Genomic DNA, 393176 nt, shown 5'->3' on the forward strand with positions numbered 1-393176 from the left:
AGTTCCCAGGTTGAGCCCGGGGATTTCACATCCGACTTGACAGACCGCCTGCGTGCGCTTTACGCCCAGTAATTCCGATTAACGCTTGCACCCTCCGTATTACCGCGGCTGCTGGCACGGAGTTAGCCGGTGCTTCTTCTGCGGGTAACGTCAATTGCTGTGGTTATTAACCACAACACCTTCCTCCCCGCTGAAAGTACTTTACAACCCGAAGGCCTTCTTCATACACGCGGCATGGCTGCATCAGGCTTGCGCCCATTGTGCAATATTCCCCACTGCTGCCTCCCGTAGGAGTCTGGACCGTGTCTCAGTTCCAGTGTGGCTGGTCATCCTCTCAGACCAGCTAGGGATCGTCGCCTAGGTGAGCCGTTACCCCACCTACTAGCTAATCCCATCTGGGCACATCTGATGGCAAGAGGCCCGAAGGTCCCCCTCTTTGGTCTTGCGACGTTATGCGGTATTAGCTACCGTTTCCAGTAGTTATCCCCCTCCATCAGGCAGTTTCCCAGACATTACTCACCCGTCCGCCACTCGTCACCCGAGAGCAAGCTCTCTGTGCTACCGTTCGACTTGCATGTGTTAGGCCTGCCGCCAGCGTTCAATCTGAGCCATGATCAAACTCTTCAATTTAAGTTTGATGCTCGTGAATTAAACTTCGTAATGAATTACGTATGTTCACTCAGAGACTTGAGTATTCATTTATTGTCCGAAGACATTAAGAATCCATGTCACTTTGAGTGCCCACACAGATTGTCTGATAAATTGTTAAAGAGCAGTTGCAACGCGGCTTTCAGCTCACCGTTGCGAGGTCCCGTATATTACGTTTTCCTCATTCAGAGTCAAGCGATTATTTTTGCTTTTCTCTGTTGGCGTTCATCTCTGAACCCCGCTAACCCGGCGGCCTGTAAGCCGTTGTTCCGTGTCAGTGGAGGCGCATTATAGGGAGTTCTCAGACGTTGACAACCCCTCTTTTAAAAAAAACTTTCAACCGTCTCTTTTTTGCTCAAAACCGTGCTATAGCGCCAGTTTTTCGAGCGTTTGAAAGCCATAACGGCGTAAAACGGGTAAAAGTTGCTCAGTCTCTTTCGTGATTGCCATACAAAAAGCAATATTCGCATCGGCTGATTTCGCATCAGGCGCTTCATGTTCCAGCAGCCAGGCCGTACGACGCGCGATAGCCGCACCGGAATCCACCAGCCGTGTTCCCTCCGGTAGTACCTCTAACAGCTCTTCCTGTAGTAACGGGAAGTGGGTGCAGCCGAGCACAACCGTATCCGGGGGTTCGGGCATCCGCAACCATGGACGAAGAATACGACGCAGCTCGTCGAGTGATACCGCCTGTCCATGCAATTTCGCTTCGGCCATCTCCACCAGCTCTGCCGAACCGAGCATCGCAATCTGGCATTCGTTAGCAAAACGCTCGATCAGCTCGCGGGTATATGGGCGCTTTACCGTACCTCGCGTGGCCAGCAACCCCACAATGCCATTCGCCGTCAAACGTGCCGCAGGCTTGATTGCAGGCACGACGCCCACAACCGGGAACGGGAATTTTTCACGCAGGGCGGGAAGGGAAACGGTGCTCGCCGTGTTACAGGCGATGACGGCCAGTGCAAGGGGATAGCGCTTTTGCACTGCGGTGACGATTTCAACCACGCGCTCGACGATAAAGTCCTCACTCTTTTCCCCGTACGGGAACGCGACATTATCGAAAGCGTAAATGTAATGGAGATCCGGCAGGAGATGCCGAATCTCATCATAGACCGAAAGCCCACCGACGCCGGAATCAAATACCAGCACGGTGGGACGCGGATTAGAAGGTGTAGCTGCCAGACAAGGTGTATTCCCGTCCTGCAGTTTGGTAGCCATAAACTGTCTCGTAATCTTTATCGAACAGGTTGGCTATTTTACCACGAACTGTGAGGTGTGAGGTGACAGGATACGAAACTGCGACATCCCACAGGCTGACACCACCCATTTTTACACGTTCTGTAGAATAGGTATTCGGATCGACCGCAACGTCATAGCGTGTACCCAAATAACGATAGGAAACATTCCAGTCGAGATCCCATACCTGCCAGTCAAGCTGGTACTTAACCTGCTGCTTAGAACGGCGCGCCAGAACTTCATTGGTTTTAGTATTACGTGGGTCAACATAGTCATAGGAAATTTGGTGCCCTACCGGACCGGTATCAAACTGCGCGGTGGCTTCAATCCCTTTGATACGGGCTTCGTCCACATTGTAGTACCGGTAGTTTGCGTCGTAGCCAATTAGGTTATCAATGTCGTTACGATAACCCGTTACGCGCCAGTTAACCGGCCCCGTCAGACCTTCAAAGCCTCCTTCCCACTGTTTACTCTCTTCAGGCTTAAGGTCAGGATTGCCATATTTCTCACTGTGAATCTGGCTCATCGTCGGTGCTTTATAAGCCGTGCCATATGAACCAATAATCCGGTAACCATCGATAAACTCCCACGCAGCACTGGTTTGCCACGTAGCATGATTGCCAAAATTCGAGTTATCATCGTTACGTGCTGCAGCTTCTAACGTGATGCTGTCAAATTGCTGCATCGCCGAGAGGAAGACGCCCGTATTGCGCTGCTCATAGCCGTTATCCATAGTGCTAGAACCAGCCTGAGTTTTTTGTTTCTGCCAGTCCAGGCCCGCACCAATATTACCATGACCTACTTCAAGGGAATTTAACCACTGTGTGGTGTACTGCTTCACATCGTCCGTCGTTGCGGAATCTGAATAACGCCCTTTCTTCGGGTCATAGTTCTGATCTTTGCTGCGACCATAACCTATGGCCAACTGCGATTTAAATATCCCCTGACTGTAGCGCAGGCCAGTATCCCAATTTTGACTGTAGAGTTGGCGCGTATCCGGTCGTCCATCAACAACAAAATTAGCATCGTAATGGTCATAGCCGTCATACGCAGTGCGATTGTCGTAACCAAAGCCGCGGAAAAAACCACTTATGCTATCGGTAATTTGCTGTTCCACAGAACCGTAAAGTGACTTACTCATAAAACCGTCACGATCCGGCTGACGCGGAGCATCTTTCGCACCGATATCGAAACCACGGGTATAAGTGTAATTACCCGCCATGGTGATTTTGGTTTTATCCAGAACCTGCTGGAAAGAACCGTCATAAGTTTGATAACCCTTAGAACCCACTCCGGCAGAAATTTCCGCGCCCGGTTTATCGCGCCCGGTGATAATGTTGATCACACCGCCAATCGCGTCGGAGCCATACAGCGCAGAACGCGGGCCGCGGATGTACTCAATGCGCTGAATCAGCGAGGTGGGGATTTGGCTAAGATCGGGAACGTTGCTGATCCCGGCATTGTTCAGCGGTACACCGTCAATCAGAACCAGAACGTGACGGGACTCAGTACCACGAATAAAAGTAGAAGAGGTCGCACCCAGGCCACCACTTTGCGCGATGTCCACTCCCGGCAAACGCGACATGATTTCCACAACGCTCTTTGCCTGCCAGCGTTCAATATCTTCTCGCGTCACAACGGACGTCGGCGCCAGAACGGTTTTTGCCGGTTGTTCAAAACGATTTGCCGTCACCACCAACGAGTCGGCGCTATCTTGCGCCCAGCCCGAAAATGCCGTGACGGACAGCGCCGTCAACAGCGATACTTTTTTAATCATTGTTAAAGCATCCACAATATAAGAAGGATGCCGCAGGCCCCATCGATAGCACGCGATGATGAAACCAAATGCGACGTGATCCCGGCAGGTCTTCGGGCTAGGTGGCGTTATACGGATGAAGACTTCCCATTTTCACAGTGTCTACAACGTTCATCCCGCCAGTCTTTACCGCTGCGCGTCAGCTCCAGAATTACACTGGATTCCCTTTTCACTCTCAGGAGACCGGAAACAGAATGCTACAATTAGACACGTATAGATGTCCAGACAGCTATGAGCCATTAAATCTGGACATCCCCTGCACAATGCCTACAATCCCCGCGTAATTCTTTATCACTCAGGACGCATCATGACCCCAGAACACCTCCCGACAGAACAGTACGACGCGCAGCTGGCAGAGAAAGTCGTCCGCCTGCAAAGTATGATGACGCCGTTCAACGCGCCCGTTCCCGAGGTGTTCCGCTCTCCCGTCAGCCACTACCGCATGCGCGCCGAGTTCCGCATCTGGCACGACGGAGATGACCTGTACCACATCATTTTCGATCAGCAGACAAAATCCCGCATTCGCGTGGACAGCTTCCCGGCGGCGAGTGAGCTCATCAACCAGCTGATGACCCTGATCATTGACGGTGTGCGCGATAATCCGGTGCTGCGTCATAAGTTGTTCCAGATTGACTATCTGACCACGCAAAGCAATCAGGCGATTGTCTCTCTGCTCTACCACAAAGCGCTGACCGACGAATGGCGCGAACAGGCAGAAGCCCTGCGCGATGCGCTGCGTGCGCAGAACATCAATGTCCACCTGATTGGCCGCGCGACCAAAACCAAAATCATGCTGGATCAGGATTACGTCGATGAGCGTTTGCCGGTGGCGGGTAAAGAGATGATTTATCGTCAGGTCGAGAACAGCTTCACTCAGCCGAACGCCGCGATGAACGTGCAGATGCTGGAGTGGGCGCTCAAGGCGACGGAAGGATCTAAAGGCGACCTGCTTGAGCTGTACTGCGGTAACGGCAACTTCTCCCTGGCCCTGGCACGTAACTTTGATCGCGTTCTGGCAACCGAAATTGCCAAGCCGTCAGTTGCCGCCGCGCAGTACAACATTGCCGCTAACCATATCGACAACGTGCAGATCATTCGTATGGCCGCAGAAGAGTTCACGCAGGCCATGAACGGCGTGCGGGCGTTTAACCGCCTGGAAGGGATCGACCTGAAGAGCTACCAGTGTGAGACGATTTTTGTCGACCCGCCGCGCAGTGGCCTGGACAGCGAAACCGAAAAGATGGTGCAGGCGTACCCGCGCATTTTGTACATCTCCTGTAACCCGGAGACGCTGTGCAAGAACCTCGAAACATTAAGCCAGACGCACAACGTTGAACGTCTGGCGCTGTTCGATCAGTTCCCGTATACGCACCATATGGAGTGCGGCGTTTTACTTACCGCACGGTAATCTGTAGGCCGTTTTTGGCAGGTGGCGCTTCGCTTACCTGCCCTACAAATAATTCATTACTCTGGTAACTGGCTCTTACGGCTACGCATGCGTGAGCCAATCCAGAATACCAGCGCCACAGACAGTACCGCAGGGAAGAAGTTAGATCCGATATCCGGGTACTCCGCACGCACCACGGTGCTATACAGCAATACGCCCAGAATAAAGCAGGCAGCGGCCAGCCCCGGTAACCCCACCGGCATGGTGCGGTTCAGGTAACGTTGATGCAGGCAGTACACCGTCAGCACCAACGCAATAAGCGGGAAAATCGAAAACGGAACGATTGAGCTAAAAATAGCGGCAAACGTCCCATTAATGGATAAGCCAGCGATCAATGCCAGCAACAGCGTCCCTTTATCCTGACCTGACTGTTTCATTACTCACCTTCACTCTTCGGTTTGATGTGCCAGTTTCTCTTGTTCACGGCGATACCAGTAGTACGCGCCTTTGGAGATCATCCTGAGCTGCAATACCAGTCGCTCTTCGAGCTGTTTGCGTTGTTCAATGCTGACATCCAGCGCTTCGGCACCCGCGCTGAAAACAATCGTCACCATCGCCTCAGCCTGTGCTTCAGTAAACGCACGCGGCATATGGTTTTCGAGTTCAAGATAGTCGGCAAGTTCCGCGATGAAGTGCTGAATTTCACGCGCGACGGCGGCACGAAACGCCGCCGATGTGCCCGAACGCTCGCGCAAAAGCAGACGAAACGCGTTGGGGTTATTGCCAATAAATTCCATAAAGGTCGACACGGAGGTGCGTATCACGCTCCCCCCTTTGGCGATACGCTGACGTGCCTGGCGCATCAGCTGGCGCAGCATCAGACCGCTTTCATCGACCATGGTCAGGCCCAGTTCATCCACATCACGGAAATGACGATAGAAGGACGTTGGCGCAATCCCGGCCTCGCGTGCGACTTCGCGCAGGCTCAAACTGGCAAAACTCCGCTCGGCACTCAGTTGACTGAATGCGGCTTCCACCAGCGAACGCCGGGTTTTCTCTTTTTGTTGTGCTCTTACGCCCATCACGATAGTTGAATCCTTCCAAAGGCCTGCTGGCACTATACCAGAGAATAAAATTAATCTGTTTGCCTGGCTTTGTGAATGATTGTTTACGTGCGGTTTGTGCTCCACTGCCGGAAAAAAGCACAACGATAATTGGGTTACCCTGGCAATGATGTTATGATTCTGTTGCTTTTATGTATAAGAACAGGTAAGCCTTACCATGCCACATTCCTACGATTACGACGCAATAGTTATTGGTTCCGGCCCCGGCGGCGAAGGCGCTGCTATGGGTCTGGTGAAACAGGGAGCCAGAGTAGCGGTCATTGAGCGCTACCATAATGTCGGCGGCGGTTGCACCCACTGGGGCACCATCCCTTCAAAAGCCCTCCGCCACGCCGTTAGCCGCATTATCGAATTTAACCAGAACCCTCTTTACAGCGACCACTCCCGACTTCTTCGTTCCTCCTTTGCCGACATCCTGAATCATGCGGATACCGTCATTAACCAGCAGACGCGCATGCGCCAGGGGTTTTATGAGCGTAACCACTGTGAGATTTTGCAGGGCAACGCGCATTTTGTGGATGAACACACCCTGGCACTTGAATGCCACGACGGTTCGGTTGAGACACTCACCGCCGAAAAATTTGTGATTGCCTGCGGATCGCGCCCTTACCACCCGGCCGACGTCGACTTCTCGCACCCGCGCGTTTACGACAGCGACTCGATTCTGAGCCTGCACCATGAACCCCGCCACGTCATTATCTATGGCGCAGGGGTCATTGGCTGCGAATATGCGTCGATCTTCCGCGGAATGGATGTCAAAGTTGATCTCATCAACACGCGCGACCGCCTGCTGGCATTCCTCGATCAGGAGATGTCAGACTCTCTCTCCTACCACTTCTGGAACAGCGGCGTGGTGATTCGCCACAACGAAGAGTACGAGAAGATTGAAGGTTGCGACGACGGTGTGATCATGCACCTCAAGTCCGGTAAGAAGCTGAAAGCGGACTGCCTGCTGTACGCCAACGGTCGTACCGGCAACACCGATTCCCTGCAGCTGGAGAATATCGGACTTGAGACCGACAGCCGCGGTCAGCTGAAGGTCAACAGCATGTACCAGACTGCCCTGCCGCACGTTTACGCGGTCGGCGACGTGATTGGTTACCCAAGCCTGGCCTCTGCCGCTTATGACCAGGGCCGTATTGCCGCACAGGCGCTGGTGAAAGGTGAAGCGACGGCGCATCTGATCGAAGATATCCCGACCGGCATCTATACCATTCCGGAAATCAGTTCCGTAGGGAAAACCGAGCAGCAGCTGACGTCAATGAAAGTGCCATATGAGGTGGGTCGCGCGCAGTTTAAACATCTGGCGCGGGCGCAAATTGTCGGAATGAGCGTGGGGACGCTGAAAATCCTGTTCCATCGCGAGACGAAAGAGATCCTCGGCATTCACTGCTTTGGTGAACGCGCGGCGGAAATCATTCACATCGGCCAGGCGATTATGGAGCAAAAAGGCGGCGGTAACACCATTGAGTACTTCGTTAACACCACCTTTAACTACCCGACTATGGCGGAAGCCTATCGGGTCGCCGCGCTGAACGGCTTAAACCGCCTGTTTTAACGCGTTATCGAAATGGCCATCCATCGCACCGCGGATGGCCTCTGCCAGCTGCTCATAGCGGCTGCGCAGCGGTGACCCCGGACGATAAACAAGGCCGATCGTGCGACGCGGTTCAGGCTTAATGCACGGCAGATAAACCACGCCATCACGCTTACGCTCGCGCGGCACGGCCAGCGCAGGCAGCAGCGTAATCCCGCTTCCCGCCGCCACCATATTACGCAGCGTTTCCAGGCTGGTTGCGCGGAAATGGGTATCTTCGTCGGCACCCGCTTCAAAGCAAAAGCCCATTGCCTGATCGCGCAGACAGTGGCCATCTTCCAGCATCAGCAGCTTTTCACCGGCTAGATCGGCCATCGGCACGCGATCGCGGTTCGCCCACGGGTGATCTTCATAGATCGCCAGCATCATTGGCTCATCGAACAGCGGCACTTCAATAAACGCTTCGCTCTCTTTCACCAGCGCCAGAATAGCGCAGTCAAGCTTGCCGCTATCTAACTGCGCCAGCAGTTGATGGGTTTGCGCTTCATGCAGGTACATTTCGAGTTTTGGGAAAGTCTGGTGCAACATTGGAATGATGTGCGGCAAAAGATACGGGCCAACGGTTGGGATCAGGCCAATATGCAGAGGGCCGGACATCGCTTCCCCCTGCTGGCTTGCCATTTCCTTGAGCACTTTGACCTCACGCAGCACGGTGCGCGCCTGATCCACCAGCAACAAACCGGCCTGGGTGAACAGTACCTTACGACTGGTGCGCTCCAGCAGCATCACGCCCAGCTCATCTTCCAGCTTGCGGATCTGACCGCTCAGCGTCGGCTGGCTGACGTGGCAGGAATCTGCAGCACGGCGAAAATGGCGGTGCTCGGCTAGCGCTACCAGGTATTCAAGATCACGAATATTCATTATTCATCCTCCGTCGCCACGATAGTTCATGGCGATAGATAGCATAGCAACGAACGATTATCCCTATCAAGCTTTCTGTTGAATAATACACCACATAGACGAGGCGGCACGTGTTTGACCCTTGACGTCCCCGCACCGTCATCGAGTTTCTCTCAAAACTCGAACAACTAAAGCCAACGTGAACTTTTGCGGACCCCGTGGTCCGCTTTTTTTTGCGTAAAAAAGCCCGGCATTACGCCAGGCTCCATTTTGCTCCCTCTCCCCGTGGGAGAGGGCTGGGGTGAGGGCACCAGCCCGCACTATTCAAACCAAATCAAACCAACCGGTTTTTCGCATCCATAATCGCCTGCGCGACCTGCTTCGGCGACACGCCGCCTTTCGCGGCACGCTTATCCAGGCAGGATTGCAGCGCCAGAATCGGATAGACATCCTCCCCGATAGCCGCACTGAACTTCTGCAGGTCAGCAAGCGCCAGGTCTTCCAGCGGTTTACCCTGACGAATCGCCTCCACCACCGCTTCGCCCACAATATGGTGCGCTTCACGGAACGGTACGCCCTTCGCGACCAGGTAATCCGCCAGCTCGGTGGAGTTGGCATACCCCTGCTGCGCCGCTTCCTGGCAGCGCGGACGTTTCACCTGAATGCCATCCAGCACCAGCGCCCCCATATGCAGACAGTCCAGCCAGGTGTCGAGCGCGTCGAACAGCCCTTCTTTGTCTTCCTGCATATCTTTGTTGTACGCCAGTGGCAACCCTTTCAGGGTCATCATCATACCGGTCAGTGCGCCCTGCACACGGCCACACTTGCCGCGAATCAGCTCCAGCGCGTCCGGGTTTTTCTTCTGCGGCATCAGGGAAGATCCGGACGTCACGCGGTCGGACAGCTCCACAAAACCGGCTTCACCAGAGTTAAAGAAGATCAGGTCTTCGGCAAAGCGCGACAGATGCACCATCCCGATAGACGCATTGGAGAGCAGCTCCAGTACATGATCGCGGTCAGAGACGCTGTCCAGGCTGTTACGGGTAGCGGACGCAAAGCCCAGCCAGCCTGCGAGCTGTTCACGGTCGATTTCATACGCGGTACCGGCCAGCGCGCCGCTGCCCAGTGGGCTGACATCCAGACGTTTCAGGGTATCCTGCAGACGGCTTTCGTCACGCGCCAGCATCTCAACATAGGCCAGACACCAGTGGGCAAAGGTCACCGGCTGCGCGCGCTGCAGGTGGGTATAGCCCGGCATCACGGCGTCCTGGTTGTTCTGCGCGGTCTCTACCAGCGCGCTCTGCAGCTGACGGTTAGCTGCCAGCAGCTCGCCAACGGTCTCTTTACACCACAGCTTCAGGTCGGTAGCAACCTGGTCGTTACGGCTACGGCCGGTGTGTAGCTTTTTACCCAACTGACCGACTTTGTCGATAAGTTTGCCTTCCACCCAGCTGTGAATATCTTCGGCATCGCTCTGCAGGATTTGCTGCGGATCCAGACGCACCTCTTCCAGAAGGTTATTCAGCGCCTCTTCCAGTTGTAGCTGCTCCTCTGCGGTCAGCACGCCAACGGTCACCAGCGCTTTGGACCAGGCCACAGAGCCGACAATATCCTGTTCGGCCAGGCGGTAGTCGAAGCGCAAAGAGTCATTGAACTGTTTGAACCGCTGATCCGCTGCCTGTGTAAAACGCCCACCCCAAAGTGCCATAACATGCTTCCTTAATATCTTTGAATTTCATTGACCGGTGGCGCTGCGCTTACCGGGCCTACAAAACATTAAATCGATTACGCTAAAATACGCGTGCCAATCGGCGTGCCGTTAAATAGCGCCGGCAGTTGTTCCGCGTGACGCCAGGAGGCGATATCCACCGGGCGACCCAGCGTGCGAGCGGCATCCAGCGCGGCGTTCACTTTGACGATCATGCCGTCAGTAATGATGCCCTGCGCGATCAGCTGTTCGGCTTTGGCCGCGGTCATTTCCGCGATGCGCTGGCCTTTGCCGTCCAGAATGCCGCTCACGTCGGAAAGCAGGATCAGGTCTGCGCCCAGCGTAGCCGCCAGAGCCGTTGCCGCCTGATCCGCGTTAACGTTCATCAGCTCGCCCTCTTCGGTCACGCCGATAGAGCTCACCACTGGCAGGAAACCACCTTCCAGCAGCGTGTTAATCAGCTTAGGCGAACCCGGCTGCGCCAGTCCAACGTGGCCCAGTTCTTCATCGAGCTGGGTCACTTTTACGCTGTCGCCATCCCCCAGACAGAGGCCAACGGAGGCGATATGATGTTTCTTCGCCCATGCCAGCAGCGTTTTGTTCGCCGTTCCCGCCAGCGCGCCGGTAATGATGTCAATCTGGTCAGCGGGCGTGACGCGCAGGCCGTTTTTCTTTTTCACCGGCAGGTTGAGCCCTTTCATCAGCTCATCTACCACGCAGCCGCCGCCGTGCACAATCACCAGCGGACGTTGGTGTGATTCACGATAGTTCACCAGCGCGGTAAACAGACGCTCCAGCGCTTCTTCGCTGTCCAGCAGTACACCACCGAGTTTGATAATTAATGGGTTCATCATCACACCTTAAATAAGAGCCTGCGTTTCAGGGAAGCCGAAACGAATATTTGCACACTGCATTGCCTGTGCGGCAGCGCCTTTGAGTAAGTTATCTTCTGCAGCGACCACAATCAGGTGCTCGCCCTGTACGGCAAAGCCGATGTCGCAGAATGGCAGCCCGACCACATTTTTCAGCGCCGGCACGCCTTTGTCATACAGACGCACCAGCGGTTTATCCGCATACGCCTGCGTGAAGACCTCGCTCACCTGCTCTTTGGTCACGCCCGGTTTCAGGCGGCAGGTGATGGTTTCAAGGATCCCGCGCGGGAAGCTGCCCAGATGCGGCGTGAAAATGACGTCCGTACCCAGATGCGTCGTGATTTCAGGGTGATGGCGGTGATTAAACACGCCATACGGCTGAAGGCTCACTTCGCAGAAGCTATTAGAGATCGCCGCTTTGCGCCCTGCTCCGCTCACGCCGCTGGTGGCGTTGATCACCGGCCACTGGTTCAGATCCAGCAGACCTGCGTCGATCAGCGGTTTCAGGGAAAGTTGCGCCGCCGTCGGGTAGCAGCCCGGCACGGCAATCAGATCCGCTTCTTTGAGTTTGTCTGTGCTCCACTCCGCCAGGCCGTAAACCGCTTTTTCAAGCAGATCGGGGTGCTGATGGGTGAAACCGTAATATTTTTCGTAGAACGCGCCGTCGTTAACGCGGAACGCGCCGGAGAGATCGAACACCACGCAGCCGGCCGCCAGGAACTGCGGTGCCAGGTCATGACTGACTTCGTGCGCAGTGGCTAAAAACACCACGTCAACGCCGTCGGTGAACTCACTGATGTCAGACATCGGCTGCAGCGGCAGATCGACAATGCCCAAAAGCCACGGATGCAAATCGGAAATTAACTTTCCTGCATCATTGCTTTGCGCTGACACGGTCAAAGCGGTTATGGTCATATGTGGATGGCGATTCACGTAGCTTACAAGCTCTGCGCCCGCATAACCGCTAGCGCCTACAATCAGCGTATTCAACATCGGGTTCCTTTATGCTCAACGTTAATGTATTTTTATTCACATTTATTGCATGAATATTGATACTATCACGACCTAAGGTGTGTCAACAATGAAAATGAACTTACCGCCATTTATCGAGATCTACCGCGCCCTGATTGCCACACCGTCCATCAGTGCAACGGAAGAAGCGCTGGATCAAAGCAATGAGTCTTTAATCAATCTGCTGGCGGGTTGGTTTAGCGATCTTGGGTTTAACGTTGAGGTACAGCCCGTCCCCGGAACCCGTCATAAATTTAACCTGCTGGCCAGCACCGGAACCGGTGCGGGCGGCCTGCTGCTTGCCGGTCATACCGACACCGTGCCGTTTGACGATGGCCGCTGGACTCGCGATCCGTTCACCCTGACCGAGCACGACAACAAACTCTATGGTCTCGGCACCGCCGACATGAAAGGCTTCTTCGCCTTTATCCTCGACGCGCTGCGTGACGTGGACGTGACAAAACTGAAAAAGCCGCTCTACATTCTGGCGACCGCCGACGAAGAGACCAGCATGGCGGGCGCGCGCTACTTCTCTGAAAACACGTCGATTCGCCCGGATTGCGCCATTATCGGCGAGCCGACGTCACTGCAACCGATTCGCGCGCACAAAGGTCATATCTCGACGGCCGTGCGCGTGCTGGGCCAGTCCGGTCATTCCAGCGATCCGGCGCGCGGCGTAAATGCGATTGAGCTGATGCATGACGCCATCGGCCGCATCATGACCCTGCGCGACTCGCTGAAAGAACGTTATCACTATGACGCGTTCACCGTGCCGTATCCAACCCTAAACCTCGGCAGCCTGCACGGCGGCGATGCCTCCAACCGTATCTGCGCCTGCTGCGAACTGCATATGGATATCCGCCCACTGCCGGGTATGACGCTGAGCGATCTCGACGGCTTGCTGAATGAAGCGCTGGCTCCGGTGAGCGAGCGCTGGCCGGGCCGCCTGACGGTCTCCGAACTACATCCGCCGATCCCGGGTTATGAGTGCCCTCCGGATCACCAGCTGGTTGAAGTGGTGGAAAAACTGCTTGGTGAAAAAACCGACGTGGTGAACTACTGCACCGAAGCGCCGTTCATTCAGACGCTGTGTCCGACGCTGGTCCTTGGCCCTGGCTCCATTAACCAGGCGCACCAGCCGGATGAGTATCTGGAAACCCGCTTCATCAAGCCCACTCGCGAGTTGATTACCCAGGTTGTGCACCACTTCTGCTGGCATTAAAACCGCACCGACTCTAACCCTCTCCCGGTGGGAGAGGGTTAGAGTGAGGGCAACAAATCGCATGATCTCCGTCACATTCCCATAAGCATCTCTTATCTGACGCAATGCGAATTAAATTTCGTAAATTGCCCGCATTTATTCGTTTGCTGAACCGTTTTCGCAGCAATTGACGACGGGGGTTTTACGTGGCTTTATAAAGGGAGATGACAAAATATTGTCCAGCAGATTTTCGCATGGGCATAAACAAAAATGATGGGGTGACTGGGTTTTTATGAACGAACAATATTCCGCGTTGCGTAGTAATGTCAGTATGCTCGGCAAAGTGCTTGGAGATACCATCAAAGATGCGTTGGGGGAAAACATCCTCGAACGCGTTGAAACCATCCGCAAGCTGTCTAAATCTTCCCGTGCCGGTAACGAGGCCAGCCGTCAGGAACTGCTCACCACCTTGCAGAACCTCTCCAACGATGAACTGCTGCCCGTTGCCCGTGCCTTCAGCCAGTTCCTGAACCTGGCCAACACCGCTGAGCAATACCACAGCATTTCGCCTAATGGCGAAGCTGCCAGCAACCCGGAAGTGATTGCCCGTACGCTGCGTAAACTGAAAGACCAGCCCGATCTCACCGAAGCCACCATCAAAAAAGCGGTGGAGTCTCTCTCGCTTGAGCTGGTTCTGACCGCTCATCCAACCGAGATCACCCGTCGTACCCTGATCCACAAAATGGTGGAAGTGAACAACTGCCTCAAGCAGTTGGATAACAAAGACATCGCCGACTATGAACGCAACCAGCTGATGCGCCGTCTGCGCCAGCTGATTGCCCAGTCCTGGCACACCGACGAAATTCGTAAGCAACGCCCCAGCCCGGTCGACGAAGCCAAATGGGGCTTTGCGGTGGTGGAAAACAGCCTGTGGGAAGGGGTGCCGAACTACCTGCGCGAGCTGAACGAACAGCTGGAAGAGAACCTCGGCTACCGCCTGCCGGTCGACTTTGTGCCGGTACGCTTCACCTCCTGGATGGGCGGCGACCGCGACGGCAACCCGAACGTCACTGCGGAAATCACCCGTCACGTTCTGTTGCTGAGCCGCTGGAAAGCGACCGATTTGTTCCTGAAAGATATTCAGGTGCTGATTTCCGAACTGTCGATGGTCGAAGCGACGCCGGAACTGCGCGCGCTGGCTGGTGAAGAAGGCGCCAGCGAGCCGTACCGTTTCCTGATGAAAAAACTGCGCGGTCAGCTGATGGCGACTCAGGCCTGGCTGGAAGCGCGCCTGAAAGGCCAGCGTCTGCCGAAGCCGGAAGGCCTGCTCAGCCAGAACGAACAGCTCTGGGAACCGCTGTACGCCTGTTATAAATCACTCCAGGCCTGCGGGATGGGCATTATCGCTAACGGCGAACTGCTCGACACCCTGCGCCGCGTGAAATGTTTCGGCGTGCCTCTGGTGCGTATCGACGTACGTCAGGAAAGTACCCGCCATACCGAAGCGCTGGGTGAACTGACCCGCTATCTCGGCATCGGCGACTATGAAAGCTGGTCCGAAGCCGACAAACAGGCATTCCTGATCCGCGAACTGAACTCCAAGCGCCCTCTGTTGCCGCGCAACTGGGAGCCAAGCAACGAAACCCGCGAGGTGCTCAACACCTGTAAAGCGATCGTGGACGCACCGAAAGGATCGGTGGCCGCCTATGTGATCTCCATGGCGAAGACCCCGTCCGACGTGCTGGCCGTTCATCTGCTTCTGAAAGAAGCGGGCATCGACTATGCCCTGCCGGTGGCGCCGCTGTTTGAAACCCTCGATGACCTGAACAACGCCAACGACGTGATGACCCAGTTGCTGAACATCGACTGGTATCGCGGCTTTATTCAGGGCAAGCAGATGGTGATGATTGGCTATTCCGACTCCGCCAAAGATGCGGGCGTGATGGCGGCATCCTGGGCGCAGTATCAGGCGCAGGATGCACTGATTAAAACCTGCGAGAAAGCCGGTATTGAGCTGACGCTGTTCCACGGACGCGGTGGCTCAATCGGCCGAGGCGGCGCGCCTGCACACGCGGCACTGCTGTCGCAGCCGCCGGGCAGCCTGAAAGGCGGCCTGCGCGTGACCGAGCAAGGTGAGATGATCCGCTTCAAATACGGCCTGCCGGAAGTAACCATCAGCAGTCTGTCGCTTTATACCAGTGCCATTCTGGAAGCAAACCTGCTGCCACCGCCGGAGCCGAAAGCGTCCTGGTGCCATATCATGGACGAACTGTCGGCGATCTCCTGCGATCTTTACCGTGGCTACGTGCGTGAAAACAAAGATTTTGTGCCTTACTTCCGCTCGGCAACACCTGAGCAGGAACTGGGTAAACTGCCGCTGGGCTCGCGTCCGGCGAAGCGTCGCCCGACCGGCGGCGTAGAGTCTCTGCGCGCGATTCCATGGATTTTCGCCTGGACGCAGAACCGTTTGATGCTGCCTGCCTGGCTGGGTGCCGGTGCCGCGCTGCAGAAAGTGGTGGAAGACGGTAAACAGAACGAACTGGAAACCATGTGCCGCGACTGGCCATTCTTCTCTACCCGTCTGGGTATGCTGGAGATGGTCTTCTCGAAAGCTGACCTGTGGCTGGCGGAATACTACGATCAGCGCCTGGTTAAGCCTGAGCTGTGGGCGCTGGGTAAAGAGCTGCGCGAACTGCTGGAAGGCGACATCAAAGTGGTGCTGGATATCGCCAACGACTCACACCTGATGGCGGACCTGCCGTGGATCGCCGAGTCTATCCAGCTGCGTAACATCTACACCGACCCGCTGAACGTCCTGCAGGCAGAGCTGCTGCACCGTTCTCGTCTGGCGGAAGAAGAAGGTAAAGAGCCGGATCCTCGCGTTGAGCAGGCGCTGATGGTGACGATTGCGGGCGTTGCGGCGGGTATGCGTAACACGGGCTAATCCGCTATGCCGGGGGGGTGCTTGCGCCCACCCGGCAATACCCCGGTATCCAAAACATGTTCCACGATATTACGCACATCCTCACGGCTCTGATTAAAGGCGCATTCCCCCTGGATCAAGTGCACTTTGTCGCGCCTGCCGAGAATAACCGCACATCACCTTGTCTCTCAGTTATCCTGGAAACCCGCTGCGAAGCCTTCTTTTCCGCCTCCGGGAACGTCCTGCTGCATTCTTCAAACTCGCTCAGAATAAGCTTCGGCAAACAGCAGCTGACGCTTCAGCTCTACCGGGGTAACGCTCTTATACAACAGCAGCAGATTGCCAGAAGAGGACCCCGGACGGGCGCGTTTCTCCTGCAAACGCTCAATGAGCTGCAGATGCAGCCAACTGAGCAGGACACGGCCAGGCTGGTGATATTAAGTCTGCTCAGCCACTGCCGCGATCTGCTTGGCAGTGATATCCACACTGATAGCCGCAGCCGCGCATTATTCGAAGCCGTTCGTCGCTTTATTGACGAAAACCATGCCTCGGCGCTGACCCGGGATTCCGTTGCCGGGGCATTTTATATTTCCCCTAACTATCTCTCTCACCTTTTTCAGAAGACCGGGAACGTCGGGTTCAATGAATACCTGACGCAGACCCGTCTGGAACACGCCCGCCAGCTGCTGAAAGGCTATGACCTCAAAATTAAAGATATCGCCGCACGCTGCGGATTTACCGACAGCAATTACTTTTGCCGTCTCTTTCGTAAGCACACCGAGCGCTCCCCTTCCGAATATCGTCGTCAGTATCACAGCCAGCTGATCGCCAAAAAATAGCATTGTGATCGTTCTCTCACTTCACTAAGGACATTACATTTGTCCAGTATTTGGCAAAATTGACCTGTATCCGCCGTACTCTGCCGCGCCTTATCCTTTATTCAACCTTTCTGACTTAAGGAAAAATAATGGAACTGTACCTGGACACCGCCAACGTGGCGGAAGTTGAGCGTCTGGCGCGGGTATTCCCGATCGCGGGTGTGACCACTAACCCGAGCATTATTGCCGCCAGCCGGGAGTCCATCTGGAGCGTGCTGCCGCGCCTGCAAAAAGCCATCGGTCCCCGGGGCACTCTGTTTGCCCAGACCATGAGCCGTGACGCCGGGGGAATGGTGGCGGAAGCCAAACGTCTCAGTAATGCCCTGCCGGATATCGTGGTGAAAATTCCGGTAACGGCAGAAGGACTTGTAGCGATTAAGGCATTGAAAAACGAGGGGATCACTACACTCGGGACGGCCGTATACAGCGCCGCACAGGGTCTGCTGGCTGCACTGGCGGGCGCGTCGTATGTCGCACCGTATGTGAACCGCGTCGACGCCCAGGGCAGTGATGGTATCCGCATGGTCCAGGAGCTGCAGTCTCTTCTGGAAATGCATGCCCCTGAGAGCAAGGTGCTGGCCGCCAGCTTCAAAACGCCACGTCAGGCGCTGGACTGCCTGCTGGCCGGATGCGAGGCAATCACGCTTCCTTTAGATGTAGCGCAACAAATGCTCGGCACGCCGGCGGTAGAGTCAGCCATAGAGAAGTTCGAGCAGGACTGGAAAAACGCGTTTGGTAACCTCAACCTATAAGGGAGAAATGTTATGGACCGTATCATTCAATCGCCCGGAAAATATATCCAGGGCGCTGATGTGCTTACCCGTCTCGGCGACTACCTGAAACCGCTGGCAACGCGTTGGCTGGTTGTCGGCGATAAATTTGTGCTGGGTTTTGCTGAAGAAACCTTGCGCCAAAGCTTTAAAAACGCAGAGCTGCATGCAGAAATCGCACCGTTTGGTGGCGAATGTTCACAAAATGAAATCGATCGTCTGAAAAAACTGGCCGATAGCGCCGACTGTCTGGCCGTGCTGGGTATCGGCGGCGGGAAGACGCTGGACACCGCCAAAGCGCTGGCACACTTTATGGACGTGCCGGTTGCGATTGCCCCGACCATTGCCTCCACCGATGCACCGTGCAGCGCACTTTCCGTAATCTATACCGACAGCGGCGAGTTCGATCGCTACCTGATGCTGCCGCACAACCCGAACATGGTGATTGTGGATACCAAAGTCGTCGCGGGTGCGCCGGCTCGTCTGCTTGCCGCGGGGATTGGCGATGCGCTGGCGACCTGGTTTGAAGCGCGCGCCTGCTCGCGTAGCGGTGCCACGACGATGGCGGGCGGTAAATGCACGCAGGCGGCACTCGCGCTGGCGGAGCTGTGCTACAACACGCTGCTTGAAGAGGGTGAGAAAGCCATGCTGGCGGCGGAACAGCATGTCGTAACGCCTGCGCTGGAACGCATTATCGAAGCCAACACCTATCTCAGCGGCGTAGGTTTTGAAAGCGGTGGACTGGCTGCGGCACATGCGATTCATAACGGTATGACGGCGGTGCCGGATGCGCATCACTTCTATCACGGTGAAAAAGTAGCGTTTGGTACGCTGACGCAGCTGGTGCTCGAAAATGCGCCGGTAGAAGAAATAGAGACCGTCGCGGCGCTTTGCCACAGCGTGGGACTGCCGATCACGCTGGCGCAGCTGAATATTAAAGAGGATATTCCGGCCAAAATGCGGCTGATCGCAGAAGCGTCCTGTGCAGAAGGGGAAACTATTCACAACATGCCGGGCGGAGTAACGCCAGATCAGGTGTATGCGGCGCTGCTGGTGGCTGACCAGTATGGACAGCGGTTCCTGCAGGAGTGGGAGTAATAAAAAAAGCCGGGTGGCGCTACGCTTACCCGGCCTACGAATGACATGCTTTTGCAAGCCGGGTAAGGCGTAGCCGCCACCCGGCACACTGGTTACTTCACGTCAAACCGATCCAAATCCATCACTCTCGCCCAGGCGGCAACAAAATCACGCACAAACTTCTCGTGTGCATCGCTGCTGGCGTAGACTTCAGCCAGCGCGCGCAGGACGGCGTTTGAACCAAACACCAGGTCCGCGCGGGTCGCGGTGTATTTCACTTCGCCACTGGCGCGATCGCTACCGGCAAACAGCTCGTTTGAGTCGTCGGTCGCCTTCCACTGGGTATTCATATCCAGCAGGTTCACGAAGAAGTCATTGCTCAGCACGCCCTCACGGTCGGTGAACACGCCATTCTTGCTGCCATCGAAGTTTGCCCCGAGTACGCGCAGACCGCCGACCAAAACCGTCAGTTCGGGTGCGGTCAGCGTCAGCTGCTGCGCTTTGTCGATCAGCAGTGATTCGGTGGTTGACGTATCCACCTGCGCACGGTAGTTGCGGAAGCCATCGGCAATCGGCTCGAGCAGGTTAAACATCTCGATATCCGTCTGGTCCTGGCGCGCATCCACGCGGCCCGGCGTAAACGGTACGGTAACGTAAACGCCTGCCGCTTTCGCCGCCTGCTCAACGCCTACCACGCCCGCCAGCACGATGATATCGGCCAGGGAGGCTTTATTGGTGGTGCGCTGGATGGCTTCCAGAGCCGGTAATGCACGTACGGCAGCGGCGTTCACATCCCAGTCGCGCTGAGGCGCCAGCGCCAGACGCGCACCGTTGGCGCCGCCACGCTTGTCGCCACCGCGGAAGGTCGACGCAGACGCCCAGGCAACGGAAACCAGCTCACTCACGGAGAGACCCGAGGCAATGATTTCCGCTTTCAGGCTTTCAATGTCTTCTTTCGAAGGATTGAACACCGGCTGAGGCAGCGGATCCTGCCAGATCAGATCTTCTTTCGGCACTTCCGGACCAATGTACCGCGCTTTTGGGCCCATATCGCGGTGAGTCAGTTTGAACCACGCGCGCGCAAAGGCTTCGTTGAAAGCCTGCGGATCGTTCAGGAAGCGGCGAGAAATTTTCTCGAATTCCGGATCAAAACGGAGCGTCAGGTCGGTGACCAGCATCGTTGGTTTGCGTTTTTTCGACGGGTCGAACGGGTCCGGCATAATTTCTGGCGCATCCACGGCCTCAAACTGAATGGCACCTGCCGGGCTACGGGTCTGGACCCACTCATATTTGAACAGGTTCTCGAAGAAGTAGTTGCTCCACTGTGTCGGAGTTTGTGACCAGATAACTTCCAGACCGGACGTAATGGCATCTGCACCAACGCCTGTACCGTGCGTACTCGCCCAGCCCAGGCCCTGCGCTTCAATCGGTGAGGCTTCAGGGTCGGTGCCCACATGTGTGGCTTCACCTGCGCCATGGGTTTTACCGAGCGTATGACCACCGGCGATCAGCGCCACGGTCTCTTCGTCGTTCATGCCCATATTGCCAAAGGTCGCGCGGATGGCTGCCGCCGCGGACAGTGGTTCACCGCTGGCGTTTGGCCCTTCCGGGTTAACGTAGATCAGGCCCATTTCGGTTGCGGCCAGAGGACGCTTCGCCAGCGCTTCCGGGTCACGGTGGGTCAGCCAGGCTTTTTCATCGCCCCAGTTCACGTCCAGATCCGGTTCCCAGACGTCTTCACGACCGGCACCGAAACCAAAGGTGCGGAAACCGGAGTTTTCCAGCGCCACGTTCCCCGCCAGGATGAACAGGTCAGCCCAGGAAATTTTTTGCCCGTATTTTTGCTTGATGGGCCACAGCAGACGACGCGCTTTATCCAGACTGACGTTATCGGGCCAGGAGTTCAGCGGTGCAAAACGCTGTTGACCGCGTCCTGCCCCGCCGCGTCCATCAACGGAGCGATAAGTACCCGCGCCGTGCCACGCCATGCGAATAAACAGGCCAGCATAGCTGCCCCAGTCAGCAGGCCACCACGGCTGAGAGTCGGTTAAAAGCGCTTTTAGATCGCCTTTGAGGGCAGAGTAGTCGAGTTTGCTAAATTCTTTGCGGTAGTCGAAGTCTTCACCCAGCGGGTTAGAACGGTTGGAATGTTGGTTAAGAAGGTCAATGCGGAGTTGCTTTGGCCACCAGTCACGGCTGCTTGTACCTGCTCCCGCGCTGTGATCGGCGCCGCCGTGATGGAACGGGCATTTGCCGGCTGATGCTGCGTTATTGGTCTCGTCTGACGTGCTCATCGCTATGCTCCCTTGTACAGTGTTACCGTTACGATATACACCACTAGCAATAAGATATAGTTGAAATAATCCACAGATTCGATAGTTAATACCTTTTAACTATCTGTTTGATTAAAAAGCCCTCATTTTATAAGGGCTTTCTATTTTTTTATGCCGGACGAACGCCCAGGGTGTGACAGATGGCATAGCTCATTTCCGCGCGGTTGAGCGTGTAGAAGTGGAAATCCTTCACCCCTTCGCGGCTTAAGATCTTCACCATGTCCATCGCGATGTTAGCGCCCACCAGCTTGCGGGTCTCCGGGTCATCGTCCAGCCCTTCATACATTTTGGACATCCACAGCGGAATGCGCACGTTGGTCATATCAGCAAATTTCTTCGCCTGTTTGAAGTTAGAGACCGGCAGGATCCCCGGGATAATTTCAACGTCGATGCCCGCGGACACACAGCGGTCACGGAAACGCAGGTAGCTCTCCACATCAAAGAAGAACTGCGTAATCGCGCGATTGGCACCCGCATCCACTTTACGCTTCAGGTTGAGCAGGTCCGCCTGGGCGCTTTTCGCTTCCGGATGAACTTCAGGATACGCGGCGACGGAGATATCAAAGTCGGCCACGTCTTTCAGCAGCGCGACCAGGTCGGCGGCATACATTTCCGGCTTACCGCTTCCCGGTGGCAGATCGCCGCGCAGGGCGACAATATGACGGATACCGTTGTTCCAGTAGTCCTGGGCAATGGCACGTAACTCGTCACGGGTGGCGTCGATACAGGTGAGGTGCGGCGCAGCTTCCAGACCGGTACGGTCTTTAATGCCTTTGATGATGCTGTGCGTGCGGTCGCGCTCGCCGGAGTTCGCACCGTAGGTCACGGAGACAAACTTTGGCTTCAGGCTGCTCAGGCGATCGATAGAGCTCCACAGGGTTTGCTCCATTTCACTGGTGCGCGGCGGGAAAAATTCAAAAGAGACGTTAATCTGGCCGTTTACTTCGGCCAGGCTCTGATTCAGTGCTTCCCGCTGGTTGGCGTGAAAAAAGCTCATACCTTACCTCTATCTGTCGCGTGTCATTGTTTGTTGTATTGTGAACTTCTATACGTTTAGACGTCCAGATGTAAAAATGACGGAAAAGCGGAGGGACGTCAACATAAATAATCAACAATAACGGTGAGGTTTGCTCAGGGAAGATGAAGGAAATTCATGATGGGGTGAGCGCGGTCCGATGCCCTCACCCTGGCCCTCTCCCACAGGGAGAGGGAAATGTAGACGTTACAGCAGCTTAGCCAGACGGTTGATGTCGGACTGGATCGCTCCGGCGGTGACATCGCGCCCCGCGCCCGGGCCACGGATCACCAGCGGGTTATCGCGGTACCAGCGGCTTTCGATCGCGAAGACATTATCGCACGGCAGCAGCGCCGCCAGCGGATGGTCAGGTCGCACCGCCTCGACGCCGACACGGGCTTTACCATTGGCCTCAAAACGCGCCACATAGCGCAGCACCAGTCCCATCTCGTTCGCCGCTTCCAGACGCTGCACCATCTGCTCGTTAAGCTCTTCACCATTTTCAAAGAAATGGTCCACAGACCCTTCTTCACAGCCAGCAGGCACCAGGGACTCGACGCGGACGGCATCCGGCTCGATGTCGTAACCCGCTTCGCGCGCCAGAATCACCAGCTTACGCATCACGTCTTTACCGGAGAGGTCAACACGCGGGTCAGGCTCGGTTAAGCCCTGCTGCCACGCCTGATCCACCAGGTCGGTAAACGGTACGGTGCCGTCAAACTGCAGGAACAGCCAGGAGAGCGTGCCGGAGAAGATCCCGCTCAGCGCCAGAATGCTGTCGCCGCTTTCAATCAGGTCACGCACGGTGTGGTTAACCGGCAGGCCCGCGCCAACGGTGGCGTTATACAGCCAGTGGCGGCCTGTTTTTTCAAACGCGTCGTGGATCTGACGATATTTATCCGTGCTGCTGGCCCCCGCCAGCTTGTTGGCGCTAATGACGTGGAAACCGTGGCTGGCGAAATCCAGATACTGATCCGCAAGCTGTTCGCTGGCGGTGACGTCCAGCACCACCAGATCGTCATACGGGTGCGCGCGCATCCACAGGAACAGCGACTCTTCATCCTGCTCGACGGCCTCATCGTTAAAGAAGGCCAGCGCCCGGCTGGCGTCCAGCCCTTCGTAATTCAGCAGGCTGCGGCGGCTGTCCACCACGCCTGCGAGAATGAATTCAAACCCGGTACGTGCTGAAAGCGTCACCTGCTCACGGGCGAACAGCTCCAGCCAGCGGGAACCGATGTTGCCTTTACCAAACAGCACCAGGCCGATGCGTTTTTCCGCGCGGAACAGGGAGGTGTGCAGACCCTGAATCAGGCTTTCGGTTGGCCCTTTACGCAGCACGGCGACCAGGCTGATGCCCTCTTCTGACTGCCAGGTAAATTCAACCGGCTGGCCTTTCAGCTGCTGCCAGAAGCGGTGGCAATGCAGCGGGTTACGGGTGACGCCCGCCCCCACCATCGCCACCAGCGCCAGCCCCTGACGCAGGCGAAGCTCGCCCGGCAGGCCCGCTTCATCCAGAATCTTCAGGGCACTGTCCGCCACTTCAGCGGTATAGCAGAACTGCAGCAGCTGGCGGTCGTTATGCACGCCAACGGCCAGCGGACGCACCTGGGCACGCTTTAACACCAGGTCGATATCTTTATGCGCCAGCTTGAAATCCTGGCCCGCGGGCACCTGGAACTCAATCAGACAGATGTCGTCGTGGCTGGTGACAATACGCGCGCCCGTACCGGACGCCAGCACGCGCTCGATACGCGTAGAGCCTTGATCCGGGGTATAGCTACAGCGCAGCTGCAGGTCGATATCGCTGCCGGACACCGGCTGCAACGTGCGGGCGTGCAGCACGGGCGCGGCCAGGCGAGCGAGCTCGCTGGCTTCGTCCAGACGCAGCAATGGCAGCAGACAGGCATCTTTCACCTTGCGTGGGTCCGCGCTGTAAACGCCGGCCACGTCGCTCCAGATGGTCACGCGGGACACGCCCGCCAGCGCACCGATTTGCGTTGCCGAATAGTCAGAACCGTTACGGCCCAGCAGCACGGTTTCGCCCGCATTGCTGCGGCTGATAAAGCCGGTGACAACAATACGTTTGCCGGGATGCTGCACCAGGAGCTGTTGCAGCAGCAGATAGGATAACCCTTCATCCACCTGGGGCTGTGCGGCGCGTTCGGCGCGGAGGAAATCACGGGCGTCGAGCCAGGCGGCATCCACACCCAGATGTTGCAGCACGGCAGCCATCAGACGTGCAGACCACACTTCACCGTGGCCCACCACTTCGGCATACACCGCGTCGGTGATCCCGCTGTCCAGCAGGGCCGCCAGACGTTCAAGATCGTGCGTAAAAGCGCTGATCAGCCCGTCGGCAACGTCCGCTGGCAGCAGGCCAGCAATCAGTTCGCTCTGATAGCGGCGTAAGGACTGTTGCACCTGATGCGCAGAAAGGCGATCGGTCTGGCTCAGTTTCAGCCAGCTAATCAACTGGTTGGTGGTGCTGCCCGCCGCGGAGACAACCATCATGTCACCCGGCTGTGAATACTCCGTCATGATCCCTGCAACGCGCAGATAACATTTCACATCAGCAAGACTACTACCACCAAACTTGTGCAGCTGACGACCCTTCGCCCCTGCCTGCGCTATCACACTCATGATTACCCCTTGGCTGCGACCCGGAAGCCATTTTCCAGATCGGCAATTAAATCTTCAGAATCTTCAATACCGGTCGAGATACGCAGCAGCGTCTCGGAAATCCCGGCGGCGGCACGTGCTTCCGGTGCCATACCGGCGTGCGTCATGGTTGCGGCGTGGGAGATCAAGCTTTCAACCCCACCTAATGATTCCGCCAGCGTAAACAATGACAGCCCGCTCAGGAAGCGACGCAGCGTTTGCTCGTCGCCGTCCAGTTCAAAACTTAACATCGCGCCAAACCCTTTCTGCTGGCGCGCGGCAATCTCGTGCCCCTGGTTTTCCGGCAGCGACGGGTGATAAAGCTTCTTCACCAGCGGCTGGGTTTTCAGGAAATCGACAATGGCCTGGGCATTGCGCTGCGCCACTTCCATACGCGGAGAAAGCGTACGGATGCCGCGCAACAGCAGGTAGCTGTCGAACGCCCCGGCGGTGACGCCAATGTTATTGGCCCACCATGCCAGTTCCGTGACAACGTCGGGATCTTTTGCAATCACCACGCCCGCTACCACATCAGAGTGGCCGTTCAGATATTTAGTGCATGAATGCAATACCAGATCAGCACCCAGTGCGAGTGGGTTCTGAAGGGCCGGACTGAGGAACGTATTATCCACTACACTTATCGCTCCCGCATCCCTTGCGAGCTGACAAATTTTCGCAATATCGACAACGCGCAACAATGGGTTGCTTGGACTTTCCACCAGAACGAGCTTTGGTTTCTCTGCCAGCGCCAGTTTCAGCGCCTGTTCGTCGTTTTGATCGACAAACAGCACGCGATAGCAGCCGCGTTTTGCGAGGCTGTCAAACAGACGATAGCTACCGCCATAGCAGTCGTGCGGGGCCACCAGCAGGTCGCCCGGCTTCAGAAATACCGTCGTCACCAGGTGAATCGCAGACATCCCGGTGTTGGTCAATACGGCCCCTGCGCCCCCTTCCAGCTCGGCCAGCGCACGCTGGGTCACATCACGCGTAGGGTTGCCACGACGCGAGTAGTCGTGCGCGCGGGGTTCATTAAATCCGGTGAAATTGTAGGTACTGGAAAGATGAATCGGCGGGACAACGCAGCCGTACTGCTCGTCATCATTTAATCCGCTACGCACTGCAATAGTGGCCTGTTTACGCGTCATGGTGAGGGCTTCCTGGCGAATGAGGTGAAAAGTCAGGCACCAGAGTAAACATTCAAATTATGGACGTCAATACATCTGGACATCTAAACTTCTTTGCGTATAGATTGAGCAATGCGCAAATAGCCGTTAAAATTATATGCTTTAGTGCACGCTGCAGCGGCAATATCCGTGCCACGGTATCGTCTCTACGGTAAACTACGCAAGATTACGGTTCAAAACGGGCAGTGACCGGTTTGCACCTTTAGATTAATGACTGAGAGGATTAAAGGTATCTCATGGCTGAATGGAGCGGCGAATATATCAGCCCATACGCTGAGCACGGTAAGAAGAGTGAGCAAGTAAAGAAAATTACGGTTTCCATTCCTCTGAAGGTGTTGAAGATCCTCACCGATGAACGTACGCGTCGTCAGGTGAACAACCTGCGTCACGCGACCAATAGCGAACTGCTGTGCGAAGCGTTCCTGCATGCGTTTACCGGTCAACCGTTGCCGAACGATGACGATCTGCGCAAAGAGCGTAGCGACGAAATCCCGGAAGAGGCGAAGGTGATCATGCGTGAACTGGGTATTGACCCGGATACGTGGGAATACTGAGAAGCGGATACAAAAAAGGCACCTTGCGGTGCCTTTTTTTCGGGAAACTTATTTAGCGCCCGGGATGCTGAAACGCTTGTTGAAGCGGTCAACACGGCCACCGGTTGCAACATCACGCTGCTTACCAGTGTAGAACGGGTGGCATTTGCCGCACACGTCCAGGTTCAGATCGTGACCCACGGTGGAGCGGATCTGGATAGAGTTACCGCAAGAACAGTTTGCAGTAATCATTTCGTATTTCGGGTGAATATCTTTTTTCATGGGAGAACCTCAGTTAAGGCCGCGTCGCTCTTCCAGCCCTAACGCCAGACACCACGCGATGTTGAATGTAAGTTCTTTGGCGTAAAGTACACCAAAGGCGGCGAATCATACAGAATTTGACCAACGTATGCAAACTGATCCGCACGCCGCTTTCACTAATGTGTATACTAACGCGCCACTTTTCAAGTCAGGAAGATTCGATGCCCGTCGCTCACGTTGCCCTGCCCGTTCCGCTTCCCCGCACCTTTGACTACCTGCTGCCCGACAGCATGAGCGCCAAAGCGGGCTGTCGCGTGACCGTGCCGTTTGGCAAACAACAGCGTGTGGGGATCGTTGTTTCCGTCAGCGATAAAAGCGAACTCCCCCTTAATGAGCTGAAATCGGTCATTGAGGTACTGGACAGCGAACCGGTTTACTCCACCAGCACCTGGCGACTGCTACTGTGGGCGGCTGATTACTACCATCATCCGATTGGGGATGTCCTGTTCCACGCCCTGCCTATCCTGCTGCGCCAGGGTAAGAGCGCCAGCCATGCGCCGATGTGGTACTGGTTTGCCACCGAGCAAGGGCAGGCCGTAGACATTAATAGCCTCAAACGATCGCAGAAACAGCAGCAGGCGCTGGCCGCTCTGCGCCAGGGTAACATCTGGCGGCATCAAGTCGACGAACTTGAGGTGAGCGAAGCCGCTTTACAGGCCCTGAGAAAGAAAGGTCTGAGCGAGCTGGCAAGCCAGGCCCCAGCCCTTCACGACTGGCGCGACGGCTTCTCCGTTTCAGGGGATCGTCTGCGCCTGAATACCGAGCAGGCCACCGCGGTCGGCGCCATTCACAGCGCCTCGGACCATTTTTCTGCCTGGCTGCTGGCGGGCGTCACCGGTTCCGGTAAGACCGAAGTGTATCTGAGCGTGCTGGAAAACGTGCTCGCGCAGGGCAAACAGGCGCTGGTCATGGTGCCGGAAATTGGCTTAACCCCTCAAACCATCGCTCGATTCCGCGAGCGCTTTAACGCGCCGGTTGAGGTCCTGCACTCCGGTCTGAACGACAGCGAACGCCTCAGCGCCTGGCTGAAAGCGAAAAATGGCGAAGCGGCGATTGTGATCGGCACCCGCTCGTCGCTGTTTACGCCGTTTAAAAATCTTGGCGTGATCGTGATCGACGAAGAGCACGACAGCTCCTATAAGCAACAGGAAGGCTGGCGCTACCATGCCCGCGATCTGGCAGTTTATCGCGCCCACAGCGAGCAAATTCCGATCATTCTCGGCTCCGCCACACCTGCGCTCGAAACCCTGCACAACGTGCGCCAGCGCAAATATCATATGCTGCGTCTGACGCGCCGTGCCGGGAATGCCCGTCCGGCCATTCAGCACGTGCTCGATCTAAAAGGTCAGCAGGTTCAGGCCGGGCTAGCACCCGCATTGATTACCCGCATGCGTCAGCATTTGCAGGCGGGCAACCAGGTGATTCTGTTCCTCAACCGCCGCGGATTTGCACCCGCCCTGCTGTGCCACGACTGCGGCTGGATTGCGGAATGCCCACGCTGTGACCACTACTACACCTTCCATCAGGCACAGCGCCACCTGCGTTGTCACCACTGCGACAGCCAGCGTCCGGTGCCGCGCCAGTGTCCATCGTGCGGGTCAACGCATATCGTGCCGGTCGGACTAGGAACGGAACAGCTTGAGCAGGCGCTGGCGCCCTTCTTCCCTGACGTTCCAATCTCTCGTATCGACAGAGACACCACCAGCCGCAAGGGCGCGCTGGAACAGCAGCTCGCGGAAGTACATCGCGGCGGAGCGCGCATTCTGATTGGTACCCAAATGCTGGCAAAAGGGCACCACTTCCCGGACGTCACGCTGGTCGCCCTGCTGGACGTGGACGGCGCGCTGTTCTCTGCGGATTTCCGCGCGGCCGAGCGTTTTGCCCAGCTTTATACCCAGGTGGCCGGACGGGCAGGGCGCGCAGGCAAACAGGGCGAAGTGGTTCTGCAGACGCACCACCCTGAGCACCCGCTGCTGCAAACCCTGCTGCACAAAGGCTATGACGCTTTTGCCGAGCAGGCGCTGGCCGAACGACAGACCATGCAGCTGCCACCGTGGACCAGCCACGTCATCATCCGCGCGGAAGATCATAACAACCAGCAGGCACCGCTTTTCCTGCAGCAGCTGAGAAATCTCCTGCAGGCCAGCCCCCTGGTGGATAATCAGCTGTGGATCCTGGGTCCGGTACCGGCGCTGGCACCGAAACGCGGCGGACGTTTCCGCTGGCAAATTTTGCTCCAGCATCCTTCGCGGATCCGTTTACAGCACATTGTTAGCGGCACGCTGGCGCTAATCAACACCCTGCCTGAAGCACGTAAAGTGAAGTGGGTGCTGGACGTCGATCCCATCGAAGGCTGAAGACGGATCGAAAAATTTAACGCTCCTCACACTTTTTATGAAAATTCTGTAACCGATTCCATTAACTATCTGTAAAAATGGTGATGTCAGAAGTTCGGTGTTCAGGCGAGGAGAAGACGTTGAAGTCCAGGAAAGAGGTTGCCACGGCGACCATGAAAGACGTTGCCGAGAAAGCACAAGTCTCAACGGCAACCGTGTCCCGCGCATTAATGAACCCGGATAAAGTCTCCCAGGCGACCCGCAACCGGGTAGAGCAGGCTGCGCTTGAAGTGGGTTATTTCCCACAGGCGATGGGGCGCAACGTCAAACGCAATGAATCACGCACAATCCTTGTGATTGTGCCGGACATCTGCGATCCCTTCTTCAGTGAGATTATCCGCGGTATCGAAGTGACGGCGGCGGAACAAGGCTACCTCGTTCTGATTGGCGACTGCGCCCATCAGAACCAGCAGGAAAAAACCTTTATCGACCTCATTATTACCAAGCAGATCGACGGCATGCTGCTGCTTGGCTCGCGCCTGCCGTTTGACGCCAGCATCGAAGAACAACGCAATTTACCGCCGATGGTCATGGCCAATGAGTTTGCCCCTGAACTGGAGCTACCGACGGTCCATATCGATAACCTCACCGCCGCATTCAACGCGGTGAACTATCTTCAGGAGCTGGGGCATAAGCGCATTGGCTGTATTGCCGGGCCAGAAGAAATGCCGCTGTGCCACTACCGCCTGCAGGGCTACGTTCAGGCACTGCGCCGTACTGGCGTTACCGTCGATCCGCACTACATTGCCCGCGGTGATTTTACCTTCGCAGCCGGTGGCCAGGCGCTGGAGAAGCTTCTGGACCTGCCTGAACCGCCAACCGCCGTATTTTGTCACAGCGACGTGATGGCGCTGGGCGCGTTATCGTACGCCAAACGCCGCGGCCTGCGCATACCGAAAGATTTATCCATCATCGGATTCGATAATATTTCGCTTTCAGAATTTTGCGATCCGCCGCTCTCAACGGTCGCGCAACCGCGCTATCAAATCGGTCGCGAAGCGATGCTGCTTCTGCTGGATCAGCTTCACGGTCAAACAGTTAGCAGCGGCTCGCGGTTGCTGGACTGCGAACTGATAGTCCGGGGCTCTACCCAGGCATTGACTTAACGTAAACGTCTTTAGGACACCCTTATCTGGTCAAAGCCCCGCCGCTTAAGTAACATGGCGGGCTGACGAACGAATAAATACAGCGAAACGATAGTGGCACAACGAGATTATGTACGTCGCGGCCAGCCGGCACCTTCGCGACGCAAAAAGAGTAGCTCAAGGAAAAAGCAACGTAGCCTGCCTGCTGTCTCGCCAGCAATGGTCGCTATTGCTGCGGCTGTTGTCGTCGCCTTTATTGGTGGTCTGTACTTCATCACGCACCATAAAAAGGAAGAGTCCGAGGCGCTTCAGGCCAGTAAAGTGGCCGGTAATGGCCTTCCTCCGAAACCTGAAGAGCGCTGGCGCTATATCAAAGAGCTGGAAAGCCGCCAGCCTGGCGTGCGTGCGCCTACCGAGCCCTCTGCCGGTGGTGAAGTGAAGAATGCCGATCAGCTGACGGACGAGCAGCGCCAGTTGCTGGCACAAATGCAGGCCGATATGCGCCAGCAGCCGACGCAGCTGAACGAAGTGCCATGGAATGAACAAACGCCAGCGCAGCGTCAGCAAACGTTGCAGTTGCAGCGTCAGCGCCAGGCTCAAATTCAGCAGCAACAGCAGCAGTGGACGCAAACTCAGCCGGTACAGCAGCCGAAGGCACAGCCTTACCAGCAACCGCAGCAGCAGACGCGTACGGTACAATCTCAGCCTGTTCAACAGCCAAAAGCACAGCCGCAAAAACAGGCGGCTCAACCGTATCAGGATCTGCTCCAGACGCCAGCGCATACCACTGCACAGCAGCCGAAAACGCAGCAGGCTGCGCCGGTGACCAAAGAGACCGAAGCGCCGAAGCAGACGGCGGAGAAAAAAGACGAACGTCGCTGGATGGTACAGTGCGGTTCGTTTAAAGGTGCAGAGCAGGCCGAAACCGTGCGTGCTCAGCTGGCATTTGAAGGGTTTGATTCACGCATTACCACCAATAACGGCTGGAACCGCGTGGTGATTGGCCCGGTCAAAGGCAAAGAAAACGCCGATGGCACCCTTTCTCGTTTGAAAGTGGCCGGCCACACAAACTGCATTCGACTCGCCTCCGGGGGTTGAAACCCCCAAAATCTCCCCCATCTATCATTTAATTCAGCCCTGAGCACAGGCTCAGGGCTTCTGTTTCCCGAATTTGTAACCAGGGGGTCTGCTCGTGACAACAATAGTAAGTGTACGCCGTAACGGCCATGTGGTAATCGCCGGTGATGGCCAGGCCACGCTGGGTAATACCGTCATGAAAGGCAACGTGAAGAAAGTCCGTCGTCTCTATAACGACAAAGTGATCGCCGGTTTTGCAGGCGGTACAGCTGATGCCTTCACGCTGTTTGAACTGTTTGAACGCAAGCTTGAAATGCACCAGGGTCATCTGGTGAAAGCGGCCGTTGAGCTGGCAAAAGACTGGCGTACCGACCGTATGCTACGCAAGCTCGAAGCGCTGCTGGCGGTAGCCGATGAAACCGCTTCGCTGATCATCACCGGTAACGGTGACGTTATTCAGCCGGAGAATGACCTGATTGCCATCGGCTCTGGCGGCCCTTATGCCCAGGCTGCAGCCCGCGCGCTGTTGGAAAATACCGACATGAACGCACGTGATATCGCGGTGAAGGCGTTGGATATTGCAGGTGATATCTGCATCTATACCAACCATAACCACACCATCGAAGAATTGACCTCCAAAGCGTAAGGATCTCCCATGTCTGAAATGACCCCACGCGAAATTGTCAGCGAACTGAACAAACACATTATCGGCCAGGATAACGCCAAGCGCTCCGTGGCTATCGCTCTGCGTAACCGCTGGCGTCGTATGCAGCTTGACGAAGAGCTGCGCCATGAAGTGACGCCGAAAAACATTCTGATGATCGGCCCAACCGGTGTCGGTAAAACCGAAATTGCCCGTCGTCTGGCGAAGCTGGCGAACGCGCCTTTCATCAAAGTCGAAGCTACCAAGTTCACCGAAGTGGGCTATGTGGGTAAAGAAGTGGACTCCATCATCCGCGATCTGACCGATTCGGCGATCAAAATGGTGCGCGTCCAGGCAATTGAGAAAAACCGCTATCGCGCGGAAGAGATGGCCGAAGAGCGCATTCTCGACGTGCTGATCCCACCGGCGAAAAACAACTGGGGCCAGGCTGAGCAGCAGGCTGAACCGTCTGCCGCGCGTCAGGCATTCCGCAAAAAACTGCGTGAAGGCCAGCTGGATGATAAAGAGATTGAGATCGATCTTGCTGCCGCGCCAATGGGTGTAGAAATCATGGCACCTCCTGGCATGGAAGAGATGACCAGCCAGCTGCAGTCCATGTTCCAGAACCTGGGCGGCCAGAAGCAGAAAGCACGTAAGCTGAAAATCAAAGACGCGATGAAGCTGCTGATTGAAGAAGAAGCGGCGAAGCTAGTGAACCCGGAAGAGCTGAAGCAGGATGCTATCGACGCGGTTGAGCAGCACGGCATCGTGTTCATCGACGAAATCGACAAAATTTGTAAGCGCGGCGGCAACAGCTCCGGCCCGGACGTGTCCCGTGAAGGCGTTCAGCGCGACCTGCTGCCGCTGGTTGAAGGCTGCACCGTCTCCACCAAGCACGGTATGGTGAAAACGGACCACATCCTGTTTATCGCTTCCGGCGCGTTCCAGGTTGCCAGCCCGTCTGACCTGATCCCGGAACTGCAGGGTCGTCTGCCGATCCGCGTTGAACTGCAGGCGCTGACCACCGAAGATTTCGAACGCATCCTGACCGAGCCAAACGCCTCTGCGACCGTACAGTACAAAGCGCTGATGGCGACCGAAGGCGTGAACCTGGAGTTCACCGAAGACGGTATCAAACGTATCGCCCAGGCCGCGTGGCAGGTTAACGAAACCACCGAAAACATCGGTGCGCGTCGTCTGCATACCGTGCTGGAACGCCTGGTGGAGGATATCTCTTATGATGCGAGCGACCTTAACGGTCAAACCATTACCATTGACGCTGAATATGTGAGCAAACATCTTGATGCGTTAGTGGCAGATGAAGATCTTAGCCGTTTTATCCTATAATCGCGGTTATTGCATTCTCATCACCGTTAATGGGGGCTAATGCCCCCATTTTTATTGGCTAAATACTTATGACTGATATCAGCCGTACTCAGGCGTGGCTCGAAAGTCTACGCCCTAAAACGCTTCCTCTGGCCTTTGCCGCCATTATCGTCGGCACGGCACTTGCCTGGTGGCAAGGTTATTTTGATCCTCTGGTCGCTGCGCTGGCATTGATTACCGCAGGGCTGCTGCAAATTCTCTCCAATCTCGCTAACGACTACGGTGATGCGGTGAAAGGCAGTGACAAACCTGACCGTATCGGACCGCTGCGCGGGATGCAGAAAGGGGTGATTACCCAGGCACAGATGAAGCGCGCGCTGATTATCACCGTGGTACTGATTTGTTTATCGGGTCTGGCACTGGTGACGGTCGCCTCGAAAACCACCAGCGACTTCATCGGCTTCCTGGTGCTGGGCTTGCTCGCAATTATCGCGGCCATTACCTACACCGTCGGTACGCGTCCTTACGGGTATATTGGCCTCGGGGATATCTCCGTGCTGGTGTTCTTCGGCTGGCTGAGCGTGATGGGGAGTTGGTACCTGCAGGTGCATACCGTTATCCCTGCCCTTTTCCTGCCCGCAACCGCCTGCGGTCTGCTGGCGACGGCGGTACTCAACATCAATAACCTGCGCGATATCGACAGTGACCGTGAGAACGGTAAAAACACGCTCGCGGTACGTCTGGGGCCGGTCAATGCGCGCCGCTATCATGCCTGCCTGCTGATTGGTGCCCTGGTTTGTCTGGCACTGTTTAATCTGATCTCGCTGCACAGCGTATGGGGCTGGCTGTTTATACTCGCCGCGCCGCTGCTGATTAAGCAGGCCCGCTTCGTCATGCGTGAACTTAGCCCGGCCGCGATGCCGCCGATGCTGGAACGAACGGTAAAAGGCGCCCTGCTGACTAACCTGTTGTTCGTCATTGGGATTGTCTTAAGCCAGACGCTCAGTTAGCTGACAAATATCAATTAACAATTGATGATTTTGCCAACAACGCATTTAGCACGATATACTGAACACATTCGCAGCAACTGAGCGGTAAACCTATGAAATACGATACCTCCGAGCTTTGTGACATCTACCAGGAAGATGTCAACGTCGTTGAACCGCTGTTCTCCAACTTTGGTGGACGGTCGTCGTTTGGCGGACAAATCGTCACGGTGAAATGTTTCGAGGACAACGGGTTGCTGTACGATCTGCTCGAACAGAATGGTCGTGGCCGCGTTTTGGTCGTCGATGGCGGCGGTTCCGTGCGTCGTGCTCTGATAGATGCAGAGCTGGCCGGCATTGCCGTGCAGAACGAGTGGGAAGGCATTGTGGTGTACGGTTCCGTGCGCCAGGTGGACGATCTCGAAGACCTGGATATCGGGATTCAGGCGATTGCGGCCATTCCGGTAGGCGCAGCAGGTGACGGTATCGGTGAAAGCGACGTCCGCGTCAATTTTGGCGGCGTGACCTTCTTCTCCGGCGACCATCTTTACGCTGATAACACCGGGATTATTCTTTCGGAAGATCCGCTGGATATTGAGTAATAAAACAGTAAGCGTAAATCATAAAAAAACCGCCAATAACAATGTGGCGGTTTTTTTGTCCCTCGGGATTCGCGGTCCGTTGGATTATCTTGCAACCTTTAACCAGGATTTTTATCTTACCCTGGTTCATCCCTCCGGTAACCCCCGTCGACCCTTTATAAATTCCTAATTTCCGCTGAAGACCTTAACTACACTGCTGTTGCTCATTATGATGCATCGTTCCTTTCCGCCATCTCGCACATGGGCATCGGTCCAGGGAAAGGTGTATTCACAACCGTAAAGCAACCTTTAACCGGGCTTGTGTCCGCCGACTTATCACCGGTGGTGAACGGTGGAGCGGTTAGCTGCAGGGACCGCATGATGAAACGCTATTTATGTATCGCGTTCATTGTCGCCAGCGTACTCGTTGTAAAGAGTGATGAACCGAGTGGATTTGTCGCTTTTGCTATGACAGCGCAGGACAAGTAGCGTTAAGGCCGCCGATGGCGGCCTTTTTTATGGTTTGATGTCAGTGAGCAGAAACCATAAAAAAGCCGGGTGGCGGCGTCGCCTTACCCGGCCTGGTCAGTTAATCCCAATGGGAATCAGACCTCTTCCATACGTCCCAGCAGCGCCTGCAGGCGATCCTGCCAGCCGTTCTGCTGTTCGCGCAGCTGGTTGTTTTCACGCTCCAGTTCTTCGCGGCTGTGCTGCGCGTTCTGCACTTCCTGCGCCAGGCTGTTGTTTTTCTCTTTCAGCTCTTCAATTTCCATTTGCAGCAGCGTGATGGTGTCAATCGCCTGCTGTACTTTCGATTCCAGTTTCTCAAACACTTCTAAAGACATGATGCTACCTCTCCTGAATTGCAAGGCGACGCTTTAACGTAAACGCGCACGACATATTCCATCGATTGTATGGAGCGCGGCGCTCTGTGTCCAGCGACACGCCGCGCAGATCGCGGTTTGCAACACTTTTCGGTCTCGTCCTGGTGCGTTCGCGGCATATACCACTAAGTTGTTAACTCATTCGTTAATGAAATGATTCAGCTCACATTCCATTTCTGATGCAAAAACGCGCTTTATGGCGCGAAAACGCTCATTTTATTGACACAGACCACACATTTTGATTTCGATATTTCTCGTTTTTGCTCGTTAACGATAAATTAACACTATGTCTACAGGGCATCGTGGCTGTCACGGGCGACCACGCTAACAATAAACATCAATTTCTTCAGGATTCCGATTATGAGTCAGACATCAACCTTAAAAGGCCAGTGCATTGCCGAGTTCCTTGGTACCGGGTTGTTGATATTCTTCGGAGTGGGCTGTGTCGCTGCACTGAAAGTGGCGGGTGCCAGTTTTGGTCAGTGGGAAATCAGTATCATCTGGGGTCTGGGCGTGGCGATGGCCATCTACCTGACTGCAGGGGTTTCTGGTGCACATCTTAACCCGGCGGTGACTATCGCACTGTGGCTGTTCGCGTGCTTCGACGGACGCAAAGTTGTTCCCTTCATTCTTTCTCAGTTTGCCGGCGCGTTTTGTGCAGCGGCGTTAGTTTACGGGCTTTATTACAATCTTTTCATCGACTTCGAACAGACGCATCATATGGTGCGCGGCAGCGTCGAAAGTCTGGATCTGGCAGGCATCTTCTCAACCTATCCAAACCCGCATATCAATTTTGTGCAGGCGTTCGCAGTTGAAATGGTGATTACCGCTATTCTGATGGGCGTTATCCTGGCGCTGACCGACGACGGAAACGGCATTCCGCGTGGCCCGCTGGCCCCCTTGCTGATTGGTCTGCTGATTGCGGTGATCGGCGCATCCATGGGCCCGCTGACCGGGTTTGCGATGAACCCGGCGCGTGATATCGGACCGAAAGCCTTCGCGTTTATCGCGGGATGGGGCGACGTGGCCTTTACTGGCGGGAAAGATATCCCTTACTTCCTGGTACCGCTTTTTGCGCCGGTGGTTGGGGCCGCGCTGGGCGCGTTTAGCTACCGCAAATTAATTGGTCGCCACTTACCGTGCGACACCTGTGTGGAAGAGGAGAAGGAAACGACTTCTACCGCACAACAAAAAGCTTCGCTGTAATCTGACTACGGGACACATACCATGACCGAAAAAAAATATATCGTTGCGCTCGACCAGGGCACTACCAGCTCCCGCGCTGTCGTAATGGATCATGACGCGAACATTGTCAGCGTGTCTCAACGTGAATTTGAGCAAATTTACCCTCGTCCAGGCTGGGTAGAACATGACCCAATGGAGATCTGGGCTTCACAAAGCTCAACGCTGGTTGAAGTACTGGCGAAAGCCGATATCAGTTCCGACGAGATTGCCGCTATCGGTATTACCAACCAGCGTGAAACGACGATTGTCTGGGAACGCGAAACCGGTAAGCCTATCTACAACGCTATTGTCTGGCAGTGCCGCCGTACCTCAGAAATCTGTGAACAGCTGAAGCGTGACGGGATGGAAGAGTACGTGCGCAGCGCCACCGGTCTGGTGGTTGACCCGTACTTCTCCGGCACCAAAGTGAAGTGGATCCTCGACCACGTGGAAGGTTCACGCGAACGAGCAAAACGCGGCGAGCTGCTGTTCGGAACCGTTGATACCTGGCTTATCTGGAAGATGACCCAGGGACGTGTTCACGTCACCGACTACACCAACGCCTCGCGTACCATGCTGTTCAACATCAACACCCTGGAGTGGGATGACAAGATGCTGGACGCGCTGGATATCCCACGCGCGATGCTGCCTGAAGTGCGCAAGTCTTCAGAAGTCTACGGTCAGACCAACATTGGCGGTAAAGGCGGCACCCGTATTCCTATCGCCGGTATCGCCGGTGACCAGCAGGCGGCACTGTTCGGCCAGCTGTGCGTCAAAGAAGGGATGGCGAAGAACACCTACGGCACCGGCTGCTTTATGCTGATGAATACCGGTGAGAAAGCGGTGAAATCAGAAAACGGCCTGCTGACCACCATCGCCTGCGGCCCTCGCGGTGAAGTGAACTACGCCCTGGAAGGTGCGGTGTTTATGGCGGGTGCATCTATTCAGTGGCTGCGTGACGAGATGAAGCTGATTAGCGATGCCTTCGACTCCGAATACTTTGCGACCAAAGTGAAGGACACCAACGGTGTGTACGTGGTGCCAGCGTTCACCGGCCTGGGCGCACCGTACTGGGATCCCTATGCACGCGGTGCGATTTTCGGTCTGACGCGTGGTGTGAACTCGAACCACATTATTCGCGCCACCCTGGAATCCATTGCCTACCAGACGCGCGACGTGCTGGAAGCGATGCAGGCAGACTCCGGCATTCGTCTGCACGCCCTGCGCGTGGACGGCGGCGCGGTAGCGAATAACTTCCTGATGCAGTTCCAGTCCGACATTCTGGGTACCCGCGTTGAGCGCCCTGAAGTGCGTGAAGTCACGGCGCTGGGTGCGGCATATCTTGCCGGTCTGGCGGTAGGCTTCTGGCAGAACCTGGACGAGCTGCAGGAAAAAGCGGTTATCGAGCGCGAGTTCCGCCCGGGCATCGAAACCACCGAGCGCAACTTCCGCTACAGCGGCTGGAAGAAAGCAGTGAAGCGCGCCCTGGCGTGGGAAGAGCACGACGAGTAATCCTATATTCCCTCTCCCTCTCCCATGAGGAGAGGGAGAGGGGCCCAAACCGCACCGGTCCCCTCTCCCCTCCCCACTCTGTGATAAACTTCGTGCAATTCCTTTTGATTGCACGAGTACCTCATGAAACGTGAACTTGCTATCGAGTTTTCCCGCGTCACCGAAGCGGCCGCCCTCGCAGGCTATAAATGGCTGGGGCGTGGCGACAAAAATACCGCGGACGGTGCTGCTGTCCATGCCATGCGCATTGTACTTAACCAGGTCAACATCGACGGCACTATCGTCATCGGCGAAGGCGAGATCGACGAAGCGCCAATGCTCTATATCGGTGAAAAAGTCGGTACCGGCAAAGGGGATGCGGTGGATATCGCCGTAGACCCGATTGAAGGCACCCGCATGACGGCGATGGGTCAGGCCAACGCGCTTGCGGTTCTGGCCGTGGGCGATAAAGGCTGCTTCCTTAACGCGCCGGATATGTACATGGAAAAGCTGATAGTCGGTCCTGGTGCGAAGGGCGCAATCGACCTCAGCCTGCCGCTGGAAGAGAACCTGCGCAACATCGCCAGAGCTTTGGGCAAACCCCTGAGTGAACTGACCGTGACGATTCTGGCAAAACCGCGCCACGACGCCACCATCGCGCAGATGCAAAAGCTCGGCGTGCGCGTGTTTGCCATTCCGGATGGCGATGTTGCCGCCTCAATTCTGACCTGCATGCCGGACAGCGAAGTAGACGTGCTGTACGGCATCGGCGGTGCGCCGGAGGGCGTGGTCTCGGCGGCGGTGATCCGCGCGCTGGACGGCGATATGCAGGCGCGCCTGCTGCCTCGGCATGAGGTGAAAGGCGACAGCGACGAGAACCGCCGTATCGGTGAAAACGAGCTGGCGCGCTGCGAAGCAATGGGTATCGAAGCCAATAAGGTTCTCGCGCTGAATGAAATGGCACGCAGCGACAACGTTGTCTTCTCCGCCACCGGCATCACCAAAGGTGACCTGCTGGACGGCATCACCCGCAAGGGCAATATGGCGACCACCGAAACGCTGCTGATCCGCGGTAAATCGCGCACCATTCGCCGCATTCAGTCCATTCACTATCTCGATCGTAAAGACCCGGACGTACAGACGCACATTCTGTAAAACCGTTTGATCGATAGAGCTTTCCGGCCCGAAGGGGCTGGAAATGTTTCCCACAAGTACGGAAGATAGAACAGAGAAACAGCACAGGAGAAGATCATGGCGGACTGGGTAACAGGTAAAGTCACAAAGATAGAGTTCTGGACCGATGCGCTATTTAGTCTCACCCTGCATGCTCCCGTTCACCCGTTTAAGGCCGGGCAATTTGCGAAGCTGGGGCTGGATGTCGACGGCGAACGCGTGCAGCGCGCCTACTCTTACGTTAACGCGCCGGATAATCCGGATCTTGAGTTCTATCTGGTGACCGTCCCGGACGGTAAGCTCAGCCCGCGCCTTGCCGCCCTTAAGCCCGGTGACGATGTGCAAATTGTGAGTGAAGCAGCAGGTTTCTTTGTACTCGAAGAGATCCCTGATTGTGACACGCTCTGGATGCTGGCAACCGGCACGGCCATTGGCCCCTACCTCTCCATTCTGCAATATGGCAAAGACCTTGAGCGCTTTAAAAACATCGTGCTGGTGCATGCTGCGCGCTACGCCGCAGACCTGAGCTACTTGCCACAGATGCAGGCGCTGGAACAGCGATATGGCGGGAAGCTGAAAATTCAGACCGTCGTCAGCCGCGAAACCGTAGCAGGTACGCTGACCGGTCGCGTGCCGGCGTTAATTGAGAGTGGTGTGCTGGAAAACGCAGTGGGTTTGCCGATGACTGCCGACACCAGCCACGTCATGCTGTGTGGTAACCCGCAGATGGTTCGGGATACGCAACAGCTTCTGAAGGATACCCGGCAGATGACGAAACATCTTCGCCGCCGACCGGGTCATATGACTGCCGAACACTACTGGTGATCAGCGGTACTTCACCTCAAGGGTGTCTTTACCGTATTTATTTTCGCTCTGGGTGCCGATAAACGCGCCCAGATCGACAATCATCATCACGAAGATAACGGACGGCAGCAGCCTGCCCACCACCCAGGGAAGAATGGACGGCAGCATCCCCCAGTTCCCTGCGACCAGCATCCACGCCAGAATAATCAGAAAAGCCCACGCGCCGGAACGACCACGATCGTGAAGACGTTTCACCACCACGGCCGCCGTTGGCCACAGCAAACAGACCAGCGCAAAAGCCGCCGTTTGCGTGCTCAACCAGGCATTGTACGCAACGAAAAACAGAAGCAGCATGGCGACAACCCACGTCACCATCCAGACCCAGAAATCACGGCGTCCGATACGCCCTTTGAATGAAAACAGCCACTGCTGTATGGTCATGTAAGGTTCCTTATTATCATTTAGTCCGCATTTTACCCTGGAGTTGTGACCTTTTGACAAGCCGGGCAGATATCGTTTTAATCATGAGCACTTACGGCCAGGGGCAATGTTGATGAAAAGTTCGGCACACACTCTCTTCCTGTGTATAGCGATGCTTGGCGCGGGTTTTCCGCTGCACGCCGCCGACACGTCGGCCCCTACCACGGCACCCTATTTGCTGGCAGGCGCGCCGTCGTTCGATCAATCCATCAGTCAGTTTCGTGAAACCTTCAATCAGACCAACCCTACGTTGCCGCTGGATGAGTTTCGCGCCATTGATACTTCTCGTGACACCCCAACCCTGACCCGCGCGGCGAGCAAGATAAACGAAAACTTGTATGCCTCCACGGCGCTGGAGCGTGGGACGTTAAAAATCAAAAGTATGCAAATCACCTGGCTACCGATCCAGGGCCCAGAGCAGAAAGCGGCAAAAACGAAGGCGCAGGAGTACATGAGCGCGGTATTACAGGCGTTTACGCCCGCGCTGACGAAAAAGCAAAGCCAGCAAAAGCTGCAAAAGCTGCTGGCCGCGGGTAAAAACAAGCGGTACTACGCCACAACTGAAGGGGCAATTCGCTATGTGGTGGCGGATAACGGCGAAAAAGGACTGACCTTCGCAGTTGAACCGATTAAGCTGGCGCTATCTGACACCCTCGGCGGGGCGAATTAATGACAAAAAGCAAAGCCTTTCGAGGGAAAATCTCTATACTGATTCACAGACCATGCTGCCCGACAGGGCGGCCATATTCCTTAATTCGCTTATTTAGCGTGGAGAATTGAAATGCGACATCCTTTAGTGATGGGTAACTGGAAACTGAACGGCAGCCGCCACATGGTAAACGAACTGGTTGCGAACCTGCGTAAAGAGCTGGCTGGCGTAACGGGCTGCGCGGTTGCTATCGCTCCGCCGGATATGTACCTGGACCTGGCTAAACGCGCCGCTGACGGCAGCCACATCATTCTGGGTGCACAGAACGTTGACGTTAACCTGTCTGGCGCGTTCACCGGTGAAACTTCCGCTGAAATGCTGAAAGATATCGGCGCAAAATACATCATCATCGGCCACTCAGAGCGTCGCACCTACCACAAAGAATCCGACGAGTTCATCGCGAAGAAATTCGCTGTGCTGAAAGAGCAGGGTCTGATCCCGGTTCTGTGCATCGGTGAAACCGAAGCAGAAAACGAAGCGGGCAAAACCGAAGAAGTGTGCGCACGTCAGATCGACGCGGTTCTGAAAACGCAGGGCGCAGCAGCGTTCGAAGGTGCAGTCATTGCTTACGAGCCAGTCTGGGCGATCGGTACCGGCAAATCTGCAACGCCAGCGCAGGCTCAGGCCGTGCACAAATTCATCCGTGACCACATTGCTAAAGCCGATGCGAAAGTGGCTGAGCAAGTGATTATCCAGTACGGCGGTTCCGTAAACGCTTCCAACGCTGCTGAGCTGTTCACCCAGCCAGACATCGATGGCGCGCTGGTTGGCGGTGCATCCCTGAAAGCTGACGCTTTCGCGGTGATCGTTAAAGCGGCAGAAGCGGCTAAACAGGCGTAATTGCCTTTGCGGCGGGTGGCGCTTCGCTAACCCGCCCTACGCTCTTCTCCTCCCTCTCCCTTCGGGAGAGGGTTGGGCGGACTACACTTTCCCCAGCAAGCTAAACCACAGATAATCCAGCGGCAGCAGCACCAGATACGTCGCAACAGCCAGCGCCAGACAGAGCATCATCCCCGCCTTTGCAGGCACCTTCCCTAGCCCCATCGCCACAACAATCGGCGACGCCTGATACGGCAGCAGCGGCGTGGAATAACCCAGTACCTGAATCATAATCACCGACAGCAGCGGGAAGCCGGTGGCATCTGAGAAGCTCTGTGCCAGGGTGGTATACAGCGCCGGAACGCCGTTGGCAGTCATAATGAAGTTGAGCGCGGTGGTGATACCGGTCAGCGCCAGGAAACTGGTGAACGGTTTGTCTGCGTCCAGCGGCATAATGCGGAGCAACGCTTCGCCCACCGCCGTACCGATACCGGTTTGCGTTACCACGATGGCCAGCCCAAGAATGCCTGCAACATAGAGGCAGGTACGCATATTCACCCCCGCAGAAAACTCTTCCCCGGTGATAAAACCAACGCGCGGCAGCATAACGATGACGGACGCCGCCAGCCCAGTCCATGCCGGCCCAATACCATGCCAGCTCTCCGTGACCCACATCACCAGCACCACCGCCAGCAGCCAGGCGAGGCGCTTTTCATCCTGCCCCATGGGTTCAGATGGCGCCAGATCCTTCGGCGGTTTTGGGCTGCCGGGGAATAACCAGCAGATGAGGCCAATCAGGATCAGCCCTTTGAGAATGCCCAGCACCGGGGTGTGCAGCAGCAGATACGGAACATAGTTCAGGTGGATGCCGTACGAGCCTTCCGCCGCACCGCTCATCACCAGGTTAGGGACGTTAGCAGGCAGGATAGTTGCCGAGAGCTGGAAAGTGCCGAACCCCACAGCCATCGCCAGACCAAACCAGGCGCGGGAACCGTCAGGGATACCGGCACGTTTCGCCATCGCCGCAACAATCGGCATCAGCAGCGCAATACGCCCCATATTTGACGGCATCACAAACGCCAACGCATAGCTCAGCAGCACCACACTCGCCACCATCAATATCCAGGAATCGGTAAGCTTTGCTGACAGCGCCCGGGCGGCCCTGTCAGCCAGACCGGTTTTACGGATCGCCACCCCCAGTACAAAACCGCTGAATACCAGCCAGAAAGCCGACGAGGCAAAGCCGCCGAAAATGACTTCCGGCGGGGCGATTCTGGCGGCCATCGCTGCCGTGAAAAACAGCAGCGCGGTGATAAATTCTGGCAATAGCGACGTCGCCCATAGCACGATGGTGACGCCAACAATCAACGAAGGCAGCAGCAGAGGATGAGATAACCAGAGCGACATACCTGTCTCCTGTAGATTTTTTCAGCAAGTCTACGGCGACAGGCAGGACGAGTAAACGCTATTTATGGTGGGGTCACTTCAGGATAGTGCATTGATGATCCTGCAATTCCTCAGCCGAGGCGCGGTTAAGCATGAGCAGGTTTCGCTCGGTCGCCAGCAAAACAAACGAACCATCCGACTGCTGCGCCATCGCCAGCGCAAAGCGCCCCATGTGGTCGCGCGCTTCGGGTAGCTCTTCCGCCAGCATCATAAACGGGCTGCGCTGGACCAGTTCATTCTCCGTTACCCGTCGGGCAAGATACTCGTGCCCCTCCAGCCCACCGGGCAGAGGTAGCCACTGGGTGCTAATGTCGCCCTGTGCCGCATTGAGTTTCTCACGTACGTCCGGGCGCAGACAGGAGATATGAATATGGAAATGGTTCTGCGTACGGCCAGTCGGCGAGTTAATCGTCAGTGAAATGGCGCTGTCAGGCACCTCAGATCCCCGCTTCAGGGTCATAAAGCTGCGCGACTGCCACGCCAGCCAGAAGAAATTTGGCGTGTGAGGCTCGGTCAGGAGCGGGCTTTCGGTTCCATTAATGCGGTATGTCGGCATCAGCAGATACTGCAACGGCCCGTTGCGGTCTTTAAATACGACATAGCCTGCATCAGGCTTCACCTGTGCGCAGGGTGCCGGGTTACGGTGTTGCAGTTGATTAGGCAGGCACTGGTCGAGAACGATATGACGCAACGCATTCGGATTACCCGCTTTTATCCAGTACACGCCGCCAGCGGCAAGGGCGATGATAATAAGGATCAATAAGATAATTTTTTTCACAACGCGTTCCCTGTTTTCGATAGAGGCGAAAGAGTAACGCAAAATGATGACCAAATAAAAAACCCGGTGGATTTCTCACACCGGGTCACCGTGCCGTTTGATAACGCTTAGCGCTGGCTAATCTGATCGAAGGTGCCGCCATTAGAGAAGTGCTCTTTCTGCGCTTTCGTCCAGCCGCCGAACACATCATCAATGGTGAAGAGCTTCAGTTTCGGGAATTCCCCTTCATATTTCTTCGCAACAGCCGCATCGCGTGGACGATAGAAGTTTTTCGCCGCAATTTCCTGGCCTTCAGGCGAGTAGAGATATTTCAGGTAGGCTTCCGCCACCGCTTTTGTCCCTTTCTTATCAACCACTTTGTCAACGACAGAAACGGTCGGCTCTGCGAGGATGGATTCGCTGGGGGTGACGATCTCGAACTTGTCTTTACCCAGCTCGTGGGTCGCCAGCAGGGCTTCGTTTTCCCAGGCGATCAGCACGTCGCCGATACCGCGCTCGACGAAGGTGTTGGTGGCGCCACGCGCGCCGGAGTCCAGCACCTCAACGTTTTTATACAGCGCCTTCACGAATTCCTGCGCTTTGGCCTGGTCGCCGTTGTTGTGATGCAGCGCGTAACCCCAGGCCGCCAGGTAGTTCCAGCGAGCGCCGCCGGAGCTTTTCGGGTTTGGTGTAATCACTGACACGCCCGGTTTTACCAGGTCGTTCCAGTCTTTAATCTGTTTCGGGTTGCCTTTACGCACCAGGAAGACGATGGTCGAGGTGTATGGCGCAGAGTTATCCGGCAGGCGTTTGATCCAGTTTTTGTCGATACGACCACGCTCGGCAATGGCGTCGACATCGTAGGCCAGCGCCAGGGTCACCACGTCGGCTTCGATACCGTTGATGACGGAGGTCGCCTGTTTACCGGAGCCGCCGTGAGACTGGCGAACCACGACATTGTCGCCAGTTTCCTGTTTCCAGTGCGCTGCAAATGCTTTGTTGTACTGCTCGTACAGCTCACGCGTCGGGTCGTAAGACACGTTCAGTAACTGGATGTCCTTCGCCAGAACGCTGGCCGATACCAGCAATAATGTTAAACCCACGCCCCATTTATTCATCGCCCGGCTCTCTTGTGTAGTGTTTTGATGAATGCAGCGTGCCAGAAAGCGATTCGATGATTAAAGAATAAAAAAAGATTGGCTATAACGTAGAGGAATAAAAAGAAGAATGTGAGCAGCCAGATGCCCTCACCCCAACCCTCTCCCACGGGAGAGGGAGCAAACATAAAAAACGGTAACCCAAGGGTTACCGTTTTGCATTTACCTTGCCACCGGGCAACAGAGCCGATCAGTACAGTTTTTTCGCGCAGTCCAGCCAGTCACCTTTGAACGGACGCTTCATGTTTTCAATCGCGTCGATGATGTCATGGTGAACCAGTTTTTCGTTCTGAATACCGACGCAACGGCCGCCGTGACCCTGCAGCAGCAGATCGATAGCGTACGCGCCCATACGGGACGCCAGAATGCGGTCGTAAGGGCCAGGGGAACCGCCACGCTGGATGTGACCCAGTACGGTCGCGCGGGTTTCGCGCTTGGTTTCGGCTTCGATGTACTTCGCCAGCTCGTCAACGTCACAGATGTGTTCGGTGATAGCCACGATCGCGTGTTTTTTACCTTTCGCGATGCCGGCTTTGATTTCAGCGACCAGATCTTCACGGCTGAATTCCACTTCCGGAACCACCACGAACTCACAACCACCGGCAATCGCCGCGGCCAGGGTCAGGTCACCGCAGTAACGCCCCATCACTTCAACGATAGAGATACGCTGGTGAGAAGACGAGGTATCGCGCAGACGGTCGATCGCTTCAACAACGGTACCCAGTGCAGTAAAGAAGCCGATAGTGTAGTCAGTACCTTTGATGTCGTTGTCGATGGTGCCCGGCAGACCGATGCACGGGAAGCCCATTTCGGTCAGACGTTTTGCACCCATGTAAGAGCCGTCACCGCCGATAACCACCAGCGCGTCCAGACCGCGTTTTTTCATGTTCTCGATAGCCACTTCACGGATGTGTTCGTCACGGAATTCCGGGAAGCGCGCAGACCCAAGGAAGGTACCGCCACGGTTAATCATGTCGGACACGCTGTAACGGTCGAGCTGAACCATACGATCTTCATACAGACCCAGGTAACCATCATAGATACCAAAAACTTCCAGACCTTCCGTCAGCGCTGCACGGACAACACCACGAATTGCCGCGTTCATGCCCGGCGCATCACCGCCGCTTGTCAACACACCGATTTTCTTAATCATGACTACCTCTGAACTTAGGAATGCAAAATTGAAATCTGTTGCCGGAAGAAACTTATCGACCAACGAATACTGCAAATAGTATATCAATCCCTTCCAGCTGAATTGATTCAGGTCAGACCAAATGGCGGTAATTTATACACAAAATGCTGGCCTGGCTCACTTTTTTACAACCAATTACGAAAGCCCCACGTGTCCGGGTACAACCGAGCAGGGATCCTGGTGAATAATGACGTCTGAACCAGGAAAACGCTGCAAAATTGCCTGCTCGACCTGCTCAGCAATCACGTGAGCCTGTACCAGTGGCAGGTTGTCTTCCATTTCAATATGAATCTGAATAAAGCGGGTCGGCCCTGACTGCCGCGTTCGAAGATCGTGTGCACCGCTGACGCCAGGCCAGGAGGTCACAAGAGAAAAAATTTCATTGCGTTCTGCGTCCGGAAGGGCCCGGTCAAGCAACGATTGCACCGCGTCATACCCCATCCGTAAGGCGCTATACAAAATATAGATGCCGATACCTAACGCAAATAGCGCATCGGCCCTGTGCCAGCCATACCAGGCCAGGCCCAGCGCAATAAGAATTGCCCCATTCATCATAACATCAGATTGATAATGAAGCATATCCGCCCGTACAGCCTGGCTTTGCGTTTTGCGAACCACCCAGCGCTGGAACGTTACCAGAACAAGTGTGCTTATAAGTGCAACGACCGTCACCACTACGCCCACGCCGGGATCGTTCATCGGTGTCGGCGAGACGAGATGCTGAATGCCGGTCAAAAACAGGAACAGTGCAGAACCGGAAATAAACATGCTTTGCGCCAGCGCGGCCAGCGACTCCGCTTTACCGTGCCCAAACGTGTGCTCTTCATCCGCGGGCTGCAGTGAATAGCGCACCACCAGCAGGTTGGTCAGCGAGGCGGCAATATCCATTAGCGAATCCACCAGCGCCGCCAGAATACTGACCGAACCGGTATACCACCAGGCAAAGATTTTAATCAGTAACAGGCCAGACGCCACAACGGTTGCCGCAATAGCGGCCCGGCTTACCAGCCTTCCATAGGATTGATTCATAAACGCTCCTGTCATGTCTTGCCGCTAGTATAACGGAAGCATAGGGGGACGGAGGATGAATAAACGGTTAACAAATCAGAATGCGGGGCAAAAAAAACCCCCACATCATGTGGGGGAAGACAGGGATGGTGTCTATGGCAAGGAAAACAGGGTTTACTGGTTACTACGGGTACTGCTATTGCTACTGAAAAGCGTCGCATCCAGGCTTCGCTGCATCCGTGCAACCTCACGCAACTGGTCCATTCGTTGCTGATGTCGGGTGTTCAAAACCGCTTGCTGCTCGGGCGTTAGCAGGTGGAACATCTGGTTACGGACCTTCGCCATCTCTACCTGGCGGGCAACCTGTTCCTGTGCCATTTTTTCGGCCTGAGCGCGTACAGCGCTTTCGTCAAAATTTTCTGCGGTGACAAGGCGATGCATTGTCTCCATTTCGCTAACATTAACAGGGGGCTGGTCGTGTCGTGCCCTCTGCATCAGATCTCGCATCTGTTGACGCTGATGTTCGGTTAAACTTATGCCGTCAAACATATGGCTTTGGCTACTGAGCTGCGTTGCGCCCTCTGGTGAGGGACCGGTATCGCCGTTGATAGCTACAGCGGCCTGGCTAAACGCACTGAACGCCAGCGTTGAGGCCATGACGGCAGCGGTAACTTTGCGCATCACTTGCTCCCAAAATCTTTCGTGTCGCGATTCAACGAGAGACAGTCTACGATTCAGGCTGCAAACATGCGTCAGGGGGTGTAAAACAACGTAAAGTCATGGATTAGATAGCCTTGATGTCGTAATTTCTGCCTCGGAGGTATTTAAACAATGAATAAAATCCTGTTAGTTGATGATGACCGAGAGCTCACATCCCTTTTAAAGGAGTTGCTCGACATGGAAGGTTTCAACGTCCTGGTTGCCCATGATGGCGAGCAGGCGCTGAGTCTCCTTGACGACAGCATCGATTTACTTTTGCTCGACGTCATGATGCCGAAGAAAAACGGTATTGATACGCTGAAAGAGCTTCGCCAGACACACCAGACCCCCGTTATCATGCTGACCGCCCGCGGCAGCGAACTTGACCGCGTTCTCGGCCTTGAGCTGGGTGCGGATGACTATTTACCGAAACCGTTCAACGATCGTGAACTGGTGGCCCGTATTCGCGCTATCCTGCGCCGTTCCCACTGGAGCGAGCAGCAGCAGAATACCGACAACAGCTCACCCACGCTGGAAGTGGACTCCCTGAGCCTGAACCCAGGTCGTCAGGAAGCGAGCTTCGACGGTCAGACCCTGGAGTTGACCGGCACAGAGTTCACCCTGCTTTATCTGCTGGCGCAGCACCTCGGCCAGGTGGTATCGCGTGAACACCTGAGTCAGGAAGTGCTGGGCAAACGTCTTACCCCGTTTGACCGCGCCATCGACATGCACATCTCTAACCTGCGCCGCAAGCTGCCGGAGCGTAAAGACGGTCACCCATGGTTTAAAACCCTGCGTGGTCGCGGCTATCTGATGGTTTCCGCTTCATGATAGGCAGCTTAACCGCCCGCATCTTTGCCATCTTCTGGCTGACGCTGGCCCTGGTTTTAATGCTCGTGTTGATGTTGCCAAAACTCGACTCACGCCAGATGACGGAGCTTCTTGACAGCGAGCAACGTCAGGGCGTGATGATCGAGCAGCATGTTGAAGCGGAGCTGGCAAACGATCCGCCGAACGATTTGATGTGGTGGCGCAGGCTGTTTCGCGCTATCGACAAGTGGGCGCCGCCCTGGCAACGCCTTTTGCTGGTCACCAGCGAAGGCCGCGTCATTGGGGCCGATCGCAATGAAATGCAGATTATCCGTAACTTTATTGGCCAGGCGGATAATGCCGATCACCCACAGAAAAAGAAATATGGTCGGGTAGAGATGGTCGGTCCTTTCTCGGTACGGGATGGGGAAGACAATTACCAGCTCTATTTGATTCGCCCTGCGAGCAGTTCCCAGTCCGATTTCATCAACCTGCTGTTTGACCGTCCGCTCCTGCTGCTGATTGTTACCATGCTGGTCAGCTCGCCGCTGCTGTTATGGCTGGCGTGGAGTCTGGCAAAACCCGCACGTAAGCTGAAAAACGCCGCCGATGAAGTGGCGCAGGGTAACCTGCGACAACACCCTGAGCTGGAAGCGGGGCCACAGGAATTCCTTGCCGCCGGGACCAGTTTTAACCAGATGGTCAGCGCGCTCGATCGAATGATGACCGCACAGCAGCGTCTGCTATCGGACATCTCGCACGAGCTGCGCACCCCGCTTACGCGTTTGCAGCTTGGCACCGCGCTGTTGCGCCGCCGCAGTGGGGAAAGTAAAGAGCTGGAACGTATTGAAACGGAAGCTCACCGCCTGGACAGCATGATTAATGACCTGCTGGTGATGTCACGCAACCAGCAGAAAAACGCGCTGGTCAGCGAAACGGTGAAAGCCAATCACCTGTGGCATGAGGTGCTGGACAACGCGGCGTTCGAAGCGGAACAGATGGGCAAATCGTTCACCGTCAACTTCCCGCCGGGTCCATGGCCGCTGTACGGCAACCCCAACACGCTGGAAAGCGCGCTGGAGAATATTGTGCGTAACGCTCTGCGCTACTCGCATACCAAGATTGAGGTGGCGTTCTCGGTAGATAAAGACGGGATCACCGTTATCGTGGATGACGACGGTCCTGGCGTCAGCCCTGAAGATCGGGAGCAGATTTTCCGTCCGTTCTACCGTACTGACGAAGCGCGCGACCGTGAATCCGGCGGTACAGGTTTGGGTCTGGCAATTGTTGAAACCGCCATGCAACAGCATCGCGGCTGGGTGAAAGCTGACGACAGCCCGCTGGGCGGGTTGCGGTTAACGCTGTGGCTGCCGTTGTATAAGCGTTCATAACTGTATGTGCCGGGTGGCGGCTTCGCCTTACCCGGCCTACTTTCTGCGGAGCACTATTTTCCCCACAATCTCCGCGAATTATCTTCGATCTTGTTGCTTAACCGCCGCTTCTGCATTGTTCTGGTCCAGCTGGTCGATAACCCCGCCGCAGACAGCAACCGATGATATTGTTCATCATCAAACGGCATATGCCAGGCGATGGCGCAGGCGTCATACACCGACACGTCGCTCAGGCGCGAAGCCAGCTCAAGCGGCGCATCCGCCGAAACCTGCCCGGCCAGCACCACACGGTACAGCCAGCCGGTTTTACCCGCGCTTTGCAGCTGGGCCGACATATCCTGAATGCCGAAGTGGTAGTTGAGCTTGAAGCACGGCGAGCGAGGCTGCGTCACCTGAATCAGGGCGTCGCCCCAGCGATAAATATCGCCGATAAACACGTTCTTTTCCGTCAGCCCTTCCGTCGAGAGATTCTCACCAAATGCAGGCGCGACGAAGAGGTCCGCCTGGTCAGGAAATTCGGTTTTCCAGTGCTGATAGTGCTCGCGAGGATAGTGACACAGCGCGCGATCCGGCCCGCCGTGGATTTTCTTTTCGGCCTGCTCATCGCCTGCCAGCCCAAGGTCGGTTAAGGTCAGTTCACCGTCAACATGCACTTTCGCGATGGCGCTCGGGCGGCTGCCGTCGTACTCCCTTACCTTGCCTGTAAACACATTCACCGGGTAATGCATCGCTGCCTCCATTACGCAGATACAAAAAAAGCGAGTCATCAGACTCGCTTCTCACAGGCGTCAATGCAACCTTATTTTTTAGCGGCGAAACGCGCTGCTGCTTCGTCCCAGTTCACCACATCCCAGAACGCTTTGATGTAGTCAGGGCGACGGTTCTGGAACTTCAGGTAGTAAGCGTGTTCCCACACGTCCAGACCCAGGATCGGGAAGCCGGATGCGCCAGAGATCGCTTCACCCATCAGCGGGGAGTCCTGGTTAGCAGTGGAAACCACCGCCAGTTTGTCACCTTTCAGAACCAACCACGCCCAGCCAGAGCCGAAACGGGTTGCAGCGGCTTTTTCGAATTCCGCTTTGAAGTTGTCAACGGAGCCGAAGTCGCGCTCGATAGCCGCTTTCAGGTCGCCCTGCAGGGTGGTACCGGTTTTCAGGCCTTTCCAGAACAGGCTGTGGTTAGCGTGGCCGCCCGCGTTGTTACGCAGAACGGTTTTCTTGTCCGCTGGCAGCTGGTCCAGTTTAGTGATCAGTTCTTCAGCAGACAGGTTAGCGAACTCTGGCAGGCTTTCCAGCGCAGCATTCGCGTTGTTCACATAGGTCTGGTGGTGTTTAGTGTGATGGATTTCCATCGTCTGCTTGTCGAAATGCGGTTCCAGTGCGTCGTAGGCATACGGCAGGGATGGCAGTGTATAACTCATAATCCTCTCCATTATTGTCGGGCGGCACAGCTGTTAATGCCGCGTAAGCAGTTGGTTCATTATAGTTAATTAAATGATATTGAAAATGATTATCAATGCCGTAGTTTTTGTAAGGTCATTCCTTTTCTGATGAAGCGTGAAAATGTGAATCTGCTCACGCGCTTAACGCGTTGATTGCCATTTAAAACCAAAGTGCGGCAGCCTCCCGAAGGTGGTCGTTCTGCTTAATTTTTACACTCATCGGGTCGGTGGGATGCCATTGACCGATAAAAACGATGAGGACGTAAACATGAATCATGCGATTACGATGGGTATTTTCTGGCATTTGATAGGTGCGGCCAGTGCAGCCTGCTTCTATGCTCCGTTTAAAAAAGTCAGGCAGTGGTCATGGGAAACCATGTGGTCGGTTGGCGGTGTGGTCTCCTGGATCCTGCTTCCCTGGGCCATCAGCGCCATGCTACTCCCGGATTTCTGGGGCTACTTCTCCTCTTTTAACGCCTCCACTCTGCTGCCGGTGTTTCTGTTTGGTGCCATGTGGGGCATCGGCAATATTAACTACGGCCTCACCATGCGCTATCTCGGCATGTCGATGGGGATCGGCATCGCGATTGGCATCACGCTGATTGTCGGCACTCTGATGACGCCCATCCTCAACGGTAACCTCGACGTATTACTGAATACCGAAGGCGGCAGAATGACGCTGCTGGGCGTGCTGGTAGCGGTTATTGGCGTCGGAATAGTGACCCGCGCGGGCCAGTTGAAAGAGCGCAAGATGGGCATTAAAGCCGAGGACTTTAACCTGAAAAAGGGTCTGCTGCTGGCGGTAATGTGCGGCATCTTCTCCGCCGGAATGTCGTTTGCCATGAACGCCGCCAAACCGATGCACGAGGCGGCAGCCGCGCTGGGCGTCGACCCGCTGTACGTGGCGCTGCCCAGCTACGTGGTGATCATGGGCGGCGGCGCACTGGTTAACCTCGGCTATTGCGTAATTCGTCTGGCAAAAGTTGAGAGTTTGTCACTAAAAGCCGACTTCTCACTGGCAAAACGGGTCATCATCACCAACGTACTGCTTTCGGCGCTCGGCGGACTGATGTGGTACCTGCAATTCTTTTTCTACGCCTGGGGACACGCCAGCATCCCGGCACAATATGACTATATGAGCTGGATGCTGCACATGAGCTTCTACGTGCTGTGCGGCGGACTGGTGGGTCTCATCTTGAGGGAGTGGAACAATGCCGGACGCCGACCGGTGGGCGTTCTGAGCCTGGGCTGCGTGGTGATTATCATTGCGGCCAACATTGTCGGCCTCGGTATGGCGAACTGATTACGCCGCCCTGCGACTGTGATGACGCCATTGCACCGGCGTCATCCCTACCTCGCGATTAAAGACCACCGAAAAGTAGTTACTGTCCTCAAAGCCGCAGCGCATTGCCACGTCACTGACCATGAACTCTGTATGCTGGAGCAAATACTGGGCGTGGCAAATGCGCAGCTGGCGCAAATAGTGATTTACCGTCATGCCCGTCTGGGTACGGAACTGCTGACGCAGGGCACGTTCGCTGCACTGCTCCTGCTCGCAGAACTTTTCCAGAACAAAGCTTTTATTCAGGCTGGCCGCCAGCGTGGCAATCAGCTTATCGAGCAGGGTCTCCTGCTGCGTTGCGGAGGGGTTATCCGTCTCGTAGCGATGCCGTTTAAGCATCATCACCAGCTGTGCGAAGAGGATCTCCGCCATCGGGTTAGCCAGCGGATCGATTTTATAGCTCTCCTGTTCAAGGAGGGAAATGGCCTGACGGATGGCAGTCATGCCGCTGCTGCTTAAACGCCAGTGCGGCGAGCCTTTCGCACCGTTGAAGCCGGGAATGCATGCTGCCCAGTCAACGTTAAGGCTGAGCCGATCGGGGCAGTAGATAACGTTCTGTAAAACAAGGTCATTCACCGAGGCGTAGGCGTGTTTATCTTCGGCACGAATGTAAAACAGATCCCCCCGGGTAATGCGGTAAGGCCGATCGTTGAGAATGTGCAGACCGTTGCCGCGCCACACCAGCACCAGCTCATAAAATTCGTGCGTGTGTTCAGCAAAGACGTTTTGCGGATAGCGATCCGCCACCGCAACAGCTTGTTCAGCGGAGGCAAAAAAGTCATCTTTGCGAAGAATTAACGGTGCGGCCACATCACCACCTCAACGGCGAAAACCTGACATTATTACCCGCTTTACGGCAGCAAAACGTTGACTGGGCTCGCGTTACTGTAGTGAGGTGTCCCTCCCCTGGCGAATATCACGCGGAGACCAGCTGAACTCCCGACGAAACAGCGTCGAAAAGTGGTTACTGTCGCCGAAACCGCAGCGATAAGCGATATCCGTGACGCTTTCATCACTGTGGCGAAGCAGGTGGCGCGCTTTTATCAGCCGCAGTCGGTTAAGGTAACGCTGGGGCGTCTGCCCGGTTCGCTGCTTAAGCTGGCGGTGCAGGGTGCGCAGGGAGAGTGAAAAATGACTCGCCAGCATTTCCCAGCAGATATCCTCGGCAAAATGTTCCTCCAGCCAGGCCATCAGCTGGTTCAGGCGGGCTTCGCTGCTCTCCCCCTCCACCGGGTTACTGCGGCGCAACGCCACCAGCAGCTGCATAAACAACATCTCGCGCGTGGCGAGCGCATGCATCTCCTGTCCGTCCTGACTCTGCTCCATCTGAAGCAAAATCTGGCGAACCTGCTGCAGCGTGGCCTGATTCACGCGCCAGTGCGACGGATAATGTCCTTCCTTCTCCTGCGGCAGTAGCTGATGAAGCCCCGCGAGAAACTGGAATGCGTCCGGGGATCGATAGAGCACGTTCGTCAGGCACAGGTTGTCGGTATGCTCATACAGATGCCGATCGTGGTCGCGCACAAAGCAGACTGTGCCGCCGCTGATGGTGTAGGGCTGACCGTTAAAGACATGGATGCCCGTGCCATGCTCAACAATCACGATTTCATGAAAATCATGATGATGCTCCGGGAAAGCCGCCTGCGGCAGCCGCGGCTCTATCGCCACAGGCGAGCCACCCGCCGGAAAAAAGTCCACGCTGTGCAGTATGGTCATAACGCCCCCCACCAATGAGAAATGTTCTCAAAATAGTAAATAAGGCCTCTCACCCTCACCTTAAATTTTCGACAGCAAACGCCGCAAAACCTGCCTGTTTTTCAAGAATAAGCGGGAAAGATCCGGAATTGCGGTCAACGTCACAGTGGCTGAACGGCGCGCCTTCGCGGAAAAGTGTGAACCCCCTCACGTTCATCTTTGCTTTCTTGCCAGCACGGGTTGCGGACTGTCAGTGGCGAGAAGGTGGTCTTTTCGCCCCTTTTTTACACTCAGCGCTAATGATTTCAAGAAGGATCCGACCATGACCTTTCGCCATTGTGTCGCTGTGGATTTAGGCGCATCCAGCGGCCGTGTAATGCTCGCCACCTGGGACTGCGACCAGCACACCCTTTCCCTTCGCGAGATGCATCGTTTTGCGAACTGCCTGCAAAAACAGGACGGCTTTGATACCTGGAACATTGATGAACTTGAGACGGAGATCCGTACCGGGCTCAAAAAAGTCTGCGATAGCGGGATCCTCATCGACAGCATCGGCATAGATACCTGGGGCGTCGATTATGTCTTGCTGGACAGCAGCGGCGCTCGCGTTGGCCTGCCCGTCTCCTACCGCGACAGCCGCACGGATGGCCTGATGGCGCAGGCCATCGCCCGGCTCGGTAAGGATGATATCTACGGGCGCAGCGGCATACAGTTTCTGCCGTTTAACACGCTGTATCAGCTGCGCGCGCTGGTCGAGCAGCAGCCAGGGCTGGCAGCAGACGTTGCCCATGTGCTGCTGATCCCGGACTACCTGAGCTATCGCCTGACCGGCAACATGAACTGGGAATATACCAACGCCACCACCACCCAGCTGGTCAACATCAACTCGGATAACTGGGATGAGCACCTGCTGGCCTGGACGGGCGCATCCCCGGCGTGGTTCGGTACGCCGACCCATCCCGGCAACGTCATCGGCCAGTGGGTGTGCCCGCAGGGGAATGCGATCCCGGTCGTTGCCGTGGCGAGCCACGATACCGCCAGCGCGGTTATTGCCTCGCCGCTTTGCGGTAAAGATGCCGCCTATCTCTCTTCCGGCACCTGGTCGCTGATGGGCTTTGAAAGCAAAACGCCTTACGTCAGCGAGGAGGCAATGGCCGCAAATATCACCAACGAAGGCGGGGCCGAAGGGCGCTATCGGGTGTTAAAGAACATTATGGGGTTGTGGCTGCTCCAGCGGGTGCTTAAGGAGCAGAAAATTACCGATCTGCCCGGGCTTATCGCCGACACCGAAAAGCGTAAAGCCTGTACGTTCCTGATTCATCCCAATGACGATCGCTTTATCAATCCGGCGCACATGAGCACCGAGATCCAGGCCGCCTGCCGCGAGGCCGGACAGCCTGTACCATCAAGCCCGGCCGAACTGGCGCGCTGTATTTTTGACAGCCTTGCCCTGCTTTATGCGGATGTGCTGAGCGAGCTGGCCAGCCTTCGCGGCAGACCGTTCGACACGCTGCATATTGTTGGCGGCGGTTGCCAAAACGCGCTGTTAAACCAGCTTTGTGCCGATGCCTGCGGCATCACCGTGGTGGCGGGCCCGGTCGAGGCCTCCACGCTCGGCAATATCGGCATTCAGCTGATGACCCTTGACGAACTGGCCAGCGTGGACGATTTCCGCTCGGTAGTCACCGCCAGCGGCAGCCTGACCACGTTCCTTCCCGATCCCTGCCATGAAATTGCCCGCTACCGGGCGCAGTTTCAGCAAAACCGACTGACTAAGGAGCTTTGCGCATGACCACTCAACTTGAACAAGCCTGGAACCTGGCTAAACAGCGTTTCGCCGCCGTCGGCGTGGATGTCGAAGCGGCACTGCGTCAGCTCGACCGTCTGCCGGTCTCCATGCATTGCTGGCAGGGCGATGACGTCGCCGGCTTCGAAAACCCAGGCGGTTCCCTGACGGGGGGGATTCAGGCAACCGGTAACTATCCCGGGAAAGCGCGCAACGCGACCGAACTGCGCGCCGATCTGACGCTGGCGCTCAGCCTGATACCCGGTCCGAAGCGCCTGAACCTGCACGCGATTTATCTGGAATCCGACGAGCCGGTCGCGCGTAATGAAATCCAGCCGAAACACTTTAAAAACTGGGTGGCGTGGGCAAAAGCCAACGGTCTGGGCCTGGACTTCAACCCGTCCTGCTTCTCGCACCCGCTCAGCGCTGACGGCTTTACCCTCGCCCATGCCAGTCACGAGATCCGTCAGTTCTGGATCGACCACGTGAAGGCCTGCCGCCGCGTTTCAGCCTGGTTTGGTGAACAGCTTGGTACCCCGTCGGTGATGAATATCTGGATCCCGGACGGCATGAAGGACGTCACCATTGACCGCCTCGCCCCGCGCCAGCGCCTGCTGGCTGCACTGGATGAAGCCATTAGCGAGAAGATTAACCCGGCGCACCATATTGATGCCGTGGAGAGCAAGCTGTTCGGCATTGGCGCGGAGAGCTATACCGTCGGCTCGAACGAGTTCTATATGGGTTACGCCACCAGCCGCCAGACTGCCCTGTGTCTGGATGCCGGACACTTCCACCCGACGGAGGTCATCTCCGACAAAATCTCTGCCGCCATGCTCTACGTGCCGCGCCTGCTGCTGCACGTCAGCCGTCCGGTGCGCTGGGACAGCGACCATGTGGTGTTGCTGGATGACGAAACGCAGGCCATTGCCAGCGAGATCGTTCGCCACGACCTGTTCGACCGCGTTCATATTGGCCTCGACTTCTTTGACGCCTCCATCAACCGCATCGCGGCGTGGGTTATCGGCACCCGCAACATGAAGAAAGCGCTGCTTCGTGCCCTGCTGGAGCCCACTGAAGCACTGAAACAGCTGGAGCAGGAAGGTGACTACACGGCCCGCCTAGCGCTGCTGGAAGAGCAGAAATCGCTGCCGTGGCAGGCCGTGTGGGAAATGTACTGTCAGCGCAACGACGTACCAACAGGCAGCCAGTGGCTGGAGAACGTGCGGGCGTATGAGAAAGACGTGTTGAGCACACGCGGGTGATTCAACCCTCCCCGCAGTATAAGTAGGCCGGGTAAGCATAGCGCCACCCGGCATTTTCAAAGGAACCACAGTATGCAGACCATCACCCATTCCTGGTTCGTCCAGGGCATGATTAAAGCCACCTCTGACGCCTGGTTGAAAGGGTGGGATGAGCGTAACGGCGGCAACCTGACGCTGCGCCTGGACGATGCCGACATCGAGCCGTACGCCGCTGATTTCCATCAAAAACCGCGCTATATCGCCCTGAGCCAGCCGATGCCGCTGCTCGCTAACACGCCGTTTATCGTCACCGGATCCGGCAAGTTCTTTCGCAACGTCCAGCTCGACCCGCAGGCCAATCTCGGCGTCGTGAGGGTGGACAGCGACGGCGCGGGCTACCACATTCTTTGGGGGCTCACGGAGGAGGCAGTGCCCACCTCTGAACTGCCAGCGCACTTCCTCTCGCACTGCCAGCGCATCAAGGCGACCCACGGTAAAGACCGCGTCATCATGCACTGCCACGCCACCAATCTGATTGCCCTGACCTACGTGCTGGAAAACAACGCCGATCTCATCACCCGCAAGCTGTGGGAAGGCAGCACCGAGTGCCTGGTGGTCTTCCCGGACGGCGTCGGCATTCTGCCGTGGATGGTGCCCGGTACCGACGAGATCGGCCAGGCAACCGCCAAAGAGATGCAAAAGCATTCTCTGGTGCTGTGGCCGTTCCACGGCGTTTTCGGCAGCGGCCCGACGCTGGATGAAACTTTCGGCCTGATCGATACCGCTGAAAAATCAGCTGAAGTGCTGGTGAAGGTCTATTCCATGGGCGGTATGAAGCAGACCATTACCCGGGAAGAGCTGATTGCACTCGGTAAACGCTTTGGCGTTACGCCGATGCAGTCGGCACTGGATTTGTACCCATAGCCGTCCGCGAAAGCGACTGGAGGCATGATGATCCACAAAGCGTTTGTGATGCAGGTAAACCCGGACGCGCACGAGGAGTATGCGCGTCGCCATAACCCCATATGGCCCGAGCTTGAAGCGGTGCTGAAAGACCACGGCGCGCACCGCTACGCCATTTATCTCGACAAAGCACGCAACCTGCTGTTTGCGACCGTGGAGATTGAATCGGAGGAGCGCTGGCGCGCGGTAGCGAATACCGACGTCTGCCAGCGCTGGTGGGAACATATGAGCGACGTTATGCCGTCAAACCCGGATAACAGCCCGGTGAGTACGGAGCTTACCGAAGTGTTTTATCTGGACTGATGTGTTAACGCTGCTGCCCCCGAGGCGGCAGCAATCTCCTGCCTGCTGCTCAACGTAAACGCCGACACCACCGTAATTGCCAGCACGAAACAGCCCAGCATCAAATACGTCTCCTGGAAACCGATCCGGTCATACATATTTCCGGCAAAGGCAGAAAGGAAAATCGCCGCCGACTGTTTGGCAAACTGGAAGCCGATCAGATAGATAGTCGCCGACAGTCGGGTATCAAACACCCCGGTGATGTACTTAAAGGCGCCCACCAGCAGAAACGGGACTTCCAGCGCGTGCAGCATCTTCAGGGCAATCACCTCCACGGCGGTGGTAGCGAACGACGAGCCGATAATACGCGTCGCCATTATCACCCCGGCGATCAGCAGCGTATTTTTCGCGCCGATACGGTTAATGATCCACGGCGAGCAGAACATAATGATGGCGTTACAGATTTCCCCCGCCGTGGTGGCAAAGCCAAAGGCGCGAGTGCCTTCCTGCGGCGTGGCGAAGAAGGTTTTAAAGAAGGTGGCAAACTGCTGATCGAAAACGTCATACACGCAGGCAACGCCAATCACGTACAGAATGAACATCCACATTCTGCGCTGGCGGAACAGCTTAAAGACGGTTCTGGCAGTGATCTGCGGCTGGTTGGCTCCCAGGGCGTTCATCACCTGCGCCGTCTGGTTGGGCTTCGGCTTCGCGACCACCAGCAGCAGCATCAACAGCAATGCGGCCCCTGATCCCATCCAGAATACATACGACGGATCGATGCCGAACAGGATGCCGCCCGTAGACGCGCATAGCCCCCAGCCGAGACAGCCGAACATGCGCGCCTTGCCGTATTCGAAGAAACTGTTGCGGCTCACGCGTTCGATGTAGGCCTCTATTGCGCCCGATCCCGCCGAGAAGACAAAACCGATATATAACCCGCCGCTCAACGCCCCCAGCCAGATACTGGTTTTCAGCAGGGGCGCGAAGACGTACAGGAAGAACGGTGCGAACAGGAATAACAGCACCGAGATTATCCACAGCAGGTGTTTTTTCAGCCCCAGCTTGTCCGAAATCACCCCCAGCACCGGCTGGAACGCAATGGCCGACAGCGAGATGCAGGAGAAAACAATCCCGGTATGGGTTTTATTCAGGCCGATGATATCCGACAGCCAGATCGGCAGGAACGGAAAGCAGGTGGCCATGATGAAGAAGTAGAGAAAGAAGAACAGCCCGAAGATCCAGAAATTTGGGTTGTCTTTGTGGGTACAGGTTGTTGTATTCATTATTTTTATCCTCAACGGAGGGCCAGTTTCCCGGCCCATCACCTTTACACGCGTTCCACGCCAATCAGAATGGCGGTTTCCGGATCGAGAATCGGCAGCGCAATGCCCGCCTGCATCAGCCACTCACCGCTCACCGTTTGCGGTGTTTCCATCCACGCCGGCAGCTTGCGCATGGTGTGCCCGCCTTCGCACGTAATTTGAATATTCGGGTGATCGAGCAGCGCGACGCGGTACTGCGCGCTGGCCTCCAGCCCCGGCATGCGCAGCGGCATCATCAGGCTGTAATCCGGCATCGCGAGCTGGCTGACCATAAATAGCCCCTGCGCCTTGTCTTCGCTCACAATCCCCTGCGCCAGCGTGGTGGCGTCCGGCATATCAATCCGCCATTGGGTGCCGTGGTGGATCACCTCTCGCCACTGCTTGTGCAGCGCGGCGTAATGTCGGTACCCCTCGCGCTCCTGCGCGTCCACGGTGAGCGGATCCAGCTCCAGCCCCATATGGCCAAACAGCGCCGTCAGGCCGCGAAATTCAATGCTGTGCTGGCGGAAGGTGGCGTGGCATTTATGATGACCGATATGCGCCCCCATCACCTCCGGCGGGAAAAAATAGCTCATGCCACGCTGGATGGTGCTGCGCTCCAGCGCGTCGTTGTTGTCGGACGCCCAGAAGCGATGGCTCCGGCTCAGCACTTCGTAATCAATGCGCCCGCCGCCGGAAGAGCAGGATTCGAATTCAATTTGCGGGAAGCGCTCGCCCAGCACATCCAGCAGCCGGTAAAACTGACGGGTCTGGGCGTCGGCGGCGGCTTTACCGTTGTGTCCCGGCTGCACCAGCTCGCGGTTCATGTCCCACTTCACGTAGTCGATCGCATGCTCGCCCAGCAGCCAGCTCATGCGTTCCACAAGATAATCAAAAGCCTGCGGAATGTTGAGGTTGAGCACCAGCTGATGACGCCCGGTCGCCTGGGCATAGCCCGGCAGCGCCAGCACCCAGTCAGGATGCGCGCGATACAGATCGGAGTCCGGGTTGATCATCTCCGGCTCAACCCAGATGCCAAACTCCATGCCGAGCCGTTTGACGTGGTCAATCACCGGCGTCAGGCCATTCGGATATTTTTTCTCATCCAGATACCAGTCGCCCAGCGCGGCGTGGTCGTCATTGCGGCCTTTGAACCAGCCGTCGTCAATAATAAAGCGCTCCACGCCCAGCGTGGCGGCCTCGTCGGCCATCCGCATGATGTAATCCGGATCGTGGTTGAAGTAGATCCCCTCCCAGGTATTGAGGTGTACCGGACGCGGTTTATTTTCCGGGAAGCGGATGACGTTGTCGCGCAGGTAGCGATGGAAAGACTGGCTCATGCCGTTCAGGCCCCGCGGGGAGTAGCTGGCATACAGGCGCGGTGTCCAGAGCGTATCGCCCTCTTCTATCGCCATTTCCCCCGACAGGTAGAGCGCTTCGGCCTGAATATAACGGCGACCGTCGGTTTTCGCTTCCGCGCGCAGGCGATGGTTCCCGCTCCAGCCCAGATGCACGCCCCAGACGTCACCCTGCATTTCGCTGAACGATGGCGTACCGGCTATCAGTGCAGGAAAGTGTTCGTGGGAGGTTTTACCCCGGCGGTTTTCAATCACAACGCTGTCGTGCTCAAGGTTTACGCGGTGCGGCTGGAACTCTCTGATCCAGCGTCCGTGGAAGGCCATCACCTCCCGGGCGCGCTCGGCCACCGGCAGCGTGACGGCAAAGCGGTCAACCTGCCAGGGACGTGCTTTCAGGTTCGTTAAACCGTGACGAACCACCAGCACGCCGCTGTCATCCAGCGCCAGCTCGCTGGTCAGACGCAGGCCCGCATAGTCATCTTCAGCGGTAATCGTCAGGGTGTTTAATTCCTGCTGTACCCGCGTAGTTCTGAATACCGGGGAACCGTCCAGCCCCTGTCGGTGCCCCTCAATACCCGGCGAGCCAAACAGGCCATGCCCGAGTTCAGCCATCAGCGTAACCGGAGAATCGACATCCAGCCTGCCGTTAGCAACGGGCCGGGAAAGGGTTTCAGCATTTTGTGGCGAAAAGTACTGAAGATGCGGCCCCCAGTAAATAATTTCGGCGAACGGGCGCGTTTTTATCACCACATCTACCGTCGCGCTTTCAAGTCGTAAAATAGAATCTTGCATCAGACATCTCCTGTCATGGGATGCCTTGAGTTTTGATCCGAAACGTTTCGGATACAAACCAAAACGTTTCGGATTTGTGATCGGGTTTAGAAAATGGAGATATTCAGGCCGTCTGGCCGGGGGAGAATTCCGGTTGCCAGAGCACCTGAAGCTGCGCAATATCGTCGCCATTAATAAGCCGGCGGACCATGTCGGCAATCTGTTTTCCGACACCCTGACGGGTGGACTGGATCACCGACGCCACGTCGGTATCGACGATACTGTCCTGCGGCAGTCCGTCGTAGACCACCAGCGACACGGGGTTGTCGCCGGATAAACGCCCCAGCTGTTCAAGCGCCATCGCCGCCCCGTCGCCGTGGGTGTTGCAGTCAGTAATGATCGCCGTGGGCGGTTGCGGCAGGGCAAGCAGTTCTTTCGTGGTGGCATATCCTACGCGGCGCGACGGCGGCATGGCGCGCAGCCATTCGCTGGAAAGCCCGGCTTCCCGCAGAGCGTCCAGATAGCCCTGACGGCGCTGGGTGATAAATGCCTGATTATTGCTTTCGCCGAGCAGCGCAATACGCTGATGGCCTTTCTCAATCAGCCAGCGGGTAGCATTGTACGTACCGGCATAGTTATCGAAATCAAACCACGCGTAAGGCTGCGGCAGCTGGCTGCGCCCAAGCGCCAGGAAAGGGAACCCGGCGGCCTGCAGCTGCTCAAGCCGCGGATCGCGATCCAGCGTATGCGCCACAATCAGCGCATCGACGCGCCGGCTCTGTACCATGCGCATATAGCTGTGCTTATCCGCCAGATCGTCATCGGCAATGAGCAGTAAGTCGATCTCATGTCGCGCCAGTTCGTGGCTAATTTCGCCGACCATGTCCATAAATACACTGTTATTGAGCGGAACAGGATGGACGGGAAACACCAGCCCGACCGCGTCAATTTTGCCCATCTTCAGGCGGCGGGCGAAGGTGTTAGGTCGGTAACCACGGCGCTGAGCCTCGGCTTCCACGCGGGCGCGCGTCTCAGCAGAGACGTCGTCATAGCCGTTGAGGGCGCGGCTGACGGTCGTAATGGAGAGTCCCAGCTCTTTGGCAATGGCTTTAAGCGACATGATTTTCCGTATCTACGTTAATTTTGTTCCGCCACCAGCAACGCATGCGTGTCTGGCTCCAGCGCCTTAAAAATGTGCGGCTGGTCGGCGGGGTAACAGATGTAATCCCCGGCGGCGAGCTCTTCTGCCGCATCCAGCAGGCCGACCAGGGCCCTTCCCTGCATGACGATAATATGTTCTACCGAGCCAGGCGAATGCGGCTGAGAAATGCGGTCTGCACCCGGCTGGGTCATCAGTAGATAGACATCCCGTCGCGCGCCTGGCGGGCACGCCGCCAGCAGTATGGCTTCATAGTTTGCCTGTCCGGCAACCACTTTCGTTCCTTCACCACGGCGGATCACCTGCGTGCTCGGCAACTGTGGCTCCAGCAAACGGGCGAAGGGAATATCAAGCGCCACGCAGAGCGACCACAGCGTCTCCAGGCTGGGGTTGCCGTTGCCGGATTCCAGCTGGGAAAGCGTGGATTTAGCGATCCCGGCACGGCGGGCAATTTCCGCCAGTGAAAGCCCGGTTCGCAGGCGTTCTCGCACCAGGCTTTTGGCGATTACGCTAATTGGCTGCGTCATATAACGGCCCTTTTGTTCTATAAATCGAACGAATCGTTCGTCTTGAAAAACAGTTCTGTTGCGTTCATTATAATGGATACACGTTCGATATGGCTAAAATTGTATGAAGCATCATCTCTCCTGCCTGAAAGGCGACACGATAAAAGCAATCATCCTGGTTTGCCTCGCGGTCGGCGTGGTCGGGATGTCTTACGGCTCACTGGCGATGGCCTACGGTTTCCCGCTTTGGGTGCCGTTTGTTCTCTCGCTCACCGTCCTCGCGGGCGCATCGGAATTTATGTTTATCGGCATTGTGGCCAGCGGCGGTAACCCTCTGGCGGCGGCGGCAGCCGGTTTGCTGGTCAACGCACGCCATGTGCCATTTGGCGTGACGGTGCGTGAACTGGTAGGCAAGCGCGGCCTGAGCCTGTTGGGCTGCCACATCATGAATGACGAAAGCGTGGTGTTTGGCCTGTCGCAAAAAACGCCCGAGCAGCGTAAGGCGGCGTACTGGTTATGTGGTTTAGGCGTTGCAATTATCTGGCCGGTGGGCGCCTTGCTGGGCGCCATGGTCGGTAAGCTGCTCCCGGCCCCGGAAACCATCGGGCTGGATGCGGTCTTTCCGGCCATTCTGCTGGCGTTAGTGGTTCCCGCGTTTAAAAACCGTACCACGTTAATCCGCGCCTGTAGCGGTGCCGTGCTATCCCTGGCTGCCGTACCGTTTGCCCCGGTGGGATTACCGGTGCTGCTCTCTTTACTCGGTCTCGCTGCGAGGAAGAAATAATGGAAAATATGACGATTTTTATTCTCGGCATCGCCATTTTGTCTGCGGGAACCTATTTGATGCGTCTCGGCGGAGCAAAACTCGGCAACCGACTGGCACTCTCTGAACGATCTCAGGCGCTGCTGTCAGATGCGGCAACGGTGTTGCTGTTTTCTGTGGCACTGGCGACCACATTTTATGAAGGGGAACATTTCGCCGGGATGGCGCGCGTGCTGGGCGTGGCGTTTGCGGTATTTCTTGCGTGGCGAAAAATGCCATTGATTGTGGTGATCATCGCGGCGGCAGTAGTGACGGCGCTACTGCGCGTGGCGGGTATAAACTAAAAAAAGCGCCCCGGGGGCGCTCTTTCGACGGTGTGACTGGCTTATTTATTCAGTTCAGCAGTCATGTGTACGCGGTTACCCGTGAATGCCTGGGTAATTTTGTAGGATGATGCACCCGCTTCCTGAGCCTGTGCCGCGATTTTAGCTTCAGCACCGTCAATGGTAGAGGCGGTTGCGGTCACAGTCTGTGCAGCGAAAGAACCGAAAGAAGCAGCCAGAGCGATTACAGCGACAAAAGTTTTGATGCTTTTCATGATATAAACCCTTTCGTTAAGTTGTTTTGGTAAGGCACCTTGCCTTGATGAGATAAATACTAGACCTCATCCCGAACAACTAAAAGCGGAAGGTTTTGCTATTATCATTCAAAATTACTGAACTCAAAAAAAACGTTATGCATTGCGCTGATATCTGTTTCCTGATGTCCTGAACGTCAGCCTTTTTCAGGGAGAAAAACGCCAATGCAAAGCAGAAAACAACCCTCATTCCTCATCAGACATAGTACTGCCGTCCATTTTATCGCTTATGCGGGCGCCATTTTTGTCATAACGCCCTTTAACAGTAAAGCGATGCCCGTCTTCGTCTGGATGGCCATGCTGATAGCCTGCGCTATCATCATTTCCTCACGCATAAAACCCCTCACGCTGTTGCAGCTGTCCCAAATGGAATGGGGTGAATACAAAAAAATAGCGGGCTCGACGTTGATGTCTTCTCTGCTGTTTTTAACATCGTGCGTGGCATTTAAATATTTCGCCGGAAATGGCCTGGAGCTACCCGTCACGCTCGCGATCGGGACGGTGGGATGTATCTACTATTCCATCACCCTCTATCTGGACGCCGTGGATGATGACAGAAAGAAAATTGCGAAAAAGGCTTTCACCCTTACACGTGGTGTATGGCTGTTAATTTCCTTCATCTGCTACATACTGGCGCGAAAGGTCTTTATGGACGTCACGGATGTCACCTACGAGGCGACTTTCAATAAAATTACGTCGTTTGGGTTCTTTTTAATCTTCTGCACCTTATTCTTTTCCATGGTATTTCTGCTATTCACGATGGCGCTTCCCTTGTTGCAGAATTCATCGGTTCAGTTTAACGTCATGGCGATTTCTGCCCCCCTTTTCTGCGCTGGCTATATCTTCTTTATTGCCTATAACGTCAATACCAACCGGGTGCTTGAATACGTCCTCAATGTGACAATCGATTACGACACTCGGGATACGTTTTACTGTAACAATGAATATCGAATTCTCAACGACTATCCCAATGCGCGCTTTATGATGGTAGGTGAAGGTAATTATCGCGTGTTTACGCCAAAAAAGCGGGATTACGGGATCTGGCGTCTGACCTGTAAAAACGTCGCGCCTTTTTATTCCCTGGTAGAGGTTCAGGATAGAAAAGATATTGTTAAAAAAGAGAAAAAATAAAAAAGCGCCCCGGGGGCGCTCTTTCGACGGTGTGACTGGCTTATTTATTCAGTTCAGCAGTCATGTGTACGCGGTTACCCGTGAATGCCTGGGTAATTTTGTAGGATGATGCACCCGCTTCCTGAGCCTGTGCCGCGATTTTAGCTTCTGCACCGTCAATGGTAGAGGCGGTTGCGGTCACAGTCTGTGCAGCGAAAGAACCGAAAGAAGCAGCCAGAGCGATTACAGCGACAAAAGTTTTGATGCTTTTCATGATATAAACCCTTTCGTTAAGTTGTTTTGATAAGGCACCGTGCCTTGATGAGATAAATACTAGACCTCATCCTGAACAACTAAAAGCGGAAGGTTTTGCCTGAAACATTCAAAATTATTGATCAACTATTAATCGCTGTGGATGGGTATAGATTGTTGCCCTTCCCGGCTTGCAGAACCCGACCAGCGTCAGGTTGCAGCGCTCCGCCACTTCCACCGCCAGCGTTGTGGCCGCCGATACCGCAAACAGGATTTCCACACCGCACATTGCGGACTTTTGCACCATCTCATAACTTGCACGGCTGGAAACGAGCGCCGCGCCCTGTTGCCAGACCTCGCTTTCTCGCGCCCGGCGTCCCAGCAGCTTATCCAGCGCGACATGGCGGCCCACGTCTTCATGCCCTCCGGCAATATCGCCCGACGGCAACACCCACGCCGCCGCATGCGTACAACCGCTCAACTGGCCGATGGGCTGTACGTCGTTGAGATGTTCAAGCGCATGATCAAGGTGTGCCAGATTGAAGGTCTGGGTAAACGGCAATGGCGCAACGGGCTTGCCGATATCATTGAGCTGCTCAACGCCACACACGCCGCAGCCGGTGCGTCCGGCCAGCGCGCGGCGGCGCTCTTTCAACCCCATAAAGCGACGGCTGGAGAGTTCGATTTGCACTTCAAGACCGTTACACGCCTTCACCACGTCCATCCCGTAGATCTCCTGCGGATGCGCAATAATGCCTTCCGAGAGAGAAAAGCCAATGGCGAACAGGTCGAGATCTTTCGGCGAAGCCATCATCACCACATGCGAAATACCGTTGTAAACAAGCGCAACAGGCACTTCTTCCGCCAGCAAATCGGGCGTGGCGTGGGTAATGTGGGGCGGTCTGCGTACCGACAGTTCCACAATGCCTGCAGGCAGTGGCGACGAGTGGGTAGCACGGTTTTGTTTAGACACAGCGGTATTCCTGAACAACCACGGAGGTGAGCCTGCTATTGCAGCATAAACAACAGGCCTTACGCATAGTATGGATCAACTTTTCGACAATCATTCTCCTACTCATTTAGAAGGGGTGCAACCCGGCCAGCGCTACACCGCTTTAACATGCAGAAGCAATAGCGTGATCTGTATCACACTTTATAATCAACATGGTGATAATACGTTCACTTTGTATTAACGCCATTAGAACAGGTGTACCGACATTGTGGTATTCTGATGATATCCCTCGGAGAAATGAGGGATTAACGCAAATTTTTTCCTTTGCGGTCATTCTTCAACCGCGAAGTCAAAACTACATATGTAAGCAATGTCGAAACAAGGAGTGACCCATGCAGGTCAGCAGAAGGCAGTTCTTTAAGATCTGCGCTGGCGGTATGGCAGGCACAACGGCAGCAGCACTGGGCTTCGCGCCCGGCGTCGCGCTGGCGGAAACGCGGCAGTATAAACTGCTGCGCACCCGTGAAACCCGTAATACCTGTACGTACTGCTCTGTCGGTTGCGGGCTGTTAATGTATAGCCTCGGCGACGGTGCTAAAAACGCCAAAGCGTCTATTTTCCATATCGAAGGTGACCCGGATCACCCGGTCAACCGCGGCGCGCTGTGTCCGAAAGGGGCCGGTCTGGTGGACTTTATCCACTCTGAAAGCCGCCTGAAGTTCCCTGAATATCGTGCGCCTGGCTCCGACAAATGGCAGCAAATCAGCTGGGAAGAGGCGTTTGACCGCATCGCTAAACATATTAAAGAAGACCGTGATGCGAACTTCATTGAGAAGAACGCCGACGGCGTGACGGTCAACCGCTGGCTCTCCACCGGGATGCTGTGTGCTTCAGCGTCCAGTAATGAAACCGGCTATTTAACCCAGAAATTTACGCGCGCACTCGGTATGCTCGCGGTCGACAACCAGGCGCGTGTCTGACACGGACCAACGGTAGCAAGTCTTGCTCCAACATTTGGTCGCGGTGCGATGACCAACCACTGGGTCGACATCAAGAACGCCAACCTTATTGTGGTGATGGGCGGTAACGCCGCTGAAGCGCACCCTGTCGGGTTCCGCTGGGCGATGGAAGCCAAAATCCACAACGGTGCGAAACTGATTGTGATCGATCCCCGCTTCACGCGTACAGCGTCAGTGGCGGATTTCTACACCCCTATTCGTTCAGGTACTGACATCACTTTCCTGTCAGGCGTATTGCTGTACCTGATGACCAACGAAAAATACAACCGCGAATACACCGAAGCCTACACCAACGCCAGCCTGATCGTGCGTGAGGATTATCACTTCGAAGATGGCCTGTTCAGCGGTTACGACGCCGAAAAACGCAAGTACGACAAAACCAGCTGGAACTACGAGCTGGATGAGAAAGGCTTTGCGAAACGCGATACCACCCTGCAACACCCGCGCTGCGTGTGGAACCTGCTGAAAGAGCACGTCTCCCGCTATACGCCGGAGGTGGTTGAAAACATCTGTGGTACGCCGAAGGCGGACTTCCTGAAGGTGTGCGAGCTGATCGCCGAAACCAGCGCGAAAGATAAAACCGCGTCGTTCCTCTACGCCCTCGGCTGGACGCAACACTCCATCGGTGCGCAGAACATCCGTACCATGGCGATGGTTCAGCTCCTGCTCGGCAACATGGGCATGGCAGGCGGCGGCGTGAACGCCCTACGCGGTCACTCCAACATTCAGGGTCTGACCGACCTCGGCCTGCTGTCTCAAAGCCTGACAGGTTATATGAACCTGCCAAGCGAGAAACAAACCGACCTGCAAACCTACCTGACGGCCAGCACGCCAAAACCGCTGCTCGAAGGCCAGGTGAACTACTGGGGCAACTATCCTAAGTTCTTCGTCTCGCTGATGAAAGCCTTCTACGGCGACAAGGCGACGGCGGAAAACAGCTGGGGCTTTGACTGGCTGCCGAAGTGGGACAAAGGCTACGACGTGCTTCAGTACTTCGAGATGATGCATCAGGGTCAGGTCAACGGCTATATCTGCCAGGGCTTTAACCCGGTGGCCTCGTTCCCGAACAAGAACAAGGTTGTTGAGTCCCTGTCGAAACTGAAGTTCCTGGTGACGATTGACCCGCTCAATACTGAAACCTCGACCTTCTGGCAGAACCACGGCGAATCGAATGACGTCGATCCGTCGAAGATTCAGACTGAAGTGTTCCGTCTGCCATCTACCTGCTTCGCGGAAGAGAACGGGTCTATTGTCAACTCCGGCCGCTGGCTGCAGTGGCACTGGAAAGGTGCGGACGCCCCGGGCATCGCCATGAACGACGGCGAGATCCTGGCCGGTATTTTCTTACGCCTGCGTAAGATGTACGCGGCTGAAGGTGGCGCGAACCCGGAACCGGTGTTGAACATGACCTGGAACTACTCGACGCCTGAAAACCCTGCGCCGGAAGAAGTGGCGATGGAGAGCAACGGTAAGGCGCTGGCGGATGTTATCGACCCGGCCACCGGCGCCGTGCTGGCGAAGAAAGGCGATCAGCTCAGTACCTTCGCCCATCTGCGCGATGACGGTACAACTTCGAGCGGCTGTTGGATCTTCGCCGGTAGCTGGACGCCAAAAGGCAACCAGATGGCCAACCGCGACAACGCCGACCCGTCGGGCCTTGGCAATACGCTGGGCTGGGCGTGGGCATGGCCGCTTAACCGTCGCATCCTCTATAACCGTGCCTCCGCTGACCCGCAGGGCAACCCGTGGGATCCGAAGCGTCAGCTTCTGAAGTGGGACGGCGCGAAATGGGGCGGCGTGGATATTCCGGACTACAGCACTGCCGCACCAGGCAGCGATGTCGGACCGTTTATCATGCAGCCTGAAGGGATGGGACGTCTGTTTGCCATTGATAAGATGGCAGAAGGGCCGTTCCCGGAACACTACGAGCCGTTTGAGACGCCGCTGGGCACTAACCCGCTGCACCCGAACGTGGTCTCTAACCCGGCAGCGCGTATCTTCAAGGGCGACTTTGAAGCGCTGGGTAAAAAAGACAAGTTCCCGTACGTGGGCACCACCTATCGTCTGACCGAGCACTTCCACTACTGGACCAAGCACGCGCTGCTTAACGCCATCGCGCAGCCGGAGCAGTTTGTGGAGATCGGCGAGAAGCTGGCGAACAAGCTCGGCATCGCTCATGGCGATACCGTGAAGGTCTCCTCTAACCGCGGCTACATTAAAGCCAAGGCGGTGGTGACCAAGCGTATTCGCACGCTGAACGTTCATGGTCAGCAGGTGGATACCATCGGTATCCCAATTCACTGGGGCTATGAGGGCGTGGCGAAAAAAGGGTTCATTGCGAACACCCTGACGCCGTTCGTCGGTGATGCGAACACGCAGACGCCGGAGTTTAAGGCCTTCCTCGTGAACGTGGAAAAGGTGTAACGGAGACGACTTATGGCTTATCAATCTCAAGACATTATCCGTCGTTCCGCGACTAACGGTTTCACGCCCGCGCCTCAGGCGCGGGACCACCAGCAGGAAGTGGCGAAACTTATCGACGTGACCACCTGTATCGGCTGTAAAGCCTGTCAGGTGGCCTGCTCTGAGTGGAACGATCTGCGTGACGAAGTGGGTCACAACGTTGGGGTGTACGACAACCCTGCGGACCTGACCGCCAAGTCCTGGACGGTGATGCGTTTCTCGGAAGTGGAGCAGAACGACAAACTGGAATGGCTTATCCGCAAAGATGGCTGTATGCACTGCGCGGATCCGGGCTGCCTGAAGGCATGTCCGTCAGAAGGGGCTATCATTCAGTATGCCAACGGCATCGTCGACTTCCAGTCCGAGCAGTGCATCGGCTGCGGCTACTGCATTGCGGGCTGTCCGTTCGACGTACCGCGCCTGAACCCGGAAGACAACCGCGTCTACAAATGCACGCTGTGCGTTGACCGCGTCACTGTCGGCCAGGAGCCCGCGTGCGTGAAGACCTGCCCAACCGGCGCTATCCACTTTGGATCTAAAGAGGATATGAAAACGCTGGCGGCAGAGCGCGTGGGCGAGCTGAAAACCCGTGGTTACGACAATGCGGGCCTGTACGATCCGGCCGGTGTTGGTGGTACGCATGTGATGTATGTGCTGCACCATGCCGACAAGCCGAATCTGTATCACGGCCTGCCGGAGAACCCGGAAATCAGCGCCACCGTTAAGTTCTGGAAAGGCATCTGGAAACCGCTGGCCGCGGTAGGTTTTGCTGCCACCTTCGCAGCGAGCATCTTCCACTACGTCGGCGTCGGTCCGAACCGTGCGGAAGAGGAAGACGACAACCTGCATGAAGAGAAAGACGAGGTGCGCAAATGAGAAAACGTGACACCATCGTGCGCTACACCGCGCCGGAACGCATCAACCACTGGGTCACCGCCTTCTGCTTCATGCTGGCGGCGATAAGCGGGCTGGGGTTCTTCTTCCCCTCCTTCAACTGGCTGATGCAGATCATGGGGACACCACAACTGGCGCGTATACTGCACCCGTTTGTTGGCGTCATCATGTTCGCGTCGTTCATCATCATGTTTTTCCGCTACTGGCACCATAACCTAATCAATCGGGATGATATCTTTTGGGCGAAGAATATTCGTAAGATCGTCGTCAACGAGGAAGTAGGTGATACCGGGCGTTATAACTTCGGTCAGAAATGCGTATTCTGGGCGGCGATTATCTTCCTGGTCCTGTTGCTGGTCAGCGGCGTGATCATCTGGCGTCCGTATTTTGCGCCTGCTTTCTCAATCCCGGTGATCCGATTCGCGCTGATGCTGCATTCATTTGCCGCAGTGGCGCTAATTGTGGTTATCATGGTGCATATTTACGCCGCCCTCTGGGTGAAAGGCACCATTACCGCGATGGTGGAAGGCTGGGTAACCAGTACGTGGGCGAAGAAACATCACCCGCGCTGGTACCGTGAAGTCCGCCAGAAACAGGAAAAGTCATCTGAATGAGTATTCGCATAATCCCGCAAGATGAGCTGGGGTCGAGCGAGAAACGTACGGCGGAGTATATTCCGCCGTTGTTATTCCCCAGACTCAAGAACCTCTACAACCGCCGCGCAGAGCGTCTGCGCGAGCTGGCAGAGAACAACCCGCTGGGCGATTTTCTGCGTTTTGCTGCGCTTGTCGCCCACGCGCAGGAAGTGGTGCTGTACGACCACCCACTGCAAATGGACCTGACTGCGCGCATCAAAGAAGCCAATGAGCAGGGCAAGCCGCCGCTGGATATTCACGTCCTGCCGCGCGACAAGCACTGGCACAAGCTGCTGCATTCGCTGATTGCCGAGCTAAAGCCCGAAATGAGCGGTACTGCGCTGGCGGTCATTGAGAACCTGGAAAAAGCGTCCGAACAGGAGTTGGAAGAGATGGCGAGTGCGCTGTTTGCTTCCGACTTCTCGCTGGTCAGCAGTGATAAAGCGCCGTTTATCTGGGCGGCACTGTCGCTCTACTGGGCGCAGATGGCAAGCCTGATCCCCGGCAAAGCCCGCGCCGAGTACGGTGAAGCGCGCCAGTTCTGCCCGGTGTGCGGTTCCATGCCGGTCTCCAGTATGGTACAGATTGGCACCACCCAGGGGCTGCGCTACCTGCACTGCAACCTGTGCGAAACCGAATGGCACGTCGTGCGCGTGAAGTGCAGCAACTGCGAGCAGACCCGCGATCTCAACTACTGGTCGCTGGAAAATGAAGAAGCGGCAGTGAAAGCTGAAAGCTGCGGCGACTGTGGGACCTACCTGAAGATTCTGTATCAGGAAAAAGACCCGAAAGTCGAAGCGGTAGCCGACGATCTCGCCTCGCTGATTCTGGATGCCAAAATGGAGCAGGAGGGCTTCGCCCGCAGCTCAATCAACCCGTTCCTGTTCCCGGGTGAAGGGGAGTAATCTCCCGCAACCGTGCCGGGCGGCGCAAGCTTGCCCGGCCAGTCATACCCGCTTTAATCCGCTTCCGTACTTTCCCCCACTTTCAGATTTTATTTAGCCGCTACGCGTAGAAAAGTCGCTGTGACTTCGTCACGATCCCTTGCAAGAAACATTACATTTTGTAAGGGAAAATGTTGAAAAGGGAATTTCGACCGGTCGCAACGAAGCGCACCGGCTTTTTTATCTGTGCTGTTCTCAGCCTTTCATCGGGTGCCAGCGCCGCACCGGGTGATGAACCGTTTATCCTGCAACAGCAGCGTCAGCAGGCGCTGGAAACCCAACTGACGCCCCAGGCGCCTGACGTTCGGCTGCAATCTCCGGCAACACGTAACGAAAGCGGCGAATTTGCCGCCGAAACGCCCTGCTTCACCATCCATGACGTGACGCTGACGGGGCATAACGCCCTCCCGCACTGGGTACCGCTGCAGCGCATCGCGAATCAGTCCGTCGGGAAGTGCCTCGGCGCACGGGGTATCAACCACGTGATGAGCCTGCTGCAAAACCGGCTGATCGCCCACGGCTGGACAACCGCACGCGTGCTGGCTCCCGCTCAGGATTTAAAAAGCGGCCATTTAACACTGGCCGTTATTCCGGGGAAAATACGCCACGTCACATTGACCGATAACAGCCGTCGCGGGTTATGGCTTTACAGCGCCTTCCCGGCACATGACGGTAATCTGCTCGACCTGCGGGATATCGAGCAGGGTCTGGAGAACCTCCAGCGCCTGCCCACCGTCCAGGTTGAGATGGATATCGTTCCGGCTGAACAGCCGGGTGAGAGCGATATCGTGATAACCCGCCAGCAGAGCAAATTCTGGCGGCTTGGCCTGTCGCTTGATGATTCTGGCTCGTCGTCAACGGGCCGCTATCAGGGTGGGCTAACGCTGTCGCTGGATAACCCGCTGGCGCTGAGCGATCTCTTCTGGTTTTCCATGAACCATGACCTGCAAACCGGGCCGGAAAAAGGCAACCAAAACCTCAGCGCCCACTGGTCTGTTCCCGTGGGCTGGTGGGCATTTTCCGTTACCGGCAGCGATTACCACTATCACCAGACCGTGGCGGGGCTAAACGGCGACATTCGTTACAGCGGCAAAAGCCAGAGTCTGGTGGCGCAGGCCAGCCGGGTTCTGCATCGCAGCAGCGCCCAAAAAACCACGTTCACCTGGGACGTGGAGAGCCGGACAACGAAAAACTACATCAACGACACGGAAGTGGAAGTTCAGCGCCGCCACGTCTCCTCCTGGAAGGCCGGGCTTCAGCATCGCCACTATATCGGCCCGGCAACGCTTGATGCAGGCATCAACTATCAGCGCGGCACGCGATGGTTTGGCGCCCAGCCAGCCCCCGAAGAAACGTTCGATGAAGCCACGGCGCTGGGCCGAATTCTTCGCACCAACGCACGCCTGAGCCTGCCGTTCGCACTCAGCACGCAGCACTTGCGTTATGACGTGGCCTGGCAGCGTCAGACCAGCAACACGCCGCTCACTTCACAGGATCAGTTCGCCATCGGCGGGCGCTGGACGGTGCGCGGCTTCGACGGCGAACGCACGCTCAACGCCGATTGCGGCTGGCTGGTTCGAAACGATCTCTCCTGGCAGACCCCGCTTGCCGGAACCGAGTTCTATCTGGCTGCCGACTACGGCGAGGTCGCTGGCAACGGCACGGAGTACCTGACGGGCAACCATCTTGCCGGTGGCGCCGCGGGCTTGCGCGGTGCGCTCTGGAAAGTGGGATACGACGCCTTCGCGGGCGTGCCGTTTTCCCGCCCGGACGGTTTTAAAACCAGCCCGGCAACCTTCGGCTTCAACCTCAACATGGATTTCTGAGTATGCGCTATGGCGAATTGACGGTTCATTGTCCGCAGCTCGAGGACGTCGCGCTGAGTGAAGCCGAAGTGCTGGGCGCGTCGGTCTGGCTCTGGATGCATTCCCTCAACCACCGTGACGCGCCGCTGCACGTCCTGCCCGTGGTGCTCTTGCCCATCATTAAACGCCAGCAGTACGTGCTGATAGAGGAGAAAGGACGCCCGATCTTTTTCCTGAGCTGGGCATGGATGAGCGAAGAAGCCGAACGCCGCTATCTCACCCAGGAGACGGTCGTCCTGCCGGAAGAAGACTGGTGTAACGGCGATCGGATGTGGTTTCGCGATTTTATTGCCCCCTTTGGGCACGCGGAAGCCCTGTTTCGCCTGGTACGCGAGGAGATTTTTCCGCATCACGTTGCGCGCTTTCTGTGGCATCGCGGCAATGAGAAAGGCCGTCGTATCAAAACGTTTTATGGCAGGCAGGTCACGCGCGAAGCGCTGCTGAACTGGAAACACACGCACCCGCTGCACGGACAAAAATAAAAAGGATTTCACCATGAATAAACGTCTGTACCGTATCGTCTTTAATAAAGCCCGCGGCATGCTGATGGTCGTTTCCGAGCTGGCGCGCGGCTGTTCGGGCGGATCGTCTTCCTCCGGGATCGGGCACGCGCTTCAGCGTCTTGTCTGTCGCGTCGGCGCACTCAGCCTTGCGCTGTGGCTGGCCTCTGGTGCCGTCACGGTGCAGGCCGCCGGGATTGTGGCGGACGCCTCCGCGCCCGGTAAACAGCAGCCCACCGTGATCAGCACCGTTAACGGCACGACGCAGGTGAATATCCAGACCCCGTCTGCAGGCGGCGTGTCCCGCAACACCTACAGCCAGTTCGACGTTGGCCGGGACGGGGCCATCCTCAATAACGCCCATAAAAATACCTCAACCGAACTCGGCGGAATGGTGACCGCCAACCCGTGGCTGGCGAAAGGCGAGGCTAAAGTCATCCTCAACGAGGTGAACGCACGCAACCCGAGCCAGCTCAACGGCTACATTGAGGTGGCTGGACAAAAGGCCGACGTGATCATTGCCAGCCCGTCGGGCATTACCTGTGACGGCTGCGGCTTAATCAACGCCGGGCGCGCCACGCTGACGACCGGTACCGCGCAGATGCAGGATGGCCGGATAACCGGGTATCAGGTGGAGCGCGGTGAGATTACCGTGAACGGCAACGGGCTGGATACCTCCGGGCAGGCGCACACCGATATCATCGCCCGGGCGGTTCAGGTGAATGCGGCGATTCACGCGCAGGATTTACGCGTCACTACCGGGCGCAACACGGTGGATGCGGCGCATGAAAAGGTGACCGCCCTTGCGGATAACGGTGCGGCAAAACCCGTCATGGCGCTGGATGTCTCCCAGGTCGGCGGCATGTACGCCGGGAAAATCCGTCTGATCGGGACGGAAAAAGGCGTCGGCGTGCGCAACGCGGGCAATATTGGCGCAGAAGCCGGAACAGTCACCCTCTCCGCCGACGGGCGTATTGAGAATAGCGGCACGGTCTGGTCTTCCGCTGACGTCGCCCTTTCTGGCACCGACGCCATACAAAACAGCGGCTCCCTCGCTGCACAGCGCAACGTCAGCCTGACGGGCAAAACGATTGCCAGCACCGGCACGCTGGCAGCAGGCGTGCAGCCCAATGGCACCACGGGCCGCGACGGCGATCTGACGCTCAACGCCAGCGGCAAACTTGAGATGCATGGACTGAATGTGGCGGGTGGCAACATCAGGTCCACGGGACAGGGGGTGGATGCATCAGGCAGCGTGACGCAGGCCAACACCATTACCCTTAACGCCGGACAAGGCGACCTCAGCACCGCCGGTGCGGAAGTCATCGCGAATGACGCCCTCAGCGTCACGGCAACCGGCACGCTGGATAACAGCAGCGGCCTGCTCGCCGCCGACCAGCTCACGCTCACGGCAAAACGCCTGCAAAATCATAAAGGTCAGATAAGCCAGAGCGGCACGCGGGGTCTGACGCTGAACCATCAGGACGGCATCGATAACCGCGAAGGCGTGATTGCCGCCAACGCCACGGTAAACGTCAACGCCGCGTCGCTGGATAACCGTAAAGGCCAGATCGTTGCCGCCGATACCGACAGCGCCCTGACGATAAAAACGGCTGGCCTGACGGACAACCGCGAGGGTGAACTGGCAGCAGCAGGCAGCATCAGCATGAGCGCCGACACTCTCAACAACAGCAGCGGCTTTATCAGCGCGGAACACGGCCGCGTCGCGCTAACCAGCCGCAACGCGCTGGCTAACGTCGGCGGGACAATTGCCGCCCACGATAACCTGACGCTCGACAGCGCCGGGTTGAACAACGACGAAGGGTTAATTCAGTCCGGGGCGGACATGATCGTCGACACTCACGGGAACCGCCTGTCAAACAACACGACCCTGACGACCGGCGGCATCGTCAGCTTTGGCACCCTGAACGTCAACGCCGGCAGCATCAGCAATCAGCACGGCATGCTGGCCAGCGCGAAAGAAACCGTCGTAACGGCCGCGGACGTGGACAACCGCAACGGTACCCTGAGCGCCACAGGTTCGCTGAATCTACATGTGGGGTCGCTGGAGAATACGCAAGGCACGCTGGTATCCGGTGGCGATGCGCGGATAGACGCCTCCCGGATAGACAACCAGAAAGGGATGATTGTCGCCCAGGGCGATCTTGCCGTCACGGCACAGCGTCTGGATAACGACAGCAGCGGGCTGGTCCAGAGCGGAGGGGATCTCACGCTGGCCGTTGACGGTATCAGCAACCGCTACAGCGGGGACACGGGCGGCATCGTTAGCAGGGAAACCTGAGCATAACCACGACCGATCTGCAAAATGATGCGGGCGTACTGCTCGCCGAAAAACGGGCCACGCTGGACGCCGCGCGCTTTAGCAACATCGCCGGGACGCTGTATGCACTGGATACGCTGACGCTTGCCACGCGCAGCGATACCGACAACCGTCAGGGGGTCATTCAGGGAAGCGGGCTCGTTCTTGATACGCACGGCTGGCAGCTGGATAACCGCGAGGGGACGATTTACAGCCTGGCGGAAATGCAACTCGCCACCGCCGCGCTGAACAACCAGAACGGCACGCTGGGCGCAAAAGGGGAGTTCACGCTGCGGGCAACCTCGCTGGATAACCGTTCCGGCGGGCGTCTGGTGGGTGAGCAGGAGATGACCCTCAACCTCGAGCGTCTTGATAACCAGGACGGGCAGATCCAGTCTCTCGGTGAACTGGCGGTGAATGCCGTGTCGGGTGCGATCGACAACACACTGGGCCTGATACGCAGTGGCGCAACGGTGACGCTCAACGCAGCCTCGCTGATCAATCGCAATACGCAGGCTGAAGATAAGGGTATTGAAGGGCTGGATGTGAAAATCAACAGCCAGCAGTTCGATAATGCTCTGGGAACAACGCGGGCAGGCAATACGTTATCGATCGCCAATGCCGGAACCCTGGATAACACGCAGGGTGAGCTGTCCGCCGAGGGGGCGCTGTCGCTGAGCGGCGCGGCTTTGCGGCTTCTCAACGCTGACGGGGTCGTTATTGGCGGGGAGAACGTCACGCTTGAAGCCGACGCGCTAACCGGAGACGGTCAGCTTCTGTCGCTCGGCGATATGACGATTCACACGCAGCAGAGTTTTAACAACGCGGGTGATGTGATTGCCAACGGCAGCATGACCTTCACCACGCCGGGCAGCGTGACCAACAGCGGCAACCTGCTGGCGGGCGCAAAACTGGATCTCAGCGCCGCCAGCCTGTTCAATGCCGCTTCCGGCGAGATTGCCGCCGGCGCGACCTGGCTGACCCTCTCCTCAAGCCTGAGTAATTACGGTCTTATCGACGGCAGCCAGACGTGGCTGCGTACCGAAACCTTAACGAACGCGGGTACCGGCCGCATCTACGGCGATCATCTGTCGATTCAGGCGACAACGCTGAATAACCTCGCCCAGGACGAAACGGCAGCGACCCTCGCCGGACGCCAGCGCGTGGACATCGGGGCACAGACAATCAACAACCGCGACCACGCGCTGATCTACAGCGACGGGGCGATGGCCATCGGCGGGCGCGTAGACGACAACGGCTTTGCCATCGGGCAGGCGCAAACCCTCAACAACCACAGCGCGACCATTGAATCCGCGGGCGACATGGCGCTCTCCGTCGGCCAGCTCAACAACATCAACGACCATTTCAGCACCGAAGTGGCGCTCATCTCCACGGAGCAGATCCACGAGTATCAGCAAAAGGGATCGCCCACCCGCTGGGATGCGGATGCTGACGGCGTGTTCGTCGACCACAACTCGGCCGACCACCTGCTTAACCTCAACACCCCGGACGATACCGGGGCCAACAACGACAACTTTTACGAGTACACCTACACCCGCACCATTGAAGAAGAGGTGATTGCCGAAAGTGACCCGGGCAAAATCCTCGCCGGCGGCAATATGCTGATTACGGCAAATCAGGTTCTGAACGATAAAAGCCAGATTGTGGCGGGGGGAACGCTCGGGATCTTCGCCGATTCGGTGGATAACGTGATGCCGGAAGGCAGCCGATGGATCACCGATGCAGGCTCGGTCACACACTACAGCCGTAAATCCAGAAAGGGTGGCGACTCGCAGGGAAAAAGCACCTCGGACTACGCCCCGCCTGTGGTTATCCAGTCGATCACCCTGTCGCCGGGCAAAATGGAAGGCAACAGCCAGGCCGATGGCAGCGGCATGACCCTTTCCCCCGCCAGCGCCCACAAAACAGATACCACGCTTAGCGGGACGGGGAGCCTGGCGGTGGGTGTGGACACCACCTCCCCGGGTTCCCCTGCCCTGCCCTCCGGCAATGCGCCTGGCAAATGGATTGAAACGCCCGCCAGCGATGCGCAGGGCGTGGTGGTACGTGCCGCAGGGCCGGACATCCGTCTGCCGGACAGCAGCCTGTTTAACACCCTGCCCGATCCGAATGCGCACTACCTGATCGAAACCGATCCACGCTTCACCAACAACAAGACGTGGCTCGGCAGTGATTATATGCAGAATGCGTTCATGACGGATCCGGATAACGTGCACAAGCGCCTTGGCGACGGCTATTACGAGCAGCGCCTGGTACGCGAGCAGATCATCGCGCTCACCGGCGGCCGCTACCTGGGCGACTACCGCGACGATGAGACCCAGTTCAGGGCATTGATGGATGCGGGCATTGCTTTCGGGCAGACGCATCAGCTTGTCCCTGGCGTGGCGCTCACCGCCGAACAGATGAGCCTGCTGACGGAGGACATGGTCTGGCTGGTCAACACCCGCGTTCAGCTTGCCGACGGCAGCTGGCAGACGGTGATGGTGCCGCAGGTGTATGTGCGCGTACAGCCTGGCGACATCGACGGCTCCGGCGCGCTGATGGGGGGCCAGAATCTGGTGATGAACCTGAACCGCGACCTGGTCAACAGCGGCACCCTGCACGGGCGTGACGCGGTGCAGCTCAGCGCCGACAACATCACCAACAAAGCAGGAACGATACAGGGGGCTGACGTCAGCCTGTTCGCCCGCACGGACATCAGCAACATCGGCGGCACGATTTCAGGTAACCATTCCGTACTGGCCACCGCCGGGCGCGACATCAGCCTCACCACCACCACCCGCGGCGCACAGAGCAGCAGCGGGAAAAACAGCTTTGAGCGCACCACCGTGGAGCGCGTGGCGGGGATCTACGTCCAGGGCGATGACGGTAAGCTGGTGCTGAACGCCGGGCGCGATCTCACCCTGACCGGCGCGCAGGTCGTTAACAGCGGCAGTGGAAGCCAGACGGTGCTCAGTGCCGGGCGGGATCTGAACCTCACCACCGTCACTACCTCCGCCAGCGATAACCTGACGTGGGATAAAAATAACTGGCTGAAGCAGTCCACCACTCAACAGGTTGGCAGCGAGGTGGCCGGCGGAGGCGATATCCTGATGATGGCCGGCCGCGACGTGAGTGCGCAGGCCGCAACCGTGGAGGCGGGCAGCAGCCTCGCCGTCAGCGCGGGGCGCGACATCGCCGTCACCGCCGCCACTGACAGCAGCATGTTTGAGTCGCACCATCAGTCCACCGGCAGCAGCGGCGCGCTGTCGAAAAAAACCGTGACCACGCACGATGTGGTGAACAGTGAGACCGCACAGGGAGCCCTGTTCAGCGGCGACAGCGTCACCCTGCAGGCGGGCAATAACCTGCGGGTGCAGGGCAGCGATATCGTGGGCGATAACGATGTCCGGCTGGCGGCAGGCAACAGCCTGACCGTGACCACGGCGGAGGAGCACAGCCAGGAGAGCCATCAGCGCCAGGAGAAAAAATCCGGCTTCTCCGGCACGGGCGGCATCGGCGTCAGCTACGGCAGCCAGAGCCTGAAGGTCACCGACACCGCGCAGGACACCACCCATCGCGGCAGCACTATTGGCTCCGTGAACGGCAGCGTCACGCTGAGCGCGGGCAATGACCTGAGCGTCCACGGCTCGGACCTGATTGCCGCGCAGGACATGACGCTCGCCGGGAAAAACGTCAGCATCACCGCCGCCACGGAGAGCGGCACGCAGACCCACACCGTGGAGCAAAAATCTTCCGGCCTGACCCTTGCGCTCTCCGGCGCGGCGGGTGGTGCTCTCGACAGCAGCGTCCACACCCTGAAGCAGGCCAGAGAGACCGATAACGACCGCCTCGCCGCGCTGCAGGCGGTGAAAGGCGCACTGACCCTCGGACAGGGCGCGCAGTCCGTCATGCTCGACCAGGCCACCGGCAACCAGAAGGGCAACGACAACACCGTCGGCATCAGCCTCTCTTACGGCAGCCAGTCGTCAAAATCCACCCAGACCAGCACGCAGGCCACCGCAAAAGGCAGCAGCCTCACCGCCGGGAATAACCTCACCGTGGTGGCAACCGACGGCGACCTGCTGGTTCACGGCAGCCAGCTTGATGCGCAGAACGACCTGTGGCTACAGGCCAGCCGGGACGTGAACCTGATTTCCGCACTGAACACCTCCACGCTCGACGGCCAAAACGAGAGCCACGGCGGCAGCGCGGGCGTCGGTATCGGCTACGGCTCCGGTGGCGCGGGCATCTCCGTCTCCGCCAGCGTGAACGGCGGCAAAGGAACCGAGCGCGGCAACGGCACCACCCGCACCGAAACCACGGTTAACGCGGGGGATACGCTCACAATCGTCAGCGGCCGCGATACGAATCTCACCGGGGCGCAGGTCAGCGGGGAGAGCGTGCTGGCCGATATCGGGCGCAACCTGACCATTACCAGTGAACAGGACACCGACCGTTACGACAGCAGCCAGAAGAACGCCAGCGCGGGCGGCAGCTTCACCTTCGGCACCATGAGCGGCTCCGCCAGCGTTAATTACAGCCGCGACAGGATGAACAGCGACTACGCCTCCGTGAAGGAGCAGAGCGGTATCTTCGCAGGCTCCGGCGGGTTCGACATCACCGTCGGCGGCCACACGCAGCTCGACGGCGCGGTTATCGCCTCCACCGCCACGGCGGATAATAACCGCCTCGACACCGGGACGCTCGGCTGGCGGGATATCCATAACACCGCTGAATACGAGGTGGAGCACCAGAGCGCGGGCATCAGCACCGGCGGCAGCATCGCGGGGCAGTTCACCGGGAATATGGCGAGCAACCTGCTGGTCGGGGCGGACAGCAGCGGCAGCGCGGAGGGCACCACGCGTGCGGCCATTGAAAACGGCACGGTGGTGGTTCGCGATAAGGAGCATCAGACGCAGGACGTGGCGGACCTGAGCCGCGACACGGCGAATGCCAACGGCAGCATCGACACCATTTTCGATAAGGAGAAAGAGCAGCGCAGGATGGAGGAGGCGCAGCTTATCGGGGAAATCGGCAGCCAGGTGGCGGATATCGCCCGCACGCAGGGTGAAATCGCGAAACAGGAGGCCATGAACGACCCGGTAGCGCTCCGCGCCGCAGAGGAGAAGCTGAGGGCTGAGGGCAAGAGCAACCCTACCCCTCAGGAGATAGCCGACCAGGCCGGACGCACGGCAATTGAACAGTACGGCACGGGCAGCGACATGCAGCGCGCCATCCAGGCGGCTACCGCTGCCGCTCAGGGTCTGGCGGGCGGCGACATGACCGCCGCGCTGGCCGGAGCGGCGGCACCGTACGTGGCGGAGATTATCGGCCACCGTTCCGGGCTGGACGATACGATGGAAAAAGCCGCCGCCCACGCGGTGGCGAATGCGGTGCTGGCCGCGATGCAGGGGAAAGACGCGCTGGCGGGTGCGGCTGGAGCAGCGGTCGGGGAGCTGGCGGGTGGTATTGCGCTGGAGATGTACGGGAAGGATGTTGCTGCGCTGAGTGAAAGTGAAAAGCAGACCATCAGCGCGCTGGCGACTCTTGCCGCAGGGATAGCAGGCGGCGTTGCGGGAGACGGTACGGCAAGCGCCATCGCCGGGGCGCAGTCCGGGAAGACGGTGGTTGAGAATAATGCGCTTAATCCGAGCAGTTTCGGACAGGGTATGATGGATTACGGCCTGGCAGCACAGTCGTGGAACCAGTATGCAGAAGAGAATGGTCTGTCTCCGAAGGAGAAGCAGGCCGGACTGGAAAAACTGGCAAACGGTGATTTACCGGAAGGCGCGAATATCGCTAAAGCAATTGTGGAAGGATATCAGGATGGTGTGATGATTGCGGGAGCCTGGTATCTGGGACCAGCGGCGTCAGTAGGTAACGTTGTTAGTGGCGCAATAATAGGAGAAATTGCTAATGGAAGCTACCAGTGGTTTGACCTGAGCCGTCCAGGTAACGAGAACAAGAACTGGGATTATAAGGGAAGTATTTCAGCGGGAGCAACTGGTGCACTAGCTCCGGGTCGTGGGATTTGGGCTAATGCCGGGATCGCACTGGGTGGTTCACTATTCACTGATGGGCTGGATAAAGGTGCATTAACTGGCACGGGCGCAGGTTGGGCGTTTGGTACGGCAGTTAATATTATTGCACCACCAGTATTTTCCCCTGTATTAGGTCCGAGCGCAGCCCCTGTAGGTGATATTATCGGTACCGTGGGAGGTGAATTTATTAGTAATGTAGTTAAGGATGAAATTAATGAAAAGAAAAAATAACACTACCGTAGCTTTACTGTTCTTAAGCATTGCATACATGGTTTTTTGTTGTTTAATTTTTTTCTCTCTGGCTTTGATAATTGTAAAACTAATCATTAGTCATGAAGTAGATATTGAACAATCAGATATCAAGCATGTTTTGGTTGCAAGCGTTATTGCTGGAACGGCAGCAGCTTTCAGGTCATGGCTCTTCGCCAAACTGGACGAGCGCAAAGCCCGAAAATCCCCCCCTTCCGATCCAAAATCCTGAACCACGATCCCGGCCACTGAGCCGGGATCTTTTAACAATCACTCGCTGCGGATCAGACAATCATAACGATCGCGTTTAATCACCGGCAGATCGCCAGTGTCGTTCAGCGTCCCCGGAAATTCTCTCAGCCACTTTTTCACCTTCAATTTATTGATATGCGTGATACTTAACCCTTTCAGGCACCCCCATAACTCGCGGGTATTTTGCGGCGCAATCACAATACAGTCCGGCATAACACGGATCTTTACCGCCATCCCGCTACGAAATCCGACGCGGGACAGCCGCTCGCCCGCCAGCGGCAAATAATTGCGATCCATTCGGGTATAAAGTTCGCAGCAGGCAGAGCCTGATCCCCCTCTGGCGTAAACACGTTCAGACCCGGTGCGTTCCCCGTGAAGCGCACGCGGGTTCTTTTTGTGCACCTGCTCGCGAATTTCTACATTATTCTCAGATACTGCAACTTCTGTTTGGGCAACAGCCCGCTCTGGCATAGAATTCTTCGCAGCCATAATCAACTCCTGCTTAGTTGTTTGTGGTCAGCGGTATAAAGGTGTTGGCGCACCTTTATACCGCGCTCTTACCGTTTCACGTTCATTACATATTATTCACAGCCTGTATCACTGACTTTTCCTGCGGCCATTATACCGCTATGGATAAAGATACAGCACTGCATTATGGGAAACGTTTAATAAATGCGAAGCGACTCGAGAAAATAATACAACAGGCTGTAATACCTCATTATAATAAGGATTAAGGAAAGAATAAAATGACATCGAAGAAGTGGTTTTTACTATGGTTTTTCCTCACGTTCGCATTTGTTGTGACAGCTAATATTGTTGCTTTACTAACCTATTTTTCTGCAAGAATTTACCTTTTAATTACTCAAGACATTCCTATTGATGTTTATCTACCTGGTTTTATGAAACTAATTAAAGGTACATCCTTTGGTGGATTCATTTTTGGATGTGGTTGTTGGTGGATTTATTACCGCCAAGAAAAAAAGTAATAAAAAATCACGGCCACCGCGCCGGGCTCTCTCTTTTAACTGTCACTTATCCCGTCTGATCACCGGCACATCCCCCAAATCATTCAGCACTCCGGGAAACGTCTTCAGCCAGTTAGTCACTTTTTGTTTATTTATATTCACTACGCTCATACCATCCAGGCAACCCCATAGTTCGCGTGTATGCTGTGGCGTGATCATGATACAATCCTTCATCACGCGGATTTTAACCAGCATACAATCAATAAAACTGCATTCGACAACCATTTCCCGTTGAGAGATGTTTTTCTCTCCTTTAATTTAACGTGGATTTATTATTTCAGAGTGAATATATGGAGTTGTGGTTTCTTAATTAACTCTTGGATTTTATGAAGTTGTAATCAATTATATAAGACCCTATTTCATTTGAATGAGCACTAACCCTTACAGCATCTGCTCCTGGTTCACCCGATGCTTGAAGTGCTTTTTTATTTGTACACAATTGAATCCAACGCTTTGTGTTATAGTCCTTAAACCACAACCCTGCTTCACAATGACCAAACCGCCCCTTTCCTGGACCAGGATATGTTATTTCATAAGCCGCTTCGTATGTAATAACGTTTCCCTTCGACATAAACACGAAAACATCATAAATCCCTAATGAAAGAATAAAGCCACAACTAAACCCCACCCAAAAACGTTCAATGACATAATTTGATGTTTTACCAATAGGTCTATAATAGGTAGCTCTCCCGGAGAATATGAGACCAAAAATAGAGCCTATCGTTATATACGTTAACCATTCTGGAACAGAGTTCATTAGAACAGTTCTCATTGAAATCATGCTCACCCAAATGATATAGGCAAGAAAACAACCCAAAAGCAAAAAACTCAATAATAATATAATTACGAGCCCGGATTTGTTTCGTTCAAAGCTGTAGTATTTATTCATTTTATTACAAATTCATAACGAGTCATTAGTACATAAATGTTGCAATAATAATTGATGCAATAGCTAAACACCATTTAGCTTTCCTTAATTACAATTTGGGTTTTATTTGAAAAGTAGAGAATTAAAAATGCAATTGGCAACACATCTTTTATTACGACAACAAGGATTAACTATACGCTCGTCTATGAAGGTTCGAACGCCGATCTGGATGGCAATTACGCCATCAATAGATTTATTTTTAATACAACATGAGAGTTATCTTCTAAAAAGATAACTCTCTTTTAACTGCGCTACTCCTCTTCATTCCCCCCCTCTTCATACGCGCCATACGGCTTCGCAGGGAGAACGATGTAAGTTCCTTCAAACACCGCGCCCGGGGTTTCATCACCAAACAGCTCAACCTGCATCTGTACACGCGCTTTGCGGCCACGCGCCAGACGATCAAGGTCGCCGCCCAGTGCGCCAAGGTCAGCCACCGCGCTCGGTTTGCCGCTGATCGGCGCGCTGTAACGAATATGGGCATCGGCCAGAATGATGGTGCCGCCAAGATGGCGCTCGCGCAACATCAGCCAGATCAGCCCCCAGCCGGTGAGCGTTGCCAGAGAAAACAGGCTGCCAGCAAACAGGGTGTGGTGAGGGTTCTGGTTGCCGATTTCCGGCATAGTGGTAATGAATTTTTGCCCGGTGTACTGCTGGATGCGCACGCCCATCTTTTCACTCAGAGGGATATGTTCATACCAGGCTTGCTGTAACTGACCGCACCAGTCTGCGCGATGCAGAATGTCGTCCAGAGTGGCAATGGGTTTGATCATCAAAAAATGACGAATCGGCGTGGTTTGCGGGGCGGTGATTTCCCCCTGATTCACAAAACCGAGTTTGGCAAAAAACTCCACGGCATCTTCGCGGGCGCTACAGGTGACGCGCTTAACGCCTTCCTGCCGGGCGACGGACTCCAGGGTCATTGCCATTAGCGTCCCCAGCCCTTTGTCCTGTACGGAAGGGTGAACCGCCATAAAGCGAATAGATGCTTCGTTATCGGCATTGATATACAGACGCCCGACGGCGACGAGATTGCCCTCCTCGTCCATCACCATCTGGTGATGGGCCATTGCGTCCCAGGCGTCGCGCTCAGAGCCTTTCGGTTGATGTAATGGCTTGCGCAGCATTTCCCAGCGGAACTGGTAATAGGCTTCTAACTCTTCTTCCGTTTGCGGTACTCGAAGGTGATACATAGCTGTACTCTCTCTTGTTACCCGCGGCCACGCCGCCAGTTGGCTCATACCTGGAGCCAGAATGTGACGGGGCCATCGTTCACCAGCGAAACCTGCATATCTGCAGCGAATCGTCCGGTTTGCGTATGCATTTCCTGCTGGCGACAACGCTCAACAAAGTATTCGTAAAGTGCTTCTGCACGATCCGGCGCGGCGCCTTTCGAGAAACTCGGGCGCATGCCGCGCTCGGTATCCGCTGCCAGCGTAAACTGGGACACCACCAGCACGCTGCCGCCCGCCTGCTGGACGTTCAGGTTCATCTTGCCTTCCGCATCGCTGAAAATGCGGTAACCCAGCACCCGCTCGCATAAGCGGTTAGCTTTTTGTTCGTCATCATCCTTTTCGACACCTAACAACACCAAAAGTCCTGGGCCAATTTCACCCGTCACCTCTCCCTCCACGGTGACGCTGGCACGGGTTACGCGCTGTATCAATGCAATCATGGTTGGTCTGCTTCTTGTTGTTTTTCAGCTGCTGCTGCTTTTTTAAGTTCGCGGTATACGCCGAGAGTGACAGTTATTTCGGCACCAAGCAAGACGATACACCAGGTCCAGTAGACCCAGACAAACAAAATGGGGATCACCGCCAGCACGCCGTAAATCAGCTGATACGACGGAAACATGGTGATGTAAAGGGCAAACCCTTTTTTACCCAGCTCAAAAAGCACGGCCGCCACCAGCGCCCCCACTACCGCATCGCGGTTTGGTACGCGCGTGGTCGGTACGACGCTATAGAGCAGCCAGAACGAAAGCCATGACAGGATCAGCGGAAAGATGCGAAGCACATTATCAATAACGCCGTTTAAATCACTCGCCCAGCGCAATGACAGAAGGTAAGAGCTGATGGCAAGGCTCGCCCCGGCCAGCAGCGGGCCGAGCGTGAGGATCATCCAGTACACGGCAAAAGAGTAGACTTTTGGCCGCGCTTTTTTACTCCGCCAGATGGTGTTCAGTGCGCTATCAATGGCATACATCAGCAGCAGCGCAGTGACAATCAGCCCGCACGCCCCCACCGCCGTCATCTTGTTGGAGTTGGCAACGAACTGCTCGATGTAGTTCTGGATAACATCCCCGGTGGCAGGAATGAAATTCGCAAACACGAAATGGCGAAGCTGCAGGCTGACGTCCGCAAACATCGGAAAGGCGGAAAATAGCGCAAAGATCACCGCCACCAGCGGCACTAATGAGAGCAACGACACGTACGCGAGGTTTCCCGCCAGCGTGGTCATGTTGTCCTCATCAATGCGGTGCCAGAGCAGTTTTAGCCAGGCTCTCAGCGGGCGCGTATGATGCGTGGCTTTTTGATGAACGGTTTTTAACATAACTGCTTCGCAAAGTAGTTGGGTATCGTCTCTTTTCCGGTCACCAGAATTGACGTGATACCTAACTGGTTAGCTCCCTCTATATTATCGGCATTGTCGTCGAAAAAGACGGCATCGGCGGCAGTGAAACCTTCTGCCTGCAAAACGGCCTGATATATCCGCGCTTCGGGCTTGCGCATACCCATCTCCTGCGAGAGATAGATTTTATCTGCCGCTGCCTTAACTTCAGGGTATTCTTCAGGCCAGAACGTGGTGTGCAGGCGGTTAGTATTCGACAGGACAACCACACGGTGCCCCTGCTCACGCAGTTTGTGCATGATGTCGATCACTTCCGGGCGGATGGCGACAAATACCGCCTGCCAGCCGTGCGAAAACTGCTCATAGCTTAACGACAGCCCCATATCCTGGCAGAAACGCTCTGCGAATTCTTCGTCACTCATTTCACCGCGCTCATGCTGATGAAAGGTTTCGCCCATCGCGAAATTCTGCTTTAACGTCGCCAGCGGAACACGGCTAAAGTCGCTCCATGCGCCCAGCACGCGATTAAAATCGATATCGACGATTACATTTCCTAAATCAAAGATATAAAGCATGTTTATCTCCTGCTCGCCGTGGAAAAATAACTGTAGCGGGAAAGAGAAGGTTTGGCTATGTGCGAGATTCAGCTTAAAGAAAGGAATGGCCCGAAGAGAGATATCGGGCCATAAAAAGGTCAGCCAGCCTGCTGTTCTTCTCCTGAACTGACTTCAACGACTTCCACTTTGCTGGATTTGAGGAGATTTTGCAGCGCCGAGCCGGGAAGCTCATCCGTGAATAGCGCCGTGGCCTGCGCCACGTTGCCAATTTCTACGGCGGCGGAAGCGCTGTATTTCGTATGATCGGCTGCCAGTAAAATATGGCGCGAGTGAACCATCATGGTTTTCACCACGCTGGCTTCATTGACGTCAAACTCCATCATCGCACCGTCGTGCTCAATCGCCCCTACGCTGGTCACGAGATAGTCCGCCCGAAAGCCGGACACAAACGCCGTCGCCGCCGGGCCGATAATGCCGCCGTTATGCGGGCGCAGCGTGCCGCCGGGGACCATCACTTCAAAGCGCGGGTTTTTATAGAGAATGTGCGCCACCCGCAGGCTGTTGGTGATAATGCGCAAATGGTTGTGATTGAGCAGCGCCCGGGCAACATGCTCCACCGTCGTCCCGATGGTGATAAAGATGGTCGAGCCATCGGGAATGTAGTCCGCAATCGCCTCGGCAATCGCCCGCTTCTCTTCGGTGAGCGAAACTTCACGCTGCTCGAACGCCGTGTTCACCACGCTGGACGCCCTGCCCGCACCGCCATGATGACGCGTTATGAGTCCCTGCTCGCTGAGCTTACGGATATCCCGTCGTACCGTTTGTGTGGACACATCCAGCAGCTGCGCCAGTTCATCAATATTCATATAGCCGCGATCGGCAATCAGCGTCAGCAGCTGATCGTGACGCGGGTTGCCGGTCAGTTCGGTAAGACTCATGGGCTGTCCTCTGAAAACCATCACGCCCCGCATTTTATACAAAAAGTGACAAAAAAGAGCGGGTTTGATCACAGTCGGGTATACCCGCACGCCCGCCGGGCCTGGTGCATTTCAGGGCGGCGACGGCGCTGGCAAAACGCACGGCGTCAGCGGCGGACGCTTGCTGCGCCAGACTGACCGCCAGCGCACCGTGGAAAACGTCGCCCGCCCCCGTGGTATCAACCACCTCGACCTCAAAGCCAGGCTGATGACATAACCTGCCGCTTTCCAGCCAGAAGCAACCGTCTCGCCCCTGCGTAACGTACACATGTCCATTTGTGAGCGTTTGTGCTTTTTTCAGCGCGTCTTCAGCTTCATCCAGCTGCGTTAAACGCCGCAGTCCCGGCGCGGAGAAGGCGGCATGATCGCTTAGGGCGATCAGTTCCGCGATGTCCTGCGGAGTGACATCCGCATCAAGTAAGGTGGTTACGCCCTGCTGGCGAGCACGGATAAACGCCTGTTTTGCCCCGTCATGCCAGCGCACGTCTGCTAATACGATATCCCATTGTGAGAAGTCGACGTCTTGCAGCCAGTCAGCCTCAGCGGGAAGATCGGGGCTGGGGTAGTTCGCAATCACGCGCTCCCCGCTGGCGTCCACCAGCACTGCGGATTGTGACGATCGGGCCCCTTTAAACACGCGCGTGTAGCGGGTATTCACCCCCAGGGATTCCAGCTCCGCGAGCAGGCGTCTTCCGGTCTCGTCGTCACCCACGCGGCCAATAAAGTCCACCTCAGCCCCCAGTTTCGCTGCCGCCACCGCCGCAGTTGCCGCCGGGCCACCGCCCACTTCCGTATAATCTTTTGCGACATATTTCCCACCTTCCCTTGGTAAATCATCGAGATACCAGATGCGATCCAGCACGGTAATGCCGACACAAACGATGCGAGTCATGGTGATTCCTTGTGCGATTTCTGATGCTGCCATTTTAATTTCATCAAATGTTTAAAAAGTGACCCCTGTCAATTTTTTGACTATAAATTACAAATACGATCAAAAACAGACAACACAAACGCGCAAAAATTGACACGATGTGACAGGAGAAAGGCATGTCAGCAATCGCATTTATCGGTTTAGGGCAGATGGGCGCGCCAATGGCGAAGAATCTGCTGAAACAAGGTCACCGGCTTCAGGTCTTTGATGTGAACCCGCAGGCCGTTCAGACGCTGGTGGAGAGCGGCGCACAGGCAGTGGCGACGCCAGCGCAGGCCGCTGCGGATGCCGAATTCGTCATTACCATGCTGCCCAACGGCGACCTGGTGCGCAGCGTACTGTTTGGTGAGCACGGCGTTTGCGAAGGGTTATCCCGCGACGCGCTGGTGATCGATATGTCCACCATTCATCCACTGCAAACTGACGCGCTGATCCGTGACATGGCGGAGCGCGGCTTCAGCCTGATGGACGTCCCCGTCGGACGGACGTCTGACCATGCCATCGCCGGTACGTTACTTCTGCTGGCAGGCGGCACGGCGCAGCAGGTTGAGCGCGCCACGCCGGTATTAATGGCGATGGGCAATGAGCTGATCAACGCTGGCGGGCCGGGCATGGGCATCCGCGTGAAGCTTATCAATAACTACATGAGCATCGCCCTGAACGCGCTTTCAGCAGAGGCGGCCGTACTGTGCGAAGCGCTCGGCCTCTCCTTCGACGTGGCGCTCAAGGTCATGAGCGGCACGCCGGCAGGCAAAGGTCACTTCACGACCTCATGGCCGAACAAGGTGCTGAAAGGGGATCTTTCACCCGCCTTCATGATCGACCTTGCGCATAAAGATCTGGGGATCGCCCTGGACGTGGCCAACCAGCTCCACGTTCCCATGCCGCTCGGCGCGGCTTCCCGTGAAGTTTACAACCAGGCTCGCGCCGCCGGGCGCGGGCGCGAAGACTGGACGGCCATTCTTGAACAGGTTCGCGCATCTGCCGGGCTGAAAAAATCACACTGATACGAAAAGGACTGAGGAATGACGATGTACACCCTGAAAGATATCACCCGACCTTCCGGCGGTTTTGCCATGCTGGCCGTGGACCAGCGCGAAGCGATGCGCCTGATGTTTGCTGCGGCAGGCGCGCCGGTGCCGGTAACCGACCAGCACCTCACGGATTTTAAGGTTAACGCGGCCAAAATCCTGTCGCCGTATGCCTCCGCTATTCTGGTTGACCAGCAGTTCTGCTATCGCCAGATCGTCGAGCAGCAGGCCGTCGCCAAAAGCTGCGCGATGATTGTGGCAGCGGACGAGTTTATACCGGGCAACGGTATTCCGGTCGATAGCGTGGTGATCGACAAAAACATCGACGCGCAGGCAGTAAAACGCGATGGCGGCAAGGCGCTGAAGCTGCTGGTGCTGTGGCGCAGCGATGAAGATCCGCAGCAACGTCTGGAGATGGTGAAGGCGTTCAATACGCTGTGCCATAGCAACGGACTGCTTAGCATTATCGAACCGGTGGTGCGTCCGCCGCGTCGCGGTGCCGCGTTCAACCGCGAGCAGGCGATTATCGACGCCGCCAGAGAGCTGGGCGATAGCGGTGCCGACCTCTACAAAGTGGAGATGCCGCTGTTCGGTAAAGGTACGCAGCAGGAACTGCTGGCCGCCTCGCAAAAGCTGAACGCGGAAATCAATATGCCGTGGGTGATCCTCTCTTCCGGCGTGGATGACAAGCTCTTCCCGCGCGCGGTGCAGGTTGCCATGCAGGCGGGGGCTTCAGGCTTTTTAGCCGGTCGCGCCGTGTGGTCCTCCGTGGTGGGGCTGCCGGATACTGAAATGATGCTACGCGACGTCTCTGTGCCAAAACTGCAGCGTTTGGGTGAGATCGTCGACGAAATGATAGCTCGCCGCTAAGAAAGGACCCGAACATGAAATGGTTTAACACCCTGAGCCATAACCGCTGGCTCGAACAAGAGACCGACCGTATTTTCGATTTCGGTAAAAACGCCGCCGTGCCGACCGGCTTTGGCTGGCTGGGCAATAACGGCCAGGTGCGTAGCGATATGGGTACGCATCTGTGGATCACCGCCCGCATGCTGCACGTGTATGCGGTGGCCGCCAATATGGGGCGTCCCGGGGCGTATGCCCTGGTTGAGCACGGCATTAATGCCCTCAACGGCCCGCTGCGCGACAAACAGCACGGCGGCTGGTACGCCTGTGTGAACGATGAAGGGGTGATCGACGCCTCCAAGCAGGGCTATCAGCATTTCTTCGTGCTGCTGGGCGCGGCGAGCGCCGTGACCACCGGCCATCCGCAGGCGCGCAAACTGCTGGACGATGCGATTGAGGTGATCGAGCGCTATTTCTGGAGCGAGGAAGAACAAATGTGCCTCGAATCCTGGGACGAGGCCTTTAGCAAAACCGAGGATTATCGCGGCGGCAACGCCAACATGCATGCCGTTGAAGCGTTCCTGATCGTCTATGACGTCACGCACGACCGCAAGTGGCTCGACCGTGCCCTGCGCATCGCCTCGGTGATTATTCACGACGTAGCGCGCAAAGGTGAGTACCGCGTCAACGAGCATTTCGACACGAACTGGAACCCGATCCGCGATTACAACATCGACAATCCTGCCCACCGTTTCCGCGCCTACGGCGGCACGCCGGGCCACTGGATCGAGTGGGGCCGCCTGATGCTGCACCTGCGCGCCGCGCTGGAAGCCCGTTTTGAAACCCCGCCGGAGTGGCTGCTCGAAGATGCGAAAGGACTGTTCCATGCCACCATCCGCGACGCCTGGGCACCGGACGGGGCCGATGGTTTCGTCTACTCCGTAGGCTGGGATGGCAAGCCTATTGTCCGTGAACGCGTGCGCTGGCCTATCGTCGAGGCGATGGGCACGGCTTACGCGCTCTACACCGTAACCGGCGAAGCACAGTACGAAGCCTGGTATCAGAAGTGGTGGGATTACTGCATTAAGTACCTGATGGATTACGAGAACGGTTCCTGGTGGCAGGAGCTGGATACCCATAACGAAGTGACAACCAAAGTCTGGGACGGCAAGCAGGATATTTACCATCTGCTGCACTGCCTGGTGATCCCACGTTTGCCGCTGGCACCGGGCTTAGCCCCGGCAACGGCCGCCGGTTTGCTGGACTGCCTGGCCAAATAATAAAAGACGGAGTTTTTATGCGTACCCTACACAATATTGACCTGAAAAATAACGAAAGGGGTTTCACCCTGCACTGGGAAAACCGCCTGATTTTGTCCCATACCGCGGATGCGCCCTGCCTGTGGATCGGTGCAGGCGTCGCCGATATTGAGATGTTTCGCGGCAATTTCAGCATCAAGGACAAACTGAACGAAAAGATCGCGCTGACGGACGCAACCGTCACGCAGCAAAGCGCGGGCTGGGCGATCCGCTTTACCCGTGGCGATGCGGTCAGCGCGACGCTGCTGGTGGGCGTGGATGGCGAAGGCCGCCTGGAGATGAAGCTTAAAAACGATGCCACCCGCCATAACCGCATCTGGCTGCGGCTGGCAGCTCAGCCAGAAGATCACATTTACGGCTGCGGCGAGCAGTTCTCTTATTTCGATCTGCGCGGCAAGCCGTTCCCGCTGTGGACCAGCGAACAAGGCGTGGGCCGTAACAAGCAAACCTACGTGACCTGGCAGGCCGACTGCAAAGAGAACGCAGGCGGCGATTACTACTGGACCTTCTTCCCACAGCCTACCTTCGTGAGCACCCAGAAGTACTACTGCCACGTGGACAACAGCTGCTACATGAATTTTGACTTCAGCGCGCCGGACTTCCACGAACTGGCGTTCTGGGAAGATACCGCCACGTTGCGCTTCGACTGTGCGGAAACCTACGTCGGCCTGCTGGAAAAACTCACCGGACTGCTGGGGCGTCAGCCTGAACTGCCGGACTGGGTTTACGACGGCGTGACGCTGGGTATTCAGGGCGGCACCGAGGTCTGTCAGCAGAAGCTCGACGTCATGCGCAAAGGGGGCGTGAAGGTGAACGGCATCTGGGCTCAGGACTGGTCCGGCATTCGCATGACCTCTTTCGGCAAACGCGTGATGTGGAACTGGAAGTGGAACAGCGAGCTGTACCCACAGCTTGACGAGCGTATTCCACAATGGAAACAGGAAGGCGTGCAGTTCCTCTCCTACATCAACCCGTACGTCGCCAGCGATAAAGATCTCTGCGAAGAAGCAGCGAAACGCGGCTATCTGACTAAAAATTCCGACGGCAAGGACTACCACGTCGAGTTTGGCGAGTTCTATGCGGGCGTCATCGACCTGACCAATCCTGAAGCCTACGACTGGTACAAAGAGGTCATCAAAAAGAACCTGATCGAACTGGGCTGCGGCGGCTGGATGGCCGATTTCGGGGAATATCTTCCGACTGACACGTTCCTGCACAACGGCGTTAGCGCAGAGATCATGCACAACGCGTGGCCAGCCCTGTGGGCCAAATGTAACTACGAGGCGCTGGAGGAGACCGGCAAACTTGGCGAGATCCTGTTCTTTATGCGCGCAGGCTACACCGGCAGCCAGAAGCACTCGGTGATGATGTGGGCGGGAGATCAGAACGTCGACTGGAGCCTGGACGACGGTCTGGCGTCCGTGGTGCCTGCGGCGCTATCTCTGGCGATGACCGGGCACGGCCTGCACCACAGCGACATCGGCGGCTATACCACCCTGTTCGAGATGAAGCGCAGTAAAGAGTTGCTGCTGCGCTGGTGCGATTTTAACGCCTTCACGCCGATGATGCGCACCCACGAAGGTAACCGTCCTGGCGATAACTGGCAGTTCGACGGCGATGCGGAAACCATCGCGCACTTCGCGCGCATGACCACCGTTTTCACCACCCTGAAGCCGTATATCAAAGCCGCCGTCGCGCAGAACGCGAAAAGCGGCCTGCCGGTGATGCGCCCGCTGTTCCTGCACTACGAGCACGACGCACGCGCCTACACGCTGAAATACCAGTATCTGTTTGGCCGCGATCTGCTGGTGGCGCCCGTTCACGAAGAGGGGCGCACGGACTGGACGCTCTATCTGCCGCAGGACAACTGGGTGAATGCGTGGACCGGGGAATGCTGCCAGGGCGGTGACGTGACCGTTGATGCCCCACTCGGCAAGCCACCGGTCTTCTATCGCCAGCACAGTGAATGGGCAGATCTGTTTAGCACCTTACGTCATATCTGATAAGGCTCGCCCGCAGGGAAACCTGCGGGCAGACGGAGAACAATAATGAGTCAACATACTTCTGATCCGGCAACCCTGCGCCTGCCGTTTAAAGAGAAACTCGCCTACGGGATGGGCGATCTCGGCTCTAACATCCTGCTGGATATCGGCACGCTGTATCTGCTGAAGTTTTACACCGACGTGCTGGGGCTGCCGGGCACCTACGGCGGGATCATCTTCCTGATTGCGAAGTTCTTTACCGCCTTCACCGATATGGGCACCGGGATCATGCTCGACTCCCGGCGCAAGATTGGCCCGAAAGGGAAATTCCGCCCGTTCGTGCTATACGCCGCCTTCCCGGTGACGCTGCTGGCGATTGCCAACTTCGTGGGCACGCCGTTTGAGGTGACCGGTAAAACGGTGATGGCAACCGTGCTGTTTATGCTGTACGGCCTGTTCTTCAGCATGATGAACTGTTCTTACGGCGCGATGGTGCCCGCCATTACCAAAAACCCGGACGAGCGCGCCTCGCTGGCCGCATGGCGTCAGGGCGGTGCCACGCTCGGCCTGCTGCTCTGTACCGTGGGCTTTGTCCCGGTGATGAACCTGATTGAAGGCAACGATCAGCTGGGCTATATCTTTGCCGCCACCCTCTTCTCGCTGTTCGGGCTGTTCTTTATGTGGTGGTGCTATAAGGGCGTGACCGAGCGTTACGTCGAGATGCAGCCTGCCAATCCGGCGCAAAAGCCGGGGCTGTTACAGTCTTTTCGCGCCATCGCCGGGAACCGTCCGCTGTTTATCCTGTGCATTGCAAACCTGTGCACGCTGGGTGCCTTTAACGTCAAGCTCGCCATCCAGGTCTACTACACGCAGTACGTGCTGAACGACCCGATTCTGCTGTCGTATATGGGCTTCTTCAGCATGGGCTGTATTTTTATCGGCGTCTTTATGATGCCCGGCGCGGTGCGGCGCTTCGGTAAGAAAAAGGTCTACATCAGCGGGCTGATGATTTGGGTGGCGGGCGATCTGCTCAACTACTTCTTCGGCGGCGGCTCGGTGAGCTTTGTGGCGTTCTCCTGCCTCGCGTTCTTCGGTTCCGCGTTTGTGAACAGCCTGAACTGGGCGCTGGTCTCCGACACCGTGGAGTACGGCGAGTGGCGCACCGGCGTGCGCTCCGAGGGAACGGTCTATACCGGCTTTACCTTCTTCCGCAAGGTATCTCAGGCGCTGGCGGGCTTCTTCCCGGGGATCATGCTCACGCAGATCGGCTATGTGCCCAACGTAGTGCAATCCGCCGGTACGGTTGAAGGGCTGCGGCAGCTGATATTTATCTATCCAAGCCTGCTGGCGGTCATCACCATCGTGGCGATGGGCTGCTTCTACAACCTCAACGAGAAGATGTATGTGCGCATCGTCGAAGAGATCGAGCTGCGCAAGCGTACGGCATAAATGACGTGATAGAGCGCCCTGCGGGGCGCTCTGAGGATCGACCATGAGAGATAATACTGATCCGTTAACCCTGAAATTGAGCCTGCGTGAGAAGTGCGCCTACGGGATGGGCGATTTTGGCTCGAACCTGATGCTGTGTATTGGCACGCTGTATTTGCTGAAGTTTTACACCGATGAACTGGGCATGCCCGCGTTCTATGGCGGCATTATTTTCCTGGTGGCGAAATTCTTCACCGCGTTTACCGACATGCTGACCGGCGTGCTGCTGGACTCCCGGCGGAATATCGGTAAGAAGGGAAAATTCCGGCCGTTCATTCTCTACGCCTCCGTCCCGGTGGCGCTGGTCGCGACGGCGCAGTTTATGGCCAACGACTTTAGCCTGACGGTGAAAACGGCGCTCGCCACGGTGCTCTTTATGCTGTTTGGCCTGTGCTACAGCCTGATGAATTGCTCCTACGGCGCGATGGTTCCGGCCATAACCAAAAACCCGAACGAGCGTGCGCAGCTGGCCGCCTGGCGTCAGGGCGGCGCGACGGTGGGGCTGTTGCTCTGCACCGTGGGCTTTATGCCCATTCAGGCACTGTTCGTCCACCAGCCCTCACTCGGTTATCTGGTGGCCGCGCTGGTGTTTGTGACGGGTGGCCTGTTCTGCATGTGGTGGTGCTACAGCGGTGTGAAAGAACGCTACGTGGAGCTCACGCCCGATCACCATAAGCCCGGCATTCTGAAATCGTTCTGCGCGATTTTCCGCAATCCGCCACTGCTGGTGCTGTGCATCGCCAACCTGTGTACCCTCGCCGCGTTTAACATCAAGCTGGCGATTCAGGTCTATTACACCCAGTACGTGCTGAACGATCTTCATCTGCTGTCGTGGATGGGTTTTTTCAGCATGGGCTGCATTCTGATTGGCGTGTTTCTGGTGCCCGGCGCGGTGAAGCGCTTTGGCAAGAAGCCGGTGTATCTGGGTGGGCTGGCACTGTGGGCAGTGGGTGACGTGCTGAACTTCTTCTGGGGGACCAGCTCCCTGCTGTTTGTGCTGTTTTCCTGCATGGCCTTCTTCGGCACGGCGTTTGTGAACAGCCTGAACTGGGCGCTGGTGCCGGATACCGTCGACTATGGCGAATGGAAAACCGGCATCCGCGCCGAAGGGTCGGTTTACACCGGTTATACCTTCTCGCGCAAAATATCCGCCGCCCTCGCTGGCTTCCTGCCCGGCATCATGCTGACCCAGATTGGCTACGTTCCCCATGCCGTTCAAAGCGCGGGCACGCTGCTGGGATTGCGTCAGCTTATTTTCCTCTGGCCATGCGGTCTGGCAATCGTCGCCGCTGTGACCATGGGACTGTTTTATAAACTCAACGAAGCGCGCTTCGCCTTTATTATCGAGGAGATTGGAAAACGGAAAAAACAATCAGCGAATACCCCTGAGATAACCACCAACAATAAAGCGTCAGCAGTCACTTTATAACAATAAATCCGGCCAATATGTCCTTCCTGTTAATCAGGAGGGAGGCCTTTCTGTACCTGATACATGGACAAATTATGAAAAGAATCATCACTGTACTGATCGTGTCGTCTGTGTCCTGCCCGGTATTTGCCGGGGCCTATGTCGAAACCCGCGAAGCTTACAATACGGCCTCTGAACTGCACGAGGTGATCCTGCGTGCGGGATATAACTTTGATATGGGCGCGGGGCTGATGTTCACCAATGCCTATAACGTGGGGAAATGGGATGAGCTGAAGCACAGCTATAACGAAATAGAGGGATGGTATCCGCTCTTTAAACCCACCGACAAACTCACCTTCCAGCCCGGCGGATTGATTAATGACAGCAGCGCCGGTTCGGGTGGTGCCGTCTATCTGGACACCAACTATAAATTCATCGACTGGTTTAACCTGACCTTCCGCTATCGCTATAACCATAACAATTACGATACGCCGGACTATAACGGTCAGATGGATAAGAACGACACACACGAGTTTGCCAACTACTGGAATTTCAAAGTAACGGATGCGTTTTTCTACACGTTTGAACCGCACTTTTTCCAGCGGGTGAATGATTATCACAGCAAAAATGGCAAAGACCATCACTGGGAAATCGCCAATAAATTCAGCTATAAGTTCGACAGAAACTGGCTGCCGTACCTCGAACTTCAGTGGCTGGACAGATGGAATGATTACAACCGCGAGCAGTACCGAATTCGCCTGGGGTTACGGTATTCGTTCTAACAAAAAAGCCGCTGATTTCTCAGCGGCTTTTTTACTACGGATTGACCGTATTAGTCTTCTTTCGCACCGCGCATAGCACGTTTACGATCGTTCTCGGTCAGGTGACGTTTACGGATACGAATTGACTGTGGAGTCACTTCGACCAGTTCGTCATCATCGATGAATTCCAGAGCCTGCTCCAGAGTCATCTTGATCGGTGGAACCAGAACCGTTGCTTCGTCAGTACCGGACGCACGCATGTTGGTCAGTTTCTTACCGGTCAGGCAGTTTACGGTCAGGTCGTTAGAACGACTGTGAATACCGATGATCTGGCCTTCGTAAACTTCTGCACCGTGACCCAGGAACAGCTTACCGCGATCCTGCAGACCGAACAGCGCGAACGCAACCGCTTTACCCTGACCGTTGGAGATCAGCACGCCGTTGTTACGCTGGCCCACTTCGCCCGGACGCACGTCGTCGTAGTGGCTGAAGGTGGAGTACAGCAGACCGGTACCGGAGGTCATGGTCATGAACTCAGAACGGAAGCCGATCAGGCCACGACTTGGGATCACGTAGTCGAGACGTACGCGGCCTTTGCCATCTGGATTCATGTTTTTCAGGTCGCCTTTACGCTCGCCCAGTGCCTGCATGACAGAACCCTGGTGCTGCTCTTCAACGTCCAGCGTTACGTTCTCAAACGGCTCTTGTTTACGGCCGTCGATTTCGCGGAAGATAACTTTCGGACGGGAAACCGCCATCTCGAAACCTTCACGACGCATGTTTTCAATCAGAACAGACAGGTGCAGCTCACCACGACCAGAAACGCGGAATGCATCAGCGTCTTCAGTTTCTTCAACGCGCAGCGCAACGTTGTGCACCAGCTCTTTGTTCAGGCGGTCAAGGATCTGACGAGAGGTAACGAATTTACCTTCTTTACCACAGAACGGAGAGGTGTTGACGTTGAAGAACATGGATACGGTTGGTTCATCAACGGACAGAGCAGGCAGCGCTTCGACGTTCTGCGGATCGCAGATGGTGTCGGAGATGTTCAGCTCGCCCAGACCGGTGATCGCGATGATGTCGCCCGCTTCCGCGATGTCGCTCTCGATACGCTCAAGACCCAGGTGAGTCAGGACTTTACCGACTTTACCGTTACGGGTTTTGCCTTCGCTATCGATGATAGTGACCTGCTGGTTAGGCTTCACTTTACCGCGCTTGATACGACCAATGCCGATGACGCCAACATAGTTGTTGTAGTCGAGCTGGGAGATCTGCATCTGCAGGGTGCCGTCCAGGTCAACGTTTGGCGCAGGAACACGGTCAACAATCGCCTGATACAGCGGGGTCATGTCTTCAGCCATGTCTTCATGGTCCAGACCAGCGATACCGTTCAGCGCAGACGCGTAAACGATAGGGAAGTCCAGCTGCTCGTCGGTCGCATCGAGGTTAACGAACAGGTCGAAGACCTGGTCAACAACCCAGTCAGGACGCGCGCCAGGACGGTCAACTTTGTTGATAACAACGATTGGCTTCAGACCATGGGCAAAAGCTTTTTTGGTCACGAAGCGCGTCTGTGGCATTGGGCCATCCATTGCGTCAACGACCAGCAGAACGGAGTCTACCATGGACATTACACGTTCAACTTCACCACCGAAGTCGGCGTGCCCTGGGGTATCAACGATGTTGATACGGTAGTCATTCCATTTAATCGCGGTGTTTTTCGCGAGGATGGTAATCCCACGCTCTTTCTCCAAATCGTTGGAGTCCATCACGCGTTCTTGGGTTTCGGCACGCGCATCAAACGTACCGGATTGCTGCAGCAGCTTGTCAACCAGGGTAGTTTTACCATGGTCTACGTGCGCGATGATGGCGATGTTACGCAAATTTTCGATCACAACTTTGCCTCAGGCATTTAGAAATAGCGCGCTATTGTACACGGATTAATCGCACTACAAAACAGGATCACAAACATCCCCCGCAAACAAGTATTGCAGAGATGCTTTGTGATCGCTTTCACGGAGCGGTAAAAGGGCGCTTTAACGTAAATTGCACCAATATGGTGCTCAATGTTCACATTGAAGCACTATACTGGTGCAACAAATCCATTGTGGTGCAGCCCTTTTGCACTATGGTGCGCATGATAACGCCTTTTTGGGGTGTTTTAAAAGTTGGCACAGATTTCGCTTTATAAAAATACATGGCACACGGCCAGTACAAACAGAAATTGAAGACCTCGTTACCACGACGACAATGACCAATCTGGAGAGTTAAGTATGTCCGCTGAACACGTTTTGACGATGCTGAACGAACATGAAGTGAAGTTTGTTGATCTGCGCTTCACCGATACCAAAGGTAAAGAACAGCACGTCACAATCCCTGCTCATCAGGTGAACGCCGAATTCTTTGAAGAAGGCAAAATGTTTGACGGCTCCTCCATTGGTGGCTGGAAAGGCATTAACGAATCCGACATGGTTCTGATGCCAGATGCGACCACCGCGGTCATTGATCCGTTCTTCGAAGAACCAACCCTGATCATCCGTTGCGACATCCTCGAGCCAGGCACGCTGCAGGGCTACGACCGCGACCCACGTTCTATCGCTAAACGCGCTGAAGAGTACCTGCGTTCTACCGGCATCGCGGACACCGTGCTGTTCGGGCCAGAGCCAGAGTTCTTCCTGTTCGATGACATCCGTTTCGGTGCCTCTATTTCTGGCTCCCACGTAGCAATCGACGACATCGAAGGTGCATGGAACTCCTCCACCAAATACGAAGGTGGTAACAAAGGTCACCGTCCAGGCGTGAAAGGCGGTTACTTCCCGGTTCCACCGGTCGACTCTGCACAGGACATCCGTTCCACCATGTGTCTGGTGATGGAAGAAATGGGCCTGGTGGTTGAAGCTCACCACCACGAAGTCGCGACTGCGGGTCAGAACGAAGTGGCTACCCGCTTCAACACCATGACCAAAAAAGCGGACGAAATTCAGATCTACAAATACGTTGTGCATAACGTTGCGCACCGTTTCGGTAAAACCGCGACCTTCATGCCAAAACCGATGTTTGGCGATAACGGTTCCGGTATGCACTGCCACATGTCTCTGTCCAAGAACGGCACCAACCTGTTCTCTGGCGACAAATATGCTGGTCTGTCTGAGCAGGCGCTGTACTACATTGGCGGCGTTATCAAACACGCTAAAGCGATCAACGCCCTGGCGAACCCAACCACGAACTCCTACAAGCGTCTGGTCCCGGGCTACGAAGCACCAGTCATGCTGGCTTACTCTGCGCGTAACCGTTCTGCTTCTATCCGTATCCCGGTGGTGGCGTCTCCTAAAGCGCGTCGTATCGAAGTTCGCTTCCCGGACCCAGCGGCTAACCCATACCTGTGCTTCGCAGCACTGCTGATGGCCGGTCTGGACGGTATCAAGAACAAGATCCACCCAGGCGAAGCGATGGACAAAAACCTGTACGACCTGCCGCCAGAAGAAGCGAAAGAGATCCCACAGGTTGCTGGCTCTCTGGAAGAAGCCCTGCAGGCGCTGGACGCAGACCGTGAGTTCCTGACGGCGGGCGGCGTGTTCACTGACGACGCTATCGATGCTTACATCGCCCTGCGTACCGAAGAGAACGACCGCGTGCGCATGACGCCGCACCCGGTTGAGTTCGAACTGTACTACAGCGTTTAATTAAGTTGTTTTACCCGGCGTGACAAGCGCCGGGAGTAGTTGCCGTGGAAACTTTTAGCCCATCTCCGGATGGGCTTTTTTCTCCACCAACAACCTGATCTCACGCGCTTTTTACGCCGAAAAGCTATACTGCACTAAAACAGTGCAACGACTCCAGGAGACTGCTGAATGGCAACTGGCACGCTGCCCGATGCTGGGCAGATCCTCAATTCTTTAATTAACAGTATCTTGCTGGTCGACGACGAGCTGGCCGTTCATTACGCCAACCCGGCGGCGCAGCAGCTGCTGGCCCAAAGCGCGCGGAAACTGTTTGGTACCCCGCTTCCGGAACTCCTGAGCTATTTTTCGCTGAATATTGGCCTGATGCAGGAAAGTTTGCAGGCCGGCCAGGGGTTTACCGATAACGAAGTGACGCTGGTGATCGACGGGCGCTCGCATATTCTGTCGCTGACTGCGCAACGACTTCCTGAAGGGATGATCCTGCTTGAAATGGCGCCGATGGATAATCAGCGTCGCCTGAGCCAGGAGCAGCTCCAGCATGCGCAGCAAATTGCCGCCCGTGACCTGGTGCGTGGTCTGGCGCATGAAATCAAAAACCCGCTGGGTGGGTTACGCGGTGCGGCGCAGCTTCTGACCAAGGCGTTACCCGATCCTGCGCTGGCGGAGTACACCAACGTCATCATTGAGCAGGCGGACCGTCTGCGTAATCTGGTTGACCGTCTTCTGGGGCCGCAACAGCCGGGAATGCATGTTACGGAAAGCATTCATAAGGTGGCTGAACGCGTCGTGAAACTCGTCTCGATGGAACTGCCGGAGAACGTCACGCTGGTGCGTGATTACGACCCCAGCCTGCCGGAACTGGCGCATGACCCGGATCAAATTGAGCAGGTCCTGTTGAATATCGTGCGTAATGCCCTGCAGGCGCTGGGACCGGAAGGGGGCGAGATTATTTTACGTACCCGTACCGCCTTCCAGCTCACCTTACACGGCGTGCGCTATCGGCTGGCGGCGCGCATCGACGTCGAGGATAACGGGCCCGGTATTCCCTCCCATCTTCAGGACACTCTGTTTTATCCGATGGTCAGCGGTCGCGAAGGCGGGACCGGCCTGGGCTTATCTATCGCCCGCAGCTTGATCGATCAGCACTCCGGAAAAATTGAATTTACCAGTTGGCCGGGACATACCGAGTTTTCGGTTTTCCTGCCGATTAAAAAATAAAGGTGACGTTTATGCAACGAGGGATAGTCTGGGTAGTCGATGACGATAGCTCCATCCGTTGGGTGCTTGAACGCGCGCTCACAGGGGCAGGATTAAGCTGCACGACGTTTGAGAGCGGCAGCGACGTGCTCGATGCACTCACCACCAAAACGCCAGACGTTCTGCTTTCGGATATTCGCATGCCGGGCATGGACGGGCTGGCGCTTTTAAAGCAGATTAAACAACGCCACCCTATGCTTCCGGTCATCATAATGACGGCACACTCCGATCTGGATGCCGCTGTGAGTGCCTATCAGCAAGGGGCGTTCGATTATCTGCCCAAACCGTTTGATATCGATGAGGCGGTGGCACTGGTTGAGCGTGCGATTAGCCATTACCAGGAGCAGCAACAGCCGCGTCACGCGCCCGATTTTGGGCCTACCACCGACATCATCGGCGAAGCGCCAGCGATGCAGGATGTGTTTCGCATTATTGGCCGTCTGTCGCGTTCATCCATCAGCGTGCTGATTAACGGTGAGTCGGGAACCGGTAAAGAGCTTGTGGCGCATGCCTTGCATCGCCACAGCCCGCGAGCAAAAGCGCCGTTTATCGCCCTGAATATGGCCGCGATCCCAAAAGATTTGATTGAGTCCGAGCTGTTCGGCCACGAGAAGGGGGCGTTTACCGGCGCGAATACCATTCGCCAGGGGCGCTTCGAACAGGCTGATGGTGGGACGCTTTTCCTGGACGAGATCGGCGATATGCCGCTGGATGTTCAGACCCGCCTGTTGCGCGTGCTGGCCGACGGGCAGTTTTATCGCGTGGGCGGCTACGCGCCGGTGAAGGTGGACGTGCGCATTATCGCCGCGACGCACCAGAACCTGGAGCAACGCGTACAGGAAGGCAAATTCCGTGAGGATTTATTCCATCGCCTGAACGTGATTCGCGTTCATCTGCCGCCGCTGCGTGAGCGCCGGGAAGATATTCCCCGCCTGGCGCGACATTTCCTGCAGGTGGCCGCCCGCGAGCTGGGTGTGGAAGCCAAGCAGCTTCACCCGGAAACCGATGCCGCCCTGACGCGTCTGGCGTGGCCAGGCAACGTGCGTCAGCTGGAGAATACCTGTCGCTGGTTAACCGTGATGGCTGCCGGGCAGGAAGTGTTAATTCAGGATTTACCGGCCGAACTGTTTGAAGCGACCGCGCCTGAGAGCAGCACCGGTCACGCGTTGCCGGACAGCTGGGCGACGCTGCTGGCACAATGGGCCGACCGCGCGCTGCGTTCCGGTCATCAAAACTTGTTGTCTGAAGCCCAGCCAGAGATGGAACGTACGTTGTTGACCACCGCGCTTCGTCATACGCAAGGCCATAAGCAGGAAGCCGCCCGCCTGTTGGGATGGGGGCGTAATACCCTGACGCGCAAGCTTAAAGAGCTGGGAATGGAGTAATCTTACCCGAAGTGTAAAGGTTATTAATTGAGCGCAAATTGCCGTTATTTTGCGCTTTACTGTTCTGATGAGTTTTGTATGATCGTGCCCGGAAATTGAGGGTGTCGATCATGCTGGAAACTTTGGTAAATATGCTCTCTAGCGGAGCCGTTGAAAGCCACACGCCACAAACCGCCGTTGCGGCTGTTTTGTGTGCGGCGCTGGTGGGGCTGTTTAGCTAGCGAGCTGTCAATGAAAAGCCGGGTGGCGGCTTCGCCTTACCCGGCCTACAAAAGCGCAAATGTAGGCCGGGTAAGCGAAGCGACACCCGGCATTGCTGCTTAAATTACCCGCGAGAACTGCTGCATGCGCGCCTTCTGGCGCAGATACGCGTCAAAGCACATACAGATGTTACGAATCAACAGACGCCCCTTCGGCGTGACCTCAACGGCACTCTCCGACACCTCCACCAGCCCATCTTTCGCCAGCGGTGCCAGAAGCTTCAGATCTTCCGCGAAGTAATCCCTGAAGTGCAGATCCCACTGCGCCTCAACATCGCTGAATTCGAGACGGAAGTTGCAGATAAGCGCCTTGATCACATCGCGACGGATACAGTCATCACGGGTTAACGCAATGCCGCGCCACATGGCGTTGCCGGTTTCATCCACCTGCTGATAATACAGCTTCAGCTCTTTCTGGTTCTGCGCGTAGCAGTCGCCCATCATGCTTATCGCGGAGACGCCCAGACCGAGCAGATCGGTATCACCCTGCGTGGTGTATCCCTGGAAGTTGCGGTGCAGCACCCCTTCTCGCTGGGCGATCGCCAGTTCGTCATCCGGACGAGCAAAGTGATCCATACCGATAAACTGATAGCCGGTCTCGGTCAGCGAAGTAATGGTTTCCTGCAGGATATCCAGTTTCTGCTGAGCAGAAGGGAGATCCGCATCTTTGATTTTACGCTGGGCGGCAAACAACGTCGGCAGGTGCGCATAGTTAAAGACGCTCAGGCGGTCCGGGTTAAGCTCGGCCACACGCTTCAGCGTGAAGGCGAAGCTCTCTGGCGTCTGTTTTGGCAGGCCGTAAATCAGGTCAATATTGGTCGACGTAAAGCCGATTTCACGCGCATGATTGAGCAAGGCAAAGATAAACTCTTCATCCTGCTCGCGGTTCACCAGACGCTGGACCTCTTTGTTGAAATCCTGCACGCCCATGCTCAGACGGTTGAAGCCTTCCGCGCGTAAGTGATCCAGGACATCCAGCTCAATTTCACGCGGGTCAACCTCGATCGAGATTTCAGCATCGTCGTTAAAATTAAAGTGGCTACGTAAAAGCGTCATCAAACGCGTGATTTGCGCTTTATTCAGGTAGGTTGGCGTGCCGCCGCCCCAGTGAAGCTGGCTGACGTGACGCCCTTTAAACAGCGGTGCACGGTGAAGAATTTCCTGTTCGAGCGCATCGAGATACTGATCGGCTTTATGCTGCTGACGGGTAACGATTTTATTGCAGCCGCAGAAGTAGCAGAGCTTGTGGCAGAACGGAATATGGACGTAGAGCGACAGCGGGCGCTCAGGATAGCGCGCAACAGCCTGCTGAAAATCCGCCTCGCCGAAGGCATCGGAGAACTCCAGCGCAGTGGGGTATGACGTATAACGCGGCCCGGAATAGTTATATTTCTGGATTAGGGCCAAATCCCAGTCGATAGTTGGTGCTGACATGCTCACTCCTTCCGTTGGTGTCGCGTTCGTATACGGCGGCCCGTTCTGGCCCCGTTGCGGGCCATCATTCGGGTGCGCAGCCACTTCTGTCGCCGCGACAACCGCCGTAGTTTAACGAATAACCACACCAGATAACATATAACCGGAAGGGTTATAAGCAGGACTATCGTACCTGCCGGGTGCAAATGTTAGTTTCCACCCTTCAGAAGACGCATCATATCTTCCTGCTTTTCATCTTCTTCTTCTTCGTCGTCTTCGTCGTCATAAGACAGACCCAGCTTCTGCATTAGCTCATCAATGCGGTCCAGTTTGGCATCCACCCATGACTGCTCTTCAGCGGTCAGGGTTTCACCCTCTTCAAGACGTTCCAGCAGCGCGTCCAGGCGCTCATCGTTCTCCAGCAAATCCAGCTCAGCCTGCGGTGAAAGCATAGGTTTCTCGCTCTTTGGTTTGTGCTGCTTAGTGACCGGGGTGTCTGTCACGCCCAGTGGAATGGGAGTTTTACTGCCGATACGAGGATCTTTCTGCTGTTTGCCTTTTGCAGAAGCGCCCGCTGCACCACCGCCGTTCGCACGGCTTCCCGCAGCATGGCCACGATGTTTTTTATCGCGTTTGCGATCGCGCGCTTCCTGGTTCAGTTCTTCGCGCGTTTTGCGGCGTGCTTTCGCAGGGCGTTTAGCACCTGCTGCGGAGGTTGGTTTTTTCATGATGTTTTATCTTTAAGTCGTTTTCTTCAGTATAGAATTGCGGCGAAATCTAGCAGAAAGCAAGCAAAGAAAAAAGGCGACAGAGCAATCTGTCGCCTTTTTTCCTGACTCACAACCCTTAGCGGGTCAGACATTCCATGTTTACCAACAACAAACCCTGTTTATCCCTTGGCTGATACCGTCCGTGTACGGTTCCCTTTCCTTTTAAAACGCCTCCAGGCGCCGGTCGTCCTGACTGTCCTGCGTCTTCGCCTCCTGGCGCTCCTGACCCTAATCCTTAAGTCGAATTCCTGTTGGCTTCCTCGCCCTGACGCATACTTTACCTTGTTCGCTTAAACTAACAAGCAACGAAACGGTGCAAAAAGAGATTTTCAGACAATTACCCGGAAATAAGCTTATGATTTAAAACAGTTTGACTTTTTTGACACCTGCGAATTCTCTTAAATCTCCCATAGCATGATGAGCCGATCTCTCACACAAGTGCGGGCTTTCCCCTGCAAGCTCTGTGTAATGAGAAAAGCCTTTTGTTGGCATTCGGGTATAATCCCCCCCAGATTACGATTTTGGAGACGACCACGTGACTACCTGGAACTACCAACAGACGCATTTTGTCACCAGTGCGCCCGATATTCGCCACCTGCCATCTGATACCGGTATTGAAGTGGCTTTTGCTGGCCGCTCCAATGCGGGGAAATCCAGCGCCCTGAATACGCTGACCAATCAGAAGAACCTGGCGCGCACCTCAAAAACGCCTGGCCGTACCCAGCTGATCAACCTCTTTGAAGTGGCTGAAGGCAAACGCCTGGTCGACTTGCCGGGATATGGTTATGCGCAGGTGCCTGAAGAGATGAAGATCAAATGGCAACGTGCGCTGGGCGAATACCTGGAAAAACGCATGTGCCTGAAAGGTCTGGTGGTGCTGATGGACATTCGCCATCCGCTGAAAGATCTCGATCAGCAGATGATCGACTGGGCCGTCGCAAGCGATATTGCCGTGCTGGTGCTGCTGACAAAAGCCGATAAGCTGGCAAGCGGTGCGCGTAAAGCGCAGGTGAATATGGTTCGCGAAGCGGTACTGGCCTTCAATGGCGATGTTCAGGTGGAGCCTTTCTCTTCGCTGAAAAAACAGGGTGTAGACAAGCTGCGCCAGAAACTTGATAGCTGGTTTAACGAGCTGGAACCCGCGACAGAAGCGGAAGAAGAGTAATACTGAGCGCGGCAATGCCCGCGCTTTTTTTTACCTGAACTTTTCTTTGCCACAATAAAAAACGCCCCAGTCATTACTGACTGGGGCGGCTAAAATATTCAGCCAAATCCGATTACGTGAAGTAAAAGGTCTGAAAGATAGAACATCTTACCTCTGTACCCTACGTCGATAACTCTACCCCTTTTTTTGCTGCAGAAAAAGCACTTTTTGTAGTTTTTTTTCATTCTTTACATAGGGAATTCTAATGATCGTCACAAAACGCACGTGGTTATGTTGCTAACTTACATAAAAAGCGCGTTATTCACAGAACCGTTAGTGAGCCTGATCCCAGTTTTCACCACTCCCCACTTCCACCAGCAACGGCACGTCAAGCGTCATGCTGCTTTCCATCAGTTCGTGGATCTTTTTCGACACGGTGTCGAGATCGTCTTTATGCACTTCAAACACCAGTTCATCGTGTACCTGCATGATCATTTTCACGCGCGGCTTCTCTTTCTCCAGCCAGGCATCCACGGCAATCATTGCACGCTTGATGATGTCTGCTGCAGTTCCCTGCATCGGGGCGTTGATCGCGGCACGTTCTGCGCCAGCGCGGCGCGCCGCGTTGCTGGATTTGATGTCCGGAAGATAAAGACGGCGGCCATCCAGGGTTTCAACGTAACCTTTCTCTTTCGCCTGAGCGCGAGTGCGTTCCATGTACTCCAGCACACCCGGGTAACGTTCGAAGTAGAGATCCATATACTTCTGCGACTCTTTACGCGGGATGTTGAGCTGGCGTGAAAGGCCGAAAGCGCTCATACCGTAGATCAGACCGAAGTTGATCGCTTTTGCGCTGCGGCGCTGCTCGTTTGTCACGCTGTCCAGCGGCAAACCGAACACTTCCGCTGCGGTCGCCCGGTGAATATCTTTCCCTTCCGCAAATGCCGTCAGCAGGCCTTTGTCACGGGACAGGTGCGCCATAATGCGCAACTCAATTTGCGAGTAGTCAGCCGAGACAATCAGGTAGTCATCAGGTGCAATAAAGGCCTGGCGAATGCGACGCCCCTCTTCATTACGCACCGGGATGTTCTGCAGGTTTGGATCGGTTGACGAGAGTCGACCGGTTGCCGCAACGGCCTGATGATATGACGTATGCACCCGGCCCGTTTTCGGGTTGATCATCAGCGGGAGCTTGTCGGTATAAGTAGACTTCAGCTTCGCGAGACCACGGTACTGCAGGATCACTTTTGGCAGCGGGTAATCCAGTGCCAGTTCTTCCAGCACCTCTTCAGAGGTGGATGGCGCACCGCCAGGGGTTTTCTTCAGCGGCTTGATGCCCTGTTTTTCAAACAGGATGGTTTGCAACTGTTTCGGTGAAGAGAGGTTAAACGGTTCGCCTGCAAGCTCATGGGCTTTCTGCTCAAGCTCGGTCAGACGCTGTGCCAACTCTCCGGAGTGGTTATGCAGCACCGTAGGGTCGATTTTTACGCCGTTGCGTTCAATACGCGACAACACGGGAACCAGCGGCATTTCGATATGCTGGAACACGTTGAGCGGACCTTCATGCTTCTGGAGTTTCGGCCACATTTTCAGATGCAGCTGCAGCGTGACGTCGGCATCTTCCGCCGCATAGCGCCCAGCTTCTTCGAGCGCTATCTGGTTAAAGGTGAGCTGATTTTTTCCTTTACCGGCAATCTCTTCAAAGGTGATGGTTTTGTGCTTGAGCCAGCGGTCAGATAAGGAATCCATATCATGACGACCCGCGACGCTGTCCAGAATGTAGGATTCGAGCATGGTGTCGAAGGCAATCCCGCGCAGTTCAATGCCGTAGTTTTGCAGAATACCGCGGTCATACTTGAGGTTTTGCCCGACCTTCAGCGCCTTTTCGTCTTCCAGAATCGGCTTCAGCAGCTCAAGCACGCGTTCGCGAGAGATCTGCTCTGGTGCATCCAGATAATCGTGCGCCACAGGCACATAGGCTGCCATACCCGGCTCTGTTGCAAAGGACAGACCCACCATGTTGGCAGAGATATTATCGAGGCTGTCAGTTTCGGTATCAAAGGCAAACACCGGTGCCTTTTTCAGTTTCTCGATCCAGGCGATCAGCTGCGACTCTTCAAGAATGGTTTCGTAGTTATCGAAGGAGAGGACTGTGGCTTCTTCTTCTGCCTGCTCTTCGGCATCAACGACAATCGTCTCTTTTGGCTTTGCAGCAGGTTTGGCCCCTTTCGCCTGCAGCCATTTACCCGCTTCCACGTCAGTGGTCCAGCGCTTGAATTCGTATTTCTTAAACAGGTTCAGCAATTCGTCAGCAGAAGGCTGTTGCACTTCCAGCTGCTCACAGCCCAGTTCCAGTTCGACATCGGTTTTAATTGTTGCCAGCTTATAAGAGAGATAAGCCACCTCTTTGTTCTCTTCCAGTTTGCCGGCCATGGTTTTTGCGCCACGGAAGGAGAGGCCTGCAATTTTGTCTGATTCGGCGTAAAGCGTATCCAACCCACCCAGACCCTGAAGCAACGCCTGCGCGGTTTTTTCACCGACGCCGGGCACACCAGGAATGTTATCCGAGGAGTCGCCCATCAAGGCAAGGAAGTCGATAATCAGTTCCGGCGGCACACCATACTTAGTGACCACCTCTTCTGGCCCCAGAATGGTATTGGTCATAGTGTTAATCAGGGTGATGCCTGGCGTCACCAACTGTGCCATATCTTTATCACCGGTGCTGATCAGTACCGGACGACCCATTTTTTCTGCTTCTCGCGCCAGCGTACCGATGACGTCGTCGGCTTCCACGCCAGAGACAGCCAGCAGCGGCAGGCCCATCGCTTTCACCATGGCGTGCAGCGGCTCAATTTGCGCACGTAGATCGTCAGGCATAGGCGGACGGTGGGATTTGTAATGCTCGAACAACTCATCGCGGAAGGTTTTGCCTTTCGCATCAAAAACGACTGCCGCATGGGTTGGCTGATACTGAAGGATCAGGCTGCGCAGCATATTCAGCACGCCGTACATTGCGCCGGTAGGTTCCCCTGCGCTATTGGTCAGAGGAGGAAACGCATGGTATGCCCGATACAGGTAAGATGAGCCATCGACGAGAATAAGTGGGTTTTCTGGGATCTGAACCATAATGTCCGTGCCTTTAATCAATTTATGCGTAAAGGATGCCACATAAGGATGAAAACATCAGTTATTCAGTCCCGATACAGAAAAAGATTTTGCGATCGTGAGGATCGCTCGCAAAAATCAAACTGTGGATAAGTTTGTGAATATTTTCACTTCAAATGAAAAACAGACAGCCACAGCAGATCAATAATGATAATAAATCATTAAATATCATATTGTTAATTAAGCACATCACATAAAAACAGCTTACTGATGGCAATTTAGTCTATGTGGATATAAGTCCTGATTAGTGCGCAATATTAGAGAAATCTTCTGCGTCAGGGTAAAAGCGGTCAAATGACGGCGTGAAAGCGCCAATACTTTGTCGTTTTTCTGGTAAAATCAGCGCCCAGCGCCGACGTGTCGGCCGCGCTCTTACCGCTAACCACCTGAAAAAACTCATCATGTCGAGATTGCTCGCTGCAATAACCTTACTGTTAAGCATCATTTTAACTATTCTGGTGACGATCGCCTGTTCCGTGCCGATCATCATCGCCGGGATCATTAAACTGCTGCTGCCTGTGCCCTCGGTGTGGCGAGCCGTGTCAGCGTTTTGTAACTTCATGATGTACTGTTGGTGTGAAGGGCTGGCGATCCTGTTGTGTCTGAACCCGCATCTGAAGTGGGATGTCGAAGGACTGGAGAACCTCAATAAAAAGAACTGGTATCTGCTGATTTGTAATCATCACAGCTGGGCCGACATCGTGGTGTTATGCGTGCTTTTCCGCAAACACATCCCGATGAATAAATACTTCCTCAAGCAACAACTTGCCTGGGTACCTTTTATTGGTCTGGCCTGCTGGGCGCTCGATATGCCGTTTATGAAACGCTATTCGCGCAGCTATTTGCTTCGTCATCCGGAGCATCGTGGTAAAGATGTAGAGACCACCCGCCGTTCCTGCGAAAAGTTTCGCGCGCATCCAACAACCATTGTGAACTTTGTGGAAGGCTCCCGGTTTACGGAAGAGAAACGTCAGCAAACACGCTCCCCGTATCAAAACCTGCTGCCGCCAAAGGCGGCGGGCATTGCGATGGCGCTTAATGTACTGGGTGCTCAGTTCGATAAGTTACTCAACGTCACGCTCTGCTACCCGAAGAACGATAACACCCCGTTCTTCGATATGCTCAGCGGCAAGCTGACACACATTGTTGTGCGGGTGAATTTAGTTCCCGTCGATGCCGAACTGCATGGCGACTACGTTAACGATAAAAATTTCAAACGTCGTTTCCAGCAGTGGCTTAATACACTCTGGAAAGAAAAAGACGAGCAGATAGACAGCATTAAATCTTCATACAAAAACGCCGGTCAGTGACCGGCGTTTTCATCTCTAAGAACTTACTTTTTCTCAACCAGGTATTTCACGGTGTCAGCATACTGCTGAACGAAAATATCCATGCTGCTGGTGTCCATGCCCTGCATGTTCAGCTGATATTTACCGTTAACGAACATCGCCGGAACGCCCTGAAGCTGCAGGTCAGACGCCGCTTTTTCCTGCTGAGCAACCAGAGATTTCACCACAAAGCTATTCCACGCGGCGTCATACTCTTCCCCTTTCACACCAGCATCAACGAACACTTTACGGATATCCGCTGTGGTCTGAACGGTCTGGGTTTTCTGCACGGCTTCAAACATTGGGGCAGTGATCTTATCTTCCACGCCCAGTGCCATCGCAACCGCCCACGCCTGAGTCAGGTCTTTACCCAATGGGCCCAGGAACTCAACGTGGTACTTGGTCATTTTGGTGCCTTCCGGCAGCTTTTTCTTCACGTTGTCAGAAACATGCAGCACTTCTTCGAACTGGTAGCAGTGCGGGCAGTAGAACGAGAAGAACTCCAGAACCTGTGGCTCGCCAGCAACCGGCTTCTCCAGCGTAGTGTACTGTTTGCCGTCGGTAAATTGTGCAGCAGAAGCGCTAAATGCCAGAATCATACCTGCCAGCGCCAGCCAAATTTTTTTCATGATTAACTCTCTCCTGGGTGTGTCCTATTAATACATCGGCGTTAATTGCAGCGGGGGTTCCTGAAGAACCTTAACCTGCTCAGTGAATGTAGATATCTGGCTGCGCCAGTAATCTTCCCCGGTAAGCCACGGGAAATTACGGGGAAATGCGGGATCGTCCCAACGCCTGATTAACCACGCGAGATAATATACAAAACGCATCGCACGTAAAGGTTCAATCAGGGCAATTTCGTCTGAATTAAACGGGCTAAATTCTTCATAGGCTTCAATAATGGTTTCAAGCTGCATGCGTTGCTCGGCTTTGTCGCCATTCATCAGCATCCACAGGTCCTGAACCGCGGGCCCCATGCGCGCATCATCAAGATCGACAAACAGCGGGCCATCGCGCCAGAGTATATTTCCGGCGTGACAATCGCCGTGCAGGCGCAGGACGGAAATATCATCGCGCCAGCAGGTTTTTACCGCAGCAATAAGTTTATCGGTGGCGCTGAGGAAATCAGCCTTTAGCCCAGTGGGGATCAGCGCAGAGGTTTCGAATACCTGGCGCGGCTCGATAAGATATTCCTGAATACCGATCGTCGGTCGGGCTGTGAATGCCGTTTTTCTTCCCGTCTGGTGAATGCGACCCAGATAGCGGGCAACCCACTCCATTTGATCGATATTATCCGCTTCAAACTGGCGGCCACCCAGGCTTGGGAATACAGCGTAATAAAAGCCTTCATGCGTCAGCAGCGTTTGGTTGTTGAATTTTATCGGTGCGGCAACCGGGACATCGTCATCCAGCAGATCGTGAGCAAACTGATGCTCTTCCTGAATTTGTTCTGCGGTCCAACGTTCAGGCCGATAGAACTTCACGACAAAGCGCTGACGATCCTCATCCTGGAATTGATAGACACGGTTTTCGTAGCTATTTAAAGGCGTTAACCCCGAATCCACACGAATGCCCTGTTCAAACAGGGCATCCATAATGGTATCCGGGTGTAATGTCTGGAAAGTAAAAGCCTGGTCGTTCATCCGATCATCCGGAAATTATACGAATGATTCAGGATATCATCTTGTGGCGATTTCGGTGGCTCCGCTTACAAGCTTTTACTCTTTAATTACGCCACGGGCGCGCAGCAGCGCCGTTTTAAAATCTTCCTCATAATCCTTCTGAATACCAGGAATAACAGCATCTTTGGCAGAATCGCGCATTTTGAGGTGGTAGATCAGGATGTCGTCAGAAAGGTCTGCCAGTTCGCCGTCAAAACCTGACTCTTTTGCCAGTTTCTGCAAGAATTGCATCAGATTAAGCTCTGGCTCTTTTTGCCAGGCTGGCTGGAGGAGTTCAATAACTTCATTCAGACGTTTACATTTCATGGTGGTGCTCCTTTCATTTAGAGTGACACGTTAGCAGGGTCAATCCCACAATAAAAGAGGCGATATTCGTGAATCTTAGCCAGGAAATCATTGGGGTCGTTCTGGCAGGTGGCAGAGCAACGCGGATGGGAGGAAAAGATAAGGGGCTCCAGCTCCTGAATGGCAAACCCTTATGGCAATGTGTCGCTGATACGCTCGCCGGCCAGGTGACAACCCTGGCCATCAGCGCGAACAGGCATATCGACACTTATCAGCACAGCGGGTATGCCGTGTATCAGGATAATATTGAGGATTACCCGGGGCCGCTGGCCGGTATGCTCTCAGTGATGCAGCAGTCGAACAGTGAGTGGTTTCTGTTCTGTCCCTGCGATACCCCGTTTATTCCATCCTGTCTCGTTGAGCGTCTGGTTCAGCTTCGTGGCACAGCATCCGTGGTTTGGGTACATGACGGCGAGCGCGACCATCCTGCTATTGCCTTAATGCACCGCTCGCTAGTGTCTTCTCTGGAGGCGTATCTGGCGGCGGGAGAACGCAGAGTGATGGTGTTTATGCGCCAGTCTGGCGGCCATCCTGTTGATTTTAGCGATTTCAAATCGGCTTTTGTGAACGTGAATACGAGTGAAGATTTGCAGAGGATGCAGGAGAAGAGATGATCCCCGTTTTAGCTATTTCCGCATGGAGCGGCACAGGGAAAACCACGCTGCTGAAGAAACTAATACCCGCACTGTGTGCGAAAGGTATTCGCCCCGGATTGATTAAGCATACGCACCATAACATGGATGTCGATAAACCGGGAAAAGACAGCTATGAACTGCGTAAAGCGGGTGCCGCGCAGACAATCGTGGCAAGCAATCAGCGCTGGGCATTAATGACAGAAACGCCAGATGAGGCACCGCTGGATCTGGCTTATCTGGTCAGCCGGATGGATCATTCCAGCCTGGATCTGGTGCTGGTCGAGGGGTTTAAGCATGAGGCTGTACCTAAGATCCTGCTGTTCCGAAGCGATGCCGGGCATGATGTTAGCGAGTTAACGCTTGATGAGCATGTGATTGCGGTGGCCGGTGATGTTGTATTGCCGCTTGAGGTTCCGCAGTTGGATTTAAATGATGTGGATGGGATAGCGGAGTTTATTGTGACGTGGAGTGCGGTTTGATGCCCTCTTCCTGCGGGAGAGGAAAACCAAAAGCAAAAAACCCCGCACCTTACGGTACGGGGTTCTTCTATTTGATGCCTGGCAGTTCCCTACTCTCACATGGGGAGACCCCACACTACCATCGGCGCTACGGCGTTTCACTTCTGAGTTCGGCATGGGGTCAGGTGGGACCACCGCGCTAAAGCCGCCAGGCAAATTCTGTTATCTGTATCAGGCTGAAAATCGTCTCTCACCGCCAAAACACCTTCGGCGTTGTAAGGTTAAGCCTCACGGTTCATTAGTATCGGTTAGCTCAACGCATCGCTGCGCTTACACACCCGACCTATCAACGTCGTCGTCTTCAACGTTCCTTCAGGAGACTTAAAGTCTCAGGGAGAACTCATCTCGGGGCAAGTTTCGTGCTTAGATGCTTTCAGCACTTATCTCTTCCGCATTTAGCTACCGGGCAGTGCCATTGGCATGACAACCCGAACACCAGTGATGCGTCCACTCCGGTCCTCTCGTACTAGGAGCAGCCCCCCTCAATTCTCCAGCGCCCACGGCAGATAGGGACCGAACTGTCTCACGACGTTCTAAACCCAGCTCGCGTACCACTTTAAATGGCGAACAGCCATACCCTTGGGACCTACTTCAGCCCCAGGATGTGATGAGCCGACATCGAGGTGCCAAACACCGCCGTCGATATGAACTCTTGGGCGGTATCAGCCTGTTATCCCCGGAGTACCTTTTATCCGTTGAGCGATGGCCCTTCCATTCAGAACCACCGGATCACTATGACCTGCTTTCGCACCTGCTCGAGCCGTCACTCTCGCAGTCAAGCTAGCTTATGCCATTGCACTAACCTCCTGATGTCCGACCAGGATTAGCTAACCTTCGTGCTCCTCCGTTACTCTTTGGGAGGAGACCGCCCCAGTCAAACTACCCACCAGACACTGTCCGCAACCCGGATCACGGGTCTACGTTAGAACACCAGCCATTAAAGGGTGGTATTTCAAGGGCGGCTCCACGCAGACTGGCGTCCACGCTTCAAAGCCTCCCACCTATCCTACACATCAAGGACCAGTGTTCAGTGTCAAGCTATAGTAAAGGTTCACGGGGTCTTTCCGTCTTGCCGCGGGTACACTGCATCTTCACAGCGAGTTCAATTTCACTGAGTCTCGGGTGGAGACAGCCTGGCCATCATTACGCCATTCGTGCAGGTCGGAACTTACCCGACAAGGAATTTCGCTACCTTAGGACCGTTATAGTTACGGCCGCCGTTTACCGGGGCTTCGATCAAGAGCTTCGCGTTGCCGCTAACCCCATCAATTAACCTTCCGGCACCGGGCAGGCGTCACACCGTATACGTCCACTTTCGTGTTTGCACAGTGCTGTGTTTTTAATAAACAGTTGCAGCCAGCTGGTATCTTCGACTGATTTCAGCTCCACCCGCAGGGGCTTCACCTACATATCAGCGTGCCTTCTCCCGAAGTTACGGCACCATTTTGCCTAGTTCCTTCACCCGAGTTCTCTCAAGCGCCTTGGTATTCTCTACCTGACCACCTGTGTCGGTTTGGGGTACGATTTCGTGTTACCTGATGCTTAGAGGCTTTTCCTGGAAGCAGGGCATTTGTTACTTCAGCACCGTAGTGCCTCGTCATCACACCTCAGCGTTAAAAGGTACCGGATTTACCTGGAACCTCCGCCTACATGCTTAAACCGGGACAACCGTCGCCCGGCTAACATAGCCTTCTCCGTCCCCCCTTCGCAGTAACACCAAGTACAGGAATATTAACCTGTTTCCCATCGACTACGCCTTTCGGCCTCGCCTTAGGGGTCGACTCACCCTGCCCCGATTAACGTTGGACAGGAACCCTTGGTCTTCCGGCGAGCGGGCTTTTCACCCGCTTTATCGTTACTTATGTCAGCATTCGCACTTCTGATACCTCCAGCAACCCTCACAGGCCACCTTCAACGGCTTACAGAACGCTCCCCTACCCAACAACGCATAAGCGTCGCTGCCGCAGCTTCGGTGCATGGTTTAGCCCCGTTACATCTTCCGCGCAGGCCGACTCGACCAGTGAGCTATTACGCTTTCTTTAAATGATGGCTGCTTCTAAGCCAACATCCTGGCTGTCTGTGCCTTCCCACATCGTTTCCCACTTAACCATGACTTTGGGACCTTAGCTGGCGGTCTGGGTTGTTTCCCTCTTCACGACGGACGTTAGCACCCGCCGTGTGTCTCCCGTGATAACATTCTTCGGTATTCGTAGTTTGCATCGGGTTGGTAAGCCGGGATGGCCCCCTAGCCGAAACAGTGCTCTACCCCCGAAGATGAATTCACGAGGCGCTACCTAAATAGCTTTCGGGGAGAACCAGCTATCTCCCGGTTTGATTGGCCTTTCACCCCCAGCCACAGGTCATCCGCTAATTTTTCAACATTAGTCGGTTCGGTCCTCCAGTTAGTGTTACCCAACCTTCAACCTGCCCATGGCTAGATCACCGGGTTTCGGGTCTATACCCTGCAACTTAACGCCCAGTTAAGACTCGGTTTCCCTTCGGCTCCCCTATACGGTTAACCTTGCTACAGAATATAAGTCGCTGACCCATTATACAAAAGGTACGCAGTCACCTAACAAGTAGGCTCCCACTGCTTGTACGTACACGGTTTCAGGTTCTTTTTCACTCCCCTCGCCGGGGTTCTTTTCGCCTTTCCCTCACGGTACTGGTTCACTATCGGTCAGTCAGGAGTATTTAGCCTTGGAGGATGGTCCCCCCATATTCAGACAGGATACCACGTGTCCCGCCCTACTCTTCGAGTTCACAACCTGTGCATTTTCGTGTACGGGACTATCACCCTGTACCGTCGGACTTTCCAGACCGTTCCACTAACACACAAGCTGATTCAGACTCCGGGCTGCTCCCCGTTCGCTCGCCGCTACTGGGGGAATCTCGGTTGATTTCTTTTCCTCGGGGTACTTAGATGTTTCAGTTCCCCCGGTTCGCCTCGTTAACCTATGTATTCAGTTAACGATAGTGCAACGAATTGCACTGGGTTTCCCCATTCGGACATCGCCGGGTCAAAGGTTCATATCACCTCGCCGGCGCTTTTCGCAGATTAGCACGTCCTTCATCGCCTCTGACTGCCAGGGCATCCACCGTGTACGCTTAGTCGCTTAACCTCACAACCCGAAGATGTTTCTTTCGATTCATCATCGGTTTGCGAAAATTTGAGAGACTCGAACACACATAACATGTGTGTCGTTTCAATTTTCAGCTTGATCCAGATTTTTAAAGAGCAAATATCTCAAACATGACTCGCAAGTCAGTTTTGAGATATGACGGCAGGTGACTTTCACTCACGAACCAGCAAGTGGCGTCCCCTAGGGGATTCGAACCCCTGTTACCGCCGTGAAAGGGCGGTGTCCTGGGCCTCTAGACGAAGGGGACACTGAAGTCTCAATCGCAAGACGCCTTGCTATTTACTTTTCATCAGACAATCTGTGTGAGCACTGCAAAGGCAGGTTCTTTAAGGTAAGGAGGTGATCCAACCGCAGGTTCCCCTACGGTTACCTTGTTACGACTTCACCCCAGTCATGAATCACAAAGTGGTAAGCGCCCTCCCGAAGGTTAAGCTACCTACTTCTTTTGCAACCCACTCCCATGGTGTGACGGGCGGTGTGTACAAGGCCCGGGAACGTATTCACCGTAGCATTCTGATCTACGATTACTAGCGATTCCGACTTCATGGAGTCGAGTTGCAGACTCCAATCCGGACTACGACGCACTTTATGAGGTCCGCTTGCTCTCGCGAGGTCGCTTCTCTTTGTATGCGCCATTGTAGCACGTGTGTAGCCCTACTCGTAAGGGCCATGATGACTTGACGTCATCCCCACCTTCCTCCAGTTTATCACTGGCAGTCTCCTTTGAGTTCCCGGCCTAACCGCTGGCAACAAAGGATAAGGGTTGCGCTCGTTGCGGGACTTAACCCAACATTTCACAACACGAGCTGACGACAGCCATGCAGCACCTGTCTCAGAGTTCCCGAAGGCACCAATCCATCTCTGGAAAGTTCTCTGGATGTCAAGAGTAGGTAAGGTTCTTCGCGTTGCATCGAATTAAACCACATGCTCCACCGCTTGTGCGGGCCCCCGTCAATTCATTTGAGTTTTAACCTTGCGGCCGTACTCCCCAGGCGGTCGACTTAACGCGTTAGCTCCGGAAGCCACGCCTCAAGGGCACAACCTCCAAGTCGACATCGTTTACGGCGTGGACTACCAGGGTATCTAATCCTGTTTGCTCCCCACGCTTTCGCACCTGAGCGTCAGTCTTTGTCCAGGGGGCCGCCTTCGCCACCGGTATTCCTCCAGATCTCTACGCATTTCACCGCTACACCTGGAATTCTACCCCCCTCTACAAGACTCTAGCCTGCCAGTTTCGAATGCAGTTCCCAGGTTGAGCCCGGGGATTTCACATCCGACTTGACAGACCGCCTGCGTGCGCTTTACGCCCAGTAATTCCGATTAACGCTTGCACCCTCCGTATTACCGCGGCTGCTGGCACGGAGTTAGCCGGTGCTTCTTCTGCGGGTAACGTCAATTGCTGCGGTTATTAACCACAACACCTTCCTCCCCGCTGAAAGTACTTTACAACCCGAAGGCCTTCTTCATACACGCGGCATGGCTGCATCAGGCTTGCGCCCATTGTGCAATATTCCCCACTGCTGCCTCCCGTAGGAGTCTGGACCGTGTCTCAGTTCCAGTGTGGCTGGTCATCCTCTCAGACCAGCTAGGGATCGTCGCCTAGGTGAGCCGTTACCCCACCTACTAGCTAATCCCATCTGGGCACATCTGATGGCAAGAGGCCCGAAGGTCCCCCTCTTTGGTCTTGCGACGTTATGCGGTATTAGCTACCGTTTCCAGTAGTTATCCCCCTCCATCAGGCAGTTTCCCAGACATTACTCACCCGTCCGCCACTCGTCACCCGAGAGCAAGCTCTCTGTGCTACCGTTCGACTTGCATGTGTTAGGCCTGCCGCCAGCGTTCAATCTGAGCCATGATCAAACTCTTCAATTTAAGTTTGATGCTCGTGAATTAAACTTCGTAATGAATTACGTATGTTCACTCAGAGACTTGGTATTCATTTTTCGTCTTGCGACGTTAAGAATCCATGTCACTTTGAGTGCCCACACAGATTGTCTGATAAATTGTTAAAGAGCAGTGCCGCTTCGTTTTCGCTGCGGCGCGGGGTGTGCATATTACGCTTTCCCGCTTCAGAGTCAAGCGTTTATTTTGCTTTTCTCTGCTGACCCGGCGGCGTGTGTGCCGTTGTTCCGTGTCAGTGGAGGCGCATTATAGGGAGTTATTTCACAGTGACAAGAGGAAATTTAAAAAAAGTTTCCGTCCGTGTTTTTTTTCACCAATAGCGGTGAAATCAAGCTACAAATTGTTCTATTTGATGTATCTACAACCACAATCACATTCGAGGTGGCATAATTATCAGCATGAAACATTAAGGAATAAACGCGATGCCATTAAGCGCACAACAGCTGGCCGCCCAAAAAAACCTCTCCTATGTGCTGGCAGAAAAGCTGGCGCAGCGGATTTTAGCGGGAAAATATGCCCCGGGCAGCATCCTGCCGGGTGAAATGGAGTTGGGCGAGCAGTTTGGGGTGAGCCGTACCGCCGTTCGTGAAGCGGTGAAAACCCTGACGGCAAAAGGGATGGTTCTCCCGCGCCCGCGCATTGGTACGCGCGTGATGCCACAGAGTAACTGGAATTTTCTCGATCAGGAGCTGCTCTCCTGGTGGATGACCGAAGATAACTTTCATCAGGTGGTCGATCACTTCCTCGTGATGCGTAGTAGCCTTGAACCCCAGGCCTGCCTGCTTGCCGCCACGCTCGGAACAGCAGAGCAGAAAGCGCAACTTAACGCGTTGATGGAAGAGATGGTGTTCCTGAAAAAACACTTCAATCGGGAACGCTGGGTTGAGGTCGATATGGCCTGGCATGAACATATCTATATGATGAGCGCCAATCCCTTCCTGACCTCCTTTGCCTCGTTATTCCATTCGGTGTACCACACCTACTTTTCCTCTATTACACAAGACGAAGTGGTAAAGCTGGATTTGCATCAGGCGATAGTGGATGCCATTCAGGAGAACGACGGGCAGCGAGCCCTGAGTGCGTGCCAGGCATTGCTGGCCGCGCCAACCCACCAGCAGGTAGATAAATGACAAAGAAAAAAGCGCGCAGCATGGCAGGATTGCCGTGGATTGCAGCCATGGCGTTCTTTATGCAGGCACTGGATGCCACCATCCTCAACACAGCGCTTCCCGCCATTGCACAAAGCCTCAACCGCTCCCCGCTGGCAATGCAGTCCGCCATCATCAGCTATACCCTGACGGTGGCGATGCTGATCCCGGTAAGCGGCTGGCTGGCTGACCGCTTCGGTACCCGCAGAGTTTTCATGCTGGCCGTAACGCTCTTTACCCTGGGTTCGCTGGCCTGCGCGCTCTCCACATCCTTAACAGAGCTGGTTATCTTCCGCGTGTTACAGGGCATTGGCGGCGCGATGATGATGCCCGTGGCGCGCCTGGCATTGCTGCGTGCCTACCCACGCAGCGAGCTGCTTCCCGTGCTCAACTTCGTCACCATGCCGGGCCTCGTCGGCCCGATACTGGGCCCGGTACTCGGCGGCGTGTTTGTGACCTGGGCAAGCTGGCACTGGATCTTCCTGATTAATATCCCGATTGGTGTGGCAGGGCTGTTCTACGCTCGCAAATATATGCCCAACTTCACCACGCCAAGACGCAGCTTCGATATGGGCGGATTTTTCCTGTTTGGTCTAAGCCTGGTGCTGTTCTCCAGCGGGATGGAGCTGTTTGGTGAGAAAATCGTTGAAACGTGGCTGGCACTGGCCGTCATCCTCAGCGGTATTCTGCTTTTCCTTCTTTATATACGTCATGCGCGTCGCCACCCGACACCGCTTATCTCTTTATCGCTGTTTAACACCCGGACCTTCTCCGTCGGGATTGCAGGAAACATAGCTTCACGCCTGGGGACAGGATGCGTACCGTTCCTGATGCCATTGATGTTGCAGGTAGGTTTTGGCTATCCGGCCCTGATTGCCGGCTGCATGATGGCGCCCACGGCAATGGGTTCAATTCTGGCAAAATCAACCGTCACGCAGGTACTGCGCTGGTTTGGCTATCGTAAGACGCTGGTTGGCGTGACGGTCTTTATCGGCCTGATGATTGCGCAATTCTCTCTGCAATCCGCCTCTCTTCCCGTCTGGATGCTGATCCTGCCGTTGTTTGTGCTGGGCATGGCAATGTCGACGCAGTTTACGTCGATGAACACCATTACCCTTGCCGATCTGACTGACGAGAATGCCAGTAGCGGCAACAGCGTGCTGGCGGTAACACAGCAGCTGTCGATCAGTTTAGGGGTGGCGGTAAGTGCAGCAGTGCTGCGCTTTTATGAGGGTTTTGACAGCGCGAATACCGTTGAGCAGTTCCACTATACCTTTATTACGATGGGCGCACTCACGGTGGTATCGGCGCTGGTCTTTATGCTGTTAAAACCGAAAGATGGCCGAAACCTGATCAAAGAGCGCCACAAAGCAAAGGCTAAACCGAACCCCGTTCCATCAGAACAGGAGTAAGCTGCAGACGTTGCTGTTGCAGCGTGGGCTGCGCCATTCGGTGGATCAACACATCAATGGCCAGCTCACCCAGTTCATCTTTCGGCTGATGAATGGTGGTCAGCGGCGGCGTCATGTAGCGCGCCAGTTCGATATCATCGTAGCCAATGATCGCCATATCGTCCGGAACGCGTAACCCCGCCTGATACAACGCCTGATAAGCACCAAATGCCATCGCATCGTTACCGATAAATACCGCCTGCGGACGCGGATCTTGCATCAGCAATGTCTGCATCGCCTCAAAGCCGCCGTTAAATTCGAAATCACCGGTGATCCGGTAGCCGTCAGGGATGGCAAGACCCGCGCGTTCCATCGCCGAGAGATAACCTTCCAGACGCAAGCGCGCCGGGGTTTTATCCAGCGGGCCGGTAATGCAGGCGATGCGGGTATGACCTTTATCTATCAGATGCTGAGTTGCCATGTCGCCGCCCAGCAGGGAATTATCCTGAATCAGATCGCTGGTCCCATCGAACGGCGCCCAGTCCATCATCACCGTAGGAATTGAAGGGTAGCGCTGGATAATCTCTTTCGACGGTTGATGGGTTTCGGTACAGAGCAGCAATAACCCGTCGACGCGTTTTTGCATCAGCGTTTCCAGGTTACGGTTCATGCGCTGTTCGTCACCCTCGGTATTGCACAGCACCAGACTGTAGCCACGCTCGAAGCAGCTGCGCTCTACGCCGCGAACAAGTTCAGAATAAAAAGGGTTGGTACTGGCGGTGATCAGCATACCGATGGTGCGCGTCTGGTTAAGCTTAAGGCTGCGCGCCAGCGCCGACGGCGCATAGTTGAGATCTTTTACTGCGGCTTCGACTTTCTCCCGAATCGCCTCGCTAACGAAACGATCGTTATTAATAACGTGAGAGACAGTCGAAGTAGAAACGCCCGCCATGCGGGCGACATCTTTCATCGTAGCCAAACGTTACCCCTGCTGACTTAAGAATTCATCGATCTCTTTGCGCCACGGTACGGAAGGCTGTGCCCCTTTACGCGTCACCGCAATTGCGGCGGCGGCATGCGCAAAGCGGATCGCATCATCCATCACTTTGCCTTCCAGCAGCGCCGTCACCAGCGCACCGTTAAAGGTATCGCCTGCGGCAATCGTATCAATGGCTTTAACCCTGAAGCCCGGCACGCGACGCCCTTCGCCGTTTACGCTTGCCCACACCCCACGGCTGCCAAGAGTAATGATAACGGTCCCGACGCCCTTTTCATGCAACACTTTCGCCGCACGCGCGGCATCATCATCATTTTCAACACGAATGCCCGTCAGCTTTTCCGCTTCGGTTTCGTTTGGCGTAATGATGTCCACCAGCGCCAACAACTCGTCTGATAATACACAGGCTGGAGCAGGGTTAAGTACGACAGTGGTATGATTTTCATGCGCAATTTTGGCGGCAGCCAGCACGCTTTCAACCGGTGACTCCAGCTGCATCAGCAGGGCTTCGGCTCCACCGATGAGTGCTCGTTGCGCTTCTACGCGCGCCGTCGTCAGCGCAGCGTTAGCACCCGCATGAATACCGATGACATTCTCACCTTCAGCGTTGACGAAAATCAGCGCCACGCCGGTAGACTCCCCCGCAACAACGCTGACCGGCGCGATATCAATATTATCGCTGGCCAGCTGTTTACGTACGCGCTCACCGGTATCGTCATCACCCGTACAGGCGATAAACGCAATATTCGCCCCACTGCGTCCGGCGGCGACGGCCTGGTTTGCGCCCTTACCGCCAAATGCTACCTGGTACTGATTACCCGTGACGGTTTCGCCCGGTGCAGGGAATGATTCAAGGTTAAGAATGTGATCGGCATTGATACTGCCAAGGACGACGAGGTTACCTGCGGTTTTCATGGTTGGATTGTCCATCTGAGAGCGCCACCGGTGTTACCCGGTGGCGTATGCCACACTTTTCTTTATTGGTGTCCCTCAGGCAGCCAGCGACTGCCTGATTCGCCTTTTACTGCTTGATGACCAGCTTCAGGTCAACAGGGTATTTGGCCTGAACTTTTTCGCCCTTCAGCACTTTGTCGGCAGTTTGTACGCCAGTCGCGCCAATCTGCTCAGGCAGCTGAGCGATGGTCGCAGCCAGTTTGCCATCATTTACCGCTTTTTCACCATCCGGCGTACCGTCAAATCCGACAACCATCACATCAGATTTACCTGCAGTCTGCAGGGCACGCAGCGCACCCAGCGCCATCTCATCGTTCTGTGCAAACACAGCCTGCACGTCAGGATGTGCGGTCAGCAGGTTCTGCATAACGTTCAGACCTTTGGTACGGTCGAAGTCTGCTGGCTGGCTCGCCAGGACATTGAATTTGTGTGCAGCAACAGCCTGCTGGAAGCCTTCGCCACGCTCACGCGCTGCGGACGTCCCGGCAATCCCCTGCAGTTCGATGACTTTGGCGCCTTCACCGGCTTTCTTCGCAATGTAATCACCGGCGATTTTACCGCCCAGCACGTTATCAGACGCGATGTGGCTGACTACATCGCCTTTGTTCGCCTGACGGTCCAGCGTGATCACCGGAATTTTCGCCTGGTTTGCCATTTTAACGGCGTTACCTACGGCGTCAGAATCAGTTGGGTTGATCAGCAGGATTTTGGTGCCACGAACGGTTAAGTCCTGAACGTTCGCCAGCTCTTTCGCCGGGTTGTTCTGAGAATCCAGCACGACCAGGTTGTAACCCAGCTTGTCAGCTTCTTTCTGCGCACCATCCTTCAGGGAGACGAAGAACGGGTTGTTCAGGGTAGAGACAACCAGCGCGATGGTGTCTTTCGCCATGGCGTTAGCACTTACGGTTGCGCTCAGCGCGACTGCGGAAACCAGGGTAGCCAGTTTTTTCATGTTCATATCTAAGATGTCCTGTAGTGTCGTCAGTTACTGTTTTTTGTTGTCTACCAGTACCGCCAGCAAAATCACCACTGCCTTAACGATCATCTGGTAATAGGAGGAAACACCTAACAAATTCAAACCATTATTCAGGAAACCGAGGATCAGTGCGCCGATCAATGTCCCAACAATGCGACCTTTACCGCCCGCCAGACTCGTACCGCCCAGAACCACCGCCGCGATGGCATCCAGTTCATAGCCCGTACCCGCCGTTGGCTGCGCAGAAGAAAGACGCGCCACTTCGATGATGCCCGCCAGAGAGGCCAGCAGGCCGCACAGGGAGTAAACGATAATTTTGACTTTATTGACGCTAATACCGGACAGACGCGTTGCCGCTTCGTTACCGCCCAGCGCATAAATGTAACGACCCAGACGAGTGTGATGCAGCATGTACCACGCCGCCAGGAAGACGATAGCCATGATCCAGACCGGCGTCGGGACGCCCAGCGGACGGCCAATACCGAACCAGCCAAAAAGATCGGCATTATCCGTAAATCCGGTATTGACCGGGCTACCGTTGGTGTAGACCATGGTCACACCACGCAGCAGCAGCATCATGACCAGCGTGGCGATAAACGCCTGAACACGCCCTTTTGCCACGATTACGCCGGTTACAGCGCCAATCGCCGCGCCTGCTGCCAGTGCAGCGGCAACCGCCACCAGCGCGTTGACTTCAATCCCGACAAGCGAAGCGGCGATCGCACCGGTGAGCGCCAGCAGGGAACCGACGGACAGATCGATACCCGAGGTCAAAATCACCAGCGTCATCCCGACCGCCATAATGGCGTTCACAGACGTCTGCTGCAGAATGTTGAAGAGGTTATTAACGGTGAAGAAATTCGGGCTCATGGTCGACACAATCGCGATCAGCACCAGCAGGGCAATCAGCGATTTTTGTTCCATCAACCATGCCTTTGTGAAATAGCGGCGACCAGAAACAGCCTGGGTAGTCATCTTCTTACTCCTGATTCACGCGATTAAGCTTGCCCACAGCGGCAGCCATCAGAACTTCCTGGGTGGCCTGCTCGCGAGTGAATTCACCGCCGAGATGCCCTTCATGCATGACGATAATGCGATCGCTCATGCCTAATACTTCTGGCATCTCGGAAGAGACCAGAATGATGCTCAGCCCGTCGGCCTTGAACTGGTTAATCAGCTGATAGATCTCTTTCTTTGCGCCCACGTCTACGCCGCGGGTTGGCTCGTCGAGGATCAAGACTTTCGGGCGCGTCATCAGCCCGCGGGCAATCGCCACTTTCTGCTGATTACCACCGGACAACAGGCCAATCGCCTGCTCCATTGACGGCGTTTTGACGTTAAAAAGACGGATAAAATCACTGACCGCCTGCTGCTCGTCTTTATGCTTAAGGCTGCCGCCGCTGCGGCTGAAATAGCGCAGCGCGGTAAGCGACATGTTCTCTTTTACCGACATGCCCAGCACTAAACCGTCGCGCTTGCGGTCTTCAGAGATATAGACGATACCGTTCGCCAGACCATCCTGCGGAGAGCGCGTCACCACTTCATGACCGTCGAGGGTGACATAACCGCTGATGCGCGGCAGTGCGCCGTAGAGCACTTTCATCAGTTCGGTACGTCCCGCGCCCATCAGACCCGCGACACCGAGGATCTCACCCTGGCGCAGGGTAAAGGTCACATCGTGAACGCCCGGACCGCAGAGGTTATCCACCTTCAGGCGGATCTCACCCGGTGCTTTATCCAGACGCGGATACTGATCTTCCAGCTTACGTCCCACCATCATTTCGATGAGCGTATCTTCGGTCAGCGTCGCCACTTCGCGCTCGGCAATAAACTGCCCGTCGCGGAAGACGGTGACGTCATCGCAAATCTCGAAGATCTCTTTCATGCGGTGAGAAATATAGACAATCCCACGACCCTGCGATTTCAGCTCGCGGATAACGCGGAACAGGGATTCGGTTTCGGTATCAGTGAGAGCGTCGGTCGGCTCATCCATGATGATGACTTTGGATTCAAAGCTCAGCACCTTCGCGATTTCCACCATCTGCTGATCGCCGATGGAGAGCTCGCCTACCAGACGGTCGCTCTTAAAGCGCAGGTTCAGCTTCGCGAGCAGCTTGTCCGCTTCGGCGTACATGGTTTTCCAGTCGATTTTGCCAAACCGGTTCACAAACTCACGGCCGAGGAAGATGTTCTCCGCAATGGTGAGCTGCGGGATCAGGTTTAGCTCCTGGTGGATGATACCGATACCCGCTTCCTGAGAAGATTTCGGGCCGTTAAAGGTGGTCTCTTTACCCAGCCAGAGCAGCGAACCGGCATCACGTTGGTAAATCCCGGTCAGCACTTTCATCATGGTGGATTTGCCCGCACCGTTTTCGCCCACCAGCGCCATCACGCGACCGGAGTAGACATTCAGCGCCGCACCGGAGAGGGCTTTTACGCCCGGGAACGATTTATCGATCCCCTTGAGTTGCAGTAATGCGTCCATGATGGCCTCAGAAGGTGACGCCAGCACAGAGAATGATATTCGCATACGGGGAACACTCCCCGCTGCGAATCACCGCCTGACTGTCTGCGGTTTGTTGTTTGAACTGCTCGTGCGTTGTGTAACGAATTTCTATGGTGTTTCCCTGGTGTTGCTGCAGTTGCTCAATAAACTTAAGCAACGTTTCGTGGAGCTGCGGATTATGTTGTTTGATTTCCGCCGCGAGAATGGCCGCCTCAACCTGCATCTCCGACGTCACCACATCCAGTACCTGCATAAACGAAGGAACTCCCTGCGTTAACGCCATATCAATACGGGTTGTGCTGCGCGGAACCGGTAAGCCTGCATCGCAAACCACCAGCGTATCGGTATGCCCAAGACGGGAAATGACCGATGAGATTTCTGAGTTGAGAACTGTGCCTTTCTTCATTTTCTGCTCCACTAGCGAAACGTTTCGCTAAAAAGAGTGTAGCCGCAAGAGTGTTCAGAAAACCATCATGGCGTAACAGATTTGTGATCAACGTCGAAACGTTTCGCTAAGTGAAATAGAGGGGAGGTAAATGCAAAACGGTAACCGTCAGGTTACCGTTTTTTATGTTTGCGCCCTCTCCCTGTGGGAGAGGGTCGGGGTGAGGGCATCAGCCCGCAGAAGGACTTAAATCTCGACCTGCGTTCCAAGCTCAATCACGCGGTTAGGCGGGATCTCAAACTGGTCAGGCGCACGCAGAGCGTTACGCTGCAGGATAAGATAAAGCTTACCGCGCAGGCGCAGATACCAGGGACGCTTGCCGATAATCAGCGACTCGTGCGACATAAAGAACGACGTCTCCATCATCCGGCAGCTTAGCCCTTCAAGACCGCAGCGGTGGAACACCTCTTCCACATTTGGCGTTTCGCGCCAGCCGTAACTCGCCACCACGCGCCAGAATGTCGGGGACAGCTGCTCGATTTGCACGCGACGCACGTTGTGAACGTACGGCGCATCTTCGGTACGCAACGTCAGCAGGATCACGCGCTCGTGCAGAACCTTGTTGTGCTTGAGGTTATGCATCAGCGCGAACGGGATGACGTTCAGGGCACGAGACATATACACCGCCGTTCCCGGCACGCGCACCGGCGGGGATTTCTCCAGGGAAGCGATCATCGCCTCCAGAGAGTTACCGTGCTCATGCATACGACGCAGCAGACGGAAGCGCTCGCTCTTCCACGTGGTCATCACGATGAACATCACCAGACCCAGCGTCAGCGGCAGCCAGCCGCCGGAGACAATCTTGTCGAGGTTAGCAGAGAACAACGGCACGTCGATGCACAGGAAGCCCACCAGAATCATTGCCACAAGGAATTTATTCCAGTGCCAGTTTCGGTACGCCACGGTAGTGGAAAGAAGCGATGTCAGCACCATCGTACCGGTTACCGCAATACCGTACGCCGCCGCCAGGTTACTGGAGTGCTCAAAGCTCACGATAACAATCACAACCGCGAAATAGAGCAGCCAGTTAACGAACGGAATGTAGATCTGACCCGACTCCATCTCTGAAGTATGGATGATGCGCATTGGCGAGAGATACCCCAGACGCACGGCCTGGCGCGTCAGAGAGAACACCCCCGAAATCACCGCCTGAGAAGCAATGACGGTAGCCAGCGTCGCCAGAATCAGCATCGGTACCAGCGCCCAGTCAGGCGCCAGCAGGAAGAACGGGTTCTTAATCGCTTCCGGGTTCTTGAGCAGCAGCGCGCCCTGACCGAAGTAGTTCAGCACCAGCGACGGCAGCACCACAATAAACCATGCCACGCGGATAGGCAGTTTCCCGAAGTGCCCCATATCGGCATACAACGCCTCAACGCCAGTGATGGAGAGCACGACCGCGCCAAGCGCCACGAAGGAGACAACTTTATATTCAAGGAAGAAATGCACGGCCCAGTAAGGATTCAGGGCATGCAGCACTTCAGGGTTAGCAATAATGCTGCGCAAACCGAGGGCCGCGAGGATCAGGAACCAGGCCAGCATAATCGGCGCAAACAGTTTACCCACCAGCCCGGTACCGTGCTTCTGGATCGCAAACAGCAGCGTTAATACGATTATCGCCAGCGGAACCACCCACGTATCGAGCTGTGGCGCAATAATCTCCAGGCCCTCTATCGCCGAGAGGACCGAAATGGCGGGTGTGATAACCACCTCTCCGTAGAAGAAACTGCCGCCGATCAGGCCGATAATCACCAGCACGGACGTCATTCTGGCGGAGGTGTTGCGCCCGGCAAGGGACATCAGGGTCAGGATCCCGCCTTCGCCCGCGTTATCTGCACGCATAACGAAGGAGAGATATTTAACAGAAACAACCAGGATCAGCAGCCAGAAGATGAGTGACAAGAAGCCAAACACGGCATCACGCTCAACACCAAAGCCAAACTGGCCGGACAGACATTCACGAAGCGTATAAAGCGGGCTGGTACCGATATCACCGTAGACAACCCCGATCGCAGCAAGCGTTATTGCGGGTAATGATTGCTTATTATCAGTGCTCATAGACTAGTCTTTTCGTTTAAATAACAAATGTGTTCCCGGTCCCTTGGCCCACAAAAAGCGCACAGTATGCACGATTCGTTGCAAAATCGAACCCCTAAATGCAACCGCATTAATGTAGCGCAAAGAAAATTGCGCCGCACTTCAGCCTATTACCAGCTCTGACTGAAACGTCTATACTCGCTTCAATTGGCCGCCACGACGGCGAAAGGATGCAAAACTATTATGGCTCACTCACATTTATTAGCAGAAAGAATTTCCCGCCTCAGCAGTGCGCTAGAGAAAGGCCTTTTCGAGCGTAGCCACGCCATTCGCCTTTGCTTACTGGCAGCGTTGAGCGGTGAAAGCGTGTTTCTGCTGGGTCCGCCGGGCATTGCCAAAAGCCTGATCGCACGCCGCCTGAAGTTCGCTTTTCAGAATGCTCGCGCCTTTGAATATCTCATGACGCGCTTTTCCACCCCCGAAGAGGTTTTCGGTCCGCTCTCTATTCAAGCCCTCAAAGACGAGGGGCGTTATGAGCGTCTGACGGCGGGTTATCTTCCGGAAGCAGAAATTGTCTTTCTCGATGAGATCTGGAAAGCCGGCCCGGCAATCCTGAACACCCTGCTCACGGCGATTAACGAACGCCGGTTTCGCAACGGGGCCAGCGAAGAGAAAATCCCCATGCGTCTGCTGGTGGCCGCGTCAAACGAACTGCCCGAAGCCGACAGCAGCCTGGAAGCGCTGTATGACCGTATGCTGATCCGCCTGTGGCTCGATAAAGTCCAGGACAAGTCAAACTTCCGCTCTATGCTGGTCAGCCAGCAGGATGAGAACGAAAACCCGGTGGCGGCTTCTTTGCAGGTGACGGACGAGGAGTATTACCAGTGGCAGGAAGAGATCGGCAAAATCAAACTGCCCGATGCCGTTTTTGAACTGATCTTCATGCTGCGCCAGCAGCTTGATTTACTTCCTTCCGCACCGTATGTCTCGGACCGTCGCTGGAAAAAGGCGATTCGTCTGCTCCAGGCAAGCGCCCTGTTCAGCGGTCGTGATGCCGTCGCGCCCATCGATCTGATCCTGCTGAAAGACTGCCTCTGGCACGACGCAGAAGGCATGAACCTGATGCAGCAGCAGCTGGACGTATTGATGACCGGACACGCATGGGGGCAGCAGGCGATGCTCAACCAGCTGGGGGCGATTACTCAACGCCGCATCCAGCTCCAACAGCAGCAAAGTGATAAAACGGCGCTGAAAGTCAATCGTCTGGGCGGTATGTTCGCCCGCAAACCGCATTACGAACTCCCCGCCGATCTGACCGGTACGACGCTAACGCTGCTGCTCCAGCAGCCGCTCAAACTGCATGATATGCAGGTGGTACACATTACGGTTGAGCGCGAGGCGCTATCTCAGTGGCTCGACAAAGGCGGTGAGATCCGCGGAAAACTCAACGGCATCGGTTTCGCGCAGCCGCTCACGATGGAAGTGGACAGCAGCCAGCACCTGGTGATCCGCGACGTCAGCCTGCAGGGCTCGCGTCTTGCGCTTCCTGGCACCGCTTCTGACAGCGTGCCGGAAGAGATCAAACAGCAGCTGGACGCCCTGGATACCGAATGGCACCAGCAGCACACCCGCTTTAGCGAGCAGCAAAAATGCCTCTTTATTCATAGCGACTGGTTAGGTCGCATCGAAGCCAGCCTGCAGGATGTCAGCGCGCAGATCAAACAGGCGCGTCAATGCTAACGCTGGACACGCTCAACGTGATGCTGGCGGTCAGCGAGGAAGGGTTGATCGAGGAGGTGGTGATTACCCTTCTGGCGTCGCCGCAGCTGGCGGCGTTTTTTGAAAAATTCCCGAAGCTCAAAAAGGCGATGACCGACGATCTTCCGCGCTGGCGAGATAATCTGCGACAGCGATTCAAAGAGACTGAAGTTCCGCCGGAACTGACGGAGGAAGTCGCGGCCTATCAACAGTGTCAACGGCTCTCCACGACGCAGTTTATCGTCCAGCTCCCACAAACCCTGGCAGTACTCGATAACGTCCACTCTCCGTTTGCCAGCCAGGCCCGGGCGCTGGTCACGGATAACGCCACCTTTACCCCCGCACTGCATACTCTCTTTTTACAACGCTGGCGCCTCAGTCTGGTGGTTCAGGCCACAACGTTAAACCAGCAGTTGCTGGATGAAGAACGTGAACAGCTGCTCAGTGAAGTTCAGGAACGCATGACCTTAAGCGGTCAGCTTGAGCAGGTGCTGGTGGAAAATGAAAACGCCGCAGGACGTCTCTGGGACATGAGTGCCGGTCAGCTCAAACGCGGAGATTACCAGTTGATCGTCAAATACGGCGATTTTCTGGCGCAGCAGCCGGAATTGATGAAGCTTGCTGAACAGCTGGGGCGCTCAAGGGAAGCAAAATCAGTTCCAAAGAAGGATGCCCCGATGGAAACCTTCCGCACCCTGGTGCGTGAACCGGCAACCGTGCCAGAACAGGTCGACGGGCTCCAGCAGAGCGATGACATTCTGCGCCTGCTGCCCACCGAACTGAGCACGCTGGGAATGACCGAGCTGGAGTATGAGTTCTACCGTCGGCTGGTGGAAAAACAGCTTCTTACCTACCGGCTGCACGGCGAAGCGTGGCGCGAGAAACTTAGCCAGCGTCCGGTCGTCCATCAGGATTTTGATGAACAGCCGCGCGGGCCGTTTATTGTTTGTGTGGATACGTCCGGTTCGATGGGCGGATTTAACGAACAGTGTGCAAAAGCGTTTTGCCTGGCACTGATGCGCGTGGCGCTCGCCGACCGCCGTCGCTGCTTCATCATGCTCTTCTCCAGCGAAGTCGTGGGTTATGAGCTGACGAACCAGCAGGGAATAGAGCAGGCAATCCGTTTTTTAAGCCAGCGTTTTCGCGGGGGCACTGACCTGGCCAGCTGCTTTCGCAGCATCGTTGAGCGGATGCAGGGGGGTGACTGGTACGACGCCGATGCGGTCGTCATTTCCGATTTTATAGCCCAGCGACTGCCGGATGATGTGGTTAATAAAGTGAAGGAGTTACAGCGGGTGCATCAGCACCGTTTTCACGCCGTCGCGATGTCCGCTCATGGAAAACCCGGCATCATGCGCATCTTCGATCATATCTGGCGCTTTGATACCGGGTTGCGTAGCCGCCTGCTCAGACGCTGGCAGCGATAATTAAAGAAGAGATCCCACGCTGTCACGCACCTGCTGCGGCCAGACGCCACACTGTACCTGACCAATATGCGGCAGTTGCAGCAGCAGCATGGTCAGACGGGACTGGCCGATCCCTCCCCCGATGGTCTGCGGCATTTCGCCGCGCAGCAACGCCTGGTGCCACTCTAATTTGAGACGATCTTCGTCACCGGTCACCGCCAGCTGGCGTTTCAGCGCGTCGGCATCCACGCGGATCCCCATAGAGGAGAGCTCAAATGCATCTTCCAGTACCGGGTTCCAGACCAGGATATCGCCGTTCAGCCCGGCATAGTCGTGCTCCCCCGCGGTGCTCCAGTCATCATAATCCGGCGCACGGACGTCGTGGCGTTTGCCATCAGAGAGTTTGCCGCCAATGCCGATCAGGAATACTGCACCCAACTCTTTCGCGATCGCACGTTCACGGCCTTTGGCATCAAGATCCGGGAAACGGCTCAACAGTGCCTGGCTATGAACAAAGTGGATCGTGTCCGGCAGGAACGGTGCCAGACCAAACTCTTTGCTCACGGCCGCTTCAGTCGCTTTGATCCCGGCGTAGATCGCCTCAACGGTGGATTTCAGCGTGCCAAGGTGACGCTCGCCATCACCCATCACGCGCTCCCAGTCCCACTGGTCAACGTAAACAGAGTGAATAGGTGAAAGGCGGTCTTCATCGGGGCGAAGGGCTTTCATGTGCGTGTAAAGCCCTTCGCCCGCGCTGAAGTCGTGTTGTCCCAGGGTTTGACGCTTCCACTTCGCCAGGGAATGAACCACTTCGAACTGGGCATCTGGCAGTGTTTTCACTTTCACCTGTACCGCTTTTTCGCATCCAGACAAGTTATCCTGCGTCCCGTCGCCCACCCGGCTCAGAATCGGTGCCTGAACCTCAATCAGCCCAAGCTTCTCTTCCAGCTGGCGGGAAAAATGGGATTTAACGAAACTGATCTGGCGTTGTTTTGCGATGTAAGCGGTTTTCATTATTTATACTCCTGCGTCCTGTTGGTAATGATTAAGCAACAGAACCGGCACTTAATTCAATAACTCAACAACAAAAAGCCGACTTCACTTTTGAATCGATAAAATATGAGGCTAGAATAGAAAGAATCATCAATCTTCATAAGAAAAAGCTATGGAAAATTATCAGATCGACAATCTCGACCGCGGCATACTCGAGGCGTTAATGGCCAATGCCCGTACCGCCTACGCCGAACTGGCGAAACAGTTTGGCGTCAGCCCGGGAACCATTCACGTTCGCGTAGAGAAAATGAAGCAGGCGGGGATCATTACCGGCGCGCACATTGACGTCAGCCCGAAGCAGCTGGGTTACGACGTCTGCTGCTTTATCGGCATCATTCTTAAAAGCGCAAAAGACTATCCTTCCGCCCTGGCCAGGCTCAATGCGCTGGATGAGGTCACCGAGGCGTACTACACCACGGGGCACTACAGTATCTTTATAAAAGTGATGTGCCGATCCATCGATGCCCTCCAGCAGGTACTTATCAACAAGATCCAAACAATTGATGAAATTCAGTCCACCGAGACACTGATCTCCCTGCAAAACCCGATCATGCGTACCATCCGCCCATGATCGGGCAAATTCATTCCCTCATTTTCCACAGGTAGATCCCAGCTCGTTCACAGCGTACAATATCTCCCTCTTTATCTGAGCGAGCGATCAATGGCGGACATTACCCTTATCAGCGGCAGCACCCTCGGTGGTGCGGAATATGTAGCGGAACATCTGGCTGAGAAGCTGGAAGATGCGGGCTTTTCAACACAAACCCTGCACGGACCGCTGCTTGAAGATCTCCCGACTGACGGGGTCTGGCTGCTGATCACCTCCACGCATGGCGCGGGCGATCTGCCGGATAACCTGCAACCTTTATATGACGAACTGCAGGAACAGCAGCCTGACCTCTCAAAGGTCCGTTTTGGCGCTGTGGGGATCGGCAGTCGTGAATATGACACCTTTTGCGGGGCAATAGAGAAAGTCGAAGCTGTTGTCACCTCTTGCGGAGCAAAACAGCTGGGTGAAACACTCAAGATCAACATCCTCGATCATGATATTCCGGAGGATCCGGCCGAGATCTGGTTGGGTGAATGGAAAAATTTACTCAAAAACGATTAAAGATCGCGCGATTAGATGTGGATAACTCTGGTTAAAAGCTCGTATTAACCCGTAGTTATCCAAAGAACAACTGTTGTATCGTTTTTAGCCTGTGTATAAAGTCGCGTTCTGATCCCAGCTTATACGGTCCAGGATCACCGATCATTCACAGCAAACGATCCTTCCTAACTGCATGATCTTATTTGCCGGATCGGACTTATCCACACAAGTACGCGATCCTAATAAGAGATCACAATAGAACAGATCTCTAAATAAAAAGATCTTCTTTTTAATAGCCCAGGATCCCAATGCTTTCTCGAAAGACTAAAGTTGAGTAGAATCCACGGCCCGGGCTTCAATCCATTTTCATACCGCTTTACGCGAGGCAGACCACCATGTTTTATCAGGATCCTTTTGACGTCATCATCATTGGCGGGGGTCACGCAGGCACTGAGGCCGCAATGGCCGCAGCGCATATGGGTCAACAGACCCTGCTTTTGACACACAATATCGACACGCTGGGACAAATGTCCTGTAATCCGGCGATTGGCGGCATTGGGAAAGGACACCTGGTAAAAGAAGTGGATGCGCTTGGCGGCCTGATGGCGAAAGCGATCGATCATGCAGGCATCCAGTTTAGGATACTAAACGCGAGTAAAGGGCCGGCAGTGCGTGCCACTCGTGCACAGGCAGACCGCGTGCTTTATCGTCAGGCCGTACGTACCGCGCTGGAGAACCAGCCAAACCTGATGATCTTCCAGCAGGCGGTAGAAGATCTTATCGTTGAGAACGATCGCGTCGTGGGTGCAGTGACCCAGATGGGCCTTAAATTCCGCGCCAAAGCGGTGGTACTGACCGTCGGCACCTTCCTGGACGGGAAAATTCATATTGGTCTGGATAACTACAGCGGTGGCCGTGCAGGCGATCCGCCATCCATTCCGCTCTCTCGTCGTCTGCGTGAACTGCCACTGCGCGTAAGCCGCCTGAAGACTGGCACGCCGCCACGTATTGACGCGCGTACCATTGATTTCAGCGTGCTTGCGCAACAGCACGGTGATAACCCGATGCCGGTCTTCTCGTTCATGGGCAATGCGGCGCAACATCCGCAGCAGGTACCGTGCTACATCACGCATACCAACGAAAAAACCCATGACGTGATCCGCAATAACCTCGATCGCAGCCCAATGTACGCCGGTGTGATCGAAGGGATCGGTCCGCGTTACTGCCCGTCGATCGAAGACAAAGTGATGCGCTTTGCCGATCGTAACCAGCACCAGATCTTCCTGGAGCCGGAAGGGCTGACCTCAAACGAAATTTATCCGAATGGTATCTCCACCAGCCTGCCGTTCGATGTGCAGATGCAGATTGTTCGCTCAATGCAGGGCATGGAGAATGCGAAAATCGTTCGCCCTGGCTACGCTATTGAGTACGATTTCTTCGACCCGCGTGACCTGAAGCCAACCCTGGAGAGCAAATTCATCCACGGTCTGTTCTTCGCGGGCCAGATTAACGGCACCACCGGTTACGAAGAAGCGGCTGCACAGGGTCTGCTGGCCGGTTTGAACGCTGCCCGTTTCTCTGCCGAAAAAGAGGGCTGGGCCCCGGCGCGTTCTCAGGCCTATCTGGGCGTACTGGTTGACGATCTCTGCACCCTGGGCACCAAAGAACCGTACCGTATGTTTACCTCTCGTGCGGAATATCGCCTGATGCTGCGCGAAGATAACGCCGACCTGCGTCTGACTGAAATGGGCCGCGAGCTGGGTCTGGTCGATGACGAACGCTGGGCACGCTTTAACGAGAAGCTGGAGCGCATTGAACAGGAACGTCAGCGTCTGAAAACCACGTGGGTTAATCCACAGGCGGAAACCGCTGCCGAAGTGAACGCTCACTTAACTGCGCCGCTCTCACGTGAAGCCAGCGGTGAAGATCTGCTGCGTCGTCCCGAAGTGACCTATGAGAATCTGGTGAAACTCACCGCGTTCGCCCCGGGTCTTGAAGATGCCGAAGCCGCTGAACAGGTCGAAATTCAGGTGAAGTACGAAGGCTATATCGCGCGCCAACAGGATGAGATTGAAAAACAGCAGCGTAACGAAAACACGTTGCTGCCGGAAATGCTGGACTACCGTCAGGTGACGGGGCTTTCCAACGAAGTGATCGCTAAGCTGAACGATCATAAACCGGTATCCATCGGCCAGGCATCACGTATCTCTGGCGTTACGCCCGCCGCGATTTCGATTCTGCTGGTGTGGTTGAAGAAACAGGGTATGCTGCGCCGCAGCGCGTAATGCCCAGAACATTGCCCGGTGGCGATGCGCTTACCGGGCCTACTGAACCCGTAGGGCGGGTAAGCGAAGCGCCACCCGCCACCTAAGTTTTCCAACAGGTATTCACCGTGCTCAACAAACTCTCTCGTCTGCTGGATCAGGCAGGTATTTCGCTCACCGATCACCAGAAAAACCAGCTGGTGGCCTATGTCGATATGCTGAACAAATGGAACAAAGCGTACAACCTGACGTCGGTACGCGACCCCAACGAGATGCTGGTACGCCATATTCTCGATAGCATCGTTGTGGCACCGTATCTGAAGGGGGAGCGTTTTATCGACGTTGGCACGGGGCCCGGTCTGCCAGGGGTTCCGCTGTCGATTGTCCGGCCTGAAAGTCATTTCACGCTGCTGGACAGCCTCGGTAAGCGCGTGCGCTTTTTACGACAGGTTCAGCATGAGCTGAAGCTTGAGAACATCACGCCCGTTCAAAGCAGGGTAGAGGCGTTTCCGGCAGAACCGCCGTTTGACGGTGTTATCAGCCGCGCCTTTGCTTCACTCAATGACATGGTGAGCTGGTGTAAACATTTGCCCGCAGAAGAGAAAGGGCGTTTCTATGCGCTGAAAGGGCAACTGCCGGGTGATGAAATTGAACAGCTTCCGGACGGTTTTGCCGTTGAATCCATCGAGAAATTAAACATTCCTCAGCTCGACGGTGAACGTCATCTGGTGATAATTAAGCCAAACAATTTTTAAAAAATTAATAAAAAATGTGGAATTTGTGCTGTTCTGGTGATGTTAAAAAACAGCACAACTCACATGGATTTACCCGTTAGCATTTAACCTCTTTTTTACCATGGTTTTTCTTATGGTTAACGTTGCGCCTATTATTCACCGTGAAGATAGTCAACTATGAAAATATCAGTCTGCTAAAAGTGGAAGACTGTAATCAGAGTGTGATGTTAATTATTTATTAAGAATGTCAATAAAAGGTTTTTATTGTGTACGGGGCTGTTTTGAAAATAGTTGCGATATTTTATCTTTGATTTCAGAAAGATACTCCTGTGCGATTTACGGCTTTGATAAATACAACCTTATCGCAAATGTGTGTTTTGTGATCTCGTGCACGCTTTGTAGTCAACGTTTTCGCGCTGTTTGCAGTTTTGCTCGAAGGTCGATGCTTTCAGCGAAAGTTGAAAAATAGCGGTGGGGAAAAATATTTAAACATTTATTCACCTTTTCGCTACTTAATGTTTGAAATCACGGGTACGCACCGTATAATTTGTCCGCTTTTTGATGCTTGACTCTGAGCCTTAAAGGACGTTTTATACGACACGCGGCATACCTCGAAGGGAGCAGGAGTAAAAACGTGATGTCTGTGTCGCTCTTGAGTAGAAACGTTGCTCGTAAGCTTCTGTTCATTCAGTTTCTGGCTGTGATAGCAAGTGGACTGCTGTTTAGCCTCAAAGACCCCTTCTGGGGCATCTCCGCCGTGTGCGGGGGTTTGGCAGTTGTGCTGCCAAACGTGTTGTTTATGATTTTTGCCTGGCGTCATCAGGCGCATACACCCGCCAAAGGCCGCGTGGCCTGGTCCTTCGCTCTTGGCGAAGTGTGTAAGGTGTTGCTGACCTTTGCTCTACTGGTGATGGCGCTGGCGGTTTTGAAAGTGGTCTTCATGCCGCTGATAGCAACGTGGGTTTTGGTGCTGGTGGTACAAGTTCTGGCTCCAGCTGTAATCAATAACAAAGGGTAAAAGGCATCATGGCTTCAGAAAATATGACGCCGCAGGATTACATAGGTCACCATCTGAATAACCTTCAGCTGGACCTGCGTACATTCTCGCTGGTGGATCCGCATAACCCCCCGGCCACCTTCTGGACGATCAACATCGACTCCATGTTCTTCTCGGTGGTATTGGGTCTTCTGTTCCTGGCCATGTTCCGCAGCGTTGCTAAAAAGGCGACCAGCGGTGTTCCAGGGAAATTCCAGACATTCGTTGAAATGATCATCGGCTTCGTCCATGGCAGCGTGAAAGACATGTACCATGGTAAGAGCAAGCTGATTGCTCCGCTGGCCTTGACCGTGTTCGTTTGGGTCTTCCTGATGAACCTGATGGACCTGCTGCCAATTGACCTGCTGCCGTTCATCGGCGAGCACATCTTCGGCCTGCCTGCGCTGCGTGTTGTACCGTCTGCGGACGTGAACATCACTCTGTCGATGGCGCTGGGCGTGTTTATCCTGATTCTTTTCTACAGCATCAAAATGAAAGGCGTAAGCGGCTTTGTGAAAGAGCTTACCTTGCAGCCGTTCAACCACTGGGCGTTTATTCCGGTCAACCTGATCCTGGAAGGCGTTAGCCTGCTGTCCAAACCTGTTTCACTGGGTCTGCGACTGTTCGGCAACATGTATGCGGGTGAGCTGATTTTCATTCTGATCGCGGGTCTTCTGCCGTGGTGGTCACAGTGGATTCTGAATGTGCCATGGGCCATTTTCCACATCCTGATCATTACGCTGCAAGCCTTTATCTTCATGGTTCTGACGATCGTCTATCTGTCGATGGCGTCTGAAGAGCACTGATTTTTTACCAACACTACTACGTTTTAATTGAAACAAACTGGAGACTGTCATGGAAAACCTGAATATGGATCTGCTGTACATGGCTGCCGCTGTGATGATGGGTCTGGCGGCTATCGGTGCTGCGATCGGTATCGGCATCCTCGGGGGCAAATTCCTGGAAGGCGCAGCGCGTCAACCTGATCTGATTCCTCTGCTGCGTACTCAGTTCTTTATCGTTATGGGTCTGGTGGATGCTATCCCAATGATCGCTGTAGGTCTGGGTCTGTACGTGATGTTTGCTGTCGCGTAGTAGTTGTTTTAAAACCCCAAGCCACAGAAATTTAAGAGGTATTGTGCTGTGAACATGAACGCAACAATCCTCGGCCAGGCCATCGCGTTTATTCTCTTTGTCTGGTTCTGCATGAAGTATGTATGGCCGCCTTTAATGGCTGCCATCGAAAAACGTCAGAAAGAAATTGCTGACGGTCTGGCTTCTGCAGAACGCGCTAAGAAAGATTTGGACCTTGCACAGGCCAACGCGACAGACCAGCTGAAAAAAGCGAAAGCGGAAGCTCAGGTCATCATCGAACAGGCTAACAAACGCCGTTCGCAGATCCTGGACGAAGCCAAAGCTGAAGCAGAACAGGAACGTACTAAGATCGTGACACAGGCTCAGGCTGAAATTGAAGCTGAGCGTAAACGTGCTCGTGAAGAACTGCGTAAGCAGGTTGCGATTCTGGCTGTTGCTGGCGCCGAGAAGATCATCGAACGTTCCGTGGATGAAGCTGCTAACAGCGACATCGTGGACAAACTTGTCGCTGAACTGTAAGGAGGGAGGGGCTGATGTCTGAATTTGTTACGGTAGCTCGCCCCTACGCCAAAGCAGCTTTTGACTTTGCTATCGAACACCAAAATGTCGATCGCTGGCAGAATATGCTGGCGTTTGCCGCTGAGGTGACGAAAAACGAACAAATGGCCGAGTTGCTTTCCGGTGCGTTAGCGCCTGAAACTCTCGCCGCGTCGTTTATCGCCGTGTGCGGAGAGCAACTGGATGCCAACGGCCAGAACCTGATTAAGGTGATGGCAGAAAATGGTCGTCTCCGTGTGCTCCCGGATGTTCTCGAGCAGTTTGAGCACTTACGTGCCCTTAGTGAAGCAACAGCTGAAGTCGAAGTGACTTCAGCGACTGAACTGAGTGATGAACAGCTTGCGAAAATCACCGCCGCGATGGAAAAACGTCTGTCACGCAAAGTTAAGCTGAATTGCAAAATCGATAAGTCTGTAATGGCAGGCGTAATCATCCGCTCGGGTGATATGGTCATTGATGGCAGCGTACGCGGCCGTCTTGAACGCCTTGCAGACGTCTTGCAGTCTTAAGGGGACTGGAGCATGCAACTGAATTCCACCGAAATCAGCGAACTGATCAAGCAGCGCATTGCTCAGTTCAATGTTGTGAGCGAAGCTCACAATGAAGGTACTATTGTTTCTGTAAGTGACGGTGTTATCCGCATCCACGGCCTGGCCGATTGTATGCAGGGTGAGATGATTTCCCTGCCGGGTAACCGTTACGCTATCGCACTGAACCTGGAGCGCGACTCCGTAGGTGCGGTTGTGATGGGTCCATACGCTGACCTCGCCGAAGGCATGAAGGTTAAGTGTACTGGCCGTATTCTGGAAGTGCCGGTTGGCCGTGGCCTGCTGGGCCGCGTTGTTAACACCCTGGGTGCGCCAATCGACGGTAAAGGTCCGGTTGAGCACGATGGCTTCTCTCCAATCGAAGTTATCGCACCAGGCGTTATCGATCGTCAGTCCGTCGATCAGCCTGTTCAGACAGGCTATAAGTCTGTTGACGCCATGATCCCAATCGGTCGTGGTCAGCGTGAACTGATCATCGGTGACCGTCAGACCGGTAAAACCGCGATGGCAATCGACGCCATCATCAACCAGCGTGACTCCGGCATCAAATGTGTGTACGTGGCTATCGGCCAGAAAGCGTCCACCATTTCTAACGTGGTTCGTAAACTGGAAGAGCACGGCGCGCTGTCTAACACCATCGTGGTTGTGGCTACCGCTTCTGAATCTGCTGCACTGCAATACCTGGCGCCATACGCGGGTTGCGCAATGGGCGAATACTTCCGTGACCGCGGTGAAGATGCACTGATCGTATACGATGACCTGTCTAAACAGGCTGTTGCTTATCGTCAGGTTTCCCTGCTGCTCCGTCGTCCACCAGGACGTGAAGCATTCCCGGGCGACGTATTCTACCTCCACTCTCGTCTGCTGGAGCGTGCTTCCCGCGTTAACGCGGAATACGTCGAGAACTTCACCAAAGGTGAAGTGAAGGGTAAAACGGGCTCTCTGACCGCACTGCCGATCATTGAAACCCAGGCGGGTGACGTTTCTGCGTTCGTTCCGACCAACGTAATCTCCATTACCGATGGTCAGATCTTCCTGGAAACCAACCTGTTTAACTCCGGTATTCGTCCGGCGGTTAACCCGGGTATCTCCGTATCCCGTGTTGGTGGTGCTGCTCAGACCAAGATCATCAAGAAACTGTCCGGGGGTATCCGTACCGCGCTGGCACAGTATCGTGAACTGGCTGCGTTCTCTCAGTTCGCATCCGATCTGGACGAAGCAACCCGTAAACAGCTGAGCCACGGTCAGAAAGTGACCGAGCTGCTGAAGCAGAAACAGTACGCACCAATGTCTGTTGCTCAGCAGGGCCTGGTACTGTTCGCGGCTGAACGCGGTTACCTCGAAGATGTGGAACTGGCGAAAATCGGTAGCTTCGAAGCCGCTCTGCTGGCTTACGTCGACCGTGATCACGCTCCGCTGATGCAAGAGATCAACCAGACCGGTGGCTATAACGACGAAATCGAAGGCAAGCTGAAAGCTATCCTCGATTCCTTCAAAGCAACCCAATCCTGGTAATCGTCCGGCGGCTTGTCTCAGGACAAGCCGCCTGGCATTGAGGAGAAGCTCATGGCCGGCGCAAAAGAGATACGTAGTAAGATCGCAAGCGTCCAGAACACGCAAAAGATCACTAAAGCGATGGAGATGGTCGCCGCTTCCAAAATGCGTAAATCGCAGGATCGCATGGCGGCCAGCCGTCCTTATGCAGAGACCATGCGCAAAGTGATTGGTCACCTTGCAAACGGTAATCTGGAATACAAGCACCCTTACCTGGAAGAACGCGACGTTAAGCGCGTGGGCTACCTGGTGGTGTCGACTGACCGTGGTCTGTGTGGCGGCTTGAACATTAACCTGTTCAAAAAACTGCTGGCGGATATGAAAGGCTGGTCCGATAAAGGCGTTCAGTGCGATCTGGCACTGATTGGCTCTAAAGGCGTCTCTTTCTTTAACTCCGTTGGTGGCAACATTGTCGCTCAGGTGACCGGTATGGGTGATAACCCGTCCCTGTCCGAACTGATCGGCCCGGTTAAAGTGATGTTGCAGGCCTATGATGAAGGCCGTCTGGACAGACTGTACGTTGTCAGCAACAAATTTATTAACACCATGTCTCAGGTGCCTACGATCACTCAGATGCTGCCTTTACCGGCATCAGAAGATGACGAGTTGAAGCAGAAAGCCTGGGATTACCTGTATGAACCCGATCCGAAACCGCTGCTGGATACCCTGCTGCGTCGTTACGTTGAATCTCAGGTTTATCAGGGCGTTGTAGAAAACCTGGCCAGCGAGCAGGCCGCACGAATGGTGGCGATGAAAGCCGCGACCGATAATGGCGGCAGCCTGATTAAAGAGCTGCAGTTGGTTTACAACAAAGCTCGTCAGGCCAGCATTACTCAGGAACTCACCGAGATTGTCTCGGGAGCCGCCGCGGTTTAACCAGGTTTACGAATTACGTAGAGGATTCAAGATGGCTACTGGAAAGATTGTCCAGGTAATCGGCGCCGTGGTGGACGTCGAGTTCCCTCAGGACGCCGTACCACGCGTGTACGACGCGCTTGAGGTACAGAATGGTAACGAGAGCCTGGTGCTGGAAGTTCAGCAGCAGCTCGGCGGCGGTATCGTGCGTACCATCGCGATGGGTTCTTCCGACGGTCTGCGTCGTGGTCTGGAAGTGAAAGACCTTGAGCACCCGATCGAAGTGCCTGTAGGTAAAGCAACACTGGGTCGTATCATGAACGTATTGGGTCAGCCAATCGACATGAAAGGCGACATCGGTGAAGAAGAGCGTTGGGCTATCCACCGCGCGGCACCTTCCTACGAAGAGCTGTCAAGCTCTCAGGAACTGCTGGAAACCGGCATCAAAGTTATCGACCTGATGTGTCCGTTTGCGAAGGGCGGTAAAGTGGGTCTGTTCGGTGGTGCGGGTGTAGGTAAAACCGTAAACATGATGGAGCTGATCCGTAACATCGCGATCGAGCACTCCGGTTACTCTGTATTTGCGGGCGTAGGTGAACGTACTCGTGAGGGTAACGACTTCTACCACGAAATGACCGACTCCAACGTTCTGGACAAAGTATCCCTGGTTTACGGCCAGATGAACGAGCCACCAGGAAACCGTCTGCGCGTTGCGCTGACTGGTCTGACGATGGCTGAGAAGTTCCGTGACGAAGGCCGTGACGTTCTGCTGTTCGTTGATAACATCTATCGTTACACCCTGGCCGGTACTGAAGTATCTGCACTGCTGGGTCGTATGCCTTCAGCGGTAGGTTATCAGCCTACGCTGGCGGAAGAGATGGGTGTTCTTCAGGAACGTATCACCTCTACCAAAACCGGTTCTATCACCTCCGTTCAGGCGGTATACGTACCTGCGGATGACTTGACTGACCCATCACCAGCCACCACCTTTGCGCACTTAGATGCAACCGTGGTACTGAGCCGTCAGATCGCGTCTCTGGGTATCTACCCGGCCGTTGACCCGCTGGACTCCACCAGCCGTCAGCTGGATCCACTGGTTGTGGGTCAGGAACACTACGACACCGCGCGTGGCGTACAGTCCCTGCTGCAGCGTTACCAGGAACTGAAAGACATCATCGCCATCCTGGGTATGGATGAGCTGTCTGAAGAAGACAAACTGGTGGTAGCACGTGCGCGTAAGATCCAGCGCTTCCTGTCCCAGCCGTTCTTCGTTGCGGAAGTATTCACCGGTTCTCCGGGTAAATACGTTTCCCTGAAAGACACCATCCGTGGCTTTAAAGGCATCATGGAAGGCGAATACGATCACCTGCCAGAGCAGGCGTTCTACATGGTTGGTTCCATCGAAGAAGCAGTGGAAAAAGCCAAAAAACTTTAACGCCTTAATCGGAGGGTGATATGGCAATGACTTACCACCTGGATGTCGTCAGCGCAGAGCAACAAATGTTCTCTGGTCTGGTCGAGAAAATCCAGGTAACGGGTAGTGAAGGTGAACTGGGTATTTTCCCGGGTCACGCACCGCTGCTCACCGCCATTAAGCCTGGTATGATCCGCATCGTTAAACAGTTCGGTCATGAAGAGTTTATCTATCTGTCCGGCGGCATTCTTGAAGTGCAGCCAGGCAGTGTGACCGTTCTGGCCGATACCGCTATTCGTGGCCAGGATCTCGACGAAGCACGAGCCCTGGAATCGAAGCGTAAGGCTGAAGAGCACATTAGCAGCTCTCATGGTGACGTGGATTACGCTCAGGCGTCTGCGGAGCTGGCCAAAGCGATCGCGAAACTGCGCGTTATCGAGTTGACCAAAAAAGCGATGTAACACCGGCTTGAAAAGCTCAAAAGCCAGTCTGTATACCAGGCTGGCTTTTTTTTTGTGCCTTAATTCATGATGAAAAAGATGTAGAATTTTAAGTATCAAACGTCTTTACTTCTCACTTAAATTACCGTCAGGATGCGTATGTCAAACAGTGCGATGAGCGTGGTGATCCTTGCCGCTGGCAAAGGTACCCGCATGTATTCCGATCTGCCTAAAGTGCTTCACCGTCTGGCAGGAAAGCCAATGGTGCAGCATGTCATTGATGCAGCGAATGAACTGGGGGCCCGTCAGGTCCATCTGGTTTATGGACACGGTGGCGATCTGCTTAAAAAGGCGCTGAACGATGACGCGCTCAACTGGGTGCTCCAGGCTGAACAGCTGGGTACTGGCCATGCAATGCAGCAGGCCGCCCCTTTTTTTGCCGATGACGAAGACATCCTGATGCTCTACGGAGACGTCCCGCTGATCTCCGTCGAGACGCTGACTCGCCTGCGTGCAGCCAAACCGCAGGGCGGCATCGGTTTATTAACCGTCGTACTGGACGACCCAACGGGCTATGGCCGTATCACGCGTGAGAACGACCACGTAACGGGTATCGTTGAACACAAAGACGCCAGCGATGAACAGCGTCAGATTCAGGAGATCAACACCGGTATCCTGATTGCCAATGGCGCAGATATGAAGCGCTGGCTGTCGAAGCTCAATAACAACAACGCGCAGGGTGAGTACTACATCACCGATATCATTGCGATGGCGTACCACGAAGGGCGAGAAATTGCCGCCGTTCATCCAGCGCGCATCAGTGAAACGGACGGCGTGAATAACCGTCTGCAGCTTTCTCGTCTTGAGCGCATTTATCAGTCTGAGCAGGCCGAAAAGCTGCTGCTGGCCGGCGTAATGCTGCGCGATCCAGCGCGTTTCGATCTGCGGGGGACCTTGTCGCACGGGCGAGATGTTGAGATTGATACTAACGTTATCCTTGAAGGCAACGTTCAGCTTGGCAACCGCGTCAAAATTGGCGCCGGCTGTGTGATCAAAAACAGCGTCATCGGTGACGACTGCGAAATTAGCCCGTACAGCGTGGTTGAAGATGCTCATCTGGACGCGGCGTGTACTATCGGTCCGTTTGCGCGTCTGCGTCCAGGTGCTGAGCTGCTGGAAGGCGCTCACGTAGGCAACTTCGTGGAAATGAAAAAAGCGCGTCTGGGGAAAGGCTCGAAAGCCGGTCATCTGACCTATCTGGGTGACGCAGAAATTGGCGACAACGTGAATATTGGTGCAGGAACCATTACCTGTAACTATGACGGTGCCAACAAGTTCAAAACCATTATCGGCGACGACGTGTTCGTGGGTTCTGACACGCAGCTGGTGGCGCCTGTCACCGTAGGTAACGGCGTGACCATTGCCGCCGGGACGACCGTGACGCGTGACGTGGCGGATAACGAGTTAGTGTTAAGCCGCGTGCCGCAGGTGCACAAGCAGGGCTGGAAACGCCCGGTGAAGAAGAAGTAACAACAAGGCGGGTGGCGCTACGCTTACCCGCCCTACCATTGAGTAGGCCTGATAAGGCGTAGCCGTCATCAGGCAAACCCGGGTGAGGAGATAAATATATATCTCCCCCCACAAGCAGCACCCATAACTATAACCCCACTCTCTACAAGGCTCGGGGTGCCCGGAAAGGGCAAATACAGGTCAGCGACAACGCAGGCATCATGCCTAAATTCGGAATCTAAAATATGTGTGGAATTGTTGGCGCAGTTGCGCAGCGTGATATTGCTGAAATCCTTCTCGAAGGTTTACGTCGTCTGGAATACCGTGGTTACGACTCTGCCGGTCTGGCTGTCGTAGATGCAGAAGGTCATATGACCCGTCTGCGCCGCCTGGGTAAAGTGCATATGCTGGCCCAGGCTGCGGAAGAACATCCGCTGCACGGCGGGACGGGTATTGCGCACACCCGCTGGGCGACGCACGGTGAACCATCCGAAGGTAACGCTCACCCGCATGTGTCTGAACACATCGTGGTCGTCCATAACGGCATTATCGAAAACCACGAACCCCTGCGCGAAGAACTGAAAGCGCGCGGTTATACCTTTGTCTCTGAAACTGACACCGAAGTGATTGCTCACCTGGTGCACTGGGAGCTGGCACAGGGCGGCACGCTCCGTGAAGCGGTACTGCGCGCTATTCCTCAGCTGCGCGGTGCGTACGGTACGGTAATCATGGATTCCCGCGACCCGTCCACGCTGCTGGCCGCGCGTTCCGGTAGCCCAATGGTTATCGGTCTGGGGATGGGGGAAAACTTCATCGCCTCCGATCAGCTGGCACTTCTGCCGGTGACCCGCCGCTTTATCTTCCTGGAAGAGGGAGATATCGCGGAAGTGACTCGCCGCAGCGTGACCGTCTTCGATACCAAAGGCGAGCAGGTTAAGCGTCAGGAGATCGAATCGAATCTGCAGTACGATGCGGGCGATAAAGGTGCGTACCGTCATTACATGCAGAAAGAGATTTACGAGCAGCCAAACGCGATCAAAAACACCCTAACCGGGCGCATTAGCCACGGCGAGGTGGATCTGAGCGAACTGGGTGCCAATGCCAATGAACTGCTCGGCAAGGTTGAGCATATTCAGATCGTCGCCTGTGGCACCTCCTACAACTCCGGTATGGTCTCTCGCTACTGGTTTGAATCCCTGGCGGGTGTGCCGTGCGACGTGGAAATCGCGTCTGAATTCCGCTATCGCAAATCCGCTGTGCGTCGCAACAGCCTGATGATCACCTTGTCTCAGTCCGGTGAAACGGCAGATACCCTGGCAGCGCTGCGTCTTTCTAAAGAGCTGGGTTACCTGGGCTCTCTGGCCATCTGTAACGTTCCAGGTTCTTCACTGGTGCGCGAGTCCGATCTGGCGCTGATGACCAAAGCGGGCACCGAAATTGGCGTCGCTTCTACTAAAGCGTTTACCACTCAGTTGACGGTTCTGCTGATGCTGGTGGCGAAGCTGGCGCGTCTGAAAGGCGAAGATGCTTCCGTTGAGCACGACATCGTTCACGGGCTGCAGGCGCTGCCGAGCCGTATTGAGCAGATGCTGTCTCAGGACAAACGCATTGAAGCGCTGGCGGAGGATTTCTCTGACAAACATCACGCCCTGTTCCTGGGCCGTGGCGATCAGTATCCGATCGCGCTGGAAGGCGCGCTGAAGCTGAAAGAGATCTCCTACATTCACGCTGAAGCTTATGCGGCAGGCGAGCTGAAACACGGCCCTCTGGCGCTGATTGATGCGGATATGCCGGTCATCGTTGTGGCACCAAACAACGAACTGCTGGAAAAACTGAAATCCAACATCGAAGAAGTGCGCGCCCGCGGCGGTGTCCTGTACGTCTTCGCTGATAAAGATGCCGGTTTTGCCAGCAGCGACAATATGCATATCATCGAAATGCCGCATGTCGAAGAGGTGATTGCACCGATCTTCTACACTGTTCCGCTGCAGCTGTTGGCTTATCACGTGGCGCTGATCAAAGGCACTGACGTTGACCAGCCGCGTAACCTGGCGAAATCGGTCACGGTTGAATAATTTTATATATTGAAGTGAAATAGCCCCATAAATCTATGATTGTGGGGCTATTTTTTGATCGGTAAATATAAATTTACTCTGAAAATATAATTCTGGAATAATAGAGATATATAAATCCTGGTAGAATTAATCCTGTTTTTTTAAATATAATATTATATTAAGACCTCATTTCATCCTGAACTATTCCATATTCAGCAGGCGAGAATAATAGAATAATATTTCTTCTTGTTATTTTTTATTTTAAAGAGTTTAATGCTCTTCGCTTGTATGCCCTGAAGTATTTATCAGGGAAATAGTATTTTGCAATGTATAATTCAGGATGGTGTTGTAATGAAAGGAAATACGTTAAAGAGCATTGTTGTGCTTTCCTCTTTATTTTTCGGTGCGCAGACACATGCGGCCAATGGCAATGGTACTGTCCATTTCACGGGCGAAATTATCGATAGTACCTGTGAGGTGTCTACCGGTACTAAAGACCAGACCGTTGATTTAGGCAAAGTGAATAAATCAACGTTTACCGGCGTGGGGTCAATGGCGTCGGTTCAGGCATTCCAGATCGATCTGCTGAACTGCCCGGATACCTACAAAAAAGCCAGCGCCCGTTTTGACGGCACCGAAGACGGTGACGGGTACCTGAAGCTGTCTTCTGGCGGGGCGAGTGGCGTTGCGATTGCAATTTATAACCGCGCCGATAACAGTCTGCTTAAGCTTTACAATCAGTCTACGCCTGCCACTATTTCCTCCGGCAAGGCGTCGTTACCATTTATGGCTCGCTATATCGCCACGTCTGCAACCGTAACGGCGGGCATTGCCAATGCGGATTCGGAATTTACGATTACATACAGTAATTAATTCCTTCAATCTCTTTCTGTAAAAAATAATCAGGCCTGGTGAGGTTGGGTTTGTTGCGCCCTTTTATCGGGAATTATCCAGGCCTGTTACAGGATATAATATGCGCAGGCGTTTTATAATTTTATTTGTTGCTCTTCTTTTCTCATTCGCTACCGGGACGTCAAGTGCCGGGATTGTTATTGGTGGCACCCGCGTTATCTTCCCTGGAAATAAAGCAGATACCACCCTCTCTGTCTTAAATAAAGATACGGCACTGCCTTACCTTCTTCAGGCATGGGTTGAGCCTTTTAACAATGCGGATAAGCACCAGCCGCCCTTTACGGTTATTCCTCCCGTCTCCCGGCTGGAGCCCGGCCAGGAGCGTGTCCTGCGTATCATTAAAACTCAGGGCGAATTACCGTCTGACAGGGAGTCCGTGTTTTGGCTGAATATTAAAAATATTCCCCCGTCGACAACCGAAGAAAGCAGCAAGCTGGAAATTGCCATCAAAACGCGCATTAAACTCTTCTGGCGTCCGGCGGGTGTTAAGGAAACGCCTGAAACAGCCGCTCTGAAAGTGAAATGGCAACGGCAGGGCAGCATGCTGGTGGTCACCAACCCGACGGCCATTCACGTCAATGTGATCGACGTGGTTATTGATGGCAAGCCGCTCGACCTGGCGATGATAATGCCGTTTGAGACACGTCGGCTGGCGCTGCCTGCTGGCGTGAGCAAAATGCTCACCTGGCACAGTATTAATGATTACGGCGCGATTAGCGACGCTATTCAGCAACCTCTTTAACCGCGGCGGGGTTGCTTGTATTGAAACGTTTTCACTCTTTGATTTTATCCCTGCTGTGGCTGGGAGGAAGCTATCCGCTTCTCGTCAGTGCCACACGACCACTCTTTAACGTGCGTCTGCTGGAGCTTGATCGGCCCATTGAGGTCGATATCAGCCAGTTCAATCGCCCGGATAACCTGCCTGAAGGAGAATATCAGGTTGATATCTATGTGAACGATCGATTCATTGCGCGCAGGGCGGTGCGTTTTTTCCGCCACGATCCGGAGAGTGCGTTGGCGCCTTGTTTTGTGGATGTAAAAAACACGCTGGCGATGTTTGGCCTGAAAGTGAACGCGATTAAAGCGCTGGATACGGTGAATGCTGAAGGTTGTGAACCGGTGCCGGTGCTGCCTGGCGCGAAATGGACGCTGGACAGCGAAAAGCTTGCGCTGAAGGCGTCGATCCCTCAGGTCTATCTGGACGCCACGGCGCGTGACGCCATTTCGCCCTCGCGCTGGGATCAGGGTATTGACGCTTTGATGCTGAACTACGATTTCTCCACGACCCAGACGCTGAAGTCAGACTATGACAGTGACGATCTCTACTACCTGAATTTACGCAGCGGGCTGAACATTGGCGGATGGCGTCTGCGTAACTATAGCGCCTTAAATGCGGTCAACAGCCGCGGTAACGTTCGTTCGCTGAGCACGTACTTACAGCATGATATTGCCAGCCTGCGCAGCCAGGCCATGGCGGGTGATACGTGGACCGCGAGCGATCTCTTCGACAGTTCACAGGTGCGCGGCGTGCGTCTGTACACCGACAGCGACATGCTCCCCGATAGCCAGAACGGTTTTGCGCCGGTGGTGCGCGGCGTGGCGAAAACCAACGCCGTGGTCACCATCCGCCAGAATGGCTACATGATTTATCAGTCGGCCGTGCCGCAGGGGCCGTTTGCGTTGACCGATCTCAACACCACCTCAAGCGGCGGAGATCTGGACGTCACCATCAAAGAGGAAGACGGCAGCGAGCAGCATTTTGTTCAGCCTTACGCATCTCTGGCAATTTTGCGTCGGGAGGGGCAAACGGATGTGGACATCAGCATTGGTGAGCGTCGTGATAACGATCGGTTTATGCCAGAGGTGATGCAGGCACAGGTATTGCACGGAATGGCGTGGGGAATGACGCTGTATGGTGGCACGCAGCTGGCAGACGATTACCGCGCGTTTGCCGCCGGCATTGGTAAAGATCTCGGCAATATCGGCGCTATTTCGATGGATATCACCCATGCCCAATCGCACTTTACGGACGATGACGAGCAGGGGCAATCCTGGCGTTTTCTGTACTCAAAAACGTTCGACGTCAGCAATACCAGCCTGCGTATTGTAGGTTATCGCTATTCAACGGAAGGGTTTTACACCCTGGGCGAATGGGCATCGCGCACGGGCGATAGCGAGAACTTCTGGCATACGGGCAACCGCCGCAGCCGGGTAGAAGGCACCTGGACTCAACCGTTTTCCGAGGGGTACGGTAATGTCTATCTTACGCTGAGCCGGGAGCAATTCTGGCGTACGGACGATGTGCAGCGCCTGATACAGATAGGCTACAGCAACAGCTGGAAGCAGGTCGTGTGGAACCTGTCGTGGAACTATACCGATACGGTGTCTGACAGCATGGGAGAGTGGCAACAAGAAGATGAAAGCGAGCATCTCGTTATGCTGTCGCTGTCTCTGCCGCTTTCGGCCTGGTTACCCAACAGCTACGTCAACTACAACTACGCCCACAGTAACCATGGCACACCTTCCCACCAGATTGGGTTGAACGGCAATCTGCTCGACGATAACAATCTGAGCTGGAACATACAGCAGTCTGTGTATGAAAACCGCGGCACCTCGGCGGGAAATGCGGGACTGGTCTGGGATGCGTCCTACGGCTCGCTAAAGACGAATTATGCCTGGAGCGACGAAAGCCAGAGCCTGAACTACGGCGTCAGCGGCGGCGTGTTGATCCACGACGAAGGCATCACCTTCTCGCAGGAGATGGGCGAAACGGTGGCGCTGATCAAAGCGCCTGGTGCGGCAGGGTTATCGGTAGATAACGCCAGCGGCGTTGCCACCGACTGGCGCGGCTACACCGTGAAGACGCAGCTTTCACCCTACGATGAAAACCGTATTGCGCTTCAGAATAAGGATTTTGTTTCAGGCAACGTTGAGCTGGAACGCAGCGTGCAAAACCTGGTGCCTACGCGTGGCGCGGTGGTGAAAGCCGAGTTTGTTACGCACATCGGCTATCGGGTGCTGTTTAGCGTTTCACTTGCGAACGGCAAGCCTGCACCGTTTGGTGCGGTGGGTACCGCTGCGCTTGATGTGGGAAGCGCAACGGGAATTGTCGGTGACAAAGGTGAACTCTATCTCGCCGGGATGCCCGAATCGGGGCAATTTTCACTGACGCTCAGCAGCGGCAAGGTCTGTCTGGCTGACTATCACATCCATCAGAAACCTGATTCCGGGCTGGTGCAACTGCCTGTCATTTGTCGATAAAGGATAAGAATGAAACCCCAATTCTGGCTTTTTACTCTCTTTTTTGCCGCTTTTTTTTTACAGGCGGCGCCTACCGGCTACTGCGTACCAGACAACGGCAAATACCATAACTATTTCACTGTCGCGGAACAATTAACGACGCTTGATAACCTGGTTGGCATGCAGCATATGATCGATATGAATAACTCTACGACTTCGTTTAAGGGAACGTGCTACTGCCAGACGGGGAAAAATGAAAGTTACGATCATGCTTACATCACCAGCGTGGTTAATCCAGCCCTGCAGCCCACCACTAGCAGAAACAATATCTCCTATTATTATCTCAATAAGTATCTTGATATCGGTTTGCAAATCTACATTCTTGGCGTTGGCTACACCACCGTTCCCTTCGATCACCTGCCAAATGACATTGGGGGAACGTACCGGTGTCATAATGGCGTCAGTTCGCAAACCACGTTTTACAGCGGCGGGTCGGGCTTTATTTATCTGTATGTCAAAAAACAATTTACCGGCACGATCACCATACCGTCGATGGTCATGGCAAATATCTATGCCACTATCGATCCCCGTACCGTCTCGAACGAAATCATCTCGGATGTGATTGTGCAGGGATCGGTCACGGTACCGCAAACCTGCGAGATAGATGAAGGCCAGGCGATAATGATTGATTTCAAGTCTATTCTGGCATCGGAATTCTCAGCTAACCGGGGCCAGGCGGTGTCTTCACGCAAGATTACCCGGCAGGTCAATATCAAATGTTCAAATATGATGTTTACCGACACGCTGGGGGCATCCTTCCACGCCTCTGCCGCGACAGCCGACAGTACGATGGTGGCTACCGATAATCCGGACGTGGGGATTAAGATTTACGATAAACATAACAGGGAAATTAATGTAAACGGCGGTGAACTTGAGGCGGAAACGACCAAAATGCCCGTGACTCTGGAAGGCGAGACGCTGGGGACGCTCACGTTTTCAAGCGCTCCGGCTAGCGCAACCGGGTCCAGACCCGCGCCCGGTCCGTTCAACGGCACGGCTACCCTGACGATTGAAATCGGACACTAATCCATTAACGGCTGTTTATGACAGCCGTTGTCATATTTCACGGACAAAACGGCGATCTTTAAAATAAAAATGACAAAAAAATGAATGCCTGATGAATTAAGTGCTATATTTTTCATGTGGTTACACCTTCCTTTGTGTTTGTCATAAAACTGTCATATTTCGTACATTTATCTGTCACCTGTTTGTCCTATTTTGCTCATCGTAGCCACTTAAACAATGATTTACGAAATCCTTGCAGGAGACATTATGAAAGTTATGCGTACCACTGTCGCAACTGTTGTCGCCGCGACCTTATCTCTGAGCGCGTTCTCTGTATTTGCAGAAGCAAGCCTGACTGGCGCTGGTGCAACCTTCCCTGCGCCGGTGTATGCCAAATGGGCGGATACCTACCAGAAAGAAACCGGTAATAAGGTTAACTATCAGGGTATCGGCTCCTCCGGTGGCGTAAAACAAATTACCGCTAACACCGTTGATTTCGGTGCATCAGACGCGCCGTTGTCTGACGATAAACTGAATCAGGAAGGCCTGTTCCAGTTCCCGACCGTGATCGGTGGTGTGGTTCTGGCTATCAACCTGCCGGGCGTGAAGTCTGGTGAGCTGGTGCTGGATGGCAAAACCCTGGGTGACATCTACCTGGGTAAAATCAAAAAATGGGATGACGAAGCGATCGCTAAGCTCAACCCAGGCCTGAAGCTGCCTGCTCAGAACATCGCCGTGGTTCGCCGCGCGGATGGTTCTGGTACCTCCTTCGTCTTCACCAGCTACCTGGCAAAAGTGAACGAAGAGTGGAAATCGAAAGTCGGTTCCGGCTCTACCGTTAACTGGCCAACTGGTCTGGGCGGTAAAGGTAACGACGGTATCGCTGCGTTCGTACAGCGTCTGCCTGGCTCAATTGGCTACGTAGAATACGCGTACGCGAAGCAGAACAACCTGTCCTACACCAAACTGGTGTCTGCTGATGGCAAACCTGTAAGCCCGACCGAAGAGAACTTTGCTAACGCTGCAAAAGGCGCTGACTGGAGCAAATCCTTCGCGCAGGATCTGACGAACCAGAAAGGCGAAGGTGCGTGGCCAATCACCTCCACCACCTTCATTCTGGTTCACAAAGAGCAGAAGAAACCTGAGCAGGGCGCTGAAGTGCTGAAGTTCTTCGACTGGGCATACAAAAACGGCGCTAAACAGGCTAACGACCTGGACTACGCCAGCCTGCCAGACAGCGTGGTTGAGCAGATTCGTGCTGCATGGAAAACCAACGTGAAAGACAGCAGCGGTAAAGCATTGTATTAATTTAGTATTCTGACGAAAATGGCGGGTGGCGCTTGCGCTTACCCGCCGATTTCGTAAACGCGTTTAACAGAAGAGTGATTTATGGCTGCAACCAAGCCTGCATTTAACCCTCCGGGTAAAAAAGGTGACATGATTTTCAGCGCGCTGGTCAAACTGGCTGCGCTGATTGTGCTATTGCTGCTGGGCGGCATTATCGTGTCTCTGATTTTCTCCTCCTGGCCGAGCATTCAGAAATTCGGTTTCTCCTTCCTGTGGACCAAAGAGTGGGATGCGCCGAACGACGTTTACGGTGCGCTGGTGCCCATTTACGGCACGCTGGTGACCTCGTTCATCGCTCTGCTGATTGCGGTTCCGGTAAGCTTCGGTATTGCCCTGTTCCTGACGGAACTGGCGCCAGGCTGGCTGCGTCGTCCGCTGGGCATCGCCATTGAACTGCTGGCGGCCATTCCAAGTATTGTGTACGGCATGTGGGGCCTGTTTATCTTTGCGCCTCTGTTTGCCACATACTTCCAGGAGCCGGTGGGAAATGTTCTTTCTGCCATTCCGTTTGTGGGCGCCCTCTTCTCTGGCCCGGCATTCGGCATTGGTATTCTTGCGGCAGGGGTGATCCTCGCCATCATGATTATTCCGTACATTGCGGCGGTTATGCGCGATGTCTTTGAACAAACGCCGGTGATGATGAAAGAGTCGGCCTACGGCATCGGCTGCACCACCTGGGAAGTCATCTGGCGCATTGTCCTTCCGTTCACCAAAAATGGGGTGATCGGCGGCGTCATGCTGGGATTAGGCCGTGCGTTGGGTGAAACCATGGCGGTCACCTTTATCATCGGTAACACCTACCAGCTCGACAGCGTCTCTCTGTATATGCCGGGTAACAGTATTACCTCAGCACTGGCGAACGAGTTTGCCGAAGCGGAATCCGGGCTGCACGTCGCGGCGCTGATGGAACTGGGTCTGATTCTGTTCGTTATCACCTTCATTGTTCTGGCGATTTCCAAGCTGATGATCCTGCGTCTCGCGAAAAATGAGGGGGCACGCTGATGGCGACTCTCGAAATGCAAAGCACCGCTCAGCTGGCGGAATCCCGCCGCAAAATGCAGGCAAAGCGTCGTTTTAAAAACCGCATTGCGCTGACGCTTTCCATGGCGACGATGGCGTTCGGCCTGTTCTGGCTGATCTGGATCCTGATGTCCACCATCACCCGTGGTATTGATGGCATGTCGCTGGCGCTATTCACCGAAATGACGCCGCCGCCAAACACGGCGGGTGGTGGTCTGGCGAACGCCCTGGCGGGGAGTGGATTACTGATCCTGTGGGCGACCGTGTTCGGTACGCCGCTGGGCATTATGGCGGGTATCTACCTGGCAGAGTACGGGCGTAAATCCTGGCTGGCTGAGGTGATTCGCTTCATTAACGACATCCTGCTTTCTGCTCCGTCGATTGTCGTGGGTCTGTTTGTTTACACCATCGTGGTTGCGCAAATGGAACACTTCTCCGGCTGGGCGGGTGTGATTGCGCTGGCGCTGCTGCAGGTGCCTATTGTGATTCGTACCACCGAGAACATGCTGAAACTGGTGCCGGACAGCCTGCGTGAAGCGGCTTATGCGCTGGGTACGCCGAAGTGGAAAATGATCTCTGCGATTACGCTGAAAGCGTCGGTATCCGGGATCATGACCGGGATTCTGCTGGCTATCGCCCGTATTGCCGGTGAAACGGCTCCGCTGCTGTTTACTGCCCTCTCCAACCAGTTCTGGAGCACGGACATGATGCAGCCGATCGCCAACCTGCCGGTGACGATCTTTAAATTTGCGATGAGCCCATTCGCGGAATGGCAGCAGCTGGCCTGGGCCGGGGTGCTGATCATCACCCTTTGCGTACTGTTGCTGAACATTCTGGCGCGCGTCATTTTCGCGAAGAAGAAACACGGTTAATTTTTTACGGCGCGGCAGCTCGCGGCGCCGAATGAGGAAAAGAGTCAATGAGTATGGTTGATACTGCCCCGGGTAAGATTCAGGTTCGTGATTTGAACTTCTACTACGGCAAATTCCATGCCCTGAAGAACATCAACCTGGATATCGCGAAGAACCAGGTCACGGCATTTATCGGTCCGTCTGGCTGTGGTAAATCCACGCTGCTGCGTACCTTTAACAAAATGTATTCGCTCTATCCGGAGCAGCGTGCTGAAGGTGAAATCATCCTGGACGGTGAAAACATTCTGACCCAGGCGCAGGATATCGCCCTGCTGCGCGCCAAAGTGGGGATGGTGTTCCAGAAACCGACGCCGTTCCCGATGTCCATTTATGACAACATCGCCTTTGGCGTTCGTCTGTTTGAAAAGCTTTCCCGTGCCGATATGGACGAGCGCGTGCAGTGGGCGTTGACCAAGGCCGCATTATGGAACGAAACCAAAGATAAACTTCACCAGAGCGGGTACTCTCTGTCCGGTGGTCAGCAGCAGCGTCTGTGCATTGCGCGCGGTATTGCTATTCGCCCGGAAGTGTTGCTGCTTGATGAGCCGTGTTCAGCGCTGGACCCGATCTCAACTGGCCGTATTGAAGAGCTGATCACCGAGCTGAAGCAGGATTACACCGTGGTTATCGTGACCCACAACATGCAGCAGGCTGCGCGTTGCTCCGATCACACCGCGTTTATGTACCTGGGCGAGCTGATCGAGTTCAGCGATACGGACGCGCTGTTCACCAGACCGGCGAAGAAACAAACCGAAGATTACATTACTGGCCGCTACGGTTGATTTGGAGTGAATCATGGACAACCTCAATCTTAACAAACACATTTCCGGCCAGTTCAACGCAGAGCTGGAGAGTATTCGCACGCAGGTGATGACCATGGGTGGCATGGTTGAACAGCAGCTTTCCGATGCGATTACGGCGATGCACAACCAGGACAGCGAGCTGGCGAAGCGCGTCATTGAAGGCGACAAGAACGTCAACATGATGGAAGTCGCCATCGACGAAGCGTGCGTGCGCATTATCGCGAAACGTCAGCCGACGGCGAGCGATCTGCGTCTGGTGATGGCCATCATCAAAACCATCGCCGAGCTGGAGCGTATTGGTGACGTGGCCGACAAAATCTGCCGCACCGCGCTGGAGAAATTCTCTCAGCAGCACCAGCCGCTGCTGGTGAGCCTGGAGTCACTGGGTCGGCACACCGTGCAGATGCTGCACGACGTGCTGGATGCTTTTGCGCGTATGGATCTGGACGAAGCGGTGCGTATCTACCGGGAAGACAAGAAGGTCGACCAGGAATATGAAGGCATCGTGCGTCAGCTGATGACCTACATGATGGAAGACTCCCGTACCATCCCAAGCGTGCTGACCGCCCTGTTCTGCGCGCGCTCCATCGAGCGTATCGGCGACCGCTGCCAGAATATTTGCGAATACATTTTCTACTTCGTGAAGGGTCAGGACTTCCGTCACGTCGGCGGCGACGAGCTGGACAAGCTGCTGGCGGGTAAAGACCCGAAAGAGTGATTTTTGTGGCGGGTGGCGCTAGCGCTTACCCGCCCTGCCTTAGCTTAACGCGTAATATCCCACCCGCGCGCTTTCCACAGCTCCGGCAACTGCGCCAGATCGGTAAAGGTCGTCACGTTTGGATGAACGATCGGCTTGTTGTGCGGATCGGCACAGAAGTAAAACACCTCCATCCCTGCATCAATGCCGGACTGCGCACCCGCAGACGAGTCATCCACCAGAATGCAGTTCTCGACGTTGACGTTCATCGCTTTGGCCGCATGGAACATCAGCGCCGGGTCGGGCTTCCAGCGCTGGATATCGTAGCCGCTGAACAGTTTTTCCGGGAAATGGTGCAACATTTCAAGCTTGCCGAGCGAGTGTTGCATTTTGCTGACCGGACCGTTAGAGACCACGCAGATCGGCACCGTCATCGCATCCAGCAGCGCGTTTGCGCCTGATATGACTTCCAGCTCTGAGTCGAACAGGCGTGCAACCTCGGCGCGATAGACCGGCTCCAGATCCGCTTTTGCCAGAAAGACACCGTGTTCTTCGTTAATGATGTCGATAATCTCGTAGAGCTTCACGCCCTTAAAGCGCTTAAACACCTCTTCGAGCTCCAGCGTAATGCCAAATTCCTGGAACATGGTGACATACGCGCGGGAACAAATGACCTCACTGTCGACCAGCGTACCGTCGCAGTCAAAAAATACCGCTTCAATTCCGGACATGCCTTTCCCTTTTAACAAGTTTAACGTTTTCGTACGGCAGTTCGCCGGGACGCAATCGTTGCCGTATAAGCAAAATCAATGAAAAAAGTATCACGTAACTGCCACTATTGTCGCATTTTGGTATAGGATAGCGACGAATTTTCCCTCCTTGTTCGGAAATTGATGATGAGTCAACAACACACTACCCAGACATCTGGTCAGGGTCTGCTTGAGCGCGTGTTTAAACTGCGCGAGCACGGCACAACGGCACGCACCGAAGTGATCGCCGGTTTCACCACCTTCCTGACGATGGTCTACATCGTTTTTGTGAACCCTCAAATTCTGGGCGTTGCTGGCATGGATACCAGCGCCGTCTTTGTGACTACCTGTCTGATTGCGGCGCTTGGCAGCATCCTGATGGGCGTGTTCGCTAACCTGCCGGTTGCGCTGGCTCCCGCTATGGGTCTGAACGCCTTCTTCGCGTTCGTGGTGGTTCAGGCGATGGGGCTGCCGTGGCAGGTAGGCATGGGCGCAATTTTCTGGGGCGCTATTGGTCTGCTGCTGCTGACCATTTTCCGCGTACGTTACTGGATGATCGCGAACATTCCGGTGAGCCTGCGCGTGGGTATTACCAGCGGTATTGGTCTGTTCATCGGTATGATGGGGCTGAAAAACGCCGGTGTGATCGTTGCGAACCCGGAAACGCTGGTGAGCATTGGTCATCTGACCTCGCATAACGTGCTGCTGGGCGTGCTGGGCTTCTTCATCATTGCGATCCTGGCCTCCCGCAATATTCATGCGGCGGTGCTGGTGTCCATCGTGGTCACGACCTTACTGGGCTGGGTGCTGGGCGACGTTCACTATAACGGTATCGTCTCTGCGCCACCGAGCGTTTCAACCGTGATTGGTCACGTTGACCTGGCGGGTTCCCTGAACCTGGGCCTGGCGGGTGTGATTTTCTCCTTCATGCTGGTCAACCTGTTTGACTCCTCCGGTACGCTGATTGGCGTGACGGACAAAGCAGGTCTGGCGGATGAGAAAGGGAAATTCCCACGCATGAAGCAGGCGCTGTTTGTGGATAGCATCTCTTCCGTCGCGGGCTCTTTCATCGGCACCTCGTCTGTTACCGCTTACATTGAATCCTCTTCCGGCGTGTCCGTGGGCGGTCGTACCGGCCTGACGGCAGTGGTGGTGGGTATTCTGTTCCTGCTGGTGATCTTCCTCTCTCCGCTGGCGGGTATGGTTCCTCCGTATGCGGCAGCTGGCGCGCTGATTTACGTGGGGGTGCTGATGACCTCCAGCCTGTCACGCGTGAAGTGGGATGATTTAACCGAAGCGGTGCCGGCGTTTATTACCGCCGTGATGATGCCATTCAGCTTCTCGATCACCGAAGGTATCGCGCTGGGCTTTATCTCGTACTGCGTGATGAAGATCGGTACCGGCCGCTTCCGCGATCTCAGCCCGTGCGTGATTGTTGTTGCGCTGCTGTTTGTGCTGAAGATTGTGTTTATCGATGCGCACTAAGGTGCGGTTTGTGGTGTCAGGTGGCGCTTCGCTTACCTGACCTACTGAAGAGTGTAGGCCCGGTAAGCGCTAGCGCCACCGGGCTTTTTTATCAGGCTTTGACTCGCTTAATATAATCCCCAAACGCCGTCAGCTGACCAGACAGATGGTCACGCGTGCTCTGGTCCACCACGTCACCCGTCTGCGGGTCGACCTTGTTCTGAATCACGCCACCCATAAACTCCGGCTTGTTCATCACCATCGCATCCAGGAATACCAGGATCTGGCGCAGGTGGTACTGGCAGCGTGCGCCACCAATGGCACCCATAGAACTGGTCTGGATGAGTACCGGTTTACCCGCCAGCGGCTGCTCAGGTAAACGGGACAGCCAGTCGATGGCATTCTTCAGGCCACCCGGAACCGAGTAGTTATACTCCGGGGTGACAATGACCACACCGTCGGCCTGACGGATCTGATCTGCCAGCGCCTCAACGCTCTGCGGGAACCCTTCTTCCTGCTGGACATCTGCATCATACAGCGGGATGTCACCAATAGACGGCAGGGCGCTAATCTCCATACCTGCCGGTGCCAGCTGTGGCAGCGTGCGGGCAACCATCCCGTTAAATGAACCTTTGCGCAGGCTTCCCAGTAACGTAACAACTTTCAACGTATCAGACATGATTACTCCTGTTTCATCATGATGACCCTGAATGGATCAGCTAAGGATGTATGCTTTTTCTGCCGGTAAACTGGTTAATCGCATCAGACGTGCGGCGGGTTCGTTGGCCCGCTCGGGCACATCCGGAAGAGTACGCCATCCCTCTTTACTGTCAAATGCCCAAACCTTTAGCCGTTCGATGGCGGGGCTGACGGCAACGGACCATATCAACACATCTTCTGCATCGCTGAGCGCTTCTACAAGCGTTGCCTGAGCGGCACGCAGGCGTCCGGAGCCTGGCAACAGCTGCAACTGACGGGCGTCATCTGAGGCACAACCGCAGAGCTTGCGGATGCTCTGGCGCAGGGTGATGAGCTGAGCTCTGGCCTCGACGGGATCGGTTTGGTTGCGCACCCAGAGTTTTTCATTACTTGAGAGCGGGTAGTCATCGTGCGGGCTTGCACCGTGGAATCCTCGCGTTGCACGCTGAAGCTCCATATCCAGCCCGCAATCCCCCTCGGTGGTTAGCGCTACACCAATGATATTCCCCGTGTAGGCAATAGAAAAACGGGGGAGATCCGGGTCGGCAAAGACCGGGCGGCCTTCGGGTTGGGTGATGATCTCAGGCAGTTCGCTGGTGCCATACAGCATGAACATCAGTTCTGCGAGCAGCGCTCTGGACGCTAAAAAACGCGTTCTGCGGTGTTCGGGGAGTTTGAGCGCCTCACTGTGACAGGCGGAGGAGATTCTGGCCGATACGAGACGTCCTTCTGTGAGTATCCCTCTTGCAAAGTGCGTTGCCATTTTTCGCTCCTTGATAATGGTCGTATTCGGTTAAACGGTTACATGATTATCGCTCAACTTGCCTCCTGTTTTAATCAGTAAATGGGCGTAAGAGAAGCCTTAGGACCGAACTTTACATTTTCTTAGGCAAAAATCGGACTGTTGGCACCGTATAAGGCCTTGATGGTCTCCCGTAGCCAGAGGATTTTCGGATTATGGCTGTTACGTTTATGCCAGATCAGCGTGAAGGGAACGGTCAGCTTTTCAGCCTGCGCTTCGTCAATGGGAATGGGAAGCGCGATCAGCTTCCGCTGGTGGAGGTGATTATAGTGATGGCAGTAGTGCGGAGCGGTGGCGATATAGTTATGACCGGGCTGGGCCGCCATAAACATCGCCTGTTCGAAGCCCGGCTGGCTCATGGCGATGGTGCGCTCACGTCCCATCTCCTTGAGAACTTCATCAAGCGCCCAGGTGTCGCTGCGTTCCCAGAAGATGCTGATATGGGGGTAGCGCAGGAAGCTCTCCAGATCCCACTCTTCCAGAAGTGCCGGATGGTCCTCGCGCAGATAGACGCACGGACGGTCGCTAAACAGGATTTCGTAGTCGATAAACCACGGCATCAGTTTCAGCAGTTCCCGTGAGCGCGGGTGCGTTTCGCGGCCGGTGAAGCCCACATCCACTTCCCCGCGCGTAATGGCGTCCAGCGAATCGTAATCCCAGTGACGCATCTTCACCGTTGCCTGAGGATAGCGCTGGTTCACCTGTTCCAGCAGGTCATTAAAGCGGATCAGCATCAACGGCGTTTCTGCAGCCAGCATGAACGTTAGCCCGCCCGGCGAATCATGATGGAATTTGTCGAGGATCTGGTTGCCGATTTGCATCCAGTCCGCCAGGTCCTGCTCCAGGCTGACCGTTAGCGGCGTGGGCAGTAGCCCTAACGGCGTTTTGACAAACAGCGGGTCGTCGAACCAGTCGCGCAGCTTGCCCAGTGATTTACTTACCGCTGACGGCGTGACGTTCATCCGCTTTGCGGCTTTGGTGACGCTGCGCTCCTGCAGCAAAAGCTGCAGACAAAGCAAAAGGTTAAGATCGAGATTGCTGATGGGCTTCTTCATAGTTTGCCGCAGGCTGGATAACCAAAAGTAAAGTGATGCAGACCATGCTACAGCCAATCAGAATCCCGATCAGCATATTGAGCGCGTTAAGTCCGATGACCGCCGCCAGCCAAATCCACAGCGATGAACCGCAGACCTGCGCGATCCCCAGCACCGAGCTTGCCACGCCTGCCCGCAGCGAGAACGGGCCGAGCGCCTGGCTCATCGCGACGCCAAACCCAACCGAGAATCCGGCGCAAATGAGGGTAATGCCCACCAGCATCACCGCGTGTGAGCTTGCCGTCGCCAGGATCAGACCTGCAGCGAGGAACAGCACCTGCGAGGTCAGCATCAGCATGCGCTGGCTGAAAATATTGAGTGCAAAAGGAGTGGAGAAGGAGACGGCCATACTGACCATGGCGGTTAAGGCCATCACCGTTGAATATTCTCCGCGATCGAAGCCCATGGTCTCCATCAGCAAAACCGGTGAAACGTTTACATAGGTCAGGATCACCGCCACGCTGAGCGTAGTGACGGCCAGGCGACTGAGGAAAAAGCGGTTGATGAGCTTCTCGGCCGGGTGAATGCTTGCGGTATGACCGCTATTCTGCGAACCCGGGTGGGTCTCTTTCAGCACGGCAATCGACAGGATAAACACCAGCGTCCCCATGGCTGCCATGGTCCAGAACAGGCTTTGCCACGGGAGTTTCAGCATGATCAGATAGCCTACGACGGGAGCCAGCACCGGGATGATGCAGGTTATGCCGTTCAGCATGGAGAGCACCTTCGCGCGACGCTGGGCGCTTAAGGTATCGCGCAGGATCGCAAAGGCCACCACATAGCAGCCACCCGCTCCAATGCCCTGAATAAAACGTCCTGTCAGGAACAGGGTGCTTTCCTGGGCGACGGAACACAGTATCGATGCCAGGGCGAACACAATCGCACCGGTAATCGCGACAGGCTGACGACCTGCCTTATCCGCAATTTTTCCCGCAAACACCATCGACGACGCCATCCCCGCGAGGTAGGCCGAAAACGCAATATGCAGCTGCGCTTCGCTGGCACCCAGATCGCGGGCGATGTGCGGTAATCCCACCAGATACATATCAATGCCAGACGGATAAAGCAGAACGAGCGCAAAACTACAAAACAGAAAACGAGCCATAAACCCCCCATGGATGCAGGCAAGCAGAATAGGGGGAGAAGAGGGATTAGGCGAGTTGCCATTTGGACAATGGTGATTTCCTGGGAGGAAATCACCATGGATTAGCGAGTGTCATTTGCCAATACAGAAGCTCGAGAAAATCCTTCCCAGCAGATCGTCCGAGGTAAACTCCCCGGTGATCTCACTCAGATTTTGCTGCGCCAGGCGCAGCTCTTCCGCCAGCAGTTCACCCGCCCAGGCGCCGATCAGCTGTGCTTTGCCCTGGTCGAGATGACGGGCCGCCTCTTCCAGCGCCTGCAGATGACGACGGCGCGCAAGGAAGCCGCCCTCCATGCTGGTGTCAAAGCCCATGCTCTGCTTGAGATGGTTACGCAGGTCGTCCACGCCCTCACCGGTGCGCGCCGACAGGCGAATGAGCGAGTGACCATTCACATCGCTGATACCCAGCGTTTCACCGGTCACGTCTGCTTTGTTGCGCACTACGGTGATCGGCAGCTTAGCCGGCAGGCGGGCGATAAAATCTGGCCAGATCTCAGCCGGGTCAACGGCGTCGGTGGTGGTGCCGTCCACCATAAACAGCACGCGGTCAGCCTGCTCGATCTCCTGCCAGGCGCGTTCAATACCGATACGCTCAACTTCATCGCTGGCATCGCGCAGACCGGCGGTATCGATAATGTGCAGCGGCATCCCGTCGATGTGGATATGCTCGCGCAGCACGTCGCGGGTGGTACCGGCAATGTCGGTCACAATGGCCGCTTCACGGCCCGCCAGGGCGTTCAACAGGCTCGATTTCCCGGCGTTCGGGCGCCCGGCAATGACCACCTTCATCCCTTCGCGCAGCAGGCTGCCCTGACGCGCCTCGGCGCGCACCGCGTCGAGGTCGCTCATCACCTGGTTGAGCTGGGCTTCGATTTTTCCGTCAGAGAGGAAGTCGATCTCCTCGTCAGGGAAGTCGATAGCTGCTTCCACGTAGATCCGAAGGTGAGTAAGTGCTTCCACCAGGTGATTCACGCGGGCAGAAAATGCCCCCTGCAGCGAGTTCAGGGCGGAGCGGGCCGCCTGTTCAGAACTGGCGTCGATCAGGTCGGCAATCGCCTCGGCCTGGGCCAGGTCAAGCTTATCGTTCAGAAAAGCACGCTCGGAGAACTCGCCCGGCTTCGCAATTCGCAGGCCCGGCAGGGTCAGAATACGTTTTAACAGCAGGTCGAGGATCACCGGGCCGCCGTGGCCCTGCAGCTCAAGCACGTCTTCGCCGGTAAAGGAGTTCGGGCCGGGGAACCACAGCGCAATGCCCTGGTCCAGCGGCGTGCCGTCGCTGTCTTTAAATGGCAGGTAATCCGCGTAGCGCGGTTTTGGCAGTTTACCCAGCACCGCTTCGGCCACCTCGCGCGCCTTCAGGCCGGAGATGCGCAGAATACCTACACCACCGCGTCCCGGTGGGGTTGCCTGGGCGACGATAGTGTCGTTATGGCTCATGGTTGCTCTCGTTCAATACAAATAAAAAAGGCGGTCAATCGACCGCCCTTATTTTAGCGTTAACTTATCGGATCAGGACTTTTTCTTTTCGCGGCTATGCAGGCCACGTTTTTCCAGACCACGGTAAATCAGCTGCTGCTGGATGATGGTCACCAGGTTGCTGACGATATAGTACAGCACCAGACCTGACGGGAACCACAGGAAGAACACGGTGAAGATGACCGGCATAAAGGTCATGATCTTCTGCTGCATCGGGTCGGTCACGGTGGTCGGCGACATCTTCTGGATGAAGAACATCGTCACGCCCATCAGGATCGGCAGGATGTAGTACGGGTCCTGTGCAGACAGGTCATGGATCCACAGGGCGAACGGCGCATGGCGCAGCTCAACGGAACCCATCAGCATGTAGTACAGCGCAAGGAAGATTGGCATCTGAATCAGCAGCGGGAAGCAACCACCCAGCGGGTTCACTTTCTCTGCTTTATACAGGGCCATCATTTCCTGGCTCTGACGCTGTTTGTCATCGCCCAGACGCTCACGCATTGCCTGAATCTTCGGCTGCAGCATACGCATCTTCGCCATGGAGGTGTACTGCGCTTTGGTCAGCGGGTACATGATGCCACGAACGATAAAGGTGATAACGATGATGGAGAAGCCCCAGTTACCCAGGAAGCTGTGGATGAACTTCAGCAGCTTAAACAGCGGCTGAGAGATGAACCACAACCAACCATAATCGACGGTCAGATCCAGGTGCGGCGCAACAGCAGCCATTTTGTCCTGGATTTCCGGGCCGACCCACAGGGTGCTTGCCAGCTTACCGGTTTGACCCGGCTGAACCAGAACTGGCTGAGATTTGTAGCCGATGGCTGCAATACCGTTGCCCAGGTTCGCGGTGTAGAAGTTATTGGTACCGTCGTTATTTGGCACCCATGCAGTCGCGAAATACTGCTGCAGCATTGCCACCCAACCGCCTTTAGCACTGACGTTCAGGTTTTCGTTATCGGCAATGGTGTCGAACTTGTATTTCTCATACTTCGCGTCAGGCGTGGAGTATGCCGCGCCACGGAAGGTGTGCAGCGCGAAGTTGCTGCTTCCGGTGTCACGGTGAGACGGCAGATTGATGGACTGCTTCAGCTGACCGAAGGTAGACAGTTCCAGCGGTTTCGCACCGGTGTTCTGTACGCTGTAGCCCACGTTTACCGCATATTCACCGCGTTTCAGGGTGAAGGTTTTGGTGAACGTGTTGCCTGCCGCGTCGGTATAGGTCATCGGGATAACGAGTTCGTTCTGGCCATCAGCCAGCGCAAAGGTGTCGCTCTCGACGTTATACAGTGGACGCGCACCGTTAGCCGGGTTATCCGGGCCATCACGACCGGTCAGGCCGCTCTGCGCCTGGTAGATAAACTCTGGCGTGGTTTCCAGTAACTGGAACGGTTCGGTAGACTTCAGCTCTTTCGGGTAGGTCAACAGCAGCGCCTGCTCAACATCACCACCACGGGTGTTGATAGTCAGCTCAAGCACATCGGTCTTAACCGTAATCTGTTTCCCCTGGCCACTGGCCGGTACGCCCTGGTCGGCGGCGCTACCCGCTGCGGTGGTCGTAGTCTGCGTGGTCTGCTGCTGGGGTTGAGGATTTTTATCCTGCTCCCATGCCTGCCAGATCATGAAAGACACGAACAACAAAGCGATGATAAGAAGATTGCGTTGCGAATCCATCGTTAGTGTTCTCTGGTATCAAAAGGTCCTGGGGGGACGGGGTCGTCTCCACCGGGGTGTAAAGGGTGGCATTTTAATACGCGTTTCACCGTCAACCAACTGCCTTTTATCACTCCAAACCTGCGCAATGCCTCAATTCCGTAGCTTGAGCATGTTGGTGTGAAACGGCAGTGCGGCCCGAGTAGCGGACTAATCAGGCGTTGATAGACCCGAATGAGGGCTATCAGGACCCGTGAGCCAGGCGACAGTGGCGGCGCCATAATTTTTCCAACGCTTCCGAGAGAGCACGGTTATCGAGGTCGGCAACCCCCTTTTTAGCCACCACCACGAAATCCATAGAAGGCAGTTCGTGCTGACGTAAACGGAAGCTTTCACGCGTCAGACGTTTAATCCGATTGCGTTCATGCGCGCGCTTAACGTTTTTCTTGGCGACTGTGAGACCGATGCGGGGATGCCCCAGCGAATTTTGGCGGCCGAGGATGGTGATTTGCGGCGTGCCAGCCCGTTGTGGCTGCTGGAAGACGAAAGTGAAATGAGTGGGAGTTAACAAACGTAACTCCCTGGGAAATGCGAGCTTAACCACTCAGGGGTTAGCTTTATTACTTGGAAACGGTCAGACGAGCGCGGCCTTTAGCACGACGACGTGCCAGAACCTGACGACCATTTTTAGTAGCCATACGAGCACGGAAGCCGTGAGAACGGTTGCGCTTCAGTACAGACGGTTGAAAAGTGCGTTTCATGGCGATTTCTACCTAAACTTGAATAAATTCACTGACTTTTGCGTATACCCGAACGAGTTTCGAACGACTAACGCCTCAGCGTGGGTGATTAAAGAGGCCGGATTGTAATAATTGTACACTCCGGAGTCAATTCTCTTTCCTTATTTCCCGCGTATTTCCGCACGATTTCGCGTGGAAAATGAGCAACGGACGACGCAGGAAGATGAGCATCACGCGCCGGGTCGAGGATTATACGGGCTCGGCAACAAAGCGCAAGGATCGTCCCGGATCTTCGTTAGATCATTTAAGCAATAAATTGTCGTTGCTCATTAAATTTTCCAATATGCGGGCTAAATCGCGAGGCACTCGCGCCAGGATCGTTTACACTTACCCGGTTTCGGATCTTCCTGTGGATAAATCGGGAAGAATCTGTGAGAAACAGAAGATCTCTGGCTCAGTTTAGGCTATGATCCGCGGTCCCGATCGGGATCCCAGGATCCTGGTCAGGATTAAATTGCAGATAGCAATTCGCACGTCACCCTTTGCACAGGGTCATGTCGATGTGCGCCAACAATCATGAATATTCAATAGTTTTCTTTTATTGTTCGAGTGGAGTCCGCCGTGTCACTTTCGCTTTGGCAGCAGTGTCTTGCCCGATTGCAGGATGAGTTACCAGCCACAGAATTCAGTATGTGGATCCGCCCGTTGCAGGCGGAGCTGAGCGATAACACGCTGGCTTTGTATGCGCCAAACCGTTTTGTGCTCGATTGGGTAAGAGACAAGTACCTTAATAACATCAACGGCCTGCTGAACGATTTCTGCGGGTCAGATGTCCCGCAGCTGCGTTTTGAAGTGGGCACCAGGCCCGTCACCCAAACCGTTCGTGAAACCGTGAATGTCGCAGCGCCAGCTCAGGCCGCTCCTGCGCCAGCCCCTCGCGTTGCACCTGCTCGTCAGGGCTGGGATAACGTGCCTGCACCGGCAGAGCCAACCTACCGTTCCAACGTTAACGTGAAGCACACGTTCGATAACTTCGTTGAAGGTAAGTCGAACCAGCTGGCGCGCGCGGCGGCTCGTCAGGTTGCTGATAACCCCGGTGGCGCCTACAACCCGCTGTTCCTGTATGGCGGCACGGGTCTGGGTAAAACGCACCTGCTGCACGCGGTGGGTAACGGCATTATGGCCCGCAAGCCGAATGCGAAAGTGGTGTATATGCACTCCGAGCGCTTCGTTCAGGACATGGTAAAAGCCCTGCAAAACAATGCGATCGAAGAGTTTAAACGCTACTACCGTTCCGTTGATGCGTTGCTGATCGATGACATCCAGTTCTTTGCCAATAAAGAACGATCGCAGGAAGAATTTTTCCACACCTTCAACGCCCTGCTGGAAGGTAATCAGCAGATCATTCTGACCTCGGATCGTTATCCTAAAGAGATCAACGGCGTTGAAGATCGTCTGAAATCCCGCTTCGGCTGGGGCCTGACCGTGGCGATCGAGCCGCCGGAGCTGGAAACCCGCGTCGCGATCCTGATGAAAAAAGCCGATGAGAACGACATTCGCCTGCCGGGTGAAGTGGCGTTCTTTATTGCCAAGCGTCTTCGTTCCAATGTGCGTGAGCTGGAAGGAGCACTGAACCGCGTGATCGCCAATGCCAACTTTACCGGTCGTGCGATCACCATCGATTTTGTGCGAGAAGCGCTGCGTGATCTGCTGGCATTGCAGGAAAAACTGGTCACTATCGACAATATTCAAAAGACGGTGGCCGAGTACTACAAGATCAAAGTGGCAGATTTACTGTCTAAACGTCGTTCCCGCTCGGTGGCGCGTCCGCGTCAGATGGCGATGGCGCTGGCAAAGGAGTTAACCAACCACAGTCTGCCGGAAATCGGCGATGCGTTTGGTGGCCGTGACCATACGACCGTGCTGCATGCGTGCCGCAAGATTGAGCAGTTACGCGAAGAAAGCCACGACATAAAAGAAGATTTCTCCAATTTAATCAGAACACTATCATCGTGACGCTATGAAATTTACCGTTGAACGTGAACATTTATTAAAACCGCTGCAACAGGTGAGTGGCCCATTAGGTGGCCGCCCAACGCTGCCTATTCTCGGAAACCTGCTGCTTCAGGTCGCGGACGGTACGCTGTCGCTGACCGGTACAGATCTGGAAATGGAAATGATCGCGCGCGTTACGCTGACGCAGCCGCACGACGCGGGCGCGACCACGGTTCCGGCACGTAAATTCTTTGATATCTGCCGTGGGCTGCCGGAAGGCGCTGAAATTGCCGTGCAGCTGGAAGGCGATCGTATGCTGGTGCGCTCTGGCCGCAGCCGTTTTTCGCTCTCCACGCTGCCTGCTGCAGACTTCCCGAATCTGGACGACTGGCAGAGTGAAGTTGAATTCACCCTGCCGCAGGCGACGATGAAGCGTTTGATTGAAGCCACGCAGTTCTCCATGGCGCATCAGGACGTTCGTTACTACTTAAACGGCATGCTGTTCGAAACCGAAGGCGAAGAGCTGCGTACCGTAGCGACCGACGGCCACCGTCTGGCGGTCTGTTCTATGCCGATTGGCGACTCGCTGCCAAACCATTCGGTGATCGTGCCGCGTAAAGGGGTGATTGAGCTGATGCGTATGCTCGACGGTGGCGACACGCCGCTGCGCGTGCAGATCGGCAGCAATAACATCCGCGCGCATGTGGGCGATTTTGTCTTCACTTCGAAGCTGGTTGACGGCCGTTTCCCGGATTATCGCCGCGTATTGCCGAAGAACCCGGACAAAACGCTGGAAGCGGGCTGCGATAGCCTCAAGCAGGCGTTTGCCCGTGCCGCCATTCTCTCTAACGAGAAATTCCGCGGCGTGCGTCTGTACGTGAGTGAAAACCAGATCAAAATCACCGCCAATAACCCGGAGCAGGAAGAGGCAGAAGAGATTCTGGACGTCACCTACGCCGGAACCGAGATGGAAATCGGTTTCAACGTCAGCTATGTGCTGGACGTGCTGAACGCGCTGAAATGCGAGAACGTGCGCATTCTGCTGACCGACTCCGTATCGAGCGTACAGATTGAAGATGCTGCCAGCCAAAGCGCGGCTTATGTTGTCATGCCAATGAGACTGTAATGTCGCTCACCCGTCTGTTGATCCGCGACTTTCGCAACATCGAAAGCGCGGATCTCGCTCTCTCCCCTGGCTTTAACTTCCTGGTTGGCGCAAACGGCAGTGGCAAAACCAGCGTGCTGGAAGCCATCTATACGCTCGGCCATGGTCGGGCGTTTCGCAGTTTGCAGATTGGCCGCGTCATTCGCCACGAGCAGGAATCTTTTGTTCTGCATGGGCGTTTGCAGGGGGCGGAGCGAGAAACCGCCATTGGCCTGACCAAAGACAAGCAGGGCGACAGCAAGGTACGCATCGACGGCACCGACGGCCACAAGGTGGCGGAGCTGGCGCTGCTCATGCCGATGCAGCTGATTACGCCCGAGGGGTTTACTTTACTCAACGGCGGCCCCAAATACAGAAGAGCATTCCTCGACTGGGGATGCTTTCACAACGAAGCCGGTTTCTTTAACGCCTGGAGCAACCTGAAGCGCCTGCTCAAGCAGCGTAACGCCGCGTTGCGCCAGGTCACCCGTTACGCCCAGCTGCGCCCGTGGGATTTGGAGCTTATCCCTCTCGCGGAACAGATCAGCCGCTGGCGTGCCGAATACAGCGCAGGTATCGCCGAAGACATGGCCGACACCTGCAAACAGTTTTTACCCGAGTTCTCTCTCACCTTCTCCTTCCAGCGCGGCTGGGAGAAAGAGACGGATTATGCCGAGGTGTTAGAGAGAAACTTCGAGCGCGACCGCATGCTGACCTACACCGCGCACGGCCCGCACAAGGCGGATTTCCGCATTCGTGCCGACGGTGCGCCGGTGGAAGACACATTGTCGCGCGGGCAACTCAAGCTCCTGATGTGCGCACTGCGCCTGGCGCAGGGAGAGTTCCTCACTCGCGAAAGCGGGCGACGCTGCCTGTACCTGATAGATGATTTTGCCTCGGAACTTGACGACGCGCGGCGCGGGCTGCTTGCCAGCCGCTTAAAAGCCACGCAGTCGCAGGTTTTCGTCAGCGCGATTAGCGCTGAACACGTTATGGACATGTCGGACGAAAATTCGAAGATGTTTACCGTGGAAAAGGGTAAAATAACGGATTAACCCAAGTTGAAATGAGCGAGAAACGTTGATGTCGAATTCTTATGACTCCTCCAGTATCAAAGTCCTGAAAGGGCTGGATGCGGTGCGTAAGCGCCCGGGTATGTATATCGGCGACACGGATGACGGCACCGGTCTGCACCACATGGTATTCGAGGTGGTAGATAACGCTATCGACGAAGCGCTCGCGGGTCACTGTAAAGACATCGTGGTCACCATCCATGCGGATAACTCCGTCTCCGTCACTGATGATGGCCGTGGCATCCCAACCGGTATTCACCCGGAAGAGGGCGTCTCTGCTGCGGAAGTGATCATGACCGTTCTGCACGCAGGCGGTAAGTTTGACGATAACTCCTATAAAGTTTCCGGCGGCCTGCACGGCGTAGGCGTCTCCGTGGTTAACGCCCTGTCGCAGAAGCTGGAGCTGGTTATCCAGCGTGAAGGCAAAATTCACCGTCAGCTTTATACGCACGGCGTGCCGCAGGCACCGCTGGCCGTCACTGGCGACACGGACAAAACCGGTACCATGGTGCGTTTCTGGCCGAGCCTCGAAACCTTCACCAACGTCACCGAATTCGAGTATGACATCCTGGCGAAACGCCTGCGTGAACTGTCGTTCCTGAACTCCGGTGTGTCGATTCGTCTGCGCGACAAGCGTGACAACAAAGAAGACCACTTCCACTACGAAGGCGGGATCAAGGCGTTCGTTGAGTATCTGAATAAGAATAAAACGCCAATTCACCCGAATATCTTCTACTTCTCCACAGAAAAAGACGGTATCGGCGTTGAAGTGGCGTTGCAGTGGAACGATGGTTTCCAGGAAAACATCTACTGCTTCACCAACAACATTCCACAGCGTGACGGCGGTACGCACCTGGCGGGCTTCCGCGCGGCGATGACCCGTACCCTGAACGCCTACATGGACAAAGAAGGCTACAGCAAAAAAGCGAAAGTCAGCGCCACCGGCGACGATGCCCGTGAAGGTTTGATTGCCGTTGTCTCCGTGAAAGTGCCGGATCCGAAGTTCTCATCACAGACCAAAGATAAGCTGGTCTCTTCTGAGGTGAAATCGGCGGTTGAACAGCAGATGAACGAACTGCTGAGCGAATACCTGCTGGAAAACCCGTCTGACGCGAAAATCGTTGTCGGCAAAATTATTGACGCGGCACGTGCTCGTGAAGCTGCGCGTAAAGCCCGTGAAATGACCCGTCGTAAAGGCGCTCTGGACTTAGCGGGTCTGCCAGGCAAGCTGGCTGACTGCCAGGAACGCGACCCGGCGCTCTCTGAACTGTACCTTGTGGAAGGGGACTCCGCGGGCGGTTCTGCGAAGCAGGGCCGTAATCGTAAGAACCAGGCAATCCTGCCGTTGAAGGGTAAAATCCTCAACGTTGAGAAGGCGCGCTTCGACAAAATGCTCTCTTCTCAGGAAGTAGCGACGCTTATCACCGCGCTGGGCTGCGGCATTGGGCGTGACGAGTACAACCCGGACAAACTGCGTTATCACAGCATCATCATCATGACCGATGCGGACGTCGACGGCTCGCACATCCGTACGCTGCTGTTGACCTTCTTCTATCGTCAGATGCCGGAAATCGTTGAACGTGGCCACGTCTACATTGCACAGCCACCGCTGTACAAAGTGAAGAAAGGCAAGCAGGAACAGTACATTAAAGATGACGATGCGATGGATCAGTACCAAATCGCGATCGCGCTTGACGGTGCAACCCTGCACGCGAACTCTCATGCACCTGCACTGGCCGGCGAGCCGCTGGAGCGTCTGGTTTCTGAGTTCAACGCCACTCAGAAAATGATTGGTCGTATGGAGCGTCGTTATCCGAAAGCGCTGCTGAAGGAGCTGATCTATCAGCCAACCCTGACCGAAGCCGAACTGAGCGACGAACAGGCAGTTACCCGCTGGGTGAACACCCTGGTGAGCGAGCTGAACGAGAAAGAGCAACACGGTAGCCAGTGGAAATTTGACGTTCAGCAGAACGCGGCCCAGCAGTTCGAGCCGATTGTTCGCGTGCGCACCCACGGCGTCGACACCGACTACCCGCTGGAGCACGAATTCGTGACCGGTCCGGAATATCGTCGTATCTGCACCCTCGGCGAGAAGCTGCGCGGTCTGATCGAAGACGATGCGTTTATCGAGCGTGGCGAACGTCGTCAGCCGGTAGCCAGCTTCGAGCAGGCGCTGGACTGGCTGGTGAAAGAGTCCCGTCGCGGTCTTTCTATTCAGCGTTATAAAGGTCTGGGTGAAATGAACCCGGATCAGCTGTGGGAAACCACCATGGATCCAGAAAGCCGTCGTATGCTGCGCGTCACCGTGAAAGATGCGATTGCAGCCGACCAGCTGTTCACGACGTTGATGGGCGATGCGGTTGAACCACGCCGTGCCTTCATCGAAGAGAACGCGCTGAAAGCGGCGAATATCGATATTTAATCGTAGTGAGATTGCTTTACTGAGGCCGCGCATTTAGCGCGGTTTTTTTATGGGTGCAGACAAATCCAGCGACAGCACTGACGGTAAACGGCTGGCGAGCATATCGACGGCAATTCTGACTCTCAGTGGCAGATGTGGCGTCTTTTGCCAGACTGCATGAACGTCGAAGCGCACTTCCGGTGCCTGCTTTAACAGCGGGATGAGTTTTCCCTGATGAATTTCTCTGCTGGCCATCCAGCAGGGCAGCCACGCAATGCCGTGTCCGGCCAGCGCCGCATCGCAGATAGCCTGCAAGTCGTCCATGTTGAGTGAGGAGCGGGGAGTAAAGGTGTGCGACGTCCCTTCGTTATCCATCAGCTCCCAGGGCAAAACTCTGCCTGCGCGCAGATAGTTAATGGCTGCATGGTGTGCTAAATCCGCAACGCTTTGTGGCTGGCCCCTCTCCAGCAGGTAATCCGGCGCGGCGCACAGCACCATCCGGTGCTCCCCCAGCCTTCTGGCGACCAGCATGCTACTGTCCTGCAGCGTGCCGTTACGTACCGCCATATCGAATCCTTCCTCCACGAGATCCACCACGCGGTCGCTGAAAGACATTTCCAGTTCAAGACCGGGGTGCTCCTGCGCCAGTTCTATCAGCAAAGGGGCAACGCACTGACGGCCAAACAGAACCGGCATGGCGACGCGCAGGCGGCCACGGATCTGCTGTTTCCCGGACTCAAGCAACGATTCTGCGCCCCGAATCTCCTCCAGCGCGCGCAGGCAGCGTTCATAAAAAAGTGCGCCGTTATCGGTCAGCTTCAGGCTACGGGTGGTGCGCTGAAACAGACGAACGCCAAGACGCTGTTCAAGGCGAGCGATGCTTTTTCCTACCGCCGAGCGTGACAAATGCAGACGCATGGCGGCCTGAGCAAAACTTCCCGCCTCCACGGCGGCGACAAAAACAGGGATATCCTTCAGCGTATCGCTCATGAATTGTATCTTTTGTGGCGTCAATAAAGAGAAAACTTATCGCCACTGGAGAGATTAAGTCAACGGTAGACTGTCAGAACTGAAGCTTAATAGATGGCAGGAGTAAATTATGACAGAGACAATGCAACGCTGGTCCATGAATGCCCTCGGGCGCGAGAACCTCAGACTCATTCAGGAACCTGTTCAAACGCCTGGCCCGGGTGAAGTGCGCGTACGGGTAAATGCCGTTGCACTTAACTATCGCGATAAAATGGTTATTGAAGGCACGATGCCGATTCCGCTTACCTTCCCGTTTACCCCTGCGTCTGACATGGCGGGCGTGGTGGACAGCACGGGCGAAGGCGTAACACGTTTCAAACCCGGCGCTCGCGTCATTTCCACTTTCTTCCCGGAGTGGATCGACGGCAGGCCACAGGCGGACGCGCGCAATTTGCCCTATAAAACCTCCGGCGGCTATTTCCAGGGAATGCTGGCCGAGTATGTGATTGTGAAGGAAGACGCGCTGGTGGCCGCCCCGGACACTCTGGACGATGCAGAAGCCAGCACGCTGCCCTGCGCAGGGCTTACCGCCTGGTTCGCGCTGGTGGAGCGCGGTCAGTTACGTGCCGGGCAATCGGTACTGGTGCAGGGGACGGGCGGCGTGGCGATATTCGCCCTGCAGATCGCAAAAGCGCACGGCGCAGAGGTGTTTGTCACCTCGGGGAGCGATGAAAAACTGGCGCTGGCCAAAAAACTGGGCGCCAGCCAGGTCATCAACCGGCTGAAAGGTGACTGGGCTGAAAATACCCTGGCGCTCACGCAGGATCGCGGCATCGACCATATTATCGAAACCGTGGGGGGAGAGAACCTGAAGCATTCCCTGCGCGCCGTTGCCGTTCACGGGCGTATTTCTGTTATTGGCGTGCTGGCCGGAAGTGAGATTTCGCTGTCCGCTGGCGAACTGTTGCTGAAATCTCCGGTCATTCAGGGGATTGGCGTCGGGCACCGCCGGGCGCTGGAAGATTTCGTCCGCGCTGTGGATGTGACGGGACTGAAACCTGTGATCGAGCATCGCTACCGCTTTGATGAACTCGAACAGGCGCTTAAACACCTGGATCGCGGTGCGTTTGGCAAAATTGTCCTGACCCGCGAGTAAGGCATTATTCCCCGGGATGCGGGTAAAAGGGGCACTTCTGTTGCGCAATGTAGCTCTATTTTTGTGTGCTTAATCGCGTTAGCATGAGACAGCACTCATTTATCCCGGGGAACTCATGGCTATCAAACTCATTGCAATCGACATGGATGGCACGCTGCTGCTGCCAGACCACACTATCTCTCCTGCCGTTAAAAACGCGATCGCTGCCGCACGCGCGAAGGGCGTGAATGTGGTACTGACCACCGGGCGTCCGTATGCGGGCGTGCACAGTTACCTGAAAGAGCTGCACATGAACCAGCCGGGCGATTACTGCATCACCTATAACGGCGCGCTGGTGCAGAAAGCCGCAGATGGCAGCACGGTTGCGCAAACGGCACTGAGCTACGACGACTATCTGTTCCTGGAAAAACTTTCCCGTGAAGTGGGCTCTCACTTCCACGCGCTCGATCGCAATACGCTCTACACCGCCAACCGCGATATCAGCTACTACACGGTACATGAATCTTACGTTGCGACCATTCCGCTGGTCTTCTGTGAAGCCGAGAAAATGGACCCGGCGACGCAGTTCCTGAAAGTGATGATGATCGACGAGCCGGAGATCCTGGATAAAGCCATCGCGCGTATTCCGGCAGAGGTCAAAGAGAAGTACACCGTGTTGAAAAGTGCGCCGTACTTCCTCGAAATCCTCGATAAACGCGTCAATAAAGGCACGGGCGTAAAATCACTGGCTGACGCGCTGGGTATTAAACCTGAGGAAATCATGGCGCTGGGCGACCAGGAAAACGACATCGCGATGATTGAATTTGCGGGGATGGGCGTCGCGATGGATAACGCGATCCCGTCGGTGAAAGACGTGGCTAACTTCGTCACCAAATCCAATCTGGAAGACGGTGTGGCGTACGCCATCGAGAAGTTTGTGCTGCAGTAACGCCTGTTTGCATTCATCGGCCTCGGTTATCAACCGGGGCTTTTTTTTGCGCTGAATTTATTGAATTGTTCTTTTTGTGATCTTGATTGTAGTACAACATTGAATGATTGTACTACATTACAGCCATGGCAAAGACGAACGCCCTCACGTTTGTACTGCAAAAGTGAGGTGAAATTCGGCGGTCGCGGTAAAGTAGTCATGTACACAAAGAGCACAAGGACTCTCCATGACTCTCAATAAAACCGATCGCATCGTCATTACGCTGGGCACCCAGATTGTCGGGGGGAAATACGTTCCCGGTTCGCCACTGCCAGCAGAGGCTGAACTGTGTGAGGAATTTGAAACTTCGCGCAACATCATCCGGGAAGTGTTCCGCTCGCTGATGGCGAAGCGTCTGATTGAAATGAAACGGTATCGCGGCGCGTTTGTTGCCCCGCGCAACCAGTGGAACTACCTCGATACCGACGTATTGCAGTGGGTACTGGAAAACGATTACGACCCGCGGCTTATCGGCGCGATGAGTGAAGTCCGAAATCTGGTGGAACCGGCAATCGCACGTTGGGCAGCGGAACGGGCAACGTCTGGCGACCTGGCACAAATCGAGTCGGCTTTAAACGACATGATTGCCAATAACCAGAACCGGGAAGCGTTCAATGAGGCTGACATTCGCTATCACGAAGCGGTGTTGCAGTCGGTACATAACCCGGTATTACAGCAGCTTAGCGTGGCGATCAGCTCGCTACAGCGAGCAGTATTTGAACGTACCTGGATGGGCGATGAGGCCAACATGCCAAAAACGCTCCAGGAACATAAAGCGCTGTTTGATGCGATACGGCATCAGGATGGCGATGCGGCAGAGCAGGCGGCACTTACCATGATTGCCAGCTCGACACGAAGGTTGAAGGAAATCACATGACATCTCGCTACATCGCAATTGACTGGGGTTCGACCAATCTGCGCGCCTGGCTGTACCAGGACGAGCAGTGCCTGGAGAGCAGGCAATCAGAAGCAGGCGTAACGCGCCTGAACGGTAAATCCCCTGAGGCGGTGTTAGCAGAAGTGACGCAAAACTGGCGCGATAGCGCCACGCCGGTAGTCATGGCGGGTATGGTAGGCAGTAACGTAGGCTGGAAAACCGCGCCTTATTTGCCTGTTCCCGCCCATTTCTCTGCTATTGGCGATCGTTTAACGTCCGTAGGCGACAATATCTGGATTATTCCCGGTTTGTGCGTTTCTCGCGACGATAACCATAACGTGATGCGCGGCGAAGAGACGCAGCTCCTTGGCGCGCGCACGCTATCTCCTTCTTCTGTCTACGTTATGCCCGGAACGCACTGCAAGTGGGTCCAGGCGGATGCTGAGCAAATCCACGACTTTCGCACCGTGATGACCGGCGAGCTGCATCATTTGCTGCTCAACCATTCGCTGGTGGGGGCTGGTTTGCCGGAGCAAAAATCCTCGCCAGAGGCGTTTGCTGCTGGTCTGGCGCGTGGGATCGCCTGTCCTGTCGTTTTGCCGCAACTTTTTGAGGTTCGCGCCTCGCACGTGCTGGGCGATCTCCCGCGCGAGCAGGTCAGTGAATTTCTCTCGGGCCTGCTGATTGGCGCTGAGGTCGCCAGCATGCGTGACTTCATCGCGCACGAGCAGGCCATCACGATTGTCGCAGGCGCATCGCTAACGTCACGCTACGAACAGGCGTTCCGCGCTGTTGGGCTTACCGTTTCAACGGTACCCGGCGACACGGCATTTCAGGCAGGAATAAGGAGCATCGCTCATGCAGTGGCAAACTGACCTTCCCCTTATCGCGATTTTGCGCGGTATCACGCCCGATGAGGCGTTAGCGCACGTCGGCGCAGTTATAGACGCCGGGTTCGACGCGGTGGAGATTCCGCTCAACTCCCCACAATGGGAAAAGAGCATTCCGGCCGTGGTGGATGCGTTTGGTGATAAAGCGCTGATTGGCGCGGGGACCGTCTTACAACCGGAGCAGGTGGACCAGCTGGCAAAGATGGGCTGCAAGCTCATCGTCACCCCGAACATCCATTCTGAGGTGATCCGCCGTGCGGTGGGTTACGGCATGACCGTTTGTCCGGGATGCGCGACGGCCACAGAAGCGTTTACTGCCCTCGACGCGGGCGCGCAATCGCTGAAAATTTTCCCGTCCTCGGCTTTTGGTCCGGATTACATCAAAGCGCTGAAGGCGGTATTGCCCGCCAGCGTGCCGGTCTTTGCCGTGGGTGGCGTTACGCCAGAAAACCTGGGCCAGTGGATAAGCGCTGGCTGTGTGGGCGCGGGGCTGGGCAGCGATCTTTATCGCGCCGGACAGCCCGTTGAACGTACCGCACAGCAGGCGGCAGCATTTGTGAAAGCGTATCGAGAGGCAGTGAAATGAAAATAACCAAACTCACCACGTACCGTTTACCCCCGCGCTGGATGTTCTTGAAAATCGAAACCGACGAAGGTGTTGTGGGCTGGGGCGAGCCGGTGATTGAAGGGCGAGCCCGCACCGTTGAAGCTGCAGTGCATGAGCTGGGGGAATATCTGATTGGGCAGGATCCGGCACGCATTAACGACCTCTGGCAGGTGATGTATCGCGCGGGTTTCTACCGCGGTGGTCCGATTCTCATGAGCGCTATCGCCGGTATCGACCAGGCTCTATGGGATATCAAAGGTAAAGTGCTGAACGCCCCGGTCTGGCAACTGATGGGTGGCCTGGTGCGCGACAAAATCAAAGCCTATAGCTGGGTCGGAGGCGACCGCCCTTCGGAAGTGATCGACGGCATTACACAGCTGCGCAACATCGGTTTTGACACCTTCAAGCTCAACGGCTGCGAAGAGATGGGCGTCATCGACAACTCGCGCGCGGTAGACCGGGCGGTAAATACCGTGGCGCAAATCCGTGAAGCCTTCGGCAACGAGATTGAGTTCGGTCTGGATTTTCATGGGCGTGTCAGCGCGCCGATGGCGAAGGTGCTCATTAAAGAACTGGAACCATATCGCCCGCTGTTTATCGAAGAGCCGGTGCTGGCCGAGCAGGCCGAATACTATCCGAAGCTGGCTGAACAGACGCACATTCCTATCGCGGCGGGCGAACGGATGTTCTCACGCTTTGAATTTAAACGGGTGCTCGAAGCGGGCGGCATTGCGATCCTGCAGCCGGATCTCTCCCACGCGGGCGGTATCACCGAATGCTACAAAATTGCCGGCATGGCAGAAGCCTACGACGTGGCGCTGGCTCCGCACTGTCCGCTCGGACCAATCGCGCTGGCGGCCTGCCTGCATGTCGATTTTGTCTCCCGCAATGCCGTGTTCCAGGAACAAAGCATGGGGATTCACTATAACAAAGGCGCGGAACTGCTCGATTTTGTGAAAAACAAAGAAGACTTCAGCATGGAAGGCGGATTCTTTAAACCGTTAACGAAACCGGGTCTGGGTGTTGAAATTGACGAAGCCAAAGTTATTGAGCTGAGTAAACATGCGCCGGACTGGCGTAACCCGTTATGGCGGCATGAAGACGGTTCCGTCGCCGAGTGGTAAATGCGCGTCATACTTCGCGCTGGTGAGGCGTTGGCTGCGCTTTCTTACCCCGGTTACATACTTTTGTATGCTCCCGGGGATGCGAAAACTTGCCGCCTTCCCCCAGCACGAATTATTTAGCGCATTCTGGCTACGTTTTTAAATAAAAAAATAATTACACCCTCTGAAACTACAGGGCATGGTGAGCGGCTTCGCTATGCCCAAAATCTGGAGACAGATTGCGATGGATATTCCAGTTACTGCTGCAAAAACCGGGCGTCGCCGTTACCTGACGCTGTTGATGATCTTTATTACCGTGGTCATTTGTTATGTTGACCGCGCCAACCTTGCCGTGGCATCGGCCCATATTCAGGAAGAGTTTGGTATCACTAAAGCGGAAATGGGTTATGTCTTCTCGGCGTTTGCCTGGCTCTATACGCTTTGCCAGATCCCGGGCGGCTGGTTCCTTGACCGCGTGGGTTCACGTCTGACTTATTTTATCGCTATTTTTGGCTGGTCCGTGGCGACCTTGTTCCAGGGCTTCGCGACCGGACTAATGTCGCTGATCGGTCTGCGTGCCATCACCGGGATATTTGAAGCACCCGCGTTCCCGACCAATAACCGCATGGTGACCAGCTGGTTCCCGGAACACGAACGTGCCTCCGCGGTGGGCTTTTACACCTCCGGGCAGTTTGTTGGTCTGGCATTCCTGACGCCATTGTTAATCTGGATCCAGGAACTGCTGAGTTGGCACTGGGTGTTTATTGTTACCGGTGGGATCGGCATCATCTGGTCGTTTATCTGGATTAAGGTCTATCAGCCGCCGCGCCTGACCAAAAGCATCAGCAAAGCAGAGCTGGACTATATCCGCGACGGCGGCGGCCTGGTGGATGGTGATGCGCCCGTGAAAAAAGAGGCGCGCCAGCCGCTGACCAAAGCCGACTGGAAGCTGGTCTTCCACCGTAAGCTGGTGGGGGTTTACCTGGGGCAATTTGCGGTGACGTCCACGCTGTGGTTCTTCCTGACGTGGTTCCCAAACTACCTGACGCAGGAGAAGGGGATCACCGCGCTGAAGGCGGGCTTTATGACCACCGTACCGTTCCTTGCCGCGTTCTTCGGTGTCCTGCTCTCGGGCTGGCTGGCGGATAAGCTGGTAAAAAAAGGGTTCTCATTGGGGGTAGCGCGTAAAACACCGATTATCTGCGGATTGCTGATCTCCACCTGCATCATGGGTGCCAACTATACCAACGATCCGGTGTGGATAATGACCCTGATGGCAGTGGCGTTCTTTGGTAATGGTTTCGCATCGATTACCTGGTCGCTGGTGTCGTCCCTGGCACCGATGCGGCTGATCGGTCTGACCGGCGGTGTGTTCAACTTCGTTGGCGGGCTGGGTGGAATTACCGTGCCGCTGGTCATCGGTTATCTGGCCCAGGATTACGGTTTTGGCCCGGCGCTGGTTTACATCTCCGCCGTGGCGTTGATTGGCGCGCTTTCTTACATACTGCTGGTAGGTGATGTGAAACGAGTAGGCTAATCCACACGGATGTTTTACCCTGATGCGATAACTGCGCATCAGGGTATCCTCATGAAACAAATCACCTTCGCTTCCCGCAACCACCAGCTTACTAATATCAATACCTGGACGCCGGACAGCCAGTGGCTGGTCTATGACGTGCGTCCGTCAGGCGCGTCGTTCACCGGTGAAACCATCGAGCGAGTTAATGTAGGCACGGGCGAGGTCGAGGTGATTTATCGCGCGACGGACGGCGCGCACGTTGGCGTGGTGACCGTTCATCCTGCACAGGATGAATACGTCTTTATCCACGGTCCGAAACACCCGGATGCGGACTGGCGCTACGATTTTCATCATCGCCAGGGGGTGATTGCGCATCACGGTCAGGTAAGCAATCTGGATGCGATGGATATCACCGCGCCCTATACTCCAGGCGCGCTGCGCGGTGGCAGCCACGTACATGTCTTCAGCCCGAACGGGCAGTTGGTCAGCTTTACCTATAACGACCATGTCATGCATATGCGCGATCCGAAGCTCGATTTACGCAACGTTGGCGTGGCGGCGCCTTTCGGCCCGGTGAATCCACAGGGGAACCATCCGCGTGAATATCCGGGAACCTTCTGGAGCGTGCTGGTCAGCCGCACGACGCCTAACCCACAACCGGGCAGCGACGAAATCAATCGCGCCTACGAAGAGGGCTGGGTGGGCAACGACAGGCTGGCGTTTATCGGCGATACCCTCTCAGCACAGGGCGAAAAAGTGCCTGAACTGTTCATTGTTAACCTGCCAGTAGATGAACAGGGCTGGAAACGTGCGGGTGATGCGCCGCTGCAGGGAACGCCAGAAATGCTGCCTGCGCCGCCAGCGGGCGTGATGCAGCGTCGGTTAACCTTCACGCACCACAACCGCTATCCGGGTCTGGTGAACGTGCCGCGCCACTGGGTGCGCAGTAACCCGCAGGCGACACAAATCGCGTTTCTGATGCGTGATGATAACGGCGTTGTGCAGCTGTGGCTGATCTCGCCTGAGGGCGGCGAGCCGCGCCAGCTCACCCACGCTGAGCGCGATATCCAGTCTGCGTTCAACTGGCACCCGTCCGGGAAGATGCTGGGATTTGTGCTCGAAAATCGGATTGCGTGCTGCGACGCACAGACCGGAGAGGTGACGTTTTTGACGTCCGATCACGGCAATCCACCTTCTGCGGATGCCGTCGTGTTTTCTCCGAACGGGCGCGTTATTGCATGGATGGAAGAGACGGGCGGTTTCCGTCAGCTTTGGATAACGGAAACCGCACAGAACTAGCGCGGAGGCATCTCGGCGGGCGGAATGACGGCGTTGGTCGCCAGGTTTTCCTGCTCGCTTTTCTCTACCCGTGAACGCACGGAGTCATCCTTACGGAATACATCCCACGGCAGCAGAAGCGTATCCGCTACTGCCGTAAACGGCATATCCAGGATAACCAGGGATTTGGTGCCCCAGTTGGTATCGTCATCGGAGATCATCGCCGCGCTGGCGCGCGTCCCCGGATATGTTCCTTCTTTACCGCCGGTGTGAGACATCACGCTCGAACACCCGCAAAGTAAAACTACCCCGCTGAACGTCGTCAGCTTTATCAGAACATTTTTCATCATCACTCAGTCATCGTTAATGTTACTGCATAGACCTGCAACTCAGGGTTATAGCGAGCCTTATCCGAAATGGATAGCTCGATAATCCCGCACTGTGGCAGTCATCGCAATTTAACCCTTTGTGCTGTTGTCCCAGAGTCTATGCGACAACCAGCAAAGTGCAAAAAAATCTCACATAAATAGTCTTGAAAAGCCCGGTTCCAGACCCATTTTAAGAATGTGACCCGATAACGAACGCGCCTGATGGGCGTTCGGGGGCACAAAGGCCTGTCCATGGTGGAAGGCTATAATTTCTCGCTGATTTCAGGAGTTTTATTTATGCGTAACTTCGATCTTTCTCCGCTATACCGTTCTGCAATTGGTTTTGACCGCCTGTTTAACCATTTAGAAAATAACCAAAGCCAGAGCAATGGCTACCCTCCATACAATGTCGAGCTGGTTGACGAAAACCACTACCGCATCGCGATTGCCGTTGCCGGTTTTGCAGAAAACGAACTGGAGATCACCGCGCAGGACAACCTGCTGGTGGTGAAAGGTTCCCATACGGCCGAGCAGAAAGAACGTACCTACCTCTACCAGGGCATCGCCGAGCGTAACTTTGAACGCAAGTTCCAGTTAGCCGAGAACATTCACGTCAAGGGCGCGAACCTGGTTAACGGCCTGCTGTTTATCGAACTGGAACGTGTGATTCCGGAAGAGAAAAAACCGCGCCGTATCGAAATTAACTAATCACGGGGGTCGCAAGCGCGGCCCACACAGACTTGCTTGCCGTAACGGGAGCATATGCGAATCCATCAGGATTTGCAGGAACAACTGCGCACAAAATTAAACTGTGCCGAACTCGCTTCTTAGAAGGAGATTTAGTATGCGTAACTATGATTTATCCCCTCTGCTGCGTCAGTGGATTGGTTTTGACAAACTGGCTAACGCCCTGCAAAGCACGACTGAGCACCAGACGTTTCCGCCGTATAACATTGAAAAAAGTGACGATAACCACTATCGCATCACCCTTGCGCTGGCCGGTTTCCGCCAGGAGGATCTGGAGATCCAGCTTGAAGGTACCCGTCTGACCGTGAAAGGGACGCCGGAAAAACAGGAGACCGAGACTCAGTGGCTGCATCAGGGGCTGGTTAATCAGCCGTTTAGCCTGAGCTTTACCCTGGCAGACCATATGGACGTGTCCGGTGCGACCTTTACCAACGGGCTACTGCATATCGATCTGACCCGTAACGTGCCGGAAGCCATCGCGCCGCAGCGTATCGCCATTAGCGAGCGGCCGGCGTTGAACAGTTAACAAGCCCGCCGAACCTGTAGGTCGGGTAAGGCGTAGCCGCCACCCGACACCGCTCACAGACCGCATAAGGCCCTGCCCCGGCAGGGCTTTTTTGTGCGCCATCGCCCATACAACGCCCCACGGCTCTGAGAGAATCCCTGATATAACTAAGGTTATGGGCAGGGAGTGGATCATGAGTGATATCGCGTTAACCGTTAGCGTGTTGGCCCTGGTCGCTGTTGTGGGACTATGGATAGGCAATATCAAAATCCGCGGCGTCGGGTTTGGCATTGGTGGCGTGCTGTTTGGCGGCATTTTTGTCGGGCATTTTGCCGATCGGCTCGGGCTGGCTCTGAGCGCTGAAATGCTCCACTTTGTTCAGGAGTTCGGCCTGATCCTGTTCGTTTATACCATCGGGATTCAGGTAGGCCCTGGCTTTTTTGCCTCCCTGCGTGTCTCCGGACTACGGCTCAATCTTTTTGCGTTCGGCATTGTGGTCATGGGCGGGCTGGTCACCGCGATTCTGCACAAAATCTTTGATATTCCCCTTCCTGTGGTTCTGGGCATTTTCTCCGGCGCGGTCACCAACACCCCGGCGCTCGGTGCGGGCCAGCAAATCCTGCGCGATCTGGGGATTCAACCCGGCATTGTCGACCAGATGGGGATGAGCTACGCCATGGCCTATCCGTTTGGCATCTGTGGCATTCTGCTCTCCATGTGGCTGGTACGCGTACTGTTTCGCGTTAACGTCGAATCAGAGGCCAAAGATCACGAAACCACGCTGACCAACGGCCATATGCCCATCAAAACCATCAACATTCGCGTCGATAATCCCAACCTGAATAATATGGCGATTCAGGACGTGCCGATCCTGAACAGCGCCAATATCATCTGCTCCCGCCTTAAGCGTGACGATATGCTGATGGTGCCCGCGCCCGGCACCGTTATTCAGCAAGGCGATCTGCTACATCTGGTCGGCCAGCCCGGGGATTTAAACAATGCGCGACTGGTCATTGGTCAGGAAGTGGACACCTCGCTCTCCACGCGCGGCACCGATATGCGGGTGGAACGCGTTGTGGTGACCAATGAGCATGTTCTCGGCAAAAAAATACGCGATCTGCAGGTAAAAGAACGCTATGACGTGGTTATCTCCCGTCTGAATCGCGCGGGTGTTGAACTGGTCGCCAGCCCGGAAGCCAGCCTGCAGTTCGGGGATATCCTCAACCTGGTCGGCCGCCCGTCGTCAATTGACGCGGTGGCGGATATGGTGGGTAACGCCCAGCAAAAACTGCAGCAGGTACAGATGCTGCCGGTGTTTATCGGCATCGGCCTGGGCGTGCTGCTGGGCTCCATTCCACTGTACGTGCCGGGCTTCCCGGTGGCGCTTAAGCTGGGCCTGGCAGGCGGGCCGCTGATTATGGCGCTGATCCTCGGGCGCATCGGCTGTATTGGTAAGCTCTACTGGTTTATGCCGCCGAGTGCCAACCTGGCGCTGCGCGAGCTGGGCATCGTGCTGTTTCTGGCAGTGGTCGGGCTGAAATCCGGCGGGGATTTTGTCGATACCCTGATCAAGGGCGAAGGGATGAGCTGGGTCGGTTACGGCATATTTATCACGGCAATCCCGCTGCTGACGGTAGGCATTCTGGCGCGGATGTTCGCCAAAATGAACTACCTGACGCTGTGCGGCATGCTGGCGGGCTCCATGACCGATCCCCCTGCGCTCGCGTTTGCCAATAACCTGCATGCCACCAGCGGTGCAGCGGCACTCTCCTATGCCACCGTCTACCCGCTGGTAATGTTCCTGCGCATCATCACGCCGCAGCTACTCGCGGTGCTGTTCTGGGGGATGAGCTAGCAGCACTTCCGGGTGGATGCGCCGCAGATGGTAGTCCACCTGGTAATCACTGGTATTACGGAACATCACGGAATAATTGAGGAACTCGCCGCTGTCGCTGTAGGAAAGTGACGTGATTCGCAGCAGCGGCGTCTGTTCCGGCAGGTTCAGGTAACCGGCCAGCTGTTTATCTGCCAGCACCGGCGTCAGGCTCTCATAGTTGCCGCTGATGGTGATCCCGCACTCTTTCTCGATGTAATCAAACTTTGACCCTTCCAGATGCGCCAGCGAGAGGTTGCGAAACAGCTTCACCGGCATAAAGCTGTCCTCCAGCATCAGCGGCTTCCCGTCCACGTAGCGTACCCGCCGGGAAAAGTAGATCCGCTCATCGACCTGAATCCGCAGCTGGCTGGCGATGGCGGGCGGCGCAGGCATCACTTCAAACTGCAACACTTTACTCTGCACCTCTTTTCCCTGCTGACGCAGCACCTCCACCAGCCCGGTCAGATTCGTGGTTTCGTGGTGAACGTCCTTACGCGAGACAAACGTGCCGCTGCCGTGCCGTCGCTCAACCAGCCCCCAGCTCACCAGCAGATCCAGCGCCTTGCGGATGGTCATGCGCGCCACGCCGAACTCCTGCGCCAGCGCTTTCTCACCCGGTAGCGGGCTGCCGATGTTGTAGTCCGACGAATTCAGCCGCAGCCGCAATCTGTCGGCAATAGATTTGTAGATCACCAGTAGACCTCTCTGCCCGCATTATGGCGTCGGTTACGTCTTCACATGTCCATATTTACAACGAAAAGTAGACCTCACTGGTCAAAATAAAACCATGAATGCGATCACGAATCGCAACGGCACGCCATGTTCGCGTATCAGTAAGTTCTTATGCTCACCTCAGGCCAGCAAAAAACCATAACGGCCTCTACCCCCTACAGGTTGTTACGTGAGGATTTAAAAATGCTCAGTCAAATACAACGTTTTGGCGGTGCCATGTTTACCCCGGTGTTGCTGTTTCCGTTTGCCGGGATCGTGGTGGGAATCGCCATTATGCTTCGCAACCCGTTGTTTGTCGGCGAAGCCTTAACGGCCCCTGATAATCTTTTCGCGCAGATCGTTCACATTATTGAAGAGGGCGGCTGGGCGGTATTTCGCAATATGCCGCTGATTTTCGCCGTCGGTTTACCGATTGGCCTGGCAAAGCAGGCGCAGGGCCGCGCCTGTCTGGCGGTGCTGATTAGCTTCCTGACCTGGAACTACTTCATCAACGCGATGGGGATGACATGGGGTCACTTCTTCGGCGTCGATTTCTCCGCCGAACCCACGGCGGGAAGCGGGCTGGCGATGATTGCCGGGATCAAAACGCTCGATACCAGCATCATCGGTGCCATTGTGATTTCTGGCATCGTGACCGCTATCCACAACCGCTATTTCGACAAGCCGCTGCCGGTTTTCCTGGGGATTTTCCAGGGCAGTTCGTTTGTCGTTATCCTCGCGTTTTTCGTCATGATCCCCTGCGCCTGGCTGACATTGCTGGGCTGGCCGAAAGTGCAGATGGGCATTGAGTCCCTACAGGCGTTCCTGCGCTCTGCCGGTGCGCTGGGCGTGTGGGTGTACACCTTCCTGGAACGCATTCTGATCCCAACCGGACTGCACCACTTCGTCTATGGCCCGTTCATCTTCGGCCCGGCGGCGGTGGAAGGCGGTATTCAGGTCTACTGGGCGCAGCATCTGCAGGAATTCAGCCAGAGTACCCTGCCGCTGAAAACCCTCTTCCCCGAAGGCGGGTTCGCGCTCCACGGCAATTCAAAAGTGTTTGGCTCGGTCGGGATTGCGCTGGCGATCTGGTACACCGCCTCAGCGGAAAACCGCGTCAAGGTGGCGGGGCTGCTGGTCCCGGCCACGCTCACTGCCGTGCTGGTGGGCATTACTGAACCACTCGAATTCACCTTCCTGTTTATCTCGCCGCTGCTGTTTGCCGTTCACGCCGTGCTGGCGGCCACCATGGCAACGGTGATGTACACCTTTGGGGTGGTCGGCAACATGGGCGGCGGCCTGCTGGACCAGTTCCTGCCGCAAAACTGGATCCCGATGTTCCATAACCACGCCTCAACGGTCTTCACGCAAATCGGCATCGGCGTCTGCTTTACCGGCCTCTACTTCGTGGTTTTCAAAACGCTGATTGTGCGTCTGAACCTCAAAACGCCGGGCCGGGAAGAGAGCGAAATCAAACTGTACAGCAAGGCCGACTATAAGGCGGCACGCGGGCAAACCACTGCCCCGGCGGCGGCCAGCCAGCAGGTCGGACAGGCCGCCGGATTCCTGCAGGCGCTCGGCGGTGCGGCCAATATCGAAAGCATCAACAACTGTGCCACCCGCTTGCGTATCGCGCTGGTGGATATGGCGAAAACACAAAGCGACGATGTCTTCAAAGCCCTGGGCGCACACGGTGTGGTGCGACGCGGCAACGGCATTCAGGTGATTGTCGGTCTGCACGTTCCTCAGGTGCGTGACCAGCTGGAATCGCTGATGAAAACCCCTTTAACGAATGAACAAACCACCCTGACAGAGGCTATATCATGAAAAAATTCTCAGTTGTCATTGCAGGCGGCGGCAGCACCTTTACGCCTGGTATCGTCCTGATGCTGTTAGCCAACCGTGATCGTTTCCCGCTGCGCGCCCTGAAGTTTTATGATAACGACAGCGCACGTCAGGAGACCATCGCCGAAGCGTGCAAAATCATCCTTAGAGAGCAGGCGCCGGAGATTGAGTTTAGCTACACCACCGATCCTAAAGCGGCGTTTACCGATGTGGATTTCGTGATGGCGCATATCCGCGTCGGCAAATACCCGATGCGTGAAAAAGATGAGAAAATCCCGCTGCGCCACGGCGTGCTGGGCCAGGAAACCTGCGGGCCAGGTGGGATTTCCTACGGCATGCGCTCGATCGGCGGCGTGCTGGAGCTGGTAGATTACATGGAGCAGTACTCCCCGAATGCGTGGATGCTGAACTACTCCAACCCGGCGGCGATTGTCGCGGAAGCCACGCGCCGCCTGCGTCCGAATGCCAAAATCCTCAACATCTGCGATATGCCGATTGGCATCGAAGGACGCATGGCGCAGATCGTTGGCCTGAAAGACCGCAAAGAGATGCGCGTGCGCTACTACGGTCTGAACCACTTCGGCTGGTGGACCTCGATTGAAGATCTCAACGGTAACGATTTAATGCCGAAACTGCGCGAATACGTGGCGAAATACGGCTATGTTCCGCCTTCTGAAGATGCGCATACCGAAGCAAGCTGGAACGATACCTTTGCCAAAGCAAAAGATGTGCAGGCGCTGGATCCGGACACCATGCCGAACACCTATCTGAAATACTATCTGTTCCCGGACTACGTTGTTGCGCACTCTAACCCGGAACGGACCCGCGCCAATGAAGTCATGGATCACCGCGAGAAACATGTGTTCAGCTCCTGTCGGGCGATCATCGAAGCGGGTAATTCCGCCGCCGGGGAGCTGGAAATCGACGAACATGCGTCGTACATCGTTGATCTGGCGACCGCGATTGCCTTTAACACCCAGGAACGCATGTTGCTGATTGTGCCAAACAACGGTGCCATTCATAACTTTGATGCCGATGCGATGGTGGAAATTCCGTGTCTGGTGGGCCATAACGGACCGGAGCCGCTCACGGTTGGCGATATTCCACACTTCCAGAAAGGGCTGATGAGCCAGCAGGTGGCGGTGGAAAAACTGGTGGTGGATGCCTGGGAGCAGCGTTCGTATCAGAAACTCTGGCAGGCGATTACCCTGTCGAAAACCGTGCCGAGCGCGTCAGTCGCGAAAGCGATTCTGGATGACCTGATCGAAGCCAACAAAGAGTACTGGCCGGAACTGCACTAACCTTCCTGACCGGCATCCCCCGATGCCGGTCTCCTTGTCCTGGTCGATTTACGCTATGCTGAAGCCTGCCCGTAGCTCGACAAGGAACCTCCATGAAAATTTCCCGCCTCGGTGAAGCGCCGGATTATCGCTTCTCTCTGGCTAATGAACGCACGTTCTTAGCGTGGATCCGCACGGCGCTGGGCTTTCTGGCTGCAGGTGTCGGCCTCGATCAGCTCGCACCTGATTTCGCCACGCCGCTGATCCGCGAAGTACTGGCGCTGCTTCTGTGCCTGTTCGCAGGCGTGCTGGCGATTTACGGCTATCTGCGCTGGTTGCGCAATGAGAAGGCGATGCGTCTGAAGCAGGATTTACCCTATACGCGCGGGTTACTCATCATCAGCGCGATCCTGCTGACGGTGGCAGGCGTGGTGATGGTGCTGGTGTTCTATGGCGGATAGCCGCAAAGCGCGACGCGAAGCGGACCCTGGCCTGCAGCCGGAGCGGACGTCGCTCGCATGGCTGCGCACGTTGCTGGGGTATGGCGCGCTGATTGCTCTGGCGATCAAGCACAACTGGCACCGGACCGGGGTGCCATTCTGGATCTCAATTGTTGTGCTGGCGCTGGTAGCCTTCATTTTGTGGCGCTATACCCGCAGCCGTAACCTGATGGACGTGGCGCAGGATGATTTTGTGCAGCCGAAAGCGGTGCGGGATAAGTTCCTGATCGCGCTCGCTGTGCTGTCTCTGTCTTTACTCTTTGCCGTTACTCATATTCAGCAAATGGTGAGCTTATAAGCCCGGTGGCGGCTACGCCTTACCGGGCCTACGATTAACGGCTTTTTGCTAAATACTTCGCCATCTCGTCTTCCGGCACCATGCCGCCCCCGGTTGCCCATACCAGGTGGGTGACGTTGGCATCTGAATGCACACGCAGCGGCCCGGCCATGCCCGCCAGCGCGGACGGTTCCAGACGAATGTCTTCCTCCTGCGCCAGCCAGCCGAGCATGTCATACATGCTTTGATCGGAAAGCGTGTAGAACCCGTCCAGCAGGCGCTCCATCGCGCGGCCCACGAAGCCGGACGCGCGCCCGACCGCCAGGCCGTCTGCCGCCGTCACGTTGTCGATACCCAGGTCCTGCACCGCAATCTCGTCGTGCAGGCCGGTGTAAACGCCGAGCAGCATGCACGGCGAGTGCGTGGGTTCCGCAAAGAAGCAGTGGACGTTATCACCGAAGGCCAGCTTCAGGCCAAACGCCACGCCGCCAGGGCCGCCGCCGACACCGCAGGGCAGGTAGACATACAGGGGATGCGCCGCATCCACCACGCGGCCCTGTTCGGCAAACTGTGCCTTCAGCCGCTCGCCTGCCACCGCATAGCCCAGGAACAAGGTGCGGGAGTTTTCATCATCAATGAAGAAGCAGTTCGGATCGCTTTCTGCCGCTTTGCGCCCCTGTTCCACCGCCACGCCGTAATCCTGCTCATACTCCACGACGATGACGCCATGGCTACGGAGCTTCGCTTTCTTCCACTCGCGGGCATCGGCGGACATGTGCACCGTCACCTTAAAGCCGATGCATGCGCTCATAATGCCGATGGACATCCCCAGGTTGCCGGTTGAGCCCACCGCAATGCTGTACTGGCTGAAGAAGTCCTTAAAGCGCGGCTCCAGCAGAACGCTGTAGTCGTCTTCGATGCTCAGCAAGCCGGCGTCCAGCGCCAGTTTCTCCGCGTGGGTCAACACCTCGTAGATGCCGCCGCGTGCTTTAATCGAGCCGGAAATCGGAAGATGACTGTCTTTTTTCAGCAGCAGGGTGCCGGGAATGGTCTTGTCATATTCTTTCCCCAGTCGCGCCTGCATGGCCGGAATGGCGACCAGTTCGGATTCAATAATCCCCTTCGTGACGGCCGTTTCCGGAAAGGCTTTCGCCAGATACGGCGCGAAGCGGTTAAGGCGCGCGTGCGCGTCGTCCACGTCGGCTTTGGACAGCCCGACGTAAGGCAATCCTTCCGCCAGCGTGGTGGTACGTGGGTTAAGCCAGGTGGTTTCTTTCAGGGCAATCAGATCCTCAACCAGAGGAAACTGTGCGGTTAAAGTAGTGATAGTTGCGTTTTCCATAGTACGTCTCTTCGCGCTCAGATAATGAAAGAAAGCAGGAATGTGCCGCCAAGTGCAAGCACCGAGGCGATAAACGTCGCCGTCGTATAGTATTTGAAGGTCTCATTCAGGGTTGCGCCGCAGTATTGCTTCACCAGCCAGAAGAGAGAATCGGTGACGATCGTGCAGCCAATGGCGCCGGAACCGATAGCAATGGTGATGATCTCCGGACTCACGTCCGGATAGAGCGGCAGCATCGGCGCGACTATCGCCGTGGCGCCCATCATTGCGACCGTGGCGGAGCCTACGGCGGCATGCAGCACCAGCGCCACCAGCCAGGCGAGCAGGATAGGATGCATGTGCAGGTTCGAGAGAATATGCGCCAGTGAGTCCGCCAGTCCGCTGGTTTTGAGGATGGCGTTGAACGCGCCGCCCGCGCCGATAATCAGCAAAATATTGGCGATAGAGCCAAAACCGTGCTCGGTGTGCGTCAGCATCGCCCCCATGCTCATATGCTGGCGGATCCCCAGCAGGTAGTAGGCGACAAACACGGCGATAAACATCGCGGTGATCGGGTTGCCGATAAATTCGAGGAGCGTATACAGCGAACCTTCTTTTGCCATATTCAGCTCGGCAATGGTCTTCACCAGCATGAGGCCAATTGGCAGCAGAACCGTAAACAGCGTGGCGCCCAGCGACGGGAGGGTGTGTTCTTCCCGCACCTTGAGGTCTGAAAATTCTGCCGGAACCGGTTTAAACGGCAGACGATTGCCGAGCAGTTTCAGGAACAGCGGGCCACCGACCAGAGACGCCACCAGTCCTACCATCAAACCATAAACAATTACCGTTCCGACATCCGCGCCTAACTTATTGGTCACAAACAGCGCGGCTGGATGCGGAGGCACCACGCAGTGCACCGCCATCAGCGCGGTACAGAGCGGAATGGCCAGCTTGAGCAGCGACGTGTTGGTCTTTTTGGCGATGGAAAACGCCAGCGGGATCAGCAGTACCACGCCCACTTCCACGAACAACGTAATGCCGCAGATCAGGCCCACCAGCACCATAATCACGTCTGCTGACAGCCAGCGGCAGCGCTGCAGCGTGATCCCGATGCGCTCTGCCGCGCCGGAGACTTCCATCATTTTGCCGAGAATGGTGCCCAGACCAATCACCGCCGCCAGGAAGCCCAGCGTACCGCCAATCCCGCTCTCAATGGCGTTCACCATATCCAGTGGGCTCATTCCCATCATCGCACCGACGAAAAAGCTCGCCAGCAGCAGCGCGAGGAACGGGTGAAACTTCAGCTTAACGATGGTTAAAACAATTAACACAATGCTGACCAGCAGCGTTGCCACAACCCAGACCTGAGATCCCATATCTCACCTCACCCTTATGTCATCTGTGGGTATTGGACGAAAAAACGGCGGGGGCTGACAAACGATATAAATTGGCATTCAGGTGAGCCAGATTGGATCAACTGAGTGACTACGCTCTAAAAAACGCACTTAACTTGCATTAGGTTCACATAAATTCACCCTTAAACGGTATGCTGAGCGCAGAAACCACGCGTGAGAATTGTGATGACCGATGCGAATGAAGCCAGAAACCGGCTGTTAAACGGCTGGCAGCTGTCGAAAATGTACACCTTTGAAGTGGCCGCCCGGCATGAGTCCTTCGCGCTGGCCGCGGAGGAGCTCTCGCTCAGTCCCAGCGCGGTGAGCCATCGCATCAATCTGCTGGAAGAGGAGCTGGGTATTCAGCTGTTCGTGCGCTCGCACCGTAAGGTTGAGCTGACGCAGGAGGGGAAGCGCGTTTACTGGACCCTTAAATCCTCCCTCGATACCCTGAATCAGGAGATCCTGGACATCAAAAACCAGGCGCTCTCCGGTACGCTAACGGTGTACTCCCGGCCATCGATTGCGCAGTGCTGGCTGGTTCCCATGCTGGGAGATTTTACCCGCCGCTATCCGTCGATTTCACTCACCGTCCTGACCGGAAATGATTACGTCAATATGCAGCGAACGGGCATCGATCTGGCGCTCTATTTCGACGATACGCCGGCAATCCACCTTTCCCATCACTTCCTGATGGATGAGGAGATTTTGCCCGTTTGTTCGCCCGCGTACGCCCGCGAACTTCAACTGGTTAAAAACCCCCATAACCTCAGCCACTGTACGTTGCTGCATGACCGTCAGGCCTGGAGCAATGATTCCGGTACGGATGAATGGCAAAGCTGGGCGCAGCATTTTGCGGTAAATATGCCGTCATCGTCGGGGATTGGTTTTGATCGTTCTGATTTAGCGATTATTGCGGCCATCAATGATGTAGGGGTGGCGATGGGCAGAAAGCGGCTGGTGCAGAAACGGCTCGAGAAGGGAGAGTTGATTGCACCGTTTGGTGAAAAGACCCTCAAATGCCATCAGCATTACTATATCTCAACGCTTCCGGGCCGCCAGTGGCCGAAAATTGACGCCTTTATTAGCTGGCTGAGAGAACGGGCAAGGTGAAGAATTATTACGCTTTGACGCTACACCAAATGTGAAAAAGCGTGCTAAATACAGGTAATGCTTTCGATTTATCCAGGGTAAACCGTGTTAAAGCCTTTTATTGCCTCTGCGTTACTGATCTCTTCCGGCTGGGCGATTGCCGCTGAGCCGGCGATGACGGCTGCCCGCTATGCTCAGCAGCTGGGTGTGGGGATGGATGTAGACTGGGCGCGTACCGAGCGCGGTATACGTGAATTTGACCCGCTGGTGGTACGCGATTTTCGTGCAAAAGGCATTAGCCATGTGCGCATCCGCGTCGCCGATGAGCCGACGGAAGCGCGGCTCATCCATCTGCGCAAGCTGGTGGAAGCCTGCGAGCAGTATGGTGTCATCCCGATTATTGCTTATCAGGCAGATGAATATAAAAACGACCCGAAAGCCGATAATGAGAAAGAGACAATCAACTGGTGGATTGCCGTCGCCCACTATTTCGGCCAGAGCTACCCGCAGTTGGGTTTTGACCTGATTTACGAGCCCGCCGACAAGCTCAACCACAACCTCGCGTCGTTAAATCGCGTGTATGAAAAAACCATAAAAGCGATCCATGACATTGACCCGCAGCGCATGATTTTCATCGCACCGCGCCTGCGCGCCGCGCCGGAGGATTTAACCAGCCTGAAGCTGCCTGCGCACAGCCAGAACTTCCTGCTGGCGGAGTGGCATATTTTCCCGTGGGGGCCGCTGAAAAATAACGGTAAATACCCGTGGACGTCCGGCACGGCGGCAGAGAAAGCGGCTATCCATAATCGCATCAATACCGCGCTGCGCTGGCAGCAAAAAACCGGGCACGTCAGCTGGGTCGGAGGCTGGGGCGTGGGGGAGTCAAACCACCTCACGCCAACCGCTTCGCAAATGGCCTTCGCCACCTTTATGGCCTGCGAGCTGCAAAAGGCGAAAATTCCGTATGCGCTTAACGCGGATTTCCAGTTTTACGACGGGGAAGAGGGCGCCTGGCGACCTGCGCCAGAGCCGTTATTACAGGCGATGATTGCTCCCGTCTGTGAAAAGCCCGGCGAAAAGCCGGGCCATCATGCGGTTAAACCGGCTGCTCGTGATGCGGGACACGCGACGCCAGCGGCAGCCAGCACAGTAAAATCAGCAGCCCCATCAGCGTCATCAGCAAACCCAAACTAGCCTGCCCGGTCTGCGGCATCATGGCCGAGAGCCAGGCCAGCGCGCCGGAGCCGATGTTTTGCAAACCGCCCACCAGCGCGCCCGCCGTGCCCGCGAGGAACGGGAACGGCTCCATCGCGCCGCTGGTGGCGAGAGGGAACAGCATCCCCGCGCCGAAGAAGAACAGCGCCGCCGGGATCAGCAGCGTCCAGACGGTCATCACGCCAAACAGCCCCGGGATCCACATCATCAGTCCCGCCAGCAGACAGCTAATCACTGCCTGCCACATCAGGGTGGAGAAACGCTTGTTCTGACGTCCGGCAAACCAGGCGCCGAAGAACGCCGCCGGGATAGGCAGAATAAACAGAATACTCACCACCATGCTGCTCAGGCCAAGCCCAGCGCCCAGCAGCACGCCGGAGCAGGCTTCGAACACCGCTATGCCTGCCAGGCCGCCGATCAGCATCAGCAGGTAACAGGTAAACGCACCGTTGCCGAACAGCGTTTTGTAGCTGGCGATAAGCTTCGTGCGCGGCGCGTCCTGCGGGCGCGTTTCCGGCATCCACCGTGCCATGCTGAAGGTCACTATCACGCAGAGCGCCAGCAGGAAGGCGTAACAGGCGCGCCAGGACCACATTGTGTCCAGCAGGCCGCCAATCAGCGGTGCCAGCAGCGGGCTGACCAGAATCCCCATATTCAACAGGCTGTTGGCATGGCGGAGCTGGGTGCCCTGGTACATATCGCGCGGTAAGGTTCGCGCCATCACCCCGCCGACGCCGGTTCCGACGCCTTGCAGGGCGCTGGCGGCAATCAATACGGTCAGGCTATGGGTGCTGATGGCAATCACCGTCGCCACCATGAATATGCTCATGCCGACCAGGATCACCGGGCGACGCCCGACGCGGTCGGACAGCGGGCCATAGAAGAGTTGTGAAACGCCGTAGGTTAGCAGGTAGGCGGCCATTACGCTTTGTACCGCGCCCTCGCGGACGTTTAATTCCTTTGCCATGTCGGCGATCGCCGGAATGTAGATGGTTTGCGCCATCTGACCGACGGCCACCAGTAACACCAGCATCAACAATAAGTTAACGTTCCTTTGTTTTTTCATGTCGCTGAATACTTTTGCCAAAAGAGAAAAATTAAGAATAAGTGACTGCGCATTCCCACAAATGCGCGAGGAATCTACCACAGTGAGATGACAATTTAATCATTGTGATGGTGAATGGAAGAACGTAAAAAGGCAGGATTTGTAAACAAAAACGGCAACTAATGTTGCCAGTGATTTATGCGAGGCGCAGGAGAATAGCGCCGCCAGCAATACCCAGCGCCGCAGCGATGCGCAGGCCCGCAACCTTCTCTTTTAAAAGCACAAAGGCAATCAGCGCCCCGAAAAGAATCGAGGTTTCACGCAGCGCCGCGACTACGGCCAGCGGTGCCTGCGTCATCGCCCACAGTGCCAGGCCATACGAGCCCATGGTACCGACGCCGCCGAGCAGCCCCTTTTTCCAGTGCAGACGCAGGTAGCCAAAGGCTTCATGCCGACGCACCACCATCGCCCAGCTCAGCAGGCAAAAACCGTTCATAAAGAAGGTCCACAGCGTGTAGCCCAGCGCAGTGTCCGAGAGCCGCACCCCGGTGCCGTCCACCAGCGTATATCCGGCGATAAAACAGGCGTTCAGTAGCGCCAGCCAGATCCCTTTTCGGGACTGCATGCGCCCGTTCATCGCCATCGCCAGAATCGACAGGCAGATCACTCCGATGCCGGACCAGGCTAGCCAGGAGAGACGATCGCCAAGTGCCAGGACGCTGATCAGCGCCACCAGCAGTGGGGCGGTGCCGCGCATCAGCGGGTAGGTCTGGCTCATATCCGAGACCTGATAGGTCTTCGCCACCAGCACGGTGTACACCACCTGTAAGGCGCAGGAGACGATTAAAAACGGCCAGCTTGCAGCAGAAGGCTGTGGAGAGAAGGGGAGCAACACCAGCGCAATAAGCGTAGCGGAGCCGCTGACGCTTATCGCAGAATAGAGCTTGTCCGTTCCGGCCTTAACGATAGCGTTCCAGCTGGCATGCAGCAGCGCGGCAAACAGCAAAATGCAGAATACGGTGATGGTCATGGCGTATCGGGTGGTGAATTGTCACTCAACTGTAACATTCACGTCCTGATGCTGCCAGCCGGTTACACCGCACAAAACAGGCGGTGCGTCACCCGCGGCTCATCCGAGACCAGCGTGAAACCCGCCCGGCGGTAGAACCCATACGCGGTATCCGGCGCGTGGGTATTCAGGAAATCAAACCAGATGCTGGCATCGGCCATCACCACGGTTAAAAGCTGTTTGCCGATGCCCAACCCGCGACACTTCTCGCTAACATAGAGATGGCGAATGCGCCCGGCGCGCGGTTGCTGGCTGAAGGGATCGCGGTTGAGACCGCATACGCCTACCAGCTTGCCGTTAAGAAACGCCCCCAGCAGCTTTTCGCCCGGCGCGTTAAAGCGGTTTTCACCCCGCAGCCAGTTTTCTTCCAGCCTGCGCAGCATGTTGAAATTCAATGCGATACTTTCCGCCTTCAGGGCGATATAGCCCGGTTCATCAGGCGTAACAGGCTCAATTAACAGACGCGACATAGCATTCCCTCGTTATTAAAGAGGGGCGGTTGCCCGCCCCTCTCAGGTGCGACTTGAACCTGACTTACCGAACGTATTTCAGGACAGCATCAAGCAGTTGCAATACTGCAACAATGAGTTTGAGGATAAGTATCACCATATCCACGATGCCCATACGCGTCTCCTTTTGGTAAAAAGGAGCACGATGCTGGCGTACCTTTCCGCCGCCTGTTGCCAGCACCTGGATTGACGTAACACAGTGTGCTCACTTCAGGGGTTAAGGCACTGACGGCACCACCCGTTTCAGCCAGGACTTCATTGCGCCGGTAGAACTGCGGCCCCCTCGCTCACTGCGAACACCCTCAGTATAGATAAATACTGTATGTATGAACAGTATTTTTTGGACAAAAATCGAAAGGCGATCCATACTCAAAAACGTCAAAATCCGTGCCGGAATTGCGCGTTCGTCCTCGATCGCGTATACTTTTTGCGTTGACGTAACACAGTGTGTTCTGCGGCGACCAACCGCAAAACCCTGATAAAAACCTCGCTCCGGCGGGGTTTTTTGTTTTCTGGGTCCGTCCTAAGCAGGCCTTCCGTTGACTAATTGGCAATCCGTGATATTGTTGCCATAATGGCAACGGACGCGGCAGGTATGCAGTATGCATTTAATCTCAATGAAGGCAATTTTGGATGCGGTGATCCAGTTTCCGCAACACAGAGAGGAGCTTCTTTTTCTGGGGCGAACCATCGAAAAGAGCCATTGCACGACGCCTGTTGCGCTAAGAAAAATCTTTCCAACGCTAGATAATTTGAAGTATCTCGATAAGCATTATGTTATTGATATTGCTAACAACAACCTCAGAGTAGTGGCTCTCATATTCTTTGAAAGCCAAAAGTTTTATGTGCGCCATGTTTTTACTCATAAGGAATATGACCGTTTTACGGAGAAACATCGCACTAAGGGGAAGAAATGATGATCGTAGCTGATGCAATGAAAGCAACGCATGCCCTTGTCGCGGCGGTTCCTTTATTGGGTGAACATCCAAACGAGAAAGATTACCAGGACGCACTTGAGCTGGTTGAGTATTTACTGATGAACGAACCTGGCAGCCCTTTGCTGGATATCGTATGTGCAAGAATTCGTCGTTACGAAGCCAATCGACCCGAAATTGTCGCCTTACGCCAGGAGATGGAATCTGTCCCAGTGGGCATTGCCGTTTTAAGAACCCTTATGGATCAATACAAACTGACTATTTCGGATTTTCAGGATGAAATTGGCAGTAAATCAATGGTTTCAAGGGTGTTGAACGGTCAACGTCAGCTGACGTTGAACCATATAAAAAAACTGGCTGCTCGCTTTGGGGTATCGCCTGCGCTGTTCATTGAATGAAATACTCACGTCCGACTACTGTTTTCATCACCCAACAAACGAAACGTGATCCCTGACGCATTTTTGCGCAGATGAAAATATTTCCATTGTCACGCCAGAAAACCTGTGTTTGTATAAATTCAATCAATGATTCCAAACACAGGTTCCTAATGACTCCATCTCTGTTCACCTCGACCCTACTAAAAACTGCGCAACCAGCCGCAGTGGTCGTCGTGCGTGTGGTGGTGGTCGTCGGCAATGCGCCGTAGGGACTGGATCAACACACGAATCCAAAACCCCGCCGGCGCAAACCGGGCGGGGTTTTTCGTTTAGGACCCTCCCCGGAAGGCTGGCTCAGAAGAAAAGGACTGGAGCATGGCAAGTTCGGGCACAACATCTACTAAGACGCGTTTTACGGGCGCGCAGCTGATCGTTCATTTGCTGGAACGACAGGGCATCACCACGGTTGCGGGCATCCCGGGCGGCACGGTGCTGCCGCTGTACGATGCGTTAAGCCAAAGCACAAAAATCCGCCACGTGCTGGCTCGCCACGAGCAGGGCGCGGGCTTTATCGCGCAGGGCATGGCGCGTACCCAGGGGAAACCGGCGGTTTGTATGGCGTGTAGCGGGCCGGGGGCAACCAACCTGGTAACGGCCATCGCCGACGCGCGCCTCGACTCCATTCCGCTGATCTGCATTACCGGCCAGGTGCCGTCTTCGATGATTGGTACCGATGCGTTCCAGGAAGTGGATACCTACGGCATCTCTATCCCCATCACCAAACATAACTATTTAGTTCGCGATATCAGCGAGCTTCCTCAGGTTATCAGCGATGCGTTTCGCATTGCGCAGTCTGGCCGCCCGGGCCCGGTGTGGATAGACATTCCTAAGGATGTCCAGACCGCAGAGATCGAGATTGACGTGCTGCCAGAGCCGGGCGACCGTGCCCCCGCGCCGGAATTCAGTGCTGAGAGCGTGCGTGACGCCGCGGCGATGATTAATGCCGCCAAACGCCCGGTGCTCTATCTGGGCGGTGGGGCGGTTAACGCCGCGAATGAAATCCGCCAGTTCGCTGAAAAAGCCAGCCTGCCCACCACCATGACCCTGATGGCGCTCGGCATGCTGCCTAAAGCGCACCCGCTCTCTCTTGGCATGCTGGGCATGCACGGCGCGCGCAGCACCAACTACATCCTGCAAGAAGCGGATTTGCTGATTGTAATGGGCGCGCGTTTTGATGACCGGGCGATTGGCAAAACCGAGCAGTTCTGCCCGAACGCCAAAATCATCCATGTGGACATCGACCGCGCCGAGCTGGGTAAAATTAAGCAGCCGCACGTGGCCATTCAGGGCGACGTGGCTGAAGTGCTGGCGCAGCTGATCCCGCAGACGGACGCAGCCGACCGTGCCGACTGGCGTCAGCTGGTCGCCGATTTGCAAAAAGAGTTCCCGGGCGCCATCCCGACCGAGGGCGATCCGCTGAGCCACTATGGTCTTATCAACGCTGTGGCCGCCTGCGTGGACGACAGCGCGATTATTACCACCGACGTGGGCCAGCATCAGATGTGGACCGCCCAGGCCTACCCGCTGAACCGTCCGCGCCAGTGGCTGACCTCCGGTGGCCTCGGCACCATGGGCTTTGGCCTGCCTGCTGCCGTGGGCGCGGCGCTGGCGAATCCGGACCGCAAAGTCATCTGCTTCTCCGGTGACGGCAGCCTGATGATGAACATTCAGGAAATGGCGACCGCGGCCGAAAACCAGTTAGACGTCAAAATCATTCTGATGAACAACGAGGCGCTGGGGCTGGTACACCAGCAGCAGAGCCTGTTCTACAAGCAGGGCGTATTTGCCGCGACCTATCCGGGAATGATTAACTTTATGCAGATTGCTGCCGGTTTTGGCCTTCACACCTGCGATCTGAACGCCGAAGAGGATGCCCACGCGGCGCTGCAGGCGGCGATTTCGCGTCCCGGCCCGGCGCTGATCCACGTGCGTATCGACCCTGAACAAAAAGTGTATCCGATGGTGCCGCCGGGTGCGGCAAATACTGAGATGGTGGGAGAATAAGCCATGCAGAAACAACATGATAACGTCATTCTGGAACTCACCGTCCGCAACCATCCTGGCGTCATGACCCACGTCTGCGGGCTGTTTGCCCGCCGGGCGTTTAACGTGGAAGGCATTCTCTGTCTGCCGATTCAGGGCAGCGAGCACAGCCGCATCTGGCTACTGGTCAACGATGACCAGCGTCTGGAGCAGATGATGGCGCAGATCGACAAGCTGGAAGATGTCACCAAAGTGGCGCGCAACCAGTCCGATCCCACCATGTTTAACAAAATTGCGGTGTTTTTCGAGTAGATCGCTTAAGGTAAGCGTCTTTCGCTCTTGTAGGCCGGATAAGCGCAGCGCCATCCGGCGTTTTCAGACCGCAGGATCAAACATGACCACCATCGCGCTTATCGACGACCACCTTATCGTCCGCTCCGGCTTTGCCCAGCTTCTCAACCTCGAACCCGATTTTCAGGTCGTGGCCGAGTTTGGCTCGGGTCGTGAGGCGCTGGCGGGCCTGCCGGGGCGCGGAGTGCAGGTCTGTATCTGCGATATCTCAATGCCGGATCTCTCCGGTCTGGAGCTGTTAAGCCAGCTGCCGAAAGGGATGGCGACGATCATGCTCTCGGTCCACGACAGCCCGGCGCTGGTCGAGCAGGCGCTCAACGCGGGCGCACGCGGGTTCCTCTCAAAACGCTGTAGCCCGGACGAGCTGATCGCCGCCGTGCGTACCGTCTCCACCGGCGGCTGCTATTTAACACCGGATATCGCCATCAAGCTGGCGGCCGGACGTCAGGATCCGCTCACTAAACGCGAACGTCAGGTTGCAGAGAAACTCGCACAGGGAATGTCGGTGAAAGAGATTGCGGCCGAGCTGGACCTGTCGCCAAAAACCGTCCACGTTCACCGCGCCAATCTGATGGAAAAACTCAACGTCAGCAACGATGTCGAGCTGGCGCGCCGCATGTTTGATAGCTGGCAATGAACCCGCTGTTTTCGCGGCTGATCGCCGTCGTCGCCAGCTTTTTTATCTTTTCTGCCGCATGGTTCTGCCTGTGGAGCATCAGCCTGCATCTGGTGGAGCGGCCCGAGCTGGCGGTATTGCTGTTCCCCTTCGGCCTGCGTCTGGGGTTGATGCTGCAATGTCCCCGCGGCTACTGGCCCGTTTTGCTGGGCGCAGAGTGGCTGATGCTGGTCTGGCTGGCGCAGGAAGTTGCGCTCACGCAGCTGCCATTATTGATGACCGGAAGCCTGCTCACGCTTATCCCGGTTGCGCTCATTTCCCGTTATCGTCACCAGCGTGACTGGCGCACGCTGCTGCGTCAGGGGGCGGCGCTGATTGCCGCCGCGCTGCTGCAAACGCTGCCGTGGGCTGGCGACAAGGAGATGCTCAACGCCCTGCTGCTGACCCTCACCGGCGGGCTGACCCTTGCGCCGACCTGTCTGGTTTTCTGGCACTACCTCACCAGCACCGTCTGGCAGCCGCTGGGGCCTGCGCTGGTCTCCCAGCCCGTCAACTGGCGCGCCCGGCATCTCATCTGGTATCTGCTGCTGTTTGTGGTGAGCCTGTGGCTACAGCTCGGCCTGCCCGCAGAGCTTTCACGCTTCACACCGTTTTGTCTGGCGCTGCCGATCATCGCCCTCGCCTGGCACTACGGCTGGCAGGGCGCCTTAATTGCCACGCTGATGAACGCCATCGCGCTCATTGCCAGCCAGACCTGGCACGACCATCCGGTGGACCTGCTGCTTTCCCTGCTGGCTCAAAGCCTGACCGGGCTGCTGCTGGGGGCGGGGATCCAGCGTCTGCGCGAGCTGAACCAGTCTCTGCAAAACGAGCTGGCGCGTAATCGCCGTCTGGCGGAGCGTCTGCTGGAGACGGAAGAGAGCGTGCGGCAGGAGGTCGCCCGTGAGCTGCATGATGACATCGGCCAGACCATCACCGCCATCCGCACCCAGGCGGGCATTGTCCAGCGTCTGGCGGCGGAAAATGCCGGTGTGAAGCAGGGCGGAGCGCATATCGAACAGCTTTCGCTGGGGGTTTATGACGCCGTTCGCCGCTTGCTGGGACGGCTGCGTCCGCGCCAGCTTGACGACCTGTCACTTGAGCAGGCGATACGCTCCCTGATGCGCGAGATGGAGCTGGAAAGCCGCGGCATTGTCAGCCATCTCGACTGGCGAATTAATGAATCTGCGCTGAGTGAAGGCCAGCGCGTGACGCTGTTCCGCGTCTGTCAGGAAGGGTTGAATAATATCGTCAAACACGCCAATGCCAGCGCGGTCACCATTCAGGGCGGCCAGCAGAACGATCGCCTGACGCTGGTGATTGAAGACGACGGCTGCGGCCTGCCGCCGGGATCCGGCCAGCAGGGTTTTGGCCTGGCGGGCATGCGCGAGCGCGTGAAGGCGCTGGGTGGCACGCTGGCTATCTCCTGTACCCACGGGACGCGCGTTAGCGTCAGCCTGCCGCTAAGGAACCACCATGTTTAAAATGCCTGCCAACGCCTCACCGCTAGGCGACAAAGTGGAAATTGACGCGCGCTACCGCTACTGGCGTCGCCATATCCTGATGACCATCTGGCTTGGCTATGCGCTGTTTTACTTTACCCGCAAAAGCTTTAACGCCGCCGCGCCGGAAATCCTCGCCAGCGGCGTGATGACGCGTACCGATATCGGCCTGCTGGCGACGCTGTTTTACATCACCTACGGCCTGTCGAAGTTCTTCTCCGGCATCGTCAGCGACCGCTCCAACGCGCGCTACTTTATGGGCGTCGGGCTGATTGCCACCGGCGTGGTAAATATCCTGTTCGGCTTCTCCACCTCGCTGTGGGCCTTTGCCCTGCTGTGGGCACTGAACGCTTTTTTCCAGGGCTGGGGAGCGCCGGTTTGTGCCCGCCTGCTCACCGCCTGGTACTCGCGCAACGAGCGCGGCGGCTGGTGGGCAATCTGGAACACCGCGCATAACGTCGGCGGGGCGCTGATCCCGATGGTGGTCGGTGCGGCGGCGCTGCACTACGGCTGGCGCGCAGGGATGATGATTGCCGGGGGCCTGGCGATTGTTGCCGGGCTGTTCCTCTGCTGGCGCCTGCGCGACAGGCCGCAAACCGTTGGACTGCCTGCGGTGGGCGACTGGCGGCACGACGAGATGGAGATTGCCCAACAGCAGGAAGGGGCGGGGCTGACCCGCAAAGAGATCCTGACCAAATACGTGCTGAAAAATCCCTACATCTGGCTACTCTCGCTCTGTTACGTGCTGGTTTACGTGGTACGTGCGGCGATCAACGACTGGGGCAATCTGTACATGTCGGAGACGCTCGGGGTGGATCTGGTCACCGCCAACTCGGCGGTCACGATGTTCGAGCTGGGCGGATTTATCGGCGCGCTGGTGGCAGGCTGGGGCTCGGACAAGCTGTTTAACGGCAACCGAGGCCCGATGAACCTGATCTTCGCCGCCGGGATATTGCTCTCCGTCGGCTCGCTGTGGCTGATGCCGTTCGCCAGCTACGTGATGCAGGCGGCATGCTTCTTCACCATCGGCTTCTTCGTGTTTGGCCCGCAGATGCTGATCGGCATGGCCGCGGCGGAGTGCTCGCACAAAGAGGCGGCGGGTGCGGCGACGGGGTTTGTCGGGCTGTTTGCCTATCTTGGCGCATCGCTCTCCGGCTGGCCCCTGGCGCGGGTGATCGACACCTGGCACTGGAGCGGTTTCTTCGCGGTCATCGCCATCGCGGCGGGGATCTCTGCCCTGCTGCTGCTGCCCTTCCTGCACGCGCAGGCCCCGCGCGAAGCGTGACACACTTCACCTTTTACTGCCGAGTGGCACAAAACTAAGAAATTTTCCCGGTTTTACCTGGACGCTGTCTCAGGCATCTCTCCCGGCTGATTTTTACAATGCCTGCCATTCGCAGGTAAAAATCAGCTCAGGAGCAAACCATGCTGGCCTTCCTCAATCAGGTGCGCAAGCCGACCCTGGATCTGCCGCTCGACGTGCGGCGCAAAATGTGGTTCAAACCGTTCATGCAGTCGTATCTGGTGGTCTTCATCGGCTACCTGACCATGTACCTGATCCGCAAAAACTTTAACATCGCGCAGAACGACATGATCTCGACCTACGGGCTGAGCATGACGCAGCTGGGGATGATTGGCCTGGGATTCTCCATCACCTACGGGGTGGGGAAAACGGTGGTTTCCTACTATGCGGACGGTAAAAATACCAAGCAGTTCCTGCCGTTTATGCTGATTCTCTCCGCCATGTGTATGCTCGGCTTCAGCGCCAGCATGGGCGCAGGCTCCGTGAGCCTGTTCCTGATGATCGCTTTCTATGCCCTGAGTGGTTTCTTCCAGAGTACCGGCGGATCGTGCAGCTACTCCACCATCACCAAATGGACCCCGCGCCGCAAGCGTGGTTCGTACCTCGGCATGTGGAACATCTCGCATAACCTCGGCGGTGCGGGCGCGGCAGGCGTGGCGCTGTTCGGCGCGAACTATCTGTTCGACGGCCACGTGATCGGCATGTTTATCTTCCCGTCGATTATCGCCTTGATTGTCGGCTTTATCGGCCTGCGCTTCGGCAGCGATTCCCCGGAATCTTACGGCCTCGGCAAAGCCGAAGAGTTGTTCGGCGAGGAGATCAGCGAAGAGGACAAAGAGACCGAAGAAAACGAGATGACCAAATGGCAGATCTTTGTTGAGTACGTGCTGAAAAACAAAGTGATCTGGCTGCTGTGCTTCTCAAACATCTTCCTGTACGTGGTGCGTATCGGCATCGACCAGTGGTCGACGGTGTATGCCTTCCAGGAGCTGAAGCTTTCTAAAGAAGTCGCGATTCAGGGCTTCACCCTGTTTGAAGTGGGCGCGCTGGTCGGTACGCTGCTGTGGGGCTGGCTCTCGGATCTCGCCAATGGCCGCCGCGCGCTGGTGGCCTGCGTCGCGCTGGCGCTGATTATCGCCACGCTCGGCGTCTATCAGCATGCCAGCAACCAGTACGTTTACCTGGCGTCCCTGTTTGCGCTCGGCTTCCTGGTATTTGGTCCACAGCTGCTGATTGGCGTGGCGGCGGTCGGGTTTGTACCGAAAAAAGCGATCGGCGCAGCCGATGGGATTAAAGGCACCTTCGCTTACCTGATCGGCGACAGCTTCGCCAAGCTGGGGCTGGGGATGATTGCCGACGGTACGCCAATTTTCGGCCTCACCGGCTGGGCAGGCACCTTTGCGGCGCTGGATGCGGCAGCCATTGGCTGTATCGTCCTGATGGCGATGGTTGCGGTGCTGGAAGAACGTAAAATTCGTCGCGAAAGGCGAGTGCAGAAATTGAAAACAGCCTGAGTGTGCAGGTGACTTCTTTGCCCGGTGCGTTTTGCCGGGCTTTTTTGTTTTGTACGTCCTGCCTTTACCCCGCTTTACACTCTCCCTCCCCTGTATGCTCTACAGTATTTTTGCTGCCGCCTTTTGTGCAGCCTTAGAACGGAGAGCCTGCATGTTAACCCGACGATTATCCTGCCTTGCGCTGCTGATGGCGCTGGCGTCACCCGCAATGGCCGCGGATACCCCTTCCTACGGCGAAAAGCTGGAAGGTTTCGATTACGGCTGGCCGGTAAAACACTTTACCTTTACCTCGCAAAACCAGTCTCTGGATATGGCTTATCTGGACGTTAAGCCGGAAAAACCCAACGGTCGCACCGTGGTATTGATGCACGGCAAAAACTTCTGCGCTGGAACCTGGGACGGCACGATCCGCGCGCTCTCGGCCAGGGGTTATCGCGTGGTGGCACCCGACCAGATCGGTTTCTGTAAATCCACCAAGCCGGAGCGGTATCAGTACACCTTCCAGCAGCTGGCGGACAATACCCATGCGCTGCTCGCATCCCTGGGTGTCGATCGCGTGACGGTTATCGGGCATTCGACCGGCGGCATGCTGGCGACGCGCTACGCGCTAATGTGGCCGCAGCAGGTGGAACAGTTGGTGATGGTCAATCCGATTGGGCTGGAAGACTGGAAAGCGCGCGGTGTTCCGCATATTACCGTCGACCAGTGGTACCAGCGCGAACTGAAAGTCAGTGCCGACGGTATTCGTCAGTACGAGAAAAACACCTACTACGCCGGGGAGTGGAAGCCGGAATACGAGCGTTGGGTGACCATGCTCGCCGGGCTGAACAACGGACCTGGCAAAGCGCGCGTGGCCTGGAACTCGGCGCTGCTCTACGACATGATCTACACCCAGCCGGTGATCTACGAATTTAGTGAGCTGAAGATGCCGGTATTATTGATGATCGGCACGAAGGACAACACCGCCATCGGGAAAGATCTCGCCCCGCCGGAGATCCGCAAGACGCTCGGCAACTATGCGGTGCTGGGCAAAGAGACGGCAAAACGCATTCCGCACGCGACGCTGGTGGAATTTAACGATATGGGTCATGCGCCGCAGATGCAGGATCCTGCGCGCTTCCACGAGGCACTGCAAAAGGGGCTTCAGCGCGGCGATCCGCTTTTAGAATGATTTTCCACCTCTTTTCACTACACTAATAGCATTTTGCCCGCTGTCGAGGCCTTGCGTTTCCCGCTATGATAAGCGGCTAGTCTGAGGAGAATGCATGGTCTGGATAATGCTGGCAACGCTTGCCGTGGTGTTTGTGGTTGGGTTTCGTGTCCTGACCTCAGATTCCCGCCGCGCCATCAAACGTTTAAGCGAACGGCTGGGAATCACCCCAATGCCGGTTGAGTCGATGATCGATCAGTTCGGTAAAACAGCCGGGAATGAGTTTATCCGTTATCTTGAACGCCCGGACGAGGCGCATCTGCAAAACGCGGCGCAGGTATTGCTGATCTGGCAGGTCTGCATTGTCGACGGCAGTGAAGAGAACCTGCATACGTGGCACCGTCTGCTGCGTAAAGCCCGCCTGGGTGCGCCGATCACCGATGCGCAAATTCGTCTGGCGCTCGGCTTTATGCGCGAGATGGAGCCCGACCCGCAGGAGCTGAACGCCTTCCAGCTGCGCTATAACCAGCTATTTCTGCCGGAAGAGGGTGTGTTTTATCTGCATTAAGCCTTTTTGCCGCACAAGATATTCTGAGCGTTCAGGATCTCCTCTCTGTTTTCATTGAGGCGAGTTGCGGCATAGATATCAATATTGAGTCGCTTTGCCTCATCATCCGTTAGCTCGCGATAGCATAGCCCTTCCTGATTGAAGGTGCATTTTGACTGAGGTAGCAGCGCAAACCCTTTCCCTCTTGCGATACGACTCAGCATCACCAGTGAATCGTCTGGTTCTTTTATGCGCTTCAGCGGCGTTTTCAGCGTGTCAAAGTAGCTTTCACATTTGTCGTAAAACGACGGATTAGCACTTCTGGAAAACCAGAAAATCGGTAAATCACTGATATCGTCGAGAGCGACTTTTTCTTTCAGGCTTGCAGGGTGTAAAGAAGGCATTGCGATAAGGAGCGGCTCCTGGCAAACCCAACGGTACTGGACAATATCTTCATGACCTGTCCCTTTTTCCCCTGTTAGCACCAGATCCAGCATATTTTTGGACAAGCTTTGCAGCAGCTGCGCTGATGTCAGGTCCGGTGTTTCAACATCATCCCCGGCGTTCAGTTTTTGAAGCTGCCTATTCACCGGTTCAATATATTCAAAATTAAGCGTCCGGGTGAGTCCGATCCGTAAGGTGGTTTCAGAGGAGAGGGAATCCGTTTTCAGTTCACTGATTTCGCGAAGAATTTTCTCAGCTTTTACCACCAGTGCGCGCCCTGATTCAGTGAGGCTTACGTCGTGCGTATTTCGACTGAAGAGCTGACGCTTCAAAACGGCCTCAAGACATTTAATCTGCCGGGTCAGAGGGGGCTGCGTCATCCTCAGACGTTCAGCTGCCTTGCGGAAGTTCAACTCATGCGCGACAGCGAGAAAGCATTGCAATTGTTTGATACTGGGAAGGTTATTGCTGATTAAATGTTCTGCTGTAGCCATAACGATGATCCTGAAAAGCGAAAAGGTATTTTCGTTTTATTTTATCTTCTCAGATCTTACACGGGAACGTTTAAAATAAAAACCTAAAAAAATAGTAATACAAAAACTATATTACAAATTTAATAATTCCATTTGAGTACTGGATTGATAAATTTCTCATGCAATTTTGACTCATTTTCTCTAACGCGAAATATGGCATTTAAATTCTGTTAAAGGTCGTCCACGTAATTATCAGAACTAGCGTGTTTGGCAAGAGGGTTCTGTGTAGATGATTATATCTTGCTTACGAGATGCACAGCAGAAAAAATGGCTAATTATATAAACGATTATTGAGGTAAGTAATATGATTTCAGAGAAATTACCGCAAAATATGACGCTAAAGTCATGGCTCGCTTTAGTTATTCTGGCAATTTCAACATTCACCATCGTTACCACTGAACTTGCGCCTGTAGGGTTATTAACTCCTATTGCAGAGGGGCTCCATTCTTCGGAATCCGCGGTTGGCATGACCGTGTCTCTTTATGCGTGGGTAGGGGCATTAAGCGCATTGTTTGCCTCCGTGTTCCTGGGAAATGTGGCGAAAAAGCGTCTTTTGTTGGTACTCACCGTCGTTCTTATGATATCCAATATTTTGGCCGCCACGGTAAGCACTTACGGTGCTCTACTGAGTGCGCGCGTATTGGGTGCACTTGCGCATGGTGCATTCTGGGCAATGATTGGAGCGACTGCAGTAGCCATTGTTCCTGCCCGTTATATCGGTACGGCAACATCAATCGTATTTGGCGGTGTTTCTGCGGCAAGCGTGTTTGGTGTACCGGTTTCAAATTATATTGGCATTCATTTGGGCTGGAGGCAGGCATTCTGGCTGATGGCAGCACTCAGCGTCGTGGCCTTTGTGGGCATTACTGTTCTTGTCCCGCAAATAAACAATAAAAGCGCGATGGGTATTGATGCTCTCAAAAGAGTGCTGAAATCGTCCACGCTGTGGAAAATTTACTTTGCCACGCTGCTTGCCGTTACCGCCCACTTTGCCGCATTTACCTACATTGAGCCTTGGTTACACATGCAGAGTTTACTCTCCGCTGCTTTTGTTCCGGCTGTGCTTTTAGTTTACGGCATCGCGGGTCTGGCCGGTAATTTCCTGACCGGCGTGTTGATTGATAAATATCTAAAGATGACGGTAGCTTTATCCGTGCTGCTTATCTGTGCGGTGCTGATCTTCCTCGGACGGTCAGGTTCCTCACTCTCTGTCGCGCTCATTTTCACTGCCATGGTTATCTGGGGCGTTGCGGTATCAGGAGTATTTGTCGGATTTCAGACATGGGTGTTACGTATGGCGGAAGATAAAACGTTTCCAGCCTCAGCACTCTATGTTTCGTTTTTCAATATCGCCATCGGTATCGGTGCTTCAGTGGGGGCCTGGATGGTGTCATCGTTCCCGGTCCCCCTCCTTTATATCGTAGCGGGCACAGCCATTGGCCTTTCCATCCTGCTTGTCGCGGTTATTCCTGCGAGCCTTACGACAAAACATTCTCGCGTGGAGAAATCGTACGAGTCAAATTAACGACTGTGCAAGGCACTGCTGAGAAATAAAAAAACGTGACTTTGTTAGCCATAAAAAACCGGGTCTCCCCGGTTTTTTTACGTTGTTGAGCGGAATATATCAGGCGTTCACACCTTTCATGCCTTCTTCCGAATATCGTTCCCCTTTAATTTCTATCTTCCGATGAATGTTGTTCAGCGATTCAACATCGCTTTTTTCCAGAATAACTTCCGCCGCATGAGCGTTTTCAGCCAGATAACGGGTATGCTTAGTGCCAGGAATTGGAACCAGCTTATCGTATTGTGCTAGCAGCCAGGCCAGAGCAATTTGCCCTGTAGTGCAATCGTATTTCTGTGCAAGCGGGGTAATTGCATCGAGCAACTGGCGATTATGATCCAGACTGGACTGAATAAAACGCGCATTATTCTTGCGGAAATCACCGTCTGCAAAATCGTCGTTGCTGAGGTATTTGCCTGTCAGGAAGCCTCTGCCAAGAGGAGAGTAAGGGACCAGGCCGATACCCAACGCTTTCACAACCGGTAGAACGGTATCCTCAATATCACGCGTCCACAGCGAATATTCGGTTTGCAGCGCGGTGACCGGATGTACCGTATGGGCTCGCTGTAACGTTGAAGCCGACACTTCACAAAGACCAATGTGATTAATTTTACCTTCCTTAACGAGTGTGCTCAGGCACTCCATGCTTTCTTCGACCGGCGTTTCGTTGCTGACCCTGTGAAGATAAAAGAGATCAATCCGTTCAACGCCAAGCCGCTTAAGGGATTCGTTACAGCAGCGGATAATATAGTCGGGTGTGTTATTGATAGTGCGGGCATAGGACTCGTCAGGAGAGCGATCGATGCCGCACTTCGTGGCGATTTTGAACTGGTCGCGAGTGTTTTTATCCAGCCCGGCAAGAAAGTGACCGATTAGCCTTTCATTATGGCCACGGCCATATAAATTTGCGGTATCAATAAACGTCACGTTCAGATCGATGAGGTTATGCAATACCTGCAGTGAGCCTTTGTCATCAGTCTGGCCATAAAATTCACTCAGACCCATGGCACCGTAGCCGACGGCACTGACGGTAAGATTTTGAGATAAAGTACGTGTTTTCATAGTTTCTCCTTTTCAGACGCTATGATTGTTTCACCTCAATTGTGGTTACTGAATTTTCATTTTCGTTATGCTGAAAAGGTATCAGTCACCGCCGATCTGCCTTCCGAATCATTAAAAACCACAAAAGTTGTCTAAACGTTAAATACGTCACACTTTTGATGATAAACTGCGCGACTTTTCCGCACGTTTTTATCTTCAGGTGACGCCATGACAGAACATATTCAGCCCTCGACCAGACCGCAGACCAAAGAGGTTTCTCGCCCCAACTGGTCGGCGGTTTTCTCCGTGGCGTTCTGTGTTGCCTGCCTGATCACCGTCGAGTTTCTGCCGGTCAGCCTGCTGACGCCGATGGCGCAGGATCTCGGCATTTCCGAAGGCGTGGCGGGGCAGTCTGTTACCGTGACCGCCTTTGTGGCGATGTTCGCCAGCCTGTTTATTACGCAGGTGATTGGCGCCATTGACCGCCGCAAAGTGGTTATTCTTTTCAGCGTCCTGTTGACGCTCTCCTGCCTGCTGGTCTCCTTCGCGGAAAACTTCACCCTGTTGCTACTGGGGCGCGCCTGTTTAGGACTGGGTCTTGGCGGTTTCTGGGCGATGTCCGCCTCGCTCACCATGCGCCTGGTACCCGCGCGTACGGTGCCGAAAGCGCTGTCCGTCATCTTCGGTGCGGTCTCCATCGCGCTGGTGATTGCCGCGCCGCTGGGCAGCTTCCTCGGCGGGATCATCGGCTGGCGTAACGTCTTCAACGCGGCGGCGGTGATGGGCGTGCTCTGTATTATCTGGGTATGGAAGGCACTGCCGTCCCTGCCGGGCGAAGCGGCGCATCACAAACAGAATATGTTCAGCCTCCTCAAGCGTCCGGGTGTGCTGGCGGGGATGACCGCCATCTTTATGGCCTTTGCCGGGCAGTTTGCCTTCTTCACCTACATCCGTCCGGTGTATATGACCATGGCGGGCTTTGACGTGGATGGTCTGACGCTGGTGTTGCTGAGCTTTGGTATCGCCAGCTTTGTCGGTACGTCGCTGTCGTCACAGTTCCTGAAACGTTCCCTGAAAGTGGCGCTGGCTGGCGCGCCGCTGGTTCTGGCAGTGAGTGCCACGGTGCTGGTGCTGTGGGGTAGCGATAAGTGGGTTGCGTCAGCCATTGCGGTTGTCTGGGGATTTGCCTTTGCGCTGGTGCCGGTGGGCTGGTCGACGTGGATCACTCGCTCGTTGGCCGATCAGGCGGAGAAAGCCGGGTCGATTCAGGTGGCCGTGATCCAACTGGCAAACACCTGCGGCGCGGCGGTGGGCGGCATTGCGCTCGACCATCTGGGACTGACGTCACCGCTGGTGATTTCCGGTACGCTGATGTTGCTGACAGCGCTGCTGGTGGCCGGGAAGGTTAAGGCGAAGTAAACCAAATGTCCCCTCTCCCCTATGGGGAGAGGGGACATCAGGCTACGCCGATGCCTTAACCCTTCTACGCGAATCCATCGAAATCAACACTACTGACGACACAATCAACAGCGTCCCCAGCCAGTCCGGCAGGGTGAACGCCACACCCAGCAAAACCACCGACAGTAATGCGCTGCTCAGCGGCTCGGCGCAGCTCAGAATGCTTGCCTTCGGCCCGCCAATCATCTGTGCGCCTTTCAGATACAGGCTAAATGTTAGCGCCGTACCGATTACCACCAGGTAGAAGAAGGCCAGCAGCAGGCCGCCGTCAATCACAAAGGTGGTCCCGCGTCCGGCGTAGAACGGCGTCAGCATGAGCCCGGCAATCAACATACTCCAGCCGACAATCGGCAGCGTGCCGTAGCGGGCGATCAGCGTTGAGGGATACGTGGTGTAAAACGCGGCAGCAAAGGCCGAGGCGATACCGAAGAACAGCGCGGCAGGGGAGATGGAGAGCGAGGTCGGGTCGCCGTGAGTCACCAGCAGGAAAGTACCGATCAACGACGTAAAAATCGCTGACAGGACAAACACGCCGGGACGCTTTTTCCGCGCCAGCGCAAACCAGGCCACGATAATGGTCGGTGACAGAAACTGCAGCACGGTGGCGGTAGCCGCGTTGGATTTTTCAATCGTCAGCAGGAAGGTGAGCTGCACGGTGAGCGCGCCAACCAGAGAGAAGAACAGCAGGCTGAGGGCATCTTTGCGATGCTTGATGACCGAGAAAATCTTGTCGCCGTGAACGAAAGAAAGCGTCAGCAGGATCACGCCGGTAAACAGCAGGCGAACCATGGTCAGGTAAGGCGAAGAAATGTGGCTTTTCTCCATGATGTACTGCGCGCAAACCCCTGAACTTCCCCATAAAACGGCGGCGATCAGGACGTTTAACATCCCTTTGCGTGTGGAACCCATGTTCTCCCCTGCTATGTTGATTTTTTTGTAGCATAACATGGGATCTTGCCGGGTTGTGTGCGGCCTGATGCCCTCACCCCAGCCCTCTCCCACGGGGAGAGGGAGAAAACACTAAAAACGGCAACGTTGCGTTGCCGTTTTGCGTTTACCTTGCTAGAACCACGCCTCCCACATCGCGCCGACGTTGAAGTCGTCCAGCGTTTCGTCTTTGGTATTATTCACGCGGGCGGTGCGTTCGTTATCCACTTTGCCGCCGGTCACGTAGAAGCGCAGCATTGGACGGAACTCCGGACCCATGGCGATAGACATGTTCTGCGACAGGGTCAGCTTCCAGCCCTTGTTATCGCCGCCGTTGTCATAATCAACGTGCTGCCAGCCCGCTTCGAGCCAGGTGGAGTGAACGTCGTTCCACCAGTGCATTGGGCGCACGATGGCGTTGTAGTTCTTACGGTTGTCGGTCTTATCACGACTGTTGTCGTAGTCGTGGAAGGCGAGGATGTACTCTACCTGCGTGGCCTGGGTGAATTTGTATAACCCTTCGAAGCTGGCGTAAACCGTGGTCAGATCCTCGGTTTTGTTGAACACGCTGTTGTCCGCATTATCGGAGTAACGCGCGATCACCTTGTTCACGCCGCTGTCGTTGGTGTGGCTCAGCACCACGCCGCCCTGCCAGGCGTTCAGGCGTTCGTCGCTTTCAACCGCTTTGGAGTCAAAGCCGTAGTTAGCGTACAGCTCCATGTCGATCGGGCCGAGCTTCATGCCGTGAATTTTTGACGTCGCGGCGTAGTTGCCTTTGTCGCCCGTGCCGGAACCGCCGGTACAGGTGATGCGCGACGGGTTGGCTTCATCCTCCATCACTTCCGGGCTACAGGATTCCACCGCCGCCACGGCAGCGACGTCAAACTGCACGCCGCCGATGTCGAAGTTCTTCACCCCGGCACCCTGGCCGTCGTGGTTCATCCAGAAGTAATCGTTAATGCCCTGCTGTGGACGCTGATGGAAGTCACGGCCCGCCCAGAAATAGGCGTTCGGGTTGGAGGCCATAATGTTGGTCACGCCCGCGTAGGCTTTTTTAAGGTTAACTTCGTCGCCCCAGTGGTCGATCATCACGTTGATGTCCCAAATGGCGCCGTTATCACCCTTGAAGGCTTTAGAGAGCTGGAATTCCCCACCGTTGCCCTCGTTACCCAGACGACCAATCGCGGAGGCGCCGTTGTAGGAACCGTCCACCGCTACGTATTTCTGATCGGCGGCCTGGAAGTGCGCGCCGTAGCGGGCGTAACCGGTAAATTTCACCCCGAACGGGATCGCCATATCCGGGGATTGCGCCGCGCTTTGCGGCTCGGTCACCACGTCTGCCTTTTTCGCGACCGCCGCATCCATTTTGGCCTGCCGCTCGGCCAGCGCTTTGTCCACCGCTTTAGCCACAATGGCGTCGATTTGCTCCTGCGTAAATTCTTGTGCGAGTACAGAAATTGGGCAAAGCGCGGCGATAACCGCCATGGTTAATGGAAGTTTTTTAATCGTATTCATGGTTATCTCAATATAGTTTAATTTTATTCAGACAATAACCATCCCGCTCCGATCTGACAGAGTATGTCGCTATCATCAGAACAAGTGGATCTCTATTTAGGGTACAGAGGTATTACATTAATTATTTCGCCATAGACTATCTCTGATATAAATGAATAATTTCTTCGGATAATTCACGCGCTAATAAGGAGTTCATTAAATGATCCTGGGCATGAACCATAATTAAGGTCATCGGCTGGCGGCCTTCGCCAGCATCCTGCTCAATCAGTTTGGTTTGCATCTTGTGCGCCTGGCGCGCGTAGCCATCGGCTTCGCGCAGCAGACTTTTGGCCTCGTCAATGTTGCCCTGACGCGCCGCGTGCAGGGCTTCAAAGCACAGGCTGCGGGACTGTCCGGCATTGACGATAATTTCCATTACGGCTTCTTCTAGTGCGATCATCATCATTACTCTTGTTCAAAACTATTATTTAAGGCGGTGGCGGCAAACCACTCTCCGCTTTTCTTAATGGTGCGCTGCTGCGTCTCTACATCGAGCTGAATAAACCCGTAGCGATTTTTATACGCATTACACCATGACCAGTTATCAATAAACGTCCACATATGGTAGCCAAGACAATTGCAGCCCTCGCTAATCCCTTTATGCAGCCACGTTAAATGCTCAGAAATAAACTCGATACGGTATTTATCGTTAATCTGGCCATTTTCAATAAAGCGCTGTTCATTTTTGACACCCATGCCGTTTTCCGAAATAAAGCAGCGCGGGTTGCCGTAATTATCACGCAGGTTAACCAGAATATCGTAAATACCCGGCGCGTAGATTTCCCAGCCGCGGTACGGGTTCATCTTGCGGCCCGGCATTTCGTAGTTATCAAAGAACCACTCCGGCATAAACGGCGCCTGCGGGTTCACCGCGCTGTCACGACACTTAACGCGGCGCGGCTGATAGTAGTTCACGCCGAGCAGGTCGATTTTCCCTTCCGCGATCAGGGCGCTATCTTCCGGCTTACAGGCAGGCAGCTGATCGTATGCCTTCAGCAGCGCAACCAGGTCCGCCGGGTATTCGCCGCGCAGGACCGGGTCGAGGAAGCTGCGGTTAAACATCAGATCCGCAATGTGTGCCGCCTTCACGTCCGCCGGGTTTTGCGAGCGCGGATAGGACGGCGTCAGGTTTAATACGATGCCGATTTCCCCCGCGTAGTGACCGGCGCGGTAGGACTGAACCGCCTTTGCGTGGGCCAGCACGGTGTGATACGCCACGGTGGCTGCCCGACGAAAATCCACCACGTTCGGGTAGTGGAAGTCGTACAGATAGCCGCCTTCCACCGGCACAATCGGCTCGTTGAAGGTAAACCAGTGCAGCACGCGATCGCCAAACAGCTCGAAGCAAATCTGCGCATAGCGGGCGTATGCGTCCACGACTTCTCGGTTTTCCCAGCCACCGATCGCCTGCATCGCCATCGGCATGTCGAAATGGAACAGGGTAATAAACGGCGTGATGCCCTGTTCATTCAGCTCATCAATGACCTGATGATAAAAATCGACCGCTTCCGGGTTCACTTCTCCGATACCGTCAGGGATCAGGCGCGCCCAGCTAATCGAGGTACGAAAGCTGTTGTGGTTCAGCTGCTTTAACAGCTGAATGTCCGTTTTCCAGTGCTGATAAAACGTGGAGGTCTGCTGCGGCCCCACGCCGTTGTGAAAACGGTTTGGCTCGCGGGCAAACCAGTAATCCCACGTGGTTTCGCCCTCTCTTGCCCCTTCCGTCTGGAGAGCGGAGCTTGCGCTGCCCCACCAGAAGTTATCGGGAAATGTGTATTTCATGACCTTTCCTCTTTGACTTAATTGCTTGCGGTTTCGGCAGCACCGACGGTTGCCTGCGCTTTCTGCTCTTCGTTTTTCATCAGCGTACGCTCATAGGCACGCAGGAAAGGCAGATACATCAGCGCGGACATCACCATACACACAAGGCACATCACCACCGGGCTCAGCGCCCAGTTCGCCGCCCACGAGGCGCCAATCGGTGCCGGGGTGGTCCACGGGGTTAACGAGACGACCTGCGCCAGCCAGCCGAGTTTGGTTGCCGCATACGCCAGACAGGCGTTGATCAGCGGAACGCACACGAACGGAATGAACAGCATCGGGTTCATGATGATCGGCGCGCCAAACAGAATCGGTTCGTTGATGTTAAAGAAGCTGGGCACCACGCCCATTTTGCCGATGGTACGCAGATGGGTAACGCGGCTGCGCAGCAGCAGGAACGCCAGGGGTAACGTGGAGCCTACGCCGCCAATCAGCAGGTAGTGATCCCAGAAGCCCTGCAGGTATACGTGCGGCAGCGCCGCGCCGGCCGCCAGTGCCGCCTGGTTTGCCGAGAGGTTCGCCATCCAGAACGGGTTCATGATGCCGGTGACAATCAGCGAGCCGTGGATACCGGCGAACCAGAAGATCTGGCACAGCAGCACGGAGAGCAGAATAGCGGGCAGGGAGTCGGAGGCAGAGACCAGCGGCTCCAGCAGGTGCATGATCGCCTGCGGGATAATCATCCCGGTTTGCGCTTCGATGAACAGATTCAACGGGTGCAGGGTACCGATCACCACCATCACCGGGATCAGGATCTCAAACGAACGCGCCACGCCGGTCGGTACTTCTTTCGGCAGGCGGATGGTGACGTTGTTCTGCTTCAGCCACGCATAAACGCGGGTGGCGTAGATGGCGGTGATCAGCGCGGTAAAAATGCCCTGGCCGGAGAGATACTGGGTCGAGATTTTACCGTCGGCATACGGCGCGGCGACCAGCAGGAAGGCCATAAATGCCAGCAGGCCGGACATCACCGGGTCGAGGTTAAACTGGCGCCCCAGGCTCGCCCCAATCCCCACCGAGATGAAGAAGGTCATCACGCCCATGCTGAGGTTAAACGGCAGCATCAGCTGTTCGCGGTAAGTCTGGGAGAAATCCAGCCAGCCGCGCGCAAAGCTATTGGTAGTATCCGCCGAAAACGGCGGGAAGATGAACACCAGCATAAACGAGCCGATGATCATGAACGGCAGCGCGGCGGTAAAGCCGTCGCGGATAGCAATCACATACTTTTGCTGACCAAGTTTGGCGGCCAGCGGGGTAATTGACTGCTCAATCACCGCGACCATGGATTGATATAACGAACTCATGTGAACACCTTTTAGTGTGCCGCTTCGATGAGCGACAGAGCATAGTCCAGTACTTTATCGCCACGCTGCATGCCGTAGTCCATCATGTCGATGGGCTGGACCGGAATGCCTTTCGTAGCCGCCTTGTCTGAGAGTGTCTGTAACATGTATTTCACTTGTGGTCCGAGAAGCACCACCTGGTATTGCGGAAACTGCGTATCAAATTCGGAAACACCGTACGCATCTATTTTCACCGGCAAACCACGTTCTTTCGCGACATCGACCATTTTGCTGACCAACAGGCTGGTGGACATCCCGGCAGAGCAGCACAGCATAATCTTGAACATCGACAACCATCCTCTAAATGTAAAAAGTTATTGCGGGAATGATTGGACATTATACGGAAACCGGTTTCCATTCATAAAAGACAGAAGTGTGACAACCATCAAGATCCCTTACTTATGAGGCTAATTAACCGGATGCATGTCACATAATTTGGCTGTTTTGACATCATTTTGAGTGGAAACGGAAAATCGGTTTCCATGGAAAACGGAAACGGATATACTCCGTTCTGGCTATAATATGAGCCGAAGCGGTCATGGAATTTGCAGGCGCGAGGTAAGCCTGTCAGGGGAAAGAGATGTCGACAATCAATGATGTATCACGTCTTGCCGGGGTATCTAAAGCCACGGTATCGCGAGTGTTGAGTGGGTCGCGTGGCGTAAAGGAAGCCAGCCGTCAGGCCGTTCTGAAGGCAGTGGATGAGCTTAACTACCGGCCTAATGTGATTGCCCAGTCGCTGCTGAGCCAGTCGACGGGATGTATCGGCGTCATTTGCGCACAGGAAAATATTAACCAGACCACCGGTTATTTATACGCGCTGGAAAAACATCTCAGCCAGCATCAAAAACACCTGCTGCTGCGCTTCGCGCATAGCAAAGCCGAAGTAATGAATGCGCTCGAAGAGCTCTCCTGCGGTTTGTGTGATGACATCCTCGTCATCGGCGCGCGTTTCCCGCTGGACGTGGATATGGACAACGTCATCCTCGTGGACTGTATGGAGTCCGATAATTCCAATAGCATCCAGTTCGATCACGCCTTTGCCGCTGAAACCGCCTGTAACTACCTGACCAGCCAGGGTCGTCGCCAGATTGCCCTGATCCACCCGCACGGCAGCGGTTTTGCCGATCAGGTGCTGCTCGGCTACAAACATGCGCTGGAGAAAAATTTTCTGCCCTTTAATCGCAACCTCGTCTTTATGGACGCGACCTCCTCGTCCGTTGCGCTACAGGAGCTGCTTAACAACGCCAGCACGCTGAATTTCAACGCATTACTGGTGGCGGACGAGCAAGAAGCCCAGCGAGTGATCCCACAGCTGCAGGCGTTTAATAAATCCGTGCCGGAAGACATTATGGTCTTCAGCCTTGCTGGATCCCTGCACCTGCCGGGTATTCCGGTGATCCCGGCCATTGAATATTCCATGGATGCCATGGCGGCGCGTATCGTGAGCTGGCTGACGGAGAAAACGCAGATGCTGGGTTCGTATGTGCTGCGCGGGGATTTAATTATTCCGGATGTGCGTAAGCGTTAAAAATGTTGTGTAGGCCGGGTAAGGCGCAGCCGCCACCCGGCGAGAAGCACGTTTCCAGCCCTCAATAATCTTCCATACAGTCCACCTGACCAATCGCCGCCCAGTAAGCATCCAGATTGTCGCGCTTGACGGCGGTAACGGCATTTTTGATCAGCAACTGATTGGCCTCGGACGACAAAATCATCTCCTGCCAGGCTTTATCGCTCTGCTTTCTCTGTGGCGTACAGGTTTTCTTAATATCTTTAAGGACCTGCTGCTTTATTTGCGCCTCTTTCGCGGGGTCATCCTTTTCCTGAGCATGGACAAACGCGGCGAAGAGCAGACAAACCAGCAGGCAGACCAGGTGCGCAGCTTTCATCAAAACCCCCTTTAGAAGTCACATGCTTCCCATGAAATATATCGTTACATTCAGTGTAGCGACGCCAGTCGAAAGTATGAATTTTCTCCACGCTACCGGTGTGCGATAGTGAGACGGCACAGAAACAAGGAGAGAAAATATGCACTTGAGCATTACTGACGCCGTCACGCCGCAGGAAAAAGAAGAGCTACTTGTGGGTCTGAGAGCCTATAACGGACGGTTCCTCGATTTGACGAACTTTAGCGGTGACATAGGCGTTTACGTTCGAGACGAAAAGGGCGTCATGCTGGGCGGCTTAATTGGCGTACGTAAAGGCGACTGGCTGAATATCGACTATCTCTGGGTGAGCGATACCGTGCGGGGCAGCGGTGTGGGCGGCCAGCTTATCAACACGGCGGAAAATGAAGCCAGGCGTAAAGGCTGCAAGCACGCGCTGGTGGATACCGTTAGCTTCCAGGCGCGCCCGTTCTATGAAAAACAGGGCTACCAGCTGCAGATGTCTTTGCAGGATTACCCATACCCGGGTATGCAGCGTCATTACCTGACGAAAGCGCTTTAAATTCTGATTCTGCGGGCCGGGGAAGCGCAGAGCCACCCGGCGATACCCGCATATAACTTATCCTTCTTATTGATTCTTTTTCGTTTTTTATTTCCCCGCCTCGTTGTCGATATAGTCATTGAAACATTCAGCAAAAGGAACTGTCTCGTGAAACGTCGATTGGGTGCGCTGGTCCTCGCTGGCCTGCTGCTGGCAGGGTGCGATCAAAATGGCAGCGATGCCAGACACATTAAAGTAGGCGTCATCAACGGCGCCGAGCAGGACGTGGCGGAAGTCGCCAAAAAGGTGGCGAAAGAGAAATATGGTCTGGACGTGGAGCTGGTCGGCTTCAGCGGCTCGCTATTGCCTAACGATGCTACCAACCAGGGGGAGCTGGATGCCAATGTCTTTCAGCACCGTCCGTTCCTTGCAGAAGATAACAAGGCGCATGGCTACAAGCTGGTTGCCGTGGCGAATACCTTCGTGTTCCCGATGGCCGGTTATTCACGCAAAATCAAATCCGTTTCGGACCTGAAGAACGGTGCGACCATTGCCATTCCAAACGACCCAACCAACCTTGGCCGCGCGCTGTTGATGCTGCAAAAAGAGAAGCTCATTACCCTGAAGCCAGACACCGGCCTGCTGCCGACGGCGCTGGATATTACCGCTAACCCTAAACATCTGAACATCATGGAGCTGGAAGGGGCGCAGCTGCCGCGCGTGCTGGACGATCCCAAAGTGGATGTCGCCATCATCAGCACCACCTATCTTCAGCAAACCGGGCTGTCGCCGGTGCATGACAGCGTCTTTATAGAAGATAAAAATTCGCCGTACGTGAACATCGTGGTGGCGCGCGAAGACAACAAAGACGCGGAGAACGTGAAGGAATTTATCCAGTCGTATCAGTCACCGGAAGTGGCGAAAGCGGCTGAGACGATCTTTAACGGCGGAGCGGTACCGGGCTGGTAAATTCTGCCTGAAAACGCGGAGTTTAAATTGGCCCGATTCCATCGGTAATCGCCCTTTAACCCACAGCGTGACCTGCGACGTCAGGCTATCCTCCTTATCACACCAACCGGAGGATAGCCCATGAACATTACCCAAATTCGCAACGCCACCCTGCTGATTACCTACGCTGGGAAACGTCTTTTAATCGACCCGATGCTGGCCCCGAAAGATGCTTATCCGGGCTTTCCCGGCACGGCACATGCCGAACGCCGTAACCCGACGGTCGAACTCCCTGTTGACGTCAACACGCTGCTGAACGCCGACGCGGTGATCGTCACCCATACCCATGACGATCACTGGGATCGCGCCGCGGCAGAGCTGATCGCCAAAGACAAGCCGATCTACGTGCAAAACGATCGTGATGCCGCGCTGCTGCGCAGCCAGGGGTTTATCAACCTGACGGTCATGACTGACGCGACCACCTTCGACGGGATTCAGATTGCTAAAACCCACGGCGGCCAACACGGTACCGACCGGGCTTACGCCGTGCCGGAGCTGGCGGAGCGTCTGGGCGAGGCCTGTGGCGTGGTGCTGCGTCATCCTGATGAGAAGACGCTTTATCTTGCCGGGGATACCGTCTGGCGTGACGCGGTGGCGGCCGATCTGCAAAAGCACCAGCCGGACGTGGTGGTACTGAACGCAGGCTATGCACACGTCATTGGTTTTGGCCCCATTATTATGGGGCAGGAGGATGTGCTCAACGTTCATTTCCTGCTCCCACAGGCCAAAATAGTGGCGAGCCATATGGAAGCCATCAACCACTGCCTGCTGACCCGCAGCGCGCTGCGTGAGTACGTTGAAGCCAATCAGGTGAGTCACGTAGTGACCATTCCCCAGGATGGCGAAACCGTTATATTCTGAGTGCGTTAAAGGGAAAGGAGAGACAAATGTCGCTAATCAACGTCGCGATTGTCGCGGTAGACGGGTTCAGCCCGTTCCACTACTCCGTTCCCTGCATTCTGTTTGGCGATTCCGTCTCCGGCGAAAAGCGCTTTAACGTGACGATCTGCGCCGAAACGCCGGGGTTCCTCACCTCAAAAGACGGGTTCGCCCTCAACGCCACGCAGGACTACACCGCCATTGGTCGGGCCGATATAGTCGTTGTTCCCTACTGGCAGCACGTCCTCGAACGCCCGCCTCAGACGCTGCTCGACAGCCTGGTGCAGGCGAGAGACAACGGCGCGGAAATCGTCGGGCTGTGTCTGGGGTCGTTTGTGCTGGGCTATGCGGGCATTCTCGACGGCAAGCGCGCTGCCACCCACTGGGAGTTCGAAAATCAGTTCCAGTCGCTCTTTCCGCACGTCCAGCTTGATATCAACGCCCTCTACGTGGATGACGGCAATATCATCACCTCTGCCGGAACCGCGGCTGCGCTGGACTGCTGCCTGTATATCATTCGTCAGCGCTTTGGCAGCGTAGTCGCCAACCAGATTGCCCGGCGGATGATTGTGCCGCCGCACCGCGAGGGAGGTCAGGCGCAGTTTATTGCTCAGCCTGTTCCGAATGACACCCGCGATGCACGTATCAATTGCCTGATCGACTATCTACAGCAGCACATCACCGAACCGCATAGCCTGGACTCGCTGGCGGAGGTGGTTTCGATGAGCCGCCGCACGCTGACCCGTCACTTTATTAAAGCCACGGGAATGAGCGTCGCCGACTGGCTTACCGCCGAACGCCTGCGGCGTAGCCAGATCCTGCTTGAAGCCGGAAATATGCCGATTGAACGCGTGGCCGAGCTGGTGGGATTTAATTCTGCCGTCACCTGGCGACAGCAGTTTAAGGCGCGTTTTGGGGTAAGTCCTGCGGAGTGGCGAAAGACGTTTCGTCTGCATAGCTAGCGTGGAAGTTCCACCCCGGTAAGTTGGGTATGAAGAGATTGAGCTACCCCAGCCTCTCCACCTTCGTCTCCCCCTCCGCCATCGACAGCTGGTACAGCGAAAACGATCGCTGTTTCTCAATCAACTTCGCCAGCTCCGGCGAGTGGCTGGTGAGCCAAATCTGCGAGTAGCGGCTGGCCTCGGCGATTAAGCTCGCCAGCGCGGGCAGCATCTGCGGATGCAGGCTGTTTTCCGGTTCGTTCAACGCGATAAACGCCGGTGGGCGCGGGCTTAACAGCGCCACCGCCAGGCACAGAAAGCGCAGGGTGCCGTCGGAGAACTCCGCCGGTTCCAGCGGCCTGCTCAGCCCCTCGCGCTGCATCATCATGCGAAAACGTCCGCCGGTGTTGTCGCTGTAAAACACGCAGCCGGGGAAGGCCTGGTCGAGGATGCGCATCAGGAGCAGTTCGTCGCCAATCTCCACGATGGTCTGAAACGCCGCTGCCAGGTTGGCACCGTCGCTGGCCAGCACCGGGGAACGGAACCCGACCTGCGGGGCACGCATCGCCGAGCCGGATGAGACGGAAAACTCATGATAAAAGCGCCAGTTACGCAGGGACTCGCGCATCTGCGACACTTCCGGGTAAAGATGCGGTTCGCCGAGCTGCCCGAACACCGATTCGTTCTCATACAGCGTGCCGCTGTGGGTCACTTTCTCGTGATGCACGTTATTCAGAAACACCGCCTGATTCTTACGCTTCATCAGCTGTGACGACGGGCGTCGATGCTGGCCGCTCAGCCAGATGGACTCCTCTTTGATCACCGGATCGAGCTGAAACTGCGAAGGGTAAGGCAGCCTCTCCACAAACCCGACCTGCAGCTCGTATTCGTAGGTCTCTGTTTCCACCGCCAGGTTCATCCGCCGAAGCTGGTCGCTGCGGGTTTTGCCTGCCCAGAACACCTTCAGAATGCCGCCCTCGTTCGCCAGCGCCTGGGAGAACTGCCCCTGGGCGGCGCTGTGCATCAGGTGTATCGCCTTGTAAATATTGGATTTCCCGGTGCCGTTCGGGCCGAAGACGATGTTGAGCTGCTCCAGCTCAAGCGACATCTCGCGGATGGAGCGGTAGTTTTGAATGTGCAGGGTGTTGATCACGGGCAGGCCCCTTTTTGCAGAATAAGCCTGTATATAATCACAGTCTTTGAGGTTAAATGCAAAAAAGAGACGACAGTGAGGATGTCGTCTAAACGGGGTACTGCTTTGGGCCTCTACGGGTCAATGGGGCCTTCGCATTTTTGTGATCACTTGACTGCCAGACGCAGACCCAAATCATCAGGATAGGGATCAAAGTAGTTTTGCGTCATCAGATACCGGTCAGGATATTCGGCCAGGTAGTGCTTCAGCAGCGTGATCGGGGCGAGGATAGGCAACTGCCCGTTGCGATAGTGCAGGATCACGTCGCGCAGCTCACCGCGCTGGCGGGTGTTTAGCTGGTTGCGGAAATACCCCTGGATATGCATCAGTACGTTGGTGTGATTCTTCCGCGAGGCGGGTTTTTTCAGGATGGTCATCAGCTTTTCCCGGTACGCCACAAAGAAGGCGTCCAGGTCTTCCCACTCGTGCAGCGAGGCGACAAACGGGCCGATTTCACGGTAGCCCGCCTGATGGTGCGCCAGCAGCTGCAACTTATAGCGGCTGTGGAAATCCAGCAGCCCACGTCGCGTCAGACCTTTAGCGCGCAGCGTGTTTAGCTCGTGCAGGGCAAATACCCGCTCAATAAAGTTTTCCCGCAGCACAGGGTCGTGCAGCCGACCATCTTCCTCGACGGGCAGCCACGGGTAGGTTTCAAGAAGGGCGGCGGTGAACAGCCCGACGCCCTCCTTGCGGCCCCGGTTGCCGTTTTCATCGTACAGCCGCACGCGTTCCAGGCCACAGCTTGGGGATTTTGCACAGACGATAAATCCCGAAAGATCGCCGATTTTTGGCAGATAGTCCGCCGTAAAGTTGGCCATTTTCTGCGTGAGGTCATCATGAGGCGGCTTGCTGAAACGGAGCTGCGTCTCGCCGCTGTCCGTCAGCGTCAGGCGTATGGCCGGGCGAGGCGTCGGCAGCCCGATCGCCATTTCCGGGCAGACGGGGCGGAAATTCACCCACTGGGCCAGCTCATCCATAACGAAGCCCATACGCTTGTGTCCGCCGTCAAAGCGTACGGCGGAGCCGGTCAAACATCCGCTAATACCGAGCACAGGTTTCGTTGTCATGGTGTGGTCCTCCCGTTCATATCATTAAAACTTACACAACATGACTAATTTGTCCAAGTATTCGCGGAACTATTTTTTTTATTCCTTTAGAATCAATGCGTCTTAACTGCCCTTGTAGGTCGAGTAACCGTACTGACTCAGCAAAAGCGGGATGTGCAGCTTTTCGTTGGTGCGGGTCACGGTAAACAGCACCGGGATCTCCGGGAAGAAGGTGTCCAGCTTTTTACCGTGGAAGTACTCTGCGGTTTTAAAGGTCACTTTATACACGCCAGGCTGCATGTCCTGGTCCTGCGGATAGAGCGATTTAATACGTCCGTCGTGGTCGGTTTTGCCGCTGGCAACCGGGGTCCATTTGTCCTGCTGCTGCTTCTCCAGCGTAACGGTCACGTCTGATGGCGGCATCCCGGTTTGCTGGTCGAGAATGTGGACGCTCAGCGTGCCGGCAGGGGCGCTAAAGGCGGCAGGGGCAAAGGCCATGGCGGCCAGGAACAGCAGAGGGGTTGTTTTTTTCATGGTGTTTTCCTGTGGAGTTATTGGTCACAGGAAAACGTTAGCATCTGCGGCGCGGGAAAATATTCAACTTTTCGTGAAGATTCCCACAGCAGAAAATGATCAGAGGATAATCACTTCAAGCGATACCTGCTGCTGCCACTGCTCCAGCTGCTTTTTCCGTCCGGCGGTAAGTTTGCCGCTGGTGACCAGAAGCCATTTTCGCTCCGGGAAAATCTCCGGAGCCAGCGTGGCAGGGGGAACCGGCAGGATGTCGATCCGGTGACCCTGACCGGTGCGCGTTAAGGCCTCGAGCCAGATCTCGCACGGGTCGTTGAGATGCCAGCCGCTGAGCAGAATATTGTCGCCCGGCGCTTTCTTATCACCTTCGAGACAAAACGAGGTGTAGGCGATGATGATGCCGTCGAGGATCGCGCGCAGGGTCATGGCGGCGGCAACGTTAGCCGAGACCTGGCTGCGCAGCGGACGCAGCACGTTCGCGACCAGCTCTGGTCTTGGGTACTCGCGTCCGGCGTCGTAAATCATCTGGCGCAGGGACTCGACTTTGCCGTCCTGCAGGCGCTGCAGCATGTTCTGCTGCAGGGTTTGCCAGTTGTTGGTCCGCCCCAGCGTCGGGCGTTCCAGCAGCGGTTTGACCTGGCCGATTGGGACGCCTTTTTTGACCCAGTCGAGGATTTTCAGCGCCTGCTGGACGTCCTCATCGCTGTACTGGCGGTGACCGCCTTCCGTGCGCTGTGGCTTGAGTAAACCGTAGCGACGCTGCCACGCCCGGAGGGTAGTGGCGGTAATGCCGCTGAGTCTGGCGAATTCGCCGATGGAGTAAGCCATGTCCGTGTCCAGAGTGGAGGAATACTCTCAATATACTACGAATTTTCCCGAACGGGATGAAGCGCCGAAACGGTGCACTACACTTAACATCCAACCGTGCAAATGAAAGGAATTCTCATGAAGCTATGGCCTGTTGTGACCGGTGTTGCCATTGCGCTGACCCTGGTTGCCTGTAAATCCCCTACGCCGCCGAAAGGCGTGCAGCCTATTACTCATTTTGAAGCCAGCCGCTATCTCGGCAAATGGTACGAAGTCGCGCGCCTTGAAAACCGCTTTGAACGCGGTCTGGAGCAGGTGACCGCCACCTACGGCAAGCGTAGCGACGGCGGTATCAGCGTGCTGAACCGGGGTTACGATCCGGTGAAAAACAAGTGGAATGAAAGTGAGGGGAAAGCGTACTTCACCGGCGAGCCGACCACCGCCGCGCTGAAGGTGTCGTTCTTCGGTCCGTTCTACGGCGGGTATAACGTAATCAAACTGGACGACAAGTACCAGTACGCGCTGGTCAGCGGCCCGAACCGCGATTATCTGTGGATTTTGTCACGCACGCCGACCATCCCGGATGCGGTGAAGCAGGATTACCTGAACACCGCGCGCAGTCTGGGCTTCCGGGTTGACCAACTGGTGTGGGTGAAGCAGTAAAGATCGTGCTTTCTTCGTAGGGTATTACGGACTCGCCTGGATAGACTTCCGTTAAAACCCCAACGGAGGGAAGACGTTATGATCTGGCAGCCTTTTCGTGGTGACGCACCGAAAAACATGACGATTTTCAGTGCGTCCTTTCCCGACGTCAGCGACCAGTGGCCGATGAAAGACGATGCTGCCCGTGAAATCGCTGCGCTCGATCGGGCGCTGAAAGCCGAGCCAGCGCTTCGCCCTCCGCAGGTCGAATATCAGGAAGGGGGGCAGGCCGTGCTCGTCCCGCAGAACCGCTATTCCGAGCAGGCTTTCCGCAACCGTCCGGCGCTTACCGCATGGCGAACCCGGCTGGTGCCTTCCGCGCTGGCGCTGTTTGTGGTGCAAAACCCGCTTGAGGATCGCCTGCCGGACGGCACAAAGATGGACAGCGACAGTCGCCAGTGGTTTATCCACGCGAACGATGCCATCGGCGTGCGCGCCCGCGCCCGGGTGCTTGCCGCGCTGGTGGAGAAGTACATTCACAATGAGAGCGAGAACAACTGGGTCAGCCTGGCAAGCGGCGCCGCCATTCCGGTGCTGGAGGCGCTGCGCGAAGCAAAGTTCGATGGTCAGCAGGTCTATCTCACGCTGGTGGATAAAGACCCCGTGGCGCTTAGCTGGGCCGAAACCATGGCGGCGCAGGAAGGCATTGTGGTGGGCGAACAGCTGACCCTGCTCAGGCGCAACCTGGTGCACACGCTGGTGCGTAACGAGGACCTGCTGCTGGAGCTGGGCGAGCATCAGGCCGAACTAGTCGACGCGCTGGGGATTTTTGAATACTTCAACGACGCCGACGCGGTGATTCTTCTCCAGCGCGCGCTGCGGCTGGTCAAGCCCGGCGGGGCGGTGATTGTCTCAAACATGCTGACCAGCAGCCCGCAGATTGACTTTGTGCTGCGCGGTATCGGCTGGGAGGATATCCACCCGAGGACGCTACAGCAGCTGCAGGATATTCACCTGGCGGCGGGCGTACCGGTGGAAAACGTCACCGTGGTCGTGCCGAAGGACGGGGTGTATGCGGTGATGGAAGTGAGGGTGTAGCACTGTTTATTCCCTCTCCCTGAGGGAGAGGGTTAGGGTGAGGGGGACTGACCGCAAGGAGTGGCTTGAAATTGTTCGGTTTTCCAATCATGATCCCCCCCATGAAAATCGAAACCGCACAACCCTCCCACTTCGAACGCCTGGTCGCGATCTGGGAATCCTCCGTCCGCGCCACCCATCACTTTTTACAGGAAAGCGATATTGCGGCGCTGCGTCCGCTATTGCTCAACGCGTATCTCCCCAACCTCAAGGTCGTGATAGCCCGCGATGACGCAGGCGTTATTCACGGCTTTTTAGGGGTGGATGAAAACCGCATTGAAATGTTGTTTGTGGATGATGCGAGTCGCGGGAAGGGTGTCGGGAAACTGCTGCTTAAACACGCCATCGCAGAGTTCGGCGCGAACGAAGTGGACGTGAATGAGCAGAATCCGCAGGGAGTCGCCTTTTATCGGCATATGGGATTTGAGCAGCTCGGGCGCTCGGAACTTGACGGACAGGGAAATGCGTTTCCGTTGCTGCATATGCGGTTGGGCGGGTAGGCTTAACTCCCTCTCCTTTTGGTAGAGGGAGTTTGCAAGCTAGTTACTGGTAATTTGCCCGATAATGACGCCCCGTATTTTTTCGCCATCAAAGTAATAAGAGACCGTATTACTCTGGATGAATCCATTCTTTACTGGCGTCTCATGATAAAAAAGTACCGCTTTTTGTTTGGCAATCTCACTCTTGCCGAACCATTTAACTAAATTTCCATGAGTCGCATTCAACAATGGAATATTAGCGACTGAGACGCTGACATGTTCTGTTGTTTTCGCACATTCTTTATGGCTGCCATCTTTGGATATGGCCAGCGCTGTGAGCAGTCCTGCTCCCATTTCGTTATCAGAAATAAACCAGTAATTCGTGCCATCGTCGTCATGAAGGCAGACCCAGTGTGCAGAACTGTCTTTTTCAATGAGTGTACTTGTGATATCTGACAGTCGAGATACTTCCATTCGAATGGTTTTTTTGCCGTGGATAATGGCGGGAAAGAGGGGCGCATTTGTGGATTCTTCCGGCGTTGTTCTGTCATCCTGATAATACATGGCCGCGAAACCGGACATCTGGGTTGCCGATGCATATTGAACCAAGAATAAAAGCGCAGCAGAAATCAACAGTACTTTCATTTCGATACCCTAATATGTTGCCCGGTTATTCCATTCGTCAGTATAGAGAATGTTTCCATCGCAATATTTCCAGGTAATCTTCTCGTAACGGAGTTGGATCTCTTCAAGATGCGTACTTGTCAATCCGGTGGGGTGCAACAGAGGGGATATAGAGGTGATCTTGACATTCTCCATTATCATATTGAAATACTCACTTTCAACACCCTGGTCCAGGATTCGATACATTTTCAAAACTGCTTTTTGGAACGTTCTCCCTTCACACATAGCACGATACAAGACAGGTGTTGCAGCATCAAATTCCTTATGCAAGTTTAACGGGGAATGAACTCTTGTACCTGTCAAACGACCTGTATTCGAGTTTTCAGGTATCCATACTTGATGGTTAACTGAACGGATTTCAAAAGATCCTAATCTCGTTGGCAGTAATGATGGACCAACTACGGGCGAACCATTTTCATCAAACAACCACAGATGAGCGGGATTTGACATAATTTACTCCTGTTAAATAGTAATTATCTTTTTTTACGTAGAAGAATGCAGAGTCCTACAATAACTACAAATGACCATATTGCATTCATTGCGATTTTTTCGGGTAGCCAGGTTACGGCAAATAATGCAAATATTATGACGAATAGAAGGGGGGTTGCGCCTCTTAGGAAGAATATGAATTGACCTTTTAACCAGTCTTTAATAGCTTTAATCATCCCTTTATCATCCTTGAAATCGCATATGCAATGTCGTTGTCTGAAGCATAAGCTTGGTTAAGCACAGGGGATCTCATTATTATGGGTTCAATCAAGAAAAACATCATTTCAAGTTCTTCCTGGTAAAGTAGATTGTAATAATAAGCATTATAGTTTTTTAGATAGCTGGCGCTTCTGGATGCCTGCTCAACGATACCATAGGCTTTTAAACCAAGAACGGCATAAGTAGAAAACGAAGTGATCTTTTCTTTCATCCAAATGTTGGTATGAACACTACTACAAATTGCAATAGTTGCAGAGTATATAAAAGCCTGACTGGATAGCATCGATGATGAAATTGATACACCTAAACGCATAAGATTTTTTTGTATATTATGTATCCTTTTTTCACTCTTGTTAGTTAATAAGCTTTTAATATAAATGTAGAGCATCTTATAGATAACGTCCCTGTGTTTTATCAACTGAACAATACCTATCAAAAATCTTGAGTCTTCTTTGCGTAATCGTAAACATACATCCTGATAGTTTTCAGTAAAGCACGAAAGCTGATAGCTTAATCGCGTTGCCCCATCATCTATCAGTTGCGCTTGCTTTAAGACTTCATCTTTTACGCCTGTTAAGGCGTGCTCTAACTTTAAAGCCAATATTTTATGTGCATCTATTGATGTTATTAATGAGTCGCTATAATACATATCGCACCCTATAACAATAAACATAGGCACAAGTTTCTATTAATATTGGCGTTCTGCTGTGATGCATATCGCAATAGTTTATCTTCAATAAAAAATACAGGGATTTTAACCTTTGCATTATATTTACTATGAATGATTATTGGCTATTAATTTAGATATTGTATGAGCGTGAGAATGAGGGCGTTAGATCCGTTATAGATTAGTTTAATAGCCGTATGGCCGATAAAGGCGAAATTGGGTGCCGCGAGCGGAGCGTAACTACGAGTGTTGCTTGGAGATTGTAGCGATCTCTCACTGTAAATCTGATGTCTCCTTTCCTGGCCAACTATCCGGAATTTCCGGATAGTTGAATGCTGATCAATTTCGCCATCAGAAAATCTATTTATAAGATGCTAATTGATGGTTCCAACACGGAGACTGGGTTGCGTCTTCCTGTGCATGTCGTGTTCACATCCACATCGTCTAAAGCACCAGGCAGGTTGTATGCCAGAAACCGCCGCTAAGCCAGGTGGTTTGTATTTGATTTTGCGAGGTGCTTTCCAGGATGCTGGATTTGAATCGCTGCGAGTGCATTCTCTATCTCAACGAGCTTTGCTTTGGTCCGTTTATAATCGTCCTGCAACCGCTGCTCCTGCTCGCTATACGCCACCAGAACGATGCAACCTTTCATCACCTTGACCGTGACCTGCTGTCCGGTATCAAAGCCTGCGGCACGCAGCCACTTGCCAGACAGAATGATATTGGGCGTGGATTTGTCGAAAACATTCGGGCGGTATCCCACAATTAACGAACGCTCGGTTCCGGATTGGTCGGTGTCTGGGGTAGAATGCGAATCAGCCATAATCAACTCCTTGATAGTTGGTGAGGTTAGCTCTCGTCCGGTATTGCGAGTACCTGGCGAGGGCGTTTCAATTTGAGGTTTTCGTATGTTAAGGTACGTACCTCAATGAAGATATCTTGCTCCTGTAGGTACGTACATGTCAACAGCTAAACGAGACCCTAACAAATCTAAATCCGGAAAAGCACCGACTTTTCAGATTCGCATTACGCCAGAGTTGAAGGCCCAGTTTGAGGCTGCTGCAAAGGAGGAGGGGATGAGTTTGGGGAATTGGTTAAAAACTTTAGGTCGTGATGAACTGAAACGCAAAGGCATAATCCCTGTAAAATAATGCCTAATTTGATAACCTAATAATTTATTTGGATTATGAAATGAATAATCTAGAGCTTAAGACACAATTAACAGCAATATTCAAGTCACGTAATGCAGGTCCATTTTTATTTATAGGTTCAGGTTTTTCTAGAAGATACCTAGGATTATGTGATTGGAAATCCCTTCTAGAAAAATATTGTATTTTTGGTAAACCGTTCGAATATTATTTAGCTACTGGTGATTCTACTTATCCAACTGCCGCAAGACTTATTGCAGAAGACTTTAATCAAGAATGGTGGCAGGACGCTCGTTTTGCAAGTAGTAGGGAAAAGTATCATAAGAAGGTAGTTGATAAAACATCCGCACTGCGTTTTGAAATTTGTGAATATTTAACAAATGCTCTCGATGTTTCTCTTACAGAAAGCAAGTACTACAATGAAATAAAATTGCTTTCAAATTTAAATGTTGATGGGATAATTACAACAAACTGGGACTGTTTCCTGGAGCAGCTATTTCCAGATTACAAGGTTTATACAGGCCAAAATGAGTTGTTATTTTCAAATCCTCAATCAATAGCTGAAATTTATAAAATACATGGAAGTGCCCATAAGCCAAAATCACTAATTATGACCGATACTGATTATCATGAGTTTAATTTGAAAAATCCGTATCTTGCAGCGAAGTTAATAACTATTTTTGTTGAGCATCCTGTGGTTTTTATTGGTTATTCACTGTCGGATAAAAATATTACGTCCTTACTTAGCGCCATATCAACATGTATTGGCCCTCAAAATGTAGAACAATTGCAGCATAATCTAATTTTTGTTGAAAGAGATGAGGGTTTAACCGATTGTTCAATATCAAACACTTACACATCAATTGACGGAGTTCAAATTCCAATAACACTAATAAGGACAGATGATTTTATTCCAATATTTGAATCTATTGATGAAAATAAAAGAAAAATTCCAGCGCGAATTCTTAGATATTGTAAGGAGCAACTTTACAATTTAGTTCAATCGAATGAGCCTGAAAAAAAGATTTGTGTTGTGGATATAGATGAAGTCGAAAAACATGCTGATGTTGAATTTATTGTCGGTGTGGGGGTTGCCGAAGCAAAGAGAAAAGAAATTGAAGTTGGAAGTTGCGGTTATACTCAAATTAGCAGCATAGACTTATTTGATGACTTACTGCATGATAATAAAAAATATGATCCGAATGCGATTATTGGCAGCGTAATTCCATCTGCAGGTAGATATAGTCCAAATATTGTAGTGTTTAAATATCTTTCCACTATTGGTATCAAAAACCAGAAAGAGTATTTAGATTCTGGTTTACCTTTAGATAAATGGGTGAATCGGACAGCTATTAGTTATCAGTCCTCAAATTATTTGAGGGCTTTTGTGAAGAAATTTAAAGATAAAGATACCTCTTATATTATTAACCATTCGACACCGGAGTCGGCCGCGATTTATCTTCCTTTCCTTTGGGATAAATTAGAGCTGGATGTAGCGAAGGAATTCCTCATTCAGCATCAAGAAAAGCTTAATAACGAAAACTCAAGCTATTCAAGTTACTTTAGGAAGTTAGCATGCTTATACGATAGGCTTACTCATGGTTGGTAGATGAGCATTTTTGGCGGAAGATCACAGGAGTCGAACCTGCCCGGGAACGCTGGCGTCCCCAACTGGATTTGAAGTCCAGCCACCTCACCGGAGATGACGATCTTCCGCGCCTGCATTGCTACATGGAGGCGGGGCGCATTATAGCTACTTTCAGGCATTTACCACATACCCCGACACACTTTTTTCACCTCTCTTTTGACCTGTACCCCCCTGTTTCAGTTAATTCTTAAGAAAATCCTCAGGTTAGCGTTTTGTGCTCTCCGACATTTACCGCGATCACAAAAAACAAGAAACGTAATCTGCTAACCAGAAAACGCAATACCCGCTCATGAAACAATGGTTTAAAACCAATGTAACCGGTCTCAGCGCCCCCTACAGCGTGAAGGATGAATAAAAGATGAGCGAAGTATTGTCAGTAAAAGAGAAGATTGGCTACGGCATGGGAGACGCCGCCAGCCACATCATTTTTGATAACGTCATGTTGTATATGATGTTTTTCTACACCGATATTTTCGGCATTCCCGCCGGGTTTGTCGGCACCATGTTCCTGCTCGCCCGTGCGCTGGATGCAATCTCCGACCCATGTATGGGGCTGATTGCCGACCGCACCCGCAGCCGCTGGGGCAAGTTCCGCCCGTGGATTTTGTTCGGCGCCATCCCGTTCGGCATCGTCTGCGTGCTGGCCTATACCACGCCGGATCTCAGCCTCAACGGCAAAATGGTGTATGCCGCCATTACCTATACGCTGCTGACCCTGCTCTATACCGTGGTTAACATCCCGTACTGCGCATTGGGCGGGGTGATCACCAACGACCCGACGCAGCGTATCTCCCTGCAATCCTGGCGCTTCGTGCTGGCGACGGCGGGCGGCATGCTCTCCACGGTGCTGATGATGCCGCTGGTGAACCTGATCGGCGGCGACGATAAAGCGTTCGGCTTCCAGGGCGGGATCGCCGTCCTGTCGGTGGTCGCGTTCCTGATGCTGGCGTTCTGCTTCTTCACCACCAAAGAGCGCATCCAGGTGCCGCCGAGCACCACCGCCATGCGGGAAGATCTGCGCGACATCTGGCGGAACGATCAGTGGCGCATCGTTGGCGTGCTGACCATCCTCAACATCCTCGCCGTCTGCGTGCGCGGCGGCGCGATGATGTACTACTGCACCTGGATCATGGGCTCGCCGGAAGTGTTCGTCGCGTTCCTCACCACCTACTGCGTCGGCAACCTGATCGGCTCCGCGCTGGCGAAACCGCTCACCGACTGGAAGTGTAAGGTCAGCATCTTCTGGTGGACCAACGCCGCGCTGGCGGTGGTCAGCGTAGCGATGTTCTTTGTGCCGATGCATGCCACCGTGGTGATGTTCGCCTTTATCTTCGTCATCGGCGTGCTGCACCAGCTGGTGACGCCGATCCAGTGGGTGATGATGTCCGATACCGTCGACTATGGCGAATGGACCAACGGCAAACGTCTGACCGGGATCAGCTTTGCGGGCACGCTGTTCGTGCTGAAGCTTGGCCTGGCGCTGGGCGGGGCGATGATCGGCTGGATGCTGGCAGGCGGCGGCTACGACGCGGCAGCCAAAACCCAGAACAGCGCGACCATCAGCATCATTATCGGCCTGTTTACCCTGGCCCCGGCGGTCTGCTACGTGTTGAGCGCCATTATCGCCAAACGCTACTACACGCTGAAAACCCCCTTCCTGACCAAAATCCTGGGCGAGCTGGCGCAGGGTGCGCGCCGCAATCAGCAGGAGTTTGAAAACCTGCCGGTCAGCAAAGAATTGCAGAACTAAGAGGACGAAAGCATGAAAATCAGTGATGGAAACTGGCTTATTCAACCGGGTCTGAACGTGACGTATCCGGTTCAGGTGTTCGACGTGGAACAGCAGGGCAATGACCTGGTGGTGTACGTGGCGCCGCGCGACGTGCGTGAGCGCACCTGGCAGCTCGACACGCTCATGTTCACGGTGCGCCTGTTTGCCCCGCAGGAGGGGATTGTGGGGGTGCGCATCGAGCACTTCCAGGGTGCGCTGGACAACGGCCCGCACTACCCGCTGAACGTGCTGAAAGACGTGAAGGTCGAGATTGAAAACAAAGCGGAATTTGCCGAGCTGAAAAGCGGAAGCGTCAGCGTGCGCGTGACCAAAGGGGAGTTCTGGGCGCTGGACTTCCTGCGCAACGGCCAGCGCATTACCGGCAGCCAGCTGAAAAACAACGGTTACGTGCAGGACACCAACACCGATCGCAACTACCTGTTTGAACGTCTCGACCTCGGCGTGGGCGAAACGGTCTACGGTCTGGGCGAGCGCTTCACCGCCCTGGTGCGCAACGGCCAGACGGTCGAAACGTGGAACCGCGACGGCGGCACCAGCACCGAGCAGTCCTACAAAAACATCCCGTTTTATCTGACCAACCGCGGCTACGGCGTGCTGGTGAATCACCCGGAAAATGTCTCGTTCGAAGTGGGTTCGGAGAAAGTCTCCAAAGTGCAGTTCAGCGTCGAAGGGGAGTATCTGGAGTACTTCGTGATCGACGGCCCGACGCCAAAAGAGGTGCTCAACCGCTATACGCGGTTCACCGGACGCCCGGCGCTGCCGCCCGCGTGGTCGTTCGGCCTGTGGCTGACCACGTCGTTCACCACTAACTACGATGAGGCGACGGTTAACAGCTTTATCGACGGCATGGCCGAGCGCGATCTGCCGCTGCACGTCTTCCACTTCGACTGCTTCTGGATGAAGGCCTTCCAGTGGTGCGACTTCGAGTGGGACCCGGTGACCTTCCCGGATCCGGAAGGGATGATCCGCCGCCTGAAGGAGAAAGGGCTGAAGGTCTGCGTGTGGATTAACCCGTACATCGGCCAGAAGTCGCCGGTATTTCGCGAACTGAAAGAGAAGGGCTACCTGCTCAAGCGCCCGGACGGCTCCCTGTGGCAGTGGGACAAGTGGCAGCCGGGGCTGGCAATTTATGACTTCACTAACCCGGAAGCGTGCCGGTGGTATGCCGACAAGTTGAAAGGCCTGGTGGACATCGGCGTCGACTGCTTTAAGACCGACTTCGGCGAGCGCATCCCGACGGACGTGCAGTGGTTTGACGGATCCGATCCACAGAAGATGCATAACCATTACGCCTACATCTACAACGCGCTGGTGTGGAACGTGCTGAAAGAGACCGTGGGTGAGCAAGAGGCGGTGCTGTTTGCCCGCTCGGCGTCCGTGGGCGCGCAGCAGTTCCCGGTTCACTGGGGTGGTGACTGCTACGCCAACTATGAGTCGATGGCGGAAAGTCTGCGCGGCGGGCTGTCGATCGGTCTGTCCGGCTTTGGGTTCTGGAGCCACGATATCGGCGGATTCGAAAACACCGCCCCGGCGCACGTCTACAAGCGCTGGTGCGCGTTCGGGCTTTTATCCAGCCACAGCCGCCTGCACGGCAGTAAATCTTACCGCGTGCCGTGGGCGTATGATGACGAGTCCTGCGACGTGGTGCGCCACTTTACGCAGCTGAAGTGCCGGATGATGCCGTATCTGTACCGTCAGGCGGCGCTGGCGCGCGAGTGCGGTACGCCGATGCTGCGGGCGATGATGCTGGAGTTCCCGGACGATCCGGCGTGCGATTATCTTGACCGCCAGTACATGCTGGGGGATGCGGTGATGGTCGCGCCGGTGTTCTCAGAGGAGGGCGATGTACAGTTCTGGCTACCTGAAGGACGCTGGACGCACCTGTGGCATAACGACGAAATTCAGGGTAGCCGCTGGCATAAGCAACAGCACGACTTCCGCAGCCTGCCAGTCTATGTGCGCGATAACACCCTGCTGGCGCTGGGCAATAACAGCCAGAAACCAGACTATGCGTGGAACGAGGGCACGGCCTTCCAGCTGTTTAACCTGGAGGATGGCGCAACGGCGGTGAGTGAAGTGCCTGCGGCGGACGGCGCGGTGGCGTTTACGCTGAAAGCGTCACGAGAGGGCGATACCGTGACCCTGACCGGCGTGGGTGAGGCGCGAAACTGGTCGGTGTGCTTGCGCAACGTGCAGAAGGTGGTCGGCGTGAAAGGCGGTTCACATGCGGGAAGCGAGTGGGGCGTGGTGGTAAAAGCGGAGGGGAATGAGGTGGTGGTTCACCTCTGAGCGGTAAAAATGCCCGGTGGCGCTTCGCTTACCGGGCCTACGGTAATTATGCGGTCTGATGCCCTCACCCTGACCCTCTCCCACAGGGAGAGGGAATAAAACCGCCACCCGGCTTATTTATTGCACGGGTGTTGAAACAATGCCACCCGTCATCGTCTGCTCTACCTGTTGTTTATCCATATTCACCGCGCTCAGCTTGCCGTTCACCGTCGGCTTCAGCGGCGCATTGGCCTGCACGCTGCCGCTGGCGGTGAGTTGAATATTGCCGTCGCCCGTCACCGGTAGCGCTGGCCAGCCCCACTGCTGCAGCACGTTGAGCGGCACGCCGCGCCCGTTAAGGCTGACGGTGGTTTGCCGTTGCGGCAACTGCGAAACCGTCGCCGTCGCTTCCAGAATGCCTTTCTCGGTAAATGCGCTCAGGTCGGTAATGTTCACCGTGGCGGCGTTGGCATTCAACGCCAGCGACGGACGGCGCACGTCCACGCGGTTAAAGGTCGCCGCCGCGCCGTTCAGGGTTGCGCTGCCGCTCCACACGCCCCACTGGCGGTCTTTCACCAGCTGCAGGTTGGCACCGTAGCCATCCAGGGAGGTGATCTGCCACGGGAAGGCGGGATCGATGTCGATCACCAGGTTGCGGCTCAGGCCGAATTTTTGCAGCGTGACGCTGTTCAGCCATTCCGGTAGCGGCTCCATCCACAGCGTTTTCCAGTTCTGCGGCAGGGTGTACTCCAGACCGGCGATGGCGACATCGTCCAGCACCAGCGCTTTGCCGTCGCGCAGCCAGTTGCCGGAGGTGCGCACCATGCCGCCTTCCCAGCGGGAGGTAAACTGGCGCAGCGCCATACCCTGCGGGGAAAACTCTGCGTTCAGGATCGGGTCAAACAGATGCAGCGAGCCGTAGATAAACTCGCTGGCGTTCATGGACAAACGCCCGTCCTGACTTTGCCAGTCGCCTTTGCTTATCGTCAGGTTGCGCAGGCTTAAATCGAGATCGGTCACCGCCCAGTCCGGGCCCTGCAGCCGGGCGTCGGTGACCTCCAGACGGCCTATTTGCAGAGAAGGGAGGGTGGCCAGCGGGGCAAAGAAGGCTGTCAGCGTGTTGTCGCTCTGCAGGCGGATCTCATTCAGACGCAGGGTATCGATAACCCAGCTTCCGTCGGCGTTACGCAGGGCGGAGCCGGTGAGCGAACCGCGCGCCATATCGGCACCGATGGTGTTCAGCACCACCTCCTTACCGTTAAGCTGGCCCTCAATTAACACGTTGGTGGCCGGGACGCCGTTAAGGGTCAGCGAGCCTGCGCTCATCTGAATCTGCGCGTTTTTCCCCAGCACGTTGCCTGCTTCCGGCTGCCATGGGCTGACGCCGCCCGTCACCTTCTGCGCGCTCAGATCCCATTCGGTATTCGGGCTGTTAAAGGCCATGTTGCTCAGTTGAAGACGATCGGCCTGCAAGGGCAGCGGTGCCGTCTGCGGCGAGAGGTTCAGCGTGCCATCGAAAAGGGTAATGGTGTCCATATGCAGCGGATCGGTCACCTGACGGCTGCTCAGGCCGATATCAACTTTTTTGGCTACCAGCGTGGCAGGTTTACCGTCCCGCCCGAAGGTGACGTTTTCCAGAATAAGATGGGAAGGCGACGAAAAGCGGTGATTCATCTTGTCGAAACTGAGTTCGTAATCGGTATTCACCGTCACCCAGCTGCTGACCTGAGCCGCGCCCCAGCGGGTCTGGAGCAGAATATAGAGCGCCAGTATCACAATGAGCAGGGCTACCAGAAGATAGACGAGCAGCTTTCCAATAAATTTCATGGTCTTCCATCCCGCAAACGTACATAAGGGAGTTATGCACGATTTATGCGCAATCCTCAAGGCGGGAATGGTGTAAATAGATGTCACGGCAGGCATTGACTGCCTGCCGTGAAGGGGATCAGTTCTTTTCAGGCGGGAAAACGAGGTTCAGCACAATAGCGGTGATACCGCCCGCGGCGATGCCGGAAGAGAGCAGGTTTTTCACCCAGTCAGGGGCAAACTGCAGGATCAGCGGTTGCTGAGAAACGCCCAGACCCACGGCCAGCGACAGCGCGATAATCATGATCGCCCGGCGGTTCAGCGGTTCGCGGGAGACGATACGCACCCCGGACGCTGCGATAGTCCCGAACATCACCAGCGTTGCGCCACCCAGCACCGGTTCAGGAATGTGCTGCACAAAGCCGCTCACCGCCGGGAACAGGCCGAGGACGATCAGCATCAGCGCCACCACAAAACCCACGTAGCGGCTGGCGACGCCGGTCAGCTGGATCACGCCGTTGTTCTGGCCGAAGCAGGAGTTCGGGAAGGTATTGAATACCGCAGAAACAAACGAGTTCAGGCCGTTCGCCAGCACGCCGCCTTTCAGGCGCTTCATGTACAGCGGGCCGGACACCGGCTGCTCGGAGACGTCGGAGGTAGCGGTGATATCGCCGATGGTCTCCAGAGAGGTGATCATAAAGACCAGCATCAGCGGCAGGAGCAGACCCCAGTCAATGCCCAGACCGTAGTACAGCGGCGTGGGGACGGTGATCAGCGCGCTGTTGGTCGGTACGGTGTTCTCCGGCAACATGCCCAGCGCCCACGCCAGCAGATAACCGGCTGCCATGGCGATCACCAGAGAAGCCACGCGCAGGTAAGGGTTACGCTGGCGGTTAAGCAGAATAATGATCGCCAGCACGACGCCCGCCAGCAGCAGGTTTTTCGGCGCGCCGAAGGTATGGTCGCTCATTGCGGCATAGCCGCCGCCGATGGAGGTGAGGCCGACCTGAATCAGCGACAGGCCGATAATCATCACCACCACGCCGGAGACCAGCGGGGTAATGACGCGGCGCGCCAGATGCAGCACGCGGGAGATGACCATCTCCGTGCAGCTTGCCAGCATCAGGGTGCCGAACAGCGCCGCCATCATGGTCGGGACATCCGCACCGCCGGTTTTCAGGGCTGTGCCGCCCATGATCAGCGGTGCCACGAAGTTAAAGCTGGTACCCTGGATCGACAATAATCCCGACCCCACCGGACCCCACGCTTTAATTTGAATAATTGAGGCCACGCCAGAGGCGAAGAGGGACATACTGATGATGTGCTGCGTATCCTGCGCCGGTAAACCGAGCGCCTGGCAGATCAGCAGCGCCGGGGTGATCACCGCGACAAACATCGCCAGAAGATGCTGGCAGGCCGCGAAAAGCGTCTGAGGCAGTGGCGGGCGATCTTCAAGGCGGTAAATCAGTTCGCTATTTTGCTTCTGCGCAATCGGTTGCGCATCAGGCGACTCTATGGTGTTAACGGACATCGGCGGCAATCCCACGGTGGAAAAGCGGGCATTTTATCTGACCACCTGGTAAAAGCAAACGATTGCCAGCAAAAAAAGGGAAGAAAATCTGCCGTTGTGAGCAGGTTTTCTACAACCCGTCGGGAAAAAAAATTACACTTTTTGCGCCGGTGGCTCATGAAGAGCGCAAACCGGCCAGGATAACGCCGCGTGTGTATGGAACACGCGCATAACAGGAGCCTTTTATGATTCATCTCGATACGTTGTCGACCCTTGTTGCCGCAACGCTGGTTCTGCTGCTTGGTCGCAAGCTGGTACACAGTGTTTCCTTTCTGAAAAAGTACACCATTCCTGAACCTGTCGCCGGTGGTTTGCTGGTGGCGCTGGCCCTGCTGGTACTGAAAAAAAGCATGGGCTGGGAAATTGATTTTGATATGTCCCTGAAAGATCCGCTGATGCTGGCCTTCTTTGCCACCATCGGCCTGAACGCCAACCTGGCGAGCCTGCGCTCTGGCGGTAAGGTGCTCGGCGTATTTCTGATTGTGGTGGTGGGACTGCTGCTGATGCAAAACGCTATTGGCATCGGCATGGCGACGCTGCTGGGGCTGGATCCGCTGATGGGTCTGCTGGCAGGTTCGATTACCCTCTCAGGCGGCCATGGTACCGGAGCCGCGTGGAGTAAGCTGTTTATCGAGCGTTACGGCTTTGAAAACGCAACGGAAGTGGCGATGGCCTGCGCAACCTTTGGCCTGGTGCTGGGTGGCCTGATTGGCGGCCCGGTGGCCCGTTATCTCGTTAAACATTCCACCACGCCGAATGGCAGACCGGACGATGAAATGGTGCCCACCGCGTTCGAAAAGCCGGATGTCGGGCGCAGCATCACCTCGCTGGTACTGATTGAAACCATCGCGATGATTGCCATCTGCCTGACCGTGGGCAAAGTGGTTGCGCAATGGCTGGCGGGTACAGCGTTTGAACTTCCGACCTTTGTCTGCGTGTTGTTTATCGGGGTCATTCTGAGCAACGGTCTGGCGCTGATGGGCTTCTACCGCGTGTTTGAACGTGCGGTATCGGTGCTCGGTAACGTCTGTCTGTCGCTGTTCCTGGCGATGGCGCTGATGAGCCTCAAACTGTGGGAGCTGGCCTCGCTGGCGCTGCCGATGGTGGCGATTCTGGCGGTGCAGGCACTGTTTATGGCACTGTACGCCATGTTCGTGACCTGGCGCCTGATGGGGAAAAACTACGATGCAGCGGTGCTGGCAGCGGGTCACTGCGGGTTTGGTCTGGGGGCAACCCCAACGGCTATTGCCAACATGCAGGCGATCACCGAACGGTTTGGGCCATCGCACATGGCGTTTCTGGTGGTGCCAATGGTCGGGGCGTTCTTTATTGATATCGTCAACGCGCTGGTGATTAAGCTGTACCTGATGCTGCCGATGTTTGCCTGAGATCAGGCGTTGGAATAGCGCTCGGTTTCCGGCATCCAGCGCTCAATTAACGCTGCCGCCTGTTCGGGGTAGCGTTCATGAATATGGCGTGCGAGGCGCTGAACTTCCGGGATCATGGCCTGATCGCGCAGCAAATCCGCCACCTTAAATTCGGCATTTCCCGTCTGACGCGTGCCCAGCAATTCGCCCGGGCCGCGTATCTCAAGGTCTTTTTGTGCAATCACAAAACCGTCGTTGCTGTCGCGCAGCACCTGCAAACGCATCTGGGCAGTTTTTGAGAGCGGCGCTTTATAGAGCAGCACGCAGTGGGAGGCCACTGCGCCACGCCCAACGCGCCCACGCAGCTGGTGGAGCTGAGCAAGGCCAAGACGCTCCGGGTTTTCGATGATCATCAGGCTGGAGTTGGGGACGTCGACGCCCACTTCAATAACCGTCGTCGCGACCAGTAAATGCAGCTCACCCTGTTTGAACGCCTGCATCACCGCCTGTTTTTCGGCAGGCTTCATGCGCCCGTGAACCAGACCCACGTTTAGCTCCGGCAGCGCCAGCTTTAGCTCTTCCCACGTTGCTTCAGCAGCCTGCGCTTCAAGCAGTTCTGACTCTTCAATCAGGGTGCAGACCCAATAGGCCTGACGCCCTTCGTGGGTACAGGCGTTGCGCACGCGGTCGATGATATCGCTGCGGCGCGTATCCGGTATGGCGACCGTCGTGACCGGCGTACGCCCCGGCGGCAGTTCATCGATGGTGGAGGTATCCAGATCGGCATAGGCGGTCATCGCCAGGGTGCGCGGGATTGGCGTGGCGGTCATGATCAGCTGATGCGGATGGAAGCCCTGCTGTAGCCCTTTTTCCCACAGCGCCAGACGTTGATGCACGCCGAAGCGGTGCTGTTCGTCGATAATCACCAGCGCAAGGCCGTTAAACAGTACCTGCTCCTGGAAGATAGCGTGTGTGCCGACAATCATCTGCACCTGGCCGCTGGCGATGGCTTCCTGCTGCGCAAGACGCGCTTTGCCTTTTTGCTTCCCGGCAAGCCAGCCTACCTCAATCCCGAGCGGCGCGAACCAGGCGCGGAAATTATTGGCGTGCTGTTCAGCCAGCAGCTCAGTCGGCGCCATCAGCGCCACCTGTTTACCGTGGGCAATCGCGCGCAGTGCTGCCAGGGCGGCAACCAGCGTTTTACCGGACCCGACGTCGCCCTGCACCAGGCGCATCATCGGCACGTCGAGGGCCATATCGCGTTCAATCTCGGCCGTTACGCGCGCTTGTGCGCCGGTCGGCTTAAACGGCAGAGAGGCCAGCAGCTTATCTTTGAGCGCATCATTCTGGCTTAACGGCTGAGCGTGGAAACGCTGCGCGCCTGCGCGAAGCGCCAGCATGCTCAGGTTATGTGCCAGTAATTCCTCAAGGATAAGACGCCGTTGTGCGGGATGTTTGCCGCTTTCTAAATCGCTGAGCTGTAATGTGGGTGGTGGACGATGCAGTGTGCGCAATGCCTCGGGCAGGCTCATCATGCCCTGTGCCAGCTCGGGGGGCAGAAGTTCGGTAATCGCGCAGGTATCCAGCAGCTCCAGCGCCTGATCGGTGAGTTTACGCAGCGTTGCCTGCTTAATGCCTTCAGTCGTCGGGTAAACCGGCGTAAGCGTCTCCTGCAGTTCCGGTGTGCTGAGGTCGCCCTGCACGCGGTACTCCGGGTGGATCATCTCTGCGCCGTATTTACCGCGTTTGGCTTCGCCATAGGCCAGCACTCGGCGGCCTGTCGCCAGGCTGTTTTTCATCGCTGCGCTGAAGTTGAAAAAACGCATGGTGAGAATGCCGGTACCGTCGCTGATCTGACAGGTCATCATCCGGCGTCCACCAAACGTGATGTTGCAGTTCAGGACTTCGCCTTCAACGGTGGCGTAAATGGCAGGCAGCAGATCGCCAATTTTGTAGAGCTGAGTGCGGTCTTCGTAACGCAGAGGGAGGTGCAGGAGGAGATCCTGCACGGTATGCAGGCCAATTTTTGCCAGCTTACTGCTTTGCGCCGCGCCCACGCCCGTCAGGCTATTGAGCGGAATGGCATCCAGCAGGCGGCCTTTCATCATTTACCCGGCGTACTGCATGGTGGACCACCACTCGGCATCGGCTTCAATTTCGCCCTGCGCGTTGACGTGGGGGTAAGGCAATTTTTTCTGCTTCGCGACGCGAGCCAGCACCGGATAACCGCCTTCAAATAGCAGGCGCTGCTGTTCCTCTTCAGGCAGCATACTGTTGCTGCGCTCGTACATTCCGGCGTTCTGGCGCTGGCGCTGCGCTTCATACAGAATCAGCGCAGAGGCAACCGACACGTTCAGAGACTGAACCATACCGATCATCGGGATGATGATGTCCTGATCCGCCAGATCCAGCGCTTCCTGGGTGATCCCGGTTTTCTCCTGCCCCATCAAAATGCAGGTTGGGCGGGTGTAGTCGATCTCGCGGAAATCTACAGCTTTAGCAGAAAGGTGAGTCGCAAGAACCTGCATACCGCGGCCTTTCAGGTGCGATACGGCTTCACCAATCGTCTGATGCGTTTTGACGGATACCCAGCTGTTGCTGCCTGCGGCAGCAGACACCATGTTTCGCATGCGGGTGCCCGGCCAGACGGCGTGCACTTCATGTACGCCGACGGCGTCTGCGGTACGAACGATAGCAGAGACGTTATGAGGCTTATGAACCTGCTCCATGCAGACCGTCAGGTCAGGCTGACGCCTGGCGAGCATTTCGCAGATACGTGTATAACGTTGTGAATTCATAAACCTAGTTTCGGTTTCGGGTAACTTTAATCACGTCCGGCATGACGCGGATCTTGCGCATAATATTCGCCAGATGCACGCGGTCGCGGGCGGTCAGACGAATAAAGGCGCTATAAACGCGGCCGTCTTTTTCTTCCGTATTCAGGCTCTGAATGTTGGACGAGGCCGTGTTGATCGCTGCCGTCAGGTTTGCCAGGGCGCCCTGGTGATTGAACATATCCACCTTAATTTCGGTGATAAATTCCTGCGCCGTCTCTTTGTCCCACTCGACCGCCATAAACTTCTCGGCTTCTTTCTGGTAGCCGCGAATGTTACGACAGGATTCATGGTGGATAACCAGCCCTTTGCCGGGGCTGACGTGCGCAATAATCGGGTCACCTGGGATTGGACGGCAACATTTCGCGAAGGTGATCAGCACCCCGTCCGCGCCTTTGATTGGCAGATGAGCGTGGCCGGATGCGCCTGGAGCAGAAGGTATCGCTTCGCCCTGCTGCAGGTTTTTCGCCACCACGACGCTCATGGCGTTACCGAGACCAATTTCCGCCAGCAGATCGTCCAGAGACGTGAGCTTCATGCGGTCGAGTTCGCGCTGGATATGCTCTGGTGGAATTTCAGCCAGCTTACGGCTACCACCCAGCGCGTGGTTGAGCAGACGGCGTCCCAGGCTGACGGAGTCGTCGCGCTTGAGGTTTTTCAGCAACTGGCGGATTTTGGCGCGCGCTTTGGAGCTCACCACAAAGTTCAGCCAGGCCGCGTTCGGACGTGCGCCCGGTGCGGTAATAATTTCTACCGTCTGGCCGCTGGAGAGCGGCTGAGACAGCGGGTAAGGCTGTCTGTCGACGCGTGCGCCCACGCAGGCATGCCCGATATCGGTATGTACTGCGTAAGCAAAGTCGACCGGCGTTGCGCCCGCAGGCAGTTCGACAATGCGACCTTCTGGGGTGAAAACGTAAATCTCATCCGGGAAGAGATCGGATTTCACGCTCTCGATAAATTCAAAGGAGCTACCCGCACTCTGCTGCAGTTCCAGCAGGCTCTGCATCCAGCGCTGGGCGCGGATCTGTGCAGTCGTGCTGCTTTCGCCACCGTGCTCTTTATACGCCCAGTGAGCGGCGACACCCATCTCTGCCATCTGGTCCATGTCTTCGGTGCGGATCTGCACTTCGACAGGCACGCCGTGTGGACCGATCATCGAGGTATGCAAAGATTGATAGCCGTTCGCTTTTGGAATGGCGATGTAATCTTTCATGCGTCCCGGACGCGGTTTGTAGAGGCTGTGCATCTGCCCCAGCACGCGATAGCAGGTATCGGCATCGTGGACGATCACGCGGAACGCGTAAATATCCATGATCGAGTGAAAACGCTGCTCTTTGAGCACCATTTTGCAGTAGATCGAGTACAGATGTTTCTCGCGACCGCTGACGCGGCACGGAATGCCCGCTTCCTGTAAACGCCCTTCAATTTCCGAGAGGATCTTTTGAATCATCTCTTTACGGTTACCGCGTGCGGCTTTCACCACCTCTTTAATGACGCGATAGCGGTTCGGGTATAACGCTTCAAAACCCAGCTCTTCCAGCTCGGTTTTAATGTGGTGAATACCTAAACGGTGCGCCAGCGGACTGTAAATTTCCAAGGTTTCACGAGCAATGCGGCGACGCTTGTCCGGGCGAAGTGAGCCCAGCGTGCGCATGTTGTGGGTACGGTCAGCGAGTTTGATGAGAATGACGCGGATATCCTGCACCATCGCCATAATCATCTTGCGGAAGTTTTCGGCTTGCGCCTCTTTCTTGTCGCGGAATTTCAGCTTATCAAGCTTAGAGACCCCTTCCACCAGTTCGGCAACGCTTTTGCCAAACAGCTGTTCCATATCCTGGTAGGTGGCAGGGGTATCTTCGATCACGTCATGCAGCAGAGCAGCCATCAGCGTTTCGTAGTCGAGTTTCATCTCGGCCAGAATGCAGGCTACCGCAACAGGGTGCGTGATGTAGGGTTCACCGCTTGAACGTGTCTGGCCCTCGTGAGCGTCACGTGCAACGAGATACGCCTGCTGAAGACGCTTAATCTGGTCTTCAGGCAGGTAGGTTTGAATCAGTTGATTCAGGCTTTCAAACAGATACAAGGGCGACCCGCAGGTTTAATTAACGACGACCTTCAGCAATGGCGGTTACGGCCTGCAGTTCTGCGGCTTCCTGCTCTTGCTGCTCCTGGCGCTCACGCACGTCGAGGATCTGGTTGTTGATCAGACCTTCTTCGATTTCGCGAAGTGCAATAACGGTGGTTTTATCGTTTTCTTCCGGTACCAGCGGATCTTTACCGCCTACCTGCATCTGACGAGCGCGACGCGCGGCGACCAGTACCAGGTCAAAACGGTTACCAATTTTCTCTACAGCGTCCTGAACAGTTACGCGTGCCATACTTAAAATGCTCCACAGGTGAAGAAATGACTGGGCATGATACTGAAAGTGGGTTCAGTCTGCCAACAGTTTGGTGATTAATGCGTCATGTCGCTGCTTCTGGCGGCTCATACGCAGACGTTCTGCGCGAAGGATGGTTTTGAGATCGCTCAGCGCGGCATCAAAATCATCATTCACAATAAGGTAATCATATTCCGCGTAATGGCTCATTTCTGCAACTGCCTGGGCCATACGCTTTGCAATCACGTCTTCGCTGTCCTGACCGCGGCCACGCAGACGGCGATCCAGCTCATCTTTCGATGGCGGTAAAATAAAGATACTGCGTGACTCCGGCATTTTCTTACGAATTTGCTGTGCGCCCTGCCAGTCGATATCCAGGAAGACATTCACGCCCGTGGCCAGAACCTGCTCAATGGTTTCACGCGAGGTACCGTAGTAGTTACCAAATACTTCAGCGTGTTCAAGGAACGCATCCCTGGCGATCATCGCTCTGAACTCGTCGTGATCCACAAAGAAATAGTGTTCACCGTGCACTTCACCCGGACGCGGCTGACGCGTGGTGTGAGAAACAGATACCTGTGTGTCGTACAACGGTTGGGTTTTTAACAGTGCCTGAATAAGGCTGGATTTACCCGCGCCACTAGGGGCAGAAACAATATAAAGCGTGCCTTGAGCCATGAGAGTCTTTTGTATGTGTTAGCGAAGAAGTCCTACATACGGGCTTATTATACACGTCGGCGCAGTGTGACGTAGCCTTTGTCACACTTTTTCCCCTGGATTATTGAATTTTGCGTACCGTTTTCAGGTTTTACCCGCGGTTTGCTGCAATAAAAATGAATACTGGATAGCGTCTCGCATGATGAGAAGTTGTTATTAGCCATGTTTCTCACGTCAGGTTATACCTCCGGCATTGCAAAGGAGGGGTAGCGATGTGGCGATGGATAAGCGGGTTAATGCTGTTGTGGTGTGGTTATGGGGCGGCGGTGTTTCCGGTGTGGTCACAGGCTAAAGCCGGAAAAGAGATTGCATCCTTAAGCGCACAGATCAAACGCTGGGATGAAGCCTACTGGAAGCAGGGCGTCAGCGAGGTCAACGACGAGGTATACGACCAGCTCAACGGACGCTTAGCCCAGTGGCAGGGCTGTTTTGGCCAGGATCTCTCAGAGAACACATTACCTGCGCTGACGGGAAGCGTAAAACATCCTGTTGCCCATACGGGGGTGCATAAGGCCGCCAGCAAAGAAGCGCTAGGTCAGTGGATGCGAGGCCAGAAAAATCTCTGGATGCAGCCAAAAGTCGACGGCGTGGCGGTGACGCTGGTGTATCGCAACGGAAAGCTCGCCCAGGCTATCAGTCGCGGTAATGGGTTAAAAGGTGAGGACTGGACCGCTCGCGTGCGTTTGATTCCGTCAGTGCCTAAAGAGGTATCCGGCGCGCTGGCAAACAGCGTCCTGCAGGGAGAGCTTTTCTGGATGCGCGAGAATCACGTTCAGCGTCAGATGGGCGGAATGAATGCACGCGCAAAAGTGGCGGGGGCGATGATGCGGCAGAACGACGGTGCGCTTCTGAACCAGACAGGAATATTTATCTGGGCCTGGCCGGATGGGCCGAAAGAGATGGAAAGTATGCTTTCGGCGCTGTCCGGAGCTGGGTTTTCCCTGACGGCGCTCTATACCCTGCCCGCCCGAACGGTTGATGAAGTTGAAAAGCAGCGTTTGGCCTGGCAAAACACAGCCTTACCCTTTGCCACGGATGGCATTGTGGTTCGGTCCGCGGAGTCGCCTTCAGGGGAGCGCTGGCTGCCTGGCGAAGGCAACTGGGTCATGGCGTGGAAATATCCGCCAGTTGCGCAGGTTGCTGAGGTCAGGGATATTCATTTTTCAGTTGGGCGTACGGGTAAAATTTCCGTCGTGGCGGCGCTGGAGCCGGTGCAACTGGATGATAAACAGGTACAGCGGGTGAGCCTGGGGTCGGTTGGACGCTGGCAGAGGCTGGATATTGCCCCTGGCGATCAGATCCAGGTGAGCCTTGCCGGGCTGGGTATCCCACGGTTTGATAAGGTTATCTGGCGAGGGACGGACAGACAAAAACCAGAACCACCGGCCTCGCGTTTTCACTCCCTGAGCTGTTTTTATGCTTCGCCAGAGTGTATGGAACAGTTCTTCGCCCGGTTGACGTGGCTCAGTTCTAAGCAGGTATTCAACATTGAAGGATTAGGCGAGTCAGGCTGGCGAACACTCTGGCAGGCGCATCGTTTTGAACATCTCTTCTCATGGCTGCTCTTAACGCAGGCGCAGCTCCAGTCTACGCCGGGGTTTTCTCCAGCGCGGGGGCTGGCGCTCTGGCATCGCTTCAACCTGGTACGTGAACAACCTTTTATCCACTGGATGATGGCGTTGGGTGCGCCATTGCCACAAGCCTCGCTGAAGGCGTTGGGGGATATGTCATGGCAACAGATGCGTGAACGCAGCGCAAAGGCGTGGCAGGCCTTGCCGGGTACGGGGGAAGAGAGGACGCGGCAGATCGTGAGCTGGATAAATGCACCAGAGATTGATGTGCTGGTCCGGTGGCTTGCCCGGCAGCACATCAACGGTTTCTGAGATCAGTGTACGCCGTGCTTATAGTGAAACACGGGCAGTCCCAGCTTCAGACGCAGCGCCAGCATGCGGGCCGTAAAGCCAAACAGCAGCGTAGAGATAACCACCACATCATGGTTAGAAACATAATGCTGCAGGGCGATGTAGAGCACCGCCGCGGCGAAGGAAATGCCGGCATAAAGCTCTTTTTGAAAGACCAGGGGAATGCGTTTACAGAACATATCGCGCAGTACGCCGCCGAACACCCCCGTGACTACAGCAGCAATGGTGGCGATAACTGGTCCTTCACCCATATCGAGCGCTATTTGTGCTCCGATGATCGAAAAGACAATCAGCCCCAGCGCATCCAGCACCAGAAACAGACGGCGCAGATGGGGCATAACGGGTGCCACAATGGTGGTTAACACGGCGGCTGTTGCCACAATAATCACATACTCAGGGTGTTTAACCCAGCCGAGAGGGTAATGGCCAAGCAGGATATCGCGCACGGATCCGCCGCCCAGCGCGGTCGCGGTGGCAATAATGATCACGCCGAAGGTGTCCATGCGGCGTCGTCCGGCTGCAAGTGCGCCGGTCATGGCTTCTGCGGTGATACCAATAAGATAAAGAGTGTGAAGCAGCATATACCCTCCGGTCAGAACGCGGGCAGGTTAGCGATTTGTGCGCAAGATCACGATTGAGATTTTCTAAGGTGAATCCCTTTGCGCTATAAAAATTTATTCATTTCCCTTAAAGGGGCCTGATAAATGGAGGTAAGGAAGGAGAGTGGGTGGAAATTCGGATTAAAAATACTAATGGGTGGTGTCCAGTGGACACCACCTGAAAGCGATTACTCGATATTCTGGATCTGCTCGCGCATTTGCTCAATCAGCACCTTCAGCTCGATCGCTGAGTTGGTTACTTCAGCATTGATCGACTTAGATGCCAGGGTGTTCGACTCGCGGTTGAACTCCTGCATCATAAAGTCGAGGCGGCGGCCTACCGCTTCCTTCTTCTTCAGGATGTTGTAGGTCTCTTTCACGTGTGCTTCCAGACGATCCAGCTCTTCGGCAACGTCAATACGCTGCGCCATCAGCACCAGCTCTTGTTCCAGACGGGTGTTTTCCAGCTGAACTTCCGCTTCTTCCAGTTTTGCTACCAGACGCTCGCGCTGCCATTGCAGCACTTCCGGCATATGGGTGCGGACTTTTGCCACTTCGGCGCTTACGCCTTCAAGACGCTGCTCAATCATCGCTTTCAGCGCCTGGCCTTCGGTTTCGCGGGCCACGATAAAGTCATCCAGGGTACCGTCGAGGGCGGCAAGGATTTCGGCGGCGATGGCATCCAGATCCTGCTCACCGGCAGCCATGACGCCAGGCCAGCGCAGAATATCAACCGGGTTGATTTCGCCTTCATCACTTTGCATTTTGACCCAGTTCGCCGCATTCACGAGCTGTTTAGCCAGTTTTTCATTCAGGATCAGTTCGCCCTGCGCACTGGCATCAGGCTCAAAACGCAGGTTACATTCCACTTTACCGCGCGTCAGACGAGTACGGATGCGCTCGCGTACAACGGGCTCGAGGCTGCGGAACTGCTCCGGCATACGGAAATATGTTTCCAGATAGCGCTGGTTTACCGAGCGCATTTCCCAGGTAGCGCTACCCCAGCTACCCTTGATTTCACGCCGGGCGTAGGCGGTCATACTGCGGATCATAGACATTCCCGTTTTTAAAGGAGAGATGGGGGGATTATAGCTTTCGGGGGCTTCTCAGGATAGGAATAAGCGTCCTTTATCCGTATAATGCGCAGCCACATTCGTTTCAAGCCGGAGAATCCATCATGCGTCCATCAGGTCGTAGCGCCAATCAGGTGCGTCCCGTCACCCTGACCCGTAACTATACAAAACACGCTGAAGGTTCCGTGCTGGTTGAGTTTGGTGACACCAAAGTACTGTGCACCGCGTCCATCGAAGAAGGTGTTCCGCGTTTCCTGAAAGGCCAGGGCCAGGGCTGGATCACCGCAGAATACGGCATGCTGCCGCGCGCGACCCACACCCGTAACGCCCGTGAAGCGGCGAAGGGTAAGCAGGGTGGCCGTACCATGGAAATTCAGCGTTTGATCGCGCGTGCGCTACGCGCTGCTGTGGACCTGAAAACTCTCGGTGAATTCACGATTACGCTCGACTGCGACGTGATTCAGGCTGATGGCGGCACGCGTACCGCGTCCATTACCGGTGCCTGTGTGGCGCTGGCCGATGCCCTGAACAAACTGGTTGCAGCCGGTAAGCTGAAAACCAACCCAATGAAAGGCATGGTTGCGGCGGTTTCCGTGGGTATCGTTAACGGTGAAGCGCTGTGCGATCTGGAATACGTCGAAGATTCCGCCGCCGAGACCGACATGAACGTAGTGATGACCGAAGACGGTCGCATCATTGAGGTGCAGGGCACGGCGGAAGGCGAGCCGTTCACCCATGAAGAACTTCTTACCCTGCTGGCTCTGGCCCGAGGGGGAATCGAATCTATTGTCACGTCGCAGAAAGCGGCGTTAGAAAATTGATTTTAAAGGCGACCAATGAGTCGCCTTTTTTTTGCCTGCAAGACTGAAACCAAAGGAGCGAATCCATGAAATCGTATCAGCGCCAGTTTATTGAGTTTGCGATTAATAAACAGGTCCTTAAGTTTGGCGAGTTTACGCTGAAATCCGGTCGTAAGAGCCCTTATTTCTTTAACGCCGGGCTGTTTAATACCGGGCGCGATCTGGCGCTGTTGGGTCGTTTCTATGCCGAAGCGCTGATGGATTCCGGAATTGATTTTGACCTGCTTTTTGGCCCGGCCTACAAAGGCATTCCGATTGCGACCACCACCGCAGTAGCGCTGGCGGAACATCACGATCGCGACGTGCCGTACTGCTTTAACCGTAAAGAGGCTAAAACCCACGGTGAAGGCGGTAACCTGGTCGGCAGTGCACTGCAGGGCCGCGTGATGCTGGTGGACGATGTGATCACCGCAGGCACTGCGATTCGTGAATCGATGGAGATTATCCAGGCTCACGGCGCGACGCTGGCTGGCGTACTGATTTCTCTGGATCGTCAGGAGCGTGGGCGCGGCGATATCTCTGCTATCCAGGAAGTTGAGCGTGATTACGGCTGCAAAGTGACCTCTATCATTACCCTGAAAGAGCTGATTGCGTATCTGGAAGAGAAGCCTGAGATGGCGGACCATCTGGCTGCGGTGCGTGCATATCGCGAAGAGTTTGGCGTGTAGCTGAATTGCCCGGTGGCGCTACCGCTTACCGGGCCTACACCACCCGCAGGCCGGATAAGGCGAAGCCGTCATCCGGCACCGGAGTTATTGCAACTGAGCGGCGACGAGCGGCCAGCGGGCGTCAAAATCGTCCGTTGGACGGTATTTAAATTCGCTACGGACAAAGCGTGAGAGCATACCTTCACAAAACGCTAAGATCTGGCTTGCCAGCAATGTCTCATCCATCGTGTATCCTTCGCCTTCACGCATTTTCTTCTCGCGTAGTACCTGGCGCAGCTGCGCTTCAATACGTTCGAAAAGCTGATTAATGCGGCCCTGTAGCCTGTCCTGCTCAAACATCAGCGCGTGGCCAGTGAGGATACGGGTCAAGCCCGGGTTACGTTCACCAAAGCCCAGAATTAACAGCACAATCAGACGCAGACGCGCGGTGGTGTCTTTTTCGTCTTTCAGAATCAGGTTGATGCGTGTGATCAGGCTGTCTTCAATAAACTCAATCAGGCTGTCGAACATCCTGGTTTTGCTGGGGAAATGACGGTACAGCGCCGCCTCAGACACGCCTACAGAGGCGGCCAGTTTAGCGGTGGTGATGCGTTGACTGCCATCGCTGGATTCAAGCATCAGAGCCAGAGATTGAAGTATTTCTTCGCGACGATTCCTTTTCGCGGTTTGTTTTTCTGCCATGTTACAAAATACCCCTGAAAATAAGCACTTGCCAGGCTGGCATCCACACAGCGACCGCAAACGGACGTTTGCGGTTTGTTATTGCATTATGGCGCTGTGAGATACGTGTTTGTTGGGCGTTTATTTGCGCCCGGAATGGCCGAAGCCGCCTTCGCCACGGTCGGTGGCGTCAAAATCTGCCACCAGGTTAAATTCTGCCTGAACCACTGGCACAAAGACCATCTGCGCGATACGCTCGCCCGGTTCAATGGTGAAGCTGTCCTGACCACGGTTCCAGACGGAAACCATCAGTTGACCCTGATAGTCGGAGTCGATCAGGCCAACCAGGTTGCCCAGCACAACGCCATGCTTATGGCCAAGGCCAGAGCGTGGCAGGATGACTGCCGCCAGAGACGGGTCAGCAATGTGAATGGCCAGTCCCGTCGGGATCAGGGTGGTGGCACCCGGAGCCAGTTCTACGGCGTCATCGAGACAGGCGCGCAGGTCAAGTCCGGCAGAGCCGGAGGTGGCATAGGTTGGCAGCGGGAATTGCTCGCCAACACGCGGGTCCAGAATCTTAACGTCGATTTTTTTCATCATAACGGGTAACGATCTCGTCCAGTAATTGTTGGCCCAGGAGTTCCTTGCGCTCAAGCGGTAAGATTTTATCTCCATCCTGCCAGAAAAGGTGCAGTGCGTTGCTGTCGCTGTTAAATCCTTGCGTGGCCAGCGATACATCGTTCGCGCAGATTAAATCGAGGTTTTTGCGCGTACGTTTTTGCCGGGCATATTCTTCCACATTATTCGTTTCTGCGGCAAACCCAACAACGTAAGGACGATGGTTTTTTAGTGCGGCGACGCCGGCAACAATGTCCGGGTTTTTCACCATTTTTAGCGTAAATTCATCGCCTTGCTTTTTGATTTTCGCATCAGAGATGGTCTCAGCGCGGTAGTCTGCCACGGCCGCACAACCGATGAAAATCTGCTGGTTTTGCGCATGAGCCTGCACGGCGGCTTCCATCTCCAGGGCGGTGGTGACGTTAATGCGCTGCACAAATGGCGGCGTAGGCAACGAGACCGGACCGCTTACCAGCGTGACGTTGGCGCCGCGTTTTGCGGCGGCGGCGGCAATGGCAAAACCCATTTTGCCGGAACTGTGGTTAGTGATGTAACGCACCGGGTCCAGCGGCTCGCGCGTAGGGCCCGCGGTAATCATGATGTTGAGATGTTGCAGATCGTTGACAGGCGAGAAATGGGCGGCGGCCATGTCGACAATCGTCAGTGGGTCAAGCATGCGGCCCGGGCCCACATCGCCGCAGGCCTGGCTGCCGCTGTCTGGACCCCAGATAAGCAGGCCGCGTGACGCCAGCATCTCCAGATTATGCTGGGTGGCCGCGTTACGGTACATCTGCTGGTTCATCGCAGGCACAACGGCGACCGGGGCAGGTGTAGCGAGGCATATGGTTGAAACCAAATCGTTCGCCATACCGGCCGCCACTCGGGCAATCAAATCAGCCGTGGCAGGGGCAAGAATCACGAGGTCTGCCCATTTACCAAGCTCAATATGGCCCATTGCGGCTTCGGCGGCCGGATCGAGCAGGCTGTCAGATACCGGGTACCCTGAAACGGCCTGCAGGCTCAGGGGAGTGATAAAGGCTTTGCCGCCTTCGGTTATCGCGACCCGCACATCCGCCCCGCGCTCGCGCAGACGACGCACCAGCTCCGGCGCTTTATAGGCAGCAATACCGCCGCTTACGCCAAGAACGATTTTTTTACCGGCCAGGCTCATCATGATTCTTTCCTGTTGGGTTTCACCAGAGAGCGGGCATTTTATCACAATCCCCTGAGCGGGGTGATTTTGTCCTTAGCTCACTTTGCGAGGCGCTACGCAAGAACGATACGAGGCCGTCGAGTGCCTGACTGGCCTGTGGCAGCATGTGGGTAAAAAGGGAGAAAGAGCATGGAAGAAGAGGATGAACTGCTGCTGCCGCGCGAAAAGTTGCTGCGCAACGGCGTCACCCCATTAACAGACGATGAGCTGCTGGCGCTCTTTTTGCGTACCGGGACCCCGGGGAAAACGGTCTTTACGCTGGCAAAAGAGCTGATCGCTCATTTCGGTTCACTGTATGGCTTGCTGACCGCCGACCTGGCGCAGTTTAAGCATATTGGCGGGATCGGCGTGGCGAAATATGCTCAGCTGAGGGCGATTGCCGAGCTGGCCCGCCGTTTTAACAATGTCCGCCTGGAGAAGGAGGCACCGATCCTGACGCCAGCGATGACGCGTGAATTCCTGCAAAGTCAGTTAACCGATGTTGAACGCGAGATCTTTATGGTGATCTTTCTCGACAACAGGAACCGGGTGCTGAAACACAGCCATCTTTTTTCGGGTACCCTGAACCATGTTGAGGTACATCCGCGTGAAATTGTGCGCGAAGCGATAAAAGTGAATGCAGCGGGCGTGATCCTCGCGCATAATCACCCCTCTGGCTGTGCAGAACCGAGCAGAGCTGACAAAGAAATGACCGAGCGCATTATCAAATGCTGTCAATTCATGGACATTCGTGTGCTGGATCATCTGATAATTGGCCGCGGAGAGTACCTTTCTTTTGCCGAACATGGCTGGATTTAGGCTATTTCTGGCGATCCATCGGGATCTTTGTCTGTTCGGGACTTGAGCACACCGCCGAGTCAGCGTATACTACGCCACCTTTGAGAATCTCGGGTTTGGCATTTGGGCCTGGCAATCGAGAGTTCACTTAGAACTATGCGATGACCGGGCTGTAAAGCCTGACGAGGCGCCGATACCCCATACGAAGCTCGAGCTAATTTGATTTTTGGAGAATAGACATGTCCCGAGTCTGCCAAGTTACTGGCAAGCGTCCGGTGACCGGTAACAACCGTTCCCACGCACTGAACGCGACTAAACGCCGTTTCCTGCCGAACCTGCACTCTCACCGTTTCTGGGTTGAGAGCGAGAAGCGTTTTGTCACCCTGCGTGTATCTGCTAAAGGTATGCGTGTAATTGATAAGAAAGGCATCGATACAGTTCTGTCTGAACTGCGTGCCCGTGGCGAAAAGTACTAAGTACTTAAAGAGGAAATAAATCATGGCTAAAGGTATTCGCGAGAAAATCAAGCTGGTTTCTTCTGCTGGTACAGGTCACTTCTACACCACCACGAAGAACAAACGTACTAAGCCGGAAAAACTGGAACTGAAAAAATTCGATCCAGTTGTACGCCAGCACGTACTGTACAAAGAAGCTAAAATCAAATAATTTTAGCCTCCTTGTATTGAAAAACCCCGCAACTGCGGGGTTTTTTGCATTCTGCATCTCAACGGAGGAACCATGCCTGAATTACCTGAGGTAGAGACCAGCCGCCGCGGCATTGAGCCCCATCTGGTCGGCGCGACGATTCTTCATGCTGTCGTTCGCAATGGACGTCTGCGCTGGCCGGTGTCCGATGAGATCCACGCGTTAAGCGATAAACCCGTGCTTAGCGTGCAGCGCCGCGCGAAATACCTGCTGCTGGAGCTGCCTGACGGCTGGATTATCATCCATCTGGGGATGTCCGGGAGCCTGCGCATCCTTACTGAAGAACTGCCCGCGGAAAAGCACGACCACGTCGATCTGGTGATGAGCAACGGCAAAGTGCTGCGTTACACCGACCCACGGCGCTTTGGCGCGTGGCTGTGGACTAAAGAGCTGGACGGGCACAACGTGCTGGCGCATCTGGGCCCGGAGCCGCTCTCAGACGCGTTTAATGCGGAATACCTGAAAGCGAAGTGCGCGAAGAAGAAGAGCCCGATTAAGCCCTGGCTGATGGATAACAAGCTGGTGGTCGGCGTGGGGAATATCTATGCCAGCGAATCGCTGTTTGCCGCCGGGATCCATCCCGATCGGCTGGCCTCTTCACTGTCGGCTCAGGAGTGCGAGCTGCTGGTCAGAGTGATTAAAGCGGTATTGCTGCGCTCGATTGAGCAGGGCGGAACCACGCTGAAGGATTTCCTGCAAAGCGACGGCAAGCCGGGCTATTTTGCTCAGGAGCTGCAGGTGTATGGCCGTAAAGGCGAGCCATGCAGAGTCTGCGGAACGCCAGTTATTGCCACGAAGCACGCACAGCGCGCCACGTTCTACTGCCGTCAGTGTCAGAAATAGCGCTACTTTAGCTTTTCTAGCAACGCCTGGTGGACGTTTACCGGCAGGAAGTGGGTAACGTCCCCATGATGGCGAGCCACCTCTTTTACCAGCGTGGACGAGATAAACGACCACTCTTTGGACGGCATCAGGAATACGCTTTCCAGTTCCGGCATCAGGTGGCGGTTCATGTGCGCCAGCTGCATCTCATACTCGAAGTCTGCCACTGCGCGTAACCCGCGAATCAGGATGTTTGCCTGCTGGGCACGGGCGAAGTTTGCCATCAGGTCGCTGAAGCCCACTACCTCTACATTCGGCAGGTGTGCAATCGCATCGCGGGCAAGCGCAACACGCTCGTCGAGGTCAAACATGGGTTTCTTGCTGGGACTGGCGGCAATCGCCAGAATCACCGTGTCGAACATGCACGCCGCACGGGTGATGATATCAAGATGACCGTTGGTGATCGGATCGAAGGTACCCGGATAAATCGCTTTTGTGCTCATGGCTCACGTTTTCTCTGAGTAGCCGCGGCAGAGCGCCCACAGCTCGGTGTATTTGTTGAAAGTATACTGGGCATTCACCACCGCCAGTAACCAGCCCTGCTTACCGTCCAGCACCCCGCCACGCAGCAGCAACGTTTTCAGAAACGCGCCCAGCGTGTGGGTGAAGATGCCGGTCAGCGTGGCCTTCTTGCCGCGCTGGTGGCGTTCCTGCGCCCATGCAGTGGCATAGCTGAGCTGTTTACGCTGGAAGCTGGCGAAATCGCGGCAGGTCAGGTGTAGCAAATCGCCCGTCAGGGGGATCTGCCGGGCGCTGTCGCAGACCAGTGACTCGTGGACCAGGTTGTCGTTGTACTGATAGCGCTCGCGCTCATAGAGGCGCATTACGCGGTCTGGATACCAGCCGCTGTGGCGCATAAAACGGCCCAGGAAATAGTTACGACGGGCAATGCTGTAGACCGCTTCGGGCTGCGGCGCGGCAAGCACGGTCTGAATGGCTTGCTGGAGTTCCGGGGTGACACGCTCGTCGGTGTCGATCATCAAAACGTAATCACCGGTAGCATACTTTTGCGCGCGCTGGCGCTGGATGCCATAGCCTTGCCAGTCCGTATTGATAAAGACCTTTGCACCCGCTGCGCGGGCAACGTCCACCGTGTTGTCCGTGCTGCCGGAGTCAAGGACGACGATTTCGTCAGCCCAGGCGATCGAAGCCAGGCAGTCCGGAAGCAGGTCGGCGGCGTTTTTGGCGATCATCACGACCGACAGACGCGTTGACATTAGTGGCTCCGCTGAGGCAGATAAGGTTGCAGAAGCTGCAGAAGACGGGTGAGTGCGCCCTGGTTCTGATGCAGCACTTCGACGGCATGGCGACCGTACCACAGACGATAATCTTCGTCCGTCAGAAGTGTCGACACCTCTTTGACGACGGAGTCCGCGTCGGTCACGGTAATTAAACCATCGGCCTGCTGCAATTTGGCGCAGATATCTTTGAAGTTAAACGTGTGCGGACCCATCAGCACCGGAATGGCGTGCGCAGCTGGCTCGAGCGGGTTATGGCCGCCGCGTTCCACCAGGCTGCCACCGACAAAGGCGAGGTCGGCAATGCCGTACAGCAACATCAGCTCGCCCATCGTATCGCCAATCACCACCTGGGTGCTACCGGAAGGGATCTCACCGCTGCTGCGCAAGGTGAAGCTGAAGCCGCCTTTCTGCACCATTTCACGGGCATCTTTAAAACGCTCCGGATGGCGGGGAACGAGGATCAGCAGTAAATCAGGGAATTTTTCCAGCAGCTTGCGGTGCACCTGCAGGATGATCTCTTCTTCGCCATCATGGGTACTGGTTGCAATCCAGACCTGACGACGCGGGGCCCACTGGCGACGCAGCGTGATCGCGCGGGCGGCGAGTTCAGGGGTAACAGAAATATCAAATTTCAGGCTGCCCGTTACCGCAAGCTGGTTGCGTTTCAGGCCCAGCGCGATAAAGCGTGCGGCATCTTCTTCATTCTGCGCGGCAATCAGGGTGATTTTGCTCAGGAGACGGCGCATAAATTTACCCAGCTTGCCGTAGCCTTTCGCCGAGCGCTCTGACAGGCGCGCGTTGGCAATCACCAGCGGAATTTTACGGGCATGCAGGGCGGAAATCATGTTCGGCCACAGTTCAGTTTCCATCACGATCACCAGTTTCGGGCGAACGGTATTCAGGAAACGATTCATGGCGCAGGGCAGATCGTAAGGGAGGTAGACGTGATGAACGTCTTTGCCAAAGGCGGATAACGCGCGCTCTGAGCCGGTTGGCGTCATCGTCGTGACGGTGATGGGCAGCGACGGGTAGCGGTGACGCAGGGCGCGAACCAGCGGGATCGCTGCCAGCGTTTCACCAACAGAAACGGAATGCAGCAGAATACCGTCCGGTGCGACTTTATTGCGGCAAAAGCCATAGCGCTCAGCCCAGCGTTTACGATACGCAGGCGCTTTACGGCTACGAAGCAACAGTCTCAGCCACACCAGTGGCTGAATGATGTAGAGCAGGGCGGTATACAACAATTCCAAGCGATTATCCGTTTTTTAGTTTCGGCCGGGAAATTCTAAGCATTTAAGCGTGCTAAAGCTATCTCTTATGCCAGATACCGTTTTAAACGGAAGTAGCGTCGACCCAGACGCCAGCGCAAACGCGGACTTTTAGCACTTTTCCAGATAAGCTTCCAGATCCCGGTATCAAAGAACTCTTTGATAATCATGGTCTTCTTCGCCTCATCCTTCATGTTGTCGAAGGTGTGAATGATCCCCAGCCCCTCTTTGGCGATTTGCCAGTGGCAAGCCGGGATATTTTTCACTTTATCCGGGTAACGCTGGTTAATGGCGTCAAGCATCTGCAGGATTTTCATGTAATGACGGGCGGAGCGAATCAGCGTGTCGTCATTATCCGGAGTATGCGATACCGAAGCAGAGTGAATGTAGTAGTCATAAAAGCGTTCGCTGGTGTACTGAACGCGTTCCGCGGCAAGCAGCACTTCGGTCGTCCACGGAATATCCTGATGGCGAAGGCCGGGTTCAAAATGGAAACTGTGTTTACGAATAAAGTCGTGGCGATAGATGTTTAACCAGGTGACGTGCAGGAACTTTCGTGAATCCAGCGCCTTCTTTAACCACGCCGGGCCAGTCATGACATCCGTCGAGGCGAGTTTATCTTCAGGGAAAATAGGGCGAGAGGGTTTCTTGTTGTTTTCCCAGACGTAGTTCCCATTGCAGGTCGCGACATCCAAATCCTGCGTGACGGCCATATCCAGAAGACGCTGGTACATGCCCGGCTTGAAGACATCATCAATATCCGGGAAAGAGAGATACTGACCCGTTGCTACGGCCAGGCCGGTATTACGCGCGATGGATACGCCCTGATTTTGCTGTTCAATCACCTGCAACTGCGGCAGTTTTTCACGCCAGCTTTCGACGATCTGCATCGAACGGTCAGTAGAGCCGTCATTGACAATAATGACTTCCATGCTGTCGATGCGTTGATTCACAAGGCAGGTAAAGAACTGATCCAGAAAAGCTTCACCGTTATATACGGCAACCACCACGCTTAATAATGGCGCTGAATTTTGCATAAGAAACCTGATTATTTTTGATTGTCTACCAAAGCAATATATTGCCGGCAAATGGCATTGATGCCGAACGACGCAATGGTTGCACCGCCAACGACCGGCGGGGAGGTATAAATATCGACCAGCGTTTTTGCCAGTGATTCGTCGTTTAACTCTGACAGCCCGCGCGCCAGGTCTCCCGTGAGGATTTCAGCGGGGCCTCCTGGACAATTTGTACTGACCGGCGGGGTCTGGCAGATAATGGATTCGACCAGCACATTACCAAAACCTTCGCAGTCAGAACTTAACACTAAGAGCCGCGCCCCTTTTATCCAGGGGTAGGGGTTGGCGTCGAATGGGCGGAAAACCGTTTTATTTTCAATACCCAAATCTCTGGCAAGCTGCTGTAATTTTTGGATTTTGGCGTCGGATCCATTGCCCATCATGACCAGTGTAGTGTCAAGTTGACTCAGTGCGAACGCACGTAAAAGCCGATCGTGACGTTTGTGCTCATGGAAGCGGCCAACATGAATGATGTAATCCTTCCCTTGCATTTCAAAGGGGGCATCAGCCAGACGCTGAATTTCAGGGATATCAAACGGGTTATGGATTACCGCTTTGCGTCGAAGCGTGAGCGCCAGCGTCTCTGAAAGATCTTTCAACACGGCGCCTGAAACAGCGACAACATTACGATTTTCGTAGGTATGACGAATTTTAAGATGCTTAAACCAGCGAGAAAGCCCGCGGCGATGGCGCAAATAGGAGAACGAGAACATGCCATGCACGCAAAACCAGACTTTATCGCGTTCCAGCGCACGGCAGTGTGCAACAATGCGGTCGGTTTTGTGCAAATGAGAGAACACAACGTCAAATTTTCCGCTGCGTTCAGCCCGCTCAATAGCCCGATCCAGCAGATGGGCGCGGCGTGGGATCTCCGTCAGCTTTCGCCACGGTTTTTTGCAGGTATCCTGAACAACCTGATAATCAATGCCTTCCGGGATGGCGTAATCGCACACTTTCCGCAGGGAGAAGAGAGAGACCTGATGTCCCATTTCTATCAATCCACTGGAAAGTGTAAGAACCGTTTTTTCAGCTCCCCCACCGGGTAAACCATCAATAATCATTAGGATGCGCATTTTTAATCCAGTAATTTTTGATAAAGCGAAATAAGCTGACTTGACAGTTTTTCGGGGGTGGCGTCTTTCACACGTTCCCGTGCCGCGCGTCCCATATTGTTATTTTTTTCCAGAGAAGGAATAGCGGATATCGCTTCCTTCAATGTCTTGATATCAAGGGCATCGCAATAAAATCCGTTCTGGCCTTGCTGAATAAATTCAGCGCCTCCGCAACTCTCTGAAGTAATGACGGGTAAACCGCAGGCCATCGCTTCAAGAATGACGTTAGGAAAGGGATCATACAGCGTTGGCAACAGTAAACCATCGGATAGCTGATAAAAAGGAAGCGTTTCTTTTTGCATCCCCAGGAAACGGATTTGCCCTTCGCAGCCGAGTGAACGGGCAAGATCGCGATAACGACTTTCTGCTTTATCCTGTCCAACCACAATCAGCCATGCCGCTGTTCCAGCGATAGCCCGTATGGCGCTGGCCAGGCCTTTTCGTTCGAACCCGGAGCCGACAAAACAGAACACCACGGCATCGGCTGGCAAACCAAATTGCTGACGCAACGCGGCACGTTGTGCCTCCTGAGCCGGAACGAAGCGGCTGGAATCAATAGAATTATAAATTACATGTATTTTTTTTGCGTCAATATCAAAATCTTCGACAATTTCGCGTTTGATCATCTCCGCATTACAGATAACCGCTTTGAGTTCCGGTGCCTGGTACATCTCTCGTTCGGCATGCATCACATAGCGGTGATAGCGATCGACCATCAGCATCTTTGCACGCCAGGCGGGTAGAATGCGTGCACGCTGCAGTAGCCAGCGGCGGTGGACGCCATCGCCTGCGCGGTAGATGTCACAGCCCGGGATTCGCTCGTGGCTTTGCACAATATCAAACTGTTGTTGTTGCCACAGTTCACATGCGGCATGGGCAAAACCACGCTCGCGGCTGATGCGGCCCCACTTTCGCGGATCGCAAATGTGGATATGCCAGTCGTCCTGCTTTTCTCCCTGCCATTCACGGGTGATGACATTCAGCTCAAGATTTTGGTTGCTTAACGCGGTGAGCGCGCGGGAGACGAACCGTTCCGCTCCGCCATCAGGACGATATTTTTGGCGCACAATAGCCAGACGATGGTGTTTCATGACAGATATCTCTTTGCAGCAGAGACGACAGCATCCACGGGAATGGCGTCGAGATAGCGCTCTTTAGTGTTGGTATCAATGGCGTCCGGATCGGGGAGCGGGCCGAAGTCGCCAGCCCAGATAACGTCGCCATTGACCTGCCACGGAGACCAAAACGTCAGTTTGGAAGGGCCAAAGAGTGCCACGCAGGGCGTCTGCAGCGCGGCGGCCATATGCATCGGAACCGAATCAACCCCAATGAACAGGCAGGCATGATCGATCAGCGCTGCAAGCTGGCGCAGCGTTAATTGACCGGCCAGCGAGACGACGCCGGTCTTCGGGGACGCGGCGAGAATGCGATCGATCATCGCCATCTCTTTTTTATCCGGCCCGGCCGTGAGTACGACGGTATGCCCATCTTGCTGCAGCGCTGTAATCGTTTGCGCCATTTTGTCTTCATCCCAGCATTTGAAGAACCAGCGGGATGTTGGCTGAATCACGATATAGTTATCACTCACACCCTTTTTCTCCAGCTGTTGGCGGGCGAAGTGCCAGTCATCTGCGCTGTAGGCCATGGTGACGGCGGGCTGCGCCGCGACCTGTAATGGAGACAGAATGGAGAGGTTTTGCTCGACGGTGTGCAGAGACTGGTGATTTGCAACGGAGACTAAATCGCTGTGACAAAAACGCCAGAATGCATTGTTGCGTTTGTTAAAGGCAAATCCGAGACGAACCGGCGCGCCGGTGAAGCGGGTGACAATAGCGCTACGCCACTGATCGGCAAGGTTAATCACCAGATGATAATGTTGTTTCCTTAACGCACACAGCAACTGCCACTCTTTCTGTAGATGCTTGAGTGTGCCCAGGTGCTTCCATTTACGATCGATTCCATAAATGGTGCCAATTGCCGGATGCGCGGCGAGCATGTCGCGCGTTTCTTCATACAACAGCACATCAATTTGCGCGTGTGGCCAGTGTTGACGTAATGAATCAATGACGGGGGTGGTCAATAACATATCGCCATGATGGCGGAGTTTGATCAGTAAAATGCGCAAATCAGGCGTGTCAGGTAAGTTATTCATCATCATCTTATCGGCGTTGTACTGTTGGCAATTCTAATAGACCTGATAGCGACTTGCACTCTTTCTCCATAATCTCAGGAATTTCCCAGCAAGGGTTTACTGATGGTTTGGAGAGTGCGTAACATAGCGCTAACTTCCCTGTCTTGCGGACTCATTATGAAAAAACCCGCGTTTATCATCACGATTGATACTGAGGGCGATAATCTCTGGCAGAACCACCGCGTCATTAAAACGGAAAACGCGCGCTATCTGGCCCGGTTCCAGACGCTGTGTGAACGTTTCGGCTTTAAGCCCGTGTGGCTGACAAACTATGAGATGGCGATCGAGCCCGTTTTCATCGACTTCGCCAGGGACGTGATCGCTCGCGGCCAGGGGGAGGTGGGCATGCACCTCCACGCATGGAATAGCCCGCCTGAGCACGATCTCACGGGTGATGACTGGCGCTGGCAGCCTTATTTGATTGAATTTTCAGACGAGGTGATGCGCGAGAAAGTGCTGTTCATGACCCGCCTGCTGGAAGAGACGTTCCAGACCAAAATGTTAAGCCACCGCGCCGGGCGCTGGGCGTTTGATAGCCGTTATGCCAGGTTACTGATTGAGCTGGGGTATCAGGTTGATTGCTCGGTGACGCCGCGAGTGAACTGGCGCAATGCGAAGGGGGCTCCGCAAGGCCATGGTGGGACGGATTACCAACATTTTCCGGACCGTGCCTACTTTATTGACGTTAACGACATTTCCCGGGCGGGCACGAGCCCTTTACTCGAAGTGCCGATGAGCATTCAGTATAAACATCCTGCCTGGCTGAACACGATCAAACAGGGTTACGATCGTCTTCGTGGTAAATACCGCTCACCTTCTGTGAACTGGTTACGTCCGACAGGTGGTAATGCGTCGCAGATGATTGAGGTTGCGCAGCAATGCCTTTCTCAGGGAAATGATTACGTCGAGTTTATGCTCCATTCGTCGGAATTTATGCCCGGGGGCAGTCCTACGTTTAAGGACGAGGCGGCGATCGAGGGGTTATACCAGGATCTGGAAGCGCTGTTTAGCTGGTTATCCGACAAGACGGTGGGGATGACGCTGGCGGAGTTTTATCAACACAAGAAAAAATAATGCCCGCATGGCGGGCATTATCACTTACTGGCGTTGTCTGGTTTGTGAAAAGAGTGTACTCAGCGCAAACACGGTGACAAAGAAGATGAGCGCCTCTGAGCTCAACAAAATGACGTCCGTCAGACCATAGAGCAATAAAAGAAGCATGGTCGTCAGCAGCAGACCATTTTTATTTTTAAGTGCGTACACGATCATCGAGATATAGAAAAAGAATAATATTACCAGCCCAGGGATCCCCTGAAGAGAGTATTTTTCAATGAACTCGTTGTGCAGATGAATCCGGGTAAATTCAAGCGCTGCCGCGAGATGTGGATGTCCATTTTTCACATATTGCTGTGACCAGACTTCGCGGTCTTCGACTGACTGCCCCATGGGGTGGGCAAGTCCGTTTTGAGCACCAATAATCCACATAGAAAAACGTGCACCGAGTGAGGTGGCGTCATATCCTTTTTGATAACGTTCTATTTCAGATTGTGTTTGTTGTATCTTAGGCAGAATTAACGGCTTGTAACTCACAACCACTATACCTGCCACAATACATAAGAAAATCAGCGTTGATTTCAGATGGATTCTTCTGAAGTGGTAGAGTGTGAGTACAATCGCCAGAAGCAAATATAATCCCATTGCGGCGCGCGTAGCCGTCAAAAGGATGACGAAATAAGAGATCAAGATGGTGAGCCCTGCGGCCACATACAGCTTTCTGTTTTTCTGAAGATAAAGGCTGTATACAAACGCCAGTGACAGTACGGAGTAAACATAGGCCGACACGGTTGGACGATTGATGGCCATCTCAACACGTTCCATACCCTGTGACGCTTGCCATAAGCCATAACCAGTAGCAAGGACAAATCCTGCACCAGAGGCATACAAGAAATATTTCAGGAAGGCTGTTTTATCAATATAAGATTTGAACCGGTCAAGATAGAAAACGAGAATACTCGCCAAAATCAATTTCTTGCTGGCGCCAAGGTAATCGCTATAAGCGTTCAAGCCTTCGTTATGATATTCATAGGCCATATACCAGATAAGATTGAGCAACCCAATCAGCAAAATGGGTAGCGCAATCGAAAAGGGACGAAGGGTGATTTTTTTATATTCGCACGCCAGGCCGATAATGCTGGCATAAACCGCAATATAGAAGAATTCACGCTGTTTCCCCGAGCTCAGTAACGCCAGCGCAAGCGAAATAAGGCTCAAAATAAGCGTCAGTTGATAGAGCCGCAGTTTTACTTTTTCCATAATGCCTCAATAACCCTTTTTTTGTAGCTGAAACGAACATCGCTGGAGAAGAAAAAAGAGAACGAATAAAGTGCTTTTACTCGTTGCATAACCAGTTTGAGTTGCGCGTCGGTCAGATATTGTCGATGGTTACTGTAAATATCAAACCAGTGGCAATTAATGAGATGCCTGAATGATTGCGGGAATATCTTTTCCATCTGTAATGTGCATTCAACAAGCGTAGCGATTTTACTGGCGTCAAGACGGCTCGATAAACTATCGTTACGTTTGATGTAATAATAGTGCCCCTTCCGCTGGAAGACTATTTTACTCGATTGCATCAGCATGCCGGGAAACACGGCGAAATCTTCATAACAGACCATTGAAGGGATCGGGTTGTTTTCGTACAGCCTGCGATGAACGAATTGCCCGATGAGGTGCGCCTGAAAGTCTTTATGCTGAAGGAAACGCGTTATTGCCTGGTGTTGTGATAAAGCAACGGGAGAGAACCCCTGCCAGTCAGCGGTGATTTTATGCGTATCGCGTATTTCCAGCAGGCGCGTCAGGAGCATATCAGGCCGCTGTGCTTGCAGAAATGCCACGGCGTCCCGGATGCTGCCCGGTTTCAATCGGTCATCGCTATCCAGCATGGTAATGTACTCACCTGACGCCAGAGAGAGTGCGCTGTTTCGAACATGACCGACGTTACGGTACTCAACGTATCGGGATTGCGCATTCGGAAGCTTTGGCAACCACGTCTCAATAATATCCTGTGTGGAATCATTGGAACTGTCATTAAAGATAATGATTTCTACATCATCGCCCGCATTATCAATCGCGTTTTGCAGGCTTTGTAGCGTTGCGTCAAGCGTGTCCTGGGCGTTATGTGCGGCAATAATGATGCTTAGAAAAGCCATAACAATTAGTTTCCCTGGGCATCAACGGTATATGCGGCCGCGTTAGCCGTTGGTAACGCGCAAATGAAATGTCTAATGTTGTCCAGCGATTCATCTGTTACAGAGAAGAGTTCTTCCCGGCTTTGTGAGAAGTAATAGCGAGTCTCAAAAACATACGAGCAAATATTGTCATCATTCCCAACCAACAGTACGTTGCCAAGCGGACGCTGTTCATAGTGGCAACAGGGTCCAAACAGTAAGATTACCGGCACGTCCACCGCGTCGGCAACGTAGACATTTCCTGAGTCGGACGCGATATAACAATCCATTTTTGAAATGGCCCACGGGAGTTCTTCAAGCGAAATTTTGCCAATCAGATTGATGAAGTTGGGCAATTCGCCATACGCGCGGGTGATATCATCCATCCACGATTGTTCGTTCGGGGCGCCAAACACATAAAACTCGCAGGGCAGGTCGGCGAGATGATCGGCAATCCGCTTCCAGATGCCCGGCGGGACGGTTTTCGCTTTATTTCCTGCGGCAATACTGATGCCAATGCGGATCACGCCGGGTTTATCAAGGATTGCCGGATATGTCGCGGGTTTAAAAAGTGGTCTGGTGGCGTGCTTTGGTGAGTCTTTCCAGGTCAGCGTGCGGTCGGCAAGTTTGAGATAGTTAGTCACCGACAATGTCTTTTTGCCGTGTTCAACGGTGCCGTCTGCCGTTGCATAGAAAATTCCGTGATACCACCTGCGTGTGTATGTGCTTAAGAACTGTTTGTTTTTGGCGTTACAAACGGAGGCAAAAAAAAGATTTACGCTGTTAGGCTGCAGAAGATACACATTGTCATAGCGGTTCATGATCCGGCAGGCAAAGCAGAGCTTTCGCCACAGGTTACGCTTATGCTGTTCGATGAAAAAAATCTCGTCGATCGTCTCATCATGCTTCGCCAGTGCACCTACGCTGCGACTAATAAGTACGTCGCTTTTTTGCAGGTATGCCAGAAGGGGCGTTGCATTAACAAAATCGCCGATTTTTGCTGTCTGAATAACCAGGTTTTTACCTGTGTCTTTGCGAAACAGCTTTCGGATGAGTTTCACCGGAAAGAGTAAAATCAGCAGAAATACATAACTCATGGGTTAAATATCCCTGTCAGAAAGCCGATGGCTGCCCTGTAAAAATGAAAAAATAGCATCTGCGCTAATATCCTTCGTGTGTTGCGTTGGGCTGACCATCTGGTGCTGGTTTTTGCCGTAGCCCCCAATCAGACCCGGATCGGTCGGGCCGAATATCGTAATATTCGGGCGATCCAGCGCTGCGGTTAAATGGCTTAATCCTGTATCCACGGAAACGACGGCATTCGCCCCCGCCAGCTCTGCGGCCACCTGCGCCAGCGTGAGTCTGGGCAATACCTCAACGTGCGAAAAACCGGAGGCCAGACGTTCTGCACGCTGTTGCTCATGTTCAGCGCCCCAGGGCAGTTTAATATGGATCCCGGTAGGTTGCATTAGTTCAATCAGTCTTCGCCAGTGCGTTTCCGGCCAGTGTTTATCGTCGCGCGTTGTGGCATGGAGGAAGACAAGATAAGGCTGAGTACAGGGGTCTGTATTGCGCAAAAAGTGCTGCGCAATGGCGTAGTCGCCCTGGGATTCCGGTTTTACATAGCCAAGACTCTTGGCAAACAGTTCACGGGTACGCTCCACAGCGTGCTGTTGTTTTGCAATACGGTGGCGACGGTTATAGAACAGGCTCGCCAGCGGCTCGCGGGCGGAGTGCCAGTCCATGCCGTGCTTTACGCCGTGTGCCAGACGCGTCACCAGCGCGGCGCTTTTCACCAGCCCCTGCGCGTCGATGATCGCGTCGTAACGCTGCGCCTGAACCGCTTCGCGGAAGGCGGTGCGCTCGGCTTTAATCGGTGTGGAGAACCATGCTTTGCGCCAGCGGCGAATGGCCACCGGGATCACGCGGTCTACTGCTTCATGCCAGGTAGGGATCTGCGCGAAGCCTTCTTCCACCACCCAGTCAAAACGGATGCCCGGAATGGCCTGCATCGCGTCCGTCAGCGCAGGCAGCGTATGCAGAACATCACCCATAGAGGAGGTTTTAACGATCAATACCCGCATCCGTTACCCTTCTTCGCTCAACAGCAGTTCGTTGAGTTCTTCGAGAACACGCTGCGGCGTGATGTCGATCAGGCTCTGGTGATAGCCTTCTGCGGCATCGCCTTTGCGCACCTTGTGGTAGCCGGTAATCAGGCGAATGACGTGCGCTTTGTGCGACAGCGGCGGCGTGAAGTCCGGGCTGCTTGGACCATACAGCGCGACCAGCGGGCGGTCCAGCGCGGCAGCGACGTGCATCAGGCCGGAATCATTGGTCACCACGGCTTTACAGGCGGCGATCAGAATAACAGCTTGTTCGAGCTGCGTTTCCCCGGCCAGGTTTCGGCACCAGGCCTGCTGCTCTGTGCTGAGCGTGGCGAGAATTTCATTGCCTGCTTCGTGGTCTTTTGCCGAGCCAAACAGCACAATCTGATAGCCTTCGTCGATCAGCTGTTTTGCCAGCTCCGCATAGTGATAGTGCGGCCAGCGTTTTGCCGGACCGAACTCCGCACCAGGGCAGAAGCCAATCATCGGGCGTTCAGACGAAAGACCAAACGCGTTGCAGGTCTGGGATTTCTCGCCGTCATTAACCTGAAGCTGCGGCCAGAGCAGCGGCTGCGGCAGATCTTTCGCACTGCGCATCACGCCTTTGTCGTAGGCCAGCGCCACGTAGCGCTCCACCATTAGCGGCCAGGCCTCTTTGTCCAGCACCCGCGCGTCGTTCAGCAGGCCGTAGCGCATTTCACCGCGCCAGCCGGTACGGTGCGGAATACCCGCAAAGAAGGGCACTAAGGCAGATTTGAAAGAGTTCGGCAGGACATACGCGCGATCGTAGCGCTTCTCGCGCAGGCTATGGCCGAGCTTGCGGCGTTCGCCGATTTCCAGCGCACCGTGGCCGAGCGGCATCGGGATCGCCTCGTTCACTTCCGGCATACGCGATAACAGCGGACGGCACCACGCGGGTGCCATCACGTCGATTATCGCCTGGGGATAGCGCGCCTTGAGCGTGCGATAGAGACTTTGCGACATCATCATGTCGCCCACCCATGACGGGCCGATCACCAGAATTCTCATACTTACGCGTCGCGGTTCAGCCAGGCCATATATTCCGTTACGCCTTCGGCAACGGTCTTGAACGGCTTGTCGTAGCCAGCTTTACGCAGGTTAGTCAGGTCTGCCTGGGTGAACGCCTGGTAGCGGCCTTTCAGCTTATCCGGGAACGGAATGTACTCGATGCTGCCTTTTTTGTGGTACGCCAGCGTCGCGTCTGCCACCGCCTGGAAGGATTCCGCGCGGCCAGTTCCCAGGTTGAAGATGCCGGACACACCGTTTTCCCAGAACCACAGGTTGACTGCAGCCACATCGCCCACGTAGACGAAGTCGCGCTTAAAGCCGTCGCTGCCTTCGAACAGTTTCGGGCTTTCGCCATTATTCAGCTGGGTATTCAGGTGGAATGCCACGCTCGCCATGCTGCCTTTGTGCCCTTCGCGAGGCCCGTAGACGTTGAAGTAACGGAAGCCGACAATCTGGGAGTTCGCTTCTGGCAGAATCTGACGCACGTATTCGTCGAACAGGAATTTGGAGTAACCGTAGACGTTCAGCGGTTGCTCGTATTCGCGGGATTCGATGAAGTCTGAGGTACGCCCGCCGTAGGTGGCAGCAGAAGAGGCGTACAGGAACGGAATTTCACGCTCCAGGCAGTAGTGGAGGATCTCTTTGGAGTACTGATAGTTGTTGTCCATCATGTACTTGCCGTCCCACTCGGTGGTGGATGAGCACGCACCTTCGTGGAAAATGGCTTCAATCTCGCCAAACTCTTCACCTGCCATAATCTGGATAAGGAAGTCTTCTTTATCCATGTAGTCAGCGATGTTCAGATCCACCAGGTTAACGAACTTGGTGCCATCTTTCAGGTTGTCCACCACCAGGATGTCGGTGATGCCTTTGTCATTGAGAGCCTTAACAATATTGCTGCCGATAAAGCCTGCGCCGCCGGTAACGATGATCATAACGGTAACCTTTGAAGTGTGGAGTCCGGGGACAATCCCGAACGCTAATGTTTCTATCATATCATCACAATGCCCTGTCTTCAGCCATTCACCGATATGCGGTAGGGGTACACGTGATTTATGCTGCAAAAACGACAAGAGATACTGCGTCATCTCGTCATGAACTATAGGTTTGGGTAATATGTCCCGAAATTTGCCGAGTCTGGAGAATTGCAATGCGTGGTGATTTTTACAAACAGTTAAACAGCGACCTCGACACCGCACGTGCGGAAGGGTTGTTCAAGGAAGAGCGTATTATCACGTCTGCTCAGCAGGCGGACATCACCGTTGCCGACGGCAGCCACGTGATCAACTTTTGTGCGAACAACTACTTAGGTCTTGCGAATCACCCTGAGCTGATTGCCGCAGCGAAAAACGGCATGGATACTCACGGTTTCGGTATGGCCTCCGTACGCTTTATTTGCGGTACCCAGGACAGCCACAAGCAGCTTGAGCAAAAGCTGGCGAGCTTCCTTGGAATGGAAGACGCGATTCTCTACTCCTCCTGCTTCGACGCCAACGGCGGTCTGTTTGAGACCCTGCTTGGCGCAGAAGATGCGATTATCTCCGACGCCCTGAACCACGCCTCCATCATCGACGGCGTACGCCTGTGTAAAGCGAAGCGTTTCCGCTACGCCAACAACGACATGGTTGAACTGGAAGCGCGCCTGAAAGAGGCCCGTGAAGCGGGTGCTCGCCACGTGCTGATCGCCACCGACGGCGTGTTCTCCATGGACGGTGTGATCGCTAACTTGAAAGGTGTCTGTGACCTGGCGGATAAATACGACGCGCTGGTCATGGTCGATGACTCTCACGCGGTCGGTTTTGTCGGCGAAAATGGCCGCGGTTCCCACGAATACTGTGATGTGATGGGCCGCGTGGATATCATCACCGGTACGCTGGGCAAAGCGCTCGGCGGCGCGTCCGGTGGTTATACCGCTGCGCGTAAAGAGGTGGTTGAATGGCTGCGTCAGCGCTCCCGCCCGTATCTGTTCTCCAACTCCCTGGCGCCGGCCATTGTTGCCGCCTCCATCAAGGTACTGGAGATGGTGGAGTCCGGCGCGGGGCTGCGCGATCGCCTGTGGTCGAACGCCCGTCTGTTCCGTGAAAAAATGAGCGCCGCAGGTTTCACCCTGGCCGGTGCCGATCACGCCATCATCCCGGTGATGCTGGGTGATGCGGTCGTGGCGCAGCAATTTGCTCGTGAACTGCAGAAAGAAGGGATTTATGTCACCGGGTTCTTCTTCCCGGTGGTACCAAAAGGCCAGGCGCGTATCCGCACCCAGATGTCTGCGGCGCATTCGCCTGAACAAATTGAACGTGCGGTGGAAGCCTTTACCCGCATCGGCAAACAGCTGGGCGTAATTGCCTGAGGACGTGTGATGAAAGCGTTATCCAAACTGAAAGCGGAAGAAGGGATTTGGATGACCGACGTGCCGGAGCCGGAAGTCGGTCATAACGATCTGCTGATCAAAATTCGTAAAACCGCCATCTGCGGTACTGACGTTCACATCTACAACTGGGATCAGTGGTCACAGAAAACCATTCCGGTCCCGATGGTTGTCGGTCACGAATATGTGGGTGAAGTGGTTGGCATTGGTCAGGAAGTCAAAGGCTTCCAGATTGGCGACCGCGTCTCCGGTGAAGGCCATATCACCTGCGGCCACTGCCGCAACTGCCGCGGCGGGCGTACGCACCTGTGCCGTAATACCATTGGCGTGGGCGTAAACCGCCCGGGCTGCTTCGCGGAATACCTGGTGATCCCGGCGTTTAACGCGTTCAAAATCCCGGACAATATCTCTGACGATCTGGCCTCCATCTTTGACCCGTTCGGTAACGCGGTACACACGGCACTCTCCTTCGACCTGGTGGGTGAGGATGTGCTGGTGTCTGGCGCGGGCCCCATTGGCATTATGGCGGCAGCCGTGGCGAAGCATGTGGGCGCGCGTAACGTGGTGATCACCGACGTGAACGAATACCGTCTGTCGCTGGCGCGTAAAATGGGCGTCACCCGCGCGGTGGATGTTTCCAAAGAGAGTCTGACCGACGTGATGGAAGAGCTGGGCATGACCGAAGGCTTTGACGTAGGTCTGGAGATGTCCGGTGCGCCACCGGCGTTCCGCACCATGCTCGACACCATGAATCACGGTGGCCGTATCGCGATGTTGGGTATTCCGCCGTCAGATATGTCTATCGACTGGAACAAGGTCATCTTCAAGGGGCTGTTCATCAAAGGCATTTATGGCCGTGAGATGTTCGAAACCTGGTACAAGATGGCGGCATTAATTCAGTCTGGTCTGGATCTGTCCCCGATTATTACTCACCGCTTCTCAGTTGATGAGTTCCAGAAAGGCTTTGACGCGATGCGTTCAGGCCAGTCTGGGAAAGTGATCCTGAGCTGGGATAAGTAATCAAAAAGGGGCCAGCGGCCCCTTTTTTTACTGTTTTTTTTTCTCTTCGTCCGTCAGGTAACGCACCTTGCGGGTATAGTCCTGACCTTTGAACAACAGTTTGTTTTCAGGTGATTCAAGATACTTTTGCCATTCTGAGAGCGGAAAACCACCGTGCGCACCAATCACCTCTTTCGGCACAACGGCTTCCTGTCCGCCAATCTTCTTGGACACCGGCCAGTTCATCCAGTCGCCCAGGTTAACCGTTTTTAAATCCAGCATGTCCAGTAGCGCGGCGAGCGGCAGCTGATCCGTCGGCGGTTGCGTGTCTTCCATCAGTTCCCAGGTATCCTGGAACAGCGTGAGCCACAGCGGGCAGATACGGCGCCAGGTCTTTTTAGTGGCTGCAAGAAACGCACCGTTAACATGATCAACCAGATACGGGCGCACCGTCTCTTTATAATACGCCGGGACTTTCTCTGCTGGCGCGCCGTCCAGCTTGGCAATCATTTTGCCCTGGCGGAAGCTGGAGTAGATGTGCATCTCGGCCATGTTGATTTCTGGCATCTTCAGGAGGTTGAGATCGGAATCGATCATCAATACGCCTTCACCGCGCGCCTGCAGCGGGGCGTTAAGCTTCACCAGGCGGCTAAGGTAGATCTGCTTGTAGCGATAACCTTCTTCACGTTTTGGCAGGTCGAGGGTCACTATGCGGGTTTTCGGCGGCAGATTGCCAAACGCGGATTCTGGTTGATCGCTGACAATCACAATCTCGCTGACGTCGGTGGCATATCGCTCTGCAAAGGTCGCGGACAATAACGCCTCTTCGACGAAATCCGCACCGGTGCAAGGGATCACGATAGAGTCAACCGCCACGAGATCGCGCGTGACCGGAAGGGAAGCGTAGGGAATGTTATGTCGCCCGGTGATGTGGCGGTAGCGAGCATTCAGGAATTTAAACATGTTCTTCTCGTTTGGTTATTGCGCGCCAAGAACGGCCTCGACACCGTTAACATAGCTTTCAATGGCATACACGTTGCAGACATTCTGATGCGCAGCGGCGGCGAGCCGGGTGCGCAGATCGGGATCCTGCCAGATATTATCCAGGTGTTGAGCAAGTTGCGACACATCGCTCCACGGGAAAAGCAGCCCGGTCGATGCATGATCGATCAATTCTGCCGTGCCGGTCACCTTTGAGCCAATGACGGGGATATTCAGCAGCATCGCTTCCAGCACGACGCGGGGCAAGCCTTCGCTCTGCGAGGCCAGAATAAACGCGTCAAAGGTCGCGAGGTAGTCAAAAGGCGTGTTCTGGAAACCGGTGAAAATCACATGCTCAGCAATACCCAGCGCATCAGCTTGTGCCGCCAACGCACCGCGTTCAGCCCCCTCACCGACCAGCACCATCTTCCACCTCGCCTCGGGATGTTTCTGGTTGAACTGTGCCAGCGCTTCCAGCGTGTGGTGGTTGGCTTTGCGAGGGATTAATGAGCCAATGCTGCCGAACACGAACGTGTCGTCATCAATGTTCAGGCGATTACGCATCGCGCGTCGGTCGGGTAAAGGCTGATGGATGTCGATGGCATTGTTGACCGTCGTACACAGCTCGGGTCGGACCCCATGCTGAACTAACACGCGTTCTACGCCATGTGAGACGGCGATGATTTTTGTGGCATGGGTATTCACCAGCTTCACCAGCGGCGGGGTCAAAACAGGTTCAATTCGACAGTGCTGGATTATCCGCGCATGCACGTTTGCACCTGCCAGATAACCCTCTTCGTTAGAGCCCGGCTGGTTGTTCATATAAAGCGTATCGAAACCGCCATCCCTGAAAATCGTCTCGATTTTGCTAACGTTGGGTCGAATACGCCAGAGCGTATCAACATGACGTGTAAATGCCTTCCGGGCGCTGCGGGAGAAAAACAGCAGGCTACGTCCCAATTCTTTGGCAATCTTCGCCCATGCGGGCTGCTTATGTTGAGGGATGACAATTAAGGGAATGCCAATACTGTTCAGCACCTGGCCGATGGTTTGCCCTTCGGCCCGGCTGTAGTCACTGTAAAAACAACAGGTAATATCGAACTTTTCGCGGTTAATACGCTTCAGAAGTTCGAGCATACTGTTGGTGCCTCCTCCCCATTCTTTACCGGTATCGAGGAGCAGAATTTTGTGTCGCTGCGGCATTTTTCTACCTTAATCGCCTGTCACTGAGAATGGCTCACTGATACTTTCTTACCCCATCCCTGCCACTGGTGCTGGAAGTATTGCACCAGCGTACTCTGGCTCACGCTTTCGCTGATGACCGCGAAGAAGCGGGTTGCATGCACCGGTTCAGGCGGTTGTTTCAGCTTGCAATTCTTCACGCCACGGAACGGGTTACGCGGCTGCGTTGCGGGTGGTTGTGCGCTACCCGGGCGAGACGTATCGACCTGCGGCTCATTGAGCAGATCGCTCGGACGTACCAGTGTGATATCTGGAGGCAAGGTCGGCAACATCTGTTGTAAAACGCGCACCGTAGAAGGATGCGGGTGGCCGATGGCAATGGCTGAACCATTACGTCGGGCGAGCTGCACGGCGCGATTGAGCTGCACGCGAATGTCGGCCTCGTTCTGAGTATCATCCAGGAACACCTTGCGCTTGATCACCTTCACTCCCGTTCCCTGAGCGGCACGCATCGCCTGGCTATTGCCGATGGTCATGCTGTCGAGGAAGTAGAGGTTGTAGCGTTCCAGCGCCTGCATCACTTTTAGCATGCCGTACAGGCTGGAGGTCATCGCGCTACCCATATGGTTGTTCAGGCCAACGGCATACGGCACGTTGTTGTAAGCGTCACGGATGATGCGCTCGATCTCATCGCTGCTCATATCCGGACGAAGCGTATCTTTTTCCAGCGGCTGTTTACTGAGCGGTGCCATCGGCAGATGGATGAGGACCTGATGTCCGCTGTTGTGGGCTTTGGTCGCCATCTCACGGGCGTGAGGCGCATTCGGAAGGACGGCGACAGAGATGGCTGGCGGCATCGCCAGCACCTGATTTTCATAGTGCGGACGATAACCGAAGTCATCAATCACAATCGCGAGTTTACCTGCGTATACCGGTGCAGCCAGCGCCAGCGCGCTGACGACGGAGAGAACCATTCGACGAAATTGAAGCAAAACTTATCTTCCCAACCACGGCTGTGGATTGACCGCCTGACCCTGACGACGAATTTCGAAATAGAGTGACGGGCGGCCCTGACCGCCACTGCTGCCCACAAGGGCGATGGGTTGGCCTGCGCGCACCTGTGTGCCAACGCTGACCAGTGCGCTCTGATTGTAGCCGTAAAGACTCATGTCGCCTTTACCGTGCTCAACCACTACCACAAGACCGTAACCCTGCAGCCAGTCGGCCAGAATCACTCGTCCATCGGCAATGGCTTTCACTTCACTACCTTCAGACGCACCGATAACGATCCCTTTCCAACGTAGCTCACCCTGCAGCTGTTCGCCATAACGATGCAGAAGTGTACCGCGAACGGGCCAGTAGGCCTGACCGCGTGGGGAACCCAGACCGCCGGTACGCGACATCAGGGAACGTTCGCTTTCGCTTGGCTTGTAGGTGGTACCTTTGCGGGAGGCTTCCTGCTGCTTGTCGCGGACAGCCTGTGCCTCGCGGGCCTCTTTTTCGGCACGCGCTTTCGCCGCGGCTTCGGCACGGGCGATACTGTTACGCAGTTTTGATTCGTTGGCACGCATTTCACTCAGCTGGCTCTGACCTTGCTGAATGGAGGACTCAAGACCGGAAAGGGTTTTCTTGCGCTCGTTACGGGCCTGCTCAAGTTTCGCCTGCTGCGCTTTTTGTTCGTAGAGCAACGTCTGCTGCTGACTCTGCTTCTCTTCAAGCTCAGCTTTTTGGGTGGAGACCTCTTCACGCGTCTGTTTCAACTGCGCAATGGTCTCCTGACGCGCCTGGTTCAGATAACCGAAGTAGGCCTGCAGACGCTGACCGCGCTGGCTCTCTTCACCGCTGAGGATCAACTGAAGACCGGTGTGTTCACCCTGTCGGAAAGCGGCATCAAGCTGTGCGGCAAGGTTGCGCTCCTGTGCATCACGCTGGCGCTCCAGTTTGGCAATCGACGCGTTCATCTCGTCGATCTGTTTATTCAACTGAGCGAGGGTATCTTGCGTTTCACGGAGCTTACGGGCTGCGGCCGAAATAGCTTCTTCCTGCTGCTTAAGCTGGGCGAGCAGGGCGGAGCGTTGCTGTTGTTGCTGGCGTACCGCACGCTCTTTAGCGGCGATATCCGCCTGAATGGATTTCAACTGGTCGCGATCGTCCGCGTGGGCGGATGCGGCGCACAGCAATACGCCAGCGCTGAGTGCGCTGGCGCAAAGCAGGGGTCTGACTGATAACCTAAGCGGCTTCACGACCCATGTGATTGAAAAAATCGCCTTTCCCCTCATGGGGAGGGATTATTCCACGATGAACAGCGGCTTACCAGTCATCTCTTCAGGGATCGGCATACCCATCAGCGACAACATGGTTGGCGCGATGTCAGAAAGCTTGCCGCCTTCCACTGCTTTCAGTGATTTATCACCGACATAAATCAGCGGAACAGGCAGGTTGGTGTGAGCGGTATGCGCCTGGCCCGTTGCCGGGTCGCGCATCTGTTCCGCGTTACCGTGGTCAGCGGTGATCAGCAACTGACCGCCTACGGACTCAACCGCTTTTGCAACCTGCTCAACGCAGTGATCCAGTGCTTCAACCGCTTTCACGGCGGCTTCCATCACGCCGGTATGACCGACCATGTCGCCATTCGGGTAGTTACAGATGATGGTGTCGTACTTGCGGCTCTTGATGGCCGCGACCAGTTTTTCAGTCAGCTCAGCAGAGCTCATCTCTGGCTGCAGATCGTAAGTCGCGACTTTCGGTGAGTTGATCAGAATGCGCTCTTCACCTTTGAACGGCTCTTCCACGCCGCCGTTAAAGAAGAAGGTCACGTGCGCATATTTTTCGGTTTCGGAAATACGCAGCTGCGTTTTGTCATTCTTCGCCATCCACTCGCCGAAGGTATTAGCCAGCGAGGCTGGTGGATACGCGCATGGGGCTTTGATGTCTGCCGCGTATTCGGTCAGCTGGATGAAGTCGAGGTTTACCACTTTCTTACGGGCAAAACCGTCGAAGTCGCTGTTGACGAAAGCACGGGTGATTTCACGCGCGCGGTCAGCGCGGAAGTTCATGAAGATCAGCGCATCGCCATCTTCCATGGCGGCATCGGGCTGGCCTTCAGCACGAATCACGGTCGCTTTCACGAATTCATCGTTTTCATCACGTGCGTATGCGGCTTCCAGGGCTTCAACGGCCGTCGTGAACTGGAACTCACCTTTTGCCAGGGTCATCAGGTCATAGGCCTGTTCAACGCGATCCCAGCGGTTGTCGCGGTCCATGGCGTAGTAACGACCAATGATGGAGGCGACGCGGCCTTTGCCCAGTGCGGCAAATTTCTCTTCGAAGGCTTGCAGAGAGCCTTTTGCGCTGCGTGGTGGCGTATCGCGACCATCCAGGAAGGCGTGCAGATAGATTTTTTCTGCACCGCGCTCGGCGGCCAGTTCAACCATCGCCATGATGTGATCTTCGTGGCTGTGTACACCGCCCGCGGAGAGCAAGCCCATGATGTGAACGGCTTTACCTGCCGCAACGGCTTTATCTACCGCGCCGCAAAGAACCGGGTTCGCGAAGAAGGTGCGTTCTTTGATTTCGACATCCAGACGGGTCAGGTCCTGATAGACGATACGGCCCGCGCCCAGGTTAACGTGACCGACTTCGGAGTTGCCCATCTGGCGGTCAGGCAGACCGACTTCCAGACCGGATGCGTCGATCAGGGTATGGGGACGTTTCGCCCACAGCGCATCCATCACCGGGGTTTTTGCGCTGAAAATAGCGTTATCCTGGCTGTCTTCACGGTAGCCATAGCCATCCAGAATCACCAGTACCATAGGTTTTTTAGAAACCGACATTGCAACAACCTCATGCTCAAGAGTCAAAATTTGCGTAATTTTACTACAGCTGAATCGATCAAATAGCCGCAGAAGATCAAAGAAAGCGCAGGGGCAAGGCGCTGACCGGACCATTTTGAGGCATTTTTTTAGGTGGCATGCCGCAGAAAATGGATTAGGTTAGGGTCGCTGGCTGTATTTGCCAGAACGCACAGGTATACTCCTGTCCTGGTTTTTTTATCACTTAGTCGGGAGTAGTTACCCTCCATGCAAGAAATTATGCAATTCGTTAGCCGCCATCCGGTTCTGAGCATCGCGTGGATTGGCCTGCTGGCTGCTGTGCTGTTCACCACATTTAAGAGCCTGACGTCTAAGATTAAGGTTATCACCCGTGGTGAAGCGACGCGTCTGATCAACAAAGAAGATGCCGTCGTTGTCGATCTGCGTCAGCGTGACGATTTCCGTAAAGGTCACATTGCAGGCGCAATCAACCTGTTGCCAGCTGAAATCAAAGCGAACAACGTGGGTGAGCTTGAAAAACACAAAGCCCAGCCAATTATCGTTGTTGATGCAACCGGCATGCAGGCGCAAGAATCTGCCAGCGCGCTTTATAAAGCGGGCTTCGAAAATGTAACGGTACTGAAAGAAGGGATCTCCGGCTGGAGCGGGGAAAATCTTCCTTTGGTTCGCGGTAAATAAGGAGTTCAGTCATGGCCAATATTGAGATCTACACCAAAGCGACGTGCCCGTTCTGCCACCGTGCGAAAGCGCTGCTGAACAGCAAAGGCGTCACGTTCAAGGAACTGCCGATCGACGGTGACGCGGTTAAACGTGAAGAGATGATCCAACGTAGTGGTCGTACGACGGTTCCGCAGATTTTTATTGATGCGCAGCACATTGGCGGCTGTGATGACTTGTATGCGCTCGACGCCCGTGGTGGACTCGATCCGCTGCTGAGCTAAGAGACTTTAGGACAATTAAAAAGGGTTTTTCCATGTCAGAACAAAGCAATAATGAAATGATTTTCCAGATCCAGCGCATCTACACGAAAGATGTCTCTTTTGAAGCGCCAAATGCGCCGCACGTTTTCCAGAAAGACTGGCAGCCAGAGGTTAAACTTGATCTGGATACCGCATCTACCCAACTGGCAGATGACGTGTATGAAGTTGTACTGCGTGTGACCGTGACCGCCTCTCTGGGCGAAGAAACCGCGTTCCTGTGTGAAGTACAGCAGGGCGGCATCTTCTCCATCGGCGGCATCGAAGGCAACCAGATGGCGCATTGCCTGGGTGCATACTGCCCGAACATCCTGTTCCCGTATGCGCGCGAATGCATCACCAGCCTGGTTTCTCGCGGTACATTCCCGCAACTGAACCTTGCGCCAGTTAACTTTGATGCGCTGTTCATGAACTATCTGCAGCAGCAAGCTGGCGAAGGTGCTGAACAACATCAGGATGCCTGATGAGCACTGTTAATGCTTCAATGACTGTGATCGGTGCCGGCTCATACGGCACCGCTCTTGCCATCACGCTGGCAAGAAATGGTCACGACGTGGTCCTGTGGGGCCACGATCCAAAACATATCGCCACGCTGCAGCACGACCGTTGCAATGTGGCGTTTCTCCCGGACGTTCCGTTCCCTGACTCCCTGCACCTGGAAAGCGATCTTGCGACCGCGCTGGCGGCCAGCCGCAACATTCTGATTGTCGTCCCGAGCCATGTGTTTGGCGAAGTGCTGCGTCAGATTAAGCCGCTGATGCGCCCGGATGCCCGTATTGTCTGGGCAACCAAAGGTCTTGAAGCGGAAACCGGACGCCTGCTGCAGGACGTTGCCCGCGAAGCGCTGGGTGATGCGAACCCGCTGGCGGTCATCTCCGGTCCAACCTTTGCCAAAGAGCTGGCTGCTGGCCTGCCGACGGCGATCTCGCTGGCATCGACTGACCAGGCTTTCGCCGACGATCTCCAGCATCTGCTGCACTGTGGCAAGAGTTTCCGCGTCTACAGCAACCCTGATTTTATCGGTGTCCAGCTGGGCGGTGCGGTGAAGAACGTGATTGCTATCGGTGCCGGGATGTCTGACGGTATTGGCTTTGGCGCCAACGCCCGTACGGCGTTGATTACCCGCGGCTTAACCGAGATGTCCCGTCTTGGCGAGGCGCTGGGCGCCGATCCGGCCACCTTTATGGGGATGGCGGGTCTGGGCGATCTGGTGCTGACCTGTACCGACAACCAGTCTCGTAACCGCCGCTTTGGCATGATGCTCGGACAGGGCAGCGATGTAAAAAGCGCGCAGGAGAAGATTGGACAGGTGGTGGAAGGCTACCGCAATACCAAAGAAGTCCGCGAATTGGCGCACCGGTTTGGTGTCGAAATGCCAATAACCGAGGAAATTTATCAGGTATTGTATTGCGGAAAAAATGCGCGCGAGGCAGCATTGACCTTATTAGGTCGTGCGCGCAAGGACGAGCGCAGCAGTAAGTAGTCGGAACCGTTGTCACCTGAATGACCCAGCCAGCGCAGAACTGGCTGGTCATTAACTTATCGTCTGGAGTAAGCAATGCCGTGTGAAGAACTGGATATCGTCTGGAACAATATTAAAGCCGAAGCCCGGGCGCTGGCCGACTGTGAGCCTATGCTGGCCAGTTTTTACCACGCTACGCTACTCAAACACGAAAACCTTGGCAGTGCTCTCAGCTACATGCTCGCCAACAAGCTGGCCTCCTCGATTATGCCTGCTATCGCCATCCGCGAAGTGGTGGAGGAGGCATACGCCGCTGACCCGGAAATGATCGCCTCTGCCGCCTGTGATATTCAGGCCGTGCGTACGCGTGACCCGGCGGTAGATAAATACTCTACGCCTCTGCTATACCTGAAAGGCTTCCACGCCCTGCAGGCGTATCGCATCGGCCACTGGCTATGGAATGAAGGCCGCCGCGCGCTGGCAATCTTCCTGCAAAATCAGGTCTCCGTGACCTTCCAGGTCGATATTCACCCGGCAGCGAAAATTGGCCGTGGAATTATGCTCGACCACGCCACCGGCATTGTTGTGGGTGAGACGGCGGTGATTGAAGACGACGTTTCGATCCTGCAGTCGGTTACCCTTGGCGGTACCGGTAAAACCAGCGGCGATCGCCATCCGAAAATTCGTGAAGGGGTGATGATTGGCGCGGGTGCCAAAATCCTCGGCAATATCGAAGTCGGACGCGGCGCGAAGATTGGTGCAGGGTCGGTTGTGCTCCAGCCGGTTCCGCCGCACACCACCGCGGCTGGCGTACCGGCGCGTATCGTCGGCAAACCAGACAGCGATAAGCCGTCCATGGATATGGATCAGCACTTCAACGGTATCCACCATACGTTTGAGTATGGTGACGGCATTTAACTTCTGAGAATGGCGCCCGGGTACCCCAGCTGGCGCCATGCTTCATACACCACCACCGACACTGCGTTCGACAGGTTCATGCTGCGGCTGTCCGGCATCATCGGAATTCGGATTTTCTGCTCAGCGGGCAGGGCATCCAGAATCGTGGCTGGCAGGCCGCGGGTTTCCGGGCCAAACATCAGATAGTCACCGTCCTGATAGCTCACGGCGCTGTGCGCTGGCGTGCCTTTGGTGGTCAGGGCGAACATGCGCTGCGGCTTTTCGCTTTCCAGAAACGCGGCGTAATCATGATGGCGCACGACGGCAGTAAATTCATGGTAATCCAGCCCCGCGCGACGCAGACGCTTGTCGTCCCACGTAAAGCCCATCGGCTCAATGATGTGCAGACGAAAGCCGGTGTTGGCACACAGGCGGATGATATTGCCGGTATTCGGCGGAATTTCTGGTTCGAATAAAACGATGTTAAGCATGCTGCCCCCTTAATTGCGGGGGCAGAATAGCAGAAAAGTGAGGAATTACGCGACGCCAGGTTCCTGCGCACGGCAACGCAGCATTTTGTAGCACGTTGCCGCTGCGGCGACCAGGGCAGGCACGCTGAGGATCATCAAAATACTGTCCGCCTGCCACTGCAGGGAAAGCAGCTGAGCGCTGGTCATGGTTCCCGCCACGCCGCCAAAGCGGCCGATCCCCTGCATCCAGGCAATACCCGTTGCGCGGCACTCTGTTGGGTAAAAAGTCGCTGCCAGGGTTTGCATGCCCGATTGCGCCCCGTTCATCGCGATCCCCATCAGGAAAATCAACCCGCCAAACAGGGCGATATGATTATGCTCAATGCCCAGTAACAGAATGAGACCCATTGTCAGCACAAAGCCACCCGCGACCACTTTGTGTGCCTCCCAGCGATCCATCATCCAGCCCGCGAGCAGAATGCCTGCGGTACCGCCGAAGGTGAACAGCGAGGTGAGCCAGGCGGATTCCGCCAGCGCATAGCCCATCCCCTGCATCAGGGTCGGCATCCAGCTCAGCAGGACGTAGTAAATCACCAGCCCCATAAAGTAGGTGACCCACAGCATCAGTGTGCCGGGCAGCCAGGGCATGGAGAAGAGCTGCGCCACGCTCCCTTTCTCAGAAGCGACTTTTTCCTCGGCCAGGAAAAAGCCGGTAACGCTCTCCAGGGTATTGCGGCTGAACCGGCTGGCGATACGGCGGATCTGCATGACGTCCTTCCCGCGCTGCACCAGAAACTTCACCGACTCCGGCAAGAACAGCGCCAGCAGCAGCGTCAAAATCAGCGGCGCAATTGCACCCGTCAGCAGCACGCTTCGCCAGCCATGGTGGGGAATAAGCCACGAAGAGATCGCACCACCCCCTGCGGCACCCAGTGGGAAGCCGCAGTACATGGTATTAATCGCCATGGCGCGGCAGCGCTGGGGGGCGAACTCGGAAATCAGCGTGATGGCGTTAGGCATCGCGGCGCCCAGCCCAAGGCCCGTCAGAAACCGCCACAGCGTCAGCGTGTTCAGAGTTTGCGCCCAGGCCGTGCCCAGGCTTGCAAGGCCGAAGAACAGGCAGGAGAAGACCAGCACGCGCTTGCGCCCCATCTTGTCCGATACCGGGCCTGCAATGAGGGCACCCAGCGACAAGCCCAGCAGGGCTGCGCTCAGCACCGGCCCCAGATCCTGTTTATGTATCCCCCATTCTGCCGATAGCGTAGGGGCGATGTAACCCATTGCCGCGGTATCAAATCCATCGATCGCCAGAACCAGAAAGCCCAGTACGATAAGAAGCCAGTGAAACCCTGAAAAGGGACTCTCATCGATCACCTGCTGAATATCCACCTTGCCTGAATACGTCATATGCTCCTCTCCGATGTGATGTTGTTTTTGTGTTCTTGTATTTGCTTGTCTATACAATTGCGGAGGGGGTAAATATGTCAAATTTTCTTATCCAATTTGTTATCTAAGTGTTATTTTCGGCAAAAAAAGCGCCCGAAGGGGGAACCGGGCGCGTGAACAGCGGTGTTAACAGGAGGGGTATTCAGGCAGCGTTTCCCTGCGCAAGGGGAGCCAGCGCCGCCGGTAATCGACTTAACTCCTGCACCAGAGAGTCTTTGCTGATTTCGCTAATGGTTTTCGCACCGGTCAGCGTCATCGCGACTTTCATTTCTTTTTCGATCAGGTCAAGCAGGTTCGCCACGCCAGCCTGACCCGCCGTCGCCAGCGCGTACAGATACGCACGGCCCAGCAGCACGCTGTCGGCGCCGAGCGCGATCATGCGTACCACGTCCAGCCCATTGCGAATGCCGCTGTCGGCCAGAATCGCGATATCGCCTTTCACCGCATCGGCAATGGCGGGCAGCGCGCGTGCGGAGGAGAGCACACCGTCGAGCTGACGCCCGCCGTGGTTTGAGACCACAATGCCGTCTGCGCCAAAACGTACCGCGTCGCGGGCATCTTCCGGGTCGAGGATCCCTTTGATCACCATCGGGCCGTCCCAGAATTCGCGGATCCACTCCAGGTCTTTCCAGGAGATGGACGGATCGAAGTTGTTCGCCAGCCAGCCGATGTAATCTTCCAGCCCGGTCGGTTTACCGAGGTAAGCCGAGATATTGCCCAGATCGTGCGGACGTCCGTTCAGACCCACATCCCACGCCCACTGCGGGTGCGTCACCGCCTGCCAGTAGCGGCGCAGAGCGGCATTCGGGCCGCTCATGCCGGAGTGGGCGTCGCGGTAGCGCGCGCCCGGCGTTGGCATATCGACGGTAAAGACCAGCGTGGAACAGCCCGCCGCTTTGGCGCGCTCCAGCGCGTTGCGCATAAAACCGCGATCGCGCAGGACGTACAGCTGGAACCACATCGGACGCTTGATGGTCGGCGCGACCTCTTCAATCGGGCAGACGGAGACGGTAGAGAGGGTAAACGGAATACCCCTGGCATCCGCGGCCGCCGCCGCCTGCACTTCGCCACGACGGGCGTACATACCGCACAGGCCGACGGGGGCGAGGGCGACCGGCATGGAGAGCGTTTCGTTGAACAGCGTCGTCTCAAGGCTCAGGTCAGACATATTCTTCAGCACGCGCTGACGCAGGGCCACCTCTGACAAGTCTTCCACATTGCGGCGCAGGGTGTATTCGGCATACGCCCCGCCGTCGATGTAGTGGAACAGGAACGGGGGCAAAATGCGCTGCGCCGCGGCGCGATAGTCACTGGCTGCTGAAATGATCATGCTTTGTTCTCCCTGGAAATATCATTCTCGCCAGGCAGACGGGTAATACGCGCCTGTCGGGCCTGGTCTTCATCGAATCGTTTAATGGTGGTGTGAACGAAGCCGAGATGCGCCATCATCGCCTTGCGTGCGGCCTCAGCATCACCTGCCAGAATGGCGTTAAGCACCGCCTCGTGTTGTTCAGTCAGCTGTGCAAACACCGGCGGAACCAGGTACATGCGCTGGCGGCTTTGTTTGACAGAGGATTGCAGCAGGTCGAAGAACCCGCGCATGGTCTGGAGCAGAACCACATTGTGCGACGCTTCGGCAATGGCCAGGTGAAAACGCACGTCAGCCTGGGAGGCGATATCCGGGTCGCTGCTTTGCGTGGCCTCAAAGCAGGCTTTGAGCTTCTCTTTGTCGGCCTCGGTTGCCCGCATGGCCGCATGCCAGGCGGTGCTGGTCTCGATGGCGTGACGCGCTTCGAGGATGTCAAAGCTGTAGTCCGGGTCATTTTCCATCAGCGTCTTCAGCGGCTGAACGATGTTTTGCTCGGACCAGTCGTCATGCTGCCAGCGCACAAAGGTGCCGCCGCCGCGACGGCTCACCAGTACCCCTTCGCTGACCAGCGTGGCCAGCGCTTCACGCAGGGAATTACGCGATACACCAAGCTGGGCGGCGAGCTGGCGTTCAGCGGGCAACTTCATGCCCGCTTCCAGCTGTTGTTCTTCAATCAGCGCCCGTACGCGAGAGGCTATCTCGTCGGACAGGCGTCTGGGCATCACTATCATGGGATCATCCAGGTTAAGACATAAGCCTGCAGGGTGGTGATCACCCCGACCATGCAGGTGAATATCAGGCTGTGTTTCACGGTAAAGCGGAACAGATCCGACTCTTTACCGACCAGTCCCACCGCCGCACAGGCAATGGCGATGGATTGCGGGGAGATCATTTTCCCGGTCACGCCGCCGGTGGTGTTCGCAGCGACCAGCAGGACATCCGACACGCCAATCTGCTGGGCCGCCGTAGCCTGCAGTGCAGCAAACAGGGCGTTCGACGAGGTATCTGACCCGGTCAGGAACACACCCAGCCAGCCGAGGAACGGTGAGAAGAAGGTGAAGGCGTGGCTGGTATGGGCCAGCGCCAGTGCCAGCGTCGATGACAGGCCGGAGTAGTTCGAGATAAACGCGAACGCCAGCACCATGCCGATGGAGTAAATCGGCAGCATCAGCTCTTTAATCGTCGCTGCGAAGGTCTGCACCGCGGCGGCAGGCTTCATGCGCAGCCACACCACGGAAAGGATCGCGGCAAACAGGATGGCGGTCCCGGTGGCGGAGAACCAGTCGAACTTATAGACCGCGGCATACGGTGTGGCGGCATGCACGACTGGCGGCATGCGGGCGACCATTTTGTCGAGGAACGGCACGGAGATGTTAATCACCATGTCGTACAGCGCGCCGCCCGGGGCGAACAGGGCTTTAAACGGCGGGATGCTCCACAGCGTTACCGTTGCGGTCAGGAACAGGAACGGTGACCAGGCGCGGATCACCTGCCCTGCGGTATAGCCCGTGCGTGCCAGGGTTTGATCGACCTGCGAGGCACCCATGTCGGCGAAGCGGAAAATACGTACCGGCTGCCAGCGTTTCAGGAACAGGGTCAGGCAGACCAGCGAGACCAGCGACGAGATAATGTCCGGCAGCTCCGGACCGAGGAAGTTTGAGCTCAGGTATTGCGCGATGGCGAACGAACCGCCCGCCACCATTACAGCAGGCCACGTCTCTTTCACGCCGCGCCAGCCGTCCATAATCGCCATGATCCAGAACAGCACGATGATGGTCAGGAACGGCAGCTGGCGACCCACCATCTGGCCGATCTCAAAGCTATCCAGCCCGGTCACCTGTCCGGCGACCAGAATCGGAATCCCCATTGCGCCAAACGCCACCGGGGCGGTATTCACAATCAGGCACAGGCCCGCGGCATAAAGCGGGTTAAAGCCGAGGCCCACCAGCAGGGCGGCCGTAATGGCGACCGGTGCGCCAAATCCGGCGGCACCTTCCAAAAACGCCCCGAAGGAGAAGCCGACAATCAGCATCTGCAGGCGCTGGTCCGGCGTGATGGAGAGAATCGACGAGCGGATGATGTCGAACTGCCCGGTTTTCACCGAAATTTTATAGACAAAGACAGCGGCGATGATGATCCACGCAATTGGCCACAGACCGTAGAAGAAACCGTAGACAACGGAGGCCAGCGCGCGATCGACCGGCATTTTGTAGAAGAACAGCGCCACCAGCAGAGCGATGGCAACGGTGTACGTCGCGGCAAGGTAGCCCTTCAGCTTGAGCTTAATCAGCGCAAAGAAGAAGAACAGGATCGGAAGCGATGCGATCAGGCTCGACAGCCAGATATTTCCGGCCGGGTCGTAGTTTTGTTGCCAGAGGCTCATGCAGGTCTCCTGGGGACCAGATAACCTGCGCGGCGGGTGAGTCTCCGCTCATCTCTGCATCACAGGTTATGTAAAAGTGGTCCTGCCAATGTTGTGTTGTAGGGTTAATGACAACAAATGGTTAATCAGATGTTATGGAGTGGCAATGGTTTTGTGAGCGGAAATAATGGAATTGTGAACCAGGGGAGGATTGATTGCGCAATTGGTTGGACCAATTCACGCGAAGGGGAAAAGAGTAGGCCGGGTAAGCGCAGCGCCACCCGGCATGAAATCAAAACGCCGTCTTACAAAAACCCGTCATCTCTTTCAGGCCCATTTCACGGCCAAGCTCGGTCATCGGGTGCACGACCACCAGGCCACGGACGCTTTTCTTCAGCTTGCCCATGTCAGCCTGTTCTTTTTTAGTGATTGCGCGGCGGTGTGGCATGTTCATCAGCTTCTGCGCTTCGTTGCTCAGCTTCTGGCCTTTTACTTCCCGCAGGCGCTCGATCTCTGCCTCCAGCTTCGCGGTCTCTTTCTCCAGCTCGGCGTACTTCTCGGCGGAATCGACCAGTGACAGACCCGCCATCTGGTGACGGATCAGATCCAGGCGGTCGCTCAGGCGTTTAATTTCGTTCTTTTCGACTTCTTTCATGACAAATAACTCTGAAAACGGGGAATTTACAGGGAAGGATACACCAATGTGAGCAGGCTTACTTCTGAAACGCTTTTTTTAAGCTGATCCGGGAAATCAGCTCAGTCAGGGAAAGGACCATCGTGGAGCGGACAACCTGCTGATAACGCAGCTTTTGCATTGCATATAGCTCAGGGTCGCTGCTGTCGAAATGAGGGGCAGGGGGCAGCGCGGCCACGCAGTGCAGCTCGCCGAAGGGCCCCAGGATCTCATCATCGGTAAAGGCGTATTCGTTACCGTCATGATTGAGCTCCTCACGTAGCGCCATTAACAGCTCTGCATCTTCGTACTCTTGCCGGTTCAGCACGCCAAGACCGTAAATCAGCTTCAGACGCACCGATAAATCGCCCAGCGGTCCATCGCCGTCCAGTAACGGTTCAACAGCATATTTTACCGCGTAGTCGTCTTTGCGAAACACCTGAAGCACCAGGATATTTACCGCCTCGGTTAACAGCTCGACGGCGGCAATCAGGAAGCTTCGTACGGTTTTGCCAGCATTCAGACGCTCAAGCACACGATTTTCAAAGGCCTGGGTTTGTTCCATTATTGCCTGCATATCTGACAATCTGTTATCTGGGCGCAGGCTAACCTGCGCCACACTGTGCATCATTTGGTTGCGTTGTATGCGTTAACCGCCTCCACAACCACGTCGCTATTGGCGTCCAGACCGGAAATCTGCGCCAGCGCAGCCTGCGCGCCTTTGTCATCAATCAGCTGAGCCAGCTCGATCGCCTGCGGGTCCTGATCGCTGCGGTAGTGCATTGCAGCGGCAATCCCTTTCACCAGGTTGGCATGCGGCAGACCGTATTCCAGCGTGCCGAGCAGCGGCTTAATCAGACGGTCGCCTGCACTCAGCTTACGCAGCGGTTGACGTCCCACGCGCTCAACATCATCTTTCAGATACGGGTTTTCAAAGCGACCGAGGATTTTCTGGATGTAGGCTGCGTGTTTATCAGCATCAAAACCGTAGCGTTTGATCAGCACCGCGCCGCTCTCTTCCATGGCCCCTTTTACCACCGCGCGGATTTTCTCATCGAGGATCGCATCGCGAATGGTCTGATGACCGGCCAATTTTCCGAGGTACGCGGTTATAGCATGCCCGGTGTTCAGCGTGAAGAGTTTGCGTTCGACAAATGCCATCAGGTTATCGGTTAATTCCATTCCCGGAATAGTTGGCAGCGCACCTTTAAACTGAGTTTTATCGACGATCCACTCGCTGAAGGTTTCCACGGTCACTTCCAGCGGGTCGTGGGTGGCGGATGCTGACGGCGGAACGATGCGGTCCACGGCGGAATCCACAAACCCAACGTGCGCGTCGACCCAGGCTTTATCTTCGTCAGCCACGGCCGCCATGACATGGCCTTTCAGCTGTGTGGTGCCGCGTACCATGTTTTCACAGGCGATGATGTTCAGCGGGGTGTCGATGCCCTGCGCTTTACGTTTTGCCAGGCCTTTAGCCACCGCCGGGGCGATACGCTCCAGAACCACCGGGCCTACCGCCGTGGTGATAAGGTCAACGCTGGCAATCAGGTCGATTACGTCGTCGCCAATGCTGCTGACCGCGTTCACGCCTGAGACGGTATCGACCTGCTCGTTTTCGCCCACCACATGGACCTGATAGCTATGACGGGCATTCAGGGCATCCAGGACCACCTGATTCACATCGGCGAACGTCAGCGTAATGCCCGCGTCTGCCAGCAGTTTGCCGATAAAACCACGACCGATGTTACCTGCGCCAAAATGTAATGCTTTCATAGTGTTAACCTTCATCAATGTTTTTACCCGAGAGGGCTGGGGTGAGGAGCTTTCTCCCCCTCACCCTAGCCCTCTCCCCGGGGGGAGAGGGAAGAGGCGCTGTTATTTGTTCAGCAGTGCCAGAACTTCTTCAACGCTGGTGGTTTTGGCCAGACGCTCGATAACGGACTCATCGTCTAGGGCGTTGGTCAGGCTGGTGATCACCTGGATATGCTCGTTGTTGCGAGCGGCGATACCAATCACCAGACGGGCGATGTCATCTTCTTCTTCACCGAAGCGTACGCCATCAGGATACTGACAGAACACCACACCGGTTTTCAGCACGCGGTCTTTCGCCTCAACGGTACCGTGTGGAACCGCGATGGATTCACCGAGATAGGTCGGGGTCAGTTTTTCGCGTTCCAGCATCGCATCGACATATTCAGGCTGAACGTAACCGCCTTTTACCAGCTGTTCACCGGCAAAGCGAATCGCTTCTTCTTTAGTAGCCGCGGTACGGCCGAGGAAGATGTTCTCCGCACCCAGTTTAAACAGGTGGGCATTACTCTCGTCAAAGCTATCCTGCAGGCTGGTGCGCACTTTCACTTCGTTATCTTCATGACGCTGCGCGGCAACCAGACGTTCGGTCAGGCTGGTGTACAGGCCGCTGTCGAGGAAGTTAGTCAGCGAAATGTGCTGTGCCTGCGGTACCTGACGCATGGCGCGTTCAGTCAGATCGCGGTGGGTGATCACCAGGTCAACGTCCGGCGGCAGACTGTTAATTGCGCTGTTGGTCACGGAGATGTTGGTCAGGCCCGCATCCTGTACTTTCTTACGCAGCACGCCGGCACCCATTGCACTGGAGCCCATACCGGCATCACAAGCAACGATGATTTTACGCACGTGGCTCAGGTCGTTAGAGACATCGCCAGCCGCCAGCGGGGTCGCGCCTTTGGATTCCGCTTTCATGTCGTGCATACGGCGGGTTGCCGCTTCGATATCGTCATCTTCTTTCACTTTGCTGGTTTTCAGCAGGATAGAAGAAACCACGAAGGAGACCGCCATGGCCGCACAGATAGCCGCGATGTTAGCGAAGTAGGCACCTTTCGGGGTCATGGCCAGCACGGCCAGGATAGAGCCTGGAGAAGCAGGAGAGACCAGACCGCCGCCCAGCACGCTCAGGGTGAACACGCCGGTCATACCGCCGAGGATAACGGCCAGGATCAGACGTGGGTTCATCAGCACGTACGGGAAGTAAATTTCGTGGATACCGCCCAGGAAGTGGATGATAGCCGCACCGCCAGCAGACTGCTTAGCGCTGCCGCGACCAAAGAACATGTATGCCAGCAGAACGCCCATACCCGGACCTGGGTTTGCTTCAATCAGGAAGAAGATGGACTTACCGAGATCGTGAGACTGCTGAATACCCAGCGGCGAGAAGATACCGTGGTTGATGGCGTTATTAAGGAACAGGATTTTCGCCGGTTCAACGAAGATAGACGCCAGCGGCAGCATGTCGTGCGCCACCATAAAGTTAACGCCTGCCGCCAGAATTTTGGACAGCACTTCAACCGCAGGGCCAATGCCGAGGAACGCCAGAATCGCGAGGATCATACCGATGATGCCCGCAGAGAAGTTGTTCACCAGCATTTCGAAGCCGGATTTGATCTTACCATCTACCCAGACGTCGAATTTCTTAATCGCCCAGCCGCCCAGAGGACCGGCAATCATGGCACCGAGGAACATCGGCATATCAGCACCGACGATAACACCCATTGTGGTGATGGCACCCACAACGCCACCACGGTCACCGCCTACCAGACGACCACCGGTGAAACCGATCAGCAGCGGCAGGAGGTAAGTAATCATAGGGCCAACAAGTTTCGCCAGCGTTTCGTTAGGCAACCACCCTGTCGGAATGAACAATGCGGTGATAATACCCCACGCGATAAACGCGCCGATATTTGGCATCACCATGTTGCTGAGGAAACGACCAAAGCTTTGGACTTTGATCTTGAAATCGGATGACATAAAACACCCCTTCTTATGTTTACGCTTAGGCTTGCGGCCCGAGGTTTATCGTTAATGTGCGGCGGCAGAGGTAGCCGGGCCCTGTTCTGATGCTGTGAAATCTGGCACTGAATCGTTCAACTGTCCAGACAGTGAAAATTTGTGTGATATGTGTCACGTAAATGTAGGGGGTGTGGCATTCAATGACGTGATCTGAATCACAAAATTAGTGGGTAAAAAAAATACGATGGCGAAAAACAAAGCAAAAACTACGTGTTTCTGTGATTGTGATCTCATTTTTGTTTTGTGGGTTTGTTTCTGGATTGTGACTGAATTCACAAAATATTTTTATGCAGATTTCTCTGGCTGTGATCGGCGGCAAACTCTGCTTTGCGAATTGGCGTCAGGATAGTCTTGAGTGACACGTAAAGCTAAAAAACCACTTTTCATGTGTGGTATGGCGAAAAGTTAAAAGGTGGATTACGCTCATAATGTAAGGTTAAGTATATTATTATTCAGGTTATATTTTGACACGTTTATAAACTTGCATGGAGATATTATAAAAACCGATACTCCCCGGCTCTGAAATAACCAGTGTGCCTTTTAAATTTAAAAATAAATTAATTAGGCTGCGTGCTGTTTTATTCGTTTAATGAGTTGACGTTGTTTAAGTGAGGAAAATATGTTTCTCAACTATTTTGCGTTGGGCGTATTGATTTTTGTATTTCTGGTGCTTTTTTACGGGATTATCGCTATTCATGATATCCCTTATAATATGGCTAAAAAACGTAATCATCCCCATGCCGATGCGATTCATACGGCAGGCTGGATTAGCCTGTTCACCCTCCATGCCATCTGGCCGTTTCTGTGGATTTGGGCCACGCTCTACCGTGAAGATCGCGGTTGGGGCATGCAGAACCACATTACAAAGCCAGATGAGGTCCCGGGCATGGATGCGCTGTCCAAACGCGTGGCCGAATTAGAACAAAAGCTGGCGGCGGTACAGCCCACTGCTGATCAGAACACGCTGGAGCGCTAATCATGGATCTGTTGATTATTTTGACCTATGTGGCATTTGCCTGGGCGATCTTTAAAATATTCCGCATTCCGGTAAATCAGTGGACGCTCGCCACCGCAACATTGGGCGGGGTATTTATTGTTGCCGGACTGATTCTGTTAATGAACTATAACCATCCGTATACCTTTACGGCGCAAAAAGCGGTTATTTCCATTCCGATTACACCGCAGGTGACGGGCGTGGTCACCGAAGTGACTGATAAAAACAACCAGCTCATTAAAAAAGGCGAAGTATTATTTAAACTTGATCCGGGCCGCTACCAGGCGCGGGTCGACAGACTCAAGGCCGATCTGGTCACCGCAACCCATAATATCGATAGCCTGAAAGCGCAGCTTGCAGAAGCCGTCGCTAATACCACGCGCGTCTCGGCAGAGCGTGACCGCCTGTATAAAGATTATCAGCGTTACCTGAAAGGCAGCCGGGCGAAGGTGAACCCGTTTTCTGAAAGCGATATCGACAACGCGCGGCAGAACTATCTGGCGCAGGATGCGCTGGTGAAAGGTTCTGTGGCTGAACAGACGCAGATTCAAAGTCAGTTAGACAGCATGGTGAACGGTGAACAGTCGCAGATTGCCTCATTACGCGCCCAGCTTGCCGAAGCGAAATACAATCTCGATCAGACCGTGGTGCGCGCGCCGAGCAACGGCTATATCACCCAGGTGCTGATCCGTCCGGGGACCTATGCCGCCGCGTTACCTCTGCGTCCGGTCATGGTCTTTATTCCGGAACAGAAACGTCAGATTGTGGCGCAGTTCCGCCAGAACTCGCTGCTGCGTCTTAAGCCGGGTGATGAAGCAGAAGTGGTGTTTAATGCGCTGCCGGGCCAGGTATTTACCGGGAAACTCACCAGCGTCCTGCCGGTGGTGCCGGGAGGGTCGTACCAGGCGCAGGGGGCGTTGCAGGCATTGACCGTCACACCGGGCACGGATGGCGTACAGGCGCTGATTGAACTGGAGCCTAACGCCGACGTCGATGCGCTACCAGACGGTATCTATGCCCAGGTGGCGGTCTATTCAGACCATTTCGCTCACGTCTCGGTAATGCGTAAAGTGTTGCTGCGCATGACCAGCTGGATGCACTACCTCTACCTCGATCATTAATCCCGCCAGGGCAGGAATGCGACATCCATACCTGCCCTTTTTTCATCCCGTGATCCATACTGACCTTTTTCCGGCATCAAGGATCAGGCAATGAAACTCATCGGTAGCTACACCAGTCCCTTCGTGCGAAAAATCTCGATTCTCCTGCTGGAGAAAGGGATGACATTCGAATTCGTCAATGAACAGCCCTACAACGCTGAAAACGGCGTCGCGCAGTACAACCCGCTGGGAAAAGTTCCGGCGCTGGTGACGGACGAGGGTGAATACTGGTTCGATTCCCCGATTATTGCGGAGTATATCGAGCTGCTGGGCGTGGCCCCGGCCATGCTGCCGGCTGACCCAAAAGCGGCGCTGGCGGTGAAGCAGATTGAAGCCCTGGCCGATGGCATTATGGATGCGGCGCTGACTTCCGTGCGTGAGCAGGCAAGGCCCGCCGCACAGCAGTCAGAAAACGAACTGCTGCGCCAGCGGGAAAAAATCAACCGCAGTCTGGATATGTGCGAACAGCTCATCCGGGAGGGAAAAATTCACACCGACAGCCTGAACCTGGCCACCATCGCCATTGCCTGCGCCATCGGGTATCTCAATTTCCGCCGCGTGTCCCCCGGCTGGTGCGTTGACCGACCGTTGCTGGTGAAGCTGGCTGAAACGCTCTTTAGCCGCGAGAGCTTTGCCCGTACCGAACCGCCAAAGGCTTGACGCGGGTTATAACACTTCGCTGCAGGAGGCGGTACAATCTCTCCACATGTTAACTCCCTCTCCCGTCGGGAGGGGGGAAGATATTTACTCGCCAGGCGCTTTCATGACTACTCATCATTCGCTCTACAGCCAGATCCCCGCTACCGATCGTCTTCTTCGCGAACCTCGCATTCATGCTGTTGTGGAGCGTTTCGGCCATACCGCGACGGTTGAGATGTTACGCCTGCTTCAGGACGAAGCCCGATGCGCCATTCAGGCAGAAAATAGCTTGCCCGACTGGTGTAGCGCGTGGGAGCTGGAAGTGGAACATCGGCTGGACAAGAACGCGCAAAGCGCATTACGCCCGGTGATCAACCTTACCGGTACCGTGCTGCACACCAACCTGGGCCGCGCGCAGCAGGCGGAAGAGGCCGTGGCTGCGGTCGGGCAGGCCATGCGAACGCCGGTGACGCTGGAGTACGATCTGGACGGCGCAGGACGCGGGCATCGCGATCGTGCCCTGGCGGATCTGCTGTGCCAGCTGACCGGTGCAGAAGATGCCTGCATTGTGAATAACAACGCCGCAGCGGTGCTGCTAATGCTGGCGGCCACCGCCAGTGGCAAAGAGGTGGTGGTATCCCGCGGCGAGCTGGTGGAAATTGGCGGGGCGTTTCGCATTCCGGACGTGATGCGCCAGGCGGGCTGCACGCTGCATGAGGTCGGTACCACCAACCGTACCCATGCGAAAGATTATCGCGCAGCGGTGAATGAAAACACCGCCCTGCTGATGAAGGTTCACACCAGCAATTATCAGATTGAAGGCTTCACCAAAACGGTTGATGAGGCCGAGCTGGCGGAAATTGGGCGCGAACTGAATATCCCGGTGATTGCCGATCTCGGCAGCGGTTCGCTGGTGGACCTGAGCCAGTACGGCTTGCCAAAAGAACCGATGCCGCAAGAGATGATTGCGGCGGGCGTCAGCCTGGTGAGTTTTTCCGGCGACAAACTGCTGGGCGGGCCGCAGGCCGGGATTATCGTCGGCAAACGCGAGCTGATTGCCCGGCTGCAGCAGCATCCGCTCAAGCGCGCCCTGCGAGCCGATAAAATGACCCTTGCCGCGCTGGATGCGACGCTTCGGCTCTATCTCCATCCGGAGAAGCTGGCCGACCGCCTGCCTGTGCTGCGTCTCTTAACCCGTGATGCCGCCTCGATTCGTGCGCAGGCCGAGTTATTGCTGCCGCGCATCGCCCCGCACTACCCTGATTTTGACGTTCGGATTGAGCCCTGCCAGTCGCAGATTGGCAGCGGTTCGCTGCCGGTGGACAGGCTGCCGAGCGAAGCGCTCACGTTTACCCCGCGTGACGGGCGCGGCAGCCACCTGGAGGCCCTGTCGTTACGCTGGCGCGCCATGCCTGTGCCGGTTATCGGGCGGATTTACGATGGACGAATGTGGCTGGATCTGCGCTGCCTTGATGATGAAGAGCGATTTCTGGAGATGTTGATGAAATGATTATTGCCACCGCCGGTCATGTCGACCACGGAAAAACTACGTTGCTGCAGGCGATTACTGGCATAAACGCCGATCGTCTGCCGGAAGAGAAAAAGCGCGGCATGACTATCGACCTGGGCTATGCCTACTGGCCCCAGCCAGACGGCCGCGTGCTGGGTTTTATTGATGTACCAGGGCACGAGAAGTTTCTGTCTAACATGCTGGCGGGGGTGGGGGGTATCGATCATGCCCTGCTGGTCGTGGCCTGCGATGACGGCGTGATGGCGCAAACCCGCGAGCATCTGGCAATCCTCCAGCTGACCGGCAACCCGCAGCTGACCGTAGCGCTGACGAAAGCTGACCGCGTGGATGACGCGCGCGTCGGCGAGGTGCGCGAAGGGGTGCAGGCCACCTTACGGGAGTATGGCTTTGCCGATGCGCCGATTTTTGTCACCGTGGCCACCGAAGGCCGCGGCATCGACGAACTTCGTCACCATTTGCAGCAACTGACGTCACGTGACCACGCAAGTCATCATCGCTTCCGTCTGGCGATTGATCGGGCATTTACCGTAAAAGGGGCGGGCCTGGTGGTCACCGGTTCCGCGTTGAGCGGTGAAGTGAAGGTGGGCGATAGCCTGTGGCTGACGGGCATTAACAAACCGATGCGCGTGCGCGGCTTACATGCACAGAACCAGCCCGCAGAGCAGGCGCATGCCGGGCAGCGGATCGCGCTGAATATTGCCGGAGATGCGGAAAAAGAGCAGCTTAACCGCGGCGACTGGCTGCTGGCCGATGCTCCGCCAGAGCCGTCTGAACGCGTGATTGTCTCTCTGCAGACGAATGTGCCGCTGACTCAGTGGCAGCCGCTGCATATTCACCACGCGGCCAGCCATATCACCGGACGCGTGTCGCTGCTGGAAAACGATCTTGCTGAACTGGTTTTCGATTCACCGCTCTGGCTTGCAGACAACGACCGTCTGGTTCTGCGGGATATCTCCGCGCGGGAAACGCTGGCCGGGGCACGGGTGGTGGCGCTTAACTCGCCGCGACGCGGCAAGCGTAAACCGGAATATCTGCAATGGCTGGCCGCGCTGGCACAGGCCCCTGATGATAACGCCGCGCTGCGGGTGCATCTCGATCGCGGTGCGGTGAACCTGGGTGATTTTGCCTGGGCACGCCAGCTGAGCAGGGAAGGATTAGACCCGCTGACCCGGCAGCCGGGCTTTATTCAGGCCGGTAATAGCCTGTTGAATGCCCCGGTTGCCGCACGCTGGCAGCGCAAAATACTCACCACTCTCGCGACGTATCATGAACAGCATCAGGATGAGCCTGGTCCGGGGCGTGAGCGTCTGCGCCGCATGGCGCTGCCGATGGAAGACGATGCGCTGGTGCTGCTGCTGATTGAAAACATGCGCGAAAGCGGGGTGATTAAAAGCCACCACGGCTGGCTGCACCTGCCGGATCACAAAGCCGGATTCACCGCAGAGCAGGAGGTTATCTGGCAGAAAGTGGCTTCGCTGTTTGGTGATGAGCCGTGGTGGGTTCGCGATCTGGCGCGCGAAACGAACACCGACGAGCAGGCGATGCGTCAGGTATTACGCCACGCGGCGCAGCAGGGGCTGATAGTTGCGATCGTGAAAGATCGTTATTACCGTAACGATCGCATTGTGGCGTTTGCTAACCTGATCCGCGAGCTGGATCAGGCGCGCGGCTCTACCTGTGCAGCCGATTTTCGCGATCGGCTGAACGTAGGGCGCAAGCTGGCGATTCAGATCCTGGAATATTTCAATCGTATTGGGTTTACGCGTCGCCGCGGTAACGACCATGTTCTGCGAGATTCGTTATTATTTCCTGAAACTCCGTGACCCCCGTCGTAAACACCGTTACCGGTTGGCGAGAAAATCGCCAGCCGGGACTACCCTTGTTGTACACCAACAGCAAGGAGACGGTCATGACAAACAATCCTCCCTCTTCGCGTATCCAGCCTGGCGAGTATGGTTTTCCCCTCAAGCTAAAGCCTCGTTATGACAACTTTATTGGCGGCGACTGGGTGGCCCCCGTCGACGGCGAATACTATTCCAACCTGACCCCCGTTACCGGCCAGCCGCTGTGTGAAATAGCCAGCTCCGGCAAGCGCGATATCGATCTGGCGCTGGATGCGGCGCACAACGCGAAAGACAAATGGGGGCATACCTCCGTTCAGGATCGGGCAGCCATTCTGTTCAAAATCGCTGACCGGATGGAGCAGAATCTGGAACTGCTGGCGACGGCAGAAACCTGGGATAACGGCAAGCCGATCCGGGAAACGATGGCGGCAGACGTGCCGCTGGCCATTGACCACTTCCGCTATTTTGCCTCCTGTATTCGCGCTCAGGAGGGCGGAATCAGCGAGGTCGACAGCGACACCGTGGCGTATCACTTCCACGAACCGCTGGGCGTGGTAGGGCAAATTATTCCGTGGAACTTCCCGCTGCTGATGGCGAGCTGGAAAATGGCGCCCGCGCTGGCAGCAGGCAACTGCATTGTGCTCAAACCGGCGCGTCTGACCCCGCTTTCGGTTCTGCTGCTGATGGAAATCGTTGGCGATCTCCTGCCGCCGGGCGTGATTAACGTGGTGAACGGTGCGGGTGGCGAGATAGGGGAGTATCTGGCTACGTCTAAACGTATCGCCAAAGTGGCATTTACCGGGTCGACGGAAGTGGGCCAGCAGATCATGCAGTACGCCACCCAGAACATCATTCCGGTGACGCTTGAGCTCGGGGGAAAATCCCCGAACATCTTCTTTGCAGACGTGATGGAAGAAGAGGATGCCTTCTTTGATAAAGCCCTGGAAGGGTTTGCGCTGTTTGCGTTTAACCAGGGTGAAGTCTGTACCTGCCCGAGTCGCGCGCTGGTGCAGGAGTCTATCTATGAACGCTTCATGGAGCGCGCCATTCGCCGCGTCGAATCTATCCGCAGCGGGAACCCGCTCGATAACGTTACGCAGATGGGGGCGCAGGTCTCACATGGACAGCTGGAGACCATCCTCAACTACATTGATATCGGCAAGAAAGAGGGCGCAGATATCCTGACCGGCGGCCGCCGTAAGGTACTTGGTGGCGATCTGCAGGACGGGTATTACCTTGAGCCGACGATCCTGTTTGGCAAGAACAACATGCGCGTCTTCCAGGAGGAGATTTTCGGACCGGTGCTGGCGGTGACCACCTTCAAAACGATGGAGGAGGCACTGGAGATTGCCAACGACACGCCGTATGGCCTGGGGGCAGGCGTCTGGAGCCGCAACGGTAATCTGGCCTATAAAATGGGCCGGGGCATTCAGGCCGGGCGCGTCTGGACCAACTGCTATCACGCCTATCCGGCACACGCCGCATTTGGGGGTTATAAGCAATCCGGCATCGGGCGTGAAACCCACAAGATGATGCTGGAGCATTACCAGCAGACGAAATGTTTGCTGGTCAGCTACTCCGATAAACCGCTGGGCCTGTTCTAGTCGCCCTGCTCAGGCCGTCCCTGGGCGGCCTGAGCAATTTGCTGGCGCAGGCAATTGAGGACGCCATCAAGGACGTACTGCACACGCCAGGGCTGGTATTCACGTTTGCGGAATATCGCGGTCAGATCGAGCCACCACTCTTCCTGATGCGGGAAGCAGGGAACCAGCATGCCTTGCGCTAATTCTTTTTTCAGGCTCTCTTTAGGTGCGAATACGATCCCAAGGTTATTTCTTGCCAGCTCCAGCGCCGTCTGCGTATTGTCACAAATATAATTTCCGGTCACCCTGTAATCTTGCACGTTATCACTACCATGGGTACGAAAACGCCAGATATTTGCATCGTCGACCAGCATGGAATCGATCAGAATACATGAGTGATTAATTAAATCGTCAGGTCCGGCTAACGGATGATTATTTAAATATTCCTGAGTGGCGAATGCCGTAACGGAATATTTTGTTAATACGCTGGCGACCAGATTTCCATCTTTTGGTTGTGCATAGGTAATTAAAATATCGCAGTCATCCGGGAAGGAAACGCCTTCTGAAAATTCATTGCGGTCCAGGTTGTACGTTTTCAGGGAGATACGAATGTCGCCGATGTCTTTTATCTGATGGATGACATGGCGCGCGAGGTAGGTGACAATTCCCGTGGGCGCGTAAAGGGTCACTTTGCCCCGCTTTTCATGCTTATAATCGGCAATGAAATTCACGAGCTGATCGTTTTTGTCCAGCGAAGCGTCAATATAGGGAAGTAACGATTCACCAAACTGAGTAAGCGCAAGCTGACGGGTCGTGCGCTCAAAAACCTTTAGTCCAACCCGCGCTTCAAAATCAGAGAGATATTTACTGACGTTAGCCTGCGCCATACCCAACAGGGCAGCAGCATCACCAATGCTGTGAGTGGCGGCGATGACGGAGATTATTTTTAATTCGCGTGGTTTTAGTTGTAATTTACTCATCATGCGCACCCATCTATATCATTATATATATAATATTATATAAACCGCAGCGTTGCATTGGCAAATTTGTAACCATTATTATTCGCCCCGCTTGTTTGGCGTTTAAATGGATTACTTTGATGACTATTAAATACAATTTACTTATCGCTGCCACGTTATTTGCAGCCACATCTGCGATGGCCGGTGACTTTTCAATAGGGGCGGGGGCTGTATTTAATGAGTCGCCTTATAAGGGATATAACGAAAATACCACTGCGGTGCCGTTAATCAGTTACGAAAGCGATCGTTTCTATGTGCGCCAGACCACGGGCGGCTGGATCCTGTGGAAAGACGCAAAAAATGAACTCAGCCTGACCGCATCGTGGATGCCGCTGCATTTTGATCCCGATGACAATGACGACCATCAGATGAAACAGCTTGATGAGCGTAAGGCGTCCGCTTTCCTCGGTGGCGCGTACTATCACCACGAAAGCTGGGGTTCTTTGAAAGTGGCGGTCTCTGGCGATGCCACGGATGAAAGCGGCGGCATGATTGGAGAAGTCTCCTACTTTCGACCCATCAGGATGGAACGTCTGACCCTGACGCCATCTGTGGGTGTTTTTTATACCGACGAAAGCTATAACGACTACTACTACGGCGTATCCGGCAACGAGTCTCGCCGCTCAGGTCTGAAGCAATACACCGCCGGTGACAGCTGGACGCCATACGTTGGCCTGGCGGCTAAATATCAGTTAACTCAGAAGCTGTACCTTAACGCCAGCGCGGTCTACACCGTGTTGCCTGATGACGTGAAGAACAGCCCGATGATCGACCGCGACGACAGCTTCGTGCTGATGACCGGGCTGACCTGGCGCTTCTGATACGTTAAAGCCGGTTTACTCCCTCTCCCCGTGGGTGTGTACAGTCCGGGGGGAGGGCAACAGACCGCAAATATTCAGCCTTCATCCACCCATATCCGCATCTCCCCTTCTCCCCGGTTTGCCCAACTGAACCAGGGAATAAAGGTCAGCGTCTGGGGCTGACGCTGTACCGGCGAGCGATCGTACTGCCACAGCGCATCCGTATCCTTCACGTGATAACCGCGCCCCTCCGCCTGTATCAACATTTTGTGCGCGAAAATGCCTTTGCCTTCAAATACCCGGAACGCACTGTTTTCAGGCAAAGAGAGGTTATGCAGATTTGCGCCGTTATCAGCTTCTTCCAGACAGTAAACCAGGGGCCCGCGCTGAAGCGCGACTTTACCTGCCTGCTGGCGCACCTGCGGGTTACCGTACACGCGGCGAACCGGCATAGGGAGTGTCAGAGTCAGCGTGTCGCCCTCATGCCAGCAACGGTTGAGGTAAAGATATCCACGAACGACCTCACCAGTGACGCGTTCACCATTCAGCGAAACAGCCGGTTCGGCGCACCAGTCCGGCAGCCGCAGGGCCAGCGTGTGAGTCACCGGAACAGGCGAGGTTATTTCGATGGTCACCTGATCCTGCCACGGATAGTTACCGCTAATACGTAGCCGGAGTGTGTTTTCATCAATCTGTATGGCGACATCGTTCCCCACATACAGGTTGATCAACAGGGCATCCGGGCGAACGGTATAAATGTAATGTCCCAGTGAGGTCAGCACGCGGGCGATATTCGGCGGACAGCAGGCGCAGCCGAACCATCGCTGGCGGACGGGCTTCACGTGATCGTAGATATGGTTGAACGCCAGCGTTTTCGGATGTACCTCCAGCGGGTTCACATAGAAGAAGTGTTTTCCGTCCAGCGCCATGCCGCCGAGTACCGTGTTGTATAACGCGCGCTCCATCACGTCGGCGTAGTGGCTGTCTGCCTCCATCTCGAGCATCCGGCGGGCAAACATCATCAGGCCAATGGAGGCGCAGCTTTCCGCGTACACCGTATCGTTGGGCAGATCGTAATCGCTGCTGAATGCCTCGCCGCTACTTTGCGAGCCAATCCCGCCGGTAATGTACAGCTGGCGCTGCGCCATGTTATTCCACAGCCGCAGGCAGTCCTGGCGTTTACCTTCGTCGCCGCTCAGGCGCGCCAGATGCGCCATGCCCGCCATCAGGTAGACAAAGCGTACCGCATGGCCGATGGCCGTTTGTTGTTCAGCAAGAGGTTGATGTGCCTGGCTGTAGGCTTTGTCCTTGACCATCCACGCAGGTCCATAGGTATTCCAGTATGACGTTTTGCCACGCTTCTCGTACTCGATATCGTAGAAGTGAGGCTGGGCGCCGCGTTCCTCAATAAAGTATTTCACCAGATTGAGGTAGCGTGGTTCCTCCGTGACGTCGTACAGCCGCATCAGCGCCAGCTCGATTTCCGGGTGGCCAGGATAACCGTGCAGCTGCGTTTCGCCAGGGCCAAACACGCTGTCGATATGGTCTGCCAGCCTGCACACCACATCCAGCAGGTTGCGTTTACCGGTTCCCTGAAACCAGGCCACGCCAGCCTCAATCATATGCCCGGCGCAGTACAGCTCGTGGCATTCGGCCAGATTGGTCCAGCGCGCCTCGGGGGCCTTAACCGTAAAGTACGTATTGAGATAGCCATCTTCACACTGTGCTGCGGCAATCAGTTCAATGACCTCGTCGGCGGTTTTTTCCAGTTCAGCATCCGGTTTCTGGCATAGCGACCACGCCACGGCCTCCAGCCATTTCGCCACGTCGCTGTCCTGAAACACCATCCCGTAGAATTCACCCTCTTCCAGACCCGCGGCAATGCGGAAGTTGGTAATGGCGTGGCTGGGTTCAGCCTCTGCCACGCGATCGTTCAGCGCATCCCACTGGTAGGGGATCACCACATCACGGACCAGTCGTTGATACTGCCCGAGAAACGGGTCATTGATTTTCAGTTGGTGCAGATCGGGTTCCATTACGGACATCGTATTCTCCTCAGGAAGGGACATGACGCTGGCGCAGATCGGTGGCAATGCGCGACATTAGTGGATTGTTAAGCCTGCACCAGCGGATAGTGACCGCCAGCAGCAGATGGAAAAGGGCAGGCAGCAGTGTCTCCATGGCGGTGATGCCCTGTAACGAGGCTGGCGTCTGGTTACCCATGCCCGGCTGATAGGCTACGGTGATAAACACCAGGCTGATGATCCCGGCGCTGGATGCCCATGCGAGCTTGATGAAAAACAGGTTGAAGGCGAAGTTCATGCCCGATGAGCGCACGCCGTTTTTCCATTCACCGTAGTCATCGGCAAAAGCCATCAGCGAGAAGTGCAGTGGCAGGGTAAAACCGAGGATCACGCCGTTGCTTAAAATAATCACCAGCCAGAGCGTCTGGTGCGCCGGGCCTCCCGGCAGAAACCACATGCCCACCGCAAGCGCAGCGAGCACCAGGTTGGTGTAGTAGTAGAGTTTGACGGTATCAATACGGCGCGACAGCGGATTGACGATCACCGTACCCAGAATGGCCGCAAAAGTCACCATCGTGAAAAAGAGCGAGGTATAGGCCGTGCTGCCCTGCAGGACGTAGGTGATGAAGTACATGTATCCGCCGCCGCGAATGTTGAAAACGTTGATCAGCAGAAACGACATTACCAGCATCAGGAGCAGTTGATCGTTTTTACGCAGGCCCGCAAGGTGCTCGCGTAAGGTGAATTTACCCATCAGCGCCAGCGGGACGCGCTCGCGAACCCAGAAGAAGCAGCAGAGAAACATCACCACGGCGACAGCACACAGGACGCCGACGCCAAGCTGATAACCCTTTGCGGCATCGCCCTGACCGAGCTCCGCGACCAGCCATGGCAATCCCACAGAGACCAGAAATCCCGCCACGCCGCACAGCACAAAGCGCCATGACTGGCAGGCGATCACCTCGTTGTGTCGGGTAGTCATGGTGTTAATCAGCGCGCAGTAGGGCACGTTAATGGCGGTATAACCAACGGACAACAGCAAATAGGTACCAAACGCCCAGGCGATTTTCACCCCCATGCTGGCTTCCGGTACGGTGAACGTCAGCACGCCAATAACCCCGATGGGGAGCGCCACCCATAGCTGCCAGGGACGAAAACGTCCCCAGCGGCTCTGCGTGCGGTCAGCAATCACGCCCATCACCGGATCGGAGATGGCATCAAACACACGAAGAGCAATAAATAGCGTGCCCACGAGCGCGGGAGTGAGGCCAAAGACATCGGTATAGAAAAAGGTCAGGAAATTCATGATCAGGCAGGTAATTACCGTCCCGCCCGCATCACCCAGGCCGTAGCCAATTTTTTCGCGGACGGACAGCCGGTCATCTGCCGCCCCTTGTGTCACGTCTGATTCAGTAATCGGTGTGGAAGTCATGAAGTAACTCCTCGATGAACGAATTTATTATCGTATTTATGCAAGGTACCCATTTATTCTGCATTGAACGGCAAGGCCAACAAGGGAAGGGAAAAGTATAAAAAGGTGACGATTCCGACCTGATGAAGAAAATGTGATTTCGATCGGACAGTTATTCAGATATTAGTTAATAATCAATGCGTAAATTGAATATTGATGGCAATAAAAGCGGAATGGTGAATATCCATGCTCGAATTATCCATAGCGCTTCCGATTAAGGTCCAAAATGGCGGCCTATTTATTTCCCGGGGCGTGGGTCGCCATCCTGCGCGGAAATTAACATCGTGGGAGATTATTTTTGTCGAAAAAGGGACATTAACGATCCAGGAAGAAAATACGGTGTTTGAGGTGCGTGCAGGGGAGACGTTACTGCTTTGGCCTGACAGGCGACACGTGGGCGTAGGCGAATTCCCTGTCGATCTTAAATTTTACTGGCTGCATTTTGAGATTGAACATTACCCCTCTTCACAACCCAATCTGGCGATAGAACAGCATTGTCGCGTGAGGGACGCCCAGTCTGTCATTTCTCTTTTCCGCCAGTTCTTAAGCGAGCAGGAGAAATTACAGCGAACCATGGCGCTTGAAATCATTTTACTGCTGATCTTACAGCAAATTTCCCGTCCTTCCGGATATGAAGACAGCGCCAATGAAGCCGGTGCGGCCATGGCGTGGAAGGCGAAACAGCTTATTCGCACACAGTTTCATTTACCGCTTTCAACGTCGCTACTGGCAAAAGAGCTGCACTGCAATGCGGATTATCTTGGGCGAGTATTTCGCCGGACATTTCATTTAACCCTGACGGAGGCCATTCATCGCCAGCGTGTCCGGGCGGCAGAAAAATTACTGCTCAACGAGGCCGCATCATTAACCGAAGTAGCGACACGCTGCGGTTTTAATGATGTGGGCTATTTTCGACAGATTTTTTCTAAGCACACCGGTCTAACGCCCGCCGTCTGGAAACGGCGGTACTGTAAAGAGCATATTAATTCTGGTTGACCTGCCTCGGGGTCGCCAGATTATGCCCGCTGTGCAGCATCATCTGGCGTAACGCGTCACTGACCGTCTTCGAGCCAGGCTTTTTCGATTTCTTCGGCGAGAATTTTGACGCCCGCTTCAATTTTTTCCGGATCGGGTACGTAGTTCATACGCATGCACTGGTGCGTGTGCGGCCACGGCTTATCCAGACCCGGGAAGAAGTAATCACCCGGCACCATCAACACACCGCGTTTTTTCAGACGCTGGTAGAGCAGTTCGGTGGTGATCGGCAGGTCCTTAAACCACAGCCAGAGGAAAATCGCCCCCTCAGGTTTGTGGATCAGGCAGCGCTCTTCCGGCAGGTAGCGGCGAATCGTCGCGATGGTTTCCTGAACGCGCTGATAATAAAACGGCTTGATAACCTCGTTAGACAGACGCAGCAGGTCGTTGCGCTTAATCATTTCACACATCATTGCCGGACCGATGCCGCCCGGTGAAAGGCTGATAATGCCGTTCATATTGGTAATGGCGGTGATGATTTTCTCGTTGGCGATGATAATGCCGCAACGGCTACCCGGCAGGCCCAGCTTAGAGAGGCTCATGCACAGAACGATATTCGGGTTCCACAGCGGACGCGCTTCGCTGAAGATAATGCCCGGGAACGGCACGCCGTAGGCGTTATCGATCACCAGCGGAATGCCGTGCTGATTTGCCAGCGCATCCAGCTTCATCAGCTCGTCGTCGGTAATGACGTTGCCCGTCGGGTTAGTCGGACGGGAGACGCAGATCATGCCCGTCTCTTCACCGATATGCAGATGTTCAAAATCGACGTGATATTTGAACTGGCCTTCCGGCAGCAGCTCAATGTTAGGGCGTGCGGAGACGAACAGATCCTCTTCCAGACCGGAATCGGCATAGCCGATATATTCCGGGGCCAGCGGGAACAGCACTTTTTTGGTCGTGCCGTCGGCGCGACGTCCTGCGAACAGGTTAAACAAGTAGAAAAACGCGCTCTGGCTGCCGTTTGTTAGTGCAATATTCTGTGGTTCGATATCCCAGCCCAGCTCGTCACGCAGCATTCCAGCGAGGAGCGCCAGCAGTTCAGTTTTGCCCTGAGGACCGTCGTAATTGCAGAGCGCATCGGTCGCTTTGCCGTTTTCCAGCATCTGAGCGAGCAGCGTCTGGAAATAGGTATTCATCTCCGGAATTTGAGCCGGGTTTCCGCCGCCGAGCATGATTGCGCCCGGTGTGCGCAGCCCGTCGTTGAGGTCCTCCATCAGGCGAGTAATGCCTGAATGGCGGGTGAATTTGTCGCCGAAAAGTGAAAACGTCATAGCAGGTGATCTGTCGAGCTTATTTTGAAAGTGGGTAACCATAACGCTAGCACCGTGTTGGTGCAAATCGGGTGGTGTGGTCGGATTTGTTGTTTTGTGTGGCGGGTAAGGATTTATTCAGTGAATTGTTCTGGCGGTTTTTTCTCCCCTCACCCCGGCCCTCTCCCCTGTGGAGAGAGGGTTAGGGTGAGGGGGGGATTATTGATTACCAGCCCATACCACCATGACTTTATCGCCCTTGTGCTCGCGCACAAAGCCATACCCTTCTTTCAGCGACAGCGTGGTTTGCTTGCCTTCGCCGATCGCCGGGTGACGGGCGCGGAACTGACCCAGCATTTGCCAGTGGGCGACGGTTGACGCCTGCGTGCCCGTGACATCCTGCCAGTTCATATCCGAACGGGTGCCCTGAAGCGGGTCGGAGCCCGTCGGGCCGAACGGACGTTCGGATTCATCCCCGTAATAGATTTGTACGCTGCCCGGTGCCAGCAGGAGCAGCTCAGCCGCGCGCTGACCACCTTCGCGGAACAGGCGTGTGTCATGGGAGGAGAGGTAGCTCAGAACGTTGAAGCTTTGCAGCTTTTCTGCCATCTGCTGCCACGTCAGGTCGATATCGGCCAGGCAGTTCACCGCCTTTGCCGCCTGCTCCTGATAATCAAAGTTGATCATCGCATCGAAACCGTGGCGGTAATAATCACTCTGCATCACCCCGTGACCCCAGGATTCCCCGGTCATCCAGAACGGTGCGTTGTCGAGCTTTTTGTCCGGGTTCGCCCCTTTCCAGGCCGCCAGTGCCTGACTTGTCTGATCTTTTAGCTGCTGCCAGGCCGCAAGCTCGACGTGCTTCGCGGTATCGACCCGAAAACCGTCGATGCCGTAGTCTCGTACCCACTGGCTGAGCCAGTGAGTCAGATAGTCGCGCGGGGTATATCCCGGGATGGCCTTCGCGTGGGTATCGGGTTTGTGCTGATAAAAATTGGGTAACCCGGAAGGGACGGTGGATTCCGTTTTCAGGTCGGGCAGGAACGCCAGCGACATCGTCAAATCATCAAAGCCAGGGTTGTCGTAATCACCGATGTCGGTACGGATCCATTTCTTGCCCCACCATTTTTCCCATGCGGCTTTGTCGCTGAAGTTAATGTAGTCATTGAAGCTGTGCCAGGTTTGGCCTGCACCTGGCTTCCAGTCGGTCCAGTGTTCACCCAGCGTTTTTTTCAGCTCATCACCCTGTAAATACAGCGCGCCAAACTGATACGCCTGCATGTCTGCTAGCGTCGCGTAGCCCGTGTGGTTCATGACGATATCGAACAGGATGCGGATACCACGCTTGTGTGCTTCATCGACAAGATGGCGCAAATCTTCTTCGGTACCCATGTTGGCATCAAGCTTTGTCCAGTCCTGGGTGTAATAGCCATGATACGCATAGTGAGGGAAATCCCCTTTGGTCCCCCCGCCTACCCAACCATGGATCTGCTCAAGCGGAGAGCTTATCCAGAGCGCATTCACCCCCAGTTGCTGTAAATAATCGAGCTTGCTGGCAAGTCCCTTGAGGTCGCCACCGTGGAAGGTGCCAATCTCCTGCATGCCGTCTTTATGGCGGCCATAGCTGTTGTCGTTGCTCGGGTCACCGTTCACATAGCGGTCGGTCAGGACAAAATAGACGGTGGCGTTCTGCCAGCTAAACGGTGCGGGTTTATCCGTTTCGGCGCGCTCAAGCAGCAGCAGGCCATTACTGCCAGCGGCGGGCTGCAGGGTAATGTTTCCGTTCTGTACCGTCGCGGTCTGTTTGCTGTAGAAATCACGCACTACTGTCCCTTCCGGGAAAGTATCGCTAACGTTCAGCGTCAGCGGTTTACCATCCCACTTCGGACACTGGCGGATAGCGGTTGCCACCGGTTCTTCTGCTGCACTCTGAATTGTCAGCAGCATTGTGGGCGTGCCGGAGCGAGTATCAATCCGCATCTGATATTCACCGTCGCGGAAAAGGCGCCACTGCGGCGGCGTGCCATCGCAGGGTTTGAGCGACAGCATCTCATTGAGTTTTATCGCCTCTGATGGCTGCCAGCACGTCTTGTCAAAACTCAGCGTAATAGGACGCGTACCCTTCGCAAGCTTTGCCTGGCTGGTGAAAATCCCGGTGCCTTCGGCGCTAAAACTATTAAACCCCGGTGATGACCAGTCAGCGTGTGCCAGTGTGGGTAGCATCAGAAAAGCCAGAGCGGTGCGTTTCATTCCATTTTCCTGTCGCGGCATTTTTAACCAGTTTGCCATCAGGCGGGGGGTAAAAACTCATCCTCCAGCGCTTTCTGCCAGGAGGACGTGTGAGGATGAGTGATCCCGCGCAAAATTAGGCAGTTATCTGCGATATCGCGCACAAATTTTCAGGAGTGCTGTTTTTATAAGCAAGTTTCAGGTGACATAGTTTCGGATTTGGACTATTTCTATACGTGCTCTTGAAGTCTATTTTTGATATGATTTGAGATTCCGCTCTCAAATTTGTGAAAAAAATAAGGTGTTAGGATGATGACATCCGACCAGGAGACCTAATGATATCGACTCCCATTCGACGATATGGGGCTGCGATACTCATGTTACTCACCATGGCATTTTCAGGTGAGGTGCTTGCGAAGACGCACACGGATACAACGAGTAAGAAAGCCCACGTAATAAAGACGACAAGTAGTAAGGTTAGCAGTAAACAAGAGTATTCTCGCAATAGTGCAAAGAGTAGTTCACTTCCTGATTTGCGAAAATACCCTTCCGGAACACCAAGGAAAAAAGCGTTTCTCCGGACGGTAATGCCTTACATCACGAGTCAAAATGCCGCGATTACTGCGGATCGTAACTGGCTGATTTCCAAACAGTACGATAGCCGCTGGTCGCCTTCAGAACGCGCGCGTCTGAAAGATATCACGAAGCGCTACAAGCTGAGCTGGAACGGTAACACCCGTCGTGTGCCGTGGAATGCTCTCCTTGAACGTGTCGATATCATCCCGAATAGCATGGTTGCGACCATGGCGGCAGCCGAAAGCGGCTGGGGAACGTCAAAGCTGGCGCGTAATAACAACAATCTTTTCGGTATGAAGTGTGTGAAAGGTCGTTGTAATAATGCGCCTGGCAAGGTGAAAGGCTATTCTCAGTTTGAATCAGTTAAAGATTCCGTGGGTGCCTATGTGGTCAATCTGAACACGCACCCGGCCTACTCATCCTTCCGTAAATCACGTGCTCAGTTGCGTAAAGCGGATCAGGAAGTGACGGCCAGTACGATGATCCACAAGCTGAAGGGTTATTCGACGAAGGGGCAGAGCTATAACAACTATCTGTTCGCGATGTACCAGGATAACCAGCGCTTAATCGCCGCCCATATGTAATCACTAAAAACGCCTTCTAAATGAAGGCGTTTTCTTTTCTATATCAGCACCTCGCTGTGGCGATCCCGATACTCTTTTGGCGTGGTGTCATACTCTTTGCGAAACACCGAATAGAAATATTGCAGCGACGGATAACCGCACATCTGTGAGATTTCGTTGATCGACAGTGATGTTGAGATGAGCAGGCTGCGGGCTTTCTCCAGTTTCTCCGCATGGATGACGGCATGAATGGTTTCGCCCACTTCTTCTTTGAAACGCTTCTCCAGATTCGAACGAGAAATGCCCACCGAATCCAGAACCTGATCGACCTTAATTCCTTTACAGGCGTGGTTGCGAATATAGTGCATCGCCTGAATGACGGCCGGGTCACTCAGGGAACGATAGTCGGTTGAGCGACGCTCCACGACGCGGACAGGGGGTACCAGCAAACGCTGAAGCGGCAGAGACTCTTTATCCAGCAGACGATGCAGCAGCTTCGCTGCCTGATAGCCCATCTGACGGGTGCCCTGTGCCACAGAGGAGAGCGCCACGCGGGAGAGATAGCGGGTGAGTTCTTCGTTATCAATGCCAATCACGCACAGCTTCTCGGGCACCGGGATATGTAAATGCTCGCAGACCTGCAGCACGTGGCGGGCACGGGCGTCGGTGACGGCAATAATGCCGGTTTGCGGGGGCAGCGTTTGCAGCCAGTCCGCCAGCCGGTTTTGCGCGTGCTGCCAGTTTTCCGGAGCCGTCTCCAGCCCCTGATACACTACGCCGCGATACTTCTCCTGCGCGACCAGCTGGCAAAACGCATGCTCGCGCTCGACTGCCCAGCGCTTGCCGCTGGTGGCGGGTAAACCATAGAACGCGAAACGATGGACGCCTTTCTCTTTTAAATGAAGAAAAGCGGCTTCGACCAGTGCATGATTATCGGTGGCGATATAGTGAACCGGCGGGTAATTTTCGGGGGAATGGTAGGAGCCGCCGACGCCCACGATCGGGACGTCGACGTCGGTCAGCAGCTGTTCAATGACGGGATCGTCATAGTCTGCGATGACGCCATCCCCCAGCCAGTCTTTGATGTTCTCCAGACGGGTGCGGAAGTCTTCCTCAATGAAGATATCCCACTCGGATTGCGACGCCTGCAAATATTCACCCACGCCTTCAACGACCTGACGGTCGTAGGCTTTATTGGCATTGAATAACAACGTAATGCGGTGACGCTTTTCAAACATGGCTCACTTCCCAATTAAGTCACAATACGGTTATCAGGCTCGTCGCTTGGTGGCAGAGTCCATCCAGACTGCCAGCAAAAGAATGGCCCCCTTGACGATATACTGCCAAAACGTCGGGACGTCCATCATACTCATCCCGTTATCCAACGACGCCATGATAAATGCCCCCATGACCGCACCCGCCACGCTACCGATACCGCCGGCGAGGCTGGTGCCGCCAATGACGCAGGCGGCAATCGCATCCAGCTCGGCGATGTTACCTGCGGAGGGCGAACCGGCACCCAGACGCGAACTGAGGATCAACCCGGCGATGGCGACCATCAGGCCGTTAATGGCGAACACCGCGAGCTTAGTGCGCTCGACGTTGATCCCCGAGAGACGGGCAGCTTCAAGGTTGCCACCGATGGCATAAATGCGGCGGCCAAACGCGGTGCGCGTCGCCATAAACATCCCGCCCAGCAGTAACAGCGCCAGCAGCAGGACCGGTGTCGGAACACCGCGATAGTCGTTAAGAAGCCAGATGGCGCCCAGCACAATGACCGCAGTCAGCGCATGGCGTCCTACCACGGAGGTTGATGCCGGTGACGCCAGCCCCAGCGCCTGACGACGCATGCGCCCCCGCCACTGCCAGGCGACAAACGCCAGCAAACCTACCACGCCAATCGTAAAGCCCACGCTATCGGAGAGGTAGCTCTGACCAATTTGCGACATGGCGGCGCTGGTGGGGGAGACGGTAGTGCCGTTGGTAATCCCGATTAAGATCCCACGGAAGGCCAGCATACCCGCCAGGGTAACAATAAACGACGGGACTTTGCGGTAGGCAACCCACCAGCCGTTCCAGGCCCCCAGGACCAGACCCAGTACCAGCGTCACCGCCACGGTCAGCGGCAGCGGCCAGCCAAGCCAGACGTCGAAAATAGCCGCCACGCCGCCGAGCAGGCCCATCATCGAGCCTACAGACAGGTCAATTTCTGCCGAGATAATGACGAACACCATGCCTACGGCCAGGATCCCGGTAATGGCGGTCTGGCGGAGCAGGTTAGAGACGTTACGCGCGCTTAAATATGAGCCATCGGTCATCCAGGTAAAAAACAGCATGATGACGATAATTGCTGCGATCATCACGAAGACCTGCAGGTTCAGCGCTTTTAGCCCTGCGAACGCACCGGGCGTCGGAACGGCGACTTTGATATCAGACGGATTGCTTTTCGACATGACGTTCGCTCCTTAAAGCGGCTTCCATCACCTGCTCCTGCGTCAGGTTCTGGTTAATCAGGTTGGCTTTCAGTTTCCCCTCGTGCATCACCAGCACGCGGTCGCTCAGGCCGAGCACTTCGGGTAACTCAGACGAAATGACAATGACGGCAATCCCTTGCTGAACAAGCTGATTAATCAGTTTGTAGATTTCATATTTGGCACCGATATCAATCCCGCGCGTTGGCTCATCGAGGATTAATATGCGTGGGTTGAGAAGCAGGCAGCGCGCCAGAATCGCTTTCTGCTGGTTACCGCCACTCAGGCGGCCAATCGCCAGTTCCGGGGAGGACGTTTTGACCTTCAGCCTGGCAAGCGAATGAAGAATGCACTGCTGCTCTGCGGCATCGTCCAGGCTGCTCAGCGCGCCGGAGAACCGATCGAGTGCCGCAAGCGTAATGTTTTTCCCCACCGCCATGACCGGTACGATGCCGTCTTTTTTACGATCTTCCGGCACCATAGCAATGCCGCGGGCAATCGCCTGCTGGCAGTTGTCGATTTTCACTGGCTGGCCGTCGATATAAATCGTCCCCTCCCAGCGCCCGGGCCACACGCCAAACAGACACTGTACGGCCTCCGTGCGTCCGGCGCCGACGAGGCCCGCAATCCCGAGAATTTCGCCGCTGTGAAGAGAAAACGAGACGTTATTCACGCGTTTAATGTGGCGGTTAACGGGGTGCCACGCGGTCAGGTTTTCCACACGCAGCACTTCCTCGCCTCTGGCGTGTGGCTCATTCGGGTAGAGCGCCGTCAGCTCGCGGCCTACCATCATGGTGATGATGTCATCTTCACTCATGCCTGCCGCTTCGCGCGTGCCGATGTGTTGCCCGTCGCGAATGACACAGATGGTGTCCGAAATGGCTTTAACCTCGTTTAGCTTGTGCGAAATGTAGATACAGGCGATGCCGTGGTTTTGCAGATCGCGGATGATATTGAGCAGAACTGCGGTTTCCTGTTCGGTGAGCGAAGCCGTGGGCTCATCGAGGATCAGCAGCCGTACCTGTTTGTTCAGCGCCTTAGCAATTTCTACCAGCTGCTGTTGCCCCAGACCCAGATCGCCCACGCGGGTATCCGGTGAAATATTGAGGCTCACCTGCGCCAGCAGCTTTTCACAGCGGAGCGTCATGGTGTCGTAATCCAGTACGCCGTGGCGGGAAATCTCGGCTCCAAGGAAGATGTTTTCCAGCACGGTGAGATGCTTCACCAGCGCCAGCTCCTGGTGGATAATGGCGATCCCTTTACGTTCGGTATCGCGAATGTGTGTCGCCTGGATCACTTCACCGGCAAAGACAATTTCGCCTTCGTAACTGCCGTGTGGGTAGATCCCACACAGAACTTTCATCAACGTTGATTTGCCCGAACCGTTCTCGCCGCACAGCGAAACCACTTCGCCGGGGTTCAACCGGAGGCTGACGTTGTCGACGGCCTTCACTGCGCCGAAGCGCTTGGTGATGCTTTTCATTTCAAGTAAATAAGGCATACCTGCTCCACATAACCCGAGGGAAGAACAGTACAACGTGATGCGCCCCCGCAGAGCGGGGGCCGCGCTGGATTACAGTTCGCTCTTCTTGTGGAAACCGTCTTTAATCACGGTGGCGTCAATGTTCTCTTTATTGACTTCAATTGGCGTGAGCAGGCGAGCCGGAACATCTTTCAGCCCGTTATTCAGCGTCGCGTCTGCTTTAGGCTGCTTGCCATTGCCCAGCTCCACGGCGATTTCAGCCGCGGTATTGGCAAGCTCGGTAATCGGTTTGTAGACCGTCATGGTTTGTGTGCCAGCGATAATGCGTTTTACCCCTGCCAGGTCGGCATCCTGCCCGGAGATAGCGACTTTCCCGGCCAGCCCCTGGGCGCTCAGCGCCTGGATAGCACCGCCTGCGGTGGCATCGTTGGAGGCCACGACCGCATCAATTTTGTTGTTGTTGGCCGTCAGCGCGTTTTCCATAATTTTCAGCGCGTTTTCTGGCAGCCATCCGTCGGCCCACTGATCGCCAACCACCTTAATTTTCCCGTTGTCGATATAGGGTTTAAGGACTTTCATTTGTCCTTCACGGAACAGTTTGGCGTTGTTATCTACCGGAGAGCCACCCATCAGGAAATAATTGCCCTGAGGCACTTTGTCGATCAGGCTTTGCGCCTGTAATTCACCCACTTTTTCATTGTCGAACGAAATATAATAATCAATATCCGCATTATTAATCATGCGGTCATAAGCGAGAACTTTTATGCCCTCTTGCTTCGCTTCTTTCACTACGTTACTTAATACCTGGCCGTTATAAGGGATAATGACCAGGACATCGACACCACGGTTAATCATATTCTCGATCTGTGACATTTGCGTTTCTTCATTGCCATTGGCTGACTGAACAAAGACATTCGCACCGAGTGATTCCGCTTTTTTCACAAAGATATCGCGATCTTTTTGCCAGCGCTCCAGGCGCAGGTCGTCAATCGCCATGCCAATTTTGACCTCTTTGGCATGTCCTGCAAAGCTTACAAGGAGGAGAGTAGTGCAGATCGTTAGGGTCAGGTTCTTTATCTTCATAATTATTAGGCCTTTTGTAGGGGTATGTGTTGCTGAGATAAAAGAAACATTCACTGCTGGGACGCAGCAAATTTTTAACGCGGAAAGGCGGGCTGGCAATTACAGATTTTTATCTTCTCATTACGATATTTGGTTTATTTCTGAATTTATGACCGCGATCGGATTTTAAAATGCGTAACGTCTTAATTACATTTGATTCTGGAATTTACGCCGAAAAACAGTTTGCCTGCGCATTATTTTGCGAGCCAGCGCACAGTTGTGCATTCTCTCAATAGCAGTGTGAAATAACGTAATTGAGCAACCCAAAATGTCTATTCACTATTACTCCTGTATCAACGACTCGCCGCATACCCTGATTATGGAGCTCAATATGCAAGCTTATTTCGACCAACTCGATCGTGTTCGTTACGAAGGCCCAAAAACGACCAATCCTTTAGCATTTCGTCACTACAACCCGGATGAGCTGGTACTGGGTAAGCGCATGGAAGACCATCTGCGCTTTGCCGCCTGTTACTGGCATACCTTCTGCTGGAACGGCGCCGATATGTTCGGTGTGGGTTCCTTTGACCGCCCATGGCAGCAGCCGGGTGAAGCCATCGAGCTGGCGAAACGCAAAGCCGATGTGGCATTTGAGTTTTTCCACAAGCTGAACGTGCCGTACTACTGCTTCCACGATGTGGACGTCTCGCCGGAAGGTGCGTCTCTGAAAGAGTACCTGAACAATTTCGCGCAGATGGTGGATGTGCTGGCGGCAAAACAGCAGCAAAGCGGCGTGAAGCTGCTGTGGGGCACCGCAAACTGCTTCACTAACCCACGCTACGGCGCGGGCGCGGCAACCAATCCGGATCCGGAAGTGTTTAGCTGGGCGGCCACGCAGGTGGTGACGGCCATGAACGCCACGCATCAGTTGGGCGGCGAAAACTATGTCCTGTGGGGCGGTCGTGAAGGCTACGAAACCCTGCTCAACACCGATCTGCGCCAGGAGCGCGAGCAGATTGGCCGCTTTATGCAGATGGTTGTCGATCATAAGCACAAAATCGGCTTCCGTGGCACGCTGCTGATCGAGCCGAAACCGCAGGAACCGACCAAGCACCAGTATGACTACGACGTGGCGACGGTGTATGGCTTCCTGAAACAGTTCGGTCTGGAAAAAGAGATTAAAGTTAACATTGAAGCCAACCACGCCACGCTGGCGGGCCACTCTTTCCATCACGAGATTGCGTCTGCGATTGCACTGGGCATATTTGGCTCTGTCGATGCTAACCGCGGCGATGCACAGCTGGGCTGGGATACAGACCAGTTCCCGAACAGCGTGGAAGAGAATGCGCTGGTGATGTACGAAATCATTAAAGCGGGTGGTTTCACTACCGGCGGCCTGAACTTTGACGCCAAAGTACGTCGTCAGAGCACCGACAAATACGATCTGTTCTACGGCCACATTGGCGCGATGGACACCATGGCGCTGGCGCTGAAAGTCGCCGCTCGCATGATTGAAGACGGTGAGCTGGATAAGCGTGTTGCGAAGCGCTACAGCGGCTGGAACAGTGAGCTGGGTCAGCAAATTTTGAAAGGCCAGTTATCACTTGCGGAGATCGCGAAGTACGCTGAACAGCAGCAGCTGGCGCCGCAGCACCAGAGCGGGCACCAGGAACTGCTGGAAAACCTGGTCAACCACTACCTGTTCGATAAATAACAGCACGTAGGCCCGGTAAGCGTTAGCGCCACCGGGCATTTCTGTTAAAGGAGTCACCGTAATGTATATCGGGATCGATCTTGGCACGTCGGGTGTGAAAGCCATCCTGTTAAGCGAGCAGGGCGATGTGTTAGCCACGCAGACGGAAACGCTGCAGGTTTCACGTCCGCATCCGCTGTGGTCGGAACAGGACCCGGAGCAGTGGTGGCAGGCAACGGACCGTGCCATCAAGGCGCTAGGCGAGAAACACCCTCTGCGTGACGTCAAAGCGCTGGGGATTGCCGGGCAAATGCACGGCGCAACGCTGCTTGATAGCCAGCATCGCGTGTTGCGTCCTGCGATCCTCTGGAACGATGGCCGCTGTGCAGAAGAGTGTGCGCTTCTTGAGGAACGTGTACCCACCTCCCGCCAGATCACCGGCAACCTGATGATGCCCGGTTTTACCGCACCGAAACTTCTGTGGGTACAGCGTCATGAACCTGAGATTTTCCGGCAGGTGGCGAAAGTCCTGCTGCCGAAAGATTATTTGCGTTTTCGCATGACGGGTGATTTCGCCAGCGACATGTCTGACGCGGCGGGCACGATGTGGCTCGACGTGGCGAAACGTGACTGGAGCGAGGCGATGCTGGATGCCTGCCATCTGACCCGCGCCCATATGCCCGCGCTGTTCGAAGGTAGCGAGGTGACAGGCACGCTGCAGCCAGCCGTTGCTGAACGCTGGAATATGCCAGCCGTACCGGTGGTGGCCGGAGGCGGTGACAATGCGGCGGGGGCCGTCGGTGTCGGCATGGTGGAGGCAGGGCAGGCGATGCTGTCGCTGGGAACGTCCGGTGTCTATTTTGCCGTTAGCGACGGGTATCGCAGCAACCCTGAAAGCGCAGTGCACAGTTTCTGCCATGCCCTTCCGGGGAAATGGCATTTGATGTCAGTGATGCTCAGTGCCGCATCTTGCCTGGACTGGGCGGCAAGACTCACCGGCATGGCCGATGTTCCGGCGCTCATCTCCGCCGCGCAGCAGGCGGATGACACCGCGGGTACGATCTGGTTTTTACCGTATCTTTCCGGTGAGCGAACGCCGCACAACAACCCGGAAGCGAAAGGGGTGTTCTTTGGTTTAACTCATCAGCATGGCCCGGCTGAGCTGGCGCGTGCGGTTCTGGAGGGTGTGGGCTATGCGCTGGCCGACGGCATGGACGTGGTGCATGATTGCGGCCTGAAACCGTCGAGCGTCACCCTGATTGGCGGCGGCGCGCGGAGCCCTTACTGGCGACAGATGCTGGCTGACATCAGCGGATTGCAGCTGGATTTCCGCACTGGTGGCGATGTCGGGCCCGCACTCGGCGCCGCACGGCTGGCACAGATAGCCATGAACCCCGAAAAACCGCTTTCACAATTGTTACCGCAGCTTCCGCTTGAACAGGCGCACTTGCCTGACGCAGCACGCCATGCCCGCTATGCGCAGAGGCGCGACGTATTCCGCAAAATCTATCAGCAGCTGCTGCCGCTGATGTCGTAAACATCCGCCGGGTGGCGCTGCGCTGACCCGGCCTACCACTCCCCATCCATCTGGTTAACTTACAAACCTGCGCGTATCGATTCTTTGCAGCAGCATCGACAGCAGCAGGCTGATGACCAGCGTGGCGGCAAAAATCCAGATGATATCCAGCACTGGCCAGCTCTTTAGCTCCACACCTCTTGTTCGCAGGGCGTGGATCACCAGCGCGTGAAAACCATAAATTCCGAGCGAGTGCCGCGAAATCACGCTCAGTACCGGGAGTGGCCGTGCGTTGAGCGTGTTTTTAACGAGCGTAAGCAGCGAGACGGCACAGAGAAACACCATCGGTCCGCAATACAGGTACCAGGTATCGGCAAAATTACCGCGCCACTGCAATTCGTGCAGCGTCCCGCGCGATATCACCGCCACGCCTGCGATAAACAGCGACGCACAAAGCCAGTTCAGACTACGTTTTTGCGTCTCCATCATCCCGATGGCGCGCCCCAGCATGCCGTAAAGCACGTAATAGAAGGTATCGCCGTTGATATAGAGATTGACCGGCAACCATTCAAATCCGTCGATTTTCTGCGAGACCGTATTCGGGTTGGCGATGAGGCCAATCACCACCATCAGGGCCAGCAGCATTTTCCCGCTGACGTTTTTCACCTGAATAAGAGGAGAGACGAGATAGATAACGATAATGGCGAAGAAAAACCACAGGTGATAGAACACTGGTTTTTGCAGCAAATATTTGAGTGATAGCCCGGCGTTAATTGAGGTGAACAGGGTGATATAGAGCAAGGCAACGGCGCTGTAAAACCCCAGACAGGCCGCGATGCGGATGAAGTGCCTCGGCTGCGCGCTACGTTCGCCAAAAAAGAGAAAGCCGGAAATCATAAAAAATAGCGGGACGCTGACGCGAGACGCAGAGTTGAGAATGTTGGCAATGTCCCAGTTAACAGAGCTGATGCTGTGCGCATTCGTGACATACCAGGTCGTCGTGTGGATCATGACCACCATCAGGCACGCTATTCCTCGCAGGTTATCAATCCAGTTAATTTTTGACGCCATCAGTTCCTCGTATTCCCTGTAAATGGAGTGTGACTGCCATTGTCCAAAAGTCTTCGTTTGGAAAATTCTGAGTTTTATCAGCAGGCTTGCCGGAAGACCGCGAGATTCGCAGAATGGCGGACCTTAATCTATAAAAGCTTTGATACTAAAAATAACAGCCACTGACCAGGACGGTAATAAAAATGATGATGAAGCGAGTGGCGTCACTCTTTCTGCTGCTCATGCTGGCAGGTTGCAGTACGCCACAAGAAGCACCTGTGCAAAAAGCACAGCAGGGCAAAATGAGCCCGGAACGTTCACTGAACATGGAGGCAATCTGTAAAGATCAGGCTGCACGCCGCTATAACTCGGCCGTTCAGAAGATTGATGTCACCGGATTTGAGCGCTTTCAGGGAAGCTATGAGCTGCGGGGCCATACGTCGCGTAAAGAGGGCTTTGTCTGCTCGTTTGATGCAGACGGCCAGTTTTTACACCTCTCCATGCGCTAGCCTGCTCGCATAATCAACAGCCAGACGTCGCCCACGTTCTGGCCTGAAGGCTTATTTCCCAATTTTCCCTAAACAACCCCGTTTCGTACTGTATATCTTGCAGCCAGCGGGTATACTGGTCCCTTCCATTTAAAACCACACGTATCCAGCACGAAATACTATGCAAAAGTTTGATACCAAGACCTTCCAGGGCCTGATCCTGACCTTACAGGATTACTGGGCTCGTCAGGGCTGCACCATTGTTCAACCTTTGGACATGGAAGTCGGCGCCGGCACTTCACACCCGATGACCAGCCTGCGCGCGTTGGGACCAGAGCCAATGGCGACCGCGTATGTGCAGCCTTCCCGTCGTCCGACCGATGGTCGTTACGGTGAGAACCCGAACCGTCTGCAGCATTACTATCAGTTCCAGGTGGTGATTAAGCCATCGCCCGACAATATTCAGGAACTGTACCTCGGGTCGCTGAAAGAGCTGGGTATGGATCCAACCATTCACGATATCCGTTTCGTGGAAGATAACTGGGAAAACCCAACGCTGGGTGCCTGGGGTCTGGGTTGGGAAGTGTGGCTGAACGGCATGGAAGTGACCCAGTTCACTTACTTCCAGCAGGTTGGCGGTCTGGAATGTAAGCCGATCACGGGTGAAATCACCTACGGTCTGGAACGTCTGGCGATGTATATTCAGGGCGTAGACAGCGTTTACGACCTGGTCTGCAGCGACGGCCCGCTGGGTAAAACCACCTACGGCGACGTGTTCCATCAGAACGAAGTGGAGCAATCCACCTATAACTTCGAATACGCGGACGTGGACTTCCTGTTCACCTGCTTCGAGCAGTACGAGAAAGAAGCGCAGCAGCTGCTGGCGCTGGAGACTCCGCTGCCGCTGCCTGCTTACGAGCGTATTCTGAAGGCCGCCCACAGCTTCAACCTGCTGGACGCCCGCAAAGCCATCTCCGTGACTGAACGTCAGCGCTACATTCTGCGTATTCGTACCCTGACCAAAGCCGTTGCAGAAGCTTACTACGCGTCCCGTGAAGCCCTTGGCTTCCCGATGTGCAACCGAAACAAATAAGAGGCGGCCATGTCTGAGAAAACTTTCCTGGTGGAAATCGGCACCGAAGAGCTGCCACCAAAAGCCCTGCGCAGCCTGGCTGAATCTTTTGCTGCGAACGTGACCGCCGAGCTGGATAACGCTGGCCTGGCGCACGGTAAAATTGAGTGGTTTGCTGCGCCGCGTCGTCTGGCGCTGAAAGTGGCAAATCTGGCGGCGTCTCAGCCGGATCGTGAAGTCGAAAAACGTGGCCCGGCTATTGCCCAGGCGTTCGACGCGGAAGGCAAGCCAAGCAAAGCGGCTGAAGGCTGGGCGCGCGGTTGCGGCATCACCGTTGACCAGGCCGAGCGTCTGACCACCGACAAAGGCGAGTGGCTGCTGTATCGTGCGCATGTGAAAGGCGAGAGCGCAGAAGCGCTGCTGCCGGACATGATTGCCACGTCGCTGGCGAAATTGCCGATTCCTAAGCTGATGCGCTGGGGCGCGTCTGACGTCCACTTCGTGCGTCCGGTCCATACCGTGACCCTGCTGCTGGGCGACACCGTTATTCCTGCCACCATTCTGGGCGTGGCGTCCGATCGCGTGATCCGCGGCCACCGCTTTATGGGTGAGCCGGAGTTCACCATCGACAATGCCGACCAGTATCCGCAAATTCTGCTGGAGCGCGGCAAGGTCATTGCTGACTACGAACAGCGTAAAGCCAAAATCAAAGCGGACGCGGAAGAGGCGGCGCGCAAGATTGGCGGTAATGCCGATCTGAGCGACAGCCTGCTGGAAGAAGTGACCTCTCTGGTTGAATGGCCGGTGGTGCTGACTGCGAAGTTCGAAGAGAAATTCCTGGCCGTTCCGGCAGAAGCGCTGGTGTACACCATGAAGGGTGACCAGAAGTACTTCCCGGTCTACGCCAACGACGGCAAGCTGCTGCCAAACTTCATCTTCGTCGCCAACATCGAATCGAAAGATCCGATCCAGATTATCTCCGGTAACGAGAAAGTGGTGCGTCCACGTCTGGCGGATGCCGAGTTCTTCTTCAATACCGACCGTAAAAAGCGTCTGGAAGATAACCTGCCGCGTCTGCAGACCGTGCTGTTCCAGCAGCAGCTGGGTACGCTGCGCGACAAGACCGACCGCATTGCGGAGCTGTCCGGCTGGATCGCCCGCGAAATTGGTGCCGACGTCAACCATGCGACCCGTGCGGGCCTGCTCTCCAAGTGCGACCTGATGACCAACATGGTGTTCGAATTTACCGACACCCAGGGCGTGATGGGCATGCACTACGCGCGTCACGATGGCGAAGCGGAAGACGTGGCTGTGGCACTGAACGAGCAGTATCAGCCGCGCTTTGCGGGTGACGAACTGCCGTCCAACCCGGTCGCCTGCGCCGTGGCGATTGCCGACAAGATGGACACCCTGGCGGGTATCTTCGGTATCGGCCAGCATCCAAAAGGGGACAAAGACCCGTTTGCGCTGCGTCGTGCTGCGCTGGGCGTGCTGCGCATCATCGTTGAGAAGAACCTGAACCTCGATCTGCAGACACTGACCGAAGAAGCGGTGCGTCTGTACGGCGACAAGCTGACCAACGCGAACGTGGTGGACGACGTTATCGACTTTATGCTCGGTCGTTTCCGCGCCTGGTATCAGGACGAAGGTTACACCGTTGACACCATTCAGGCGGTGCTGGCGCGTCGTCCGACCCGTCCGGCTGATTTCGATGCGCGTATGAAGGCGGTTTCCCACTTCCGTACGCTGGAAGCGTCATCTGCGCTGGCTGCGGCTAACAAGCGTGTCTCCAACATTCTGGCGAAATCAGACGAAACGCTGAACGAACGCGTGAACGCCGCAACCCTGAAAGAGCCGGAAGAGATTGCTCTGGCGATGCAGGTTGTGGTGCTGCGCGACAAGCTCGAACCGTACTTCGCGGAAGGCCGCTACCAGGAAGCGCTGGTGGAGCTGGCGGAACTGCGTGACGTGATCGACGCCTTCTTCGAGAAAGTGATGGTGAACGTAGAAGATAAAGACCTGCGTATCAACCGTCTCTCTATGCTCGAAAAACTGCGCGAGTTGTTCCTGCGCGTGGCGGATATTTCGCTGCTGCAGTAATGTGCCCGCTGTCATAAACATATGAGCCGTCTTTCTTGCCGGGTGGCGCTACGCTTACCCGGCCTACATTGTGTAACGGGTTGCACGTTTCATTGTAGGCCCAAGCGTAGCGCCGCCGGGGGAAACTGACAAAATGCACTTTGCCAGCAGTTTGAAAACCCGCTTCGGCGGGTTTTTTTATGGGGCTTTTGTAGGCCGGATAAGCGCGGCGCCTTCAGGGTATCGGCAAAGTAGTCCTTCCCAAAGGGCTGAGGGAGTATAAGTCGCCCAAAATTTAACCTTGAAACCTTCAACACATTACCGTTATCCTTACCCTCGTTAAATTTCTCGCGCTGGAGTGCCCCCAAAAATGAACAAACACGACTGATGAATTTCGATCCTTGCTAAACGCCACCGCGTCGGCAGGGGATGTTTTGATTTCATTCAGGAGTGCTTATGGCTCATTTAGCGCAGTCCCCTTCTTTTATTTTGCATCAGGTCACCTGTCAGTTTGCGACGGGGGCTACCCTTTTTGGTCCGCTGAATCTTTCTCTGGAACCGTCTCTGTGCGCGCTGGTGGGCCGCAACGGCAGTGGGAAAACACGTCTGCTGCGCCTGCTGGCGGGGCTTGATGAACCCGCAAACGGGCATATCGAACGAACCGGAACACAGGTTTATGTGGCGCAGCAGCAGGATATTTTGCCACACACGACGCTGGCTGAATTGCTCGGGTACGAGGCAATCTTCGCGGCGCGAGCGCGTGTCGACAGCGGAGAGTATCAGCCTGACGATCTGGAAACGCTTGATGGCTTCTGGGATTTAGCAGAACGCCTGAGCGAGGCGTTTGCCCGGGCGAGACTGCCGCCGTTTGATCCGGATAAACCTACCGCTGAACTCAGCGGTGGCGAGCGTGTCCGCGCGTTGCTGTGCGGGGCGTTTACGGCGCAAGCGGATTATCTGCTGCTGGACGAACCCACTAACCACCTGGACCGGCAAGGCCGGACATGGTTCTACGACCAGCTTGCCCGTTATCAGGGCGGTGTACTGGTGGCCTCCCATGACCGTGAGTTGCTGGCGCAGGTGCCGCGTATTCTTGAACTGAGTGGCGCTGGTCTTCGCAGCTATGGCGGGAATTATGCGGATTATCAAACCCAGCGCGATGCTGAGCAACAGGCTGCCCGCGCGGCGCTGGAGCACGCGGCGACGGCGCGCAAACGTACCCGCGCGCGCATGCAGAGAGAGCATGACGACAGCCAGCGGCGGTCGGCAAAAACATTACGCACCGTCGATACCCTCAATATCGCATCGTTCGAACGCGTCAAATATAAAGGCGCGGCAAAGGAACGTATTGGCAGCTGGAAAAAACAGCATAACGAGCAAAATGATGCCCTGAACGCTGCCGTAAACAAGGCGCGTGAGCGGGTAGAAGACGATAACCCGGTGATGTTTACCCTGCCGGGGAGTCAGATTCCGGAAGGAAAACAGGTGCTGGTGATGGAAAATCTGGTGCTGCCGCATGTGCCCGTTCCCCCACTCAACTGGCGGATGGATGGTCCGATGCGCGTGGCGTTAAAAGGACCAAACGGCTGCGGGAAGTCGACGCTGTTAAAAGCGATTCTCGGCGAAATCAGCCCGCGTTCAGGGACCTGCAACGTTTCCGTCAGCTGCGCTTATCTCGATCAACATCTGTCCCGGCTCGATCTCTCGCAGTCGGTCATGACCCACCTCAACCTGGGCAATACGCCCCTTGAAGAGGGGGTATTACGAACCCGTTTAGCGCAGCTCCAGTTGGGGGCCGATAAAGTCGCGCTCCCGCTGGCGGAACTGAGCGGCGGTGAGCGTCTTAAGGCGGCACTGGCCTGTGTATTATGGCGTGCTGAGGCCACGCAGCTCCTGTTGCTGGATGAACCGACCAACCATCTGGATCTGGCCTCGGTTCAGGCCATTGAAGCGGCATTGGCCGGTTTTCCGGGAGCACTGCTGGTGGTGTCACACGATGACGCTTTTTTAAAAGGGTTAACGTTGTCGCACGAGATGATCTGGGAAGAGGCGGGCTGGCGTTGCGAGAGTCTTTAAACACAAGCCCCCGCGAAGGCGGGGGCGTTCAAACGTCACTACGCTATCTGTTTGCTGAGTGCAGGGTTGGCCTGAATCAGGCGCATCAGCTTTAACTCGGTTGGCGTGGGTCTCTCACGTTTTGACTCCCACTCCAGCACCATCGCTACGCTGACACCCATCGCTCTGGCGAATTCTTCTGTCTTCAGACCTGTCCCTTTGCGCAATTGCTCATATTCTGTAAAGGGATTGGCTTTTTGTTGCAGGGTAATCGTCTGCGGTACATCTTTAAAAATGATCTGTTCCAGACTGCTCAGCAGCTCAAACTCAGGATCTTTATATTCCATTGAGAACTCCTCTTAAATCTCACATCGTGATCAAGAACATCAGAGAGCCAATTAAGAATAGTCCCTAATACAAACCCAGGATCGTCACGGGTGTGATTAATCGTGCGGTAACGATCGCTTTATCCGATTCAGCTATATGGATAGTTATGCTAATTACCTGATTAACCATAAGGAGGGCCCGTCAGGTATTTTTTTGTAAATGATAAGAAATAAATCGGCAATAGGCGTTTTACATGAAAAGAGTATCTTGCAAGGCTGACCTGGACTATCCTTGTAAGCCGTCGGGCACGCGTGTGCCGGTGTGCGCTTTTTTGGGTGAAAGGAGTAATAAAATGGCGACAGGAAAGTCCTGCTCTCGCTGGTTTGCGCCTATTGCGGCGTTGTTGATGGTTGTTAGCCTGAGTGGGTGTTTTGATAAAGAAGGCGATCAGCGCAAAGCGTTTATCGATTTTCTGCAGAATACAGTGATGCGCAGCGGCGAGCGGTTACCGACGCTGACTGCGGATCAGAAAAAACAGTTTGGTCCCTTTGTGTCCGATTACGCCATTCTTTATGGGTATTCACAGCAGGTGAGCCAGGCGATGGATTCCGGTATCCGCCCGGTCGTGGATAGCGTAAACGCCATCCGCGTTCCACAGGATTATGTGACTCAGCGTGAACCGCTGCGCCAGTCCAACGGTGCGCTCGGCGTGCTGAGCCAGCAGCTACAGAATGCGAAAATGCAGGCTGATGCGTCACGTTCTGCGCTGAAGCAGGGTGACGATCTCAAACCGGTCTTTGACAAAGTGTATGAGAAAGTGGTGACCAAACCGTCTGAAGCACTGCAACCGCTGATTCCGGCCGCGCAAATTTTCACGCAGCAGCTGGTTCAGGTGGGTGACTTTATCGCCCAGCAGGACACTCAGGTGAGCTTTGTTGCCAACGGCATCCAGTTCCCGACTTCGCAGCAGGCAAGTCAGTACAATACGCTGATTGGGCCACTGGCCTCCCAGCATCAGGCCTTTAGCCAGGCCTGGAGTGCCGCCGTCACGGCCACAGAATAAACCGAAAAAACCCCGCGTCAGGCGGGGTTTTTTTATGCATTGCGAAAATAACGCTTGTCATTCCTCTACCACATCGGTATAACTATTCCCGTCGGTTTGTTACACAGACCTAAAGCAGTTTAGTAAAGCAGTCCAGATTGTTATCCATAGATACCCTTCGTTGTGACCCTTCCTTCATCGCTTAAAAATCTGTAACGCAATCCATCAAGCCGGAAGGCACAATATATTTGTTAATTAAGGTAATTCTATGTCTGCTAAAATGACTGGTCTGGTAAAATGGTTCAACGCTGATAAAGGTTTCGGCTTCATCACTCCTGACGATGGCTCAAAAGACGTGTTCGTACACTTCTCTGCTATCCAGAACGATGGCTACAAATCTCTGGACGAAGGTCAGAAAGTGTCCTTCACCATCGAAAGCGGCGCTAAAGGCCCAGCAGCTGGTAACGTTGTAAGCCTGTAAGCTTCCAACCCAGTAGCACAAAATTCAAAAACCCGCCTTCTGGCGGGTTTTTTCGTTTCTACTGTTGGATCTGCGGGTTAACGCAGTTTTTATCCACTTTTCCACTCAGCGCGGCAATCAGGTTGTCCACTGCGGTAGCCGCCATGTTGTAGCGTGTCTCGTGCGTGGCAGAGCCGATGTGGGGCAGGGCGACGACGTTTGGCATTTTCAGCAGTGGAGAATCCACCGGCAGTGGCTCCTGCTCAAACACGTCCAGACCGGCGGCGTGGATCTCGCCATTTTGCAGGGCTTCAATGAGCGCCTGCTCATCCACCACCGGGCCACGACCCGCGTTGATAAAAATGGCGGATTTCTTCATTTTTTCAAATGCGGATTTGCCAATCAGGTGACGTGTTTCATCCGTCAACGGCAGGATCAGGCAGACAAAATCGGCTTCCTGCAACAGCGTATCCAGCTCACAGTAACGCGCGTTAAAACGTTCTTCCGCTTCATCGTGGTGACGGCGCGCGTTGTACAGTATCGGCATGTTGAAACCAAAATGCGCGCGCTGTGCCAGCGCCAGCCCGATACGTCCCATACCCACGATGCCCAGCGTTTTTCCGTGAACATCCACGCCGAACCAGTCCGGGCCAATGCTTTTTGTCCATTCGCCTGCTTTAACGCGCTCGGCCACTTCAACCACGCGACGGGCGGTGCTGAGCACCAGCGCCATCAGCGTGTCGGCCACGGTTTCCGTCAGGGCATGCGGCGTGTGCATCAGCAGGATTTTGCGGGCGCTCAGGGCATCCACGTCGAAGTTGTCATAACCTACTGAAACAGTTGAAGTAGCACGAAGCTTCGGCATTTTCTCCAGCAGGGCGATGTCCACTTTCTCGCTTGAACCCAGCAGGCCTTCGGCGCTGGCGAACGCATCGGCATGCTGTGCCACGGTCTCCGGACTCAGGTTTTTCACCTGCGTGACGGTGAAGTGCTCTTCCAGGCGTTTCTGCAGATCTTCCGGCAGTGCTTTATACAAAATGACGGACGGCTTCATGCTAATCTCCGTTGATTTTTAAGGATTCAGGCGTGGCGTGCGCCGACGGGGTGCTGTTGATTATTAGCAGGCTTAACAATCAGAGTAAGCCACACGGAGGCAAAAAGCGCCACCCCCATAAAGATGTACGATGCGGATGGGCTGCCGGTGGCTCCGTTCAGGTAACCAACAAACCAGGAGCCGCAGAACGAACCCAGCGCGCCCATGCTGTTAATTAATGCCATGGCACCGCCCGCCACGTTACGCGGCAGCATCTCCGGGATGATGGCAAAGAATGGACCGTACGGGGCGTACATGGCGGCACCGGCAATGACCAACAGGGTATAAGAGGCCCAGAAGTGATTCGCGCCCACGGCCCAGGAGCCGATGAAGGCAAAAGCAGCAATCAGCAGCAGCGGCCAGACGAACACCTTACGGTTTTGCAGCTTATCCGACGCCCAGGAGGCGACGATCATGGCGATGGTCGCAGCCAGATACGGTACGGACGAGAGCCAGCCCACTTCAACCATGCCGAGATTCTCACCGCCGCTGCGGATGATCGACGGCAGCCACAGCACAAAACCGTACACGCCGATACTCCAGGTAAAATACTGCGCGCAGAGCAGGATCACGTTACGGGAGCGGAAGGCTTCACCGTAGTTACGTACCGCCTTCAGACCCTGCTGCTCTTTATCCAGCTGCGCCTGGAGCGCCGCTTTTTCATCTTCGGAAAGCCATTTCGCCTGGGCAGGTTTATCTTTCACCAGCACCCACCAGCAGAATGCCCAAATCACTGCCGGAACCCCTTCGATGATGAACATCTCGCGCCAGCCGAAGGACTGGATCAGGTAGCCGGAGACCACCGACATCCACAGTACGGTGACCGGGTTACCGAGGATCAGGAAAGTATTCGCGCGTGAGCGTTCAGATTTGGTAAACCAGTTGCTGATGTAAATCAGCATCGCGGGCATGACCGCCGCCTCAACGACGCCAAGGATAAAGCGAATGGCGGCCAGGGCAGGAATATTGTTCACCACGCCGGTAAGTGACGCACAGGCGCCCCACAGGATCAGACAGATGAAGATCAGCTTACGCACGCTGCGGCGTTCGGCGTAAATAGCACCGGGGATCTGGAAGAAGAAATACCCCAGGAAGAAGAGGGCGCCCAACAGGGATGAGACGCCCTTAGTGATCCCGAGGTCTTCGGTGATCCCCGCCGCGGATGCGAAACTGAAGTTGGCACGATCAAGGTACGCCAGGCTGTACGTGATAAACACGATTGGCATGATGTACCACCAGCGTTTTACTGCATTGGTCGAACTGTTCATAGGCTTGCCTCTGTTGTTGAGGTTGTTACCGCCGTTGCCTGTAGGGTACACGGTGGTTTAATTATTGGGTGCGGCCTGTTGCCCTCACCCTGGCCCTCTCCCACGGGGAGAGGGAATTTACATGCCGAGCTGTGCTCGTGTCGGTAATCCTTCGCTGTCGCCCTGCACCTGAATGGCCAGTGAGCCAATCTTGTTGCCTCGTGCAACCGCCTGCTGCAGCGGTTTGCCTTCCAGCAGCGCGCTAATGACGCCCACGGCAAAGCCATCGCCCGCGCCGACGGTGTCGACGACGTTCTCGACCTTCACCGCCGCGACCGCGCCTTGCTCGCCTTCGGCTGTTTTAAACCATGCGCCATCGGCGCCGGTTTTCAGCACCACCGCTTTTACCCCTTTATTCAGGTAGAAGTCAGCAATGCCTTCCAGTGTATTTTCGCCGGTCAGGATCATCCCTTCTTTCAGGCCCGGCAGAACCCAGTCCGCCCTGAATGCCAGCCGGTTAAGCTTCTCGATCATTTCCGCTTCGCTTTTCCACAGCACCGGGCGCAAATTTGGATCGAAGGAGATCGTTTTGCCCAGCGACTTCATGGTCGTTGCCGCATGATCCAGCAGCGAATACGAGCTGGCAGAGAGTGCCGCCGCCACGCCGCTCAGGTGCAAATGGCGCGCGGAGGCAAAATAATCGGCGTGGTAATCTTCTACGGAGAGATGGCTGGCGGCCGACCCTTTACGGAAATACTCCACGATGGGATCGGTTCCATTTTCAACTTTAGACTTAAGCTGAAAGCCGGTGGGGAAGCGTCCGTCGAGCGTGACGCCTGCGGCATCAATCCCCTCTTTTTTCAGCGAATCGAGAACGAAGTGGCCAAAGCTGTCATCGCCCACGCGGCTGACCCAGCCGACGTTCAGGCCCAGACGCGCCAGGCCGGTTGCGACGTTCAGCTCTGCGCCCGCCACGCGTTTGATAAAGTGCTCTACCGCGCTCAGCTCGCCCGTTTCGGTGGCGACAAACATTGCCATGGCTTCGCCAATCGTGATGACATCCAGCGTCTTGTGCATGATTTACTCCTCGCGCAGCAGGTTGACGTAATGGCGGGTAACGGCGGTTAAATCCACCCCTTCCAGCGGGAACTCGATACCGCGCGGGGCATCGGCAGGCAGCTGGCCAAGCAGATCCAGCCAGCGGGAATCGGCACCGTCCGGCGCGACGGCGCGAAAGTTATCTTTATGCGGAACGGCGGCTTTAACGTGGATATAGCTCACGGCAGGCGCCAGATGACGCGCGGCCTCTTCCGGGGAGTCACCGACCCACAGCCAGTTGCCCATGTCAAAAGTCAGCGTGACGGGAAGCGCCCTTTCGCGACAGGCGGCCTGAAAGCGTTGCATCGGTGCAAGCTGGCCGCAGTCGGTCTGATCGTTTTCCACAACCAGCGCTATACCGCTGGTATTGAGCAGAGTACGTAAGGCATCGAGAGGCTGCGTGTCGCTAAAATGGCCCAGGGAAACCTTCAGCCACAGCGCGTTCAGGGTGCTGGCTTCTGAGAGATACCGCGGCAGGTCCGGGTTGAGGGTGCCATCGGGCATAAACAGGGCGGCAGGTGCTGAGTAACACGCCAGCAGGCCCAGAAGCTCAATGGACTCACCGAGCGCAGGCAGCGCCAGTAACTCTTCGCTATTGAACAGCTCGCGGCGGATCTCCACGCCGTCGGCGCCTGCACCCGCAATAACGGGAAGCATCGCCCGCTGACCGCCCGCCTGTCGCACCTGCTCCGCGCCATACGCGGCGGTGACCACCATGATTTTCCTGCCCATCTTCGGACTCCATCGCAACATATCAATACTATTACGCTAGATGGAACCGGTTCCAAAGAAAAGCTCAGGATGTCGAATTTATGATCGCTATCACAAGGGGAAATTAACGTGCGGTGGAGCCGCGGACGATCAGCTCGCCGGAGAAGACCTGCTCGCGTACGGCCTCACTGGTGCCTTCAATACGACGAACCACTTGTTCTACAGCAGCATAGCCAATCTGCCAGGTGGGCTGTTTGAGGGTGGTAATGCCGACGCCAGCCAGCTCCGCCCACTCCAGTTCATCAAACCCCAGCAGACCGATATCGCTGCCCCAGTGCAGGCCAATACGCTTGAGTGAGCGGGCAACCTGCAGGGTTAGTGCCCCGTTGGCGGAGATAACGGCTTTGCGCATCCCGCGATGGCGCGTGTGGAACTGGCGTAGGGTATTGTCGAGCTGATCGGCTTCGTGAAGCGGGGTTTCGGCATTTTCGGCGATCACGCCGGGATAACGCGCCAGCGTGGCACGAAATGCAGCCAGCCGATCGCGTCGGGTATTTACCATGCCCAGCGGTTCGCTCAGAAAGAGAATCGCCTCGAAACCTTGTTCAATCAGATGCTCGGTCGCGGTCGTGGCGGCCTGGGTGTTATCCAGCCCGACCACATCGCAGGCGAATTCCGGGATTTTACGGTCGATGAGGACCATGGGCAGGGAGGATTGCTGCAGACGGTTCAGCCCCTCTTCACGCATGCCCACCGCGTTGACCACAATCCCTTCCACCTGGTAGCTGCGCAGCAGATCGAGATAGTGCAACTCCTGGTCGACCTCATTGTTGGTATTACAGACCAGAGGCGTAAAACCTTTTTCGCGGCAGGCGGCTTCGATACCGCTGAGCACGTTTACAGAGTAGGGGTTAGTGATATCCGCGATGATAAGTCCGATAAGGCGGGTGCGGCCACGTTTGAGCCCGCGGGCCATCAGGCTGGGGCGGTAGTCGAGATCGGCAATAGCCTGTTCAATACGCGCCAGCAATGCATCGGACAATAGATGTTTCTCGCCGTTAAGGTAGCGCGAAATGCTGGTTTTACCGGTTCTGGCGGCTTTCGCCACGTCGCTGATGGTGGCCCGGGCTGGTTTGCTCATCGCTGATTTCCCTGAATTTAGTGAGAATACCTTAACGGGAAAATCGGACGAATCAAGTAATTTGCCCGGTGGCGCTGCGCTTACCTGGGGTGCGGTCTGGTGCCCTCACCCCAACCCTCTCCCACGGGAGAGGGAGAAATGCGATTACTGAATTGGACTCAACGTAATCTCTACGCGACGGTTCTGCGCTTTACCTTCCGCCGTGCTGTTGCTGGCGATAGGGTTGGCAGGGCCCATGCCGCTGGTGCGGATGCGGTTCGCTTCCACACCCTGGGCGATCAGCGAGCTGGCAACGGAATCCGCGCGCTGCTGTGACAGACGCATGTTCAGATCCTGGCTGCCGGTGCTGTCGGTGTAGCCAATCACGTTCACGGCGGTCTTGTTGTACTCTTTCAGCACCATCGCCACGCCGGTCAGCGTGTTCGCACCCGCTGGTTTCAGCGTTGCGCTGCTGCTATCAAAGGTCACGTTGTTAGGCATGTTCAGAATGATGTTATCGCCGCTGCGCGTCACGCTTACGCCGGTTCCCTTCATTTTGTCACGCAGTTTTGCTTCCTGCACGTCCATGTAATAGCCGACGCCGCCGCCCAGTGCTGCCCCCGCCGCTGCGCCAATCAGCGCGCCTTTACCGCGGTCTTTCTTGGAGGAGGAGAGTGCCCCAACGCCTGCACCTACCAGTGAGCCGATACCTGCGCCGATGCCGGATTTACCCGCTTCGCGCTCACCGGTGTAAGGGTTGGTTGTGCAGCCAGAAACAGCCAGTGCACCGCTCACCAGAGCGGCAATAACGAGTACGCGTTTTTTCATCTTCTTTCCTTAATCCTTTTTATTCTTTGCCACGGCGTGCGTGGCAGTTGATTATGACGTCCAGATACGGAGAAAATTCCGGGTATAACTCTGAAATTTGTGACAAACCATAAACGGCCTCAGCAAGAAGGCCGTAAAACCTGCACGCAACCAGGAGCGCACGCTTGAGCACCTCAACGAAAACCATTCTGACCGCCGCCCACTGGGGGCCGATGCTGGTCGAAACCGATGGCGAAAATGTTTTGTCGTCCCGCGGGGCACTGCCAACACAACATCCCAACTCTTTACAGACCGTCGTTCGCGATCAGGTGCATAGCAAAACGCGCGTGCGCTGGCCGATGGTGCGTAAAGGTTTTCTGGCTTCGCCGGACAAACCGCAGGGTATTCGCGGCCAGGATGAGTTTGTTCGCGTGAGCTGGGATGACGCGCTGGCGTTGATCCACGCCCAGCATAAGCGCATCCGCGAACGTTACGGCCCATCGTCCATTTTTGCCGGATCTTACGGCTGGCGTTCGAACGGCGTGCTGCATAAGGCGTCGACGCTGCTGCAGCGTTACATGAGCCTGGCGGGCGGTTATACCGGACATCTGGGAGATTATTCCACTGGCGCTGCGCAGGCGATCATGCCGTACGTGGTCGGCGGCAACGAAGTTTACCAGCAGCAGACCAGTTGGCCGCTGGTGCTGGCGCATACCGATGTGGTGGTGCTCTGGAGTGCCAACCCGCTTAACACGTTGAAAATTGCCTGGAATGCCAGTGACGAGCAGGGCATTGGCTATTTCGACGCGCTGCGCAAAAGCGGCAAGCGCATCATCTGCATTGACCCGATGCGCTCTGAAACTATGGATTTCTTCGGCGACAGAGCCGAGTGGATTGCGCCGCATATGGGCACCGACGTGGCAATGATGCTGGGTATCGCCCATACGCTGGTGGAGAACGACTGGCACGACAGTGACTTCCTCACCCGCTGCACCTCCGGCTTTGACCAATTTGCCGACTATCTCACGGGGCAATCCGACGGGGTGGCTAAAACCGCAGAATGGGCGGCAGGAATTTGTGGTGTTTCTGCTGACAAAATTCGCGAACTGGCCGCGTTATTCCATGACAACACCACGATGTTAATGTCCGGCTGGGGGATGCAGCGCCAGCAGTTTGGCGAGCAGAAGCACTGGATGCTGGTCACGCTTGCCGCCATGCTCGGGCAGATCGGTACGCCGGGCGGCGGTTTTGGTCTCTCCTATCATTTTGCCAACGGCGGAAACCCAACGCGCAAAGCGGCGGTGCTGGCTTCTCTGCAAGGTTCGGTGGCAGGCGGCGTGGATGCCGTGGATAAAATCCCGGTGGCGCGAATCATTGAAGCCCTGGAAAACCCGGGCGGTTTTTATCAGCACAACGGTCTGGACCGCCATTTCCCGGATATTAAATTTATCTGGTGGGCGGGCGGGGCGAACTTCACGCACCATCAGGATACCAATCGCCTGATCCGCGCCTGGCAAAAGCCGGAGTTGGTGGTGATTTCCGAGTGCTTCTGGACCGCTTCGGCCAAACATGCGGATATTGTGCTGCCGGCGACCACGTCGTTTGAGCGTAACGATCTCACCATGACCGGCGATTACAGCAACCAGCATATGGTACCGATGAAGCGCGTTGTGGCGCCGCGCGATGAAGCACGTGATGATTTTGACGTGTTTGCTGAACTGAGCGAGCGGTGGGAAGCGGGCGGTCGCGAACGTTTTACCGAAGGGAAAACGGATCTGCAATGGCTGGAGACGTTTTACCAGATCGCCGGGCAGCGCGGTGCGGCGCAGGGCATAACGCTGCCGCCATTTTCTGCGTTCTGGGAAGCGAACCAGTTGATCGAAATGCCGGAAAGCGAACAGAACGCGCAGTTCGTCCGTTTCGCTGATTTCCGCCGCGACCCGGAGAACCATCCGCTGAAAACCGAGAGCGGCAAGATTGTGATCTACAGCGAGCGCATCGCCAGCTTTGGCTATGCCGATTGCCCGCCACACCCTTCCTGGCTGGAGCCGGACGAGTGGCACGGCAACGCCCAGCCGGAGCAGCTGCAGGTGTTATCTGCTCATCCCGCACATCGTCTGCACAGCCAGCTTAACTACTCCTCACTGCGTGAGCAGTATGCGGTCGCCGGGCGAGAGCCGATCACGCTGAATACCCATGACGCAAAAGCCCGCGGGATTGCGGACGGCGATGTGGTGCGCGTCTGGAATCATCGTGGTCAGGTGCTGGCAGGGGCGGTGGTCAGCGACGGGATTAAACCGGGCGTGATCTGTATTCACCAGGGCGCATGGCCCGATCTTGAGCCTGCCGAGGGGGGGATCTGTAAAAACGGGGCGGTTAACGTGCTGACCAAAGATCTCCCCAGCTCGAAGCTGGGGAACGGTTGTGCAGGGAATACGGCGCTGGCCTGGGCCGAGAAATACCAGGGGCCTGAGCTTACCTTAACGGCGTTTGATCCGCCTGCCAGCTCATAATCCAGGTCGGGTGCTGGGTATCGTCCTGCCAGGCGCTGTCTTCGATGCGAAAGCCCTGTGCATGATAGAAATTCACCGCCCGGACGTTTTTCTGATAGACCTCCAGGCTTAAATGCGGGAAGCGCTGTTGAACATGGTTCAGCAGCGCGCCTCCAATACCTTGCCCGATATACGTTGGCCTGACGAACAGCGCCCCCACAAACTGCGACTGTATAATGCTAATAAAACCACGCAGCGTACCGTCCTCTTCCCACACCCAGGTTTCCGCTGCAGGGAGGTAGACCTCCCGCACCATGGCTTCGTTCTCCTTCCAGTAGCTTGCGCTGATGAACGGGTGCGCTTCGGTGGTGCTTTCAAGCCACAGGCTCAGGAGCGGATCGGCATTGTCACTTTGCCACTTGCGGATCATGTTGCCTCCCCGGATGACAGAAGCAGCCGGTAACATGGTCATTGACCAGGCCACAGGCCTGCATAAAGGCGTAGCAGATGGTGGAGCCGACAAACTTAAAGCCGCGCTTTTTGAGGGCCTTAGAGAGCGCGTCCGACTCCGGCGTGGAGGCCGGGATCTCCGCCAGCGAGGTGGCCTGAGTGAGCTGCGGCGTGTTATTCACAAACGACCAGACAAACGCAGAGAAGGGCTCGCCGTTTTGCTCCATCGCCAGGTAAGCGCGGGCATTGCCGATGATGGCCTGGATCTTACCGCGATGGCGGATGATGCCAGCATCCTGCACCAGGCGTTCTACGTCTTCATCGGTCATGGCGGCGACGGCGGCGGGGTCGAACTGGTGGAAGGCGTTGCGGTAGTTTTCACGTTTCTTCAGTACCGTTATCCATGACAATCCCGCCTGCTGTCCCTCAAGGCAGATCATCTCAAAGAGTTTTCTGCCCTCCGTCTCCGGCACGCCCCATTCCCGATCGTGATAGTCGATATAAAGCTGATCCTGGCTTACCCAACCGCAACGTTCCATCCGTTATCTCCCTTACTGATGCTGATTTCGCAAAATTTTCATTCCGTCTGTCTTGACGTGCCTGGTATAAAGACAATAGTTAATACAGGGCTATATGCCCGCTAAACGCTTCCTGAATAACGACAAATATCGCCGAACTCGGCTCTCTCTGGGGTCGCTTTGATGATGATAAAAAAAATCAGTGGTCGCCATGCTGTTTCTGGCCTGGTGGGGATTTCAGCCTGCCTGTTGTTTTGTCATACAGCGTCTGCCTGGCAACAGGAATATATCGTTTCAGACGCCCAAAATAATACGGCGGAACGCTATACATGGGACGCGGATCACCAACCGCGTTATGAAGATATTCTTGCTGAGCGTATTCAGTCTTCGCAAAATTTGCCTGGGCTTGCCCTGGCTGTACCTTCAGGCGCCACCACGGACGCGGCGATGAGCCTGGGCTGGAATTTTCCGGTTTCAGCGCGGATAACCACCGGTCCGGTGATGTCCTGGCGGTATGACGGCTCGACGCCGATGATGATCAATGAGTTTGGCGATAGCGCGACGACGCAGACGCTCGCCGATCCGCTCTGGCATGCCAGCGTGAGCACGCTAGGCTGGCGCGTAAATACTCAGTACGGCGATCTTCGTCCCTGGGCGCAGGTGAGCTATAACCAGCAGTTTGGTGAAAACCAGTGGAAATCGCAGTTTGGCATGCCGCAAACGCCGGCCCCTGCTCAAAACGGTAGCTGGATGGATGTCACTGTTGGAACGGATATGCCTTTTAATACGCACATGGCGGCGTATGCGTCGCTGGCTCAGGGGGAACGCACCACGACGGGTGAAGAGTTTCTCTATACCCTGGGGGTGAGTGCGAATTTTTAATGTTGTTACTTTTTTAAACGTAGCGATAACATCTCGGAAACAATAACCACGGGCTTTACAGCGATAGCAGGTACTAACCTGCTGTCGCTTTGTTCCCCGGCAAGGTCATTCATTCCCGATTCCAGGCATTTCATTCCGTTCCTCCTGCATTTCATGCCGTTTTACCCCATCACCGCTAGGGTTTTGTTTATCGTTGTCCTCAGCGAATTCTTCTAATTTCTGTTGCAGGACAACGGCCATGAACACATCAACTTATAACCGTACGCGCTGGCTCACGCTCTTTGGCACCATCGTCACCCAGTTCGCGCTGGGATCGGTCTATACCTGGAGTCTGTTTAACAGTGCGCTTTCCGACAAACTTGGCGCACCGGTCAGCCAGGTGGCGTTTTCTTTTGGTCTGCTGAGTCTTGGGCTGGCGATCTCGTCTTCCGTCGCGGGCAAGCTGCAGGAGCGTTTTGGCGTGAAGCGCGTGACCATGGCGTCCGGCATTTTGCTCGGTCTGGGCTTCTTCCTGACGGCGCATTCCAGCAACCTGATGATGCTGTGGCTGAGTGCTGGCGTCCTGGTGGGCCTGGCAGACGGTGCGGGCTATCTGCTGACGCTGTCGAACTGCGTGAAGTGGTTCCCGGAGCGTAAGGGGTTAATCTCCGCCTTTGCCATTGGTTCTTATGGCCTGGGCAGCCTCGGCTTTAAGTTTATTGATGCCCATCTTCTGGCGTCCGTTGGCCTCGAAAAGACCTTCATGATCTGGGGTGCCATCGTGCTGGTGATGATTCTGTTCGGTGCCACGCTGATGAAAGATGCCCCGCAGCAGGAAGTGAAATCCGTTAACGGCGTGGTGGAGAACGACTTTACGCTGGCGCAGTCCATGCGCAAACCGCAGTACTGGATGCTGGCGGTGATGTTCCTGACGGCCTGCATGAGCGGTCTGTACGTCATTGGCGTGGCGAAAGATATCGCCCAGGGAATGGTGAAACTGGATGCGGCAACCGCGGCGAATGCGGTGACGGTTATTTCCATCGCCAACCTGTCTGGTCGCCTGGTGCTGGGGATCTTGTCCGACAAGATTGCCCGTATCCGCGTCATTACGATAGGGCAGGTGGTCTCTCTGGTGGGGATGGCGGCGTTACTGTTCGCCCCGCTGAATGAAGCGACATTCTTTGCAGCAATTGCCTGCGTGGCCTTTAACTTTGGCGGCACCATTACCGTCTTCCCGTCGCTGGTAAGCGAGTTCTTTGGGCTGAATAACCTGGCGAAAAACTACGGGGTTATCTATCTCGGCTTTGGGATCGGCAGTATCTGCGGCTCGCTGATTGCCTCGCTGTTCGGCGGGTTCTACGTGACCTTCTGCGTGATATTTGCTTTGCTGATTATTTCGCTGGCACTGTCCACGACGATTCGTCAGCCGCAGCGTGAAGTCTATAAAGAAGCGCATGCCTGATTTAATGAAGAGAGGCCGCAGGGCCTCTTTTTTATCTCTGCATTGCTTTCGGACTTGTTATTTTGTAAAAATCTTCATCGATCACATTCTCTGCTGCCACTTTTCTTTCCCGCTGTGGTCTACTTATCGCGCTTGTGGACCTTTCTGATAACGGTTTCTCTCGCACCAACTTACTCTGTCTGCTTTCTCGATGAGATTCGGCGGGTCTTTATACCCCTTCCCCCAGGGTTGTTTGCATGAAATATATTAGGTCTCTTACCCAGCAACGATTGTGTCTGATGCTGGCTGTCTATATCGGTTTGTTTCTGAATGGCGCGGTGCTGTTCAGAAGAGTGGAAGGTTATTTTGAACACCTCACCGTAAGAAATGGAATTTTTGCCGCGATTGAAGTGTTTGGTTCCGTTCTGGCAACCTTCTTCCTGTTACGCCTGCTCTCACTTTTTGGCCGACGTACCTGGCAAATTCTGGCCTCGCTGGTGGTGATTATCTCTGCCGCCGCAAGCTATTACATGACGTTCATGAACGTCGTCATCGGGTACGGTATCGTGGCGTCGGTGATGACCACGGATATCGATCTTTCAAAAGAGGTGGTCGGTAAAGGCTTTATCGTCTGGACGGTGTTAACCTGCCTGATCCCGCTCTTCTTTATCTGGAGTAATACCTGCCGCTATACCTTATTACGCCAGTTGCGTACGCGCGGACAGCGGGTACGCAATATCGTTGTCGTTTTGCTGGCCGGACTGCTGGTATGGGCGCCTATTCGCTTAATGGAAAAACAGCAAAAACGAATTGAAAAAGCGACGGGCGTTGATATGCCAAGCTACGGTGGTGTAGTGGCTAACTCTTATCTGCCGTCTAACTGGCTCTCGGCATTAGGTCTTTATGCCTGGGCACAGGCGGACGAATCGAGTGATGTGAAATCGCTGATTAACCCGACAAAAAAATTCACCTATCAGGCACCTGCTGACGGACTGGATGATACTTACGTCGTGTTTGTTATCGGTGAAACAACACGCTGGGATCATATGGGTATTCTCGGTTACGACCGTGATACCACACCAAAACTGGCTCAGGAAAAGAACCTGGTGGCCTATCGCGGCTACTCTTGCGATACCGCGACGAAGCTCTCATTGCGCTGTATGTTTGTGCGTGAAGGCGGTGCGAGTGATAACCCACAACGCACGCTGAAAGAGCAAAACGTGTTTGCTGTGCTGAAGCAGCTTGGTTTTAGCTCCGATCTCTTCGCTATGCAAAGTGAGATGTGGTTCTACACCAATACGCTGGCGGATAACATCGCGTACCGTGAGCAGATTGGCGCCGAGCCCCGCAACCGCGGTAAAAACGTCGACGATATGCTGCTGCTTGAGGAGATGTCTGAGTCTCTGAAGAATCATCCGCAGGGCAAACATCTCGTCATTCTGCATACAAAAGGGTCACATTACAGCTATTACCAACGTTACACGCGCGACTTTGCAAAGTGGCAACCTGAGTGCGTCGGTATTAATAAAGACTGCAGCAAGCAGGAACTGATCAATGCCTACGATAACTCGGTACTGTATGTTGATACCTTCCTGAGCCGCGTGATTGACCAGCTGCGCGACAAGAAAGCGATTGTTATCTATGCGGCAGATCACGGTGAATCCATCAATGAGAAAGAGCATTTGCACGGTACACCGCGCAAGCTGGCACCGCCGGAGCAGTTCCGCGTGCCGATGATTATGTGGATGTCGGATAAGTATCTGGAAAACCCTGACAAAGCTGCAATGTTTGCTCATCTGAAAAAAGAGGCGGAGATGAAGGTGCCACGTCGCCACGTTGAACTGTACGACACCATTATGGGTTGTCTCGGCTATACCTCACCAAATGGTGGAATTAACGAAAACAACAACTGGTGTAAACTCCCTGATAGCACCGCAAAAGCCGCGCAGTAGCTGCTCTGGCGAGAATATCGCCAGTTGAATGGCTTTTTGAAAATAAGGGATTGACGGGGGCGCACCTCAGCAGTAAGATGCGCTCCGCATTCGGCGAGTAGCGCAGCTTGGTAGCGCAACTGGTTTGGGACCAGTGGGTCGGAGGTTCGAATCCTCTCTCGCCGACCACATTCTGAAAAGGGCTAACCGCAAGGTTAGCCCTTTTTGCATTATGACCTTAGCCCGCCAGAGTCACCAAAACGCCCCTTATCCTGGCTTCTCCCTGCCTGTTAACGATTTTGTGACATAATCCATTGTATTTTTTTATATATAGATTGATCTTTTTTCGCGTTGCTTATGGATAACCTCAGCATTTTTCGCTGTGCGTTTTAACGTTCGCGGTATTTAGTGCTCAGATAATCACCATTCTGCAAGAAAATTTACCCATTCTGAATAAAAGTTAATCACTGATTGTTGCGAAATATGAAGATATTTGTGCTGCAAGATGGCGAGTAGCATAAATTTCCCTGCTGAAAACTGGCATACATAGTTTTTTTAATCTTTGTTTGCGGTTTCTCACACTCCACGTAAATCCCCGTCACCTGTATTGACGTTTTCACATTCTGTTGACAGATTGTAGGGCATGAGGGGCATTTCAGGGACGATCTGCGCTGCAACTCAAACGCTCTTCTGAAAGGATTCTCCATCCCTTTACTGCCTTCGGGCACCACCGACCGGACCGGGTAAAAAATAAATAAAGGTCTGGCGGCGTAACACAACAAAGCAAAACATCACATTGGAGCAGAATAATGAGTATTTCCTTGAAGAAGTCAGGGATGCTGAAGCTTGGTCTGAGCCTGGTGGCTATGACCGTGGCAGCAAGCGTACAGGCAAAAACCCTGGTTTACTGTTCTGAAGGCTCGCCGGAAGGCTTTAACCCACAGCTCTTTACCTCTGGCACGACGTACGACGCAAGCTCTGTACCGATCTATAACCGTCTGGTTGAATTCAAAACCGGCACCACCGAAGTGATTCCGGGTCTGGCTGAGAAGTGGGACGTCAGCGAAGACGGTAAGACCTATACCTTCCACCTGCGTCAGGGCGTGAAGTGGCAGGACAGCAAAGAATTTAAACCAACGCGTGACTTTAACGCCGACGACGTTGTGTTCTCCTTCGACCGTCAGAAAAATGCCCAGAACCCGTACCACAAAGTGTCGGGCGGCAGCTATGAGTACTTCGAAGGGATGGGGCTGCCTGACCTGATCTCAGAAGTGAAAAAAGTGGACGATAAAACCGTGCAGTTCGTGCTGACGCGTCCGGAAGCGCCATTCCTGGCTGACCTGGCCATGGACTTCGCCTCTATTCTCTCTAAAGAGTATGCGGACAACATGCTGAAAGCCGGCACGCCTGAGAAAGTGGACCTGAACCCAATCGGTACCGGCCCGTTCCAGCTGCTGCAGTACCAGAAAGATTCCCGTATTCTGTATAAAGCCTTCCCGGGCTACTGGGGCACCAAGCCGCAGATCGACCGTCTGGTCTTCTCCATCACGCCTGATGCGTCCGTGCGTTATGCAAAACTGCAGAAAAACGAATGCCAGGTGATGCCATACCCGAACCCGGCTGACATCGCGCGCATGAAGCAGGATAAGAACATTAACCTGCTGGAACAGGCGGGCCTGAACGTGGGCTACCTCTCCTTCAACACCGAGAAGAAACCGTTTGATGACGTGAAAGTGCGTCAGGCGCTGACCTACGCGGTGAACAAAGAAGCGATCATCAAAGCCGTTTACCAGGGCGCAGGCGTTGCAGCCAAGAACCTGATCCCACCAACTATGTGGGGCTATAACGATGACGTTAAAGACTACAGCTACGATCCTGAGAAAGCGAAAGCGCTGCTGAAAGAAGCGGGCCAGGATAAAGGCTTCACCGTTGAGCTGTGGGCGATGCCGGTACAGCGTCCGTACAACCCGAACGCACGCCGTATGGCGGAAATGGTTCAGGCTGACTGGGCGAAAGTTGGTGTACAGGCCAAGATCGTGACCTACGAGTGGGGCGAGTACCTGAAGCGCGCCAAAGCGGGTGAGCACCAGGCGGTGATGATGGGCTGGACCGGTGACAACGGGGATCCGGACAACTTCTTCGCTACCCTGTTCAGCTGCGCGGCGGCGAAAGACGGTTCTAACTACTCTCGCTGGTGCTACAAGCCGTTTGAAGACCTGATCCAGCCGGCGCGTGCGACCGACGATCACAACAAACGTATTGAGCTGTACAAGCAAGCGCAGGTTGTTATGCACGATCAGGCTCCGGCGCTGATTGTTGCTCACTCCACCGTGTATGAGCCAGTGCGTAAAGAAGTGAAGGGCTATGTGGTTGATCCACTGGGCAAACACCACTTCGAAAACGTATCGGTTGAATAATTAAAAGCAACGCCAGGCGGCGTTGCGCTTGCACTGGCCTACGGTATGTAGGCCGGGTAAGCGTAGCGCCACCCGGCAGCAGTGCTTTATTTCCTCTCTGAAAGGAGAGGGGATAAGATTTGTGAGCAATACAGACGTCACGCCACTGGTCGTGCGTCATCAGAGAGAATCCGGGTTATGTTGCAGTTCATCCTCCGACGTCTGGGACTTGTTATCCCGACGTTTATCGGTATCACCCTTCTCACTTTTGCCTTCGTCCATATGATCCCCGGCGACCCGGTAATGATTATGGCGGGCGAGCGTGGTATCTCCCCTGAACGTCATGCGCAGCTTCTGGCTGAACTCGGCCTCGATAAGCCGATGTGGCAGCAGTACCTCCATTATATCTGGGGCGTGTTGCACGGTGACTTAGGGATTTCGCTAAAAAGCCGTCTTCCGGTGTGGGACGAGTTCGTGCCGCGTTTTAAAGCGACACTGGAGCTTGGCGTCTGCGCCATGATTTTCGCCACTGCGGTGGGTATTCCAGTTGGGGTACTGGCTGCCGTTAAACGTGGCTCAATTTTCGACCACACCGCTGTTGGCCTGGCGCTGACCGGCTACTCCATGCCTATCTTCTGGTGGGGCATGATGCTGATTATGCTGGTTTCGGTGCAGCTTAACCTGACGCCCGTCTCCGGGCGCGTCAGCGATATGGTTTTCCTCGACGACACCAATCCGTTGACCGGCTTTATGCTGATTGATACGGCTATCTGGGGTGAAGAGGGTAACTTCATCGATGCCGTCGCGCATATGATCCTGCCAGCCATGGTGCTGGGCACCATCCCTCTGGCGGTGATTGTGCGTATGACCCGTTCCTCCATGCTGGAAGTGCTGGGCGAAGATTACATCCGTACCGCACGCGCCAAAGGGTTAACCCGTATGCGCGTCATCATCGTACATGCGCTGCGTAACGCCATGCTGCCGGTGGTGACCGTTATTGGTCTTCAGGTGGGTACGCTGCTGGCAGGGGCGATCCTGACCGAAACCATCTTCTCCTGGCCCGGCCTCGGACGCTGGCTGATTGATGCGCTGCAACGCCGTGACTATCCGGTCGTGCAGGGCGGGGTGCTGCTGGTCGCGACGATGATTATCCTCGTCAACCTGCTGGTCGATTTGCTGTACGGCGTGGTGAACCCGCGTATTCGTCATAAGAAGTAAGGGGCCATCATGTCACACGTTTCTGAAAACAAAGTGGTTGCTGCACCGGTTCCAATGACACCGCTGCAGGAGTTCTGGCACTACTTCAAGCGCAATAAAGGTGCGGTAGTAGGGCTGGTGTATGTCGCAATCATGATCCTGATTGCGGTGTTTGCGAACTTCCTCGCACCTTATAACCCTGCGGATCAGTTCCGCGATGCGCTGCTTGCACCTCCTGCGTGGCAGGATGGCGGTAGCCTGGCGCACCTGCTGGGTACCGATGATGTAGGCCGCGATGTGCTTTCGCGTCTGATGTACGGCGCGCGTCTGTCGCTGCTGGTTGGCTGCCTGGTGGTGGTGCTGTCCCTGATTATGGGGATTGTGCTTGGTCTGGTGGCGGGTTACTTCGGCGGCATCGTCGATAACATCATTATGCGTGTTGTCGACATCATGCTGGCGCTGCCAAGCCTGCTGCTGGCGCTGGTGCTGGTGGCGATCTTCGGTCCGTCTATCGGTAACGCCGCGCTGGCGTTGACCTTCGTGGCGCTTCCTCACTACGTGCGTTTAACCCGTGCGGCGGTGCTGGTGGAAGTGAACCGCGACTACGTCACCGCGTCTCGCGTGGCGGGGGCGGGGGCGATGCGCCAGATGTTCGTCAATATCTTCCCGAACTGCCTTGCGCCGTTGATTGTTCAGGCGTCGCTCGGTTTCTCAAACGCCATTCTTGATATGGCCGCTCTTGGCTTCCTGGGCATGGGTGCGCAGCCGCCAACACCGGAGTGGGGCACGATGCTCTCCGACGTGTTGCAGTTCGCACAAAGCGCCTGGTGGGTTGTCACCTTCCCGGGTCTGGCAATCCTGCTGACGGTGCTGGCATTTAACCTGATGGGTGACGGCCTGCGTGATGCGCTTGATCCCAAACTGAAGCAGTAAGAGGCACGAGATGGCGTTATTAAATGTAGATCAATTATCGGTGCACTTCGGAGACGTTGGCACTGAGTTTCGCGCCGTGGACCGCATCAGCTACAGCGTAAATCAGGGCGAAGTGGTGGGTATTGTCGGGGAATCCGGTTCCGGTAAGTCGGTGAGCTCACTGGCGATTATGGGGCTTATCGATTATCCCGGCCGCGTGATGGCGGAAAACCTGCAGTTCAATGGTCAGGATCTGAAGCGCATTTCCGAAAAACAGCGCCGCCAGCTGGTGGGCGCGGAAGTGGCGATGATTTTCCAGGACCCGATGACCAGCCTGAACCCGTGTTACACCGTCGGCTTCCAGATTATGGAAGCGATAAAGGTGCACCAGGGCGGTAATAAGAAAACCCGTCGCCAGCGCGCGATCGATCTGCTGAATCAGGTGGGTATTCCTGACCCGGCATCGCGTCTGGACGTCTACCCGCACCAGCTCTCTGGCGGGATGAGCCAGCGCGTGATGATCGCGATGGCGATTGCCTGTCGGCCAAAACTGCTGATTGCGGATGAACCGACGACGGCGCTGGACGTGACCATTCAGGCGCAAATCATCGAACTGCTGCTGGAGTTGCAGCAGCAGGAAAATATGGCGCTGGTCCTGATTACGCATGACCTGGCGCTGGTGGCCGAAGCGGCGCACAAAATCATCGTGATGTATGCAGGCCAGGTCGTCGAGACCGGAAGTTCGCACGATATCTTCCGCGCACCGCGTCACCCTTATACGCAGGCTCTGCTGCGTGCGCTGCCGGAGTTTGCCCAGGATAAAGCGCGCCTGGCGTCACTGCCGGGTGTGGTGCCGGGTAAATATGACCGTCCGCAGGGCTGTCTGCTTAACCCGCGCTGTCCGTATGCGACGGACAAATGCCGGGCGGAGGAGCCAGAGCTGAACCTGCTTGCTGACGGCCGTCAGTCGAAATGCCACTACCCACTCGATGATGCCGGGAGGCCAACACTATGAGTACGCAACAGGCCACCACGCAACAACCGCTGTTGCAGGCCATCGACCTGAAAAAACACTACCCGGTGAAGAAGGGGATTTTTGCCCCTGAGCGCCTGGTGAAAGCGCTGGACGGCGTCTCCTTTACCCTCGAACGCGGCAAAACGCTGGCGGTGGTTGGGGAGTCGGGCTGTGGTAAATCTACGCTGGGCCGTCTGTTGACGATGATTGAAGTCCCGACCGGCGGTGAACTTTATTATCAGGGGCAGGATCTGCTCAAACACGATCCTCAGGCGCAGAAGTTGCGTCGCCAGAAAATCCAGATTGTGTTCCAGAACCCGTACGGTTCTCTGAACCCGCGTAAAAAAGTGGGACAGATTCTGGAAGAGCCGCTGCTCATTAACAGTAATCTGAGCAAAGAGCAGCGCCGCGAAAAAGCGCTGGCGATGATGGCGAAGGTCGGCCTGAAAACCGAGCATTATGACCGCTACCCGCATATGTTCTCCGGCGGCCAGCGTCAGCGTATTGCCATCGCCCGCGGCCTGATGCTCGACCCGGACGTGGTGATTGCCGATGAGCCCGTCTCCGCGCTCGACGTTTCCGTGCGTGCGCAGGTGCTGAACCTGATGATGGATCTCCAGCAGGAACTGGGACTCTCTTACGTGTTCATCTCCCACGATCTGTCGGTTGTCGAACACATTGCGGATGAAGTGATGGTGATGTACCTGGGGCGCTGCGTGGAGAAGGGGAGCAAAGACCAGATCTTTACTAACCCGCGTCACCCGTATACCCAGGCCCTGCTGTCTGCGACGCCGCGTCTCAACCCGGACGATCGCCGTGAGCGTATTAAGCTGACGGGTGAGTTGCCAAGCCCGCTGAATCCGCCTCCTGGGTGTGCATTTAACGCCCGCTGCAGTCGCCGCTTTGGTCCCTGCACGCAGCTGCAGCCGCAGCTGAAGGATTATGGTGGTCAACTGGTCGCCTGTTTCGCGGTCGATCAGGATGAAAATGGCGAGAAGCCACATGCATAAAGAAAAAAACCGGCGTTAAGCCGGTTTTTTATGTCTGCGCAATTATTTCCGCAAGCGAATCTGGTCGACTGCGTGCTTCTCGCTCTTGGTGAGGATCAGACTTGCGCGTTCGCGCGTCGGCAGGATGTTCTCTTTCAGGTTCACGTAGTTGATCTCATTCCACAGCCCCGTCGCCACCTTAATGGCCTCTTCTTTTGACAGCTGCGCATAGTTATGGAAGTAAGAGTCAGGATCGGTGAACGCGCCTTCCCGGAACTTCAGGAAGCGGTTGATGTACCAGCTCTGGAGAAGATCTTCCGGCGCATCAACATATATAGAGAAATCGACGAAGTCTGAAACGAACACATGATGTGGATCATGAGGATAATCCATCCCGCTCTGCAGGACGTTTAACCCTTCCAGGATCAGGATATCCGGCTGGACCACCGTTTTATCCCCATCCGGAATACGATCGTAAATCAGGTGTGAATAGACCGGTGCCGTGACGTGAGGCACCCCGGATTTCAGGTCAGAGACAAATTTCACCAGACGGTGCATATCATAAGAGAGCGGGAAGCCCTTCTTCTTCATTAGCCCGCGTTCTTTTAATACTTCGTTCGGGTGCAGGAAGCCGTCGGTGGTAATTAACTCAACGCTGCGGTGTTCAGGCCAGCGGCTCAACAGCGCCTGCAATACGCGCGCGGTGGTGCTTTTACCCACGGCCACGCTGCCCGCAATGCTGATGATATAAGGAATGCGCTGACCGTTCGTTCCGAGGAACTGCTCCAGTACCGCCTGACGGCGCAGGTTGGAGCTGATATAGAAGTTAAGCAAGCGAGAAAGGGGGAGATAAATTTCTGCCACCTCTTCCAGGGACAGATCTTCGTTTATCCCTTTTAACCGTGCGATTTCACCTTCCGTCAGCGTCATAGGGACGGAATCACGCAGGGCAGCCCACTGGCTGCGGTTAAAGTGAAGATAAGGCGTCATTAACGTTTGCTCTTTTTTGCTCATAAGCATGCTTCAGTGAGCCAGCTCAATACTGCCGGATCGTGGCTCATCACACAGTTAATTTTGGACAATGGGCAGGAGGTTAACACCAGATGGCAGGAATAATAAGAAAAAAGATGGAAAGCGCTACGTTACGCGGAAGCCGTCACGCTACGGTGTATCCCGTGCAAACGACCCTTGCATGTTGATTATTTGACCGCGAATGACTACTTTTACAGCGCTTAGTATGCTGTTCGCATAAAATGTGAGCGAAAGAACGTTTTATGCAAATTTTTAGTTGCATGACCGCGCAGGTATCCATAGAATGCGCGCTACTTGATGCCGACTTAGCTCAGTAGGTAGAGCAACTGACTTGTAATCAGTAGGTCACCAGTTCGATTCCGGTAGTCGGCACCATCAAGTCCGGTGGGGTTCCCGAGCGGCCAAAGGGAGCAGACTGTAAATCTGCCGTCACAGACTTCGAAGGTTCGAATCCTTCCCCCACCACCACTTTCTGGCAGCGTAAATGCCGCCGGAGCTGGTTGGAAAAATTAGCCAGCTCAAACTGAAAAAGAGAGAAATCTCTTTTTTTGTTACAGAAAGAACTGGGTAGCCGAGTTTCAGGATGCGGGCATCGTATAATGGCTATTACCTCAGCCTTCCAAGCTGATGATGCGGGTTCGATTCCCGCTGCCCGCTCCAATACGTGCTGATATGGCTCAGTTGGTAGAGCGCACCCTTGGTAAGGGTGAGGTCCCCAGTTCGACTCTGGGTATCAGCACCACTTCACTTCTCCTTCCCGTTTCTCTCTGTTTCAATTTTACTGTATTCAACAATTCAGGCATTTCGCCTGGTTGATGTGGTGATATCACCGATTTATCCGTGTCTTAGAGGGACAATCGATGTCTAAAGAAAAGTTTGAACGTACAAAACCGCACGTTAACGTCGGTACTATCGGCCACGTTGACCATGGTAAAACAACGCTGACCGCTGCAATCACTACCGTTCTGGCTAAAACCTACGGTGGTTCTGCTCGTGCATTCGACCAGATCGATAACGCACCAGAAGAAAAAGCTCGTGGTATCACCATCAACACTTCTCACGTTGAATACGACACCCCGACTCGCCACTACGCACACGTAGACTGCCCAGGCCACGCCGACTATGTTAAAAACATGATCACCGGTGCTGCGCAGATGGACGGCGCGATCCTGGTTGTTGCTGCGACTGACGGCCCAATGCCTCAGACTCGTGAGCACATCCTGCTGGGTCGTCAGGTAGGCGTTCCTTACATCATCGTGTTCCTGAACAAGTGTGACATGGTTGATGACGAAGAGCTGCTGGAACTGGTAGAGATGGAAGTTCGTGAACTGCTGTCTCAGTACGATTTCCCAGGCGACGACACCCCAATCGTTCGTGGTTCCGCGCTGAAAGCGCTCGAAGGCGAAGCAGAGTGGGAAGAGAAAATCATCGAACTGGCTGGCTTCCTGGATTCTTACATCCCAGAACCAGAGCGTGCGATTGACAAGCCATTCCTGCTGCCAATCGAAGACGTATTCTCCATCTCCGGTCGTGGTACCGTTGTTACCGGTCGTGTAGAGCGCGGTATCATCAAAGTTGGTGAAGAAGTTGAAATCGTTGGTATCAAAGAGACTGCGAAGTCTACCTGTACTGGCGTTGAAATGTTCCGCAAACTGCTGGACGAAGGCCGTGCTGGTGAGAACGTTGGTGTTCTGCTGCGTGGTATCAAACGTGAAGAAATCGAACGTGGTCAGGTTCTGGCGAAGCCAGGCTCAATCAAGCCACACACCAAGTTCGAATCTGAAGTGTACATCCTGTCCAAAGACGAAGGCGGCCGTCATACTCCGTTCTTCAAAGGCTACCGTCCACAGTTCTACTTCCGTACAACTGACGTGACCGGTACCATCGAACTGCCAGAAGGCGTTGAGATGGTAATGCCAGGCGACAACATCAAGATGGTTGTGACTCTGATCCACCCAATCGCGATGGATGACGGTCTGCGTTTCGCAATCCGTGAAGGTGGCCGTACCGTTGGCGCGGGCGTGGTTGCTAAAGTTCTCGGCTAATTGCTGATAACATTTGACGCAATGCGCAATAAAAGGGCATCATTTGATGCCCTTTTTGCACGCTTTCAGATCAGAACCTGGCTCATCAGTGATTATTTTTGTCATAATCATTGCTGAGACAGGCTCTGCAGAGAGCGTATAATCCGAAAAGCGAATGAGCATTTCGATTTGGTTTGCCTCGCAATCGCGGGGTGAAAATGTTTGTAGAATACTTCTGACAGGTTGGTTTATGAGTGCGAATACCGAAGCTCAAGGGAGCGGGCGCGGCCTGGAAGCGATGAAATGGGTAGTGGTAGCCGTTCTGCTGATCGTAGCGATTGTCGGCAACTACCTTTATCGTGACATTATGCTGCCGCTACGCGCGCTTGCAGTGGTAATTCTGATTGCTGCAGCGGGTGGTGTCGCGCTGTTGACGACGAAAGGCAAAGCGACTGTCGCTTTTGCACGCGAAGCGCGTACCGAAGTCCGCAAGGTGATTTGGCCGACTCGCCAGGAAACATTGCACACCACGCTGATTGTAGCGGCGGTTACCGCTGTAATGTCACTGATCCTGTGGGGACTGGATGGTATTCTGGTTCGCCTGGTATCCTTTATCACTGGCCTGAGGTTCTGAGATGTCTGAAGCCCCTAAAAAGCGCTGGTACGTCGTTCAGGCGTTTTCCGGTTTTGAAGGCCGCGTAGCAACGTCGCTGCGTGAGCATATCAAATTACACAACATGGAAGAGTTATTTGGCGAAGTTATGGTTCCGACCGAAGAAGTGGTTGAGATCCGTGGCGGCCAGCGTCGCAAAAGCGAGCGCAAATTCTTCCCGGGTTACGTGCTGGTTCAGATGGTTATGAACGACGCGAGCTGGCACCTGGTGCGCAGCGTACCGCGCGTGATGGGCTTTATCGGCGGCACGTCTGACCGTCCGGCGCCAATCAGCGACAAAGAAGTTGATGCGATTATGAACCGCCTGCAGCAGGTGGGTGATAAGCCGCGTCCGAAAACGCTGTTTGAGCCGGGTGAAATGGTTCGTGTTAATGACGGTCCGTTTGCTGACTTTAATGGTGTGGTTGAAGAAGTGGACTACGAGAAGTCCCGCCTGAAAGTCTCCGTCTCTATCTTCGGTCGTGCGACCCCGGTAGAACTGGACTTTGCTCAGGTAGAGAAAGCCTAAGCAGCGATCAAAAAAGCGACGATTTAATCGTTGCACAAGGCGCGAGATTGGAATACAATTTCGCGCCTTTTGTTTTTATGGGTCTCGGCCCGTAAAACGAATTTTATTCACGGGGAGCCTCCCTGAGGCGCTATTACCCAATCAGAGGATTTTAGAATGGCTAAGAAAGTACAAGCCTACGTCAAGCTGCAGGTTGCAGCTGGTATGGCGAACCCAAGTCCACCAGTTGGTCCAGCTCTGGGTCAGCAGGGTGTGAACATCATGGAATTCTGTAAAGCGTTCAACGCCAAAACCGAATCCCTGGAAAAAGGTCTGCCAATCCCAGTTGTAATCACTGTTTACGCTGACCGTTCTTTCACTTTCGTTACCAAAACCCCTCCAGCAGCAGTTCTGCTGAAGAAAGCGGCGGGTATCAAGTCTGGTTCCGGTAAACCGAACAAAGACAAAGTGGGTAAAATTTCCCGCGCTCAGCTGCAGGAAATCGCGCAGACCAAAGCTGCCGACATGACTGGTGCCGACATTGAAGCGATGACTCGCTCCATCGAAGGTACTGCACGTTCCATGGGCCTGGTAGTGGAGGACTAAGAAATGGCTAAACTGACCAAGCGCATGTCCGTGATCCGTGACAAAGTTGATGCGACCAAACAGTACGACATCAACGAAGCTATCGCTCTGCTGAAAGAACTGGCTACTGCTAAGTTCGTTGAAAGCGTTGACGTTGCTGTTAACCTGGGCATCGATGCTCGTAAATCTGATCAGAACGTTCGTGGTGCAACTGTACTGCCACACGGTACTGGCCGTTCCGTTCGCGTAGCTGTATTTACTCAGGGTGCTAACGCAGAAGCTGCTAAAGCTGCTGGCGCTGAACTGGTAGGTATGGAAGATCTGGCTGACCAGATCAAGAAAGGCGAAATGAACTTCGACGTTGTTATCGCATCTCCAGATGCAATGCGCGTTGTTGGCCAGCTGGGCCAGGTTCTGGGTCCACGTGGCCTGATGCCAAACCCGAAAGTGGGTACTGTAACGCCTAACGTTGCTGAAGCGGTTAAGAACGCTAAAGCAGGTCAGGTTCGTTATCGTAACGACAAAAACGGCATCATCCACACCACCATCGGTAAAGTGGACTTTGACGCTGACAAACTGAAAGAAAACCTGGAAGCTCTGCTGGTTGCGCTGAAAAAAGCAAAACCAACTCAGGCGAAAGGCGTGTACATCAAGAAAGTTAGCATCTCCACCACCATGGGTGCAGGTGTTGCAGTTGACCAGGCTGGCCTGAGCGCTGCTGCAAACTAATGCCTTTACGTGGGCGGTGATTTTGTCTACAATCTTACCCCCACGTTTGCTAACAAAAGTTAGCGGCTAAAAGAATTGTTCGTTGGAGCCTGGCCTAATCCAGGCCTCCGTCGAAGACCGCAGGTGTTTCGCAAGAGACTTAATCCCCTGCGTAGACGGTGACAGAACGCTAAGATTATTTTTGGATATTCTGGCTTGTTTCTGCTCACCGTATTAAGACGCTCTTTCCGTTTGGGAGAGTGAAGTGAGTTCCGGAACATGAGTTCCGGCAAACATCCAGGAGCAAAGCTAATGGCTTTAAATCTTCAAGACAAACAAGCGATTGTTGCTGAAGTCAGCGAAGTAGCCAAAGGCGCGCTGTCTGCAGTAGTTGCGGATTCCCGTGGCGTTACTGTAGACAAAATGACTGAACTGCGTAAAGCAGGTCGTGAAGCTGGCGTATACATGCGTGTTGTTCGTAACACCCTGCTGCGTCGCGTAGTTGAAGGTACTCCTTTCGAGTGCCTGAAAGACACGTTTGTTGGTCCGACCCTGATTGCATACTCTATGGAACACCCGGGCGCTGCTGCTCGTCTGTTCAAAGAGTTCGCGAAAGCGAATGCAAAATTTGAGGTCAAAGCTGCAGCCTTTGAAGGTGAGTTGATCCCGGCATCGCAAATCGATCGCCTGGCAACCCTGCCGACCTACGAAGAAGCAATTGCACGCCTGATGGCAACCATGAAAGAAGCTTCGGCTGGCAAACTGGTTCGCACTCTGGCTGCTGTTCGCGATGCAAAAGAAGCTGCTTAATCGCAGTTATCTTTATAAAGCATTTGCTTACGTATAAACTTATTCTGATTTTCAGGAACAATTTAAATGTCTATCACTAAAGATCAAATCATTGAAGCAGTTGCCGCTATGTCCGTAATGGACGTTGTAGAACTGATTTCTGCAATGGAAGAAAAATTCGGTGTTTCTGCTGCTGCCGCTGTAGCTGTTGCTGCTGGCCCAGCTGCTGACGCTGCTGAAGAAAAAACTGAATTCGACGTAATTCTGAAAGCTGCAGGCGCTAACAAAGTTGCTGTTATCAAAGCAGTACGTGGCGCAACTGGCCTGGGTCTGAAAGAAGCTAAAGACCTGGTAGAATCTGCTCCAGCTGCGCTGAAAGAAGGCGTGAGCAAAGACGACGCAGAAGCACTGAAAAAATCTCTGGAAGAAGCTGGCGCTGAAGTTGAAGTTAAATAAGCCAACCCTTCTGGTTGCAGCCTAAGCAATTAGGCTGATGGCTGGTGACTTTTTAGTCACCAGCCTTTTTGCGCTGTAAGGCATCAGTAGCATTTCACACTGTTTGACTGCTGATTGTCCTGACAATGCATGTTTCTATCGACGACTTAATATATTGCGACAGGGTGCTCGCTCTGTGTAAATCGCGACGAAATGATTTAAGCGTGATAGCAACAGGTATTGCGGAAAGTATTCAATTTTCCGGTCCACAAAATGGTGTTGCACAAACTGTCCCTTCGTCGGACAGATGGGTCGACTTGTCAGCGAGCTGAGGAACCCTATGGTTTACTCCTATACCGAGAAAAAACGTATTCGTAAGGATTTTGGTAAACGTCCACAAGTTCTGGACATTCCATATCTCCTTTCTATCCAGCTTGACTCGTTCCAGAAGTTTATCGAGCAAGATCCTGAAGGGCAGTACGGTCTGGAAGCCGCCTTCCGTTCCGTGTTCCCGATTCAGAGCTACAGCGGTAACTCCGAGCTGCAGTACGTCAGCTACCGCCTTGGCGAACCGGTGTTTGACGTTCAGGAATGTCAGATCCGTGGCGTGACCTATTCCGCACCGCTGCGCGTAAAACTGCGTCTGGTGATCTACGAGCGCGAAGCGCCGGAAGGCACCGTAAAAGACATTAAAGAACAAGAAGTCTACATGGGTGAAATTCCGCTCATGACAGACAACGGTACTTTCGTTATCAACGGTACTGAGCGTGTTATCGTTTCCCAGCTGCATCGTAGCCCGGGCGTCTTCTTCGACAGCGATAAAGGTAAAACACACTCTTCCGGTAAAGTACTGTATAACGCACGTATCATTCCTTACCGTGGTTCATGGCTGGACTTCGAGTTCGATCCAAAAGACAACCTGTTTGTCCGTATCGACCGTCGTCGTAAGCTGCCTGCAACCATCATTCTGCGTGCGCTGCAATATACCACTGAGCAGATCCTGGACCTGTTCTTTGAGAAAGTGATCTTTGAAATCCGCGACAACAAGCTGCAGATGGAGCTGGTGCCGGAACGTCTGCGTGGTGAGACCGCGTCGTTCGACATCGAAGCCGACGGCAAAGTGTATGTGGAAAAAGGTCGCCGTATCACCGCGCGCCACATCCGCCAGCTGGAAAAAGATGATATCAAACACATCGAAGTTCCGGTTGAGTACATTGCAGGAAAAGTAGCCGCGAAAGATTACGTTGATGAATCAACTGGCGAGCTGATCTGCCCGGCTAACATGGAGCTGAGCCTGGATCTGCTGGCTAAGCTGAGCCAGTCTGGCCACAAACGTATCGAAACGCTGTTCACCAACGATCTGGACCACGGTCCTTATATCTCTGAGACTATCCGCGTCGACCCAACGACCGATCGTCTGAGCGCGCTGGTTGAAATCTACCGCATGATGCGTCCTGGTGAGCCACCAACTCGCGAAGCGGCTGAAAGCCTGTTCGAGAACCTGTTCTTCTCCGAAGACCGCTACGATTTGTCCGCGGTAGGTCGTATGAAGTTCAACCGTTCTCTGCTGCGTGATGAGATCGAAGGTTCCGGTATCCTGAGCAAAGACGACATCATCGAAGTGATGAAGAAGCTCATCGATATCCGTAACGGTAAAGGCGAAGTGGACGATATCGACCACCTCGGCAACCGTCGTATCCGTTCCGTAGGCGAAATGGCGGAAAACCAGTTCCGCGTTGGCCTGGTACGTGTTGAGCGTGCGGTTAAAGAGCGTCTGTCTCTGGGCGATCTGGATACCCTGATGCCTCAGGATATGATCAACGCCAAGCCGATTTCTGCGGCAGTGAAAGAGTTCTTCGGTTCCAGCCAGCTGTCTCAGTTCATGGACCAGAACAACCCGCTGTCTGAGATTACGCACAAACGTCGTATCTCTGCACTCGGCCCAGGCGGTCTGACCCGTGAACGTGCAGGCTTCGAAGTTCGAGACGTACACCCGACGCACTATGGTCGCGTATGTCCAATCGAAACGCCTGAAGGTCCAAACATCGGTCTGATCAACTCCCTGTCCGTGTACGCACAGACAAACGAATACGGTTTCCTCGAAACCCCGTATCGTAAAGTGACCGACGGTGTTGTAACCGACGAAATTCATTACCTGTCTGCTATCGAAGAAGGCAACTACGTTATCGCTCAGGCGAACTCCAACCTGGATGACGAAGGCCACTTTGTAGAAGATCTGGTTACCTGCCGTAGCAAAGGCGAATCCAGCTTGTTCAGCCGCGACCAGGTTGACTACATGGACGTATCCACCCAGCAGGTGGTATCCGTCGGTGCGTCCCTGATCCCGTTCCTGGAACACGATGACGCCAACCGTGCATTGATGGGTGCGAACATGCAACGTCAGGCCGTTCCAACTCTGCGTGCTGATAAGCCGCTGGTTGGTACCGGTATGGAACGTGCTGTTGCCGTTGACTCCGGTGTTACTGCAGTTGCTAAGCGTGGCGGTACCGTTCAGTACGTTGACGCATCCCGTATCGTTATCAAAGTTAACGAAGACGAGATGTATCCGGGCGAAGCGGGTATCGACATCTACAACCTGACCAAATACACCCGTTCTAACCAGAACACCTGTATCAACCAGATGCCTTGTGTATCTCTGGGTGAGCCAGTTGAGCGCGGCGACGTGCTGGCAGACGGTCCGTCCACCGACCTCGGTGAACTGGCGCTCGGTCAGAACATGCGCGTAGCGTTCATGCCGTGGAACGGTTACAACTTCGAAGACTCCATCCTCGTCTCCGAGCGTGTGGTTCAGGAAGATCGTTTCACCACCATCCACATTCAGGAACTGGCATGTGTGTCCCGTGACACCAAGCTGGGGCCAGAAGAGATCACGGCCGATATCCCTAACGTGGGTGAAGCAGCGCTCTCCAAACTGGATGAATCCGGTATTGTTTACATCGGTGCGGAAGTGACCGGCGGTGACATTCTGGTTGGTAAGGTAACGCCGAAAGGTGAAACCCAGCTGACGCCAGAAGAGAAACTGCTGCGTGCCATCTTCGGTGAGAAAGCGTCTGACGTTAAAGACTCTTCTCTGCGCGTACCAAACGGTGTTTCCGGTACGGTTATCGACGTTCAGGTCTTCACCCGTGATGGCGTTGAGAAAGATAAACGTGCGCTGGAAATCGAAGAGATGCAGCTCAAGCAGGCCAAGAAAGACCTGTCTGAAGAACTGCAGATCCTCGAAGCAGGTTTGTTCAGCCGTATTTATGCGGTGCTGGTTGCCGGTGGCGTTGAAGCTGAGAAGCTCGACAAACTGCCACGCGATCGCTGGCTGGAACTGGGCCTGACCGACGAAGAGAAACAGAATCAGCTGGAACAGCTGGCTGAGCAGTATGACGAACTGAAACACGAGTTCGAGAAAAAACTCGAAGCGAAACGCCGCAAAATCACTCAGGGCGACGATCTGGCACCAGGCGTGCTGAAGATTGTTAAGGTGTATCTGGCCGTTAAACGTCAGATCCAGCCTGGTGATAAGATGGCAGGTCGTCACGGTAACAAGGGTGTTATCTCTAAGATCAACCCGATCGAAGATATGCCGCACGATGCTAACGGTACGCCGGTAGATATCGTACTGAACCCACTGGGCGTACCGTCTCGTATGAACATCGGTCAGATTCTGGAAACCCACCTGGGTATGGCTGCGAAAGGTATCGGCGACAAGATCAACGCCATGCTGAAACAGCAGCAGGAAGTCGCGAAACTGCGCGAATTCATCCAGCGTGCCTACGATCTGGGTACCGACGTTCGTCAGAAAGTCGACCTGAACACCTTCAGCGATGAAGAAGTGCTGCGTCTGGCAGAGAACCTGCGCAAAGGTATGCCAATTGCAACGCCGGTCTTCGACGGTGCAAAAGAAGCTGAAATTAAAGAGCTGCTGCAACTGGGTGGTCTGCCAACGTCTGGTCAGATTACGCTGTTTGACGGCCGTACCGGTGAACAGTTTGAGCGTCCGGTAACCGTAGGTTACATGTACATGCTGAAACTGAACCACCTGGTCGACGACAAAATGCACGCTCGTTCTACCGGTTCTTACAGCCTGGTTACTCAGCAGCCGCTGGGTGGTAAGGCACAGTTCGGTGGTCAGCGCTTCGGGGAGATGGAAGTGTGGGCGCTGGAAGCATACGGCGCGGCATACACCCTGCAGGAAATGCTCACCGTTAAGTCTGATGACGTGAACGGTCGTACCAAGATGTATAAAAACATCGTGGACGGCAACCATCAGATGGAACCGGGCATGCCAGAGTCCTTCAACGTACTGTTGAAAGAGATTCGTTCGCTGGGTATCAACATCGAACTGGAAGACGAGTAATTCTCGCTCAAACAGGTCACTGGTGCCGGGTTAACCCCCGGCACCGGATTGTGCTAACTCCGACGGGAGCAAATCCGTGAAAGATTTATTAAAGTTTCTGAAAGCGCAGACTAAAACCGAAGAGTTTGATGCGATCAAAATTGCTCTGGCTTCGCCAGACATGATCCGTTCATGGTCTTTCGGTGAAGTTAAAAAGCCGGAAACCATCAACTACCGTACGTTCAAGCCTGAGCGTGACGGCCTTTTCTGTGCGCGTATTTTCGGGCCAGTAAAAGACTACGAGTGCCTGTGCGGTAAGTACAAGCGCCTGAAACACCGTGGTGTGATCTGTGAGAAGTGTGGCGTTGAAGTGACCCAGACCAAAGTGCGTCGTGAGCGCATGGGCCACATCGAGCTGGCGTCTCCGACTGCGCACATCTGGTTCCTGAAATCTCTGCCGTCCCGTATCGGTCTGCTGCTGGATATGCCGCTGCGTGATATCGAACGCGTACTGTACTTCGAATCTTATGTGGTTATCGAAGGCGGTATGACGAATCTGGAACGTCACCAGATCCTGACTGAAGAGCAGTATCTGGACGCGCTGGAAGAGTTCGGTGACGAATTCGACGCGAAAATGGGTGCGGAAGCTATCCAGGCCCTGCTGAAGAGCATGGATCTGGAGCAAGAGTGCGAGCAGCTGCGTGAAGAGCTGAACGAAACCAACTCCGAAACCAAGCGTAAAAAGCTGACCAAGCGTATCAAACTGCTGGAAGCGTTCGTTCAGTCTGGTAACAAACCAGAGTGGATGATCCTGACCGTTCTGCCGGTTCTGCCGCCAGATCTGCGTCCGCTGGTTCCACTGGATGGTGGTCGTTTCGCGACGTCTGACCTGAACGATCTGTATCGTCGCGTCATTAACCGTAACAACCGTCTGAAACGTCTGCTGGATCTGGCTGCGCCGGACATCATCGTACGCAACGAAAAACGTATGCTGCAGGAAGCGGTAGATGCCCTGCTGGATAACGGTCGTCGCGGTCGTGCGATCACCGGTTCTAACAAGCGTCCTCTGAAATCTTTGGCCGATATGATCAAAGGTAAACAGGGTCGTTTCCGTCAGAACCTGCTCGGTAAGCGTGTTGACTACTCCGGTCGTTCTGTTATCACCGTAGGTCCATACCTGCGTCTGCATCAGTGCGGTCTGCCGAAGAAAATGGCACTGGAGCTGTTCAAACCATTCATCTACGGCAAACTGGAGCTGCGTGGCCTGGCCACCACCATCAAAGCCGCGAAGAAAATGGTTGAGCGTGAAGAAGCTGTCGTTTGGGATATCCTGGACGAAGTGATCCGCGAACACCCGGTACTGCTGAACCGTGCACCAACCCTGCACCGTCTGGGTATCCAGGCATTTGAGCCAGTACTGATCGAAGGTAAAGCTATCCAGCTGCACCCGCTGGTTTGTGCGGCGTATAACGCCGACTTCGATGGTGACCAGATGGCTGTTCACGTACCGCTGACGCTGGAAGCCCAGCTGGAAGCGCGTGCGCTGATGATGTCTACCAACAACATTCTGTCCCCAGCGAACGGTGAGCCAATCATTGTTCCTTCTCAGGACGTTGTACTGGGTCTGTACTACATGACCCGTGACTGTGTTAACGCCAAAGGCGAAGGCATGGTGCTGACTGGCCCTAAAGAAGCTGAGCGTATTTATCGCGCTGGCCTGGCCTCTCTGCATGCGCGCGTTAAAGTGCGTATCACTGAATACGAAAAAGATGCAAACGGCGAATTCGTTGCGCACACCAGCCTGAAAGACACGACCGTTGGCCGTGCCATTCTGTGGATGATCGTACCGAAAGGTCTGCCTTTCTCCATCGTCAACCAGGCGCTGGGTAAGAAAGCGATCTCCAAAATGCTGAACACCTGTTACCGCATTCTGGGTCTGAAGCCGACCGTTATCTTCGCTGACCAGACAATGTACACCGGCTTTGCTTATGCAGCGCGTTCAGGTGCATCTGTTGGTATCGATGACATGGTCATCCCAGAGAAGAAACACGAGATCATCTCTGAAGCGGAAGCTGAAGTTGCTGAGATCCAGGAGCAGTTCCAGTCTGGTCTGGTAACCGCGGGCGAACGCTATAACAAAGTTATCGATATCTGGGCTGCGGCGAACGATCGTGTATCCAAGGCGATGATGGATAACCTGCAGACCGAAACCGTGATTAACCGTGACGGCGTAGAAGAGCAGCAGGTTTCCTTCAACAGCATCTACATGATGGCCGACTCCGGTGCGCGTGGTTCTGCAGCACAGATTCGTCAGCTGGCAGGTATGCGTGGTCTGATGGCGAAGCCAGATGGTTCCATCATCGAAACGCCAATCACCGCGAACTTCCGTGAAGGTCTGAACGTACTCCAGTACTTCATCTCCACGCACGGTGCGCGTAAAGGTCTGGCGGATACCGCACTGAAAACAGCGAACTCCGGTTATCTGACGCGTCGTCTGGTTGACGTTGCACAGGATCTGGTCGTAACTGAAGACGATTGTGGCACCCTCGAAGGTATCACCATGACCCCGGTTATCGAGGGTGGTGATGTTAAAGAGCCACTGCGCGATCGCGTACTGGGTCGTGTAACCGCGGAAGACATTCTGAAGCCGGGTACCGCAGACATTCTGGTTCCACGCAACACGCTGCTGCACGAACAGTGGTGTGACCTGCTGGAAGCGAACTCTGTTGACTCCGTGAAAGTGCGTTCCGTTGTATCCTGTGACACCGACTTTGGTGTTTGTGCGCACTGCTATGGTCGTGACCTGGCGCGTGGCCACATCATCAACAAAGGTGAAGCTATCGGCGTTATCGCGGCACAGTCCATCGGTGAGCCAGGTACACAGCTGACGATGCGCACGTTCCATATCGGTGGTGCGGCATCTCGTGCGGCTGCTGAATCCAGCATTCAGGTGAAAAACAAAGGTAGCATCAAGCTCAGCAATGCGAAGTCGGTTGTTAACTCCGCAGGCAAGCTGGTTGTGACCTCTCGTAACACCGAGCTGAAGCTGATCGACGAATTCGGTCGTACCAAAGAGAGCTATAAAGTACCTTACGGTGCGGTTATGGCGAAAGGTGATGGCGAGCAGGTTGCCGGCGGTGAAACCGTTGCAAACTGGGATCCACACACCATGCCGGTTATCACCGAAGTAAGTGGTTTCATCCGCTTTACTGACATGATCGACGGCCAGACCATTACTCGTCAGACCGACGAGCTGACCGGTCTGTCTTCTCTGGTGGTTCTGGATTCTGCTGAACGTACTACCGGTGGTAAAGATCTGCGTCCTGCACTGAAAATCGTTGATGCTCAGGGTAATGACGTTCTGATCCCGGGTACCGATATGCCTGCGCAGTACTTCCTGCCGGGTAAAGCGATTGTACAGCTGGAAGATGGCGTACAGATCAGCTCTGGTGACACCCTGGCGCGTATTCCTCAGGAATCCGGCGGTACCAAGGACATCACCGGTGGTCTGCCACGCGTTGCGGACCTGTTCGAAGCACGTCGTCCGAAAGAGCCGGCAATCCTGGCTGAAATCAGCGGTATCATTTCCTTCGGTAAAGAGACCAAAGGTAAGCGCCGTCTGGTTATCACTCCAGTAGATGGCAGCGAGCCGTACGAAGAGATGATTCCTAAGTGGCGTCAGCTCAACGTGTTCGAAGGTGAACGTGTAGAACGTGGTGACGTTGTTTCCGACGGTCCAGAAGCGCCGCACGACATCCTGCGTCTGCGTGGTGTACATGCTGTTACCCGTTACATTGTTAACGAAGTACAGGACGTATACCGTCTGCAGGGCGTTAAGATTAACGATAAACACATCGAAGTTATCGTTCGTCAGATGCTGCGTAAAGCAACCATCGAAAACGCAGGCAGCTCTGAGTTCCTCGAAGGCGAGCAGGTTGAATACTCACGCGTCAAGATCGCTAACCGCGACCTGGAAGCGAATGGCAAAATCGGTGCGACTTACGCGCGCGATCTGCTGGGTATCACCAAAGCGTCTCTGGCAACCGAGTCCTTCATCTCTGCAGCATCGTTCCAGGAAACGACTCGTGTCCTGACCGAAGCGGCTGTTGCAGGTAAACGTGATGAACTGCGCGGTCTGAAAGAGAACGTTATCGTGGGTCGTCTGATCCCAGCGGGTACCGGTTATGCATACCATCAGGATCGTATGCGTCGTCGTGCTGCGGGCGAACTGCCAGCTGCACCGCAGGTGACTGCTGAAGATGCATCCGCGAGCCTGGCAGAACTGCTGAACGCAGGTCTGGGCGGTTCCGACAACGAGTAATCGTTGATGCAGTAAATAAAAAACCCGCCTCGGCGGGTTTTTTTACATCTGCATTTTTTCAATTCACTAACGGGATCCGTCGATAAAGCTCAATCATGTCGCCTGCCAGATCCTGAATCACCATGGCGTTCATCAGGTGGTCCTGAGAGTGAACGGTTATCAGGTTGACCGGGAGCTTGCCGGTTCCTTCGTCAAGACCGATAAGCTGTGTCTGGATCGTATGCGCATGCTTCACATATTCGCGAGACTCTTCCATTGCTTTTTCGGCTTCGTCGAACTCACCTTTGCGGGCCATTTGTAATGCCGTAAGCGCGGCACTTCGCGCCGCCCCGGCGTTGACCAGCAGTTCCATGATCGTTGTCTCTAAATCTTCCATGAGGTCACTCCAGCAGTTTGAGGGCTTTTTCCAGTACGGCATCGCCTTTCATCATGCCGTAGTCCATCATGTCGATCACCGCGACTTTTTTGCCCAGTGGGTCAGCCTGTGCCTGCAGTTTTGCCTGCTCGTATTTAACCTGTGGCCCCAGCAATACGATGTCGGCCGTCGCGATGTTGTCTTTAAACTCCGCAACCGGAACGGCTTTAATGGTGACTTCAACCCCTTTTTTCTGCGCGGCGTCTTTCATACGTTGAACCAGCATGCTGGTTGACATTCCCGCTGCACAGCATAAAACGATGTTCTTCATAATCAGCCTCGATCTACATGTGTTTATTGATAATTATCCCGTGCAGACCGCTTCAACAACCGCTTTACCGCGATTGTGTGTCAGGCATCACAAAGAAAACGGCATTTTTCTGAAACCGGTTACAATTCTGACGGGAGGAGAGAAAATTAGCCGACGGTTGTTCGAACAATGCGGTTTTTTCCCTGCTGTTTAGCGCTATAAAGCGCGTTATCGACACTTCCCACCAGTTGTTCCAGCGGTTCGAAGTGCCATTCCCCCAGACCCGCACTGAACGTAACGTGCAGGTTTTCTTCCCGCCAGACGCGCCTTTCAACGGCGGTGCGCCAGGCGTCAAGCAATGAGAATGCGGCAGCGATCTGCTCGGCCTGGAAGATCACCGCGAACTCTTCTCCACCGTAGCGATAGACCGAGATGTTGTGTGGCTGCATTATCTGGATCCCTTCGCGCGCCACATTACGCAGGACAATGTCACCACTCAGATGTCCCCATGTGTCGTTGATCGATTTGAAGTTATCGATATCAATCAGCGCCAGTGCGAAAGGCTGGTGGGCGGTCAGCAGTTCATCCACATCATTGTCAAACGCGCGGCGGTTTTTGCAGCCGGTCAACGCATCGTGAGTCGCCTGGCGAACATACGCCATCTCCCGCTCTTTATTGGACTGAATCGTGTGGCTCAGCATCGCTTCCAGACGCGGTGCCTGGCTGACATCGCCCGTTTTGATCGCATTGATAATGGTCATTAATACGGTACGCGAGGCATGACGCAAATAAAGGCCGAACAGAATGATGATGATGGCTGCCAGCGCGAAGCCCCAGACAACGATAGTAGTTTCGTGGCGGGTGATATCGGTAAGCGTTGCGCCAGATACCCGATAGATAACAAACCAGTCCGGGTTCGTGAAAGAGTAGTAGTAATACCAGGCATTGGTTTTCCGGTCGTAAAGATGGCCTTCGCCGCTGGTCATTTTGTCCATCAGCGCTTCGCTCACGTACTTTTTGAACAGGGCGCCTGTATCTGGGTGCAGCACGACGGTCCCGTCGCGTTCGACGACGAAGAATTCCCCTTGTACGGGGGCCACCATTTGTCGAAGGGTATACCCCATCGACGTCAAATCAAGATGAAAGGCGAGGGTTCCCTTGAGTCTGCCTTCTGTTGAAATCAATGGCTTATAAAGCGTAACTGTCGGATGCCCGGTAAAGTAGTCCGTATAATGGTGGGTATAATGGCTGAAAATACTGGCTTCTGCGTGCGCGACAAACCACGGGCGCGTCCGCGGATCGACGTTTTTACTCTTTTCCGTGGGAGGTGCTTCTGGTGAGTGTAAATAATGTCCCTCTGTATCGGCCAGCGAGATGGATGACACGGTCGGCATCAGGTTTTGCAAATGCATCAACATCTGCAGCCCTTGCGTCGGGTTGACGTTGAGCGTCTCATTCAGTATCTCGCTGCGGGCAAAGTACATCGCAGAGCGACCAAGGATATAGTCGTTTTCACGCAGGATTGATTCGGTATAGTTAACCGCCAGGTTATGCGTGAAGTTACTGTTAATCTTGTGATAATCCTCAAGAAAATCCTTTCTTTGCGAAAGAGAGACCACGACCGCGATCAGCGCAAAACTGCACAGGATCCCCGCGAAGCTGAGCATGATTGGCCGGGTAAAAGAGAGCTTTTTGCTGTGAAGTGCCATGAGTTGTACATCGATCCTGATGGTGAATACTTTTTGTCTGCCGATATCCTCTCAGCATAGTCGCTGTCCTGCGGTTCGCGGTGAATTATACGGAACACGATTTTCGGCAAGATGATTTATCTTAAGAATCACTAAGAAATTCCTTATCCATGTTTTTGCCGCCCCATTTATGCAAGAAATCGGAGGCAGGGCGAAACGAGGAAGAAGCTTTTCGCCCTGGCCAGCATCCCTTGCTGACCGGATGACAATAAAAAACCGGACGATCGCTGACAATCGTCCGGTTTTATCTTTCCGTAGTGTCTCGACACTTTTTTAACGTATTGCAGCGTGTTTCAACGTTATTGCGAGGCTCTTCCCAGCCAGCTGTCCCAGTCTTTCCAGACCGGCTGTAGGCCCTGTGCCGTCAGGGCGGCGGCGACTGCCTCCGGACGTCGCCCGTCATGCGGTGCAAACTGTTCCAGCTCCGGGTGATCGTCGCCGTAACCGCCCGGCTGTGTTTTGGAAAACGCGCTGACGTTGTTAATTGCCAGCGGGATCGCGCGATCGCGAAACGCCGGGGACTCACGCGTTGAAAGCGATAATTCAACCTCCGGGGCGAGCAGGCGAAACGCGCAGATAGTCTGCACCAGCTGACGCTCATCCATCAGCGATGCCGGTTCTATTCCGCCTGCGCAGGGTCGCAGGCGGGGGAAAGAGATAGAATAGCGGCTCTGCCAGTAGTGCTGCTGGAGCCACAGCAAATGCTCTGCCACCATGTAGCAATCGACCCGCCAGCTGTCGGAGAGCCCAATCAGCGCCCCGAGACCGATTTTATCGATCCCGGCGCGGCCCAGCCTGTCCGGTGTCTCCAGCCGGAAGAAGAAATCCTGTTTCTTCCCCTTCAGGTGGTGCCGGGCGTACGTTGCCTCGTGGTAGGTTTCCTGGTAAACCATGACCCCATCCAGCCCGAGCGATTTTAACTCCGCGTACTCGTCCTGCGACAGGGGCTGTACCTCCATCTGCAACGACGCAAACTCGCGACGTATCGCCGGAAGGTGCTGACGGAAATAGTCCATTCCCACTTTTCCCTGATGCTCGCCCGTGACCAGCAGAAGATGTTCGAACCCCATTTTACGAATGGCGGCGCACTCACGTGCGATCTCATCTTCATCAAGGGTTTTCCGCTTGATGCGGTTGCTCATGGAGAAACCGCAATAGGTGCAGTCATTGGCGCACAGGTTCGAGAGATAAAGTGGAACGTAGAAGCTTACCGTGTTGCCAAAACGCTGGCGGGTAAGGCGCTGAGCGCGCTGCGCCATCGGTTCAAGGTACGCGCTGGCCGCCGGAGAGAGCAGGGCCATCAGGTCCTCACGGGTCAGATGACGGGCATTCAGGGCACGCTCCACGTCAGCCGCCGTTTTGCTGTTGATACGCAGGGCGATATCGTCCCAGTTGAGCTGACGCCAGCGTTCGGTAAACGTGCTCATGAGAGAGCCTCCAGAAAACCGGTCAGCGGGCTGGTGGCCTGCGCCTGAAAACTGCGCGAGCCAGGGCCGGATCCTCTTGCCAGCAAGCCGGCCTCTACGGCCATGCGGAACGCGCGCGCCATCATGACCGGATCGTCAGCCACCGCAATCGCCGTATTGACCAGTACCGCGTCGGCCCCCATCTCCAGCGCCTGCGCGGCATGGCTTGGTACGCCAATCCCCGCATCGACCACCACCGGCACGGTGGCTTGTTCAATGATGATCTCCAGCATCGCGCGAGTTTCGAGACCCTGATTAGAGCCAATTGGCGCACCCAGCGGCATCACGGCGGCACAGCCGACCTCTTCCAGACGCTTACACAGCACAGGGTCCGCCCCGCAGTAAGGCAGGACGGTAAACCCTTGCTGCACAAGCTTTTCTGCTGCTTTCAGCGTTTCAATCGGGTCCGGCAGCAGCCAGCGGGCATCCGGATGAATTTCCAGCTTCAGCCAGTGGGTACCGAGCGCTTCACGTGCCAGCTGTGCGGCGAAAATTGCTTCTTCCGCCGTTTTTGCACCGGAGGTGTTGGGCAAGAGCGTAACGCCTGCCTCCAGCAAAGGCGCAAGAATGGCATCGTTGTGCTGGCGCAGATCCACGCGTTTCATCGCCAGCGTCACCAGCTGGCTGCCACTTTCACGGATGGCCTCTACCATCAGCTGTGGAGAGGCGAACTTTCCGGTTCCGGTAAACAGATGTGAATCAAAGATTTTATCGGCAATATGTAGCATCTCAGCCCCCTGCGATAACCTGAAACAGCAGGATCTGGTCGCCGTCATTGACCTGCTGATGTTCCCACTGCTCGCGCGGCAGGATCTGTTGATTGAGTGCCAGCGCCGTTCCCGGCTTGAGCTGACGTAACTTATCGAGCAGGGCGGCAATGGTCAGCCCGTCGTCGCAGCTTATCGGCTCATCGTTAAACAGAATGCGCATCGCGGCCTCCGCATACCGGGCAGTGGCTGGCGCGGTTTAAGGCCAGATGGCGCCAGCCGCCTGAACGAGCGTCGAACAGCCGCAGCGTATTACGTTCCGTCTCCATGCCGCTGAGCAGCTTGATGGCCTCAAGCGCCTGAAGGGTGCCCATCACTCCGACTACCGGGCCAAGAATGCCTGCCGTGCGGCAGTTGCGTGCGGGCTCGGCATCGTCCGGCCACAGGCAGCGATAGCAGCCCTGCGCCCAGGGGGGCGTCAGGACCATCATCTGTCCGCCGAACCCCACCGCGCTGGCGGTGATCAGGGGTGTGTTATTGATCACGCAGGCGGCGTTGATCGCCTGACGCGTCGCCATGTTGTCAGTGCAGTCCAGCACCACGTCGGCAAGGGCGACCTCACGGTGCAGATTTTCATCGCTCAGCCGCGTCTGGAGTGCAATCAGTTCGATGTCCGGGTTGAGCTGATTCAGCCTCTGGCGGGTAATCTGCGCTTTGGGTTGATTAATGTCCTTTGTCGTGAAGAGGATTTGTCGCTGCAGGTTGCTGAGGTGCACCTCGTCGTCGTCGGCCAGCACCAGCGTACCGATACCTGCGCCTGCCAGATAAAGCGCGGCGGGGGCGCCTAATCCGCCCAGACCAATAATCAACACCCGGCTGGCGAGCAGCTTTTGCTGCCCGTCGATGGCGATATCCTCCAGCAGAATTTGACGGCTGTAGCGCATAAAATCGCGGTCATTCATCGCCCGCTCCTGCCAGCTGTAAAAGCCGTGCCGTGGCCGCCTGCCAGTCCGCCGCCTGGGTAATCGCGCTGACGACGGCAATACTGCCGACGCCGGTCTCCAGTACCGCAGGGGCGCGTTCAAGGCTTATCCCGCCAATGGCAACGGTGGGGTAATCGGTCAGGCGCTTAACGTGTAACGCCAGCTGCGTTAAACCCTGTGGTGCGGAGGGCATCTGCTTGGTTTGCGTCGGAAAAACGTGGCCGAGGGCAATGTAGGAGGGGCGCGCCGCCAGTGCCACGTCAATTTCCATATCGTCGTGTGTCGACACCCCCAGCCGCAGCCCGGCTTTGCGGATAGCGTTAAGATCGGTAGTTTCCAGATCTTCCTGACCCAGATGGACGCCGTACGCCTGGTGCTTAATGGCCAGCCGCCAGTAGTCGTTGATAAACAGACGAGCGTGGTAGCGTCGTCCCAGCGCGATGGCGGTGATAACGTCGGCCTCAACTTCTTCATCGCGCTTATCCTTGATGCGCAGCTGGAGGGTGCGAACGCCTGCCTCCAGCAGGCGTTGGATCCACTCCACGCTGTCCACCACCGGATAGAGCCCTAAACGGAAGGGCACGGAGGGGAAATCAGGCTGGTACATTAGGCCTCCTCTTTTTTGAGGTAGATCTCGCCGCCTTTCGCGCGGAAGGTTTCTGACATGTCTGCCATACCCACTTCGATGGTCTGTGCGGCGGCGTAGTCGCGTACCTCCTGGCTGATTTTCATCGAGCAGAATTTTGGACCGCACATGGAGCAGAAGTGTGCCACCTTGCCCGATTCCTGCGGCAGGGTTTCGTCGTGGTAGGCGCGGGCTGTGAAGGGGTCCAGCGCCAGGTTGAACTGATCTTCCCAGCGAAATTCAAAGCGCGCCTTCGACATGGCGTTATCGCGGATTTGCGCCCCCGGGTGGCCTTTCGCCAGATCCGCCGCATGAGCGGCAATCTTGTAGGTAATTAGTCCTTGCTTCACGTCCTCTTTATTTGGCAGGCCCAGGTGCTCTTTCGGCGTGACGTAGCAGAGCATGGCGCAGCCGAACCAGCCGATCATCGCTGCGCCAATCCCGGAGGTGAAGTGGTCGTAGCCCGGTGCAATATCGGTGGTCAGGGGCCCCAGAGTATAGAACGGCGCTTCGTGGCAGTGCTCCAGCTCCTCGGTCATATTGCGGCGGATCATCTGCATAGGCACATGTCCAGGGCCTTCAATCATCACCTGTACGTCATACTCCCAGGCAATTTTTGTCAGTTCGCCCAGCGTGTGCAGCTCGGCAAACTGCGCTTCGTCGTTGGCATCGCGAATGGAGCCCGGACGCAGGCCGTCGCCCAGCGACAGGGATACGTCATAGGCGGCGCAGATTTCGCAGATCTCGCGGAAGTGTTCGTAGAGGAAGTTTTCCTGATGATGTGACAGACACCATTTTGCCATGATGGACCCGCCGCGGGAGACGATGCCGGTCAGACGTTTTGCGGTCATCGGCACGTAGCGCAGCAGCACGCCAGCGTGAATCGTGAAGTAGTCCACGCCCTGTTCCGCCTGCTCCAGCAGCGTGTCGCGGAAGGTTTCCCAGGTGAGGTTTTCGGCGATGCCGTTCACTTTCTCCAGCGCCTGATAAATCGGGACGGTACCAATCGGGACCGGGCTGTTACGCAGGATCCACTCGCGTGTTTCGTGAATATAACGGCCAGTTGAGAGGTCCATTACCGTGTCCGCGCCCCAGCGCGTTGACCAGACCAGCTTTTCTACCTCCTCTTCGATGGAGGAAGTGACGGCAGAGTTACCGATATTGGCATTGACCTTCACCAGGAAATTGCGGCCGATAATCATCGGTTCGGATTCCGGGTGGTTGATGTTGGCAGGGATAATCGCGCGGCCAGCGGCCACTTCGTCACGCACAAACTCCGGCGTGATGTTTTCCGGCAGGCGAGCGCCAAACCCTTCACCTGGATGCTGGTGGCGCAGCACTTCGCTACGGATACGCTCGCGGCCCATGTTTTCACGAATGGCGATGAACTCCATCTCCGGTGTGACGATCCCCTGGCGCGCATAGTGCAGCTGGGTCACGCGTTTGCCCGCTCTGGCGCGTTTTGGCGTCAGCAGACCGGTGAAACGCAATTCGTCCAGACCGTCGTCGGCCAGGCGCGCTTTGGTGTACGACGAGCTTTGTTCGTTGAGTTCTTCACAGTCGTTACGTGCGTCAATCCACGGCTGGCGCAGCTTTGCCAGACCCCGCTGAACATTGATGGCAACAGAGGGATCGCCATACGGGCCGGAGGTGTCATACACCGGGACGGCTTCGTTATCTTCATATTGCGGGTTATCTTTGCTGCCGCCGATAAGCGTCGGGCTAAGCTGGATTTCGCGCATCGGCACGCGAATGTCGGCCTGTGAACCGGTGATGTATATGCGCTTCGAGTTCGGGAAAGCGGTACCTTCCAGGGTATCGATGAAGTGTTGGGCGTGTTCGCGCTGTTCGCGACGGGTCAGTTTAGTGGTAGACATAGCTCATTCCAGAAGTGAAGGACATGGCTTGTCAGACGACGGATGAAGCAAGAGAAGATCGCCTCAGGGGCGATACAACAGCAGTGTGACTCTTGTTCCCTTCGCAGGTATTAACCTGATCAGGTTCCGCGGATCCCGAATTAACGGTCTCAGCCCGCGCGTTTAAGCGCTGGGCACTCCGACAAGAAAAATCCCCCTCCGCAGAGGGGCGAATGGTTGTAAATTACTCGTTAACGATTAAGAACTCAAGCAGGGCGCGCGATGTTATCTTCGTTACTCACATCCAGGCCGTTATCCAGGACGAGGGCGATCAGCCTGTCTTCCAGCGTGAATCGCTCTTCCAGCGCTTCGCCAAGATCGGAAAGCGCCTGCTGGAACTCAAGATAATTGTCGTGATCGATGGCATTTTCGAGCGTGGAATCGTAGTAATCCATGATCTGCTGGGTGTTGGCTTCCAGCAACGGATAGAGTTTACTGGCCGCTAAATACGGCGTTGTCCCTTCCATTTCGCGGATAATACGTTCATAAATATTGAAATGTCCGTCGGACAGGTAGTCGACCAGGCTCTGACAAAAATCATCCAGCGCTTTTTCATTCAGCCGCATAAACGATTCTTTGCCAGGCTTAATACCGACCAGATTGTAATAAGCCACGAGTAGATGCTTGCGTACATGTAGCCAGCGATCCACCAGTTTGTTACTTCCTCTAACGCGCTCAGTCAGGCTTTCTAGCTGGTTTAACATGGTTGACTCCGCAAGGTTGAGAATTGAATCTGCTTATCCAAAATGTAACCACAATGCTAACAACATGTCAGTGAAGCGAAGGTAGTGCAATAGATATGGATCGTATTATTGAAAAATCAGATCTGGGTTGGTGGATCGTCAGTCACGAACAAAAACTATGGCTTCCTGCCGGGGAGATCCCTTATGGCGCAGCAGAGGCGTTCGATCTTGTTGGCCAGCCAGCACTGAAGATTGGTGAATGGCAGGGGGATGCAGTGTGGTTGATCCAACAGCCTCGCCGTCAGGAGATGGGATCGGTTCGTCAGGTGCTGGATCAGGATGTTGGCTTGTTCCAGCTGGCGGGGCGGGGCGTCCAGCTGGCGGAGTTTTACCGCTCGCATAAATACTGCGGCTACTGCGGCCATACCATGCACCCGAGCAAAACCGAGTGGGCAATGCTCTGCGGCCACTGCCGTGAACGTTACTATCCGCAGATTGCACCCTGCATTATCGTCGCCATTCGCCGTGAGGATACTATCCTGCTGGCGCAGCATACCCGCCATCGCAACGGCATTTATACCGTTCTTGCCGGTTTCGTCGAAGTGGGTGAAACGCTGGAGCAGGCGGTAGCGCGTGAAGTGATGGAAGAGAGCGGGATCAAGGTGAAAAACCTGCACTACGTAACGTCTCAGCCGTGGCCATTCCCGATGTCCCTGATGACGGCGTTTATGGCGGAATACGACAGCGGTGAGATCGTTATCGATCAGAAAGAGCTGCTGGACGCGAACTGGTATCGTTATGACGATTTGCCTCTGTTACCGCCACCCGGCACCGTGGCGCGTCGGCTGATAGAAGATACCGTGGCGATGTGTCGGGCCGAGTATGAGTAGTGTTACACTGAGGCCATGACGCTTAAGGAACTGCAAAAATGACCGAACTGAAGAACGATCGTTATCTGCGTGCGCTGCTGCGCCAGCCCGTTGATGTCACCCCGGTGTGGATGATGCGCCAGGCAGGACGCTATCTGCCAGAGTACAAAGCCACGCGTGCGCAGGCAGGTGATTTTATGTCGCTGTGCAAAAACGCTGAGCTGGCGTGTGAAGTGACGCTCCAGCCGCTGCGCCGCTTCCCGCTGGATGCCGCCATTCTCTTTTCGGACATTCTGACCATTCCGGATGCAATGGGCCTTGGCCTGTACTTTGAAACCGGCGAAGGCCCGCGTTTTACCTCCCCGATCAAAAGCAAAGCCGACGTGGATAAGCTGCCGATCCCCGATCCGGAAGGCGAACTGGGCTATGTGGTGAACGCCGTGCGCACCATTCGCCGTGAGCTGAAAGGCGAAGTGCCGCTGATTGGCTTCTCCGGTAGCCCGTGGACGCTGGCAACTTACATGGTTGAAGGTGGCAGCAGCAAAGCTTTTACCGTGATCAAAAAAATGATGTACGCCGAGCCGATGGCTCTGCATGCGCTGCTGGACAAGCTGGCGAAGAGCGTCACGCTCTATCTCAACGCGCAGATTAAAGCGGGCGCGCAGTCAGTGATGATTTTCGATACCTGGGGTGGCGTACTGACCGGGCGCGATTATCAGCAGTTCTCCCTGTATTACATGCACAAAATCGTTGATGGCCTGCTGCGTGAAAACGAAGGCCGCCGCGTGCCGGTGACGCTGTTCACCAAAGGTGGCGGTCAGTGGCTGGAAGCGATGGCGGCGACCGGCTGCGATGCATTGGGTCTCGACTGGACGACCGATATCGCTGATGCTCGCCGTCGCGTGGGCGACAAAGTGGCGCTGCAGGGCAATATGGACCCCTCCATGCTCTATGCACCGCCAGCCCGTATTGAAGAAGAAGTGTCGACTATACTCTCTGGTTTCGGCCAGGGGGAAGGCCACGTCTTTAACCTCGGCCACGGCATTCATCAGGATGTTCCGCCAGAGCATGCAGGCGTATTTGTGGAGGCGGTGCATCGGCTTTCTGCCCAGTATCACCAGTAAGGAGTGGTTATGGATCTCGCGTCGCTACGCGCTCAGCAAATTGAACTGGCTTCATCGGTGATCCGCGAGGATCGCCTGGATAAGGATCCCCCGCAGTACATTGGCGGAGCGGACGTCGGATTCGAGCAGGGTGGTGAAGTGACGCGAGCGGCGATGGTGGTTCTGAAATACCCTTCGCTGGAGCTGGTTGAGTACAAGGTGGCGCGTATCGCCACCACTATGCCGTACATTCCGGGTTTCCTCTCCTTTCGCGAGTATCCCGCGCTGCTGGCAGCATGGGAGCAGCTCTCGCAAAAACCTGACCTGCTGTTTGTGGATGGGCACGGTATCTCGCATCCGCGCCGTTTAGGCGTGGCCAGCCATTTTGGGCTGCTGGTGGATGTGCCGACCATTGGCGTCGCCAAAAAACGCCTGTGTGGCGCGTTTGAACCACTTTCCCCCGAGCCGGGTGCGCTGGCCCCGCTTATCCATAAAGGCGAGCAGCTGGCGTGGGTCTGGCGCAGCAAAGCGCGCTGTAATCCGCTGTTTATCGCGACCGGTCACCGGGTGAGCATGGACAGCGCACTGGCGTGGGTTCAGCGCTGCATGAAGGGCTACCGTTTACCGGAGCCAACCCGCTGGGCGGACGCCGTCGCTTCCTCGCGTCCGGCTTTTGTTCGTTGGCAGGAAATTCAGCCGTGATTCAGGTAAACTGCGGCTAATTTTCGATTCGAGACATCATCATGTTACAAAACCCGATTCATCTGCGCCTTGAGAAGCTGGAAAGCTGGCAGCACGTCACCTTTATGGCTTGCCTGTGCGAGCGCATGTATCCCAACTATGCCGCGTTCTGTAAGCAGACGGGCTTTGGTGATGGTCATATCTACCGCCGCATTCTGGATTTGATCTGGGAAACGCTGACGGTCAAAGACGCAAAGGTGAATTTCGACTCCCAACTGGAAAAGCTGGAAGAGGCGATCCCGGCCGCGGATGATTTTGATCTGTACGGTGTCTATCCGGCCATTGATGCCTGCGTGGCATTAAGTGAGCTGATCCACTCCCGTCTGAGTGGCGAAACCCTGGAGCATGCTATCGAAGTCAGTAAGGCATCCATTACGACCGTTGCGATGCTCGAAATGACCCAGGAAGGCCGTGAAATGACCGACGAAGAGCTGCGAGCTAACCCGGCGGTTGAGCAGGAATGGGATATCCAGTGGGAAATTTTCCGCCTGCTGGCAGAGTGTGAAGAACGTGACATTGAGCTGATCAAAGGGCTGCGTGCGGACTTACGTGAGTCGGGCGAGAGCAATATTGGTATAATTTTTAACCAATGAGACAACAAAACGTGATTTAACGCCTGTTTTGTCGCACCTCGACTCTTCCCTTCTGCCCCCCGTCTGGTCTACATTTGGGGGGCGAAAAAAAGTGGCTATCGGTGCGTGTATGCAGGAGAGTGCTTTTTTGGCATTTTCGTCGCACTCGATGCTTAGCAAGCGATAAACACATTGAAAGGATAACTTATGAACAAGACTCAACTGATTGATGTAATTGCGGACAAGGCTGATCTGTCTAAAGTGCAGGCTAAAGCTGCTCTGGAATCTACCCTGGCTGCTATTACTGAGTCTCTGAAAGAAGGCGATGCTGTACAACTGGTTGGTTTCGGTACCTTCAAAGTGAACCACCGCGCTGAGCGTACTGGCCGCAACCCGCAGACCGGTAAAGAAATCAAAATCGCCGCAGCTAACGTGCCGGCATTTGTTTCTGGTAAAGCACTGAAAGACGCTGTTAAGTAAGACGCGTGGCAGTGAACAGTTTTAGCGAAGGGGCGGCAACGCCCCTTTTGTCATTCTGGCGTGGAACGCTCGCGCTGGCAGGCGTGCTTCTGCTGTCTGCCTGCAGCCACGACACCTCTCTGCCACCGTTTACCGCCAGCGGCTACGCTGACAATCAGGGTGCGGTGAGGATATGGCGCAAAGATTCCGGCGGCGAAGTGCATCTGCTCTCCGCTTTCAGTCCGTGGCATAACGGCAATACGTCGACCGCGGAGTATCGTTGGCAGGGTGATTACCTGTCGCTGATTGAACTGAACGTCTACAGTAAAACCCCCGAACATGTGAAAGTGCGTTTTGACGACCATGGTGAGCTGAGCTTTATGCAGCGTGAAGTGAGTGGTCAAAAACAGCAGCTTTCCAGCGATCAGATTGCCCTCTACCGCTATCGTGCTGAACAAATCCGCCAGACCAGCGATGCGCTTCGTCTTGGACGTGTGGTGCTGCGTCAGGGGCGCTGGCATAACGATGGCACGGTAACCACCTGCGAAGGGCAGACGGTGAAGCCTGAGCTTGAATCCTGGGCGACCGAACATATTCAACGCCGTCAGCGTCATTCATCAATGGAGGTGAGTGTGGCGTGGCTTGAGGCGCCGGAAGGCTCTCAGCTGTTGCTGGTGGCGAACGAAGATTTCTGCACGTGGCAGCCGACAGAGAAGAGTTTTTGACGTAAATCCCCTCTCCCTTGAGGGAGAGGGTTAGGGTGAGGGGGAAAATTACTCGCCCTGCTCGCGCGCAATCGCACGATAACCAATATCCTGACGGCTAAAGCTTCCGTTCCAGTGAATATCCGCCATCAGCGCATAGGCACGCTTCTGCGCTTCTGCAACGGTATGACCCAGTGCGGTAGCACACAGGACGCGGCCGCCGTTGGTCAGTACGCGCTCGTCGTCAGACAGTTTCGTACCCGCGTGGAATACCTTCGCGCCGTCAATCTCTTCCAGCGGCAGGCCGTGGATTTCATCACCGGTGTTGTAGTTACCCGGATAACCGCCCGCAGCAATCACCACGCCCAGAGACGCACGTTCGTCCCACTCTGAGGTTTTCTCGTCCAGCTTGCCTTCGCAAGCCGCCAGACACAGATCGACCAGGTCCGATTTCATGCGCAGCATTATCGGTTGAGTTTCCGGATCGCCAAAGCGGCAGTTGAACTCAATAACCTTAGGGTTGCCCTGCTTGTCGATCATCAGACCTGCATAGAGGAAACCGGTGTAGGTATTCCCTTCCGCCGCCATGCCTTTCACGGTAGGCCAGATAATGCGGTCCATGGTGCGCTGATGTACTTCATCCGTCACCACCGGGGCAGGGGAGTAGGCGCCCATCCCGCCGGTATTAGGACCGGTATCGCCATTACCCACGCGTTTATGATCCTGGCTGGTGGCCATCGGCAGAACGTGCTCGCCGTCGACCATGACAATGAAGCTCGCTTCTTCGCCGTCGAGGAACTCTTCAATCACGATACGGTGGCCTGCATCGCCAAAGGCATTGCCAGCCAGCATATCCTGAACCGCGGCTTCCGCTTCTTCGAGGGTCATCGCAACGATAACGCCTTTACCGGCGGCCAGACCGTCGGCTTTAATAACGATCGGCGCGCCTTTTTCACGCAGGTAAGCCAGAGCTGGCTCCACTTCAGTGAAGTTCTGATATTCCGCCGTCGGGATGTTGTGACGTGCCAGGAAATCTTTGGTGAAGGCCTTAGACCCTTCCAGTTGGGCAGCACCTTCCGTTGGTCCGAAGATTTTCAGGCCAGCAGCGCGGAACGCGTCAACTACGCCAATCACCAGGGGCGCTTCCGGGCCGACAATGGTCAGATCGATTTTCTCATTCTGGGCAAAGTTCAGCAGGGCCGGGATATCGGTCACACCGATGGCGACGTTCTGCAAAGCGGGTTCCAGGGCAGTACCGGCGTTACCCGGTGCCACGAAGACCGTTTTCACCCGCGGAGACTGCGCCGCTTTCCACGCCAGGGCGTGCTCGCGTCCGCCGTTACCAATCACTAATACTTTCATTTTTCTGCTCCGGGAATTAATGGCGGAAGTGGCGCATGTCGGTGAAGATCATCGCGATACCGTGTTCGTCGGCGGCGGCAATCACTTCGTCGTCGCGGATAGAACCACCTGGCTGGATCACGCAGGTAATGCCTACAGCGGCTGCCGCATCGATACCGTCACGGAACGGGAAGAAGGCATCAGAGGCCATGGCGGAACCTTTCACTTCCAGCCCTTCATCACCTGCTTTGATCCCGGCAATTTTCGCAGAGTAGACACGGCTCATCTGGCCTGCGCCTATTCCGATGGTCATGTTCTCTTTGGCGTAGACGATGGCGTTGGACTTGACGAACTTCGCCACTTTCCAGCAGAACAGCGCGTCACGCAGCTCCTGCTCGCTCGGCTGGCGTTTGGTCACTACGCGCAGGTCAGCTTCTGTCACCATACCCAGATCGCGATCCTGAACCAGAAGGCCGCCGTTCACGCGTTTGAAGTCCAGACCCGGCACGCGATTTGCCCACTGACCGCAAATCAGTACGCGCACATTCTGTTTTGCTGCGGTGATTTTGAGCGCTTCTTCGGATGCCGATGGTGCAATGATCACTTCAACAAACTGTCGGGAGATGATGGCCTGCGCGGTTTGGGCATCCAGCTCGCGGTTGAAGGCGATAATGCCGCCAAACGCGGAGGTCGGGTCGGTTTTGTAAGCACGGTCGTAAGCGTCCAGAATAGAGGTGCTCACCGCCACGCCGCATGGGTTAGCGTGCTTGACGATAACGCAGGCTGGCTCGCTGAACTCTTTCACGCATTCCAGCGCAGCGTCGGTGTCAGCAATATTGTTGTAGGAGAGCGCCTTGCCCTGAACCTGCTGAGCGGTGGCAACCGAGGCTTCTTTGATCTCTTCTTCTATATAGAAGGCAGCCTGCTGGTGGCTGTTCTCGCCGTAACGCATATCCTGCTTCTTGATGAAGTTCAGGTTCAGCGTGCGCGGGAAGCGGCCAGAAGGATCGTTGCTTTCACCGTGGTAAGCCGGCACCAGGCTACCGAAGTAGTTGGCGATCATGCTGTCGTATGCAGCGGTGTGTTCGAAGGCTTTGATAGCGAGGTCGAAACGCGTGTCGAGCGTCAGTGACCCTTCGTTGGCATCCATCTCGCTAATAATGGTGTTGTAATCGCTGCTCTTCACCACGATGGCCACATCTTTATGGTTCTTGGCTGCAGAGCGCACCATGGTCGGGCCGCCGATATCAATATTTTCTACCGCATCTTCCAGAGAGCAGCCTTCGCGGGCAACGGTCTGGGCAAACGGGTAGAGGTTAACGACAACCATGTCGATTGGCGCAATATCATGCTTTTCCATAATGGCATCGTCCTGGCCGCGACGGCCAAGAATACCGCCGTGCACTTTCGGATGCAGAGTTTTGACGCGTCCATCCATCATCTCCGGGAAACCGGTGTAATCGGACACTTCGGTTACCGGCAGACCTTTATCTGCTAACAGGCGTGCGGTGCCGCCTGTAGAAAGCAGCTCCACACCGCGTGCAGAAAGTGCCTGAGCGAATTCGACGATACCGGCTTTATCAGAAACACTGAGCAGAGCGCGGCGGACTGGACGACGTTGTTGCATGGTAAATCCCCTGGATTTCACGATTACAGAGAGCGTTAGATGAATTTTCCTGCGAAAAACTCATCTAACACACCTGACGAGGCATCCTTGTGAAGCGCGAGCATTTTAACGAAAACGTTTGCGCAACGCTCGCACATTTTTACTTTTTCGTATCATTGTGGATAAGTCTGTGTGTAAAAGGGTATAAGGCGGGGTTTTGCTGTGGAATGCAGCAGTCAGTCATTTTTCTGTCATTTAGCGGTTGCGGCCTGCGGAGAACTCCCTATAATGCGCCTCCATCGACACGGCAGATGTGAATCACTTCACAGACAACCCGGTCGGTTGAAGAGAAAAAATCCTGAAATAACGGGTTGACTCTGAAAGAGGAAAGCGTAATATACGCCACCTCGCAACGGTGAGCGAAAGCCGCGTTGCACTGCTCTTTAACAATTTATCAGACAATCTGTGTGGGCACTCAAAGTGACATGGATTCTTAACGTCCTCGGACGAAAAATGAATACCAAGTCTCTGAGTGAACATACGTAATTCATTACGAAGTTTAATTCACGAGCATCAAACTTAAATTGAAGAGTTTGATCATGGCTCAGATTGAACGCTGGCGGCAGGCCTAACACATGCAAGTCGAACGGTAGCACAGAGAGCTTGCTCTCGGGTGACGAGTGGCGGACGGGTGAGTAATGTCTGGGAAACTGCCTGATGGAGGGGGATAACTACTGGAAACGGTAGCTAATACCGCATAACGTCGCAAGACCAAAGAGGGGGACCTTCGGGCCTCTTGCCATCAGATGTGCCCAGATGGGATTAGCTAGTAGGTGGGGTAACGGCTCACCTAGGCGACGATCCCTAGCTGGTCTGAGAGGATGACCAGCCACACTGGAACTGAGACACGGTCCAGACTCCTACGGGAGGCAGCAGTGGGGAATATTGCACAATGGGCGCAAGCCTGATGCAGCCATGCCGCGTGTATGAAGAAGGCCTTCGGGTTGTAAAGTACTTTCAGCGGGGAGGAAGGTGTTGTGGTTAATAACCGCAGCAATTGACGTTACCCGCAGAAGAAGCACCGGCTAACTCCGTGCCAGCAGCCGCGGTAATACGGAGGGTGCAAGCGTTAATCGGAATTACTGGGCGTAAAGCGCACGCAGGCGGTCTGTCAAGTCGGATGTGAAATCCCCGGGCTCAACCTGGGAACTGCATTCGAAACTGGCAGGCTAGAGTCTTGTAGAGGGGGGTAGAATTCCAGGTGTAGCGGTGAAATGCGTAGAGATCTGGAGGAATACCGGTGGCGAAGGCGGCCCCCTGGACAAAGACTGACGCTCAGGTGCGAAAGCGTGGGGAGCAAACAGGATTAGATACCCTGGTAGTCCACGCCGTAAACGATGTCGACTTGGAGGTTGTGCCCTTGAGGCGTGGCTTCCGGAGCTAACGCGTTAAGTCGACCGCCTGGGGAGTACGGCCGCAAGGTTAAAACTCAAATGAATTGACGGGGGCCCGCACAAGCGGTGGAGCATGTGGTTTAATTCGATGCAACGCGAAGAACCTTACCTACTCTTGACATCCAGAGAACTTAGCAGAGATGCTTTGGTGCCTTCGGGAACTCTGAGACAGGTGCTGCATGGCTGTCGTCAGCTCGTGTTGTGAAATGTTGGGTTAAGTCCCGCAACGAGCGCAACCCTTATCCTTTGTTGCCAGCGGTTAGGCCGGGAACTCAAAGGAGACTGCCAGTGATAAACTGGAGGAAGGTGGGGATGACGTCAAGTCATCATGGCCCTTACGAGTAGGGCTACACACGTGCTACAATGGCGCATACAAAGAGAAGCGACCTCGCGAGAGCAAGCGGACCTCATAAAGTGCGTCGTAGTCCGGATTGGAGTCTGCAACTCGACTCCATGAAGTCGGAATCGCTAGTAATCGTAGATCAGAATGCTACGGTGAATACGTTCCCGGGCCTTGTACACACCGCCCGTCACACCATGGGAGTGGGTTGCAAAAGAAGTAGGTAGCTTAACCTTCGGGAGGGCGCTTACCACTTTGTGATTCATGACTGGGGTGAAGTCGTAACAAGGTAACCGTAGGGGAACCTGCGGTTGGATCACCTCCTTACCTTAAAGAACCTGCCTTTGC

352 protein-coding genes, 7 tRNA genes, 4 rRNA genes, 3 pseudogenes, 2 riboswitches and 2 other annotated features are annotated in these 393176 nt (G+C 55.2%); of the genes and pseudogenes, 196 read left to right on the top strand and 170 right to left on the bottom strand.

The annotated features are described in order from the left end of the window. Window positions 1-76 precede the first annotated feature (76 nt). Window positions 77-622, bottom strand: a sequence feature (16S ribosomal RNA rRNA prediction is too short). Between the two features lie 392 nt (window positions 623-1014). Both murI and btuB read right to left on the bottom strand, forming a co-directional pair. Next, complete coding sequence (gene murI, locus L383_RS06120) at window positions 1015-1866, bottom strand: glutamate racemase (RefSeq protein ID WP_014885682.1); 852 nt, start codon at window positions 1864-1866, stop codon at window positions 1015-1017. Beyond that, window positions 1811-3661 carry a TonB-dependent vitamin B12 receptor BtuB gene (gene btuB, locus L383_RS06115; RefSeq protein WP_014885683.1) on the bottom strand — a complete coding sequence of 617 codons (1851 nt, stop codon included), beginning with the start codon at window positions 3659-3661 and terminating at the stop codon, window positions 1811-1813. Before btuB ends, murI begins: the two co-directional genes overlap by 56 nt. Before the next feature lie 65 nt (window positions 3662-3726). After that, window positions 3727-3903: riboswitch (cobalamin riboswitch) on the bottom strand. Window positions 3904-4007: 104 nt separating this feature from the next. Here btuB and trmA point away from each other — a divergent pair. Further along, window positions 4008-5108, top strand: a complete 1101-nt coding sequence (gene trmA / locus L383_RS06110) for a tRNA (uridine(54)-C5)-methyltransferase TrmA (protein WP_023331591.1) — start codon at window positions 4008-4010, stop codon at window positions 5106-5108. 56 nt (window positions 5109-5164) lie between these two features. On the opposite strand, the gene L383_RS06105 is transcribed toward trmA, so the two are convergent. Continuing rightward, window positions 5165-5524 carry a YijD family membrane protein gene (locus tag L383_RS06105; protein WP_008501783.1) on the bottom strand — a complete coding sequence of 120 codons (360 nt, stop codon included), beginning with the start codon at window positions 5522-5524 and terminating at the stop codon, window positions 5165-5167. 9 nt (window positions 5525-5533) lie between these two features. After that, on the bottom strand, window positions 5534-6172 hold the full coding sequence (gene fabR / locus L383_RS06100) for an HTH-type transcriptional repressor FabR (RefSeq protein ID WP_008501784.1): 639 nt from the start codon (window positions 6170-6172) through the stop codon (window positions 5534-5536). A 196-nt stretch (window positions 6173-6368) separates the two neighbouring features. Here fabR and sthA point away from each other — a divergent pair, with 196 nt between their 5' ends. Next, a complete protein-coding gene (sthA, locus tag L383_RS06095) occupies window positions 6369-7769 on the top strand; it encodes a Si-specific NAD(P)(+) transhydrogenase (protein WP_014885685.1) in 1401 nt (466 codons plus the stop codon). On the opposite strand, the gene oxyR is transcribed toward sthA, so the two are convergent. The 4 genes from oxyR to argC all read right to left on the bottom strand — a co-directional run bounded on the left by oxyR (window position 7752) and on the right by argC (window position 12221). After that, on the bottom strand, window positions 7752-8669 hold the full coding sequence (oxyR, locus tag L383_RS06090; RefSeq protein WP_014885686.1) for a DNA-binding transcriptional regulator OxyR: 918 nt from the start codon (window positions 8667-8669) through the stop codon (window positions 7752-7754). The genes sthA and oxyR overlap by 18 nt on opposite strands. Before the next feature lie 313 nt (window positions 8670-8982). Next, window positions 8983-10356 carry an argininosuccinate lyase gene (argH, locus tag L383_RS06085; protein ID WP_014885687.1) on the bottom strand — a complete coding sequence of 458 codons (1374 nt, stop codon included), beginning with the start codon at window positions 10354-10356 and terminating at the stop codon, window positions 8983-8985. A 77-nt stretch (window positions 10357-10433) separates the two neighbouring features. After that, a complete protein-coding gene (argB, locus tag L383_RS06080; protein ID WP_086527814.1) occupies window positions 10434-11210 on the bottom strand; it encodes an acetylglutamate kinase in 777 nt (258 codons plus the stop codon). Between the two features lie 6 nt (window positions 11211-11216). Then, on the bottom strand, window positions 11217-12221 hold the full coding sequence (gene argC, locus L383_RS06075; RefSeq protein ID WP_023331592.1) for an N-acetyl-gamma-glutamyl-phosphate reductase: 1005 nt from the start codon (window positions 12219-12221) through the stop codon (window positions 11217-11219). Window positions 12222-12309: 88 nt separating this feature from the next. Between argC and argE the strand changes: the two genes are divergently transcribed. From argE to L383_RS06050, 5 genes are all read left to right on the top strand, one after another. Continuing rightward, the gene (gene argE / locus L383_RS06070; RefSeq protein ID WP_014885690.1) at window positions 12310-13461 is read left to right on the top strand and encodes an acetylornithine deacetylase; all 1152 of its coding nucleotides are present in this window, start codon (window positions 12310-12312) and stop codon (window positions 13459-13461) included. A gap of 271 nt (window positions 13462-13732) precedes the next feature. Then, the gene (gene ppc, locus L383_RS06065) at window positions 13733-16384 is read left to right on the top strand and encodes a phosphoenolpyruvate carboxylase (protein WP_014885691.1); all 2652 of its coding nucleotides are present in this window, start codon (window positions 13733-13735) and stop codon (window positions 16382-16384) included. Between the two features lie 56 nt (window positions 16385-16440). Further along, a complete protein-coding gene (locus L383_RS06060) occupies window positions 16441-17202 on the top strand; it encodes an AraC family transcriptional regulator (protein WP_023331593.1) in 762 nt (253 codons plus the stop codon). Between the two features lie 128 nt (window positions 17203-17330). Then, window positions 17331-17993, top strand: coding sequence for a fructose-6-phosphate aldolase (fsa, locus tag L383_RS06055; RefSeq protein WP_023331594.1), 663 nt, complete (start codon window positions 17331-17333; stop codon window positions 17991-17993). Between the two features lie 12 nt (window positions 17994-18005). Next, on the top strand, window positions 18006-19109 hold the full coding sequence (locus tag L383_RS06050) for a bifunctional L-1,2-propanediol dehydrogenase/glycerol dehydrogenase (protein WP_014885694.1): 1104 nt from the start codon (window positions 18006-18008) through the stop codon (window positions 19107-19109). A 92-nt stretch (window positions 19110-19201) separates the two neighbouring features. Here L383_RS06050 and katG read toward each other — a convergent pair whose 3' ends face one another. The 4 genes from katG to metB all read right to left on the bottom strand — a co-directional run bounded on the left by katG (window position 19202) and on the right by metB (window position 26239). Continuing rightward, window positions 19202-21382: a catalase/peroxidase HPI gene (katG, locus tag L383_RS06045; protein WP_023331595.1), complete on the bottom strand. Its 2181-nt coding sequence runs from the start codon at window positions 21380-21382 to the stop codon at window positions 19202-19204. Between the two features lie 148 nt (window positions 21383-21530). After that, the gene (gene metF, locus L383_RS06040) at window positions 21531-22418 is read right to left on the bottom strand and encodes a methylenetetrahydrofolate reductase (RefSeq protein ID WP_023331596.1); all 888 of its coding nucleotides are present in this window, start codon (window positions 22416-22418) and stop codon (window positions 21531-21533) included. 225 nt (window positions 22419-22643) lie between these two features. Then, window positions 22644-25076 (bottom strand): bifunctional aspartate kinase/homoserine dehydrogenase II, encoded by a 2433-nt coding sequence (locus L383_RS06035; protein ID WP_023331597.1) that lies wholly within the window; start codon window positions 25074-25076, stop codon window positions 22644-22646. Between the two features lie 2 nt (window positions 25077-25078). After that, window positions 25079-26239 (bottom strand): cystathionine gamma-synthase, encoded by a 1161-nt coding sequence (gene metB, locus L383_RS06030; RefSeq protein ID WP_023331598.1) that lies wholly within the window; start codon window positions 26237-26239, stop codon window positions 25079-25081. Window positions 26240-26514: 275 nt separating this feature from the next. Here metB and metJ point away from each other — a divergent pair, with 275 nt between their 5' ends. After that, entirely contained in the window at window positions 26515-26832 is a 318-nt protein-coding gene (metJ, locus tag L383_RS06025; protein WP_006179183.1) for a met regulon transcriptional regulator MetJ, read from the top strand. A gap of 48 nt (window positions 26833-26880) precedes the next feature. Here the strand turns inward: metJ and rpmE are convergent, their stop codons facing one another. Beyond that, the gene (gene rpmE / locus L383_RS06020) at window positions 26881-27093 is read right to left on the bottom strand and encodes a 50S ribosomal protein L31 (protein WP_003862040.1); all 213 of its coding nucleotides are present in this window, start codon (window positions 27091-27093) and stop codon (window positions 26881-26883) included. Between the two features lie 200 nt (window positions 27094-27293). Here rpmE and priA point away from each other — a divergent pair, with 200 nt between their 5' ends. The 7 genes from priA (at window position 27294) to rraA (ending at window position 35247) form a co-directional block, all read left to right on the top strand. Then, window positions 27294-29489, top strand: a complete 2196-nt coding sequence (gene priA / locus L383_RS06015) for a primosomal protein N' (protein WP_023331599.1) — start codon at window positions 27294-27296, stop codon at window positions 29487-29489. Between the two features lie 119 nt (window positions 29490-29608). After that, window positions 29609-30634, top strand: a complete 1026-nt coding sequence (gene cytR, locus L383_RS06010) for a DNA-binding transcriptional regulator CytR (RefSeq protein ID WP_014885699.1) — start codon at window positions 29609-29611, stop codon at window positions 30632-30634. A gap of 93 nt (window positions 30635-30727) precedes the next feature. Further along, window positions 30728-31711 carry a cell division protein FtsN gene (gene ftsN, locus L383_RS06005; protein ID WP_032629608.1) on the top strand — a complete coding sequence of 328 codons (984 nt, stop codon included), beginning with the start codon at window positions 30728-30730 and terminating at the stop codon, window positions 31709-31711. Window positions 31712-31805: 94 nt separating this feature from the next. After that, entirely contained in the window at window positions 31806-32336 is a 531-nt protein-coding gene (hslV, locus tag L383_RS06000; RefSeq protein WP_008501802.1) for an ATP-dependent protease subunit HslV, read from the top strand. Between the two features lie 9 nt (window positions 32337-32345). Continuing rightward, window positions 32346-33680 (top strand): HslU--HslV peptidase ATPase subunit, encoded by a 1335-nt coding sequence (gene hslU, locus L383_RS05995; RefSeq protein WP_010436948.1) that lies wholly within the window; start codon window positions 32346-32348, stop codon window positions 33678-33680. Window positions 33681-33748: 68 nt separating this feature from the next. Next, window positions 33749-34669, top strand: a complete 921-nt coding sequence (menA, locus tag L383_RS05990) for a 1,4-dihydroxy-2-naphthoate polyprenyltransferase (protein ID WP_014885701.1) — start codon at window positions 33749-33751, stop codon at window positions 34667-34669. A 92-nt stretch (window positions 34670-34761) separates the two neighbouring features. Then, window positions 34762-35247, top strand: coding sequence for a ribonuclease E activity regulator RraA (rraA, locus tag L383_RS05985; RefSeq protein ID WP_014885702.1), 486 nt, complete (start codon window positions 34762-34764; stop codon window positions 35245-35247). A 584-nt stretch (window positions 35248-35831) separates the two neighbouring features. Here rraA and zapB read toward each other — a convergent pair. Next, window positions 35832-36071, bottom strand: coding sequence for a septal ring assembly protein ZapB (gene zapB, locus L383_RS05980; protein ID WP_008501806.1), 240 nt, complete (start codon window positions 36069-36071; stop codon window positions 35832-35834). A 399-nt stretch (window positions 36072-36470) separates the two neighbouring features. On the opposite strand from zapB, the gene L383_RS05975 reads away from it, so the two are divergent. From L383_RS05975 to fpr, 4 genes are all read left to right on the top strand, one after another. Beyond that, the gene (locus L383_RS05975; protein ID WP_014885705.1) at window positions 36471-37316 is read left to right on the top strand and encodes an MIP/aquaporin family protein; all 846 of its coding nucleotides are present in this window, start codon (window positions 36471-36473) and stop codon (window positions 37314-37316) included. A 21-nt stretch (window positions 37317-37337) separates the two neighbouring features. Further along, window positions 37338-38846: a glycerol kinase GlpK gene (gene glpK / locus L383_RS05970; protein WP_014885706.1), complete on the top strand. Its 1509-nt coding sequence runs from the start codon at window positions 37338-37340 to the stop codon at window positions 38844-38846. A gap of 123 nt (window positions 38847-38969) precedes the next feature. Continuing rightward, complete coding sequence (glpX, locus tag L383_RS05965; protein ID WP_023331601.1) at window positions 38970-39980, top strand: class II fructose-bisphosphatase; 1011 nt, start codon at window positions 38970-38972, stop codon at window positions 39978-39980. A gap of 96 nt (window positions 39981-40076) precedes the next feature. Beyond that, window positions 40077-40823, top strand: a complete 747-nt coding sequence (gene fpr / locus L383_RS05960) for a ferredoxin--NADP(+) reductase (protein WP_014885708.1) — start codon at window positions 40077-40079, stop codon at window positions 40821-40823. Here fpr and L383_RS05955 read toward each other — a convergent pair whose 3' ends face one another. Continuing rightward, window positions 40824-41243, bottom strand: coding sequence for a DUF805 domain-containing protein (locus tag L383_RS05955; protein ID WP_023331602.1), 420 nt, complete (start codon window positions 41241-41243; stop codon window positions 40824-40826). Window positions 41244-41355: 112 nt separating this feature from the next. On the opposite strand from L383_RS05955, the gene L383_RS05950 reads away from it, so the two are divergent. Continuing rightward, window positions 41356-41952, top strand: coding sequence for a DUF1454 family protein (locus L383_RS05950; RefSeq protein WP_023331603.1), 597 nt, complete (start codon window positions 41356-41358; stop codon window positions 41950-41952). 111 nt (window positions 41953-42063) lie between these two features. After that, window positions 42064-42831 (top strand): triose-phosphate isomerase, encoded by a 768-nt coding sequence (gene tpiA / locus L383_RS05945; protein WP_003862019.1) that lies wholly within the window; start codon window positions 42064-42066, stop codon window positions 42829-42831. Window positions 42832-42912: 81 nt separating this feature from the next. On the opposite strand, the gene L383_RS05940 is transcribed toward tpiA, so the two are convergent. The 6 genes from L383_RS05940 to cpxP form a co-directional block, all read right to left on the bottom strand. Continuing rightward, window positions 42913-44217, bottom strand: coding sequence for an SLC13 family permease (locus tag L383_RS05940; RefSeq protein WP_023331604.1), 1305 nt, complete (start codon window positions 44215-44217; stop codon window positions 42913-42915). Window positions 44218-44290: 73 nt separating this feature from the next. After that, the gene (locus tag L383_RS05935) at window positions 44291-45034 is read right to left on the bottom strand and encodes a CDP-diacylglycerol diphosphatase (protein WP_014885712.1); all 744 of its coding nucleotides are present in this window, start codon (window positions 45032-45034) and stop codon (window positions 44291-44293) included. Between the two features lie 107 nt (window positions 45035-45141). Further along, entirely contained in the window at window positions 45142-46131 is a 990-nt protein-coding gene (locus L383_RS05930; protein WP_023331605.1) for a sulfate ABC transporter substrate-binding protein, read from the bottom strand. Window positions 46132-46360: 229 nt separating this feature from the next. Continuing rightward, on the bottom strand, window positions 46361-47323 hold the full coding sequence (gene pfkA, locus L383_RS05925; RefSeq protein WP_014885714.1) for a 6-phosphofructokinase: 963 nt from the start codon (window positions 47321-47323) through the stop codon (window positions 46361-46363). A 174-nt stretch (window positions 47324-47497) separates the two neighbouring features. Next, window positions 47498-48391: a CDF family cation-efflux transporter FieF gene (gene fieF / locus L383_RS05920; RefSeq protein WP_014885715.1), complete on the bottom strand. Its 894-nt coding sequence runs from the start codon at window positions 48389-48391 to the stop codon at window positions 47498-47500. A 153-nt stretch (window positions 48392-48544) separates the two neighbouring features. Continuing rightward, window positions 48545-49051: a cell-envelope stress modulator CpxP gene (gene cpxP / locus L383_RS05915; protein ID WP_023331606.1), complete on the bottom strand. Its 507-nt coding sequence runs from the start codon at window positions 49049-49051 to the stop codon at window positions 48545-48547. A 150-nt stretch (window positions 49052-49201) separates the two neighbouring features. On the opposite strand from cpxP, the gene cpxR reads away from it, so the two are divergent. Together cpxR and cpxA are read left to right on the top strand one after the other, a co-directional pair. Then, window positions 49202-49900 carry an envelope stress response regulator transcription factor CpxR gene (gene cpxR, locus L383_RS05910; protein WP_006179159.1) on the top strand — a complete coding sequence of 233 codons (699 nt, stop codon included), beginning with the start codon at window positions 49202-49204 and terminating at the stop codon, window positions 49898-49900. After that, entirely contained in the window at window positions 49897-51270 is a 1374-nt protein-coding gene (cpxA, locus tag L383_RS05905; RefSeq protein ID WP_023331607.1) for an envelope stress sensor histidine kinase CpxA, read from the top strand. The genes cpxR and cpxA overlap by 4 nt, the downstream gene beginning before the upstream one ends. A gap of 53 nt (window positions 51271-51323) precedes the next feature. On the opposite strand, the gene yiiM is transcribed toward cpxA, so the two are convergent. After that, window positions 51324-51998, bottom strand: coding sequence for a 6-hydroxyaminopurine reductase (gene yiiM / locus L383_RS05900; RefSeq protein ID WP_023331608.1), 675 nt, complete (start codon window positions 51996-51998; stop codon window positions 51324-51326). Between the two features lie 71 nt (window positions 51999-52069). Next, the gene (gene sodA / locus L383_RS05895) at window positions 52070-52690 is read right to left on the bottom strand and encodes a superoxide dismutase [Mn] (protein ID WP_004203668.1); all 621 of its coding nucleotides are present in this window, start codon (window positions 52688-52690) and stop codon (window positions 52070-52072) included. 289 nt (window positions 52691-52979) lie between these two features. On the opposite strand from sodA, the gene rhaT reads away from it, so the two are divergent. Continuing rightward, on the top strand, window positions 52980-54014 hold the full coding sequence (rhaT, locus tag L383_RS05890; protein WP_014885719.1) for an L-rhamnose/proton symporter RhaT: 1035 nt from the start codon (window positions 52980-52982) through the stop codon (window positions 54012-54014). Here the strand turns inward: rhaT and rhaR are convergent, their stop codons facing one another. Beyond that, window positions 54015-54863: an HTH-type transcriptional activator RhaR gene (rhaR, locus tag L383_RS05885; RefSeq protein ID WP_023331609.1), complete on the bottom strand. Its 849-nt coding sequence runs from the start codon at window positions 54861-54863 to the stop codon at window positions 54015-54017. It abuts the gene before it with no gap. 72 nt (window positions 54864-54935) lie between these two features. Then, entirely contained in the window at window positions 54936-55769 is an 834-nt protein-coding gene (rhaS, locus tag L383_RS05880) for an HTH-type transcriptional activator RhaS (protein ID WP_023331610.1), read from the bottom strand. Between the two features lie 301 nt (window positions 55770-56070). Here rhaS and rhaB point away from each other — a divergent pair, with 301 nt between their 5' ends. The 4 genes from rhaB (at window position 56071) to rhaM (ending at window position 60041) form a co-directional block, all read left to right on the top strand. After that, window positions 56071-57540 (top strand): rhamnulokinase, encoded by a 1470-nt coding sequence (rhaB, locus tag L383_RS05875; protein WP_023331611.1) that lies wholly within the window; start codon window positions 56071-56073, stop codon window positions 57538-57540. Continuing rightward, on the top strand, window positions 57537-58796 hold the full coding sequence (rhaA, locus tag L383_RS05870) for an L-rhamnose isomerase (protein WP_023331612.1): 1260 nt from the start codon (window positions 57537-57539) through the stop codon (window positions 58794-58796). Before rhaB ends, rhaA begins: the two co-directional genes overlap by 4 nt. Before the next feature lie 72 nt (window positions 58797-58868). Further along, the gene (rhaD, locus tag L383_RS05865; protein ID WP_023331613.1) at window positions 58869-59699 is read left to right on the top strand and encodes a rhamnulose-1-phosphate aldolase; all 831 of its coding nucleotides are present in this window, start codon (window positions 58869-58871) and stop codon (window positions 59697-59699) included. A 27-nt stretch (window positions 59700-59726) separates the two neighbouring features. Next, a complete protein-coding gene (gene rhaM, locus L383_RS05860) occupies window positions 59727-60041 on the top strand; it encodes an L-rhamnose mutarotase (protein WP_023331614.1) in 315 nt (104 codons plus the stop codon). Here the strand turns inward: rhaM and L383_RS05855 are convergent. The 4 genes from L383_RS05855 to L383_RS05840 form a co-directional block, all read right to left on the bottom strand. Then, a complete protein-coding gene (locus L383_RS05855) occupies window positions 60029-61306 on the bottom strand; it encodes an MFS transporter (protein WP_014885727.1) in 1278 nt (425 codons plus the stop codon). The two genes, rhaM and L383_RS05855, sit on opposite strands and share 13 nt — an antisense overlap. A gap of 44 nt (window positions 61307-61350) precedes the next feature. Then, entirely contained in the window at window positions 61351-63474 is a 2124-nt protein-coding gene (locus tag L383_RS05850) for an alpha-galactosidase (RefSeq protein WP_023331615.1), read from the bottom strand. A gap of 103 nt (window positions 63475-63577) precedes the next feature. Beyond that, window positions 63578-64573, bottom strand: coding sequence for a LacI family DNA-binding transcriptional regulator (locus L383_RS05845; RefSeq protein WP_023331616.1), 996 nt, complete (start codon window positions 64571-64573; stop codon window positions 63578-63580). 17 nt (window positions 64574-64590) lie between these two features. Further along, complete coding sequence (locus tag L383_RS05840; protein WP_014885730.1) at window positions 64591-65139, bottom strand: helix-turn-helix domain-containing protein; 549 nt, start codon at window positions 65137-65139, stop codon at window positions 64591-64593. Window positions 65140-65242: 103 nt separating this feature from the next. Between L383_RS05840 and L383_RS05835 the strand changes: the two genes are divergently transcribed. Next, a complete protein-coding gene (locus tag L383_RS05835) occupies window positions 65243-65902 on the top strand; it encodes an AzlC family ABC transporter permease (protein WP_014885731.1) in 660 nt (219 codons plus the stop codon). Then, a complete protein-coding gene (locus L383_RS05830; RefSeq protein ID WP_014885732.1) occupies window positions 65902-66225 on the top strand; it encodes an AzlD domain-containing protein in 324 nt (107 codons plus the stop codon). The genes L383_RS05835 and L383_RS05830 overlap by 1 nt, the downstream gene beginning before the upstream one ends. 41 nt (window positions 66226-66266) lie before the next feature. Here L383_RS05830 and L383_RS05825 read toward each other — a convergent pair whose 3' ends face one another. Then, entirely contained in the window at window positions 66267-66479 is a 213-nt protein-coding gene (locus L383_RS05825) for a YdgH/BhsA/McbA family protein (RefSeq protein WP_014885733.1), read from the bottom strand. Between the two features lie 204 nt (window positions 66480-66683). On the opposite strand from L383_RS05825, the gene L383_RS0124260 reads away from it, so the two are divergent. Next, a complete protein-coding gene (locus L383_RS0124260) occupies window positions 66684-67649 on the top strand; it encodes a hypothetical protein (protein WP_023331617.1) in 966 nt (321 codons plus the stop codon). 40 nt (window positions 67650-67689) lie between these two features. On the opposite strand, the gene L383_RS05820 is transcribed toward L383_RS0124260, so the two are convergent. Then, the gene (locus L383_RS05820) at window positions 67690-67902 is read right to left on the bottom strand and encodes a YdgH/BhsA/McbA family protein (protein ID WP_014885733.1); all 213 of its coding nucleotides are present in this window, start codon (window positions 67900-67902) and stop codon (window positions 67690-67692) included. A gap of 114 nt (window positions 67903-68016) precedes the next feature. Then, window positions 68017-68853: a formate dehydrogenase accessory sulfurtransferase FdhD gene (gene fdhD / locus L383_RS05815; protein ID WP_014885735.1), complete on the bottom strand. Its 837-nt coding sequence runs from the start codon at window positions 68851-68853 to the stop codon at window positions 68017-68019. 371 nt (window positions 68854-69224) lie between these two features. Here fdhD and fdnG point away from each other — a divergent pair, with 371 nt between their 5' ends. From fdnG to L383_RS26580, 9 genes and pseudogenes are all read left to right on the top strand, one after another. Further along, window positions 69225-72275: a formate dehydrogenase-N subunit alpha gene (gene fdnG, locus L383_RS05805; RefSeq protein ID WP_094166673.1), complete on the top strand. Its 3051-nt coding sequence runs from the start codon at window positions 69225-69227 to the stop codon at window positions 72273-72275. A 12-nt stretch (window positions 72276-72287) separates the two neighbouring features. Beyond that, window positions 72288-73190 (top strand): formate dehydrogenase subunit beta, encoded by a 903-nt coding sequence (fdxH, locus tag L383_RS05800; RefSeq protein ID WP_008501831.1) that lies wholly within the window; start codon window positions 72288-72290, stop codon window positions 73188-73190. Continuing rightward, window positions 73187-73822 (top strand): formate dehydrogenase cytochrome b556 subunit, encoded by a 636-nt coding sequence (gene fdoI / locus L383_RS05795; protein ID WP_008501832.1) that lies wholly within the window; start codon window positions 73187-73189, stop codon window positions 73820-73822. The genes fdxH and fdoI overlap by 4 nt, the downstream gene beginning before the upstream one ends. Next, window positions 73819-74748: a formate dehydrogenase accessory protein FdhE gene (fdhE, locus tag L383_RS05790; protein ID WP_014885738.1), complete on the top strand. Its 930-nt coding sequence runs from the start codon at window positions 73819-73821 to the stop codon at window positions 74746-74748. Before fdoI ends, fdhE begins: the two co-directional genes overlap by 4 nt. Before the next feature lie 170 nt (window positions 74749-74918). Further along, window positions 74919-76613 carry a ShlB/FhaC/HecB family hemolysin secretion/activation protein gene (locus L383_RS05785; protein ID WP_023331619.1) on the top strand — a complete coding sequence of 565 codons (1695 nt, stop codon included), beginning with the start codon at window positions 74919-74921 and terminating at the stop codon, window positions 76611-76613. 2 nt (window positions 76614-76615) lie between these two features. Beyond that, entirely contained in the window at window positions 76616-77134 is a 519-nt protein-coding gene (locus tag L383_RS05780; protein ID WP_023331620.1) for a toxin-activating lysine-acyltransferase, read from the top strand. Between the two features lie 13 nt (window positions 77135-77147). Then, window positions 77148-78083 (top strand): annotated as a pseudogene (locus tag L383_RS26570) (filamentous hemagglutinin N-terminal domain-containing protein); the annotation flags it as partial. Between the two features lie 69 nt (window positions 78084-78152). Further along, window positions 78153-78278: pseudogene (locus L383_RS26575) on the top strand (hypothetical protein); the annotation flags it as partial. 60 nt (window positions 78279-78338) lie between these two features. Continuing rightward, window positions 78339-79454 (top strand): hypothetical protein, encoded by a 1116-nt coding sequence (locus tag L383_RS26580; RefSeq protein ID WP_369798161.1) that lies wholly within the window; start codon window positions 78339-78341, stop codon window positions 79452-79454. On the opposite strand, the gene L383_RS26425 is transcribed toward L383_RS26580, so the two are convergent. Further along, entirely contained in the window at window positions 79412-79648 is a 237-nt protein-coding gene (locus tag L383_RS26425; protein ID WP_226882705.1) for a hypothetical protein, read from the bottom strand. The two genes, L383_RS26580 and L383_RS26425, sit on opposite strands and share 43 nt — an antisense overlap. 48 nt (window positions 79649-79696) lie before the next feature. Between L383_RS26425 and L383_RS0124265 the strand changes: the two genes are divergently transcribed. Further along, window positions 79697-85747: a hemagglutinin repeat-containing protein gene (locus tag L383_RS0124265; protein ID WP_023331622.1), complete on the top strand. Its 6051-nt coding sequence runs from the start codon at window positions 79697-79699 to the stop codon at window positions 85745-85747. Beyond that, a complete protein-coding gene (locus L383_RS05775; protein ID WP_023331623.1) occupies window positions 85731-85997 on the top strand; it encodes a hypothetical protein in 267 nt (88 codons plus the stop codon). The genes L383_RS0124265 and L383_RS05775 overlap by 17 nt, the downstream gene beginning before the upstream one ends. Window positions 85998-86035: 38 nt before the next feature. Here L383_RS05775 and L383_RS25720 read toward each other — a convergent pair whose 3' ends face one another. Continuing rightward, window positions 86036-86506: a SymE family type I addiction module toxin gene (locus L383_RS25720; protein WP_023331624.1), complete on the bottom strand. Its 471-nt coding sequence runs from the start codon at window positions 86504-86506 to the stop codon at window positions 86036-86038. 257 nt (window positions 86507-86763) lie between these two features. Between L383_RS25720 and L383_RS05770 the strand changes: the two genes are divergently transcribed. Continuing rightward, complete coding sequence (locus L383_RS05770) at window positions 86764-87003, top strand: hypothetical protein (RefSeq protein ID WP_023331625.1); 240 nt, start codon at window positions 86764-86766, stop codon at window positions 87001-87003. A 42-nt stretch (window positions 87004-87045) separates the two neighbouring features. Here the strand turns inward: L383_RS05770 and L383_RS26430 are convergent. From L383_RS26430 to L383_RS05735, 8 genes and pseudogenes are all read right to left on the bottom strand, one after another. After that, window positions 87046-87278: pseudogene (locus tag L383_RS26430) on the bottom strand (hypothetical protein); the annotation flags it as partial. Between the two features lie 74 nt (window positions 87279-87352). Beyond that, window positions 87353-87931, bottom strand: a complete 579-nt coding sequence (locus L383_RS25295; protein ID WP_023331627.1) for a hypothetical protein — start codon at window positions 87929-87931, stop codon at window positions 87353-87355. 290 nt (window positions 87932-88221) lie between these two features. Beyond that, window positions 88222-89163, bottom strand: coding sequence for a fatty acid biosynthesis protein FabY (fabY, locus tag L383_RS05760; RefSeq protein WP_023331628.1), 942 nt, complete (start codon window positions 89161-89163; stop codon window positions 88222-88224). Window positions 89164-89207: 44 nt separating this feature from the next. Continuing rightward, window positions 89208-89645 (bottom strand): D-aminoacyl-tRNA deacylase, encoded by a 438-nt coding sequence (dtd, locus tag L383_RS05755; protein ID WP_014885747.1) that lies wholly within the window; start codon window positions 89643-89645, stop codon window positions 89208-89210. Continuing rightward, entirely contained in the window at window positions 89642-90523 is an 882-nt protein-coding gene (locus L383_RS05750) for a virulence factor BrkB family protein (RefSeq protein WP_014885748.1), read from the bottom strand. The genes dtd and L383_RS05750 overlap by 4 nt, the downstream gene beginning before the upstream one ends. Then, entirely contained in the window at window positions 90517-91116 is a 600-nt protein-coding gene (yihX, locus tag L383_RS05745) for a glucose-1-phosphatase (protein WP_023331629.1), read from the bottom strand. The genes L383_RS05750 and yihX overlap by 7 nt, the downstream gene beginning before the upstream one ends. A 119-nt stretch (window positions 91117-91235) precedes the next feature. Next, a complete protein-coding gene (locus L383_RS05740; RefSeq protein WP_023331630.1) occupies window positions 91236-92036 on the bottom strand; it encodes a DeoR/GlpR family DNA-binding transcription regulator in 801 nt (266 codons plus the stop codon). 34 nt (window positions 92037-92070) lie between these two features. Further along, window positions 92071-92967: a sugar kinase gene (locus L383_RS05735; RefSeq protein WP_023331631.1), complete on the bottom strand. Its 897-nt coding sequence runs from the start codon at window positions 92965-92967 to the stop codon at window positions 92071-92073. 155 nt (window positions 92968-93122) lie between these two features. Between L383_RS05735 and yihU the strand changes: the two genes are divergently transcribed. The 7 genes from yihU (at window position 93123) to ompL (ending at window position 101862) form a co-directional block, all read left to right on the top strand. Next, window positions 93123-94013: a sulfolactaldehyde 3-reductase gene (gene yihU / locus L383_RS05730; protein WP_023331632.1), complete on the top strand. Its 891-nt coding sequence runs from the start codon at window positions 93123-93125 to the stop codon at window positions 94011-94013. 18 nt (window positions 94014-94031) lie between these two features. Continuing rightward, the gene (gene yihT / locus L383_RS05725; protein ID WP_023331633.1) at window positions 94032-94907 is read left to right on the top strand and encodes a sulfofructosephosphate aldolase; all 876 of its coding nucleotides are present in this window, start codon (window positions 94032-94034) and stop codon (window positions 94905-94907) included. A gap of 14 nt (window positions 94908-94921) precedes the next feature. Next, window positions 94922-96163: a sulfoquinovose isomerase gene (yihS, locus tag L383_RS05720; protein ID WP_023331634.1), complete on the top strand. Its 1242-nt coding sequence runs from the start codon at window positions 94922-94924 to the stop codon at window positions 96161-96163. Window positions 96164-96180: 17 nt separating this feature from the next. Then, window positions 96181-98205 (top strand): alpha-glucosidase, encoded by a 2025-nt coding sequence (locus L383_RS05715; RefSeq protein WP_023331635.1) that lies wholly within the window; start codon window positions 96181-96183, stop codon window positions 98203-98205. Between the two features lie 45 nt (window positions 98206-98250). Continuing rightward, entirely contained in the window at window positions 98251-99633 is a 1383-nt protein-coding gene (locus tag L383_RS05710) for an MFS transporter (RefSeq protein WP_014885756.1), read from the top strand. A gap of 43 nt (window positions 99634-99676) precedes the next feature. Next, window positions 99677-101101, top strand: a complete 1425-nt coding sequence (locus tag L383_RS05705; RefSeq protein WP_023331636.1) for an MFS transporter — start codon at window positions 99677-99679, stop codon at window positions 101099-101101. 74 nt (window positions 101102-101175) lie between these two features. Next, window positions 101176-101862 carry a porin OmpL gene (gene ompL, locus L383_RS05700; protein WP_032629618.1) on the top strand — a complete coding sequence of 229 codons (687 nt, stop codon included), beginning with the start codon at window positions 101176-101178 and terminating at the stop codon, window positions 101860-101862. A gap of 50 nt (window positions 101863-101912) precedes the next feature. Here ompL and typA read toward each other — a convergent pair whose 3' ends face one another. Next, window positions 101913-103736, bottom strand: a complete 1824-nt coding sequence (gene typA, locus L383_RS05695) for a ribosome-dependent GTPase TypA (protein WP_023331638.1) — start codon at window positions 103734-103736, stop codon at window positions 101913-101915. A gap of 378 nt (window positions 103737-104114) precedes the next feature. Here typA and glnA point away from each other — a divergent pair, with 378 nt between their 5' ends. From glnA to L383_RS25980, 4 genes are all read left to right on the top strand, one after another. Then, window positions 104115-105524: a glutamate--ammonia ligase gene (gene glnA / locus L383_RS05690; RefSeq protein ID WP_008501856.1), complete on the top strand. Its 1410-nt coding sequence runs from the start codon at window positions 104115-104117 to the stop codon at window positions 105522-105524. A 168-nt stretch (window positions 105525-105692) separates the two neighbouring features. After that, on the top strand, window positions 105693-106742 hold the full coding sequence (gene glnL, locus L383_RS05685; protein ID WP_014885760.1) for a nitrogen regulation protein NR(II): 1050 nt from the start codon (window positions 105693-105695) through the stop codon (window positions 106740-106742). Between the two features lie 11 nt (window positions 106743-106753). Next, window positions 106754-108166: a nitrogen regulation protein NR(I) gene (gene glnG / locus L383_RS05680; protein WP_014885761.1), complete on the top strand. Its 1413-nt coding sequence runs from the start codon at window positions 106754-106756 to the stop codon at window positions 108164-108166. A gap of 110 nt (window positions 108167-108276) precedes the next feature. Beyond that, the gene (locus L383_RS25980) at window positions 108277-108387 is read left to right on the top strand and encodes a YshB family small membrane protein (protein ID WP_023331639.1); all 111 of its coding nucleotides are present in this window, start codon (window positions 108277-108279) and stop codon (window positions 108385-108387) included. A gap of 99 nt (window positions 108388-108486) precedes the next feature. Here the strand turns inward: L383_RS25980 and hemN are convergent, their stop codons facing one another. Beyond that, window positions 108487-109860, bottom strand: coding sequence for an oxygen-independent coproporphyrinogen III oxidase (gene hemN / locus L383_RS05670; protein WP_023331640.1), 1374 nt, complete (start codon window positions 109858-109860; stop codon window positions 108487-108489). 188 nt (window positions 109861-110048) lie between these two features. Beyond that, entirely contained in the window at window positions 110049-110567 is a 519-nt protein-coding gene (gene yihI, locus L383_RS05665) for a Der GTPase-activating protein YihI (protein WP_023331641.1), read from the bottom strand. A 577-nt stretch (window positions 110568-111144) separates the two neighbouring features. Between yihI and yihA the strand changes: the two genes are divergently transcribed. Then, entirely contained in the window at window positions 111145-111774 is a 630-nt protein-coding gene (gene yihA / locus L383_RS05660) for a ribosome biogenesis GTP-binding protein YihA/YsxC (protein ID WP_014885764.1), read from the top strand. A 312-nt stretch (window positions 111775-112086) separates the two neighbouring features. On the opposite strand, the gene polA is transcribed toward yihA, so the two are convergent. Together polA and L383_RS26435 are read right to left on the bottom strand one after the other, a co-directional pair. Next, complete coding sequence (gene polA / locus L383_RS05655) at window positions 112087-114879, bottom strand: DNA polymerase I (protein ID WP_014885765.1); 2793 nt, start codon at window positions 114877-114879, stop codon at window positions 112087-112089. Between the two features lie 283 nt (window positions 114880-115162). After that, window positions 115163-115480, bottom strand: a complete 318-nt coding sequence (locus tag L383_RS26435; RefSeq protein WP_224955194.1) for a hypothetical protein — start codon at window positions 115478-115480, stop codon at window positions 115163-115165. Here L383_RS26435 and L383_RS05650 point away from each other — a divergent pair. After that, entirely contained in the window at window positions 115377-116228 is an 852-nt protein-coding gene (locus L383_RS05650) for an acyltransferase (RefSeq protein WP_239519878.1), read from the top strand. The genes L383_RS26435 and L383_RS05650 overlap by 104 nt on opposite strands. 23 nt (window positions 116229-116251) lie before the next feature. On the opposite strand, the gene dsbA is transcribed toward L383_RS05650, so the two are convergent. The 3 genes from dsbA to L383_RS05635 all read right to left on the bottom strand — a co-directional run bounded on the left by dsbA (window position 116252) and on the right by L383_RS05635 (window position 118234). Beyond that, window positions 116252-116875: a thiol:disulfide interchange protein DsbA gene (dsbA, locus tag L383_RS05645; protein WP_014885768.1), complete on the bottom strand. Its 624-nt coding sequence runs from the start codon at window positions 116873-116875 to the stop codon at window positions 116252-116254. 27 nt (window positions 116876-116902) lie between these two features. After that, a complete protein-coding gene (locus L383_RS05640) occupies window positions 116903-117889 on the bottom strand; it encodes a serine/threonine protein kinase (protein ID WP_014885769.1) in 987 nt (328 codons plus the stop codon). Between the two features lie 75 nt (window positions 117890-117964). Then, on the bottom strand, window positions 117965-118234 hold the full coding sequence (locus tag L383_RS05635) for a YihD family protein (protein WP_003861904.1): 270 nt from the start codon (window positions 118232-118234) through the stop codon (window positions 117965-117967). A gap of 68 nt (window positions 118235-118302) precedes the next feature. On the opposite strand from L383_RS05635, the gene mobA reads away from it, so the two are divergent. After that, complete coding sequence (gene mobA / locus L383_RS05630) at window positions 118303-118887, top strand: molybdenum cofactor guanylyltransferase MobA (protein WP_023331643.1); 585 nt, start codon at window positions 118303-118305, stop codon at window positions 118885-118887. Then, on the top strand, window positions 118884-119387 hold the full coding sequence (mobB, locus tag L383_RS05625; RefSeq protein ID WP_023331644.1) for a molybdopterin-guanine dinucleotide biosynthesis protein MobB: 504 nt from the start codon (window positions 118884-118886) through the stop codon (window positions 119385-119387). The genes mobA and mobB overlap by 4 nt, the downstream gene beginning before the upstream one ends. A 76-nt stretch (window positions 119388-119463) precedes the next feature. On the opposite strand, the gene rrf is transcribed toward mobB, so the two are convergent. The 4 genes from rrf to L383_RS05605 all read right to left on the bottom strand — a co-directional run bounded on the left by rrf (window position 119464) and on the right by L383_RS05605 (window position 124441). After that, window positions 119464-119579, bottom strand: a 5S ribosomal RNA gene (gene rrf, locus L383_RS05620). A gap of 64 nt (window positions 119580-119643) precedes the next feature. Next, window positions 119644-122548, bottom strand: a 23S ribosomal RNA gene (locus L383_RS05615). A gap of 192 nt (window positions 122549-122740) precedes the next feature. Continuing rightward, a tRNA-Glu gene (locus L383_RS05610) sits at window positions 122741-122816 on the bottom strand. 85 nt (window positions 122817-122901) lie between these two features. Next, window positions 122902-124441: ribosomal RNA gene (locus tag L383_RS05605) — 16S ribosomal RNA — on the bottom strand. Window positions 124442-124893: 452 nt separating this feature from the next. On the opposite strand from L383_RS05605, the gene L383_RS05600 reads away from it, so the two are divergent. Further along, on the top strand, window positions 124894-125601 hold the full coding sequence (locus tag L383_RS05600; RefSeq protein ID WP_023331645.1) for a FadR/GntR family transcriptional regulator: 708 nt from the start codon (window positions 124894-124896) through the stop codon (window positions 125599-125601). After that, window positions 125598-127031, top strand: a complete 1434-nt coding sequence (gene mdtD, locus L383_RS05595) for a multidrug transporter subunit MdtD (protein ID WP_023331646.1) — start codon at window positions 125598-125600, stop codon at window positions 127029-127031. Before L383_RS05600 ends, mdtD begins: the two co-directional genes overlap by 4 nt. On the opposite strand, the gene rbsR is transcribed toward mdtD, so the two are convergent. From rbsR to kup, 7 genes are all read right to left on the bottom strand, one after another. Further along, window positions 126997-127989: a ribose operon transcriptional repressor RbsR gene (gene rbsR / locus L383_RS05590; protein ID WP_074146943.1), complete on the bottom strand. Its 993-nt coding sequence runs from the start codon at window positions 127987-127989 to the stop codon at window positions 126997-126999. The two genes, mdtD and rbsR, sit on opposite strands and share 35 nt — an antisense overlap. A gap of 3 nt (window positions 127990-127992) precedes the next feature. After that, entirely contained in the window at window positions 127993-128922 is a 930-nt protein-coding gene (gene rbsK, locus L383_RS05585) for a ribokinase (RefSeq protein ID WP_023331648.1), read from the bottom strand. Between the two features lie 106 nt (window positions 128923-129028). Continuing rightward, entirely contained in the window at window positions 129029-129919 is an 891-nt protein-coding gene (rbsB, locus tag L383_RS05580) for a ribose ABC transporter substrate-binding protein RbsB (RefSeq protein WP_014881871.1), read from the bottom strand. A gap of 27 nt (window positions 129920-129946) precedes the next feature. Then, the gene (rbsC, locus tag L383_RS05575; protein ID WP_014881872.1) at window positions 129947-130912 is read right to left on the bottom strand and encodes a ribose ABC transporter permease; all 966 of its coding nucleotides are present in this window, start codon (window positions 130910-130912) and stop codon (window positions 129947-129949) included. A 4-nt stretch (window positions 130913-130916) separates the two neighbouring features. Then, on the bottom strand, window positions 130917-132422 hold the full coding sequence (gene rbsA, locus L383_RS05570; protein WP_023331649.1) for a ribose ABC transporter ATP-binding protein RbsA: 1506 nt from the start codon (window positions 132420-132422) through the stop codon (window positions 130917-130919). A gap of 7 nt (window positions 132423-132429) precedes the next feature. Continuing rightward, the gene (gene rbsD / locus L383_RS05565; RefSeq protein ID WP_014881874.1) at window positions 132430-132849 is read right to left on the bottom strand and encodes a D-ribose pyranase; all 420 of its coding nucleotides are present in this window, start codon (window positions 132847-132849) and stop codon (window positions 132430-132432) included. 225 nt (window positions 132850-133074) lie between these two features. Continuing rightward, entirely contained in the window at window positions 133075-134943 is a 1869-nt protein-coding gene (gene kup / locus L383_RS05560; RefSeq protein WP_014881875.1) for a low affinity potassium transporter Kup, read from the bottom strand. A gap of 222 nt (window positions 134944-135165) precedes the next feature. Between kup and ravA the strand changes: the two genes are divergently transcribed. Beyond that, window positions 135166-136662: an ATPase RavA gene (gene ravA / locus L383_RS05555; protein ID WP_023331650.1), complete on the top strand. Its 1497-nt coding sequence runs from the start codon at window positions 135166-135168 to the stop codon at window positions 136660-136662. Next, entirely contained in the window at window positions 136656-138107 is a 1452-nt protein-coding gene (gene viaA / locus L383_RS05550; protein WP_023331651.1) for an ATPase RavA stimulator ViaA, read from the top strand. The genes ravA and viaA overlap by 7 nt, the downstream gene beginning before the upstream one ends. Here the strand turns inward: viaA and asnA are convergent, their stop codons facing one another. Next, window positions 138108-139100, bottom strand: coding sequence for an aspartate--ammonia ligase (asnA, locus tag L383_RS05545; RefSeq protein WP_023331652.1), 993 nt, complete (start codon window positions 139098-139100; stop codon window positions 138108-138110). Between the two features lie 151 nt (window positions 139101-139251). Between asnA and asnC the strand changes: the two genes are divergently transcribed. The 24 genes from asnC to phoU all read left to right on the top strand — a co-directional run bounded on the left by asnC (window position 139252) and on the right by phoU (window position 164306). Further along, window positions 139252-139710, top strand: a complete 459-nt coding sequence (gene asnC, locus L383_RS05540; protein WP_023331653.1) for a transcriptional regulator AsnC — start codon at window positions 139252-139254, stop codon at window positions 139708-139710. A gap of 90 nt (window positions 139711-139800) precedes the next feature. Continuing rightward, the gene (mioC, locus tag L383_RS05535; protein WP_023331654.1) at window positions 139801-140250 is read left to right on the top strand and encodes an FMN-binding protein MioC; all 450 of its coding nucleotides are present in this window, start codon (window positions 139801-139803) and stop codon (window positions 140248-140250) included. A 374-nt stretch (window positions 140251-140624) separates the two neighbouring features. Then, on the top strand, window positions 140625-142514 hold the full coding sequence (gene mnmG / locus L383_RS05530) for a tRNA uridine-5-carboxymethylaminomethyl(34) synthesis enzyme MnmG (protein ID WP_023331655.1): 1890 nt from the start codon (window positions 140625-140627) through the stop codon (window positions 142512-142514). 107 nt (window positions 142515-142621) lie between these two features. Beyond that, window positions 142622-143248 carry a 16S rRNA (guanine(527)-N(7))-methyltransferase RsmG gene (gene rsmG, locus L383_RS05525; RefSeq protein ID WP_014881881.1) on the top strand — a complete coding sequence of 209 codons (627 nt, stop codon included), beginning with the start codon at window positions 142622-142624 and terminating at the stop codon, window positions 143246-143248. A 616-nt stretch (window positions 143249-143864) separates the two neighbouring features. After that, a complete protein-coding gene (gene atpI, locus L383_RS05520; protein WP_008500194.1) occupies window positions 143865-144245 on the top strand; it encodes a F0F1 ATP synthase subunit I in 381 nt (126 codons plus the stop codon). An 8-nt stretch (window positions 144246-144253) separates the two neighbouring features. Then, window positions 144254-145069 carry a F0F1 ATP synthase subunit A gene (gene atpB, locus L383_RS05515; RefSeq protein ID WP_014881883.1) on the top strand — a complete coding sequence of 272 codons (816 nt, stop codon included), beginning with the start codon at window positions 144254-144256 and terminating at the stop codon, window positions 145067-145069. Window positions 145070-145118: 49 nt separating this feature from the next. Continuing rightward, the gene (atpE, locus tag L383_RS05510; RefSeq protein WP_000429386.1) at window positions 145119-145358 is read left to right on the top strand and encodes a F0F1 ATP synthase subunit C; all 240 of its coding nucleotides are present in this window, start codon (window positions 145119-145121) and stop codon (window positions 145356-145358) included. A gap of 48 nt (window positions 145359-145406) precedes the next feature. Continuing rightward, window positions 145407-145877, top strand: coding sequence for a F0F1 ATP synthase subunit B (atpF, locus tag L383_RS05505; protein ID WP_003862370.1), 471 nt, complete (start codon window positions 145407-145409; stop codon window positions 145875-145877). 14 nt (window positions 145878-145891) lie between these two features. After that, a complete protein-coding gene (atpH, locus tag L383_RS05500; protein WP_008500192.1) occupies window positions 145892-146425 on the top strand; it encodes a F0F1 ATP synthase subunit delta in 534 nt (177 codons plus the stop codon). A gap of 12 nt (window positions 146426-146437) precedes the next feature. Continuing rightward, window positions 146438-147979 carry a F0F1 ATP synthase subunit alpha gene (atpA, locus tag L383_RS05495; RefSeq protein ID WP_003862367.1) on the top strand — a complete coding sequence of 514 codons (1542 nt, stop codon included), beginning with the start codon at window positions 146438-146440 and terminating at the stop codon, window positions 147977-147979. Between the two features lie 51 nt (window positions 147980-148030). Next, a complete protein-coding gene (atpG, locus tag L383_RS05490; RefSeq protein WP_014881884.1) occupies window positions 148031-148894 on the top strand; it encodes a F0F1 ATP synthase subunit gamma in 864 nt (287 codons plus the stop codon). A gap of 31 nt (window positions 148895-148925) precedes the next feature. Further along, a complete protein-coding gene (gene atpD, locus L383_RS05485) occupies window positions 148926-150308 on the top strand; it encodes a F0F1 ATP synthase subunit beta (protein ID WP_003862362.1) in 1383 nt (460 codons plus the stop codon). A gap of 20 nt (window positions 150309-150328) precedes the next feature. Beyond that, on the top strand, window positions 150329-150748 hold the full coding sequence (locus L383_RS05480) for a F0F1 ATP synthase subunit epsilon (protein WP_006177560.1): 420 nt from the start codon (window positions 150329-150331) through the stop codon (window positions 150746-150748). 138 nt (window positions 150749-150886) lie between these two features. Further along, window positions 150887-152257, top strand: a complete 1371-nt coding sequence (glmU, locus tag L383_RS05475) for a bifunctional UDP-N-acetylglucosamine diphosphorylase/glucosamine-1-phosphate N-acetyltransferase GlmU (protein ID WP_023331656.1) — start codon at window positions 150887-150889, stop codon at window positions 152255-152257. Between the two features lie 224 nt (window positions 152258-152481). Beyond that, complete coding sequence (gene glmS / locus L383_RS05470; protein WP_023331657.1) at window positions 152482-154311, top strand: glutamine--fructose-6-phosphate transaminase (isomerizing); 1830 nt, start codon at window positions 152482-152484, stop codon at window positions 154309-154311. A gap of 330 nt (window positions 154312-154641) precedes the next feature. Then, a complete protein-coding gene (locus L383_RS05465) occupies window positions 154642-155163 on the top strand; it encodes a fimbrial protein (RefSeq protein ID WP_023331658.1) in 522 nt (173 codons plus the stop codon). A 100-nt stretch (window positions 155164-155263) separates the two neighbouring features. Beyond that, a complete protein-coding gene (locus tag L383_RS05460; RefSeq protein WP_023331659.1) occupies window positions 155264-155944 on the top strand; it encodes a fimbria/pilus periplasmic chaperone in 681 nt (226 codons plus the stop codon). A 41-nt stretch (window positions 155945-155985) separates the two neighbouring features. Further along, entirely contained in the window at window positions 155986-158463 is a 2478-nt protein-coding gene (locus L383_RS05455) for a fimbria/pilus outer membrane usher protein (protein WP_047345002.1), read from the top strand. Between the two features lie 9 nt (window positions 158464-158472). Further along, entirely contained in the window at window positions 158473-159528 is a 1056-nt protein-coding gene (locus L383_RS05450) for a fimbrial protein (protein WP_023331661.1), read from the top strand. 246 nt (window positions 159529-159774) lie between these two features. Continuing rightward, complete coding sequence (gene pstS, locus L383_RS05445) at window positions 159775-160815, top strand: phosphate ABC transporter substrate-binding protein PstS (protein WP_014881891.1); 1041 nt, start codon at window positions 159775-159777, stop codon at window positions 160813-160815. An 81-nt stretch (window positions 160816-160896) separates the two neighbouring features. Then, on the top strand, window positions 160897-161856 hold the full coding sequence (gene pstC / locus L383_RS05440; protein ID WP_014881892.1) for a phosphate ABC transporter permease PstC: 960 nt from the start codon (window positions 160897-160899) through the stop codon (window positions 161854-161856). Next, window positions 161856-162746: a phosphate ABC transporter permease PstA gene (gene pstA / locus L383_RS05435; RefSeq protein WP_014881893.1), complete on the top strand. Its 891-nt coding sequence runs from the start codon at window positions 161856-161858 to the stop codon at window positions 162744-162746. The genes pstC and pstA overlap by 1 nt, the downstream gene beginning before the upstream one ends. Before the next feature lie 47 nt (window positions 162747-162793). After that, window positions 162794-163567 carry a phosphate ABC transporter ATP-binding protein PstB gene (gene pstB / locus L383_RS05430; protein ID WP_010426574.1) on the top strand — a complete coding sequence of 258 codons (774 nt, stop codon included), beginning with the start codon at window positions 162794-162796 and terminating at the stop codon, window positions 163565-163567. A gap of 13 nt (window positions 163568-163580) precedes the next feature. Next, window positions 163581-164306 carry a phosphate signaling complex protein PhoU gene (gene phoU, locus L383_RS05425; protein WP_008500182.1) on the top strand — a complete coding sequence of 242 codons (726 nt, stop codon included), beginning with the start codon at window positions 163581-163583 and terminating at the stop codon, window positions 164304-164306. A 44-nt stretch (window positions 164307-164350) separates the two neighbouring features. On the opposite strand, the gene yieH is transcribed toward phoU, so the two are convergent. Beyond that, the gene (gene yieH / locus L383_RS05420; RefSeq protein WP_023331663.1) at window positions 164351-165016 is read right to left on the bottom strand and encodes a 6-phosphogluconate phosphatase; all 666 of its coding nucleotides are present in this window, start codon (window positions 165014-165016) and stop codon (window positions 164351-164353) included. 165 nt (window positions 165017-165181) lie between these two features. Between yieH and adeP the strand changes: the two genes are divergently transcribed. Next, window positions 165182-166519, top strand: a complete 1338-nt coding sequence (gene adeP, locus L383_RS05415) for an adenine permease AdeP (RefSeq protein WP_141192613.1) — start codon at window positions 165182-165184, stop codon at window positions 166517-166519. A gap of 91 nt (window positions 166520-166610) precedes the next feature. On the opposite strand, the gene L383_RS05410 is transcribed toward adeP, so the two are convergent. From L383_RS05410 to rpmH, 9 genes are all read right to left on the bottom strand, one after another. Further along, window positions 166611-167177, bottom strand: a complete 567-nt coding sequence (locus L383_RS05410) for an NADPH-dependent FMN reductase (protein ID WP_014881896.1) — start codon at window positions 167175-167177, stop codon at window positions 166611-166613. Window positions 167178-167213: 36 nt separating this feature from the next. Beyond that, window positions 167214-167960: a 4'-phosphopantetheinyl transferase family protein gene (locus L383_RS05405; protein ID WP_014881897.1), complete on the bottom strand. Its 747-nt coding sequence runs from the start codon at window positions 167958-167960 to the stop codon at window positions 167214-167216. A gap of 122 nt (window positions 167961-168082) precedes the next feature. Continuing rightward, window positions 168083-169054 (bottom strand): HTH-type transcriptional regulator YidZ, encoded by a 972-nt coding sequence (gene yidZ / locus L383_RS05400; RefSeq protein ID WP_023331665.1) that lies wholly within the window; start codon window positions 169052-169054, stop codon window positions 168083-168085. Next, complete coding sequence (locus L383_RS05395; protein ID WP_014881899.1) at window positions 169023-170198, bottom strand: MFS transporter; 1176 nt, start codon at window positions 170196-170198, stop codon at window positions 169023-169025. Before L383_RS05395 ends, yidZ begins: the two co-directional genes overlap by 32 nt. 111 nt (window positions 170199-170309) lie before the next feature. Then, entirely contained in the window at window positions 170310-171674 is a 1365-nt protein-coding gene (gene mnmE, locus L383_RS05390) for a tRNA uridine-5-carboxymethylaminomethyl(34) synthesis GTPase MnmE (RefSeq protein WP_014881900.1), read from the bottom strand. Between the two features lie 72 nt (window positions 171675-171746). After that, window positions 171747-173390, bottom strand: a complete 1644-nt coding sequence (gene yidC / locus L383_RS05385) for a membrane protein insertase YidC (protein WP_014881901.1) — start codon at window positions 173388-173390, stop codon at window positions 171747-171749. Window positions 173391-173392: 2 nt separating this feature from the next. Then, window positions 173393-173650, bottom strand: coding sequence for a membrane protein insertion efficiency factor YidD (yidD, locus tag L383_RS25315; protein WP_001307474.1), 258 nt, complete (start codon window positions 173648-173650; stop codon window positions 173393-173395). Continuing rightward, entirely contained in the window at window positions 173614-173973 is a 360-nt protein-coding gene (gene rnpA, locus L383_RS05380) for a ribonuclease P protein component (RefSeq protein ID WP_014072458.1), read from the bottom strand. The genes yidD and rnpA overlap by 37 nt, the downstream gene beginning before the upstream one ends. A gap of 16 nt (window positions 173974-173989) precedes the next feature. Next, window positions 173990-174130, bottom strand: a complete 141-nt coding sequence (gene rpmH / locus L383_RS0124275) for a 50S ribosomal protein L34 (RefSeq protein WP_000831330.1) — start codon at window positions 174128-174130, stop codon at window positions 173990-173992. 600 nt (window positions 174131-174730) lie between these two features. On the opposite strand from rpmH, the gene dnaA reads away from it, so the two are divergent. The 4 genes from dnaA to gyrB are packed head-to-tail and all read left to right on the top strand — an operon-like array spanning window position 174731 to window position 180743. Continuing rightward, on the top strand, window positions 174731-176125 hold the full coding sequence (gene dnaA, locus L383_RS05375) for a chromosomal replication initiator protein DnaA (RefSeq protein ID WP_014881902.1): 1395 nt from the start codon (window positions 174731-174733) through the stop codon (window positions 176123-176125). Between the two features lie 4 nt (window positions 176126-176129). Next, window positions 176130-177230 (top strand): DNA polymerase III subunit beta, encoded by a 1101-nt coding sequence (gene dnaN, locus L383_RS05370; RefSeq protein WP_010426557.1) that lies wholly within the window; start codon window positions 176130-176132, stop codon window positions 177228-177230. After that, complete coding sequence (recF, locus tag L383_RS05365) at window positions 177230-178303, top strand: DNA replication/repair protein RecF (RefSeq protein ID WP_014881903.1); 1074 nt, start codon at window positions 177230-177232, stop codon at window positions 178301-178303. Before dnaN ends, recF begins: the two co-directional genes overlap by 1 nt. A gap of 28 nt (window positions 178304-178331) precedes the next feature. Beyond that, window positions 178332-180743: a DNA topoisomerase (ATP-hydrolyzing) subunit B gene (gene gyrB, locus L383_RS05360; protein WP_014881904.1), complete on the top strand. Its 2412-nt coding sequence runs from the start codon at window positions 178332-178334 to the stop codon at window positions 180741-180743. Window positions 180744-180776: 33 nt separating this feature from the next. Here the strand turns inward: gyrB and L383_RS05355 are convergent, their stop codons facing one another. Further along, complete coding sequence (locus L383_RS05355) at window positions 180777-181712, bottom strand: LysR family transcriptional regulator (RefSeq protein ID WP_023331666.1); 936 nt, start codon at window positions 181710-181712, stop codon at window positions 180777-180779. Window positions 181713-181821: 109 nt separating this feature from the next. Between L383_RS05355 and L383_RS05350 the strand changes: the two genes are divergently transcribed. The 8 genes from L383_RS05350 to L383_RS05315 all read left to right on the top strand — a co-directional run bounded on the left by L383_RS05350 (window position 181822) and on the right by L383_RS05315 (window position 190109). Next, on the top strand, window positions 181822-182847 hold the full coding sequence (locus L383_RS05350; RefSeq protein ID WP_023331667.1) for a zinc-dependent alcohol dehydrogenase family protein: 1026 nt from the start codon (window positions 181822-181824) through the stop codon (window positions 182845-182847). Window positions 182848-182962: 115 nt separating this feature from the next. Next, a complete protein-coding gene (gene yidA / locus L383_RS05345) occupies window positions 182963-183775 on the top strand; it encodes a sugar-phosphatase (protein ID WP_014881907.1) in 813 nt (270 codons plus the stop codon). A gap of 226 nt (window positions 183776-184001) precedes the next feature. After that, entirely contained in the window at window positions 184002-184691 is a 690-nt protein-coding gene (dgoR, locus tag L383_RS05340) for a D-galactonate utilization transcriptional regulator DgoR (RefSeq protein ID WP_003861109.1), read from the top strand. After that, complete coding sequence (locus L383_RS05335) at window positions 184688-185566, top strand: 2-dehydro-3-deoxygalactonokinase (protein ID WP_023331668.1); 879 nt, start codon at window positions 184688-184690, stop codon at window positions 185564-185566. Before dgoR ends, L383_RS05335 begins: the two co-directional genes overlap by 4 nt. Further along, window positions 185550-186167 (top strand): 2-dehydro-3-deoxy-6-phosphogalactonate aldolase, encoded by a 618-nt coding sequence (locus L383_RS05330; RefSeq protein ID WP_023331669.1) that lies wholly within the window; start codon window positions 185550-185552, stop codon window positions 186165-186167. The genes L383_RS05335 and L383_RS05330 overlap by 17 nt, the downstream gene beginning before the upstream one ends. Beyond that, window positions 186164-187312 carry a galactonate dehydratase gene (gene dgoD / locus L383_RS05325; protein WP_023331670.1) on the top strand — a complete coding sequence of 383 codons (1149 nt, stop codon included), beginning with the start codon at window positions 186164-186166 and terminating at the stop codon, window positions 187310-187312. Before L383_RS05330 ends, dgoD begins: the two co-directional genes overlap by 4 nt. A gap of 178 nt (window positions 187313-187490) precedes the next feature. Continuing rightward, window positions 187491-188828 (top strand): MFS transporter, encoded by a 1338-nt coding sequence (locus L383_RS05320; protein ID WP_045269315.1) that lies wholly within the window; start codon window positions 187491-187493, stop codon window positions 188826-188828. A gap of 51 nt (window positions 188829-188879) precedes the next feature. After that, on the top strand, window positions 188880-190109 hold the full coding sequence (locus tag L383_RS05315) for a DUF3748 domain-containing protein (RefSeq protein ID WP_023331672.1): 1230 nt from the start codon (window positions 188880-188882) through the stop codon (window positions 190107-190109). On the opposite strand, the gene L383_RS05310 is transcribed toward L383_RS05315, so the two are convergent. Next, complete coding sequence (locus tag L383_RS05310) at window positions 190106-190438, bottom strand: YceK/YidQ family lipoprotein (RefSeq protein WP_014881914.1); 333 nt, start codon at window positions 190436-190438, stop codon at window positions 190106-190108. The genes L383_RS05315 and L383_RS05310 overlap by 4 nt on opposite strands. Before the next feature lie 250 nt (window positions 190439-190688). After that, window positions 190689-190760: a sequence feature (ROSE (Repression Of Heat Shock gene Expression) occurs in the 5'-region of heat shock genes and acts as an RNA thermometer to modulate expression.), on the top strand. Here L383_RS05310 and ibpA point away from each other — a divergent pair. The 3 genes from ibpA (at window position 190754) to L383_RS05295 (ending at window position 193563) form a co-directional block, all read left to right on the top strand. Further along, a complete protein-coding gene (gene ibpA / locus L383_RS05305) occupies window positions 190754-191164 on the top strand; it encodes a small heat shock chaperone IbpA (protein WP_008500162.1) in 411 nt (136 codons plus the stop codon). It overlaps the preceding feature by 7 nt. A gap of 136 nt (window positions 191165-191300) precedes the next feature. Then, on the top strand, window positions 191301-191729 hold the full coding sequence (gene ibpB, locus L383_RS05300) for a small heat shock chaperone IbpB (RefSeq protein ID WP_023331674.1): 429 nt from the start codon (window positions 191301-191303) through the stop codon (window positions 191727-191729). A gap of 172 nt (window positions 191730-191901) precedes the next feature. Continuing rightward, window positions 191902-193563 carry a putative transporter gene (locus L383_RS05295; protein WP_014881916.1) on the top strand — a complete coding sequence of 554 codons (1662 nt, stop codon included), beginning with the start codon at window positions 191902-191904 and terminating at the stop codon, window positions 193561-193563. Here L383_RS05295 and L383_RS05290 read toward each other — a convergent pair. Beyond that, the gene (locus L383_RS05290) at window positions 193531-194277 is read right to left on the bottom strand and encodes a GntR family transcriptional regulator (protein WP_014881917.1); all 747 of its coding nucleotides are present in this window, start codon (window positions 194275-194277) and stop codon (window positions 193531-193533) included. The genes L383_RS05295 and L383_RS05290 overlap by 33 nt on opposite strands. Before the next feature lie 222 nt (window positions 194278-194499). Here L383_RS05290 and L383_RS05285 point away from each other — a divergent pair, with 222 nt between their 5' ends. From L383_RS05285 to L383_RS05270, 4 genes are all read left to right on the top strand, one after another. Next, window positions 194500-196122, top strand: coding sequence for an alpha-glucoside-specific PTS transporter subunit IIBC (locus tag L383_RS05285; protein WP_023331675.1), 1623 nt, complete (start codon window positions 194500-194502; stop codon window positions 196120-196122). Continuing rightward, a complete protein-coding gene (locus L383_RS05280) occupies window positions 196119-197441 on the top strand; it encodes a 6-phospho-alpha-glucosidase (RefSeq protein ID WP_023331676.1) in 1323 nt (440 codons plus the stop codon). Before L383_RS05285 ends, L383_RS05280 begins: the two co-directional genes overlap by 4 nt. A gap of 92 nt (window positions 197442-197533) precedes the next feature. After that, window positions 197534-197881 (top strand): YidH family protein, encoded by a 348-nt coding sequence (locus tag L383_RS05275; RefSeq protein WP_014068263.1) that lies wholly within the window; start codon window positions 197534-197536, stop codon window positions 197879-197881. Next, on the top strand, window positions 197871-198218 hold the full coding sequence (locus L383_RS05270) for a DUF202 domain-containing protein (RefSeq protein ID WP_023331677.1): 348 nt from the start codon (window positions 197871-197873) through the stop codon (window positions 198216-198218). Before L383_RS05275 ends, L383_RS05270 begins: the two co-directional genes overlap by 11 nt. Window positions 198219-198252: 34 nt before the next feature. On the opposite strand, the gene dsdA is transcribed toward L383_RS05270, so the two are convergent. Together dsdA and dsdX are read right to left on the bottom strand one after the other, a co-directional pair. Then, window positions 198253-199539 (bottom strand): D-serine ammonia-lyase, encoded by a 1287-nt coding sequence (gene dsdA, locus L383_RS05265; protein WP_023331678.1) that lies wholly within the window; start codon window positions 199537-199539, stop codon window positions 198253-198255. 17 nt (window positions 199540-199556) lie between these two features. Then, a complete protein-coding gene (gene dsdX / locus L383_RS05260; protein WP_023331679.1) occupies window positions 199557-200894 on the bottom strand; it encodes a D-serine transporter DsdX in 1338 nt (445 codons plus the stop codon). A gap of 204 nt (window positions 200895-201098) precedes the next feature. Here dsdX and dsdC point away from each other — a divergent pair, with 204 nt between their 5' ends. Further along, the gene (gene dsdC / locus L383_RS05255; protein ID WP_023331680.1) at window positions 201099-202025 is read left to right on the top strand and encodes a DNA-binding transcriptional regulator DsdC; all 927 of its coding nucleotides are present in this window, start codon (window positions 201099-201101) and stop codon (window positions 202023-202025) included. A gap of 84 nt (window positions 202026-202109) precedes the next feature. Further along, window positions 202110-203198, top strand: a complete 1089-nt coding sequence (locus L383_RS05250; protein ID WP_023331681.1) for a cellulase family glycosylhydrolase — start codon at window positions 202110-202112, stop codon at window positions 203196-203198. Here the strand turns inward: L383_RS05250 and emrD are convergent. The 4 genes from emrD to tisB all read right to left on the bottom strand — a co-directional run bounded on the left by emrD (window position 203101) and on the right by tisB (window position 205957). Next, a complete protein-coding gene (gene emrD / locus L383_RS05245) occupies window positions 203101-204285 on the bottom strand; it encodes a multidrug efflux MFS transporter EmrD (RefSeq protein ID WP_032629627.1) in 1185 nt (394 codons plus the stop codon). The genes L383_RS05250 and emrD overlap by 98 nt on opposite strands. A 175-nt stretch (window positions 204286-204460) precedes the next feature. Next, window positions 204461-205294: an EamA family transporter gene (locus L383_RS05240; protein WP_023331683.1), complete on the bottom strand. Its 834-nt coding sequence runs from the start codon at window positions 205292-205294 to the stop codon at window positions 204461-204463. A gap of 62 nt (window positions 205295-205356) precedes the next feature. After that, window positions 205357-205803, bottom strand: a complete 447-nt coding sequence (locus L383_RS05235) for a GNAT family N-acetyltransferase (protein WP_023331684.1) — start codon at window positions 205801-205803, stop codon at window positions 205357-205359. 64 nt (window positions 205804-205867) lie between these two features. Then, the gene (gene tisB, locus L383_RS26585) at window positions 205868-205957 is read right to left on the bottom strand and encodes a type I toxin-antitoxin system toxin TisB (RefSeq protein ID WP_023331685.1); all 90 of its coding nucleotides are present in this window, start codon (window positions 205955-205957) and stop codon (window positions 205868-205870) included. Window positions 205958-206444: 487 nt separating this feature from the next. Here tisB and L383_RS05230 point away from each other — a divergent pair, with 487 nt between their 5' ends. From L383_RS05230 to L383_RS05185, 11 genes are all read left to right on the top strand, one after another. Beyond that, entirely contained in the window at window positions 206445-206759 is a 315-nt protein-coding gene (locus tag L383_RS05230; protein ID WP_023331686.1) for a type II toxin-antitoxin system HigB family toxin, read from the top strand. After that, the gene (locus L383_RS05225) at window positions 206756-207175 is read left to right on the top strand and encodes a helix-turn-helix domain-containing protein (RefSeq protein ID WP_023331687.1); all 420 of its coding nucleotides are present in this window, start codon (window positions 206756-206758) and stop codon (window positions 207173-207175) included. The genes L383_RS05230 and L383_RS05225 overlap by 4 nt, the downstream gene beginning before the upstream one ends. A gap of 149 nt (window positions 207176-207324) precedes the next feature. Next, window positions 207325-207423: an ilvB operon leader peptide IvbL gene (gene ivbL, locus L383_RS25985; protein WP_023331688.1), complete on the top strand. Its 99-nt coding sequence runs from the start codon at window positions 207325-207327 to the stop codon at window positions 207421-207423. Window positions 207424-207529: 106 nt separating this feature from the next. Beyond that, window positions 207530-209218, top strand: coding sequence for an acetolactate synthase large subunit (ilvB, locus tag L383_RS05220; RefSeq protein ID WP_023331689.1), 1689 nt, complete (start codon window positions 207530-207532; stop codon window positions 209216-209218). Window positions 209219-209221: 3 nt separating this feature from the next. Further along, window positions 209222-209509, top strand: a complete 288-nt coding sequence (ilvN, locus tag L383_RS05215) for an acetolactate synthase small subunit (protein WP_010426528.1) — start codon at window positions 209222-209224, stop codon at window positions 209507-209509. Between the two features lie 82 nt (window positions 209510-209591). Continuing rightward, window positions 209592-210185 (top strand): transcriptional regulator UhpA, encoded by a 594-nt coding sequence (gene uhpA, locus L383_RS05210; RefSeq protein ID WP_014881931.1) that lies wholly within the window; start codon window positions 209592-209594, stop codon window positions 210183-210185. After that, window positions 210182-211687 carry a signal transduction histidine-protein kinase/phosphatase UhpB gene (gene uhpB, locus L383_RS05205; RefSeq protein ID WP_023331690.1) on the top strand — a complete coding sequence of 502 codons (1506 nt, stop codon included), beginning with the start codon at window positions 210182-210184 and terminating at the stop codon, window positions 211685-211687. Before uhpA ends, uhpB begins: the two co-directional genes overlap by 4 nt. Then, entirely contained in the window at window positions 211680-212990 is a 1311-nt protein-coding gene (locus tag L383_RS05200; RefSeq protein ID WP_023331691.1) for an MFS transporter, read from the top strand. Before uhpB ends, L383_RS05200 begins: the two co-directional genes overlap by 8 nt. A gap of 140 nt (window positions 212991-213130) precedes the next feature. Beyond that, the gene (gene uhpT / locus L383_RS05195; protein WP_023331692.1) at window positions 213131-214522 is read left to right on the top strand and encodes a hexose-6-phosphate:phosphate antiporter; all 1392 of its coding nucleotides are present in this window, start codon (window positions 213131-213133) and stop codon (window positions 214520-214522) included. Window positions 214523-214673: 151 nt separating this feature from the next. Further along, window positions 214674-215693: an alpha/beta fold hydrolase gene (locus L383_RS05190; protein ID WP_023331693.1), complete on the top strand. Its 1020-nt coding sequence runs from the start codon at window positions 214674-214676 to the stop codon at window positions 215691-215693. Between the two features lie 94 nt (window positions 215694-215787). Further along, a complete protein-coding gene (locus tag L383_RS05185; protein ID WP_014881939.1) occupies window positions 215788-216240 on the top strand; it encodes a DUF1198 domain-containing protein in 453 nt (150 codons plus the stop codon). Here L383_RS05185 and L383_RS05180 read toward each other — a convergent pair. Next, window positions 216237-217157, bottom strand: coding sequence for a LysR family transcriptional regulator (locus L383_RS05180; RefSeq protein WP_023331694.1), 921 nt, complete (start codon window positions 217155-217157; stop codon window positions 216237-216239). The two genes, L383_RS05185 and L383_RS05180, sit on opposite strands and share 4 nt — an antisense overlap. 343 nt (window positions 217158-217500) lie before the next feature. On the opposite strand from L383_RS05180, the gene L383_RS05175 reads away from it, so the two are divergent. After that, window positions 217501-218721, top strand: coding sequence for an MFS transporter (locus L383_RS05175; RefSeq protein ID WP_023331695.1), 1221 nt, complete (start codon window positions 217501-217503; stop codon window positions 218719-218721). Window positions 218722-218820: 99 nt separating this feature from the next. On the opposite strand, the gene L383_RS05170 is transcribed toward L383_RS05175, so the two are convergent. Further along, window positions 218821-219819: an aldo/keto reductase gene (locus tag L383_RS05170; protein WP_023331696.1), complete on the bottom strand. Its 999-nt coding sequence runs from the start codon at window positions 219817-219819 to the stop codon at window positions 218821-218823. Window positions 219820-220026: 207 nt separating this feature from the next. Between L383_RS05170 and nepI the strand changes: the two genes are divergently transcribed. Further along, window positions 220027-221217 carry a purine ribonucleoside efflux pump NepI gene (nepI, locus tag L383_RS05165; protein WP_023331697.1) on the top strand — a complete coding sequence of 397 codons (1191 nt, stop codon included), beginning with the start codon at window positions 220027-220029 and terminating at the stop codon, window positions 221215-221217. A gap of 42 nt (window positions 221218-221259) precedes the next feature. Here nepI and L383_RS05160 read toward each other — a convergent pair whose 3' ends face one another. From L383_RS05160 to L383_RS05135, 6 genes are all read right to left on the bottom strand, one after another. Further along, window positions 221260-222165, bottom strand: a complete 906-nt coding sequence (locus L383_RS05160) for an EamA family transporter (protein WP_014881941.1) — start codon at window positions 222163-222165, stop codon at window positions 221260-221262. Window positions 222166-222318: 153 nt separating this feature from the next. Beyond that, a complete protein-coding gene (locus tag L383_RS05155; protein WP_014881942.1) occupies window positions 222319-223698 on the bottom strand; it encodes a carbohydrate porin in 1380 nt (459 codons plus the stop codon). A gap of 136 nt (window positions 223699-223834) precedes the next feature. Then, window positions 223835-224137 carry a PTS lactose/cellobiose transporter subunit IIA gene (locus L383_RS05150; RefSeq protein WP_029741865.1) on the bottom strand — a complete coding sequence of 101 codons (303 nt, stop codon included), beginning with the start codon at window positions 224135-224137 and terminating at the stop codon, window positions 223835-223837. Window positions 224138-224142: 5 nt separating this feature from the next. Further along, window positions 224143-225519: a glycoside hydrolase family 1 protein gene (locus tag L383_RS05145; protein WP_023331698.1), complete on the bottom strand. Its 1377-nt coding sequence runs from the start codon at window positions 225517-225519 to the stop codon at window positions 224143-224145. Window positions 225520-225536: 17 nt separating this feature from the next. After that, on the bottom strand, window positions 225537-226862 hold the full coding sequence (locus L383_RS05140) for a PTS sugar transporter subunit IIC (protein ID WP_023331699.1): 1326 nt from the start codon (window positions 226860-226862) through the stop codon (window positions 225537-225539). Window positions 226863-226873: 11 nt separating this feature from the next. Then, on the bottom strand, window positions 226874-227188 hold the full coding sequence (locus L383_RS05135) for a PTS sugar transporter subunit IIB (protein WP_014830072.1): 315 nt from the start codon (window positions 227186-227188) through the stop codon (window positions 226874-226876). Window positions 227189-227481: 293 nt separating this feature from the next. On the opposite strand from L383_RS05135, the gene L383_RS05130 reads away from it, so the two are divergent. Further along, on the top strand, window positions 227482-228432 hold the full coding sequence (locus tag L383_RS05130; RefSeq protein ID WP_014881946.1) for a LacI family DNA-binding transcriptional regulator: 951 nt from the start codon (window positions 227482-227484) through the stop codon (window positions 228430-228432). Between the two features lie 61 nt (window positions 228433-228493). Here L383_RS05130 and L383_RS05125 read toward each other — a convergent pair whose 3' ends face one another. Next, window positions 228494-228790: a YicS family protein gene (locus L383_RS05125; RefSeq protein ID WP_014881947.1), complete on the bottom strand. Its 297-nt coding sequence runs from the start codon at window positions 228788-228790 to the stop codon at window positions 228494-228496. Between the two features lie 139 nt (window positions 228791-228929). Between L383_RS05125 and L383_RS05120 the strand changes: the two genes are divergently transcribed. From L383_RS05120 to L383_RS05105, 4 genes are all read left to right on the top strand, one after another. Beyond that, window positions 228930-229349, top strand: a complete 420-nt coding sequence (locus L383_RS05120) for a GNAT family N-acetyltransferase (protein ID WP_023331700.1) — start codon at window positions 228930-228932, stop codon at window positions 229347-229349. 147 nt (window positions 229350-229496) lie between these two features. Then, window positions 229497-230297, top strand: a complete 801-nt coding sequence (gene nlpA / locus L383_RS05115; protein WP_023331701.1) for a lipoprotein NlpA — start codon at window positions 229497-229499, stop codon at window positions 230295-230297. A 120-nt stretch (window positions 230298-230417) separates the two neighbouring features. Next, entirely contained in the window at window positions 230418-231197 is a 780-nt protein-coding gene (locus tag L383_RS05110; RefSeq protein WP_023331702.1) for an MBL fold metallo-hydrolase, read from the top strand. A 26-nt stretch (window positions 231198-231223) separates the two neighbouring features. Next, on the top strand, window positions 231224-232177 hold the full coding sequence (locus L383_RS05105) for a GlxA family transcriptional regulator (RefSeq protein WP_014881951.1): 954 nt from the start codon (window positions 231224-231226) through the stop codon (window positions 232175-232177). 43 nt (window positions 232178-232220) lie between these two features. On the opposite strand, the gene L383_RS05100 is transcribed toward L383_RS05105, so the two are convergent. The 4 genes from L383_RS05100 to L383_RS05085 all read right to left on the bottom strand — a co-directional run bounded on the left by L383_RS05100 (window position 232221) and on the right by L383_RS05085 (window position 235753). After that, window positions 232221-233309, bottom strand: a complete 1089-nt coding sequence (locus tag L383_RS05100; protein WP_014881952.1) for an AAA family ATPase — start codon at window positions 233307-233309, stop codon at window positions 232221-232223. A 146-nt stretch (window positions 233310-233455) separates the two neighbouring features. Beyond that, window positions 233456-234415, bottom strand: coding sequence for a YbgA family protein (locus L383_RS05095; protein WP_014881953.1), 960 nt, complete (start codon window positions 234413-234415; stop codon window positions 233456-233458). A gap of 102 nt (window positions 234416-234517) precedes the next feature. Then, window positions 234518-234928, bottom strand: coding sequence for a hydroxyisourate hydrolase (gene uraH / locus L383_RS05090; RefSeq protein ID WP_014881954.1), 411 nt, complete (start codon window positions 234926-234928; stop codon window positions 234518-234520). Between the two features lie 99 nt (window positions 234929-235027). Beyond that, entirely contained in the window at window positions 235028-235753 is a 726-nt protein-coding gene (locus L383_RS05085) for a MerR family transcriptional regulator (protein ID WP_014881955.1), read from the bottom strand. Window positions 235754-235870: 117 nt separating this feature from the next. Between L383_RS05085 and L383_RS05080 the strand changes: the two genes are divergently transcribed. The 3 genes from L383_RS05080 to L383_RS05070 all read left to right on the top strand — a co-directional run bounded on the left by L383_RS05080 (window position 235871) and on the right by L383_RS05070 (window position 238011). Then, window positions 235871-236395, top strand: coding sequence for a lipocalin family protein (locus L383_RS05080; protein WP_014881956.1), 525 nt, complete (start codon window positions 235871-235873; stop codon window positions 236393-236395). 78 nt (window positions 236396-236473) lie between these two features. Next, window positions 236474-237472, top strand: a complete 999-nt coding sequence (locus L383_RS05075; protein WP_023331703.1) for a class I SAM-dependent methyltransferase — start codon at window positions 236474-236476, stop codon at window positions 237470-237472. A gap of 101 nt (window positions 237473-237573) precedes the next feature. Then, a complete protein-coding gene (locus tag L383_RS05070; RefSeq protein WP_032629789.1) occupies window positions 237574-238011 on the top strand; it encodes an acetyltransferase in 438 nt (145 codons plus the stop codon). Window positions 238012-238050: 39 nt separating this feature from the next. Here the strand turns inward: L383_RS05070 and L383_RS05065 are convergent, their stop codons facing one another. The 4 genes from L383_RS05065 to L383_RS05045 form a co-directional block, all read right to left on the bottom strand. Continuing rightward, on the bottom strand, window positions 238051-238635 hold the full coding sequence (locus tag L383_RS05065; RefSeq protein WP_023331705.1) for a hypothetical protein: 585 nt from the start codon (window positions 238633-238635) through the stop codon (window positions 238051-238053). Window positions 238636-238644: 9 nt separating this feature from the next. Further along, window positions 238645-239124: an Hcp family type VI secretion system effector gene (locus tag L383_RS05060; protein WP_014881960.1), complete on the bottom strand. Its 480-nt coding sequence runs from the start codon at window positions 239122-239124 to the stop codon at window positions 238645-238647. Between the two features lie 211 nt (window positions 239125-239335). Next, a complete protein-coding gene (locus L383_RS05050) occupies window positions 239336-240031 on the bottom strand; it encodes a hypothetical protein (protein WP_023331706.1) in 696 nt (231 codons plus the stop codon). Between the two features lie 499 nt (window positions 240032-240530). Continuing rightward, window positions 240531-240872, bottom strand: coding sequence for a SymE family type I addiction module toxin (locus L383_RS05045; protein ID WP_023331707.1), 342 nt, complete (start codon window positions 240870-240872; stop codon window positions 240531-240533). A gap of 136 nt (window positions 240873-241008) precedes the next feature. On the opposite strand from L383_RS05045, the gene L383_RS25335 reads away from it, so the two are divergent. After that, window positions 241009-241200 carry a toxin-antitoxin system HicB family antitoxin gene (locus tag L383_RS25335; RefSeq protein ID WP_023331708.1) on the top strand — a complete coding sequence of 64 codons (192 nt, stop codon included), beginning with the start codon at window positions 241009-241011 and terminating at the stop codon, window positions 241198-241200. 40 nt (window positions 241201-241240) lie between these two features. Further along, window positions 241241-242806: an SIR2 family protein gene (locus tag L383_RS05040; RefSeq protein ID WP_023331709.1), complete on the top strand. Its 1566-nt coding sequence runs from the start codon at window positions 241241-241243 to the stop codon at window positions 242804-242806. A gap of 11 nt (window positions 242807-242817) precedes the next feature. Here the strand turns inward: L383_RS05040 and L383_RS05035 are convergent. Beyond that, window positions 242818-242912 (bottom strand) — tRNA-Sec (locus tag L383_RS05035). Window positions 242913-243203: 291 nt separating this feature from the next. Between L383_RS05035 and L383_RS05030 the strand changes: the two genes are divergently transcribed. After that, window positions 243204-244595, top strand: coding sequence for a glycoside-pentoside-hexuronide family transporter (locus L383_RS05030; protein WP_023331710.1), 1392 nt, complete (start codon window positions 243204-243206; stop codon window positions 244593-244595). 12 nt (window positions 244596-244607) lie between these two features. Further along, window positions 244608-246926, top strand: a complete 2319-nt coding sequence (gene yicI, locus L383_RS05025; RefSeq protein ID WP_023331711.1) for an alpha-xylosidase — start codon at window positions 244608-244610, stop codon at window positions 246924-246926. A gap of 117 nt (window positions 246927-247043) precedes the next feature. On the opposite strand, the gene L383_RS05020 is transcribed toward yicI, so the two are convergent. Next, window positions 247044-248732 (bottom strand): AsmA family protein, encoded by a 1689-nt coding sequence (locus L383_RS05020; protein ID WP_032629635.1) that lies wholly within the window; start codon window positions 248730-248732, stop codon window positions 247044-247046. Window positions 248733-248850: 118 nt separating this feature from the next. After that, complete coding sequence (gene xanP, locus L383_RS05015) at window positions 248851-250242, bottom strand: xanthine/proton symporter XanP (RefSeq protein WP_023331713.1); 1392 nt, start codon at window positions 250240-250242, stop codon at window positions 248851-248853. A 224-nt stretch (window positions 250243-250466) separates the two neighbouring features. On the opposite strand from xanP, the gene gltS reads away from it, so the two are divergent. Then, window positions 250467-251669: a sodium/glutamate symporter gene (gene gltS / locus L383_RS05010; protein ID WP_014881973.1), complete on the top strand. Its 1203-nt coding sequence runs from the start codon at window positions 250467-250469 to the stop codon at window positions 251667-251669. Between the two features lie 2 nt (window positions 251670-251671). Here the strand turns inward: gltS and recG are convergent, their stop codons facing one another. Genes recG through gmk form a run of 5 tightly spaced genes read right to left on the bottom strand, consistent with a single transcriptional unit; the run spans window position 251672 to window position 257538 of the window. Beyond that, on the bottom strand, window positions 251672-253753 hold the full coding sequence (recG, locus tag L383_RS05005) for an ATP-dependent DNA helicase RecG (RefSeq protein ID WP_032629793.1): 2082 nt from the start codon (window positions 253751-253753) through the stop codon (window positions 251672-251674). A 3-nt stretch (window positions 253754-253756) separates the two neighbouring features. Then, entirely contained in the window at window positions 253757-254446 is a 690-nt protein-coding gene (gene trmH, locus L383_RS05000) for a tRNA (guanosine(18)-2'-O)-methyltransferase TrmH (RefSeq protein ID WP_014881975.1), read from the bottom strand. A gap of 4 nt (window positions 254447-254450) precedes the next feature. Further along, entirely contained in the window at window positions 254451-256565 is a 2115-nt protein-coding gene (spoT, locus tag L383_RS04995; protein WP_014881976.1) for a bifunctional GTP diphosphokinase/guanosine-3',5'-bis pyrophosphate 3'-pyrophosphohydrolase, read from the bottom strand. 19 nt (window positions 256566-256584) lie between these two features. Continuing rightward, window positions 256585-256860 (bottom strand): DNA-directed RNA polymerase subunit omega, encoded by a 276-nt coding sequence (gene rpoZ, locus L383_RS04990; RefSeq protein WP_000135058.1) that lies wholly within the window; start codon window positions 256858-256860, stop codon window positions 256585-256587. 54 nt (window positions 256861-256914) lie between these two features. Continuing rightward, window positions 256915-257538, bottom strand: coding sequence for a guanylate kinase (gene gmk, locus L383_RS04985; protein ID WP_014881977.1), 624 nt, complete (start codon window positions 257536-257538; stop codon window positions 256915-256917). A 251-nt stretch (window positions 257539-257789) separates the two neighbouring features. Between gmk and ligB the strand changes: the two genes are divergently transcribed. Continuing rightward, window positions 257790-259460: an NAD-dependent DNA ligase LigB gene (gene ligB / locus L383_RS04980; RefSeq protein WP_023331716.1), complete on the top strand. Its 1671-nt coding sequence runs from the start codon at window positions 257790-257792 to the stop codon at window positions 259458-259460. Window positions 259461-259462: 2 nt separating this feature from the next. On the opposite strand, the gene L383_RS04975 is transcribed toward ligB, so the two are convergent. Both L383_RS04975 and L383_RS04970 read right to left on the bottom strand, forming a co-directional pair. Beyond that, window positions 259463-260080, bottom strand: a complete 618-nt coding sequence (locus tag L383_RS04975) for a trimeric intracellular cation channel family protein (protein ID WP_023331717.1) — start codon at window positions 260078-260080, stop codon at window positions 259463-259465. Between the two features lie 206 nt (window positions 260081-260286). After that, window positions 260287-261150, bottom strand: a complete 864-nt coding sequence (locus tag L383_RS04970) for a YicC/YloC family endoribonuclease (RefSeq protein WP_008502687.1) — start codon at window positions 261148-261150, stop codon at window positions 260287-260289. A gap of 125 nt (window positions 261151-261275) precedes the next feature. Here L383_RS04970 and rph point away from each other — a divergent pair, with 125 nt between their 5' ends. Beyond that, entirely contained in the window at window positions 261276-261992 is a 717-nt protein-coding gene (rph, locus tag L383_RS04965; protein ID WP_023331718.1) for a ribonuclease PH, read from the top strand. Between the two features lie 65 nt (window positions 261993-262057). After that, a complete protein-coding gene (pyrE, locus tag L383_RS04960; RefSeq protein ID WP_023331719.1) occupies window positions 262058-262699 on the top strand; it encodes an orotate phosphoribosyltransferase in 642 nt (213 codons plus the stop codon). Window positions 262700-262783: 84 nt separating this feature from the next. Here the strand turns inward: pyrE and slmA are convergent, their stop codons facing one another. From slmA to coaBC, 3 genes are all read right to left on the bottom strand, one after another. After that, on the bottom strand, window positions 262784-263380 hold the full coding sequence (gene slmA / locus L383_RS04955; RefSeq protein WP_014881982.1) for a nucleoid occlusion factor SlmA: 597 nt from the start codon (window positions 263378-263380) through the stop codon (window positions 262784-262786). 120 nt (window positions 263381-263500) lie between these two features. Beyond that, on the bottom strand, window positions 263501-263959 hold the full coding sequence (gene dut / locus L383_RS04950) for a dUTP diphosphatase (protein ID WP_015570042.1): 459 nt from the start codon (window positions 263957-263959) through the stop codon (window positions 263501-263503). Continuing rightward, complete coding sequence (coaBC, locus tag L383_RS04945; protein ID WP_094166471.1) at window positions 263937-265148, bottom strand: bifunctional phosphopantothenoylcysteine decarboxylase/phosphopantothenate--cysteine ligase CoaBC; 1212 nt, start codon at window positions 265146-265148, stop codon at window positions 263937-263939. Before coaBC ends, dut begins: the two co-directional genes overlap by 23 nt. A 171-nt stretch (window positions 265149-265319) precedes the next feature. On the opposite strand from coaBC, the gene radC reads away from it, so the two are divergent. The 4 genes from radC (at window position 265320) to mutM (ending at window position 267515) form a co-directional block, all read left to right on the top strand. Beyond that, window positions 265320-265988, top strand: a complete 669-nt coding sequence (gene radC, locus L383_RS04940; RefSeq protein ID WP_014881984.1) for a RadC family protein — start codon at window positions 265320-265322, stop codon at window positions 265986-265988. A gap of 218 nt (window positions 265989-266206) precedes the next feature. Next, on the top strand, window positions 266207-266443 hold the full coding sequence (gene rpmB / locus L383_RS04935) for a 50S ribosomal protein L28 (protein WP_002436699.1): 237 nt from the start codon (window positions 266207-266209) through the stop codon (window positions 266441-266443). 22 nt (window positions 266444-266465) lie between these two features. Continuing rightward, window positions 266466-266633 (top strand): 50S ribosomal protein L33, encoded by a 168-nt coding sequence (gene rpmG / locus L383_RS04930; RefSeq protein WP_003024094.1) that lies wholly within the window; start codon window positions 266466-266468, stop codon window positions 266631-266633. 72 nt (window positions 266634-266705) lie between these two features. Then, window positions 266706-267515, top strand: a complete 810-nt coding sequence (gene mutM, locus L383_RS04925) for a bifunctional DNA-formamidopyrimidine glycosylase/DNA-(apurinic or apyrimidinic site) lyase (RefSeq protein ID WP_014881985.1) — start codon at window positions 266706-266708, stop codon at window positions 267513-267515. Window positions 267516-267517: 2 nt separating this feature from the next. Here the strand turns inward: mutM and coaD are convergent, their stop codons facing one another. The 7 genes from coaD to rfaQ all read right to left on the bottom strand — a co-directional run bounded on the left by coaD (window position 267518) and on the right by rfaQ (window position 274409). Next, complete coding sequence (coaD, locus tag L383_RS04920) at window positions 267518-267997, bottom strand: pantetheine-phosphate adenylyltransferase (RefSeq protein WP_014881986.1); 480 nt, start codon at window positions 267995-267997, stop codon at window positions 267518-267520. Between the two features lie 3 nt (window positions 267998-268000). Continuing rightward, window positions 268001-268771: a glycosyltransferase family 2 protein gene (locus tag L383_RS04915; protein ID WP_014881987.1), complete on the bottom strand. Its 771-nt coding sequence runs from the start codon at window positions 268769-268771 to the stop codon at window positions 268001-268003. Beyond that, window positions 268771-270045, bottom strand: coding sequence for a lipid IV(A) 3-deoxy-D-manno-octulosonic acid transferase (gene waaA, locus L383_RS04910; RefSeq protein WP_023331721.1), 1275 nt, complete (start codon window positions 270043-270045; stop codon window positions 268771-268773). Before waaA ends, L383_RS04915 begins: the two co-directional genes overlap by 1 nt. Window positions 270046-270110: 65 nt before the next feature. After that, entirely contained in the window at window positions 270111-271100 is a 990-nt protein-coding gene (locus L383_RS04905) for a glycosyltransferase (protein WP_014881989.1), read from the bottom strand. A gap of 11 nt (window positions 271101-271111) precedes the next feature. Beyond that, window positions 271112-272212, bottom strand: a complete 1101-nt coding sequence (locus L383_RS04900) for a glycosyltransferase (RefSeq protein WP_023331722.1) — start codon at window positions 272210-272212, stop codon at window positions 271112-271114. A gap of 2 nt (window positions 272213-272214) precedes the next feature. Beyond that, on the bottom strand, window positions 272215-273342 hold the full coding sequence (locus L383_RS04895; protein ID WP_023331723.1) for a glycosyltransferase family 4 protein: 1128 nt from the start codon (window positions 273340-273342) through the stop codon (window positions 272215-272217). Next, window positions 273339-274409: a putative lipopolysaccharide heptosyltransferase III gene (rfaQ, locus tag L383_RS04890; protein ID WP_023331724.1), complete on the bottom strand. Its 1071-nt coding sequence runs from the start codon at window positions 274407-274409 to the stop codon at window positions 273339-273341. The genes L383_RS04895 and rfaQ overlap by 4 nt, the downstream gene beginning before the upstream one ends. 150 nt (window positions 274410-274559) lie before the next feature. On the opposite strand from rfaQ, the gene L383_RS04885 reads away from it, so the two are divergent. After that, window positions 274560-275516, top strand: a complete 957-nt coding sequence (locus L383_RS04885; RefSeq protein ID WP_032629639.1) for a polysaccharide deacetylase family protein — start codon at window positions 274560-274562, stop codon at window positions 275514-275516. Between the two features lie 24 nt (window positions 275517-275540). On the opposite strand, the gene L383_RS04880 is transcribed toward L383_RS04885, so the two are convergent. Genes L383_RS04880 through rfaD form a run of 6 tightly spaced genes read right to left on the bottom strand, consistent with a single transcriptional unit; the run spans window position 275541 to window position 281738 of the window. After that, on the bottom strand, window positions 275541-276755 hold the full coding sequence (locus L383_RS04880; RefSeq protein ID WP_014881994.1) for an O-antigen ligase family protein: 1215 nt from the start codon (window positions 276753-276755) through the stop codon (window positions 275541-275543). Next, the gene (locus L383_RS04875) at window positions 276743-277651 is read right to left on the bottom strand and encodes a glycosyltransferase family 2 protein (protein WP_023331726.1); all 909 of its coding nucleotides are present in this window, start codon (window positions 277649-277651) and stop codon (window positions 276743-276745) included. Before L383_RS04875 ends, L383_RS04880 begins: the two co-directional genes overlap by 13 nt. Before the next feature lie 5 nt (window positions 277652-277656). Further along, window positions 277657-278766: a glycosyltransferase family 9 protein gene (locus L383_RS04870; RefSeq protein ID WP_023331727.1), complete on the bottom strand. Its 1110-nt coding sequence runs from the start codon at window positions 278764-278766 to the stop codon at window positions 277657-277659. 3 nt (window positions 278767-278769) lie between these two features. Continuing rightward, window positions 278770-279753 (bottom strand): lipopolysaccharide heptosyltransferase RfaC, encoded by a 984-nt coding sequence (rfaC, locus tag L383_RS04865; protein WP_023331728.1) that lies wholly within the window; start codon window positions 279751-279753, stop codon window positions 278770-278772. Between the two features lie 3 nt (window positions 279754-279756). Then, entirely contained in the window at window positions 279757-280803 is a 1047-nt protein-coding gene (rfaF, locus tag L383_RS04860) for an ADP-heptose--LPS heptosyltransferase RfaF (protein ID WP_023331729.1), read from the bottom strand. A 2-nt stretch (window positions 280804-280805) separates the two neighbouring features. After that, entirely contained in the window at window positions 280806-281738 is a 933-nt protein-coding gene (gene rfaD, locus L383_RS04855; protein WP_014881999.1) for an ADP-glyceromanno-heptose 6-epimerase, read from the bottom strand. 215 nt (window positions 281739-281953) lie between these two features. Between rfaD and kbl the strand changes: the two genes are divergently transcribed. Next, window positions 281954-283150, top strand: coding sequence for a glycine C-acetyltransferase (gene kbl, locus L383_RS04850; RefSeq protein ID WP_014882000.1), 1197 nt, complete (start codon window positions 281954-281956; stop codon window positions 283148-283150). A gap of 9 nt (window positions 283151-283159) precedes the next feature. Further along, window positions 283160-284188 carry an L-threonine 3-dehydrogenase gene (gene tdh / locus L383_RS04845; protein ID WP_014882001.1) on the top strand — a complete coding sequence of 343 codons (1029 nt, stop codon included), beginning with the start codon at window positions 283160-283162 and terminating at the stop codon, window positions 284186-284188. Window positions 284189-284215: 27 nt separating this feature from the next. Here tdh and L383_RS04840 read toward each other — a convergent pair whose 3' ends face one another. From L383_RS04840 to gpmM, 5 genes are read right to left on the bottom strand one after another with little or no spacing between them, the layout of a single operon-like run. Next, complete coding sequence (locus L383_RS04840; RefSeq protein ID WP_023331730.1) at window positions 284216-285130, bottom strand: hypothetical protein; 915 nt, start codon at window positions 285128-285130, stop codon at window positions 284216-284218. Between the two features lie 15 nt (window positions 285131-285145). Next, window positions 285146-286351, bottom strand: a complete 1206-nt coding sequence (locus L383_RS04835; RefSeq protein ID WP_023331731.1) for a glycosyltransferase — start codon at window positions 286349-286351, stop codon at window positions 285146-285148. A gap of 20 nt (window positions 286352-286371) precedes the next feature. Further along, window positions 286372-287322, bottom strand: coding sequence for a divergent polysaccharide deacetylase family protein (locus L383_RS04830; RefSeq protein ID WP_032629642.1), 951 nt, complete (start codon window positions 287320-287322; stop codon window positions 286372-286374). A 3-nt stretch (window positions 287323-287325) separates the two neighbouring features. Next, window positions 287326-288585, bottom strand: a complete 1260-nt coding sequence (gene envC, locus L383_RS04825; RefSeq protein ID WP_230278613.1) for a murein hydrolase activator EnvC — start codon at window positions 288583-288585, stop codon at window positions 287326-287328. Window positions 288586-288618: 33 nt separating this feature from the next. Then, a complete protein-coding gene (gene gpmM / locus L383_RS04820; protein ID WP_014882006.1) occupies window positions 288619-290163 on the bottom strand; it encodes a 2,3-bisphosphoglycerate-independent phosphoglycerate mutase in 1545 nt (514 codons plus the stop codon). 246 nt (window positions 290164-290409) lie between these two features. Between gpmM and L383_RS04815 the strand changes: the two genes are divergently transcribed. From L383_RS04815 to cysE, 5 genes are all read left to right on the top strand, one after another. Continuing rightward, the gene (locus L383_RS04815) at window positions 290410-290841 is read left to right on the top strand and encodes a rhodanese-like domain-containing protein (protein WP_014882007.1); all 432 of its coding nucleotides are present in this window, start codon (window positions 290410-290412) and stop codon (window positions 290839-290841) included. Between the two features lie 11 nt (window positions 290842-290852). Continuing rightward, entirely contained in the window at window positions 290853-291104 is a 252-nt protein-coding gene (gene grxC, locus L383_RS04810) for a glutaredoxin 3 (protein ID WP_014882008.1), read from the top strand. A gap of 32 nt (window positions 291105-291136) precedes the next feature. Beyond that, window positions 291137-291604 (top strand): protein-export chaperone SecB, encoded by a 468-nt coding sequence (gene secB / locus L383_RS04805; RefSeq protein WP_008502716.1) that lies wholly within the window; start codon window positions 291137-291139, stop codon window positions 291602-291604. Next, window positions 291604-292623 carry an NAD(P)H-dependent glycerol-3-phosphate dehydrogenase gene (gene gpsA / locus L383_RS04800; protein ID WP_023331733.1) on the top strand — a complete coding sequence of 340 codons (1020 nt, stop codon included), beginning with the start codon at window positions 291604-291606 and terminating at the stop codon, window positions 292621-292623. Before secB ends, gpsA begins: the two co-directional genes overlap by 1 nt. A 75-nt stretch (window positions 292624-292698) precedes the next feature. Continuing rightward, window positions 292699-293520, top strand: a complete 822-nt coding sequence (gene cysE, locus L383_RS04795; protein WP_008502718.1) for a serine O-acetyltransferase — start codon at window positions 292699-292701, stop codon at window positions 293518-293520. Here cysE and trmL read toward each other — a convergent pair. The 9 genes from trmL to L383_RS04750 form a co-directional block, all read right to left on the bottom strand. Beyond that, complete coding sequence (trmL, locus tag L383_RS04790) at window positions 293517-293990, bottom strand: tRNA (uridine(34)/cytosine(34)/5-carboxymethylaminomethyluridine(34)-2'-O)-methyltransferase TrmL (protein WP_014882010.1); 474 nt, start codon at window positions 293988-293990, stop codon at window positions 293517-293519. The two genes, cysE and trmL, sit on opposite strands and share 4 nt — an antisense overlap. 45 nt (window positions 293991-294035) lie before the next feature. Continuing rightward, complete coding sequence (locus L383_RS04785; protein WP_023331734.1) at window positions 294036-295376, bottom strand: MFS transporter; 1341 nt, start codon at window positions 295374-295376, stop codon at window positions 294036-294038. 181 nt (window positions 295377-295557) lie between these two features. After that, entirely contained in the window at window positions 295558-296745 is a 1188-nt protein-coding gene (lldD, locus tag L383_RS04780) for a quinone-dependent L-lactate dehydrogenase (RefSeq protein WP_023331735.1), read from the bottom strand. Then, window positions 296742-297515: a transcriptional regulator LldR gene (lldR, locus tag L383_RS04775; RefSeq protein WP_023331736.1), complete on the bottom strand. Its 774-nt coding sequence runs from the start codon at window positions 297513-297515 to the stop codon at window positions 296742-296744. The genes lldD and lldR overlap by 4 nt, the downstream gene beginning before the upstream one ends. Then, on the bottom strand, window positions 297512-299167 hold the full coding sequence (lldP, locus tag L383_RS04770; protein ID WP_014882014.1) for an L-lactate permease: 1656 nt from the start codon (window positions 299165-299167) through the stop codon (window positions 297512-297514). The genes lldR and lldP overlap by 4 nt, the downstream gene beginning before the upstream one ends. 271 nt (window positions 299168-299438) lie before the next feature. Next, complete coding sequence (locus L383_RS04765) at window positions 299439-299801, bottom strand: YibL family ribosome-associated protein (RefSeq protein WP_014882015.1); 363 nt, start codon at window positions 299799-299801, stop codon at window positions 299439-299441. A gap of 58 nt (window positions 299802-299859) precedes the next feature. Next, entirely contained in the window at window positions 299860-300450 is a 591-nt protein-coding gene (gene mtlR / locus L383_RS04760; protein WP_023331737.1) for a mannitol operon repressor MtlR, read from the bottom strand. Then, window positions 300447-301595 (bottom strand): mannitol-1-phosphate 5-dehydrogenase, encoded by a 1149-nt coding sequence (gene mtlD, locus L383_RS04755; RefSeq protein WP_014882017.1) that lies wholly within the window; start codon window positions 301593-301595, stop codon window positions 300447-300449. The genes mtlR and mtlD overlap by 4 nt, the downstream gene beginning before the upstream one ends. A 102-nt stretch (window positions 301596-301697) precedes the next feature. Further along, entirely contained in the window at window positions 301698-303605 is a 1908-nt protein-coding gene (locus L383_RS04750) for a PTS mannitol transporter subunit IICBA (RefSeq protein WP_014882018.1), read from the bottom strand. 661 nt (window positions 303606-304266) lie between these two features. Here L383_RS04750 and L383_RS04745 point away from each other — a divergent pair. The 6 genes from L383_RS04745 to aldB all read left to right on the top strand — a co-directional run bounded on the left by L383_RS04745 (window position 304267) and on the right by aldB (window position 311419). Further along, window positions 304267-304623 (top strand): DUF3302 domain-containing protein, encoded by a 357-nt coding sequence (locus tag L383_RS04745; protein WP_014882019.1) that lies wholly within the window; start codon window positions 304267-304269, stop codon window positions 304621-304623. A gap of 2 nt (window positions 304624-304625) precedes the next feature. Further along, complete coding sequence (locus tag L383_RS04740) at window positions 304626-305762, top strand: HlyD family secretion protein (RefSeq protein ID WP_014882020.1); 1137 nt, start codon at window positions 304626-304628, stop codon at window positions 305760-305762. Window positions 305763-305852: 90 nt separating this feature from the next. Then, complete coding sequence (locus L383_RS04735; RefSeq protein WP_014882021.1) at window positions 305853-306461, top strand: glutathione S-transferase; 609 nt, start codon at window positions 305853-305855, stop codon at window positions 306459-306461. Between the two features lie 103 nt (window positions 306462-306564). Further along, window positions 306565-307950, top strand: a complete 1386-nt coding sequence (gene selA / locus L383_RS04730) for an L-seryl-tRNA(Sec) selenium transferase (RefSeq protein WP_023331738.1) — start codon at window positions 306565-306567, stop codon at window positions 307948-307950. Further along, window positions 307947-309794 carry a selenocysteine-specific translation elongation factor gene (selB, locus tag L383_RS04725; RefSeq protein ID WP_023331739.1) on the top strand — a complete coding sequence of 616 codons (1848 nt, stop codon included), beginning with the start codon at window positions 307947-307949 and terminating at the stop codon, window positions 309792-309794. The genes selA and selB overlap by 4 nt, the downstream gene beginning before the upstream one ends. An 86-nt stretch (window positions 309795-309880) precedes the next feature. After that, window positions 309881-311419, top strand: a complete 1539-nt coding sequence (gene aldB / locus L383_RS04720; protein WP_014882024.1) for an aldehyde dehydrogenase AldB — start codon at window positions 309881-309883, stop codon at window positions 311417-311419. On the opposite strand, the gene L383_RS04715 is transcribed toward aldB, so the two are convergent. Beyond that, entirely contained in the window at window positions 311416-312381 is a 966-nt protein-coding gene (locus L383_RS04715; protein ID WP_063161495.1) for a LysR family transcriptional regulator, read from the bottom strand. The two genes, aldB and L383_RS04715, sit on opposite strands and share 4 nt — an antisense overlap. A 116-nt stretch (window positions 312382-312497) precedes the next feature. Between L383_RS04715 and L383_RS04710 the strand changes: the two genes are divergently transcribed. Beyond that, window positions 312498-313238 carry a MipA/OmpV family protein gene (locus L383_RS04710; protein ID WP_014882026.1) on the top strand — a complete coding sequence of 247 codons (741 nt, stop codon included), beginning with the start codon at window positions 312498-312500 and terminating at the stop codon, window positions 313236-313238. 74 nt (window positions 313239-313312) lie between these two features. On the opposite strand, the gene L383_RS04705 is transcribed toward L383_RS04710, so the two are convergent. Both L383_RS04705 and L383_RS04700 read right to left on the bottom strand, forming a co-directional pair. Further along, window positions 313313-315262, bottom strand: coding sequence for a glycoside hydrolase family 127 protein (locus tag L383_RS04705; RefSeq protein WP_023331741.1), 1950 nt, complete (start codon window positions 315260-315262; stop codon window positions 313313-313315). 10 nt (window positions 315263-315272) lie between these two features. After that, window positions 315273-316673 carry an MFS transporter gene (locus L383_RS04700; RefSeq protein ID WP_023331742.1) on the bottom strand — a complete coding sequence of 467 codons (1401 nt, stop codon included), beginning with the start codon at window positions 316671-316673 and terminating at the stop codon, window positions 315273-315275. Window positions 316674-316898: 225 nt separating this feature from the next. On the opposite strand from L383_RS04700, the gene L383_RS04695 reads away from it, so the two are divergent. Next, window positions 316899-317708: an AraC family transcriptional regulator gene (locus tag L383_RS04695; RefSeq protein ID WP_014882029.1), complete on the top strand. Its 810-nt coding sequence runs from the start codon at window positions 316899-316901 to the stop codon at window positions 317706-317708. A 56-nt stretch (window positions 317709-317764) separates the two neighbouring features. Here the strand turns inward: L383_RS04695 and avtA are convergent, their stop codons facing one another. Together avtA and L383_RS04685 are read right to left on the bottom strand one after the other, a co-directional pair. Then, complete coding sequence (gene avtA / locus L383_RS04690) at window positions 317765-319021, bottom strand: valine--pyruvate transaminase (RefSeq protein ID WP_023331743.1); 1257 nt, start codon at window positions 319019-319021, stop codon at window positions 317765-317767. Between the two features lie 198 nt (window positions 319022-319219). Beyond that, a complete protein-coding gene (locus L383_RS04685; RefSeq protein WP_023331744.1) occupies window positions 319220-321250 on the bottom strand; it encodes an alpha-amylase in 2031 nt (676 codons plus the stop codon). 314 nt (window positions 321251-321564) lie between these two features. On the opposite strand from L383_RS04685, the gene L383_RS04680 reads away from it, so the two are divergent. Continuing rightward, window positions 321565-322389 carry a protein bax gene (locus L383_RS04680; RefSeq protein WP_014882032.1) on the top strand — a complete coding sequence of 275 codons (825 nt, stop codon included), beginning with the start codon at window positions 321565-321567 and terminating at the stop codon, window positions 322387-322389. A gap of 38 nt (window positions 322390-322427) precedes the next feature. Here L383_RS04680 and xylR read toward each other — a convergent pair whose 3' ends face one another. From xylR to xylF, 4 genes are all read right to left on the bottom strand, one after another. Beyond that, window positions 322428-323606, bottom strand: a complete 1179-nt coding sequence (gene xylR, locus L383_RS04675; protein ID WP_014882033.1) for a D-xylose utilization transcriptional activator XylR — start codon at window positions 323604-323606, stop codon at window positions 322428-322430. A 33-nt stretch (window positions 323607-323639) separates the two neighbouring features. Next, window positions 323640-324821: a xylose ABC transporter permease XylH gene (xylH, locus tag L383_RS04670; RefSeq protein ID WP_014882034.1), complete on the bottom strand. Its 1182-nt coding sequence runs from the start codon at window positions 324819-324821 to the stop codon at window positions 323640-323642. Beyond that, window positions 324799-326340: a xylose ABC transporter ATP-binding protein gene (locus L383_RS04665; RefSeq protein ID WP_023331745.1), complete on the bottom strand. Its 1542-nt coding sequence runs from the start codon at window positions 326338-326340 to the stop codon at window positions 324799-324801. Before L383_RS04665 ends, xylH begins: the two co-directional genes overlap by 23 nt. Window positions 326341-326412: 72 nt before the next feature. Continuing rightward, the gene (xylF, locus tag L383_RS04660; protein ID WP_014882036.1) at window positions 326413-327405 is read right to left on the bottom strand and encodes a D-xylose ABC transporter substrate-binding protein; all 993 of its coding nucleotides are present in this window, start codon (window positions 327403-327405) and stop codon (window positions 326413-326415) included. Between the two features lie 370 nt (window positions 327406-327775). Between xylF and xylA the strand changes: the two genes are divergently transcribed. Next, window positions 327776-329098, top strand: a complete 1323-nt coding sequence (gene xylA, locus L383_RS04655) for a xylose isomerase (RefSeq protein WP_086527836.1) — start codon at window positions 327776-327778, stop codon at window positions 329096-329098. A gap of 61 nt (window positions 329099-329159) precedes the next feature. Next, entirely contained in the window at window positions 329160-330614 is a 1455-nt protein-coding gene (gene xylB, locus L383_RS04650) for a xylulokinase (RefSeq protein ID WP_023331747.1), read from the top strand. A gap of 54 nt (window positions 330615-330668) precedes the next feature. Here the strand turns inward: xylB and L383_RS04645 are convergent, their stop codons facing one another. After that, window positions 330669-331664 carry an acyltransferase gene (locus tag L383_RS04645; RefSeq protein WP_023331748.1) on the bottom strand — a complete coding sequence of 332 codons (996 nt, stop codon included), beginning with the start codon at window positions 331662-331664 and terminating at the stop codon, window positions 330669-330671. 182 nt (window positions 331665-331846) lie between these two features. On the opposite strand from L383_RS04645, the gene L383_RS04640 reads away from it, so the two are divergent. The 4 genes from L383_RS04640 to L383_RS04625 all read left to right on the top strand — a co-directional run bounded on the left by L383_RS04640 (window position 331847) and on the right by L383_RS04625 (window position 337358). Then, the gene (locus tag L383_RS04640; protein WP_014882040.1) at window positions 331847-332152 is read left to right on the top strand and encodes a YsaB family lipoprotein; all 306 of its coding nucleotides are present in this window, start codon (window positions 331847-331849) and stop codon (window positions 332150-332152) included. A gap of 160 nt (window positions 332153-332312) precedes the next feature. Further along, window positions 332313-333224, top strand: coding sequence for a glycine--tRNA ligase subunit alpha (gene glyQ / locus L383_RS04635; RefSeq protein WP_023331749.1), 912 nt, complete (start codon window positions 332313-332315; stop codon window positions 333222-333224). A gap of 9 nt (window positions 333225-333233) precedes the next feature. Continuing rightward, the gene (glyS, locus tag L383_RS04630; protein WP_014882041.1) at window positions 333234-335303 is read left to right on the top strand and encodes a glycine--tRNA ligase subunit beta; all 2070 of its coding nucleotides are present in this window, start codon (window positions 333234-333236) and stop codon (window positions 335301-335303) included. Between the two features lie 435 nt (window positions 335304-335738). Then, on the top strand, window positions 335739-337358 hold the full coding sequence (locus L383_RS04625) for an ABC-F family ATP-binding cassette domain-containing protein (protein ID WP_023331750.1): 1620 nt from the start codon (window positions 335739-335741) through the stop codon (window positions 337356-337358). 38 nt (window positions 337359-337396) lie between these two features. Here the strand turns inward: L383_RS04625 and L383_RS04620 are convergent, their stop codons facing one another. Beyond that, complete coding sequence (locus L383_RS04620; protein WP_014882043.1) at window positions 337397-337684, bottom strand: HTH-type transcriptional regulator; 288 nt, start codon at window positions 337682-337684, stop codon at window positions 337397-337399. Window positions 337685-338016: 332 nt separating this feature from the next. On the opposite strand from L383_RS04620, the gene L383_RS04615 reads away from it, so the two are divergent. Further along, window positions 338017-338727 carry a DUF3053 domain-containing protein gene (locus L383_RS04615; protein WP_014882044.1) on the top strand — a complete coding sequence of 237 codons (711 nt, stop codon included), beginning with the start codon at window positions 338017-338019 and terminating at the stop codon, window positions 338725-338727. Window positions 338728-338974: 247 nt separating this feature from the next. Next, window positions 338975-339187, top strand: coding sequence for a transcription antiterminator/RNA stability regulator CspE (gene cspA, locus L383_RS04610; protein WP_003860775.1), 213 nt, complete (start codon window positions 338975-338977; stop codon window positions 339185-339187). 58 nt (window positions 339188-339245) lie between these two features. Here the strand turns inward: cspA and ghrB are convergent, their stop codons facing one another. From ghrB to L383_RS04580, 6 genes are all read right to left on the bottom strand, one after another. Continuing rightward, entirely contained in the window at window positions 339246-340220 is a 975-nt protein-coding gene (gene ghrB / locus L383_RS04605; RefSeq protein WP_014882045.1) for a glyoxylate/hydroxypyruvate reductase GhrB, read from the bottom strand. Between the two features lie 26 nt (window positions 340221-340246). After that, window positions 340247-341527: an MFS transporter gene (locus L383_RS04600; protein WP_023331751.1), complete on the bottom strand. Its 1281-nt coding sequence runs from the start codon at window positions 341525-341527 to the stop codon at window positions 340247-340249. A 117-nt stretch (window positions 341528-341644) separates the two neighbouring features. Beyond that, window positions 341645-342583 (bottom strand): sugar kinase, encoded by a 939-nt coding sequence (locus tag L383_RS04595; RefSeq protein ID WP_023331752.1) that lies wholly within the window; start codon window positions 342581-342583, stop codon window positions 341645-341647. A gap of 3 nt (window positions 342584-342586) precedes the next feature. Beyond that, window positions 342587-343336, bottom strand: a complete 750-nt coding sequence (locus L383_RS04590) for a sugar phosphate isomerase/epimerase family protein (protein WP_032629647.1) — start codon at window positions 343334-343336, stop codon at window positions 342587-342589. 103 nt (window positions 343337-343439) lie between these two features. Further along, on the bottom strand, window positions 343440-344456 hold the full coding sequence (locus L383_RS04585; protein ID WP_014882049.1) for a LacI family DNA-binding transcriptional regulator: 1017 nt from the start codon (window positions 344454-344456) through the stop codon (window positions 343440-343442). 144 nt (window positions 344457-344600) lie between these two features. Next, window positions 344601-345263, bottom strand: coding sequence for an OmpA family lipoprotein (locus tag L383_RS04580; RefSeq protein WP_010426241.1), 663 nt, complete (start codon window positions 345261-345263; stop codon window positions 344601-344603). 212 nt (window positions 345264-345475) lie between these two features. Here L383_RS04580 and L383_RS04575 point away from each other — a divergent pair, with 212 nt between their 5' ends. Next, window positions 345476-347755: a molybdopterin guanine dinucleotide-containing S/N-oxide reductase gene (locus L383_RS04575; protein WP_050582653.1), complete on the top strand. Its 2280-nt coding sequence runs from the start codon at window positions 345476-345478 to the stop codon at window positions 347753-347755. Here the strand turns inward: L383_RS04575 and L383_RS04570 are convergent. Beyond that, complete coding sequence (locus tag L383_RS04570; protein ID WP_014882051.1) at window positions 347718-348164, bottom strand: N-acetyltransferase; 447 nt, start codon at window positions 348162-348164, stop codon at window positions 347718-347720. The genes L383_RS04575 and L383_RS04570 overlap by 38 nt on opposite strands. Then, on the bottom strand, window positions 348142-348723 hold the full coding sequence (gene tag / locus L383_RS04565) for a DNA-3-methyladenine glycosylase I (protein WP_023331755.1): 582 nt from the start codon (window positions 348721-348723) through the stop codon (window positions 348142-348144). Before tag ends, L383_RS04570 begins: the two co-directional genes overlap by 23 nt. 162 nt (window positions 348724-348885) lie before the next feature. Between tag and L383_RS04560 the strand changes: the two genes are divergently transcribed. The 9 genes from L383_RS04560 (at window position 348886) to dppF (ending at window position 359465) form a co-directional block, all read left to right on the top strand. Next, window positions 348886-349584: an autotransporter domain-containing protein gene (locus L383_RS04560; RefSeq protein WP_023331756.1), complete on the top strand. Its 699-nt coding sequence runs from the start codon at window positions 348886-348888 to the stop codon at window positions 349582-349584. A gap of 238 nt (window positions 349585-349822) precedes the next feature. Next, window positions 349823-351025, top strand: a complete 1203-nt coding sequence (locus tag L383_RS04555) for an L-lactate MFS transporter (protein WP_014882054.1) — start codon at window positions 349823-349825, stop codon at window positions 351023-351025. A gap of 236 nt (window positions 351026-351261) precedes the next feature. Next, window positions 351262-352956: a kdo(2)-lipid A phosphoethanolamine 7''-transferase gene (eptB, locus tag L383_RS04550; protein ID WP_014882055.1), complete on the top strand. Its 1695-nt coding sequence runs from the start codon at window positions 351262-351264 to the stop codon at window positions 352954-352956. Window positions 352957-353047: 91 nt separating this feature from the next. Further along, window positions 353048-353124, top strand: a tRNA-Pro gene (locus L383_RS04545). Window positions 353125-353744: 620 nt separating this feature from the next. After that, entirely contained in the window at window positions 353745-355352 is a 1608-nt protein-coding gene (dppA, locus tag L383_RS04540) for a dipeptide ABC transporter periplasmic-binding protein DppA (RefSeq protein ID WP_014882056.1), read from the top strand. A gap of 177 nt (window positions 355353-355529) precedes the next feature. Next, complete coding sequence (dppB, locus tag L383_RS04535) at window positions 355530-356549, top strand: dipeptide ABC transporter permease DppB (protein WP_014882057.1); 1020 nt, start codon at window positions 355530-355532, stop codon at window positions 356547-356549. 9 nt (window positions 356550-356558) lie between these two features. Next, window positions 356559-357461 (top strand): dipeptide ABC transporter permease DppC, encoded by a 903-nt coding sequence (dppC, locus tag L383_RS04530; RefSeq protein WP_014882058.1) that lies wholly within the window; start codon window positions 356559-356561, stop codon window positions 357459-357461. A 10-nt stretch (window positions 357462-357471) separates the two neighbouring features. Further along, on the top strand, window positions 357472-358455 hold the full coding sequence (gene dppD, locus L383_RS04525; protein ID WP_023331758.1) for a dipeptide ABC transporter ATP-binding protein: 984 nt from the start codon (window positions 357472-357474) through the stop codon (window positions 358453-358455). After that, on the top strand, window positions 358452-359465 hold the full coding sequence (gene dppF / locus L383_RS04520) for a dipeptide ABC transporter ATP-binding subunit DppF (RefSeq protein ID WP_023331759.1): 1014 nt from the start codon (window positions 358452-358454) through the stop codon (window positions 359463-359465). Before dppD ends, dppF begins: the two co-directional genes overlap by 4 nt. A gap of 42 nt (window positions 359466-359507) precedes the next feature. On the opposite strand, the gene coaA is transcribed toward dppF, so the two are convergent. Next, window positions 359508-360458 carry a type I pantothenate kinase gene (gene coaA / locus L383_RS04515; protein WP_014882061.1) on the bottom strand — a complete coding sequence of 317 codons (951 nt, stop codon included), beginning with the start codon at window positions 360456-360458 and terminating at the stop codon, window positions 359508-359510. A gap of 317 nt (window positions 360459-360775) precedes the next feature. On the opposite strand from coaA, the gene L383_RS04510 reads away from it, so the two are divergent. From L383_RS04510 to rpoC, 13 genes are all read left to right on the top strand, one after another. Further along, a tRNA-Thr gene (locus tag L383_RS04510) sits at window positions 360776-360851 on the top strand. Window positions 360852-360859: 8 nt separating this feature from the next. Further along, window positions 360860-360944 (top strand) — tRNA-Tyr (locus tag L383_RS04505). A gap of 117 nt (window positions 360945-361061) precedes the next feature. Continuing rightward, window positions 361062-361136, top strand: a tRNA-Gly gene (locus tag L383_RS04500). A gap of 6 nt (window positions 361137-361142) precedes the next feature. Next, window positions 361143-361218: transfer RNA gene (locus L383_RS04495), tRNA-Thr, on the top strand. A 118-nt stretch (window positions 361219-361336) separates the two neighbouring features. Beyond that, on the top strand, window positions 361337-362521 hold the full coding sequence (gene tuf, locus L383_RS04490) for an elongation factor Tu (protein ID WP_014168151.1): 1185 nt from the start codon (window positions 361337-361339) through the stop codon (window positions 362519-362521). A 229-nt stretch (window positions 362522-362750) separates the two neighbouring features. Beyond that, a complete protein-coding gene (gene secE, locus L383_RS04485; RefSeq protein WP_013094999.1) occupies window positions 362751-363134 on the top strand; it encodes a preprotein translocase subunit SecE in 384 nt (127 codons plus the stop codon). Window position 363135: 1 nt separating this feature from the next. Then, window positions 363136-363681: a transcription termination/antitermination protein NusG gene (gene nusG, locus L383_RS04480; protein WP_003862341.1), complete on the top strand. Its 546-nt coding sequence runs from the start codon at window positions 363136-363138 to the stop codon at window positions 363679-363681. 156 nt (window positions 363682-363837) lie between these two features. Next, a complete protein-coding gene (gene rplK, locus L383_RS04475) occupies window positions 363838-364266 on the top strand; it encodes a 50S ribosomal protein L11 (protein ID WP_008503452.1) in 429 nt (142 codons plus the stop codon). Window positions 364267-364269: 3 nt separating this feature from the next. Beyond that, entirely contained in the window at window positions 364270-364974 is a 705-nt protein-coding gene (gene rplA / locus L383_RS04470) for a 50S ribosomal protein L1 (protein ID WP_013095000.1), read from the top strand. 291 nt (window positions 364975-365265) lie between these two features. Then, entirely contained in the window at window positions 365266-365763 is a 498-nt protein-coding gene (gene rplJ / locus L383_RS04465) for a 50S ribosomal protein L10 (protein WP_004097644.1), read from the top strand. Between the two features lie 66 nt (window positions 365764-365829). Continuing rightward, window positions 365830-366198: a 50S ribosomal protein L7/L12 gene (gene rplL, locus L383_RS04460; RefSeq protein ID WP_014882064.1), complete on the top strand. Its 369-nt coding sequence runs from the start codon at window positions 365830-365832 to the stop codon at window positions 366196-366198. A 319-nt stretch (window positions 366199-366517) separates the two neighbouring features. Continuing rightward, a complete protein-coding gene (gene rpoB / locus L383_RS04455; RefSeq protein WP_014882065.1) occupies window positions 366518-370546 on the top strand; it encodes a DNA-directed RNA polymerase subunit beta in 4029 nt (1342 codons plus the stop codon). A gap of 76 nt (window positions 370547-370622) precedes the next feature. Further along, on the top strand, window positions 370623-374846 hold the full coding sequence (gene rpoC, locus L383_RS04450; protein WP_014882066.1) for a DNA-directed RNA polymerase subunit beta': 4224 nt from the start codon (window positions 370623-370625) through the stop codon (window positions 374844-374846). Between the two features lie 58 nt (window positions 374847-374904). Here the strand turns inward: rpoC and L383_RS04445 are convergent, their stop codons facing one another. From L383_RS04445 to L383_RS04400, 10 genes are all read right to left on the bottom strand, one after another. After that, entirely contained in the window at window positions 374905-375222 is a 318-nt protein-coding gene (locus tag L383_RS04445; RefSeq protein ID WP_008503455.1) for a PTS lactose/cellobiose transporter subunit IIA, read from the bottom strand. A gap of 4 nt (window positions 375223-375226) precedes the next feature. Beyond that, a complete protein-coding gene (locus tag L383_RS04440) occupies window positions 375227-375532 on the bottom strand; it encodes a PTS sugar transporter subunit IIB (RefSeq protein ID WP_014882067.1) in 306 nt (101 codons plus the stop codon). 146 nt (window positions 375533-375678) lie between these two features. Further along, the gene (locus L383_RS04435) at window positions 375679-377220 is read right to left on the bottom strand and encodes a sensor domain-containing diguanylate cyclase (protein WP_023331761.1); all 1542 of its coding nucleotides are present in this window, start codon (window positions 377218-377220) and stop codon (window positions 375679-375681) included. A gap of 338 nt (window positions 377221-377558) precedes the next feature. Next, a complete protein-coding gene (gene thiH, locus L383_RS04430; RefSeq protein ID WP_023331762.1) occupies window positions 377559-378686 on the bottom strand; it encodes a 2-iminoacetate synthase ThiH in 1128 nt (375 codons plus the stop codon). Continuing rightward, window positions 378683-379453 carry a thiazole synthase gene (gene thiG, locus L383_RS04425; RefSeq protein WP_023331763.1) on the bottom strand — a complete coding sequence of 257 codons (771 nt, stop codon included), beginning with the start codon at window positions 379451-379453 and terminating at the stop codon, window positions 378683-378685. The genes thiH and thiG overlap by 4 nt, the downstream gene beginning before the upstream one ends. A gap of 1 nt (window position 379454) precedes the next feature. Next, window positions 379455-379655 carry a sulfur carrier protein ThiS gene (gene thiS, locus L383_RS04420; RefSeq protein WP_014882071.1) on the bottom strand — a complete coding sequence of 67 codons (201 nt, stop codon included), beginning with the start codon at window positions 379653-379655 and terminating at the stop codon, window positions 379455-379457. Further along, window positions 379639-380394, bottom strand: a complete 756-nt coding sequence (gene thiF / locus L383_RS04415) for a thiazole biosynthesis adenylyltransferase ThiF (protein ID WP_023331764.1) — start codon at window positions 380392-380394, stop codon at window positions 379639-379641. Before thiF ends, thiS begins: the two co-directional genes overlap by 17 nt. Then, a complete protein-coding gene (gene thiE, locus L383_RS04410; protein WP_023331765.1) occupies window positions 380387-381022 on the bottom strand; it encodes a thiamine phosphate synthase in 636 nt (211 codons plus the stop codon). Before thiE ends, thiF begins: the two co-directional genes overlap by 8 nt. Next, window positions 381022-382917, bottom strand: a complete 1896-nt coding sequence (gene thiC / locus L383_RS04405; protein WP_023331766.1) for a phosphomethylpyrimidine synthase ThiC — start codon at window positions 382915-382917, stop codon at window positions 381022-381024. The genes thiE and thiC overlap by 1 nt, the downstream gene beginning before the upstream one ends. Before the next feature lie 79 nt (window positions 382918-382996). Then, a riboswitch (TPP riboswitch) is annotated at window positions 382997-383108 on the bottom strand. A 54-nt stretch (window positions 383109-383162) separates the two neighbouring features. After that, the gene (locus tag L383_RS04400; RefSeq protein ID WP_014882075.1) at window positions 383163-383660 is read right to left on the bottom strand and encodes an Rsd/AlgQ family anti-sigma factor; all 498 of its coding nucleotides are present in this window, start codon (window positions 383658-383660) and stop codon (window positions 383163-383165) included. Between the two features lie 95 nt (window positions 383661-383755). On the opposite strand from L383_RS04400, the gene nudC reads away from it, so the two are divergent. From nudC to L383_RS04370, 6 genes are all read left to right on the top strand, one after another. Next, window positions 383756-384529 (top strand): NAD(+) diphosphatase, encoded by a 774-nt coding sequence (gene nudC, locus L383_RS04395; protein ID WP_014882076.1) that lies wholly within the window; start codon window positions 383756-383758, stop codon window positions 384527-384529. A 38-nt stretch (window positions 384530-384567) separates the two neighbouring features. Then, entirely contained in the window at window positions 384568-385632 is a 1065-nt protein-coding gene (gene hemE / locus L383_RS04390; RefSeq protein WP_023331767.1) for a uroporphyrinogen decarboxylase, read from the top strand. Between the two features lie 9 nt (window positions 385633-385641). Beyond that, the gene (gene nfi / locus L383_RS04385) at window positions 385642-386313 is read left to right on the top strand and encodes a deoxyribonuclease V (protein WP_023331768.1); all 672 of its coding nucleotides are present in this window, start codon (window positions 385642-385644) and stop codon (window positions 386311-386313) included. A gap of 41 nt (window positions 386314-386354) precedes the next feature. Further along, a complete protein-coding gene (locus L383_RS04380; protein ID WP_014882079.1) occupies window positions 386355-386945 on the top strand; it encodes a YjaG family protein in 591 nt (196 codons plus the stop codon). Window positions 386946-387131: 186 nt separating this feature from the next. After that, on the top strand, window positions 387132-387404 hold the full coding sequence (gene hupA / locus L383_RS04375; protein WP_002445246.1) for a nucleoid-associated protein HU-alpha: 273 nt from the start codon (window positions 387132-387134) through the stop codon (window positions 387402-387404). Between the two features lie 11 nt (window positions 387405-387415). After that, complete coding sequence (locus tag L383_RS04370) at window positions 387416-388108, top strand: DUF1481 domain-containing protein (RefSeq protein ID WP_014882080.1); 693 nt, start codon at window positions 387416-387418, stop codon at window positions 388106-388108. A gap of 48 nt (window positions 388109-388156) precedes the next feature. On the opposite strand, the gene purD is transcribed toward L383_RS04370, so the two are convergent. Next, window positions 388157-389449 carry a phosphoribosylamine--glycine ligase gene (gene purD / locus L383_RS04365; RefSeq protein WP_023331769.1) on the bottom strand — a complete coding sequence of 431 codons (1293 nt, stop codon included), beginning with the start codon at window positions 389447-389449 and terminating at the stop codon, window positions 388157-388159. A gap of 16 nt (window positions 389450-389465) precedes the next feature. Further along, window positions 389466-391055 (bottom strand): bifunctional phosphoribosylaminoimidazolecarboxamide formyltransferase/IMP cyclohydrolase, encoded by a 1590-nt coding sequence (purH, locus tag L383_RS04360; protein ID WP_023331770.1) that lies wholly within the window; start codon window positions 391053-391055, stop codon window positions 389466-389468. A 560-nt stretch (window positions 391056-391615) separates the two neighbouring features. On the opposite strand from purH, the gene L383_RS04355 reads away from it, so the two are divergent. Next, a 16S ribosomal RNA gene (locus tag L383_RS04355) occupies window positions 391616-393155 on the top strand. Window positions 393156-393176: the final 21 nt, after the last annotated feature.

Origin of the sequence: Enterobacter sp. MGH 37 (assembly GCF_000534515.1) — a bacterium.
GTDB classification, from domain to species: Bacteria; Pseudomonadota; Gammaproteobacteria; order Enterobacterales; family Enterobacteriaceae; genus Enterobacter; species Enterobacter kobei.

Bases quoted from the DNA above. Each gene is read 5' to 3' on its own strand.
- pstS (WP_014881891.1), top strand. From the start codon at position 159,775: ATGAAAGTTATGCGTACCACTGTCGCAACTGTTGTCGCCGCGACCTTA.
- L383_RS04900 (WP_023331722.1), bottom strand. From the start codon at position 272,212: ATGCGCATCCTAATGATTATTGATGGTTTACCCGGTGGGGGAGCTGAA.
- L383_RS04840 (WP_023331730.1), bottom strand. From the start codon at position 285,130: ATGTTTAAATTCCTGAATGCTCGCTACCGCCACATCACCGGGCGACAT.
- L383_RS04695 (WP_014882029.1), top strand. From the start codon at position 316,899: ATGCTCGAATTATCCATAGCGCTTCCGATTAAGGTCCAAAATGGCGGC.
- L383_RS25980 (WP_023331639.1), top strand. From the start codon at position 108,277: ATGCTGGAAACTTTGGTAAATATGCTCTCTAGCGGAGCCGTTGAAAGC.
- dppB (WP_014882057.1), top strand. From the start codon at position 355,530: ATGTTGCAGTTCATCCTCCGACGTCTGGGACTTGTTATCCCGACGTTT.
- dppC (WP_014882058.1), top strand. From the start codon at position 356,559: ATGTCACACGTTTCTGAAAACAAAGTGGTTGCTGCACCGGTTCCAATG.
- ompL (WP_032629618.1), top strand. From the start codon at position 101,176: ATGAAAAGAATCATCACTGTACTGATCGTGTCGTCTGTGTCCTGCCCG.
- metJ (WP_006179183.1), top strand. From the start codon at position 26,515: ATGGCTGAATGGAGCGGCGAATATATCAGCCCATACGCTGAGCACGGT.
- cysE (WP_008502718.1), top strand. From the start codon at position 292,699: ATGCCGTGTGAAGAACTGGATATCGTCTGGAACAATATTAAAGCCGAA.
- L383_RS04815 (WP_014882007.1), top strand. From the start codon at position 290,410: ATGCAAGAAATTATGCAATTCGTTAGCCGCCATCCGGTTCTGAGCATC.
- selB (WP_023331739.1), top strand. From the start codon at position 307,947: ATGATTATTGCCACCGCCGGTCATGTCGACCACGGAAAAACTACGTTG.
- L383_RS05845 (WP_023331616.1), bottom strand. From the start codon at position 64,573: ATGTCGCTTAAAGCCATTGCCAAAGAGCTGGGACTCTCCATTACGACC.
- L383_RS04765 (WP_014882015.1), bottom strand. From the start codon at position 299,801: ATGAAAGAAGTCGAAAAGAACGAAATTAAACGCCTGAGCGACCGCCTG.
- dgoR (WP_003861109.1), top strand. From the start codon at position 184,002: ATGACTCTCAATAAAACCGATCGCATCGTCATTACGCTGGGCACCCAG.
- atpH (WP_008500192.1), top strand. From the start codon at position 145,892: ATGTCTGAATTTGTTACGGTAGCTCGCCCCTACGCCAAAGCAGCTTTT.
- uhpA (WP_014881931.1), top strand. From the start codon at position 209,592: ATGACCACCATCGCGCTTATCGACGACCACCTTATCGTCCGCTCCGGC.
- sthA (WP_014885685.1), top strand. From the start codon at position 6,369: ATGCCACATTCCTACGATTACGACGCAATAGTTATTGGTTCCGGCCCC.
- xylR (WP_014882033.1), bottom strand. From the start codon at position 323,606: ATGTTTGAAAAGCGTCACCGCATTACGTTGTTATTCAATGCCAATAAA.
- ligB (WP_023331716.1), top strand. From the start codon at position 257,790: ATGTGGCGATGGATAAGCGGGTTAATGCTGTTGTGGTGTGGTTATGGG.
- rbsK (WP_023331648.1), bottom strand. From the start codon at position 128,922: ATGAAAACCGCAGGTAACCTCGTCGTCCTTGGCAGTATCAATGCCGAT.
- yicI (WP_023331711.1), top strand. From the start codon at position 244,608: ATGAAAATCAGTGATGGAAACTGGCTTATTCAACCGGGTCTGAACGTG.
- L383_RS05270 (WP_023331677.1), top strand. From the start codon at position 197,871: ATGGCGGATAGCCGCAAAGCGCGACGCGAAGCGGACCCTGGCCTGCAG.
- L383_RS04700 (WP_023331742.1), bottom strand. From the start codon at position 316,673: ATGACTTCCACACCGATTACTGAATCAGACGTGACACAAGGGGCGGCA.
- eptB (WP_014882055.1), top strand. From the start codon at position 351,262: ATGAAATATATTAGGTCTCTTACCCAGCAACGATTGTGTCTGATGCTG.
- tdh (WP_014882001.1), top strand. From the start codon at position 283,160: ATGAAAGCGTTATCCAAACTGAAAGCGGAAGAAGGGATTTGGATGACC.
- L383_RS05330 (WP_023331669.1), top strand. From the start codon at position 185,550: ATGCAGTGGCAAACTGACCTTCCCCTTATCGCGATTTTGCGCGGTATC.
- L383_RS05230 (WP_023331686.1), top strand. From the start codon at position 206,445: ATGCATTTAATCTCAATGAAGGCAATTTTGGATGCGGTGATCCAGTTT.
- L383_RS04580 (WP_010426241.1), bottom strand. From the start codon at position 345,263: ATGAAAAAACGCGTACTCGTTATTGCCGCTCTGGTGAGCGGTGCACTG.
- selA (WP_023331738.1), top strand. From the start codon at position 306,565: ATGACTACTCATCATTCGCTCTACAGCCAGATCCCCGCTACCGATCGT.
- L383_RS05235 (WP_023331684.1), bottom strand. From the start codon at position 205,803: ATGTCGCGTCTGTTAATTGAGCCTGTTACGCCTGATGAACCGGGCTAT.
- pfkA (WP_014885714.1), bottom strand. From the start codon at position 47,323: ATGATTAAGAAAATCGGTGTGTTGACAAGCGGCGGTGATGCGCCGGGC.
- L383_RS04445 (WP_008503455.1), bottom strand. From the start codon at position 375,222: ATGGAAGATTTAGAGACAACGATCATGGAACTGCTGGTCAACGCCGGG.
- cpxR (WP_006179159.1), top strand. From the start codon at position 49,202: ATGAATAAAATCCTGTTAGTTGATGATGACCGAGAGCTCACATCCCTT.
- gmk (WP_014881977.1), bottom strand. From the start codon at position 257,538: ATGGCTCAAGGCACGCTTTATATTGTTTCTGCCCCTAGTGGCGCGGGT.
- radC (WP_014881984.1), top strand. From the start codon at position 265,320: ATGGAAGAAGAGGATGAACTGCTGCTGCCGCGCGAAAAGTTGCTGCGC.
- lldD (WP_023331735.1), bottom strand. From the start codon at position 296,745: ATGATCATTTCAGCAGCCAGTGACTATCGCGCCGCGGCGCAGCGCATT.
- L383_RS05315 (WP_023331672.1), top strand. From the start codon at position 188,880: ATGAAACAAATCACCTTCGCTTCCCGCAACCACCAGCTTACTAATATC.
- lldP (WP_014882014.1), bottom strand. From the start codon at position 299,167: ATGAGCCTCTGGCAACAAAACTACGACCCGGCCGGAAATATCTGGCTG.
- L383_RS05320 (WP_045269315.1), top strand. From the start codon at position 187,491: ATGGTGAGCGGCTTCGCTATGCCCAAAATCTGGAGACAGATTGCGATG.
- L383_RS04915 (WP_014881987.1), bottom strand. From the start codon at position 268,771: ATGTCAACGCGTCTGTCGGTCGTGATGATCGCCAAAAACGCCGCCGAC.
- yihT (WP_023331633.1), top strand. From the start codon at position 94,032: ATGACGATGTACACCCTGAAAGATATCACCCGACCTTCCGGCGGTTTT.
- atpA (WP_003862367.1), top strand. From the start codon at position 146,438: ATGCAACTGAATTCCACCGAAATCAGCGAACTGATCAAGCAGCGCATT.
- metB (WP_023331598.1), bottom strand. From the start codon at position 26,239: ATGACGCGTAAACAGGCCACTATTGCAGTGCGTAGCGGATTAAATGAT.
- glyQ (WP_023331749.1), top strand. From the start codon at position 332,313: ATGCAAAAGTTTGATACCAAGACCTTCCAGGGCCTGATCCTGACCTTA.
- L383_RS05160 (WP_014881941.1), bottom strand. From the start codon at position 222,165: ATGGGTTCCACACGCAAAGGGATGTTAAACGTCCTGATCGCCGCCGTT.
- L383_RS05145 (WP_023331698.1), bottom strand. From the start codon at position 225,519: ATGAAATACACATTTCCCGATAACTTCTGGTGGGGCAGCGCAAGCTCC.
- L383_RS04740 (WP_014882020.1), top strand. From the start codon at position 304,626: ATGGATCTGTTGATTATTTTGACCTATGTGGCATTTGCCTGGGCGATC.
- L383_RS05975 (WP_014885705.1), top strand. From the start codon at position 36,471: ATGAGTCAGACATCAACCTTAAAAGGCCAGTGCATTGCCGAGTTCCTT.
- L383_RS04440 (WP_014882067.1), bottom strand. From the start codon at position 375,532: ATGAAGAACATCGTTTTATGCTGTGCAGCGGGAATGTCAACCAGCATG.
- mdtD (WP_023331646.1), top strand. From the start codon at position 125,598: ATGACAAAGAAAAAAGCGCGCAGCATGGCAGGATTGCCGTGGATTGCA.
- L383_RS0124260 (WP_023331617.1), top strand. From the start codon at position 66,684: ATGCAAAGCAGAAAACAACCCTCATTCCTCATCAGACATAGTACTGCC.
- glnL (WP_014885760.1), top strand. From the start codon at position 105,693: ATGGCAACTGGCACGCTGCCCGATGCTGGGCAGATCCTCAATTCTTTA.
- fpr (WP_014885708.1), top strand. From the start codon at position 40,077: ATGGCGGACTGGGTAACAGGTAAAGTCACAAAGATAGAGTTCTGGACC.
- L383_RS05150 (WP_029741865.1), bottom strand. From the start codon at position 224,137: ATGATCGCACTAGAAGAAGCCGTAATGGAAATTATCGTCAATGCCGGA.
- trmL (WP_014882010.1), bottom strand. From the start codon at position 293,990: ATGCTTAACATCGTTTTATTCGAACCAGAAATTCCGCCGAATACCGGC.
- polA (WP_014885765.1), bottom strand. From the start codon at position 114,879: ATGGTTCAGATCCCAGAAAACCCACTTATTCTCGTCGATGGCTCATCT.
- L383_RS04595 (WP_023331752.1), bottom strand. From the start codon at position 342,583: ATGCACAAGACGCTGGATGTCATCACGATTGGCGAAGCCATGGCAATG.
- pstC (WP_014881892.1), top strand. From the start codon at position 160,897: ATGGCTGCAACCAAGCCTGCATTTAACCCTCCGGGTAAAAAAGGTGAC.
- thiE (WP_023331765.1), bottom strand. From the start codon at position 381,022: ATGTACCAGCCTGATTTCCCCTCCGTGCCCTTCCGTTTAGGGCTCTAT.
- trmA (WP_023331591.1), top strand. From the start codon at position 4,008: ATGACCCCAGAACACCTCCCGACAGAACAGTACGACGCGCAGCTGGCA.
- pstB (WP_010426574.1), top strand. From the start codon at position 162,794: ATGAGTATGGTTGATACTGCCCCGGGTAAGATTCAGGTTCGTGATTTG.
- nudC (WP_014882076.1), top strand. From the start codon at position 383,756: ATGGATCGTATTATTGAAAAATCAGATCTGGGTTGGTGGATCGTCAGT.
- glmS (WP_023331657.1), top strand. From the start codon at position 152,482: ATGTGTGGAATTGTTGGCGCAGTTGCGCAGCGTGATATTGCTGAAATC.
- L383_RS05125 (WP_014881947.1), bottom strand. From the start codon at position 228,790: ATGAAAGCTGCGCACCTGGTCTGCCTGCTGGTTTGTCTGCTCTTCGCC.
- L383_RS05405 (WP_014881897.1), bottom strand. From the start codon at position 167,960: ATGGCAACGCACTTTGCAAGAGGGATACTCACAGAAGGACGTCTCGTA.
- rraA (WP_014885702.1), top strand. From the start codon at position 34,762: ATGAAATACGATACCTCCGAGCTTTGTGACATCTACCAGGAAGATGTC.
- tag (WP_023331755.1), bottom strand. From the start codon at position 348,723: ATGGAACGTTGCGGTTGGGTAAGCCAGGATCAGCTTTATATCGACTAT.
- L383_RS04585 (WP_014882049.1), bottom strand. From the start codon at position 344,456: ATGAGCAAACCAGCCCGGGCCACCATCAGCGACGTGGCGAAAGCCGCC.
- L383_RS05105 (WP_014881951.1), top strand. From the start codon at position 231,224: ATGTCGCTAATCAACGTCGCGATTGTCGCGGTAGACGGGTTCAGCCCG.
- xylA (WP_086527836.1), top strand. From the start codon at position 327,776: ATGCAAGCTTATTTCGACCAACTCGATCGTGTTCGTTACGAAGGCCCA.
- dppF (WP_023331759.1), top strand. From the start codon at position 358,452: ATGAGTACGCAACAGGCCACCACGCAACAACCGCTGTTGCAGGCCATC.
- L383_RS05740 (WP_023331630.1), bottom strand. From the start codon at position 92,036: ATGAGTCTTACCGAACTGACCGGCAACCCGCGTCACGATCAGCTGCTG.
- ravA (WP_023331650.1), top strand. From the start codon at position 135,166: ATGGCTCACTCACATTTATTAGCAGAAAGAATTTCCCGCCTCAGCAGT.
- L383_RS05855 (WP_014885727.1), bottom strand. From the start codon at position 61,306: ATGAATACAACAACCTGTACCCACAAAGACAACCCAAATTTCTGGATC.
- L383_RS05335 (WP_023331668.1), top strand. From the start codon at position 184,688: ATGACATCTCGCTACATCGCAATTGACTGGGGTTCGACCAATCTGCGC.
- L383_RS0124265 (WP_023331622.1), top strand. From the start codon at position 79,697: ATGCAACTCGCCACCGCCGCGCTGAACAACCAGAACGGCACGCTGGGC.
- atpB (WP_014881883.1), top strand. From the start codon at position 144,254: ATGGCTTCAGAAAATATGACGCCGCAGGATTACATAGGTCACCATCTG.
- rplA (WP_013095000.1), top strand. From the start codon at position 364,270: ATGGCTAAACTGACCAAGCGCATGTCCGTGATCCGTGACAAAGTTGAT.
- L383_RS05780 (WP_023331620.1), top strand. From the start codon at position 76,616: ATGCGCTATGGCGAATTGACGGTTCATTGTCCGCAGCTCGAGGACGTC.
- L383_RS26435 (WP_224955194.1), bottom strand. From the start codon at position 115,480: ATGAAGTTACAAAACGCTGACACGGCTCGCCACACCGAGGGCACAGGC.
- L383_RS05310 (WP_014881914.1), bottom strand. From the start codon at position 190,438: ATGATGAAAAATGTTCTGATAAAGCTGACGACGTTCAGCGGGGTAGTT.
- cpxP (WP_023331606.1), bottom strand. From the start codon at position 49,051: ATGCGCAAAGTTACCGCTGCCGTCATGGCCTCAACGCTGGCGTTCAGT.
- viaA (WP_023331651.1), top strand. From the start codon at position 136,656: ATGCTAACGCTGGACACGCTCAACGTGATGCTGGCGGTCAGCGAGGAA.
- oxyR (WP_014885686.1), bottom strand. From the start codon at position 8,669: ATGAATATTCGTGATCTTGAATACCTGGTAGCGCTAGCCGAGCACCGC.
- L383_RS04590 (WP_032629647.1), bottom strand. From the start codon at position 343,336: ATGGGCAGGAAAATCATGGTGGTCACCGCCGCGTATGGCGCGGAGCAG.
- coaBC (WP_094166471.1), bottom strand. From the start codon at position 265,148: ATGAGCCTGGCCGGTAAAAAAATCGTTCTTGGCGTAAGCGGCGGTATT.
- trmH (WP_014881975.1), bottom strand. From the start codon at position 254,446: ATGAATTCACAACGTTATACACGTATCTGCGAAATGCTCGCCAGGCGT.
- dsdX (WP_023331679.1), bottom strand. From the start codon at position 200,894: ATGGGATCTCAGGTCTGGGTTGTGGCAACGCTGCTGGTCAGCATTGTG.
- L383_RS05170 (WP_023331696.1), bottom strand. From the start codon at position 219,819: ATGAAAACACGTACTTTATCTCAAAATCTTACCGTCAGTGCCGTCGGC.
- purH (WP_023331770.1), bottom strand. From the start codon at position 391,055: ATGCAACAACGTCGTCCAGTCCGCCGCGCTCTGCTCAGTGTTTCTGAT.
- asnC (WP_023331653.1), top strand. From the start codon at position 139,252: ATGGAAAATTATCAGATCGACAATCTCGACCGCGGCATACTCGAGGCG.
- L383_RS05050 (WP_023331706.1), bottom strand. From the start codon at position 240,031: ATGTATTATAGCGACTCATTAATAACATCAATAGATGCACATAAAATA.
- rpmB (WP_002436699.1), top strand. From the start codon at position 266,207: ATGTCCCGAGTCTGCCAAGTTACTGGCAAGCGTCCGGTGACCGGTAAC.
- ilvN (WP_010426528.1), top strand. From the start codon at position 209,222: ATGCAGAAACAACATGATAACGTCATTCTGGAACTCACCGTCCGCAAC.
- tisB (WP_023331685.1), bottom strand. From the start codon at position 205,957: ATGGGCATCGTGGATATGGTGATACTTATCCTCAAACTCATTGTTGCA.
- yidA (WP_014881907.1), top strand. From the start codon at position 182,963: ATGGCTATCAAACTCATTGCAATCGACATGGATGGCACGCTGCTGCTG.
- rhaB (WP_023331611.1), top strand. From the start codon at position 56,071: ATGACCTTTCGCCATTGTGTCGCTGTGGATTTAGGCGCATCCAGCGGC.
- rplK (WP_008503452.1), top strand. From the start codon at position 363,838: ATGGCTAAGAAAGTACAAGCCTACGTCAAGCTGCAGGTTGCAGCTGGT.
- coaA (WP_014882061.1), bottom strand. From the start codon at position 360,458: ATGAGCAAAAAAGAGCAAACGTTAATGACGCCTTATCTTCACTTTAAC.
- L383_RS04715 (WP_063161495.1), bottom strand. From the start codon at position 312,381: ATGATGAGTAAATTACAACTAAAACCACGCGAATTAAAAATAATCTCC.
- glmU (WP_023331656.1), top strand. From the start codon at position 150,887: ATGTCAAACAGTGCGATGAGCGTGGTGATCCTTGCCGCTGGCAAAGGT.
- pyrE (WP_023331719.1), top strand. From the start codon at position 262,058: ATGAAATCGTATCAGCGCCAGTTTATTGAGTTTGCGATTAATAAACAG.
- phoU (WP_008500182.1), top strand. From the start codon at position 163,581: ATGGACAACCTCAATCTTAACAAACACATTTCCGGCCAGTTCAACGCA.
- nfi (WP_023331768.1), top strand. From the start codon at position 385,642: ATGGATCTCGCGTCGCTACGCGCTCAGCAAATTGAACTGGCTTCATCG.
- rpmH (WP_000831330.1), bottom strand. From the start codon at position 174,130: ATGAAACGCACTTTTCAACCGTCTGTACTGAAGCGCAACCGTTCTCAC.
- L383_RS05775 (WP_023331623.1), top strand. From the start codon at position 85,731: ATGAAAAGAAAAAATAACACTACCGTAGCTTTACTGTTCTTAAGCATT.
- cspA (WP_003860775.1), top strand. From the start codon at position 338,975: ATGTCTGCTAAAATGACTGGTCTGGTAAAATGGTTCAACGCTGATAAA.
- L383_RS05705 (WP_023331636.1), top strand. From the start codon at position 99,677: ATGAGAGATAATACTGATCCGTTAACCCTGAAATTGAGCCTGCGTGAG.
- L383_RS05480 (WP_006177560.1), top strand. From the start codon at position 150,329: ATGGCAATGACTTACCACCTGGATGTCGTCAGCGCAGAGCAACAAATG.
- mobB (WP_023331644.1), top strand. From the start codon at position 118,884: ATGATCCCCGTTTTAGCTATTTCCGCATGGAGCGGCACAGGGAAAACC.
- L383_RS05140 (WP_023331699.1), bottom strand. From the start codon at position 226,862: ATGAGTTCGTTATATCAATCCATGGTCGCGGTGATTGAGCAGTCAATT.
- purD (WP_023331769.1), bottom strand. From the start codon at position 389,449: ATGAAAGTATTAGTGATTGGTAACGGCGGACGCGAGCACGCCCTGGCG.
- L383_RS06060 (WP_023331593.1), top strand. From the start codon at position 16,441: ATGTTCCACGATATTACGCACATCCTCACGGCTCTGATTAAAGGCGCA.
- priA (WP_023331599.1), top strand. From the start codon at position 27,294: ATGCCCGTCGCTCACGTTGCCCTGCCCGTTCCGCTTCCCCGCACCTTT.
- rfaD (WP_014881999.1), bottom strand. From the start codon at position 281,738: ATGATCATCGTTACCGGCGGCGCAGGCTTTATCGGCAGCAATATTGTT.
- L383_RS05225 (WP_023331687.1), top strand. From the start codon at position 206,756: ATGATGATCGTAGCTGATGCAATGAAAGCAACGCATGCCCTTGTCGCG.
- glpK (WP_014885706.1), top strand. From the start codon at position 37,338: ATGACCGAAAAAAAATATATCGTTGCGCTCGACCAGGGCACTACCAGC.
- L383_RS05840 (WP_014885730.1), bottom strand. From the start codon at position 65,139: ATGACGCAGCCAATTAGCGTAATCGCCAAAAGCCTGGTGCGAGAACGC.
- dgoD (WP_023331670.1), top strand. From the start codon at position 186,164: ATGAAAATAACCAAACTCACCACGTACCGTTTACCCCCGCGCTGGATG.
- L383_RS05750 (WP_014885748.1), bottom strand. From the start codon at position 90,523: ATGTTAAAAACCGTTCATCAAAAAGCCACGCATCATACGCGCCCGCTG.
- L383_RS05280 (WP_023331676.1), top strand. From the start codon at position 196,119: ATGAAAAAATTCTCAGTTGTCATTGCAGGCGGCGGCAGCACCTTTACG.
- L383_RS05465 (WP_023331658.1), top strand. From the start codon at position 154,642: ATGAAAGGAAATACGTTAAAGAGCATTGTTGTGCTTTCCTCTTTATTT.
- L383_RS04665 (WP_023331745.1), bottom strand. From the start codon at position 326,340: ATGCCTTATTTACTTGAAATGAAAAGCATCACCAAGCGCTTCGGCGCA.
- L383_RS25720 (WP_023331624.1), bottom strand. From the start codon at position 86,506: ATGGCTGCGAAGAATTCTATGCCAGAGCGGGCTGTTGCCCAAACAGAA.
- rpoZ (WP_000135058.1), bottom strand. From the start codon at position 256,860: ATGGCACGCGTAACTGTTCAGGACGCTGTAGAGAAAATTGGTAACCGT.
- L383_RS04870 (WP_023331727.1), bottom strand. From the start codon at position 278,766: ATGAGTTATGTATTTCTGCTGATTTTACTCTTTCCGGTGAAACTCATC.
- rplJ (WP_004097644.1), top strand. From the start codon at position 365,266: ATGGCTTTAAATCTTCAAGACAAACAAGCGATTGTTGCTGAAGTCAGC.
- tuf (WP_014168151.1), top strand. From the start codon at position 361,337: ATGTCTAAAGAAAAGTTTGAACGTACAAAACCGCACGTTAACGTCGGT.
- L383_RS04970 (WP_008502687.1), bottom strand. From the start codon at position 261,150: ATGATCCGCAGTATGACCGCCTACGCCCGGCGTGAAATCAAGGGTAGC.
- tpiA (WP_003862019.1), top strand. From the start codon at position 42,064: ATGCGACATCCTTTAGTGATGGGTAACTGGAAACTGAACGGCAGCCGC.
- L383_RS05850 (WP_023331615.1), bottom strand. From the start codon at position 63,474: ATGCAAGATTCTATTTTACGACTTGAAAGCGCGACGGTAGATGTGGTG.
- rhaT (WP_014885719.1), top strand. From the start codon at position 52,980: ATGAATCATGCGATTACGATGGGTATTTTCTGGCATTTGATAGGTGCG.
- yihI (WP_023331641.1), bottom strand. From the start codon at position 110,567: ATGAAAAAACCAACCTCCGCAGCAGGTGCTAAACGCCCTGCGAAAGCA.
- gpmM (WP_014882006.1), bottom strand. From the start codon at position 290,163: ATGTCGGTTTCTAAAAAACCTATGGTACTGGTGATTCTGGATGGCTAT.
- L383_RS04400 (WP_014882075.1), bottom strand. From the start codon at position 383,660: ATGTTAAACCAGCTAGAAAGCCTGACTGAGCGCGTTAGAGGAAGTAAC.
- dnaN (WP_010426557.1), top strand. From the start codon at position 176,130: ATGAAATTTACCGTTGAACGTGAACATTTATTAAAACCGCTGCAACAG.
- secE (WP_013094999.1), top strand. From the start codon at position 362,751: ATGAGTGCGAATACCGAAGCTCAAGGGAGCGGGCGCGGCCTGGAAGCG.
- L383_RS05715 (WP_023331635.1), top strand. From the start codon at position 96,181: ATGCGTACCCTACACAATATTGACCTGAAAAATAACGAAAGGGGTTTC.
- grxC (WP_014882008.1), top strand. From the start codon at position 290,853: ATGGCCAATATTGAGATCTACACCAAAGCGACGTGCCCGTTCTGCCAC.
- L383_RS05770 (WP_023331625.1), top strand. From the start codon at position 86,764: ATGACATCGAAGAAGTGGTTTTTACTATGGTTTTTCCTCACGTTCGCA.
- fdhE (WP_014885738.1), top strand. From the start codon at position 73,819: ATGAGTATTCGCATAATCCCGCAAGATGAGCTGGGGTCGAGCGAGAAA.
- L383_RS05275 (WP_014068263.1), top strand. From the start codon at position 197,534: ATGAAAATTTCCCGCCTCGGTGAAGCGCCGGATTATCGCTTCTCTCTG.
- dut (WP_015570042.1), bottom strand. From the start codon at position 263,959: ATGATGAAAAAAATCGACGTTAAGATTCTGGACCCGCGTGTTGGCGAG.
- rfaC (WP_023331728.1), bottom strand. From the start codon at position 279,753: ATGCGGGTATTGATCGTTAAAACCTCCTCTATGGGTGATGTTCTGCAT.
- rhaD (WP_023331613.1), top strand. From the start codon at position 58,869: ATGCAGACCATCACCCATTCCTGGTTCGTCCAGGGCATGATTAAAGCC.
- L383_RS05825 (WP_014885733.1), bottom strand. From the start codon at position 66,479: ATGAAAAGCATCAAAACTTTTGTCGCTGTAATCGCTCTGGCTGCTTCT.
- L383_RS05065 (WP_023331705.1), bottom strand. From the start codon at position 238,635: ATGAAAGTACTGTTGATTTCTGCTGCGCTTTTATTCTTGGTTCAATAT.
- L383_RS04640 (WP_014882040.1), top strand. From the start codon at position 331,847: ATGATGATGAAGCGAGTGGCGTCACTCTTTCTGCTGCTCATGCTGGCA.
- thiG (WP_023331763.1), bottom strand. From the start codon at position 379,453: ATGCTACATATTGCCGATAAAATCTTTGATTCACATCTGTTTACCGGA.
- L383_RS05410 (WP_014881896.1), bottom strand. From the start codon at position 167,177: ATGTCTGATACGTTGAAAGTTGTTACGTTACTGGGAAGCCTGCGCAAA.
- kbl (WP_014882000.1), top strand. From the start codon at position 281,954: ATGCGTGGTGATTTTTACAAACAGTTAAACAGCGACCTCGACACCGCA.
- L383_RS04615 (WP_014882044.1), top strand. From the start codon at position 338,017: ATGGCGACAGGAAAGTCCTGCTCTCGCTGGTTTGCGCCTATTGCGGCG.
- L383_RS05295 (WP_014881916.1), top strand. From the start codon at position 191,902: ATGAGTGATATCGCGTTAACCGTTAGCGTGTTGGCCCTGGTCGCTGTT.
- L383_RS05955 (WP_023331602.1), bottom strand. From the start codon at position 41,243: ATGACCATACAGCAGTGGCTGTTTTCATTCAAAGGGCGTATCGGACGC.
- uhpT (WP_023331692.1), top strand. From the start codon at position 213,131: ATGCTGGCCTTCCTCAATCAGGTGCGCAAGCCGACCCTGGATCTGCCG.
- rbsA (WP_023331649.1), bottom strand. From the start codon at position 132,422: ATGGACGCATTACTGCAACTCAAGGGGATCGATAAATCGTTCCCGGGC.
- L383_RS05450 (WP_023331661.1), top strand. From the start codon at position 158,473: ATGAAACCCCAATTCTGGCTTTTTACTCTCTTTTTTGCCGCTTTTTTT.
- L383_RS05120 (WP_023331700.1), top strand. From the start codon at position 228,930: ATGCACTTGAGCATTACTGACGCCGTCACGCCGCAGGAAAAAGAAGAG.
- L383_RS04750 (WP_014882018.1), bottom strand. From the start codon at position 303,605: ATGTCATCCGATTTCAAGATCAAAGTCCAAAGCTTTGGTCGTTTCCTC.
- L383_RS05060 (WP_014881960.1), bottom strand. From the start codon at position 239,124: ATGTCAAATCCCGCTCATCTGTGGTTGTTTGATGAAAATGGTTCGCCC.
- cpxA (WP_023331607.1), top strand. From the start codon at position 49,897: ATGATAGGCAGCTTAACCGCCCGCATCTTTGCCATCTTCTGGCTGACG.
- mutM (WP_014881985.1), top strand. From the start codon at position 266,706: ATGCCTGAATTACCTGAGGTAGAGACCAGCCGCCGCGGCATTGAGCCC.
- atpD (WP_003862362.1), top strand. From the start codon at position 148,926: ATGGCTACTGGAAAGATTGTCCAGGTAATCGGCGCCGTGGTGGACGTC.
- L383_RS04645 (WP_023331748.1), bottom strand. From the start codon at position 331,664: ATGGCGTCAAAAATTAACTGGATTGATAACCTGCGAGGAATAGCGTGC.
- L383_RS05155 (WP_014881942.1), bottom strand. From the start codon at position 223,698: ATGAATACGATTAAAAAACTTCCATTAACCATGGCGGTTATCGCCGCG.
- rhaS (WP_023331610.1), bottom strand. From the start codon at position 55,769: ATGACCATACTGCACAGCGTGGACTTTTTTCCGGCGGGTGGCTCGCCT.
- xylB (WP_023331747.1), top strand. From the start codon at position 329,160: ATGTATATCGGGATCGATCTTGGCACGTCGGGTGTGAAAGCCATCCTG.
- gyrB (WP_014881904.1), top strand. From the start codon at position 178,332: ATGTCGAATTCTTATGACTCCTCCAGTATCAAAGTCCTGAAAGGGCTG.
- mioC (WP_023331654.1), top strand. From the start codon at position 139,801: ATGGCGGACATTACCCTTATCAGCGGCAGCACCCTCGGTGGTGCGGAA.
- L383_RS05070 (WP_032629789.1), top strand. From the start codon at position 237,574: ATGAAAATCGAAACCGCACAACCCTCCCACTTCGAACGCCTGGTCGCG.
- rph (WP_023331718.1), top strand. From the start codon at position 261,276: ATGCGTCCATCAGGTCGTAGCGCCAATCAGGTGCGTCCCGTCACCCTG.
- aldB (WP_014882024.1), top strand. From the start codon at position 309,881: ATGACAAACAATCCTCCCTCTTCGCGTATCCAGCCTGGCGAGTATGGT.
- L383_RS04600 (WP_023331751.1), bottom strand. From the start codon at position 341,527: ATGAACAGTTCGACCAATGCAGTAAAACGCTGGTGGTACATCATGCCA.
- atpG (WP_014881884.1), top strand. From the start codon at position 148,031: ATGGCCGGCGCAAAAGAGATACGTAGTAAGATCGCAAGCGTCCAGAAC.
- L383_RS26580 (WP_369798161.1), top strand. From the start codon at position 78,339: ATGCATGGACTGAATGTGGCGGGTGGCAACATCAGGTCCACGGGACAG.
- atpE (WP_000429386.1), top strand. From the start codon at position 145,119: ATGGAAAACCTGAATATGGATCTGCTGTACATGGCTGCCGCTGTGATG.
- L383_RS06035 (WP_023331597.1), bottom strand. From the start codon at position 25,076: ATGAGTGTGATAGCGCAGGCAGGGGCGAAGGGTCGTCAGCTGCACAAG.
- L383_RS04575 (WP_050582653.1), top strand. From the start codon at position 345,476: ATGCTGGTCGAAACCGATGGCGAAAATGTTTTGTCGTCCCGCGGGGCA.
- atpI (WP_008500194.1), top strand. From the start codon at position 143,865: ATGTCTGTGTCGCTCTTGAGTAGAAACGTTGCTCGTAAGCTTCTGTTC.
- L383_RS04785 (WP_023331734.1), bottom strand. From the start codon at position 295,376: ATGACGTATTCAGGCAAGGTGGATATTCAGCAGGTGATCGATGAGAGT.
- L383_RS04555 (WP_014882054.1), top strand. From the start codon at position 349,823: ATGAACACATCAACTTATAACCGTACGCGCTGGCTCACGCTCTTTGGC.
- hslU (WP_010436948.1), top strand. From the start codon at position 32,346: ATGTCTGAAATGACCCCACGCGAAATTGTCAGCGAACTGAACAAACAC.
- L383_RS04560 (WP_023331756.1), top strand. From the start codon at position 348,886: ATGATGATAAAAAAAATCAGTGGTCGCCATGCTGTTTCTGGCCTGGTG.
- ppc (WP_014885691.1), top strand. From the start codon at position 13,733: ATGAACGAACAATATTCCGCGTTGCGTAGTAATGTCAGTATGCTCGGC.
- fieF (WP_014885715.1), bottom strand. From the start codon at position 48,391: ATGAATCAATCCTATGGAAGGCTGGTAAGCCGGGCCGCTATTGCGGCA.
- L383_RS04620 (WP_014882043.1), bottom strand. From the start codon at position 337,684: ATGGAATATAAAGATCCTGAGTTTGAGCTGCTGAGCAGTCTGGAACAG.
- yieH (WP_023331663.1), bottom strand. From the start codon at position 165,016: ATGTCCGGAATTGAAGCGGTATTTTTTGACTGCGACGGTACGCTGGTC.
- L383_RS05030 (WP_023331710.1), top strand. From the start codon at position 243,204: ATGAGCGAAGTATTGTCAGTAAAAGAGAAGATTGGCTACGGCATGGGA.
- hupA (WP_002445246.1), top strand. From the start codon at position 387,132: ATGAACAAGACTCAACTGATTGATGTAATTGCGGACAAGGCTGATCTG.
- L383_RS05185 (WP_014881939.1), top strand. From the start codon at position 215,788: ATGGTCTGGATAATGCTGGCAACGCTTGCCGTGGTGTTTGTGGTTGGG.
- L383_RS04975 (WP_023331717.1), bottom strand. From the start codon at position 260,080: ATGCTGCTTCACACTCTTTATCTTATTGGTATCACCGCAGAAGCCATG.
- nepI (WP_023331697.1), top strand. From the start codon at position 220,027: ATGACAGAACATATTCAGCCCTCGACCAGACCGCAGACCAAAGAGGTT.
- zapB (WP_008501806.1), bottom strand. From the start codon at position 36,071: ATGTCTTTAGAAGTGTTTGAGAAACTGGAATCGAAAGTACAGCAGGCG.
- L383_RS05635 (WP_003861904.1), bottom strand. From the start codon at position 118,234: ATGAAATGTAAACGTCTGAATGAAGTTATTGAACTCCTCCAGCCAGCC.
- L383_RS04905 (WP_014881989.1), bottom strand. From the start codon at position 271,100: ATGCAAAATTCAGCGCCATTATTAAGCGTGGTGGTTGCCGTATATAAC.
- kup (WP_014881875.1), bottom strand. From the start codon at position 134,943: ATGAGCACTGATAATAAGCAATCATTACCCGCAATAACGCTTGCTGCG.
- L383_RS04745 (WP_014882019.1), top strand. From the start codon at position 304,267: ATGTTTCTCAACTATTTTGCGTTGGGCGTATTGATTTTTGTATTTCTG.
- yihU (WP_023331632.1), top strand. From the start codon at position 93,123: ATGTCAGCAATCGCATTTATCGGTTTAGGGCAGATGGGCGCGCCAATG.
- L383_RS05020 (WP_032629635.1), bottom strand. From the start codon at position 248,732: ATGAAATTTATTGGAAAGCTGCTCGTCTATCTTCTGGTAGCCCTGCTC.
- rfaQ (WP_023331724.1), bottom strand. From the start codon at position 274,409: ATGATGATGAATAACTTACCTGACACGCCTGATTTGCGCATTTTACTG.
- glnG (WP_014885761.1), top strand. From the start codon at position 106,754: ATGCAACGAGGGATAGTCTGGGTAGTCGATGACGATAGCTCCATCCGT.
- dsdC (WP_023331680.1), top strand. From the start codon at position 201,099: ATGACCGATGCGAATGAAGCCAGAAACCGGCTGTTAAACGGCTGGCAG.
- fsa (WP_023331594.1), top strand. From the start codon at position 17,331: ATGGAACTGTACCTGGACACCGCCAACGTGGCGGAAGTTGAGCGTCTG.
- L383_RS05135 (WP_014830072.1), bottom strand. From the start codon at position 227,188: ATGTTCAAGATTATGCTGTGCTGCTCTGCCGGGATGTCCACCAGCCTG.
- hemE (WP_023331767.1), top strand. From the start codon at position 384,568: ATGACCGAACTGAAGAACGATCGTTATCTGCGTGCGCTGCTGCGCCAG.
- rhaM (WP_023331614.1), top strand. From the start codon at position 59,727: ATGATCCACAAAGCGTTTGTGATGCAGGTAAACCCGGACGCGCACGAG.
- fdxH (WP_008501831.1), top strand. From the start codon at position 72,288: ATGGCTTATCAATCTCAAGACATTATCCGTCGTTCCGCGACTAACGGT.
- rplL (WP_014882064.1), top strand. From the start codon at position 365,830: ATGTCTATCACTAAAGATCAAATCATTGAAGCAGTTGCCGCTATGTCC.
- yihS (WP_023331634.1), top strand. From the start codon at position 94,922: ATGAAATGGTTTAACACCCTGAGCCATAACCGCTGGCTCGAACAAGAG.
- recF (WP_014881903.1), top strand. From the start codon at position 177,230: ATGTCGCTCACCCGTCTGTTGATCCGCGACTTTCGCAACATCGAAAGC.
- L383_RS05240 (WP_023331683.1), bottom strand. From the start codon at position 205,294: ATGACCATCACCGTATTCTGCATTTTGCTGTTTGCCGCGCTGCTGCAT.
- L383_RS05820 (WP_014885733.1), bottom strand. From the start codon at position 67,902: ATGAAAAGCATCAAAACTTTTGTCGCTGTAATCGCTCTGGCTGCTTCT.
- L383_RS04680 (WP_014882032.1), top strand. From the start codon at position 321,565: ATGATATCGACTCCCATTCGACGATATGGGGCTGCGATACTCATGTTA.
- fabY (WP_023331628.1), bottom strand. From the start codon at position 89,163: ATGTATCACCTTCGAGTACCGCAAACGGAAGAAGAGTTAGAAGCCTAT.
- yidD (WP_001307474.1), bottom strand. From the start codon at position 173,650: ATGGCGCCGCCACTGTCGCCTGGCTCACGGGTCCTGATAGCCCTCATT.
- L383_RS05190 (WP_023331693.1), top strand. From the start codon at position 214,674: ATGTTAACCCGACGATTATCCTGCCTTGCGCTGCTGATGGCGCTGGCG.
- L383_RS05075 (WP_023331703.1), top strand. From the start codon at position 236,474: ATGATCTGGCAGCCTTTTCGTGGTGACGCACCGAAAAACATGACGATT.
- mtlD (WP_014882017.1), bottom strand. From the start codon at position 301,595: ATGAAAGCATTACATTTTGGCGCAGGTAACATCGGTCGTGGTTTTATC.
- uraH (WP_014881954.1), bottom strand. From the start codon at position 234,928: ATGAAAAAAACAACCCCTCTGCTGTTCCTGGCCGCCATGGCCTTTGCC.
- dppD (WP_023331758.1), top strand. From the start codon at position 357,472: ATGGCGTTATTAAATGTAGATCAATTATCGGTGCACTTCGGAGACGTT.
- argH (WP_014885687.1), bottom strand. From the start codon at position 10,356: ATGGCACTTTGGGGTGGGCGTTTTACACAGGCAGCGGATCAGCGGTTC.
- nusG (WP_003862341.1), top strand. From the start codon at position 363,136: ATGTCTGAAGCCCCTAAAAAGCGCTGGTACGTCGTTCAGGCGTTTTCC.
- sodA (WP_004203668.1), bottom strand. From the start codon at position 52,690: ATGAGTTATACACTGCCATCCCTGCCGTATGCCTACGACGCACTGGAA.
- gpsA (WP_023331733.1), top strand. From the start codon at position 291,604: ATGAGCACTGTTAATGCTTCAATGACTGTGATCGGTGCCGGCTCATAC.
- L383_RS04625 (WP_023331750.1), top strand. From the start codon at position 335,739: ATGGCTCATTTAGCGCAGTCCCCTTCTTTTATTTTGCATCAGGTCACC.
- rbsB (WP_014881871.1), bottom strand. From the start codon at position 129,919: ATGAACATGAAAAAACTGGCTACCCTGGTTTCCGCAGTCGCGCTGAGC.
- L383_RS05460 (WP_023331659.1), top strand. From the start codon at position 155,264: ATGCGCAGGCGTTTTATAATTTTATTTGTTGCTCTTCTTTTCTCATTC.
- xylF (WP_014882036.1), bottom strand. From the start codon at position 327,405: ATGAAGATAAAGAACCTGACCCTAACGATCTGCACTACTCTCCTCCTT.
- metF (WP_023331596.1), bottom strand. From the start codon at position 22,418: ATGAGCTTTTTTCACGCCAACCAGCGGGAAGCACTGAATCAGAGCCTG.
- thiF (WP_023331764.1), bottom strand. From the start codon at position 380,394: ATGAATGACCGCGATTTTATGCGCTACAGCCGTCAAATTCTGCTGGAG.
- L383_RS05085 (WP_014881955.1), bottom strand. From the start codon at position 235,753: ATGGCTTACTCCATCGGCGAATTCGCCAGACTCAGCGGCATTACCGCC.
- glnA (WP_008501856.1), top strand. From the start codon at position 104,115: ATGTCCGCTGAACACGTTTTGACGATGCTGAACGAACATGAAGTGAAG.
- xylH (WP_014882034.1), bottom strand. From the start codon at position 324,821: ATGTCGAAAAGCAATCCGTCTGATATCAAAGTCGCCGTTCCGACGCCC.
- rbsD (WP_014881874.1), bottom strand. From the start codon at position 132,849: ATGAAGAAAGGCACAGTTCTCAACTCAGAAATCTCATCGGTCATTTCC.
- rpmE (WP_003862040.1), bottom strand. From the start codon at position 27,093: ATGAAAAAAGATATTCACCCGAAATACGAAATGATTACTGCAAACTGT.
- ilvB (WP_023331689.1), top strand. From the start codon at position 207,530: ATGGCAAGTTCGGGCACAACATCTACTAAGACGCGTTTTACGGGCGCG.
- L383_RS05285 (WP_023331675.1), top strand. From the start codon at position 194,500: ATGCTCAGTCAAATACAACGTTTTGGCGGTGCCATGTTTACCCCGGTG.
- ghrB (WP_014882045.1), bottom strand. From the start codon at position 340,220: ATGAAGCCGTCCGTCATTTTGTATAAAGCACTGCCGGAAGATCTGCAG.
- L383_RS04735 (WP_014882021.1), top strand. From the start codon at position 305,853: ATGAAACTCATCGGTAGCTACACCAGTCCCTTCGTGCGAAAAATCTCG.
- L383_RS05940 (WP_023331604.1), bottom strand. From the start codon at position 44,217: ATGTCGCTCTGGTTATCTCATCCTCTGCTGCTGCCTTCGTTGATTGTT.
- gltS (WP_014881973.1), top strand. From the start codon at position 250,467: ATGATTCATCTCGATACGTTGTCGACCCTTGTTGCCGCAACGCTGGTT.
- secB (WP_008502716.1), top strand. From the start codon at position 291,137: ATGTCAGAACAAAGCAATAATGAAATGATTTTCCAGATCCAGCGCATC.
- L383_RS05785 (WP_023331619.1), top strand. From the start codon at position 74,919: ATGTTGAAAAGGGAATTTCGACCGGTCGCAACGAAGCGCACCGGCTTT.
- L383_RS04435 (WP_023331761.1), bottom strand. From the start codon at position 377,220: ATGGCACTTCACAGCAAAAAGCTCTCTTTTACCCGGCCAATCATGCTC.
- avtA (WP_023331743.1), bottom strand. From the start codon at position 319,021: ATGACGTTTTCACTTTTCGGCGACAAATTCACCCGCCATTCAGGCATT.
- yihX (WP_023331629.1), bottom strand. From the start codon at position 91,116: ATGCTTTATATCTTTGATTTAGGAAATGTAATCGTCGATATCGATTTT.
- mtlR (WP_023331737.1), bottom strand. From the start codon at position 300,450: ATGATGCACAGTGTGGCGCAGGTTAGCCTGCGCCCAGATAACAGATTG.
- argE (WP_014885690.1), top strand. From the start codon at position 12,310: ATGAAAATGAACTTACCGCCATTTATCGAGATCTACCGCGCCCTGATT.
- mnmG (WP_023331655.1), top strand. From the start codon at position 140,625: ATGTTTTATCAGGATCCTTTTGACGTCATCATCATTGGCGGGGGTCAC.
- btuB (WP_014885683.1), bottom strand. From the start codon at position 3,661: ATGATTAAAAAAGTATCGCTGTTGACGGCGCTGTCCGTCACGGCATTT.
- L383_RS06050 (WP_014885694.1), top strand. From the start codon at position 18,006: ATGGACCGTATCATTCAATCGCCCGGAAAATATATCCAGGGCGCTGAT.
- L383_RS04685 (WP_023331744.1), bottom strand. From the start codon at position 321,250: ATGAAACGCACCGCTCTGGCTTTTCTGATGCTACCCACACTGGCACAC.
- L383_RS04380 (WP_014882079.1), top strand. From the start codon at position 386,355: ATGTTACAAAACCCGATTCATCTGCGCCTTGAGAAGCTGGAAAGCTGG.
- yiiM (WP_023331608.1), bottom strand. From the start codon at position 51,998: ATGCATTACCCGGTGAATGTGTTTACAGGCAAGGTAAGGGAGTACGAC.
- dtd (WP_014885747.1), bottom strand. From the start codon at position 89,645: ATGATTGCATTGATACAGCGCGTAACCCGTGCCAGCGTCACCGTGGAG.
- L383_RS04570 (WP_014882051.1), bottom strand. From the start codon at position 348,164: ATGATCCGCAAGTGGCAAAGTGACAATGCCGATCCGCTCCTGAGCCTG.
- L383_RS04710 (WP_014882026.1), top strand. From the start codon at position 312,498: ATGACTATTAAATACAATTTACTTATCGCTGCCACGTTATTTGCAGCC.
- L383_RS05095 (WP_014881953.1), bottom strand. From the start codon at position 234,415: ATGACAACGAAACCTGTGCTCGGTATTAGCGGATGTTTGACCGGCTCC.
- L383_RS05830 (WP_014885732.1), top strand. From the start codon at position 65,902: ATGGAAAATATGACGATTTTTATTCTCGGCATCGCCATTTTGTCTGCG.
- L383_RS05835 (WP_014885731.1), top strand. From the start codon at position 65,243: ATGAAGCATCATCTCTCCTGCCTGAAAGGCGACACGATAAAAGCAATC.
- L383_RS05355 (WP_023331666.1), bottom strand. From the start codon at position 181,712: ATGAGCGATACGCTGAAGGATATCCCTGTTTTTGTCGCCGCCGTGGAG.
- L383_RS05080 (WP_014881956.1), top strand. From the start codon at position 235,871: ATGAAGCTATGGCCTGTTGTGACCGGTGTTGCCATTGCGCTGACCCTG.
- L383_RS04875 (WP_023331726.1), bottom strand. From the start codon at position 277,651: ATGGCTTTTCTAAGCATCATTATTGCCGCACATAACGCCCAGGACACG.
- L383_RS04895 (WP_023331723.1), bottom strand. From the start codon at position 273,342: ATGAAACACCATCGTCTGGCTATTGTGCGCCAAAAATATCGTCCTGAT.
- coaD (WP_014881986.1), bottom strand. From the start codon at position 267,997: ATGAGCACAAAAGCGATTTATCCGGGTACCTTCGATCCGATCACCAAC.
- L383_RS04835 (WP_023331731.1), bottom strand. From the start codon at position 286,351: ATGCCGCAGCGACACAAAATTCTGCTCCTCGATACCGGTAAAGAATGG.
- pstA (WP_014881893.1), top strand. From the start codon at position 161,856: ATGGCGACTCTCGAAATGCAAAGCACCGCTCAGCTGGCGGAATCCCGC.
- menA (WP_014885701.1), top strand. From the start codon at position 33,749: ATGACTGATATCAGCCGTACTCAGGCGTGGCTCGAAAGTCTACGCCCT.
- L383_RS25335 (WP_023331708.1), top strand. From the start codon at position 241,009: ATGTCAACAGCTAAACGAGACCCTAACAAATCTAAATCCGGAAAAGCA.
- argB (WP_086527814.1), bottom strand. From the start codon at position 11,210: ATGATGAACCCATTAATTATCAAACTCGGTGGTGTACTGCTGGACAGC.
- rfaF (WP_023331729.1), bottom strand. From the start codon at position 280,803: ATGAGAATTCTGGTGATCGGCCCGTCATGGGTGGGCGACATGATGATG.
- L383_RS05040 (WP_023331709.1), top strand. From the start codon at position 241,241: ATGAATAATCTAGAGCTTAAGACACAATTAACAGCAATATTCAAGTCA.
- thiH (WP_023331762.1), bottom strand. From the start codon at position 378,686: ATGAGCACGTTTACCGAACGCTGGCGTCAGCTCAACTGGGACGATATC.
- rhaA (WP_023331612.1), top strand. From the start codon at position 57,537: ATGACCACTCAACTTGAACAAGCCTGGAACCTGGCTAAACAGCGTTTC.
- L383_RS05735 (WP_023331631.1), bottom strand. From the start codon at position 92,967: ATGACTCGCATCGTTTGTGTCGGCATTACCGTGCTGGATCGCATCTGG.
- L383_RS05180 (WP_023331694.1), bottom strand. From the start codon at position 217,157: ATGGCTACAGCAGAACATTTAATCAGCAATAACCTTCCCAGTATCAAA.
- L383_RS05200 (WP_023331691.1), top strand. From the start codon at position 211,680: ATGTTTAAAATGCCTGCCAACGCCTCACCGCTAGGCGACAAAGTGGAA.
- ibpB (WP_023331674.1), top strand. From the start codon at position 191,301: ATGCGTAACTATGATTTATCCCCTCTGCTGCGTCAGTGGATTGGTTTT.
- ivbL (WP_023331688.1), top strand. From the start codon at position 207,325: ATGACTCCATCTCTGTTCACCTCGACCCTACTAAAAACTGCGCAACCA.
- emrD (WP_032629627.1), bottom strand. From the start codon at position 204,285: ATGAAAAAACAAAGGAACGTTAACTTATTGTTGATGCTGGTGTTACTG.
- recG (WP_032629793.1), bottom strand. From the start codon at position 253,753: ATGAAAGGCCGCCTGCTGGATGCCATTCCGCTCAATAGCCTGACGGGC.
- rpmG (WP_003024094.1), top strand. From the start codon at position 266,466: ATGGCTAAAGGTATTCGCGAGAAAATCAAGCTGGTTTCTTCTGCTGGT.
- mnmE (WP_014881900.1), bottom strand. From the start codon at position 171,674: ATGAGCCATAACGACACTATCGTCGCCCAGGCAACCCCACCGGGACGC.
- L383_RS06105 (WP_008501783.1), bottom strand. From the start codon at position 5,524: ATGAAACAGTCAGGTCAGGATAAAGGGACGCTGTTGCTGGCATTGATC.
- xanP (WP_023331713.1), bottom strand. From the start codon at position 250,242: ATGTCCGTTAACACCATAGAGTCGCCTGATGCGCAACCGATTGCGCAG.
- lldR (WP_023331736.1), bottom strand. From the start codon at position 297,515: ATGATAGTGATGCCCAGACGCCTGTCCGACGAGATAGCCTCTCGCGTA.
- slmA (WP_014881982.1), bottom strand. From the start codon at position 263,380: ATGGCAGAAAAACAAACCGCGAAAAGGAATCGTCGCGAAGAAATACTT.
- asnA (WP_023331652.1), bottom strand. From the start codon at position 139,100: ATGAAAACCGCTTACATCGCAAAACAACGCCAGATCAGTTTCGTTAAA.
- L383_RS04885 (WP_032629639.1), top strand. From the start codon at position 274,560: ATGAAAAAACCCGCGTTTATCATCACGATTGATACTGAGGGCGATAAT.
- L383_RS05950 (WP_023331603.1), top strand. From the start codon at position 41,356: ATGAAAAGTTCGGCACACACTCTCTTCCTGTGTATAGCGATGCTTGGC.
- L383_RS05710 (WP_014885756.1), top strand. From the start codon at position 98,251: ATGAGTCAACATACTTCTGATCCGGCAACCCTGCGCCTGCCGTTTAAA.
- L383_RS05395 (WP_014881899.1), bottom strand. From the start codon at position 170,198: ATGGCTCGTTTTCTGTTTTGTAGTTTTGCGCTCGTTCTGCTTTATCCG.
- yidC (WP_014881901.1), bottom strand. From the start codon at position 173,390: ATGGATTCGCAACGCAATCTTCTTATCATCGCTTTGTTGTTCGTGTCT.
- katG (WP_023331595.1), bottom strand. From the start codon at position 21,382: ATGAGCACGTCAGACGAGACCAATAACGCAGCATCAGCCGGCAAATGC.
- dppA (WP_014882056.1), top strand. From the start codon at position 353,745: ATGAGTATTTCCTTGAAGAAGTCAGGGATGCTGAAGCTTGGTCTGAGC.
- dsbA (WP_014885768.1), bottom strand. From the start codon at position 116,875: ATGAAAAAAATTTGGCTGGCGCTGGCAGGTATGATTCTGGCATTTAGC.
- yidZ (WP_023331665.1), bottom strand. From the start codon at position 169,054: ATGAAGAAGCCCATCAGCAATCTCGATCTTAACCTTTTGCTTTGTCTG.
- glyS (WP_014882041.1), top strand. From the start codon at position 333,234: ATGTCTGAGAAAACTTTCCTGGTGGAAATCGGCACCGAAGAGCTGCCA.
- murI (WP_014885682.1), bottom strand. From the start codon at position 1,866: ATGGCTACCAAACTGCAGGACGGGAATACACCTTGTCTGGCAGCTACA.
- L383_RS05350 (WP_023331667.1), top strand. From the start codon at position 181,822: ATGACAGAGACAATGCAACGCTGGTCCATGAATGCCCTCGGGCGCGAG.
- thiC (WP_023331766.1), bottom strand. From the start codon at position 382,917: ATGTCTACCACTAAACTGACCCGTCGCGAACAGCGCGAACACGCCCAA.
- L383_RS05175 (WP_023331695.1), top strand. From the start codon at position 217,501: ATGATTTCAGAGAAATTACCGCAAAATATGACGCTAAAGTCATGGCTC.
- dsdA (WP_023331678.1), bottom strand. From the start codon at position 199,539: ATGGAAAACGCAACTATCACTACTTTAACCGCACAGTTTCCTCTGGTT.
- fdoI (WP_008501832.1), top strand. From the start codon at position 73,187: ATGAGAAAACGTGACACCATCGTGCGCTACACCGCGCCGGAACGCATC.
- rbsC (WP_014881872.1), bottom strand. From the start codon at position 130,912: ATGACTACCCAGGCTGTTTCTGGTCGCCGCTATTTCACAAAGGCATGG.
- ibpA (WP_008500162.1), top strand. From the start codon at position 190,754: ATGCGTAACTTCGATCTTTCTCCGCTATACCGTTCTGCAATTGGTTTT.
- argC (WP_023331592.1), bottom strand. From the start codon at position 12,221: ATGTTGAATACGCTGATTGTAGGCGCTAGCGGTTATGCGGGCGCAGAG.
- L383_RS04880 (WP_014881994.1), bottom strand. From the start codon at position 276,755: ATGGAAAAAGTAAAACTGCGGCTCTATCAACTGACGCTTATTTTGAGC.
- L383_RS05045 (WP_023331707.1), bottom strand. From the start codon at position 240,872: ATGGCTGATTCGCATTCTACCCCAGACACCGACCAATCCGGAACCGAG.
- hemN (WP_023331640.1), bottom strand. From the start codon at position 109,860: ATGTCAGCACCAACTATCGACTGGGATTTGGCCCTAATCCAGAAATAT.
- adeP (WP_141192613.1), top strand. From the start codon at position 165,182: ATGAGTCAACAACACACTACCCAGACATCTGGTCAGGGTCTGCTTGAG.
- L383_RS05640 (WP_014885769.1), bottom strand. From the start codon at position 117,889: ATGAACGACCAGGCTTTTACTTTCCAGACATTACACCCGGATACCATT.
- thiS (WP_014882071.1), bottom strand. From the start codon at position 379,655: ATGCGCATTCTGTTTAACGATGAGCCGATAAGCTGCGACGACGGGCTG.
- L383_RS05110 (WP_023331702.1), top strand. From the start codon at position 230,418: ATGAACATTACCCAAATTCGCAACGCCACCCTGCTGATTACCTACGCT.
- L383_RS05600 (WP_023331645.1), top strand. From the start codon at position 124,894: ATGCCATTAAGCGCACAACAGCTGGCCGCCCAAAAAAACCTCTCCTAT.
- L383_RS04705 (WP_023331741.1), bottom strand. From the start codon at position 315,262: ATGTCCGTAATGGAACCCGATCTGCACCAACTGAAAATCAATGACCCG.
- glpX (WP_023331601.1), top strand. From the start codon at position 38,970: ATGAAACGTGAACTTGCTATCGAGTTTTCCCGCGTCACCGAAGCGGCC.
- L383_RS05130 (WP_014881946.1), top strand. From the start codon at position 227,482: ATGTCGACAATCAATGATGTATCACGTCTTGCCGGGGTATCTAAAGCC.
- rpoB (WP_014882065.1), top strand. From the start codon at position 366,518: ATGGTTTACTCCTATACCGAGAAAAAACGTATTCGTAAGGATTTTGGT.
- L383_RS25295 (WP_023331627.1), bottom strand. From the start codon at position 87,931: ATGAATAAATACTACAGCTTTGAACGAAACAAATCCGGGCTCGTAATT.
- uhpB (WP_023331690.1), top strand. From the start codon at position 210,182: ATGAACCCGCTGTTTTCGCGGCTGATCGCCGTCGTCGCCAGCTTTTTT.
- L383_RS05930 (WP_023331605.1), bottom strand. From the start codon at position 46,131: ATGAATAAATGGGGCGTGGGTTTAACATTATTGCTGGTATCGGCCAGC.